This is a genomic window from Hymenobacter sp. 102 (genome assembly GCF_049949205.1).
Lineage (GTDB): Bacteria > Bacteroidota > Bacteroidia > Cytophagales > Hymenobacteraceae > Hymenobacter.
On the sequence record NZ_CP188172.1, the window covers coordinates 2,960,001 to 3,415,196 of the forward strand.

The 455,196-nt window shown below is 59.8% G+C and carries 395 protein-coding genes, 1 tRNA gene, 2 rRNA genes and 2 pseudogenes (2 of these 400 running past the window's edge); 209 read left to right on the top strand and 191 right to left on the bottom strand.

All coding sequences use genetic code 11. The annotated features are described in order from the left end of the window. Both ACN19L_RS12640 and rrf read left to right on the top strand, forming a co-directional pair. Window positions 1-1,617: ribosomal RNA gene (locus ACN19L_RS12640) — 23S ribosomal RNA — on the top strand; it begins 1,290 nt to the left of the window's first position. A 92-nt stretch (window positions 1,618-1,709) separates the two neighbouring features. After that, window positions 1,710-1,821: ribosomal RNA gene (rrf, locus tag ACN19L_RS12645) — 5S ribosomal RNA — on the top strand. 367 nt (window positions 1,822-2,188) lie between these two features. Here rrf and ACN19L_RS12650 read toward each other — a convergent pair. Together ACN19L_RS12650 and ACN19L_RS12655 are read right to left on the bottom strand one after the other, a co-directional pair. Next, window positions 2,189-3,031 carry a DUF4382 domain-containing protein gene (locus ACN19L_RS12650; RefSeq protein ID WP_426489860.1) on the bottom strand — a complete coding sequence of 281 codons (843 nt, stop codon included), beginning with the start codon at window positions 3,029-3,031 and terminating at the stop codon, window positions 2,189-2,191. Between the two features lie 116 nt (window positions 3,032-3,147). After that, the gene (locus tag ACN19L_RS12655) at window positions 3,148-6,240 is read right to left on the bottom strand and encodes an AsmA family protein (RefSeq protein WP_426489861.1); all 3,093 of its coding nucleotides are present in this window, start codon (window positions 6,238-6,240) and stop codon (window positions 3,148-3,150) included. 240 nt (window positions 6,241-6,480) lie between these two features. Between ACN19L_RS12655 and ACN19L_RS12660 the strand changes: the two genes are divergently transcribed. Together ACN19L_RS12660 and ACN19L_RS12665 are read left to right on the top strand one after the other, a co-directional pair. Further along, window positions 6,481-7,536 carry a PorP/SprF family type IX secretion system membrane protein gene (locus tag ACN19L_RS12660; protein WP_426489862.1) on the top strand — a complete coding sequence of 352 codons (1,056 nt, stop codon included), beginning with the start codon at window positions 6,481-6,483 and terminating at the stop codon, window positions 7,534-7,536. Between the two features lie 68 nt (window positions 7,537-7,604). Further along, on the top strand, window positions 7,605-8,858 hold the full coding sequence (locus ACN19L_RS12665) for an SUMF1/EgtB/PvdO family nonheme iron enzyme (RefSeq protein ID WP_426489863.1): 1,254 nt from the start codon (window positions 7,605-7,607) through the stop codon (window positions 8,856-8,858). A gap of 133 nt (window positions 8,859-8,991) precedes the next feature. On the opposite strand, the gene ACN19L_RS12670 is transcribed toward ACN19L_RS12665, so the two are convergent. Continuing rightward, complete coding sequence (locus ACN19L_RS12670; protein WP_426489864.1) at window positions 8,992-9,696, bottom strand: ComF family protein; 705 nt, start codon at window positions 9,694-9,696, stop codon at window positions 8,992-8,994. Window positions 9,697-9,831: 135 nt separating this feature from the next. On the opposite strand from ACN19L_RS12670, the gene ACN19L_RS12675 reads away from it, so the two are divergent. From ACN19L_RS12675 to ACN19L_RS12685, 3 genes are read left to right on the top strand one after another with little or no spacing between them, the layout of a single operon-like run. Further along, window positions 9,832-10,209, top strand: a complete 378-nt coding sequence (locus ACN19L_RS12675) for a carboxymuconolactone decarboxylase family protein (protein WP_426489865.1) — start codon at window positions 9,832-9,834, stop codon at window positions 10,207-10,209. Then, entirely contained in the window at window positions 10,206-10,568 is a 363-nt protein-coding gene (locus ACN19L_RS12680) for a hypothetical protein (RefSeq protein ID WP_426489866.1), read from the top strand. The genes ACN19L_RS12675 and ACN19L_RS12680 overlap by 4 nt, the downstream gene beginning before the upstream one ends. Next, a complete protein-coding gene (locus tag ACN19L_RS12685; RefSeq protein WP_426489867.1) occupies window positions 10,569-11,339 on the top strand; it encodes an exodeoxyribonuclease III in 771 nt (256 codons plus the stop codon). Window positions 11,340-11,396: 57 nt separating this feature from the next. On the opposite strand, the gene ACN19L_RS12690 is transcribed toward ACN19L_RS12685, so the two are convergent. From ACN19L_RS12690 to thrA, 6 genes are all read right to left on the bottom strand, one after another. Continuing rightward, window positions 11,397-12,151 (bottom strand): IS5 family transposase gene (locus ACN19L_RS12690; RefSeq protein ID WP_426489868.1). Its coding sequence is split into 2 segments (ribosomal slippage): window positions 11,397-11,821 and window positions 11,821-12,151, totalling 756 coding nucleotides; the frame shifts between segments, so codons are not numbered across the junction. A 103-nt stretch (window positions 12,152-12,254) separates the two neighbouring features. After that, window positions 12,255-13,547, bottom strand: a complete 1,293-nt coding sequence (locus tag ACN19L_RS12695; RefSeq protein ID WP_426489869.1) for a protoporphyrinogen/coproporphyrinogen oxidase — start codon at window positions 13,545-13,547, stop codon at window positions 12,255-12,257. A gap of 205 nt (window positions 13,548-13,752) precedes the next feature. Next, on the bottom strand, window positions 13,753-14,430 hold the full coding sequence (locus tag ACN19L_RS12700) for a c-type heme family protein (RefSeq protein ID WP_426489870.1): 678 nt from the start codon (window positions 14,428-14,430) through the stop codon (window positions 13,753-13,755). A 154-nt stretch (window positions 14,431-14,584) separates the two neighbouring features. Next, a complete protein-coding gene (gene thrC, locus ACN19L_RS12705; protein ID WP_426489871.1) occupies window positions 14,585-15,877 on the bottom strand; it encodes a threonine synthase in 1,293 nt (430 codons plus the stop codon). Window positions 15,878-16,012: 135 nt separating this feature from the next. Continuing rightward, window positions 16,013-16,981 carry a homoserine kinase gene (locus tag ACN19L_RS12710; protein WP_426489872.1) on the bottom strand — a complete coding sequence of 323 codons (969 nt, stop codon included), beginning with the start codon at window positions 16,979-16,981 and terminating at the stop codon, window positions 16,013-16,015. Between the two features lie 162 nt (window positions 16,982-17,143). Then, on the bottom strand, window positions 17,144-19,585 hold the full coding sequence (thrA, locus tag ACN19L_RS12715; RefSeq protein ID WP_426489873.1) for a bifunctional aspartate kinase/homoserine dehydrogenase I: 2,442 nt from the start codon (window positions 19,583-19,585) through the stop codon (window positions 17,144-17,146). A 610-nt stretch (window positions 19,586-20,195) separates the two neighbouring features. On the opposite strand from thrA, the gene prfA reads away from it, so the two are divergent. The 4 genes from prfA (at window position 20,196) to ACN19L_RS12735 (ending at window position 24,140) form a co-directional block, all read left to right on the top strand. Then, on the top strand, window positions 20,196-21,266 hold the full coding sequence (gene prfA / locus ACN19L_RS12720; protein WP_226270976.1) for a peptide chain release factor 1: 1,071 nt from the start codon (window positions 20,196-20,198) through the stop codon (window positions 21,264-21,266). A 157-nt stretch (window positions 21,267-21,423) separates the two neighbouring features. Continuing rightward, a complete protein-coding gene (locus ACN19L_RS12725) occupies window positions 21,424-22,926 on the top strand; it encodes a hypothetical protein (protein WP_426489874.1) in 1,503 nt (500 codons plus the stop codon). Window positions 22,927-23,037: 111 nt separating this feature from the next. Further along, entirely contained in the window at window positions 23,038-23,460 is a 423-nt protein-coding gene (locus ACN19L_RS12730; protein ID WP_226270974.1) for a secondary thiamine-phosphate synthase enzyme YjbQ, read from the top strand. Between the two features lie 98 nt (window positions 23,461-23,558). After that, complete coding sequence (locus ACN19L_RS12735) at window positions 23,559-24,140, top strand: hypothetical protein (RefSeq protein WP_426489875.1); 582 nt, start codon at window positions 23,559-23,561, stop codon at window positions 24,138-24,140. A gap of 5 nt (window positions 24,141-24,145) precedes the next feature. On the opposite strand, the gene ACN19L_RS12740 is transcribed toward ACN19L_RS12735, so the two are convergent. From ACN19L_RS12740 to gpmI, 3 genes are read right to left on the bottom strand one after another with little or no spacing between them, the layout of a single operon-like run. Beyond that, a complete protein-coding gene (locus ACN19L_RS12740; protein WP_426489876.1) occupies window positions 24,146-24,727 on the bottom strand; it encodes a hypothetical protein in 582 nt (193 codons plus the stop codon). 4 nt (window positions 24,728-24,731) lie between these two features. After that, window positions 24,732-25,313: a hypothetical protein gene (locus ACN19L_RS12745; protein ID WP_226270972.1), complete on the bottom strand. Its 582-nt coding sequence runs from the start codon at window positions 25,311-25,313 to the stop codon at window positions 24,732-24,734. Then, window positions 25,306-26,853 carry a 2,3-bisphosphoglycerate-independent phosphoglycerate mutase gene (gpmI, locus tag ACN19L_RS12750; protein WP_426489877.1) on the bottom strand — a complete coding sequence of 516 codons (1,548 nt, stop codon included), beginning with the start codon at window positions 26,851-26,853 and terminating at the stop codon, window positions 25,306-25,308. Before gpmI ends, ACN19L_RS12745 begins: the two co-directional genes overlap by 8 nt. A gap of 147 nt (window positions 26,854-27,000) precedes the next feature. Here gpmI and ACN19L_RS12755 point away from each other — a divergent pair, with 147 nt between their 5' ends. The 7 genes from ACN19L_RS12755 (at window position 27,001) to ACN19L_RS12785 (ending at window position 31,597) form a co-directional block, all read left to right on the top strand. Continuing rightward, complete coding sequence (locus ACN19L_RS12755) at window positions 27,001-27,399, top strand: DUF4783 domain-containing protein (protein WP_426489878.1); 399 nt, start codon at window positions 27,001-27,003, stop codon at window positions 27,397-27,399. Window positions 27,400-27,540: 141 nt separating this feature from the next. After that, entirely contained in the window at window positions 27,541-28,401 is an 861-nt protein-coding gene (gene nadC, locus ACN19L_RS12760) for a carboxylating nicotinate-nucleotide diphosphorylase (protein ID WP_426489879.1), read from the top strand. 111 nt (window positions 28,402-28,512) lie between these two features. Next, complete coding sequence (locus ACN19L_RS12765) at window positions 28,513-29,115, top strand: hypothetical protein (protein WP_426489880.1); 603 nt, start codon at window positions 28,513-28,515, stop codon at window positions 29,113-29,115. A 57-nt stretch (window positions 29,116-29,172) separates the two neighbouring features. Beyond that, window positions 29,173-29,592 (top strand): hypothetical protein, encoded by a 420-nt coding sequence (locus ACN19L_RS12770; RefSeq protein WP_426489881.1) that lies wholly within the window; start codon window positions 29,173-29,175, stop codon window positions 29,590-29,592. A gap of 5 nt (window positions 29,593-29,597) precedes the next feature. Then, a complete protein-coding gene (locus tag ACN19L_RS12775) occupies window positions 29,598-29,873 on the top strand; it encodes a heavy metal-binding domain-containing protein (protein WP_426489882.1) in 276 nt (91 codons plus the stop codon). A 120-nt stretch (window positions 29,874-29,993) separates the two neighbouring features. Further along, window positions 29,994-30,734, top strand: coding sequence for a class I SAM-dependent methyltransferase (locus tag ACN19L_RS12780; RefSeq protein ID WP_426489883.1), 741 nt, complete (start codon window positions 29,994-29,996; stop codon window positions 30,732-30,734). Between the two features lie 131 nt (window positions 30,735-30,865). Continuing rightward, a complete protein-coding gene (locus ACN19L_RS12785; RefSeq protein ID WP_426489884.1) occupies window positions 30,866-31,597 on the top strand; it encodes a ZIP family metal transporter in 732 nt (243 codons plus the stop codon). A 30-nt stretch (window positions 31,598-31,627) separates the two neighbouring features. Here ACN19L_RS12785 and ACN19L_RS12790 read toward each other — a convergent pair whose 3' ends face one another. From ACN19L_RS12790 to ACN19L_RS12805, 4 genes are all read right to left on the bottom strand, one after another. Continuing rightward, window positions 31,628-32,680 carry a redoxin domain-containing protein gene (locus ACN19L_RS12790; protein WP_426489885.1) on the bottom strand — a complete coding sequence of 351 codons (1,053 nt, stop codon included), beginning with the start codon at window positions 32,678-32,680 and terminating at the stop codon, window positions 31,628-31,630. Between the two features lie 156 nt (window positions 32,681-32,836). Further along, window positions 32,837-34,414, bottom strand: a complete 1,578-nt coding sequence (locus ACN19L_RS12795; RefSeq protein ID WP_426489886.1) for an OmpA family protein — start codon at window positions 34,412-34,414, stop codon at window positions 32,837-32,839. A gap of 153 nt (window positions 34,415-34,567) precedes the next feature. Then, the gene (locus ACN19L_RS12800; RefSeq protein WP_426489887.1) at window positions 34,568-34,900 is read right to left on the bottom strand and encodes a chaperone modulator CbpM; all 333 of its coding nucleotides are present in this window, start codon (window positions 34,898-34,900) and stop codon (window positions 34,568-34,570) included. 75 nt (window positions 34,901-34,975) lie between these two features. Further along, window positions 34,976-35,881: a DnaJ C-terminal domain-containing protein gene (locus tag ACN19L_RS12805; RefSeq protein WP_426489888.1), complete on the bottom strand. Its 906-nt coding sequence runs from the start codon at window positions 35,879-35,881 to the stop codon at window positions 34,976-34,978. Between the two features lie 203 nt (window positions 35,882-36,084). On the opposite strand from ACN19L_RS12805, the gene ACN19L_RS12810 reads away from it, so the two are divergent. Next, entirely contained in the window at window positions 36,085-36,498 is a 414-nt protein-coding gene (locus tag ACN19L_RS12810) for a DUF6799 domain-containing protein (RefSeq protein WP_426489889.1), read from the top strand. A gap of 97 nt (window positions 36,499-36,595) precedes the next feature. On the opposite strand, the gene ACN19L_RS12815 is transcribed toward ACN19L_RS12810, so the two are convergent. The 3 genes from ACN19L_RS12815 to ACN19L_RS12825 are packed head-to-tail and all read right to left on the bottom strand — an operon-like array spanning window position 36,596 to window position 38,041. Beyond that, window positions 36,596-36,799, bottom strand: coding sequence for a hypothetical protein (locus tag ACN19L_RS12815; RefSeq protein WP_426489890.1), 204 nt, complete (start codon window positions 36,797-36,799; stop codon window positions 36,596-36,598). Between the two features lie 16 nt (window positions 36,800-36,815). Beyond that, window positions 36,816-37,199, bottom strand: coding sequence for a septal ring lytic transglycosylase RlpA family protein (locus tag ACN19L_RS12820; RefSeq protein WP_426489891.1), 384 nt, complete (start codon window positions 37,197-37,199; stop codon window positions 36,816-36,818). A gap of 8 nt (window positions 37,200-37,207) precedes the next feature. Further along, on the bottom strand, window positions 37,208-38,041 hold the full coding sequence (locus ACN19L_RS12825) for a glycoside hydrolase family 25 protein (protein WP_426489892.1): 834 nt from the start codon (window positions 38,039-38,041) through the stop codon (window positions 37,208-37,210). Between the two features lie 135 nt (window positions 38,042-38,176). On the opposite strand from ACN19L_RS12825, the gene ACN19L_RS12830 reads away from it, so the two are divergent. Both ACN19L_RS12830 and ACN19L_RS12835 read left to right on the top strand, forming a co-directional pair. Next, window positions 38,177-38,452 (top strand): VF530 family DNA-binding protein, encoded by a 276-nt coding sequence (locus ACN19L_RS12830; RefSeq protein WP_426489893.1) that lies wholly within the window; start codon window positions 38,177-38,179, stop codon window positions 38,450-38,452. 75 nt (window positions 38,453-38,527) lie between these two features. Continuing rightward, window positions 38,528-38,851: a hypothetical protein gene (locus ACN19L_RS12835; protein WP_426489894.1), complete on the top strand. Its 324-nt coding sequence runs from the start codon at window positions 38,528-38,530 to the stop codon at window positions 38,849-38,851. A gap of 86 nt (window positions 38,852-38,937) precedes the next feature. Here the strand turns inward: ACN19L_RS12835 and ACN19L_RS12840 are convergent, their stop codons facing one another. Next, complete coding sequence (locus ACN19L_RS12840; RefSeq protein WP_426489895.1) at window positions 38,938-39,318, bottom strand: Hsp20/alpha crystallin family protein; 381 nt, start codon at window positions 39,316-39,318, stop codon at window positions 38,938-38,940. A gap of 297 nt (window positions 39,319-39,615) precedes the next feature. Further along, complete coding sequence (locus ACN19L_RS12845) at window positions 39,616-39,984, bottom strand: VOC family protein (RefSeq protein ID WP_426489896.1); 369 nt, start codon at window positions 39,982-39,984, stop codon at window positions 39,616-39,618. Window positions 39,985-40,047: 63 nt separating this feature from the next. On the opposite strand from ACN19L_RS12845, the gene ACN19L_RS12850 reads away from it, so the two are divergent. Next, window positions 40,048-40,803 (top strand): PPK2 family polyphosphate kinase, encoded by a 756-nt coding sequence (locus tag ACN19L_RS12850; RefSeq protein ID WP_426489897.1) that lies wholly within the window; start codon window positions 40,048-40,050, stop codon window positions 40,801-40,803. A 57-nt stretch (window positions 40,804-40,860) separates the two neighbouring features. Here ACN19L_RS12850 and ACN19L_RS12855 read toward each other — a convergent pair whose 3' ends face one another. Continuing rightward, on the bottom strand, window positions 40,861-41,427 hold the full coding sequence (locus tag ACN19L_RS12855; RefSeq protein ID WP_426489898.1) for a GNAT family N-acetyltransferase: 567 nt from the start codon (window positions 41,425-41,427) through the stop codon (window positions 40,861-40,863). Between the two features lie 116 nt (window positions 41,428-41,543). Between ACN19L_RS12855 and ACN19L_RS12860 the strand changes: the two genes are divergently transcribed. Continuing rightward, complete coding sequence (locus ACN19L_RS12860) at window positions 41,544-41,969, top strand: hypothetical protein (protein ID WP_426489899.1); 426 nt, start codon at window positions 41,544-41,546, stop codon at window positions 41,967-41,969. Window positions 41,970-41,990: 21 nt separating this feature from the next. Here ACN19L_RS12860 and ACN19L_RS12865 read toward each other — a convergent pair whose 3' ends face one another. From ACN19L_RS12865 to ACN19L_RS12875, 3 genes are all read right to left on the bottom strand, one after another. Next, entirely contained in the window at window positions 41,991-42,245 is a 255-nt protein-coding gene (locus tag ACN19L_RS12865; protein ID WP_426489900.1) for a phosphopantetheine-binding protein, read from the bottom strand. 57 nt (window positions 42,246-42,302) lie between these two features. After that, window positions 42,303-42,896 carry a biotin/lipoyl-binding protein gene (locus tag ACN19L_RS12870; RefSeq protein ID WP_426489901.1) on the bottom strand — a complete coding sequence of 198 codons (594 nt, stop codon included), beginning with the start codon at window positions 42,894-42,896 and terminating at the stop codon, window positions 42,303-42,305. A 152-nt stretch (window positions 42,897-43,048) separates the two neighbouring features. After that, window positions 43,049-43,498: an Rrf2 family transcriptional regulator gene (locus ACN19L_RS12875; protein ID WP_426489902.1), complete on the bottom strand. Its 450-nt coding sequence runs from the start codon at window positions 43,496-43,498 to the stop codon at window positions 43,049-43,051. A 272-nt stretch (window positions 43,499-43,770) separates the two neighbouring features. Between ACN19L_RS12875 and ACN19L_RS12880 the strand changes: the two genes are divergently transcribed. The 10 genes from ACN19L_RS12880 (at window position 43,771) to ACN19L_RS12925 (ending at window position 55,523) form a co-directional block, all read left to right on the top strand. After that, window positions 43,771-44,841 (top strand): NADH:flavin oxidoreductase/NADH oxidase, encoded by a 1,071-nt coding sequence (locus tag ACN19L_RS12880; RefSeq protein WP_426489903.1) that lies wholly within the window; start codon window positions 43,771-43,773, stop codon window positions 44,839-44,841. Between the two features lie 67 nt (window positions 44,842-44,908). After that, window positions 44,909-45,334, top strand: coding sequence for a hypothetical protein (locus ACN19L_RS12885; protein WP_426489904.1), 426 nt, complete (start codon window positions 44,909-44,911; stop codon window positions 45,332-45,334). Between the two features lie 133 nt (window positions 45,335-45,467). Continuing rightward, complete coding sequence (locus ACN19L_RS12890; RefSeq protein ID WP_426489905.1) at window positions 45,468-47,558, top strand: M13 family metallopeptidase; 2,091 nt, start codon at window positions 45,468-45,470, stop codon at window positions 47,556-47,558. 240 nt (window positions 47,559-47,798) lie between these two features. Next, on the top strand, window positions 47,799-49,928 hold the full coding sequence (locus ACN19L_RS12895; RefSeq protein ID WP_426489906.1) for a M13 family metallopeptidase: 2,130 nt from the start codon (window positions 47,799-47,801) through the stop codon (window positions 49,926-49,928). Window positions 49,929-50,335: 407 nt separating this feature from the next. Next, on the top strand, window positions 50,336-50,704 hold the full coding sequence (locus ACN19L_RS12900) for a BlaI/MecI/CopY family transcriptional regulator (protein ID WP_426489907.1): 369 nt from the start codon (window positions 50,336-50,338) through the stop codon (window positions 50,702-50,704). Further along, window positions 50,704-52,137 (top strand): M56 family metallopeptidase, encoded by a 1,434-nt coding sequence (locus ACN19L_RS12905; RefSeq protein ID WP_426489908.1) that lies wholly within the window; start codon window positions 50,704-50,706, stop codon window positions 52,135-52,137. The genes ACN19L_RS12900 and ACN19L_RS12905 overlap by 1 nt, the downstream gene beginning before the upstream one ends. Window positions 52,138-52,233: 96 nt before the next feature. Further along, window positions 52,234-52,605 carry a hypothetical protein gene (locus ACN19L_RS12910; protein ID WP_426489909.1) on the top strand — a complete coding sequence of 124 codons (372 nt, stop codon included), beginning with the start codon at window positions 52,234-52,236 and terminating at the stop codon, window positions 52,603-52,605. A 98-nt stretch (window positions 52,606-52,703) separates the two neighbouring features. Then, the gene (locus ACN19L_RS12915) at window positions 52,704-53,117 is read left to right on the top strand and encodes a hypothetical protein (RefSeq protein WP_426489910.1); all 414 of its coding nucleotides are present in this window, start codon (window positions 52,704-52,706) and stop codon (window positions 53,115-53,117) included. A 315-nt stretch (window positions 53,118-53,432) separates the two neighbouring features. After that, entirely contained in the window at window positions 53,433-53,735 is a 303-nt protein-coding gene (locus tag ACN19L_RS12920; protein WP_426489911.1) for a hypothetical protein, read from the top strand. 144 nt (window positions 53,736-53,879) lie between these two features. Continuing rightward, entirely contained in the window at window positions 53,880-55,523 is a 1,644-nt protein-coding gene (locus tag ACN19L_RS12925) for an MFS transporter (RefSeq protein ID WP_426489912.1), read from the top strand. 32 nt (window positions 55,524-55,555) lie between these two features. Here the strand turns inward: ACN19L_RS12925 and ACN19L_RS12930 are convergent, their stop codons facing one another. Next, a complete protein-coding gene (locus ACN19L_RS12930; protein ID WP_426489913.1) occupies window positions 55,556-56,767 on the bottom strand; it encodes a TPM domain-containing protein in 1,212 nt (403 codons plus the stop codon). A gap of 174 nt (window positions 56,768-56,941) precedes the next feature. Here ACN19L_RS12930 and ACN19L_RS12935 point away from each other — a divergent pair, with 174 nt between their 5' ends. Further along, window positions 56,942-57,244 (top strand): hypothetical protein, encoded by a 303-nt coding sequence (locus ACN19L_RS12935; RefSeq protein WP_426489914.1) that lies wholly within the window; start codon window positions 56,942-56,944, stop codon window positions 57,242-57,244. A gap of 99 nt (window positions 57,245-57,343) precedes the next feature. Here the strand turns inward: ACN19L_RS12935 and ACN19L_RS12940 are convergent, their stop codons facing one another. Then, window positions 57,344-57,631, bottom strand: coding sequence for a hypothetical protein (locus tag ACN19L_RS12940; protein WP_426489915.1), 288 nt, complete (start codon window positions 57,629-57,631; stop codon window positions 57,344-57,346). Between the two features lie 178 nt (window positions 57,632-57,809). Between ACN19L_RS12940 and ACN19L_RS12945 the strand changes: the two genes are divergently transcribed. From ACN19L_RS12945 to ACN19L_RS12970, 6 genes are all read left to right on the top strand, one after another. Next, the gene (locus ACN19L_RS12945; protein WP_426489916.1) at window positions 57,810-58,088 is read left to right on the top strand and encodes a hypothetical protein; all 279 of its coding nucleotides are present in this window, start codon (window positions 57,810-57,812) and stop codon (window positions 58,086-58,088) included. A 311-nt stretch (window positions 58,089-58,399) separates the two neighbouring features. Next, window positions 58,400-58,771, top strand: coding sequence for a DMT family protein (locus ACN19L_RS12950; RefSeq protein WP_426489917.1), 372 nt, complete (start codon window positions 58,400-58,402; stop codon window positions 58,769-58,771). 45 nt (window positions 58,772-58,816) lie between these two features. Further along, window positions 58,817-60,118, top strand: coding sequence for an MFS transporter (locus ACN19L_RS12955; protein ID WP_426489918.1), 1,302 nt, complete (start codon window positions 58,817-58,819; stop codon window positions 60,116-60,118). 303 nt (window positions 60,119-60,421) lie between these two features. After that, window positions 60,422-61,240, top strand: a complete 819-nt coding sequence (locus ACN19L_RS12960; RefSeq protein WP_426489919.1) for a hypothetical protein — start codon at window positions 60,422-60,424, stop codon at window positions 61,238-61,240. A gap of 93 nt (window positions 61,241-61,333) precedes the next feature. Then, on the top strand, window positions 61,334-62,023 hold the full coding sequence (locus ACN19L_RS12965; protein ID WP_426489920.1) for a response regulator: 690 nt from the start codon (window positions 61,334-61,336) through the stop codon (window positions 62,021-62,023). Further along, complete coding sequence (locus tag ACN19L_RS12970; protein WP_426489921.1) at window positions 62,020-63,366, top strand: sensor histidine kinase; 1,347 nt, start codon at window positions 62,020-62,022, stop codon at window positions 63,364-63,366. Before ACN19L_RS12965 ends, ACN19L_RS12970 begins: the two co-directional genes overlap by 4 nt. Before the next feature lie 365 nt (window positions 63,367-63,731). Here ACN19L_RS12970 and ACN19L_RS12975 read toward each other — a convergent pair whose 3' ends face one another. From ACN19L_RS12975 to ACN19L_RS12985, 3 genes are all read right to left on the bottom strand, one after another. Continuing rightward, on the bottom strand, window positions 63,732-64,331 hold the full coding sequence (locus tag ACN19L_RS12975) for a hypothetical protein (RefSeq protein ID WP_426489922.1): 600 nt from the start codon (window positions 64,329-64,331) through the stop codon (window positions 63,732-63,734). A 377-nt stretch (window positions 64,332-64,708) separates the two neighbouring features. Then, window positions 64,709-65,014, bottom strand: a complete 306-nt coding sequence (locus ACN19L_RS12980; RefSeq protein WP_426489923.1) for a hypothetical protein — start codon at window positions 65,012-65,014, stop codon at window positions 64,709-64,711. Window position 65,015: 1 nt separating this feature from the next. Continuing rightward, entirely contained in the window at window positions 65,016-67,397 is a 2,382-nt protein-coding gene (locus tag ACN19L_RS12985) for a ribonucleoside-diphosphate reductase subunit alpha (protein WP_426489924.1), read from the bottom strand. A gap of 620 nt (window positions 67,398-68,017) precedes the next feature. On the opposite strand from ACN19L_RS12985, the pseudogene ACN19L_RS12990 reads away from it, so the two are divergent. Together ACN19L_RS12990 and ACN19L_RS12995 are read left to right on the top strand one after the other, a co-directional pair. Next, window positions 68,018-68,146 (top strand): annotated as a pseudogene (locus ACN19L_RS12990) (IS481 family transposase); the annotation flags it as partial. 20 nt (window positions 68,147-68,166) lie between these two features. Further along, a complete protein-coding gene (locus tag ACN19L_RS12995) occupies window positions 68,167-68,349 on the top strand; it encodes a transposase (RefSeq protein ID WP_426489925.1) in 183 nt (60 codons plus the stop codon). A gap of 147 nt (window positions 68,350-68,496) precedes the next feature. Here ACN19L_RS12995 and ACN19L_RS13000 read toward each other — a convergent pair whose 3' ends face one another. The 3 genes from ACN19L_RS13000 to ACN19L_RS13010 all read right to left on the bottom strand — a co-directional run bounded on the left by ACN19L_RS13000 (window position 68,497) and on the right by ACN19L_RS13010 (window position 70,885). After that, window positions 68,497-69,426, bottom strand: coding sequence for a DUF6624 domain-containing protein (locus ACN19L_RS13000; RefSeq protein ID WP_426489926.1), 930 nt, complete (start codon window positions 69,424-69,426; stop codon window positions 68,497-68,499). A 161-nt stretch (window positions 69,427-69,587) separates the two neighbouring features. Next, a complete protein-coding gene (locus ACN19L_RS13005) occupies window positions 69,588-69,803 on the bottom strand; it encodes a hypothetical protein (RefSeq protein WP_426489927.1) in 216 nt (71 codons plus the stop codon). Window positions 69,804-69,922: 119 nt separating this feature from the next. Beyond that, on the bottom strand, window positions 69,923-70,885 hold the full coding sequence (locus tag ACN19L_RS13010; protein WP_426489928.1) for a ribonucleoside-diphosphate reductase small subunit: 963 nt from the start codon (window positions 70,883-70,885) through the stop codon (window positions 69,923-69,925). Window positions 70,886-71,340: 455 nt separating this feature from the next. On the opposite strand from ACN19L_RS13010, the gene rplU reads away from it, so the two are divergent. After that, window positions 71,341-71,646: a 50S ribosomal protein L21 gene (gene rplU, locus ACN19L_RS13015; protein WP_044000590.1), complete on the top strand. Its 306-nt coding sequence runs from the start codon at window positions 71,341-71,343 to the stop codon at window positions 71,644-71,646. Between the two features lie 97 nt (window positions 71,647-71,743). Further along, complete coding sequence (gene rpmA, locus ACN19L_RS13020) at window positions 71,744-72,016, top strand: 50S ribosomal protein L27 (RefSeq protein ID WP_426489929.1); 273 nt, start codon at window positions 71,744-71,746, stop codon at window positions 72,014-72,016. 92 nt (window positions 72,017-72,108) lie between these two features. Here rpmA and ribD read toward each other — a convergent pair whose 3' ends face one another. Beyond that, the gene (gene ribD, locus ACN19L_RS13025) at window positions 72,109-73,149 is read right to left on the bottom strand and encodes a bifunctional diaminohydroxyphosphoribosylaminopyrimidine deaminase/5-amino-6-(5-phosphoribosylamino)uracil reductase RibD (RefSeq protein ID WP_426489930.1); all 1,041 of its coding nucleotides are present in this window, start codon (window positions 73,147-73,149) and stop codon (window positions 72,109-72,111) included. A gap of 98 nt (window positions 73,150-73,247) precedes the next feature. On the opposite strand from ribD, the gene prmC reads away from it, so the two are divergent. From prmC to rfbA, 7 genes are all read left to right on the top strand, one after another. Further along, window positions 73,248-74,120, top strand: coding sequence for a peptide chain release factor N(5)-glutamine methyltransferase (gene prmC / locus ACN19L_RS13030; protein ID WP_426489931.1), 873 nt, complete (start codon window positions 73,248-73,250; stop codon window positions 74,118-74,120). 117 nt (window positions 74,121-74,237) lie between these two features. Beyond that, complete coding sequence (locus ACN19L_RS13035; protein ID WP_426489932.1) at window positions 74,238-74,834, top strand: acyltransferase; 597 nt, start codon at window positions 74,238-74,240, stop codon at window positions 74,832-74,834. A 63-nt stretch (window positions 74,835-74,897) separates the two neighbouring features. Next, window positions 74,898-76,196 (top strand): nucleotide sugar dehydrogenase, encoded by a 1,299-nt coding sequence (locus ACN19L_RS13040; RefSeq protein ID WP_426489933.1) that lies wholly within the window; start codon window positions 74,898-74,900, stop codon window positions 76,194-76,196. An 87-nt stretch (window positions 76,197-76,283) separates the two neighbouring features. Then, window positions 76,284-77,309, top strand: coding sequence for a UDP-glucose 4-epimerase GalE (galE, locus tag ACN19L_RS13045; RefSeq protein ID WP_426489934.1), 1,026 nt, complete (start codon window positions 76,284-76,286; stop codon window positions 77,307-77,309). A gap of 133 nt (window positions 77,310-77,442) precedes the next feature. Beyond that, complete coding sequence (gene rfbB / locus ACN19L_RS13050; protein ID WP_426489935.1) at window positions 77,443-78,495, top strand: dTDP-glucose 4,6-dehydratase; 1,053 nt, start codon at window positions 77,443-77,445, stop codon at window positions 78,493-78,495. 87 nt (window positions 78,496-78,582) lie between these two features. After that, on the top strand, window positions 78,583-79,590 hold the full coding sequence (locus ACN19L_RS13055) for an SDR family oxidoreductase (protein ID WP_426489936.1): 1,008 nt from the start codon (window positions 78,583-78,585) through the stop codon (window positions 79,588-79,590). A gap of 142 nt (window positions 79,591-79,732) precedes the next feature. After that, the gene (rfbA, locus tag ACN19L_RS13060) at window positions 79,733-80,605 is read left to right on the top strand and encodes a glucose-1-phosphate thymidylyltransferase RfbA (RefSeq protein WP_426489937.1); all 873 of its coding nucleotides are present in this window, start codon (window positions 79,733-79,735) and stop codon (window positions 80,603-80,605) included. 171 nt (window positions 80,606-80,776) lie between these two features. Here rfbA and chrA read toward each other — a convergent pair whose 3' ends face one another. Continuing rightward, on the bottom strand, window positions 80,777-82,009 hold the full coding sequence (gene chrA, locus ACN19L_RS13065) for a chromate efflux transporter (RefSeq protein WP_426489938.1): 1,233 nt from the start codon (window positions 82,007-82,009) through the stop codon (window positions 80,777-80,779). Window positions 82,010-82,142: 133 nt separating this feature from the next. Continuing rightward, window positions 82,143-83,120, bottom strand: coding sequence for an isopenicillin N synthase family dioxygenase (locus ACN19L_RS13070; protein WP_226270905.1), 978 nt, complete (start codon window positions 83,118-83,120; stop codon window positions 82,143-82,145). Window positions 83,121-83,562: 442 nt separating this feature from the next. On the opposite strand from ACN19L_RS13070, the gene ACN19L_RS13075 reads away from it, so the two are divergent. Continuing rightward, complete coding sequence (locus tag ACN19L_RS13075) at window positions 83,563-85,608, top strand: OmpA family protein (RefSeq protein WP_426489939.1); 2,046 nt, start codon at window positions 83,563-83,565, stop codon at window positions 85,606-85,608. 174 nt (window positions 85,609-85,782) lie between these two features. Here the strand turns inward: ACN19L_RS13075 and floA are convergent, their stop codons facing one another. From floA to proS, 3 genes are all read right to left on the bottom strand, one after another. Further along, the gene (floA, locus tag ACN19L_RS13080; protein WP_426489940.1) at window positions 85,783-86,784 is read right to left on the bottom strand and encodes a flotillin-like protein FloA; all 1,002 of its coding nucleotides are present in this window, start codon (window positions 86,782-86,784) and stop codon (window positions 85,783-85,785) included. Between the two features lie 61 nt (window positions 86,785-86,845). Next, window positions 86,846-87,313: an NfeD family protein gene (locus ACN19L_RS13085; RefSeq protein ID WP_426489941.1), complete on the bottom strand. Its 468-nt coding sequence runs from the start codon at window positions 87,311-87,313 to the stop codon at window positions 86,846-86,848. Window positions 87,314-88,003: 690 nt separating this feature from the next. Next, window positions 88,004-89,479 (bottom strand): proline--tRNA ligase, encoded by a 1,476-nt coding sequence (gene proS / locus ACN19L_RS13090; RefSeq protein WP_426489942.1) that lies wholly within the window; start codon window positions 89,477-89,479, stop codon window positions 88,004-88,006. A 187-nt stretch (window positions 89,480-89,666) separates the two neighbouring features. On the opposite strand from proS, the gene ACN19L_RS13095 reads away from it, so the two are divergent. Both ACN19L_RS13095 and ACN19L_RS13100 read left to right on the top strand, forming a co-directional pair. After that, a complete protein-coding gene (locus tag ACN19L_RS13095) occupies window positions 89,667-91,073 on the top strand; it encodes a hypothetical protein (protein ID WP_426489943.1) in 1,407 nt (468 codons plus the stop codon). Window positions 91,074-91,166: 93 nt separating this feature from the next. Beyond that, window positions 91,167-92,684, top strand: coding sequence for an OmpP1/FadL family transporter (locus ACN19L_RS13100; protein WP_426489944.1), 1,518 nt, complete (start codon window positions 91,167-91,169; stop codon window positions 92,682-92,684). Between the two features lie 82 nt (window positions 92,685-92,766). Here ACN19L_RS13100 and ACN19L_RS13105 read toward each other — a convergent pair whose 3' ends face one another. Further along, window positions 92,767-93,702 carry a hypothetical protein gene (locus tag ACN19L_RS13105; protein ID WP_426489945.1) on the bottom strand — a complete coding sequence of 312 codons (936 nt, stop codon included), beginning with the start codon at window positions 93,700-93,702 and terminating at the stop codon, window positions 92,767-92,769. A 152-nt stretch (window positions 93,703-93,854) separates the two neighbouring features. On the opposite strand from ACN19L_RS13105, the gene ACN19L_RS13110 reads away from it, so the two are divergent. After that, a complete protein-coding gene (locus ACN19L_RS13110) occupies window positions 93,855-96,065 on the top strand; it encodes a S9 family peptidase (RefSeq protein WP_426489946.1) in 2,211 nt (736 codons plus the stop codon). Window positions 96,066-96,495: 430 nt separating this feature from the next. Then, entirely contained in the window at window positions 96,496-96,813 is a 318-nt protein-coding gene (locus ACN19L_RS13115) for a hypothetical protein (RefSeq protein ID WP_426489947.1), read from the top strand. Between the two features lie 194 nt (window positions 96,814-97,007). Here the strand turns inward: ACN19L_RS13115 and ACN19L_RS13120 are convergent, their stop codons facing one another. Both ACN19L_RS13120 and ACN19L_RS13125 read right to left on the bottom strand, forming a co-directional pair. Next, window positions 97,008-97,151, bottom strand: coding sequence for a hypothetical protein (locus ACN19L_RS13120; RefSeq protein WP_426489948.1), 144 nt, complete (start codon window positions 97,149-97,151; stop codon window positions 97,008-97,010). 74 nt (window positions 97,152-97,225) lie between these two features. Beyond that, complete coding sequence (locus tag ACN19L_RS13125; protein WP_426493585.1) at window positions 97,226-98,131, bottom strand: pirin family protein; 906 nt, start codon at window positions 98,129-98,131, stop codon at window positions 97,226-97,228. Window positions 98,132-98,266: 135 nt separating this feature from the next. Between ACN19L_RS13125 and ACN19L_RS13130 the strand changes: the two genes are divergently transcribed. Next, window positions 98,267-99,694 (top strand): TonB family protein, encoded by a 1,428-nt coding sequence (locus tag ACN19L_RS13130; RefSeq protein ID WP_426489949.1) that lies wholly within the window; start codon window positions 98,267-98,269, stop codon window positions 99,692-99,694. A 129-nt stretch (window positions 99,695-99,823) separates the two neighbouring features. After that, a complete protein-coding gene (locus ACN19L_RS13135; RefSeq protein ID WP_426489950.1) occupies window positions 99,824-101,710 on the top strand; it encodes a hypothetical protein in 1,887 nt (628 codons plus the stop codon). Window positions 101,711-101,791: 81 nt separating this feature from the next. On the opposite strand, the gene ACN19L_RS13140 is transcribed toward ACN19L_RS13135, so the two are convergent. The 5 genes from ACN19L_RS13140 to ACN19L_RS13160 form a co-directional block, all read right to left on the bottom strand. Beyond that, window positions 101,792-102,529, bottom strand: a complete 738-nt coding sequence (locus ACN19L_RS13140) for a glycosyltransferase (protein ID WP_426489951.1) — start codon at window positions 102,527-102,529, stop codon at window positions 101,792-101,794. A gap of 145 nt (window positions 102,530-102,674) precedes the next feature. Then, a complete protein-coding gene (locus ACN19L_RS13145) occupies window positions 102,675-104,144 on the bottom strand; it encodes an ArnT family glycosyltransferase (protein WP_426489952.1) in 1,470 nt (489 codons plus the stop codon). Between the two features lie 87 nt (window positions 104,145-104,231). Continuing rightward, window positions 104,232-105,674 (bottom strand): aldehyde dehydrogenase, encoded by a 1,443-nt coding sequence (locus ACN19L_RS13150; protein WP_426489953.1) that lies wholly within the window; start codon window positions 105,672-105,674, stop codon window positions 104,232-104,234. 33 nt (window positions 105,675-105,707) lie between these two features. Next, the gene (locus ACN19L_RS13155) at window positions 105,708-106,661 is read right to left on the bottom strand and encodes a glycosyltransferase family 2 protein (protein ID WP_426489954.1); all 954 of its coding nucleotides are present in this window, start codon (window positions 106,659-106,661) and stop codon (window positions 105,708-105,710) included. Between the two features lie 16 nt (window positions 106,662-106,677). Beyond that, window positions 106,678-107,427, bottom strand: coding sequence for a class I SAM-dependent methyltransferase (locus ACN19L_RS13160; protein WP_426489955.1), 750 nt, complete (start codon window positions 107,425-107,427; stop codon window positions 106,678-106,680). 336 nt (window positions 107,428-107,763) lie between these two features. Between ACN19L_RS13160 and ACN19L_RS13165 the strand changes: the two genes are divergently transcribed. The 4 genes from ACN19L_RS13165 to ACN19L_RS13180 all read left to right on the top strand — a co-directional run bounded on the left by ACN19L_RS13165 (window position 107,764) and on the right by ACN19L_RS13180 (window position 112,227). After that, a complete protein-coding gene (locus ACN19L_RS13165; protein WP_426489956.1) occupies window positions 107,764-109,284 on the top strand; it encodes an ArnT family glycosyltransferase in 1,521 nt (506 codons plus the stop codon). 44 nt (window positions 109,285-109,328) lie between these two features. Beyond that, window positions 109,329-109,877: a hypothetical protein gene (locus tag ACN19L_RS13170; RefSeq protein ID WP_426489957.1), complete on the top strand. Its 549-nt coding sequence runs from the start codon at window positions 109,329-109,331 to the stop codon at window positions 109,875-109,877. Between the two features lie 173 nt (window positions 109,878-110,050). Then, window positions 110,051-111,634, top strand: coding sequence for an ArnT family glycosyltransferase (locus ACN19L_RS13175; RefSeq protein WP_426489958.1), 1,584 nt, complete (start codon window positions 110,051-110,053; stop codon window positions 111,632-111,634). 44 nt (window positions 111,635-111,678) lie between these two features. Continuing rightward, window positions 111,679-112,227 carry a hypothetical protein gene (locus ACN19L_RS13180; protein ID WP_426489959.1) on the top strand — a complete coding sequence of 183 codons (549 nt, stop codon included), beginning with the start codon at window positions 111,679-111,681 and terminating at the stop codon, window positions 112,225-112,227. 116 nt (window positions 112,228-112,343) lie between these two features. Here ACN19L_RS13180 and ACN19L_RS13185 read toward each other — a convergent pair whose 3' ends face one another. Both ACN19L_RS13185 and ACN19L_RS13190 read right to left on the bottom strand, forming a co-directional pair. After that, a complete protein-coding gene (locus ACN19L_RS13185; protein WP_426489960.1) occupies window positions 112,344-113,312 on the bottom strand; it encodes a glycosyltransferase family 2 protein in 969 nt (322 codons plus the stop codon). 75 nt (window positions 113,313-113,387) lie between these two features. After that, window positions 113,388-114,173 (bottom strand): SDR family oxidoreductase, encoded by a 786-nt coding sequence (locus ACN19L_RS13190; RefSeq protein WP_426489961.1) that lies wholly within the window; start codon window positions 114,171-114,173, stop codon window positions 113,388-113,390. A 255-nt stretch (window positions 114,174-114,428) separates the two neighbouring features. Between ACN19L_RS13190 and ACN19L_RS13195 the strand changes: the two genes are divergently transcribed. The 5 genes from ACN19L_RS13195 (at window position 114,429) to ACN19L_RS13215 (ending at window position 118,858) form a co-directional block, all read left to right on the top strand. After that, a complete protein-coding gene (locus ACN19L_RS13195; RefSeq protein WP_426489962.1) occupies window positions 114,429-114,965 on the top strand; it encodes a 3-hydroxyanthranilate 3,4-dioxygenase in 537 nt (178 codons plus the stop codon). After that, window positions 114,917-115,981: an amidohydrolase family protein gene (locus ACN19L_RS13200; protein ID WP_426489963.1), complete on the top strand. Its 1,065-nt coding sequence runs from the start codon at window positions 114,917-114,919 to the stop codon at window positions 115,979-115,981. The genes ACN19L_RS13195 and ACN19L_RS13200 overlap by 49 nt, the downstream gene beginning before the upstream one ends. Before the next feature lie 190 nt (window positions 115,982-116,171). Beyond that, window positions 116,172-117,455 carry a kynureninase gene (kynU, locus tag ACN19L_RS13205; protein ID WP_426489964.1) on the top strand — a complete coding sequence of 428 codons (1,284 nt, stop codon included), beginning with the start codon at window positions 116,172-116,174 and terminating at the stop codon, window positions 117,453-117,455. A gap of 116 nt (window positions 117,456-117,571) precedes the next feature. After that, window positions 117,572-118,234, top strand: a complete 663-nt coding sequence (locus ACN19L_RS13210; protein WP_426489965.1) for a hypothetical protein — start codon at window positions 117,572-117,574, stop codon at window positions 118,232-118,234. Between the two features lie 15 nt (window positions 118,235-118,249). After that, window positions 118,250-118,858 (top strand): alpha-ketoglutarate-dependent dioxygenase AlkB family protein, encoded by a 609-nt coding sequence (locus ACN19L_RS13215; protein ID WP_426489966.1) that lies wholly within the window; start codon window positions 118,250-118,252, stop codon window positions 118,856-118,858. A 110-nt stretch (window positions 118,859-118,968) separates the two neighbouring features. Here ACN19L_RS13215 and ACN19L_RS13220 read toward each other — a convergent pair whose 3' ends face one another. Continuing rightward, complete coding sequence (locus ACN19L_RS13220) at window positions 118,969-121,734, bottom strand: TonB-dependent receptor (protein WP_426489967.1); 2,766 nt, start codon at window positions 121,732-121,734, stop codon at window positions 118,969-118,971. 305 nt (window positions 121,735-122,039) lie between these two features. Beyond that, a complete protein-coding gene (locus ACN19L_RS13225; protein ID WP_426489968.1) occupies window positions 122,040-124,664 on the bottom strand; it encodes a TonB-dependent receptor in 2,625 nt (874 codons plus the stop codon). 640 nt (window positions 124,665-125,304) lie between these two features. Here ACN19L_RS13225 and ACN19L_RS13230 point away from each other — a divergent pair. Continuing rightward, window positions 125,305-126,690 carry an FAD-dependent oxidoreductase gene (locus ACN19L_RS13230; RefSeq protein ID WP_426489969.1) on the top strand — a complete coding sequence of 462 codons (1,386 nt, stop codon included), beginning with the start codon at window positions 125,305-125,307 and terminating at the stop codon, window positions 126,688-126,690. A gap of 289 nt (window positions 126,691-126,979) precedes the next feature. Beyond that, window positions 126,980-127,714 (top strand): LytR/AlgR family response regulator transcription factor, encoded by a 735-nt coding sequence (locus ACN19L_RS13235; RefSeq protein ID WP_426489970.1) that lies wholly within the window; start codon window positions 126,980-126,982, stop codon window positions 127,712-127,714. Between the two features lie 81 nt (window positions 127,715-127,795). Here ACN19L_RS13235 and ACN19L_RS13240 read toward each other — a convergent pair whose 3' ends face one another. The 3 genes from ACN19L_RS13240 to rpoN form a co-directional block, all read right to left on the bottom strand. Continuing rightward, on the bottom strand, window positions 127,796-131,413 hold the full coding sequence (locus ACN19L_RS13240; protein ID WP_426489971.1) for a PAS domain S-box protein: 3,618 nt from the start codon (window positions 131,411-131,413) through the stop codon (window positions 127,796-127,798). 107 nt (window positions 131,414-131,520) lie between these two features. Next, a complete protein-coding gene (locus ACN19L_RS13245) occupies window positions 131,521-132,111 on the bottom strand; it encodes a hypothetical protein (RefSeq protein WP_426489972.1) in 591 nt (196 codons plus the stop codon). Window positions 132,112-132,218: 107 nt separating this feature from the next. After that, on the bottom strand, window positions 132,219-133,808 hold the full coding sequence (gene rpoN / locus ACN19L_RS13250; protein WP_426489973.1) for an RNA polymerase factor sigma-54: 1,590 nt from the start codon (window positions 133,806-133,808) through the stop codon (window positions 132,219-132,221). A 343-nt stretch (window positions 133,809-134,151) separates the two neighbouring features. Between rpoN and asnS the strand changes: the two genes are divergently transcribed. Then, a complete protein-coding gene (gene asnS / locus ACN19L_RS13255; protein WP_426489974.1) occupies window positions 134,152-135,555 on the top strand; it encodes an asparagine--tRNA ligase in 1,404 nt (467 codons plus the stop codon). A gap of 434 nt (window positions 135,556-135,989) precedes the next feature. On the opposite strand, the gene ACN19L_RS13260 is transcribed toward asnS, so the two are convergent. After that, on the bottom strand, window positions 135,990-136,241 hold the full coding sequence (locus ACN19L_RS13260) for a hypothetical protein (RefSeq protein ID WP_426489975.1): 252 nt from the start codon (window positions 136,239-136,241) through the stop codon (window positions 135,990-135,992). A gap of 53 nt (window positions 136,242-136,294) precedes the next feature. Then, a complete protein-coding gene (locus tag ACN19L_RS13265) occupies window positions 136,295-136,534 on the bottom strand; it encodes a hypothetical protein (RefSeq protein WP_426489976.1) in 240 nt (79 codons plus the stop codon). Window positions 136,535-136,662: 128 nt separating this feature from the next. Between ACN19L_RS13265 and ACN19L_RS13270 the strand changes: the two genes are divergently transcribed. Further along, window positions 136,663-138,291, top strand: coding sequence for an FAD-dependent oxidoreductase (locus ACN19L_RS13270; protein ID WP_426489977.1), 1,629 nt, complete (start codon window positions 136,663-136,665; stop codon window positions 138,289-138,291). A gap of 33 nt (window positions 138,292-138,324) precedes the next feature. Here ACN19L_RS13270 and ACN19L_RS13275 read toward each other — a convergent pair whose 3' ends face one another. From ACN19L_RS13275 to ACN19L_RS13285, 3 genes are all read right to left on the bottom strand, one after another. Next, the gene (locus ACN19L_RS13275; RefSeq protein ID WP_426489978.1) at window positions 138,325-141,105 is read right to left on the bottom strand and encodes a PAS domain-containing protein; all 2,781 of its coding nucleotides are present in this window, start codon (window positions 141,103-141,105) and stop codon (window positions 138,325-138,327) included. A gap of 276 nt (window positions 141,106-141,381) precedes the next feature. Further along, window positions 141,382-141,837 carry a hypothetical protein gene (locus ACN19L_RS13280; protein WP_426489979.1) on the bottom strand — a complete coding sequence of 152 codons (456 nt, stop codon included), beginning with the start codon at window positions 141,835-141,837 and terminating at the stop codon, window positions 141,382-141,384. Between the two features lie 207 nt (window positions 141,838-142,044). Beyond that, window positions 142,045-142,758 (bottom strand): hypothetical protein, encoded by a 714-nt coding sequence (locus tag ACN19L_RS13285; protein ID WP_426489980.1) that lies wholly within the window; start codon window positions 142,756-142,758, stop codon window positions 142,045-142,047. A 263-nt stretch (window positions 142,759-143,021) separates the two neighbouring features. On the opposite strand from ACN19L_RS13285, the gene uvrA (ACN19L_RS13290) reads away from it, so the two are divergent. Both uvrA (ACN19L_RS13290) and ACN19L_RS13295 read left to right on the top strand, forming a co-directional pair. Then, window positions 143,022-146,162 carry an excinuclease ABC subunit UvrA gene (uvrA, locus tag ACN19L_RS13290; RefSeq protein WP_426489981.1) on the top strand — a complete coding sequence of 1,047 codons (3,141 nt, stop codon included), beginning with the start codon at window positions 143,022-143,024 and terminating at the stop codon, window positions 146,160-146,162. A gap of 97 nt (window positions 146,163-146,259) precedes the next feature. After that, the gene (locus ACN19L_RS13295; RefSeq protein ID WP_426489982.1) at window positions 146,260-146,445 is read left to right on the top strand and encodes a hypothetical protein; all 186 of its coding nucleotides are present in this window, start codon (window positions 146,260-146,262) and stop codon (window positions 146,443-146,445) included. A 152-nt stretch (window positions 146,446-146,597) separates the two neighbouring features. On the opposite strand, the gene ACN19L_RS13300 is transcribed toward ACN19L_RS13295, so the two are convergent. From ACN19L_RS13300 to ACN19L_RS13310, 3 genes are read right to left on the bottom strand one after another with little or no spacing between them, the layout of a single operon-like run. Next, on the bottom strand, window positions 146,598-147,233 hold the full coding sequence (locus ACN19L_RS13300) for a DUF4142 domain-containing protein (RefSeq protein ID WP_426489983.1): 636 nt from the start codon (window positions 147,231-147,233) through the stop codon (window positions 146,598-146,600). A 40-nt stretch (window positions 147,234-147,273) separates the two neighbouring features. Then, complete coding sequence (locus ACN19L_RS13305) at window positions 147,274-147,519, bottom strand: hypothetical protein (RefSeq protein WP_426489984.1); 246 nt, start codon at window positions 147,517-147,519, stop codon at window positions 147,274-147,276. A gap of 42 nt (window positions 147,520-147,561) precedes the next feature. Beyond that, window positions 147,562-148,137 (bottom strand): DUF4142 domain-containing protein, encoded by a 576-nt coding sequence (locus ACN19L_RS13310; protein ID WP_426489985.1) that lies wholly within the window; start codon window positions 148,135-148,137, stop codon window positions 147,562-147,564. Between the two features lie 194 nt (window positions 148,138-148,331). Between ACN19L_RS13310 and ACN19L_RS13315 the strand changes: the two genes are divergently transcribed. Next, window positions 148,332-149,189 carry a hypothetical protein gene (locus ACN19L_RS13315; RefSeq protein WP_426489986.1) on the top strand — a complete coding sequence of 286 codons (858 nt, stop codon included), beginning with the start codon at window positions 148,332-148,334 and terminating at the stop codon, window positions 149,187-149,189. A 36-nt stretch (window positions 149,190-149,225) separates the two neighbouring features. Here the strand turns inward: ACN19L_RS13315 and ACN19L_RS13320 are convergent, their stop codons facing one another. After that, a complete protein-coding gene (locus ACN19L_RS13320; protein ID WP_426489987.1) occupies window positions 149,226-149,921 on the bottom strand; it encodes a 2-C-methyl-D-erythritol 4-phosphate cytidylyltransferase in 696 nt (231 codons plus the stop codon). 109 nt (window positions 149,922-150,030) lie between these two features. Next, the gene (queA, locus tag ACN19L_RS13325) at window positions 150,031-151,080 is read right to left on the bottom strand and encodes a tRNA preQ1(34) S-adenosylmethionine ribosyltransferase-isomerase QueA (protein WP_426489988.1); all 1,050 of its coding nucleotides are present in this window, start codon (window positions 151,078-151,080) and stop codon (window positions 150,031-150,033) included. A gap of 142 nt (window positions 151,081-151,222) precedes the next feature. Between queA and ACN19L_RS13330 the strand changes: the two genes are divergently transcribed. The 3 genes from ACN19L_RS13330 to ACN19L_RS13340 all read left to right on the top strand — a co-directional run bounded on the left by ACN19L_RS13330 (window position 151,223) and on the right by ACN19L_RS13340 (window position 155,002). Then, entirely contained in the window at window positions 151,223-152,485 is a 1,263-nt protein-coding gene (locus ACN19L_RS13330; protein ID WP_426489989.1) for an ABC transporter permease, read from the top strand. Window positions 152,486-152,788: 303 nt separating this feature from the next. Further along, a complete protein-coding gene (locus ACN19L_RS13335; protein WP_426489990.1) occupies window positions 152,789-153,652 on the top strand; it encodes a TIGR00730 family Rossman fold protein in 864 nt (287 codons plus the stop codon). 144 nt (window positions 153,653-153,796) lie between these two features. Next, window positions 153,797-155,002: a lycopene cyclase family protein gene (locus ACN19L_RS13340; RefSeq protein ID WP_426489991.1), complete on the top strand. Its 1,206-nt coding sequence runs from the start codon at window positions 153,797-153,799 to the stop codon at window positions 155,000-155,002. An 8-nt stretch (window positions 155,003-155,010) separates the two neighbouring features. Here ACN19L_RS13340 and ACN19L_RS13345 read toward each other — a convergent pair whose 3' ends face one another. From ACN19L_RS13345 to ACN19L_RS13355, 3 genes are all read right to left on the bottom strand, one after another. Continuing rightward, entirely contained in the window at window positions 155,011-155,679 is a 669-nt protein-coding gene (locus ACN19L_RS13345) for an ABC transporter ATP-binding protein (RefSeq protein ID WP_426489992.1), read from the bottom strand. A 149-nt stretch (window positions 155,680-155,828) separates the two neighbouring features. Continuing rightward, entirely contained in the window at window positions 155,829-156,050 is a 222-nt protein-coding gene (locus ACN19L_RS13350) for a DUF2795 domain-containing protein (protein ID WP_019948259.1), read from the bottom strand. 144 nt (window positions 156,051-156,194) lie between these two features. After that, window positions 156,195-157,508: a DUF349 domain-containing protein gene (locus ACN19L_RS13355; RefSeq protein WP_426489993.1), complete on the bottom strand. Its 1,314-nt coding sequence runs from the start codon at window positions 157,506-157,508 to the stop codon at window positions 156,195-156,197. Window positions 157,509-157,835: 327 nt separating this feature from the next. Between ACN19L_RS13355 and ettA the strand changes: the two genes are divergently transcribed. Then, entirely contained in the window at window positions 157,836-159,503 is a 1,668-nt protein-coding gene (gene ettA, locus ACN19L_RS13360; RefSeq protein ID WP_426489994.1) for an energy-dependent translational throttle protein EttA, read from the top strand. A 214-nt stretch (window positions 159,504-159,717) separates the two neighbouring features. Here ettA and ACN19L_RS13365 read toward each other — a convergent pair whose 3' ends face one another. Beyond that, a complete protein-coding gene (locus ACN19L_RS13365) occupies window positions 159,718-161,340 on the bottom strand; it encodes a Na+/H+ antiporter (protein WP_426489995.1) in 1,623 nt (540 codons plus the stop codon). Between the two features lie 139 nt (window positions 161,341-161,479). Here ACN19L_RS13365 and ACN19L_RS13370 point away from each other — a divergent pair, with 139 nt between their 5' ends. Continuing rightward, on the top strand, window positions 161,480-162,424 hold the full coding sequence (locus ACN19L_RS13370) for an HNH endonuclease (RefSeq protein WP_426489996.1): 945 nt from the start codon (window positions 161,480-161,482) through the stop codon (window positions 162,422-162,424). Window positions 162,425-162,461: 37 nt separating this feature from the next. Here the strand turns inward: ACN19L_RS13370 and ACN19L_RS13375 are convergent, their stop codons facing one another. Further along, window positions 162,462-162,854 (bottom strand): winged helix-turn-helix transcriptional regulator, encoded by a 393-nt coding sequence (locus ACN19L_RS13375; RefSeq protein WP_426489997.1) that lies wholly within the window; start codon window positions 162,852-162,854, stop codon window positions 162,462-162,464. A 174-nt stretch (window positions 162,855-163,028) separates the two neighbouring features. Between ACN19L_RS13375 and ACN19L_RS13380 the strand changes: the two genes are divergently transcribed. Beyond that, window positions 163,029-163,946, top strand: a complete 918-nt coding sequence (locus tag ACN19L_RS13380) for an NAD(P)H-binding protein (protein WP_426489998.1) — start codon at window positions 163,029-163,031, stop codon at window positions 163,944-163,946. A gap of 159 nt (window positions 163,947-164,105) precedes the next feature. Here the strand turns inward: ACN19L_RS13380 and ACN19L_RS13385 are convergent, their stop codons facing one another. The 5 genes from ACN19L_RS13385 to ACN19L_RS13405 all read right to left on the bottom strand — a co-directional run bounded on the left by ACN19L_RS13385 (window position 164,106) and on the right by ACN19L_RS13405 (window position 167,044). After that, window positions 164,106-164,300, bottom strand: a complete 195-nt coding sequence (locus tag ACN19L_RS13385; RefSeq protein WP_426489999.1) for a hypothetical protein — start codon at window positions 164,298-164,300, stop codon at window positions 164,106-164,108. A 38-nt stretch (window positions 164,301-164,338) separates the two neighbouring features. Further along, complete coding sequence (locus ACN19L_RS13390; RefSeq protein ID WP_426490000.1) at window positions 164,339-164,527, bottom strand: hypothetical protein; 189 nt, start codon at window positions 164,525-164,527, stop codon at window positions 164,339-164,341. A gap of 136 nt (window positions 164,528-164,663) precedes the next feature. After that, window positions 164,664-164,918, bottom strand: a complete 255-nt coding sequence (locus tag ACN19L_RS13395) for a hypothetical protein (RefSeq protein ID WP_426490001.1) — start codon at window positions 164,916-164,918, stop codon at window positions 164,664-164,666. 254 nt (window positions 164,919-165,172) lie between these two features. After that, on the bottom strand, window positions 165,173-166,366 hold the full coding sequence (locus ACN19L_RS13400; RefSeq protein WP_426490002.1) for a trypsin-like peptidase domain-containing protein: 1,194 nt from the start codon (window positions 166,364-166,366) through the stop codon (window positions 165,173-165,175). Window positions 166,367-166,462: 96 nt separating this feature from the next. Further along, window positions 166,463-167,044 (bottom strand): RNA polymerase sigma factor, encoded by a 582-nt coding sequence (locus ACN19L_RS13405; protein ID WP_426490003.1) that lies wholly within the window; start codon window positions 167,042-167,044, stop codon window positions 166,463-166,465. Window positions 167,045-167,178: 134 nt separating this feature from the next. Here ACN19L_RS13405 and ACN19L_RS13410 point away from each other — a divergent pair, with 134 nt between their 5' ends. Beyond that, complete coding sequence (locus ACN19L_RS13410) at window positions 167,179-167,418, top strand: hypothetical protein (protein ID WP_426490004.1); 240 nt, start codon at window positions 167,179-167,181, stop codon at window positions 167,416-167,418. A gap of 155 nt (window positions 167,419-167,573) precedes the next feature. Here the strand turns inward: ACN19L_RS13410 and ACN19L_RS13415 are convergent, their stop codons facing one another. From ACN19L_RS13415 to ACN19L_RS13440, 6 genes are all read right to left on the bottom strand, one after another. Then, window positions 167,574-169,346, bottom strand: coding sequence for a hypothetical protein (locus tag ACN19L_RS13415; RefSeq protein WP_426490005.1), 1,773 nt, complete (start codon window positions 169,344-169,346; stop codon window positions 167,574-167,576). Between the two features lie 24 nt (window positions 169,347-169,370). Next, entirely contained in the window at window positions 169,371-171,644 is a 2,274-nt protein-coding gene (locus ACN19L_RS13420) for a hypothetical protein (RefSeq protein WP_426490006.1), read from the bottom strand. Then, window positions 171,644-173,146, bottom strand: coding sequence for a BatA domain-containing protein (locus ACN19L_RS13425; RefSeq protein WP_426490007.1), 1,503 nt, complete (start codon window positions 173,144-173,146; stop codon window positions 171,644-171,646). Before ACN19L_RS13425 ends, ACN19L_RS13420 begins: the two co-directional genes overlap by 1 nt. A 105-nt stretch (window positions 173,147-173,251) precedes the next feature. Next, complete coding sequence (locus ACN19L_RS13430) at window positions 173,252-173,932, bottom strand: DUF4468 domain-containing protein (protein WP_426490008.1); 681 nt, start codon at window positions 173,930-173,932, stop codon at window positions 173,252-173,254. 58 nt (window positions 173,933-173,990) lie between these two features. Next, entirely contained in the window at window positions 173,991-174,863 is an 873-nt protein-coding gene (locus ACN19L_RS13435) for a DUF58 domain-containing protein (protein ID WP_426490009.1), read from the bottom strand. Between the two features lie 93 nt (window positions 174,864-174,956). Continuing rightward, the gene (locus ACN19L_RS13440) at window positions 174,957-175,934 is read right to left on the bottom strand and encodes an AAA family ATPase (protein WP_426490010.1); all 978 of its coding nucleotides are present in this window, start codon (window positions 175,932-175,934) and stop codon (window positions 174,957-174,959) included. Window positions 175,935-176,112: 178 nt separating this feature from the next. On the opposite strand from ACN19L_RS13440, the gene ACN19L_RS13445 reads away from it, so the two are divergent. Together ACN19L_RS13445 and ACN19L_RS13450 are read left to right on the top strand one after the other, a co-directional pair. Then, a complete protein-coding gene (locus ACN19L_RS13445; RefSeq protein WP_426490011.1) occupies window positions 176,113-176,766 on the top strand; it encodes a hypothetical protein in 654 nt (217 codons plus the stop codon). A 175-nt stretch (window positions 176,767-176,941) separates the two neighbouring features. Continuing rightward, a complete protein-coding gene (locus ACN19L_RS13450; protein WP_426490012.1) occupies window positions 176,942-177,586 on the top strand; it encodes a hypothetical protein in 645 nt (214 codons plus the stop codon). Window positions 177,587-177,591: 5 nt separating this feature from the next. Here the strand turns inward: ACN19L_RS13450 and ACN19L_RS13455 are convergent, their stop codons facing one another. Together ACN19L_RS13455 and ACN19L_RS13460 are read right to left on the bottom strand one after the other, a co-directional pair. Further along, window positions 177,592-178,329 carry an outer membrane beta-barrel protein gene (locus tag ACN19L_RS13455; protein ID WP_426490013.1) on the bottom strand — a complete coding sequence of 246 codons (738 nt, stop codon included), beginning with the start codon at window positions 178,327-178,329 and terminating at the stop codon, window positions 177,592-177,594. Between the two features lie 12 nt (window positions 178,330-178,341). Then, window positions 178,342-178,965 (bottom strand): DUF4159 domain-containing protein, encoded by a 624-nt coding sequence (locus ACN19L_RS13460; RefSeq protein WP_426490014.1) that lies wholly within the window; start codon window positions 178,963-178,965, stop codon window positions 178,342-178,344. A gap of 205 nt (window positions 178,966-179,170) precedes the next feature. Here ACN19L_RS13460 and ACN19L_RS13465 point away from each other — a divergent pair, with 205 nt between their 5' ends. Then, a complete protein-coding gene (locus tag ACN19L_RS13465; RefSeq protein ID WP_426490015.1) occupies window positions 179,171-179,752 on the top strand; it encodes a porin family protein in 582 nt (193 codons plus the stop codon). A gap of 14 nt (window positions 179,753-179,766) precedes the next feature. Here ACN19L_RS13465 and ACN19L_RS13470 read toward each other — a convergent pair whose 3' ends face one another. The 10 genes from ACN19L_RS13470 to ACN19L_RS13515 all read right to left on the bottom strand — a co-directional run bounded on the left by ACN19L_RS13470 (window position 179,767) and on the right by ACN19L_RS13515 (window position 192,361). Then, on the bottom strand, window positions 179,767-180,468 hold the full coding sequence (locus tag ACN19L_RS13470; RefSeq protein ID WP_426490016.1) for a hypothetical protein: 702 nt from the start codon (window positions 180,466-180,468) through the stop codon (window positions 179,767-179,769). 184 nt (window positions 180,469-180,652) lie between these two features. Further along, the gene (locus ACN19L_RS13475; protein WP_426490017.1) at window positions 180,653-181,978 is read right to left on the bottom strand and encodes a TldD/PmbA family protein; all 1,326 of its coding nucleotides are present in this window, start codon (window positions 181,976-181,978) and stop codon (window positions 180,653-180,655) included. Window positions 181,979-182,101: 123 nt separating this feature from the next. Beyond that, window positions 182,102-183,754, bottom strand: coding sequence for a TldD/PmbA family protein (locus ACN19L_RS13480; RefSeq protein ID WP_426490018.1), 1,653 nt, complete (start codon window positions 183,752-183,754; stop codon window positions 182,102-182,104). An 83-nt stretch (window positions 183,755-183,837) separates the two neighbouring features. Then, window positions 183,838-185,172, bottom strand: coding sequence for a TldD/PmbA family protein (locus tag ACN19L_RS13485; RefSeq protein ID WP_426490019.1), 1,335 nt, complete (start codon window positions 185,170-185,172; stop codon window positions 183,838-183,840). A 50-nt stretch (window positions 185,173-185,222) separates the two neighbouring features. Beyond that, window positions 185,223-185,594, bottom strand: coding sequence for a four helix bundle protein (locus ACN19L_RS13490; protein ID WP_426490020.1), 372 nt, complete (start codon window positions 185,592-185,594; stop codon window positions 185,223-185,225). 69 nt (window positions 185,595-185,663) lie between these two features. Further along, window positions 185,664-187,316, bottom strand: a complete 1,653-nt coding sequence (locus ACN19L_RS13495; protein WP_426490021.1) for a TldD/PmbA family protein — start codon at window positions 187,314-187,316, stop codon at window positions 185,664-185,666. A gap of 257 nt (window positions 187,317-187,573) precedes the next feature. After that, window positions 187,574-188,605, bottom strand: a complete 1,032-nt coding sequence (locus ACN19L_RS13500; protein WP_426490022.1) for a 5-methylcytosine restriction system specificity protein McrC — start codon at window positions 188,603-188,605, stop codon at window positions 187,574-187,576. 13 nt (window positions 188,606-188,618) lie between these two features. Then, window positions 188,619-189,926, bottom strand: a complete 1,308-nt coding sequence (locus ACN19L_RS13505) for an AAA family ATPase (protein WP_426490023.1) — start codon at window positions 189,924-189,926, stop codon at window positions 188,619-188,621. Between the two features lie 119 nt (window positions 189,927-190,045). Continuing rightward, window positions 190,046-190,171, bottom strand: a complete 126-nt coding sequence (locus ACN19L_RS13510) for a hypothetical protein (protein WP_426490024.1) — start codon at window positions 190,169-190,171, stop codon at window positions 190,046-190,048. 93 nt (window positions 190,172-190,264) lie between these two features. Continuing rightward, window positions 190,265-192,361 (bottom strand): sigma 54-interacting transcriptional regulator, encoded by a 2,097-nt coding sequence (locus tag ACN19L_RS13515; protein WP_426490025.1) that lies wholly within the window; start codon window positions 192,359-192,361, stop codon window positions 190,265-190,267. Window positions 192,362-192,621: 260 nt separating this feature from the next. Here ACN19L_RS13515 and ACN19L_RS13520 point away from each other — a divergent pair, with 260 nt between their 5' ends. The 3 genes from ACN19L_RS13520 (at window position 192,622) to ACN19L_RS13530 (ending at window position 195,704) form a co-directional block, all read left to right on the top strand. Then, window positions 192,622-193,956, top strand: coding sequence for a TolC family protein (locus ACN19L_RS13520; protein ID WP_426490026.1), 1,335 nt, complete (start codon window positions 192,622-192,624; stop codon window positions 193,954-193,956). A gap of 136 nt (window positions 193,957-194,092) precedes the next feature. Continuing rightward, on the top strand, window positions 194,093-194,509 hold the full coding sequence (locus ACN19L_RS13525) for a universal stress protein (protein WP_426490027.1): 417 nt from the start codon (window positions 194,093-194,095) through the stop codon (window positions 194,507-194,509). Window positions 194,510-194,597: 88 nt separating this feature from the next. After that, entirely contained in the window at window positions 194,598-195,704 is a 1,107-nt protein-coding gene (locus tag ACN19L_RS13530; protein WP_426490028.1) for an HlyD family secretion protein, read from the top strand. A gap of 76 nt (window positions 195,705-195,780) precedes the next feature. Here ACN19L_RS13530 and ACN19L_RS13535 read toward each other — a convergent pair whose 3' ends face one another. After that, window positions 195,781-196,173 (bottom strand): four helix bundle protein, encoded by a 393-nt coding sequence (locus tag ACN19L_RS13535; protein ID WP_426490029.1) that lies wholly within the window; start codon window positions 196,171-196,173, stop codon window positions 195,781-195,783. 143 nt (window positions 196,174-196,316) lie between these two features. Here ACN19L_RS13535 and ACN19L_RS13540 point away from each other — a divergent pair, with 143 nt between their 5' ends. After that, a complete protein-coding gene (locus ACN19L_RS13540; RefSeq protein WP_426490030.1) occupies window positions 196,317-197,888 on the top strand; it encodes a DHA2 family efflux MFS transporter permease subunit in 1,572 nt (523 codons plus the stop codon). 196 nt (window positions 197,889-198,084) lie between these two features. Here the strand turns inward: ACN19L_RS13540 and ACN19L_RS13545 are convergent, their stop codons facing one another. The 4 genes from ACN19L_RS13545 to ACN19L_RS13560 all read right to left on the bottom strand — a co-directional run bounded on the left by ACN19L_RS13545 (window position 198,085) and on the right by ACN19L_RS13560 (window position 202,144). Beyond that, window positions 198,085-199,122: a hypothetical protein gene (locus tag ACN19L_RS13545; protein WP_426490031.1), complete on the bottom strand. Its 1,038-nt coding sequence runs from the start codon at window positions 199,120-199,122 to the stop codon at window positions 198,085-198,087. Window positions 199,123-199,265: 143 nt separating this feature from the next. Further along, window positions 199,266-200,267, bottom strand: a complete 1,002-nt coding sequence (locus ACN19L_RS13550) for a hypothetical protein (protein ID WP_426490032.1) — start codon at window positions 200,265-200,267, stop codon at window positions 199,266-199,268. Window positions 200,268-200,427: 160 nt separating this feature from the next. Further along, a complete protein-coding gene (locus ACN19L_RS13555) occupies window positions 200,428-201,756 on the bottom strand; it encodes a TonB family protein (RefSeq protein ID WP_426490033.1) in 1,329 nt (442 codons plus the stop codon). After that, complete coding sequence (locus tag ACN19L_RS13560; RefSeq protein WP_426490034.1) at window positions 201,722-202,144, bottom strand: BlaI/MecI/CopY family transcriptional regulator; 423 nt, start codon at window positions 202,142-202,144, stop codon at window positions 201,722-201,724. Before ACN19L_RS13560 ends, ACN19L_RS13555 begins: the two co-directional genes overlap by 35 nt. Window positions 202,145-202,309: 165 nt before the next feature. On the opposite strand from ACN19L_RS13560, the gene ACN19L_RS13565 reads away from it, so the two are divergent. Next, on the top strand, window positions 202,310-203,539 hold the full coding sequence (locus tag ACN19L_RS13565; protein ID WP_426490035.1) for an alpha/beta hydrolase family protein: 1,230 nt from the start codon (window positions 202,310-202,312) through the stop codon (window positions 203,537-203,539). 80 nt (window positions 203,540-203,619) lie between these two features. On the opposite strand, the gene ACN19L_RS13570 is transcribed toward ACN19L_RS13565, so the two are convergent. The 5 genes from ACN19L_RS13570 to ACN19L_RS13590 form a co-directional block, all read right to left on the bottom strand. Beyond that, window positions 203,620-203,994, bottom strand: a complete 375-nt coding sequence (locus ACN19L_RS13570) for a hypothetical protein (protein ID WP_426490036.1) — start codon at window positions 203,992-203,994, stop codon at window positions 203,620-203,622. 21 nt (window positions 203,995-204,015) lie between these two features. Continuing rightward, window positions 204,016-205,587: a TonB family protein gene (locus ACN19L_RS13575; protein WP_426490037.1), complete on the bottom strand. Its 1,572-nt coding sequence runs from the start codon at window positions 205,585-205,587 to the stop codon at window positions 204,016-204,018. Window positions 205,588-205,662: 75 nt separating this feature from the next. Then, the gene (locus ACN19L_RS13580) at window positions 205,663-208,158 is read right to left on the bottom strand and encodes a penicillin acylase family protein (protein ID WP_426490038.1); all 2,496 of its coding nucleotides are present in this window, start codon (window positions 208,156-208,158) and stop codon (window positions 205,663-205,665) included. 68 nt (window positions 208,159-208,226) lie between these two features. After that, complete coding sequence (locus ACN19L_RS13585) at window positions 208,227-208,649, bottom strand: hypothetical protein (protein WP_426490039.1); 423 nt, start codon at window positions 208,647-208,649, stop codon at window positions 208,227-208,229. A gap of 330 nt (window positions 208,650-208,979) precedes the next feature. Continuing rightward, window positions 208,980-209,798, bottom strand: coding sequence for a septal ring lytic transglycosylase RlpA family protein (locus ACN19L_RS13590; protein WP_426490040.1), 819 nt, complete (start codon window positions 209,796-209,798; stop codon window positions 208,980-208,982). A 383-nt stretch (window positions 209,799-210,181) separates the two neighbouring features. On the opposite strand from ACN19L_RS13590, the gene ACN19L_RS13595 reads away from it, so the two are divergent. After that, the gene (locus ACN19L_RS13595; protein ID WP_426490041.1) at window positions 210,182-211,096 is read left to right on the top strand and encodes a DUF72 domain-containing protein; all 915 of its coding nucleotides are present in this window, start codon (window positions 210,182-210,184) and stop codon (window positions 211,094-211,096) included. A 92-nt stretch (window positions 211,097-211,188) separates the two neighbouring features. Here ACN19L_RS13595 and ACN19L_RS13600 read toward each other — a convergent pair whose 3' ends face one another. After that, on the bottom strand, window positions 211,189-211,896 hold the full coding sequence (locus tag ACN19L_RS13600; RefSeq protein ID WP_426490042.1) for a hypothetical protein: 708 nt from the start codon (window positions 211,894-211,896) through the stop codon (window positions 211,189-211,191). Window positions 211,897-212,063: 167 nt separating this feature from the next. On the opposite strand from ACN19L_RS13600, the gene ACN19L_RS13605 reads away from it, so the two are divergent. Then, window positions 212,064-214,163: a matrixin family metalloprotease gene (locus ACN19L_RS13605; RefSeq protein WP_426490043.1), complete on the top strand. Its 2,100-nt coding sequence runs from the start codon at window positions 212,064-212,066 to the stop codon at window positions 214,161-214,163. A 72-nt stretch (window positions 214,164-214,235) separates the two neighbouring features. Here the strand turns inward: ACN19L_RS13605 and ACN19L_RS13610 are convergent, their stop codons facing one another. Next, window positions 214,236-215,183 carry a 3-oxoacyl-ACP synthase III family protein gene (locus ACN19L_RS13610; RefSeq protein ID WP_426490044.1) on the bottom strand — a complete coding sequence of 316 codons (948 nt, stop codon included), beginning with the start codon at window positions 215,181-215,183 and terminating at the stop codon, window positions 214,236-214,238. A gap of 158 nt (window positions 215,184-215,341) precedes the next feature. Here ACN19L_RS13610 and ACN19L_RS13615 point away from each other — a divergent pair, with 158 nt between their 5' ends. Then, entirely contained in the window at window positions 215,342-215,914 is a 573-nt protein-coding gene (locus tag ACN19L_RS13615) for a hypothetical protein (protein WP_426490045.1), read from the top strand. A 355-nt stretch (window positions 215,915-216,269) separates the two neighbouring features. Then, a complete protein-coding gene (locus ACN19L_RS13620) occupies window positions 216,270-219,092 on the top strand; it encodes a PA14 domain-containing protein (protein ID WP_426490046.1) in 2,823 nt (940 codons plus the stop codon). Window positions 219,093-219,177: 85 nt separating this feature from the next. On the opposite strand, the gene ACN19L_RS13625 is transcribed toward ACN19L_RS13620, so the two are convergent. After that, the gene (locus tag ACN19L_RS13625; protein WP_426490047.1) at window positions 219,178-219,885 is read right to left on the bottom strand and encodes a head GIN domain-containing protein; all 708 of its coding nucleotides are present in this window, start codon (window positions 219,883-219,885) and stop codon (window positions 219,178-219,180) included. Window positions 219,886-220,192: 307 nt separating this feature from the next. Between ACN19L_RS13625 and ACN19L_RS13630 the strand changes: the two genes are divergently transcribed. Beyond that, window positions 220,193-220,663, top strand: coding sequence for a nuclear transport factor 2 family protein (locus ACN19L_RS13630; RefSeq protein ID WP_426490048.1), 471 nt, complete (start codon window positions 220,193-220,195; stop codon window positions 220,661-220,663). 82 nt (window positions 220,664-220,745) lie between these two features. Here the strand turns inward: ACN19L_RS13630 and ACN19L_RS13635 are convergent, their stop codons facing one another. Continuing rightward, complete coding sequence (locus tag ACN19L_RS13635) at window positions 220,746-222,803, bottom strand: M13 family metallopeptidase (protein ID WP_426490049.1); 2,058 nt, start codon at window positions 222,801-222,803, stop codon at window positions 220,746-220,748. Between the two features lie 94 nt (window positions 222,804-222,897). On the opposite strand from ACN19L_RS13635, the gene ACN19L_RS13640 reads away from it, so the two are divergent. Then, complete coding sequence (locus tag ACN19L_RS13640) at window positions 222,898-223,329, top strand: hypothetical protein (RefSeq protein WP_426490050.1); 432 nt, start codon at window positions 222,898-222,900, stop codon at window positions 223,327-223,329. 161 nt (window positions 223,330-223,490) lie between these two features. After that, window positions 223,491-223,898, top strand: coding sequence for an alternative ribosome rescue aminoacyl-tRNA hydrolase ArfB (gene arfB, locus ACN19L_RS13645; protein WP_426490051.1), 408 nt, complete (start codon window positions 223,491-223,493; stop codon window positions 223,896-223,898). Window positions 223,899-223,968: 70 nt separating this feature from the next. Here arfB and ACN19L_RS13650 read toward each other — a convergent pair whose 3' ends face one another. Together ACN19L_RS13650 and mgtE are read right to left on the bottom strand one after the other, a co-directional pair. Beyond that, window positions 223,969-224,667 carry a hypothetical protein gene (locus tag ACN19L_RS13650; RefSeq protein ID WP_426490052.1) on the bottom strand — a complete coding sequence of 233 codons (699 nt, stop codon included), beginning with the start codon at window positions 224,665-224,667 and terminating at the stop codon, window positions 223,969-223,971. Between the two features lie 60 nt (window positions 224,668-224,727). Continuing rightward, entirely contained in the window at window positions 224,728-226,110 is a 1,383-nt protein-coding gene (gene mgtE / locus ACN19L_RS13655) for a magnesium transporter (RefSeq protein ID WP_426490053.1), read from the bottom strand. Window positions 226,111-226,358: 248 nt separating this feature from the next. Between mgtE and ACN19L_RS13660 the strand changes: the two genes are divergently transcribed. The 3 genes from ACN19L_RS13660 (at window position 226,359) to ACN19L_RS13670 (ending at window position 230,099) form a co-directional block, all read left to right on the top strand. Then, a complete protein-coding gene (locus ACN19L_RS13660; protein ID WP_426490054.1) occupies window positions 226,359-227,180 on the top strand; it encodes a cyanophycinase in 822 nt (273 codons plus the stop codon). A gap of 172 nt (window positions 227,181-227,352) precedes the next feature. Next, window positions 227,353-228,612 (top strand): OmpP1/FadL family transporter, encoded by a 1,260-nt coding sequence (locus tag ACN19L_RS13665; RefSeq protein ID WP_426490055.1) that lies wholly within the window; start codon window positions 227,353-227,355, stop codon window positions 228,610-228,612. Between the two features lie 20 nt (window positions 228,613-228,632). Further along, window positions 228,633-230,099 carry an SGNH/GDSL hydrolase family protein gene (locus tag ACN19L_RS13670; RefSeq protein ID WP_426490056.1) on the top strand — a complete coding sequence of 489 codons (1,467 nt, stop codon included), beginning with the start codon at window positions 228,633-228,635 and terminating at the stop codon, window positions 230,097-230,099. Window positions 230,100-230,193: 94 nt separating this feature from the next. On the opposite strand, the gene ACN19L_RS13675 is transcribed toward ACN19L_RS13670, so the two are convergent. The 4 genes from ACN19L_RS13675 to polA form a co-directional block, all read right to left on the bottom strand. Beyond that, window positions 230,194-231,210, bottom strand: a complete 1,017-nt coding sequence (locus tag ACN19L_RS13675; RefSeq protein WP_426490057.1) for a YpdA family putative bacillithiol disulfide reductase — start codon at window positions 231,208-231,210, stop codon at window positions 230,194-230,196. Between the two features lie 40 nt (window positions 231,211-231,250). Continuing rightward, window positions 231,251-231,676, bottom strand: coding sequence for a DoxX family protein (locus tag ACN19L_RS13680; protein WP_426490058.1), 426 nt, complete (start codon window positions 231,674-231,676; stop codon window positions 231,251-231,253). Between the two features lie 101 nt (window positions 231,677-231,777). Continuing rightward, window positions 231,778-232,791, bottom strand: a complete 1,014-nt coding sequence (locus ACN19L_RS13685) for a serine hydrolase domain-containing protein (RefSeq protein WP_426490059.1) — start codon at window positions 232,789-232,791, stop codon at window positions 231,778-231,780. A 216-nt stretch (window positions 232,792-233,007) separates the two neighbouring features. Beyond that, window positions 233,008-235,893, bottom strand: a complete 2,886-nt coding sequence (polA, locus tag ACN19L_RS13690; RefSeq protein ID WP_426490060.1) for a DNA polymerase I — start codon at window positions 235,891-235,893, stop codon at window positions 233,008-233,010. Between the two features lie 186 nt (window positions 235,894-236,079). Between polA and ACN19L_RS13695 the strand changes: the two genes are divergently transcribed. Beyond that, on the top strand, window positions 236,080-236,673 hold the full coding sequence (locus ACN19L_RS13695) for a DUF1684 domain-containing protein (RefSeq protein WP_426490061.1): 594 nt from the start codon (window positions 236,080-236,082) through the stop codon (window positions 236,671-236,673). 49 nt (window positions 236,674-236,722) lie between these two features. Beyond that, the gene (locus ACN19L_RS13700; protein WP_426490062.1) at window positions 236,723-237,346 is read left to right on the top strand and encodes a 3'-5' exonuclease; all 624 of its coding nucleotides are present in this window, start codon (window positions 236,723-236,725) and stop codon (window positions 237,344-237,346) included. A gap of 40 nt (window positions 237,347-237,386) precedes the next feature. Here ACN19L_RS13700 and ACN19L_RS13705 read toward each other — a convergent pair whose 3' ends face one another. The 3 genes from ACN19L_RS13705 to ACN19L_RS13715 form a co-directional block, all read right to left on the bottom strand. Beyond that, window positions 237,387-238,208 carry a TPM domain-containing protein gene (locus ACN19L_RS13705; RefSeq protein ID WP_426490063.1) on the bottom strand — a complete coding sequence of 274 codons (822 nt, stop codon included), beginning with the start codon at window positions 238,206-238,208 and terminating at the stop codon, window positions 237,387-237,389. Continuing rightward, window positions 238,205-238,657 (bottom strand): TPM domain-containing protein, encoded by a 453-nt coding sequence (locus tag ACN19L_RS13710; protein WP_426490064.1) that lies wholly within the window; start codon window positions 238,655-238,657, stop codon window positions 238,205-238,207. Before ACN19L_RS13710 ends, ACN19L_RS13705 begins: the two co-directional genes overlap by 4 nt. A gap of 90 nt (window positions 238,658-238,747) precedes the next feature. Beyond that, a complete protein-coding gene (locus tag ACN19L_RS13715; RefSeq protein ID WP_125432239.1) occupies window positions 238,748-239,326 on the bottom strand; it encodes a LemA family protein in 579 nt (192 codons plus the stop codon). A 228-nt stretch (window positions 239,327-239,554) separates the two neighbouring features. On the opposite strand from ACN19L_RS13715, the gene ACN19L_RS13720 reads away from it, so the two are divergent. From ACN19L_RS13720 to ACN19L_RS13765, 10 genes are all read left to right on the top strand, one after another. Beyond that, a complete protein-coding gene (locus ACN19L_RS13720) occupies window positions 239,555-240,556 on the top strand; it encodes a sugar phosphate nucleotidyltransferase (protein ID WP_426490065.1) in 1,002 nt (333 codons plus the stop codon). A 127-nt stretch (window positions 240,557-240,683) separates the two neighbouring features. After that, window positions 240,684-242,057 carry a hypothetical protein gene (locus ACN19L_RS13725; RefSeq protein ID WP_426490066.1) on the top strand — a complete coding sequence of 458 codons (1,374 nt, stop codon included), beginning with the start codon at window positions 240,684-240,686 and terminating at the stop codon, window positions 242,055-242,057. 167 nt (window positions 242,058-242,224) lie between these two features. After that, window positions 242,225-242,617 (top strand): hypothetical protein, encoded by a 393-nt coding sequence (locus ACN19L_RS13730; RefSeq protein WP_426490067.1) that lies wholly within the window; start codon window positions 242,225-242,227, stop codon window positions 242,615-242,617. A gap of 7 nt (window positions 242,618-242,624) precedes the next feature. Further along, window positions 242,625-243,080 (top strand): hypothetical protein, encoded by a 456-nt coding sequence (locus ACN19L_RS13735; RefSeq protein WP_426490068.1) that lies wholly within the window; start codon window positions 242,625-242,627, stop codon window positions 243,078-243,080. A 29-nt stretch (window positions 243,081-243,109) separates the two neighbouring features. Continuing rightward, window positions 243,110-244,558, top strand: a complete 1,449-nt coding sequence (locus ACN19L_RS13740) for a hypothetical protein (RefSeq protein WP_426490069.1) — start codon at window positions 243,110-243,112, stop codon at window positions 244,556-244,558. A gap of 178 nt (window positions 244,559-244,736) precedes the next feature. Then, window positions 244,737-248,204 carry a hypothetical protein gene (locus tag ACN19L_RS13745; protein WP_426490070.1) on the top strand — a complete coding sequence of 1,156 codons (3,468 nt, stop codon included), beginning with the start codon at window positions 244,737-244,739 and terminating at the stop codon, window positions 248,202-248,204. A gap of 88 nt (window positions 248,205-248,292) precedes the next feature. After that, window positions 248,293-248,676, top strand: coding sequence for a DUF6678 family protein (locus ACN19L_RS13750; protein ID WP_426490071.1), 384 nt, complete (start codon window positions 248,293-248,295; stop codon window positions 248,674-248,676). A 77-nt stretch (window positions 248,677-248,753) separates the two neighbouring features. Further along, window positions 248,754-250,193 (top strand): hypothetical protein, encoded by a 1,440-nt coding sequence (locus ACN19L_RS13755; RefSeq protein ID WP_426490072.1) that lies wholly within the window; start codon window positions 248,754-248,756, stop codon window positions 250,191-250,193. A 178-nt stretch (window positions 250,194-250,371) separates the two neighbouring features. After that, entirely contained in the window at window positions 250,372-251,832 is a 1,461-nt protein-coding gene (locus tag ACN19L_RS13760; protein WP_426490073.1) for a hypothetical protein, read from the top strand. A 332-nt stretch (window positions 251,833-252,164) separates the two neighbouring features. Beyond that, window positions 252,165-252,848, top strand: a complete 684-nt coding sequence (locus ACN19L_RS13765; protein WP_426490074.1) for a hypothetical protein — start codon at window positions 252,165-252,167, stop codon at window positions 252,846-252,848. A gap of 114 nt (window positions 252,849-252,962) precedes the next feature. Here the strand turns inward: ACN19L_RS13765 and ACN19L_RS13770 are convergent, their stop codons facing one another. Both ACN19L_RS13770 and ACN19L_RS13775 read right to left on the bottom strand, forming a co-directional pair. Beyond that, window positions 252,963-254,102 (bottom strand): PepSY-associated TM helix domain-containing protein, encoded by a 1,140-nt coding sequence (locus ACN19L_RS13770; protein WP_426490075.1) that lies wholly within the window; start codon window positions 254,100-254,102, stop codon window positions 252,963-252,965. Between the two features lie 135 nt (window positions 254,103-254,237). After that, window positions 254,238-256,652, bottom strand: a complete 2,415-nt coding sequence (locus ACN19L_RS13775) for a TonB-dependent receptor domain-containing protein (protein WP_426490076.1) — start codon at window positions 256,650-256,652, stop codon at window positions 254,238-254,240. Window positions 256,653-256,849: 197 nt separating this feature from the next. On the opposite strand from ACN19L_RS13775, the gene ACN19L_RS13780 reads away from it, so the two are divergent. The 3 genes from ACN19L_RS13780 to ACN19L_RS13790 all read left to right on the top strand — a co-directional run bounded on the left by ACN19L_RS13780 (window position 256,850) and on the right by ACN19L_RS13790 (window position 260,073). Then, window positions 256,850-259,027, top strand: a complete 2,178-nt coding sequence (locus ACN19L_RS13780) for a prolyl oligopeptidase family serine peptidase (protein ID WP_426490077.1) — start codon at window positions 256,850-256,852, stop codon at window positions 259,025-259,027. Window positions 259,028-259,199: 172 nt separating this feature from the next. Further along, a complete protein-coding gene (locus tag ACN19L_RS13785; RefSeq protein ID WP_426490078.1) occupies window positions 259,200-259,430 on the top strand; it encodes a hypothetical protein in 231 nt (76 codons plus the stop codon). Between the two features lie 139 nt (window positions 259,431-259,569). Next, window positions 259,570-260,073, top strand: coding sequence for an N-acetyltransferase family protein (locus tag ACN19L_RS13790; RefSeq protein ID WP_426490079.1), 504 nt, complete (start codon window positions 259,570-259,572; stop codon window positions 260,071-260,073). Between the two features lie 70 nt (window positions 260,074-260,143). On the opposite strand, the gene ACN19L_RS13795 is transcribed toward ACN19L_RS13790, so the two are convergent. From ACN19L_RS13795 to ACN19L_RS13840, 10 genes are all read right to left on the bottom strand, one after another. Then, complete coding sequence (locus ACN19L_RS13795; RefSeq protein ID WP_426490080.1) at window positions 260,144-260,446, bottom strand: DUF4286 family protein; 303 nt, start codon at window positions 260,444-260,446, stop codon at window positions 260,144-260,146. Window positions 260,447-260,561: 115 nt separating this feature from the next. Then, the gene (locus ACN19L_RS13800; protein ID WP_426490081.1) at window positions 260,562-261,011 is read right to left on the bottom strand and encodes a DUF6526 family protein; all 450 of its coding nucleotides are present in this window, start codon (window positions 261,009-261,011) and stop codon (window positions 260,562-260,564) included. 111 nt (window positions 261,012-261,122) lie between these two features. Further along, entirely contained in the window at window positions 261,123-261,500 is a 378-nt protein-coding gene (locus ACN19L_RS13805; RefSeq protein ID WP_426490082.1) for a hypothetical protein, read from the bottom strand. Window positions 261,501-261,576: 76 nt separating this feature from the next. Then, window positions 261,577-262,842: an MFS transporter gene (locus tag ACN19L_RS13810; RefSeq protein ID WP_426490083.1), complete on the bottom strand. Its 1,266-nt coding sequence runs from the start codon at window positions 262,840-262,842 to the stop codon at window positions 261,577-261,579. 37 nt (window positions 262,843-262,879) lie between these two features. After that, window positions 262,880-263,209, bottom strand: a complete 330-nt coding sequence (locus ACN19L_RS13815) for a hypothetical protein (protein ID WP_426490084.1) — start codon at window positions 263,207-263,209, stop codon at window positions 262,880-262,882. A 6-nt stretch (window positions 263,210-263,215) separates the two neighbouring features. After that, window positions 263,216-264,154 (bottom strand): cation diffusion facilitator family transporter, encoded by a 939-nt coding sequence (locus tag ACN19L_RS13820; RefSeq protein WP_426490085.1) that lies wholly within the window; start codon window positions 264,152-264,154, stop codon window positions 263,216-263,218. Between the two features lie 111 nt (window positions 264,155-264,265). Beyond that, the gene (locus ACN19L_RS13825) at window positions 264,266-266,716 is read right to left on the bottom strand and encodes a TonB-dependent receptor (protein WP_426490086.1); all 2,451 of its coding nucleotides are present in this window, start codon (window positions 266,714-266,716) and stop codon (window positions 264,266-264,268) included. A 264-nt stretch (window positions 266,717-266,980) separates the two neighbouring features. Further along, entirely contained in the window at window positions 266,981-267,544 is a 564-nt protein-coding gene (locus ACN19L_RS13830; RefSeq protein ID WP_426490087.1) for a hypothetical protein, read from the bottom strand. Window positions 267,545-267,616: 72 nt separating this feature from the next. Next, complete coding sequence (locus ACN19L_RS13835; protein ID WP_426490088.1) at window positions 267,617-270,055, bottom strand: TonB-dependent receptor; 2,439 nt, start codon at window positions 270,053-270,055, stop codon at window positions 267,617-267,619. 159 nt (window positions 270,056-270,214) lie between these two features. Next, a complete protein-coding gene (locus tag ACN19L_RS13840) occupies window positions 270,215-270,562 on the bottom strand; it encodes a hypothetical protein (RefSeq protein ID WP_426490089.1) in 348 nt (115 codons plus the stop codon). Between the two features lie 554 nt (window positions 270,563-271,116). On the opposite strand from ACN19L_RS13840, the gene ACN19L_RS13845 reads away from it, so the two are divergent. The 3 genes from ACN19L_RS13845 to ACN19L_RS13855 all read left to right on the top strand — a co-directional run bounded on the left by ACN19L_RS13845 (window position 271,117) and on the right by ACN19L_RS13855 (window position 274,685). Further along, the gene (locus ACN19L_RS13845) at window positions 271,117-271,584 is read left to right on the top strand and encodes a hypothetical protein (protein ID WP_426490090.1); all 468 of its coding nucleotides are present in this window, start codon (window positions 271,117-271,119) and stop codon (window positions 271,582-271,584) included. A 146-nt stretch (window positions 271,585-271,730) separates the two neighbouring features. Beyond that, entirely contained in the window at window positions 271,731-273,563 is a 1,833-nt protein-coding gene (htpG, locus tag ACN19L_RS13850; RefSeq protein WP_426490091.1) for a molecular chaperone HtpG, read from the top strand. A gap of 288 nt (window positions 273,564-273,851) precedes the next feature. Then, window positions 273,852-274,685, top strand: coding sequence for a toxin-antitoxin system YwqK family antitoxin (locus tag ACN19L_RS13855; RefSeq protein ID WP_426490092.1), 834 nt, complete (start codon window positions 273,852-273,854; stop codon window positions 274,683-274,685). A gap of 69 nt (window positions 274,686-274,754) precedes the next feature. Here ACN19L_RS13855 and ACN19L_RS13860 read toward each other — a convergent pair whose 3' ends face one another. Then, window positions 274,755-275,114: a YraN family protein gene (locus ACN19L_RS13860; protein ID WP_426490093.1), complete on the bottom strand. Its 360-nt coding sequence runs from the start codon at window positions 275,112-275,114 to the stop codon at window positions 274,755-274,757. A gap of 102 nt (window positions 275,115-275,216) precedes the next feature. On the opposite strand from ACN19L_RS13860, the gene lipB reads away from it, so the two are divergent. The 10 genes from lipB (at window position 275,217) to gldN (ending at window position 285,545) form a co-directional block, all read left to right on the top strand. Beyond that, window positions 275,217-276,011, top strand: a complete 795-nt coding sequence (gene lipB, locus ACN19L_RS13865; RefSeq protein ID WP_426490094.1) for a lipoyl(octanoyl) transferase LipB — start codon at window positions 275,217-275,219, stop codon at window positions 276,009-276,011. A gap of 13 nt (window positions 276,012-276,024) precedes the next feature. After that, window positions 276,025-276,441, top strand: a complete 417-nt coding sequence (locus tag ACN19L_RS13870; protein WP_426490095.1) for a hypothetical protein — start codon at window positions 276,025-276,027, stop codon at window positions 276,439-276,441. Window positions 276,442-276,504: 63 nt separating this feature from the next. Continuing rightward, window positions 276,505-277,578 (top strand): MraY family glycosyltransferase, encoded by a 1,074-nt coding sequence (locus ACN19L_RS13875; RefSeq protein ID WP_426490096.1) that lies wholly within the window; start codon window positions 276,505-276,507, stop codon window positions 277,576-277,578. A gap of 18 nt (window positions 277,579-277,596) precedes the next feature. Next, entirely contained in the window at window positions 277,597-278,784 is a 1,188-nt protein-coding gene (locus ACN19L_RS13880) for a DUF4271 domain-containing protein (RefSeq protein WP_426490097.1), read from the top strand. 74 nt (window positions 278,785-278,858) lie between these two features. After that, window positions 278,859-279,674, top strand: a complete 816-nt coding sequence (locus ACN19L_RS13885) for a uroporphyrinogen-III synthase (RefSeq protein ID WP_426490098.1) — start codon at window positions 278,859-278,861, stop codon at window positions 279,672-279,674. Between the two features lie 144 nt (window positions 279,675-279,818). Next, entirely contained in the window at window positions 279,819-280,808 is a 990-nt protein-coding gene (locus ACN19L_RS13890) for a PorP/SprF family type IX secretion system membrane protein (protein ID WP_426490099.1), read from the top strand. A gap of 234 nt (window positions 280,809-281,042) precedes the next feature. After that, window positions 281,043-282,062 carry an SUMF1/EgtB/PvdO family nonheme iron enzyme gene (locus ACN19L_RS13895; protein ID WP_426490100.1) on the top strand — a complete coding sequence of 340 codons (1,020 nt, stop codon included), beginning with the start codon at window positions 281,043-281,045 and terminating at the stop codon, window positions 282,060-282,062. A gap of 105 nt (window positions 282,063-282,167) precedes the next feature. Continuing rightward, the gene (gene gldL / locus ACN19L_RS13900) at window positions 282,168-282,974 is read left to right on the top strand and encodes a gliding motility protein GldL (protein ID WP_226270724.1); all 807 of its coding nucleotides are present in this window, start codon (window positions 282,168-282,170) and stop codon (window positions 282,972-282,974) included. Window positions 282,975-283,034: 60 nt separating this feature from the next. Next, a complete protein-coding gene (gldM, locus tag ACN19L_RS13905; RefSeq protein WP_426490101.1) occupies window positions 283,035-284,615 on the top strand; it encodes a gliding motility protein GldM in 1,581 nt (526 codons plus the stop codon). A gap of 48 nt (window positions 284,616-284,663) precedes the next feature. Beyond that, on the top strand, window positions 284,664-285,545 hold the full coding sequence (gene gldN / locus ACN19L_RS13910) for a gliding motility protein GldN (RefSeq protein WP_426490102.1): 882 nt from the start codon (window positions 284,664-284,666) through the stop codon (window positions 285,543-285,545). Window positions 285,546-285,651: 106 nt separating this feature from the next. On the opposite strand, the gene uvrC is transcribed toward gldN, so the two are convergent. The 3 genes from uvrC to ACN19L_RS13925 form a co-directional block, all read right to left on the bottom strand. After that, window positions 285,652-287,472, bottom strand: a complete 1,821-nt coding sequence (gene uvrC, locus ACN19L_RS13915; RefSeq protein WP_426493586.1) for an excinuclease ABC subunit UvrC — start codon at window positions 287,470-287,472, stop codon at window positions 285,652-285,654. Between the two features lie 279 nt (window positions 287,473-287,751). Then, complete coding sequence (locus ACN19L_RS13920; protein ID WP_426490103.1) at window positions 287,752-290,088, bottom strand: transglycosylase domain-containing protein; 2,337 nt, start codon at window positions 290,086-290,088, stop codon at window positions 287,752-287,754. Window positions 290,089-290,188: 100 nt separating this feature from the next. Continuing rightward, window positions 290,189-293,347, bottom strand: a complete 3,159-nt coding sequence (locus tag ACN19L_RS13925; RefSeq protein ID WP_426490104.1) for a tetratricopeptide repeat protein — start codon at window positions 293,345-293,347, stop codon at window positions 290,189-290,191. Between the two features lie 209 nt (window positions 293,348-293,556). Here ACN19L_RS13925 and ACN19L_RS13930 point away from each other — a divergent pair, with 209 nt between their 5' ends. The 9 genes from ACN19L_RS13930 (at window position 293,557) to atpG (ending at window position 299,819) form a co-directional block, all read left to right on the top strand. Next, window positions 293,557-293,799, top strand: a complete 243-nt coding sequence (locus tag ACN19L_RS13930) for an AtpZ/AtpI family protein (protein WP_426490105.1) — start codon at window positions 293,557-293,559, stop codon at window positions 293,797-293,799. Further along, complete coding sequence (locus ACN19L_RS13935) at window positions 293,796-294,110, top strand: hypothetical protein (RefSeq protein ID WP_426490106.1); 315 nt, start codon at window positions 293,796-293,798, stop codon at window positions 294,108-294,110. Before ACN19L_RS13930 ends, ACN19L_RS13935 begins: the two co-directional genes overlap by 4 nt. A gap of 47 nt (window positions 294,111-294,157) precedes the next feature. Further along, entirely contained in the window at window positions 294,158-294,514 is a 357-nt protein-coding gene (locus ACN19L_RS13940) for a hypothetical protein (protein WP_426490107.1), read from the top strand. Window positions 294,515-294,547: 33 nt separating this feature from the next. Further along, window positions 294,548-295,612, top strand: a complete 1,065-nt coding sequence (gene atpB / locus ACN19L_RS13945; protein WP_426490108.1) for a F0F1 ATP synthase subunit A — start codon at window positions 294,548-294,550, stop codon at window positions 295,610-295,612. A 53-nt stretch (window positions 295,613-295,665) separates the two neighbouring features. After that, window positions 295,666-295,923, top strand: a complete 258-nt coding sequence (atpE, locus tag ACN19L_RS13950) for an ATP synthase F0 subunit C (protein WP_125432155.1) — start codon at window positions 295,666-295,668, stop codon at window positions 295,921-295,923. A gap of 169 nt (window positions 295,924-296,092) precedes the next feature. Further along, window positions 296,093-296,587: a F0F1 ATP synthase subunit B gene (locus ACN19L_RS13955; RefSeq protein ID WP_426490109.1), complete on the top strand. Its 495-nt coding sequence runs from the start codon at window positions 296,093-296,095 to the stop codon at window positions 296,585-296,587. Between the two features lie 90 nt (window positions 296,588-296,677). Then, the gene (gene atpH, locus ACN19L_RS13960; RefSeq protein WP_125419285.1) at window positions 296,678-297,238 is read left to right on the top strand and encodes an ATP synthase F1 subunit delta; all 561 of its coding nucleotides are present in this window, start codon (window positions 296,678-296,680) and stop codon (window positions 297,236-297,238) included. 6 nt (window positions 297,239-297,244) lie between these two features. Continuing rightward, window positions 297,245-298,828 (top strand): F0F1 ATP synthase subunit alpha, encoded by a 1,584-nt coding sequence (atpA, locus tag ACN19L_RS13965; protein WP_426490110.1) that lies wholly within the window; start codon window positions 297,245-297,247, stop codon window positions 298,826-298,828. Window positions 298,829-298,928: 100 nt separating this feature from the next. Continuing rightward, entirely contained in the window at window positions 298,929-299,819 is an 891-nt protein-coding gene (atpG, locus tag ACN19L_RS13970) for an ATP synthase F1 subunit gamma (RefSeq protein ID WP_426490111.1), read from the top strand. A gap of 90 nt (window positions 299,820-299,909) precedes the next feature. On the opposite strand, the gene ACN19L_RS13975 is transcribed toward atpG, so the two are convergent. Further along, window positions 299,910-300,635: an HAD family hydrolase gene (locus ACN19L_RS13975; RefSeq protein WP_426490112.1), complete on the bottom strand. Its 726-nt coding sequence runs from the start codon at window positions 300,633-300,635 to the stop codon at window positions 299,910-299,912. Between the two features lie 119 nt (window positions 300,636-300,754). Between ACN19L_RS13975 and pafA the strand changes: the two genes are divergently transcribed. The 4 genes from pafA to ACN19L_RS13995 all read left to right on the top strand — a co-directional run bounded on the left by pafA (window position 300,755) and on the right by ACN19L_RS13995 (window position 306,586). After that, entirely contained in the window at window positions 300,755-302,467 is a 1,713-nt protein-coding gene (gene pafA / locus ACN19L_RS13980; RefSeq protein ID WP_426490113.1) for an alkaline phosphatase PafA, read from the top strand. Between the two features lie 148 nt (window positions 302,468-302,615). Next, window positions 302,616-303,197, top strand: coding sequence for an inorganic diphosphatase (locus ACN19L_RS13985; RefSeq protein WP_426490114.1), 582 nt, complete (start codon window positions 302,616-302,618; stop codon window positions 303,195-303,197). A 158-nt stretch (window positions 303,198-303,355) separates the two neighbouring features. Then, on the top strand, window positions 303,356-304,225 hold the full coding sequence (locus ACN19L_RS13990; protein ID WP_426490115.1) for a UbiA family prenyltransferase: 870 nt from the start codon (window positions 303,356-303,358) through the stop codon (window positions 304,223-304,225). A 78-nt stretch (window positions 304,226-304,303) separates the two neighbouring features. Next, window positions 304,304-306,586 carry a GH92 family glycosyl hydrolase gene (locus ACN19L_RS13995; RefSeq protein WP_426490116.1) on the top strand — a complete coding sequence of 761 codons (2,283 nt, stop codon included), beginning with the start codon at window positions 304,304-304,306 and terminating at the stop codon, window positions 306,584-306,586. Between the two features lie 17 nt (window positions 306,587-306,603). Here the strand turns inward: ACN19L_RS13995 and ACN19L_RS14000 are convergent, their stop codons facing one another. Then, window positions 306,604-308,133: an NAD(P)H-hydrate dehydratase gene (locus tag ACN19L_RS14000; RefSeq protein ID WP_426490117.1), complete on the bottom strand. Its 1,530-nt coding sequence runs from the start codon at window positions 308,131-308,133 to the stop codon at window positions 306,604-306,606. A gap of 39 nt (window positions 308,134-308,172) precedes the next feature. Between ACN19L_RS14000 and ACN19L_RS14005 the strand changes: the two genes are divergently transcribed. From ACN19L_RS14005 to sdaAA, 4 genes are all read left to right on the top strand, one after another. Continuing rightward, on the top strand, window positions 308,173-308,964 hold the full coding sequence (locus ACN19L_RS14005) for a M949_RS01915 family surface polysaccharide biosynthesis protein (RefSeq protein ID WP_426490118.1): 792 nt from the start codon (window positions 308,173-308,175) through the stop codon (window positions 308,962-308,964). 85 nt (window positions 308,965-309,049) lie between these two features. Then, window positions 309,050-309,508 (top strand): peptide-methionine (R)-S-oxide reductase MsrB, encoded by a 459-nt coding sequence (gene msrB, locus ACN19L_RS14010; protein WP_426490119.1) that lies wholly within the window; start codon window positions 309,050-309,052, stop codon window positions 309,506-309,508. Window positions 309,509-309,601: 93 nt separating this feature from the next. Further along, entirely contained in the window at window positions 309,602-311,470 is a 1,869-nt protein-coding gene (locus ACN19L_RS14015; RefSeq protein WP_426490120.1) for a M48 family metalloprotease, read from the top strand. A 263-nt stretch (window positions 311,471-311,733) separates the two neighbouring features. Further along, window positions 311,734-312,636, top strand: a complete 903-nt coding sequence (gene sdaAA / locus ACN19L_RS14020) for an L-serine ammonia-lyase, iron-sulfur-dependent, subunit alpha (protein WP_426490121.1) — start codon at window positions 311,734-311,736, stop codon at window positions 312,634-312,636. Between the two features lie 209 nt (window positions 312,637-312,845). Here sdaAA and ACN19L_RS14025 read toward each other — a convergent pair whose 3' ends face one another. The 5 genes from ACN19L_RS14025 to ispF all read right to left on the bottom strand — a co-directional run bounded on the left by ACN19L_RS14025 (window position 312,846) and on the right by ispF (window position 320,429). Next, window positions 312,846-314,879, bottom strand: a complete 2,034-nt coding sequence (locus ACN19L_RS14025) for a T9SS type A sorting domain-containing protein (protein WP_426490122.1) — start codon at window positions 314,877-314,879, stop codon at window positions 312,846-312,848. A gap of 351 nt (window positions 314,880-315,230) precedes the next feature. Next, complete coding sequence (locus ACN19L_RS14030) at window positions 315,231-316,268, bottom strand: hypothetical protein (protein ID WP_426490123.1); 1,038 nt, start codon at window positions 316,266-316,268, stop codon at window positions 315,231-315,233. Window positions 316,269-316,367: 99 nt separating this feature from the next. Further along, window positions 316,368-317,768 (bottom strand): LutB/LldF family L-lactate oxidation iron-sulfur protein, encoded by a 1,401-nt coding sequence (locus ACN19L_RS14035; protein WP_426490124.1) that lies wholly within the window; start codon window positions 317,766-317,768, stop codon window positions 316,368-316,370. Window positions 317,769-318,083: 315 nt separating this feature from the next. Continuing rightward, window positions 318,084-319,769 (bottom strand): M28 family peptidase, encoded by a 1,686-nt coding sequence (locus ACN19L_RS14040; protein WP_426490125.1) that lies wholly within the window; start codon window positions 319,767-319,769, stop codon window positions 318,084-318,086. 180 nt (window positions 319,770-319,949) lie between these two features. Next, complete coding sequence (ispF, locus tag ACN19L_RS14045; protein WP_426490126.1) at window positions 319,950-320,429, bottom strand: 2-C-methyl-D-erythritol 2,4-cyclodiphosphate synthase; 480 nt, start codon at window positions 320,427-320,429, stop codon at window positions 319,950-319,952. 294 nt (window positions 320,430-320,723) lie between these two features. On the opposite strand from ispF, the gene ACN19L_RS14050 reads away from it, so the two are divergent. The 5 genes from ACN19L_RS14050 (at window position 320,724) to ACN19L_RS14070 (ending at window position 328,302) form a co-directional block, all read left to right on the top strand. Continuing rightward, window positions 320,724-321,338 (top strand): TetR/AcrR family transcriptional regulator, encoded by a 615-nt coding sequence (locus ACN19L_RS14050; RefSeq protein ID WP_426490127.1) that lies wholly within the window; start codon window positions 320,724-320,726, stop codon window positions 321,336-321,338. A gap of 24 nt (window positions 321,339-321,362) precedes the next feature. Further along, a complete protein-coding gene (locus ACN19L_RS14055) occupies window positions 321,363-323,054 on the top strand; it encodes a TolC family protein (protein WP_426490128.1) in 1,692 nt (563 codons plus the stop codon). A gap of 62 nt (window positions 323,055-323,116) precedes the next feature. Then, window positions 323,117-324,256 (top strand): efflux RND transporter periplasmic adaptor subunit, encoded by a 1,140-nt coding sequence (locus ACN19L_RS14060; protein ID WP_426490129.1) that lies wholly within the window; start codon window positions 323,117-323,119, stop codon window positions 324,254-324,256. Window positions 324,257-324,381: 125 nt separating this feature from the next. Further along, window positions 324,382-327,855: an efflux RND transporter permease subunit gene (locus ACN19L_RS14065; protein WP_426490130.1), complete on the top strand. Its 3,474-nt coding sequence runs from the start codon at window positions 324,382-324,384 to the stop codon at window positions 327,853-327,855. A gap of 174 nt (window positions 327,856-328,029) precedes the next feature. Continuing rightward, a complete protein-coding gene (locus ACN19L_RS14070) occupies window positions 328,030-328,302 on the top strand; it encodes an acyl carrier protein (protein ID WP_125419264.1) in 273 nt (90 codons plus the stop codon). A gap of 415 nt (window positions 328,303-328,717) precedes the next feature. Here ACN19L_RS14070 and ACN19L_RS14075 read toward each other — a convergent pair. Both ACN19L_RS14075 and ACN19L_RS14080 read right to left on the bottom strand, forming a co-directional pair. After that, window positions 328,718-329,071 (bottom strand): annotated as a pseudogene (locus ACN19L_RS14075) (YkvA family protein); the annotation flags it as partial. Between the two features lie 166 nt (window positions 329,072-329,237). Next, complete coding sequence (locus tag ACN19L_RS14080) at window positions 329,238-329,837, bottom strand: C40 family peptidase (RefSeq protein WP_426490131.1); 600 nt, start codon at window positions 329,835-329,837, stop codon at window positions 329,238-329,240. A 313-nt stretch (window positions 329,838-330,150) separates the two neighbouring features. Between ACN19L_RS14080 and ACN19L_RS14085 the strand changes: the two genes are divergently transcribed. Beyond that, window positions 330,151-330,516, top strand: coding sequence for a hypothetical protein (locus ACN19L_RS14085; protein WP_426490132.1), 366 nt, complete (start codon window positions 330,151-330,153; stop codon window positions 330,514-330,516). Window positions 330,517-330,655: 139 nt separating this feature from the next. Here the strand turns inward: ACN19L_RS14085 and ACN19L_RS14090 are convergent, their stop codons facing one another. After that, on the bottom strand, window positions 330,656-331,414 hold the full coding sequence (locus tag ACN19L_RS14090) for an SDR family NAD(P)-dependent oxidoreductase (RefSeq protein ID WP_426490133.1): 759 nt from the start codon (window positions 331,412-331,414) through the stop codon (window positions 330,656-330,658). A gap of 234 nt (window positions 331,415-331,648) precedes the next feature. Between ACN19L_RS14090 and ACN19L_RS14095 the strand changes: the two genes are divergently transcribed. Beyond that, entirely contained in the window at window positions 331,649-332,131 is a 483-nt protein-coding gene (locus ACN19L_RS14095) for a hypothetical protein (protein ID WP_426490134.1), read from the top strand. A gap of 105 nt (window positions 332,132-332,236) precedes the next feature. Here ACN19L_RS14095 and ACN19L_RS14100 read toward each other — a convergent pair. Then, window positions 332,237-332,312 (bottom strand) — tRNA-Thr (locus ACN19L_RS14100). Window positions 332,313-332,445: 133 nt separating this feature from the next. Here ACN19L_RS14100 and ACN19L_RS14105 point away from each other — a divergent pair. After that, the gene (locus tag ACN19L_RS14105; protein WP_426490135.1) at window positions 332,446-333,198 is read left to right on the top strand and encodes an FkbM family methyltransferase; all 753 of its coding nucleotides are present in this window, start codon (window positions 332,446-332,448) and stop codon (window positions 333,196-333,198) included. A gap of 17 nt (window positions 333,199-333,215) precedes the next feature. After that, the gene (locus tag ACN19L_RS14110) at window positions 333,216-333,497 is read left to right on the top strand and encodes a DUF4834 family protein (RefSeq protein ID WP_426490136.1); all 282 of its coding nucleotides are present in this window, start codon (window positions 333,216-333,218) and stop codon (window positions 333,495-333,497) included. 174 nt (window positions 333,498-333,671) lie between these two features. Here ACN19L_RS14110 and ACN19L_RS14115 read toward each other — a convergent pair whose 3' ends face one another. Continuing rightward, window positions 333,672-336,299, bottom strand: a complete 2,628-nt coding sequence (locus ACN19L_RS14115) for a DUF5686 and carboxypeptidase regulatory-like domain-containing protein (RefSeq protein ID WP_426490137.1) — start codon at window positions 336,297-336,299, stop codon at window positions 333,672-333,674. 156 nt (window positions 336,300-336,455) lie between these two features. Between ACN19L_RS14115 and ACN19L_RS14120 the strand changes: the two genes are divergently transcribed. Both ACN19L_RS14120 and ACN19L_RS14125 read left to right on the top strand, forming a co-directional pair. Then, on the top strand, window positions 336,456-338,060 hold the full coding sequence (locus tag ACN19L_RS14120; RefSeq protein WP_426490138.1) for an ArnT family glycosyltransferase: 1,605 nt from the start codon (window positions 336,456-336,458) through the stop codon (window positions 338,058-338,060). A 75-nt stretch (window positions 338,061-338,135) separates the two neighbouring features. Then, window positions 338,136-338,633, top strand: a complete 498-nt coding sequence (locus ACN19L_RS14125) for a regulatory protein RecX (protein WP_426490139.1) — start codon at window positions 338,136-338,138, stop codon at window positions 338,631-338,633. Between the two features lie 86 nt (window positions 338,634-338,719). Here ACN19L_RS14125 and ACN19L_RS14130 read toward each other — a convergent pair whose 3' ends face one another. After that, complete coding sequence (locus ACN19L_RS14130; RefSeq protein ID WP_426490140.1) at window positions 338,720-339,349, bottom strand: DUF4230 domain-containing protein; 630 nt, start codon at window positions 339,347-339,349, stop codon at window positions 338,720-338,722. A 244-nt stretch (window positions 339,350-339,593) separates the two neighbouring features. Between ACN19L_RS14130 and ACN19L_RS14135 the strand changes: the two genes are divergently transcribed. Further along, complete coding sequence (locus tag ACN19L_RS14135; RefSeq protein WP_426490141.1) at window positions 339,594-340,802, top strand: hypothetical protein; 1,209 nt, start codon at window positions 339,594-339,596, stop codon at window positions 340,800-340,802. On the opposite strand, the gene ACN19L_RS14140 is transcribed toward ACN19L_RS14135, so the two are convergent. The 3 genes from ACN19L_RS14140 to ACN19L_RS14150 all read right to left on the bottom strand — a co-directional run bounded on the left by ACN19L_RS14140 (window position 340,764) and on the right by ACN19L_RS14150 (window position 345,488). Continuing rightward, window positions 340,764-341,660, bottom strand: a complete 897-nt coding sequence (locus ACN19L_RS14140; protein ID WP_426490142.1) for a 1-aminocyclopropane-1-carboxylate deaminase/D-cysteine desulfhydrase — start codon at window positions 341,658-341,660, stop codon at window positions 340,764-340,766. The genes ACN19L_RS14135 and ACN19L_RS14140 overlap by 39 nt on opposite strands. A gap of 155 nt (window positions 341,661-341,815) precedes the next feature. Further along, entirely contained in the window at window positions 341,816-344,389 is a 2,574-nt protein-coding gene (locus ACN19L_RS14145) for a YfhO family protein (protein ID WP_426490143.1), read from the bottom strand. 208 nt (window positions 344,390-344,597) lie between these two features. Beyond that, window positions 344,598-345,488: an EamA family transporter gene (locus ACN19L_RS14150; protein ID WP_426490144.1), complete on the bottom strand. Its 891-nt coding sequence runs from the start codon at window positions 345,486-345,488 to the stop codon at window positions 344,598-344,600. A 112-nt stretch (window positions 345,489-345,600) separates the two neighbouring features. Here ACN19L_RS14150 and ACN19L_RS14155 point away from each other — a divergent pair, with 112 nt between their 5' ends. Next, entirely contained in the window at window positions 345,601-348,105 is a 2,505-nt protein-coding gene (locus ACN19L_RS14155) for a bifunctional UDP-N-acetylmuramoyl-tripeptide:D-alanyl-D-alanine ligase/alanine racemase (RefSeq protein WP_426490145.1), read from the top strand. Window positions 348,106-348,200: 95 nt separating this feature from the next. Next, complete coding sequence (locus ACN19L_RS14160; RefSeq protein ID WP_426490146.1) at window positions 348,201-348,851, top strand: OmpA family protein; 651 nt, start codon at window positions 348,201-348,203, stop codon at window positions 348,849-348,851. Window positions 348,852-348,941: 90 nt separating this feature from the next. Here ACN19L_RS14160 and ACN19L_RS14165 read toward each other — a convergent pair whose 3' ends face one another. Continuing rightward, window positions 348,942-349,838 carry a carboxypeptidase-like regulatory domain-containing protein gene (locus tag ACN19L_RS14165; protein WP_426490147.1) on the bottom strand — a complete coding sequence of 299 codons (897 nt, stop codon included), beginning with the start codon at window positions 349,836-349,838 and terminating at the stop codon, window positions 348,942-348,944. 219 nt (window positions 349,839-350,057) lie between these two features. Here ACN19L_RS14165 and ACN19L_RS14170 point away from each other — a divergent pair, with 219 nt between their 5' ends. Beyond that, window positions 350,058-350,324, top strand: coding sequence for a FeoA family protein (locus ACN19L_RS14170; RefSeq protein ID WP_426490148.1), 267 nt, complete (start codon window positions 350,058-350,060; stop codon window positions 350,322-350,324). 10 nt (window positions 350,325-350,334) lie between these two features. Next, entirely contained in the window at window positions 350,335-352,518 is a 2,184-nt protein-coding gene (gene feoB, locus ACN19L_RS14175; RefSeq protein WP_426490149.1) for a ferrous iron transport protein B, read from the top strand. A gap of 95 nt (window positions 352,519-352,613) precedes the next feature. On the opposite strand, the gene ACN19L_RS14180 is transcribed toward feoB, so the two are convergent. From ACN19L_RS14180 to ACN19L_RS14215, 8 genes are all read right to left on the bottom strand, one after another. Further along, window positions 352,614-353,321 (bottom strand): SAM-dependent methyltransferase, encoded by a 708-nt coding sequence (locus ACN19L_RS14180; RefSeq protein ID WP_426490150.1) that lies wholly within the window; start codon window positions 353,319-353,321, stop codon window positions 352,614-352,616. Between the two features lie 39 nt (window positions 353,322-353,360). Next, entirely contained in the window at window positions 353,361-354,140 is a 780-nt protein-coding gene (locus ACN19L_RS14185; RefSeq protein WP_426490151.1) for an alpha/beta fold hydrolase, read from the bottom strand. 49 nt (window positions 354,141-354,189) lie between these two features. Then, the gene (locus ACN19L_RS14190; RefSeq protein WP_426490152.1) at window positions 354,190-356,094 is read right to left on the bottom strand and encodes a tetratricopeptide repeat protein; all 1,905 of its coding nucleotides are present in this window, start codon (window positions 356,092-356,094) and stop codon (window positions 354,190-354,192) included. 159 nt (window positions 356,095-356,253) lie between these two features. Beyond that, window positions 356,254-356,847: a hypothetical protein gene (locus tag ACN19L_RS14195; protein WP_426490153.1), complete on the bottom strand. Its 594-nt coding sequence runs from the start codon at window positions 356,845-356,847 to the stop codon at window positions 356,254-356,256. A 57-nt stretch (window positions 356,848-356,904) separates the two neighbouring features. Then, window positions 356,905-357,966: a selenide, water dikinase SelD gene (gene selD, locus ACN19L_RS14200; protein WP_426490154.1), complete on the bottom strand. Its 1,062-nt coding sequence runs from the start codon at window positions 357,964-357,966 to the stop codon at window positions 356,905-356,907. 32 nt (window positions 357,967-357,998) lie between these two features. Further along, entirely contained in the window at window positions 357,999-358,391 is a 393-nt protein-coding gene (locus ACN19L_RS14205; RefSeq protein ID WP_426490155.1) for a VOC family protein, read from the bottom strand. A gap of 11 nt (window positions 358,392-358,402) precedes the next feature. Next, entirely contained in the window at window positions 358,403-359,422 is a 1,020-nt protein-coding gene (gene mnmH / locus ACN19L_RS14210; RefSeq protein WP_426490156.1) for a tRNA 2-selenouridine(34) synthase MnmH, read from the bottom strand. A 112-nt stretch (window positions 359,423-359,534) separates the two neighbouring features. Beyond that, window positions 359,535-360,248: a pyridoxine 5'-phosphate synthase gene (locus ACN19L_RS14215; protein ID WP_426490157.1), complete on the bottom strand. Its 714-nt coding sequence runs from the start codon at window positions 360,246-360,248 to the stop codon at window positions 359,535-359,537. A gap of 82 nt (window positions 360,249-360,330) precedes the next feature. Here ACN19L_RS14215 and ACN19L_RS14220 point away from each other — a divergent pair, with 82 nt between their 5' ends. The 15 genes from ACN19L_RS14220 to ACN19L_RS14290 all read left to right on the top strand — a co-directional run bounded on the left by ACN19L_RS14220 (window position 360,331) and on the right by ACN19L_RS14290 (window position 375,080). Then, on the top strand, window positions 360,331-361,386 hold the full coding sequence (locus tag ACN19L_RS14220) for a hypothetical protein (protein ID WP_426490158.1): 1,056 nt from the start codon (window positions 360,331-360,333) through the stop codon (window positions 361,384-361,386). Window positions 361,387-361,414: 28 nt separating this feature from the next. After that, window positions 361,415-361,879, top strand: coding sequence for a GatB/YqeY domain-containing protein (locus tag ACN19L_RS14225; RefSeq protein WP_426490159.1), 465 nt, complete (start codon window positions 361,415-361,417; stop codon window positions 361,877-361,879). A 108-nt stretch (window positions 361,880-361,987) separates the two neighbouring features. Then, a complete protein-coding gene (locus tag ACN19L_RS14230; RefSeq protein ID WP_426490160.1) occupies window positions 361,988-362,509 on the top strand; it encodes a CvpA family protein in 522 nt (173 codons plus the stop codon). A 33-nt stretch (window positions 362,510-362,542) separates the two neighbouring features. Beyond that, on the top strand, window positions 362,543-363,160 hold the full coding sequence (locus ACN19L_RS14235) for an anthranilate synthase component II (RefSeq protein ID WP_426490161.1): 618 nt from the start codon (window positions 362,543-362,545) through the stop codon (window positions 363,158-363,160). Window positions 363,161-363,165: 5 nt separating this feature from the next. Beyond that, entirely contained in the window at window positions 363,166-363,942 is a 777-nt protein-coding gene (locus ACN19L_RS14240) for an alpha/beta fold hydrolase (RefSeq protein ID WP_426493587.1), read from the top strand. A 163-nt stretch (window positions 363,943-364,105) separates the two neighbouring features. Further along, window positions 364,106-364,783, top strand: a complete 678-nt coding sequence (locus ACN19L_RS14245; protein ID WP_426490162.1) for a CBS domain-containing protein — start codon at window positions 364,106-364,108, stop codon at window positions 364,781-364,783. 13 nt (window positions 364,784-364,796) lie between these two features. Next, a complete protein-coding gene (locus tag ACN19L_RS14250; protein WP_426490163.1) occupies window positions 364,797-366,263 on the top strand; it encodes a POTRA domain-containing protein in 1,467 nt (488 codons plus the stop codon). Window positions 366,264-366,300: 37 nt separating this feature from the next. Further along, window positions 366,301-367,194, top strand: coding sequence for an NAD kinase (locus ACN19L_RS14255; protein WP_426490164.1), 894 nt, complete (start codon window positions 366,301-366,303; stop codon window positions 367,192-367,194). 127 nt (window positions 367,195-367,321) lie between these two features. Then, window positions 367,322-368,233, top strand: a complete 912-nt coding sequence (locus ACN19L_RS14260) for a DUF6089 family protein (protein ID WP_426490165.1) — start codon at window positions 367,322-367,324, stop codon at window positions 368,231-368,233. A gap of 38 nt (window positions 368,234-368,271) precedes the next feature. Next, window positions 368,272-369,030, top strand: coding sequence for a DUF6089 family protein (locus tag ACN19L_RS14265; RefSeq protein ID WP_426490166.1), 759 nt, complete (start codon window positions 368,272-368,274; stop codon window positions 369,028-369,030). A 145-nt stretch (window positions 369,031-369,175) separates the two neighbouring features. Further along, the gene (locus tag ACN19L_RS14270; RefSeq protein ID WP_426490167.1) at window positions 369,176-369,922 is read left to right on the top strand and encodes an isoprenyl transferase; all 747 of its coding nucleotides are present in this window, start codon (window positions 369,176-369,178) and stop codon (window positions 369,920-369,922) included. 9 nt (window positions 369,923-369,931) lie between these two features. Further along, the gene (gene bamA, locus ACN19L_RS14275) at window positions 369,932-372,463 is read left to right on the top strand and encodes an outer membrane protein assembly factor BamA (protein ID WP_426490168.1); all 2,532 of its coding nucleotides are present in this window, start codon (window positions 369,932-369,934) and stop codon (window positions 372,461-372,463) included. A gap of 42 nt (window positions 372,464-372,505) precedes the next feature. Next, window positions 372,506-373,186 carry an OmpH family outer membrane protein gene (locus ACN19L_RS14280; RefSeq protein ID WP_426490169.1) on the top strand — a complete coding sequence of 227 codons (681 nt, stop codon included), beginning with the start codon at window positions 372,506-372,508 and terminating at the stop codon, window positions 373,184-373,186. A gap of 36 nt (window positions 373,187-373,222) precedes the next feature. Then, the gene (locus ACN19L_RS14285) at window positions 373,223-373,864 is read left to right on the top strand and encodes an OmpH family outer membrane protein (protein WP_426490170.1); all 642 of its coding nucleotides are present in this window, start codon (window positions 373,223-373,225) and stop codon (window positions 373,862-373,864) included. Window positions 373,865-373,985: 121 nt separating this feature from the next. After that, window positions 373,986-375,080: an RluA family pseudouridine synthase gene (locus ACN19L_RS14290; RefSeq protein WP_426490171.1), complete on the top strand. Its 1,095-nt coding sequence runs from the start codon at window positions 373,986-373,988 to the stop codon at window positions 375,078-375,080. 78 nt (window positions 375,081-375,158) lie between these two features. Here ACN19L_RS14290 and ACN19L_RS14295 read toward each other — a convergent pair whose 3' ends face one another. The 9 genes from ACN19L_RS14295 to mazG form a co-directional block, all read right to left on the bottom strand. Beyond that, complete coding sequence (locus ACN19L_RS14295) at window positions 375,159-376,781, bottom strand: tetratricopeptide repeat protein (RefSeq protein WP_426490172.1); 1,623 nt, start codon at window positions 376,779-376,781, stop codon at window positions 375,159-375,161. A gap of 47 nt (window positions 376,782-376,828) precedes the next feature. Further along, on the bottom strand, window positions 376,829-377,692 hold the full coding sequence (locus tag ACN19L_RS14300; protein ID WP_426490173.1) for a PstS family phosphate ABC transporter substrate-binding protein: 864 nt from the start codon (window positions 377,690-377,692) through the stop codon (window positions 376,829-376,831). 88 nt (window positions 377,693-377,780) lie between these two features. After that, on the bottom strand, window positions 377,781-378,035 hold the full coding sequence (locus ACN19L_RS14305; protein WP_426490174.1) for a hypothetical protein: 255 nt from the start codon (window positions 378,033-378,035) through the stop codon (window positions 377,781-377,783). 188 nt (window positions 378,036-378,223) lie between these two features. Next, window positions 378,224-379,048 (bottom strand): TonB family protein, encoded by an 825-nt coding sequence (locus ACN19L_RS14310; protein WP_426490175.1) that lies wholly within the window; start codon window positions 379,046-379,048, stop codon window positions 378,224-378,226. Between the two features lie 241 nt (window positions 379,049-379,289). Further along, complete coding sequence (locus ACN19L_RS14315) at window positions 379,290-380,120, bottom strand: TonB family protein (RefSeq protein WP_426490176.1); 831 nt, start codon at window positions 380,118-380,120, stop codon at window positions 379,290-379,292. Continuing rightward, window positions 380,117-380,641, bottom strand: a complete 525-nt coding sequence (locus ACN19L_RS14320) for an ExbD/TolR family protein (protein ID WP_426490177.1) — start codon at window positions 380,639-380,641, stop codon at window positions 380,117-380,119. The genes ACN19L_RS14315 and ACN19L_RS14320 overlap by 4 nt, the downstream gene beginning before the upstream one ends. A gap of 11 nt (window positions 380,642-380,652) precedes the next feature. Further along, on the bottom strand, window positions 380,653-381,282 hold the full coding sequence (locus ACN19L_RS14325) for an ExbD/TolR family protein (RefSeq protein ID WP_315998373.1): 630 nt from the start codon (window positions 381,280-381,282) through the stop codon (window positions 380,653-380,655). A gap of 73 nt (window positions 381,283-381,355) precedes the next feature. Beyond that, window positions 381,356-382,219, bottom strand: coding sequence for a MotA/TolQ/ExbB proton channel family protein (locus tag ACN19L_RS14330; RefSeq protein ID WP_426493588.1), 864 nt, complete (start codon window positions 382,217-382,219; stop codon window positions 381,356-381,358). A 298-nt stretch (window positions 382,220-382,517) separates the two neighbouring features. Beyond that, window positions 382,518-383,327 carry a nucleoside triphosphate pyrophosphohydrolase gene (gene mazG, locus ACN19L_RS14335; RefSeq protein ID WP_426490178.1) on the bottom strand — a complete coding sequence of 270 codons (810 nt, stop codon included), beginning with the start codon at window positions 383,325-383,327 and terminating at the stop codon, window positions 382,518-382,520. 168 nt (window positions 383,328-383,495) lie between these two features. Between mazG and glmM the strand changes: the two genes are divergently transcribed. From glmM to ACN19L_RS14355, 4 genes are all read left to right on the top strand, one after another. Beyond that, window positions 383,496-384,884 carry a phosphoglucosamine mutase gene (glmM, locus tag ACN19L_RS14340; protein WP_426490179.1) on the top strand — a complete coding sequence of 463 codons (1,389 nt, stop codon included), beginning with the start codon at window positions 383,496-383,498 and terminating at the stop codon, window positions 384,882-384,884. Between the two features lie 175 nt (window positions 384,885-385,059). Next, window positions 385,060-386,199, top strand: coding sequence for a cysteine desulfurase family protein (locus tag ACN19L_RS14345; RefSeq protein ID WP_426490180.1), 1,140 nt, complete (start codon window positions 385,060-385,062; stop codon window positions 386,197-386,199). A gap of 140 nt (window positions 386,200-386,339) precedes the next feature. Further along, complete coding sequence (locus tag ACN19L_RS14350; RefSeq protein ID WP_426490181.1) at window positions 386,340-386,996, top strand: hypothetical protein; 657 nt, start codon at window positions 386,340-386,342, stop codon at window positions 386,994-386,996. Window positions 386,997-387,045: 49 nt separating this feature from the next. Further along, window positions 387,046-387,531 (top strand): PRC-barrel domain-containing protein, encoded by a 486-nt coding sequence (locus tag ACN19L_RS14355; protein ID WP_426490182.1) that lies wholly within the window; start codon window positions 387,046-387,048, stop codon window positions 387,529-387,531. Window positions 387,532-387,607: 76 nt separating this feature from the next. On the opposite strand, the gene hemH is transcribed toward ACN19L_RS14355, so the two are convergent. After that, window positions 387,608-388,657, bottom strand: coding sequence for a ferrochelatase (gene hemH, locus ACN19L_RS14360; protein ID WP_426490183.1), 1,050 nt, complete (start codon window positions 388,655-388,657; stop codon window positions 387,608-387,610). Window positions 388,658-388,888: 231 nt separating this feature from the next. On the opposite strand from hemH, the gene era reads away from it, so the two are divergent. The 4 genes from era (at window position 388,889) to ACN19L_RS14380 (ending at window position 392,166) form a co-directional block, all read left to right on the top strand. Further along, on the top strand, window positions 388,889-389,788 hold the full coding sequence (gene era, locus ACN19L_RS14365; protein ID WP_426490184.1) for a GTPase Era: 900 nt from the start codon (window positions 388,889-388,891) through the stop codon (window positions 389,786-389,788). Between the two features lie 187 nt (window positions 389,789-389,975). Continuing rightward, a complete protein-coding gene (gene der / locus ACN19L_RS14370) occupies window positions 389,976-391,298 on the top strand; it encodes a ribosome biogenesis GTPase Der (RefSeq protein ID WP_426490185.1) in 1,323 nt (440 codons plus the stop codon). Window positions 391,299-391,450: 152 nt separating this feature from the next. Continuing rightward, window positions 391,451-391,687: a hypothetical protein gene (locus ACN19L_RS14375; protein ID WP_426490186.1), complete on the top strand. Its 237-nt coding sequence runs from the start codon at window positions 391,451-391,453 to the stop codon at window positions 391,685-391,687. A 209-nt stretch (window positions 391,688-391,896) separates the two neighbouring features. Beyond that, complete coding sequence (locus ACN19L_RS14380; protein ID WP_426490187.1) at window positions 391,897-392,166, top strand: hypothetical protein; 270 nt, start codon at window positions 391,897-391,899, stop codon at window positions 392,164-392,166. An 88-nt stretch (window positions 392,167-392,254) separates the two neighbouring features. On the opposite strand, the gene ACN19L_RS14385 is transcribed toward ACN19L_RS14380, so the two are convergent. The 4 genes from ACN19L_RS14385 to ACN19L_RS14400 form a co-directional block, all read right to left on the bottom strand. Next, window positions 392,255-392,821: a hypothetical protein gene (locus ACN19L_RS14385; RefSeq protein ID WP_426490188.1), complete on the bottom strand. Its 567-nt coding sequence runs from the start codon at window positions 392,819-392,821 to the stop codon at window positions 392,255-392,257. Between the two features lie 140 nt (window positions 392,822-392,961). Then, window positions 392,962-393,759: an N-acetylmuramic acid 6-phosphate etherase gene (murQ, locus tag ACN19L_RS14390; RefSeq protein ID WP_426490189.1), complete on the bottom strand. Its 798-nt coding sequence runs from the start codon at window positions 393,757-393,759 to the stop codon at window positions 392,962-392,964. A 28-nt stretch (window positions 393,760-393,787) separates the two neighbouring features. Then, window positions 393,788-393,994, bottom strand: a complete 207-nt coding sequence (locus ACN19L_RS14395; protein ID WP_426493589.1) for a cytochrome b5 domain-containing protein — start codon at window positions 393,992-393,994, stop codon at window positions 393,788-393,790. 144 nt (window positions 393,995-394,138) lie between these two features. Continuing rightward, window positions 394,139-395,326: a formimidoylglutamase gene (locus ACN19L_RS14400; RefSeq protein ID WP_426490190.1), complete on the bottom strand. Its 1,188-nt coding sequence runs from the start codon at window positions 395,324-395,326 to the stop codon at window positions 394,139-394,141. 205 nt (window positions 395,327-395,531) lie between these two features. Here ACN19L_RS14400 and ACN19L_RS14405 point away from each other — a divergent pair, with 205 nt between their 5' ends. The 6 genes from ACN19L_RS14405 to ACN19L_RS14430 all read left to right on the top strand — a co-directional run bounded on the left by ACN19L_RS14405 (window position 395,532) and on the right by ACN19L_RS14430 (window position 405,881). Further along, window positions 395,532-397,313 (top strand): AMP-dependent synthetase/ligase, encoded by a 1,782-nt coding sequence (locus ACN19L_RS14405; RefSeq protein WP_426490191.1) that lies wholly within the window; start codon window positions 395,532-395,534, stop codon window positions 397,311-397,313. Between the two features lie 185 nt (window positions 397,314-397,498). After that, window positions 397,499-397,975, top strand: a complete 477-nt coding sequence (locus tag ACN19L_RS14410; RefSeq protein ID WP_044014483.1) for a MarR family winged helix-turn-helix transcriptional regulator — start codon at window positions 397,499-397,501, stop codon at window positions 397,973-397,975. Window positions 397,976-398,128: 153 nt separating this feature from the next. Further along, a complete protein-coding gene (locus tag ACN19L_RS14415; protein ID WP_426490192.1) occupies window positions 398,129-400,537 on the top strand; it encodes a 3-hydroxyacyl-CoA dehydrogenase NAD-binding domain-containing protein in 2,409 nt (802 codons plus the stop codon). A 193-nt stretch (window positions 400,538-400,730) separates the two neighbouring features. Beyond that, window positions 400,731-401,909, top strand: coding sequence for an acetyl-CoA C-acyltransferase (locus ACN19L_RS14420; RefSeq protein WP_426490193.1), 1,179 nt, complete (start codon window positions 400,731-400,733; stop codon window positions 401,907-401,909). Between the two features lie 404 nt (window positions 401,910-402,313). Further along, on the top strand, window positions 402,314-404,101 hold the full coding sequence (locus ACN19L_RS14425; RefSeq protein WP_426490194.1) for an acyl-CoA dehydrogenase family protein: 1,788 nt from the start codon (window positions 402,314-402,316) through the stop codon (window positions 404,099-404,101). A 355-nt stretch (window positions 404,102-404,456) separates the two neighbouring features. Next, window positions 404,457-405,881: a Glu/Leu/Phe/Val family dehydrogenase gene (locus ACN19L_RS14430; protein ID WP_426490195.1), complete on the top strand. Its 1,425-nt coding sequence runs from the start codon at window positions 404,457-404,459 to the stop codon at window positions 405,879-405,881. 120 nt (window positions 405,882-406,001) lie between these two features. Here ACN19L_RS14430 and ACN19L_RS14435 read toward each other — a convergent pair whose 3' ends face one another. The 5 genes from ACN19L_RS14435 to mutY all read right to left on the bottom strand — a co-directional run bounded on the left by ACN19L_RS14435 (window position 406,002) and on the right by mutY (window position 412,786). Next, entirely contained in the window at window positions 406,002-407,450 is a 1,449-nt protein-coding gene (locus ACN19L_RS14435; RefSeq protein WP_426490196.1) for a hypothetical protein, read from the bottom strand. A gap of 778 nt (window positions 407,451-408,228) precedes the next feature. Continuing rightward, window positions 408,229-410,328, bottom strand: coding sequence for an ATP-dependent DNA helicase RecG (recG, locus tag ACN19L_RS14440; protein WP_426490197.1), 2,100 nt, complete (start codon window positions 410,326-410,328; stop codon window positions 408,229-408,231). A gap of 98 nt (window positions 410,329-410,426) precedes the next feature. Then, entirely contained in the window at window positions 410,427-410,978 is a 552-nt protein-coding gene (gene gldD / locus ACN19L_RS14445) for a gliding motility lipoprotein GldD (protein ID WP_426490198.1), read from the bottom strand. Window positions 410,979-411,172: 194 nt separating this feature from the next. Further along, window positions 411,173-411,598 carry a single-stranded DNA-binding protein gene (locus tag ACN19L_RS14450; protein WP_426490199.1) on the bottom strand — a complete coding sequence of 142 codons (426 nt, stop codon included), beginning with the start codon at window positions 411,596-411,598 and terminating at the stop codon, window positions 411,173-411,175. 96 nt (window positions 411,599-411,694) lie between these two features. Beyond that, on the bottom strand, window positions 411,695-412,786 hold the full coding sequence (mutY, locus tag ACN19L_RS14455; RefSeq protein WP_426490200.1) for an A/G-specific adenine glycosylase: 1,092 nt from the start codon (window positions 412,784-412,786) through the stop codon (window positions 411,695-411,697). Between the two features lie 200 nt (window positions 412,787-412,986). On the opposite strand from mutY, the gene ACN19L_RS14460 reads away from it, so the two are divergent. The 4 genes from ACN19L_RS14460 to ACN19L_RS14475 all read left to right on the top strand — a co-directional run bounded on the left by ACN19L_RS14460 (window position 412,987) and on the right by ACN19L_RS14475 (window position 418,839). After that, a complete protein-coding gene (locus tag ACN19L_RS14460; protein ID WP_044000827.1) occupies window positions 412,987-413,289 on the top strand; it encodes an HU family DNA-binding protein in 303 nt (100 codons plus the stop codon). A gap of 84 nt (window positions 413,290-413,373) precedes the next feature. Continuing rightward, a complete protein-coding gene (locus ACN19L_RS14465) occupies window positions 413,374-414,291 on the top strand; it encodes a tetratricopeptide repeat protein (protein WP_426490201.1) in 918 nt (305 codons plus the stop codon). A gap of 414 nt (window positions 414,292-414,705) precedes the next feature. Then, window positions 414,706-416,313, top strand: a complete 1,608-nt coding sequence (locus ACN19L_RS14470; RefSeq protein WP_426490202.1) for an Rne/Rng family ribonuclease — start codon at window positions 414,706-414,708, stop codon at window positions 416,311-416,313. 198 nt (window positions 416,314-416,511) lie between these two features. Beyond that, window positions 416,512-418,839, top strand: a complete 2,328-nt coding sequence (locus ACN19L_RS14475; RefSeq protein ID WP_426490203.1) for an ATP-binding protein — start codon at window positions 416,512-416,514, stop codon at window positions 418,837-418,839. A 15-nt stretch (window positions 418,840-418,854) separates the two neighbouring features. Here the strand turns inward: ACN19L_RS14475 and ACN19L_RS14480 are convergent, their stop codons facing one another. Both ACN19L_RS14480 and ACN19L_RS14485 read right to left on the bottom strand, forming a co-directional pair. Next, on the bottom strand, window positions 418,855-419,580 hold the full coding sequence (locus tag ACN19L_RS14480) for a LytR/AlgR family response regulator transcription factor (RefSeq protein WP_426490204.1): 726 nt from the start codon (window positions 419,578-419,580) through the stop codon (window positions 418,855-418,857). Window positions 419,581-420,220: 640 nt separating this feature from the next. Further along, on the bottom strand, window positions 420,221-420,901 hold the full coding sequence (locus ACN19L_RS14485) for a porin family protein (RefSeq protein WP_426490205.1): 681 nt from the start codon (window positions 420,899-420,901) through the stop codon (window positions 420,221-420,223). An 88-nt stretch (window positions 420,902-420,989) separates the two neighbouring features. Between ACN19L_RS14485 and ACN19L_RS14490 the strand changes: the two genes are divergently transcribed. After that, window positions 420,990-422,018, top strand: a complete 1,029-nt coding sequence (locus tag ACN19L_RS14490; protein ID WP_426490206.1) for a gliding motility lipoprotein GldB — start codon at window positions 420,990-420,992, stop codon at window positions 422,016-422,018. 17 nt (window positions 422,019-422,035) lie between these two features. After that, on the top strand, window positions 422,036-423,250 hold the full coding sequence (locus tag ACN19L_RS14495) for a glycosyltransferase family 4 protein (RefSeq protein WP_426490207.1): 1,215 nt from the start codon (window positions 422,036-422,038) through the stop codon (window positions 423,248-423,250). Between the two features lie 70 nt (window positions 423,251-423,320). Here the strand turns inward: ACN19L_RS14495 and nth are convergent, their stop codons facing one another. From nth to ACN19L_RS14520, 5 genes are all read right to left on the bottom strand, one after another. Then, a complete protein-coding gene (nth, locus tag ACN19L_RS14500; RefSeq protein ID WP_426490208.1) occupies window positions 423,321-424,007 on the bottom strand; it encodes an endonuclease III in 687 nt (228 codons plus the stop codon). 105 nt (window positions 424,008-424,112) lie between these two features. Further along, window positions 424,113-424,343, bottom strand: a complete 231-nt coding sequence (locus tag ACN19L_RS14505; RefSeq protein ID WP_426490209.1) for a hypothetical protein — start codon at window positions 424,341-424,343, stop codon at window positions 424,113-424,115. Further along, window positions 424,282-424,917 carry an RNA polymerase sigma factor gene (locus ACN19L_RS14510; protein WP_426490210.1) on the bottom strand — a complete coding sequence of 212 codons (636 nt, stop codon included), beginning with the start codon at window positions 424,915-424,917 and terminating at the stop codon, window positions 424,282-424,284. The genes ACN19L_RS14505 and ACN19L_RS14510 overlap by 62 nt, the downstream gene beginning before the upstream one ends. Window positions 424,918-425,242: 325 nt before the next feature. Then, window positions 425,243-425,830 carry a DUF6799 domain-containing protein gene (locus tag ACN19L_RS14515; RefSeq protein WP_426490211.1) on the bottom strand — a complete coding sequence of 196 codons (588 nt, stop codon included), beginning with the start codon at window positions 425,828-425,830 and terminating at the stop codon, window positions 425,243-425,245. Window positions 425,831-425,876: 46 nt separating this feature from the next. Beyond that, window positions 425,877-426,299: a hypothetical protein gene (locus tag ACN19L_RS14520; protein ID WP_426490212.1), complete on the bottom strand. Its 423-nt coding sequence runs from the start codon at window positions 426,297-426,299 to the stop codon at window positions 425,877-425,879. A gap of 156 nt (window positions 426,300-426,455) precedes the next feature. On the opposite strand from ACN19L_RS14520, the gene ACN19L_RS14525 reads away from it, so the two are divergent. Beyond that, on the top strand, window positions 426,456-427,814 hold the full coding sequence (locus ACN19L_RS14525) for an MFS transporter (RefSeq protein WP_426490213.1): 1,359 nt from the start codon (window positions 426,456-426,458) through the stop codon (window positions 427,812-427,814). Between the two features lie 79 nt (window positions 427,815-427,893). Here the strand turns inward: ACN19L_RS14525 and ACN19L_RS14530 are convergent, their stop codons facing one another. From ACN19L_RS14530 to ACN19L_RS14540, 3 genes are all read right to left on the bottom strand, one after another. Then, the gene (locus ACN19L_RS14530; RefSeq protein ID WP_426490214.1) at window positions 427,894-428,625 is read right to left on the bottom strand and encodes a copper resistance protein NlpE N-terminal domain-containing protein; all 732 of its coding nucleotides are present in this window, start codon (window positions 428,623-428,625) and stop codon (window positions 427,894-427,896) included. An 87-nt stretch (window positions 428,626-428,712) separates the two neighbouring features. Beyond that, window positions 428,713-429,321, bottom strand: coding sequence for a hypothetical protein (locus ACN19L_RS14535; RefSeq protein WP_426490215.1), 609 nt, complete (start codon window positions 429,319-429,321; stop codon window positions 428,713-428,715). Window positions 429,322-429,424: 103 nt separating this feature from the next. Further along, entirely contained in the window at window positions 429,425-430,915 is a 1,491-nt protein-coding gene (locus ACN19L_RS14540) for an alpha/beta hydrolase family protein (protein WP_426490216.1), read from the bottom strand. A 321-nt stretch (window positions 430,916-431,236) separates the two neighbouring features. Between ACN19L_RS14540 and ACN19L_RS14545 the strand changes: the two genes are divergently transcribed. Further along, window positions 431,237-431,929 (top strand): SGNH/GDSL hydrolase family protein, encoded by a 693-nt coding sequence (locus ACN19L_RS14545; RefSeq protein WP_426490217.1) that lies wholly within the window; start codon window positions 431,237-431,239, stop codon window positions 431,927-431,929. A gap of 30 nt (window positions 431,930-431,959) precedes the next feature. On the opposite strand, the gene omp85 is transcribed toward ACN19L_RS14545, so the two are convergent. Together omp85 and ACN19L_RS14555 are read right to left on the bottom strand one after the other, a co-directional pair. After that, the gene (gene omp85 / locus ACN19L_RS14550) at window positions 431,960-433,330 is read right to left on the bottom strand and encodes an Omp85 family outer membrane protein (protein WP_426493590.1); all 1,371 of its coding nucleotides are present in this window, start codon (window positions 433,328-433,330) and stop codon (window positions 431,960-431,962) included. Window positions 433,331-433,564: 234 nt separating this feature from the next. After that, window positions 433,565-434,533: a hypothetical protein gene (locus tag ACN19L_RS14555; protein WP_426490218.1), complete on the bottom strand. Its 969-nt coding sequence runs from the start codon at window positions 434,531-434,533 to the stop codon at window positions 433,565-433,567. Window positions 434,534-434,695: 162 nt separating this feature from the next. Here ACN19L_RS14555 and uvrA (ACN19L_RS14560) point away from each other — a divergent pair, with 162 nt between their 5' ends. The 10 genes from uvrA (ACN19L_RS14560) (at window position 434,696) to ACN19L_RS14605 (ending at window position 449,608) form a co-directional block, all read left to right on the top strand. Then, complete coding sequence (gene uvrA / locus ACN19L_RS14560; protein ID WP_426490219.1) at window positions 434,696-437,548, top strand: excinuclease ABC subunit UvrA; 2,853 nt, start codon at window positions 434,696-434,698, stop codon at window positions 437,546-437,548. A gap of 133 nt (window positions 437,549-437,681) precedes the next feature. Continuing rightward, window positions 437,682-438,131, top strand: coding sequence for a hypothetical protein (locus ACN19L_RS14565; RefSeq protein ID WP_426490220.1), 450 nt, complete (start codon window positions 437,682-437,684; stop codon window positions 438,129-438,131). Between the two features lie 56 nt (window positions 438,132-438,187). Continuing rightward, window positions 438,188-439,015, top strand: coding sequence for a hypothetical protein (locus ACN19L_RS14570; protein ID WP_426490221.1), 828 nt, complete (start codon window positions 438,188-438,190; stop codon window positions 439,013-439,015). 168 nt (window positions 439,016-439,183) lie between these two features. Further along, window positions 439,184-439,948 carry a triose-phosphate isomerase gene (tpiA, locus tag ACN19L_RS14575; protein WP_426490222.1) on the top strand — a complete coding sequence of 255 codons (765 nt, stop codon included), beginning with the start codon at window positions 439,184-439,186 and terminating at the stop codon, window positions 439,946-439,948. A gap of 110 nt (window positions 439,949-440,058) precedes the next feature. After that, a complete protein-coding gene (locus ACN19L_RS14580) occupies window positions 440,059-440,442 on the top strand; it encodes a DUF6150 family protein (protein ID WP_426490223.1) in 384 nt (127 codons plus the stop codon). Between the two features lie 90 nt (window positions 440,443-440,532). Next, window positions 440,533-441,369, top strand: a complete 837-nt coding sequence (prmA, locus tag ACN19L_RS14585; RefSeq protein WP_426490224.1) for a 50S ribosomal protein L11 methyltransferase — start codon at window positions 440,533-440,535, stop codon at window positions 441,367-441,369. Between the two features lie 245 nt (window positions 441,370-441,614). After that, the gene (locus ACN19L_RS14590; RefSeq protein ID WP_426490225.1) at window positions 441,615-446,810 is read left to right on the top strand and encodes a hypothetical protein; all 5,196 of its coding nucleotides are present in this window, start codon (window positions 441,615-441,617) and stop codon (window positions 446,808-446,810) included. A gap of 164 nt (window positions 446,811-446,974) precedes the next feature. Continuing rightward, window positions 446,975-447,616: a glycerol-3-phosphate 1-O-acyltransferase PlsY gene (gene plsY / locus ACN19L_RS14595; protein WP_125433779.1), complete on the top strand. Its 642-nt coding sequence runs from the start codon at window positions 446,975-446,977 to the stop codon at window positions 447,614-447,616. A gap of 33 nt (window positions 447,617-447,649) precedes the next feature. Further along, complete coding sequence (locus tag ACN19L_RS14600) at window positions 447,650-448,180, top strand: hypothetical protein (RefSeq protein ID WP_426490226.1); 531 nt, start codon at window positions 447,650-447,652, stop codon at window positions 448,178-448,180. A 63-nt stretch (window positions 448,181-448,243) separates the two neighbouring features. After that, window positions 448,244-449,608 carry a dipeptidase gene (locus ACN19L_RS14605; protein ID WP_426490227.1) on the top strand — a complete coding sequence of 455 codons (1,365 nt, stop codon included), beginning with the start codon at window positions 448,244-448,246 and terminating at the stop codon, window positions 449,606-449,608. A 75-nt stretch (window positions 449,609-449,683) separates the two neighbouring features. On the opposite strand, the gene ACN19L_RS14610 is transcribed toward ACN19L_RS14605, so the two are convergent. After that, complete coding sequence (locus ACN19L_RS14610) at window positions 449,684-450,343, bottom strand: porin family protein (protein WP_426490228.1); 660 nt, start codon at window positions 450,341-450,343, stop codon at window positions 449,684-449,686. Between the two features lie 171 nt (window positions 450,344-450,514). Then, window positions 450,515-451,270 (bottom strand): porin family protein, encoded by a 756-nt coding sequence (locus ACN19L_RS14615; protein WP_426490229.1) that lies wholly within the window; start codon window positions 451,268-451,270, stop codon window positions 450,515-450,517. Between the two features lie 269 nt (window positions 451,271-451,539). Between ACN19L_RS14615 and ACN19L_RS14620 the strand changes: the two genes are divergently transcribed. After that, complete coding sequence (locus tag ACN19L_RS14620) at window positions 451,540-452,643, top strand: acyloxyacyl hydrolase (RefSeq protein ID WP_426490230.1); 1,104 nt, start codon at window positions 451,540-451,542, stop codon at window positions 452,641-452,643. Window positions 452,644-452,761: 118 nt separating this feature from the next. Beyond that, window positions 452,762-453,412 (top strand): hypothetical protein, encoded by a 651-nt coding sequence (locus ACN19L_RS14625; RefSeq protein WP_426490231.1) that lies wholly within the window; start codon window positions 452,762-452,764, stop codon window positions 453,410-453,412. Between the two features lie 62 nt (window positions 453,413-453,474). Here the strand turns inward: ACN19L_RS14625 and ACN19L_RS14630 are convergent, their stop codons facing one another. Together ACN19L_RS14630 and ACN19L_RS14635 are read right to left on the bottom strand one after the other, a co-directional pair. Next, a complete protein-coding gene (locus ACN19L_RS14630) occupies window positions 453,475-454,512 on the bottom strand; it encodes a quinone-dependent dihydroorotate dehydrogenase (RefSeq protein WP_426490232.1) in 1,038 nt (345 codons plus the stop codon). Window positions 454,513-454,614: 102 nt separating this feature from the next. After that, window positions 454,615-455,196, bottom strand: partial view of a YifB family Mg chelatase-like AAA ATPase gene (locus tag ACN19L_RS14635; RefSeq protein ID WP_426490233.1) — the 3' portion only. It continues 957 nt past the right edge of the window; 582 of the gene's 1,539 nt are visible here — the last part of the coding sequence; the start codon falls outside the window, past its right edge — the gene reads right to left on this strand; the stop codon is at window positions 454,615-454,617.

Genomic DNA, 455,196 nt, shown 5'->3' on the forward strand with positions numbered 1-455,196 from the left:
CAAATGTAGGCATGAGTAACGATAAGGCGGGTGAGAAACCCGCCCCCCGATAGACTAAGGTTTCCTGCTCAACGCTAATCGGAGCAGGGTTAGTCGGGACCTAAGGCTACGCCGAGAGGCTACGTCGATGGACAGCTGGTTGATATTCCAGCACCTAGTATTTGGAGTGATGCAGTGACGCAGAAGTGAAAGCACCGCGGGCGGACGGAAGTGCCCGTTAAAGCGTGTAGGTATAGCTAGAGTAGTTAAGTACGCTCTGGTTGCTGAAACGTGATAGTACCTAGCGGCCTCGGCCAATGGGATAGTGTGCCTAATCAGACTGCCAAGAAAACCTGCTAAGCGTTTACTGAATGCTAGCCCGTACCGCAAACCGACACAGGTAGTCAAGGAGAGTATCCTGAGGGGCTCGAGTGAATCATGGCCAAGGAACTCGGCAAAATGGTCCTGTAACTTCGGGAGAAGGGACGCTTCCTTGCAGCAATGCAAGAAGCCGCAGTGAAAAGGCCCAGGCGACTGTTTAACAAAAACACATGGCTTTGCGAACGCGTAAGCGGAAGTATAAGGCCTGACACCTGCCCGGTGCCGGAAGGTTAAGAGGGGAACTTAGCGCAAGCGAAGGTTTGAATCGAAGCCCCGGTAAACGGCGGCCGTAACTATAACGGTCCTAAGGTAGCGAAATTCCTTGTCGGGTAAGTTCCGACCTGCACGAATGGTGTAACGATCTGGGCGCTGTCTCAGCCATGAGCTCGGTGAAATTGTAGTCTCGGTGAAGATGCCGAGTACCCGCCACGGGACGGAAAGACCCCGTGCACCTTTACTATAGGTTGACATTGATGCTGGACAACACATGTGTAGGATAGGTGGGAGACTGTGAGCCCGGGCCGCCAGGTCTGGGGGAGTCAACGTTGAAATACCACCCTTGTGTTGTTTGGCACCTAATCTGGAAAACGGAGACAGTGTCTGCTGGGTAGTTTGACTGGGGTGGTCGCCTCCAAAAAAGTATCGGAGGCTTTCAAAGGTCTGCTCAATCCGCTTGGTAACCGGATGTAGAGCGCAATAGCAGAAGCAGGCTTGACTGTGAGGCCTACAAGCCGAGCAGGGTCGAAAGACGGATATAGTGATCCGGTGGTTCCGCATGGAAGGGCCATCGCTCAAAGGATAAAAGGTACGCCGGGGATAACAGGCTGATCTCCCCCAAGAGCTCATATCGACGGGGAGGTTTGGCACCTCGATGTCGGCTCGTCACGTCCTGGGGCTGGAGAAGGTCCCAAGGGTTCGGCTGTTCGCCGATTAAAGTGGCACGCGAGCTGGGTTCAGAACGTCGTGAGACAGTTCGGTCCCTATCTGTGGTGGGCGTGGGAAATTTGACAGGACCTGACTTTAGTACGAGAGGACCGAGTTGGACCAGCCGCTCGTGCACCGGTTGTGACGCCAGTTGCAGCGCCGGGTAGCGACGCTGGGATGAGATAAGCGCTGAAAGCATCTAAGTGCGAAACTCACCTGAAGATGAGATTTCCGATTATAAGAGCCGTTCGAGACGAGGACGTTGATAGGCCCCAGGTGTAGAGCGCGGAATCGCACAGCCGAGGGGTACTAAGGGCTCGAACACTTCTGCAGGATACAGCTCACTACCGCTGCTTTGTTTGTCTCGCCCTCTATGTTGAATATGACAGCCGTGTTCAGGTAACTGAACAGTGTGCTGCGCTGCTAATGGTGGCTTTAGCCCGGGTGTTCACCTCTTTCCATTCCGAACAGAGTCGTTAAGCCCCGGAGCGCCTATGGTACTGCCTTCACCGGTGGGAGAGTCGGTCGCCGCCAACCTTTTAGCACACGCGAGCCCCGCGCATTGCTGGTCCCCCTTCGGGCCCCGCAACTGCTGCGGGGCTCGCTGCGTTTACCCCCCCCTGCCGCACCCCAACACCCCGGATATGGCAGGGTAAACTAAGGATGATTCGGTGAAGGGGCTTGGGGGCAGAGGTAGTGCTTACTGTCTGCCGGTAAATTACCCGGAATCTCGTCTATTTAGTACCAGTCATTACCTAATGATTAGGCATGGAGAGGAGTAAGGATATCTATATTCCTCCGGTAGTACCTAGATGTCAGAACACAGGTAATACTCGTCAGCCGATGCGCAGAAAAGCCCGCGTAGTAGATACTACGCGGGCTTTTCTGCGCATCGGCTGATAACTTAATTTAAGCTGGTCGAGCCCACGTCTGTCGTTTGGTTGTTTACAACTGTAATGTTCGTCTTAACAGCATTTTTATAAGCTGCTTGGCCTGACGGAGCAGTAGTGGTGGGATAGAACTCTACGCGGTAGGTTCCGGATGGTAAGGCACTCAACTGGTAGGCGCCGGAGGCATCGGCTGCAGTACTGAACGTGTCAGCCACCGTGATTGAAGAGCGAATAGCTATTACTTGGGGTAGGGCTGCAGCTGGGGAAACGGTGCCGCGGATGCTGCCTTTGATATCCTGAGCTACTACCCGGATAACGGGTTTCAGCAGGTACCGTTCTTTCTTATCATTGTTGGGTTTCCAGTTGCCGCGCTCTACAATGGATTTGGCAACATCGAAATCGAGTAGCAACTGGAAGGTTTCCCGGTCGCGGAGGGTTACGTTATCAAGCTTGAGCTTGACACCGGAGGTTTGACCGCTGGGGGTTTTCAGGTCATAGCGCTGGCCGTCGCGCCCAATCACGTAGCTGTCGGGGCCGAGCAGCAGACGTATCTCCGTGATGTTGCCAGTAGCAAAATCAGTGCTGGTAAGCAGGGCCGATTTACCATTAACGTATTCAACCACGTTAATGGCCTGGGGCTGGAAGGCCAGCGTATACCAACCATCAGCAGATGACACGTCAGCGGTATGCACCTCTAGTTGACGGACATCCAATACTACGGCTCGAAAATCGCCAGGGGCATCTGTAAGCCGTATCTCCAGCTTCGAGTTATTCGATTCGTTGTCTTTGGAGCAGCTGCCGAAAAACAGGGGGGCTGCCAACAGGGCTGGGTAAAGAAGAGTGCGAAACTGCGTCATACGGGTAAAAAACAAGGTGCAAAAAAAAGCAGCTGATGGCTTGTACGGACCACCAGCTGCTACGTTCAGAGCAAGAAGCTGGCCAACGTGCCACCTTCAACGTGCTTGCAAAAATTCTATTGTCCCGAACCGGTGCTATCCGCTTTGGGGGCAGGTTTGGGTTCCTCTGCCGGTGTTGTGGGCTTCGTATCAGGGGCTGGCGTTGCAGCTGGCTTCGGTTTGGGTTTGCCAAAAATCAGGTTGTTGAGTCCTTGCTTGGCTTTGTCCTGTAGTTTGGCCTGAGCCTCCAAGCGTTTCTTTTCCAACTCCTGCTGCGCTTTCAACGCCAACTCCTGTTGCTTGCGCTGCAGTTCGCGTTGCAGGCTGTCCTGGGCTACTTTGGCCTGAGCCTGTAATTTCAGCTTGGCATCGTCTACCTTGGCCTGCACGATGTTCTGGACCAGATCCTTGGCCTGAGCTTTCACGCTACCCGTGGTGAGCTTCACGACAGGGTTCTTCATGGTACCGCCAATGTTCAGGCCCAGCGTTACCCGGTCAGTACCTTTCAGGTTTTGAATGCCTGTGAGCTGGGTAAGCTTGCTGTTGAGCTGGTTGCCGATTTGACCGGTGGGCACATTTAAAGCCGTCACGTACTCAAGGTTGCCGCTGACGTTGCTGGAGCCGCCCACCGTCATTTTAATCTGGCCTACGGTAAAGTCGAAGGGTTTCACGATGAAATTGCCGTTGAGCATTTCGGCCGCTACATCTTTATTTTCTACTACGAGGCGCTTAAGCTCCTGTAGCTGCGTGAGGTTGCTGATTTGGGTCAGCGCCGTAGAACTGCCTACTGCGGCCCGTACTATCTCAAACAGGCCTTTACCAGTGAGGGTGCTGTACACGGGCATCATATCGGGGCCCATTTCGCCGCTCACGCTGAAATTGGTGGAGAAAATACCATCCACCTGTGAAGCCAGCGGAATCAGCGCTTTCACGGAGTTGAAAGCTTTAAAAGCATTCTGGAAATTAAGGTTCTTGATATTCAGGCCGAAGTTGAACCGCGGGTGCGCCAGGTTTTTGCTGCTGTAGCTGCCATTGGTAGCGAATGCGCCCCCCAGCGTATTGAAGGTGAGGTTCGATAAAGTAGCCGTTTCGTCGCGCACGGTTACAGTGCCCTTCACATTATCCAGCTTGAGGTTATCGTACACTACCTGGCCCACGGTGGAATTCAGCGTCAGATCGAGGAAACGGGGAATCTGCAGTACGCCCTGGGCCGTGGCTGGCGCAGTGCCGGTGGTGGCAGTAGTCTTGCCGCTTACTTCATCCACCATCCACTCGTTTACATTGAAGCGGGAGCTGTTGACGGTAAGCGTGCCGCGCAGGGGCTGACCGGGCGTGAAAAGGTAGCCCATATAGTTAGCCAGCGTACCGGAGGCCGTGACATCAGAGGAGCCGACGGAGCCGGTGAAGTTTTGCAGAGCAATCTGGTTGTTGTTGAACGTAGCCGTGGCCCGGGCCACCTTCATACCCTGGGGCAGCTCGGTGCTCTTGTAGGCAATATTCTGGGCGGTAACGGTGCCCGAGGCTACTACCGTCTGGTAGCGGCCCGCCTCGATATCGGCCATGTTACCCTTAGCGGCAATGTTGCCGTTGAGGCGGCCGGCCACCGTCATGCCCTGCAGCGGGAAAATACGGGTGAGCTTGGTCAGATCCACGGTGCCTTTCACGTCGGTATCAAAGGCCATCTTATCCACGCCCTGAGTAGTTACGCGGCCTTCCAGGGGCTCCCCGTCCAGCAGCATCCGGAACTGCGGAATCGTCACGCGGGTATCATTGAGCTGGCCGGTGGGGTTGGTGACGGTGCCGTTGAGCGTGAGGTTTTCGATGGGGGCCGGGAACTGCTTGCTCTTCACGTAGCCGTTGGTGAGGTTCATTTTGGCCTGCACCACGGGCATCTGGGTTTTGGAGTACACGCCCTTGGCCGTGCCGTCCACGAACAGCTTACCCCGCAGCAGCAAGTCCTGTACCGGGTACACCTTCATCATTTCGGCCAGGTCCACGTTGGCTTTCACGCGGCCATCTACTTTCATCGGTTCCAAGCCATCAATGGCCACGTTGCCGTCGATGGGGTTGCTGCCCAAATCGAGGTGGAACTGCTTCACGTTCACCTTTACATTATTGGTGAAACCCGAGGGGTTGTCCACCACCATATCTACGTTGATGTTACGGGCCTGCTGGGGCAGCTGGGGGTATTTGAAGCTGCCGTTCTTCACCTGCAGGTTCACGCCGTAGCCCGGCATTTTCACGTCATTCTGCACGCCCCTGAAATACCCATCGAAGGCCACCTTGCCGGCCGCGTCAATATCCTTGAACTGGCTGGTGTACGCGCCCGGCACCAAGCTCAGAATGTTCTTGAAGTCGGTTTCGAGGGCCTTGAAGGTGAGGTCGTAGGTGATGTCGGTATCGTTGGGCAGGCCGATGGTGCCCTGGAAGGAAGCCGGAAAGTCGTTCAACTTGACCTGGTTGTCCTTGAACGTGAAGAGCATTTTCTCCAGGTTCATGGCCATCGTCACGTCGGCGTCGAGCTTCTTGTTGGTCACGTACTCCGTGCCATCGTACTGCATCGAGAAGCTGTCGGCCGTGGTCTGGCTCTGCATATCGAAGATGTTGCGGGCGAAGTCGCCGGAGCCGCTGTGGTTGATGCCCCGCAGCTGCATGCCAAACGGAATGCTCAGGTCCTCGTAGCGCAGGCGGCCATTGTTCACCTTCCAGCCCTGAATAGCCAAGTTTACGGACGTAGTATCCTGTCCCTGCGCCGCCGCGGCCGAATCCGACACATAGACGTCCCAGTTGGCGCGGCCACTTTTGAGCACCCGCACGTTAATATCGGGCTGCTCCAGCACCACATTTTTGATCTTGATCTGGTTGCCACTGATGACACTCAGCAGGTCCAGGCCCACGCGTACCTCCGGCAGATAGGCCAGGGTGTCCCGCGCGAAGGAATCCTGCCCGATAACGCGGAGCTGGTTGAGGCGCAGGGCCAGGTCGGGGAAGGAGCTAAGCAGGGTGACATCCACGTTGGCGGGGTCGTACTCTACTTTCGCCCGCACGCGCTGGGCGAACTGCTTGTCGAAGGTAGCCTTGATTTTGTCCTTGAACAGTATCGGGGCCAGGGCCAAGCCCGCAACTACAACGACGAGGAAAATCAGCAGTCCGACAAAAAACTTACGCATAACGGTAGAAGGAAAAAAGGGCAGAAACAACCCCGGAGTTATTGGTCAACGCCGGGTAAAAGTAGAGGGAAACCACTACGGCCGCTGGCAGGAAGAATAGAAAATGGCACCGAAAGTTGCCTGAACACGGCAATAACCAAGGATAGTGCCGGGAAAGACAAAAGAAAAGTCCATTTTAGCCGTATTGCTGGCGGGCCCCGTGTACCAAAATATAGCCGCCCGCCGTTAGTCAGGTAACCTATGTGGATTTCGTGCGCCAGATATCATTCGTCGGCTAAGCCGTGCCGTTGGCAGTGGCTGTTGCCGGCGGCGTGGGCGGTAGGAGCGGCTGGTACGGCACAGGCACAGGATCTGTATTTTGCCCAGCCCTACGCCAACCGGATGCAGCTGAATCCGGCGTACACGGGCTTGCTGGATGACTACAGCGTGACGCTGAGCTACCGCAACCAGTTTCCAACGCTGGCCGGTACCTTTCAATCCAGCCAGCTAGCGGCCGACTACCGATTCCGGGACCAGCACAGTGCCGCCGGGCTGCTGGTGAACTATGATCGAACCGGTGGCATCGGCTACACCCGGTTTCAGGCGGGCGGCGTGTACGCCTACCACGTACGCCTGAATGAGCAACTCAGCCTAAGTGGCGGCGCTTCAATAAGCTACGGCCAGCAGCGCGTGAGCTACGGTAACCTCGTGTTCGGTGACCAGCTCTCCGATGATGGTGTTGTGCGCGACGTGAGCCTGGAAGTGGCCGATTACCAGCCCATACAGTACATCACGGGTAGCGTGGGCGGGGTCCTCTACGCCGAGAATTTCTGGGTGGGTGCCGCCGCACATCATCTGAATCAGCCGACGCTGGGCTTCGTTACGCAGACCACACTGCCGCTGCGGCTAAACCTGCAGGGAGGCTACAAGGTGTACTTCGTGAAATCATCAGTAAAGCAGGTGTATAAGGAAATGAGTCTGACCCCGATAGCAAGCTACGCCCGGCAGGGAGGCAGCCAGCGGGCAGAAGGCGGTTTGTACTTTACAGCTACGCCCCTCACGCTGGGGGCCGTATACCGGGGCGTGCCACTGCCCGGAGCTCCCCGGCCCCAGCAGATTCTGACGGGCATTGCCGGTGTCAGTGTAGGTAGCTTTCGGTTGGGCTACAGCTATGATGTGAGCCTCAGCCAGTTCAGTGCCGATTTGGGCGGCGCGCACGAAATTTCCCTGACCCTCCGGGAGTTCGATTCGGTGGAAGCGGCCTGGCGCCGGCTAAAACGCCGGAATTACCCGGCAATTCCTTGCCCCGCCTTCTAAATTTTTGTATTATTGCAGCCGACTTGCCTTGTCTAAACGCTTTTCTAACAGGTAGTTTCAACTTGATCATGAATTTTTCCAAGTACCTGCGCTTTGCTGTAGTAGGAGCCTGCGCACTGGCCGCTTGTAAGGGCGGACCGCCCACGGCTACCAAACCTGGTAAGTACAGCTCTACCACGGGCATTGAGTACAATACCGAGGAAGGCATGAAGGTGTCTGATTATCAGGGTATCCCGGATGGGCCTGGCTTGGTGTTTATCGAAGGAGGCCGCACGGTGCTGGGCTCCGCCGAGGAAGACATTGCCATGACTCACGACAACCTGGAGCGTACCGTGACGCTGGCATCCTTCTATATGGATGAGGCCGAAGTGGCCAACATTCACTGGCTGGAATACCTGCACTACGTGCGCAAGGACTCGTCAGAAGAATTCTATCAGTCCGCTTTGCCCGATACTACGGTGTGGGCCCGCGAGCTGTCGTTCAACGACCCTTACGTAGACTACTATCTGCGTTATCCTGGTTTCCGCTACTTCCCGGTAGTGGGCGTAAGTTGGCTGCAGGCCAACGACTACTGCACCTGGCGGACCTCGAAAGTAAACGAGCGTTTGGCGGGGGAAGGTGATGAAGGCAGCAGCAGCGGTGGCGGTGGCCTGTTCGGCCGGAAGAAGAAGAAAGGTGGCGATGCTGCCGAAGGCACTTCCGAAGACGGCGGCGGCACCAAGATTGCCATTGAAAACGGTAACACCCTGCCCAACTACCGCCTGCCCACTGAGGCTGAGTGGGAATACGCTGCGCAGGCGCTCATTGGCACGCAGGAAACCGGCAACGAAAATCAGGAGAACAAGCGCATCTACCCGTGGGATGGCCGCCAGGTGCGGAACCCCTATGGCAAAGGCATGGGCCAGTTCCTGGCTAACTTCAAGCGTGGCCGTGGTGACTACGCCGGTATTGCCGGCTCGCTCAACGACGGAGCCATGATTACGGAGTACATCTACAACTACCCGCCCAATGACTACGGCCTGTACAACATGTCGGGCAACGTGAACGAGTGGGTGCAGGATATCTACCGTCCGCTGTCATACGAAGATGTGGAAGACTTGAACCCCTTCCGCCGGAACGGCTTCCTGGACCCTTCGGAGAAGTACGACAAGAAAGGCTATCAGTCGCTCATCGATGACCACGTGCGCGTGTACAAAGGCGGTTCGTGGCGCGACGTAGCCTACTGGCTCTCGCCCGGTACGCGCCGCTTCATGGCTGAAGATTCGGCCACGGCTACCATCGGTTTCCGGTGCGCCATGATCAATGCCGGCTCCAACAAATAAGGCCTACGAATTCCTCGGATTTCGCAGACTATTCTGATAAGCAAAACAGGCCGCCCAACTTGGGTGGCCTGTTTTGTTTTGCTGTTTCTGGTACGGTTAACTACCGGAAGGAAAATATCTGTGTCAGTTGTATTTACCGGTCGGCGGTGGCGATGGTGGCAACGCTCACCTCACGGGCCCCGGCAGCGAGCAGCACGGCGCAGCAGGCTTCGAGGGTGGCGCCGGTAGTGAGCACATCATCCACCACCAGAATATGTTGGCCATACACTAGGTCCGGTTTCGCCACTTCAAACACGGTTTCGACGTTCTGCCAACGCTCCAGGCGGTTCTTGCGGGTCTGTGACTTGGTATATGCAACGCGGCGGAGTGCATCAGTTGCACAACGGGAATTCAGGCCGGCGGCTAAGCCCTCCGCGAAGCTGTCGGCCTGGTTGTAGCCGCGCTGAGCCAGCTTGCGAGCGTGCAGCGGTACGGGAATAATCAGATCGAAAGCCGCGTGCAGGCCCGCGTCAAGCAACTCTCGCCCATACCAGCGGCCCAGAACCCGCCCTACTGCCTGCTGGCCCCGGTATTTCAGCTGGTGCAGCAGATGCTGCACCCGGCCGTGCTTCTGAAAGCGTAGGTAGCTGAGCGTGTATCGCACCGGCAGCTTGCCCCAGAAGCGGCGAGCCAAGGGGTTCTGCTCCGCTGGCAGCCGATGATAATCCGTGTAAGGTAGCTCGGTTCGACAGATGGTGCAGAGGTGGTCCTCGCCCCGGGCCAGCGGCTCCTGGCAAGCCAGGCAGACCTGCGGGAACAGCAGACTGACAAAATCGGTGAGAATAGCGGGTAACGGCATCGGCTGGTAAGAATAGGAGAGCGAGAATAGGGGTGTGCCCCGCACGGCGGCAAACTTCTCCCTAATTTTAAGGTTTAAAGCCGACTTCCGGAATAGCGCCGGTAGCTCGATTTACGGTTTTACCAGCTTCTACCTATGAGCCTCGTTGCTGAATTTAATGACTACCGCCAGCGGATGAACGAAAAAATCCTGGCGGCTGATAACAAGGTCATCAAGCGGTTTTTCAACCTTGATACCAACACCTACCAGGAAGGTGCCCTGAATGTAAAAACCAAGGAAATTGTGGGTCTGGCCTGCTCCATGGTACTGCGCTGCGACGACTGCATCAAATACCATTTGGGCAAGTGCTTCGAAGAAGGGCTGACGGATGAGGAAGTATACGAGGTGTTTGCCATTGCCAATCTCATCGGGGGCAGCATCGTGATACCGCACTTCCGCCGGGCCGTAGAGTATTGGGAGGCCCTGAAAGAGGAATCGGCCACGCCGGCACCTGAGCACGCGCACGGGGCATGAGCGCCTATCTGGATCCGCAGGAAACGGAGGCGCAGTTTGAGCACCGCTGGTGGGAGCTGATGAACGACATGCGCGCCCGCTTCGGCAAAAAGCCCGACCTGAATGCGCTACTGCTGCTGATTGGGGTGCAGGAGCTGGGGCAGGGCGCGGGCCCCTTCACCAAGGAGCAGAAGCAGGACCTGATGCACATTGCCACCTGCCGGCTGTTCAGCCTCTCGGGGTTTTACGAGCTGGAGCGCGTGGATGAGGAAGGCTGGCCCCACTACCGTTTGACGCAACAGCTGCCATTCAGCAATCTGAAAGAACAGGAGCGCATGCTGAAATGGCACATCCTGGAATACTTTGATGAGCAGGAATAAGTGAAGATAATCTCCTATAACCTCAATGGTTTTCGCTCGGCCATTAGCAAGGGCCTGGCTGATTGGGTAGCCCAGACCCGGCCCGATGTGCTGTGCGTGCAGGAAATCAAAGCGGGCCGTGAGCCGCTGGACGTATCAGCACTGATGGATTTGGGTTACCACGCCTACCTGCATCCAGCCCAGAAACCCGGGTATAGCGGTGTGGCCACGTTCAGCCTGCAAAAGCCGCTGACCGTGGTGCAGGGTTGCGGGCAGAGTTGCTACGACGACGAAGGCCGGGTGCTGCGGCTGGATTTTGAGCATTGCTCGGTACTGAATACCTACATGCCCTCGGGCACCAGCGGGGCCGAGCGACAGGCGTTCAAAGTGGAGTGGCTGCACTTTTTCCGGCGCTACGTGCGCCAGCTGCAGGCCAGCGGAGTACCGCCGCTGGTAATTGTAGGCGACTACAACTGCTGCCAGACAGAAATTGACCTGCGCAATGCCAAAACCAACCAGAATAGTCCCGGCTTTACGCCCGAGGAGCGGCAGTGGTTCCGGGAGTTTCTGGCCGATGGCTTCACTGATTCGTTCCGGCACCACCACGGCCCCGTGCCCGACCGGTACTCGTGGTGGACGTTCCGGGCCGGAGCCCGTGCCCGCAACGTGGGCTGGCGAATCGACCATATACTAGTTGATAACGCGCTGATTCCTCATACCCATCATGCCGACTTGCTGCACGACGTGGTGCACTCCGACCACTGCCCGGCAGTGGTGGAATTGACGTTTTAATGCCTGAAAAGCCCGGCATCCTGGGCAGTGCGAAGGACCTCATTACATTAGGGCGTGTTAACAGTCACGCAACCAGAGCACGGTTGCGGCGAGGTGAATAAAGGCCAGGAAATGAGCATCCAGCTTGTCGTAGCGTGTGGCCAGGCGGCGAAACTGCTTGAGGCGGCTGAACAGCCGTTCGACCGGGTGCCGTTGGGCGTAGCGCAGCGGGTCATAGGCCCGGGGATACCGACGCTTGCGCCGGGGCGGAATGACGGCTTGCGTGCCGCGGCGGGCCAGGTCGGCCACCAGCGGGTCTGAGTCGTAGCCGCGGTCGGCGATGAGCCAGGTCGGGGCGAACCCGTCGAGCAGCGGCAGGGCTTGCGGCGCGTCGTGGCGCTGGCCCGCTGTGAGCCGGCAGCGCCGCAGGCGGCCCCGAGCGTCGGCCGCCACGTGCAGCTTGGTGGTCAGTCCACCGCGGCTGCGCCCGAGGGCTTGCGGCCCGTTTTTTTGCGCGCCCCGCTCGCGTGCTGGTGCGCCCGTACGGTGGTGGAATCGACCAGCAGCGTATGCAGCGCCGCCTCGTCCTGCACGGCTTCGAACACGCGTTGCCACACGCCCGAGGCCGCCCAGCGCTGGAAGCGCGTGTACGTCGTGTGCCAGTTGCCCCGCTCGGCGGGCAGGGCCCGCCACCGCGCCCCGTTACGCGCCAGCCACAGCACGGCTTCCACGAACTGCCGGTTGTCCCGGCCCCGCCCACCGCTGGTGCCCGGCCGGCCCGGCAATAACGGCGCCAACCGCCCCCACTGTGCATCTGTCAACATCTGCTCCATAACGCAAGATAACCACTGTTAACACTTCCTAGAACGACTTGTTCTTTGGTAATAAAGTCTTTTGCACTACCCAGGATGACGGGCTTTCGGCTAACTGCTCAGCTCAACTGTGGGCCAGCAGCATATCGGCTACTTCGCGGCCCGAGGCCAGGGCGGCGTTAAGCGAGGGGTAGGCCGTGTAGTCGCCGCAGCGGTAAAGGCCCGGCTGCAACCGCAACGACTGACGCGCGGGCTGGCCGGCCGGGTACTCGGGGAGGGCGTGCGGAATGTGGTAAGTGCGCAGGTGCCGCCACTGGGCCGCTTCGGCCCCAAACCATTGCGGCAGCTCGTGCCGCAGGCGGGCCGTCAGTTCCTCTTCCGAGAGGCCATGCGTGCCGTGGGTGCTCACCGATACCAGCCGCTGGCCGGCCGGGGCGTAGGCGGGGGCCACATCCGAGGGAAAAGCCACGTTGTGGGCCAGGCCCGTGGAAGCAGCATTCAGCCGCAGCAGCTTATCGGGGCGGCCCTTGGCGGCGGGGGCGGCAAAGTAGGTGCAGGTGGTATGCCGCCAGCGGGTGGTGGGGTGGTCAGTAAAGAGTTGGTCGGGGGCGGGGAGCAGGTGGCGGGCAGTTTCGCCGTCTACGGCTACTACTACGGCCGCGCCGGTCAGGGTTTCGCCATTTTCCAGCTGCACACTGGTACCCTGGATGGATTGCACCCGGGTGTTCAGGCGGAGGCTGCCGGCGGGCAGGCGGGCGGCCAGCTGCTCGGGAATCTGCTGCATACCCAGGGCGGGCAGGGCGGCTTCGCCTTCCACAAACTGCTTGAACACGAACTCAAAAAAGTTGGCGGCCGTGCTCAGGGTGCGGTCCAGGAACACCCCTCCGAAGAAGGGGCGGAAAAAGTTGTTAATCATCTGTTCGCTCCAACCATACTGCCGCAGGAATTCCAGCGTGGAAAGGGCCGTGGTGGAGTTGCGGCTCAGCAGCTGCTGGCTGGTGAAGCGCCGCACGTGCTGCACCATGCTCACAATGCGGAGCTTATCGGGCAGGGTGCCAATGCGGGAGGTGAGGGCCGAAAAGGCGGCGGTAGGCTGCTGCAGTGGGTTTACCAAAGTAGTTTCCTGACCGTCGGGCAGGCGGATAACGGCTCCGGACCGGAATGCCTGCAGGTTGAGGGCCCCATAGTCGATGAGGCGCTCGACCTCAGGGTAGCGGGTGAGCAGCACCTGAAAGCCCCGGTCGAGGCGGAAGCCGTCGGGCGTAACGTCGGTGCGCACGCGGCCGCCCACGGCGTCGGCGGCTTCGAGCAGCAGCACCGGCCGCCCGGCACGGTGCAGGTAACAGGCGCACGACAAGCCCGCCAGGCCCGCGCCAATAATGATAACCGGAAGTTGAGTAGCGTCAGCAGTGTTCATATCACCGCAAACTGCAAAACCACTGGCAAGGTTGGATCACAGATGATGCAGATGCAGTTGCGGATAGCGCAGATGAGGTTCTACAGTTGGATAGATAGGTGGATGGATGGGGATTTTCGTCCGTCACCCAAACCAGTTCTTATCTATCCACTCAATATCAGAACGAATCTGCGCTATCCGCGGCTTCATCTGCCAAATCTGTGATTCAGAACAGCGGCTTGCGCTTCTTCATCACCTTGCGGGTTTTCATCGTCCAGAACTCGGCCACGCCGGGACGCTGCAGGCTCACGCGCCACACGCCCATGGCCTGGCCCAGCTGGTAGCCGGTGGCCTGATCCTGCGGAAACTGCTTTTTGATGAGGGCGTAATCGGCCGCCGCAATATCCTGGCCCACGGTGCCGTGGCAGCGCAGGCAGAGCAGGTCGTTCAGCACCAGAGGGCGCTGGTAAGTAAACTCCTCAGCTCCGGGGCGGGCCACCCGGCGGGTGGTGTCGGCAGGGTTCAGCTCCGCCGCGGAAAGCGTGGCCTGGTTGGCGGGGTTGCGGGGGCGGCCGGAGGCGCGACGGAGCGTGGCCTGCAGCACCTTCGCCAGCGAATCGGTGAGAGGCAGCTGCTCGGGGTGGCAGTAGGGCAGGGCGGCGGCCACACCACCTTCTTGCAGCTTCTGGGCGAGCACCGCGCGCAATTCCCGCTCGGCGGTGCGGGTAAGCGAGTCGCCGGCCCAGCGGGTGGCCCGCAGCAAGTCGGCGGGCATGATGCGCTTCACCTCCCAGTTTGCCGCCTCCACGGCCAGCTCCTTGGTGTTGCTGAGGTGTTCCACCTGGTCGGGCCGGCAGGCCGCCAGTAGGGGCAGAAGCAGGAGGGAGCGGAAGAGTGGGCGCATGGGTGGGGAGGAATGAATAGATGATGGCTTGTACGTTATGATTTGATTACGCCTCTGCATGACGGGCCTACCTAAGTTGCGAGCTAGTTCCCCTCCTTGGAAAGGAGGGGAACTAGCTCGCTAGCTCTAGCCTGTATAACCGGCAACAACGCATTTATTCCCACAAATATGCCCGCAAGGCGTCGTATTGCGGTTCCAGCAGGGTGGTTTGTTTGGGTTGCTGCATGAGGGTGGCCAGGCTGGGCGGCAGGGGCACCGGCTGGCCGGTGGCGGCTTCCACAGCCGCGGGAAATTTCACCGGGTGGGCGGTTTCGAGGAAAAGGCCACGCTGCGCCGGGTGGTGGCGCAGATACTCCTCCAGCGCAAAGTAGGCCACGGCCCCGTGCGGGTCGAGCACGTAGCCGGTTTCATGGAACACCCGGGCAATGGTGGCCGTGGTGTCGGCGTCCGACACGGTGTAGCCGCTCAGCAGCTCACGTAGTACCGGGTACTGGTGCCCGAACAGCTCCAGAATCCGGCCGAAGTTACTCGGGTCGCCCACGTCCATGGCGTTGGAGAGGGTAGCCACGGCCGGCTGGGCCGTGTACCGGCCCGACTGCAGGTAGCGGGGCACGGCGTCGTTCTGGTTGCAGGCCGCCACGAAGTGCGCCACCGGCAGCCCCGAGGTGTAGGCCAGCAGCCCGGCGCACAGGTTGCCAAAATTGCCGCTGGGCACGGCCACCACCGGCGGCTGCGCGTGGGGCCACTGAGCCAGGGCCGCCACGTAGTACACCTGCTGGGGCAGCCAGCGGGCCACGTTGATGGAGTTGGCCGAAGTTAGCTGCCGGCGCTGCCGCAGCGCATCGTCGCGGAAGGCCTGCTTCACCAGCCGCTGGCAGTCGTCGAAATTGCCGCGCACCTCCAGGGCCCGGATGTTCTGGCCCAGGGCCGTGAGTTGCTGCTCCTGCACCGGACTCACCCGGCCCTGCGGATACAGAATAACTACTTCCACGCCCGGCACGCCCAGAAACCCGCTGGCCACGGCCCCGCCAGTGTCGCCGGAGGTAGCCACCAGCACCGTAACGGGCCGGGTTTCGTGGCGGGAGAAGTAGCCCAGGCAGCGGCTCATGAACCGCGCCCCCACATCCTTGAACGCCAGCGTGGGCCCGTGAAACAGCTCCAGCGCGCTGCTGCGGTCCGTCACGGGCACCACCGGCAGCGGGAAATCCACGGTTTCGGCGCAGATGCGGGCCAGCTCCGGCTCCGGAATGGCGCTGCCCACGTAGGGCCGCAGCACCGTCAGAGCCAGCTCGGCCGGCGTCAGGTGGGGCAGCTGGGCCAGGAAGTCGGCCGGGAAGCGTGGAATGGTTTCGGGGAAGTACAGGCCCCCGTCCGGGGCCTGCCCCGCCACGGCCGCCGTCCGAAAATCAACGGGCTCCGATTGGCGGTTGAGGCTGTAGTAGTGCATGGCGGTTGAGTGGTGAAGGCTGATGTAGAGACGCGACACTTCGCGTCTGCTCGTTGCTGATGTTGTTTGGTTGGCACAAGTCCGGGTCGTTCAATGACGAGACACGAAGTGTCGCGTCTCTACATCAGGCAGGCATCAGGCGGGCAGAATCCGGCAGCCGGTTGTGTTGATAGTTGTCTGGTACACGAAATGGGCTAGGCCTAGCTGCTCGTAGGTGGTGCGCATCACCTCGGCCACGGCCTGGGCGGTGGCTTCGTGCTGGCTGAGCATGAACAGGGAGGGGCCCGAGCCGGAAATGCCGCCGCCCAGCGCCCCGGCGGCGCGGCTGCCGCTTTTCACCTGCTCGAACCCCGGAATCAGAATGCTGCGCACGGGCTCCACAATCACGTCTTCCAGGGCCCGACCAATGAGGGCGTAATCGTGCTTGAGCAAGCCGGCCACCAGCGCGCCCACGTTGCCCCACTGCCGCACGGCGTCGCGCAGGGACACCTGTTGCTTGAGAATCTGGCGGGCGTCGGAAGTTTTTACCTCAATTTGGGGGTGCACCACCGTCACGAACAGGGGCGGGGCATCCAGCGGCACCACATCGGGGGCGGGCGTGGTGGAGCGAATGAGCGTGACGCCGCCGTAGATGGCCGGGGCAATGTTGTCGGCGTGGCGCACGCCGGAGGCCACCTCTTCGCCGTACATGGCAAACTCCACCAGCTCGGCCTTGGTGAATCGGCCCGCCAGCAGGTGGTTGAGCCCCACCACGGCCCCCGCCGCGCTGGCCGCGCTGCTCCCGATGCCACTACCAGGCCGGATGTGCTTGCGGATGCGCACCTCCACGCCCGCCACCTCAGGCACGGCCCGCAGCATGGCCAGCAGCGCCGCCCCCGCCACGTTGCGGGCGGGCTCGGTGGGCAGGCCAAAATCGTCTTCGTTCAGAATGCGCACCCCCGGCTCGTCGGTCAGGCGCAGGTGCATTTCGTCGTTGGGTTCGTGCAGGGCAAACCCCAGCACGTCAAATCCGCACACCACATTAGCCACGGTAGCCGGGGCAAGGAGAGAGACGGAGTTAGAGTTGAGAGTTGAATTATGAGTTATGAATTGCGAGGATGGCATACAGTTGGGGAGAGCTGAGTTATGAGTGATGAATTATGAATGACGGGTTGTTTATGGAGTTAATCGATTCATAACCACGAGGCCGTGAGTAGTGCGGTGGCTGGTCGCAGCATGGCCGGTCTGTCAATTCAACTCTCATAATTCATCATTCAGAACTCAATTTCACCCTTGCGCGGCCCGCAGCACGTCGGCAAATACGCCGGAGGCGGTTACCTCGGCACCGGCGCCGGCTCCTTTGATAACCAGGGGCTGCTCTACGTAGCGGTTGGTGAAGAACAGCACGGCGTTGTCCTTACCCTGCAGGCTGTATAGGTCGTGGCCGGGAGCCACGCTCTGCAGGCCCACCCGGGCTTGGCCGTTTTCGAAGCTGGCCACGAAGCGGAGCTTGCAGCCCTGGGCGGCGGCTTCGTCGTAGAGGCGGCGGAAGTGGGCCTCGTGGGCGGCCAGCTGCTCGTAGAAGGCCGGCACGTCGCCTTCCAGGCAGGCGGCGGGCAGGAAGGAGTCGTTCTGCACGTCGGGCATTTCCAGCGGGTGGCCGGCTTCCCGGGCCAAAATCAGGATTTTGCGGGCCACGTCCACGCCCGTTAGGTCGAGGCGAGGGTCGGGCTCGGTGTAGCCTTCCTGCTGGGCCTGGCGCACCACCTCGGCAAAGGGCCGGGTGCCGTCGTAGTTGTTGAACACGAAGTTGAGCGTGCCCGACAGCACCGCCTGCATGCGCTGCACCTCGTCGCCACTGCGCAGCAGGTCGCCCAGCGTGCCGATGATGGGCAGGCCCGCGCCCACGTTGGTTTCAAACAGGAACTGGGTGTTGAACTCCTGGGCCAGACTTTTGAGGTGAGCGTACCGCGCGTACTCGGCTGAGGCCGCCACCTTGTTGCAGGCCACCACCGCCACCGAGCGGGCCAGCAGCTGCTCGTACACCTGGGCCACATCGGCGCTGGCCGTCACATCCACGAATACCGTGTTGCGCAGGTTCAGGGCCAGCAGCTCGTCGGTGAGGCGGGTGAGGTCCAGGGCCGGGCCGGCGGCCAGGGCGGCTTCCCAGTCGGCCAGGTCGAGGCCGTCCTCCTGCAGCACAAACTGCCGACTGTTGGCCAGGCCCACCACCCGCAGGTTCAGGCGCAGCTTCTCGCGCAGCCAGGGCTGCTGGCGCTGCAGCTGCTCCAGCAGCTTGCGGCCCACGTTGCCCACGCCCGCTACCACCACGTTCACCTGCCGGGTAGTGGCCTCGAAGAAAGTTTCGTGCAGCACGTTGATGGCCTTGCGCACGTCCTGCTGCCGGATTACCGTCGAAATATTCTTCTCCGACGAGCCCTGGGCAATGGCCCGGATATTCACCCCGTTCTGGCCCAGCGCCCCAAACAGCCGCCCGCTGATGCCCGGGTGGTTTTTCATCTGCTCGCCCACCAGCGCCACCACGGCCAGCTCGTCTTCCCGGTCGAGCGGGTCGAGCAGGCCGCGGCCGATTTCGGCGGCAAACTCCTGGTCGGCGGCCTGCTGGGCGCGGTCGGCATCGGGGGTACTCACGGCCACGCAGATGGAGTGCTCGGAGGAGCTTTGGGTGATGAGCACCACGTTTACCTGCTCCTGGGCCAGGGCCGCAAACAGCCGCCTGGAAAAGCCCGGCACGCCCACCATGCCGCTGCCTTCCAGCCGCAGCAAGGAAATGGGCCCGATGCTGGAAATACCCCGCACAAATTCCTGGTTGGCCGGCGGGGCAACTTCCACCAGCGTGCCGGCGTCGGTGGGGGCGAAGGTGTTCTTGATCCAGAGCGGAATACCGGTCCGCATGACCGGCTGAATGGTGGGCGGGTACAGCACCTTGGCCCCGAAGTGCGAGAGTTCCATGGCCTCTTGGTAGCTGATGCGCGGGATGGGCCGGGCCGCGCGCACTAGGCGCGGGTCGGCCGTCATCATGCCGCTCACGTCGGTCCAGATTTCCAGCGTGGAGGCACCCAGCGCCCCGGCGAAGATGGCCGCTGTGTAGTCGGAGCCGCCGCGGCCCAGGGTGGTGGTGCTGCCATCAGGGGCGGCGGCCACGAAACCGGGGGCCACGTACAGCGGCACCTCGCCCGTCACGGCCGCCTGAATGAGCGGGTTGGTGGTGGCGAAATCCACGGCGGCGTGGCCGTAGCGGGCATCGGTGCGGATGAGCTGGCGGCTGTCCAGCCACTGGTGGGCCGCCCCCCGGGCCGCCAGCCCCGCCGCCACCAGCCGCGACGACAGCAGCTCCCCGTAGCTCACCAGCCGGTCCAGGGTGCGGGCCGACAGCTCACCCAGGGCAAAAATTCCGTCGCAGAGGCTTTCCAGCTCGTTGCAGCTGGTTTTTACCTGGCTCAGCACGGCGCTCTGGCCGGCAATGGGTAGCAGGCCGCGGGCGGCCTCCAGGTGGCGCTGCTCCAGCTCGCGCAGCAGGGGGCGGTAGGAGTCGTCGTGGGCGGCGGCGCGGCGACCAGCCGCAATCAGCTGGTCGGTGACGCCACCCAGGGCCGATACCACCACCACGGTGGGAGCCTGGCGGGCGGCGGCCTGGGCCAGGTCGAGTACCCGCTGCATGTTGTCGGCCGTGGCGACGGAGGAGCCGCCGAATTTCAGTACCTGCATAGTAGGTCGTTGCGTGATGGGCGTAAAAAAACCCGCTTTCGGCCCGGGGCCTCCTGGGCGGGAGGCGTACCGGCGAAGCGGGCGGCGAATCAGAAGGGGTAAGAAGTTCCGCAGCCCGCTCTAGCGGGTTGTGGTAATAGTTGTGCCGGTACCCATCAAAGAGAGGGGCGAAGCGGGGTAAAAAGCAGGAGCAGCACCGGGCCGGACCATATGCCTGAGGAGGTTAACGCTGGCCAAAGTAGGAATTATTTGAAATGGCCCGCATTTCCGGAAAAGAATTATTTACGATTTCTACCGGCTGATACGAACCGCAGAACGAGTGTGGAAAACCTTACTATAGAACGTCATGCTGAGCGAAGCGGAGCGTAGTCGAAGCATCTTTACTTCTGGCTAACTCAGATGGCGGAATCGAAGCGGTAGAGATGCTTCGACTACGCCTCCGGCTGCGCTCAGCATGACGTTCCGGAGGATTCAGCCGGCATGGCATCGTTATTCCTGACGGCCGTTCTGCCGGTCCCGCACGCATCGTCGCCGCCAGCTACTTCCTGCTTATTTACCAACGACTTCGTTTCCGTACCTTTGCACTCCCCATACATTTTCTGAAGGCAAGATGCTAGATAAACTGGAGGCCATCCAACAGCGCTTTGAGGACGTGAGCGAGCAGCTCACCCAGCCCGAAGCCATGAGCGACATGAAACGCTTCAAGGCCCTCAATAAGGAATACAAGGACCTCGGCAAAATCGTGACCGAGTACAAGGCGTACCAGAACGTGCTGGCCAACATCGACGGGGCCAAGGAGGTCATTGCCAACGAAAAGGACGAGGACTTCCGCCAGATGGCCAAGGACGAGCTGGAACTGCTCTACCCCGAGCAGGAGCGCCTGGAAGCCGTTATCAAGGAGCTGCTGATTCCCAAAGACCCCAACGACAGCAAGGATATCATCATGGAAATCCGGGCCGGGGCCGGGGGGGATGAGGCGGCCATTTTTGCCGGCGACTTGCAGCGTATGTACATGCGCTTCGCCGAAAAGCAGAACTGGAAAATGGAACTGGTAGACGCCACCGAGGGCACCTCGGGCGGCTACAAGGAAATTATCCTGGCCGTGAAGGGCGAGGACGTGTACGGCAAGCTCAAGTTCGAATCGGGGGTGCACCGCGTGCAGCGCGTGCCGGCCACCGAAACCCAGGGCCGCATTCACACCTCGGTAGCTTCTATTGTCGTGATGCCCGAGGCCGAGGAACTGGACGTGCAGATTGATATGAACGAGGTGCGCAAAGACCTGTTCATGTCGTCGGGTCCCGGCGGGCAGTCGGTAAACACCACCTACTCGGCCGTGCGCCTCACCCACTTGCCCACCGGCATTGTGGCCCAGTGCCAGGACCAGAAGTCGCAGCTCAAGAACTTTGATAAGGCCCTGCAGGTGCTCCGCTCCCGCCTCTACGAGATTGAGCTGGCCAAAAAGAACGAAGCCGAAGGCGCGGCCCGCAAGAGCATGATTGGCGGCGGCGACCGGTCGGACAAAATCCGCACCTACAACTACCCCCAGGGCCGCGTAACCGACCACCGCATCGGCCTCACGGTGTACAACCTGTCGTCGGTAATGGACGGCAACATCGACGAGTTTGTAGAGCAGCTGCGCATTGCCGAAAGCGCCGAGCGTTTGCAGGAAGGCGTAGGCTAGCAGCACACGCTTCAGTTTGTATGCGTGGCGTAAGCTTCAGCTTGCGCCGTGCGCCAATAGCCGCTCCGCCATGCACTAAGGCGGAGCGGTTTGCGTTACCCATTCTTTGTTAGGACGCGCCCTTTTCCGGAATGGCGCAAGCTGAAGCTTACGCCACATGCGCTTTCTGCTCCCGTTGTTGCTTGTTCTTTCGGCACTTACAGTGCTGCTGCCCGGCTGTGAGCCCAAGGAGGACATTATCACGACTGACAGCAGTGCCAAGCTGGAATTTGCCCAGGATACGGTGAAGTTTGATACCATTTTCGTATCGGTGGGCACCGTGAGCAAGCGGCTGTGGGTGTACAACCGCAACGCCCGCGCCGTGCGGGTGGCGGAAATCAGCCTGCAGAACCGGCCCGGCGTGACATACAGCCTGCTGGTGAATGGGCAACCTACCCTCACGGCCCGCGACGTGGAAATCCGGGGCAAGGACAGCCTGCTGGTGCTGGTGCGCGCCACCGTTGACCCCACGCCCTCCGACCTAAAGCCCTTTCTGGTGGTGGACGACCTGAAGTTCCGCACCAACGGCAACGAGCAGCTGGTGAAAGTGCTCAGCTACGGCCAGAACGCGTATTTTCACGATGCCGAGCGCATCGGCCGCAATACCACCTGGCGGGCCGACAAGCCCCACGTCATCTACAACTCCGTGCTGGTGGAGCGCGGGGCCACGCTGACCATTGAGGCCGGGGCGCGGATTTACTCCCATGCCGGCTCGTTTTTGGTGGTGCAGGGGCGGCTGCTGTGCAACCCTGCCTTTCAGCCGGCCGGGGAGCTGAAACCCGAGGACCGCAACTTCGTGCGCTTCCAGGGCGACCGGCGGGAGGAGCAGTACCAAGAAGTGCCCGGGCAGTGGGGCGGCATTCAGTTCGATACCCTCAGCCGCGACAATGTGGTGCGCTTCACTGAAATCCGGAACAGCAACTACGGGCTGTTCTTCTTCAACCGCCGCAACTACCAGCCTCATCCCAACGTGCTGGTCGAAAACTCCTTGTTCCGCAATATCTCCACCCTCAACAGTGGCTTTGGGGTGGAGGGCGCGGCTTTGCTGGGCGTGTACGGCGACTTTGTGGTGCGCAACACGCTCATCACCAATTGCGAGCAGTACGCGCTGTTCGGCATCGGCAACGTCAACCAACTGGACTACGTGACGGTGGCCAACTACGCCCGCATCGTGCGCGACAAGCCCTCGGTGCTGCTGGCGCCCTCCATTGAAATCAACCGGGTGCCCACGCCGGCCGTGGCCCCGCGTCTGGTGCTGCGCAATAGCATTGTGTGGGGTACCAATAAGGACGGCAATGAGCTGGGCTTTGTAAGCGGGGAGCTTTACCCCAGCACCATCAGCATCAGCAACAGCGTGCTGAAAACCAAGGAATACGATAACACCGGGGCATTGGGCCAACGCAAAAACGGTAACATCCTGAATCCCATTGAAGGCCCTAATTACCTGTTCAGGAGTACGCCCAACCGGTTCCGGGGCAGAACACTGGACTTCCAGCTGGATACCCTCTCGCCCGCCAGCAACAAGGCCGTGCCGCTGTCCGGCCTCACCCGCGACCTGCTCAACCGCCCCCGCAGCTCCACCACGCCGGATATCGGGGCCTACGAGCGGGTGAATCCGTAGGGGCGTAGTGAGTAGAAAGTACGGAGTAGTGAGCCGCTTATTCTGCTGACTTTTTCTTTGGTTGTCGGGCGAATATCTCACTACTCCGTACTTACTACTCACCACTACCTTATGCACTTCATCCAGAAACGCCTGCGGCTGCCGGCCGTGAGCCGGGGCTTTCACTTGATTACCGATTTGCTGGTGGCCGAGCTGCCCGAGCTGGAGCAGATTCAGGTCGGCACGGCGCAGTTCTTCATTCAGCACACCTCCGCCAGCCTGAGCATCAACGAAAACGCCGACCCCACCGTGCGGCACGATTTCGAGCAGTTCTTCAACCGGCTGGCCCCCGAAAACGCCCCGTATTTTCGCCACACCCTGGAAGGCCCCGACGATATGCCGGCCCACCTTAAAGCCAGCCTGCTGGGCCATGCTGTGCAGGTGCCTATTATGCGCGGCGAGCTGGCTTTAGGAACCTGGCAGGGTATTTACCTGGGCGAGCACCGCAACCACGGCGGCCGCCGCTGGGTACTGGCTACGCTGATGGGGAAATAGCTTGAGTTGGGCTGGCAAACCGCACAGACTGAACGAAATATTTATGGGTCAGCAAGCCGTAGGCCTGAGATTCGCGTATAGGACTGAAAATCTGTCTCATGCCTGTTGCCCTGTTCATCGTTACCGGAAAAGCTGCCGTAGCTGCGTCGTTGTACGTGGCAATGGGACTGGGTACGGCAGCAGAAACGGGGCCGGAGTCCGGTAAGCCAGCCGTTCGCAAAGTGCCTGCGCAAACGGGCCGCGCCGCCCGCCCGGCCGCCGGGCCGCCCGCCGTCCGGGTGGTACGCCTCACCAACGACTCGCTGGCCGGCCAGCCGTTTGGGGAAGAGCCTACGGTGCCGGAGCTGTTGCGGGCCGGGGGCAAGGTAGTCGCCCGCAAACCCTGCCGCAACCTCTACGAAGCCGGCCAGATAGATACCGTGCTGCTGGTGCGGCACCAGGGCAACGTGTTTGAGTTTTACCGGGCTCCGGAAAAAGACCTGCTGCGCGATGCGCGGGTAGTCAACTTTGAGCCCGCCTACGGCCGCCGCCTGCGCACCCGCCTGGCCGCTGCCCACCGCCCCGCCGCCAGCACCATTGACAAAGTCCGCATCGGTGATTCGGAGCGCACCAATTACGTGTCGGTAGTGTACCAAAGCGGCCGCCTCAGCACGGTACACGTGGAGCCGTACGTGGATTAGTGCCGCTACAGCTTTTGCAGTAATTGGCGTAGCGCCCACGCTTCCAGCAGAAATAAGCCCGCAAGCGGCAGGATAAACAGCTGTTCATATGACAGCATAAACCAACTGCTCGGCAGATAATCTGTCTGTGGCAAAAAGCTACGTATCAGCGGAGAAAACAGGTTGACCGTCAGCAACACGCAACACACAGAGGTAACTACACGGCTGTATTGCAGCCGCGGCAGCCAGAAAAGCTGGCTTACCACGTACGCGCCAATTACCGACCAGTACGCCCACCAGTAGGGCCCCAGCATGCGGTTGAATTGGGCATATAATTCTGCCTCTGCCTGGGAAATATCATCTGGACTGGACCCAATGAAGGCATACTGCTCAAACGAAGTTTGGGCATACCAGGCCGCAACGACGTCGTACGCCGCAGGTAGTTCAGAGGCTAGCATCAGCAGGCACGAGCCCGCAAACAGACGATTCAGAATACCTGTTTCCGCACGAAATCCCGGCAACAGTTTTCGATGCAGGAGCATGGCCGCCGGAGCGGCTACCAGATAGGTAATGCGGTGGAAATAGGCCCACTCCAGCAGCCAGTTCATGCCGCTATTGCACCTGCCCGCGCACGGCGTAGCGCACGGAGTCAAATAGAATCAGCTTTTGCACGCCGGTGACGCGGTAGCTTACTACCTCGCCGTTCTGGCAGCGCAGCTCCAGATTTTTGGTGGAGTACACCAGCGGATTATCCTGCGCTACCACGGCCGTGATGCTCTGTACCGCCGGGCCCTGCTGCACTACGGTCAGTTGCTCTACCGGAAAGTCAGTGCCGGGCTGACGGCGGTAGGTGCGCTGCACCAGGCCGCCCGAAAGCTGCACTGAGTCGATGGCGTAGAGGCCGCGCAGGGCGGGCTTGTTGATATCGGCCTGCTGGAAAATCTGCAGCTCCTGGGCCCAGTCGGTGGGCTGGGTGCGGGTGGTTTCCTGCTGCCCGTCGCGCAATAGCACCTGCTTTTCCACGGCCGGGCGGCGGCGGTCCAGCCGGGTAGCCTGCGTCTGCAAGAAGCCGAGCAGATTGAAATACGCGGGCTTGCGGTTGGCCGGGTTAGGGCGTACAGTTGCCGAGCCTTCAGGGCCGCAGGCAGCCAGGCCCAGCACCCCGGCCAGCAGTGCCGCCGCCAGCTTACGCATTCAGGGCTGTTTCTGAGCGCAGCAGGCTCTGGCCATTCATGGCTTCCGGCTGCGGCAGGCCCATCAGCTCCAGCACGGTGGGGGCAATGTCGCCGAGCTTACCATCGGCTACGGTGCCGTGGTAGTCGTTGCTGGCCAGAATGCAGGGCACCAGGTTGGTGGTGTGGGCCGTATTGGGCGAGCCGTCGGGGTTCACCATCATGTCGGCGTTGCCGTGGTCGGCAATGATGATGCAGGCGTAATCGGAGGCCAGTGCGGCTTCCACTACGGCCTGGGTGCAGGCATCTACGGCTTCGGCGGCTTTCACGGCGGCTTCGAACACGCCGGTATGGCCCACCATGTCGGTGTTGGCGAAGTTCAGGACCACAAAATCAGCCGATTTGGCCTGCAGCTCCGGTACCAGCGCGTCGCGCAGTTCATAGGCGCTCATTTCGGGCTGCAGGTCGTAGGTAGCCACTTTAGGCGAGTTGCGCAGAATGCGCTTCTCCCCGCCAAACTCCACCTCCCGGCCACCCGAGAAGAAGAACGTCACGTGCGGGTACTTCTCCGTTTCGGCAATGCGAATCTGGGTTTTGCCGTGGGCCGCCAGCACTTCGCCCAGGGTTTCTTCCAGGTTGTCCTTCTCGAAGATGGGCGTGACGCCGGTAAAGGTGGCGTCGTAGTTGGTCATGGTGTAGTACTGCAGGTTCAGGCGGTGCATCTGGAAGGCGTGAAAATCCTGCTGCGTCAGTGCCTGCGTGATTTCCCGGCCCCGGTCGGTGCGGAAGTTGAAGCAAATCACCACGTCGCCCTCCTGAATGGTGGTCAGCGGCTGGCCATCGGCCCCGGTTTTCACAATGGGCTTCAGGAACTCGTCGGTTACGCCTTCCTTATACTGCTCCTGGATGCTCTGAATCAGGTTCTGGGAAGGCGTGCCGCGGCCGTTTACCAGCAGGTCGTAGGCAATTTTTACCCGCTCCCAGCGGTTGTCCCGGTCCATGGCGTAGTAGCGACCCACCACGGAGACAATGCGCCCGCTGGCCCCGCGCTGCAGGTGCTGCTCCAGGTCGTTCACGTAGCTCACGCCACCCTTGGGGTCGGTGTCGCGGCCGTCGGTGAAGGCGTGAATGAACACGTTGTGTACTTCCTCATCGTGGGCAATGGTGCACAGGGCTTTCAGGTGCTCGATGTGGGAATGCACGCCGCCATCCGACAGCAGGCCCATCAGGTGTACGGGCTTGTTGTTGAGGCGGGCGTACTCGAAGGCTTTGGCCAACGCCGGCATCTGGGCCAGTTTCCGCTCCCGAATGGATTTATTGATGCGCACCAGATCCTGGTACACCACGCGGCCGGCCCCAATGTTCATGTGGCCTACCTCCGAGTTGCCCATCTGCCCGTCGGGCAAACCCACGGCTTCGCCGGAGGCCTGCAGCTTGCTGTGCGGAAAGCGCTGAAACAGGGAATCAACAAATGGCGTACGTGCCTGATCAATAGCCGAAACCTCTTTGTTCTGCGCCAGCCCCCAGCCGTCGAGAATTACCAGCAATACCTGTTTGTTCATGGGGGCAAAGATAGGCCAGATGCGGCGAAACGCCCACGTTTTGCCTAACTTGGTGGCGGAAGAAATACGCGCCCGCACCTGCGGTGGTGGCGCCCATCAGCTTGGCATCATTTTAGCACCTTGCATGACGAACACTTACCTGTTAGCATGAAACGTTCCTTCTTTTTGGCTTTTGCGCTGGTCTGCAGCCTGCTGCTCTCGGCCGGAGCTATGGCTCAGGGCGAGGCGTTTGGGCCCGTGCGCACCGCTATTCGAAGCTCTTCTTCCCGGGATTTGGCGCAGTATTTTGCCCCTACCGTGGAGCTAAGCTTTGATGGCGACAAGCAGAGCTACAGCGCCACGCAGGCGGAGTTTGTGATGCGCGACTTCTTCGCCAAGCATTCCCCCGCTTCCTTCGACTTCATTCACTATGGCGGCAGCAACGAAGGCACGCCCTACGCCGTGGGCAAATACACTGGTAAAGACGGTGCCTACCGCATGTTTGTGAAAATGAAACCGGCCGGGGGCAGCCTGAAAATTGCCACCATTGACTTTACCAAAGAATAACCAACCCCGCAGCGGGTAAACCCGTTGAACGAAAGCGCCGTGGCAGCCTGCCGCGGCGCTTTTTTTGTGCCCTCCGCCCGCGCAGGCCGGCTTTGCGGAACAAGGGCAACGGAACGGCCTGTTTTTGCTTATTTTTGCACCGTGCAATCCCCCGCCTACCTCATTCCCGCCGCCCTCGATACCTTTATCCGGACCGCTCTGGCCGAAGATATCGGTGATGGAGACCATTCTGCCCTGTCGGCTATTCCGGCTGAGGCCCACAACCGCGCGCAGCTGCTGATTAAGGATGAAGGGGTGCTGGCCGGCGTGGAGCTGGCCCACCGGATCTTCCGCACCGTGGATGCCGAGCTGCAAGTGGAGCAGCGCCTGGCCGACGGGGCCCGGGTACAGCACGGCGACGTAGCCCTGGTGGTGGAAGGCCGCGCCCAGAGCATTCTGACGGCGGAGCGGCTGGTGCTTAACTGCATGCAGCGCATGAGCGGCATTGCCACCCGCACCGCTCACCTCACCAGCCTGCTGGCCGGTACCCACGCCAAACTGCTCGATACCCGCAAAACCACGCCCAACTTTCGTATCTGCGAGAAGTGGGCCGTGCTGATTGGTGGGGGCGTTAACCACCGCTACGGTCTGTTCGACATGATTATCCTCAAGGATAACCACGTGGACTATGCCGGGGGCATCCGGCAGGCCATTGAAGCCTCCCGGGCCTACCTGAGCCGCACCGGCCGCCAGCTGCCCATCGAAATTGAAACGCGCAATCTGAGTGAGGTGCAGCAGGCCCTGGAGGCCGGCGGCATCAACCGGATCATGCTCGATAACATGAGCCCCGCCCAGCTGCGCGAAGCCGTGGCTTTGGTGGCCGGCCGCTACCTTTTGGAGGCCAGCGGCGGCATCACTGAGGAAACCATTGCCGAAATAGCTGCCACCGGCGTCGATTATATTTCGGTGGGTGCCCTTACGCATTCCATCCGCAGCCTCGACATGAGCCTGAAAGCATTTTAATTTTTGATGTGAGGAATGTGGAAAATGTGCTGAATGTGCTAGCCTGAAAAAAACGGTACGCAGCATCATCACAGTCAAAACACATTCAGCACATTTTCCACATTCATACCAATGCAACTCCCCAATCAACGCGGCGCCTATCGGCAGGTACAGCAGCAGCAAGGCGCTTCGCCGCTGGCCATCCGCACCAAAAAGCACCAGCTCGATACCGAAACCTATACCAAAGTGGCCATGGCCCGGGTGTGGCGGCGCGAGTGGTGGTACGCCCTGTTTCCGCTGGTACTGGGGCTGCTGCCGGCTCTCATCTGGCCTTCGTGGTGGTGGGTAGCCGTGGCCCTGCTGCTCACGCTGGTGTACGTGCTGTTCCGCTCGGCCCAGGTAACCGGCGTAACGCAGGTGGAGCAAACCAAGCCCCTGTTTGAAAAGCTCAGCTACGAGTTTGATAACAAGCAGATTGTGCTGCGCCGCAACGATAAGGAGGGCATGCGCCTGACCTGGGATATGATTGGGGAGGTAAAGCGCGAGGCTGACGGCTACCTGCTGCTGCTGAAGGCTCCCGAACTGCCCCAGGACCTGAAAGGCTGGCGCCTGTGGGTGGCCAAAACCTTCGATACGCCCATCTTTGTGCAGGTGCCCGACCGGATTTTTAACTCTGCCAACGACCAGAAGCTGTTCGACAGCATGCTGCGCCGGAAAAACCTGTTGCCCGGCTAAGGGCCCGTAGTATTCTCCTGATTTCCTGAACCTGACAGATAACCGACTTTTTTCTCCATGAGCAAGCAACTCGTACTTTCCGCCCTGGCCCTGGCTACCCTCACCCTAAACGCCTGCAGCAGCGAACCGTCTGACTGGCGTTCCGACAAAAAAGTGTCGGTGGATATGGTGGAGCCCGGTGGCCGCTCGTCCGATAACTTCGACCAGCACACCAGCGAATCGGCAAGCCAGCATAAAGGCGGGGCTATTGAAGAGCCCATCAGCTCGGAAGTAACGCTGGACGAGCCCAACCAGGCCAAGCGCACCACCGACGAAGAGGCCCGTACTGCTAATGCTGCCGACGCTGCAGAAACCAACAGTGCCGAGGCTACCCAGAGCGTGCGTAAAGACACCAAGGCGGAGGAGAACAACTCCACCACTACTGGTGCCAGCCAGGAGGGTGCCACTACGCCCACCACCACCGACATTAAAAAGTAGTAGTGATGAACCTGACCCTCTGGAGCCGCGTCATCTGCGGTAGTCTGCTGGTGGCCGCCCTGGGCCTGACCGGGTGCGAATCCAAGCCTGCCGCCCAGGAGGCTGCCACCACGCCTACGCTGGCCGCCCCCGCCGACTCGGCGGCTACGCCGGTGGCTACGGCTGCGTACATCTGCCCGATGGGCTGCAAGGGCAGCGAGAGTGACAAGCCAGGCAAATGCCCGGTGTGCGGGATGGAGCTGGAGCCCAACCCAGTTGCCAAAACCGCCACCGAGCTTTGATTTAATTTCTAAGGGCCCCATATTTGCAACATTATTGCAAATATGGGGCCCCGTATTTGCTTCCTGAACCGGCAAGGGGCGTACCAACGCCCCTTGCCGGTTTTATTGCATACCCTGCTTATGCCTCCTGACGTTGCCGAATGGTTTAGTACCTGGTTTGATTCGCCCTATTATCACCGGCTTTACCAAAACCGTGACTACGCCGAGGCCCGGGCATTTCTGAGTCGGCTACTGACGCACCTGCACCCCAAGCCGGAGGCCCGGCTGCTGGACCTGGCCTGCGGCAAAGGACGGCACGCGCGCTACCTCAGCGAGCAGGGGTTTGCTGTGACCGGCGTGGATTTATCGCCCCAAAGCATTGCGGCGGCCCGGGAGTTTGCTCACGCCCGCCTGCAGTTTCACGTGCACGATATGCGGGAGCCGCTGCCCTTCGGCCCCTTTGATGTGGTACTGAACCTGTTCACCAGCTTCGGCTACTTTGAGCAGGAGGCGGAGAATGTGGTGGCGCTGCGCAACGCGGCCGCCGTAGTACGCCCCGGGGGCAAGCTGGTCATCGACTTTCTAAACACGGAACTGGCCATCCGGACGTTGGTGGCGCACGAAACGAAAATAGTGGAAGGCACTGCGTTCCACTTGCACCGCCATTTTCAGAATGATTTCATCGTGAAGGAAATACGCTTTCAGGATGATGAAGGCCGGCCGCAGTGTTTCGAGGAGCGGGTGCGGGCCCTCAATCTGGAGCGGTTTGAGGAGTACTTCCACATGGCCGGCCTGCGGCTGGCCGAGGTACTGGGCGACTATCAGCTTCAGCCTTTCGACCCCAAAACCAGCCCCCGAATGATTTTCGTGCTGAAGAAGTGATGAGGTGAAAAACGGCAAGGGGCAAGTGGGAGGTAAATGGTGACAAGTACGGCTTGCCCATTGCCTTGTCTGTCCCCGTCACCATTCACCTGTTGCTGTTCACCAGTTACCAATTACTCTTTTCCCCGCTTATGTGGTTTGCAGTTGCTGCGTTGTTTGTAACGGTGCTGGGGGCCGGCTGGCTGACCCGCCTGCTGCCCACGGCCCGCACTACCTGGATGAAGCCGCTGTTGGCGTTCAGCGGGGCGTATCTGTTCACGCTAACGGTTACGCATTTGCTGCCGGAGTCGCTGCAGATGCTGCCGGGGCACACGGTAGGCTACTTCGTGCTGGCCGGCTTTTTCGGACAGATGATTCTGGAGGTGTTTTCGCAGGGCGTGGAGCACGGGCACGTGCATCATCATACCGAGCACGCCGGGCGGGTGCCGTTTCTTCTGCTGTTTTCTCTGGTGCTGCACTCGTTTCTGGAGGGCAGTATCCTGGTGAAAACGCCGGAAGCCGGCGACGTCAGCCAGAACTTCTACGCTATTCTGGCCGGGGTGGCGCTGCACCACATTCCGGCTGCTTTTGCCCTAATGGCGGCTTTGCTGCTGCGGCTGGGTTCCTTCCGGCGGGCGGTGCCGTACCTGCTGCTGTTTGCCGTGGCCGGGCCGGCGGGCATCATCGTCAGCAACTTTGTGGTGCTGGAGCAGCTGCTCACGGGCGGGCTATACGCGGGCCTGCTGGGGCTGGTGGCCGGTAATTTTCTGCACGTATCCACCACCATCCTCTTCGAAACCAGCCCCGACCACAGCCTGAACGTGCGCAAGCTGGCCGCCACGCTGGCCGGCCTGCTGCTGGCGTTGGCCGTTGACTGGGTGTAGCAAGCCGTTGGGTACAATGCCGAGAGGCTGCTACGGCTTCGGCAGCGCGGTCAGTGCCTTGCTCAACTCCTCCACGTCGGAAGTGCGGGCTACTACCACACCCTGCGGATTTAGCAGCAGGTAAGTGGGGAAGGCGTTGATGTTGTAGGTGGTCAGCACCGGAGTTGCGTCGCCGGCCAGCTCGGAGAGCTGCAGCCCGGGCGCGTGGTGCTTCCGGATGGTCTGCAGCCAGGCGGGCTTGTCCTTAGCATCCTCAGCGGCTACGCCCACAAACTGCACCTGCTGCCCGTATTGTTGATGGAGAGCAGCAAGCTGGGGCATCACCCGAATGCAGGGCCCGCACCAATGACCCCAGAAATCGAGCAGCACGTACCGGCCCCGCAGGCGGCTCAGGGAAGTTGCCACGCCGGCCGTATCGGGCATCGTGAAGTCGGGCGCGGCCCGGCCTACTACCGGCATGTTGTGCAGTACCGTGAGGCGCTTGGCAATTTCGCGGCCCTGCACGGAGTTCTGCTGGGCTTTGGGCAAGCGCGCAAACAGGCGGCGGTACTGGTCTTCCCGGGTATCATCGTAGCGGGTCTGCCACAACAGAATATCGGGGCTGGCCCGGGAAGTCAGGTGCTGCTCCACAAACTGCAGCGACGCCTGTACCCGCTGGTGCCGGAGCGAATCCGTAGACTGTTTGGCGGCCAGAGCCTTCTGCACGTTGGCGTAAAAAGGCCATTCTATCTGCTGGCGATACTGCGTGAGTACGTCGTTGCCGGGCGTACCCGTGAAGGTGAGCTGGTTTGGCACAGCGGCCGTGCCCTGCACCCGCACCGTGCCCGGCTCCACCCAGAAACTGGTCCACTGCGTGGGGTCAATAACCAGCTCCACCTCCCCGTTGTCGGAGGGGTGGGCCGTGTAGCGGAACTGGTCGTTGCGGGCCCGCACGGTATCGGCGTGCTCCCGGCCCTGGTAGGTGTAACGGAAAACGATGGGCCGCTGGCCAATGCCGGTGATGGTGCCCGCGAGCTGGCAGGCCGGTGGGGCTGGAGTGTAGGCGAACAGGGCACTGAACGCCAGTAAAACCGGATAAAGCATAGTGCTAACGTGAAGCAGATGACGAATGGATAGAAAAACTGGTCGACAAAAGCCGCGGTAAGGACCGGAGGAACCGCCGAAATAGAAAGCCAATGATACTAAAAAAGCGGCCTGCTCACGTGAGCAGGCCGCTTTTTTAGTGGAGATTCCGTCGGATTACTTACGACGTACCGGAGCTTTGCGTACCGGAGCCTTCTTGGCCGGAGCCTTGGGAGCCGCTTTCACGGGAGCCGCCGGAATTTCGGGGGCCGGACCGTATTTGGACTCAGCCGGGTTCGGGTCGCCGGGCAGGTACACATCGAACTCTACGCGGCGGTTGATGGCGCGGCCGGCTTCGGTGGCGTTGTCGGCAATGGGCTTGGTTTCGCCGTAGCCGTGCGACACGATCCGGTCAGCGGGAACACCTTTGCGCAGCATGTAAGCCCGGGCCGAGGCGGCGCGCTCATCTGACAGACGCAGGTTGTAGGCATCCTCCCCTTTATTATCGGCGTGGGCCGAAATGCCGAGGTAATAGTCCGGGTAGTCGTTCATGATTTTTACCAGGGCATCCAGGGTCGGGAACGAAATAGGCTTCAGGGTAGCCTTATCAAACTCAAACTGGATATACTTGGTAGCCTCTTTCAGGCGCTTTACCTCCTCAGGCTTCATTTCCGGGCAGCCTTTGTTGGAAGCCGGACCGGGACGGTTGGGGCAACGGTCCTGGTAGTCCGGAACACCATCACCATCGGTATCAATGGGGCAGCCGCTGGCGTCCACTTTCACGCCGCCGGGGGTGTTGGGGCACTTGTCATTCTGATCAATTACACCGTCGTTATCCGAGTCGGGGCAGCCCTGCAGCTCGGCTTTGCCGGGAGTGTCGGGGCACTTGTCTTCGCTGTCACGCACACCGTCACCGTCCCGGTCGGGGCAGCCTTCCAGCGCGGCCAGACCTTTTTCGGTGGGGCACTTATCCTGGTAGTCCGGAACACCGTCGCCGTCGCCGTCAAGCGGGCAGCCGTTCATATCCACGGCAACGCCGGCCGGGGTGCCGGGGCACTTGTCTTTCTTGTCCGAAACACCGTCGTTGTCTTCGTCCTTCATCTTACCGAAGGCAATGTTCAGGCCCACGGTGTGCTGCAGGAACCGGTCGTCAAACTTGTTGTCGTCGCGGGGCTCCACGCCGTCGATGTTGGCATTGAGCGGCACGTGCTGGCCGGTCTGCACGAACAGGGTCACGGCGTCGCCCAGACGGAAGTCGATACCGGCCGCGCCGAACAGGTCGAAGTGGTTTTTGTCGTTGGCGATGTTGTTGGCTACGCCGTTGCGGTTGAAGGTGCCTTCCCGGCTGGTGTACGTCAGGCCGGGGGCCGCCAGCAGGTAGGGCCGCACGGGCGAATCCTCACCGAACAGCTTGAATTTCAGGCCCAGGTTCACGTTCACCACGTTGGTGGCGAAGTTGCTGCCGAAGTAGGGAGCACCGGCGGGCGTGTTCTTTTTCAGCTCCACGTAGTTGCCGCTCAGCTGCACATCCAGGCCTTTGGAGATGTAGCGGCTGAAGGTGATGCCGGGGGCGTACTTGTTCTCGCTCCAGTCCCAGTAGTCGGAGCCGTAGTTGCCCTTGTACTGCATGGCGCTGACGTTGATGCCGATGGCCGTCTTCCGGTCAGCGTTTTGGGCTTGCGTAAGGTGGGGAGCGAAAGCGCAGGTGGCCAGGCCCAGCGCCAGTGCCCTCGGGAGAGGAATGCGTGGAAGCATATAAAGATGAAAAAAGGTGGCTGGTGAGGAAAACTCGATTTTCCGGGTTGGGCTTTTATACCTCAACCATGCAGAAAGGTTGTGTGAGTGCTATATATTGAACTTTGCAGAGTGCAAAACCAGTGGCGGGTGGTGCCTGAATGGCCGCCTTCTTTACCGAAAGTTCACATCCAACAGAGGCCCCGAGCCGCGCAGAAACAGCTCCAGCTGCTGCACCCGGGCACGCTGCTGCCGCAGCTCCTGCTGCACCTGCTCCAGACGCTGACGCATGGCCAGCACTACCTCCAGACTGTCCTTGCTCAGGCCCAGGTCATGATGAAGCCGGGCCAGGCGGGCTACGTGCAAAGGCTCCTCGCGCAAGGCATTGGGTACATCCGGAGCGTTCTGTAACAAGCCCAGATCCACAAACTCGCGGATGTCGGCTTCGCTCAGACCATACTGGGTGGCACAGTCGTGATACGTAATGGTGATGATGTGGGCTTCCATGAGGTAAAGGGTTATGGAGTATCTGAGGCCTGATTTTGGGTCTCGGACTGGAGCCGGTGCTCCGTGGCGGCCTAGTTACTTGCGCAGGTCGGCGAGCTGGCGAAACAAGGATTTTTCCTGCTCCGTGAGATGCTGGGGCAACGTCAGGCTCAGTCGCAGGTACAGGTCGCCGAACTGACCGGCCTGCCGGTACACCGGAAACCCCTTGCCGCGCAGCCGCAGGCGGGTGCCGTTCTGGGTTTCGGGCTTAATAGTGATTTTAACGGGCCCTGATAAGGTTTCTACGGTTTGCTCCCCGCCCAGCAGGGCGGTATAGATGCTCACTGGTACGTCCATCGTCAGGTCGTTGCCGGTACGGGAGTAGCGGGCATCGGGTCGGATGCGCAGGGTGATGTACAGGGAGCCATGGGGCCCGCCGCTGCGGCCGGGCCCGCCCTGGTCGCGCAGCCGGATTACCTGCCCGTCCTCCACACCCGGCTGAATGGTGATGCGCAGGTTTTTGCCGTTGACGGTGAGCGTGCGGGGCCCGCCATGATAAGCTTCCGCCAGCGTCAGCTCCAACTCGGCCTGGTAGTCCTGACCGCCGCGGGGCCGGGCACTGCCGCCGCCCATGCCGCCAAACATGGAACTGAAGAAGTCCGAGAAGTCAGTTCCGCCAAACGGGTCGTCGTCGCCAAAGCCGCCGCCCTGGGTGTACTGGCTCCAGTCGAAGCCGCCGCCGGGCTGCCCACCCCGGCCGGCCCCGGCCTGCTGGTAGCGTTGCCAGTCGGCACCCAGCTGGTCGTACTTCTGGCGCTTCTCGTCGTCGCTGAGTACTTCGTTGGCCTCGTTGATTTCCTTGAACTTGCGCTCCGCCTCGGCGTCGCTGGGGTTCACATCGGGGTGGTACTGGCGGGCCAGCTTGCGGTAAGCCTTCTTGATCTGGTCCTTGCTGGCGGTTTTGTCAACGCCCAGCGTCTGGTAGTAATCTTTGTAGTCCACGGGGGGGCGGGGGAGGAGTGAGTACAGGGTAGCGCAACCAAAAAACGCCGGTTCCGAATATTTTGAAACGAAACCAGTCAGTGCGGGGTTACCGGCCTGATTCAGTAGCTTAGCTGGCCGCCATTGCGTATCTTAACTACCGCCGCCGCCGGGCTGCTCTTCCTTCACATTTTCCTTCCTCTTATTTTCTCAATCCCACTCGCATGAAGTTATTTCCTACCCTGTGCGCCGCCCTGCTCCTGACGAGCCTAGCTACTCTCTCGGCCGAGGCGCAGACGAAGCTGCCACCCCGCCGCCCGGTGCAGCCCCGGCCTAAAGCCGCGGCTCCCGTGGGCGTAACCATGAAAGACGGCTTTCTAATGAAGGATGGTAAAGTAATGGTTACCCGCGACGCGCATACGGAGCCCCTGACTACCGAAACCAGCGTGGTTAACGGCACTAAAATCAATGCCAGCGGCCTGGTAACCATGCCCAATGGCACCACCACCACCCTGAAAGAGGGGGACTATATGTCGCTGACGGGCCGCCTGACTACTATGGCCATGAAGGCCGAGCAGGACAGCCTGATGCAGCTGGCCAAGAACGGCAAGGGGAAAGTTAAAATGAAGAAAAAGTAGGTGGAGGAAGGGCCGCAACCGGCTGCCTTCCCCCACCTATTGCCCCCAAAAAACCGGCTGCCCGCATCTTACCTGATGCGGGCAGCCGGTTTGGCGTTTAGCGGCGGGTGGTTTGGGTGTAGTCCTGAAAAATCAGTGCTACCTCGGCTTCGTCGCGGGCCTCTACTACCTCATCCAGTACAAACTGAATTTCGGCTTCCGTCCAGCCCTGAGCTTCGGCGGCTTTTACAAAGGCTCCCAGCTGGGTAAACCGATCCGCCTCGGCGGGTTGAGTCCACTGTACTTTCTTGCGGATTCGCATGGGTAAAGAAGATTGGTTAGGGGGCTTTGCGCACTACTTTGAGCTCCACGGGTGCTACGCCGGCCTCTATAATACCAATTTTACGGGCGGCCTTCTTTGATAAATCGATGATGCGGCCTTTGGCGTGGGGCCCCCGGTCAGTAACGGTTACCTTCACGGAGCGGTGGTTGCGCGGGTTGGTCACGCGCACCACAGTGCCGAAGGGCAAGGTATTGTGGGCGGCGGTGCGCTTGCCGGGCCGGTACACGGAGCCGCTGGCCGTTTGGCGGCCATCAAACTTATCAGCGTAAAAGGAAGCCTTGCCGGTTTGGGTGAAGGTGTTGCCCCCGCCGGCGCAGCTACCGAGCAATAACGCCACCGGAGCCACCCGCAAAGCAGTCAGCCGAAAAAGAAAACGCATACGCAGTGTTAGTTAGGAGTAGCCTTGGTCCCGGGCGGAGGAATACGCAGGGCCAGCAGCCGCTGGAAGTTGCCCTGAAAGACGTTGAAATCTACTGTACCCCGAATGCCGGGGATGTAGCCCTCGTCGGAGTGCTGCCAGATAATCCACTTCTCGCGGGGCAGAGAAGGCTGCGCTACCTCATAATGGGCCAGCCAGAGCGGATACTTATCGAAGTGGCCGGCCAGGTGGCGTTTGTAGAAGCTATAGTTGGAGTACAGAATGGGCCGCACTCCGTAGTGCCGCTCCACCAGCCGCAGCCAGGTGGCCACGCCCCGGCGCATCCGGGCCACATCATGGAATTCAGCGTGCTCCACATCCAGTACGGGCGGTAAGTCGCCGGGGGCCAAGGGGACGGTGCGGGTAAACAGGTTGGCCTGCTTGGTTGCGTCGTAGTTGGGCTGGAAATAGTGGTAAGCGCCGCGGTAGATGCCGGCGGCACGGGCCCCCCGCCAGTTGCGCTGAAACCGGTTGTCGCGCAGGGTAACACCTTCGGTAGCTTTGATGAAGGCAAACCGCACCCGGTGGCCCGCCACCTGGGGCCAGTCAATTTTGCCCTGGTACGCCGATACATCAATGCCGTGCACGGAATAACCAGCCAGCAGGGGCGTTTTCTCGCGGCCCGTCAGGTAGCGGCTGATGAGTGAGGCGTAGGTGAGGCGGGCGTAGCGGTTTACCTGCCGCTGGTGGCGCCCATACCAGATGCCCGCCAGTACCAGCAGCACCAGCCCGGCCACCGGCAGCCCGCGCCGCCACCAGGGACGGACAACTGCGGGGCGACGGGCAGGGCGGGTAGCGGGCATACGAAAACCGGGTAGTTGCCAAAGGTAACGCACCCATCGACGTTTCTGGTGCCCAGCCTCGGCAGAAAACGGCCGTCCGGCATCCAAGTACGTGCCGCTTTTTGCACTTTTGCACTTCACTTACCCTGCTGAAGAATGGCCACTATATCCAATCTGCCCTCGGATGCCCGCGACGAATCGGGCCGGCTGATTCGGGAGCTGCACGGTGTAACGCTGGCTCAGATTCTGGACTATCTGGTGACGGCCTACGGCTGGCCGGAGCTGGACCGCCGCATCCGCATCAACTGCTTTGCCGTGAATCCCAGCATCAAATCCAGCCTCACGTTTCTGCGCCGCACACCCTGGGCCCGCACCAAGGTAGAGGAATTATACATCCAGACGCGCACGGCCGAAGTGCTGGGCCGGCGGTAGTGGGTGGCTGTTGTGCATCATGAAGAACCTGTCTTGACCACCTGGCTACCCAAAACACAACCACCCAACCACCCCATGGCGGACATACGAGAAAAGAGTGGGCCGCAGGCCCTGCTGGCCGGAGCCGCCCTGTTCGTGGTATTTGAGGTCCTGACGTATTACGTACTGAAGCTGGCCACGGCCGGCCTGGGCATGCCCGACCAGATGCAGCCCGAAAACACCATTGTGAGCAATTGGGTGAAGGCCGTGGTATTCCTGCTGCTGTACCTGGCCGTGGTAGTAGTGGCCGTGCTGGTACTGAGCAACCGCCTGCCCCGGCGCTACCGAGGACAGGTTATGGGGTGGTTCTACGTCTCGTTGGGACTGGCTTTTGTACTGCTGTGGCCCTTATTCAACTAGCGGGCAATAAAAAAGCCACCGCGGAGAGCAGTGGCGGATGAAACCATGGGCCGGTCGGTCCCGGCGTTATAGGCAACTGGGTAAAATTAGCGCTGCTTGATGTTGATTTCGCGGGGCTCGGCGTCCGTTTGGTACGGAATACGCACCTGCAGTTCTTGGCCCTCAAATACCGCATCAATGCGGGTAAGGTCGAGGCCCTGGGGCAGTTTCAGCACGCGGCTGAACAGCGGAGCAGCCAACTGGTCATCGGGCGCATGCCGAAATTCGGCAAACACCGTCAGTACGTTTTCGTTGAGTACCACGTGAAAATTATCGGAGCTGACGGAGGGAGCCGCCACGCGCACAACTACGCCCTTTTCGCGCTTGTCAATCCGCATACTAGCCTGCGCAATACCGCCACCCAACGTATTCATCAGGTCGAGGTGAGGCATCATGCTACGGATGAAATCTTTGCTGATTAGGTTCATGGTAAAGTCCCTTTCTGGTGGTGATAGGGTATTTCCAAATCTCATACCAAACCCAGAAAGAGGATTTCAGACGAACTTACAGGTCAAAAAGTCTTGTTTTGCTGTGTGGGCCGGGTTTGCTATATGTCATTGTGTCTGAAATGCTGCGTCCGGCTGTTGCACAGGCGTTACTACTGGTGCGGTAGTTTTTTACTGCCTTAGCTGCGGCCAGCCGCCTGGGATGTGGGGGCAACTGAAGCTGGTAAATAAGCCGTATCGATGATTCACCGATTACCGCACCGGCGGCTGGCGACGATGCTACTGTGTGGCCGGTAGCTGAAAGTGCGGATTCTGGATAACGCCAAACAGATTGCCGAATGGATCCTGCACCGTACCCAACCGGATGCCGCCGCCCACATCGTATACGGGCTCGTGCGGGTGCGCGCCGTGGGCTACCAGTCGAGCGAAGGCCGCATCGGCATCGGCTACGCCCCAGTAAGTTACGGGGCCGCACTGCCCGGCGACGGGACCATCGGGGTCGAGCCCCAGTTCGTAGCCGCCTACAGTGAAGCCTACGTAGAAGGGCTCATCAAAATACGGCTCTTGTTCCAGCACTTGGCTATACCAGGCTTTGGCTTTCGCCAAATCGCCCACGGGATACACAATGGTGCGCAATCCTTGCAACATAGGGGTCGGGTTTAGATACTGGATACAAGTTGCCATATTTTACATCGACTACAACGCCTTGCCATGTCCTCCGCCAATCTTGCCAAGTTGCCCACCCGTGCTCCTGCCGACTACCACAAAAACACCACGTTGCGCGAACTGAAAAAGCTGCGGCAGGAGCTGATTGAGTTGCAGGACCGGCTTTACGCCGAGAATAAACACAGTGTGCTGGTGGTACTGCAAGGCATGGATGCCAGCGGCAAGGATGGCCTGATCCGGCGCGTATTCAGCGGTATCAATCCCCAGGGAGTGCGGGTGCATGCGTTTAAGGAGCCCACGGAGCTAGAACTGGCCCATGATTTTCTCTGGCGTATCCATCAGCAAGTGCCGCCACGGGGTATGCTGCAGGTGTTCAACCGCTCCCACTACGAGGATGTGCTTATTACACGTGTAGATGGATTAATAACCACGGAGGAAGCCCGGCGCCGGTTCACGGCCATCAATGCCTTCGAGAAGCTCCTGCAGCAGGCGGGCACGGTGATTCTTAAATTTTACCTGCACGTTTCGCAGGAGGAGCAACAGGAACGGCTGCAGGAGCGCCTCACCGACCCCACCAAAAAATGGAAGTACGAAGCCGGCGACGAGCAGAAAGTTAGCCAGTGGCCACAGTACAAGGCGGTATACGAAGACGTGTTCGAGCACTGTAACCCCGCCAGCTGCCCCTGGCATATTGTGCCCGCCGACCAGAACTGGTACAAAGCCTACGTGGTAGCCCGTACCCTCCGCGACGCCCTCGTAAAGCTCGACCCCCAATACCCGGAAAAACAGAACGTATCATGAGGGCGAGCAGATGACAACAGGCTTCTTCGGGTTGCGGTGAAGCCTGTTGCGTACATTCTACGCTTTTGGGGGCGTTTTATCCGCCTCTGTTACGTCGCGGCCGAATAGCTGACGGCCGTCAGCATCCAGTGCGTCGGAAATACGCTTGAACCCGTTGGCCTCCAGCGTGCGGCGGGCGGCATCGTTGGCGGGCGGGGTGCGGGCGGTGAGGTAGCGCACCATTCCCGTATCGGCCGCGTGGCGGACCAGGCCGGCTACCAGTTCAGTGCCAACACCGCGGCCCTGCCAATCATCCGCCACCGAAAAGCCAATCTCCGCCGTAGCATCAGCAGGTGGCCCGTGAAAGCCCCCGGCTCCTACTATGGTGTTCTTCGCCGCTTCCGCTCCAGCCCGCAGGATAGCGTACCAGCCGTACCAGCCCGCCGCGTCGCGGCCCCCGGCCGTAAGCTGATCCAGAAAAAATTGCTGAGCGTCCCGATCATACTCGCCCGGGGGCCAGTGCGCTGGCATTTCAGCCCCCAGCAGTACGGGAAAATAGTGGGGCTTGGTAAGTTCAGCCGTGAGCAGGGCGCGGCTGGCGGCAATGAGAGTCAGGCGGGGAGTAAAGGCAATCAGTGGAATCATACCACAACTATACGTAGATGAAGTGGACCGGGCCAGCCAAAGTTTGGGGGCCGACACTGGACTGACCCCGGCAGGTACTGTATCTTTGACCCTGTTCTGCTGCCGCTCTTGCCTCCATGTCTATTCCCGCCCCCGATTTTTTGCAGGTAACGTACCGTCCCGACCTGGAAATTCTGCTGGTTCGCTGGATGCGCCAGGTGTCGTTGGAGGAAATGAAGCAGGGGTACCTGTATCTGCTGGAAGTGGCTGTGGAACACAAATGTCGGCAGTGGCTGCTGGATGCCCGTCGCCGCGTCAACACTGACCGGGACGGGGCCCGCTGGATGATTGACAGCTTCCTGCCCAGCCTGCACGCGCGTTTGGGAGGGCGTACTTACCTGGCTTATTTGCTGGTACCCGTAATAATGCGCGACGTGGAGGCCGACGCTGCTTTCCCGCCAGCCAGCTTCTTCGAAGGAAAACCCTTTGTGGGAGAGCGGTTTATTGATGAGCGTGCCGCCGTAGAATGGCTGGCGGCCGGCCGCCGACAGCAGCCTGGCTAACAACCTCAGCTCAGTCCAGCATTAGTCAATCAGCAAGTTGCTGAGGTGGTGGTCTACGCAATTCAGTACATCCTGCACGGTGCGCATACGCTCCATCTCAGCGTCTTTGATTTCAATGTGGAAGCGGTGCTCCAGGTTGATAGCCAGCTCTACCAGGTCAATAGAGTCGAGGCCGATGTCTTCCTGCAAGCGGGAAGTGGGGGTGAGCAGGAGGGAGGGGTTGCGGCGCTTGCGACGTAGCATGCGCTCTACCTGATGGCGAATGAGTTGTTCCATGGAGAATGGGCAACGGCAAAAAGAGAAATAATCGGGCAGTTAAGAAGCCGCGCGGAGCTACTCAACGCTGGTAAGTAGGAGTGTGGTATCGGCGGCGGGAACGGGAGCCAGGTGAGCTACTACCGCGCCGGCCGCAAACCGGGTACCCAATGCCGCTTCGGGCCGGCGGATAATGCCATCGGCCGGGGCCGTCACGTACACAAAGCTGAGCATGGGCACGCAACGGGCAAGCAGCTGGCGAGTAGCCTTCAGCTGCTGCCGGGCAGCGGCCAGATCAGCAGCAGCAGCAGCCGGCATGCGCTGTTGCAGGGCTGCGTATGCCTGCAGCTGGCGGCGCAAGCGGGTTTGCAGCTGCTGCTGCTGCACGCTGGGAAGGCGCTCCAGAAGTTTCACCAGCACCTGGCCCTTTCGCACCTGCTGCCCCTCGTGCACGTAGGTTTCGTGCACTCGGCCGGCCTGCTGGGCCAGAATCGGCTGGTTATCTTCAGAAGGCCCTGCGGCCTCCGGAAGCGTGTGCACTACTGGTTGAAAATACGAGACGCTGGCGTCAAGAGAATTTGCCTGGGCATCGGAGGCGGGCAGCCACAAGGGCAGCAGGGCGCTGCTCGTTGCAACCGTCAGAATCAGCCCCAGGCCAACCAACTTTTTCATGGAAATACGGTGCCGGGCTTACCGGCCTGCACCAGCGGCTGCCCTTGGCAAACCGGGGGTGGAACGCGCCGGCGACAAGTAAAGCCGGCAGAAGTGGGTGAAAAACAGATAGTAACCAGATTGGTTACATTTGTGGCGAAATAAAAAAAGCGTCAGCTCGGTGCTCCGGGGCAACCCTGTGGTAAGCGCTTGCCCAACTCCTGCTGCACCTGCGCCACCGATACTGCCGCCAGCGCCGCCCGCATGGCTTCAATGGCCGGCCCGAACAAGCCTTCCAGGGTTTCCTGCATCACCCGGCCCAGGTCGCAGTGGGCGCTGGGATTGGTGCTGCTGACCTGAAACAGGTCGGGCTCGGTATCCTGCACGGCCCGGAACACGTCGAGCAGCGTGATGTCGGTGGCGGGGCGGGCCAGTACCGTACCGCCGCCGACTCCGCGCTGGCTCATGACCAGCCCGGCCGTGCGGAGCGTACTCACCAGCCGGCGCACCACTACTGGGTGCGTACCCGCGCTGCCCGCCAGCACCTCCGACGACACGGGCTGCCCGTTGGCGTAGGCCAGGTAAGCCAGAATGTGGGTTGCTACGGCGAAGCGCGTGTTCATCGATAGAATACGTAACAAATTTGGTTACAAATGTACGAAGCGTTTTCATTGCGCGCAACCAATAGATGAAAATCCTGCCCGGAACCTGCCTGCCGTAGCCCGCCGCGGCTGAACTACAGTGGCTGACGCAGCTGCGGCCGAAATACTTTACGGCTGATACCAATCCGGGCCCCGGTTCGGCGGCCCGGATAAACATTTGCCGCCACTACGGGTATGAAGGGGCACCGGGCCGTTCGGCGGCCGGGTTTTCCTGATTTTGCCTCTGTTTTTTCATGACTCAGCTTTTTTCGCCCCTCACGCAGCGCGGCATTACGTTTAAAAACCGCCTCGTCATCTCGCCCATGTGTCAGTACAGCGCCCAGGACGGCTTCAGCAACGACTGGCACCTGGTGCACCTGGGTTCCCGGGCCGTGGGTGGAGCCGGCCTGATTCTGCTGGAAGCCACCGCCGTAGTGCCCGAAGGCCGCATTACCCCCGACGACCTGGGCATCTGGCACGACGACCACGTGCCCGGCCTGGCCCGCATTGCGGCCTTCCTGAAAAGCCAGGGCTGCGTGCCGGGCATTCAGCTGGCCCACGCCGGCCGCAAGGCCAGCCACGCCAGCCCCTGGAAAGGCGGCCACCAGCTCGGCCCCGAGGCGGGCGGCTGGCCCACCGTGGCCCCGTCGGCTTTGGCGTTCAGCCCTGAGGAAACCGCCCCCGAGGCCCTGGATGCCGCCGGTATTCAGGCCGTAGTAGAGGCGTTCCGGGTTGGGGCGCGCCGCTCCGTAGCCGCCGGGTTTGAAGTGCTGGAAATCCACGCCGCCCACGGCTACCTGCTGCACCAGTTTCTGTCGCCGCTCAGCAACCAGCGTACCGATGCCTACGGCGGCTCCTTTGAGAACCGCAGCCGCTTGCTGCTGGAAGTAGTGGCCGCCACCCGGGCCGAAATGCCCGCCCACTTGCCCCTGTGGGTGCGCGTATCGGCCACCGACTGGACTGCGGGCGGCTGGACGGCCGAGGACACCGTGCGCCTGGCGGTTATTCTGAAAGCCAACGGCGTGGACCTGCTCGACTGCTCCACCGGCGGCAACGTGCCCCAAGCCACTATTCCGGTGGGTCCTGGCTACCAGGTGCCGTTTGCCGAGCAGGTACGCCGCGAAACCGGCCTGCCCACCGGTGCCGTGGGCCTGATTACCGAAGCCCGGCAGGCCGAAGATATCCTTGCCAGTGGGCAGGCCGACGTGGTACTGCTGGCCCGGGAGTCGTTGCGCGACGCCTATTTCCCGCTGCACGCTGCCCACGAGTTGGGGGCCGAGGTGGCCTGGCCGCCCCAGTACGAGCGGGCCAAACCGCGCCGTTAAGCTCAACCGGGTTGAACTCTGGGTGTGGGTGCCGCGTTAAAAAACCACCCGCTTGTGTTTTTGCCAGATGAATGCCTTTTCAACCCCGGATTTTTCCATTGCGTACCGCCCCGACCTGGAAATACTGGTGGGACGATGGATGGTGGAAATCAGTCGGGAAGAGGAAATCAAGCAAAACTACCGGCACATGTTTCAGGCGGCGCAGGAAGCGCACTGCCGGTTCTGGCTGCTGGATGCCCGGCGGCGGTTTCGTACTACCGTGGAAATTACGAACTGGGTGAATACCCACGTGCCGCCCACCAGCCTGCAGCTGTTACAGCAGGAGGTGCGGGTGGCCTTCCTGCTGGCTCCGTTTCAGTTGCTGGCGTCCACCGACTCGCCCCCGTTTCCTGCCTTGGTGCACCCGCATACCGGGGAGCCAATGTCGGCACAGTTTACCGACGAGGGCGAGGCCATTGCCTGGCTCCGGACGCAGCAGCGGCAGCTGGCGTAATTCCGAACTCGTTGCTTCCTCCACGGCCCGTACCGCATCCTGCGCTACGGGCCGTGCTGCGTGGGGAGGCGTCAGCCGCAACCTTTCCTGGCGGGGTGCGACTTTAGGCGAAGCCTACCCTGTATTTCGCTGAATGAAACACCTTTCTGCTCCGCACACGGCCGGGGCGGCGGCCCTGCTGCTGGCGTTGGCCGGCTGCGCCACCACCCAGCCCGCCACCACCGCCACTACCACGCCGGCCGTGGCCTCCACCACCGGCGGCCGCAGCATCAACCCCCAGGACGTAGACCGCGCCGTGTCGCCGTGCGAGGATTTCTACCAGTTTTCGGGTGGCAACTGGCTGCGCAACAACCCCGTGCCGGGCTATGCCAGCAGCTGGGGCCCGCGCAATCTGCTCGGCGACCGGACCCAGGCCACGCTGCGCCGCATTCTGGAAGATGCCGCCGCTGACCGCGCCGCCACCCCCGGCTCGAACCGCCAGAAAGTGGGCGACTTCTACGCTACCGGTATGGATTCGGTAGGGCTGGAAAAAGCCGGCCTGACCTACCTGAAGCCCGAATTGGCCCGCATTGCCGCCGTGAAAGACCGGCCCGGCCTGCTCGCCGAAATTGCCCGCCAGCAGACGCTGGGCACCGGCGCGTTCTTCCGGGCCGGCGTCAGCCCTGACCGCAAAAACAGCTCGGTGTACGCTGTGAACATGAGCCAGGGCGGCCTGGGTATGCCCGATCGGGACTACTACCTCAAGGACGACGCCCGCTCCAAAACCGTGCGCGCCGCCTACGTCACCTATCTCACCAACACCTTCAAGCTGCTCGGCGACGCGGAGGCTACGGCCGCCGCTAAAGCCGCCACGGTGGTGCGCGTGGAAACCCGCCTAGCCCGCGCCAGTAAAGACCGGGTTTCGCTGCGCGACCCGTACGCCAGCTACAACAAGATGACGGTGGCCGAGGCCGACAAGCAATTCCCGAACCTGCAGCCCTCGGCGCTGCTGAAGCGCAACGGCCTGGGCGCGGCCCAGGAGGTGATTGTGGGCCAGCCGGACTTCTTCCGGGAAGTGAGTGCCGTGCTGCAGGAGGAGCCCCTGGCCGACCTCAAAACCTACTTGAGCTGGCAGTTGGTATCGTCGGTGCCGGCGGCGCTGCCGAAGGCGTTCAGCGACGAGGCGTTCCGGTTTGCGCAGGTGCAGAGCGGGGCCAAGCAGCAGCCCACCCGCTGGAAACGCATGCTGGCCGCCACCGATGGCACGCTGGGCGAAGCCTTCGGGCAGCTGTACGTGGACCAGGCGTTTTCGCCCGCCGCCAAGCAGAAGGCCCTCGATATGTTGGCCAACATCCGCGAATCGATGGCCGAGCACATCCAGACCAACACCTGGATGAGCGCCGCTACCAAGCAGGAAGCCCTCAAGAAGCTCAGCGCCCTGCGCGTGAAAATCGGCTACCCCGACCAGTGGAAGGACTATTCGGCGCTGAACATTTCGCGCGAGTCGTACCTGAAAAACGTGCTGGCGGCGCGCCAGTGGGGCTACCAGCAGAACGTGAAGAAGTTCGGCGGGCCGATTGACCGCACCGAGTGGAGCATGACGCCGCCCACCATCAACGCCTACTACAGCCCGCCGATGAACGAAATCGTGTTTCCGGCCGGCTACCTGCAGCCCCCATTCTTCGACCCCGAAGCTGACGACGCGGTGAACTACGGGGCCATTGGCGGGGTGATGGGCCACGAAATGACCCACGGCTTCGACGACTCCGGTCGGCAGTACGACTCCGAAGGCAACCTGCGCGACTGGTGGACGCCGGCCGACGCGGCCGAATTCACGAAGCGCGCCGCCGTGGTGGGCCGCCAGTACGACGCCTTCTCACCCCTCGACTCGGTGCACGTGAACGGCAAGCTCACGATGGGCGAGAACCTGGCTGATTTCGCCGGCCTCACCATCGTGTACGCGGCCCTGCAGAAGCAGCTCGACAAGCAGTACGGCAAAGGCAACCGCCCCCTCATCGACGGCTTCACGCCCGAGCAGCGGTTCTTCCTGAGCTGGGCCCAGCTGCGCCGCCAGAACATCCGCCCCGAAGCCCTGCGCCAGCAAATCCTCACCGACCCCCACTCCCCCGGCCAGTACCGCACCATCGGCCCCCTCATGAACATGCCCGAGTTCTACCAGGCCTTCGGCTGCACACCCGGCCAGAAAATGGTGCGCCCGGATGCCGAGCGGGCGGTGATTTGGTAGCCAAAGCTAAAAACTAGTTCCCCTCCTTGGAAAATGTCGCGCATCAAGCGAGTGTGGGCTAGAGGTGGTTGACCTTGCGTCAGAACAATGCTAGATCTAGTTCTAAAAACTGTTCTACCGGCCATCAACCACCCCTAGCCCACACTCGCTTGATTCGCGACATTTTCCAAGGAGGGGAACTAGCCTTAGCTCTAGTGTTTAACGTCTTCAACTTCTTCCACAACCTCCAATTTTCCACCAATGACTTCACAACGCACCTTCCTGCTCACGCTGGGCACGGCGGCCGGCCTGGCCCTGGCCGGCTGCGCGGCCAGCACGCCCGCTACCACCGCCACCACCCCACCCGCCGCCGCGCCGGCCTCGGCTGACGCTTCGGCTACGGCCCAGCTCGGCCCCGTACTGCCCGGCGTCGGCCTCGACCCGGCCAATATTGATAAATCGGTAAACCCCTGCGACGACTTTTTCCAGTACGCTTCGGGCACCTGGCTCAGGAACAATCCGATTCCGGCCGCCGAGTCGCGCTGGAGCTCCTGGAACGGGCTTATCAACCAGAATGAGGCCGTGATGCGCCAGATTCTGGAAGCCTCGGCCGCCAACAAAACCGCCGCCAAAGGCACCAACCTGCAGAAAGTAGGCGACTACTACGCCACGGCCATGGACTCGGCGGCTATTGATAAAGCTGGCCTGAAATACCTGCAGCCCGAGCTGAACCGCATCAACGCCGTGAAGGACCTCAAAGGGCTGCAAATGGAATTGGTGCGGGCCCAGCGCCTGCAAACCCGCTCGGTGTTCGGGCTGGGCGTAAACCAGGACCGCAAAAAGAGCGACGAGTACGCCCTCTACCTCAGCCAGGGCGGCCTGAGCCTGCCCGACCGGGACTACTACCTCAAGGACGACGCCCGCTCGAAAGCCATCCGTACGGCCTACACCACCTACCTCACCAACACCTTCAAGATGTTGGGCGAAAGCCCGGCCACGGCTGCCAAAAGCGCCGCCACGGTGCTGCGCCTCGAAACCCGGCTCGCCAAAGCCAGCAAGGACCGTGTAGCCCTGCGCGACCCCTACGCCAACTATAACAAGATGACGGTGGCCGAGGCCGCCCAGAAATACCCCAACCTGGGTCTGCCCACCATGCTGCCCGCCCTGGGCTTGGGCTCGGCCAAGGAAGTAATTGTGGGTCAGCCCGAGTTTTTGGCGGAGGCCAGCTCAGCCCTGAAGCAGGAGCCGCTGCAGGACTGGAAAACCTATCTGCGCTGGCACCTTACCTCGTCGGTGATGTCGGCGCTGCCCCAGTCGTTCGGGGATGAGTCGTTCCGGTTTCAGCAGGTGCTGAGCGGGGCCAAGCAGCAGCAGCCCCGCTGGAAGCGCATGCTCCGCGCTACCGATGGTGCCCTGGGTGAAGCCTTCGGTCAGCTCTATGTGGATAAGGCCTTCTCGCCCGAAACAAAGGTGAAGGCCCAGCAGATGGTGGCCAACATCAAGGAAGCCATGGGCGAGCATATCCGGGCGCTGGAGTGGATGAGCCCGGCCACCAAGGAGGAGGCGCTCAAGAAACTCAACGCCTTCACCGTCAAAATTGGCTACCCCGATAAGTGGAAGGACTACTCGGCCCTCTCGATGAGCCGCGAATCGTACCTGAAAAACGTACTGGCCGCCCGCGAGTGGGAGTCGAAGGACAACCTGAGCCGCTACGGCAAGCCCATCGACCGGCAGGTGTGGGGCATGACGCCGCCCACGGTGAATGCCTACTACAACTCCTCGCTCAACGAAATCGTGTTTCCGGCCGGCATCATGCAGCCCCCGTTCTTCGACCCCAAGGCCGACGACGCGGTGAACTACGGCGGCATGGGCGCGGTAATCGGCCACGAAATCACCCATGGCTTCGACGACCGGGGCCGGCAGTCGGACGCCCAGGGCAACCTGCGCGACTGGTGGACCAAGGAAGACGCGGCCGAATTCACGAAGCGCGCCGACATGGTAGGGGCCCAGTACTCGGCCTTCCAGCCCCTCGATTCGGTGTTCGTGAACGGCAAACTCACGATGGGCGAAAACCTGGCCGACTTCGGTGGGCTTGCCCTGGCCTACTCGGCCCTGGAAAAGCAGCTGCAGAAAACCTACGGCAGCCAGCCCCGCCCGCGCTACGACGGCTTCACGCCCGAGCAGCGCTTCTTCCTGGCCTGGGCCCAGGTGTGGCGCACCAACGCCCGCCCCGAATACATCCGCCAGCAGGTCCTCACCGACCCCCACTCGCCGGCCCAGTACCGTACCAACGGCCCCCTGATGAACATGCCCGAGTTCTATGAGGCCTTCGGCTGCAAAGACCAGGGCAAAATGGTGCGCGCCCAGGCCGAACGGGCCCGCATCTGGTAGCCTGCTCCGGCCCGGTCGTCGTTGTGGCGGCCGGGCCGGAGTTATCGGGACGATGTAGAGACGCGACACTTCGCGTCTCCTCGTTCGCATCACCCGAACAACGTCGTTCAACGACGAGACGCGAAGTGTCGCGTCTCGTCTACAGCGTACACCGTTTACAAAACGGCTGTAACGGCTTCTCCTCGTTGCTGACGTTGGCTGTCGATGGTGGTTCCGGTCGTTCAATGAGGAGCCGCGAAGTGCTGCGTCTTTACACCGCTCACCTATCAAACCAGAACATTAAAAGGCCGTCTGCGCTGTGCAGACGGCCTTTCTGTTTTCTGATAAAAAAATTATTTCGACTGATAACCAGTTAGTATGATTTATTCGTAGAATTACGAAATATTCGTAATTAAAAACGCAATCAAATGGAACGATTAACGCAGCCGGAGGAAGATGCCATGCGCGGCTTCTGGCAGTTGGGGGGTGGATTCATTAAAGAAGTGCTGGAACTGCTGCCTGAGCCCCACCCGCCCTACACTACGCTGGCCTCCACGGTGCGCAACCTGGAACGCAAGGGCTACCTCACCAGCCGAAAGCTGGGCAACACGTTCCGGTACGTGCCCAGCGTAACGGCCGAGGAGTACCGCCGCCGGTTCCTAGGTACGTTTGTGGGCAACTACTTCCGCAACTCGTACAAAGAGCTGGTATCGTTTTTTGCCCAGGAGCAGAAGATCAGCCCCGAAGAGCTGCAGGACATCATCGACATGATTGAAAACCGCAAATCCCGGCCTTGATGCCCGCGCTGCTGCTGTACCTGCTGAAAACCCAGGTAGCGCTGTTGCTGCTGCTAGGCGTGTACTATGGCCTGCTGCGCCGGCTCACGTTTCATCAGCTCAACCGGGCCTACCTGCTGGGAAGTTTGCTGCTGGCCGGCCTGTATCCGGTGCTGGATTGGAGCCGCCTGCGCCCGGCCGCGGCCCCGGCCGTACCACTGTTAGCGGAAGTGCCCGTCTGGACCGACGTGCCCGGCGCGGTGGCCCCCATCACATCCGGCCCTGATTATGGAGCGTGGCTGCTGGCCACTTACGGGCTGGGCGTGGGCGTATTGCTGTTGCTCCTGCTGGTGCAGGGTACCGCGCTGTGGCAGCTGCACCGGGCCTCCCGGCCGGCTGAGGCCGATGGGATGAAGTTCCGGGCGGTGGTGGGGGAGGTGAGTCCGTTTTCGTTCGGGCGGACTATCTACCTCAATCCCGCCCACCACGCCCCGGCCGAGTTGCCGGTGGTGTTGCTGCACGAGCGGGTGCACGTGCGCCAGGCCCACACCTTGGATGTGCTGCTGGGCCACCTGCACCGGGCCCTGGCCTGGGCCAGCCCCGCCGCGTGGCTGTGGCTGCGGACCGTCCAGGAAAACCTGGAGTTCATTGCCGATGCCGCCGTGCTGCGCGAAAGTCAGCTGGCCCCGCAACAGTATCAGTATAGCCTGGTGCGGCTGAGTACGCTGGCTGCGGGGCCGGCGCTGGTTACGCCTTTCTCCTTTATCACCCTCAAAAATCGTATCCGTATGATGAATTCCCAGCCCTCCACCCGCCGACAGCTGCTGCGCTACGCCGCCGGTTTTACCCTGCTAACTGGCCTGGCCGTGGGGTGCGCTACGCCCAAGGTGGCCGAAATGCCCCAGCCCCTTACCCAGCAGAAAATCAACAGTTCTTCCATCGACGAAGCATTGTTCTTTTTGAATGGTCTGCCTTCTACCAAAGAGGCTGCTTTTCAGGCGACCGATAAGGATCCAGAGAACAAGGTGAATAGCGTCCATGTATTTAAGAGCAATCAGGCAAAGCAATCGGCTGATATGGCAGCGCTGCGTCGGGATTTTGGTGACCGGGTTGACAGCGGCGTTGCTCTGGTCATAACGCAAAAAGGCCAGAACGACCCGGCCCTGCGCGACTTCGTCGCCAAATACCAGATCAAGCTGAGTACAGACGGGGGGGAGGCCAGTATCCGCACCCGCGACTTCTACCGCAAACTGGTAGATGGTCGGGGGCTGACGGATGCGGAAATAGGCGGCCGGCTGATCATGATTAACAAGATGGAAGCTACGCCGGAGCAGCTTCGGGCTCTACCGGCTGGGTCGGTAACCGCTTTTGCCCTGTCTAATGATGCGCTACCCAAATTCGGGGAGCGGGGCAAAAAGGGCGTCATCATGATCAAGACCAAAGACAGCCAGTAAAAAAAGTTCCGATTCAGGGTAAAAAGGGCCGGAAGCCGAAGGCGACCGGCCCTTTTCGGCTGGTTGCGGCACAAACTTTGTAAGCCACCCAAACCTATGCGTATTCTTACCGCCTTCCGTTCTACTGCCTTCGGCACCGGCTTACTGCTGTTGCTGGGGCTTGCTGCTCCCACTGCCAACGCCCAGACTGCTCCCGTCGCGCCGGCCCAGGCCACCGGCCCCAGCCTGTACTTTCTGGATGGGCAGCCTTCCACCCAGCAGGCCATCAACCAGCTCAACCGCCGCACCATTGCCAGCGTGAATGTGGTGAAAGGGCCCGATGCCACCCGCATCTTCGGGGCGGAAGCGGCCGATGGGGTGATGATTGTGGTTACCAAGCGCAACGTAGGCTCCGAGGCCGTGGCCGAGTTCAATCGCCGCTACGATATTCGTCCGGTAGAAACTACAGCGCCTCCGGTCAAGCCGTAGTAGGTATAGCTACTGTTAAGCTCAACGGTACCAACGCAACCGCCCGTTGACCCGTATCGGGATACTTCCTTCCCTATGTGCCACGTAGCGTCGTTTGCATGACTTCTACTTCGCTTGCCGATTTTCTGCAGCTTACCCACCGCCCCGATTTGGGCATCGTAACCGCCCGCTGGATCCGGCCCACCCAGTCCGGCGAGTTGCGCACTGGTTACCAGGAATTGTTGCGCTACGCGGCTTCCTGCAACACCTGCCGCCGCTGGCTTATTGATTCCCGCCGCCGGGTGCAGGTTGATGCCCGGGACGTACACTGGCTTACTACCGACTTCTACCCCATACTTCGTCAGCAGCTGAACGGCCACGTATACCTGGCGTTTCTGATTGCTCCCTACCAGGCTGATGACGTGCATGATGATAGCCTGCCAGCGCTTCCGTACACTCACGGCGACTATTGTTCCCTGAATCAGTTTACTGATGAGGGAGAGGCCGTCCGCTGGCTTTGCTCCCGGGTGTAGCTTATCCACAGCCAAAAAGATTCCTGTAACTACCGCTATGCTTTACCTCTGTCCAGACGGGCAGAGGTTTTTGCTTTGTGCCAGGGTGCCAGAAGAACGGCAACATGGTAGCTTATTGTTACTGGTATATACACGGGTTTTATAGGTATAATCCAATATTTTATTTGGAATATTTGATGTCCAAAATATTCATGAAAATATGAATTTTTTTAGTATCGTCATTTGCTATACTTTCACACTGAGTAATATGTGGGTAGTATGTGCTGCGCAAATTTTACGGTCTGTATCCCTTTCACCACTTCTCTTTCCTGTCTTATGTTCAAAACACTACTCTTGTTGCTTTTGGCCTTCGTAATGCTGCTGGAACCAGAGGTGGTTCTGGCCCGGCCGGCGGCTAGTCCGGCTGGTACCGAAATGAGTAGCAGCAGCTCACTGTTTCGCAAGTCATACCGGCGGGGGCGCCCCAACTACAAGCCCTACCGGGGTAATAGCCGCCATAAAATGAAGAAGCTGGGTGTATATAAACGGTGGCGGCTGCGGGTGAAAGCCCAAAAGAAGAAACGCAACCGCACGCCAAGCGTGAAAGTAGGTACACCCGTACGCACGCTGAAAAAGTAAACTACTTCGCAGCAGGGCAACCTCGTAAAAACAGCCGTTTTCTGTTCTGGGAAACGGCTGTTTTGCGTAGTAGAGCCCCGCGGGCACTGCATTATAACCCGGCACAGCCTTCGGGAGTTATGTAGGTGCACTGTTTCCCTCCCCATGGTTCTGCCCACTTCCGCGCCGGCATCCCTGCGCACCCCGATGCTTTACCCTGTGTTTCGGGCTATCTGGATTGCCTCGGTAGTATCGAACATTGGTACCTGGATGCAGAACGTGGCCGGGGTGTGGCTGGTAACTACCCTGACGACCTCCGCCCTGCTGGTAGCCCTGATGCAGACGGCCACCAGTTTGCCCGCCTTTCTGCTGGGGCTGCCGGCCGGGGCCTTCGGTGATTTGGTAGACCGCCGCCGATTACTGCTGGTAACCCAGGGATTTATGGCAGTGGTGGCACTGGCGCTGGGCGGCCTCACCCTGGCTGGTGAGGTTTCGGCGCTGGCCGTGCTGGGGCTTACCTTTCTGCTGGGCATTGGAGCCGCAGTAAATATGCCCATCTGGCAAACCGTAACGGTAGAGCTGGTACCGCGTCCGGCGCTGCCATTTGCCATCACCCTTAACGGCGTGAGCAACAACATTGCCCGGGCTATTGGGCCGGCGCTGGGTGGCCTGATCATTGCGCACTACTCGGCGGGGTACGTGTTTTTGCTGAACGGCGTCTCATTTCTCGGTACATGGTGGGTGGTGTATGCCTGGCGTCGGCCCGCGCCGGAAAGCAGCGGTCCGGCGGAAAATTTCACCGGGGCCCTGCGCACGGGGCTGCGGTACGTGCAGTATTCGCCGGCCATTTACGCGGTGCTGGTGCGCACGTTTGCATTTGCCTTCGGGGCCAGCGCCATGTGGGCGTTGCTTTCAGTGGTGGCGGCGCGGCGGTTGCACCTGAGCTCGGGCTCCTACGGCGTATTGCTGTCGTGGCTGGGGGCAGGGGCCATTACGGGGGCTTTTCTGATGGGGCGGGCCGGAAAACGGCTGACCTATGACCAACGGGTACTGCTGGGTTCGGCCATGTTTATCGGGACTAACCTGGGGCTGGCGCTCATGCCTACCGAAGTGGGGTTATTTCCGGTAATGTTTCTGTCGGGGGTAGCGTGGCTGATGGTGATGACCAGCTTCAGTACAACCGTGCAGCTACACGTACCCCGCTGGGTACAAGCCCGGGTAGTGAGCGTGTACATGCTGGTGTTTCAGGCGGGCCTGGCGCTGGGTAGCGTAGCCTGGGGCGAGCTGGCCGACCGGGCCTCGCTGCTGGTAGCCCTGCTGGCCGCTGCCGTCTGGATGCTGCTGAGTCTGCTGTTGGCCTTCCCATTTCCTATGCACTCCGCCGAGGGCCTCAACCTCGACCCCGCTACTGTGGAGCCCGGCCCGGCCGCGCCGGAGGGGGTGGAGGCAGACGACGGCCCCGTGATTGTGATGGTAGAATACCAAGTACATCCAGGCCGACAGGCGGCGTTCCGGGAGGCGGTAGGCCCACTTACCCAGTTACGGCTGCGCAACGGTGCTCTGCGGGCCGGTATGTACACGGATATCAGCCGCCCCGGCTATATCACGGAATTCTATTATGTCGCTACCTGGGGCGAGTTTGAGCGGCAGCAGCTACGCTTCACCCGCGAAGACCAGATGGTGGAGGAGCAGGTTCGGCAATTTCACGCCGGACCAGAGCCCCCGCAGGTCCGGTGCTTCATGGCTTTTCCCCATGCCTCTAACATTGAACTGCCTGCCTCAGTTGAGAGCATAGAAAGCCAACGGTGAGCCAGGATGTCGAAAGCTAACCGGCGGGGTGGTTACCAGGACCCGTTGTTGTTGCTGGTGTCGTCGAAGCCCCCGCCGCCGGTGTCACCGGAGGAGGTATCATCGTAGGAGGAGGTATCGGAGGAGAAATAATCCGGCTCACTGCCCGAATTATCGGGCGCAAAATAGTCCGGGGCATTATCGGCTTGTGTTTCACCTCCGTCCAGAAACGGAAATCCCCCACTGCTGGCAGCGTTGTTGTCTGTGGAGGGCACATCGAGCGGGCTGGCCGGTGAACTGGGGGAGAGAGGAGAGGCATCGTCGTCGTTGCGGTTGGCCATCCGGTTGCCTACGTACGCTCCGGCGGCGGCGGCGGCGCCAGTCAGCAGCACGTTGCCCATTCCGCTACTCCCGCTGTTGCTCCGGTTCGACAGAAAATCGGGGCCGGTTTGTCCGCCGTAGCCGGCGCGGCCATAGTTGCCGGCCGGGCCAGTGGGCTGGTTGGGCAAAAAATCGGGCGTGCCATCCGGGGCCGGGTTGCTGCGCCGCCGGAACAGCTTCGATATCAGCCACAAGCCGCCACCAAGCACCACAACGCCCAATACCAGCGTACCCAGGCCAAAGCCCGACGCTTCCGGCTCAACCGGCGTGGTGGCTACGGGCTCGGGAGCCGGGGCACTCAGCTCAACAGGACCGGAGGCCGTGCCGTAGTCGGCAGCGGAGGCATCGGTGCCGGGTGCAGCGGCGGGCGTTTCGGTGGCTTGCGGAGCCGAGCTGGGGTCGGCAGCGTACATCAGGGAGTTCAGACCCTGGCGGAGCCCGGCGAAGTAGTTACCCTGTTTGAAGCGGGGCGTCATCTGGTTGATAACCCGGTCGGTAACTTCCGGAGTGAGGCGGCTGCGCAGTCCGGCGCCAGCCTGAATGCTGAGGGCGCGCTCCTGCTTGCTGAGCAGCACTACTATTCCATTGTTCTTACCTCGCTGTCCGATACCCCAGCTGGTACCCAGTGCCCGGGCATATTCCGCCACCGACTGCCCGCCCAACGACGGTACGGTAACCACTACTAACTGGGTGCCGTTCTGATCGGCATAGCGGCGCAGACCAGTTTCCAGGGTTTTCGCATCGGCGGGGCTCAGCAGCTGCGCCTCATCGGTGACAAAGCGAAACGGGACAGGGCGCGGCGGCACACCATCGGCTGATTGGGCCCGGACCGCAAAAATGGTGCTGCTGACCAACAGCAGCAGTAGTAGCAGAAAACGATTCATGGCAGGGGGCAAGGACGGATGAGGTATCGGATTTTCAGGTGAATACGCACTGGGGCAACCGGGCGTTTCCGAGTCCTAAAGCAGGAACATTCCCGGGGCGGGTCCGTAAATCAGAAATGGCCTGGTAGGGCATTAGAGAATCTGCCGGCCAACTTCATCCTTGTTCCCACCGCTATGCGCCGCTTCCTTTCTCTCATGCTGTTTTGCGGTGTTGCCGGCCCGGCTGTGCAGGCCCAGAACCGCCCGCCCGTAACGCCCACCCGCCACCATCCTACGGAGCGCATCAGTCCGGTGCCCGGCGTTACGCTGCCCTCGGGGGTAGGCCAGGCCAAGGCCGAGCCCCTGCCCATACCCACTCAGGTAAATCCCAACGGGGTACTGGCCCAGCCCAAGCTGCCCACCGGCCAGGTAACTGTCGATTCGGTGCAGGTGGCGCCCACCCCGCAGCCGCGCCGGGACGCCCGCAGGCGGCCGTAAGCACGCTTATTTTGCGTAGTACGCCCACCGGCCCGCATCCTGTGGTTATCAGGAGATAGGGCGGGGCGGTGGGCGTAGGCATTGGTGAGCGGGCGGCCGTTACTGCTTATTGGCCGGCGCGGACTTTGGCTGCGAGGAAAGAGTAGAAGTGCCCTTGGCAGACTTTTTCAGGGGGCGGTTGGAGTAGTCGGTGGTGACCCGGTCGTTGGGGGCGCCGGTCATATCGGGGGCCACATACTCGCCCTGGCCGTCGGAAGCGGTTTTGGCGGAAGCCGGCTGCGGGCGGGAGGCGGCGTGCGTCGGAGCGGGTTTGCGGGTGGGCGTAGTCTGGGCCACAGTGGCGGTGGCAGTTGTGAGCAGCAGGCCCAGGAAAGCGGTGCGTAGCATTGCGGTGAGGTGTAAAGCGGTGAAATAAACTGAGTGAGCCTCCGTACGTGGCAAGTCCGCAATACGGTTGAGCCGGCCAGCAAGCTAAGGACCGAAGATGAAGCTGGCGTGTTTTTTGAGCAGATTGCTACCCCGCCCCCGGGTCTTTATCTTCTTTTACTTCTTCACCCTCACACGTATGCCTAAGTTCTTTATTCCGGCCGCATTGCTTACCGCGGCGGCTCTGGCCTTTGCCGCACCGGCCCGTGCGCAGGTCGTCATCAATGTTGGCCGCCCGGCTCCGCCTCCGCCGGTGGTAGTGGTGCGGGAGCACCATCATTCCCGCAAGTGGAAAGCTCCCAAGCGGCATTATTACCAGCCCCGCCCCGTACTGCTGGTGCCTGCCCAGCCCGTGTATTACGCTCCCCGCGGCCACGGACACGGCCGGGGGCATGGTCACGGTCACGGTCGTCACTAGATGTTGCCGGTCGGCATGAGAAAAAAGGCTTCCGCAGCTAGCGGAAGCCTTTTTTGTTTTTTGCTGGATTCCACCGGGTTTCCAGTAAACGGGTAGCAGCTTAGGCCTGTACCGGAGCTGCGTTGGTTAGCCTACACTATTTTTCAGCAGAACGAAAGCAATTGGTACGGCTCAGCTTGCTGATCAACGTATGTACACGAAAATGCCCCGCCGCCTGATGCTTAGCTGAAGATATCTTCAGATGGACTTCAGCCATTCTTAATGTGCCGTTGCGTACTTCGCCGTTTCTGTTCTACCTCTTTCCTCCCCTCATGAAAGTATTTGCCACCATTGGCCTGCTCATCCTCTCCAACGTGTTCATGACGCTGGCCTGGTACGGGCACCTGCAGTTCAAAACCATGCCCGCCTTCCGCAACATTACCCTGTTCGGAGTAATCATGATTAGCTGGGGGCTGGCCTTTTTCGAGTACATCTTCCAGGTGCCCGCTAACCGCATCGGCTATAAGGAAGACGGTGGCCCATTCTCCCTGTTCGAGCTGAAAACTATTCAGGAAGCCGTGTCGCTGATTGTGTTTACGCTCATCACGGTGTACGTCTTCAAAACCGAGAAGCTGGCCTGGAATCATCTGGTGGGTTTCGGGTTGATTGTGCTGGCCGTGTTTTTCATCTTCAAGAAGTGGTAGTCCGGGCTGCGCAAGTGCCTTCAACTGCTGTTTCTTTTGCTGTTCATGCCGGTTTCTGACTCGGCCGCCGCCAAGCGGCGCAGCGTACGGGCCCTGGCCCCGCTGAACCTGTTCCTGGCCGACGTGCGCGACGGCGTGGGCCCGTACCTGGCCATTTACCTGCTTACGGTGCGGCACTGGGCCCCGGGCCCCATTGGGGTGGCTATGGCTTTGCCGGGGCTGGTGGCCGTGCTGCTCCAAACGCCCGCCGGTACCTTGGTAGATACCACCAAGCGCAAGCGGGAGCTGCTGGTGCTGGCCTCGGTGGTGGTGGCGCTGAGCTGCGTGGCTGCCGTTACGTTCACCATTCGGCCGGTTATCTACCTCACCCAGGCCCTTACCGGGGCGGCTACTACAGTGTACGCGCCGGTAGTGGCGGCCATTACGCTGGGGCTGGTAGGGCACCGCCGTTTCGCCCATCAAACCGGCCGCAACGAGGCCTTCAACCACGCCGGCAACGTGCTGGCCGCCGCCCTAGCCGGCCTCATCGGTTACTACTGGCGCTACGAGGGCATCTTTTACCTGGTGGCCCTGATGTGCGTGCTGGGTAGCTGGTCGGCCCTCCGCATTGCCCCCCGGGCCATCAACCACGACCTGGCCCGGGGCAGCGGCCCCGCCGACGAGCCCACCGAGGATGCCGATGCTCCCGCTGAGGCCACAGGCGCGGCTGCGGGCTTCCGGGAGGTGCTGGCCAACCCGCGGCTGCTGCGGTTTGCGGGGGCGGTGGTGCTGTTCCACTTTGCCAACGCGGCCATGCTGCCGCTGGTGGGCCAGCTGCTGGCCCTGGGCCATCCGAAGGCCTCGGCCCTGTTTATGTCGGCCTGCATTATTGTGGCCCAGCTGGTGATGATTCCGGTGGCGGCCTGGGTGAGCAAGCGGCCCACCGAGGCCGGCCGCAAGCCAATATTCCTGTTGGCCTTCGCCGCCCTGCCCATCCGGGGTGTGCTCTACATCCTCAGCGGCAACGCGTACTACCTGGTGGGCGTGCAAATCCTGGACGGGCTGGCCGGGGGCATTTTCGGGGTAATCAGCGTGATTATGATTGCCGACCTGACCCGGGGCTCCGGCCGTTTCAACTTCGTGCAGGGCGCCGTAACTACGGCTTTGGGCATTGGGGCGGCGCTGAGCACGGCCGTGGCCGGCTACGTGGTGCAGCAGTTCGGCTACCGGGCCGCCTTCCTGAGTCTGGCCGCCGTGGCCGCTGCCGCGCTGGTATTCTTCTGGCTCTTCGTCCCCGAAACCAACCCCGCCCTGGCCTCCGAGGAACCAGCTGCGGAGAAGCCTGCTGATGCTGCGGCTGCGGGGTAGGGCGGGTACTTACGTTAGAACGTCATTATGAGCGGCACCGAGGAATCTCGCGTGCTGACGTTGCCAAACTATCTGTCATGCTGAGCGAAGCCGAAGCATCTCTACTGCTTCGTTGAATAGCACTACAACGTCAGCACGCAAGATTCCTCGGTGCCGCTCGGAATGACGTTCTGAGGTTGACCGCTCTACAAGACTCAGCCCACCTGAAGAAAAATTAATTTCAGCTTCAGCCCGGCCTCAGGTGGTGCTGGCACCTTTGGGTCAGTAATCGGAACAAACCGGTTGCCGTAACCAACTGCTACCATGTCTCATTCCCTGCCCAAGCTTCCCCTTCTGGTCCTGTTGCTGGCCGCCGCGGCTGCCCCCGAAGCCCACGCCCAGCAAACCCGCGCCGCCCGCAAAGCTGCCCGCGCCGCTGGCGCCACCACGGCCGCCGTGCCCGCCCCGCCTGTAGCGGGTGCCCCGGCCGGCGCGCCCCAACTGCCCCCGCCACCTCCCGGCGGACCCGGCCACCCCGCTGGCCCTGTCCACAAGCCCGGCCGGCCGGCCCCCCGTGCCGTGCAGGAGCTGTCCGACTTCAGCGGCACCCTTACCCAGTACGTGGCTACTAATGATGAGCAAATTGTGGATGGCTTCGTGCTGAACACCGGCTCCGCCACCGATACCGTGCGCCTGCCCCGCCACGCGGCCCAGCAGCTCATGGCCGCCGCCAAAGCCGGCAGCCGGGTAACCGTAACGGGTTTCCGCCACCCCGGCCCCGATGGCCGCGCCGCCCTGCACCTGGTGTCCCTCACGGCTGGGGGCCAAACCATTAAGCCCACCCCGCCTACGCCGCCCGCCACCCCGCCCACCGAGGCTTCCTCCACCGTGAAAGGCACCGTGAGCAGCCTGCGCAAAGACCGGCAGGGCCGCGTGAACGGCCTCATCATGAGTGACCAGACCATTGTGCGCGTACCCCCGCACGCCGCCGAGCAGCTGAGCGCCAAGCTGCGTACCGGAGCCACCGTAGAAGCCACCGGCTACCTGCACACGCCCCGCCCCGGCGAAGTAGCCCTGCGCCCCGTGCGCAGCCTGCGGGCCGAAACCCTCACCCTCGACGGCGTGCGGTTCCTGCTCCAATAACTGACCTCGCCAGGCAGCCCACCCGGCCCATCTGCGCGTACTGTGCCGGTGGGCCCCTGTTGCTTCTACCCGCTCCCTCCCTCAACATTTCGTATGCGAATCCTCCTGATTGAAGACGAAGCCCGGCTGGCGGCCTTTGTGCAGCAGGGCCTGCGCCAGGCCGGCCACGTGGCTGATGTAGCCGACAACGGCGCGGCCGGTCTGGAGCTGGCCGCCACCACGCCCTACGACGTGATTCTGCTCGATTTGATGCTGCCCGGCCAGAACGGGTTTGAGGTGCTGGGCAACCTGCGCGAGTTCGGCCTCAGTACGCCGGTTATCATCCTGAGCGCCCTCAGCGACACGGCCCACGTCATTCGGGGGCTCGATGCGGGGGCGGTGGATTACCTGCGCAAGCCGTTTGAGTTTGATGAGCTGCTGGCCCGCCTGCGCATTGTGCAGCGCAAAGCCACCGGGGCCGGGGCCACCACCCTGCGCCTCGCCGACCTGGAGCTGGACCCCGTGCAGCGCCGCGTAACCCGGGGCGGGCAGCCGCTCACCCTCACCAACCGGGAGTTTGCCCTGCTGGAGCTACTGCTGCGCAACGCCGGCCGCGTGGTCACCAAAACCCGCATGGCCGAAAAGGTGTGGGACGTGGACTACGACATGGGCTCCAACGTCATCGAAGTGCACCTCTCGCAGCTGCGCCGCAAGCTCGACCGGGCGTTTCCCCACCTGCCCCCGCTGCTGGAAACGGTGGTGGGGCACGGCTACCGCCTCGTGGCCGACGGGGCCCGGGCATGAGGCTGCTGGCGGGCCTGCGGGGGCAGCTGCTGCTGCTGTTTGCCCTGGTGTTTGGGGGCGTTACGCTGCTGGCCAGCGGCTACCAGTACCGGCAGCTGGCCCACACCCTGCACCAAACCGACGACCAGCTCTTGCTGCGCCAGGCCCGGCAGCTTCTGGCCCGCACGTCCTTCGAGCCCCTGCCCACCGTGCCCCTGCCCGGCCTGGGCGAGCAGCTGCGCGTAGTGGCCCACGCCGCCGATCAGCCCGACCAGGAGCTGTTCCGCTCCCCGGCGTTTCCCGTGCCCCTGCCGCCGCAGTTGGTGCTGGGCCAGCCCGCTACCTGGCAGGGCCAGCGCGTGGTGCGCCTGCAATCTGCCCCCGACGACCAGGACCGGTACGTTACGCTCTGGCTGGCCCACTCCGGCGAGCCGCTTTCGGTGGCGGTGCAGCAGCTGCGGCAGCGGCTGGCCTGGGCGTTGCTGGGTAGCCTGGCCCTGGCCGCGGTGCTGGCGGCGCTGCTGGGCCACCGGGCCCTGCGCCCGTTGCGCCGCATGGCCCGCGCGGCCCGCCGCCTCCACGAGGCCCCGGGTCTGCAGCAGCTACCCGAACCCGCCACCGGCGACGAAGTGCAGGACCTGGCCCGCACCCTCAACCAGATGCTGCGCCGCCTCCACGAAAGTGCCCAATTGCAGGAGAACTTCCTCGCCGCCGCCGCCCACGAGCTGCGCACCCCGCTGGCTACCCTGCACGCCGGTCTGCACACCGTGCAGCACACCCCCGCGCTGCCCGCCGCCGCCCGGCAGCAGCTGGCCGCCCAGCAAAACGAAGTGCGCCGCCTTAGCCGCCTCGTCGATGATTTATTGCTCAGCAGCCGCCTGCGGGCCGGGGCCCTGCCGCTGCACCGCGCCCCGGTGCCCCTCGATGAGCTGGCCGTGGCTACCGTCGACCGGCTGCTGCCCCAGTTCCGCAGTGCCGGCCGCCCCCTGCACCTGGCCGTAGCCGACGACGTGCCGTCCTACACCGTATCGGCCGACGCCGATAAGCTCACCACCGTGCTGGGTAACCTGCTCGAAAACGCCCTGCGCCACGCCCTGCCCGGCGGCGAGGTGCGCGTATCGGTTGGCCGGGAAGCCGCCACCGGCTGGCTCTACGTGGAGGTGGCCAACCCCATCCGCCACTCCCTCGGCAACCTGAGCCGCCTCACCACCGCCTACTACCAGGCCGACGTGCTCAGCAACGGCGCGGGCCTGGGCCTCTGGCTCAGCAACCAGCTGGCCGAGCTGCACGGCGCCCCGTTGTTGCTGGAAGAATCCGAAGGCTGGTTCCGGGCCCGCCTCCGCCTGCCCCCGCTGGCTGAGTAGCCAGATAGAAGGCTGAAAAACAGAACGTCATGCAGAGGCGCAGCCGAAGCATCTCGCGTGCTGATATCAGGTTGCCATTGCAACGTCAGCACGCGAGATGCTTCGGCTACGCCTCTGCATGACAAGCAGATTGTGTAGCAACAATGCTTAGCCTATCCAATCCGGCATAAAGCAGCACGATGTAGAGACGCGATACTTCGCGTCTCCCCGTTGAACGGCCCCGGTCCTACAGCACACCGTGCATCGGGCCCCGACGAGGAGACGCGAAGTGTCGCGTCTCTACATGCGGCATAAACCCCCATAAAACCACAACGGCTTCCTCAACCGAGGAAGCCGTTGCTGTTGATACGCCGGTTGCGCCCTGCCTACTGCACCGCCCGCACGGGAATGTTGGCGAAGGTGCCCGATACGGTGATGTCGCACTTGCGCTTAGGGAAGGTCATGTACGCCACCGTGGGGTCACTGGCTCCCGTGAGGGTGGCGGTGTAGGTGCCGCTCAGCAGCTGCCGCTTCGCATCGTAGCTGCTGATAACGAGGCGGCCCGTTACGTGCTGCATGCTGCTGGGGTAGAGGATGCTGCCGCCGCCCAGGCTCTCGGGCTGACGGTACTGGTAAGTCGATGCCGCGTCGAGGGTTTGGTCGCGCAGGGTTTGCAGGGTGTAGGTGCCGGTGAGGGCAGCGGGCAGCTTCGGGCGGCTCAGCTCGAAGCTGATGCTTTCGGAGCTGGTAGCCGGGTTAACGCCCACCACCAGGCTCTGGGCGGTTTGGGTAACGTAGGCCTGCGACTGGGCGGCCTGAAACGTGGTATCCCGGTGCTGGCCGTTGTCCTGGTACACGATGGAGCGGCTGTACGTCATAGTGGGCTCCGGCGCGGGGGCGGGCAGTTCCTGGTCGTCTTTCGAGCAGCTTGCGGTGAAAGCCAGCGTCAGGCCCAGCAGTAGCGAGAGAGTAGCAATGTGTTTCATACGATAGGAGATAAGAGGGTGTAAAAACGCTATATAGAAAACTGTGCCAGGAATGGTCTTTGATTCTTGCCTGAACAAAAAACGCCGCCCGGATTTCTCCAGACGGCGCGGTATCGGTTTGCCGAGTTACGGCAGTGGAGGGATAACCTTTACTTCAAAGCTGGTCGCGGTTTACGTTTCACTAAACTCGCATTAGATGGATGATTGTTAGCATAAAAAAGCCCCAACCGTATCAGTTGGGGCTTTGAAATCCAATTCAGGACGCTAACGGCCAATTGGCGTTAGGTGGAAGTTTACCGATTCTACGTAAGTGAGCTAGGAACTCCTGCGTCGTCAGTGGACCACTGCTTCTGCTTTGTTCGTAGGCTTCTAACGTCTTACCGGTCATCGAGAGGCTCGTTGCCGGCTGTGAATTGGCGGAAGATGACGTCTCGGATGGTTTCATAGCTCGGCAAAATTACGTCTTCGACGACAAGTTGGTCATCCTCTAACGTAAAAGTAACCGAAATAAATTTCCGATGTTTCGTGTATCCGACAACCTCATAAGCACCGGCATCTTTAATATAAAGCCAACTGGTAGGAGGAAGTGAAAGAAGTTCTTCCATTTCCTCCTGCAAAATACTGAGGCTGTGACACCAGTTCCAGTTGACCTTACCGAAGTCGATACTATAAACGTCAAACATCTTACGAACCGCAGGCCTCGCAGGCGTCGGGGTTGTCCAGAGAGCAGGCCATGTCGGCGGCGTTCTGGGCCGATACGTTCAGTGGCTCCAGCGTTTCGGCGGCTTGCTTCTGCACCGTGAACTTGATGGCGTCGGCGGCGGCTTTGGTGCGCAGGTAGTACATGCCGGTTTTCAGGCCCTTCTTCCACGAGTGGAAGTGCATGCTGGTGAGCTTACCAAAGTTCACGTTCTGCACGTGCAGGTTCAGGCTCTGGCTCTGGCAGATGTAGGCGCCCCGGTCGGCCGACATATCAATAATGCGGCGCTGCGAGATTTCCCACACCGTTTTGTACAGGTCCTTAATGTTCTGCGGGATGCTGGGGATATCCTGCACCGAGCCGTTGGCGGCAATGATGGCGTTCTTCATCTGCTCGTTCCACAGGCCCAGCTTCACCAGGTCTTTCAGCAGGTGCTTGTTCACCACCATAAACTCGCCGCTCAGCACGCGGCGCACGTAGATGTTGGAGGTGTACGGCTCAAACGACTCGTTATTACCCAGAATCTGCGCGGTAGAAGCCGTGGGCATGGGGGCCACCAGCAGCGAGTTGCGCACGCCGTGCTCCACTACCTCGGCCCGCAGCGCCTCCCAGTCCCAGCGGCCCGACTCGGGCGTAACGCCCCACATATCGAACTGGAACTGACCCTGGCTCAGCGGCGAACCTTTGAACGTCTCATAGGGGCCCTGCTTCTTGGCCAGGTCCTTGGAGGCCGTCATGGCCGCGAAGTAGATGGTCTCGAAGATGTCCTTGTTCAGGCCGGCTGCCTCGTCGCTTTCAAACGGCATGCGCAGGGCAATGAACGTATCGGCCAGGCCCTGCACGCCCAGCCCGATGGGGCGGTGGCGGAAGTTCGACTTCTCGGCCTCGGGCACCGGGTAGAAGTTGATGTCGATAACCTTGTTCAGGTTCAGCGTGGCGTGATAGGTTACCTCATACAGCTTCTTGTGGTCGAAGATGAGGTTGCCCTTCTCGTCGGGGCGCACGTAGCGAGGCAGCGCCAGCGAGGCCAGGTTGCACACGGCTACCTCGTCCTTGTCGGTGTACTCCATAATCTCGGTGCACAGGTTCGACGACTTGATGGTACCGAGGTTTTTCTGGTTGCTCTTGCTGTTGGCCGCGTCCTTGAACAGCATGTAGGGCGTGCCCGTTTCGGTCTGGCTTTCCAGAATGGCAAACCACAGGTCCTGGGCCTTGATGGTTTTCCGGCCGCGGCCTTCCCGCTCGTACTTCTGGTACAGGCGCTCAAACTCCTCGCCGTAGCACTCGTCCAGGCCGGGGCACTCGTTGGGGCACATCAGCGTCCAGTCGCCGTTGGCTTCCACCCGCTTCATGAACAGGTCGGGCGTCCAGAGGGCGTAGAACAGGTCGCGGGCGCGCATTTCCTCCTTGCCGTGGTTCTTTTTCAGGTCCAGGAAGTCGAAGATGTCGGCGTGCCAGGGCTCCAGGTACATGGCAAAAGCGCCTTTGCGCTTGCCGCCACCCTGGTCCACGTAGCGGGCCGTATCGTTGAACACCTTCAGCATGGGCACCAGGCCATTGGAAGTGCCGTTGGTGCCTTTGATGTATGAGCCCGTGGCGCGCACGTTGTGCACGGCCAGGCCAATACCACCGGCTGATTGCGAAATCAGGGCGCAGTTCTTCAGCGTGTCATAGATGCCCTCAATCGAGTCGTCCTTCATGGTGAGCAGGAAGCACGACGACATCTGGGGCTTGGGCGTGCCGGCGTTGAACAGCGTGGGCGTGGCGTGCGTGAACCACCGCTCACTCAGCAGGTTGTACGTCTCAATGGCCGACTCAATGTCTTCCTTGTGAATACCCACGGCCACGCGCATCAGCATGTGCTGGGGGCGCTCCACCACGCGGCCGTCCAGGCGCAGCAGGTAGCTGCGCTCCATGGTTTTGAAGCCGAAGTAGTCGTAGTTGTAGTCCCGGTCATAGATAATGGCCGAGTCGAGGGTAGCGGCGTTGGCGTGCACGATTTCCCACACGTCCTGGGCAATCAGGGAGGCGTTTTCGCCGGTTTTGGGGTCCTCGTAGGTGTGCAGCCGCTTCATGGTGCTGCTGAACGACTTGCTGGTGACCTTGTGCAGGTTGCTCACGGCAATGCGGGCGGCCAGGATAGCGTAGTCGGGGTGTTTGGTGGTGAGCGAGGCGGCCGTTTCGGCGGCCAGGTTGTCCAGCTCAATGGTGGTTACGCCGTCATAAATGCCGTCGATAACCTTCTTGGCCACCTCAATCGGCGACACGAAAAGCGTGTTGAGTCCGTAGCAGAGCTTCTCGATGCGGGCCGTGACTTTATCGAATTTCACGGACTCGCGGCGGCCGTCGCGTTTAATGACCAGCATAGGCGTAGCAGGTTGATGTGGGGAGTTGAAGGTATGGGAACGGCCGGCGGGGCCGGCCAACGAATCGAAGCAGAAAAAAGGTGCGACCCGGCCTTTAAGGAGGGTCAACGGTTCCGAATATATCCGCTCCGGGAACTCAGGACAAACCTATTCCGTGGAAGTTTTCCACATAAGCCTAAAATAGTGCTAATCAGGCGGTTTTTCGTAATTCATCCCCTGCTATATAGCCCGCTAAAACGGTTAGAAATTAGGTTGCTGATTTCCGATAGAAGTGGTATTGTCGGTGAAGAACGCGCCGGGGCGTAACCAAAAACCGCCCCCGGCCCGGAAGCCAGTGGCGGTGTATCTACTGGAGGAATCAGCAGAATTAGCTTTAGGAATAGACGGTTCAGTTTACCAACCACCGAATACTCTCATCCGCTAAGAAAGGATGAGCCACTATCAGCTTTGCAACTCCCTGCTTCAGACACTCCGTTAGGGTGTGAATAGTCCGGTCAGGTCAGCTGGCTTAGGGCTTCCTAGTAGAGCTGCTGTACCAACAGACTGTTGTCTCACTATACTAGCTGTATAGTCCCAGAGAGTGATGGTGTATTTTCCGGGCTGGAATTTCGCACAGACCTATGGGACAAGTACTCCACGGCAGCGCCCGCACAACGCAGGCGATACGGCGCGCTATCCAACACAGCCAGGAAAGCCTACAAAGCCTAGCCACGCGCTACAGCATCAACCCTAAAACGGTGGCCAAGTGGCCCGCTGCGGCATACGGGCCGTGATTCCTCCCCGATGCAAACGCAGCCACCCGCAGGCTTACGACGCGGCCCGCTACGCCCAGCGCCACCCCATCGAGCGGCTCTTCAGCCGCCTCAAGCAGTTCCGACGGGTAGCCACCCGCTACGACAAATTGGATACACACTTCTTGGCCTTTATTCTCCTGGCCGTAGCCGTCCTTTAGTTGCGTGACCGTTAACAATTCCTAGTTAGGAATCCGCCCTGTAGCTTCAAAAATCAGCTAGGAGCCTATATGCTGACGAATGGCTGCACTGGCTTTGTGGGTCAGTGCGTTGAATACTTCCATGCAGTAGCGGGGAGGCTGATTATATTACTTAGCCGGTACGCGGTACTCCAACCCGAAGCGTTTGGCGTAGCTGGCCAGCGGCTCCATACCAATGGCGGCCCGGCGCTCATCCACGTGGGCTTCGTCGGCAATGGGGTGAAACACCATTTTGCCGGTTTTCTGGTCGGTAGTGAGCTGGCTGCCGTATAGCTGCGGCTTGCCCTGCCACATCAGCAGCCGGTCCTGCATCAGCGCGTAAGCCGATTGGGCCAGGTCGCCCCGGTCGGTGGCCTGTTTGGCCATGGGCAGGTACTTTTCCAGCGTGGGCAGGTCGGAGTGCTGAATTACCAGGAGTACCGTCTGGGTGCCCATGCTGCCCACCTCCGCCTTGGTAGGCCAGCCGTGAGTATCCAGCAGCTGCTTGATGGTTTTGAGGTTGCGCTGGTCGTTGGCTTCTATCTCCTTCCACAGCGCCGTCATCTGTTCTGATTTCTCCCCGTATTGCTTGGCTATGGCATCGTACTTCACGCGGCCGCCCTGGTCCAGGGCATAGATGGAATCCAGCTGCTGCTTCAGGGGCTTGTTATAGCTGGCCTCCCGCTTCGCCACGGCGGCTTGTAGCCGGGTAAGCATGGGCTGCCAGCGCTTGTCGGTGTGGAGAGTCGTCAGGTCGGTGTCCTGTTGTACGTGGGCCACGTTTTCCCAGCCCGCCGTAGTGGCTTTGTCCAGGTACAGGAAGGCTTTGGTGGCGTCGCCGGCCAGGGCCCAGGTACAGGCGGCGTTGTAGAAGTCGGTGCTGGTGGGCTGGGCCTTCGCCTGTTTGAAAGCTTGGTCGTACAGCGCCCCGGAACTCCGGTAGTTTTTGGCTGCGTAGGCATCGGCTGCCTGCTGGTTGAGCTTGCGGAATTCACTTTGGGCAAACGCCACGCGGCAACTCAGCAGCAGAACGGTCATCAGTACAGAAATCTTCTTCATACAAATGGGAAAGATTGTAGGATAATTGTCTGGGTTTGAAAATAATGCTTGGTCGCCATCAACGGCTATACTCGCCCCGCTACCCGTTCGGGCAAAACGTAAAAACAGGAGGCTACCCATATGATGAGCGGCCCCGACTATTCGTTGCACGGTGCCCGTGGCTAATGCCGGCGCAGCAGCCACAACGCCCCGGCCGCGGCCAGCACCGCCCCGGCTACCAGCGCCCCCACTGTAATGGATGGCCCAAACGCTTTGCAGGAGCAGGAAGTGAAAACCGACCTCCCATTGAAGCGGAGCCGACGGCGGCAAAAAGCGCAGGGCGTAATGTTGGGGTCGGTCTGGCCCGGCAAAGGCCATTGGTCGGAAAAGGCTGGCATAGACGATACGCGTGAATAGTGCTGCCCCTGGATACCGTGCCTTTACCGAAGGTAACCCCACAAAAAAGCCCCAGCTCCGGGGAGGAGCTGGGGCTGGTAACCTGCTGACGGCGGCTCGATTAAAAGTCTTCGTCCAGAGAGAAGGCATTGGCCGTGCGGTCGGAGAGTACTCCGGCTTTCTGGTATTCGCCCACCCGCTTCTCGAAGAAGTTGGTTTTGCCCTGCAGCGAAATCATTTCCATGAAATCGAAGGGGTTGGAGGTGTGGTAGATTTTGCTGTAGCCCAGTTCGGCCAGCAGGCGGTCGGCCACAAACTCAATGTACTGGCTCATGCTCTGAGCGTTCATGCCGATGAGGTTTACCGGCAGCGCATCCGTCACAAACTCCTGCTCGATCTGCACCGCGTCGCGGATGATTTCGTGCACCCGGCTCTCGGGCAGCTTGTTCTGCAAATGGTCGCGGTAGAGCAGGCAGGCGAAGTCACAGTGCAGCCCTTCGTCGCGGGAAATCAGTTCGTTGGAGAAAGTCAGGCCCGGCATCAGGCCGCGCTTCTTCAGCCAGAAAATAGAGCAGAACGACCCTGAAAAGAAGATGCCTTCCACGGCGGCAAAGGCAATCAGGCGCTCAGTGAAGTTTTCGGAGTTAATCCACTTCAGCGCCCACTCGCCCTTTTTCTTCACGCAGGGCACCGTTTCCAGGGCGTTGAACAGGCGGTCCTTTTCCTTGGGGTCTTTGATGTAGGTGTCAATCAGCAGGGAGTAGGTTTCCGAGTGGATATTTTCCATCATCACCTGGAAGCCGTAGAAGCAGCGGGCCTCAGCCATCTGCACCTCCTGCATGAAGTTCACAGCCAGGTTTTCGTTCACGATGCCATCAGAGGCAGCGAAGAAAGCCAGCACGTGGCTGATGAAGTGCCGCTCCCCGTCATTCAGCGAATCCCAGTCCTTCTGGTCCTGGCTCAGATCAATTTCCTCCGCCGTCCAGAATGAGGCTTCGGCTTTCTTGTACATCTGCCATACATCGTTGTGCTGAATCGGGAAAAGAACAAAGCGGTTGGGGTTCTCAGTGAGCAGAGGTTCCATGAGGACAGGGCTATATAGGAGGTAAATGGCTGGGAGCCGAAGGGTAAGAAGGCTGGGTTCAACCCCAAGGCAAGCCAGATTGTTCAGCGGCCTTGGCACAAGGGCCGGCTGCCAAAGATAAACCGCCTGACCCGGAACAAGCCGCGGGAATACGCATTTTTTGTGCAGTATTTTTTGTGTATGCCACTAAGTAGCTGACGGTTGTCTGTTAAGATGAAAATAGATAAAAAGCAACCCTGAAAATGTTAACAACTTTAGTTATCCACATTTTTTCTGTGGACAATTGGGGTTATCCACAGAAATTGTTATTCGCCTGCCCGGTGGCGCGTTCCGCTAAAGGTGGTTTAGGAGGATGAAATTGGTGGGGGCAATGAGGTTTAGTGAGTTAGGGTTTGGATTTGTAAAATCATCCTTCTACTTTTGCCTTCCATTTTTCAGAAACCGCGAAGACGCCGATGTACGCAATTGTCAACATAGCCGGGAAGCAGACTAAGGTCGAAGCCAATAAATTTGTATACGCCCACCGTTTGGCTGGCAACGTCGGCGACACTGTGGAGCTGGGCAAAGCCCTGCTGACCGATGATAACGGAACCCTCACCATTGGCTCGCCCGAGCTGGACGTTACCGTAAGCGGTACCATCCTCGCACACGTAAAAGGCGACAAAGTGTTGGTGTTCAAGAAGAAGCGCCGCAAGGGCTACAAGAAGCTGAACGGCCACCGTCAGCAGTTCACCAAAGTTCTAATCAACAGCATCGGCTAAGGCCAGTTATGAGTTTAGAATTATGAATGATGAATTGCGGTGCAAAGCCCAGTTCGCCTCATAATTCAATATTCATACTTCATAATTCTCCAATACCATGGCACACAAGAAAGGCGTAGGTAGCTCCAATAACGGCCGCGAATCAGAAGCTAAGCGTCTGGGCGTGAAAATCTTCGGCGGGCAGTCCATCATTGCCGGCAACATCATCGTGCGTCAGCGCGGTACCAAGCACCACCCCGGCCAGAACGTGGGTATCGGTAAGGACCACACCCTGTTCGCAATGATCGACGGCACGGTGCAGTTCCGCAAGGGCCGCAAAGACCGTTCGTTTGTATCGGTAGTACCGGCCGCTGTAGAGACTGCTGAGTAGTAGCACCGCATAACTTCCGGTGATTAACCGGAATTTTGAGCAGAAGGGACAGTCCGTGAGGGCTGTCCCTTTTTGCGTTGCGGCAGTCCCGGCTAGGGCCGCCGGTACACGAAAACGGTGTCTTCGCCCAACGAAAACTGTTCGTGCAGGCCCGCCAGCCCCGGGTGCGGAGCCGGTACACCGCCCCCAAGCCGGTGCGGCGCCCGAATCACGCGGGCCTCATCCCAGAGTCCATCCTTCAGCAGCGAGGTGAGCACCGTGGGGCCACCTTCCACCAGCACCGATTGCACGTTGCGCTGGGCCAGGTGGCGCAGAATCTGCGGAAACAGATCTTCGGCCTCCGAAAGCATCACGTACTCAACGCCGGGGCGGGCCGCCCGCTCACGATAGGTGTATACTACCGTAGGCTGGGAGCCATCGAAGAGGTGGTGCGTGGGCGGCAGGCTCAGGTTTTTATCGATGACCAGCCGGAGCGGATCGGGACCGGGCCACTCGCGCACGTTCAGCCGGGGGTTGTCGTGCAGTGCGGTGCGGGTACCCACCAGAATGGCCTGCTCCTCGCTGCGCCACTGATGCACGGCCACGCGGGATAGTTCCCCGCTGATGGGCACGGGCTGAAAATACGGCCCGGCCAAGTAGCCATCCGCTGTTTCAGCCCACTTCAGCACCACATAGGGCCGTTGTTGCTCCTGCAAGGTGAAAAACCGGCGGTTCAGCCACCGCCCCTCAGCTTCCAGTACGCCGGTTTCTACCCGGATGCCGGCGTCGCGCAGCTTTTGAATGCCCCGGCCGGCCACCAGCGGATTAGGGTCGAGGTTGCAGATAACGACTTCGGCCACCTGTTTTTCGATGAGCAGGTCGGCGCAGGGCGGGGTTTTGCCGAAGTGGGAGCAGGGCTCCAGGGTCACGTACACCCGGCTGCGGGGCAGCAGGTGCGGTTCCGCTACGGCCGCCACGGCGTTGACTTCGGCGTGCCCCCCCCCGTAGTGCCGGTGCCAGCCTTCTCCAATGATACGGCCTTCGTGGGTGATAACGCAGCCTACCAGAGGGTTGGGGCGGGTGAAGCCAGTGCCCAGTCGGGCCAGGTCGAGGGCGCGGCGCATCATCAGCTGGTCAAAATCGGAAGCAGGCATACGGAGGGTGGGATGAAGCAGTAGGGTAGAAGGGGGGTGAAGATACGCGCCGGCAGCCAACCCCAGAAGGCCCGGCTGCCGGCGCGTACCTTTGCGGCATGCTCACGCTCCGCCACCTCACCGCCAACCTTGCCGCCGCCCTCCAGCCCCTTTATGACCCGCGCGAAGCTGAGGCCATAGCCGGGCAGGTGCTGGAGCACCTGCTCGGGCTCACTCCACTGCAACGGCGCATGCAGGCCCAGGAATTGGTAGACGAAACCCGCCTGCCGGAACTGGCCGCTATTCGGGCCCGGCTGCTGCGCCACGAGCCTTTGCAGTACGTGCTGGGCGTGGCGCATTTTGCCGGGCTGGAGCTGGAAGTGACGCCCGCCACCCTCATTCCCCGCCCCGAAACTGAGGAGCTGGTGGAGCTGATTGCGCGGGAGCAGCAGGGGCGAACGGGTCTGCAGGTGCTGGACATAGGTACAGGCTCGGGCTGTATTCCGCTGGCGCTGGCCAGCCGCCTGCCCGGGGCCCGCCTGACGGCGGTGGACGTATCTGGAGAGGCACTGGCTGTGGCCCGGCGCAACGCGGCACGCTACCAGGCGGCCGTTGCTTTTCAGCAGGTGGATATTCTGACCCAGGTGCCGCAGCTGCCGGCCCCGCTGGATGTGCTGGTGAGCAATCCTCCCTACGTGCTGGAAAATGAGCGGCCTCTCATGCGCCCCAATGTGCTGAAGTTCGAGCCCGCCACGGCCCTGTTCGTGCCCGACCACGACCCGTTGCGGTTCTATCGCCGCATTGCCGGGTTGGGCCGTGACCTGTTGGCTGAAAACGGGGTGCTATACTTTGAAATCAACGAGCAGTTTGCGTCTGAAACCGTGGCGCTGCTGCAGGAACTGGGGTACTGGGGTGCAGCCATCCACGCCGATATTTTCGGGAAAAATCGAATGGTGCGGGCCACTTGGCCGGGGGCGCAGCCGGCCGCGTAACGGAAAGATAATGCTGACAGCGGCTCGGTGCGCCGGACTCCTGGGCAAGGATTTCTTAACAGACTACCAAAACCCTTACCTTTGCGGGCTGAAAACCTGTCCATCAACTTCTCCGGCATGCCCGACGCCCCTGGCTACTATGCGCACCCCACCGCCGTCCTCGACGCGGGCTGCCGCATTGGGGACGGGTGCCGCATCTGGCACTTTTGCCACGTGAGCAGCGGTGCGGTGCTGGGCGAGGACTGCAGCCTAGGCCAGAATGTGTTTGTGGCCGACGGCGTCACGCTGGGCCGGAATGTGAAAGTGCAGAACAACGTGAGTCTCTATGCCGGTGTGCACTGCGCCGACGACGTGTTTCTGGGCCCCTCCGTGGTGTTTACCAACGTGCTGAATCCGCGGGCGGCCGTGCCCCGACGCGGCGACGGGCATTACCAGCCCACTTGGCTGGCACGGGGCGTGAGCATCGGGGCCAATAGTACCATTGTGTGCGGTACCACGTTGGGCGAGTACGCCTTTGTGGGGGCTGGCTCAGTGGTAACGCGCGACGTACCGGCTTACGCGCTGGTGTACGGTAACCCGGCCCGACAGTACGGCTGGATGAGCACCCACGGCCACCGGCTGCAGTTCAATGAGCAGGGCCACGCCACTTGTCCGGAAGGCCGCGACCGTTACCAGCTAACCAATGGCCGGATTTCTCGTATGAGCCCCGGCTAAACTGCGCAAACCGCCCTTTCATAGCTTTTCATTTAGTCATTCCATCACTCAGTCACTCCTATCGTGTACGAGCAACTTCTCCAGAAACAGGCCAAGCTGGCCGTCATCGGCCTCGGGTACGTGGGCCTGCCCATTGCCCTCGAATTCGCGCGCAAAATCAAGGTTATCGGGTTCGACATCAACGCCAAGCGCGTGGATATGATGCGCAACCACATCGACCCCAGCGGCGAACTAGAAGCCCGGGACTTTGAGGGCTGCGACATTGAGTTCACGGATTCATTGGAGGTGTTGCGGGAGGCTACGTTCTTCATCGTGGCCGTACCTACGCCCATCGACGAGCACGCTCAGCCCGACCTGAAGCCCCTGCTGGGGGCTTCCTCCTCAGTAGGAAAGGTGCTGAAAAAGGGCGACTATGTGGTGTTTGAAAGCACGGTATATCCCGGCTGCACCGAGGAGGACTGCATTCCGGTGATGGAAAAGCTGTCGGGCCTGAGCTTCGCCAATGGCGACTTCAAGGTAGGCTACTCGCCCGAGCGCATCAACCCCGGCGACAAGGAGCACACGCTCAGCAGCATTGTGAAGGTAGTGTCCGGCTGCGACGCGGAGTCGTTGGAGGTAATTGCCAAAACCTACGAGCTGGTAGTGCAGGCCGGTGTGCACCGCGCCAGCAGCATTAAAGTAGCGGAGGCTGCCAAAATCATCGAAAACACCCAGCGCGACGTGAACATTGCGCTGATGAACGAGCTGTCGATGATTTTTGACCGCATGCACATCAACACCTATGAGGTGCTGGAGGCAGCCGGTACCAAGTGGAACTTTCTGAAGTTCTCGCCCGGCCTAGTGGGCGGCCACTGCATCGGCGTGGACCCCTACTACCTCACCTATAAGGCCAAGGAGCTGGGCTACGACGCCAAGGTGATTCTGAGCGGCCGCACCACCAACGACAACATGGGAGCCTACATCGCCCGCAAAACCGTGCAGACGATGATTAAGCAGGGCAAGGACGTGGCCAAAAGCCGCGTACTGGTGATGGGAGCCACCTTCAAGGAGAATGTGGAAGACATCCGCAACTCCAAGGTGGCCGACGTGATTCAGGAGCTGAAAAACTACTCGGTAAACGTGGACATCATTGACCCGCATGCCGATTCAGAGGAACTGTACCATGAGTACGGCTTCCGCTTGACGCCCGAAAGCGAAACGCGCACGGATTATGACGCAGTAATTGTGGCCGTAAGCCATACGCCGTACACGGAGCTGGATGAAGCGTATTTCAAGTCCATCACTAACCAGCCGGCCGTTATTGTCGACATTAAAGGGCTGTTCCGCAACAAAATTCAGGAGTTGACCTACTGGAGCCTGTAGCGGTGAGTTGAGAAAGGAGAAAATGGGGCGTTAACCCCCATTCTCTCCTTTCTCATCACGTTATTCACTCATTCCTTGCATTAACGTATGGAACGCACGAAAATACTGGTTACGGGTGGAGCCGGCTACATTGGCTCGCACGCGGTAGTGGAGCTGTACGAAGCGGGTTTTCAGCCGGTCATCGTGGACAACTTTAATAACTCCCGTGAGTCGGCCGTGCAGGGTATTGAGGCTATTCTGGGTGTGAAAACGCCCCTGCACCGCATCGACTGCAACGACGCCGAAGCACTACGGGCCGTATTTGCCGAAGAAGGCAGTATTCAGGGCGTAATTCACTTTGCCGCCTACAAAGCCGTGGGCGAGTCGCTGCAGAAGCCGCTGGAATACTACCAGAACAACGTAGGCTCGCTGCTGACGCTGCTGGAGGTGATGCGCGAGTTTGGGGTGGAGGCCCTGGTGTTTTCGTCGTCGTGTACCGTGTACGGCATTCCGGACGCCCTGCCCGTAACCGAGCAGACGCCCACCAAAAAGGCCAACTCGCCCTACGGGGCCACCAAGCAGATGTGCGAAGATATCCTGCGCGACGTGGCCGCCGCCCCCGGTAACACGCTGCGTACCATTCTGCTGCGCTACTTTAACCCGATTGGAGCCCACGCCTCGGCCAAAATCGGGGAGCTGCCCCTGGGCGTGCCCCAGAACCTGATTCCGTACGTGACCCAGACGGCCGCTGGTATCCGCGAGCAGCTGACCGTGCACGGCGACACCTACGATACGCCCGACGGCACCAACATCCGCGACTACGTGCACGTGGTGGACCTGGCCAAGGCCCACGTGGTGGCCGTACAGCGCCTGCTGGATAAGCAGGGCGAGCCGGTGGAAACCTTTAACGTGGGCACCGGCCGCGGTAACTCAGTCTTGGAGGTGGTGCACGCCTTCGAGCGGGCTACCGGCCAGAAGCTGAACTACCGCATTGGCCCGCCCCGCGCCGGCGACGTGCCGGCTATTTTCGCTGACGTAACCAAATCAGTGGAGGTGTTGGGGTTCCAGACATCCTCCACGCTGGAAGAGTCGTTGGTCAGTGCCTGGAAATGGCAGCAGATGCTGGGTAAGTAAATGAGAAAAAAGAACGTCATGCAGAGTGGAGCGACGCATTTCGTATGCTGACGTTGGATTACTTTCCACCGCATCAGTCAAGCAGGATATTCCGGCTCTGTCTCTGCATGACGTTCTGATAAATCAACCAACTATGAAAATCATCATCACCGGCGGGGCCGGCTTCATTGGGTCGCACGTGGTGCGCCTGTTTGTAACCAAGTATCCGGAGTATCAGATTCTGAACCTGGATGCCCTGACCTACGCCGGCAACCTCGAAAACCTGCGCGACATTGAAAACGCCCCCAACTACCGGCTGGTGAAGGGCGACATCACCGACCAGGCCTTCGTGGATACCCTGTTTGCCACCGAGCAGCCCGACGCCGTGATTCACCTGGCGGCCGAAAGCCACGTGGACCGCAGCATCACCGACCCGCTGGCCTTCGTGAAGACCAACGTGCTGGGCACAGTGCACCTGCTGAACGCGGCCAAAAACCTGTGGAAGCCGCTCAACTACGAAGGCAAAGTGTTCTACCACGTGAGCACCGACGAGGTGTACGGCTCGCTGGACTTCGGCCCCGAGATGTTCACCGAGGAAACCAGCTACGACCCCCGCTCGCCCTACTCGGCCAGTAAGGCATCGTCGGACCACTTTGTGCGGGCCTGGCACCACACCTACCACATGCCGGTGAAGCTGAGCAACTGCTCCAACAACTACGGCCCCAACCACTTCCCCGAGAAGCTGATTCCGCTGGCCATCCACCGCATTCAGCACGGCGAGGCCATTCCGGTGTACGGCAAGGGCGAAAACGTGCGCGACTGGCTGTTCGTGAAAGACCACGCCACCGCCATCGACGCCGTGTTCCACAAGGGCAAAGTGGGCGAGACCTACAACATCGGCGGGGTGAACGAGTGGGCCAACATCGAGTTGATTCACCTGCTCTGCGACACGCTGGACGAGAAGACCGGCCGCGAAAAAGGCACCTCCCGCAAGCTCATCAAGTTCGTAACCGACCGTGCCGGCCACGACCTGCGCTACGCCATCGATTCGAGCAAAATCATGAACGAGCTGGGCTGGAAACCGTCCGTAACATTCGAGCAGGGCCTGAGCCAGACGGTAGACTGGTACTTGGAAAACCAGGAGTGGCTGAACAACGTGACCAGTGGCCAGTACCAGGACTACTACCAGAAGCAGTACAATAGATAATGTGCAGAATGTGAGGAATGTGGACAATGTGCCAGTAGATAATTCTTCACATTTCTCACATTCTTCACATCTCAACACATTACCACAGTGTACAATACTCCTTTTCACGACCAGCCGCTCGACAACCTGAGCTTCCTCGTTACCGGCGGGGCCGGCTTCATTGGCTCGAACCTGGTGGAATACCTGCTCAAGTACGGCGCCAAAGAGGTGCGCGTGCTGGACAACTTCTCCAACGGCTTCCGCAAGAACCTGCGGCTGTTTGAGGGCAACCCCGCCCTGCGCGTTATCGAGGGCGACATCCGGGACCGGCAGACCTGCATCGATGCCTGCAAGGGCATTGACGTAGTGCTGCACCAGGCGGCCCTGGGCTCCGTGCCCCGCTCCATCAACGACCCCATCACGAGCAACGACGTGAACGTGGGCGGCTTCGTGAACATGCTGGTGGGAGCCAAGGAAGCGGGCGTGAAGCGCTTCGTGTACGCGGCCTCCAGCTCCACGTACGGCGACCATAAAGCCCTGCCCAAAGTGGAGGACCGCATCGGCAAGCCCCTCTCGCCCTACGCCGTGACCAAGTACGCCAACGAGCTGTACGCCGACGTATTTGGCAAGACCTACGGCATGGAAATCATCGGGCTGCGGTACTTCAACATCTTCGGCCCGCGCCAGGACCCGAATGGGGCCTATGCCGCCGTAATTCCGCTGTTTATTGATGCCGTGCTGGAAGGCCGCCCGCCCCGTATGAACGGCGACGGAGGTCAGACGCGCGACTTCACCTTCGTGGAAAACTGCGTGCAGGCCAACATCCGGGCGGCGCTGGTGCAGAACCCCGAGGCTGTGAACCAGGTGTACAACGTGGCCGTGGCCGACCGCACCTCGCTCAACGACCTGTTCAACATCCTGAAGGAAGAAGCCGGCTCCGACATCACCCCCGAGTACGGCCCCGACCGTGCCGGCGACATCCGCGACTCCCTGGCCGATATCAGCAAGGCCCAGAACCTGCTCGGCTACCAGCCCCAGATTCGCATCCGGGAAGGCCTACAGAAAACACTGGACTGGTTTAAAACCAACCAGGAGTTTATTGCTGAGCGGAATTAATTGCCCGTCATGCGGAGCTTGCCGAAGTATCTCTACCGCTTCGTTTGCACAGATTCAACGAAGCGGTAGAGATGCTTCGGCAAGCTCCGCATGACGTTCTTTCGTCCAAGACCCTAAGTCTCCAAGACCTCAAGACCCCACTATGAAAGGCATCATTCTCGCCGGCGGCTCCGGCACCCGGTTGCACCCTCTCACGCTGGCCGTATCCAAGCAGATGATGCCGGTGTACGATAAGCCGATGGTGTACTATCCGCTGTCCATCCTGATGATGGCCGGCATCCGGGAAATCCTCATCATCACCACACCCCACGACCAGGCGCAGTTCAAGAAGCTGCTCGGCGACGGCGCCAACCTGGGCTGCCGCTTCGAGTACGTGGTGCAGGAGGTGCCCAACGGCCTGGCCCAGGCCTTTGTGTTGGGGGCCGACTTCATCGGCAACGATAAAGTGGCCTTGGTGCTTGGCGACAACATCTTCCACGGCGAAGGCATGGAGGAACTGCTCAAGAGCAACAACGACCCCGACGGCGGCGTGGTGTATGCCTACCACGTGCACGACCCCGAGCGCTACGGCGTGGTGGAGTTCGACGCCAACAACAAGGCCCTCAGCATCGAGGAGAAGCCCGCCAAGCCCAAGAGCAACTACGCCGTGCCCGGCCTGTATTTCTACGACAACGACGTGGTGCAGATTGCCCGCGACCTGAAGCCTAGCCCCCGCGGCGAGTACGAAATCACCGACGTGAACCAGGAGTACCTGCGTCGGGGCAAGCTGAAAGTGGGCATCCTGGGCCGTGGCACCGCCTGGCTCGACACGGGTACCTTCGAAAGCCTGATGCAGGCCGGCGAGTTCGTGCGCGTGCTGGAGCAGCGCCAGGGCCTGAAGGTGGGCTCGATTGAGGAAGTGGCTTACCGCCAGGGCTTCATTGATGCTGACCAGCTGCGCAAGATTGCCGAGCCCCTGCGCAAAAGCGGCTATGGTGACTACCTCATGCGTCTGCCCGAGCAGCTGCTGATGTAAGCAATCAGCTGTTATTGCGAGCTTAGCGAAGCAATCCTTCCTTCACTGAACTCCACCCCCACGACCTGAACAAAGCCCCTGACGCCAACACGGACGTCAGGGGCTTTGTGCTTATCCAAGGTGTTGAACTGCGTAAAAGGAAGGATTGCTTCGCTAAACTCGCAATGACAGCTAAAATACCAGCCCTGCAACCAGCGCCGCGCCCACGATGAGATAGGAAGGCACCCGCTCCCAGAGTAGTAGCAGAAAGGTAACAGCAATGAGGGCCAGGTTGATGGGGTTGTCGGGCAGGGGATGGTAGAGCAGGAAGGTGGCCGCGCACACCAGTCCGGCCGATACGGCGTTGATGCCTTCCAGCGAGGCCTTTACCACGCGGTACCGCTTGAGCTGGTCCCAGAAGCGTATCAGGAAAAAGATGAGCAGGGTGCCCGGCATGAAGATGCCCACCGCACCCACCAGTGCCCCCAGCAGCTGCCCGTCGAGGCCGCTGCCGTCGCGGCGCATGGCCAGGGCCCCGATGTAGGAGGCAAAGGAGAAGTTAGGCCCCGGCAAGGCCTGCACCATGCCCAGCCCCGACAGAAACTCCTCGGCAGTGAGGTAGTGCTTAAACTCTACGAACTCAGTATAGAACAGCGGGGCCAGTACCTGCCCGCCCCCGAACACGAGGCTGCCGTTACGGTAGAAGTTCTCAAACAGGCGCACCGGCAGCCACTGCGTGTACTGCCCCAGCACGGCGGCGCCAATAAAGATGCTTAGCCACAGCAAAAAATTGGGCCATTCGATGCGCAGGGGCTGCTTTTCCTGCTGCGGCATCTTGCGGTAGCGGAAGGTAGTAACCAGGCCTCCGGCTACCAGCAGGATGGGCATCAGCCAGGGCACCTGAAACCGGAACACCAGCATGGCGGCCACCACCATCAGCGCCACCGACGTTTTGGTATGAATGACTTTCTCGGCAATCTTGTAGGCGGAGTAGGCCACGAAGCCCACCGCTACGGGCTGCACGTACTGCACGAGCCGGGCCACCTGCTCCTTATCGAGGTAGCTGATGGTGAGGCCGGCGCACGTCATGATGCACACGGCCGGCAGCATCCAGATGATGAGCGTGAGGTAGGCCAGGTTGGGGCCGCCCAGGCGGAAGCCGATGGCCGTAATGGTCTGGGTAGAAGTGGGGCCGGGCAAAATCTGGCACAGAGCCGTGAGCTCCAGCAGCTCGGCCGCCGTAAGGTAGCGGCGCTTATCCACCAATAGCCGCAGCATCATGGCCAGGTGCGCCTGCGGGCCGCCAAATGCACTCAGACCCAGCGCAGCCACGTCCTTCAAAAAGATGAGGTTGCGCACCCGCTTTACCCGTGGCGCGCGCCGGGGTGGGGGGGCTAGCTGAATATCATCTTGCGAAACGGGCAATGGAAGGCAGAGAAGGATACCAGGCAAGATACGCTTTACCAGCAAATCGGGAAGTGCCGGCCGGCCATCTGCCGACAGAAAAAAGCCCCGCTTCCCATACCGGAAGCGGGGCTTTTTTCAACGGGTGCGGGGCTTACTTTTTCTTCAGGCCCAGCTCAATCAGCCGCTCATTCAGGAACTCGCCGGCGGTAATGTCAGCCTCCTTCTTGGGGTTTTCGGGCGTTACGCAGCTCTCCAGGGCCGCCAGGCTCATTTCGGAGCGAGGGTGCATGAAGAACGGAATGCTGTAGCGCGAGGAGTTCATCTTCTCGCGGGGTGGGTTCACCACGCGGTGGATGGTGCTTTTCAGCACGCCGTTCGTAAGGCGCTGCAGCATGTCACCCACGTTCACTACAATCTGGTCGGGCAGGGCGGTAATGGGAATCCATTTGCCGTCGCGGCGCTTTACCTGCAGGCCATCGGCCGAGGCCCCCATCAGCAGGGTAATCAGGTTGATGTCGCCGTGCTCGGCGGCGCGCACCGCGTCGGCTGGCACCGAATCCGGATTTTCGATGGGGTAGTAGTGAATGGGGCGCAGGATACTGTTGCCGTTACGCACCTTATCATCAAAATAGTTCTCCGGCAGCTTCAGGTACAAAGCAATGGCCCGCAGAATGTCTTTGCCGGCCGCTTCCAGCGTTTTGTAGGTGGTCAGGGCAGTATCCTGGAAGCTTTCCAGCTCCTTTGGCCAGATGTTATCGGGGTATTCCGCCCCGATGGGGTCATTTACGTCGTCAACTTCCTGACCCACGTGGTAGAATTCCTTCAGGTCGCCGGTGTTGCGGCCCTTGGCGTGCTCCTTGCCCTTGCTTACGTAGCCACGCTGGCCAGCCAGTTCCGGCTTTTCGTACTGCTGCTTTACCTCGTCGGGCAGGGTAAAGAAGTTTTTGACGTCGGCGTACAGTTTTTCCGTCTGTACGTCGGAGAGGCCGTGGTTTTTCAGGGCAATGAAACCGATGTTCTGGTAGGCTTCGCCCAATTGTTGCACGAAGCGGGCTTTGCGCTCCGGGTCGCCGGAGCGGAAATCGGCCAAATCAAGCGACGGAATTTCGTCAAGCAGCTTTTCTTCCATGGTGTGAAGAGAAATTATGTACTAGGGGAGGGACATTACGTACCCCGCAAGGTACGATGAAAAGGTGGGATTCCTGAGTAAGCTAACTACGTAGCATATGACTTGGTTTTCGGGTGGAAGTAACAGGCTAAAGTGCAACTTTTAGGGTCCGACTTTCGTCTATAGGAAGTCGCGAAACCGCGTTGCACTTTGCGGTGGTACTTGGTTTTTTCCGGACTCCATGAAAACAGGTTTGTTATTCAGAAGCCACGGGGCAATCCATGTACTAACCTGGTTCTTGAGTATATTGCCCGCCGGCCGTTTAGAGCGGGTTTTAGAGGAACTGCTGCCGTGCGGCGAAACTTCCGATCGGGCAACGACGTCTTTTGAGTTCTACCCGGGCATCACATCCCGGCAGGCAGAATAGTGTTTTCCCGGAAGCGTCTGATATGACCTTGAACGTATGAATGTTACAAAAATACTGTTGTCGCTGGGGCTGCTGGTCGGGATAGGCAGAGCTGGACAGGCCCAGCACGCCGTATGGGCTTCCAAAGTGGTAGCAGTTTCCTCGCAGAAGGCCGAGGGCAAAGAGGCGTTTTCGCCGGAAAAGGTGTTGGGTGAACCCAATGCTACTCCGTTGGGCCAGGTAAATAATGAGGCTTGGATTCCAAAAAAGGAAGGCAGCAACGAGTCTATCGAAATTCGCTTTGGCAAATCACTGGTCGCCAAACAGGTGACGGTAGTGGAGAACTTCAACCCCGGATCCGTTACCAAGATTGAACTGGTAGATACCAGGGGGCAGAAGCACCAGGTATATACCAATGACAGTCCGGGGCCATTGCCGGAACAGTTCCGCACGCTGCAGGTTACGTTTTCGCCCGGTACGTACCGCACCATCGGGGTGGTGGTTTCCATGAATACGAAAGCGGTAAACGGTGTAAACCAGATTGACGCTATTGGCGTGGCCGACGTGGCTGAGTCGATGGTGAAAAAGGAATTCAAGAACGAGCAGAGTGGGGTCAGCTTTGACTCCTCCATGGTAAACCTGGGGCCCACTGTCAATTCCAAATTCGTGGATACGCACCCGGTTATCTCGCCGGATGGCCGCACCCTGTTCTTTGCCCGGCAAGAGCACCCGCAGAATGTGGGTGGGGCCAAGGATGTGCAGGACGTGTGGTACAGTAACCTCACCAACGCCGAAAAAAAACAGTGGGGTCCAGCCAAGAACATTGGCAGCCCCATTAACACGCCCCGCGACCCGAATGGCGTGGCCTCGGTATCGGCCAACGGCCAGCAAATGCTGCTGATTGGCGTGTACCTGCCCGATGGCTCCATGGAACCCAAAGGCCCTAGCATCAGTCGCCGCACGGCTACGGGCTGGACCAAGCCGGAGAAGGTGGAAATCGAGGATTACTACAACGATGACCCCGAAAACGTCGATTTCTCGCTCTCTACTTCCGGCAAGGTGATGATGATGGCCGTGGACCGGAAGGATGGGAAAGGGCAGCAGGATTTGTACGTGAGCTTTCTGAACGCCGACGGCAAAACCTGGACCAAGCCCCGCAACCTGGGCGGAACCATTAATACCAGCAAGCCCGAGTTTTCGCCTTTCCTGGCATCTGATGGCAAGACGCTGTACTTCGCCTCGGAGGGCCACGGCGGCTACGGCAAGAGCGACCTGTTTTACAGCAAGCGGCTGGACGATACCTGGACCAACTGGAGCGCGCCCCGCAATCTGGGCAGCAGCGTAAACTCACCCGACTTCGATGCCTATTACACCGTTTCGGCGGCCGGCGAGGATGCGTACCTGGTATCGGCCCGGAAAGGTATTGACAACTCCAAGGACATTTTTCGCATTAGCCTGAAGCCCACGTTCCGGCCGGAGGTGGTAACGCTGGTGCGTGGCAAGGTGCTGGATGCCAGCAGCAAAAAGCCGGTGGCGGCTACTATTCGTTACGAAAATCTGCTAACCGGGGAAGAAATCGGGGTGGCCGATACCAGCCCTATCGACGGCTCTTACACCATCGTGCTGCCTTCGGGGGCGCATTATGGCTACCGCGCTGAAGCCAAGGACTACCTGGCCGAATCGGATAACCTGGACGTGACGGACCGGCAGAAGTACTCCGAAATCAACCAGGACTTGTACCTGGTGCCGTTTGCGGTGGGCCAGAGCATCAAGCTGAATAACATCTTCTTCGCTCAGAGCAAGTACTATCTGCGCGAAAACTCCTACCCCGAGCTACTGCGCCTGGTACGCATCCTGAAGGATTATCCGCAGGTGGAAATCAAACTGGAAGGCCACACCGATAACCAGGGCGACCCGCAATTGAACGTGAAGCTGAGCCAGGACCGGGTGAATGAGGTGAAAAAATACCTCGTACAGAAAGGTATTGCCGGCAGCCGCATCACCACCGAAGGCTACGGCGGCAGCAAACCCATTGCCAGCAACGACCAGGAAGAAACCCGCAAACTCAACCGCCGCGTAGAGTTCCGGATTACGAAGAAGTAGGAAACGGAATGTGCAGAATATGGCAAATGTGTAGAATGTGAAAATGATACAAAGCAAAGGGCCGGTTTCATGCAGAAACCGGCCCTTTGCTTTGTAAGAAAGCGAGAGACTTAATCCTTGACGTGCGCTATATTTTTCACACTTGACACATTCCTGACCACATTTGGCACATTCTTACGACATCCGGCCTTCCTCGCGGCCGGGTTTCACGCTGCCCCCCTGGCCGCCGGGGTTGGCAATGGAGTCGCGCATGTCGGTGTCGGCTTGTACGTTGCGCATCTTGTAGTAGTCCATCACGCCCAGGTTGCCGGAGCGGAAGGCTTCGGCAATGGCTTTCGGAATTTCAGCCTCGGCCTGCACCACCAGGGCTTTAGCTTCCTGCGTTTTGGCGCGGTTTTCCTGCTCCATGGCCACGGCCATGGCCCGGCGCTCCTCCGCGCGGGCTTCGGCCACGCGCAGGTCGGCGGAGGCTTGGTCGGTCTGGAGCTTGGCCCCGATGTTTTCTCCAATGTCCACGTCGGCAATATCAATGGACAGGATTTCGAAGGCAGTACCGGCGTCGAGGCCCTTGCTGAGCACCAGCTTGGAAATCTTGTCGGGGTTTTCGAGCACTTCCTTGTGCGAGCGGGACGAGCCGATGCTGGTGACGATACCCTCGCCCACACGGGCCAGAATAGTTTCCTCGCCGGCCCCGCCCACCAGCTGGGTAATGTTGGCGCGCACCGTTACGCGGGCTTTGGCAATGAGCTGAATACCGTCCTGGGCCACGGCGGCCACGTTGGGCGTATTGATGACTTTGGGATTTACGCTAGTCGTGACGGCCTCAAACACGTCGCGCCCGGCCAGGTCGATGGCCGTGGCCTGTTTAAAGCTGAGCGGAATATTGGCCTTGTCGGCCGAAATCAGAGCCTTGATAACGCTGGGTACGTTGCCCCCGGCCAGGTAGTGGGTTTCCAGGTCGTTGGCCGTCAGCTCCAGACCGGCTTTGGTGCTGGTGATAAGGGAGTTGACGATAAGGGCTGGCGGCACCTTACGCACCCGCATAAAGGCCAGCTGAAACAAACTGACCCGCACGCCCGAGAAAATAGCCGTAATCCAGAGGCTAATGGGGAAGAAGTACAGCAACACCAGCAGCGCAATACCGCCGACTATCAGTGGAAAGAGAGGGAAATCCATGCAGCGTAAGGGTTGTTCGTTGTTCTATAGTTGAAGGTCAGGACGAAATCAGGAAGATGGTTCAGGCCACCAGCTCCACCACAATGCGGTTGTGTTCGATGCCCAGCACCCGCACCGCCGAGCCTGCCGGTACAAACTCGCCACGGGTAGTAGCCTCGCGCCGGTCGTCCTGAAACAGCACCGTACCGGCCGGTCGCAGGGCCGAAAGAGTACGGCCCACGGTACCAGGCTGCACATCGGGGTGGCGCACGTCGTGCACACGGCTGTGGTTGACCTGGGTGAGGGCTACCCGGTTCAGGTTTTGCGGGCGCAGGCCCCAGTACACCAGCCCGCTCACCACAACGGCGGAGCCCGCCAGCACGAAATGCCCGGTAGGAGTACGCAGGTCGCGGTAGCCAAGCCAGATACCGGCCACCAGTAGCCCGAAGCCGACCAGCCCCACCACCGTGGTGCCGGGAATGAAAATGACTTCGGCGGCCAGAAAAACCAGCCCGAAAAACAGTAGCAGCGCAATCGTGAGCCAGTCCATAAGAGTAAGGAAGGTTGGTGGCGGAAAAGATACGCAAACCCGGCTCCTTATCGGTGGTTTTCTACCTTGCCGTTGGTACTCCGCTGAGCAGTTCAGCCTATGACCATTTCTGCTTCACCGGCCCACGCGCAACGTGCCTTGGCTGGTGCCGGTGAGTAAGTTTTTTACATAACAAAACGGCGCACCGGCTCCTGTACCAGCAAACCGAACCCGCTTCGAGCTGGCCGGCTCATGAAGCAGTGGCGGCGAAACTAGGGCCTGCCTGAACGCAAGTTGGCTGAAAGCCCGGCCCCGTGGCGGCTGATTGGCGAGGTACCCGGGAGCTGTGCAGTTATCACGAAAGACGATTTCCTCGCAGCCCCTGCTGTTCCGCCCCGGACCGCCCTGCTGCCGGCTACGCCCAACCACGTGTTGCCCCTGGGCCCGGTGTAGCTACGGCAGAAACCCGGCGAGTCGGAAGCCAAGCGTGAAAATGAGGCCGCCCGTCCCCGTCGGTTGGCAGCAGGCGCTACCAAATGAGGAACCGATGCCGGCAATTCAGGCCGCCGAGAAGCAATAAACCCCTTGACTTACATTTCGGCTGCTCGTCAAACCAGGGTAGCAAAACGCCCCGCTACAGAAGTAGCGGGGCGTTGCAATGGCCGGCAGGTTCTGTCCACAGGATTCGTGAAATCAGTGTAGTCGGTAGTTCTAGTAGGCTTTGGCGAAGTGGGCGCGGCGCTTGCTGGGGCGGCCCGTCACGATGCAGATACCTTCTTCCTCGGGCTCGGCCAGGGCCAGGCAGCGGATGGTGGCTTTGGTTTCCTCCTTAATGCGCTCCTCGGTTTCGGAAGTGCCATCGTAGTGGGCCACCACGAAGCCGCCTTTGCCCTCCAGCACCTGCTTGAACTCCTCGTAGCTTTCCACGCGGGTCGTGTGGGTTTCGCGGAAGTTGAGGGCCCGCTGGTAGATGTTCTGCTGAATGTCCTGCAGCAGCTGGTCTACGCTGTTCACGATGTCCGCAAGGGGCAGGGTCATTTTCTCCTTAGTGTCGCGGCGGGCCACTTCCAGTGTACCGTTTTCCAGGTCGCGCATGCCCACGGCAATGCGCACGGGCACGCCTTTGAGCTCCCACTCGGCAAACTTGAAGCCGGGGCGCTCGGTGTCCCGGTCGTCAATCTTCACCGAAATGCCCCGCTCAATCAGGCCCATCTGCATGGGGCGGATGCGTTCCAGCAGCTCATCAAGCTGGCCGGTTTTGTAGATGGGCACAATCACCACCTGAATGGGGGCCAGCTTGGGCGGCAGCACCAGGCCTTCATCGTCGGAGTGAGCCATTACCAGAGCGCCCATCAGACGGGTACTTACGCCCCAGCTGGTGCCCCACACGTACTCCAGGCCGCCGGCTTTGTTGGCAAACTGCACATCAAAGGCCTTGGCGAAGTTCTGGCCCAGGAAGTGGGAGGTGCCGGCCTGCAGGGCTTTGCCATCCTGCATCAGGCCCTCAATGCAGTAGGTTTCCACAGCCCCGGCGAACCGCTCGTTCTCGGTTTTCACGCCTTTCACCACGGGCAGGGCCAGCCACTCCTCGGCAAACTGAGCGTACACCTCCAGCATCTGGCGGGTTTCGGCCAGGGCTTCCTCGGCGGTGGCGTGGGCGGTGTGGCCTTCCTGCCACAGGAACTCGGCAGTGCGCAGAAACAGGCGGGTGCGCATTTCCCAGCGCACTACGTTGGCCCACTGATTGATGAGCAGCGGCAAGTCGCGGTAGCTCTGAATCCAGCCTTTATACGTGTTCCAGATAACGGCCTCCGAGGTGGGGCGTACAATCAACTCCTCTTCCAGCTTGGCGTTGGGGTCCACGCGCAACTTGCCGGGTTTATCGGGGTCATTCTGCAAACGGTAGTGTGTGACTACGGCGCACTCTTTGGCAAAACCTTCGGCGTTTTTCTCCTCGGCCTCAAACAGACTTTTGGGCACGAACAGCGGGAAATAGGCATTCTGGTGGCCCGTGCGCTTGAACATGTCGTCGAGGGTGCGCTGCATTTTCTCCCAAATGGCGTAGCCATAGGGCTTAATCACCATGCAGCCCCGCACCGAGGAATTTTCGGCCAGGCCGGCCCGCTTTACCAACTCGTTGTACCACAACGAATAATCTTCGGTGCGCTTGGGCAAACTTTTGCTCATATCTTGAGGTATTGTAGGAGTAGTGAAAAAGTTCCTGTTTCTGGTACAAGATTTGACGTAGAAAAAAGGCACCGTTTCGGCCCCAAATTACGTTATTAAATCCGGAGGATTGGGCCCTGACGGACTGCGTGTTGCCGGCCTTCATTCAACCTCCATTTTTCTGATCCAACTTTACGCGTAAGCAGCCATGAAAAAGATCCTAGCCCCCGTGTTGCCCGCCCTGGCCCTGCTTACGCTGGGAGGCTGCGCCAGCACTTCTTATCTGAGTACTACTGAAGACGACGGTATGTATTACTCGTCGAAGGACCGGGTAACGGTTCCGGCGCAGGTAGCCTCTTCCGGTTCTTCGGCCGCGCCGGCCACCGCCGAGCAGGAAACCACCGCCGCCCCCGGCGACGTAGCCAACCCCGACTATGCCGGTACCGCCGGCCGGGCCGCTACCACCTCCGAAGAGTATTACGATGACGACTATTACTATGCCTCCCGGCTGCGCCGCTTCCACAGCCCGTACCGCGGCATTGGCATGGGTTACTACGATTTCGCCTATACCGACCCATTCTGGTATGGGGGACCGGCCCTGGGTTACTCGCCCTGGGGTTACGGCTACAACAGCTTCTACGACCCCTTCTATAGCCCCTGGGGCTATGGCGGGGTGAACATCAGCATCGGGTTTGGCCGTCCCTGGGGATGGGGCCGTCCCTGGGGTGGCTATGGCTACGGTTATGGCTACCGGCCCTTCGATTACGGCTGGGGCGGCCCCTGGGGGGGCTATAACTACGGCTACCTGAACGGCTACTACACCGGCCTGTATGGCGGGGGCGGCTACTACGGCGGCAACGGCTGGAGCAACTACTACGACCGGCCCGGCCGCCGCGTAACTTATGGCCCCCGCCGCGACCGGGCGGTGGAGGGGCAGCGACTCGGCAGTGCCGCCCCCGATGGCGTGGTTTCCGGCCGTAGCCGGGGCCGCGTGCAGGAGGGGGGCTTCACTACCCCCACGCCCGACCCAAGCGGGGTGGTGGCGCAGCCAAATGCCGGCGGTGGCCGTCGGCGGGTGCAGGAGCTCACAGAAACCACTACCGTGCCTTCTACGCAGCCCACCGCTCCGGCCGGCCGCATGCGGGTGGTAGGCGACCAGCCCATCCGGAACGAGGAGCTTTCCACGGCTACCGATCCAACGGTGCCAACTGGCGGCAGCCGGCGGTGGCGGGTGGTAGATAATCCTGGCAACGTAGAAGTAACCAGCCCCAATGGCGGCAGCCCCCAGCCAGTTCCGGCTGAATACGGTCGTCGTCGGCGCGCTGACTGGAATACCGGGGGGAGCACTCAGCCGCAGCCGGAGCAGCCCCGCTTGGCCGACCAGCCCCGGCGGCAGCGCCTTTACGACCAGTCGTCGCAGCCCAGCCAGCCAACCCGCACGTATTCTGAGCCAAGCCGCACTTACTCCGAGCCTGCCCGGACGTATTCCCAGCCGAGCCGTTCTTATTCGGAGCCCTCACGCTCGTATTCAGAGCCCTCACGCGGGAGCAGCAACTATGGCGGCAGTAACGCTGGCGGAAGCGGTGGCGGCGGCCGCCGGGGCCGGGTACAGTAAGCCCAAATTCTGCTGAAACGGCCACTTAGCTACGTTGTACTTATTTGCCGGAAGCCCGGCATTTGCTCGGGCTTTCCTTTTCTACTACTCCCTATGAAAACGCTGAAATACGGTCTTGCCGTTGCCCTGTTGGGCTCGGCCAGCCACGCTTTTGCCCAATACAACGCTGATGCCCTCCGGTTTTCTCAGTCGCAGCCCTCCGGTACTGCCCGCACCCTGGGCATTGGCGGGGCCACCGCCGCGGTGGGGGGCGACTTTGGAGCCATAACGGTTAATCCGGCCGGACTGGGCATGTTTCAACGCTCCGAGTTCTCTTTGTCGCCGGGGCTTAGCTCGCTTAGCTCGGATAGCCGAGCCTTCGGCACAACTACTGCTGATTCCCGTTCCAACCTGCATTTGGGCAGTATCGGGCTGGTGTTTGCCAACCGCCGCCCCGATGACGATACCAACCCCTGGCGCTCCGGGGCCTTTTCTATGGGCGTTACGCGCACGGCCGACTACAACCTGAGCTTCCGCTACCAGGGTCGCCCAGGGATTAACCAGGATATTCTGCAGCGCCTGGACCAGGACCAGCGGGCGGCACTGGATGAGCTGGCCTACAATACCTACATTACGGATAGTCTGGATGCCAGGGGCGGGAACAGCGGGCGGCTGGTGCAGCGGGGACTGTCAGTACCAGTTCAGAATACGAGTACGCTGGACCAGGCGGAAACCGTGCGGGCCACGGGCAGCCAGACGCAGATTGACTTTGCGTACGGGGCCAGCTACATGGATAAGTTCTTCGTGGGCGGTGGTATTGGTATTGTAACCTCGCGCTACACCTCCGAGAACATCATCACGGCCTCCGACCCCACCCCCGTCAGCAATGCCTCCGGAACGTCGTTCGGCTCCCTCACGCAGCGGGATTTCCTGGAAACCAAGGGAGCTGGCATCAACGCCCGCATCGGGGTTATCTACAAGCCTGTCGATGCATTGCGCATCGGGGCATCGGTGCAAACGCCTACCTATCAGCAATTCACCGAAACCTATAACTCCTCCCTGGATGTACGCTTTGACAAGCCCATAACCGTTGGTAATCAACAATTCAGCTCTGCCAGCGACGCCATAGACCCCAGTGTGCTGGACTATGCCGTTACCTCGCCATTCCGGGCTACGGGCGGGGTAGCCGCCGTGCTGGGTAAGTACGGTTTTCTGAGCGGAGACGTAGAATACGTGAACTACGCCAGTGCCCGCGTGAGCAATTACAATAACAACGGCGTGCAGGGCAATTTCGACTTCGGGCCCGATAACGACGCCGTACGCAACCTGTACACCAGTGCCGTGAACCTGCGCGTGGGCGGCGAATTGCGGGCCGATATCTTCCGGGTGCGGGCCGGTTTCGCCCGTTACGGTAATGCCTACCGGAATTCCGGCGCCGACCAGAGCCGCACGTTTTATACCGGCGGGGTAGGGCTGCGGCAGAAAAACTTCTTTGTGGATGCAGCCGGGGTATACAGCACGGGTACGCGGCTGTACTCGCCCTACACGCTGAATAATCCGGCAGATACCCCGCTCGTGGAAGTGGACAGCAAGCGGTTTACCACCACGCTCACGGCCGGTTTCATGTTCTAGCAAACTTGCTCTCCGTAACATCAAACGGCCGGCTCCGCAACATGCGGGGCCGGCCGTTTGATGTTACGGAGAGGAATGTAGCCTACTTACTCACCCGCACCTGCAGTACCAGCGTGGGAATGCCGGTGGTGATGATATTATCCACGGCCAGCAGCCCATAGCGGTTATCGGGCGTTTTGAACGCAAGGACCTGCCCTTTGGTGAGCGGGCCGGTGCGGGTAGGGGTGGGGAAGCTGTTGGCCTGGTACTGGTTGTACACGTTGGTCAGGGCCTCGGTGGTGGAGTAGTTGGCCAACGTGGCGGGAGCCAGCGGAGTGGAGCGAATTTCGGTGCGCCGGCCTGCCCAGGGCAGCTTTAGGGCCGAATCGGCGGCGGTGGCCAGGCCGGGGGCTACGGTTGTGGAGCCAGACACGTACACCAGGTCCACGAGCTGCTGGTTGTCGGGCAGGCGGCGTAAAGAGAAGCTGGGGAGCGTAAAACCCTCCCGCAAAGCCAGGAAGCTACGCCGCCCGAACGCTCCCGGGGCCTGCAGCGGCACCGTGTAGGTGTGGAACGTCGCGGCCGAATCGGTGCGGCCCAGGCGCAGGAAAAAACTCCGGACGCCGTGGTTGCCTTTGGAGTCGGTGAAATCATAAGTCCAGGTTTCCTTACCGGCAGTGGTGCGGGCCGGCTGCACGCTCTGGAAGGCAAACTCGCGGGCGTTGGCAATCAGCGTATCCAGGTACACCAGCCTCGATTTCTCGGCGTCTTTCTCCGTGTAGCCTACCGGGTACTCCGTCAGCAGTTGGGTAGGCTGATACTCGGCCTTGATGAGCAGGCGCGTGAGTGGGGCGTCGTTGCTTTCGGCTTCGGCAAATACCTTTACCGCTATGGTGTCGCCGGCCACCGTGATGCGCCGGGAGGCCGGGTTGAAACGGGTGCTACCCACGAAGTTGACGCGGGGTCCCGGCTCCAGGGCCGGCTCGCAGGCCGTCAGGCAAATGGGGAAAAGCAGCAGAGAGACGGGACGAAAACGCATAGCAGGGTAAAGATACGGATGGATTCAGACGGGCCACGTCTTTGCGCCCGTCCGGGCGGCCCGACCGGCCGCATGCCGGCCAAGGTGCAACCTTCCGGGCGGCTTTGGCTACCTTAACGCCGGATTCCCGCCGACATTTCATTTCCCTTCGCATGCGCTTACGTTCTTTGGGCCTGGCCCTGTTCCTGACCACCGCCAGCCCCGTTGTATTGCCCGGTTTTGCGCCGGTTGCTGTTGCCCAGCAAAAGCAGAATATCACCCTCGAAGACATCTGGCAGAAAGGCACCTTCTCAGCCCGCTCGGTGCCGGGCTTCAACTGGATGAAGGACGGGCGGTTTTACTCCTCCCTGAGCAAGGGTGATTTGGTGCAGAACGACGTAACCACCGGCCAGTCCGTGCAGACCCTGGTGGCGGCCCAAGACCTGAAGCTAGCTGGCCAGACGCAGCCGCTGCAGGTGGATGGTTACAGCTTCAACGCCGACGAAACCAAGATTCTGTTCAGCACCGATACCGAGCCGATTTACCGCCGCAGCAGCAAGTCGTACTTCTTCGTGTACGACCGGGCCAGCAAGCAGCTCACGCCCCTGAGCGCCGGCGGTAAGCAACTCTACGCCACCTTCTCGCCCGATGGTAAGCGCGTGGCCTTCGTGCGCGACAACAACCTGTACGTAACCGACCTGGCCACCATGCAGGAAACTGCCGTTACCACGGACGGCGCTTTGAACAAAATCATCAACGGCGGCACCGACTGGGTGTACGAGGAGGAATTTTCGTTTGCCCAGGGCTTCCAATGGTCGCCCGACTCGCGCTACGTGGCCTACTACACCTTCGATGAAAGCCAGGTGCCCGAGTACAACATGCAGGAGTGGGGCCCGCTCTACCCCAAAGACTACCGCTACAAGTACCCCAAGGCCGGCGAGAAAAACTCCATCGTCAGCATTTCGGCCTACGACGTGGCCGCCGGCAAGTCGGCCAAAATGGACGTGGGCACCGAAACCGACCAGTACATCCCGCGCATCCTCTGGACGCAGACGGCCGACCTGCTCAGCATCCAGCGCCTCAACCGCCTGCAGAATAAGCTGGAAATCCTGCACGCCAACGCCAGAACCGGCCGGAGCAGCGTGGTGCTGACGGATACCGACAAGGCCTACGTGGACATCACCGATGATGTGCGCTACCTGGCCGGGGGCAAGGAGTTCCTGTTCACCAGCGAGAAGGATGGCTACCGCCACCTTTACCTGTATGACATGAAGGGCAAGCCGGTGCGCCAGATTACCAAGGGCAACTGGGAAATCACCGAAATCAATGGTTTCGACGAGAAGAAGGGTTTGGTGTACTTCACCAGCACCGAAGGCTCGGCCCTGCAGCGCCACCTCTACCGCATCGACCTGAAAGGCAAGGGCAAAACCCGCCTCAGCGAAGCCGGCCGCGGTACCGACGCGGTAAACCTCAGCCCCGATACCCGCTATTTCCTCAACTACCACTCCGAGACCGGCGTGCCGGCCGTGGTGAGCCTGCGCAGCGGCCAGGATGGCAAGCTGGTGAAAGTGCTGGAAGACAATACCAAGCTGCGCGAGAAGCTGAGCCAGTACAACCTGGCCACGCCCGAGTTCTTCACCTTCAAAACCAGTGAAGGCGTGGAGCTGAACGGCCAGATGCTGAAGCCCGTGGGCTTCGACGCTACCAAAAAATACCCCGTGCTCATGCACGTGTACGGCGGCCCCGGCTCCCAGACCAACGCCGACTCCTGGGGCGGCACCAACTACCTCTGGCACCAGATGCTGGCGGAAAATGGCTACATCGTGGTGATTGTGGACGGGCGCGGCACCGGGGCCCGGGGCGCGGCCTTCAAGAAAGTCACCTACGCCAACCTGGGCAAGCTTGAAACCATCGACCAAGGCGAAGGGGCCAAGTACCTGGGTACGCTGCCCTACGTGGATAAGAGCCGCATCGGCATCTGGGGCTGGAGCTTCGGCGGGTACATGACCACCCTGGCCCTCACCAAAAACGCCGACCTGTTCAAGATGGGCATTGCCGTGGCCCCCGTTACCAACTGGCGCTACTATGATACCGTGTACACCGAGCGGTTCCTGAAAACGCCCCAGGAAAACCCCCAGGGCTACGACGACAACTCCCCCGTGCAGCACGCCGACAAGCTGCGCGGCAAGCTCCTGCTCGTCCACGGCACCGGCGATGACAACGTGCACTTCCAGAACTCCGTCTCCTTCGTGGATGCCATGGTAAAGGCCAACAAGGACTTCCAAACCCTGTACTACCCCAACCGCAACCACGGCATCTACGGCGGCAATACCCGCCTGCACCTCTACCGCCAGATGACCGATTTCGTGCTGAAGAATCTGTAAGCAGGGCTGTCATTGCGAGGATGAAGGACGAAGCACCCGAAGGACAGCGTAGCTAATTCTTCCTTCACGAAGCGCCAAGCCTTGGAACAGCAGAAAGCCCTCCGGCAACAGGCCCGCAACCTGTCCCCGGAGGGCTTCTCTGTCAGAACGATGTAGAGACGCGACACTTCGCGTCTCCCCGTTGAACGGCCCCGTTGCACCCGCCACCCACGCCGCAGATGCTAATACTCGCCGTTATACTCGCTGTTCTGTGTTGAACGAGAAACGTTCTTATGAGTCTGATGAGGTTATTCTTACTTAGAGAAACGACCCCGTGAACCTGCTTTATGCCTGCTTATGAAGCATGATTGCTTTGCATTGTAAGTTACAGCCTACCTGCCCGCAGAAGAATCCCCGACCTTATGCGTCACAACCATTCCTATCCGCAGATATGCGCATTGGCCTTTTCATCCTAATTGTCTTTCGGGTAGTAAAGTATAGCTTTTCCTTTCTCGCGTTGGTCGGGTTGCTGCTGGTCAGCCCTTACCACGAAGAGCACCTGTTACGTACCACGCCTGGCATCCTGGATGAGGATTCCAATTTTTTAAATCTGCTCTTCTCCATACTGATGCTTGGCGTGCATTTGCCCGTAAGCTTGTGGCGACTGCACTACGCTCCTCGAAGCCGGTTAGGCTATACCGAACTGGGGCTGGGAATTGGCTTTGCACTGATGGTGGCCAAGTGGGGGTATTGGGCTACCTGCAATTAGCTGTAGCCTCTTATCCGCTACTACTTGGGCGTAACACTGGTTTTTCTGTACAAGTCATCGGGTATGGTGTGTTGATGAAAACGTGAGGTCACTATAATGAAATTGATTCAGAAAGACCTTCTCTATCATAAGAAAGCCGCCCTCGCTCGGCTATTCCAATGTCACCCTTCGGTCCTGCTTGAACCAGAACGCTTCTACCATAATTTCCACCAAGGTTTGTTTTGATCCGGCTTCTGCTTTTCGGCTTCTTCCATTGGCATCAGTTCGCCGTTGTCAGGAAGGAATATAAGTCCCTCAAAACTGGGGTCGTAAAAACCGACTTGATGCTTCTGTGCCATCTGAACGAGGCCGCTACAACGTCAGCACGCGGGTGGCCGGCCCCCGGACTGCAACCGCCGGACCGGCACGCCAGCTACGATAACGCCTGCGGGGGTGGGGAGCCGGAGCCGGCGGGGCGGGTTTTGTCCTGGGGCAGGGGCACGAACTCGTGGTTATCATTGGGTGGCAGCAGGATGCGACCGGCCTGCCAGTCGGCTTTGGCCTGCTCGATGCGCTCCTTTCTGGATGATACGAAGTTCCACCAGATGAACCGCTCGCCCAGCGGCTCGCCGCCCAGCAGCATCAGCGTGGTGGGCTCCCGTGCCACCAGTACCGGGTCGAGGCCGGGCGTGAACACCAGCAGCTGGCCGGGGCCGTACGTGCGGCCGCTCACTTCCAGTAGCCCCTTGGCCACGTAGGCACCCCGCTCGGGGTAGCCGCGGGGCAGCCCGAACCGGGCTCCCGGCTGCAGCACCACGTGCAGGTAGAACAGCGGGGAGTGGGTTTTAACGCCGTTTTTCAGCCCGAAGGCGTCGCCGGCAATCAGCCGCATCCACACACCGTTGTCGGTAAAAACAGGCAGCTCGTGGGGCTGGTAGTTGGTAAAGGCGGGAGCGGCTTCCTCGTCGGCTTCGGGCAAAGCCACCCAGGTCTGCAGCATCTCCAGCTGCCCGCCGGCCAGCGCGGCGGGGTCCTCAAACCGCTCGGAGTGGGCAATGCCACTACCGGCCGTCATCCAGTTTACCTCACCCGGCCGAATTACCTGCTCCACACCCATACTATCACGGTGCGTGACCTGCCCACCGAACAAGTAGCTCACGGTGCTCAGCCCGATGTGCGGGTGGGGCAGCACGTCCAGCGTGGGCAGCAGCTCCGGAGCCAGGTGCACCGGGCCGGCGTGGTCCATGAAAATGAACGGACCCAGCATGCGGCGCAGGCGGTAGGGCAGAATACGCTTTACTTCAAAGCCCGGACTTAGAGCCGCCGGGCGGGCATCGATAACCTAGTCGAGCATACGAAAACTGTGGAGTGGAAAGAGTTTTGACGGAAAGTAAACTGGTTTTCAATCAGGTATTTATCAGAAAAATCCGACTTTCGGTCAATAAATTCGAGGATTCCCGCGTAAAGTCCTGTTATGCCGAAATCTACTCCCGTTTGTTTGCTGTACCTGGGCCTTGCGGGCAGCCTGTTGGCTTGCCAACCGGAACGGCCGGCTCAGCGCGCCCAACCCGCCGCCATTGCTCCTGCCCTGGCCGATTCACTGGCGTACGATTCGCTGACCCAGCCGGTAGGAGCCGTGCAACGCGACTGGCACCGGCTGGAGCGCCCCACCAGTCGGCGGGCTCCTTTGATCGTGTACCGTAGTAGCAGAAGCCGGCCTGGTTTGCCTGAAGCCGTACCACCGGCCGAGGCGCGCCTGCAGGATCTGACGCTCAAAGCCAGTGAATATTTCCAGATTGATCCTACCAAAGCTGCGGAAGTGCGCGGCCGGGAAGGTACCATTGTGCGGATTCCGGCCAGTGCGCTGGTGGATAACCGGCAGCGGCCGGCTACCGGCCCGGTGTGGGTGGAATTAAAGGAATGTTACGCCGCGTCCGATCTGCTGCTATCGAATTTGCTGACTGAAACCTTGGTTGGCGCACCGCTGGAGCTGAGCGGAGCCGTATTGGTACGGGCAACGGCCGGTGGGCAGCAACTGGCTTTGGCAGCCGGCCGGGCGTTGCAGCTGGAGCTGGTGGGCCAGCAGGCCAACCAGCCATTGTGGTACGGACAGCCCGTGGGTGGGCCAGTACGCTGGCAGGAAGGCGAGGCGCAACGACCGGCTTCGGAGCAGGTACTGACCACGGCCCAGCAGATGCCCCGCTACGGCCAGGGGCCGGCCGATATCAACCGGCTGATTCGTTACCCCCGGCAAGCCCAGGAAGCCCAGGCGGAAGGCCTGGTTTTCGCCTCCTTTGTGGTGGATGAAGCGGGCCGGGTAATGCAGCCGCGCATTGTGCGAGGTTTGGGCTACGGCTGCGACGAGGAGGTGCTACGGGTGCTGCGCCAGACCTCGGGCCGCTGGACGCCCGGCCAGCAGAACGGCCAGTTTGTAAAAGTGAAGCTGGTATTGCCCATCCGGTTCCACTTTGCGCCTGGTATGGCCACGGCCCCGGAGTCGGCGGCGGTAGCAGCCGTACCAACGGCTTCCGATGCTGCCCCGGAAACTGATGAACTGGCAGCTGCGCCCGGTGCTCTGCAAGCTACCCGTTTGGGGTGGCTGGCTACGGGCCGGCCCTGGGCCGGCTCTACGGCGGCCCTGTTTGTACCTGCCGAAGCCGTTGATGACCAAACGACGGTACGGCTGTTGGTACCGGGCCATCGTGTGGTGCTGGCCGCCACGGCCCAGGCCGGAGGCTATCAGTTTGCGGCGGCTCCGGCCGGGGCTACCATCATTGGGCTGCGCTACGAAAATGGTACGCCCTTCCTGGCCCACCCCGGCCGGGAGGCTGCGCCCGATACCCTGCGCTTCCGGGAAACCACTCTCGCTGACCTGGAAACTACGCTGGAGCAACTCAATTAGGGCGATGCGCTGGTCGTTGGCTTGCTGCCAGCCGCTGTAAGGATGATTGGCTGCTGAGATTACGCCAGTATCTTTGGCTGCCTGGTGTGCCGGTACTCGTGTGCCGGTTTATGCACCGCTTCGTTAATTATGACTATTTCTTTAGCCGCATTCCGGTCTTGGCAGCCTTCCAAATACCTGCTACTGGTCCTGAACCTGCTACTCCAGGCCATTCTGCTGGCCGAAGCTTTCAGTGAGTTGCTCGGTAAGCCCGGCCGGTACCTGCTGAGTAACCTCTACGATGGAGCCAAGAACTATTACACTTTCCAGGCCTATGTGCAGCAGCCGTGGGAAAACGGGCTGCGGTGGTTTGGTATGATGAATTATCCCTACGGAGACTACATCTTCTACACCGATAACACCCCCATTCTGGCGTTGCTGGTGCGGCTCTGGTCGCACTACATCTTCGATCTGCGGCCTCATGCCCTGGATGTGTACCACGGGCTGCTGCTCTGCGGTTTCCTGGTAAGTACGTTGCTGCTCACACTCATTTTGCGTCGTTTTGTGCGCTACTGGGGGTTGATTACGGTATTTGCCGTGGCGCTGCCCTGGCTGAACCCCCAAGTGAGCCGGTTGCTGGTGGGGCACCTGAACTTATCGTATAGCTGGGTGCTGCTGGTGGCCATCTGGGGGCTACTGAACGTGTACGAGCGGGCACAGGCCGGACGGTCTGTGGGTAAATGGATTGCCGGCCTGGTAGCCGTGTACGTGCTAACGGGCTTTATTCATCTATACTACTTGCCCTTACTGGCGGCCCTCACCGGCGGATTCTTTGCCTGGTGGCTGCTGCCCCGGCAGCAGTGGCGTAAACGGCCGGCCCTTACCGCCGCCGGGGCAGCCCTCACCCTGGCCCCAATGGTGGTAGGCGTAGCCATTATCCGTCTTATTGATGGGTATTATGCACTGCGCAGCAAGGGAGCATCCGGTTTCAACTACGACCCCTGGAAGCTGCAGTTTTCGGCGCTGTTCCGCTCTCCGGAATACAACAAAGTGGATTTTTGGCTGGAGCCTAGTGCGCAGCCTACCTATGAGTCGGTCGCGTACTTGGGTGCCTTTGCGCTGTTTGGGGCTACACTGCTGGCCGGCTGGTGGCTATGGAATGCCGCTGACCGGGCTGCCGGCTGGCAAGCCTGGAAGTCGGCTCCGGCCTGGCCCTTCACCCGGCTGCTGCTCGGCACGGCCCTCATCAGTCTGCTCATGTCGGTAGGAACTACCTACGCACTGGACGAAGGCAAGTACGTCATCAATAACTACCTGAATATCCTGTTCTACGTTGAGAAGGTGAGTAGCGCCGTCACCCAGTTTCGGGTGTTGGCCCGTTTCAGCTGGGCATTTTTCTGGGCCGTTAATCTGCTCTGCGTATTTGGGCTGGATTACTGGCTGGGGCGCAGTACCTGGGCAGGCCGGTGGGTGGTGGCGGCTGGGCTGGTAGCCATGGTTTTGCTGGACACTCGCGACGCGGTGAAGCATTATGCCTTCACCGTGCCCAACGTACTTACCAACCCCGAATTCACCCCGGAGGTGAATAATCTGCTGTATTCCATCAAGCCCGAAGAATACCAGGCCATACTACCCATTCCGTATTTTCACGTGGGCACCGAGGATTTGGATATTACCCTCGATGATTACGACCGGGTATCCATGTACGCTTACCAGATGAGCCTGCGCACCAACCTGCCCATGATGGCTAGTAAGATGTCGCGCACACCGCCCGAGCATCTGGTCGCCCTGCGCGACATCTTCACGCCCCAGGGGCCACCCGCCGCCCTGCGGACTACGCTGCGGCAGGCCGGTAAGCCCATTCTCGTACTGGTGGACACTAGCTTCTACGATGGTTCCGACCCGGCCATTAGCCAACTCACCACTAAGCCCCGGGTACGCGAAATTCTGGATGCCGGGGCCGACTTTGCGACCCGGAACCAACTGACGCTCGTGGCTCAGACGGGCAGTCTGCGGTTATATCAATGGAATATTTAGCAGCCTGCCCACCTGACTGAGAAAACCGTGCACGGCCTGGTGTGGTGGTTGCGCCACCGGGCCAGGCATACTGCAGTTCCGTTAGCCGGGCCGCTGGGTCAGAATCCGCACGAAATTCAGACTTTCAGTCAGGAGAATACGCGGGTTGAGCCGGGAAAATACTACGTCGGGCTTGAGCTCTACCGGGAGCGGGGTGATAGTGAGCTGACCCTGACGGGCGGCCAGAAACAGCATTTCCAGATCGAATAAGTACCGCTTGGTTGTGGTGCGCAGGAAGGTGCGGCGGCCGGTCTGGTTAAAGCCTTTCAGGCCGCATTGGGTATCATCAACGGGGAGGCGCAGCAGATGACGAGTGAGGCGCCGCAACAACTGTGATACCCGGCGCCGGGCCGGCGGAATCTGGGCATAGTATGCGCCGTCGCGCACGCCCACCGCAATATCGGCCCCGCCCAGCAGTACCTGGTAGAGGGCGGCTACGCTGGTTTCCTGGTAGGGAAAGTCGATATCCGTGAAAATACAGTAGGGGGCATCTACCTGACTGATGCCGGTGCGCAACGCATGGCCCTTGCCTTGGTTAACGGGGTAATCGGTGTAAGTGAAAGCACCCCCCAAGTTGGTGCGGAGCAGCGCCACATCCGCTTCCGATACGCCGGCCGGGTCGCCGTCGTTCACCACGTAGAGGTGTACGGTAGTTTCGGCCGGTAACAAGGTGCGCAGCTTGGTCAGGCTGGTCAGAATATTAGCGGCCCAGTTACGGGGCGGATGATAGCAGGGCAGAACCAGTGCGAGCTGAGGAGCCGGTAGCGTAGTAGCGGGCATAGGGGAGTAATTCGGAAGTAAAGGTAGAACGATACCGCCGCTTGCCGAGCAGAAAGAAACGAGGTTGAAGAAATACTATCCTTCGCGGGGGAGGATGTTGTGTGCCCTGCGTAAGGGCCAGCTGCCAGAGTGGTGGCACAGGCTACTACCGCCGAGGACCCAGCCGCAGGGTTTGGCAGGAATCCGTCAGGAGTAGGGCTTCCGTCTGAAAAGTAGCCTGCCAAGCCTGGGTGGCCTTCCGCCCGCACACTACTACCACGTCGCCGGGGCGGGACTCGGCGGCCTGCCAGGAGGCCAGGCGCGCTACGGTGTGGCCCTGCTGGTAGTGAGTAGCCAGCTGGTAGTACAGCGGGGCGTCGTTGAAAGATCCATCCGTGCCGAGGGTGTACGCCCAGAGCTCGGGGTGCTGCTGCCACTGCCGCCGCAGGTGGTGCCCGTACACCAGCTGGTGATTATCAAACCGATACTTGGAAAGCTGCCGCAGGTATTGTACTTGGTTCAGGTAGGGAAATGCTGCCAGTGCCAGCACACCGACCACGCGCCAGATGTACGGAACGGGCGGTTTCGCTTCGCGCTGGATCAGCCGGAAGAGCAAGGTGCCGGCCACTGCCGTCAACACGGCCAGCAGCGGAAACCCGGGGGCATCGTACCAGCTCAGTTTGGTTTCAGCCAGGGAAATAACCAGCAGAAAGCTTCCGGTAATACTTGTGAAGGTACGCCCCAGCCACCAGCCAGCCGAGCCCCGGGGTTGCCACCAGCCCAGGCCCGCTCCCACCAGCGCGGGCACCAGCCACAGCGCAAACTGCCAGGTAGTGAGCAGGGTAACGTAGTAGGCAAAGGGGCCGTTGTTGCCTTCCAGCTCATGGGCGGCCGGGCCGCCCACCTCGTATTGCCACACCGCTGCCAGGTAGCCCGGAGCAGCCGCTTCCCGCACCGCGTACCAACTGCCGGCTACCACCACTACCAGGCCCGCAGCCAGCCAGGGGGCCGGGGTGCGCAGCCGGTGCAGGTGGCCCGTGCTCCAGGCAGCCAGCAGCAGACCCGGGCCGAACATAGCCCCGGCAATACCCTTGGTCAGAACGGCCAGCGCGAAAGCGCCGCCCGTCAGCCAGGCCCAGCGTACCCGGCCGCTTTGCAGAAAAGCCACCCAGCTAAATGCGCCCAGCGTGGTCCAGAGTGTCAGAAAGGCGTCGAAGTCGGCGGTGCGGGCTACGTGGAAGCTGACGTAACCCGGGGTAGTGAGCAATACCACGCCGGCCAGCAGCCCAGCCAAACGGCTTTGGAGCCAGCGGGCGGCAGCTACGTATACCAGCCCCACGGTAGCCAAAGCACTTAGAGCTGCAGGCAGGCGCAGGCCTACTTCCGAAGGGCCCAGCAGCCGGATGCTGCTGGCCAGCGTCCAGAGCCAGAGTGGGGGCTTGCAGTTCCAGAGGTCGGGCTGCCCTTCGTAGCGGGCCACCAGCCAGTCGTGATGCACCAGCATACCCAGCGCATCCAGCGCCGTGCGCGACTCATCCCACTGCTGCACCGGAAACGAGCCCAGCTGCCAGAACAGCGGAAAATAGGCTAACGCCAGCAGCAGCGCCAGCGGCAGCACCCGCTGCCAGATGGGCAAATCGGGAGAAAGAGGAGAGGTGGTAAAGCGCACGCCCTAAAGTACAGCTACCAGGGAGGCCGCACAAACTGCGGAACGGTTCAGCTTCTACAACTTGATGCAGACGTTCTGGGCCTCGGTGAAGAACCGTAGTGCTTCCAGCCCGCCTTCCCGCCCCACCCCGGAGTTTTTCATTCCCCCGAAAGGTGTGCGCAGGTCACGGTGCAGCCACGTGTTCACCCAGACTACTCCGGCGTGCAGTTGCTGAGCCACACGGTGCGCTCGGGTAACGTCGCGGGTCCAGAGGGTGGCCGAGAGCCCATACTCCGTGCCATTGGCCCAACGCACGGCTTCCTCTTCAGTATCAAACGGCATAAGCGTCACGACTGGTCCGAATATCTCCTCCTGATTTACCCGGCACGCAGGACCAAGGTTCTCAAATACGGTGGGCTCCAGGAAGTAGCCCCCAGCGCAACGGCCCGGTAGCAGCACCCGGTGCCCGCCCGTCAGCAGTCGGCCGCCCTCCTGGTGGGCCAGCTCAATGTATGATAGCACTTTCTGCAAATGCACTTCGCTCACCAGTGCCCCCTGCCGGGTAGTTTCATCCAGTGGGTCGCCTACGGTGAGGGCGCGCACCTGGGCCAGAAACGCAGTCTTGAATTGCTCGTAGATGCGGCGCTCTACCAGAATCCGGGAGCCACACAGGCAAATCTGGCCTTGGTTAGCAAAGGAGCTGCGCAGGCTGGTTTGCACCGCTGTTGCCAGGTCGCAATCCGCGAAGATGAGGTTGGGATTCTTGCCACCCAGTTCCAGGGAAAGCTTCTTGAAGCGGGGCGCGGCTGAACGGGCAATCTGCTCCCCGGTTTTGGTGCCGCCCGTGAAGCTGATGGCCCGGATGCCGGGGTGCTCTACCAGGGCTTGCCCCACGCCTGGGCCGGTGCCATGCACAATATTAAGCACGCCCGGCGGCAGGCCGGCCTGCTGAGCCAACTCACTCAGCAAAAATGCTGTGTACGGCGTTACTTCTGAGGGCTTGGCTACTACGCAGCAACCTACGGCCAGGGCCGGCGCAATCTTCCAGGTGAACAGGTACAGCGGCAGGTTCCAGGGCGAAATGCAGGCCACTACCCCCAACGGATGCCGCACCGTGTAGTTCACGGCCACGCCTTCCTGCACGTGGGCCTCGGTGGCGAAATGCCCGGCCGCCGTCCCGAAAAACGCAAAATTGCTGGCAGCCCGCGGAATATCCAGGCTGCGGGCCAGGCTCAGAGGTTTGCCGTTATCCTGACTTTCAGCCCGGGCCAGGGACTCCAGGTGCTGCTCAATCAGTTCCGCGAGGCGCACCAACTTGCGGCCGCGTTCCTCAGCGGGTGCGGCTCGCCAGGCCGGCAAGGCGGCCTCGGCGGCCCGCACGGCGGCGTCTACGTCAGCCGCATCGGAGTCGGGCACCTGGCCGAAGGGCTGCCCGGTGGCAGGCTCCAGCAGAGGTAGATAATGGCCGGCTACCGGGGGCACCAGTTGACCATTGATGAGGTTTTGAAGCTGTAGCATAGGGCGGGGCAGGTTAGTCCAGCCGTCGGAACCTCAGCGCTGCGGGGGCAGCGGCGGCTCCGGCAGGTTGGAGTCCGACACAATATACAGTGGGCGCTGCCGCACGTTGGCGCTGAGGCGGGCAATGTACTCGCCAATAATGCCCACGGCAATCAGCTGCACCCCGCCTAGAAACAGGATGCTCACCATCAGCGAAGCCCAGCCCGGCTGGTAATCGTGGCTAATGAAGCGCGAGTACAGCGTATACAGCATCACTACAAACGCCACCCCCGACACGGCAAATCCGCTCACGGTAGCGGCTTTCAGCGGTACATCCGAAAAGGCCGTAATGCCATCCAGCGCCAGCTTCAGCATTTTGCGGTACGTGTAGCCCGTTTCGCCGCCCGCCCGCTCGGCCCGGTCATACTCCAGGTAGGTCTGACGGTAACCAATCCAGGAAATCTGCCCCCGGATAAACTTGTTCTGCTCCGGCATGCGGCGCAGCGCCTCTACCACTTTGCGCGAAATCACCCGGAAGTCGCCGGTATCTACGGGAATGGAAATGTTGGTGATGCTGGCCAGTAGCCGGTAGAACAGCTTGGCCGTGAGCTTTTTGGCAGCACTCTCGCCCTGGCGGCTGCGGCGCTTGGCATACACCACCTCGTAGCCCTCGCGCAGTTTCTGGTACAGCTGCGGAATCAGCTCGGGTGGGTCCTGCAAATCGGCGTCGATGATGACCACCGCCTCGCCCTCCGCCCGGTCGAGGCCGGCCGTGACGGCAATCTGGTGCCCGAAGTTGCGGCTGAAATTTATGAAGCGTACCTGCGGGTCGCGCAGAACCAACGTCTGAATCAGGGCCAGCGACTGGTCCCGGGACCCATCGTTGATGAAGATGAACTCGTAGCCGCCGGGCAGGCGCATGAGGTCCAGTACCCCGCGCAGCCGCTCGTGCAGGGTGCCTATGTTTTCTTCCTCGTTATAGATGGGAATGATGACGGATAAATCCACGGCGCAGGGCAGAAAATCAGGAAGAAGGTTTGCGGGCTAACGCAAATACGCTTACCCCAACAGGCAGCCGCAGGTGGCGCATCAAGCGGTTTTCGGCCTGCAGCAGCCACGTCAGGGCTGTGTTGAGCGGGGCCGGCAAGGCCTGTAGGTCACCGGTGCCGGCTGAGGCTCCCGGCTGGGGCTTCCGGCGCAGCCGCTGGCTCCGACGCACCAGTAGCGTAGGAAAAAACAGCGCGAAATTCCAGTACGATTGTCGTTGCACTACCAGGGAGGCCTGCTCCAGGGCCCGGCTGAGCGTAGCCGCCGTGTAACGCCGGTAGTGGCGATTTACCACATCGTGCTGGCTCCAGAGCTGGGGCCAGGCCGGCACGTACACCAGTAGCTGCCCGCCTGGCTTCAGCACCCGCCGCCACTCGCGCAGGGCCAGTTGCTCATCCCGGATATGCTCCAGCACATCGGAGGCTACCACCACATCAAACGACTCATCCCCAAACTTCAGCCGGGCGCCGTCCATTACCGATACGTTGGGAATGCGGCGCTGGTGGGCCAAGGCAATGGCGGCCTCACTAATATCGATACCCGTCAGATTTTGGAAGCCCACGCTACGCAACTGCTGCTGCAACGGCCCACCCGAACACCCGATTTCCAGAATAGCGGCCGTGCGGGGCAGTTGCTGCAACTGGTCGAAAACGCTGGCGCGCCGCCCCCGGAACCACCAGTGGTTTTCCTCAAGCTGATGATATTTTAGTTCGTACTCAGGGTTCATAAGGGCCGCTGGGGTGAGGTACTACCGCCCGGCCGTTGTTCCGGGCAGCCCGTAACGGTGCGGTCTGCGCCGTCGGGCTGGTTTCTGGGTGGACTAGATAAATAATGACAGACTCACTCGGAGGGGAGGAATGAAGGTCAATTAATTCACAAAAATGCTAATACCCGGGCACATTATGACCACAATTTCCGGCAAAGGGCCTGCAGGTGTCAATCTTAAATCCCGCTATATTTGCCCGCCCGCAATGGGCACAAGTTATGTATGTGGCCTAGAAAATGGATAACTGCTTCGCCCTCGAGGCAAGCGTGGCGGTACGGGGCCTTACTTCTTTTTGCGGTGCTGGCACTGGTGCTGTACGGAGCTTATCTCACGCCGCTGCCCTGGGGGTTTCACGACTGGGCACAGTCGGATCGGCTGGCCCTGGCCCTGGGCTTCTACGACTATAATTTCGACTTTTTCCATCCCCGTACCCTGTCGCTGAGCACCGTTGACAGCGTGACCGGGGTGGAGCCGCCCGTGCAGGCTTACCTGGCGGGTTTGCTGGGCTTACTGGTGGGCCGCTCGCACATCACCATTGCCTTCCGCTGCCTCGATCTGACCATGATGGTGGTGGGGTTCTGGTTTCTGTTCCGGCTGCTGTTTGAGAGTACCGGCCGCGTTCTGGCCGGGCTGGTGCCGGTGGCTTTTCTGCTATCCTCACCCATCTTCCTATACTATTCCGGTACCTACACTCCCGACCCGTTCAGTGCCTCGCTGGTGTTCGTGGCCCTGTACTTCTACTGGCGCTTTTACTACCACGACCGGCAGTTCCGGCATCTGCTCTGGGCTACCGGGCTAACGGGCCTGGCCATGTTCGTGAAGATTATGGCTGGGGTGTACTTTATCGGGTTTACGGGCGTGGTACTGGCCGTTTCGTACGTGCGGCCCAGCCTGCTGAACTGGGGGCAGAAGTTGACGTTTCTGGGCGTGGTAACACTGATTATCCTGCTGCAGATCAGCTATGTTCTGTACCACCGCTACCTGAACGAGGCGTATGGCAACGGGCTGTTTCTGGTGGAGGCGCTACCCATCAAATCAATGGCCCAGCACCGGGAAATCTGGGAGAAGGTGCGCGACACATGGAGGCTGGAGTACTTCACGCCGGCCGGGTATGCGCTGGTGAAAATTTGCCTGGGCCTGATGGCAGCGTACGCCGTGGTACGGTGGCGGCGGGCCGTGGCGTATCTGCCGCTGGCACTTTTTTTGGTGCTGGCCACGGTGGGTATCGGGGTGCTGTACGTGCTACTGGGCCCGCAGCTGCTGGCCCACGATTATTACCCTATTGCCCCGCTGGTGCCGCTACTGGTGCTGGTGGTATGCTGCGGGGTGAAGGCTTTGGTAGATTTGTTAGGAAGCTCCCGTGTAGCGGCTCTCGGGCTGCCGGTACTGCTGCTGATTGGTATTGCGGTGCCAACGTACGTGGGTATGCGCCACCACTATGCCCGCATGACGGATCCTTACAAGCCGCACAGCGACTATTACACCTACCGTTGGCTGGTAGGGGGAGAGCAGAAGCTGCGTGCTGCCGGTGTGCCCGATAAGGCGTTCATTCTGGTGTACGGAGAGTCGGCGCCTAATACGGCGCTGGTGCACTTCAACCACCGGGGCATCACTTGGGACCCTATCATTTCCGATACGCCACCCGATACGCTGCTGCGCATTATGGCCGGTCGGCGCCTGGAGTACCTCGTGGTAAGCCAGCAAATCCGGCAGCGCATGGAGCAGGAGAATCCTGCCTTGCTGCCGCCTTTCCAGTTAGTATCCTGCAACGAGCAGTTCTGCATTTTCAAACCCCGTCAACGCCCGGTTATCTGGTAGCCTAGCGCTTCAATTCCCTGACTTTTACCTGTACTTTACTTCATATGCGCACTTTTTCTCTTCTCGTAGGAGCTGGCCTGCTGGGCCTGCTGGCTGGCTGCAACCGCTCATCCGACACGCCGCCCGTAGGTTCGGGCAATGGCGTGTGGGTTAGCCAGGACTTTGAAAGCCTGCGGGGGTGGTCTAACCCCAACAATGCGACTTCGCTCACCAGCGAAAAAGCGCATAGCGGAAAATTCTCCATCAAAACCGGCCCTGGCGTTGAGTACAGCGTGGGTTTTGGCGCCAAACTCGGCGACCTGAGCACCACCAAGCCCCGCAAGCTGCACTTGGAAGCCTGGGTGTGGGTACCCAGCGAGAAAAGCACGACCAGCCTGGTAGTGCAGGTAGGCAGCGGCGACAAGCCGGTGATGTGGGAAGGCATCAAGCTGGCCGAAAAAGCGGGCGGCTTCGGCGAGTGGAAAAAGCTGGAAACCGACATCATGATCAAACCTGAGGTAACCTACACCGACGGCCTGAGCGTGTACATGTGGGGCCCGCAGGAAACGGCTCCGGTGTATCTCGACGACCTCGTAATCACGGAAGCGGAGTAGGCGTATCCTGCTCCTGCCATTAGCGGGCTTTCCCGCCGCCGCACCTGGTAGCAACTGCACCGGGTGGGGGCGGGTACGCCCGAGCTTCCATCAGCGAACATAGCCAGCGCAGGCGGACGGTATAGGCCGGCCGCCTGCACACCGCACTTTCGTACGCCCGGCCCGTCACCTCTATGCCAACTTCCTTTTCAACCAGTTCGGTTGCCGCCTACGCGAAAGCCAGACCCTACCAGCTGGCGGCATTGCTGCTGTTTTTGGTGGTAGCGGCAGTGTACTACGTGCGGTTTCTCGGCGAGCTGCCCACCGGCGTGCACACCTGGGCCCAGTCCGACCGGTACTCACTGGCCCTGATGTTTTATGACTACGGGTTTCAGTTTCTGAAGCCTCGTACGCATAGTCTGCTGTCTATTGGTGGTATCACGGGGGTAGAGTTTCCGCTACAGCCCTACCTGGCGGCGCTGGGCGGACTGGTGTTTGGGCGCAACGCCATTGTAGGCGTGTTCCGGGCCCTGGATGTGCTGATGGCGGTGGTGGGCTTTTACTACCTGTTCCGGCTGGTATATGAGCGCACGGGCCACGTAGCGGCCGGGCTGCTGCCCGGGGCGTTTCTGCTGGCCTCGCCGGTATTCGCCTTCTATGCCGGTAATTTCGCCCCCGACCCATTCAGCCTGAGCCTGACTTTTGTAGCCTATTACTACTGGCTGCGGTTTTTTGACGACCACCGGCTGCGCGACCTGTTGCTCACGCTGGCGCTGATGACGCTGGCCAGCCTGGTAAAAACCACTTCGGCTCTGCATTTTATGGGGTTGTTGGGCATTACGGGCGTGTACTTATTGTTGCAGCCCACGGTGTTGGGGCTACGGCAGCGGTTATATGTTTTGGCAGCGGTTTTAGCCTCATTAGGCGCGCTGGTAGCTTTCTACCTGCACAACCAGGCCCTGAACGAAACCTACCAGTCCATTGTATTCCGGGCCAGCCTGAACCCCATCGATACCCCGGAAGTGTTGCACTCGGTGCTGTACTACATTAACCGAGACCTGCGGCTGGAGTACGGCACGCCTACGCACGGGCGTATTCTGCTGGGCTGTGTGGTGTTGTTTCTGGCGTTTAGCCGTCGGCTGGTGCGCCGCTACTGGCCGCTGTTTGCGCTGCTGGGAGCCGCGCTGCTGGCCGCCGTGGTGTTCTGGAAAGCCATGGGTGCCGGCTTGGGTGTGCACGATTATCATATGATCTGCGTGCTCGGGCCGCCGACGGTGCTGTTGCTGGTACTGGCCCTATTGGGTCTGGGCAACCTGCGCGGCTGGCTGCGCCACCTGAGCAGCGCCGGATTAGGGTTTCTACTGGTGTTCTTACTGGTGAAAGGCTACACCCGCTTGGGCCAGCGCATGTCCGACGACTATCTGCCTTTCTCCGCTTACTACACCCACCCCTGGATGCGGGGCGGTGCCGCGGAAATGGTGAAGGCGGAGGTGCCGGCCTCAGCTTCAGTGCTGGTGCTGAACGAAGATGCGCCCAACGTGGCTCTGGTGTACTTTGACCGCCGCGGCCTGTGCTGGAAGCCCAGCAACCTGGCAGAGCTAAGTATGCACGACTTGCAGACCTATATGTCGTCGGAACACCTGGAATATCTGGTGATGAGTAAGGCCACCTACGAGCAGCTGCAGCACCTGCACCCCCAGTTTCCGGCAGAGTTTACGCTGGTAGGCTGGAAGCCCGCATTAGTATTTCAGCGCCGTAACCTGCAGTATCCGTGGTAGTAACATTTCTCAAAAGTTTAGGGCGACGCAGTGGCTGGTTAGGTATGCTAGCACTGTCCTGCGTAAGCTGCGGCCCCCAGGCTCCGCGCACCGATGCCACACTGCACGAGTTGCTGTCCGTGGATTTTGAGCAGCCCGGAAAATGGTCGGCTACGCCCCCGGTGCTCACTACCGACGACGCCCACTCCGGGACGCATGCTCTGTACGTGGAAGATAGTAATCCTTTTTCCACTTCGTACCGGACGCCTTTGAGTGCATTATTCCCTAAACGCCCCCGGGCCGTGCTGCTTGATGCCTGGGTAAAAGTGCCCAGCCTGTATAACGATGCCCGGCTGGTGCTCACTGTAGCCAACCCCTCCGACCTGGAGCACCCGTATTTTTCGCATATCACCTACCTGTTTCCCAGCTTGGCGGGCAACCGCTGGCACCACATCCAGGAGCAGGTAAATCTGCCCTACGACCATGTACACGCCGACCACGTACTGACGCTATACGCCTGGGCTGCTACAGCTGGTGAAAAGGTGCTCATCGACGATGTACGCCTGCTGGCTTACCGTGAGGATACCGGCCTGACAATACCTGCCACCAAATAAGCCGTCGGGTCAGATTCCGGCGGCTTGGCTACCTTTTGCGACAAGGCCCGGTAAAAACACACGATTTCTATGTTTTTACCGGGCCTTGTCGCAAAAGGTAGCCAGAGCGAATTTGTTTACCCCTCAAGGCCTCCGGTAGCTGCTGCGCTGTGCGGAGCGGCCGGAATGGCGGCATCGGTTTCCCGGATTAGGTAGGCGGGCCGCTGCTTGGCCTGAATAAATAGCTTACCCAGGTATTCGCCCATAATGCCCAGCACCAGCAACTGAATGCCGCCAATGAATAGCACACTCACCAGCACCGAAGCCCAGCCCGGTACGGCATCAGGCGTGAAAATCAGGATGTAGAGGGCATATAGCGCGTACAGAAACGCCAGCCCCGATACGCTGACGCCTGCCAGGGTGGCAAAGTGCAGCGGCCGCACGCTGAAGGATGTGATACCGTTGAGCGCCAACTTCACCATTTTGCGGAGCGTGTACTTGGTAGCTCCTTTAAATCGGGCGTCGGGTACGTAGGTGATGCGCTTCTGCCGGAAGCCCACCCAATGCACAAAGCCCCGTAGAAACAGGTCGGTATCGGGGCTGGCCCGCACTACCTCCACCACGCGCTTATCCAGCAGGCGGTAGTCGGCCGTGCCGGGTTCAAACCGCACGCTCGACAGGTAATTCATCAGTCGGTAAAAGCTGTTGGATGAGAAACGCTTAAACCAGCCAAGTCGCTCATCATCGGCACGCTGAGTATACACGATGTCGTAGCCATTCAGCCAGTGACCAATCAGCTCGGGCAGCAGCCGGGGCGGGTGCTGCAGGTCGGCATCCATAGAAATAACACAGTCGCCGGAGGCATAGTCGAGTCCGGCGCGCAAGGCACTTTGGTGGCCGAAGTTGCGCGACAGGATGAGGTAGCGTACCGTGGGGTCCTGGGCGTGTAGCTCCCGTAGCACTTGGCTGGTTTTGTCACGGCTGCCATCATCCACAAACAGTAACTCCCGCTCGAAGCGTGCCGGCAAATGCTCCTTGATACGAGCGGCCACTTCCGGCAGATTCTCTTCTTCGTTGTAGGCCGGAATTACCACGGAAATCTTCATAAGCGGCGTAGCGGATAAGGAGAGCAGAAAGAGAAATGCGGAGCCAAATTACAGGATATGCAGGAGTTGCTGAGCCTACAGATTGCCCGTACGGCCCCCATCTACCGGCACGTTGATGCCCGTGATATAGGCCGCCGCCGCAGAGGCCAGAAACGCCACGGCCGCCGCCACTTCCGCCGCTTGCCCAAAACGCCGGGCTGGAATCAGCCGGAGCATGGCCGCTTCTACCTGCTCAGTGGTCTGGCCGGTTTGCTCGGTTTTTTTCTCGATCAGGGAGGTATGGCGTTGCGTGACGGTAGCACCGGGCAGCACGTTATTTACCGTAATACCGTCGGCGGCCAGTTCGGTGGCCAAGGTCTTGGCCCAGTTGCCCACCGCCGCCCGAATGGTATTGCTCACGCCCAGCCCTGGCAGGGGCTGCTTCACGGAGGTGCTGATGATGTTGACAATCCGGCCCTGCCCCCGGCGGCGCATACCCGGTACCACCGCTTGGGCTAACAGGTGGTTACACACCAGATGCTGCTCAAACGCGGCCCGAAATTCCTCTACCGGTGCTTCCAGAATTGGCCCGCCGGCCGGGCCGCCGGTGTTATTTATCAGCACATCGAACCCGGTTGGGTGTGCATTCAGGTAGTGCTGCACTTGCTGGCGCACCACATCGGGCCGGCTGAAATCAGCCACGATGAAATCGTGGGCTTGTCCGGCGGGTATGGGCAAGGCCGCCGCTACTTCGCGCAGGCGGGCTTCGTTGCGGGCCAGGAGGGTAACGGTGGCCCCGCGCCGGGCCAGTTCTTCGGCTACGGCCCGGCCAATGCCTTGGGTACTACCGCCCACCAGGGCACGTTGGGAGAGAAAATCCATAGAGCAAATGTGAAAAAAGTACCGCAATGAGAAGAATGGCCAGGCAGGTAGTACGGATGGTGGGGCCACCGCGGCATGCTTGGTACTAAAGGCGTAATCCGGTGCCGGCTGCGCCCAGGAATAAGCGCGCCGCAAGCGGCGGCGGCCTATGCCTTTCCGTACTCTCAGGTGGACTGTGCGTATACAGTAGCGTTCCGCCTGCGTCAATATTGCGGTACATTCTCTACATTTCCCACAACTCTCACCTGCTGCCCTATGCCTGTTAGTCGCCCGTTCAATTTTCAACAGTGGATTGCCGAACACCGCCACCTGCTGAAGCCGCCCGTGGGCAATCAGCAGGTATTTAAGGATAACAAGGATTTCATTGTGATGGTAGTGGGTGGCCCTAACACCCGCAAAGACTACCACGTGGATGAAGGGGAGGAGTTGTTTTTACAAATCGAGGGCGACATCGTGGTGAAAATCATAGAGGACGGGCAGCCCGTAGATATTGAAATTAAGGAAGGCAGCATGTTTCTGCTGCCGGGAGGGGTACCCCACTCCCCGCGCCGGCCGGCCGGTACCGTTGGGCTGGTGCTGGAGCGGTACCGTACCCCCGGCGAACTGGATGGATTTCAGTGGTACTGCGAAAACTGCGGCCATAAGCTGCACGAGGAGTTTGCCGAAATTACCGACATCGTGGCCCAGTTGCCGCCTATTATGAACCGGTTCTGGGCTTCTGATGCGTTGCGCACCTGCACGGTATGCGGCACCTATATGGCTGCCCCGGCACCCGTGGTGTTGGCCGATTAAGTGCCGTGCTGACTATTGACATTCATACTCATATTCTGCCGGAGCGCTGGCCCGATTTGCGGGAGCGGTACGGGTATGGCGGCTTTATCCGGCTGGAGCACCACCGGCCCTGTTGCGCCCGCATGTTGCAGGACGACAAGTTCTTCCGCGAAATTCAGGACAACTGCTGGGACCCGGAAGTACGGCTGCGCGAGTACGACCGGTTCGGAGCCCAGGTGCAGGTACTCAGCACGGTGCCCGTGATGTTCAGTTACTGGGCCAAGCCGCTGGACACGCTCGACCTGAGTCAGTTGCTCAACGACCACCTTGCCGGCGTGGTGCAACGCTACCCCGCGCGGTTTGTGGGGTTGGGCACCCTGCCCATGCAGGCGCCTGATCTGGCCATCCGGGAGCTGGAGCGGTGCCGTAAAATTGGGCTGGCGGGCGTGCAGATTGGCTCCCACATCAACGAGTGGAACCTCAGCGAGCCGGCCCTGTTTCCGGTGTTTCAGGCAGCGGCGGAGTTGGGCATGTGCGTGTTTGTGCACCCCTGGGATATGATGGGCCAGCAGCAGATGCCCGATTACTGGCTGCCCTGGCTGGTGGGCATGCCCGCCGAGAGCAGCCGGGCCCTGTGCAGCCTCATCTTCGGGGGGGTGCTGGAGCGCCTGCCCAACTTGCGGGTGGCCGTGGCCCACGGCGGCGGCTCGTTCGCCAGCACTATCGGCCGCATTGAGCACGGCTGGCAGGTGCGCCCCGACCTCTGCGCCGTGGATAACCCCCGCAACCCCCGCGAGTACCTGGGCCGCTTCTGGGTTGACTCCTTGGTGCACGATCCGCTGATGCTGGAATACCTGCTGAAAACCCTGGGACCCGAGAAAATCACGCTGGGTACCGACTACCCATTCCCGCTGGGCGAGCTGGAACCCGGCCAGCTCATCCGCTCCATGCCCTGGCCCGAAGAGGTGAAGGCCCGGATGCTGGGCCAGAACGCCCTGGACTGGCTGGGGCTGCCCGCCGCCCGCTTCGCGCTGTGAGAAGGTGAAGTGTCGGCCTCTCATCCTGAGCTTGCGAAGAACCTTATGGCGCCTGAATGAACTCCTGTTGTAGTAGTTGGTACGAGGTGATAAAGTCCTTCATAAGCTCAGGATGACAGTCTCTTTCCTGCCTGCGCGGCCACTTCACAATGTCACCTTTCACAACGTCACCAGTGGTATCTTTGCTGGGATGACGTTCGAACCCACCCTCGACTTTGCCCGCGGCCTTGACGCCCAAGATCCACTCCACGAGTTTCGCCAGCACTTTCTGATTCCGCCCGCCCCCAACGGAGCCGGGGAGTGCCTGTATTTCTGCGGCAACTCCCTGGGGTTGCAGCCCCGCACGGCCCGCGCCGCCGCCGAGCAGCAATTCACCAACTGGCAAAACCTGGCCGTGGAAGGCCATTTCAAGGGCGAAACGCCCTGGATGCACTTCCACCAGCGCCTCACCGATGCCTCGGCCCACATAGTAGGTGCCAAGCCCGTGGAAGTAGTGGTGATGAACAACCTCACCACCAACCTGCACTTGCTGCTGGTATCCTTCTACCAGCCCACGGCCACCCGCTACAAGGTGCTGATGGAAGGCGGGGCTTTCCCCTCCGACCAGTACGCCCTGGAAACCCAGGTGCGCATGCGCGGCCTGGAGCCCGATGACGCCATTGTGGAGCTCACGCCCCGCCCCGGCGAGCATACGCTGCGCACGGAGGACATTCTAGCCAAGATTGCCGAGCTCGGTGATTCGCTCTGTACCGTCATCATGGGCGGCATCAACTACTACACCGGGCAGGTGTACGATATGGCTGCCATTACCCAGGCCGGCCACGCGGTAGGGGCCATGGTGGGCTTCGATCTGGCCCACGCGGCCGGCAATATTCCGCTGCACCTGCACAACTGGGACGTGGATTTTGCCTGCTGGTGCTCCTATAAATACCTCAACTCCGGCCCCGGCGGCGTGTCGGGCGTTTTCGTGCACGAGCGGTTTGCCGACCAGCCCGAACTGCTGCGCCTGGCTGGCTGGTGGGGCTACGATGAGAAGGAGCGGTTCAAGATGCGCAAGGGCTTCCGTCCCATGCGCGGAGCCGCCGGCTGGCAGCTCTCCAACGGGGCCGTTCTGACGATGGCCGTGCACGAAGCCGCGCTGGCTGAGCACATGGCCGCCGGCGGCATGCCCGCGCTGCGCCGCAAAAGCGAGCTGCTGACGGGCTACCTGGAGTTTCTGATTCAGCGCCTGGGCCTGCCCAAAACCACCCTCGAAATCATCACGCCCTCGGACCCCGCCCAGCGCGGCTGCCAGCTTTCCCTGCTAGTGCACCAGGGCGGGCGCAACCTGTTTGAGCACCTGATGGCCGTGGGCGTCATCGGCGACTGGCGGGAGCCCAACGTGATTCGGCTGGCCCCGGTACCACTTTACAACACCTTCGAGGACGTGTACCGCGTGGGCGAGGTGCTGGCCGAGTGGGCCGCCCGGCAGTAGGCGGGAGGTGTAAAATACGGGCCCCGCGCTACTTTCCGGCGCGGGGCGTTGTTTCTTCGTACACTGATTGACGTACTGGCTGCGTCTTACTTCTTGATTTTCTTTTCTTTAGAATAATGGCCGAAGAATACGCGGACAAAATGGGCCGCAAAACCGACGCCGAACTGCGCGACTACGTGGCCAACCGGTTTCAGTACCGGGAAGACGCTGTGTTGGCAGCTCTGCAGGAAGCCGAGCGTCGGCAACTGCCGCTGCCGGGCGTTGATGTGGCCCAGCTGCGCCAGGAGCTGGCAGTAGTGGTGGAGGCGCAGCAAACGGCCCGGCGCCAGCGTGAAGCCGAGCAGGCCCAGGCAGAAGTTGCGGAGGAAGGTCCGCTGCTGTATTCGCCTACGGCCGTTACCGTATTTTCTCTGTGCGTATCACCCTTGGTAGGAGCTATTCTGCTGATGGCTAACCTGCGCAAGCTGCACCGGTCCAGCGGCATTGGCCCGCTCGTGTTGTTTGTGTTGGGCTATGTAGGGGTGCGGGTGCTATTGTGGTCCTCGGGGCAAATGGGGTTGATGCTGGTGGCCGAGGTGGTAGCAGTGCTGGCCTATTCGCTGTGGTTCTGGCCCCGCTACATTGGCGTCAGCCAGTTTCAGAGCCGCAACTGGGCCGTTTTGTTTCTGATTTGCCTGGCTGCCAGTCTGGCCTGGGGGCTGCTCATCTACTCCCAGCAGCTCCAGAACGACCCGCAGATGCAGCAGTATCTGGAGCAGTTCAGGAATATGAATAAGTAGTTCGGCTCAACTCCCTTGCAACCCATTCACCTGCCTGCCGCTGAGCTGCTGCTGGACGCGGAGTTTCTGACGACGCGAGAAGCGGCGACCTTGTTCACTATACTAACGGATCAGGTTGAGTGGCAGCAGCAGCCTATCCGCCTGTTCGGCCGCGAGGTATTACAACCCCGCCTCACGGCCTGGTACGGCGACGCGGGAGCCGCTTACGCTTACTCGGGTCTGCGGCTGGAGCCGCTGCCGTGGCTGCCAGAGCTGGCGATGTTACGCCAACGGGTAGAACAGGCCACCGAGGCCCGCTTCAACAGCGTGTTGCTCAACCTCTACCGCACCGGTCAGGACAGTATGGGCTACCACGCCGACGACGAGCCCGAATTGGGTCTGGAGCCCGTCATTGCCTCCGTCACGCTGGGGGCCACTCGCACCTTCCGGCTGAAGCCCCGGCCCGTAGCTTTTCCGGTGTCAGCCCGGCTGCCGGAGCCGGTTAGCCTGCCGCTTACCTCGGGTAGCCTACTGGTGATGCAAGGCCCTACGCAACGCAACTGGCTGCACGCATTGCCCAAAACCGCCCGCCCCGTAGGTCCTCGGCTTAACCTCACGTTCCGCTGGGTGTCGCCCACTACATAGAAGCGGGCGTTTGCCATACACAAAAAAGCCCCCGCTACGCAACTGTAGCGGGGGCTTTTTCATACAAACTAAGCACTAAGCACTAAGCACTAAGCACTAAGCACTAAGCACTACATATCAAACCGCAGGCCCAGGTAGCCCAGGCGGCCGATTTGCGGCCCGCCAAATACCTGAATGTTGTTACTATTGAAGGCGTTGGAAATACCGGCTTGGAAAGTGGTGCCGTACTTCGGCACGGTGTAGCCCAGGTAGGCGTCGGTGGTGCTATAGTCCCGGATGGTGCCGGTGGCAAAAGGCATTTCCTGCAAGTGACCCTGCACCCAGCGGTAATTTATGGTGTAGCTAAAGTTGCCGGCCTGCCCATTGGCACCCACGTTGTACTTGTGCTTGGGCGCGTTGAAGAACGTCTGGAAGCCTTCGGGCAGGTTGCTGCGGTCCAGTACGTTCAGGGAGTAGTTACCAGTAATATTCAGGGCCCTACGGAAGTAGTAGGTCAGGCCCGCCGTTACACCTTGCGTTTTCACCTGCTCGGCGTTGTTGTAGTAGGCGTACAGTACCCGGGTCGGCTTGCTCTGGTCGGTGTAGGCCGTAGAGTAGCCAGCGGCCAGTTGCTGGGGCGTAGGCCGGGAGCCGTCGGTGTTGCCCACAAACGTCTGGGCCCCAATGAAGCCGTCGTAGGCGCTGCGGAAGTAGCTTACGTCGGCGTACACGTTGGGCAGAATGGCGCCTTTATAGCCGATTTCCGCCGTGTTTACGCGCTCCAGCTTCAGGGGTGCGGCGTTGTACTCGTAGGGCTGCAGTACGGCCGGGTTGGTCTGGGCCGCGGCCAGCAGCTGGGGCGAGTTGAACAAGCTCAGGTTGTAGCCCTGGAAGCCGTTACCGATGTTACCAATCAGTACGCCCGTCTTGATGTCGTTGTAGAAGTACTGCTCAGTCTGGGAAGGGGAGCGGAACGCCCGGCCGTAGCTGGCCCGGAAGTTATGCTGCTTGTTTTCGCCCAGGGAGTACACCACCGAAGCCCGGGGCGAGAAGGCGGCCTTGAAATTCTTGAACTCATCTACCCGGCCGGCCAACGCCAGCTTCAGGCGCTCCTCAAACAGCGTCTGCGTCAGCTGCCCGTAGGCGCCGTACTCGTGGTTGCGGATGCGCTTGCCGTCCCGGTCACTGAATAGCAGCCCGTCAGAGCCCAGTCGGTACTGGCGGTAAGCGGCTCCTACGGTGAAGGCCGTACCCTGCTCGGCCAGGGTAAAGGTGCGCTGCCCGCTGATATCGTGCAGGAAGGAGTTGAAGTATTGCTGGGCCCCGCGGCCCGGCTGCCGGTCATCAATAATCCGGTTGCGGAGCGTGGTAAAGCGCGGATTGGAAGTAGCTAACTGTGTAGCGTTGGCAGCCTGCTGGGCGGCAGTCAAGGCAGCCTCGGCGGGCAAGCCGGCCCGCCGGGCCTGGGAGTAAGCCGCGTTGTAGGTGCCGTAGAACTGCTGGGCGTAGCTCACGGAGCCACCTTCCGCCGTGGGCGATGCCTGAATCAGGCTGCCCAATTGGTTCAGCTCGTAGGAGCTGCCCGTGAAATCCTCGGTGCTGTACACCCGCAGAAAGCCTTTGCTGCTCTTCAGCTCGGCGCGGTACTGGTTGGAGCCCAGGCCCTTCACCCGGAACCGGCTAATGTTCTGGTAGGTAGCCGTGCCCTCGGCGTGCTTGGCTTCCACCGTCAGCTTCAGGTCGTCGCGCAGCAGGTAGGAAACCGCCCCCTGCACCCGGTAAGAGGAGGTGCGGTTATCGTTATCAATCAGCTCCCGCTCCGTGAAACCGGGCAGGTAAGCGGTTTTGCCGTACAGCTCGGGGTTGGTGCCGCCCGGCAGCTGCTGGTTAGAGTTGAAGGTGTAGCCGACTTCCCCGTAGCGGTTTACCGCATTATAGCCCAGCGCAGAGCCCATTGGGTTGGCCGAGCTGCGGGTGGCCTGCATATCCTCGGCAATCCAGTCGTTGGCCCGGAAGCCGCTGGCGTTGATCTTGAAGGCCAGTTTCTCAGTCAGCTTTTTGGCGTAGCGCAGCTGCCCGTCCAGCAGGTCGCGCTGGCCGCCGCGCAGGCGCACACTCAGTCCCTCGTACACGAAAGGGTCTTTGGAGTTGAACAGAATCACGCCGCTCAGCGCATTGGAACCATACAGGGCCGAGGCTGGCCCGTGGATGATTTCGATGCTCTCCATATCCAGCTCCGGAATGCCCACCAGGTTGCCGGGGCTTAGGTTCAAGGAGGGCAACGCCGTATCCATGTAGTCTACCAGCTGAATTACGCGCTCCGATTTGGCCGTGTTAAAGCCCCGGGTACTCACGCTGGTAAACAGCATCGACGCCGAGCTGACATCCAGCCCCTTCAGCTGGCCCAGGCCGCTCAGGATTTCGGGGGTGGAAATCCGCTCAATCTGCCGGGTCGAAACTTTCTCAATGGTAACGGGAGCCCGCAGGATGTTTTCTTCCACGCGGGAAGCCGATACGACGGTTTCGTTCAGCAGCGTGGCACTCGGGGAAAGGCCCACGTTTACGGCTAGCTCAGGGGCTTGCAGGGTAATCTCGCGGGTGTCGTAGCCTACGTAGGAAAATACCAGTACTACGGGCCCGTTCTCAAAGCTAGCGTCAAGTCGGAAACGGCCTAGTTGGTCAGTGCTGGTACCTACAAAGCTGCCTTTGATAAATACAGTAGCTCCGGGCAGCGGGTCGCCTTTTTCCGTAAGCACAGTACCCGCTACGGACCGTTCCGCTTCGGTAGCGCGGGTATCAGTCGTTACGCTGGAAGATAAAACTACGCCGGGGGCGGCTATAGTTAAAGAAGGAAGGCATACCGAAGCCGCTAATACGGCTGGATACAAATGTTTCATGAACTTAGCAGGTCGTCGAGTTGCGGTAGTGTTACTAGCAGCAAACCTACCCGCAAAGCCTGCGGACTGCCGGTCCTTTTCGGTGAACGGACAGGAAACGCTGCTCAACACAGGCTTTTAAACAGGGAGTAAATTCCCAAAAGAAGAAATATTCCTTAAATGGGAATCAAGTCTTACTAACCCACTCTCTGTCACATTAAATCGGTATTGACGACGCAACGTGCTGCTATGTACCGTTTTTGCACACAAAAAGCCCCGGGTTTGTCTCACAATGAGACAAACCCGGGGCTTTCTATAGCTGATATCTACTTTACATCAACCTGGATACCTACGAATACCAAGCGGCCAATTTGCGGCCCACCGTACACTTGCACGTTAGTACCATTAAACAGGTTGGAAGCCCCAGCCTGTAGCGTGCTGCCAAACTTGGCGAAGCTGTAACCCAGGTAAACATCCGTGGAGGTGTAGTCTGCCAGCTGACCTACCGCGAAGGGGAGGCCATACTCGTGGCCCTGAGCCCAGCGGTAATTTACGGCGTAGCTCAGGTGGTTCAGCACCGTGCCATTAGCTCCCACGTTGTACTTATGCTTGGGCGTGTTGAAATAGGTCTGGAATTCGGCGTTCTGCACGTCGCTGCGGTCCTGCACGTTCAGCGAGTAGTTGGCTGCCAGGTTCAGGAAAGGAGCGAAAGCATACGTCAAGCCCACACCGGCACCCTGAGTACGTACTTCCTGGTCGGCGTTGGTCCATACCTGAATTACGCGACCAGCCGTAGGAGTGGCCGGGCGGCTGCCGTCGGCGTTGCCAATAAAGCGCTGAGCACCAATGAAGTCGTTGTAGTAGTTGCGGTAGTAGTTCACATCTACGGCCACTTTCTCACCCAAGGCGCCTTTGTAGCCGATTTCGTAGCTGCTCAGGCGTTCCAGTTGGAGAGCGGCAATATTCACAGCCTGACCCGTGATGAGGCTATACCCTTGGTAACCGTTATCTACGTTGCCCAGCAGCAGCACCTGGCCCAGATCCAGCTTGATATACTGGTCCAGCTGCGTGGGCGAGCGGAAGGCGCGCCCATAGCTGGCGCGGAAGTTATGCTGCAGCTTGCTACCAGCCGAGTACACTACGGAAGCACGGGGGGAGAACGAAGAGCTGAAATTCTTGAAGGCATCCACACGGCCAGCCAAAGCCAGTTTTAAGCGCTCTTGGAGTAGCTTCTTGGTTAGTTGCGCGTAGCCCCCCAACTCATGGTTCTGAATGCGGCCATCGTTATCAGAAAACAGGTTGCCGTTGGAGCCAAGGCGGAACTTACGGTAGGCTGCACCTACAATCAAATCAGAGGTTTCACCCAGTTGAAAATTATACTGAGCGTTGCCTTCATTTAGCAGTGAGCTAGGGTTCAGGCGAGCCCCTCGGCCAGGAGTAGCATCACTGATAATAGTGCTGCGCAGGCTCTGGAACGTGGTACCGTTCGGATCAAGTTGGGTTTTAGTAGCTGCTGCCAAAGCCGTCGCCTGGGCCTGAGCATCTGTTTGGCCGGCCTGCCGGGCTCCGCCATAGGTATTCAGGTAAGTACTAAAATACTGTTGCGCGTAGGTAACGGTGCTGCCCGTAGCGACGGGGGAGTTCTGGATGAAAGCTCCCAGAAAGTTCAGGTCATAAGAGTTCTGACCGAAGTCCTGAATCGACTGACCACGCAGAAACCACCGCTCCCCCTTAATCTCACCATGATACTGATTGGTGCCAAAATCTTTGAGGCGGTAACGGCTAGAGCTTTGGTAACTGGCCGTGCCCCGGCTATAGTTAGCGCCTACCGTTAGCTTGATAGAGTTAGTCAGCAGGTATGAGATTGAGGGGTGAATTTTCAGCGACTTGGCTTTATTATCTCCGCCTACCAGGGTTTTCTCGTCGAAGCCCGGCATAAACAACGTCTTACCACGCAAATCGGGAATAGGGTAAGTAGCCGGCACCGTGAACGGCACATCCCCGTAGCGGTTCACCGCCTCGTAGCCCAGCGTAGAGCCTTGCGTATTGTTGCGGCGCTCTACCTGAGTGCTGGTAGCCGAGTAGTTGTTGGCCAGCCAGTCGTTGGCGGTGAGGTAAGCCCCCGTCACTTTAAAGGCGAATTTCTCCCCAATCTTGCGGGCGTAGCGCAGCTGTCCATCGAAGAAGCTCCGCTCACCGCCCCGGGCGCGCACCGTCAGGCCCTCGCTCACAAAGGGGTCCTTGGAGTTCTGGAGCAGTACCCCGTTGAAAGCGTTGGCACCGTACAGGGCCGAAGCTGGCCCGTGGATAATCTCGATGCTTTCAATATCTACCTCGGGCAAACCCGTGAGGTTGCCGGTATTCACGTTCAGGGAAGGCGACTGGGTATCGAAGTAATCCGTCAGCTGGATCAGGCGTTCTGATTTGGCCGAGTTGAACCCGCGCGTGCTCAGCGAGTTCATAATCATGCTCGTGCTGTTCACGTCGATGCCCTTGAACTGGTTCAGGCCAACTTGCACGTCGGGGGGAGGCAAACGCAGCACTTGCTGCGAGGTGATTTTCTCGACCGTAACCGGTGCCTGTAAGATGCCTTCCTGCACGCGGGAGGCTGAAGCAATTACCTCGTTTGTCTGCGTGGGGTTAATTTTGAGCTGTACCTGCACGGTATTGTCGGGCTGGCTCAGGGTTACCTCCCGGCTCTCGTAGCCCACAAACGATACCGACAGGGTAACGGGCCCTTCACTGAAATCGGCGCGGAGGCTGAACTTGCCCTCCCGGTCAGTGCTGGTTCCAATAAAGGTGCCCCGGATAAAGATAGTGGCGCCGGGCATCGGCTCGCCGGATTCGGTCTGTACCCGACCAGCCACTGAACCTAGCTCCTGCGCCACTACCAGTACCGACTGGGTAAACAGCAGCAGGAATAGGAATAGAAAACGGTAATGTTCTCTCATACTGAAAAAGTCTAAAAATGAATACTGTCCCTCTGTGAGAATAAGGGGGTACAAATATATAGTAGGTATGCCGATTAAGCCAGTGGTAAGCTGCTGGTTTTCATTCTATTCTGATAAATAAAAGATAGGATATAAGTAAGATTTTAGGCGTGAGGGTGGGTAATAGAGCAACAGTGTGCGTTTGGCATTAGTAGCGAATATCCTCGGGGCCATACAAATATATACAGTTTTCGTCGCCCAAAATGTAGTCGCCTATCTGAATACTAAGCTTGCGGTAGTGTTCAGCTAGCAAACAAGTCCGACGGGCAGTAAACCGAGCTAAAATTGGCCGATTGTATTTCGTAAGGAACTCCAGGGGCCAATGCACGTAGCGGCTATGACGCCGGTGCCGGGCGTAATACTGGGCCAGGATATTGCCGGGGGAGGGGGTGGAGTACGGCACGGTAGATAGGCGTCAGGTCAAGACAATCACTTAATAATTCAAAAATAAAAGAAGCTGAAAACTGTTTTGGCTGGTTCCGGTAAACCCCGGATAAATGCTCGCTTAACACCGGAATTCCCTCGGTTAAAGGATGCGAGCAGAATCTTTTACATTCGCCGCAGCACTTTTGCCTTTCCGCCCGCCTAGCTTTTCCCCCCTATGACCGATATGCCGCACTCCCTGGCCACCGCCGAACCAGTGGATAATCTGACCGTTATGGGCGGCGGGCTGGTGGGCTGCCTGTTGGCGTTGTATCTGACCCGCCACGGGCACGCGGTAGAGTTATTTGAGCGCCGCCCTGATATTCGGGGGAACGGCCCGGTAGAGGGGCGCTCCATCAACCTTGCATTGTCGGATAGGGGGTGGCGGGCTCTGGAGGGGGTGGGCATTGCTGAGGCAGTACGGGAGGTAGCCATTCCCATGCACGGGCGGGTGATGCACGATGTGCAGGGCAACCTCACGTACCAGCCGTACGGGCAGGCGGGGCAGTCCATCTACTCGGTTTCCCGGGCCGGCCTCAACCGCCGCATGCTGGACCTGGTGGAGCAGGAGCCTACCATTACGCTGCACTTCAACCAGCAGTGCCGCCGCGTGGATACTCGTCGGCAGGAGCTGGAAGTGCTGGATACTGAAACCCAGCAGGCCCGGGTAGTGCCTTACCGTCGCCTGTTTGGTGTGGATGGCGCCTACTCGGCTGTTCGCAGTGCCTTACAGCGCACTGACCGGTTCAACTACTCCCAGGAATACCTCAACTACGGCTATAAGGAGCTAACCATTGAAGCGGCTCCCGGCGGGCAATGGGCCATTGAGAAGCACGCCCTGCACATCTGGCCCCGGGGCCAGTACATGATGATTGCCCTGCCCAACCTCGACGGCTCCTTCAACTGCACCCTGTTTTTTCCCTACGAAGGCCCCGAGTCATTTGCCGCGCTGCAAACCCCGGAGCAGGTGACGGCATTTTTTGACCGGGTATTTCCCGATGCGCTGCCCCTGATGCCGCAGCTGGCCACGGAGTTCTTTGACAACCCCACCGCCTCCCTGGTGACAATCCGGTGCTTTCCCTGGACCCTGCAGGATCAGGTGCTGTTGTTGGGCGACGCGGCCCATGCCATTGTGCCGTTCTACGGACAGGGCATGAACGCGGGCTTTGAGGACTGCACCGTGCTCAATGAGCTGCTGCACCGCTTTGGCCCCGACTGGGCCCGGGTGTTCCAGGAGTTTGAGAGCCAGCGCAAGCCCAATACCGATGCCATGGCCGACCTGGCCGTGTATAACTTCCGAGAGATGCGCGACCGGGTAGCCGACCCCCGGTTTCTGCTGCAGAAGAAAATCGAAAGCAAACTCTCCGCCCAGTATCCCGATAAGTGGCTGCCGCTGTATTCACAGGTTACTTTCTCCAACTTGCCCTACGCCGAGGCCTGGGCCAATGGGCAGGCGCAGGAGGAAATTATGCAGCGCCTGATGCCGCATATTCAGACCGAGGAGGACTACCAGCGGCCGGAAGTACAGCAGCTGGTAGCCGCCGAAATGGCCCGGCGCCCCTGATCAGAAATAGTTCTGCCCGCCCAATTCGGGAAACCAAGCGCCCGGTCTGCCCTAAATGAAAGCTGACGGCCGATAATGGCCCCTGGCTGCGGGTGCAACCGGTATCAAAAATGGAAACGACAGCCTCCTCTGACTGAAGGGCTTGATTGGAAACTCAGCGGCGAGTAGCTTAGCTAGCCGATAAACCCATTGTTTTCTGCCTTGAACAGTATTTTCAGGCCGATAAAAATAAGGTTCTAGTAGAAAATCAGCACGTTACATTCTTTTCGCTACCCATTTCCGCGCCGTTATGTCTGCTCCTGTTCCCGTACTGACTTGTGCCATCATTGATGATGAGGAAATAAACCGGCTGACGCTGGAGCATTATATTTCGCTCACCGATTCGCTGCAGCTGGTAACGTCAATGGATGATGCCCTGCAGGGACTGAATTATTTCCGGGCCGGTAACAAGGTAGATGTACTGTTTCTGGACGTGCAGATGCCCCAGCTCAACGGTCTGGACCTGTTGCGCGTACTGCCTGACCCGCCCATCGTTATCCTGACTACCGCGCATGAAGATTTTGCCGTGGACGCTTTCGACCTGCGCGTAACCGATTACCTGGTAAAACCCTTCGACTACGCCCGCTTCAGCCGGGCTGTGCAGCGGGCTTTGCAGCAGCACGCCGTACCGGCCCCCGCACCCGCGGCCCCCGCACCCGTTGCCCCACCCGACAACGACCTGTTCGTGAAGGTGAACAACAAGATGGTGCGTATCAACTTTGACGAGGTACTCTACATCGAGGCCCTGTCAGACTACGTTATCATTGTGACGGACCGGCAGAAGTACATTGTGTACACTACCATGAAGGCCCTGGACGCCCGCCTACCCTTTGATCATTTCGTGCGGGTGCATCGCTCCTATATTCTGAACATGCGCCGCATTGAGGCGATTGAGGATGGGGCCGCTGTGGTACCTGGGGGCCAGCACGTGCCCATCGGCAAATCCTACCAAGAAGCCTTTTTCCGGAAGCTAAACCGGATTTAAGCAGTCTGCCAGCGCATCAAGCTAGCCGGCCGGCCGTGTGTCCCGGCTCCGCGGAAACAGTTCCGCGGAACCGGGATATTCTTATTCCGGCAGGGCCGTCCCGAGCTGCTCTACCACTATATTCAGCATCGCAACCAGTTGCTGGGTTGCCATGGTTAGCTCTTCTTCAGAGTAAGCGGAAGGCCCGGCTTCAGGACGGGAGTACGGCTCCAGTATTGCCATGGGGGCCGTTGCAGCGGCTACGCCCAGCAGCTGCAGGGAGGGGCGTAGCTTGTGGGCGTGGCTACCAACTGTGAGCCAGTCGGCGGCAGCGGCGGCGGCCTGCAGCTGGGCGATGGTAGCGGGGGTATGGGTGCAGAAGGAGCCGATGATCTTCTGAATGAAGATGGTGCTGCCGTGGGCCGTGTCGCGCAAGCGGCTCAGGTCGTAGAGCACGGGCGCACTGGTAGCAGCCGGGGCCGCTGCCGGAGTGAGGGCCGGCTCCGGCAGTGGTGGGGCCGGGGTGGGGGACGGGTGGGTTTTCAACTCGGCTACCGGTACCGGGCGGAGGTTGGTTTCCAGCTTCCGGTACAAATCATCCTCCTCAAACGGCTTTGATAAATAGTCGAGCCCAGCTGCGCGGTACAGCTCATTATCGGAGCGCATGACGTTGGCTGTGAGGGCAATAACGGGAGTGCTGGCCCGCAGTGGGTCAGGGTGCTGGCGCAAACGGCGCGTTACGTCCAGCCCGCTCATGCCGGGCATCTGAATGTCCATCAGCACCACGTCGTAGAGCCGGGCTTCCAGCTGCGCCAGGGCCTCGTGTCCATCCGAGGCTACGTGGGTTTCCACGTCCCAGCTTTCCAGAATGAGCATGGCCAGCTGCTGGTTTACCGGGTGGTCTTCCACCAGCAGCACCCGCTTACCTCGCAGGGCATCATAGTTGAGTGGGGGGGCAGTGGTGATGGTAGGCTGGGGCAGCGTGCCTTTGGGCAGGCGCAGGGTAAAATAGAAAGTGCTGCCTTCGCCCTCCTGGCTTTCCACCCACATCTGCCCGCCCAACTGCTGCACCAGACTGCGGCTGATGGTGAGGCCGAGGCCGGTACCCCCGAAACGCCGCGAAATATCGGCGTAAGCTTGGGTGAAGCTCTCGAAGATGGTGCCCTGTTTGTCCAGGGAAATGCCAATGCCGGTGTCGCGCACGTAGAATTCCAGCTCAAGCTGGGTGGGCGTTTCGCGGAGTAGCCGCCCACCCAGCTCCACGTAGCCGCGGCTGGTAAACTTAATAGCGTTGCTGATGAGGTTGAGTAGAATCTGATTCAGGCGGCCCGGGTCGCCGATAACCACCGGGTGAGGCAGCTGCAAGGGTTTCAGGCGGAACTCGATACCCTTCTCCTCGGCCGGGTACACCTGGCTCTGCACTCCGTCGCGGATGGATTGCCCGATATCGAAGGCTACCTGCTCCAAGTCCAGCTTGCCCGCCTCAATTTTGGCCACGTCCAGCACATCATTGATAACGGTGAGCAAATGGCGGCCGGAGTTGCGCAACACCTGCAAGTGGTCCTGTTGAGCCTCGCTCAGGGGCGTTTTAGCCAGTAGCCCCGCCATCCCCAGAATGCCGTTGATAGGTGTGCGGATTTCGTGGCTCATGTTGGCCAGGAAGTTTTCCTTGGCCCGGGCCGTATTCTCGGCTTCCTCCTTTGCCCGCACCAGCTCCTGCTCAGCCTGGATGCGCTCCGTTATTTCCTGCCCGTAAGCAATAACGTAGGGCACTTCGCCGGGTTCCTCTACCCGGTAGTTGTTGTAAATCAGGTGGTGGGGACGGCCATCGGGCCCCCGTAGGGTGAGCAGGCCGGTTAGTTCCTGCTGCTCGTGGGCCTGTTGCAAATACACGGCCAGCTGCTCGTGCAAATCGGGGGTGAGCACCTGGTGCAGCGGGCGGCCAACCAGCTGCTCGGGCACGGCCCCTACCAGCTGGGCAGCCGCCGGGTTTACAGAAAGCAGCACGCCCCGCAAATCGTGGGTGCAGATGAGCGCCTGGGAGTAGTGCATCAGGTCGCGGTACTGCTTGGTGCTGCGCTCCAGCGTCTGGCGGGCGCTACGCATTTCGGTAATATCGGTACTTACGCCCAGTACATTCACTGAGCCATCAGCGCGGTAAAGGGGGCGCTTCACGGTTTGCAGCCACATGGTGCTGCCGTCGCACAACGTGTAAGTGGTTTCCAGTACCAACTCCTGTCCGGATCGGAGCACCTGCTCATCGGTGGAAATGAAAGCCAGGGCCTCGGCCACCACGGGATTGGTAAAATCGTCCAGGTCCACTTCCCGGTGGGCGCTTTTCTGTACCAGCTCATCGAAGGCCCGATTGCTGAAAAGTACATTGCCCCGGCCATCCGTCACCCAGATAAAGCTGGGTGTGGTATCCACCACCAAGCGTACAAAGCGTTGGTTTTCCTGCAAATAAGCCTCGCTTCGCCGCAGGCGCTCCTCCGCTGCGTAGCGCTCCGTAATATCCACGCCGTACCCGATTACCATCCGTAGCGCATCCTGGGGACCATATACTGCCTGCATATGGCGCAGGGCTGTACGCGGACCATCGGCGGTGTCAATCTGCTCCTCCCAGGCCAGAACGCTGCGCTGCTGCACGGCCTGTTTAAACCGCTGCCGCCGGTCTTGGGCCTGTTCTGAGGAGCGGCCCCGGTATGCCGCGTACTCAAAATCGTCGTGCCCTATAATCCACTGCCGCATTTCCTCATTGCGAATGGCCGCCGGGTTTACGAACAGGTACCGATGCTCGGCGTCAAATACGGCTACATCGGCGGGCAGATAGTTCAGCACGGTTTCGTAGAACTTCTGTTGCTCCACCAATTTGCTCTCGGCTTGCTTCAGTAGCGTAATATCAGTGAAGTAGAGGTTCACGTACTGATCGTGCACGAAGGGGGCAATGGCCACTTGGTAGCACTGCCCCCAGAACCACATTTCCCGGTGAATAAGCTGCTCGCCGTTCGCCAGGGCATCCAGAGCGGCCTGGTACACCAGCTGCGGGAGAGCGGGTTCTAGCTGGGGACTGAGGTACTCCCGCCGCAACTGATCGGCGGCGGGGTTGCTATAGAGCAGGCGGCCATCGGCGTGCAGGCGCAGTACGGGGTTAGGGTTCTGTCCTGGAATGCGCGAGAGGGAATGCATGTACTGCTCGGCCCGCCGCACCTGAGTCACGTCGCGAAAGGAAAGCATATAGCCGGCCGCTACCAACTCATCGGGCCCGCTGAGCGGGATGAAATCCAGCTCCAGTATTGTATTGTCGGCTAATTCCAAGTCTTCCCCCAGCACCCGTTGGTCGGCCAGCCGTATTGCTTCCAGCCGCTGGCGGGTAGTTTCTGGTCGGGCCGACTGGGCCACCAACGCCTCCAGTACCGGCTGCACCGGTTGCTCAGTTCCACCCAAAGGAGGAATTTCCTCGATACCCAGTAAGTCGCAGAACTCCTGGTTGAGGAGGGCCACTGTGCCGTTCTGATGTACCACCAATACGCCCACCCGCAGATTCTGGGTAAGGCGGGTAATGCTGTCGGTGAGTCGCACAATGGTGCGCTGGGCCGTGGTTAGCTGGCGACGAAGGGTCTGAATCTGTTGTTCGGCAGTTATGCGCCCTTGGCGCTCCTGCTCCAGCTGAAGCGTTAAAGATTCAAGGGTCGGAACGGAATCGGCGGAAGGAGCGGGCATAGTGGACGGTGGAATCGGCAAAGGGCTAACTATCCGAGGTAGCAGCCCCGAAGCTGCCGGCCTGCTCGGAAAAGGATTGGTCCAAGAAAGATACGCAACGATTTGGGCTACCCCAACGCCAGTACCGCGCTACAGCCCAGGGCCACGCTCAGGCCCAGGGCCAAGCCTGCCCACACCTGCGCCGGCGTGTGGGCCCGCAGCACCAGCCGGGCCCAGCCCACGGCCGCCGCCAGCCCAGCCGATACCAGCACCCACTCCAAGCTAATGCGGTGTTGCTGGTGCAGGGCCAGCAGCAGCCCGGCCGCCCCGCCCATGCCCACGCCGTGCGCCGATATTTTCCAGCGCAGCGTAATCAGGAAGGTGAGCAGCACGGCCAGCGCCATGCCCGCCAGCCCCACCACCAGCGCCGGGGCAGCGTGCTGCCAGTGCAGCCACCCGGCCCCGGCCCCGAAGCTGAGGGCCGCCAGCCCTAGCGGCCAGGCTCGCTGCTGCCGCCGGGGCATTTCCAGCGAGTCAATCCGGCCCAGCCGCAGCAGCAGCAGGGCCGCGCCCGTGGGCAGCACAAACGTGAATACCACCACCGCCCAGAACCGACTGCCGCCCGACGCCTGCTGCAGCTCCACCAGCCCGGCCAGGTACGACGGCACCAGCAGCGGATGAAACACGGCGGAAAGCAGAGTGGCGAGGCGCTTTTTCAAAGGGATGAATACAGAATGAGAAACGGGGACTAGTGGAAAGCAAAGAACGTCATGCCGCGCGTACCGCAACATGACGTTCTTGCCCTAGCTAAGCCGAAAACAACGTTTTACAGCTCCTTGCGCAGGCGGGCTACCGGAATGTTCAACTGCTCCCGGTACTTGGCCACCGTGCGGCGGGCAATGTTGTAGCCCCGGGCATTGAGCATTTTTTCCAGCTTGTCGTCGCTTAAAGGGCGGTTTTTCTGCTCGCCCTCAATGATTTCCTTGAGAATGTGCTTCACTTCCCGGCTGGAGGCATCCTCCCCCGAGTCGGTGGCAATGCCTTCCGAGAAGAAGTACTTGAGCGGGTAAATGCCGAACTCCGTCTGCACGGCTTTGGAGTTGGCCACCCGGCTCACGGTGCTGATATCCATGCCAATTTCCTGGGCAATGTCCTTCAGAATCATGGGCCGCAGCTTGCTCTCGTCGCCCTCGGCAAAAAAGTCGCGCTGGTAGCGCACAATGGCGTCCATGGTGCGCAGCAGGGTATTTTGCCGCTGCCGGATGGCATCAATAAACCACTTGGCCGAGTCCAGCTTCTGCTTCACGAAGGTCACGGCTTCCTTCATTTTCTTGTCTTTTTTCGAGGCCTTATCGTAGGCCCGGAACATATCCGTGTAGGCCGGCGATACGCGCAGATCGGGGGCGTTGCGGGAGTTCAGCGTGAGGTTGAACTGGCCGTTGTCGTGGGTCAGGATAAAGTCGGGAATGATGTACTGCACCTTGCCCATGCCCACCGGGCCGGTGCCGCCGGGCTTGGGGTTGAGCTTGAGGATGAGGGCAATGGCCTCCTTCAGCTCATCGTCCTCCAGGTCCAGCTTCTGCTGAATGCGCGGGTAGTGCTTTTTGGTAAACTCATCGAAGGTTTCGTTGAGAATCTGCTCGGCGTGCTCGGTGGCCTCGTCCTGGGGGCGGCGCTCCAGCTGCAGCAGCAGGCACTCCTGCAGGTCGCGGGCCCCGATGCCGGCCGGGTCAAACGTCTGGATGACGTGTAGCACGCTCTCAATTTCGGGTACCGTGGCCTCAATGTTCTGCGAAAACGCCAGGTCGTTGGCAATGGCCGACAGGTCGCGGCGGATGTACCCGTCGCCGTCGATGGAACCGATGAGCTGGCGGCCAATGGCTTCCTGCTTTTCATCGAGGCTGGCAAAGCCCAGCTGGTCGAGCAGGTTGTCGATGAGCGAGCCGCTGGTGTCGGCCAGGGGCATTTCCCGGTCGTCCTCGTCCTCGCCGGGGCCGTCGCCCTGCATTTTGTAGCCGGCAATTTCGTCGTCGTGCAGGTAGTCGCTCAGGTCCAAATCGTCGGCCGATTCCGACTCCTTGATTTCCGTGGGCTCATCCTTGGCGCTGAGGTCGAGTTCGGGCTGCTCCTCGGCCTGGTCGCCGTCGAAATCCTCGTCCAGCGTGTTGTCGGGATTATCAAATTCGGCGTCCGGGTCGTTGTCGAAGTCGTCTTCCGGGTCGTCGGAGTCGTCGCGCTCCTGCTCCTCAAACTCGTCCTCCTGGTCGTCGCCTTCTTCCAGGGCCGGGTTGGCCTCCAACTCTTCCTTGATGCGGGCTTCCAGCTCCACCGTCGGAATCTGCAGGAGCTTGATAAATTGTATCTGTTGGGGGCTCAGCTTCTGCGAGAGAAGCTGCTTCATGTCCAGTCGTTGCATACTCTGAAAACGCGTACGCCCCGCCGGTAGTAAAACGGGGTGGTTAGGCCAAATATAGCCCTTTCTGTACTTGGGTTTAGGGGAAAAAGTTGAGGTCAGTAGCGCGCAGCTCCGCTTTGCATACGAGCAAAGCGAGTTCCTACGCAACGCACTACACGCCCGATACGCGCCGGCGGCTCGTATGCAAAGCGGAGCTGCGCGCTACTGGCGTACTGGCAAAGCAGATTTCTGCGCGGGAGCACTACACGCCTGCTACTCGCTTCGCTCGTGCGCGAAGCAGGAGCTTCGCGCTACATCTTCTACCTTTGCAGCTCTTACATTCTTTAGTAGAACCGATTTCCCCATGTCCGACCTCCGAAGAACCAGCGTGCAGGAACTGCTTAGCAGCACCGAGCTGGACCGTGAAGTGCTGGTAAAAGGCTGGGTACGCACCCGCCGCGGCAACAAATACGTGCAGTTTATTGCCGTGAACGACGGCTCCGGCTTCAATTCCATTCAGGTAGTAGCCAACGCCGAGCAGTTCCCGGAGGAAAAGCTGAAAGCCGACGGCGTGGACAACGGCACCGCCGTAGCCGTGCGTGGCCAGCTGGTGGCCAGCCAGGGCAAAGGCCAGTCGGTGGAAATTCAGGCCACGGAAATTACCGTGTACGGCACCGCCGACCAGGATGCGTACCCGCTCCAGAAGAAGGGCCACACGCTGGAATTCCTGCGCGGCATTGCCCACCTGCGCCCCCGCACCAACACGTTTGGCGCGGTGCTGCGCATCCGGCACGCCATGTCGTTTGCGGTACATAAGTACTTCAACGACAACGGCTACTTCTACATTCATACGCCCATCATCACCGGCTCCGATGCCGAGGGTGCCGGCCAGATGTTCCGCGTCACCACGCTGTCGGACACCAAGCCGCCACTGAATGAGGCCGGCGCGGTGGATTACAGCCAGGATTTCTTTGGCAAAGCCACCAACCTCACCGTATCGGGTCAGCTAGAGGGCGAGGTGGCGGCTATGGCGCTGGGCAAGGTGTACACCTTCGGACCCACGTTCCGGGCCGAGAACAGCAACACGGCCCGCCACCTGGCCGAGTTCTGGATGATTGAGCCCGAAGTGGCCTTCTTCGACCTGCAGGACAACATGGACCTGGCCGAGGACTTCCTCAAGAGCCTGGTGCGCTACGCCCTGGAGCACTGCCCCGACGACCTGCAGTTCCTCAACGACCAGTACGACAAGGAACTGCTGAACCGCCTGCGGTTTGTGGTAGAAAACGACTTCCAGCGCCTCACCTACAGCGAGGCCGTGGAAATCCTGAAAGGGGCCAAGCAGAAGTTCGAATTCCCGGTGGATTGGGGCACCGATTTGCAGTCGGAGCATGAGCGGTACCTGGTGGAGAAGCACTTCAAGAAGCCGGTTATCCTCACCAACTATCCCAAGGATATCAAGGCTTTCTACATGAAGCTGGACGAGGACGGCCGCACCGTGCGCGCCATGGACGTGCTGTTCCCCGGCATCGGCGAAATCATCGGCGGCTCCCAGCGCGAGGATGATTTGCAGAAGCTGCAGCAGCGCATGCAGGAAATGCACGTGCCCGAGGAGGACCTGTGGTGGTACCTCGATACCCGCCGCTTCGGCTCGGCCCCGCACGCCGGCTTCGGCCTAGGCTTCGAGCGTCTCATCCTGTTCATCACCGGCATGGCCAACATCCGTGACGTAATTCCCTTCCCGCGCTTCCCGAAATCAGCGGAGTTCTAGGCTCACAGATTTCCGCGGATTATTTTCAGATCCGTCGGATTTTTGGATGTTTTAACGGCTGCCTCACGCAAGTGGGGCGGCCGTTTTTACGAAAGTATGTTCATGGTAAGTTGCTAATTGTCAGAGCGAAAATAGTCGGGTTGTATGGATGAAATAGATTTTAGAGTAGTTGCCTTCGTGGCTATTTGGCTACCAGTTATCGGGGTATTTCAGATAATTACTGCCTACAAACGAAATAGGTATAGGAAGCATCCAAAGCTGCAAGAATACCGGTGGGGTATTATCAACTGTGCGGGCTCATTGATATTGTACAGCTACTTAATCGTTAAAATGAGTTGGGTGGCCGCTTATTTATTGGGCGTATCCTCGGTGCTTTTCGTACTTATGCTGGCGTTCGGCTAGGAAATTAAAGGCGGATGAATACGGCTTGATACTCAACAGTAATTCCGTAGCTCCTTATCATCCAAAGCCAGCAGGTTATCCAGGCGCAGCTCGAAGCCGTCCTGCAGGCGTAGGTATTCTACTTTGTCGCGGATGTAGAGGTCCTGGATGATGCCGTGGTAGGTGCTGGGCGGCGTGTCGGGCTCGGTGCGGTAGGTGAGGGTGCAGGGTTGGCCGGTGGTGGCGTGAGCCTCCAGCTCGTCATAGAACGAGCAGCTGATGGGTTGGTAGGGTGCGGTTGCCATGAGTGGGGAAGGAAAACTTACCCTCCGGCATACGGCAAACCGCCAGCCCGGGATTATGCCGCCAGTCGGTGCCCATTTACGGATACCAGCCAGTCAAGGCGCAGCTCGCAGCCGCCGGCTAGCTGCAGATAATCGACCTGTCCGCGGCGTAGTACGCTCAGCAAAATGCCGCGCACCGCAAACTCGGCCGAGGTGCCCGGTGTGCGGTACACCAGCAGGCAGCGGTGCCCGCCGTGCAGTAGCACTTGCAGTTCCAGAGGCAGACTATGGGGCGGCGAGAGGGCGACGGGCATAGCGGACTGAACGAATTGACTGCTAAAAGGATACGCATGATCAGCAGGAATTACGAAAAGACAATACAACCCGGTTTTCCTTCTGTGCGTTGGCACTGGCAGCCCCGAACCTCAACCACACGCCCGCCATGCCGTCCGAAATTGACTTAGCCCCTGCCAATGCCCTTCAGGAAGGCGAAATGCGCACCTTCACCACTTCCGCCGGCGCGGAGGTGCTGCTGCTGCTGCGGCAGGGGCAGTACGTGGCCCTGGCCCCGAAGTGCCCGCACTACGGCGCGCCGCTGGACAAAGGCCGGATTGTGGGCGACCAGCTGGTGTGTCCCTGGCACCACGCCTGCTTCCGGGTGCCCGATGGTCGCCTGAGCCAGCCTCCGGCCCTCGATAACCTGCCCAGCTACCCCGTGCGTGTGGCCGACGGCCGCGTGTGGGTGCAGTTGCCCGCCAAACCAGCGGCGGCATCAGAAAACCCCGATGCCACACCCACGGCCCTGGTCGGCGGCGAGGAGCCTGCCCCCAACGCCGCCGCTCCCGATGCCCGTACATTCGTAATAGTGGGGGGCGGAGCCGCCGGCCAATTTGCGGCCCAGACGCTGCGCACCGAAGGATTCGGCGGGCGTATTGTGCTGATAACCGCCGAGCCCACCGCCCCCACCGACCGGACCAAGCTCAGCAAAGCCTACGTGGCCGGTAAAGCCACCGATAAAAATCTGCCGTTGCGGAAGCCGGATTTCTACGATGAGCACCGCATTGAACTGCTCACCGATACCCGCGCCACTGGCCTTAGCCTGCACACCCGGCAGCTACGCCTAAGCGGCCGGGCCCCCTTGCACTACGATGCCCTGCTGCTGGCCCCCGGCGGTACGCCCAACACGTTGCCCAAGCTGCCCGGTCACGAGCTGGAAGGCGTGTTTGTGCTGCGCTCCGCCCAGGACGCGGCGGCCCTGAAGCAAGCAGTCAGCACTGCGCACCGCATCGTGGTCATTGGGAGCAGCTTTATCGGGATGGAAGCGGCGGCGAGCCTGGCGGCTGAAGGCCGGCATATCACGGTGGTGGCGCAGGAAGCCGAGCCACTGCAGAAAGTGCTGGGACCAAAAATTGGCCGGATGTTTCGCAACCTGCACCGGCGGCACGGGGTGCGGCTCAAAACGGAAGCTAAAGTAGCGCAGCTGGAAGGCGAAAACGGCCGCGTAACGGCCGTGCGCCTAGCTTCGGGACAGCGCCTGCCCGCCGAGGTAGTGGTGCTGGGAGTGGGCGTGCGCCCGGCCACCGACTTTTTGGCTGAAACCCTCCCCCTGGAGAAAGATGGCGGAATTCGGGTGGATGCCCACCTGTGCGCGGCCCAGCACGTGTACGCCGCCGGCGACGTGGCCCGGTACCCGCTGCCGGTCGGCCTGGGCCAGCACCGCATTGAGCACTGGCGCGTGGCCCAGCAGCAAGGAGCCTGCGCCGCCCGTAATATGCTGGGGCAACAGCAGCCGTTCGGGGAAATACCGTTCTTCTGGACGCAGCAATTCGGTAAAAGTCTGCGCTACGTGGGCCATGCCGAAGCCTGGGACGAAATCATCTTCCACGGCGACGTGCGCCGCCACAAATTCCTGGCCTTCTACGCCCACCAGAACAAGCTGGTGGCCGCCGCGGGCATGCAGCACGATGATGACATGGTGTGCATTGAGGAGTTGATGCGCCTCGGCCAGCTGCCTACGCCCACCGCCGCCCGCCGCAAGCTCAATTGGAGCAAGCTGCTGAAAAAAGCATGACGTTCTGTTGGAGTGTGAGCCAGTATGCAGGTGCTACTCCGGCCCGAAGCGGATACGGAACGTGGCGCCTTCGCCTGGGCGACTACTAACTTCAATGGCACCGCCGCTGGATTCAATGATGCGGTTGACCAAGTACAGACCTACGCCAGTACCGGCCGTGTGCGTGTGTAGGCGACGGAACAGCTGGAATAATTCGCGGCCGTAGCGGGCCGCATCAAAGCCCAGGCCGTTGTCTTCCACCAACAGCACGGGTAGGCCCCGCTCTACCCAAGTAGATACGTGAATGCGGGCTGAGCGGGCGGGGTCCGCGTATTTGAGGGAGTTGCCTACCAGGTTCAGCAGAATGGTGCGCAGGTTGGCACGGGCAAATGATAGGGCGGGCCACGCGTCAAAATCAGTGGTGATGCGGGCGTGGGCGGCCCGCACCTGCGGTTCCAGCGCGGTCAGTACTTCATCCATCAACTCGGTCAGCACTACCTGCTCGGGGGCAGCGAGGCGCAATTGCTGGGCTTGGCCCAGCGCCGCCAAATCATCGATGGTTACGCGCAGCTGGTGCAAAGCTTCCTGCACCATGGGCACGAGTACTTCTTCTTCCTCCGAATTGGTAAACGTGCTGCTTATCAGAATCTCCTCGAACAAGCCTGCCAGGTTATTCACTGGCTGCTTCAGGTCGTGAGAGGCGGCGTACACGAAGTTGTCCAGGTCTTGATTGGTGCGGGTGAGCTGCTCGTTGGCCTGTTTCAGTTCGGTAATATCAATGGCGGAGCCAACGTAGCCGTACAGCTCACCATCGGCCAGAAAGCTGGGAGCCCCTTGAGCCAGCAGCCAGCGGTACTGCCCGTCGTGACGACGCATGCGGTGTTCCAGCACGTAAGGCGTCCGCTCCGTTATAGCGCGTAGCAGGGTTTGCCGGGTAAGGTCAATCTCGTCGGGGTGAAGGTACGGTCCCCAGCCGGTAGCCAAGTACTCCTGTTCCGTTTGCAGGCCCACAAAATCCAGGAATGCCCGATTGATGTAGCGAATGGCCCCATCGGGGTGCACGGCCCATACTTGGTTGGGCGCTACGTCGGCCATAATCCGGAAGCGGGCTTCGCTCTCGCGCAACTCGGTGGCGTAGTCCTCCAGGCGCTGATGGGCCAGCATTAAGTCGGTTACGTCGGTGGCCGTGTTAAGGACGCCGTACACGCTGCCCCGGGCGTCCAGTAAAGGGGTAAAGCTGTAATTGAAATAGAAATCCTGGGCAGTTCCGTTCAGGTTAATCGTCAGGCGCTGGTTGCGTCGGTGTACCGGCTCTCCCGTCCGGAGTACGTGGTGTAATTCCTCAAACACAGCCTGGGTGGCCAGTTCGGGCATCAGATCGGTGAATTGCTGGCCGAGTACATCCCGCCCCTTGCCCCAAGCTGTTAGCATGGCTTCATTGGCCAGCTGAATGCGCAGTTCAGGACCCACGTACACCCCCATAGGAAAAGGCGCATCCTTCACCAATTCCCGCACCCGCTGTTCACTTTCCTGCAGACGCAGGCGGGCCTGTAGCTGCTCAGCTTCCCGCCGCTGCCGCCCCAGCACCTGCTCCGTAACATCGTAGCCAAACGCGGAGATGCCCACAATCTGGTTGTCCTCGTAATAGGCCTGGTAGGTGAAGTTGAAGTAAAATAGCTGCGGGTTTCCATCAGACTGGGTAAGCTCAATTGGCAGCTCTCGGCCAGTGAAGGTTTCGCCGGTTCGGAACACAGTATCCAGCAACGCAGTGAAGCGTTGCGCTACAACATCTGGCTGTACCTCCGCAACCGTACGACCCCGCATATCCCGTCCCGGGAATATGCGTTGATAGGCTTGGTTATGGTATTCGATGCGGTGTTCCGGCCCGCGCAGCAGCACAATGCAGGCGGGCGTCTGCTCAAATATCTGGTAGAAGTTTTCGCGCTCCAGCAACTGGCGGCGGGCCCCGGCCAATACCTCCGCCTGCAGGGCTTCGGCCCGCTGACGAGCAGCCACCTGCTGGGTAATTTCGGTTGCGACTACTATTACCCCGGTTATTTGTCCCTGTTCGTTGCGCCAAGGTTGGTACACGAAGTCAAAATACACCGGGGCCTGCTGCCCCTGCCGCGTGAGGCGGGCCGACAATTCCTTCGCCACAAACGGCTTTCCGGTATGCCGCACGTCTGCCAGCAGCTCCTCGTAGCCCTGGCCCCGGGCCTCGGGCAGTGCCTCAAACAGGGGCCGGTTGAGGACCTCCGCCGCCGTTTTGCCCCACAATTCCAGGTGGGCAAGGTTAGCCAGTCGGATGATGTGGTTAGGGCCCTCGAAAATGGCAATGGCAGCGGGAGCCTGCTCAAAGATGGTCATAAGCTCCACCCGGTCACGCTCCGCTGCGGCCCGGGCGGCCGTTTCCCGGGCTCTGCTTTCGCGTAGCACCTGCTCCACCATGCTACGGTCCTGCTCCTGGCTGAAAGTAAAGCTTACCAGCAGCAACTCGCCCAGGCGGGAGCCATTCACCCGGCAGTAAGTATCAAAGTTGCCGTGCTGGTAGTTGAGTTCAAAGTGCTGCGGCTGCTCAGAGGCGTAGGCTGCGCAGTGAAAGCTGAAAGCCTCAAAGGGTTGAGGCTCCGGAAACACCTGTCGATACGTAAGTGGAGGATGGGCCGGCAGATTAAGCAGGCGCTGGGCCGCCGGATTCAGGTACGCGAAGGTAAAGTCTACGAGGCTGCCCGCCGCGTCGAGAATAGGCGCATAACATACTACCCCGCTCACCGACAAGTCGAGAAGTGTGGACAGAAACTCATCGGACGCAATGCCTAGCGCGGAAATATTCACGCCTCCAAAATAGCTAGAATTAAACAAGCAAAAGCATTTGATTCATTGCGTTTTGGTAGCCCGCCAAGCTTTGTGGCTGCGCGGTAATCGGGTACTTCACGGCTGCGAGTAGCTGGTTGATGTTAATTGAGGGACCGTACTGAATCGGCAGCAGCGGAGCGGGCTGAGCGTATCCCCCGGAATAGCTGCAGCCCCCGCTGGCCCGGGCTCACTCCAGCTATTGGAGGAACCCGAAGCTGCGGGGGCTGCAACTATGTGATTTAGGTGGGAAACCGGCTAGTGCTTGCCTTTGCCGTGGCCTCGCCCATTGCCATTACCACCGTAGCCGAGCTTCTTGGCCTGACCGGGGGGAAGTCCTTTACCATTCTCTAGGCGCTTTACCTGGCCGGGCGGCAAGCTGGCCGGATATAGTTGGCGGTGGCGGCCAATGAGCACCCAGGGCTGGGTACCTACATAATCGATAACCACGGGGTGAAAATTGGCTACATTATAGCCATTGATAGACCCTACGCGCGTCCAACGCCCGTCGCGCTGCACGATATATTGCTGGTCACGCACATCGTAGTAGCCGCCGTACTCGGGCACGTAGTAGTATTGCTTACCGGCCGGCACTGCGGGGCCCCAGGAGGGCGGGTTCACGTTGATGGTTACCTGAGCCTGGGCGGTTTCGGCTGCGCCGGCCAACGCCAGGGTCAGCAGGCCGGTTAAGGCAATTTTGGGGAGGAGTTGCATAAAGACAGCTGAAATTTTGAAGTGAAGGGTGGGAGAGGTGCTGAACTGGCTGCAAGAACGGAGCCAAGAGGTGGTGGGCTTGCCGTACGGCTCAGCTACAGAGCCCTTAACGCAGCCGCCAAAAGTTTGGTTAGCCGCTCGCCCGGCACCAAAAAAGCGCCCGACTCAAAGCCGGACGCTTTCTGCTTGCTTACAGGCGGCAAGCCCTTACTCCTGCACCCGACCCCGACGGCCCCCGCCGTTGCCCCAGCCACCCTGGCCCGGCTGATTGCCAGGGCCTGCATGGCCTTGTTGTTGGTTTTGCTGCGAGTAGCCGCCCTGGTTGTCGTAGCGCCCATTGCGGTTGTCGTCCCGGTCCTCGTTTCGGCCGTTGCGGTTGTCCCGGTCATAGCGTCCGTCCCGGTCGTTACGATAGTCGCGGTAGCCATCCCGGTCCCGGTAGCCGTTTTGGCCATAGCCGCTCTGGCCGTAAGGCCGGCTGCCGTAGTAGCCGGGTCCATAGCCGCCACGCGGGGCCACCGCATACCCGTGGCCCGGCCAGTTGCTGCCATAGTAGCGGCCGGGCCGCACGCCCCACTGGTCGCAGTAGCGGCGGTGGTCACGCAGGTAGCCCCAGGGCTGGCGCCCCACGTACTGAATGGCTACCGGGTGAAAGAAGCGCGGGTCGTAACCAGCGTACATGCGCGGCAATACGGGCGAGCTTATCCACGCGCCGTAGCCGGGGTCAAAGAACAGGTATGACTGGTTGTAAATATCGTAGTACCCATCAAGTTCCGGCAGGTAGTAATACTGCACATTGGGTGGTACAGCAGGGCCCCAGTACGGCGTATTGATATTCACTTGCACTTGGGCCTGCGCTTTGCTGCTGTGGAGCAGCAACCCGAGGGCCAGTACAAAGCCGGTTTTTAACAGAGTTTTCATGGATACAGCAGGCAAAAGGTGTTCTGAACCTACTTGTGCAAAAGCCGCACCATAATTTTGTAACCGGCATAGCGCCCGGGAAAGAACTTGGACTCTGGGTGGGACATTTCGGCGGGCAGCGTTGTTACAGACTATCTGCGCTTATCCGGGCTCAGGAGCTTCTTAAAGTCAGCCGCGCTAAACTAGCTGGCAATTAAACTACTGAGAATAGCCTGCCGGGCCTGTTTTACGTACTTTCGCAGACTTATCCGCTTCGCTGCCGCATGGCCAAAAAAACAACTGCTGCCTCCACTTCCTCTGCCGCCAAGCCCGTGGCTGCTAAAGCCACCCGTGCAGCCCAAGCTTCCAAAGCTGATACTCCCGTAGCCCCCGAGGCATTGGTTGCCACCCCGGCCCGTAAAACCCCGAAAACAGCCAAAGTCCCGAAAACCACTGCTGCGGCCGTGGCCGATGGCACCAACCACCACGGCACGGCCGCCGTGCAGGCCGTGCCGCGCCAGGAGCAGGTGAGCGAGGCCGTGCTGGAAAACCAGGCCCGCATTCAGGGCCAGCTGCTGGGTCCCGCCGACCTGGAGGCCCCCTACATTGAGGTGTACGGCGCCCGGGAGCACAACCTCAAAAACGTGTCGGTGCAGATTCCGCGGGGGCGGCTGGTGGTGTTCACCGGTATTTCGGGCTCGGGCAAGTCGTCGTTGGCGTTTGATACGATTTATGCCGAGGGCCAGCGCCGCTACATGGAAACGTTTTCGGCCTACGCCCGCAGCTTTATGGGCGGGCTGGAGCGGCCCGACGTGGACAAGATTGAGGGCCTGTCGCCGGTTATCAGCATCGAGCAGAAAACCACCTCGCGCAACCCCCGCTCCACCGTGGGCACCATCACCGAGATTTACGACTTCCTGCGCCTGCTGTACGCCCGCACCGCCGAGGCGTTCAGCTACGCCACGGGCCAGAAGATGATCCGGCAGAGCGACGACCAGATCATCAACTACATTCTGAAGGAGTACAACGGCCGCAAGCTGGTGGTGCTGGCTCCGGTGGTAAAGGGCCGCAAAGGCCACTACCGGGAGCTATTTCAGCAGATTGCCAAGCTGGGCTTCACCAAGGTGCGCGTGGATGGCGAATTGCTCGACATCACGCCCAAGATGCAGGTGGACCGCTACAAAATCCACGAGATCGAAATCGTCATTGACCGGCTGGTGGTGAAGGAGGAAGACCGGTTCCGCCTCTCCGGCTCGGTGCAGAATGCGCTTACGCAGGGCAAAGGCACCATGCTGGTGCTGGATGCCGACAAGAAGAAGGACAACACCCAGTTCTTCTCCCGCTTCCTGATGGACCCGGCCACCGGCATTGCCTACGACGACCCGGCTCCCAACACGTTCAGCTTCAACTCGCCCTACGGCGCCTGCCCCACCTGCAACGGCCTGGGCGAGGTGCAGGAAATCACCGAAGAAACGGTGATGCCCGACAAGAAGCTCAGCATCAGCCGCGGCGGCATTGCGCCTTTGGGCGAGTACCGGGACATCTGGATTTTCCAGCAGCTGGGTCTCATCCTGAAAAAGCACAAAGCCAGCCTCAGCACGCCCATCGAAAAGCTGCCCGCCGAGCTGGTGGAGCGGCTGCTGCACGGCGTGCCCGAAGACGAGGATGCCGACCCCAAAAAGGCCAACTACACCGAGCCGTTCGAGGGCATCATCCCGTTTCTGCGCCGCCAGATGGAGTCGGAGTCCGACAACATCCGGGAGTGGATTCAGCAGTACACCCAGGCCAAGGAGTGCCCCGAGTGCCACGGCTACCGCTTGAAAAAAGAGTCGTTGCACTTCAAGATTGCCAACCACCACATCGGGCAGCTGTCGGTGATGGATCTGAACGACTTGGCCGCCTGGTTTGAAGGGCTGGAGAACCGCCTCTCGGAGCGCCAGAACCTGATTGCCCGCGAACTGCTGAAGGAAATCCGCAAGCGTATCGGCTTCCTGCTGGAAGTGGGCCTCGACTACCTGAACCTGCACCGCTCGGTGCGCACACTCTCGGGCGGCGAGAGCCAGCGCATCCGCCTGGCCACCCAGATTGGTACCCAGCTGGTGGGCGTGCTCTACATCATGGACGAGCCCAGCATCGGCCTGCACCAGCGCGACAACGAGCGGCTCATCAAGGCCCTGCAGCACCTGCGCGACCTGGGCAACTCGGTGATTGTGGTGGAGCACGACAAGGACATGATCCTGCACGCCGACCACGTGCTCGACATCGGACCCGGCGCGGGCATCCACGGCGGGCAGATTGTGGCCGCCGGCACGCCCACCGAAATCTTCACCAGCGGCTCGCTCACCTCGCAGTACCTCAGCGGGCAGAAGCACATTGAGCTGCGCAAGAAGAAGCGGGCCGGCGAAGGCAACGAGCTGGTGCTGCGCGGGGCGAAAGGCCACAACCTCAAAAACGTAACGGCCAAGTTCCCGTTGGGCAAGCTCATTGCCGTGACGGGCGTGTCGGGCTCGGGCAAGTCCTCGCTCATTCACGATACGCTGTACCCCATCCTCAACCAGCACTTCTTCAACGCCAAGCGCGAGCCGCTGGCCTACGAGAAGATTGAGGGGCTGGAGTTTATTGATAAGGTGATTGAGGTGGACCAGTCGCCAATTGGGCGTACGCCGCGCTCCAACCCGGCCACCTACACCGGCGTGTTCACCGAAATCCGCCAGCTGTTTGCCAACCTGCCCGAGGCCAAAATCCGCGGGTATGGGCCGGGGCGCTTCTCTTTCAACGTGAAGGGCGGGCGCTGCGAAACCTGCGAGGGAGCCGGTATGCGCACCATCGAAATGAACTTCCTGCCCGACGTGCACGTGCCCTGCGAAACCTGCAAAGGCCGCCGCTACAACCGCGAAACGCTGGAAGTGCGCTTCAAAGGCAAGAGCATTACCGACGTGCTGGACATGACCGTGGAAAAAGCCGTGGAGTTCTTCGAGTTCCAGCCCCGCATCCTGCGCAAAATCCAGACCCTGAACGAAGTGGGTCTGGGCTACCTCACCTTAGGCCAGCAGGCCACCACGCTTTCTGGTGGCGAGGCCCAGCGCGTGAAGCTGGCCACTGAGCTCAGCAAAAAGGACACCGGCAAGACGTTCTACATCCTCGACGAGCCCACCACCGGCCTGCACTTCGAGGACATCAACCACCTCTCCGTGGTCCTGCACAAGCTTGCCGATAAGGGCAACACTGTCCTCATTATCGAGCACAACCTCGACCTGATCAAGGTAGCCGACCACCTCATCGACATCGGGCCCGAAGGCGGCGCGGGCGGCGGCACCATTGTGGCCCAGGGCACACCCGAGCAGGTAGCTAAAGTTGGCAAGGGCCACACCGGCCGCTTCCTAGCTGAGGAACTCAAGCTGAGCCGATACGCGGAGGCATCCTAGTAGCCGTTGAGTACGGTTTTGGCAACAATTGCCGGGATTATTTGAAATAATCCCGGCAATTTGTATTTTCAGCCATTCCCTCCGCAACTCCCACTGCATGAAAGTCCTCGTATTTCCGGCCTTGTTGGCCATTGCCATTGTAGCGTCGCCGCCCAAACCATTCATCACAAAAACTGCGGCGCAGCCTCCGGTAGCTAAGGTGGAAAAGCCCGCTACCCGCCTAGCTGAGAGTACCGTGCTCTGCCCCAGTGAGAAGCCCCAGCCACTTACGGCCCGCCGCTAATCCTTGGCTTACCATAGCATAATGAAGGGCCGCACTTCTAAAAGTGCGGCCCTTCATTATGCTATGGTGACAGCTGGGTACGGGTTCAGAGGGATATAAACAAAACCGCCTGCTCCAATAGATGGAGCAGGCGGCTACCCGGGAGTGGGCGTTTACATACTACCACTATGCTGTTTAAACATGGCCAAGTGAGCCTGCACCACCGGCAGCGTCTTGGTAATAAAACCTTGCAGAGTAGCGTCCTGGGTCATTTTCTGATGAGCTACCATGGTGTTCACCGTCTTCTGGTGGTCCAGGAGCATCTGCTGCATAAACTTCGCTTCCAGTTCCTTGCCGGACAGGCTGCGCATCTGATCGGCAATGGCTTTGTGCTCGGCATCCATATCAGTGGGTAACGTCACACCTGTTTTTTGTGCAACAGGCTTTAGGTCCGCCGTTGATTTGGTGTGGTCCGTTATCATTTTGTTGGCGTGGTCTTTCGCCATGCCTGTTACCCCTTTTTCCAGCGCCAGCTTGCTGAGTTGAATTTCATTCTGGTCGCTGTGGGCCGCTGACTGCATAAACTCAGCATCCGTGGAGTGGGGGGCAGTGGGGCCGTTGGCGGCCATGGCCGTATCGGGAGTACCTGAGTTGGCCATGTCCGTGCCATTGTCGGCAGGAGTGGCTGTACCGGTTACATCAGGTGCCTTGGTATCGGCGGCATTGCCGGTGGCGTCGTTGTTAGGCGCGTTGCAGGCACCAAGGCTCAGCAAGCCGCAGCAAGCGGCTGAAAAAAGAATGCGTTTCATAGCGAAAAGGTTAGAGGGAAAAGAGCAGATAGGGCAAGGCTTAGCGTGAAGCCGGTGCAGTTGTTGAATCAGCAGCCATGGCCGAGTCGGCGTTGGCCGTCACGGTAGGACCGGCATTATTGTCGATAACTACAGCATCAGCTTGTACGCCACCGTCGGCAGCAGCTTTGTCCATGTCGCTCACGGCTTCGCCAGCGGTACCATCAGTGCGTTTGTCGGCACCATTGCAGCTGGCCAGCAGCAGGCCGGCACTCAGGGTCAGGAAAGAAAGAAAACGGAATTTCATGTTTGCGTACGGGTAAAATGGAAAGAATAGGAGGGGAGAACGTTAGGGATTGAGCTTGTCGCGGAGAGACTCAGCGGCAGTGCTTAGGTCTTTCAAAGTGGTAGCCTGTCGGGCGGAAAGGGCCCGAATGTCTCCGTCATACGCCTCATCGGTCATATCGTCGGTGGCTTCCTCATCAGTATCCAGCACGCTGCCAAGCGTTTTGGCGTAGGCCTGATCGAAAGCTGCTCCGTTTAGTGCGGTCAACTCGCCTGCCTGGGTAGCCTGCGCTTCACTCAGGCCAGTGGGCAAAACCAGCTTTTTCTGTAGGGCCAGGGTTTTTAGTTCGCTGAGTAGGGGGGTAGCCTGCGCAACCACGCCCTGCGCAGTGTACCGGGTATCGGGCGCGGCAGCCTTACGCTGGGCCAACTGGCTGATTTCCAGTAGTAGCATTTTCCGGCTGGCTGCATGCACCACAAATTCCGCGTCCTTGATCTGGCGTTTGGTAACGGCCTCTTCGCCGATGCGCTTTTCGTTCTGAAAAGCAGCTTCCAGTACGGGGTCCTTCTTACTGTCCGCACTGGAGCAGGCGGTCAGCCACAGCAAAGACAGGGCACATACGCGGCTGGAAATGAGCATAACGGAGGCTGATTGAGAGGCGAGTAGCAGCGTAAAAAACTATACGCGACTTAGCAGATGGGGTTGGCAGAAGAATTTTTAAAAAAAGTTCCTGAGCTGATTAAACTCCGCAGTATTTTTCTGTTCCAACCCACCGAAAGCGCTCTTCACCATCACCACTTCTTCTTGTCTTCACGTCACATTTCTCCGCTCGTATGAAACGCTCTGCTTTTCGCGCCCTGGGCTTCTCAGCCCTCACCTGCTTTACCCTTCTAACCGCCTCCTGCGACAAGTCCAACGACCCGCAGTCTACCGCTGATGCTGCTGTCTCGGCCGAAGACCAGAGCTTGGCGGAAGAGGAAAATGCCTCCGTGGCCGATATCGTAGATGCGGGCTCGCCCACTGATGCGGCCGTTTCTGGTAGCCCCGTGGGCGAGGCGGCCGACCTAAGCCGCGTAGCCGGAACCTGCGTAACACGCTCCTACGATGCGGCTGCCCGTACCCTCACCCTCGATTTTGGTACTACTAACTGCGTAGGACCAAATGGGGTAGCTCGTCGGGGTAAGATTGTGGCCGTGTTTAGCGGGCCCTACCGGCAGGCAGGTTCCACCGTCACCATCACGCTGGTGAATTACTACCGCAACGATAACCTGCATACCGGCACCCGCACCATTACCAACCTGGGCCAGGGCTCCTGGAAGCTGGATGTGCAAAATGCCAGCATTACCACCACGGCCGGTACTCACTCCTGGAATTCGCAGCGTACGTACACCCGCACTGCCGGTTTCGGCACCCGCACCATCACTGATGATGAGTACACGGTAACCGGCCAGGCAACGGGCACCAACCGCAAGGGCGTAGGCTACACGGCCACCATTCAGCAGCCGCTGGTGAAGAAATTCCAGGCCGGCTGTGCCCGTACCTTCGTGGCGGGTACGGTAAAAGTGCTTACCTCCAAGGAGAAGGAGCTGCTCCTGAACTACGACCCCACCGGCACCCAGGCCTGCGATAATATTGCCACCATTACGGTGAACGGCGTTACCCGCACCATTCGGGTAGGCGGCCGGCTGTAAACAGCTTTAGGCTCGCGTAAAAAAAGGCCGGACTCCTCAGGAGCCCGGCCTTTTTTCGTGTTGCAGCAACGCCTCCGCCAGCAGCAAATCCTCCGGCGTGGTAATCTTCAGGTTGCGGTAGTCACCTTCTACCAAATGAATCGGGTGGAGGTCTTCCACTACGCTGGCGTCATCGGTGAAAGTAGTCAGCTCCGGTAGCTGATAGGCGCGGCGCAGCAGACCAACCTCAAAGCACTGGGGCGTTTGCACCAGGCGCAGGCGGCTGCGGTTCAGGGCGTAGGAGCCCTGCTGGTTCAGGCCCCGCACTGAGTCCTTGGGTACTACGGCCGCTACGGCCGCGCCGTGGTTGTAGGCGGCCTGGTACGTAGCTTCAATAACGGCCGGCGGCGTGAGGGGCCGTACCCCGTCGTGCACTGCCACCACACCCTGCTCAATGTCTTTCAGGTGCAGTAAGCCATTGCGTACCGAAGCCCAGCGCGTAGCCCCTCCCGCCACTACGGTATGCGGAATGGTTATCTGGTACTGCGCGCACAGAGCCTGCCAGGTGGCAAACTGGTCGGTAGGCAGTACCATCACCAGTTCCTGTACCCGGAGGCTGGGATTGGCAAACCGGCGGAGCGTATGCAGCAGCACCGGCTCCCCGGCCAGCTCCAGAAACTGCTTGGGCCGGTCGGCGCCCATGCGGGTGCCACTGCCGCCGGCTACGATGATGGCGTATCGGTGAGTTGACATAAGGCAAGGATAGAAAATCAGTGAAACGGGCTGCCTGGTACGGAGTCCCAGCAGAAAGCCCGGCCACCAAAGGTAACCGGGCTTTCCGTGGAACTATTGTCTGCTCGAATTACAGAATCAGCATAGCGTCGCCGTAGCTGAAGAACTTATACTTCTCCTTGATGGCCGTCTGGTAGGCTTCAATCAACAACTCGTGGCCGGCGAAGGCGGAGGCCATCATCATCAGCGTGCTTTCCGGCGTATGGAAATTGGTGAGCAGCGCGTTGGCGATTTTGAAATCGTAGGGAGGGAAGATGAACTTGTCGGTCCAGCCTTCCGTGGGTTTCAGGCGGGAGTTAGCCGATACCGACGACTCCATGGCCCGCATGGACGTGGTACCGATGGCGCACACCCGCTTCTTGGCATCCAGGGCACGGTTTACGACCGTGGCCGAGTCCGCCGGCACTACGAAGTTCTCCGAATCCATCTTGTGCTTGGTCAGGTCTTCCACGTCCACGGTGCGGAAGGTGCCCAGGCCCACGTGCAGCGTTACCGGAACTACATCTACTCCTTTGATTTCCAGGCGCTTCATTACCTCGCGGGTGAAGTGCAGGCCGGCCGAAGGAGCCGCCACGGCCCCCGTGTTTTTGGCGTAAATCGTCTGGTACCGCTCTTTATCGGCGGCCTCCGTTTCGCGGGTGATAAACTCCTTGGGAATGGGCGTTTCGCCCAAATCGTGCAGGGCCTTATAGAACTCCTCGTCGGAACCATCGAACAGGAACTTGATGGTGCGGCCGCGCGAGGTAGTATTGTCGATTACTTCGGCTACCATATCCGACTCGCCGAAGTACAGCTTGTTGCCTACCCGGATTTTGCGGGCGGGGTCCACTAGTACGTCCCACAGGTGAATTTCCTTGTTCAGCTCGCGTAGCAGGAATACCTCAATCTGGGCCCCGGTTTTTTCCTTGTTGCCGTACAGGCGGGCCGGAAATACCTTCGTGTCATTCACCACGAAGACGTCACCGTCGGTGAAATACTCCAGGATATCCTTGAAGGTGCGGTGCTCGATTTTGCCACTGTCGCGGTGCAGCACCATGAGGCGCGACTCGTCGCGGTTCTTGGCGGGGTGCTGTGCCAACAGGTTTTCAGGCAGGTCAAATTTGAACTCAGAAAGCTTCATGGGCCAGACAGGGCAATAGGTGGGGAACCTAATGGAAAAAATTGAGCCGCGAAAGTACGCACATTCCTCCGAAGAATCCTTACTTTTCGCCTGAAATCTGCTTATTGCCCTTTCCACGCCCTTTGCAGATGCTGCGCCCCCTATGAAAGCACTACGCCTGACCTTGGAAAGCTTCCGCTTCGCGTGGCAAGCACTCAAGTCCAATCTGTTGCGTACCATCCTCTCGCTGCTGGGCGTTACGGTGGGCATTTTTGCCATTATTGCCGTCTTTACCGTCGTCGATTCGCTGGAAAGAAACATTCGCGACAGTATGAGCTTCGTGGGCGATAAGGTGATTTACGTGCAGAAATGGCCCTGGGCGTTTGGGGGAGATTATCCGTGGTGGAAGTATTTCAACCGGCCGGTACCCACCGTGCGCGAGTACCGGGAGATGCAGCGCCTGCTCAACCCCGCCAATCATAATGGCATTGCCATTTTTGCGGCCACCGGCGGCAATACCCTCAAGGCCGGCTCCAACTCAGTGGGCGACTGCGCTATTCAGGGCATCAGCTATGAATACCGACGCGTATCGGATGTGCCGGTGGTGGAAGGGCGCTACTTCACGCAGCAGGAGGTAACCTCGGCGCGCAATGTGGCGGTAGTTGGCTATACCATAGCGCGCAGCCTGTTCCCCAATGGCTCGGCTATCGGGCAGGAGTTCAAGGCCAAGGGCCAGCGCTTCACTATTATCGGGGTGATGCAGAAAGAAGGTAAAAAGCTACTGGACACCCCCAGCAACGATACCAACTGCTTTATCCCCTTTCCCTCGTTTTCCAAAATCTTCCAGATCAGCACCAGTGGTATGGGCGGGGCCCAGGCCACCATTGCCATTAAAGGCCGCGACGACGACCCGGGGCTGCTGAACCTGGAGGCCGAAGTGCAGGGCACCATGCGCGTTATCCGGGGGCTGAAGCCGCGGGAGGATGATTCGTTTGCCCTGAACCGCCCCGAAATGCTGGCCAACGCCATTACGCAGCTATTCTCCGTGATTGGCATTGCCGGCTGGGTGATTGGGGGCTTTGCGATGCTGGTGGGCGGTTTTGGTATTGCCAACATCATGTTCGTGTCGGTGAAGGAGCGCACCAACATTATCGGCATTCAGAAGTCGTTGGGGGCTAAGAACTACTTCGTGCTGTTCCAGTTTCTGTTCGAGGCGGTGTTCCTGTGCCTGCTGGGCGGCGGAGCCGGTATTCTGCTGGTATTTCTGATTACGCTGCTCCCGCAGGAGGCCCTGCCGCTTTTCCTGTCGGTGGGTAACATCTCGCTGGGGCTTACCGTTTCGGTGGTGATTGGGGTGCTGGCCGGTATTATTCCGGCCGTGCTGGCCTCCAACCTCGACCCGGTTATTGCCATTCGGGCGCAGTAGAATGTGGGGAATGGATGAACGTGCAGAATGTGGCGAATAGCAAGTGAAGTACGGGTAACGCACTCATTTTCTCATTCCGCATATTCTCCACCACATTTCTCATATTACCAGTAACGGTTTCGTAGCGTGATGTTAACAAATTGTTAACTTGCCGACGCTACCTTGGGTCGCCCTCTTCTTCCGTGGGGGCGGCTTTCTTTTTGCCTTTTTTTCATTGTTTACCCCGGTGCGGAAAAATTCCCACAGTAATGGCCTGCGCCTGTGCGCCGGCCGCGTCCGCACCCTATTTTCTCAGTAGCTCCTATGGCGAAGCTCAAAAAAACCAGCCGCACGAAAGTGGCGGATGAAGTGCTGAACGCTGGCAGCGGCCAGACGATTGTTCAGCCCAACGTCAACGACAACAAGGTGAAAACCATCAGTGATATCCGCGAGCAGACGCACGGGGAGCGTACCGTACAGCTCGATGACGAGCAGCGCATCCGCCGCGCGTTCGTGGATAAGGACTGGAACGAAATCAAGATTGCCGACAGCTGGCAGATCTTCAAGGTGATGGCCGAGTTTGTGGAGGGCTTCGAGAAGATGTCCAAAATCGGCCCCTGCGTGTCCATTTTCGGCTCGGCCCGCACCAAGCCCGATAACCCGTACTACAAAATGGCCGAGGAAATTGCGGCCAAGCTGGTGCGCCACGGCTACGGCGTCATCACGGGCGGTGGTCCCGGCATCATGGAGGCCGGTAACAAGGGTGCCCACTCAGAGGGCGGTAAATCGGTGGGCCTGAACATTGAGCTGCCGTTTGAGCAGTTCAACAACATCTACATCGACCCGGACAAAATCATCAACTTCGACTACTTCTTCGTGCGGAAGGTGATGTTCGTGAAGTATGCCCAGGGCTTCATTGGCATGCCCGGCGGCTTCGGTACGCTGGACGAGCTGTTTGAGGCCATCACCCTGATTCAGACCAAGAAAATCGGCCGCTTCCCCATTGTGCTGGTGGGTACCAAGTACTGGCAGGGCATGTTCGACTGGATTCAGAAAGTGATGCTGGAGGACGAGCATAATATCTCGCCCGAGGATATGAACCTGGTGCAACTGGTGGATGATTCGGAGTCGGCGGTGAAAATCATCGACGATTTCTACAGCAAATACCTGTTGTCGCCAAACTTCTAAATCACGGATTTTCGCGAATTCTTGTCGGATTTCGCGGATTTTGTGGATGAGTCCCTGGCAAATTTCCCGCAGTACTTTTAAAAGCCGCTTCCAACGAAGCGGCTTTTTTCTTGTTGATTAGTGCCGCCATCTTACTTCCGACCCGTGTCCGTAGCCGCGAAATCCGACGTTTCCGATTTACCCCGAGAATTTGATTACCTGATTGTGGGTGGCGGGGCGGCGGGGCTGAGCCTGGCCTATCACATCAGCCGAGAGCCCCGGCTGGCCAGCAAGCGGGTGCTGCTGCTGGAGCCCGAGGCGAAAAACCAGAATGACCGCACCTGGTCGTTCTGGGCCGATGCGCCTGGCGTATTCGATGGCATTGTAGCGAAGGAGTGGCAACAGATAGCCTTCCGCAGCCCCACATTCGAGCGAGTAATTCCGCTGACGCGCCACCGCTACAAGATGATTCGGGGGCTGGACTTTTACCAGTTTGTGCAGCGGGCCTTGGCCGGTAATCCACAGTTTGCCTGCGTAGCTACTACGGTAACAGCTATAAGCAATACGGCTGACGGAGCCGTGGCCTACACTCCCCAAGGCGAGTTTCGGGCGCAATACGTCTTTGACAGCCGTCCGCCGGAACTGGCCCGGCTGCAACAACCGGAACGGTACCGCTACCTGCTGCAGCACTTTGTGGGCTGGGAAATAGAAACTGGGCAGGACGCCTTCAACCCGGAAACAGCGGAGTTCATGGACTTCCGGGGCGAGCAGCAGCAGCAGGCGCGGTTTATGTACGTGCTTCCCTTTGATAAGCGCCGGGCCCTGGTGGAGTACACGCTGTTTTCGGCCGAAGTGCTGCCAAAAGCGCAGTACGAAGCAGAATTGGGCCGCTATCTGCACCAGCTGCTGAACGGACAAGCCTACCGCATTACCGCCGAAGAAGTAGGAGCCATTCCGATGACAGACCACCCGCTACCGGCTGCTGACGGGGCGCACATCATCAACCTGGGTACCCGGGCCGGGCGGGCCAAACCCAGCACGGGGTATGCTTTTAAACGCATCCAGCAGCACTCAGCCCGGCTCACGGCAGCCCTGGCGGCTACCGGCCACCCGCCCCAAAACCTCACCGGCGACAGGTGGCAGTTCCGGCTGTTCGATACGCTGCTGCTGGATATTATGCAGCGCCAGGGCGAGCAAACCCGGGAAATATTCACCGACCTGTTCCGGCGTAACCCCGTTGAGCGGATTTTTGATTTCCTGGACGAGCGTACATCCTGGATAGGTAATTTTCAGATTATGAATTCTGTCAGGCCCTGGCCCTTTTTGCGCTCCATCGGGCACGTACTGCGCGGCCGACCGGGCAGGCGGTGAGCGGCCTACTAGTTCACTGCTAGGCTTTCTTCACTTTCCAAGAAAGCTCGCTCCGTTTGCACTACCTCTGGAGAAAGGGGGAGCAGGGTGGGAGTAGGGCGGGAAAGATTCAGAAGGTAACCCGGTAGCTTTGCCAGGTTTTCCAGGTCGTGGGTGATGCAGAGGATAGTTTTACCTTGCTCCTGTACCCAACTTTCCAGCAGGGCAAACACCCGGCGGCGGTAATACACATCCAACTGCTGCGTAGGCTCATCAAGCAGGTACAGGGTGGCATCCTGCAGGCTGAGCTGGGCAAGCCACACCAACTGCTGCTCCCCACCAGAAAGCAGGGTAAAATCCTGCTCGGCCAGGTGAGCGGCCCCCACACTGGCAAGCGCGGCATCGGCTAGCTGGTAATCGTGGCTGGTGTAGGCGCCCAGAAAGCGGTGGTGGCGGAAGCGGCCCATTACCACCAGCTCCCGCACCGGAATGGAAAACTCCACGCTGGCCCGCTGGGGCAGGTGAGCCAGCAGGCCACTGGCCGCCGGCCGCCGGATAGTGCTTAATTCCTGGTCCTGCACCCGCACGCTACCCTGATACGGAATGCGCCCGGTAAGGGCCCGAAACAGAGTGGTTTTGCCGCAGCCGTTGTGCCCGATAATAGCCACAAACGCTGGCCGCAGTATGTTTAAACGCAAATTGCGGAGCAGGACGCGCCGTCCATACCCCGCAATCAGGTTATCAATAGAAAGTACTGAGCGTGGAGACATGAGTAGTGAGAATTGGGCTACCGGCTGAACGGTACAATCATCAGCGCTAACTACTCAATACGGCCCCCCCAATACTGCTAGTACTCGTCTTCGTTGAACATGAAGTCCTCCTTGGTCGGATAATCCGGCCATACTTCTTCGATATTCTCGTAAGGTTGGCCGTCGTCTTCCAGAGCCTGCAGGTTTTCTACCACTTCCATGGGCGCGCCCGAGCGAATGGAGTAATCAATGAGCTCGTCCTTGGTGGCAGGCCAGGGAGCATCTTCCAGGTACGAAGCAAGTTCCAGAGTCCAGTACATAGTTGTGTGTGCTACTAAAAAATTGTGGTCAAAAGATGAAAGGCCGTTAGCAAAAATCCGGCCGGGCAGATGCGACTGACACCATTACCGGTTAGTAGTTGCGCAGGTTGCTGACGACAACGTAAAATACGGCGCAAGGTTGGTCTAGCCAACCTGCTGCTGCCGGAACATGGTAATCAGTTCGTTTTTAGTGCGAATTTTTCGGTCGAAGGCCCGGATTTTCCCCTGCAGCATCGTGCGAAAGGTTTCGTTACCGGGCGAGTCGTTAAGCTTACCCAGGTTTTCCTGCAAGACCTCCTGCTCCTGCTGATCATACTTGATGAACTCCTGCAACGCCTGAATGCGTAGGGCAGCCTGGTTTTGCGGGCTGCTGGCTTCCGGGGCAGTCGGCCGCTTCCGCATGTAGTGCTCCAGGGCGCTCATCTCAAATACCTTGTCACAGGCCAGAATAAACTGCTCCCATACCCGGTCCGATTCCTCGCCGCGCACCGGGCCTACCTTTTTCCAGGCGGCCTGCAGCTCTTTGGCGCGGGTTACGGCCTCCTGCATGGGGCGCTGCAACAGGGCTTGCGCCTCGGCCACCAACGCCCGCTTGCGGCTGAGGTTGTCCTCGCCGGAGTTGCCGCCGGGCGTAAATTGCTGCTCCTGACGCTTGCTTTCAATGTGCACCTTCAGGCGCTCGAAGAAGTGGTTATGGGCTGCCCGGAACCGCGTCCAGAGGTCGTTGGCCTGTTTGCGGGGCAGGCTGCCATCAATATCCTTCCACTGCTGCTGCAGCACCTTGAGCTTACGGGTGGTTTCCTCAAACTCGCTGGAATTCTGCAGGGCTTCCGATTTGTGAATAAGGTCTTTGTACTGATCGTACACCCGATTCGTCATAGCTTTCTTCTCGGCCAGGAATTCCTTTTTGCGGGCAAAGAAGGCATCTACGGCCGCCTGGAAGCGGGTTTCCAACTCATCGGCCAGGTGCTTTTCCACCGGGCCGGTTTTAATCCAGCCCTGGCGCAGGTCCTTTAGCTTGTCGCTGCCAGCCTGCCAATCAATGGTATCGTGCAGGGCTTCCGCTTCCTGAATCAGGCTGATTTTGGTAGTCAGGTTTTTCTCCCGGTTGCGGTTGATCGTAACCTTAATGGCTTCCTCCGCTTCGGTGAGGCGGTGGTACAGGTCTTCAAAGTTGCCGAGGGCATCGTAGCTGCCGGCCTGCTCTTTTAGGTGCAGGGCCTTCATCAGGTAAGAGCCCTTATTGTCGGATTCCTCGATCTTCTGCAGCAGCTCCTCTACCTTCCGGCGAAACAGCTGAAAGCGCTGGGCAAAGTATAGCAGTGAGGCGTCGGCGGATTCTTTAACCTGGCCAACCTGGCGGGCGGGGTAGGAGAGGAGCGGGCGAAGCCACACCTGGTCGCCCTCAACATAGCCATAACGGCGGGCTTCGGCCAGTAAGTGGTCTGGTGATTCCATAATCAGATAGTGGGGGAGCGAATAGGTGGAAAGGTCGGAGTGTGGGCCGGAAAGATGTACAAGTTTACGGGTTGTTGGGTAATTCCGCTGTCTGGCCCGGACTTCGGAATGTTAGCGCCGGCTGCCTACCTTTGGCCTAGGGGCTGCAACCGGCCGCCGCAGGGAAGCTACGCGGTAGTTGCCGCCGTGGTTATGCCCCGCCGCCGGGGCCGGAACAACCCCCACGCACCAAGCGGGCCGTTTGCCCGCGTGTGGCGCGTACGAACGTGCAAAATAGAAACCCCCGGCTAACCGGCAAGCCCGGCCCGGCAAACCCTCAGCTGAACGATGTCTGACCAACCCACCATTATTTTCTCCATGGCGGGGGTAACCAAGGTGTACCCGCCCCAGAAACAGGTTCTCAAGAACATTTACCTCTCCTTTTTCTACGGTGCCAAAATTGGCGTACTCGGCCTCAACGGCTCGGGTAAGTCCTCGCTGCTGAAAATTATTGCCGGCCAGGACAAGCAGATTCAGGGTGACGTAGTGTGGTCGCCGGGCTACTCGGTGGGCTACCTGGAGCAGGAGCCCCAGCTGGACGCCACCAAAACCGTGCGCCAGGTACTAGAGGAAGGCGTGGCCGAAACGGTGGCCCTGCTGAAGGAGTTCGACGAAATCAACGAAGCCTTCGGGGCCGAGGATGCCGACTTCGACAAGCTGCTGGAGCGCCAGGGCACCGTGCAGGAGCGCCTCGACCAACTCGACGCCTGGAACCTTGATAACAAGCTGGAGCGTGCCATGGACGCCCTGCGCACGCCTCCGGAGGAAGCCATCATCGGCAACCTCTCGGGGGGGGAAAAGCGCCGCGTGGCCCTGTGCCGCCTGCTGCTGCAGGAGCCCGACGTGCTGCTGCTGGACGAACCGACCAACCACCTCGACGCTGAATCGGTGCTATGGCTGGAGCAGCACCTGCAGCAGTACAAGGGCACCGTTATAGCCGTAACCCACGACCGGTATTTCCTGGACAACGTAGCCGGCTGGATTCTGGAACTGGACCGCGGCGAGGGGATTCCGTGGAAGGGCAACTACTCCTCGTGGCTGGAGCAGAAATCGAACCGCCTGGCTCAGGAAGAAAAAACCGAGAGCAAGCGCCAGAAAACCCTGCAGCGCGAACTGGAGTGGGTGCGCATGGCCCCCAAGGCCCGCCAGGCCAAGAGCAAGGCCCGTCTCGCCGGCTACGACAAGATGGTGAACGAGGACTCCAAGGAAAAAGAGCAGAAGCTGGAGCTGTTCATCCCCGACGGTCCGCGCCTGGGTGCCCAGGTGATTGAGGCCGAGGGGCTGCGCAAGGCTTTCGGCGACAAACTGTTGTTCGATAACCTCTCGTTCAACCTGCCCCAGGGCGGTATTGTGGGCATCATCGGGCCGAACGGCGCGGGCAAAACCACCTTGTTCCGCCTGATCACCGACCAGCTGCAGCCTGATGCCGGCACGTTTGTGGTGGGCCCCACCGTGCAGACGGCCTACGTGGACCAGCAGCACGACACCCTGGACCCCAACAAATCGGTGTTCGAAACTATTTCGGGCGGTACCGAAACCATGCTGCTGGCTGGCCGGCAGGTGAATTCCCGGTCCTTCGTGAGCAACTTCAACTTCCGCGGCGGCGACCAGGAAAAAAAGGTAGGCTCGCTCTCGGGCGGGGAGCGGAACCGGGTGCACCTGGCTACCACGCTCAAGCAGGGCGCCAACCTGCTGCTGCTCGACGAACCGACCAACGACCTGGACGTGAATGCCATCCGGGCATTGGAAGACGCGCTGGAGAACTTTGCCGGCTGCGCCGTCATCATCAGCCACGACCGGTGGTTCCTCGACCGCCTGGCTACCCACATCCTGGCCTTCGAGGGCGACTCACAGGTGGTGTGGTTCGAGGGCAACTTCTCCGACTACGAGGAAGCCAAGCGCAAGCGCCTCGGCGACGTGGAGCCCAAGCGGGTGCGCTACCGCAGCCTAAACTAAGCAGCCTGTTTGGTAATGAAAACGTCCTCTCCTTGCTTCGGCCGGGGGAGGACGTTTTGGGTTTGGGGGGAGGAAGAAGCAAATCAGAAAAACAGGACGTCATGCTAAGCGAAGTCGAAGCGTCTCTACCGCTTTGGCCACACGATTGGGTTAGCCAGAGGTAGAGATGCTTCGACTTCGCTCAGCATGACATTCAGGTATTGTCATCTGTTTCTCAATGCGGCATGTGGCTGATTTTGGCCTCATCAAGGTCCAGCTGGGCTTCCTGGTGGCGGAGCATTTCCTCCTCAAACACATCCTCGCGGCGCAGCACAAACAGCTCCTCCCGCTGCACTTGCAGCACATCCAGCAGTACCTGGTGGTAGCGTTGCAGGGCCTGGCGCTTGGATTCGTCGTAGTCGAGAGCTTCCAGCAGGTTGCCGGTGCGCTGGGCCTCGGCCTGCATACGGTGCTGCAGGGCGTTGATCATTTCATTGTTTTGGATGTCCTCGGGGTAGTGCCGGGCCAAGTGAGCCAGGGCCACGTGGCGCAGGCGTAGGCGGATACCGGCTTCCTGGGCATCGGTGGGCATGCGCTCCTCCAGCTTTTCTACCCCGGTGAAGCGGATGAGCAGCGGCAGGGTGAGGCCCTGGAACACCAGCGTCACCAGAATCACTACGAAAGTGATGAACAGAATCAGGTTGCGCTGCGGAAACGCCTCCCCGTTGCTGAGCAGCAGTGGCACCGATAAGGCCGAAGCCAACGACACCACCCCGCGCATACCAGCCCAGCCAATAATGGCCGGCCCCTGCCAGCCGGGGCTGGCTTCCCGGGTGCGGATGCTGCGGAACAGCCAGCGCGGCACAAACGCCGCCGGATACATCCAGAGCAGCCGAATGACGATGACGAGGCCACTGATGATGAGGCCGTAGCGGATGGCCTGCCCCAGCGAGTAGCTGCCCAGGCCTTCCACCACCACCGGCAGCTCCAGCCCGATGAGAATAAACACCAGCCCATTGAGGGCAAACCCCACACTGGCCCACACGCTGGTAGCCTGCAGGCGGGTATCGGCATCAAACACGCGGTGGGAGTGGTAGGACAGCAGCAGCCCCCCGCTCACCACGGCCAGCACCCCCGAAAAATGGAATTCCTCGGCCAGCAGGTACATGCCGTAGGGCGCAATAAAGGTGAGCACCGTGTTGATGCTGGGCGTGGTGGGCAGGTACTTGTGCAGCAGGTAAAAGCCCTGCGCCACCACCAGGCCCACCGCCAGCCCCATCCCGCTTACCACCACGAAGCTGGTGGCCGCCTGCTGCCACCCAAACGCGCCCGACAGCACCGTGGCCAGCGCAAACCGGAATACAATCAGGCTACTGGCGTCGTTAATCAGGCTTTCCCCTTCCAGAATACTGGTGATGCGGCGCGGCACCCGTACGCCCTTGAGCACGGAAGTGGCCGCCACGGCATCGGGCGGGGAGATGATACCGCCCAGCAGAAATCCCAGCGGCAGCGTGAAGCCCGGAATCATGGCCCGGCTCACGTAGGCTACCAGGGTGGAGGTGAAAAACACCAGCCCGAAGGCCAGCAGCGCAATGGGCCGCTTCCACCGCCAGAAATCCTGCCAAGCCGTATCCCAGGCGGCCTGGTACAGCAGCGGGGGCAGGAAAATCAGGAAGATGAGGTCGGGGCTGATGACAATGCGCGGCAGCCCCGGCACGAAGCCCAGCACCAGCCCGGCCAGCACCAGAAAAATGGGGTAGGAGATGCGCAGCTTCTGGCCCAGCATCACCAATAGCAGCATGGCAAACAGCAGCCCCAACACCAGCAGAATACTTTCGTGAAGCGTAGCGTCGGGCATGGGCGGAAGGGGTTGGGTTGGCGGCAGGCGGCGGAGAAGCCGGTTGCCGTTCATTCAAGTCGCCCCTAAATTGGGGAGGATTGCAGAATTACCAACCCAGCGCGGCACCGTACTTATTTTCCGTGAACTTGCGCCCCGCATGACTACCCCGCTGGCGCAGTATCTTACCCGTTTCCGCAAGCTCCGCACCAGCCGCCTGGCCGGGGAGGAGGCCCCGTACAAGCCGGCCCTGCTGCTGGCCGTGCTCGAAGGCATCGAATATGGGCTGATCCTCGACAACCAAATCAGCATTACGCCCGAGTTGCTGGCCGCCTTCCAGAGCAACTGCCGCGACCTGAGCGTATCGGGGCAGTTTCGGGCCAACAACTTCGCGCTGCCGTTCTATCACCTTACCGGGGAAGGATTCTGGCACCTGCACACGTATTCCGGCCAGCCGCTGCTGCTTACCTCGTCCGGCTCGCCGCGCAGCCTGGGGCACCTGCGGGCCGCCGTGGCCTTTGCCGCCCTCGATGCGTCGCTGTGGGAGCTGCTGCAGGAGGCCGCCACGCGCCAGCTGTTCCGGGAGGCGCTGCTGGAGCGGTACTTTCCGCAGACGCGCTTCCGCTACCGCCCCCACGCCGGCCCCGAAACGCTGCAAACCCTGGGCCGGCAGATGCTGGAGGAGCCCGCCGCCCTCTACCAAACCCACCTCAACCTGGCCGACGAAGTGGAAACGGCCATGCGCAGCGCCGTTTTCAAGCGCGAGGTGCTGCGCGCCTACAACTATACCTGCGCCATTTCGGGCCTGCAGCTTATCAGTACTGGCACCAGCGCCGTGGCCCCGCTGCTCGACGCCTGCCACATCGTGCCCTGGGCCCTGTCGCACGATGACACCATCGGCAACGGCCTGGCCCTCACGCCCACCCTGCACCGCGCCTTCGACCGCCACCTGATTCGGGTGGACGCTGATTACCGCGTGCGGGTGGCCGGCACATTTCGGGAGCTACGCGGCCAGGAGCACGGGCTGCTGCAGTTGGAAGGCGAGCGGCTGCGGCTGCCCGAGCGGCGGGAGTGGTGGCCGCGCAAGGAAGGATTTGGGTGCTAGCTGGCTTCAATTCGGGCTCAGTCGCTCGGCCGCTACATCAGGCGGCTTCTTCCAGCTTTCGGTTTCGGTCCCGGTAACGCTGGCCCCAACTGATGAGCTCGGCAAACATGGGCTGAACCCGCCGCCCGTGCTCGGTGAGCTGGTACTCAACTTTGGGCGGCACCTGCTGGTAGACGATTCGCTCCACGATGTCATCGGCTTCGAGCTCCCGCAATTCCTGGATCAGCATCTTCTCGGTTACCTCGGGCATCAGGCGGCGCAGCTCCCCGTAGCGCTGGGGGCCCGTGAGCAGGTACGACAGGATCAGCAGCTTCCATTTGCCGCCCAGCACGTTGAGGGTGGTGCGCACGGGACAGATGGCCCCGGGCGGCTGTTCGTCGCAGGTAGCCCAGTAGGCCTCGGCCTGCTGCTGTTTTGTGAGCTTGCTCATAAAAATTTAGTTGCTGATTATCAGTATTACTGTGAAAAAGGTAGGCACCCTACCAAAGAGTAGGTACTTGCCTAAATCGAAGGTAAAGAATTTCCTTTGACCCATCCAAGACGCAGTACTGCAGACGGCGCCGGAGGAGTCTTCTTACCTCACAATTTTTCAACCTGGTTTCTGATGAGCAAGCACATTGTAGTACTGGGCGCCACCGGCCACATCGGCACCCACCTAACCCACCTGTTGCTGGAGCGCGGCCACCGCGTAACGGCCGTGGCCCGGGCCAGTCAGCGTCTCAGCACGCTGGAAGCCGCCGGGGCCCACCTTCAGGCTGGCAGCCTGGAAGACACTGACTTCCTGACCAGTGTACTGGGCGCTGCCGACGCGGCCTTTCTGATGCTGCCGCCCAACCCCGGCGCCCCCGATAATCTGGCCTATCAGGCCGCGGTAGGGGAAAGTATAGCGGCGGCCGTGCGGGCCGCTGGTCTGCGCCAAGCCGTAAATCTGAGCAGCATCGGGGCTGATTTGACGGCCGGTACGGGCCCTATTCTGGGCGTGCATTACCAGGAGCAGCGCCTCAATGCTATTGAGAACCTGGATGTGGTGCACCTGCGCCCGGCTTATTTTATGGAGAACCTGCTGGCTGGCATCGGCCTGATTCAGGGCATGGGCATCAACGGCTCGGCCGCCCGCCCCGATGTACGCCTGCCCATGATTGCCACCCGCGACATTGCCGCCTACGCCGCGCGGGTCCTTGATGACGGGGTGCCGGCCGGCAAGTCGGAGCAGCTGCTGTTAGGCCCGCGCGACTATACCAACCAGGAAGCCACGGCCATCCTCGGTCAGGCCATTGGCCGCCCTGAGTTGCCTTACGTGCAGTTTCCCTACCATCAGGCCCGGCAGGGTATGCTCGGTGCCGGCCTCTCCGGGTCAATGGCCGACCTGTATATCGAAATGACCCAAAGCCTGAACGAGGGCCGGATCATGCAGCAGCAGGAACGCACCCCAGCCAATACCACGCCTACCACGCTGGAAGAGTTTGCCAAGCAGATATTTGCGCCCGCCTTTCACGGTGCCAGCCAGCCGGTAGCCTCGTAAGCCGCCGTATCGAAGAGCAGCACCAGCGCACCTCGGGGCCGTCCGGGGGGCGCTGGTGGTTGGTAGGCAAGAAGGCCGGCCCGACGGTTTCTGCCCACCGGACTATTCATCACCTTCAGCACTTAGGAAAGCGGTAGCTGCAGCCGCTGCAGGCGTGGTTTAACGAAACAGCTGGTTTCGGCGGATGGCTTTGGCATAGGCCGACTCGCGCTGCCGGGGAGCAAACAGCTTCGCCAGTCCCTTGGGACGCACAGCCTTCGTGACTTTCTTAACGGGCTCCGGACCCGCCTGGGCCTGTGGAGCTACCGTGCCAGCCATACCGGCGAGCAACAGCAGGGTAACGACAGTTTTCATCGGTATAGAGTAATAGCAACGAAAGGGGGGCGGTGTGATTACCGGCGACGCAGGCGACGGTAAGCGGGCGTGTGCCGCTTTTTGCGCTTGAACCAGTTAGGAATGTCCGTGGAGGCCAGTGGCCGCCTGGCTGCAACAGTTAAGCTATGTGGGGTAGTGGGCAGGGTAGCGGGAGCCGAATCGGAAAGCAGCGGGGCAGTTAGCAGGGCAAGGAGTAAGGCAATCATAGATCTAAAGAGTGTTGAGGTTGTGTTAGTGCAAGTATAAGTTAAATTTTTTATTGTGAAAATTATAAAATCGATTCAGCCATAAAGAAAGCCCCTCCCGAGTAGGAAGGGGCTTTTTTAGCAGGTGGAAGAAAAGCTAGTTTTCGTCAGAAGCGGTTTCGGCCATTTTAGCCGTGGCGAATACGGCCACGCTGGCCAGTACGGCAATACCGATGATGAGCTGCGTAGTAGTGAACCGCTGAGAAGCTTTGCGCAGCAAGGCCCCACCGTTTTTCAGCAGATCATCCAATTGGTCCTGCTCCCCTTTGAACACGCCGTATGCGCTTTGCAGGGTGTTGATAATGTCTTCCGGGACAATTTTTTCGATTTCTTTGGGGAGTTGGCTGCTCATAGCAAGGAGAGGCGGAATAAGTGAAGAATGAAATCGGAGCACCTGAAGGCCGCCCCGGAGCCTCTGTACGGAGATTGTCTCAATTTTGATGCTTGCTGTTTCGTAGGCAATGCCAACAAGTCCCGGTCCGGCTCACCTGCCCGTGTTGCCGAAGCCCTAGAACTAAACAGACGCCTCGGACAGGTGCATGCGAGCTGGGCAAAAAAAAGCTCTGCCGGTAAGGGCAGAGCTTTTTTTAGATTGCCAATCCAGGCTTATTCATACACCTTCACCACGAACACGTAGTCCTGCAGCTTACGGATTTGCTGGGGCCGGGAGGTACCGGTAAGCAGGTTGGTGCGGGGCATGTCGTAAGGCTTGCCTGCTCCGGCCGTGCCAAGCGAATCTACCAGTCGCATCAGGTACGATGATTTGGTAGCGAAGGCCGCACTCTGGGCGTCCATCTGCCGGCCGCTGATGATGCCGATGAGGTTGCCCCGGTCATCCAGCAGCGGGCCGCCCGAATTGCCGGGGTTCACCGGAATGCTGATCTGGTAGAAGCCCGTATCCCCTTCAAAGCCCGAGCGGGCGCTCAGCGAGCCGTCGTTGAATACCAAATCCTCACGCGGGTAGCCCAGTGTATACACCCGCTCACCCAGGTCTGATTGGCCCCGCTTGAAGGAGTAGGGCAGACGGCCAAAGCCTTTGAAGTTCTTGTCCTTGATCTGCAGAATGGCCAGGTCGTGGGCCACGTCGGTAAACACTGGCTCGGCGCGGTAGCGCTGCCGCTCCCGGCTTTCAATCAGCAAGGAATCAGCCCCCTGAATGACGTGGTAGCTGGTTACCAGGTAGCCATCGGCCGTGAGGGCGAAGCCCGTGCCACTGAATTTGCCGGGGTTTACCTTTTCCGGAGTTGCCGTGGCATCAATCTGGTTGAGGGTGCGGTTCATGCTGCGCTGGTTGCGCTTGATGCGCTCCACTTCCCGCCGCAGCACGGTGTAGCCGTAGAGGGAGGGTTTCTGGGAGGCCCGGTACATTTCCATGCCCAGCAGCGTAGTAAATACGGCCAACACGGCTACGGAGGCGGCTACCATCATGGTGGCACGATGACTGTGCCAGAACTGGCGCAGCTTTTCCTCGGTGCGCGAAATGCGCAGGGCCGGACGGGGGGCGCGGCCGGTGGCAAACTGCTCGTGACGCTCGTCCTCCTCGGCGGCTTTGGCCAGCGGAGTGAGGCGCACGGCCTGCTCGGCGTCCATATCGGCGTGGATGGCGTGAAGCTTGCGGCGCAGGGCCAGCCGGCGGCCGTAGGCCGTAAGCGTACCCGTTAGTTCCTCAAACTCCTGCAGCCGCCGGGCCAGCTCGGGGTCGGCGGCGAGGCGGTGCTCCAGGGCAGTGCGCTCATCCTCGGCCAGTCCGCCGGAGCGGTAGGCGTCAAATAAGGCGTAATAGTCGGCTTCGGTTTTCATGCTTTGGTAGTGGCTAGTGCGTAGTACCTGATGCGTAGTGCTTAGTCTGTTCAACCAAACACGAGGCACCAAGCACGAGGCACTATCAACTAAATTCTATATCTGTTCCTGGTACTGGTTGAAAAAGAGTTTTTTCAGGCGTACCAGGCACTTGTATTTCTGATTTTTGGCGTTGTCGGCATTGGTATAGCCGAACTCCGCTGTAAGCTGCTGCATCGACTTATCGAGCAGGTAAAATCCTTCTAAAAGCGAGCGGCAAGGCTCCCCGATGCGGTCCAGGGCCTGGGCCATGGTGCCCAGGCGCCGGTCGCGCTCCTCGGCCTCCTCCAGGTCGGTCTCGGCCCCGGTTTCGAGGTAGGACTCATGGTCATCGAGGCGGCCGCCGAAGCGGGTTTTGTCGGTGAGCCGTTTGAGCCACAGGCGGCGGCACACGGCGTAGAGGTAGGTTTTGATCTGGCAGCTGAGCTCCAGAGAGCCGTCGCGCACCTTTTCATAGAATACCATCACGCCCTCCTGATACACGTCCTTGGCTTCGTCTTCGGTGCCGCTGTTCTGCAGCACGTAGTGCGAAATCATAGGAAAGTGCAGCCGATAGAGCTGCGCCAGCGCCCGGTCATCGTCGCGGCGGATGGCCGCCACAAACTCCTCATCGGTGTAGGAAGGTTGTCCCTTACCCATTCGCTTTGTTGCTTAATACGTTGTAAGCGGCCGGGTAACCCGCCGAAAAAATATTTTTAGAAACTGGGTTACCATTTCTGGATACCGGTATGAAGGGCGTTTTTGGACAAAAATTTTTCAAACCTACTAGTACCATGAAAAACCTGATTAAGGTATCCGCTCTGGCCGTTGTATTCGCTGCTACCCTCGCTTCTTGCGGCGAGAAGAAAGTAGAAGAAACCACCACGACCACGGAAGCTACGACCACCGAAGCTACCACGGCTACCACCGACACTACGGCTGCTGCCCCCGCCATGGCTGACACCGCTGCTGCTACCACGGCTGCTCCCGCTACCACGGAGGCTACCACCACTACCACCACTGAAGTTAAGTAATTACGCGCCGGCCCGGCCGGCTTGTAATGGCTGATAGCCCGGATTCTGCGAAGGCGGAGTCCGGGCTATTTTTTGCCCGCGCCAAAGCGAAAGATACGAGGATTTACCTCGACCGTTGGCTGCCGAGACCGGTGGAGTGCCAATACGAGCGTGCGCTACAGTTTCTCCTCTAACCACAGCAACCCCGCACCCAGTATGAATAGTGCCACGCCCAGCCACCGGGGCCAGGTAGCTGTAGTGGTAGTGCCGGCCTCAGCCGGAGCCATTGCTGCCGGGCGGCTAGGCTGCCGGAGCCGGGCCGCCTGTTGCCAGACCAGTTGCCGGGCCGCTGCCCAGCCAGTGGCATCGTACACATAAAACGGCTGGGTGACTGCTCCGACGCGGGCTTCGTGCCAGCCCGAAGCAGCGGGCCAGTAAGGTGCCGTAGCCCACTCCGGCACGATGGCATCCTGGCGCAGGGCCAGGCTTGCTTTAGCGGTGGGCCCAGTAATTGTAAGTGAAGCCGTGGTGGGCAGGCCTTCACTTTGCACGAGCACGGGGGCGTTGGGTACTGGCCAGGGAGACAGGATGCGCAGGGAAGCAGCAGACCGGGCGGGCCGTACTGCGGTGAGCAATTGGCTCCAGTAGGCGTGATACACGGCCGGCTGCTGCTGTAACAGCCAGGGAAACGTTTCGGTGATGGTGGTAACGGCAACCTGGCCCAGGCCCACCCGGCGGGTGGCAGCCCCAACGGACTGCCCGGCAATGCTGAAGAGCGGGCGGATGCTAGGCGTAGTCAGCAGCGCGTAGCTGGCGGGAGCTGCCACGGGTGCGCCGCTGCGCAGCCCGCTCAGCGGCAGGCTGGCCGCATTGGCCGGGCGAGGCGCCAACCGGAAGGCGCTGCCACCGGGCAACTGCCGCGGCATAGTGGAGCCGTCGGCCAGCAGCAGCACGTTGCAAGTGCCATTTTGTACGGCCTGCGCCAGGTTGCGGCTCTCATCGGAGGCGAGGCTGGCGAGGGTGCCAGCATCCAGCAGCAGCACATCAAACTGGGTGAGGAGGCGGGGTGTGAGGCGACTAAGGGGAAGTTGCGTGGGCAGGTTCAGAAACTCGGTTTGCGTCAGCCCCCTGCTTACCCCGATGCGCAGGGCAACTTTGTGTTGCCGGGCCGCCAACTCATCTTTCAGAAACCGGATTTCAAACGAAGGCGCGGCCGCCAGCATGAGTATCCGCACAGGTTGGGTGGGCAGCACTTCTACCGGTACCGCTTCTTGCGCCAGCTGCCGGCCAGCCTGGTAAGCCTGCACCTGGTACACGGCCACGCCCGCCAGCCGGGGAGTGAACTGTAACCTAAATGAGCCCCGGCCAGCCGGTAGCTGTACGGAGTCGCGCGGGGCTCCGGCCGCTACCAGGCGTACCCACACGGGCCCCTTATCAGCCGCCAAAAAGGTGCCCTCCACGGCCCACGGTTGACCCAGTTCCGATTGCCGGGGCCAGGTGGCCGTGGTAAAGCCTACGCCAGGAGCATCGGCGTGCACGTGGAGCGGCACTTCCGGCAACACTGCTAAATCAGCCTCGGGTAGGCCCCGCCCCAACAGGTGCAGGTGCGAGATGCCGGGTAGTTGCTGCTGCAGGGCTGCTGCCGTACTCAGAGTAGGTGTGTCGGCCGCTGCCGCAGTGGCGTAGCGCCACACCGCCGCGGGGCTGCCCAACTGCCGCTGCAACGCCCGCAGGGTATCGGGCGAGTAGCCATCGGTGAGCAAAATAGCGGCCGAGGCGACGGGTTGGGTGGTGGTGCTACTGGGCGGAAACGCCGTTAGCCCCAGCCCAATGGCGGCTAGCAGGCCGGCCCCCAGACGCAGCCCCCGCCGCCGGGTATCGGGGCGGCGCACGGCCAGCGCCGTTAGCAGCACAAGGAGTAATGAGCACAGGGCAACAGCGTAGAGCATAAGCAGGAGGCGGCAGAAACGGGCTTAGCGGCTGAGTTCCTGGAAATAGCGTTGGGTAAGTTTGGAGCCCGACCGGATTTGCTGGGCCGGGGCCGGCTGGGGAGCCGGGAGCAGCCGGGTAAAAGCCCGCTCAATCAGCGGCAGATTGTAGCGTTGCGTTGGCTGGCCGGCGCGGAGGGCAGCCGTCAGTTGCCGTAGCTCCTGCAGGGCGCTGAGGTAAGTGCTTGGCTGGCGCAATGCGGCCTGAGCCAGCTGCTGCCCGCCCTGCTCCAGCTTAACCGCAACTCCCGGAACTGGTGCGTGCTGCCGCAGCTGTGCCAAGGCCCCCAGGGCGGCCCGCACGGCAGGCTGCTGGCTGGGCGCGGGTAGCTGCTGGCGGCGGCTGGGGGCGGCCGCGCCGGCCAGGTCGCCGGTGAGGCGGGTAGTGGCCTCGGGCATGGGCGGCGGGGTGAAGCCGGCTTTTTTCACGTAGGCCCGGGTTTGCTGCTGCACCTGTTTAAGCAGGCGCAGGGCCCGGTACTCGAAGGGCAGCGCCTCACGGGGACGCCCGGTGCGCAGGCGCAGCTCCGACTCCCACATTTGGCTGAGCACGGCCTGGAGCTTGGCTTTCACGGCGGGCTCCAGGAAGTCGGCTGTTTCGGCGTCGTCGTGGTGGTGGATGTAGGGGTCCATCAGCTCGGCGGTGCGGGTTTCGTAGTCGGTGGCACCGGCGGGTGGGGTGGTATGGTGGTCGTGGCCGTCATCGGCGGAGTGTTGCTCGGGTTTGGCTTCGGCTTCGGTGTGGTCTTCCGCTACTACCGAGCCCAGGCCGGGTTCTTCAGCCGGAGTATCGGCCGTGGGCGGACCCGTGGGCGCGGCCCCGATGGTTTCGTCGGCTTCCTCACCCAAAAACTTGCCGTAGCGCATGCGCAGCACTTTCTGGTCGAAGCCAATGGCATTGGAGCGCTCCTGCAAAGTAGCTGGGGCCAGCCCGCGTTGCTCGGCCAGTAGCTTTTCGGTGTCAATGATAATCTGACGCTGGCTGCGGAAGTAGGCGGGAGCAGTATTCACCCCCAACGATACATCCATGGTACTCTCCTGTACGGTGGTGTCTTCCCACTGTACCAGGTAAGTATCGGAGCGCGTGACGTGCTGTTGGTTGTCCCAGGCCTGCAGGTAGAAGTATACCTCGTCGCCGTAGGTGAGCCCGAGAGCGGGCAGGCGCAACACGGGCCGCACAGTGGCAGCGGCTGGCTGCCCGGCCAGGGCAGTGCTCAAATCCGTTACCACTTCCCGGAATTTCACAGCTTCGCCCTGTCCCTGAGCCACGGTGGCCACCAGCCGGGCGCGGGTGAGGCCGTAGTCGTCGCGCAACTGGGCCTGGATGGCTACCTGGGGTGGCCGGCCAAACTCCACCAGCGTGTAGGCTTTGGGCGTAATCAGGCGGATGGTGGGGGCGTGGTCGGGCAGTACTTCCACGGCGTATTCATCCGAAACCTGCGCCCCCAAGCGCAGCCGGTATAGCACCGATGCCGTGAGCACCTGCTCGGTGGTGAATTGCGTGGGCTCATTGGGCACCGCCCGCAGCGGAATCCGGCGAGTACCCAGCTCCAGGATAGGCGGCGTCTGGGAGGGCCGGCTCAACGTAATCAGCCACTGCACGCGGCTTTGCCAGGGGCACTGGAAGGAAGGAGTAGTGGGCGAGAAAGCGGCGCGGCGCGTGTAAGCCGGGGGCTGCACCTGCAAGCGGGTTTGGGTGATGCGCGGCGCGGCGGCCGGTTGGGCCGGGGTTTCGCTGAAGCGCAGGGCAACGGGGGCCGCTGCTGCTACCGGGCCTGTGGCCTCCGCCGGCCGGAACCACCAGATACCAGCTGCCAACCCCGCCAACCCCGCCAGCGCCAGCCAGTAGGGCCGCCACTGCATGGGCAGCAGCGGGCCGGCAGCGGCCAGTTCCGGCAGGCGCGCGAGCAGCCGTTGCTGCTGCAGTTGTTCCAGTAGGTTGAGGTCGGAAGCAGGGCGGAGTAGTAGCGCAGTACTATCCTCCAAAGTGGGGTGTTGGCGGTTAAGCCGCTGGGCAGTAGCAGTGAGAGGCTGCTGCCAGATGCGCCACAGCCACCAGCCAGCCGCTACCAGCCCAACTCCGCCAGCCACGTACACGGCGCCTCGGGCGGCCGGCCAACTGCTGGCTATGGCGCCCAGCAGCAGAGCCCCGCCCAGCAGCAGTAGGCCCAGCGCGGCCGTGCGCCGCAGGGCCCAGGCGCGGGCCGCCGCCTGCACGGGCACTGCCGGGGAAATGGGGGAAGCAACCAGAACAGGCATCAGGCAGTGGCGGTTGAGGGTGAAACAGCGGCTCGGCGACTGGCCCACAGCCGCTCGGCTGCAAACAGAATTCCAGCGGCCAATACCAGCCAGGGCGCAAGCAGGCGGCGCGGAGCCGTAGGGGCTACGTCAGAAACGGCCGCTAGCCGAGGTGCAGTAAGTTGGGAGGCCGGTAGCTGACGGATATCCGGCTGGTTGGTGGCTGGAGGATTCAGCAGCGTCAGCAGTAGGGTAGGAAGCGCGGGGCTGTCGGCCAGCTCACTCCAACCCGTTGCCAGGCGAGTGTGCAGGTACCAGTGCGAAGGGGCCCGGCGGCTAAGCAGCGGCTGGCCACTGGCCGTGAGCCAGTGCGGAAAGCCGTTGCGCAACCGCGTGGTATCAAGCCGCAGTAGTGGAATGGGGCGGGGAGTACCGACGGGCTGAAACGCAGTGCGTACACTCGTGGCCGTGCGGGCTTCTTCCCACACCTGCGTACGGGGCAGGTGGGCCGGGGCCGGCGCATTCTGCAGCCAGAACAGCCAATCCAGCGAATCAGGTGGCAGAGTAGCTCCATTAGTGATGCGCGGCGACACCGGCAGTACACTACCCACGGCCCGCAGAGCCGCCAGTAATACCCGCGCCGAAGCAGCATGGTCGGCGTCGGAACTCACGTGCCAGCGCGGCGCGTGGGTATAAAGGGGTATCCGTCGGCTGCCCTGGCGCAAAGTCTGCTGCTGGGCATCAAACTGCGCGGCTACGCCCCCAATGCGCACAGAGCCGTTGGCTGCCGGCCATGTCTGCCGGATTTTCTGAAAGCGGGTGCCGGTTTCCTGGCTGGTGGCTACCAGCGCCACCAGGCTGTCGGGCTGAGTTTGCCAGGCACTTACCACCCAGCGGACGGAATCGGGCGGGGGAACGGGCAGCCAGCGCACGGCGGCGGGCAGCGGCGGCCGGCTACCCGTGAAAGACGATAAAGCAAGCGGGGCCACTACCACCAGCGGCCGACCCGGCACTGAGTCAGCGGCCGCCCTTACAAGCTGCCAGAGGTTGGCGCTCGGAACGGTATCCGGCTGAAAACGGGCAGCGGTGGTGGTATCACCCAAGCCCAGGCTAGCCCAGGCCAACGGGGCACCCAGGGGAAGGCGGTTGTGGAGCTGCCGGACCTGGTAGCCCTGCCGCCGCAGTGAATCCAGCGCCGGCCGGAGCGGGGCGAATTCGGCCCTGGTCAGGCCGGGAGCCAGTAGCACCTGCCCGCGGGCCGGGGGCGTAGGAAGCAGCTGGGCGGGCTCGGCTACGGCCGCGGCCAGTAGGGCTACCACTGCTGCGCGCAGCAGAAACAGAGCCAGCTGCTCGGGGCGCAGGCTCCGCAGACGGCGGTTGGCAGCAGCTTCCAGCCACCGAATGCTGCCCACGCGCACCACCCGGCCCGGCCGCCGGTTCCAGAGGTAAATGGCTAGTGGCACGGCCAGCCCCAGCAGGGTAAGCCAGCCCGTGGCGGTGTGCGAAAAGAGGACGGGAAACAAACAGTGCGGGAGCTAGAAAGTACAGTCGGGCCTTCAACCTACGCAGGCCACGCTACAGACACAACTTTCCCCGCGTGCGTTGCCCCACGCTACACTACTACTGCGCTACGGTAGCGGCTGCCGCAACTCCTGGTTCAGGGAAGCCACCAGTCCGGTCATGACGTCCTGAATGCCCAGGCACACCTGCAGCATGCGGGGTTTGGGCTTGCCGTCATTGGTATACTGGTCATAGTCGCGGAGCTCGATTTCCACCGGGGTACGACGGTTTTGGGCGTTTGGAGAGCTTATTCGTGAGAAGTCATCAGCTCGTTGCCACTCCGTTAGCATACTGGCCGTGTAGCCTACTGATGTGGAATTGCCAGCAGAAATGGTGGCGTAATACGGGTAACTGATATCGGTTAACTCATAAGACAACGCCCCCGGCTGGGCGCGCAGCCGAAACCGGAATACCAAGTTAAAACGGCGGGCATCCTGGTTTTTCTGAGCCGGGCCTACCGCTTGCACAATGGCCTGCCCGATGAGTACGCCCCGACCCGCATCGGCCAACTGCACTACCGCCGAGTAATCCTCAAACTGCCGGGCCAGCCACTCCTGGGCGCGGCCGTACACTTCGGCCTGGGGCAGGCCGGCCGCGTGCAGCACACCCCGATACACAATCTGGCGCGTCACGGAATCAACGGGCACCACCGGCAGGGGCCGGTAATAGGTAGTGGGCGGTGCCGTTTGGGCAGTGCCCGCCAACGGGGCGGCTAGTAACAGAGCGGCAAGAAGTAGAGCGTAGCGCATAGAGAAGCCAGAAATAGAAGGGACTTCTTGGCTCGCGCAACTATCGGGCCCAAGCGGCTCATCCCCGGGCCCGCCGCCGCAGAAACTCGCGCAGGGCCTGGGTCAGCGGCTCAGCAATGGTCAGCTGCTGATAGTCGAAGCCGTGGGTGCGGGCGCGCTGGGCCGTTTCGCGGAGCCACTGCTGCAGCTGCTGTTGCCACAGGCGGCGCTGCTGGGCGGCATCCAGCTGCAGCTGCTGGCCGGTTTCCAGGTCCTCAAAGGTCACGGCGCCGCGGTAGGTAAATTCCAGCTCGTTGCGGGCCAGCAGATGCAGGAGCAGCACCTCGCCGGTGGCAGCGCGCAGGCGCGTGAGCAACTGCTCAATCTCACCGGTTTCTTCGTACAAATCACTTACGCACACCGTCAGGGCGGGCTGGCGGCGGGCCGTGAGGGGGGCCAGCGTGGCGGCGTCGGGGAAGCGGCCGGCAGCTTCCAGGTTTTCCAGCAGGTGGTAAAGGCGGGGGAGCTGGCGGGCATCGGCGCGGGGCGGCAAGTGTTGCAGGCCAGCGGGGTGCAGCACGGTGAGGGCCACAGCGTCGCCCTGCTGGGTGGCTACGTAGGCCAGGGCTGCGCACAGCAGGCGGGCGTACTGCAGCTTAGTCAGGCCATTGTCGTCCTGGTGGTTCATGCTGGCGGTGGCATCCAGCACCAAGTGCACTACCAGGCTGGTATCAATTTCCGACTCGCGCAGGTAATACCGGTCCGAGCGGGCTGCCAGCCGCCAATCGAGGCGGCGCAGGTCGTCGCCGGGCTGGTAGGGTCGGTACTGACTGAACTCCATGCCCGCCCCCTTGCGTCGGCTGGCGTGGGCCCCGTGCAGCACGCCCTCAGCCGCCCGCCGGGCCGCCAGCGGCAGGTTGTGTAGGGCGTGCAGGTATTCGGGGCTGAGCATTTCTGGTTTCTGATTGTTGGTTTCTGGTTGTTGGTTTTTGGGTTCAGGTTTACTTGTCAGGCCAGAAACCAAAAACCACCAACCAAAAACCTGTTAGATTTTCACCACCTTCAGCAGCTCGCGCACGGCATCGTCGGGGGTGAGGTTTTCGGCTTCGGCGTTGAAGTTCAGCAGCACGCGGTGGCGCAGTACGGCGGGGGCCAGGGCCTGCACATCCTCCAGGGTAGCGGCAAAGCGGCCGTGCAGCAGCGCCCGGGCCTTAGCGCATAAAATCAGGGCCTGCCCGGCCCGGGGGCCCGCACCCCAGCGGCCATAATCCCGAATAAACTTCACCTCTGAGGTAGCCGGCCGCGTAGCCCGCACCAGCCGGTTTACCATGCTCAGCAGTTCGTCGCTGATGCTGACCTGCCGGGTGAGCAGTTGCAGCTGCCGTACTTCCTCGCCGCCTAATACCGGCTGCACCTGCTGGCGGCCGGTGCCAGTGGTGCCGCTCAATACGGCCAGCTCCTCCTGCTCAGTGGGGTAGCCGATACGCACGTACAGCAGAAACCGGTCGAGCTGAGCCTCGGGCAGGGGGTAGGTGCCGCTCTGCTCAATGGGGTTCTGAGTGGCCAGTAGGAAGAACGGCTTGGGCAGCGCATGCTCCTGGCCGGCGTAGGTTACGTGGCCTTCCTGCATGGCTTCCAGCAGCGCCGCCTGGGTTTTGGGAGGCGTACGGTTGATTTCGTCGGCCAGTACCAGGCTGGCGAAGATGGGGCCGGGGTTGAACTTGAACGAGCGGTGGCCGGTGCCGTGGTCCTCCTCAAGAATTTCGGTGCCCAAAATATCGGTGGGCATCAGGTCGGGGGTGAACTGAATGCGGCGGAAGGGCAGGTCGGTAGCCTGCGCCAGGGTACGTACCAGCAGGGTTTTAGCCAGGCCGGGTACACCCTCCAGCAACGCGTGGCCGCCAGCCAGCAACGCCACCAACACCTCTTCCAGCACCTCCTGCTGGCCCACTATCACCTTCCCGATTTCCTGTTTAAGCTGGGGTATTTTCTGCAGCAGGCGAGTTACGTCTTGTTCGGTCACGGAAACGGCGTTGAAAAGTCAGGAAGTTCGGGGAGGAATAATCTTGCAACAAAGTCAGCTGAAGCGGGCTAAGGCTGCTTATAGCGGGCTGCTTTTGCTAAATTTTCCCGCAATAGTAAAGTCTGATTTGATAGTCGAATGGTTTGCGGCGGGCCCGGGCAAGCTGCTATTTCCGGCCATGATACGCAACTCCTCCCGCATTCTTCACTCCCTGGCCGCGGCCACTCTGCTGCTGGCCGGCTCCCGGGCCACGCACGCCCAGCCTACTCCTGATACGCTGGCCGCCTCCCGCACAGGCTTCCGCCATGCTCTGCGACTGGACGTGGGCGGGGTGCTGCTCCGCAACTTTGCCTATAATGCCCTCAACTCCGATACCCGGCTGCTGCTGCCGGTGCTGGTCGGCTACGAGCACCAGCTGGGCCGCCGCACCAGCGGGAGCGTGGAGGTGCTACTCAATGGCGGTCAGCCCACCGAGCGAATTTCCGGGGCGGCTCTGCAAGGCCGGTACTACGTGTACCAAGGGCGGCAGTCAGGCCTGGCCGGTATGTATGTAGCCCCCACGTTGGGGTACCGGAATGTAAAACAACACTCGTATTACAGCTTCTACAACGAAAACCGCAAGCTGGGCGGGGCGGGCCTACTGCTGGGGGCGCAGATGCCACTGGGACGGCAAAGCCGCTTGCTGCTGGATGTATCGGGCGGTATAATGGCCTGGAAGCGGCTGGATAAAAGTCCGTATGCCAACACGTTGGGGTATTACGATAACAAGACCTACTACGACGAGGGCGGCGCTATTGTTGACGGCCGTCTCAGCCTAGGCTACCGGTTCTAGCCGTGTTGCGCCGTCGGGTCAAAGAGGCGGATCAGGTATGGTGGCAAGTACGCGTCAAATAAGAATATATAGACAAGGACAAGTTGAAAATTATGCTGACAGTTGATTATCAACGGAAATGAGTAGAATAACTAAAGTGGATAAGAATACTTTCAGGATGCAGCAGTTGCGCTGTTTGATGGTCCTGCTAGTGGCCGTTGGGTGTGGGCTGAGCCCCGGAACAGGGCATGCCCAGTCGGATTTCCCGGGGTTGCCTGCCGACCAGCCCACAACCTCCCACACTCAGGTGAAAGCGCGTAACGTGCTGAAAGCAGATGTGTTTGCGCCCATTCCCTGGGTCTTCGTGAGCATGCTGAACGACCGGGCTCGGTACTTTCCGCTCATTGTTTCCTATGAGCGAAGCCTGCGCCCGCGCATAGCCGTGGGACTGGAGGCACAGATGGGGGGCATTGCTCCCTCAACCCGCCGGTACGGTGCTGCGCTGGAAGGACGTTATTACGTAACGCTGCCCGATGGCCTGCACTGGCTGGGCGGACTGTACGCCGCCCCGCGCCTGCGCTACCTGACCACGCGCTACGATGCGTACCTGCCCCAGCCCGGTGTCATTCGCGGAGACTGGGGCGGCACTGAGCTTTTGCTGGGGCAACAACGGCCTGGCTCTGTGTTCTTCCTGACCGGTCTAGTAGCCGAAGCAGGCATAGGCGTGGGCTATTGGTTTCGTCTTCGGCCCGACTTTCCGGCCGCCTCACCCTATGATGAGCCCTTCATGCAGCCCGGCTGGCAGTTGACGGCCCGGGTGGGGCTGGGCTACCGCTTCTAAAGTTTTTATGCTCCTGCGCCGAAGAAGCGGGTCAGGTTCAGTTGAGCGTTCCAGTTCTTGGTCTGGTAACCGAAACCGGTGTAACGGATGCCCCGGCTGTACGTGGGCTGCAGTTGCCAGCCTTTGTAGCGGTAGCCCAGCCCTAGGTTGAACCCCGCATCCACACGCCTAACCACAATATCATCGTAGTTCCGGCCTTTTTCTGAGAAGTAAACTTTCTCATCCCGGAAAGTCTGGTACGTGGTATAGTCGCGGCCATACTCTGAGCCCATTGGTAGCGTGGCTTCGTCGTGGAAGCGGCCGTTGAGGCCCACGCTCACGTACGGGCCGGCCAGCAGCTGAAATCCGTGTACCGTGGCCACTAGGTTTATAGGTACCTCCAGGTAGTTCAGGCGCAGACGGGTAAGGCTGTTCAGCGACAGGGTTTTGCCGTTGTGCGTTTCCGTCCAGGAATCCTGAGTGCGGAAGCCTTTTTGCGTGAATACCATTGAGGGCTGCACTGCCAGCCACCCCCACGATACTTCCGCCGCCAAGCCGGCATTGCCGCCCCACAAGCCGGTTTGAGGAGCTTCGTGCAGGCGGTCATACGCAAGCGGGTGCAGTCCCATCACGTGCCCACCTGCGCGCAGCCCGTAGCTGAACCTGGCCGGTTGCAGAGACTCGAATTTAACCTGCACTTGGGCCCGGGCAGAATACGCTAAACCCGTGAGGAGCAGGCCAGCGGATAGTAATACCTTCAACATGTAAGGAGGGGATCAGGCAGTAAGAGCGTACAGAATAATATTGACCCCAAATTTAGTGTTGTCTTCGGCTAAAAAACGCTTGTTGCGGAAGTCGTAATCCCACTCGCAGCCGTAGTCTTTGTTGGAGTACAGCACCGCCAAACGGCCGTTGATTTCGATGCCTTTCAGGTAATCGTGCACCAAGTCGTCGCCCCAGCCGTTCAGCTCAAAGCCGGTGTTGGGCGGGCCATCCGGAAACCTGAAAAACTGCGAGTAGATGGGGTGCGTTTTGGGCAGCTTCTTCAGGGCCCCGGCCCCGAAGCACACGCGCATCTGCTCTTCAAAGGAGCGGGCAAACAGCCCGTCGATGTCGTGGTTGCAGTCGTCCACGAACACAAAGCCGCCGCCGCGCACGTACTGCTCAAAATTCTTGCGCTCCGGGGCCGAAAACTGCACCAGCCGATGCCCCGAGAGGTAGCAGAACGGGTACCGGAACAGTTCCGGCGAATCCAGGGCCACTACCTTTTCCTTGGGGTTCACGGGTACTTTGGTGTACTGCACCAGGGAGTGCAGCAGGTTGGCCGGCATCCGCTCGTCCACCGCATCCCAGTCGCCGGAATGGTATTGCAGGCGCACGAAGGTGAAGGGAGCGGGCATAGGCAGCAGCAGGTAAGCGGGAGAAGACAGGCCAAAGACACCGACAACGCGCGAAAGGTGGCTTGCCCGGCAGCTACGAAGAAACAGGAATTTTGCCCTTATGCGTGAAATCGGCAAAGTTTGTGCGCACGCCGCATACCCCGGCAGCCTGGTCAGGCGTTATAGAAACCGGAAATGTTCTGGCAACTGCCTCACTACCTGTGCTATGAAACGTCTGTTGCTTCTACTGCCGGCGCTGCTGCTGGCCGCTGCCGCCCACGCGCAATTCGGAATCAAGGCCGGCCTCAACGCCGCCGTGCTCGATGGTGAGAATCTGGGCTCTACCTCCACCCGGTACAAAACGTACTACCACGGCGGGCTGCTGTACGAAATGAAGGTGCTGGGTCCGGTTTCTATCCAGCCGGAGCTGCTGTACTCCTTGCAGGGTAGCTCCATCCGCACGGCCATCGGTAATTACCACGCCAAGCTGCACTACCTCAACCTGCCGGTGCTGGCCAAAGTAACGGTGGGGCCGGTGTTTGTAGAGGCCGGCCCGCAACTGGGCTTTATGGTCTCGAAGCAGGAGGATAACGTGGCGGGCGGAACCAGCAGCTACAACTTCAAACGCACCGATTTCACCCTGGCCGCTGGCGGCGGGCTCAAGCTCGGCAACCTGCTGCTGGGGGGCCGCTTCAACGCCGGCCTCAACGATATCAACAACCCCCGCGACATCAGCGGCCTCAACGACCCGCGCTTCAAAAACCGCGTGATTCAGGGCTATGTGGCCTATCAGTTCGGCGACGACTGAGGCGCGCTGTTGTCCTACTTAGCGGCCGTATCCTGCAGAAATTGATTGTACAGATTGATAATCTGGGGCGTGTCTTTGTAATGAAAGCCGGTGGCTCCTTGCCGGATTTGGGTGCTGATGGCCAGGTAGTCGGCGGTGTAATCGGTCATGAGCTTGCGAAAGTTACCGTGAGTGAGGGCCAGCAGCTGACCGTTGCGCCGCACAAACCACCGGTTGCGCTCCATGGCGCTGCCACCCAGCTGCGCGAGCAGCGTAGCCGTGGCCAAGGCGGGGTTGACTACCGAGAAAATCAAGGGCACTTTGTCGCCCACCGAGCCACTCATGGCAAACAGCTCCACGGGGCCTTCTACCACGCGCATGGCCAGCACATCGGGGCAGCCAGCGGGGCCCATGTTTTCCAGTTGATGTCCCCGGATTGTGGCCGAGGCTATCTTATACACGTCCACGTACTGTATCCGGGGGAAAGGGCGTACCTCGGGGTTGCGGCTGAAGTAGCTGATTTTCTCCTCAAATCCGATGCAGTCAACCGGAAAATAGGAGCGGACGGTTTTGCCATCAGTAGTTTTCACCACGGCCAGCCCGTGTGGAGTTTTGGGGCCCGTATCCCGCCAAGCCACCGAGTCGGGCAGGGACTGGGCAATGATGGTTGGACTGGTTATTAGCAGCGCTAAACTCGCGCAGCCGATGGAAAGCCCATATCGTACAAGTAAATGCATATCGGTAATGAATTTGGTAAGAATCAGGCAAAGGTGGCGAGTCGGGCTCCGCAACTACTTGATAAATATCAATTTTTGCCCAACACGTTATGTTGGGTGCCTGCTGTGGGGGCGATAATCTGACTTAGCTATAACAGAAACGCCCCGGTTTGCTCAAAACCGGGGCGCTCCTGTTTTTTCAGCATTACACCGCGTCGGAAAGGGAGGTGAAGGTGAAGTCCCGAATCTTCAGCGGGGGTACCAGGTTGCCGCCCAGGCGCACGGGCTTGCCAATGGCCTCCACGTTGTTGAGCATAATAACGGGTGACTCGTTGAAGCGGAAGTTCTTGATAGGGAACTTGATTTTGCCGTTCTCGATGTAGAACGTTCCATCCCGGGTGAGGCCCGTGAACAGCAGCGTCTGTGGGTCCACGTCGCGGATGTACCACAGGCGCGTGACCAGAATACCCTTCTCAGTGCTCTTGATCAGGTCCTGCACGCTCTGGGTACCTCCCTCCATAATAAAGTTGCCGGGGAAAGGGGTGGCCTGCTTACCGGTTTTCTGGGCCCAATAGCGGGAGTAATACATGTTTTTGACCACGCCTTTCTCTACCCAGTTCATGCGCTTCACGGGCATACCTTCCCCGTCAAACACGCCGCTGGGTGCTTGTGCATTCAGCGGGTCGGAGTAGATGGTAATGCGCGGGTCGAACAGCTTTTCGCCCATGCGGTTGCCGCCGCCTTTTTTGCTCAGGAAGGAGCGGCCCTCGTCGGCCTCCCGGGCCCCGAGGCTGTACATCAGGTTGTTGAGCAACCCCTCGTCGGATACCAGGGCGGCCGGTTCCAGAATAACGGTGTACTTGCCGGGTTCCAGTGCCTTGGCGTTGCGCGAGCCGGCGGCCTTGTCGGCGGCGGTTTGCGTAAGGGCCTTGGCGTTGAACTTGCTCACATCGGTGTAATCGGCCACGGCGTAGCCCGAGCCGGTGCCGTCGGGCGTGCGCACCGTCACCGAGAAGTCGATGCTGGTGCTTTGCTGGTAAGCCTCCAGCCCTTTGTTGTTGCGCAGGGCCTGGAAGTAGGCCCCGTCTTCGAGGTAGCCGGCCGCTGTGAGGCCCTTGGCCGAGCACAGCGCAATACTGTCACCAGCGGCCTGGGCCCGGTAGTCGGGGGTAATGGCGGCGGTGCTGGCAGCGTAGCTCACGGGCGTGAGGTACTGCTGCGGGCCCAGCAGGGGCATGTACTCGGGGTCTTCGGGGGCGAGGCGGGCAATTTCCTCGGCCCGCTGCACGCAGCGGCGCAGCGTCGCGTCGTCGAACTCATTGCAGGTGGCCACGCCCGAGCGTTTGCCGAAGCGCGACTCCACGATCAGGCGCACGTTGTCGGAGGCGCCGGCGGTACTCACCGAGTTGCGGGCGTAGCGCACGTTGCCGGTGGTGCGCCCATCCAGGCTGGCCTGGCACTCGTCGGCGGTGCTGAACCCGATAACCTTCTTCAGGATAGCCTGGGACTCATCTTTGGAGAGAATAGCCATGTAGTTGAATGTGCAGAATGTGGAGGGAATGTGGAGAATGTGCAGAATGGGTAGGGGGAGGTTACCGCGCAGGTGAAGGGTTTTCCCACAGGAGCCACATTCTGCACATTTCTCACATTAGCACTAGCCGATTTTGCGGGCCGTGTTGATGACGTTTACCGAGTTGAAACGGGTGGTGCTGGAGCCGTGGCTCACGGCCGACGACTGGCTGGGCTGGCCTTTGCCGTCGTTGAAGAAGCCCGCAAACCGGTAGTCCGACTGGTCGCACACGGCCGCGCAGGAGTTCCAGAACTCCAGGGTATTGGTCTGGTAGGCCACGTCCTCGAGCATGCCCGTGATTTTGCCTTTTTCGATGGCGTAGAACACCTGGCCGCCAAACTGGGAGTTGTAGCGCTGCTGGTCGATGGAGAAGGAGCCGTTGCCGGCAATGTAGATGCCTTTCTCCACGTTCTTCACCATATCGTCCACGCTGAGCTTGGCCGCGCCGGGCTTCAGGCTTACGTTGGGCATGCGCTGGAACTGCACATCCTGCCACGACTGGGAATAGCAGCACCCGTCCGATTCCTGCTGACCCACAATGTGCGCCTGGTCCCGAATCTTCTCGTAGTCCACCAGAATGCCGTCCTTGATGAGGTTCCACTCCTTGGTTTTCACGCCCTCGTCGTCGTAGCCCACCGCGCCCAGGGAGCCGGGCTGCAGCTTATCGGCCACGATATTTACCTGCTTGGAGCCGTAGGGCTGGCCCTTGGCTTTCCACTCCAGCGTGGCGAACGAGGTACCGGCGTAGTTGGCCTCGTAGCCCAGCACGCGGTCCAGCTCCAGCGGGTGACCCACCGATTCGTGGATGGTCAGGCCCAGGTGGTGGGGGTCCAGCACCAGGTCGTATTTGCCGGGCACTACGCTTTTGCAGGTGAGCTTTTCTTTGGCCTGGCGGGCGGCCAGGGCGGCGTCTTCCAGCATATCGTAGCTGTACTTATAGCCGATAACGCCCGAGCCCTGGGGGCCGGCCACTTTATCCTCGGCCTTAGGCGTGAGGTACTCGTAGCCCATGCCCATGGGTGAGCTGAGCGCCTGCCGGCTGCGGAACTTGCCCGAGGCTCGGTCCACCACCGTGACCCCGAACGTGGGGAAGATGCGGTGGATGTCCTGGTCAATGTAAGAGCCGTCGGTGCTGGCAAAGTACTTCTGCTCATTCACCTGGAACAGCACCGAATTCACAAACGAGGCACCATTTTCCAGCGCCTTGGCATTCGTGGCCAACAGCAGGTCGACCTTGTCCTTGATGGGTACCTCGAAGGCGTTCTGCTTGATAGGGGCTTTCCAGGAAACCTCACCGTAGCCTTTCTGCGGGGCCAGTTTTACTTGCTCCTTCTGCACCTTGGAGTTGGCCTTGGCAATCTGCACGGCCAGCTGGGCGGCTTTGGCCAGACCAGCTTCCGTTACCTGGTTGGTAGAGGCGAAGCCCCAGGTGCCGTTGGCAATTACCCGAATACCGGCCCCGAAGCTCTCGGAGCTAACGATGTTCTGCACCTGCTTCTCGCGCGTGAACACCCCCTGATTGAGGTAGCGGCCAATGCGCACATCGGCGTAGGTGGCCCCCGCCGACTTGGCGGCGTTCAGGGCCACGTCAGATAAGCGTTTTTTCTGGGCTACGTCCAGGCCGGGCTCCAGCAAACGCATCGGGTCCACAATATCACCACCAAAGCTGGGCAGGGAGGGTAGCCACAGGGCACCGGCAGCCAGGCCGGTTACGCCCACAAAATCACGTCTATTCACAAGGGTAGAAGTTGAAATTCAGGAGAGAAAAACCAGAAGTAAAAAAAGTGTAGCGCAGAGCCCTGCGGCCCCGCGCTACCAGCTTACACCGCGTCGGAAAGGGAGGTGAAGGTGAAGTCCCGAATTTTGAGTGGGGGCACCAGGTTGCCGTTCACGCGCACCGGTTTGCCAATGGCTTCCAGGTTGTTGAGCATGATAATCGGCGACTCGTTGAAGCGGAAGTTCTTCACCGGGTGCTTGATTTTGCCATTCTCTATGTAGAACGTTCCGTCCCGGGTGAGGCCCGTGTAGAGCAGCGTCTGCGGGTCGACGGGGCGGATGTACCACAGGCGCGTAACCAGAATGCCGCGCTGAGTACCTTTGATGAGGTCGGCGGTGCTTTGGGTACCGCCTTCCATAATCCAGCCGCCGGGGCGCGGAATGTCCGGAATGCCGGCCTTCTGAGCCCAGTAGCGCGAGGTGTACAGGTTTTTCACCACGCCCTTCTCAATCCAGGTGATTTTCTGCTGGGGGCGGCCGTCACCGGAGAAGGTCAGGTCGCCCAGTTCGGGGTGGGTTGGGTCGGAGTAGATGGTTACCCGCTCATCGAACATCTTCTCTCCCTTGCGGTTGCCACCACCCTTCTTGCTCAGGAACGAGCGGCCTTCATCGGCCGAGCGGGCATCGAGGGCGCCCATCAGCGCGGCCATCAAGGAGGCGTCGGAGTTGGCTACCAGGGCGGCGGGCTCCAGAATAACGGTGTACTTGCCGGGTTCCAGGGCTTGGGCGTTGCGCGAGCCGGTGGCTTTGTCGGCGGCAATCTGAGTGAGGCGGCGGGCGTCAAACTTGCCGGCGTCGGTGTAGTCGGCCGTGGCGTACCCCGAGCCGGTACCGTCAGGCGTGCGCACCGTGATACTGAAATCCAGCCCGGAGGTTTGCTGGTAGGCTTCCAGGCCTTTGTTGTTGCGCTTGGCTACGAAACCGGCCCCGTCGTTGAGGAAGGCCGCCGAGGTCAGCTTTTTCTCGTCGCAGAGCTTCATGCTGGCCCCCACCTGCGTGGCCCGGTAGTCGGGCGTGATGTCGGCAGTGGCTTTGGCGAAGCTATTGGTGCTGGGCAGGTACTTCTGGGGGCCCAGCAGGGGCATGTACTCGGGGCTTTCCGGGGCGAGGCGGGCAATTTCCTCGGCCCGCTGCACGCAGCTCCGCAGCGTCGCGTCGTCGAACTGGTTGCAGGTGGCCACGCCCGAGCGTTTGCCGAAGCGGGCTTCCACCGTCAGGTTCACGTTATCTACTGCGCCGCTGGTGCTGATGGCATTGCGGGCTGAGCGCACGTTGCCGCCCGTCTGGCCGCTGAGCGTGGCTTCGCACTCGTCGGCTTTGCTGAAGCTCATCACCTTTTGCAGGATGCCCTGAGCTTCGGATTGGGAAAGAATGGCCATATCTTTTGTGAATGTGCAGAATGTGGGTGGAATGAGTGGGGATGTGAAAATCAAGTGGTATTCTGTGCTCCGTTTTGCTTACTGCTGATAATGATGCGGGCCAGTAGCCGACGCGCCTGTTGCAGCGTATCAAACACTGCCGTAGCAGGTGTAGGATAGGTAGAAGCGTGCTGGCAGAGCAGCAGCCAGTATTCCGTTTCCTCGGCCTCCTTAGCAGCTATCTTGCATTTATGGATAAAGTCGGCGCGGCTTTTGGCGTGCTGCGCTTCACGCATACTGGCCCCGATGGAGGTAGCACTGCGAAGCACTTGTTGCGCCAGCACGAACCGTCGTGTCTTTTCCATTTCCTCTACAAACTCCATCACTTGCAACGACAACTCGAAAGTGAGCCGCAATATGGGGTTGTCAGCGGGAGCAAGCATGAGCAGCCGGTTCAGAAGTCAGAACGAAGCATATTTGCCACATTTTTCACATTCTCACCGCATTAAAAACTAGCCGATTTTGCGGGCCGTGTTGATGACGTTCACCGAGTTGAAGCGGGTGTGCGCCGAGCCGTGACTCACGGCCGACACCTGGCTGGGCTGGCCTTTACCATCGAAGAAGGAGCCGAACAAGCGGTAATCCGATTGGTCGCAGATGGCCGCGCACGAATTCCAGAACTCTACCGTGTTGGTCTGGTAGGCTACGTCTTCGAGGATACCGGCAATTTTACCTTTCTCAATGGCGTAGAACACCGTGCCGCCAAACTGGGAGTTGTATCGCTGCTGGTCGATGCTAAACGAGCCGCGTCCGGCAATGTAGATGCCCTTGTCCACGCCCGAAATCATCTGGTCCACGCTCAGCTTTTCCTTGCCGGGCTGCAGGCTGATGTTGGCCATGCGCTGAAACTGCACATCCTGCCACGACTGCGAGTAGCAGCACCCATCCGACTTATTCTGGCCCACGATGTGCGCCTGGTCGCGGATTTTCTGGTAGTCCACCAGCTTGCCATCCTTGATGATGTCCCACTGGCCGGTTTTTACGCCTTCATCATCGAAGCCCACCGCACCCAGAGAACCGGGCTGGGTTTTATCGGCCACAATGTTCACCAGCTTGGAGCCATAGGGCTGATTCTTCGCTTTCCACTCCAGCGTAGCGAAGCTGGTGCCGGCGTAGTTGGCCTCGTAGCCCAGCACGCGGTCCAGCTCGGTGGCGTGGCCGATACTTTCGTGGATGGTCAGGCCCAGGTGGTTGGGGTCCAGTACCAGGTCGTATTTGCCGGGTACTACGCTCTTGGCCGTGAGTTTTTCCTTGGCTTGTTTGGCGGCCAGGGCAGCGTCTTCCAGGATATCGTAGCTGTACTTGTAGCCAACCAAGCCAGTGCCGGCCGGACCGGCAATTTTGTCCTGGGCTTTGGGTTGCAGGTACTCGTAGCCCATGCCCATAGGCGAGCTGAGGGCCTCCCGGGTGCGGAATTTGCCCGATGCCCGGTCAATGGCCGTTACCGAGAAGTTGGGCCAGATGCGGTGAATGTCCTGGTCGATATAGGAGCCATCGGTGCTGGCGAAATACTTCTGCTCGTTGATCTGGAACAGGGCCGAATTCACGAACGAAGCGCCGTTTTCCAGGGCCTTGGCATTGGCCGCCAGTAGCAGGTCCACTTTGTCCTTCACCGGTACTTCGAAGGCGTTTACCTGAATGGGTGTCTTCCAGGAAACCTCGCCGTAGCCCTGCTGGGGAGCCAGCTTCACGGGCTCTTTCTGCACTTTGGCGTTGGCCTTGGCAATCTGCACGGCCAGCTGGGCGGCTTTCGCCATGCCGGCCTCCGTTACCTGGTTGGTAGAGGCAAAGCCCCAGGTGCCGTTGGCAATTACCCGGATACCCGCCCCGAAACTCTCCCCGCTGGCAATGTTCTGCACCTGCTTTTCGCGGGTAAACACGCTTTGGTTGAGGTAGCGGCCAATGCGTACGTCGGCGTAAGTGGCCCCCGCCGACTTGGCGGCGTTCAGGGCCGCGTCGGCCAGGCGTTTTTTCACGGCGGGGTCGAGGCCGGGTTCCAGCAGGCGGGCGGGGTCAACCAGGGAGCCGCCGAGGGCGGGCACCGTTGGTAGCCACAGGGCGCCAGCCGCCAGGCCCGTCAGGCCCACAAAGTCGCGTCTGTTCAAGGAAGTGAGGATTTTGGTGAGTGGAGGAGGAATTTGCAGGAATGTTAGCCAGAAGCCGCTGCAATTGCAACCTACGGACAAAAAAGCCGTATCGGGGCTGCATCTCTCCGCTCTCAGCCCGGTAATTATTACAAATTTTGTAATGACTGTGAGCAGTGCCCAGCTCCGCCTCGCGCACGAGTTGCAGGCGAGTTCCCGGAGCGTAAGCACTACATGTCCGGTACTCGCTCCGTTCGTGCGCGAAGCGGAGCTGCGCGCTACTGAACCAGCGTCAGCAAATCAGCAGCAATCTGGGGCCAGGGTTGAGCCAGGTCGATGGTGACGATGCGCACGGGGTGGCCGCCGAGTGTGTAGCGCATATTCACAGCCTGCGTGGCGGCAGGGTAGAGCAAAATGCCCTCTAGCTGCTGCCCCGGAGGTGCAGTTTGGTTTTGCAGGTAGGCGTACAGCTGGTACAAGTGTGGCGCAATCAGCTTTTGCTGATTGTAGCGCTGGCGCAGCGCCGAGGCGTAGTACTTGGTATCCAGAATGATTTTCCGCTCCGGGCTTTCCAGCGTGGTATCCGTAATCATGGCGGGCAACAGCGCTAAGCCGGCCTCGTCTTCCGCGTGGGCCTGCCATTGAATGGTTTCGCTGAGCACCCGGTAGTGGCGCTGCTCCAGCCGGTAGAAGTTGCGCACGAACTGCTCAAACAAGCGGGCCATCAGTACTTCGTCGCGGCGGAAATCACGGAACCGGGTGGGGCCGGCGGCGTCCGGCTCGGGTAGGGCACTGGCCTGCACCAGTTCACACACGTTCAGCAAAAAAGCCCAGGCCCCGGTTGGGCGCTGCCGCCGGGCAGCCAGCAGCCCGGCGCGCGTGGGCAGCTGCGGTACCACGGCCGCCGGAAACTGGCGCACCAAAGCCCGCACCTCCTGGCGGAGCACAGTGGGCAGACTGACAGTGCGGCCCAGGCGTTGCAGGGTGCCCAGCAGCAGGCTGGCCAGCAGGGTGTTGGTATCCAGCTCATCAAACGTGCACACGGCCCGGCCCCGCCGCAGCAAATCCTGACGCAGCGTAGCGGTGAGCAATACCCGGCCCCGCAACTCCGCCAGCTCGGCGGTGTGCTCGGAGTACGCTGCCGGCAGGCCCCGGCGTAACTGACGGAGGGTGGCTCGCAGCAGCACGTAGGTGAGCAGCTCCAGGGGGCGGTGGAACTCCTGCTCGCTCACACTCTGCAGTTCGCTTGGCTCCGGCAGTCGGTTCCAGGCGTAACAGAGCAGGTAGTAGAGGTTTTGAACGGGAATCATACGGGTGCCTGGTTCAGGCCAGCAGCCGTTTTCTCTGCTGGGCGGCTTTGGCAGGCTGGTCCAGCCAATACTCATCCAGCAAGGGCGCAATTTCCTGTTCCAGAATCAGCTGCAACCAGTTGGCGGCTTCCGCCGGATTAGCCGGCGGCTGGCAAAAGTAGCTGTGCCCGATGCAGAAATCGGGGCCCAAATCAGGGTCTTCGGCAATGCTGTGGTTAAGCTCCGAGAGGTTGGTGGTGAGGCGCTGGACCACCTCGGCCGGAACCTCTAGGCTGGTTAGAAACTGCTTCAGCGGCGGACCGAATTCCGGATGCAGGGATACAAAAGCAAAGCGCCGGCGCAGGGCATAATCAAGGGGAGTCAGGCTCCGGTCGGCTAGGTTCATGGTGCCGATGACGTACACGTTGTCGGGCACGAAGAACGGCGGGCTGCCAGCCGGGGCGTAGGGTAGGCGCACGGCGTGGGCCGGCCCGCGCTTGTCGGCTTCCAGCAGCAGCAGCAACTCCCCGAAAATACGGGCTACGTGGCCCCGGTTCAGCTCGTCAATCAGCAGAAAATACGGCCGACTGGGGTCCTGGGCGGCGCGCTGGCAGAACGAGACCATAATGCCATCCTGCAGCTGAAACGCCCCGGCTCCATCAGGCCGGAAGCCTTGCACAAAATCCTCGTAGCTGTAGCTGGGGTGAAACTGCACCAACTCCACCCGGCTCGCATCCGTGGCCCCCAGCTCCAGCCAGGCCAGCCGCCGGGCCAGAAACGTTTTGCCGGTGCCGGGCGGGCCCTGCAACAGCACGTTGCGGCGGCGGTGTAGGGCCGCCTGCGCCGCCGTTAGCTCCGCCTCACTCATGAACAGCTCCCGCAGCGCATCGGCCTGGGTGTAAGGCATGGCCGGAGCAGTCGGCTCATAAGCCGGAATAGGCTCCTGCACCTGCGCGGCTGAGGGTTTACGGCTTTTTACTACTACCGGCTCCCGGGCCGGGCCGGTGTAAAGTTCCTGCATCTGCTCCTGGGCCGCTACGTCACCATCCAGCACCGCCGAGTTTTCCAGGGTAGGACGCTTGGTGGCAATAGTGAAGCTGAGCTGCTCCAGCACGCGGTTGGTGGGGGCCCCGGCCGGCAGGGGCCAGGCCGCCTCTGGCTGCCCCAACGCCAGGCGGTACGCCAGCTGGGCCACCGCCCGGGGCGCGTACCGCTTGCCCCGGTACACCAAATCATATACGGTGCTCAGGGGCATGCGCGGCCCTTCCCGGTCAAGCTGACGCAGGGCTTGCAGTACTTGTTCGCGGGTGAGGTGGGGCGGCGCGGGCGGAGGAGTGAGCATGCAGTTCTAAAGTACGGGCAAAACAGCCGAATCCTGCCAAAAAGGTCCCGCGGCATTGGCCCAAAAAAGCCGGGCCGACAGTGCGTCGGCCCGGCTGCTGTGAGTTGGCGGAAGGCTGATCAGGAGCCTTTCTGCGTGGTTTTCTGCTTGCCGTCGGGCTTATCCGTTTTGGTTTCCTCGTTCTTTTTCTCGTCGCGCTTGGTGGCGGGGTCAGTATGCTTGGGGGTGCTGGTCGTTTGGGCCATGGGTGTTTGGGATAAAAGTGAACAGCCTTGGTATACGAGCCCTAAAGCACAACGGGTAACAAGCAACGGAGCATTCAATAGAAATGTCCGCCGCTACCCCGCCGTAATGGTGCGCTGAATACCCAGCTTTTTCATGCGGGCTTCCAGCGTTTTGGGGTTGATATCGAGTAGCAGGGCGGCGCCGTTGGGGCCGCTCACGCGGCCACCGGTGCGCCGCAGAGCCAGCAGAATATGGTCCCGCTCCTGCTCACGCAGCGTTTTCACGGGGCCGCCCGCCTCCGTAGGCGCGGGGGCTGCCTGAGCCGCGGCGGCAAACCCCTGAAACTCCAGAAACGGCCCCTGGCTCACAATAACGGCCTGCTCCACCACGTGCTCCAGCTCGCGCACGTTGCCGGGCCAGCCGTACTGCTGCAGGGCCCGCAAATCCCGTTCGCGCAGGCCGCGCACGGGCTTGCCCATCTGCTTGGTGAAGCGCTCCAGGAAGTAGCGCATCAGCGGCTCCACATCCTCGGGCCGCTCGCGCAGAGCTGGCAGTCGGATGGGAAACACGTTGAGGCGGTAGTATAAATCGGCTCGGAAGCGGCCGGCGGCTACTTCTTCTTCCAGCACGCGGTTGGTAGCCGTAATTACCCGCACATCGGTGCTGATGACGCGGCGGCCCCCAATGCGCTCAAACTCCTTTTCCTGCAGCACCCGCAGCAGCTTGGCCTGCAAATCCAGCGGCAACTCGCCCACCTCATCCAGAAAAATCGTGCCGCCGTCGGCCAGCTCAAACTTGCCAATGCGTCGGTCGTGGGCCCCAGTGAAAGCGCCCTTCTCGTGGCCGAACAGTTCGCTCTCAATCAGCTGGGCGGGCAGGGCGGCGCAGTTGATTTTGATCAGGGCCCGCTCCTTACGGGGCGACAGGTTGTGCAGGGCCCGGGCCACCAGCTCCTTGCCGGTGCCGGTTTCGCCGGTTATCAGCACGGTGGTATCGGTGGGGGCCACCTGGGCCAGGCGGGTATACACCTGCTGCATTACGGCGCTGCCCCCCACAAAGTCGTCGAGGCGGGCGGCGGCGGTGGTGTTGATTTCGTCGATGAGGTAGGTGCGCTCCTGTTCCAGCTGAGTACGCAGGGCGTCAATCTGCTCGAAGGCCAGCACGTTCTGAATAGCCAGCCGGATTTGTGGCACCAGGGTCTGAATCAGCTCCAGGTTTTCCTCAGTGAAGGCAAACGGCTGCCGGCTGGCCAACACCAGAGCCGCCGTGGGCTCGTCGCCGGTTTTCAGCGGGGCGCACAGCAACGACTGGGTACCTCGTTCTTCCTGAATAAAGCGTAGCAGCTCGTAGCGCCGGGCCAGTTCCCGAAAGTCTTCACCCACGTACACGCCCGGGGCCGCAAACAATTCTACGGCCGCTTTCTGAGTGGCCGCCCATTCAGGCAGCGCGTCGTGGCGGTGCTCGTCCAGGGGAGCGAAGCTGCCGTCGGGCTGGCGGTTGAACTCAGCCAGCGCCCGCACCGGCGAATTGGGCTTGCGCACCCGCACCCCAAAGTAGTCGCAGGGCACCACCCGGCTGATTTCGGTGGCAATGGTCCGGAATAATTCTCCCCGCTCCTTGATGCTGAGCAGGGCGTTGTTGAGGGCCAGCTGCATGGATTTTTCCTGCTCCCGCCGGGCCACCTCCTCGAAGGCCAGCGTATTGGTAACAGCCACGGCTACCAGCGAGCCAATCTTCTCCAGCAAATCTTCGTCGTTGGCTGCAAAATCCGGCTGCCGCCGGGCCACCAACGACATCAACCCAATGAGGTGGCCGCCGGAGCGCAGCGGCACCACTACAAAGTAGCGCATCCCCCGCTCCAGCAGGGCGCAAAACGGCTGGTACTCCGGATACGTGCGCAGCAGTTCTTCTAAATCGTACTGCTGCAGGTGAGACTGCCGGACAAACAGCTCAATGGGGGTACCCTCAATGGGCATGCGGCCCAAGGGCTTGCCGCCGGGCTGATCGGGCAGCAGCAACTCGCCCAGGTAGTCGCGCAGAAATACCCGGCGGTACTGGTGCTCGGCATCAAGGGTCAAAATGGTAATGGCATCAAACGGAAAAATGAGCCGCAGCTTGCTGGTCACGCTCCGGAACAGGTCTTCCTTGTTGCGGGTAGTTGCAATGGCGTCGTTCAGGTACAGCAGCAGGGAGTCATCTTGATCTGGCATACGGCAAAACTGGTGGAGTGCAGCTATAAAATCAACACAACCATGCACAGGGTATTTTGCTTAAATAACAGGAATAAAAAATAGATTTTTCTCAAATAACAGGAAGAATGATACATATAGTAAAAGGTAAATAATTGCCCTTTGAAAAATATTATCTGCTTTTACGGCCTGTAAAGCGGGTTTTTACATCGGATTAAAAGAATTTTAACGGGCTGGCACGTAGTTAGGTAAAAGGCGGACATCCATACGTTGTTTTAGATATGCTTTTCCGACCTCAACATACCGCACCGCTGCTGGCTACCCTTGGGTTGCTGGTGAGTAGCGCGGCCTACGCGCAGGTGCCCATTGCCACTGCTACCGCCGGCGACTCCCTGTCGCTGGAAACAACTGTGCGCTCGGTGCTGGATGCCAACCCGGCCATCAATGCCCTACAGGAAGAAGTAAACCAGGCCCAGAGCCGCCTCGATGAAACCCGCACCTACCTGAAGCCGGTGGTAGATGGTACGGCCAGCTACACGCGCATCGACCCGGTGGTGAAAATTCCGCTGGGCGACGCTACCTTCCAGCTGGCTCCGGCCAACAACTACGATACGCACGTAACGGCCCGCTACACGGTGCTGGACTTCGGCCGGGCCAACGCGGCCATCAACGCGGCCAAAACCCGCGCGCTTACCGCGGCCGACCAGATTAACGTAACCCGTCGGGACTTGGCGTACGCCGCGGCCCAGAGTTACTACAGCATCCTGTTTGCCCGGGAAGCCATCCGGGTGCAGGACGCCCAGATTACTTCGCTCAAGCAGCACCAGCGCGAGATGGAGAAGCGGGTAGAAGGAGGAGTGAGCACCAACTTCGATGTGACGACTACGCAGGTGCGCATTGCCCAGGCTCAGGACCGCCGCATCGACCTGCAGAACCAGCTGCGGAACCAGGAAATTCAGCTGGCCCGGCTGCTGCACCGGCCCGAGGGGGAGATGACACCCGTGCGGGGCCGCTTCGAGTACAGCCTGCAGAGCGTGGATGTGCAGGACGCCCTGGCCCGCGCCGCCACCAACCGGCCCGAGGTGAAGCTGGCGAAAGACGCCGAAGAAACTGCCACGGCCCAACTGCGGGTAGCCGAAGTCGGTAACAAACCCACCCTGAACCTGGTAGCCCAGGCTGGCGGCAAAAACGGCTACATCGTGCCGAACCTGGAGCGGTTTCGCTTCAATACGGTAGCGGGGGCCCAGCTCAGCATCCCCATCTACGACGGGGACCGGAACAAGTACCAGCGCGCCACGGCCCAATCGGCCATCAAGGGGGCTCAGGCCCGTACCCAGGATGTGCAGGAGCAAATCAAGGCTGATGTGCTGCAGGCGGTGAACAACATGCAAACCAGCACGGCCCGCTACGACAACTCGCAGGTGCAGATTACGCAGGCCACCGACGCCCTCACCCGGGCCAAGGCCCGCTACCGCTACGGCGTCGGCTCCAACCTGGATGTGCTGGACGCCGAAACCCAGCTGGCTCAGTCGCGCCTGTCGCGCCTGCAGGCCATCTACAGCTACACGCTGGGCCAGTACCAGCTCCGCCGCGCCACCGGCGAGCAGATTTGGTAGGTGGTAGGGTGTGAGGGTTGGTGGGTAAGAGGGTAGGAGTTGTTTCTCCCGTCAGTTTTGGCGCCTCTTGCAACTTCATTCCGACCACCCTTCTACTTCCTGCCCTCGCACCCGCCCACCCTCATACCCTAACTCAATGACCATCCTGTGTCCGATTGACTTTTCGGCGGCTACCGAGGCGGTGGTGATGTACTCGGCGGCGCTGGCGGCGGGCACGGGAGCCAAACTGCGGCTGTTGCACGTGCTGGCAGCGGAGCCGGGCACCCCGGTTGATGATGTGGCGCTGGCCCGGCACATGGCCCGGCACCGCGAGGCGGCTCTGGCGACCGGGGCGCAGGTAACCACCGCCCTGATTCCCGGCGACGCCGCCCGCGAAATCGTAGCGGAAGCCCGCCGTCATCCGGCCGATATCATTGTTATTGGCGCGCACGGCCAAACGGGTCTCACGCGGTTCCTGATGGGTAGCACCGCCGAAACCGTAGTGCGCACCGCACCCTGCGTGACGCTGCTGGTAAAGCCCGGCTGCCAGCAGGCGTACCGCCAGTCGGCATAAACTGCAATTCCCCAAGTCTGGTGGCTGGGTCCCTGACACGGCCGCCAACTTCTTCAACTCTCAAGCAACGAACAACCAAGTACTCCTTATGGCAACTCCCGTTCAACATGATCCGGCTGTGGCTCCCACGCAATCTGCGGCTTACGAGCCGGTAGTGGACGAGCAGCCCGAGGGCCGCTCGAAGCGCCCAATTATCTTTATCATTCTGGCGCTGGTACTGCTGGTAGGCGGCTACTTCGGCTGGCAGCGTTACCAGTTCGGCCAGACCCACGAAGAAACCGACGACGCCCAGGTAGAAGGCGACGTATACCCCATCCTGCCCCGGGTTTCGGGTCCGGTGATGGAGGTGAAGGTGCAGGACAACCAGCCCGTGAAGAAGGGCGACGTGCTCCTGACCGTGGACCCCGCCGACTACCAGCAGCGCGTGAATGCCGCTGAAGCCGCCTTGGCCGCCGCCCAGGCCAACGTGGTAGCCGCCCGCGCCGCCGTGGGTACGGCTTCGGCCAACGTCAGCTCGGCCCAAACGGCCATCGGCGTCAGCGACGCTACCCGCGCCCGCCTCGAAAAAGACCTGAAGCGTAGCCAGTTTCTGCGCAAGGAGGACATCATCCCGCAAAGCGAGTACGATGCCGTGCAGGCCAACCTGAAATCGACTACGGCCCAGCGGGCTACGGCCCAGCAGCAGGTGCGCGTGGCCCAGCAGCAGGTGGCCGCCGCCCAGCAGCAGGTAGCCGTAGCGGAAGCCGTGGTGAAACAGCGCCAGGCTGACCTCGACAACGCCAAGCTGCAACTAAGCTACACCACCATTACGGCGCCCGCCAACGGGGTGGTCAGCAAGAAAAGCGTGCAGCCCGGCCAACTGGTAAGCCCCAACCAGCAGCTGATGGGCTTAGTAGCCAGCGGCGACACCTGGATTATTGCCAACTTCAAGGAAACCCAGCTGGAAAACATGAAAGTGGGCCAGCCGGTACAAGTGGAAGTGGATGCCTACCCGAACGAGGAGTTTCAGGGGCACATCGAGTCGCTGTCGGCCGCAACCGGCGCCCGTTTTGCCCTGCTGCCCCCCGATAACGCCTCGGGCAACTTCGTGAAAGTAACCCAGCGCGTACCCGTGAAAATCGTGCTGGATAAAGTGGACCCCGAGCATCCGCTGCGCGCCGGTATGAGCGTGACGGCCACGGTGAAGGTGAAATAAGGTAGGAGGGTGAGGGGGTATGAGGGTGAGGGGGTATGAGGGTAGGAGTTTTTCTGCGCGTGCGCTTTCACCCAGCTTACTGACTGTTTTTCTTCAGTTTATCCCGGGCCGTCTTTTCGGCTTTTCCGAGGATGGACATGATTGCGCGGGCCTCTGACAGCAGATCGTCCAGTTTGCCGGTAGGCAATGAACTCCCTTCACTCAAAAGCTCCAGCCACAACACCGCTTCGTCGGCTTCCTCCAGCGCAATGTGGAGCTTGGCGTTAAACTCCCGTTCGGAGCGCGCCCGGCAAGCGGCCCGGTAGTTGGCGGCTATGGAAGTGCCCGCCCGCAACAGTTGCAGGCCTGCAACCCGACAAGATGGTTCCGTCGGCAATCGGTCTGCCAGCTTCATAATGCGCAACGCAAACGCCTTGGTGCGCTGCCGGAACTCCTCGGCAAAATCAAAATTTGACACACTGTTCGGCATAGCGGATAAGAATTGATTTCTCCTAAATAAAACACCTCCGGCCCACTTACCTGCACACGCGGCACGAGTACCTGGATTTGCTACGGAAGAAATTAAAATAACTCCTACCCGCTTACCCTCACACCCTCATACCCTATACCAGCGTGGAAACCGGATTTACCAAGTGGATCATCGTCATTACGGTGGTGATGTGCTGCTTGCTGGAACTCATTGATACCAGCATTGTAAACGTGGCCCTTACCCAGATGATGGGTAACCTTTCGGCCACGCAGCAGGAAGTAAGCTGGGTGGTGGCCTCTTATGGCATTGCCAACGTAATCGTCATTCCGATGACGGGCTTCCTGGCCGAGCAGTTCGGCCGCAAAAACTATTACCTGTTCTCGGTAATTCTGTTCACCATTGCTTCCATGCTCTGCGGGCAGAGTACCAATATCTGGGAGCTGGTGGCGTTTCGTTTTGTGCAAGGCATTGGGGGCGGCGCCCTGATGGCTACCTCCCAGGCTATCCTCATCGATACCTTCCCGCCTAAGCAGCTGCCCCTGGGGCAGGCCTTATTCGGGATGGGCGTAATTATCGGTCCTACCATTGGCCCTACGCTGGGTGGCTTCATTGTGGATAACTACGACTGGCCCTGGATTTTCTACGTGAACGTGCCAGTGGGTATCCTCGCCTCTATCTTCACCATCCTGTTCATTCGGGACCCAGAGCGCATCAAAAATGCCATTCCGCGTCCGTTGCGCGAAATCGACTGGGCCGGTATTTTCCTGCTGATTCTGGGCGTAGGCTCGTTGCAGCTGGTGCTGGAGCAGGGCGAAACCGAAGACTGGTTTGAGAGCCTGTACATCAACTTCTTCACCCTGATGGCTGTGGTGGGCATGGTAGGCTTCATCTGGCGTGAGCTCACGGCCAAGCAACCCATTGTGGACTTGCGGGTGCTCACGCGCAGCCGCAATCTGGCCATTGGGGCTTTCCTGTCGTTTATCCTGGGCTTCGGGTTATTTGCTTCGGTGTTTGTGTTCCCCATCTTCTGCCAGCGGATTCTGGGCTTCACGGCTGAGCAAACCGGCTACCTGCTACTGCCGGGGGCGCTGCTTTCAGGCTTTATGATGCCAGTGGTAGGTAAGATGATTCAGGGGGGCATCTCGCAGAAGTATATTCTGCCGGTAGGCTTTACCATCTTTTTCGTCTTCTCTTACTGGATGAGCACCCAGATTTCGCCCACGGCCGGCGAGAGTGACTTCTTCTGGCCCCTGATTCTGCGCGGTTTCGGGCTGGCGCTGCTGTTCCTGCCCATCACCACCATGTCCTTGAGCGGTATCAGCGGGAAGGATGCGGGCCAGGCCGCCGGCCTCACGGGCATGATTCGTCAGCTGGGCGGCTCGTTCGGGGTGGCTTTGGTGGGTACCTACCTGGAGCGCTCCATTGCCCAGAACCGGGTGGGTATTGCCTCCAACGTGTCGCTCTACGACCCTGAAACCCAACAGCGCCTGCAGGGCCTCACGGCCAGCTTCATGAGCAAAGGCGCCAGCTTCCTGGATGCTCAACAACAGGCTTTCGCCGCCCTCAGCGGCATGATCATGAAGCAGACTTCCATTGTCACCTACGCTCAAACGTTCCTGATGATTGGTACCTTCTTCCTTCTCTGCTTGCCGCTGATTCTGCTGGTGCAGCGCCCCAAACCCGGCGAGAAGGTGGACCTGAACGCCGCGCACTAGGTGGTAGGGTGTGGGGGTAGGCGGGTTTGAGGGTAGGAGTCTATTTTAGGTAAGAGTTTGTATAAAAGCGCAACGTCCCAATCGAATTTCGATTGGGACGTTGCGCTTTTGTCAGTCAGGCTGATGGCATAGTGCCACGTTTCAGAGCTTAGGAGCAATACCTCCTACCCTCAAACCCGCCTACCTTCTTACCCTACTATTGATACTGAATGTACAGCGGCTTGGGCGTTAGTTCGGTCAGAACCTCCTTGGCCGTCATGATGTGGTGCGGGGCGGGGCGGCCGTCGTACTCATAGAACAGCTTGAAGCCCGTGTACTGCACCGGCTCCGCCTGGATATAGTCGCGGTACGAGTCCTTTTTCAGGACGGGGTTGCCGTGACCGTCCATGTGCATAACCACCTGCACGCGGGGGTCGAGCTTGATGTTTTTGTAGTTGGTAATCATCTTCCGGGTGAAGCGGTGCACCGTCAGCACTTTGGGCGGGAGCTTGTTTTCGCTCACCAGCTTCGACAGGTAGTTGATGGTCCAGTTCACGTCTTTGGCATCGAGGGTGCCGATGCGCTGGTTGGGCCGAACACCGGGCATGGTGGCCAGCGAGAATTCGGGGTCGATGCCCAGGTGTATGTCGGGCTGCTTCAGGTACTGCTCCAGTTTAGGCACTTCCACCTGCAGGGTGCTGTGGCCGGGCTGCACATCCAGAAACAGGATGCACTTGTGCTCCCGGGCCCACGAAATAACCTCCTCAATAGTGGCTTTGGAGTTCATCAGACGCCACTTGCCATCCTTGCCGGGGGTGCCCTGGGCTGTAATGGTTACGTTGTGCAGCGCAGCCTGCACCGGAATGCTGGGGTCGGCGGCCTGCCACTCTTTCAGTACGCCTTCAAACTTGCGGAACATCTGCTCCTTCGGCTCCCGGCCCAGAATACCCATGCCCTTCGAGCGGATATTGCCGTAAAACGCCACAATGCGGTGGCCCGGCAGGATAGCGCCCGGCAGCTGCCCGTTTTTGCGGGCAATGGAGTCGGCCTTGAGCGAGTCGCGGCGCATGGCCTCCATTTTCAGCTTCACCGTGTCCACCACAGCGGGCTTGGTGGTATCGGCCAAGGCCGTGGGATTCTCCGAATCGGTGCCGGAGCGGGAGCCGCAGCCGGGCAAAGTGGTGAGGGTAAAGGCAAGGCCCAGGGAGGCCAGCGCGGGGGCCGTCAGGCGGGTGAGGGTCCGGAAATAAGACACTGAGTGGAAATGAATTGAAGTCGGGGAAACGCAGCGAAGTTACGGGTTTCCCAGAGGTGAAATAGTGAAGTAGCGAAATTGTAGGGTACAGTCGAGCTTTCGGGCTAGGCAGAGCACCTGTTGCTACCTGTAATCTGCTGGCCTTACTGGTACTGCACGTACAGGGGCGTGGGAGAAAGGCTGACCACCTCACGGGGCGTCATGAGCCGGGAGCCGGGGCGCTGGTCCTGGCGGAAGAACAGTTTGAAGCCGGCGTACTCCACGGGCTCCTTCTTGATAAACTTGCGGTAGGAGCTGCGCTTGATGCTGGGCGTGCCCCAACCGTCCATGTGCATCACAATCTGCACGCGGGGGTCCAACTCAATGTTTTGGTAGTTGGTGACCATATCCTGGCGGAAGCGGTGCACCACCAGCACCTTGGGCGGGAGCTGGTTTTCGCTCACCAGCCGGGCCAGAAAGCGGCGGGCGTAGTTGATGTCGGCCGCGTCGAACTCGCCCACCTCCGTACCCGGCAGCCGGCCCGATTTCATGGAAAACTCCGGGTCGATGCCCAGGTGTACGAAGGGCAGACGCAGGTAACGGGCCAGCGGGGGCAACTCGTGCTCCAAGTCGGAGAGGCCCACCTGCACATCCAGGAAAACCAGCGTCTTGTGCTCCTGTCCCCAGCGAATTACCCGCCGGATGGTGCTGTCGGGCAGAGGGAGGCGGTACTTGCCATCGGCCCCGGAATCCCGCTGGGCAATAACGGCCGTCATGTGCAGGGCCGGTAGTACGGGAAGGCTGTCGGCCTGCTGCCACTGGGCGGTTTGTACCCGCAGGCGGCGCAGCATCTCGTCCTTAGGGTACTGGCCCAGAATGCCCATGCTTTTGTGCAGCGGGTTGCCGTAGAACGCCACAATGCGGTTGTCGGGCAGTACGGCCCCCGGCAACTGCCCGCCGGCCCGGGCCACAGAGTCGGCCCGGAGGGAGTCGCGGTGCACCAGCAGGCGGTTACGCCGGAGCTGTTCGGCGGCCGTCAGGGGTTTATCGGCGGCTTTGTTCGAGGTGGCGTCACAGCCGGTCAGCGCGCCGCTGAGTAAAAGTCCCAGGCCAGCCATCAGCGGGCCCAGCCATTTCACGAAAGGTGTTGCTACTATCTGCTGCATTACGTCACTCTCATTGCGCCACCGGGCCGAAAATCCGCCCCTGCCACTGCCTCGGCTGCCCGCAGGTAAGCCGGACAGTGAGAACAATATACGGCCCGAAACGCAAAACCGCTGCCCACCCAGCGGCGCGCAGCGGTTTCAGGGGCAAATGTCAAGCGGTTTATTTCAGCGCGAACTGAACCGGAATAGTGTAGCGGGTGGCCACGGCTTTGCCGTCACGTTGGCAGGGCGTCCAGCGGCCGGGCAGCGTTTTGATGGCCGTCAGGGCTTCCGATTTCAGGGCCTCCACGGCCGGCCTGGGCCCTTTGGGGGTGTTCATTACCTCCGCATCCTGAATATAGCCCTGCTCACTCACCACAAACCGAACGAAAACGGTGCCGGCTACTTTGGCCTGTTTGGCGGCAGCCGGGTAGGTCACCCGCTTCATTACATCTGTCATCAACTGGGTCATACCACCGGGGTAACCGGGAGGAGTCTGCCCGTCGCCTTCATATAGCGCCGGTGGCGGTGGGGGAGGAGCCAGCGCGGCATCGGCCACGGCGGGGGGCGGGGGAGGAGGCAGCTCGCCGGCTTGTTCGCAGGCGGCTACGCTGGCCAGCAGGGCCGTGCCCAGGGGCAGCAGCAGCCACTGTTTCCAGCGGCGGGCGGCGGTGGATTGGGTAAGCATACGGATACGGGTAAGGGTGAGAGATTGAGTGAAGGATTGGGTAAGTGGTAAATCGGGTTGGTAGGGGCGCAAAGCCAGGCGGGCCAGCAGACTGGCGTAGGCCGTGGGCGAAGCCGTGACCGGGGAGGCCAGCCGCAGCGCCGCCGAATCGGCCATGAACTCCTGTACCTGCGCCAGGGCCCGCGGAAACAGGTGCACGAACGGCACCGGCCACAGTAGCGCCCGCACCAGCTCCAGGCGCAACTTCTCGGCGGTGTGGCCCTGCTGCACGTGGGCTATTTCGTGAGCTAGCACGGCCTGGGCCTCGGCAGGCGAGAGGGGCACGGTTTCATCCCAGAGAATCCAGCGGCCGAAGGAGCTGGTGGGCAGCTGTCCGCCGGTGCGCACCAGCACGTAGCCGGTGCGGGGCTCCCGGGACAGGTGGCGGGTGCGCAGCCACAGGCGCAGCAGCCGAGCCGCCAGTAGCGTCAGCATGAGCAGCACGCCGCCCAGGTACAGCAGCGGCAGCCACTGGGGCAGACTGTACAAGGCGCTGCCCACCGCCTGCACCGTGGGGCCGGGTAGTAGGCCGCCGCTCAGTACTGCCCCGGCTTCACCCGAGGCAGGCTCGGCGGGCCAATATTCAAGCCCCACCCGTACCAGCCGGGGCAGCAGCAACGCCAGCCAGGGCGTGAACTGCAGAAAGCGGCGGTTGTAGTGGAAAAACCGCTCCTGCCGGAGTACATACCGATACAGCAGCCAGCAGGCCCCCAGGCAGAGGGTACTTTGCAGCAGCCAGCTCAGCAGCTCAGGCGTGGTGCTCGGTAGTAGGGTCGGGCTCATTGGCGGGTGGGGTTGGGGAGGAGGCCTGGGCGTGGCGCAGCAGCTCATCGAGCTGGGCCGCATCCAGATTTTCTTCCTGCGCGAAAAAGGAAACCAGGCGGGTGAACGAACCGCCGAAGTAGCCGCCCAGCAGCTTGCGCAACGAGAAGCGCCGGTACGCATCCTGGGCCACCAGGGCGTGGTAGCGGTGGGTGCGCCCGAAGGCCTCGTGCCCCACAAAGCCCTTCTGCTCCAGAATGCGGATGATGGTGGAAACCGTGGTGGTGGCCGGAGCCGGGGGCGGTAGCTCCGGCACCACGTCCTTCACAAACGAAGGCCCACGCTGCCACAATACCTGCATTACCTGCTCCTCGGCCCGGGTTAGCTCCGGGAAATGTGCGTCGGTCATTGGAGATGAGTGAAGTTCTCAACAAGTATAACTAAAAAATTAGTTATTCAACTAATTTTTTAGATGAAAATATTTCTGACAGCAGAACTCATGCGCTTACTGGAACAAGGAATACAGTTTGGGCTGTTGTAGAGGCAGATCAAGAACTCAGCTAATCAACTGCTTGTGCTACTACTTTCCCGGCTGCGTCGTCTGGCGCCCACGTATACACTAGGCCTGCTGGGCCTGATAACCACCTTGTTGTTGGGTGCCGGCTGCCAAAGCTCCGCCTCCTCCGACCCCGCACCCACCACTACCCCCGAGGCGGTGGCACCCGCCACGGTACTCACGGGCAGTACCCTGCTGGGCGAGTACACGCCGGCCCAGTTGGCGGTCCGGGTGCAGGATATTCCGCTGGTAGGCTCTCTGGCGCGCTACTCCGTGAAAGTGTACCGCCTCACCTACACCACCCGCAACACCGATGGGCAGCTGGTAACAGCTTCCGGGGCGCTGCTGGTGCCGGTAACCACTACGGCGCTACCTGTCATCAGCTACCAGCACGGCACCATCCGTCCCGATGATGAGAGTAGGGCGCCGTCGTATTACAGCCAGAGCAGTGAGTTATGGTCGGCGGTATCGGTGCTGGCGGCTACGGGCTACGTGGTATCGGCCCCCGATTATATTGGCTACGGAGCCAGCAAGGCGCTGCCGCACCCGTATGAGCACGCTGCGTCTCTGGCCTCGGCCTCGGCTGATATGCTGCGGGCGGCCCGGGAGTTCTGCAAAAAGGAGAATATCAGCGTGAACCAGAAGAATTTCCTGTTGGGCTACTCCGAGGGCGGCTACGCCACGATGGCCCTGCACAAGTACCTGGAGGAGAAATACCCCACGGAACTGCCCGTGACGGCCAGCGCGCCGGGGGCGGGGGCGTATCATAAGTCGGCGTTTGCCCGGTACATTATGAATGCCACGCAGCCGCTCAACTTTCTGAGCACCTACGTGTGGGTGCTGGATACTTATAACCGCGTGTACAAGTTGGGCCGGCCCAACAGCTACTACTACCAGGAGCCCTACGCCACCCGCCTGCAGGCCGACCCCTTCAGCGAAGTGCCCAGCCAGCCCAGCGCCCTGTTCGCCCCCACCTTCCGGCAAGCCGTGTTAACTGGCTCCGATGCGGCCCTCACGGCCTCACTCACCGACAACGACATCTTCGACTGGCAGCCCAAGGCCCCGGTAGCGTTGTTCCACGGCACGGCCGATGATTACGTGCCCTATTTCAACTCCCAGGATGCCTACGCTGCCATGCGCGCCCGGGGGGGCACGCAGGTTACGCTCCGGCCCATTCAGGGCGGCAACCACTTTAGCTCGGTGGCTACCTACACCTTACAGGCCTTTGCGTTTATCTCCCAGTATTAGGTTGGCTGAAGTTCTGCGTTTGCAAAAAGGGCCCGTCTGATTTCAGACGGGCCCTTTTTGTAGAGGTGAGGAAGGGGCAGCTAAGCAGCTGGTACAGCATTGCGTGGCCCAGCAGCCCGGCGTAACAACGCTCCGCTCAATGCTGCCAGACCGCCCACCAACCCGGCCAGCACGCCGCTGAGCAGCACCAGCAGCCACGGCTGCCCACCCAGCGGCAACAGCGTGGCTACGCGGGCGGCCAGCAGGTTTGCGCCATGGGTGTTCAGCCAGGCGGCCGGCAGCCACCAGCTCAGGCCCACGCCCAGCAAACCGGCCAGGAAAGTACCGCCGCCCGAAACCCGGAGCCACGCCGCCAGCACCAGGCACAGCGGCCCCACGCTCCACCACGGCAATACCAGCTGCAGCAACACGCTGCCGAGAAAGATGAGCAGTAGGAGGAGGGCAGTCTTTTTCATTGGAAGGAAGATGAGCAGTCGTTAGTTGTCGATACCGGCTTTGCGGGGCAACTCGGGGGCGGGCATGGGAATGAGCACCTGCTGGCGCACGGCAATGGGCTGGCCGGCGGCGGTGCGGGCGGGGGTCCAGGCAGGCATGGCACGCACCAAGCGCAGCGCTTCCTCGTCGCAGCTGCGGCAGAGGGGCCGTATCACCTCGGCCGCCCCGATTTTACCGTCGGCCTGCACCACGAACCGTACTTCCACCGTGCCGCGCAGGTTTTCCTGGGCCAGCACTTTCGGCTCCTTCAGCTTATCGGTGAAATACTGCCGCAGGGCCACGCCGCCGCCGTTGAAGCTGGCCTGGGTGGCGGCCTCGCGGGGCTCAAACACGTGATTGGGACCAAACATCTGTACCGTGTGCGTCAGCTGCACGCGCACCGGCTGGCCGTTTTGCCGGCCGGGCTCCAGGCGGGGCAGTCTGGCCACGGCGGCCAGGGCGGCGGCGTCGCAGGCAGGGCACAGGCCCCGCAGGATCTTGGCTTCTTCGGTCCGGCCGTCCCGGTTCACCACGAAGCTCAGGTACACGCGGCCTTCCGTTGCTCCCTTCACTACCTCCGCAGGCAGCACCGCGGCTGCCTGCAAGGATGAGGCAATGGTGGCCTCGGTGGTACCAGCTATAGTCGGCATCTGCTCCACGTAAGTGTATACTTTATCCTCGGGCTGGGGCAAGGCAGGCAGGGGCGGAATGGCCACGCCCGGAGCACCCGGCGTACTATCCAGACTGAACGTGACGGGCAAGGTATACGAAACAGCAACCAGGCGGCCGTTTTGCTTGCCAGGCTCGAAGGCGGGTAAGGCTTTGATGACGCGCGCCGCCTCCTCGTCGCAACCGGCACTCAGGCCTTTTATGACCTCTACGTTATCTACCCGACCCGTTGGCTGCACCACAAACCGCACAAATACCCGGCCTTCTACTTTGTTGGTAACGGCTGCTGCCGGATAGCGCAAACTAGCCTGCACGTACTTCGTCAGGTACTCCTGCCCGCCCGGAAATACCGGCATCTGCTCCACGTAGGTATACACCTTATTCTCCACTACTTCTTTCACCACCTTCCCCTCGCCCTGCAAGCCGGATAAGTCAGGCACCGCTTGAACCGGCGGCTCAAACGGTACGGAAATTTGGTACTGCACAGGTACGGGCTTATCCTGGTAGCGGGCGGGGCGCCAGCGGGGCATGGCCTGCACCAGGCGCAACGCCTCGGCGTTGCTGGCGACGCTGAGTCCGCGGGCAATAAAGGCATCGGTGAGGCGGCCATCCGGCTGCACCACAAAGTTCACCGTTACCACGCCCCGCTCCCTACCGGCTTTCACGGCCGCGGGCCGGCGCAGCTGGTTTCGCAGGTACTGCCGGAGCGCGTACTCGCCTTCCACGTACTCGGGCCGCGTCTGGACTTCATATAGGCTGTACACGCGCGCAGCGGGTGCTGACTTGGCAACGGCAACGGGCTTTTTAGTGGTTTGCTGGGCCTGCACTGTCGGCACGGTTGCTCCCGCGAGGCAAGTGGCCAGTACTACCCGATGCCACGCGAAGCGGCTGCGCGATAAAGACATTTCTGAAACAGATAAAGGCGAAGGCAGGATAAGGGCAGTTGAGCAAGATACGCACGAAACAGGTACTGCCGACGCTTACTTTTCCAGCCGCCAGGCAGCCTGCAGGCGGGGGTGGTTTTCGTCGGCGGCACGTAGGAACACCAACTCATCCAGCTTGCCCACGCGCCAGCTTTCCAGCATATCATCATAGTACCGGGAGGCCGGGTTGCCGCTCTGTCCGCCGGGGAAGATGCCGTAGGCCTTCACCTGCGGCCCCAGCGCTACCACCATGCGCCAGGAAGGGCCGTTGCGCGGACCGGTGGCATTCACGGTGCCGGGGCTGCCGGCGCACACAATATCCTGGTGCCCGAAGCCCGGTAGCTGGGCCAAGTGGTTGATATCGGTGCTTTTCTGGTTGGCCCAGCCCCACTTCGGCCCCAGCGGCCCAAACTTGCGGGTCAGGGAGTCTACGGCGAAATGCAAGGAAGCCGCCAGCAGATCGTGCACGTTTTCCTTCTTGGGGGTGCGCCGGTCGTCTATCCAGGGGCTGGCACCTTTAAACCCCTGGAATGCGTCGCCATACTCCTGCTGTAACAGGTGGTTGGTCCGGTCGCGGGAGGGGTAGCGCATTTCCAGGCCGGTAGCCTGCTTGCTGAAATCATCCTCCCAGAGGCGCTTCACCAAGTCCTGGTACCACAGCTCGAAGATGGTGGCCGCCACGGCATCAGTAGTGTAATGGTAATCCCATTTTCCTAACACCTCCAGCACCTTATATTCTGGCTTATCAGGCGGAACCGGGCTATACAACTGATCCGTCACCTTGTTGCCGCGCATCAGGCTCAACATGCCTGGGAGCATGGTTTGGGCGTTGATGCCGAGGTTGTCGTTCTGCAGCTCGCGCAGGGTGTCGGCGGTGGCCTGGCGCATATGGGCTAGCTGCTGGTTGATGCGGTGGCCCCGGTCCCAGGGCGCGTAGTCCCAGCCGATGTAGTAGGGGTAGTCGGGCCCGGCCGAGTGCTGGTTGGCCGACGACACGAAGCCCCGGGCCGGGTTCTGCACCCGCGGCGTCTGCGTCATCGGAATCCAGCCCTGCCAGTCGTGGCGCGGGTCGGAGCCGTCCAGAATAAACTTGCCCTGCTCGGGCCACTTCAGCGGGTAGCGGCCGTTAGGCCGGATGGCAATGTCGTTCTGGTTGCTGGCGAAGATGAAGTTCTGGGCCGGGGAGCCGTAGGTGCGCAAAGCCCGGTCGTAATCCTGATAGGTACGGGCGTGGTTGAGCTTCACGAAAGCCAGTACCTCATCGGCCCCCTCGTGGGCCGTCCAGCGCAGGGCGTGGCGGGTGGGTGTCTGGGCGTTGAAGGGCTTCTCGTCGTGGTCGTATACCACGGGGCCGTGGTGGGTGTAGAGCACCGTGTCGAGCCGGTCGGGTTGGCCGCGCACGACTATGCGCTCCACCACCCGGCGCACCGGCTTCCAGCGGCCGTCGTGCCAGTATTCGCGCTTCGTGTTGTCCCGAAATTTCAGCTGGTACCAGTCCAGCACGTCGCCGCCCACATTGGTTACGCCCCAGGCCACTTCCTCGTTGAAGCCGATAATGACGGCTGGCGCGCCCGGAATGGTTACGCCGTACACGTTCTGGCCGGACGCGTGCAGCTGCACCTGGTACCAGATGCTGGGCAGGTTCAGCTGCAGGTGGGGGTCGTTGGCCAGCAACGGCAGCCCCGAGGCCGAGCGGCTGCCCGCCACGGCAAAGTTGTTGGAGCCCAGCTCGGCATCCGGCTCCCGCTCGGGCACCTTGTCCGATAAGGCGGCTGTGAACGAGGGCGGCGTGGCCGGCACTGGCAGCGGCTTGAAATCCAGGGGCGTACCCACCGGCACAATCGGGTCTTCGCGGAACGGGTAATCGGGGAACAGGTCCTGCACCACCTTGGAGCCGTACTTGCGCAGGATGTTGCTCAGGCGCAAATCGTCGGAGCGGCCGCTCAAATCCCAGGCCATCAGCTTCAGCAGCAGGGCGCACTTGAGAGGCTGCCAGGGCTCGGGGGCGTAATCAAGCAGCTTGTACTCAAACGGGTATTCCCGGGGCGAAAGGCTGCTGATGTAGGCATTCACGCCCGCCGAGTATGACTCCAGCACCAGCCGCGTGGTGTCGTTTTTCAGCATAGACTGCAGCGAGTTCTGCGCCCCATACGGCAACCCCATGCGCCGCTGAAACCGGTCGTACTCCAGGGCCCGGGGGCCCACCACCTCCGAAATGCGGCCGGCCGCCACCCGGGTCATAAACTCCATCTGCCAGAGCCGGTCCCGGGCCGTGAGGTAGCCCTGGGCGTAGTACAGGTCGTGGTCGTTCTGAGCGAAGATGTGGGGCACCCGCCGGTCATCGAACCGCACGCGCACCGGCTGACGCAGGCCGGCGAGGTGCAGGGTCTGCTGCTCGGGGAAGTCGGCCGGGGTTTCGCCATTCTGCCAGAAGCCCTGGTACGGGCTCAGCAGGCGCGCTACGGGCGGCACGTCGCCCTGCTTGGTGTTCAGCACCCAGGTAAGAGTAAGCGTAACAAGGAGCACTAGGGTGCCCGGAAGAAATCGAAGCATTTGCCAACCAGTTTCGCGGGGAGCGGAAGGTAGCAAATGCTTCGGTTTCTGCGAGTATTACCGCGCAACTACCGGCCCAGGTAGGCCCGCAGGCCGATGTTCAGCGTCAGGCCATCGTAGCCCGAGGTAAAACCGCCCTGCTGATAAGCTACCATCCCTTCAACGGCCACATTCGGCGTCAGAAAATATGAGTAGCCGGCTCCGATGCGCACGAAGCCGCCGAAATCATGGCCCTTGAAATCACCAACGCGCGGCATTCCCAGCGGATCATACACTTGCTGCCGGCCCCAATAAGCATTATATAAGGCCCCTGCCTGGGCTTCCCCAAATACCCGGTGCCGACTCTGGGAGGGAATGTAAAACCGTAGCCAGGGAGCCACACCCGTTATCAACTCGTTGTGGTGCTCGCCCGATTGTTTATAGCGGAAGGCGTGGTACTCCACTGGCAGCGCAACGCCCGCGGCCCAGTTGCTGGCGAAAAACACCCCCACAACCGGCTCAAGTGCTGCATCAACACTTGTAGTACTGGCTTCAGATCGAAAAAACAGGCTGCCAGCGGAAATTCCTAATACGCGAGTGCCCTTAGTAGTAGTGCTTTGGGCTACCGCCGTGTGCAGGGATATTATATAGGCCCCAGCAAAAAGCAAAATGGATTTGTACACAACACAAGGTGGAATAGGATAAGCGGAAACTGGTCCAAGTTATTGGGAATACCTGATGATGCGAAACCCCGACCCTGCAAAAAAACAGAGGCATCTTCCGCTGATGGAAGATGCCTCTGTCGGGGCTGTCGGAATTCGGCAATCTGCTTAACTCCGTGCTTACAGGTTCTCACCCTGCCGAACCAACCCGGCCACGCCCACGCGGGCCAGCCGGAGCCGTACCTCATTGGCCTCGGCCTGGGTGGCGAAGCGGCCCACTACCACGCGGTTCAGGGGCCGGCCCTCGGCGGTGGTGGTGGTTACGGTAGTTACCAGCAGCTTGGGCTCCACGCTCTGGATTTTATCCATCACGGCGCGGGCATTGCGCGGGTCGCCGAAGGTACCAGCCTGAATAACGTAAGTAGCGGCGGGCTCGGGGGTGAGAGCTACATCAGCTGCTTCGGTTTCGCCGGCCACGATGTTGGTGTGAATATCGGCCGTGATGGTAGAGTCGGAGGCCAGTAGGGCCAGGTTCTCCGGGGCATCTGTGGGGCCCAGCGGCGTTTCGGCATCCACTATCTGCGCTACTACCGAAACGGCACCGTGGGTTACAATGCCCAGCGGGCGGGCAGCAATTTCCGACAGATCCAGAATACGCTGGTGGCGGAAGGGGCCCCGGTCGGTGACGCGCACCACTACCGATTTGCCGGTTGCGGGGTTGGAAACCCGCAGCCGGGTGCCAAAAGGCAGGGTTTTGTGGGCGCAGGTGTATTTGTTCCGGTCAAACCGCTCCCCATTGCTGGTGCGGTGACCCTGATGCTCGCGGCCGTACCAGGAGGCGCGGCCCCGCATAGTGGCGGCCTTTTTGGCGGCGGCAGCCGGGGCTTTTTCATCTTCACTTTCCCGCCGGGTGCGAGCTGAGGCCGAGAAGGCCGTTAGCAACACGAGGAGCAGGCCCATCATCAAGCCCGAGAGATGCAGTCGTAGAGGCAACTTCATGTAGTCTCTTGGTTGGTGAGTTGGGCAAATCTAGGAGTCGCCCCCAAACCACTACCCAATGGCTTGACGTACTAGGTAGTTGCGTTTGGTTATAATTGACCTTTTCAAAGAAATATTGTATTTAAATAATTAGATGAAAACCTTCGAAAACAGGTTTTGTGTTTGGTTAAGGTAGATTTTGCACTCTTTTTAGACATAGACCGGGCCAGCCAAAAAATTAGAATATCCGCTGCTAAAAAAATTTTGTCATTGAAGGTCGATACCACTCCCGGGCTAGGTTGCAAAAATCCCGGAAATATGCTAAGACGTGTGCGCGAAAACCTTCCCCTGTAGAGGGCTGGTTTTCACGCAGCCGCTCCCCGGCTTTTACCGTACCTTCGGGTATGGATTTTGGCCGCCTTTCCGACCTGCGCTACGTTGATTTTCGTCTCCCGCCCGACCACCCCGAAACGGCCCGGGTGCTGGCCCGCGCCCTGCCCACGCAGCCCGCTCCGCCGGCCGTGTACGTGGGCTGCCCCATCTGGACCAACAAGGCGTGGCTGGGCAGCTACTTCCCGCAGGGCATCCGGGATGCGGACTACCTGCACTACTACGCCCGGCAGTTCAACAGCATCGAGCTGAATACCACGCACTACCGTATTCCGGATGCGCCCACGGTGCGCAAGTGGCGTACGGCCGTGCCCGATACGTTCCGCTTCTGCCCCAAGCTGCCCCAGGTAATCAGCCACGACCGGGCTCTGTACAACGCTGACGACCTGACGCAGAGCTTCTGCCGGGCCATTGAGGGGCTGGGGCCTACGCTGGGGCACGCGTTTCTGCAATTGCCGCCCACCTTCGGACCCGAGCATTTGCCAAGGCTGGAGCGGTATCTGCTCGATTTCCCCGCTTACGTGCCGCTGGCCGTGGAACTGCGTCACCCGGCCTGGTTTTCGGACAAAGGTCTGCTGGAGGCGGTGTCGGCCATGCTGGAGGCGCTGGGCAAGCCACTGGTGTTGAGCGACGTGGCCGGCCGCCGCGACGTGCTGCACATGCGGCTGACTACGCCCGTGGCCTTCCTGCGCCTTAACGGCCACGCCTTAGTGGATTCTGACTTTCGCCGGGCCGACGACTGGGCCGCCCGCCTGGCCGGTTGGCTGGAAGCGGGCCTGCACACGGCCTACGTGTTCATCCACCAGAAAGACATCCTGCATTCTCCCATCTGGGCCGAGCATTTCCTGCGCCGCCTGCACGAGCTGACCGGCATGCAGGTGCAGCCGCCCCGCGTGATTCCGCAGGCCGTGCAGGGTAGCTTGTTTTAATGGTGAAATAGTGAGGTGGTGAAATGGTGAGGCTGATGATCCGGTTGCGCTGTACGCCATCAGAACATCAGCCTCACCATTTCACCACCTCACTATTTCACCACTTTCCCAAGGCTGAATTTGACCCCGATTTCGGGCGCTATGCCGAGAATGACGGGCTGGCGTTGGCGGGTGTATACCGGGCTGCCATTGGGGTACGTGGTGTAGTACACACTGGTGTAGGAGTAGCCGGGCACGCGGCTGATACCGGCCCCGGCGTAGGCCTCAAACCAGCCGTGCTTGCCCAACCGCCGCTGCATACCCCACTGCACGGTTAAGGTAGAATAGCGGTAAGGCTGGTACGTGTCGGGGTTGAAGGTGGTATTGCTTTGAATGGAGAAGTAATTGCCCACGAATGGCCCGGTAGCCCGGCCCTTCTGCCGCCGCTTTTCCTGGTTGTAGTAATATTTCACGCCGATGTCGAAGCCATAGTCGCCGAGGCGGGACAAGCGGCGGCCGTCAGCAAAGCGGTTGCGCCGTCCGGTTTCCAAACTGGCGAAGGCGTTACCGTAGATGGACACAGCAGGCGTCAGGTGATGCTCGGCACCGAGTACCAGAGGTAGTTTCAGGCCAGGGTAGCCACCGACTTCAAATCCACGGGTAATGCCCGTGCCAAGTCGGAGCAAGGTGCCTGAGCCCGCAGATGGACCCGCTGTAGCCCGGGTAGCGGCCGAGTCGGGGGCCTGGGCCCGGGCGGAGTGCGTGGCGAGGGAGAAAAGGGTGGTGGGTGCTACCACCGCGGCCAGTAAGGCAATACGCATAGCTGAATAAGGAAAGAGAAGTAAGGATTCAGGCGGGTAGATACCGCAGAGGTGCCGGTAGTTGCAGGCCGCCCCGGAAACCGGCTGGGAAATAGCGCCGCGTGCCAACCGGAAACCCGGAAATGGAGTATCTTACTACCGGCCCCTATGGCCTAGTCATCTTCCTTATGCAGTTGAAATTTACGTACTGGTTGCCCGCGCTGGTGGGCGGTTGGCTGGCCACGCTGCCCACGCAAGCCCAAGTGCTCCCCGATGCCCCCGAAACCCATTGCCTGCTGCTGCCTTTGGATGCGCAGGCCCGCATCCAGCAGTCGGGGCTGATTGTGGAGGCCGAGGTGGTGGATGCCGTGAGCTTCCGGGGTACCAATGGCCGTATCTTCACCCGCCACCAGCTCCGGGTGTTTCGGCAGCTGAAAGGAGCCGTGCAACCCACGCTAACAATCACTACGGAAGGCGGTACGCTGGGCCTGGAGCGGCAGACGCTCACCAACACCCTCACGCTGACTCCCGGCGAGCAGGGGCTGTTTTTTCTGGAGCCGGGGGCGTTTGCGGGCGTGCCGGCCGGTAGTGGCTGGCAGGCCTACGGCAGTGAGCAGGGCTTTATTCGGTACAATCTCTCCGATGCCACCGCCGCCGAGCCCTTCCGGCAGTACCCGCTCACAGATGCCGGTTTCTACACCGCCGTGGCAGGAGCCGCCCCCCGCAACGTGCAGCCTAACGTGGCGTTGCGGGCTGCCCTCCAACGCGTGCAGCAGCCAGTAGCGGCTAAAGGCACCGCACCCGTCATCACCACCCTGGCCCCGGTTAGCCTGACAGCGGGCACCAGCACCGTGCTGACCATCAACGGTACGGGCTTTGGCGCAACGCGGGGCAGCGGCAGCGTGGAGTTTCGCAATGCCGACGACGGGGGCGCAACCTATACCAAAGTCAACGATGATGACTACGTGAGCTGGACGGATACCCGCATTCTGGTGCGGGTACCGTCGCTGAGTGCCAGCCGCAACCCGGCCGGTACCGGCCCCGTGCGCGTCACCTCTGCCGATCAGGTACCGGCCCTCAGCCCCGGCATCGTAACGGTGGTGTACGCGGCGACCAACGTGCTCGATACCAATTCCGGCCAACGCGTCGTGCCCGCCCACCGCAACGCCGACGAGGCCGGGGGCATGACCTTCCGCTTCGACCCGGACTTTGCGGCTAATACCGCCGCTACGGCTGCCTGGCAGCGGGCCCTGGTTACCTGGCGCTGCCAGACCGGCGTAAACTGGACGGTGGGGGCCACGCGTACCAAATCGGGGGTGAGCGAAGATGGGGAAAACTCGGTGGGGTTTGATGGCACCGGGCAACTGCCAACCGGCGTGCTGGGCCGCACCACCAGCTACTACCGGGGTTGCTACCGCCCCAATGGAACGGTGTATTTCTACGTGCAGGAAATCGATACTCAGTTCGATGATAATGCTGCCTGGCAGTTCGGGCCGGCCTCGCCCTCGGTAGGGCAAGTTGATTTTGAAACGGTGGCGGTGCACGAGTTGGGGCACGCCCAGCAGCTTTCCCACCTGATTCTGCCCTCTGCCGTAATGCACTACGCCATTGCCCGGGGGCAGCGCAGCCGTGCGCTGGCGGCCAGCAGTGACATTGCCGGGGGACGGTACGTGCTGCGCACCCAAAGCTTCCGGGCCGGGGCGTGCGGGCAGGCGCCCATGCTGCCGGCGCCGCTCACGGGCCAGAGTGCCACGCTGGCCGCCGGCTCCGGGGCCACGGTGCAGTGGACCACCCGCGACGAGTGTTACCTGAGCAGTTTTACCGTGGAGCGCGCCCCCTCCGACACCACGGCCGGCTGGCAAACAGTAGCCACAGTAGCGGCCGGCGCAACCGGCAACCAGTACCGGGCCACCGATGCCCAGCCTTTGCCCGGTATGAGCTATTACCGCCTGCGCCTGCGCCGACCCGACGGTTCCTCGGACGTAACGGTGCCCATCGGGGTTACTGATGACGCTTCAGCGGCCAACTCGCTCCGCCTCTATCCGAACCCTATCCGTAACGGGGAGCCGTTTGGGCTGCAATACGTGGGCGGCACTACGGCTGGTACACTGACCGTGCGGTTCTACGATGCCGTGGGCCGCTACCTGGGCGGCTCCCCGCTGCGCTATCTGCCCGGCCTGAACACGCTGCAGGTGCTGCCGCCTTCCCTGCGCCCCGGCTACTACCTGCTCCGTTGGACCGACAGTGCCGGCCGGGACGGTACCACACCGTTTATCGTGCTGGAATAAACGGCGGAGCCCGCGCTGTTTCGCCGGTTCTCCGGGAAACAGCGCGGGCTCCGCCGTGCGGTGAACAACTGCCTACCGCTGCAGTAGCATGGCTCCGTAGGAGTAGCCCCCGCCAAAAACCGTTACCACCACGTGGTTGCCGGGCTGCAGTTGCTCCCGAATGTCGGCCAGGGCAATGGCGGCACCAGCGCAGCCCGTGTTGCCCAGATCCTCAATATTGGAAATGCCCCGCTCCTCGGGCAAGCCCAGCTGCTGCAGCACGTTTTTGGTGATGCGCAGGTTGGCCTGGTGCGGAATCAGGTACGTGACGTCCTCCACCCCGAGGCCGTTCTGCTCCAGAATCTGCTGGGTGACGCGCGTCATGTAGGTGCAGGCGTGCATGAATACGTCCTTGCCGAAGGGCATCACAATGCCCCGCTCCACCGGCTTCAGCGTTACCGATTGGTCGGCCTTGCCCACGTTGCCGGCCCCGCCCGTGCGGATGGCCTGCACCCGCAGGTCCTGGTCTGCAATCCGGTCTTTCGACAGCAGCAGTACCGCCGCGCCGTCGCCCCAGAGATGGCCGGCCACAGTGTCCAGTTCGTTGTTATAGGCGGTGTTGTGCTCACTTACTACCACCAGAGCCCGCCGGGCCTTGCCCAAAGCAAAGTAGCCCTCCACAATTTCCACCGCGTTCAGCAGCGAGGAGCAAGCCGAGGAAATACTCACCACCGGAATGTCCGACACGTTCAGCTCCCGCTGTACGGCGTGGGCCACGGTATAGATGGTGTCGTGCGGGGTGTAGGTGCCGCCTACAATCAGGTCGATGTTGGCTGCCGGGAAAGCCGGAGCCTCGGCCAGTGCCCGGCGGGTGGCTTCCAGGGCCATGGTATTGGTGTTTTCACCGGGGCCGGCCTTGCGGCGGGCCCGAATGCCGGTGCGTTCAATGATCCACTCGTGCGAAAGCCCGTTCAGGCGGGTAAAGTGCTCGTTGGTGATGCTATGGGCGGGCAGATATGCCGCCACGTGATGAATGTACACGGTGCCGGAAAAGAGTAAAGCAGGAGCAGAAATTGAGCGGGAAGGTACGGCCTTTGCAGCAAGATGCCGGCTATATCGGCCGGGGAGCGTACTTTGAGCCCCCGCAATTCGTTCAACACAGTACCCGCAACCGGGTTCAGCGGGCAACTAACAAGATTATGACGTTTCAGGATATGCGGCGGGCCGGGGCTCTGCTGCTGCTGCTTTTGGGTGGGGCCGGCAGACTGGCCCTGCCGGCCCAGGCCCAGAAATACCGGACGGCTGCCGGACTGCGGCTGGGCAAAAACAATTTCGGGCTTACCGTGCAGCAGAAGGTATTCGAAAAAACCACGCTGGAAGGGCTGGGGCTGGTTTCCAGCCGGGAGGTAAGTGCCACGGTACTGGCCGAGCGTCACTTTGGCATCCTGGGTCCCAGCCTGAACTACTACTTTGGGGCCGGCGGGCACCTGGGAAGAAACAAGGATACGGGCGGGTTCGGCGGCTTCGATGCCCTGGCTGGTGTGGAGTACAAGGTGGCTTTTGTGCCGCTGGTGCTCAGCTTCGATTTCAAGCCGACCATTGAAATTAACTCCGCCGACTGGGCCCGGTTTCCGGCGGCCCTCTCCGTGCGCTACGTGCTCATCAAGGATAAATCCGGCCTGTTTGACGGCCTGTTTGGGGGGGATAAAAAGAAGCACAAATCCAAGACAAAATCACCGGGTGGCAGCCGGAAGGGGCTGTTTGATTTCTAACCCTATTCGCCCACCCAACTACCCCGCAAAGCCCCACGAACGGCGCGCCTGTACGGCCCCTTTCGTGGGGCTTTGGCGTAGCTGTACTCACAGGATAAAGTATGCCTATGCTGAGGTGGCCAACTAGCCCGGTAGTACGCCCGGGGTAGATAATTCTTGCAAAGAAAATGAAATAGTGAAATCAGTCTTGTTTATTTAATACAAATAAAAATAAAAAACTTGCAAATATTGAAAACTTTAATACCTTTAATAAGGGAATGGTATTGTCTTTATTATATTAAATCATCCTAAGATGAAAAAAACAGTCTCTTCACTGAATATGTGCTGGGTGCTTGGGATGCTAGTGGTAGCACACATGTTCAGCCTCTCTGTGCTGGCCCAGGCTCCGGCATGCAATGGCTCCGACCCGGGCGGGCAACCCGCCGCCAATGGCCTGTACGCGGAATACTACCGCGGCTACTTTGACGATGACCCGGGCTTCTTTGCCGATAACAGCCACCCGGCCGGGCTGGTGCGGACGGAGGCCACAGTAAATTTTACCACTGCTGCCAGCTTCGGTAACCTGCTGCCGCTTGCCGATGGCACGGCCCAGAACCCCGATCAGTTCAGCCTACGGCTGCGCGGGAGCCTGAACATTGCCGTGGCGGGTAGCTACACCTTCTACCTCACGGCCGATGATGCCGCTTACCTCTGGCTGGATAACAGTGCCTTGGCCACGCCCCCACAGCTAGGCGCTGCCGCCATTGATAACGGGGGGCGCCACGTGGCCCTTACCCGCTCCGTAACGCTTACGCTGGCAGCCGGCCGGCACAACGTACTGATTCTGTACGGGGACGACTGCTGCGAAAATGCGCTGGTTTGGGAATACGAAGGGCCGGGTATTGCCCGGCAGCCCGTACCCGGTAGTGCCCTGTGCACGGCGGTTATCCCGCAGCCGCCCGCACCCCGAAGTATTACCTACAGTCCCGTTTCCAGAGCCCTGCCCACGGGCGGTACCCGTAGCTCGGGGGTACCGGTGGTGGATGATGGCGGAACTCCCGTTACCGGCTTTGCCCTAGATAACACGGCGGGTAGCCTGCCGGCGGGCATCCGCATCGACGCCGCAACCGGTGTGCTGACGGCCGACGCTACCGTGCCGCAGGGTACCTACGATGTGGATGTGGCTGTGAGCAATGCCAATGGTACCAGCGCCTTCCGCAACGTTTTCCGGTTTCAGGTAACGGCCCCGCTGCCCCCCGGCTGCGGCGGAACCGATGCCGGGGGGGAGCCAGCCTCAGCCGGGCTCTACGCGGAGTACTTTCCGGGATATTTCGGTGACGACCCGGCTTTCTTCACCACTACCTCGCCGGGGCTGACCCGCACCGAGCCCGTGGTAGATTTTGCCACCGAGGCGAGCTTCGGCAACTTGCTGGGGGTGGCGGGCGGCACGGTGCAAAACCCCGATGGCTTCAGCCTGCGGCTGCGCGGAAGCCTGAGCATTGCTACGGCCGGCCGCTACACTTTCTATCTCACCGCCGACGACGCGGCCTACCTCTGGCTGGATAACCCGGCCCTGGCCTCGCCGGCCAAACTGGCTGAGGCAACCATTAACAACGGGGGCCTGCACCCTGCCACCACGGTAGCCGTAACCGTAACGCTCAATGCCGGGCTGCACAACTTGCTGCTCCTCTACGGCGACGACCAACTGGGCAACGCGCTCCGGCTGGAATACGAAAGCTCGGAACTGGGCATTGCCCGGCAGGTGGTGCCCAGTGCGTTATTCTGCGGCTCCGTACAGCCGGCCCTGCCACTGGCTACGGCCCTGTCGTACTCGCCCGGTACTGTGCGGGTGGTAGTTAATACGGCGGCGTCTTCGGCCACGCCGGCCGTCAGCAGTGCCTCGCCCGTTACAAATTACACGCTGGTGAATGCCGCCGCGCTACCGGCTGGTATTACCATCGATGCGGCCACCGGGCAGGTAGCCGTGAGCAGCACAGTGCCCGAAAACAGCTACATGCTGGACGTGGCGGCCCGCAACGCCGGGGGCAGCAAAGTGTTTGAGGATGCTCTGATGGTGCAGGTAGTTGCCCGCGCCCCGGCTGGCTGTTCCGGCCTGGATGGGGGCGGAGCGGTGGCTTCCTCGGGGCTGTACGCTGAGTTTTTTCCGGGCTATTTCAGCGACGACCCCGCGTTTTTCACGGCCACTGCCCCCGCTCAGGACCGTAACGTGCAGACGCTTGATTTTTCCAGTGCCGAGAGCTGGGGTAATCTGAGCGGAGCGGCCAGCGGCTCCACCCAGGAGCCCGATGAGTTCAGTGCCCGGTTCCGGGGCCGAATCAATATTGCCACGGCGGGTACCTACACCCTCTTTCTCACGGCCGATGATGCGGCCTACCTCTGGCTGGATAACGCGGCGCTGGCCACCACGCCCACGCTGGCATCGGCCACCATCCAGAACGGGGGAATTCATCCGGTAACTACTGTAACGGCTACTGTGCAGCTGGCGGCGGGGTTGCATGATCTGCTGGTGCTGTACGGCGACTACCTGGGGGCCGGCGAGCTACGGCTGGAATATGCCAGCACCGATGCCGGCATATCCCGGCAGCTGGTGCCCGCCAGCGGCCTCTGCTCCACGGAGTCCAACGCTCCGCTACCGGTTACGCTCACGCGGTTTGGAGCCGTAGTGCAGGGGGCAAGCGTACGGGCCAGCTGGGAAACAGCCCAGGAGCTGAACAGTGCCTACTTCGTACTGGAGCGCTCCGCCAACGGACAGGTATTTGAGGCGGTGGGCAAACTAGCCGCCGCCGGTACCACCCAGCGGCAGCAGCAGTACGCCTACGTGGACACGGCCCCGCTGCCAGGTATCAGCTACTACCGCCTGCGGCAAGTAGATACGGATGGTGCCACCAGCTTTTCTTCGGTAGTGCAGGTGGTGTACAAAGCAGCCGTTGCTGCCCGGGCTACGCTGGCCCCCAACCCCAGTCACGATGCGGTAACGGTGCGGCTGGAGCGCCCCGAAGCCGGCCCGGCCACGCTGGAGCTGCTGGATGTGCGCGGGGCGGTGGTGCTGCGCCAGCAGCTGGCTGCTACCGCTGTGCAGGAGGCCCGGCTAAACCTGACCACGCTGCCGCTGGGCGTGTATCTGTGCCGCATTACCTCGGCCGGGGGCGTACTCACGCAGCGGCTGGTACACGAGTAGATTTGCCCCCAGCGCGTAACTAAAAGCCGCCCCCGCTCCTACGGCTGTAGGAGCGGGGGCGGCTTTTAGTTACGCGCCGGGGGGGCTATTCGCGGTGCACGCGGCCACTGCCCACTACCGAGCTTTTTACCTGCGGATTGCCGGTTACGTACACGTCGCCGGAACCGACAATGCTGGCTTCCAGCAGCTGCGTGGCCTGTACCCGGCAGTTGCCGGAGCCGCTGATGCTGATGCTGCAGGTTTTGCTTTGCAGCTTCGGGGCCTGAATTCCGCCCGAGCCGCTCACGCTGATATCCTGCTCGGGGGCTACGCCGGCCGCCTGAATAGTACCGGAACCCGACAACGACGAGCTGATTCTGGTGGCGGTAATGCTGGTCAGCTGAATAGTGCCGGAGCCGCTCACGGCCAGGTCCAGCTTACCGGCCTTGATGCCGTCAGCCGCTTTGATGCTGCCCGAACCGCTCACTGCTAGGGCGTTGATGGTGGGTACGGTTACGTACACCGTTACCGGACCCTTGAAGTTGTACCAGCTCATGCCGCTTTCCTTTCTGGCGTTGATGCGCAGTTTCCCGTTGCTCACCACGGTTTCCAGGTGGGCCAGGTCCTCGGCCGCGCCCTGCACTTCCACTTTCTGCGGGCTGCCCTGCTGCAGGATTACCTTCATGGAGCCGCCCAGGCTCACGGCCGTGAAGGGGCTAACGGAGCGAACTTCGCGCGAATCGGCGGGGCGGAACGCCGATAGTACGACCAGTGCCAGCAGTACGGCGGGCAGCAGCAAGCGGAGCGTTTTCATAGGATACAACAAGTTAAAGTGGAACATCCGGAAATATAGATGAACACCCTGGCCAAACCGTTGCCTGCCTGGCTGGAAAAGAGTGGGCAGCCTGGTAGCCACGAATGCAGGCAGTGACCCGGACCAACAGCTCATATTCCACGAAAGAGCCACGTCCGGACGAAGCGGATGAGTCCGGACCCTGTTCACGCGTGTTTTCTCAGCCGAAGCCCCCACTGTGTCCGGGCACCCAGCGAAGAAAAATACCCGCCCAGCTAGAGCTTTTTGGGTAGCTTTAGCGGCCTCATCTTCTCGGGGCATTCTTCCCATGCACCCGCACCAAGCCCTGCTCAACCGTTTTTACCAGGCCTTCCAGCGCCGCGACCATGCTGCCATGGCCGCGTGCTACCATCCCGAGGCTACGTTTGAGGACGCGGCATTTCAGCTGAAAGGCGCCGAAATAGGGCAGATGTGGCGCATGCTCTGCGAGCGGGGCGGCGACCTGCGCCTGGCCTACAACGACGTGTGGGCCGACGAGCAGAGTGGCCGCGCCACCTGGGATGCCCGCTATACCTTCAGCAAAACCCGCCGCAAGGTGCACAACCATGTGCAGGCCCGCTTCACGTTTCAGGATGGCCTCATCCGCACCCACCACGACGAGTTCAGCTTCTGGCGCTGGTCGAGGCAGGCGTTGGGACCAATGGGCTGGCTGCTGGGCTGGTCGGGTTTTCTACAAAACAAAGTGCGCCAAACCGCCCGCGAAGGGCTGGCGCAGTTCATGGCCCGTCCCAAACACTAGCCATTCTAGCCTCAGCACCAAACGACAACGGCTTCCTGCACTGAGCAGGAAGCCGTTGTCGTTTGCTGGTCGCAGCGAAATACTACCAGATTTTCACCCGCGCCGAATCGGGCAGATAGAGCTTCTGGCCAGGCTTCACATGGAAGGCCTCGTAGAAATCAGGCACGTCGGCGAAGGGGCCGTTGATGCGGAACTGGGCGGGGGAATGCACATCAGTGAGGATAGCCTGAGCCAGCCGCTCGTCGCGCTGGTGCACCTGCCAACCCAGGGCATAGCCCAGGAAGTAGCGCTGCAGCGGTGTGAGGCCGCCAATCTTCTCACCCTTCTTGTACTGGTCGGTTTTCTTGAAGGCATCCAGGGCAATAACGATACCGCCCAGGTCGGCAATGTTTTCGCCGGCTGTGGCCTTGCCGTTGATGTGCAGAGAGTCCAGCACGGTGTAGCCGTTGAACTGGCGCACGATGCCGTTTACGCGCTGCTGGAATTGCTGGCGGTCCTGCTTGGTCCACCAGTTGCGCAGGTTGCCTTTATCATCAAACTGACTGCCCTCGTCGTCGAAGCCGTGGGTGAGCTCGTGGCCGATGGTGCTGGCCCCGGCGTAGCCGTAGATGATGGCGTCGTCGGCGTTGGCATCTACCAGCCCCGGAATGGCGAAAATGGCCGCGGGCAGTACAATTTCGTTGTTCGAGGGGTTGTAGTAGGCGTTGTACGTCTGGGGCGTCATGCTCCACTCGGTGCGGTCAACGGGCTTGCCCAGCTTGTTGAGGTTGTAGCGGTACTGCCACTCGTTGGCGTGCATCACGTTCTGGGCGTAGGAGCTCCGGTCCACTTGCAGCGAGGAGTAGTCCTTCCACTTATCGGGGTAGCCCACCTTGCGGGTGATTTTGCCCAGCTTCACCAGGGCCTTCTGCTTGGTGGAGTCGCTCATCCAGTCCAAGGCGTTGATGTGCTCCCGGAACGAAGCCACCACGTTTTCGGTCAGGTCTTCGTAGCGTTTCTTGGTTTCGGGCGTGAAGTATTCCTGCACGAACAGCTGGCCCAGGGCCTCGCCCATGGCGTTTTCCTCGGCGTCGAGTACCCGTTTCCAGCGGGGGCGCTGCTCCTTGGCACCCTGCAGCACGGTGCCGTAGAAGCGGAAGTTTTCGTTGTCGAAGTCCTGGCTGAGCGTGCCGGCGTAGGCGTGCACCAGCTGCCACTGCAGGTAGGCCTTCCAGTCGGCCAAGGGGGCGGAAGTGAGCAGGCGGCCGGCTTCCTGGTAAAACTCGGGCTGGCCCACAATCACCGTGTCCACGTTGCTGAGCTGCATCTGGGCCAGCCAGGGCTTCCAGCTGATGCCGGGCGTGAGCTTGTCCAGGCCCGCCACGGCCATCTTGTTGTAGTTGGCGTACGGGTCGCGCAGGGCTTCCAGCTTGCGCGAGGCAGCGGCCAGCTTGGTTTCCAGCTGCACTACGCGCTGGGCGCTGGCCTGGGCCGTAGCCGCATCCTGACCCAGCAGCCCGAACATCTTCACCAGGTGCTTATCGTACTCCTGACGGATGTTCTTGGTGCGGGCATCCTTGTTGAAGTAGTAGTCGCGGTTGGGCAGGCCCAGGCCGGCCTGCCACAGCTGCAGGGCCATCTTGTCGCTGTTTTTGGCATCCTGACCTACGTAGTAGCCCACCAGCGCATTCACGCCCAGGGGCTGCAGGCGGGCAATGGCGGCCTGCACATCCGCCACCGACGCCATGGCCTGCAGCCGGTCCAGCTCGGCTTTCAGCGGCGCTACGCCCTGCTTGTTGATGGTCACGCTGTCCATGCCCGTGGCCCAGAAGTCGCCGATTTTCTGCTGCACCGAGCCGGCGGCGGCGCTGGCTTTGGCGGCGTCCTCATTCAGCTTGCGCAGGCGGGCGTACACCTCGTTCTGCACTTCTTTGCCAATGCCCCAGTTGCTTTCGGAAGCCGGAATGGGGTGCTTCTTGAACCACGTACCGTTGGCGTACTGGTAGAAGTCGTCGCCGGGGCGCACGGTGGTATCCAAGTTGGCCTGGATAAGGTCGGGGCCGGTGGCGGCAGAGTTGCCGCCGGGCTGGCAGGCCGTAAACACGAGGCCCAGCAGCGGGGCCGCCAGCAGCCAGGGCCGCAGAGTAGGGGAGAGGGTCATGGAAAAATGCGGATAAGGGAAGACGAATGTAGCGCGAATGGGTTGTTTCGCGTAGCGGCAAGGACACGGCTATTTTTCCGGCCGTTGCTTGCTCATGACGCTCCCCCACCTGCTCCTGCTTAACTTTGCTCTGGCCGCCTACCTCACCGGCCTTATCTGGACGGTACAGCTGGTGCATTACCCCGGTTTTGCGCAGGTGGCTCCCGAAAAATTCCCGGCGTTTCACCGGCAGCATTCCACCCGCATCAGCTGGGTGGTAATGGCCCCGATGGTGCTGGAGCTGGGACTCGCGGCGTGGCTGGCCTGGCTGGCTCCGGAGCTGGGCGCGGCCCGCTGGTGGCAGCTGGCACTGGTGCTGCTGGTGTGGGCCAGCACATTTTTCATCACCGTGCCCTTCCACAACCGTCTCGGCCAGGGCTACGACTACGTGGCCATCGACGGGCTGGTGCGCACCAACTGGCCCCGCACCCTGGCCTGGACGGCCCGCACCGGCTTGCTGGGCTGGCTGCTGTGGAAAGTAATGTGAAGTAACTGTGCAGAATGGGGGGGAAGATTAAGGTGAACATGGTGCTCTTACTACTTGGCTCTTCCTCTTTACTGCCTGCGCCGTTTCTTCACTCGGTTCACTTCTGCGTATTCAGCACAGTCCCTCCACATTCACCACATTTGTCCACATTGTAAAAGCCCATGCTCCCCACCGCCGACGCCTTCCTGCCCGAACTCCAGTTTCAGACCAGCCGCAGCAGCGGGCCGGGCGGCCAGAACGTGAACAAAGTGGAAAGCCGCGTGGAGCTGCGCTTTCGCCTTTTCGAGTCTCAGCTGCTGACGGAAGAGCAGAAGCAGACGCTGCAACAGAAGCTGGCCTCCAAGCTCACCTCTGAGGGTGAGCTGCTGGTAGTGGCCCAGGAAGACCGGAGCCAGCTGCGCAACAAGGAAACCGCCCTGCGCAAATTCCACGAGCTGCTCCGCCAAGCCCTGCACAAGCCCAAAGCCCGCCGGGCCACCAAACCCAGCAAAGGGGCCGTGCGCCAGCGTCTGGAATCCAAGAAGAAGCACGGCGACAAAAAAGCCAACCGTGGCCGGGTAGATTATTAGTGCTTAGGAGTTAGTGCCTAGTGCCTAGGGCCGGGAATACAAGAACAACCCAAGCACCACGCGCTAGCTACTAATTTAAATCGAGGCCGAACAGCACACCTACCCAGGGTCGGTTCTGATAGGTCCAGTAAGAACCGTCGGAGCCCAGCAGGTGGTCAACACCTACGGCCAGGCCGATATTGAGCAGGCGGGCATCGTAGATGGCAGCGGCCCCGCCGTGCAGGGTGAAGCCCTCATAGTCGGTAACGGCGTGTTGCCGGGTAAGGTCCGGAGTGATGATGCTGGAGCCCAGCCCGCCGAACAGACCATAGCCAAACCCATTGCTGCGAATGAACGGCTGCGCCTGAAAGGGCGTAAGCCGCCGGTTGCGCACCCGAAAAAAATCGAGCCGCCGACCCACGTACAGCGCCGCGTTGAAGTTGGTATTCAGCTGCACCGGAAACCCTTGCCGGGGCGGCAGGGCCTTAAACGGAATCGAGAAGATATCCAGGTCAAAGCTGCGGTGCAGCAGCCGCACTTCCTCGGAGCCCCGCAGGCGGTAAAGCAGCGTGGGCGGTATAGCTGCCGTGGTGGCCGGAGGCGTGAAGGCCAGCGTATCGGCGCGCTGCTGCAGGTAGTAGCGGGGCGTGGTTAGCTGCCGGCGCAGCGTATCGTTGCTGACCGACCGTACGGTATAATATCCATCCGGCAACTGGTTGAGCTGGGCAAACCGGGCGCAGCCGGTTAGGCCCAGTGCGGCCACGCTGCTCACTATCAGGCGCTGCAACATACGTTTCTGTTTTGTGGTGGCTGGCACTCCGGGCACCACGGACTATACGTGGGCCCCGGCCTACAGCAGCGTGCCGCTCAGGAACAGGGTGGCAAAGGAAAAATAGATAACCAGCCCCGTCACGTCCACCAGCGTAGCCACGAAGGGCGCTGAGGAAGTGGCCGGGTCGAAACCCAGCTTCTTGAGCAGCAGCGGCAGCATGGAGCCCGCCAACGAGCCCCACAGCACAATACCCAGCAGCGAGAAGCTCACCGTAAGTCCAATCAGCGGCCAGTGCGCCCCGTAATCCTTCAAGCCCGATAGTTGCCATACCAGAATCCGCAGGAAACCCACCAGCCCCAGAATACCGCCCAGTGCCAGCCCCGACAGAATTTCGCGGCGCATCACGCGCCACCACTCGCCAATGGTGATTTCGCCCAGGCTCATGGCCCGGATGATAAGCGAGGTAGCCTGGGAGCCGGCGTTGCCGCCGGAGCTGATAATCAGCGGTACAAACAGGGCCAGCACCACTGCCTTCTCAATCTCCCCCTCAAAGAAGCCCATGGCCGTAGCCGTAAACATCTCGCCCAGAAACAGAATTACCAGCCAGCCGGCGCGCTTCTGAATCATTTTGGGCAGGGCAATGGTCAGGTAGGGCTCATCCAGGGCCTCCGAGCCCCCCAGCTTCTGAATGTCTTCGGTGTCTTCCTCTTCCCGAATGCTGAGAATGTCGTCAATCGTCACGATGCCGAACAGCACGCCCTCGTCGTTTACCACGGGTAGGGCCACCCGGTCGTTGCGGCGAAACACTTCAATGGCTTCCTCCTGGTCCTGCATAGTGCGCAGCTGCACGTAGCGGCGGTCCATGAGCTCACTCACGCGCTTCTGCGGGTCGGCCAGCAGAAACTCCCGGATGCGGATATCGTCGATGAGTACGCCCCGCTCGTCGGTCACGTACAGCACGCTCAGGGTTTCCGATTGCCCGCCGTGCCGCCGAATGTAATCCAGCACCTGCTGCACGGTCCAGTTCTCGCGGATGGCAATGTAGTCGGGCGTCATCAGGCGACCCACCGAGTACTCGGGGTAGCCCAGCAACTCCAGCGTTACCTTGCGCTCGGCCTCTGAGAGGGTCTGAATCAGTTCCCGCACCAAGTCATCGGGCAGAAATTCCAGCAGTGCCGTCCGGTCATCGGGCGACATTTCGTTCAGGATGTCTGAAATCTTTTCCTGGGAGAGATTCGCCAGAAAGTGTTTCTGAATATCGAGGTCCAGGTACTCGAATACTTCCGTGGCCAGGCGCAACGGCAGCAGCCGGAAAATAATCAGCTGTTCCCGCTCGTCTTCCTGTTCCAGCAGCTCTACTACTTCGTTCGGCTCAAACAGTTTGAGCGCCTCCTTGAGTTTGAAAAACTCGCCCTCCTGAATCAGGGACGTGATGTGGTCGGTGGTCGGGTGCTGATTCATGAACTACAAGAGGGGTGTTTTTTCGCTAGGCAGACAGGAATTGGTGGGCGGTTAAAACCGGCGCGCAAAAGTAGGCTTTTCGGGGCCGGATTCCGTACCCGGTCCATAACTTTCTGCGCGGACTCAGGGCGTGTACGGCAAACAGAGCGGTACGGCCGCAAAAGCCCCCCCGCCGCCGCGAAATAGGCGGATCTGCTCCGGAATTGCGGCTCGCCCGTACATTTGGCTTCTACCCAATCAGCTCTTCTATGCCCCATTCCTCTACTGTTGAGCCGCTCGGCACGTTGGTTGCCCTTGGCGGGGGCGATGATGATGCTCTGCTGGCCCTGCTCTGTGACCTGCTGCCGACGCCTGATGTGCCGGTGGAAATTATTACGGTGGCCTCCCGCGACGATACCCGCTCGGCCCGGGCCTACGAGCGGGCCCTGCGGGAGTTGGGCTGCACCAGCGCCCGGCACCTGCGCATCAGTGAGCACCACCCCGCCGACTCGCCCGATACCCTGCGCCGCCTGCGTAAAGCCGGCCTCGTGTTTTTCAGTGGCGGCGACCAGGAGCGCATCACTGATTTTCTGCACGGTACGGAGTTTCTGCGGGTGTTGCTGGAGCGGTACCAGCAGGAGGCGGGTTTCGTTATTGCCGGTACCTCCGCCGGAGCTGCCGTCATGCCCGAGCTGATGGTGGTGGAGGGCTACGGCTGGCGGGCCCTGCGTAAGGGCGGCATGCTCACCAGCACCGGCCTGGGCCTGCTGCCCCGCCTGCTCATTGATCAGCACTTTGTGGAGCGCGGGCGGTTTGGACGGCTGGCCCACGCCCTGCTGGCCCACCCGATGTGCCTGGGTATTGGGCTGGCTGAGGAGACGGGCATCATTATCCGCCAGGGGCGTCACGCTGAAGTGTTCGGCGACGGGGTGGTGATGGTTGTGGACGGCCGCCAGCTCAGCGGCATCAACCTGGGCCGTATTGGGCGGGGGGAGCCGGTGAGTGGGCAAAACTTCCGGGTGCACCTGCTGGTGGCCGGACAGCACCTGGACCTGCACTCCCGGGAGGTGCCGGCCCCTACCGGAGAGTAGCCCCGAAGAGCGAAAATTCTACCATATTCGCCCGATTTTTGCTTTGAGCAAGTACTCACCAACCAGCTGCTGCCGTTTGCGGAAAATTGTTCGGCGTGCCGAATAAACAGCATCATTTTTCCCTACATTTAGGGCAATAACCCACAAAATCTCACTCACCCTTTTCATTTATATGAAGCTACAATCTCTACTCCTCGCGGGAGGGGCGCTGCTTTCAGCTACGGCAGCCTCAGCGGGTGGCTACCAGGTAACGCTGGCAGGCCAGAAGAACAACGGCATGGGCGGCGTCGGCGTAGGCTTGTCGCTGGACCAGGCAGCCATGTTCTACAACCCCGGTGCGCTGGCCATGGTGAAGGACCGCGGCGTGCAACTGGGCGTCAGTGCCACGCTGGCCCGGCAGGCCTTCCGCGCGGAAAATGGCAGTGCCCAGCGCGAGTTGCAGAACAATACCACCACGCCCTTCAGTGCATTTGTGGGTTTCGGCCCCACGGAGGGTAAGTTCCGGGTGGGTATTGCCGTGTACACGCCCTTCGGCAACAAGCTGGAGTACGCTCCCGGTTGGGAAGGCCGTTTCGCCCTCACGGAAATCGACCTGAAATCCATTTACGTGCAGCCCACGGTAAGCTACGCCATTACGGACAACCTGAGCATTGGCGCGGGCCTGACCTATCTGGCGCTGGGCTCCGTGAACCTGAAGCGGGATATTCCGGCCCAGAACGCCAACGGCGACTACGCCAGCATTGAGTTGGATGGCAAAGCCGAGCGCAAATTCGGTTTCAACGCGGGCATCTTCTTCAAGCCTTCGGAAAAATTGAGCGTGGGCATTAACTACCGCTCCAAAATCGACGCGCAGGTGAAGGGCGGCGACGTGCGCTTCTCCAACCTCTCGAATACGGCTACGCCCAATTTTCAGGCTACGCAGTTTGATGCCACGCTTCCACTGCCCGCTACCACCTCCATCGGGATTGGCGTAATGCCGAACGAGAAGCTGACCATTGGCTTTGACGTGAACTTTGTGGAGTGGAGCGCCTACAGAACGCTCGACTTCCGGTTCAACGCTCCGGTGAACGGGCAGACGGTTAGCTCCTCCAAGCGCTTCTACGAAGATGCTCTGACCTTCCGTCTGGGCGGCCAGTACCAGATTACGGATGGCCTGACCGTGCGCGCCGGTGGTGCCTACGACAACTCCCCGGTGCGCGACGGCTACGTTACGCCGGAAACGCCGGATGCTGACCGGATTACCGGCACGCTGGGGGCTTCCTACAAGTTCGGCGAGCATTTCAGCGTTGATTTGAGCACGCAGTTCGTGAACCTGAAGAAGCGGACGGAAACCCAGGCTGATCTGCTCAACAACGGCACGACGGACCGCGTGGCGGGTACTTACAAAACGCAGGTGGTGGTGCCCGGTGTGGGCCTGAACTACACCTTCTAATTTTTGCTGCTTCTACTCCTATGAATATGTTTTCCCCGAAGAAAACCTGGTCGGCAGTAGCCCTGATGGGGTTGGGCCTGGCCGCCTGCCAACCTGAGCTGGATGCTCCCCGCGCCGACCGAGGCTCCGCCGACTTCACCAGCTACGTAGCCATTGGAAATTCCTTAACCGCTGGCTTCCAAAGCGGCGGCCTGGCTAATTTCGGCATTACCACGTCCTACCCCGCCATTCTGGCCCAGCAGTTTGCCAAAGTGGGTGGTGGCGAGTTCGTGTCGCCGACATTTGCGCCTGAGCGCGCCGATGGATCGGGTTACCTGAAGTTTTACGGCATTACTACGGCTGGTTCACCCATTATTCTGGCCCCCGGCCAGAGCACCACTGCCACGCTGGCCGGCCAGACTACCCCTCAGACTTTCACGAACAACCCGGCTGACTACAAGCTGGCGTACACGGGTAACCGCTTGCCGCTGCCCACGCCTACCACGGGTGCTCAGGAGCTGACGCCCTTCAACACCACGCAACCCAACAACCTGGGGGTACCCGGTATTTCGGTTCTCAGCGCCGACCGTACGGCCTCGGCCGTATCGCAGGTAGCTGCTCTGGCGCAGGGCTACGGCCTGCTCAACAACTACTACCAGCGCCTGCTCCCCGCCGCCGACCGTGGTACTACGGACTACACCACATTTATCAGCCGTAAAAACGCTACGTTCTTCACCTGCTGGCTGGGTAACAACGATGTGCTGACGTACGCCACCAACGGGGCCGTGGCAGTAGCCTCCAACCCGTTCAGCAACCTGACGGATACTACTAGCTTCGGCCGTGGCTACCGCAACATTGTGCGTACCATCAGCAAAGCGGGCACGGTGAAGGGTGTGGTAGCCAATATTCCCAACGTAACCAACGTGCCGTATTTCACGGCCGTAGCCGTGCCAACCATCATTGCCGGTATCAAGGCAAATCCTAACCTGCCCAATGCCGCCGCCGCCAGCCTGTATATCACAACCGGTACTGGTGCGGTGCGGGAGGCTACTGCCACCGACCTGCTGGTGCTGCCTGCTTCGGCCGTTATTGGCAGTGCCTCTACTACGCCCGGCAACCCGCTGCCGGTAGGGGTCGGCTATTCGGCCACGCAGTCTAACCCACTGCCCAGCCAATTCGTGCTGGATGCGGCCGAAATTTCGGCTATCCAGACGCGGACTACGCAGCTGAACAATATTATTGCTAAAACAGCGCGTCAGTACAATGTAGGTCTGGCTGACATGAACGCGTTTTTCAGCACGGTAGCATTGGGTGGTATTGCCATCAACGGTACGGCTAACAACGCTAGCTTTATCCGGGGCAACCTGTTCTCACTGGATGGGGTGCACCCCACTTCCCGTGGCTACGCCGTTATTGCCAACGAGTTCATCCGGGTAATCAACGCTACCTACGGAGCCTCCGTTCCGCAGGTAAACCCACTGGAATACAACGCGCTGCTGCTGCCCTAAGCACTGGCAACAGATGGAAAGAGCCCGCTTCCAGCAAATGGAGGCGGGCTCTTTGCGTGAAGGAGAGTAAGGGAAAGGGCATCTACGCAGGCCATCACGAAAGCTGCACCTGCTGCAGTACCGCCGGCAATGCCGGGGCGGGCTCACCGGCCAGGCGGGCAGCAATAAGTTGGGCGTGGTAGCGGCCGTTTTCGATAAACCAGCGGCTGGTATTGAGGCCCCCGCACACGGTGCCAGCCAGATAGAGGCCGGGGCGGTTGGTTTCCAGCGTGTCGGGGTGGTGAGTAGGCGTTTGGGCAGCGTCGGCTTCGCAGCTGATACCCAGCGTTGCCAGGAAGGAGAAATCGGGGTGGTAGCCGGTGAGGGCGTACACGTGCTGGGCCGGCAGGGTGCACGGACCGTCGGGCGTGTTCAGCTCCACGGTGGTGGCGGTGATGCTGGCCACGGTGCTGTTGAAATAGCAGCCGACGCGGCCTTCCTTGATGCGGTTCACCAGGTCGGGCCGGATCCAGTATTTCACCGACTCGCTGATTTGCGGGCCGCGCACTACCAGCGTGGGGCGGGCCCCGGCGCGCAGCAGCTGCAAGGCAGCCTTGGCCGCCGAGTTTTTGGCCCCGATTATCACCACGTCCTGGTCGGCGTGGGCGTAGGGCTCCTTATAGTAGTGCGTTACGTGGGGCCGGTCTTCGCCGGGCACGCGCAGGTAATTGGGTACATCGTAGAAGCCGGTGGCTACAATGGCGTAGCGGCAGCGGAGTCGCCCCTTATCGGTTACTACAGTGTAATTTTCCTGTTCACCCTCCAGTCCGATAACCCGCTCGTACAGACGCAAAGGCAATTGTTCGGCAACGGCTACGCGGCGGTAATAGTCCAGCGCGTCCTCCCGCAGAGGCTTGTAGTGCAGGGTGGTCATGGGATACCCTCCGATTTCGAGCAGCTCGGGAGTGGAGAAGAACTCCATATTGGTGGGGTAGCCAATGATGGAGTTTACCAGAGCGCCCTTATCTACCACCACCACCGAGAGGCCCCGGCGGCGCACTTCCAGCCCGCAGGCCAGCCCCACCGGGCCAGCTCCGATTACCACTACATCAAACGTGTTGTCAGTTGTCATATGCAGTACTACCGGCCCGGCGGTCGGGTGTTTTAAACGGTTATGCTTCCTGCTGTTTTTTAAGTGTGTTCAGGGCTCCGGTGCTCCACAAAGCTATGCCCATCAGTACCGGTTGAAAGAACAGCCGGGCCAGCCGTTTCTGGTCGGTATCCAGGCCGAAAGCAGAAATACGGTGGGTATACTGATGAATATTGCCGGGAAACACGGCGGCGTAAAAAGCCGCCAGCCCAATCCCCATTCGCACGCGGTTTTGGCCTTTTAGGGCCAGTAGTCCCAATCCCAGCCCAATTTCTACCACACCCGAGGCCAGCACGGTAGTATCCTTGCTCAGAGGCACAAAATCGGGTACCTGGGCCTGAAACTCCTGGCGCTGAAACGTCAGGTGGCCGGTGCCGGCCACTACCATGAAGGAGCCCAGCAGACAGCGGGCCACATTTTGCAGCGTAGTAGTGTGGGGTTGTTGCATAGCGGAAGAAAGCTAGAGATACACTGGCGCAACAGCTATACGGGTGCGAGCCGCTTAGGGTGTTCACGGTTTCGCAACGACCGGGGACCTGACCACCGACTCTATTCCTCCGCCAGCCACTGCAACGCCCGGTATTCGCCCGGCCCGAAGAACCACTTCAGCAGCTCTTCCGTCATTTTTGGGCCATTGGCACTATTGGTGAGCAGCACCAGGCTTTCCCGGCTGTCGGGCAGGGTGAAGTACAGACCTTTGAAATTGCCATTATCACCCCACTGCCACTGCGCCAGCCCCCGGGAGGTAGTAGCCAGGCCCACCCCGCAGGCCCAGTCAACAAACGCATCAGCGGGGGTAACGGGCTGGCCGCAGCGGAGGGCCGGGCTAGCCGGGGTGCGCAGCAGGTGGGCGGTGACGGGTTTCAATCCATGCCCCATCATTATAGCCTGCAGAAAGCGGCTGTAATCTCGCGCGGTGCTGAGCAGGCTGAAGGCTCCGTAAGCAGGCGAGAACTGGTTGATAGGAGAGAATTTACCGCTGGTATCGTGACCGGCGGCGGCATTGGCAACCCACTGTGGCTGCCACGTAAAGCTGCTGCGGGTCATGCGCAACGGCTGAAATACTTCCCGCCGGGCCAGCGCCTCAAACGACTGCCCGGTGAGGTGCTCCAGCGTTTTCTGCAGCAGCACGTAGCCTTCGCCGGAGTAGTTCCAGCAGCTGTCAGGGGCATATTTCAGGCGGAGCGAGCTGGTGGTCCACTCGGGGCTGAGCGGGTTGGCGGCCCAGTTGGGCAGGCCGCTGGTGTGGGCCAGCACCATCCGGGCCGTAATGCGGCCAGCGCCCGCAACGCCCTGCAAGCGGGGATAGGGCGCATAGCTGAGCAAAGGTTTATCGAGAGTCAGGACACCTTGGTCGACGAGGCGAAGCGTGAGGTAAGCCTGCACGGCTTTGCCCAGGGAAGCAGCCTCGAAAATTGTTGTTTCCACTACGGCGGGCTCCGCGCCGTCCTGCCGCACGCCCAAAGCATAAGAAGTAACACGACGGCCTTTCGTATACACCAACTGCATACCCGGCACGTTGCTTTTCTGCATAAGCGCCAGCAATTGCTCACGCGTGGGCATGGGTTTCGCCGAGCTGTTGAGAACAGCTAGCAGGCACAGTAGAAAAAGAAGCGAATACTTCACGGATTTGTGGCTAGAAGCGGGCAACGGATACGCTCAAAAGTAACGGGCTCCTTCCAGAGGTGCAGTCATCGGCCACTACTCGGGCAACCAAAACGGTCCGAAAGCTTTCCAGCTCTCAGACCGTTTTTAGTGCGCCCATCTTAGCCTGCAGTCTTAGTGCGCCTGCAGCCAGTTCTGGCCGGTGCCCACTTCCACTTCCAGCGGTACGCCGTGGGGCAGCAGCAGGGCCGTGGCCATCAGCTCCTTGATTTTGGGAGTGATGTAGTCCACTTCTTCCTTCACGGCGTCAAACACCAGTTCGTCGTGCACCTGCAGAATCATGCGCGTTTTCAGGCGTTCCTGCCGCAGCCACTCGTGAATGTTGATCATGGCCTTCTTGATGATATCGGCCGCGGTACCCTGGATGGGGGCGTTGATGGCGTTGCGCTCGGTGTAGCCGCGTAGGGTAGCGTTGCGGGAGTTGATGTCGCGCAGGTAGCGGCGGCGGCCCAGCAGGGTAGTGGCGTACTCCAGCTCTCGGGCCTTATTGATGCTCTCATCCATGAACTGCTTCACCGAGGCAAACTCCTCAAAGTAGGTCTCAATAATTTCGGTGGCTTCCTTGCGCGAAATGCCGATGCGCTGGGCCAGTCCGAAGGCCGAAATGCCGTAGATAATGCCAAAATTGACGGTCTTGGCCTTGCGGCGCATCTCGCTATCCACCTGGTCCAAGGGCACGTGAAACACCTTGCTGGCGGTGCTGGTGTGAATGTCGAGGCCCTGGCGAAAAGCTTCAATCATGGTTTTGTCACCCGAGAAGTCGGCCATGATGCGCAGCTCCACCTGGGAGTAGTCGGCAGCCAGCAGCACGTGGTCCTGGTCGCGGGGCACGAAGGCTTTGCGGATTTCCCGGCCCTTCTCGGTGCGGATAGGAATGTTCTGGAGGTTGGGATTGGTGCTGCTGAGGCGGCCGGTAGCCGTTACGGCCTGGTTGAAGCTGGTATGCACGCGGCCGTCCAGCTCGCACACCAGCTGGGGCAACGCCTCTACGTAGGTGCTGCGCAGCTTGGTGAGCTGGCGATGCTCCAGAATCAGGCCGGCAATGGGCGCATCGGCGGCCAGCTGGCTGAGCACCTCCTCGCCGGTGGCGTACTGGCCGGTTTTGGTTTTCTTGATTTTGCCCCGTCCCAGATCCATTTTATCAAACAGCACCTCGCCCAGCTGCTTCGGGGAGCCAATGTTGAACTCCTGCCCGGCTTCCGAAAAAATCTGCTTTTCGATATCCTGGATGTAGCCCTGCAGCTCGGCGGAATACTCGCCCATGGCCGAGGAATCAATTTTCACGCCCTCGTACTCAATATCAGCCAGCACCGGCACCAGCGGGTTTTCCACCTCATTGAGCAAGTCCAGCAGCCCCACCTCATTCAGCATCGGCTCAAATACGTGCTTAAGCTGCAGCGTCACGTCGGCATCCTCGCAGGCATAGTCCTTCACCTCAGCGGGGGGAATATCGGCCATCGTTTTCTGATTCTTGCCTTTGGGGCCGATGAGGTCGGTGATTGGAATGGGGGTGTAGTGCAGGTAGGTTTCGGCCAGCACGTCCATGTTGTGGCGCATGTCGGGCTCCAGCAGATAGTGAGCCAGCATCGTGTCGAACAGGGGTCCGCTCACCTGCACGTTGTAGTGCTTGAGAATGGTGAGGTCGTACTTGATGTTCTGACCGATTTTGGTAATCTGCCGGGCCTCGAAGAACGGGCAGAACTCATCGAGCAGGGCTTGGACGGCGGCGTGGTCGTCGTGGGGCACGGGTACGTAGTAAGCTTCGCCGGGCAGCCAGCAGAAGCTCAGGCCCACCAGCCGGGCCGTCATAATGTCTAGGCCGGTGGTTTCAGTATCGAAGCTGACTTCCGTTTGCTGCAGCAGAAACTCCAGCAGGCTCTTGCGCAGCTCGGGCGTGTCGATGAGGTGGTAGCGCACTGCTACATCCTGCAAAGTACGGCGCGGGCCAGTGGGAGCACCAGAATTGCCGGTTTCGCCCTCCTCGGCGGCAATGCCCACGGCTGCATCGGTGGAAGACCCAAACAGACTGCCTTGGCCCTCGGCTACTTTCGGCCGACGGGCGCCTCGTGACGTAGGGGCGACGCTGGTACCGGCCGCACTGCCGCCACCCAGCAGGCGGGTGGCCAACTGCCGGAACTCCAACTCTTCAAACAGCTGCTGCAGGGCTTCCACGTTGGGCGATTCCGTGCGCAGGCCTTCCTCGTGGAACTCAATGGGCACATCCAGGTGAATCGTGGCCAGTTCCTTGCTCATCAGGCCCTGCTCGGCGAAGTTGCGCACGTTTTCCTGCTGTTTGCCCTTGAGCTCATCCACGTTGGCAATCAGGTTTTCAACCGAGCCGTACTTCTGAATCAGCGTTTTGGCCGTTTTCTCGCCAATACCGGGAATACCGGGAATGTTGTCGGAGGCGTCACCCTGCAGGCCCAGGATGTCAATTACCTGCTCGGGCCGCTCAATCTCAAAGCGCTGCAGTACGTGCTGCACGTCCAGCACCTCGGCGGCGTTACCCATGAAGGCCGGGCGGTAAATCTTGACGCAGTCGGTTACGAGTTGGCAGTAGTCCTTATCGGGGGTCATCATGAATACCTCCCCAAAGCCCTGCTGCTCAGCCCGGCGGGCCAGCGTACCAATCACGTCGTCGGCCTCGTAGCCATCCACCACCAGAATGGGAATGTTGAAGGCCGTGATAATCTTCTTGATGTACGGAATGGCCAGCCCGATGTCCTCGGGCATAGCCTGGCGCTGGGCTTTATAATCGGCAAACTGCTCGTGGCGAAAGGTTTTCTTCTGCGCGTCGAAGGCCACGCCGATGTGGGTGGGCTTCTCCTTTTGCAGCACCTCCACCAGCGTGTTGGTGAAGCCCAGGATGGCCCCGGTATTGAGGCCCTTGGAATTCACGCGCGGGTTTTTGCTGAAGGCAAAGTGGGCGCGGTAAATCAGGGCAAAAGCGTCGAGCAGGAAAAGCTTGTGGGGCTGGGCAGCGGCAGTATCGGGAGTCATAGGAAGGCGAAGGTACGGAAGGCAAGGAGGCTTGGCCAGCGTAACCGGTGGCCGAGCAAGGGTGTTACGCAACTTAAGCAGCTGCTGCCGAGCAATCATGAAAAATGTACGGAGCCGACAAATTTGCTGTTTATTGGGCCTATGCAGTTATCCTTTTTGCTTACTCTGAGTGCGGTTGCGGGTTGTGTGAGCTCAGCTGCCGCACAACAGGCGTCCGTAGTGCCGCCCAATCCTGCAGAGCATGCCCGGCAGGTGCAGGCGTTTCAGCAGGGGCTCAACGCCGAATACCGGGACTCTACTCGCACGCCACTACCCCGTTCGGCCCGAGGCACCTTCACTGGTCTGCCGTTCTACCCCACCAACTACAGTGCCTGCGTAGTGGCCCGCTTTGTGGCTGATTCATCGGGCGCGCCGTTTCAGATGCAGACGAGCACCAGCCGGCGCCCACTGTACCGCAAGTACGGCGAGCTACATTTCACCTTGGATGGTAAGCCGCAGAAGCTGACCGTATACCAGAGCCTGGACTTGCTGAGAAACCCGGAGTACCGCGACTATCTGTTTCTACCATTCACCGACCGCACCAACGGACACAGCAGCTACGGGGGCGGGCGGTACCTTGATTTACGCCGGGGCCAGATACGGGGTCAGCAGCTAGTGTTGGATTTCAACCGCGCCTACAACCCGTATTGCGCTTATGCCAGCGGTTACGCCTGCCCGGTACCACCGCCTGAAAACCGGCTGGCAGTAGAAGTAAAAGCCGGCGTAAAAAGTGACCATTAGCCCTAGCAACAGTACAAACCCCGGCCGCCCCGACGCGTAAGTCCACAGTATGCGCTACGTTTCCCTCGACCTTGAAACCACCGGCAGCAACCCCGAGCGGCACCAGATTCTGGAGCTGGCCGCCGTGGTGGAGGACACCCGGCACCTGCTGCCAATGGCTGAGTTACCAGCGTTCCGGCGGGTAGTGCGGCACCCCGAGCTAGTAGGCACGGCCGGGGCCCTGGCCCTGAACGCCGGGCTGCTGCAAGAGCTGGCCCGCAAAGAGCCCAACCATGAGCTTTGCACGCCTGAGGAGCTACTGCCCCAGTTGCGCGAGTTTCTGCTGACTCACGGGTTCAAAACAGATAAAAAGGACTGCGTAACGGTAACCATGGCCGGCAAGAACATTGCCGTCTTCGACCTAGGTTTTCTGCGCCAGCTACCCGGCTACGGTACGCTGGTGCGGGCTGAGCCGGCCATGCTGGACCCCGCGGCTTTCTACCTGAACTGGCGCAAGGATACCCGCCTGCCCACCATGCAAATCTGCAAGGCCCGGGCCGGCTTCGAGGATGATACCGTGGCCCATCAGGCCCTGGCCGACGCCCTGGACGTGGTGCAGCTATTACGACCTTTCTACGAGTTGCCGGTTTATAAGCAAGTTCAGACGGACGAAACGCAACCAGGCCCGGTATAAGCCGGGCCTGGTTGCGTTTCGTGGAATACAGAGTGCTCTTCTACCAGTCGCCGGAAGCGCCGCCACCACCAAAGCTGCCGCCGCCGAAGCCGCCGAAGCCCCCACTGTCGCCGCCACCGCCACCACCGCCGCCGAACACGCCGCGGCCACCTGAGAAGTCGCCAAAAATGATGGGTGGCATCATGCCGCCACCGAAGCCACGGTTACGCCGGCTGCCTCCGCCTCCACCCCGGTTACGGAACAGGATAAACAGAATCAGTACGGCAATAATCACCCAGAACAATATGCCGGAGCCGCTGGAGTCGCTGGACTCGCGTCGGCTACGGGTTTGGGTGGTGGGGTCAGCTTTATACTCGCCCTTTGCCAGTGCAACAAGCTGGTCAGTAGCTCGGTCCAGGCCTTCATAGTATTTTTCCTCTTTGAAGGCGGGAACAATGGTGTTGGAGATAATACGTTTGGTGAGGGCATCTGGAATAGCACCCTCCAGCCCATAGCCCACATGAATACGGGCCCGGCGCTCCTGCTGGGCCACCAGCAGTAAAATTCCATTATTACGCCCCTTCTGGCCGATACCCCAGGTTTCGCCCAGTTGCTGAGCGTAGTCTACAATATCAGCCCCACCTAAGCTGGGGACTGTTACCACAGCAATCTGTGAAGACGTACTATCCCCATAGGCTACCAGCTTGCGCTCTAATTGGGCTGCCTCATCGGGGCGCAGCATCCCGGCCAGGTCATTCACCAGGCGGGGCGGGCTAGGGCGGGGTGGGATGGTTTGGGCCTGGGCTGCCAGCTGAACTAGGAACAGACAAACTACCAGCCACCAATTGCGCGACAGTTGCCCAAAAGAATGCAGGTGCCTCATGAGCGGGTGGGAGTGTCTCCGAAGGAGATGGAATTATCCAGCTCGTTCTGGTCAGTGGCGGCATCGTAGGGAAAGTACCGCCGCAATTGTTCCCCCACCAGCCGGATACCCTGCTCCAAGCCATTGACATATTTCTCGGCCCGAAAATGCTGCAGCACATTTTCCTTCGCCGTTTCCCAGAAGTCGTCGGGTACTGCCGAGTTGATACCCGCGTCGCCGATGATGGCAAACTGCCGACTTTGCCAAGCCAGGTAAAATAAGACACCGTTGCGCTGGGCCGTGCGGTGCATGCCCAGTTCAGCAAACACCTGCGCTGCCCGGTCCAGCGGCTCGGGAGTAGGGCAGGTGTCTTCCAGGTGCACCCGAATTTCGCCGGACGTGCGCAGTTCGGCCTGTCGGATGGCTTCCACTAGGGCCGCTTCCTGCTCGGGGGTGAGAGGGTTGGTCATAATCAGTTACCAGTTACCGGTTGCCAGTTGCCAGTAACAGTGTTTTCCCAAAGGAACCTGACAACTGACAACCGGCAACTGGCAACTCAATTAGAATTGAACGGTCGGAGCTTTCTGCGCGGCGGCGTCGGCCTCGAAGTAAGGTTTCTCCTTGAAGCCGAACATGCCGGCAAACAGGTTGTTGGGAAAGCTCTTGATGTAGCCGTTGTAGTCGTTGGTTACCACGTTCAGCTTATTACGCTCCACGTTGATGCGGTTTTCGGTGCCTTCAATCTGGGCCTGCAGTTCCTGGAAGTTAGCGTTGGCCTTCAGCTCCGGGTAGTTTTCCGATACGGCCAGCAAGCGGCCCAGGCCCGCACTTACCTGCGACTGTGCTTCCTGGAACTGCTTCAGGTTTTCAGGCGTCAGGTCGTTGGCGTTCAGTTGCACGCTGGTGGCCTTGGCCCGGGCATTGATAACGTCCGTCAGCGTCGACTTCTCAAAATTGGCGGCACCTTTTACGGTGTTCACCAGATTCGGAATCAGGTCGGAGCGGCGCTGATAGGCACTTTGCACATTGCCCACCTGAGCTTTTACAGCCTGGTCTTTGGTTACCATGGAGTTGTACCCGCACGACGACTGCGTGAGCAGCAGCACTAACCCGGCAAAATAGAGCAGAAAACGTTTCATAAAAGGGGAGAAAGAAAGGTAAAGTGGAAGAGAGAATGCAAGAAACGAACGGGCTAACCAAGTCGCCCGAGTTGCTGTTATACACCGGCGCAGCCTGCCTCTGGCTGGGGCTTACCGCTGAACCAACGTGCTGCAAAGTACGAATTCAGGCCACAGCAGTTGTGTGTACGGTTGCTGCGGCGGGTTTGTGTATTTTGCGCTTCGGTGCTTCCCGATTTTTCTCTCCCGATGAAAGCAGTTATTCCTGTGGCCGGTATCGGCTCCCGCCTCCGTCCGCACACCCACACCCAGCCCAAAACCCTGGTTCCCGTGGCCGGCAATACCATTCTGGGCCATATCATCGACCGGCTGGTAGATGCCGGGGTGCAGGAGTTTGTATTCATCATCGGCTACCTGGGCGAGAAGGTGGAGCGCTACGTGCGCAAGCAGTACCCGCAGTTGCGGTGCTCGTTTGTGGTGCAGGAGCCCCGCGAAGGCATTGCCCACGCCCTGTGGCTGGCCCGCGAGCAGTTCCGTCACGAACAGGACGGTATTCTGATTCTGCTCGGTGATACCATTGTGGATATTGATCTGCCCCGCATGATGGCCACGCCCGGCAACGTGCTGGCCGTGAAGGAGGTAAAGACGCCTTCGTTGTTTGGGTTAGTTGAAACCGGAGCCGGCGGCCGCGTGACGAAAGTGGTAGAGAAGCCTCGCATCCCGAAGTCGAACTATGCCTTGGTGGGACTGTATAAAATTGCCAACCCCGACTGGCTGGCCTCGGCCCTGGAGCGGATTCTGGACCGGGACCAGCGCACCCACGGCGAGTTTCAGCTCACGGACGCTCTCATGCTCATGATTCAGGATGGAGCCGAAATGACAACTACGGCCGTGGATAACTGGTTTGACTGCGGCCGCAAAGACAGCCTGCTGGAAGCCAACGCCCGCCTGCTCAACCGCCCCGAGTTCCTGAAGCGCCGCGAGTATCCCGAGTTTCCGGATACCATTATTATCCCGCCCGTTAGCATCGGCCACGACTGCCAAATTTCGGGGTCCATCATCGGCCCCAACGTGGCCATCGGCGACCGGACCATCGTCAAGAACACCATCCTGAGCGAGTCCATCATCGGATCCTACAGCGAGTTGCGCTCCGCCGTGATGCACGACTGCATCGTGGGCTCCGATGCCTTGTTTAAAGGCACCCGCCACAGCCTGAACATTGGCGACAACACGGAAATTGATTACAGCTAAGGGAGAGTAACGGAGTAGCGGAGTAACTGAGTAATCATGCTGTCCAATAAAACAATTACTCAGTTACTCCGCTACTCCGTTACTCTCAATGTATCCGCTGCGGGCAGATTGTCGTTACTTTAGCCCGATGCGCTACCTGACCTCTTTTCCCCGCCTGCTGCCCGTCCTGGGCTTGTCATTGTTCCTGTCCGGCTGCTACTCCCGCTCCGATATGAAATCGGAGGAAGGAACCGCTGCTGCTGAAAAACCCCGGGCCGAAATGCCCGACAACGTGCGTCCGGCGGAAGCGCCCGGCGTGGAGGCCCCGGAGGAAGCGGCCGATGTGGTGAGTGGTGCCGCGGCCCAGCCGTTGCAGGCCGTGAATGTGTTTCTGGAAGTATCGGGCTCCATGGAAGGCTTCATGCCCAAAACCGGCACCAGCGGCGAAAATACCAAGTTTCAGCAGCACGTGGCGCAGTTGCTTTCGGAAATAAACCGCACCGGCGCGGCAAAGCGGAAGTCTTTTTTTCGCATCAAGGAGAAGCCCTATGCCGACACGTACCAGGGCATTTCCGGCACCGTGCGCAGCGGGATTCAGCAGCCGGCCAAGAGCACCGAGCTGCCCGCCGTGCTCGATACGCTGATGACGCGCTACTACCAGCCCGGCACCGTGAGCGTGCTGATTTCGGATTTTATCTACTCGCCCAAGAACGCTGGGGCCATTCCCTATATCAAAACCGACATCACCGACGCCCTGCAGCGCAACGGCGCGCAGCCGGATCTGGCCGTGTCGGTGTACGGCTACCTGTCGGATTTCCGGGGCACGTACTACCCCGCGTTGAAAGCCGCCGGCAAGAAAACCAACTGCTGCGACACCGAAATACCCTATTACATCTGGGTGCTGGGCCCCGCCGATGCCGTGCGCCGCTTCGATGCCGCCCTACTGGAGCAGCAGCCGGCCAAGCAGGCCCACTTCGGCGTCACGTATCCGCGTCCGGCCTATTCGGTGCTCGATAAATTTCAGAACAAAGGGGCCTGGTACTACGGCGACGCCGGAGCCAGCAAGCGCACGGCCGGCACCTACCGCGTGGTGGCCGTGTCGGAGGCCTCGGCCCAGCAGCCGGTGGAGTTTGTGGTAGGCCTGAATCTGGGCCAGCTGCCCGGCCAGTACAAGGATGTGGCCTACCTGAAGCAAAACCTGAAGCTGGAAGGCGTAGACACCGATGCCAAGCTGCTGGACGTAACGCCTGCCACCGACCAGACCAAAGCCAGCAGCGGCCCCCAGAGCAAGTACACGCATTTTGCCAAGGTGCGCCTCACGCAGCAGCCCAAGGCCGCGCGCCCGCTGGTGCTGCGCCTCCATGACCAGCGCCCGGCCTGGGTAGCCCAGTGGACCACCCGCAACGACGGCACCCCCGCGCCCAAAACTTTTGCGCTCAACTCCTTGCTGGATGGGCTGGCACCCACCGACGCCACGCGCCTGATTTTCGAGCTTCCACTCACCTTACAGCCAGCCGAATAGCCCGCCTGCGGCCCCCGCTTCCGCCTGTAGCATAGCCTTGGCCAGACGGTTTGGAACGGTTTTCGTTCCTTGAGGCAGTCTGGCAGCAATGACCCCGGCCTCACAATTTCGTTTCCCTCTCATCGTTCCACGGGTTGCCGGCCCGGAGCCCGGCCTCACCTCTTTCCATGAAAGCATTCTTCCGCTTCCTCTACGAACTCATCGGCAACCCTCAGCCCCCAGCGGATACGCCCGTGTACCGCGACGTTATCTTCCCCAACCTGGGGTTGCTGAACCTGGGCATTTCTGCCGGGCTGGCGCTGGTTTTCTATTTGCTCATCAACCGGGCCATGGGCGTGGCTACTTTCAACAAGGGTCGGCACTGGAGTATTTTTCTGGTGCTGAATGCGCTGATAGCCTTCTCTGTCACCATCTGGCAGACCAACGCCCAGCAGGTAACGGACCACAGCTATATCTACTGGCTGGCCACCTGGAACGCCATTCTGGCCCTGGCGTGGTTCTTCATCTTCTCGCTGCTGTTCAAGCGCGCCTCCACCAACGCCAGCACGACGCCTTTCTAAAACGAGTATGCCTCCAGCCTTTCCTCTACTATGTCTGCAGCAGGAAGCTAAACCCTATTGCTATCTGGTAGAGGAACCGCAGGATTTGGGTTACTGCAGCTTAACAGGCTACTATGACTCTCAACAAAAACCGGAACTATACTTTGATGCCTCCGGGAGAAAATACAGAACCAGGCTGAAGCTGAAGAGAAGTTTCAGTAGATGGCAAAAGTTGCTTTCCTACTTCTATTGGGGTAGGATTCCTGTAGAAAACGAGTGGTACCTAATCGGGAACTATTGCTTCGAAGAGTTGAAAGACCAGGTTGAGCGCTGTATTAAAGCAGATGACGATGTGATGACCCAATTTATTGAGCCTGAACATCTGACCTTACTTGTGCACCAAGCGCGTCATTTTGGAGACCTATATATGGTTCTAAACGGAGCTATTTACAACTTCGAGGATGACGAATCAATAGAAGGTTAATGCACTGCAGACTTTGAAAACGAACATACATGGCTAAACTCTTTTTATTCGGCATTGGCGGCACGGGTTCCCGCGTGATTCGCTCGCTCACCATGCTGCTGGCGGCGGGCGTGGACCTGCCCAACTGCGACCGGGTGGTGCCCATCATCATCGACCCCGACGCGCACAACGGCGACATGAACCGCACGGTGCAGCTGCTGCAGAGCTACCAGCAGATCTACAAGCGCCTCGGTCCCCGCGAGGAAGGCTTCTTCAAGACTGATATCAGCACGCTGAGCGGCATTTCGCAGGACGTGAACGGCTCGGTGAAGGATACCTTCATCTTCGATTTCGGCGGCATCAACCAGAGCTTCCGGCAATACCTGCACTACGACGGGCTGTCGGTGGACTCGAAAGGGTTGGTCGATTTGCTGTTCACCCAGGACAACCTGGAAAGCCCGCTCACCATTGGCTTCCGCGGTTCGCCCAACGTGGGCAGTATCGTGCTGAACAAGCTGGTGGAAAGCCCCGAAATGCGGTTTTTTGCCGACAACTTCCAGGACGGCGACCGGGTGTTCTTCGTGTCGAGCATCTTCGGTGGTACGGGCGCGGCGGGTTTCCCGCTGATGCTCAAGAACCTGAAGGACTCGAACACCCGCCTCAGCAACGCCCGCTACCTGCGCGACGCGCCCACTGGCGCCGTAACGGTAATGCCCTACTTCGCCCTGCAGAGCGAGGACAACGCCGTCATCGACTCCAACAACTTCCTCACGAAAACCAAGGCGGCGCTCAGCTATTACGAGCACAACCTCCAGGGCCTCGACGCGCTGTACTACCTCGCCGACACGCCCGACACGCCCTACGAAAACCAGCCCGGCGGCACCCAGCAGAAGAACAAGGCCCACGTAATTGAGCTGCTGGCGGCCCTGAGTATCGTGGACTTCATGCGCTACTCGCCCACCGAGCTGCGCACCGGCGGCCCGCACTTCCACGAGTACGGTCTGAACCAGGACGCGCCGGAGCTGCAGTTCAGTCACCTGCCTGATGAAACGCGGGAAATAATGGCCAAGCAGCTAACGCAGTTCCTGTACTTCACGCGCTACCACAAGCAGCACCTGCCCACCGACAAAGCGCCCTACGCCGACAACCTGAAGCTGGACTACGCCATGCGCAACGAGCCCATCTTCCGGGAGCTGAACACCTTCCTGCACGGCCAGGACCTGGGTGCCGACCAGTGGCTGCAGGAACTGGCCCAGAACCGCCGCGCCTTCCGCCCCTTCGACCTGCAGACCGACGATTTCAACGCCATGATCCTGGGCAAGCCAGTGGAAAAGAAGTGGAACGACTTCTTCAACAAGGGTCTCAGCCACAACTATCTGCTCGACAACCTCAACAAAACCGAGAAGTCCATCCAGGAACCCGACAACTTCCGCAAGCTGCTGGAGCTGTTCTATGATGTGACCGATAAGGCGTTTGAGGAGAAGGTGAAGGTGGTGTAGCCTACGCGGCCCGGTCGTCCCAGACGTCCTAGGCGTCCCAGGGTTGAAACCCTGGGCTAGTCAGCGAAAACCGAACAACTCGCTCCGTCTGAACTACCTGCCCAGCACCACTCCGCCAACCAAGAACAGAACCGCTAACTAGCCCAGGGTTTCAACCCTGGGAACCCCGGAAAACGATATGGCCAAAGTCCTTCGCTTACACAACAACGGCTCCCAGCAGGTGCAGGGCTGGCAGAAAACCGCCCCCGTTACCAGCACCGAAATCAACACCGTGACGGACCCCGCAGGGGGCAAGTCGCGCAACCTGGCCGTGAGTATCCCGACGCCGTTTGCGCGGATGCACCTGTTTGAAACGGCTTTCGATTTCCTGGCCCGGGAGGGGCAGCGCAACCCCGGCTCGGTGTACCACGAGCTGACCACGCACTTCTGGGATTTGCTGGAACTGCTCTACAACTACCACCTCTACACCCAGGCCGGCCGCAAAATCACGCTGCGCCGCTGGAATGCCGAGGCCGAAATCCGCCGGATGCGGCAGGATGAGGGCACGCGCCTGCTGGGCGAAACCCTGCAGCTGTACATGCAGGACGAGCGGTTCCGCGACTTCTCCGACATGTACCTCGTGTACTATGAGTCGCCGGAGTTGGCGGGCGGCACACGCCTGCTAGGCGGCACCTCGCCGCTGACCATCTTGTTTACCGGCCCCGCCGTGAAGCCCCTGGATCTGGAGCGGCCCCAGGCCCGCGGCCACTACTTTGACCAGCAGACCGTGCTGCTCGAAGACCGCGACCCGCAGTTCCGGGAGTTCGTATATGAGCTGTTCCTGGCTTACCCGCAGTTGCAGCGCCGCGAGTTTGCCGGCAGCGTGTATGCCGGCCTCGACCGCTCGAAAATCAACCAGCTCCAGATGCAGGGCGACCGGAGCGCCCAGCAGTTTGCCGCCCGCTACCCGGCCCTGGCCGACGTGCAGGGCAACCTGGTGAGCGTGAAAGGCGTGCCCCTGCCCGGTCGCGCCGATCAGTCGGCCGTGACCAGCTCCGACCTGTTCATCCAGCCCACCCGCGAATCGACGACGGGCCGGCCGCGCCCGTTGGTGCTGCGCCCGAACCTGACGATGCCTGGCGCCAACTACCTCAACGGCCAGCCCTGGGACGACCGCACGCCGGTGCCGTACTACGACGAGGTGGCCCTGGAAAGCCGCGTGCTGCCCGGCAAAGGCTTCAAATATCCCTACCTCACGGTGGGCGACTTGCTGGAAGACTCCCTGGTGGAGCTGCCCTATGAGCTGAATACCCAGCGTTTCCACACCGGCAAAGTCACGTTCCAGTACGGGGCCGATGGCCAGGGCCGGGCGCGCTTCCCCTACCTGCTGCCGCTGAAACAGGCGTTTTTCGAGTATTTCACCGAAAACGAGCTAGCCGAACTGCTCACCTTCACCATCGACCTGAGCCACGTACGCGTGCAGCTGCGGGTGCCGGTGCAGGCGGGCCGCTTCATCACCTTCGAGCGCAGCTACTACCACAACCCGCAAAACCCCAAGGATGCCCAGGGCCGCGAGATTCTGGAGAAGGGCCGCATTGTGAAGGCCGCCGTGGGCGTGGGCGTGTTCCCGTTCTACAAAGTGCGCTACCAGCCCGAATATAACGACCTCTACAAGGTGATGCTGGTGGATGCCGACAACGCGCCCACCATGCTCAACCGCCGCTACGACCTCACGTTCTTCGTGAACGGGGAACGAATCACGGAGCAGGGAGCCGCCCGCCGCGCCACCCGCTACGAGCGTACCCAGAAAAGCATGGCCACCGCCGGCAGCACCTATTACGAAGTCACCGGCACCCACTTCGACCTCGCCGAGCTGACCTGTCCGCCCGCCACCATCGGCGCGGAGCCGGCCCGGGGCCTGCTGGTGCCACGCTGGCGCGAGCTGGACCGCGGCACCCGCCGCTTCACGTTTGCCGTCGACTTCGGCACCACCAACACCCACATTGCCTACGCCGATTCGCCGAGCGCCCACCCGCGCCCGCTCACCATCGGCGAGGCCGATGTGCAGGTGGAGTGGCTGCACGCGCCGGTAGCAGACCAGGGCCTCTCGGCCGCCCAGCGCTACCGTACGGGCGCCGGCCAGATCTGGGACAACATTGCCACGCTGCAGAACCGGGAGTTTGTGCCCTCGTTCGTGGGTGAAGGCGGCTCGGTGTATGAGTTTCCGATTCGGACGGCGGTGTGCGAAACCACGTCGTTTGCCAACGAGCCGGCCAAGGTGCTCAGCAACATCAACATCGGCTTCAGCATCAACACCGAAAACACGGCCGAGCTGCCCCAGAACCGGTTCGTGACCAACCTGAAATGGTCGGCCGAGCTGGACCCGCAGGGCGTGGCCCGCATTGAGGCCTTTTTCCGGGAAATTCTGCTGCTGCTGCGCCACAAGGCAGCTCTGCACGGCGGCATTCTGGAGGATACCCGCGTGGTGTGGTTTGCGCCGCTGAGCTTCGACGGGTTCCTGCGCAACCAGTTCCAGCAGGTCTGGGACGAGTCGTTCCAGCAGGTGTTCAAGACGCGCCGCGCTACCATCTGCCTCACCGAGTCGGTGGCGCCTTACTACTACCTCACCGCCACCAACCAGGTAGTGCCCAACCGCGACGAAAACGTGGTGAACATCGACATCGGCGGCGGCACCACCGACTTGCTGCTCTTCGCCGACCAGAAGCCCGCTTACAGCACCTCGTTCCGCTTCGCCGGCGACGACCTGTGGGGCGATGGTTACGCCCGCGTGCAGGGCGCGCCCAAGCAGAACGGTCTGCTGCGCCTCGGCGTGGGCCACGTGGAAAGCCTGCCCGACTCCGAGCAAAATCAGGAGTACAAAGGCTACCTGCGCGCCGCCCTCAGCAACACCGATTTCGGCTCGGCCGACGTGACCAGCCTGCTGTTCAAGTACGATGATGCCCTGCGCTTCACCCAGGCTCTGGGTCTCGGCAAGGGTCGGCAGCTGCGGGTGCTGTTCTACCTGCACTACACCAGCATCATCTACCACACGGCGCAGCTCACCAAGCACCTCGGCCTGAAAACGCCGCGCTACCTCTGCTTCTCCGGCAAAGGCAGCCTCTACCTGCGCCTGCTAGCCGGGGGCAGCTCCCTGGTGGCTATTGAGAAGATTACGAAGGCCATCTTCCACGCCGTTACGGGCGTAGAGCCGCCCCACAACTTCCGCGTCATCCTGGCCGACAACCCCAAGGAAGCCACCACCAACGGCGGCGTACTGTTCGAGGAAAAAACGAACACCTCAGACTACGACAACATCAAGCCCGTGAAGTACAGCGGCGCTGTGGAAGGCACCGAGCTCAACCAGCAGCGCCTGAAACTGAACCAGGTAGATGCCGAGCTGAAAAACACGGTGCTCGACAACGTGCGCAACTACCTCACCCTAGTGCTGGAAGGCGACGACGTAGCCCCCTACCTGCGCGAAGTAGGTGTGGACGTAGACCGGCAGCGCGTAAAAGACATCCTGCTCCGCGAAATCGAGGACAGCCTGAGCCTGGGCCTGCACCAGTTCCAGCGCCAGCTCTCCTCCGACGAAACCCTGCCCGAAACCCTGTTCTTCTTGCCGCTGAAACAGGCGCTGTACAACCTGAGCCGCGAGCTGCAGGCGTAACACTACTGGCGCGGTGGCCCAGGGTTGAAACCCTGGGCTAGGCAGCGGCTATGCTTCTGAAAGGATTAGCAGTAAAGTGTCTGGTCTTATGCAAAATGACAAGCTAACGGAGTTCATTTTCGCGAACCAGCTTTCATCCGTCATGAACCGGACGAAATGGAAGGAACTGGCGCAGGAAATGACTTCTCATCCAGAGTTCAATCCGGAGGTACGCATCAAGTATTTGGATGACCCGGTAGCTGAGAGTAGCTTTTGTCACCTTGACTGGGAATGGGTCAAGCTCGGGGATGCACGAATAATAGAGTGGATAGAAATTGATTCGACCCGCCGAACCTATGTGGGGCAGTTGGTAGATAAGTCCACTTCCGATTTTAGCTCGTGGGTTCGACAGGCTTTGTGTAAACACTCCATTCCATTTGACGAGGCAGAAGGAATCTTCAGAATAAATGGCTACTTGAAACCGAATAGTTGATAACGGCTGCTTCCGCTGACTAGCCCAGGGTTTCAACCCTTGGAACCAGGTCCGTTCCTTTCTACCCCAAACACCCTATGACCCTTTCCCGCCGCGTTGCTTCTTTGCTTACCGGCCTGCTGCTGCTCGCGGCGGGCGGCCATGCCCAAACGCCCCTCGGCCAGCCCACGCTGGAGGAGCGCAAAGTGCAGATCTGGTGCGCTACGGCCAAGTTCGTGTACGAAGACACGGGTCACCCCGAGCTGAAAAGCCAGCTGAAGTGCGGCGGCCCGCTGAAGGAATTTGCCGGCAGCATCAAGGCCGATGAGCAGCGCGTGTACTCGGCGCTGTACCAGCCGCTGGAAGTGCAGGGCGTGATGTACAAGGGGCTGGGTTCCGATAACTCCCGCCTGCAGACGCTGGTGCGCGAAATCATCAACCGGCTGCGCACGTCCCCGTCGCGCAAAGGCAACGCCGCCCGGCTGGCCGGCGTGACGAAGCTGGAAACTGCCCTGAAAAACTACCTCGACCAAGGCACGCCCATCGGCGACCTGCCCGCGGCCGAAGCCGCCGCCGAAACCGTAACCGTGGATACCACCGCCACCACCGACGAGGCCACGGCTGCCGCCCCCGGCGACGTTGGCCTGGATGAGGCGGGCGTGGCTACCCCCACGCCAGTTGCCGCATCCGGAGCCGGGGAGAGCCTGATGAACAAGTTTTTTGGTCCCCTGGCCCTGATTCTGGCGCTGCTGAGCCTGGTGCTGTACGCGCTGATGCGCAAGAGCCTCGGGGAGTTTCAGAAGGAACTGAGCGCCCGCATCGACAAGCGCCGCGACGAAATTCTGGCTTTGCAAACAACGCCCGGCAGCAGCGGCAAGTCCGCCGAGCGGTTCTCGCCGGCCCAACTACGCGAATTGGAACAATTGATTCAGCAGCGCGTGGAGCAGGAGTTGCAGAAGCGCCAGGCCACGCCGAAAACCAGCGTAGCTGCCGCGGCTCCCGTTGCCCCAACTGCTCCGGCTCCGCAACCCGTAGCGCCTACTCCGGCTCCGGTAGTACCACCCGTGCCAGCCGAAGCACCCGCGCCGGCTCCGATGCCGCCAGCGGCCGCCCCGGTAACCAGCTCCGCCGCCCCGCAGGAGGAGTTCGACAGCCTGATACCGCCTGTGCAGCTGCCAACCACGCCCGCCGCTACAACGGCCGCATCCGCCACCGACCAGCCTCGCACGCGCTACGTGAAGGTGCCCGTAAACGGCGTGTTCAACGAGTACGACTTCTCTGATGAGCCCCAGCACGACAGCATCTACGAGATTCACTTGGACCCGCAGTGGCCCGAGCTGGCCACGTTCAGCGTAACGCAGAACCCCTCCGTGCACGCCTACGCCATCCAGAGCGCCCAGTACTCCCTGCGGGAAGCCTGCAAGTACCAGCAGCCCACCGGCCCGGTTACGCGCATCGTGACGGAGGAGGAAGGTGTGCTGCGCAAAGCCGCTGGCGCCTGGCAGATCGAGCAAAAAGCCGCCATCCGGTTTGAGTAACTAAACAGCTAAAAGCTAGTTCCCCTCCTTGGAAAGGAGGGGTTAGGGGTGGTTGATCTTGCGTATGAACGTCGGCTAGAAGTTAGCTCTAAATACCGTTCTGACGTAAAGTTAACCACCCCTAACCCCTCCTTTCTAAGGAGGGGAACTAGCTTTTAGCGCGTAGCTTCGTAGCCTTATGCTTGAAATCATTCTCGAACTCTTGGTGGTAGCTGTTGTGGTGGGGCTGCAGATTCGCACGTTCCTGCGGACGCGGGCTAATGCGCACCGGCTGGCCGTGCTGTATCCGCCCAAGGAAAGCCTGCGCGTGGAGCACCGCATTGTGCTGCCCGACGGCCGCGACCTGCCCGACTATGCCGCCGACGCCCCGCCCGAATCCTTCGCCTCCAACCTCATTAAGGCCGAAAATGCTTCCCCGGAGTTTCAGGCCATCCTGCTTGACACCAACGACTACCTGCGCCACAACAAAGGCGCGGCGGCCGATTTTGGCATTCTGAAGGACATTTCGGAGCGCCAGAGCGAGGTGCTCGACAATGAGGTGCAGGCCAACGTGGCCACTCCCCTTTATCTGGGCTTACTGGGCACGTTTCTGGGCGTGATTCTGGGCCTGGTGGGCATTGCCCGCAATGGCGTGTCGGATGAAAACGCCCTGACGCCCTTTCTCACCGGCGTGCTCATTGCCATGACGGGTTCCTTCGTGGGGCTGCTGCTCACGCTGCTCGGCAACGGCGTGCTGCGCCAGGCCCGCCACCAGCTCGACCGGCTCCAGAACCAATACTACACCTTCCTGCAGGCCCGCCTGCTACCGGTGCTGCACGCCGACATGGCCAGCTCGCTCACCAACCTCAAGTCGGTGCTCGATGCGTTCAACCAGCAGTTTGTGGGCCAGATTGAGCTATTCAATCCGCTGCTGGAGAAGGTGACGCAGAACATCCGGGTGCAGAGCGACTTTCTGGAGCGTCTCGATACCATCGGCTACGACAAGATGGCGGCGGCCAACATTGCCGTGTTTGAGAAGGTGCGCGAATCGGCGGAACTATTCAGCGCCTTCACCGGCTACCAGCAAAAGCTGAACGATATGCTGCAGAACGGCTACCACTCGGCCGAAGCCGTGAACAGCATTCTGGACCGCCTGCGGGGCTTCGAAAAGGGCATCAACGACCTGGGCCAGTACATCGGCGGTAACAACAACTCGGTGCAGCTGATGCTGGATTTCTTCCAGAAGCACCAGGTGGAGCTGCGCAACCTCAAGGACCGCGCCGAGCAGCACATCGACCAGGCCGGCGTGGGCCTCGCCGATGTGATGAACAAGCGCTTGGCCTACAACGAGCGGCAGGCCCAGCTGGCCTACGAGAAGTGGCAGCAGTATTTCGAGCAGCTCAACGCCGACAACGTCTTCGAGAAGCTGCTGAAACAGCTGGAACCCTTCCAGAACCTCAACACCCAGCAAGCCGACCTCAGCCGCGACGTGACGGCCACCCAGCGTGAGCTGCTGCGCAAAATCGAGCTGGACTCGCAGGTGCAGGCCAAGCTCCTGCTGGAACTCGCCAACTTGAATACCGTGCTGGTGAAAGCCACGTCCAAGAACCGTTTCCAGCGGTTTATGGACAAGCTGTTCGGCGGCGTGAAGCCGCAGTAATAAGCCGAGTTTTAAGCATGTCGGCATCTACCTCCTCTATCTTGTTGCTTGTTGGCCTGTCACTGCTATATGTGGCCGCCGTAATTGCGGGGTTCATATTGTTGATAGTTAAGCCCAAACACACTCATTGGTTTAAGTCATTGATTCGGCTACTCATATTCCTCTGGATAGTGTTTTGGCCGATGGTGATGGTTTGGGGGCTGATACTGATGGGAGAAGAAGACCGGTTATCAACATAATGCAAGAAAGATTAGAGCTAAAAGCTAAAGAGCTAGTTCCCCTCCTTTCTAAGGAGGGGAACTAGCTCTTTAGCCCTAATTAATTTCCTTTCCATGAACAACACCACTCCCAACAAACGCCAAAGCAACGACTTCTTCTGGCCCAGCTACGTGGACCTGATGACGTCCTTGTTCGTGGTGATGCTGGTGCTGTTCGTGTACAGCTTCAAGCTGTTCAAGGACCGGGAAGGGGAGCTGAAACAGGCCAACGGCGAGCTGAAAGCCAAGGCCATCGAGCTGGAGCAGATTACCCGCATCCGGGAGTCGCTGCGGCGGCTGGAGGGGCGCTACTTCCGCTACGACCCCCAGAACGAGCGGTACGAGCTGAAGCTGAACGTGCAGTTCAAAGCCGGCCGCGACGAAATCCAGGACAACTACAAACCGGCGCTGCTGCAGGCCGGCCAGCTGTTGCGGGAGCGGCTGCGCAGCCTCAGCGCCACCAACCAGGGCCAGAACGTGCGCTACCTGGTAATCGTGGAAGGCATGGCTGCCCGCTACCCCCAGGGCGACCCGCGCAACCAGCGTGAGGAGCAGGCCACCTACCAGCTTAGCTACCGCCGGGCCCTCAACCTGCTCAACCTCTGGAAGCAGAACAACCTTAACTTCAGCCAGGACCGCAGCCTGGAGCTCATCATCGGTGGCAGCGGCTTCTACGGCACCGGCCGCTACTCCGGCCGCCGCGAAGGCGACAACAAGCGCTTCCTGATTCAGGTGATTCCGAAGGTGGGGCGGATGTAGAAAAACTGTCATCCTGAGCATAGCGAAGGACCTTATCATGTTGGCACGAGTCGTAACAACGACTTGTTCTAACGTAACAAGGTCCTTCGCTATGCTCAGGATGACAGGGGAAAATCACACCGCCTGCAGCTTCGGCTTTTTCTTCTTGGTTTTATTACGGCGGCCCCACCAGATGATGGTACCGGTGACGGGCAGGCTGGCGCAAATCAGGCTGGTCAGGAACGCCACCAGCTTGCCGCCGAAACCCAGAATCTGGCCCACGTGCAGGTCGTAGTTCATATCCGAGAACTTGGTGCCAGCACTTTTGGTAGCGTGGAAGCGGGAGTCCAGCACCTGGCCCGACACGGGATGAAAGGCGTACTCGTCGCGGTGGTAGTAGTGCAGCGCCTTTTTGTAGGTCCAGCAGAAGACCGGAGCCTTGCCCGCGCCGGTGGGGCCAATGAGTACCATTTCGTTGGCCGGGGAGAGGCGGCGTGCGGTGCGGTACACTACATCGGTTAGGGGCTGAGCAGCAATGGGTGCGGGTTGCTGCGTGTCGAGCTTGGTTTCCATGAGCTCCTGCGGGGCTGGCCGGCCGCCGTCCACCACGTACACAATGGACTGCAGTATGCCGGGGAAAATCATGAATAGGCCCGATAAGGCCAGCACCAGCCCGATGCTGGCCGCGTAGAAGCCCAACACGTTGTGCAAATCGTAGTTCACGCGCCGCCAGCGGGCTCCCCACTTAATGGTGAAGCGCTGCTTGCGCTCCTGTTTGCGCTTGGGCCACCACAGCACCAGGCCCGTCAGCAGCATCACCACAAAGATGGAAATGCTGATACCTACCACCCACTTGGCTACCGGTTCCGGTAGCAGCAGGTGCATGTGTATTTCCTGGATGACGGTGAAGAAGTGCGTGCGCAAATCCTGCTCGTGCAGCACCCGGCCTGTGTAGGGGTTCAACGACACCATAATGGGCGCGCCGGCCTTGTCAGTGAAGTACACCGTAGCCGAGCGCGCCGGCCCGAAATAAGTCGTCCAGCAGTCCTCGGCCTTTATGCCGGGGTGGGCCGCCAGTGCGGCTGTCTGCAGCCGCGAGGGCAGCACCATAGCCGACTGTTGTGCCTCCACCTTGCGCCAGGGCTCCGTCAGGTCCCGAATGTCGTCCTGAAACACGAAGATGGCCCCCGTCAGGCTCACAATGAACACGACCAGCCCCGAGGCCAGCCCCAGCCACAAATGCAGCTTCCCGACGGTTTTCTTGAACGTGCTCATAGGAGGCGGAAGGAGGAAAAATGGCTCTGTCATCCTGAGCTGGCGAAGGACCTTACCATGCTGGAACGAGTTGTTACAAGAACCGCCCAAGCGTAATAAGGTCCTTCGCCAGCTCAGGATGACAGCCGGTAAAGACTAAAACTTGTAGGCTACACTACCCACAATGCTGCGCAGCCTCTGGGGGTTCATGGTGGTGTAGCCGGTCCAGTACTGCTTATCGGTAAGGTTGTCCACTTTGGCCGAAATCCGGTACTTGGGCTGGTCGTAGAACAGGGAAGCGTTGAGGATGGTGTAGCTGGGCAGGGTAAACACGTTGGTGGCGGTGTTCTGAATGCGGTTTTCGTTGGCGTAGTTGCCCCCGAAACCAGCGCCCAAGCCCTTCAAAATGCCTTCTGGCTGGCGGTAGCTCAGCCAGGCATTGGCCACAATGGGGGAAGAGGCGGTGTTGGGCCGGCGGCCATTCACGTCCTCGGCCGTATTCTCAAACTTCGAGTCGTTGTAGGAGAAGCCGCCCACCACGTTGAAGCCCCGCAGCGGATTGGCAATAACGCTTACCTCCACGCCCTTGCTGCGCTGGGTGGCGTCCTGGGCACTGATGGCCACAAATTGCGGGGTGTAACCCAGTACGCGGAGCCGGTCCTTCACCCGGATGTCATAGTAGCTTACCGTGGCGCTGAGGCGGCCATTGGCAGCATCCAGCTTCACCCCGCCTTCCCACTGATTAGCGCGCTCGGGCCGGGCAATGGGGCTGTTGCCGTCGGCGGTGAGGTACACGCCCAGATTGGTGAAGCTGTTCTGGTAGTTGGCAAACACGCTCACCCGCTCCGGCACCGGCTGGTACACCAAGCCAAATTTGGGCGAGAGAGTAGTTTGCGAGTATGCCTGCACCGGCGAGTAGTACAACCCGCCTTTGTTGTCGAAGTGGTCCAGGCGCAGGGCGGCCAGCACGCTCAGCTGGTCGGTCAGGTTCAGCACATCCGATGCGAAGGCACTGTACGTGTTGGTTTTGGTGGTAACCAGGTAGTTGCCCGGGGCCGTGGCGGCATACTTAGCCGCCACGCTGGCACCGTTGAAGCCCCGGATGGTGGCCCGGGAAGCGTCTAGCGAAATGGTATCGAAGGTGCCACCCAGGAAGTTCACGTCCGAGTTTACCCGCAGAAAGTCCAGGCCCACCACCACGCGGTTGCGCAGGCTGCCCAGCTGGAAGTCGCCGTTGAACAGCTGCTGGGCCTCAAACACGGTGCGCTGGCTGTTGTCCGTCGATTGGTCGGCCCGGATAAGGCGGTTGTTGGGCTGCAGGTAGAAATAGGGCCCGAAGCCGTTGGAGAAGCTGTGGCTGCTGGTCAGGTACGTGGTGGAGGTGATGCTGGGCGAAATCCGGTACTGCACCTGCCCGAACAGGTTGGTGCTGCGCGAATCCTGGGTCAGGCCCTCACCCTGGTACGACTGCCGGTAGTTCAGCGGCGTTTTATCGGCCCGGTCGTAGCCCAGCGCGGCGGAAGTGCTGTTGAAAAAGATGATCTGCTTGCCTACGTTGGTGCCTTTGTAGATTTCAGCGTCCACGTTCACCGTCAGCCGGTCGGAGGGGCGGAACTGCAGGCTCGGGGCCACGGCCAGGTTGCGGGTGAAGCCGGGGTAGTCCTGGTTCTGGAAGCTGTCTTCGTAGGTGTAGGCCGTGTTCAGACGGAAGGCCAGGGTTTTGGGCTGCTCGGCGGGCGTATTGCCGTCCACCAGGTTCACATCGGCCGATATCCGGTGGAAGCCGTAGCTGCCCGCCGCCACGTTCAGCTCGCCCCCAAACGTATCGAGCGGCTTCTTGGTCACGCGGTTTACCAGCCCTCCGTAGGAGGTAAGGGAGCTGCCAAACAGCGTCGCCGAAGGGCCTTTGATGACCTCCAGCTTCTCCAGGTTGATGGCGTCAATGTCGCTGGTTACGTTGCCGGCTACCCCGTTGCGCAGCTGGCTGGATACAATAAACCCCCGGCTGGCGTAGAACGCGCCCCCGTCGCCGCCGCGGCCGGTGGCATCCCACATCTTCTGCAGACCCGGGGCGTTGCGGGTGGCGTCATCCACGGTGAAAACTACCTGCTCCGTAAGCAGCTCCTTGCCCACGGTGGCGTACACCTGCGGGTTTTCCAGGTTGCTGAGCGGCATTTTGCCCACATCGGTGCTGGCGGAGCGGTTGAATTTGTTGGTGCGGTTGCCGCTGATAACCACTTCCCGAAGCTGCTGGGCATTTTCCGTCAAGGCAAAATCTACCGAAGCACTCTGGCCGGCTTCAACCGTTACGGCCTTCTCTTCACTTTTTAACCCTACCGCCGAAATCACCAGCGTATACTGCCCGGGGCGTACTCGCTCAATAACGTATTCGCCCTGGCTGTTGGTGATGGCTCCCTGGCTCCGTCCCTTTATTCCTACGGTTACGGCCTCGGCCGGGCTGCCATCGGAGGTAGTGACGCGGCCCCGAATGGCGGTAGTTTGCTGGGCCTGCACCGTGAGGGCGCACGCCAAGATGGTAGAAGTCAGGCCCAGGGAGCGAAGATTCAACATGGTGTGTTCTGTTTAGAATAGGTCTAAAGTGGTGCAAAGGAACGGCGGAAATTTTATTTAGAAAAATTCTTAATTAAATTTAATGTTGCTACAGAAACACTTAGCAGTAGTGATAGGGCCGTGAAAGAATCAGGTGGAAAGGCGAATCTGCAGTGAGTGTCAACTATCTTCGGCGCTTCTTCCGCTATTCCCACCCCATGCAAAAAGCTATTCTTCCCGTAGTAGTCCTGGCGGCGCTGGCTTCGTGCCGCTCCACTCAGTCGCAGGCCCCGGCTACGGCCGCCGCGGCCGTTTCTACCCCTACCCAAGCTTCCGTGCAATACCCTCAAACCAAAAAATCCGACCAGAAGGACGACTACTTCGGCACCGTAGTGGCCGACCCGTACCGCTGGCTTGAAGACCTCGACTCGCCCGAGACCAAGGCCTGGGTGACGGCTGAAAACAAGATTACCTTTGGTTACCTGGAACAGATTCCGTTCCGGGATAAAATTCGGGAGCGGCTGACCAAGCTATGGAACTACGAGAAGTTCGGCATTCCGCAACAGGAAGGAAATCAGCTGTATTTCAGCAAAAATGATGGCCTGCAGAATCAAGCCGTGCTGTACACCCAGCAAAACGGGCAGGAAGGCCAGCCGGATCTGCTGCTCGACCCCAACAAGTTTTCGGCTGATGGTACCACTGCCCTGATGGGCACGTACTTCTCCAACGACCACCGCCACATGGCCTACGCCACCAGCGGTGGGGGCTCCGACTGGCAGCAGCTGAAAGTGCTGGACCTGAAAACCCGCCAGCCGCTCACCGACGAGCTGCAATGGGTAAAGGTATCGGGCGCGGCGTGGTACAAGGATGGCTTCTTCTACAGCCGCTACGATGCGCCGAAGAAGGGCGAAAATCAGTTGTCCGGCAAAAATGAGTACCACAAGGTATACTACCACCAGCTGGGCAAGCCCCAGAGCGCCGACAAGCTGGTGTACGAAGACCCCAAGATGGCGCTGGGCTTCCGCACAGTGGGTACCACCGAGGACGAGCGGTTTCTGATACTCTACCTCACCGATGGCAAAGCCGACGGCAACCGCCTGCTGGTGCGCGACCTGACCGACCCCAAGCAGGCCAACAGCTTCACGCCCCTCATCAACAGCTACGAGGATAATAACTCGGTAATTGGCAACGTGGGTGGCAATTTACTGGTGCAAACCAACTATAAAGCGCCCAACTACCGGGTAGTGCTCATCGACCCGAAGAAGCCCCAGGAGGCCAACTGGAAAGAGGTGCTGCCCGAAACCGAGCAGAAGCTGGAAGGCGTTGACCACGTGGGCGGCTACCTGGTAGCCTCTTACCTGAAGGACGCCAGCAGCCTGATTAAAGTGTACACCGAAAAAGGCCAGTTCAAGCACGATGTAGCCCTGCCAGCCATTGGCACGGCTTCAGGCTTCGGAGGCAAGCGGGATTCCAAGGAGGTGTACTACGCCTTCACTTCGTTCACCTACCCAACTACCATTTACAAGTACGACCTGGCCACCAACACCAGCACGGTGTTCCGGGCGCCGAGCGTGGATGTGAAACCGGCGGATTACGTGACGACCCAGGTGTTCTACAAGAGCAAGGACGGCACGAAGGTGCCCATGTTTATTACCCACAAAAAGGGCCTGAAGCTGGATGGGCAGAACCCGACCTATCTGTACGCTTACGGTGGATTCAACATCTCCCTCACGCCGGGCTTCTCAGTGGCGCGCATGCTGTGGCTGGAAAACGGCGGCGTGCTGGCTATTCCCAACCTGCGGGGCGGGGGCGAGTACGGCGAGAAATGGCACCAGGCCGGCATGACCCCCAACAAGCAAAACGTGTTCGACGACTTTATTGCGGCGGCTGAGTACCTGAAGGTGCAGGGCTACACCAGCACCGAAAAGCTGGCTATGGCCGGGGGCTCCAACGGTGGCCTGCTGGTAGGCGCTACCATGACCCAGCGCCCCGACCTGTGCGGGGTGGCCTTCCCCGCGGTGGGCGTGATGGACATGCTGCGCTACCAGAAATTCACCATTGGCTGGAACTGGGCCCCCGAGTACGGCACCTCCGACAACTACACGCAGTTCCAGAACCTGTACCGCTTCTCACCCCTGCACAACCTGAAGCCGGCGGCCTACCCCGCCACCATGATTACCACCGCCGACCACGACGACCGGGTGGTGCCGGCGCACTCCTTCAAGTTTGCCGCCGCTCTGCAGGAAGCCAACAACGGTTCCAAACCCCAACTTATTCGGGTGGACGTAAATGCCGGCCACGGTGCGGGCAAAAGCACCAAGCTCCAGATTGAGGAGTGGGCGGATATCTGGTCCTTCGCCTTCCACAGCATGGGCGTTACCCCGTACGGCAAGTAGGCTTTAGTGCCTAGTGGTTAGTGCTTGGTGCTTAGTGGAAAGGTGCGCAAGGTAACGCAGACCAGATACCAAGTACGCACAACTAGGCACTAAGCACTAGGCACTAAGCACTACGCGGCGTATCTTCGCGGCCGCAACTCCCGTAATTGCTTCTGGCTTTTTGCTTTCTGATATGAAAAAAACGCTTCTTTTCGGTCTGTTGGCCGTTTCTATGCTGTCGGCTACTTCGTGCAAAAACCCCGACGTGCGCTCGGAGGAAGATATGGCCACCAAGCCCCTGCCCGAAATTCCGGCTGCTCCCGATACTACCGGCGGCAAAACGGCTCCGGCCAACCCCGCCACCCGTGAAATCAACGCTGCAAATGCTACCGAAGACATCAAAAAGATGCAGCCGGTTATGTAATTGCAATCAGCACTGCAGAGTGAAAAATGAGCAACGGCCCCGGGCTGTTGCTCATTTTTCTTTCCCGAAACGCACGTCAGCCCCCATCACCCCCTGTACCTTCACGACTCACTACCCACTACCCACTACTCACTCTACCATGAACATTCGCCGGGGCCGGGAGGCCGATTTGCCGCAGGTGCTGGCCCTGATTCAGGAGTTGGCCGAATACGAAAAAGCCCCTCAGGAGGTCACCAACACGCTGACTGATATGCAGCGCGACGGATTCGGACCGGAGCCGATTTTCAGATTTTTCGTGGCCGAGGATGCAGCGGGTATCATCGTCGGTATTGCGCTGTACTACACGGCTTACTCCACCTGGAAAGGCCGGATGCTGTTTCTGGAGGACCTGGTAGTAACAGAAAATCAGCGCGGCACTGGCCTGGGCCGGCAGCTGTTTGATGCCGTGGTAGCCGAGGCCCGGCGTACGGGTGCCAACCGGATGAAGTGGCAGGTGCTGAAATGGAACGAGCCTGCTATTGGCTTCTATAAAAAAATGGGTGCCCACCTCGACCCCGAATGGGACAACGGCAACCTCAGCTATGAGCAACTGCACGCCTACGCCTGCCATCCGGCCGCCGAGGCCGCCGCGCAGCAAGGGTAGCAAAAGCAAAACGGCTGTCATTCCGCGCTTTGTTCGGAATGACAGCCGTGAAAGCATCAATCGGGTCAGGCTATTCCACCACTTCCAGCATTGTGCGGAAAGAGGCATAGCGGCCGGCAAAGTGCTTCTCCACTTCCTGGCGCAGGGCAGGGGCAGCTACCTGCTGGTACTCCTCCAGCTGATCGAGGCTGACGCAGTAGTATTGGGCGGCGTAAGTAATGCCGTTATCTTCTTCATTGAGTAGGCGACAAAGCTGGCTTTTCACAAAAAAGCCCGTAGCCATTACTTCCGGGATGTGCGTGTCCTGCATAAAGCTCACCCACTGGTCTTCAATTTCGGGGTCGAGGCTGGTGGTGACGTTGTATAGAATCATGGTTTGGGGGGCTGAGGTAAGATGCTGCTGCTGGCAGGGGCCGAGAAAGGCTAACACAAAAGTCGGCCAAAAAATCCATGTCCTCGGATTTCGGCTGCGCCCGTGATTCTCAACTTTATACCCGCAGGTGGTCAAACTGAAAGTCCTGGATGCGGGCCTGAATATCCTTGGAGCTGAGTTGTTCGCGAATGGCGGTCTGTACCAGGCCGGGCAGCTCCTCGTCGCCGGCGAAACGCAGGGCCAGAATCTGGCTGAGCTGGAGCTGATTTTCAAGCGGGCGCAGGCTGTGGCCGGTAAGTTCAAAGTAGCGCTGCCGCACCTCCAGCCGGATCAGGCGGTCCTGCAGCTGCAGCGCGTAGTGCTGGCGCATCATCACCAATGCCCCCAGGCCCACAATGCCCAGCCCCATCACCGTAAACCACAGCCGGGAAATTTCGTCGTCGGAGCCGGCCACATCCAGGTAGCGCCGGATGCCGTAGCCGGCGAGGATAAGGGCGGCGGGCACCAGTACAAAATGGTGCCAGGGATAAAACATGGGGGTATTCTTGGTTGGTTGTTCGGCCATTGAGAAGAAAGGATGAAAGTGAAAGCGGAATAGGGGGAGTACGCAAAAACTCCGACCACAGGCCGGAGTTTTTGACAACGAGGGGGAAATGGCCGGCAGGCAGTAGGGTGGTTACATTTTGGAAGCTTGCCGGGCTTCGCGGGCTCTGCGTTTCTCGTCGCGGGCGGCCTGCTTGGCCGCCGCTTCCTGCCGACGGGCTTCCTTGGCAGCATCCTGCTGGCGCTTGAGCTCAATTTTCTGCTCTTTCATCTGCCGCTTCTGCTCCCGCATGGCGTTTTCCTGGTCGCGCAGCTGCGCTTTGGTCTGGTCAACACTGCTGCGGGTGGCGGCCGTTTCCTGCTTGCGGGCATTGAGGGTGGCTTGGGCATCGGCGGCGCGCTGCTGCTGCATCTGCAGGCGGGCCTGCGTCGAATCGACTACCTGGGCCTGGGCGTGGCGGCCGCTCAGGGCAAGGGCGGCCACGGCTACTACAACAAGAATCTTTTTCATAGAAAAGGGCGGATTTCGATGGGAAATCCGCCCCTGGTACGAAGCTCGGCGGTAAGGGTTTGCCCAGATGCCCAACTTACTGTTCCACGTAGTCGAGGTCTTTGCCGAAACTCTCGGGCAATGTGCTTACGGCCCAGAAGGCAATCAGCAGCGACACGCCCCCCACCACGGCCCCGGCCCCAATGCGGTCAGGAGCACCGGGCTGGCCCAGGACGGCGGCCAGGTACTGGAAGATGGGCACCAGCAGCACCACCGAGCCGCGGGCGAAGTTGGGAGCCGTAGTAGCCACCGTGGCCCGCAGGTTGGTGCCGAACTGTTCGGCCGCCACCGTCACAAACAGCGCCCAAAAGCCCACCGCAATGCCCAGTACAAAGCACACGGCGTAGAACACGGTGGGCGACGCCCCGCGAATGGCAAAGAGGTACACGCCCACTATCACGGCGCAGAATACCAGAAACACCTGCAGTGCCCGGTTGCGGCTGCGCAGCAGCTGGCTGAGCGTGCCGCTGGCAAAATCGCCGAACACCAGCCCGAAGTAGCACCAGAACACGCCCAGGCCCGCCGTTACCGGCCCGGTAATACCCAGGGCTTTCCCGAACTCGGGGGTGAGGGTAATCAGAATGCCCACCACAAACCACAATGGCACCCCGATGAGCAGGCACTTGAGGTAGCGTGCCAGGCGCGGGCCGTTGGTGAACAGGGCAAAGAAGTTGCCCCGCTCCACCTCGCTCTTTTTGGCCTGCTCAAACAGGCCCGACTCGTACACGCCCACCCGCAACGCCAGCAGCGCCAGCCCCAGTCCGCCGCCCACGAAATAGGCATTGCGCCAGCCGAACTTTGCGCCCACCCAGTAAGCCAGCATGGCCCCCGATACGCCCACGGTGGCCACAATCATGGTACCGTAGCCGCGCTTTTCCTTGGGCAGGGTTTCTGATACCAGGGTGATACCCGCGCCCAACTCCCCGGCCAGCCCGATGCCGGCAATCAGCCGCAGCCAGGCGTACTGCTCCACCGTTTGCACGAAGCCGTTGGCAATGTTGGCCAGCGAGTAAATCAGGATAGAGCCGAACAGCACCGACAAGCGACCTTTCTTGTCGCCGAGCACCCCCCACAGAATACCGCCGAGCAGCATGCCGCCCATCTGCATGTTGATGAGGTAGAGGCCCTGGCTGGTAACCTGGCCAGGATCTGTGATGCCCAGCGCGTTCAGGCTTTCCACCCGCACAATGCTGAACAGAATCAGGTCGTAGATATCCACAAAGTAGCCGAGGGCGGCCACCACCACAATGGCGCTGAGCAGGCCGGTAGTTTTGGGGGGAGAAGTGGGTGTAGCAGTATTCATGCGGGAAGGGAATTTGGGACCCGCAGATTACGAAGATTTACTTGCTCTTCAACTTCAGATACTGCCGGCTGCACTGTTTGATGATTCTTTCCGCTTCATCAAACTCCATCCAGCCCGCATCATCTGTTTCGGCCGTCGCACCAGTGGCCTGAAACCCGAAGGCATCTGCTTGCAGCATGGCCGCCATATCCACGGCGCTAACGTTGGTTGTTTCGGAAACGGAGAAGCTCCATTCGTGCCAGCGGGCGTGGAAATAGAAGGGCTGGGAAGCAACGGTGCCTTCTGCCTGTACCGGACAATAGCCCTCCAGCACCCCCACAAGCTGGAGACTGTCGTCGGTCAGAGTGCGTCTGTATTCTCGTTCCACAGGTTACTATGACGCTTGTTCCTCGCAGCAGCCGTGGGCACCCATAGCCGGGAACTCGTCTTCCAGTTGTACGGTGCAGTGGCGGATGTTGAACTCGTGTTGGAGGTCGTGCTGGAGGTTGCGCAGGAACTGGTTGCCGTTTGCGCCGCTGGGGCGCACCAGGTGCACCGTCAGGGCGGTGTCCTGGGTGCTGAGGGGCCAGATGTGCAGGTCGTGGAGGCCGGTGACGCCGGGGCGGGCCAGCAGCCAGCGGCGCACAGCCGCTACCTCAATACCGGCCGGAGCCGCCTGCAGGCCCAGCCGCACGGTTTCGCGCAGCAGCCCCCAGGAGCTATAGCCCACCACGGCCAGAATGATAAAGCTGATGGCCGGATCGAGCCAGAGCCAGCCGGTGAAGTACACCAGCGCCCCGCCCACCACCACGCCCACTGACACCAGCATATCCGTGAGCATGTGCAGGTAGGCCCCGCGCACGTTCACGTCGCCCTTCTGTCCGCTCCGGAACAGCCAGGCCGTGAAGCCGTTGATGAGGATGCCCAGCCCGGCCAGTCCCATCACCACCGGGCCGTTTACCGGGGCCGGATGGCGCAGGTGGTCGATGGTATCCCACAGGATAAAGCCCAGCGCCAAGTACAGCAGCGCCGCGTTCAGCAGCGCCGCCTGAATGGTGGCCCCCCGGTAGCCATAGGTGTACTGCTCGGAAGCCCGGCGCTTGGCCAGCAGGGTAGCACCCCAGGCCAGGGCGAGGCTCAGCACGTCGGAGAGGTTGTGGCCGGCGTCGGAGAGCAGGGCCGAGGAGTTGGCCCACAGCCCGCCCGCAGCTTCACCCGCTACAAACAGCAGGTTTAGGGCAATTCCCCAGCCAAAGGCCCGGCCGAAGTTGCCATCGGCGGGCGGGCCGTGGTGATGGTGGGCGTGGTCGTGTCCGGCGTGGTCGTGGGGCATATCGGTTTCTTGCAGTGCAGCGCAGTGGCAGGCGCAGAGTCTCGCAGTGTGCTGGCATCAGAACGACACCGCGAAACCCTGCGCCTGCCACTGCGCTGCACTGCGGGGAAATTATTTAAACGACAACGGCACCACCAGCTTCACGCTTACCGTGCGGCCCATGTTGAACACGCCCTGCCGGCCGGTGGTGTAGTTGATAGCCGTGTATTTCAGGCGGCTGAGGTGGTTTTGATACGCAACATCAAACAGGTTGTTGGCCGCCAGGTACACCGAGAACAGCGTACGGTCCTTGCCCGAAACCACGTCGGCGCCCACGCCGGCGTTAAACAGGTTGTAGCCGGGCGTGCGGGTTTCGGTGTCGAAGGCCGAGAAGATGCGGTTCTGGCGGAAGTTGTGCTCCACTGCGCCGCGGGCATACAGGTTGCGCAGCCGCGAGTTGCGCACCTTCCGGAAATTCACCCGCAGCTCCGACTGCAGCCTATCGGCGGGGGTGAAGGGCAGGTTGCGCTGCCCGGCGGGCTGGTTCAGCTGCACGGCCCGCACCATCGAAAATGAGTTTTCGAAGTGCAGCCAGTCCAGCGGGTGGGGGTGCAGGTCGAGGCTCAGCTCGCCGCCCGCCAGCCGCGCGTCGCCCTGCCCGTAGCGGAATACCCGGTCACCGTCGGCCGACACCGAATCCTGGCCGGTAGGCGTGCTCAGGGCCCGGGGGAAGATGTAGTTGCTGATGCGGTTGCGAAACACATCGGCCGAGAGGCTCACGTGGTCGGAGGTGAAGCTCAGGCCCCCATCCAGCTGAAAACTGGTTTCGGCCTTCAGGTCCGGCTCCCCGATTTCGTAGCGCACGGTGCCCTCGTGGATGCCGTTGGAGCCCAGCTCAGCAATGTTGGGGGCCCGGAAGCCGCGGGAAGCGTTGGCCTTCAACAGCCATTTCTCGCTGAGGCTGTAGGCCCCGCCCACGCTCCCGCTTACGTTGCGGAAAGTGCTTTGGAAGCCCGGAAACTTCTCCTCGCCCTGCCCGCCGGGCACCGGCTGCTCGTCGGGGCCCAGGTACAGGGCCTCGGCTGTAATGCGGCGCACGTCGTAGCGCAGACCGCCGCTCAGGTCGAGCTTGCCGAAGCTCCGGCGCGTGACGCCAAACAGGCCCCCATCCCAGAGCTGGTAGGCCGGAATCAGGAATTCCACGCCCTTGTTGCGGTTCTGCTGCCACATGCCGCTGGTGCCCACGGTGGTGTTCCAGCCCTTCACTTCGGGCAAAAACCAGCGCAGGGCGTAATCCACGGTGCGCAGCTGGAAAAACAACGACTTCTCGTAGTAGTCCTCGGGGTTGCCGAACTCCCGACGCAGGTTCTGCTGCCAGCCCACGTTCAGGGTCACGCGGTGCTGGCCCAGGATGAAGTTATTGTCGGTGCCGATGCGCAGGTGGTTGATTTGCTGGCGGGGCACATCAAGGCCGTAGCCCGAGAAGCCGCTGCCGGTTACCACCTGCTCTTCGCCCAGGCCATTCACCCGCAGAAACCGGCCCGTAGTGCTGTCCCGCTCACCCTCAATCAGCCCCAGTATCTGGTTGAAGGAGCTGACGGTGAGGTGGGAGTAGCCCCAGCTTTTGTTGAGCCCCACGTAGCCGCTGCCGTTCAACTCCCGGAAACCCGAGTTGTACACCCGGCCGTCGTAGCGGTTGCGGTAGTCGGCGGCTACTTTGCCCGAGCCGCGCACCTGCCAGTTAAAGCCGTTGAGGTTGCCCGCATTCCATACCGAGTACCCCTGTTGGTAGTTGTTGGTCTGGTAGTTAGCCGTTACGGAGCCCAGAATCCGGCCGTCCTCTACTGGGTCGGGAGCCAGAAAGTTGATAACGCCGGCCAGCCCGTCGGAGCCGTATAACAAGGAGCCGGGGCCTTTGATAATTTCGGCCCGGTCGATGCTATACTCGTCGATTTCGATGCCGTGCTCGTCGCCCCACTGCTGGCCTTCCTGCTTGCTGCCGTTGTTGAGAGTGATGACGCGGTTGGCCCCCAGCCCCCGGATGATGGGCTTGCTGATGGCCGCACCGGTGGTAATCTGGTTGAGGCCGGGCGTGTGGGCCAGGGCGTCCACGGCGTTGGTGGCCGCCGTCTGGCGCAGGCGGGTCTGGTCCACCACCGAGGTAGGCACCGGCGAGCGGCGCATCTCCGTGCTGGCCGACACGCCCGTGACTACCACCTGCCCGATTTCGGTTTCGGCGGGCGTGAGGGCGGCCTCCAGGGCCGCGCCGGCGCCGGTATCCACGGTGCGCACCAGCGTGGTGTAGCCCACAAAGCGCACCTGCATCAGGAACCGCCCCCGCGGCAGGTTGCTGAAGCGGAAATTGCCCTCGGCATCGGCGGCGGTGGCCTGCTTCAGGTCCGGGAAGACCACAGTAGCGCCGGGCAGCGCCTCGCCGGAGGCAGCATCAGTTACCCGGCCGGTAACGGGGGCGGCCGCTACGCGTGCAGGTCGGGCTGGGGTAGCTGGGGCCGTGGGTAGGGTTTGGGCGAGTACAGGGGCAGTCAGCAGCAGCAGACCGGCAGTGAGGAGAGGTCGGGACATAGAAACGCAAATTACTTGCTGGCAATGAACGGAAAAGCCCGGTGCCGGGCTGCATTCGGCCCGCAACAAAAGAAAACACCGGCCAGCAGCCGGTGTCTTCCTGGAGCATCTCCACAACCAAAAGGGAGAAATTGGTGGAGAGGCCGTTTGCAGCCAGCCCCTCCTGATATCACAGGTGAAGTAGTGAAAAGTGGAGTTATGAAGTGTCAGGACTATCAGCCGCAGCTTGCCATTGAATCACTAAATCGCCACTGCACCGTTTTACTATCTCACTGCCGTTGGGAAGTTTACTTCCACGTCAGTATCGCCGGGGGTGGCGGTGCCGTTTTTGGTGCCGGGCTGGTGACGCAGCGTGATTTTGAGGTTGCCGGTGGTACCGGTGGCGTTGGCCGCGCCGGTTTGCAGGCGGGTGTCAAGGCCTACTTCCAGGTTATTTTTGTCCTTATCGGTGCGCGTGATGGTAACGTTGGCACCGGTGGCTTCGAACAGAAACAGGTGCTCGTCGGCCTCTTCCTTTACCTCCTCCGAAATATTCTCGGCCGGGTTCTTGGTTTCATCCAGCAGCACCAGCTTGCCGGTGTAAGTGGTGTTGGGAGCCAGCGTGAGGCCGGTAATTACCGGGGCCGCGCCCCCGTCGCCGTCCACGTCGCGGTACTGGGCCGTGAGGGTTGCCCCGCCGGTGGTGGGGGTCAGTTCGTAACGCAGAGTAGTGATCTGCTCGTTTTCCTCGTCGGGGGTGGGCGCTTCGTTGTCGTCGGAGCAGCTGGAGAAAACCGGGGCGGCGGCCAGGGCGGCCAGGAAAGCGGAGCGGAACAGCAGGTTTTTCATGGTTTCAGAGGGTAACTGGGGTGAAGGGGGAAGAAATGAAAGGTGATGAGTGGAAAGTAGCGGAGATGTTGGCTAAGGCGTTTTTGAGGCAGTGGCGCGGCCAAACTCCAGCGGCACCCGCAGGCGCAGCGTCACGTTGCGGCCCATCTCGTCGGCGAAGTAGCGGTACCGGTTCAGGTAGTCGCGGTAGCGTTGGTTGAGCAGGTTGGCGCCGGCCACGCTCAGCTCCAGCGGCAGGCGGCCCCAGCGCAGGGTAGTGCCCGCCTCCAGGCCCAGCAGGCCGTAGCCAGCCGGGGGGAGGCGGTAGTCCCGCTCGGCGTAGTTGGGCGGTACGCGCGTCTGGCGGTTCACGCCGGTGCCCAGCACCTGCACGTAGCTGTTCCGTAGCCGGCTGCCGGCGCGGGTGGCGGGGGCAAAGCGCAGGCTCAGCTCGGCCCGGTCGGCAGGCATAAAAATCAGCCATTCATCCTGGCGGGTGTCCCGGCCGCGCACCACGGCCAGCTTGCCGCCCAGCCGCCACTGCGGCCCCAGCGCGTAGGAGCCGCTCAAATCGACCCCCCGCAGCGTAGCGTCCGTCTGCCGGAACTGCCAGCTGGCCAGTACGCCCCGGATGTTCACCACCGGCGGCAGAATGGGCGACTGGTACAGGAAATCCTGAATGCGCGTCTGGTACACGGTCAGCTCCCCGTTCAGGCGCGGGTTGTCGTGCAGAGTAGCGGTGAGGCCCAGGTGGAGGGCGGTTTCCGGTACGGCCGAGCCGTTGCCGGGCACCAGGTCGTAGCCCAGTTCGTACTGCGCGTTGTGCACCCCGTCGCTGAACCGTTCATTGGGGGCGGGGGCACGCCGGGTCAGGCCCGAGGTCAGCCGCAGCGTGAGGTGGGTGGAGGCGTCGTACACGGCCCCCAGCGAGGCGGCCGGCGTAGTGTACTGAAAGCGGGATTCCTCCACTCCAAATACGCCACCCTCGCGGGTAGCGCGCTTCACCTGCAAATCGCGCCGGTCCAGGCGCAAGCCGCCTTCCAGCAGCCAGCGGCCCTGTTGCCATTGCTCCAGCCAAAACAGACCACCCACATAGTTGGTGTAGAACGGGATAAACTGTCGGCTGCCGTCGGCGTAGCGGTTGAACTGGTAGGTGCCCGCCAGCCCCACGCTGCCTGTAAAGCCGTGCCAGGGGCGGTGTTCCCACAGCAGCTCGGCGGTGCTGGTGCGGTTGGTGTAGCTCAGGGCCGGCCGGTTAAGGGCAGCGCGGTTGTCGTTGCGGGGTCGGTACTTGTCGTATTCGTCGCGCCCGTCCACCTGCTGGGCCACGGTGGTACTGAGGCGGCCGGCATTACCCGTTTTCACGAAACCCGTGAACTTGAGTACCTGGTGCTGCACCTGCTGGTAGGCCCGCTCAATGGCGTAGCTGAAGCCGCTGGTTTCCAGCGGCCGGTCCCGGCTCACGGCCAGCAGGAAATCCTGCTGGTTGCCCACGTGCGCCGCCGGCAGAATACCAATGCGGGTGTTGAACTGGCTGTAGAATACCTCAGTCCCATAGGTGGGTGTGCGCCAGCCCACGCTGGCCGAGAAATTGGCTTCCTCAAACCCTGAGTTCTTCAAATAATAGCCCGGGGCCCGCATGGTGCCGGCTTTGCGCAGCGTACCCTGGGCCCGCCAGCTCAGGGCCGGCAGGCGGCGCAGGTTACCCTCCACCATTCCCGAGGCCGCGCCCAGCCCGTTGTTGCTCATACCCACCAGGTTCAGCTCCGCGCCCGTGCCAGCCGAGTCGCGCAGGGGCCGGGGCTGCACCAGCACCACGCCCCCAATGGCATCGGAACCATAGCGCACACTGGCCGCACCCTTTACTACCGTAAGCTGAGAAGCCAGAAACGGGTCTATTTCGGGGCCGTGCTCCTGGCCCCACTGCTGGCCTTCCTGCCGCACGCCATTGTTAAGAATGGTCACGCGGTTGGAGTGCAGCCCATGAATCATGGGCTTGAAGATGCCGGGACCGGTTTGCAGGGCCGTTACGCCGTTTACTTTCTGCAGGGCCTCGCCCAGGGTCTGGCCCCGGGTCTGCTGCAGGTCTTGTTCGGTAAGGGTGGTAGCGGCCTGCGTTATGGGAGGAGCCACCCGCTGCCCGCTCACCACGGCTCCTTTCAGGGCCACGGCATCAGGATGGAGGCGAAAGTCCCGGTACGCGGCGGCGGTCAGGCGCATCTCCACTACCTCCGGGGCAAAGCCCACGAAGCTGACCTGCACGTGGTAGGTGCCGGGACAGAGGTTGTCGAGGTGATAATGGCCGTCGGGCTCGGTCTGGGTGGCCTGCCGGGTTTCCAGCACCACTACCGTAGCCCCCGTCAGCGCCGTGCGCGACTCATGGTCGAGTACGCGGCCGCTTAGCAGCAGGGCACAGTTCGCGGGGGGCGGGGCCTGGGCCCACAGCAGCCGGGGTAGCGCGCACAGCAGCCCTACCGCCAGCGCGAGACCAGCCCAGCCGCCCCGGGAACGGCCCGGAGCACGAAAAAACATACGAAAAAAGAGAATCTGCCCGATTCTGCTCTAAACCAACCCTTCCCGTTACCAAACCAGGAGCGGGCAGGCTCCGGCCGGTATCAACCACTCATTATCAACTGCACTGCCGCCCACGCATTGGGGGCGGGCTTGCTCCTACAGGAAAGGTTACCGCACTTACGCCCGGGCCGGTGGGCCGCGCAGGTCGGGGGTAGCGAAGCTGCGGGCCAACCACGCCGCCGCTAGCGCCGCCGGTACCGGAGCCACGGCAAACTGCCGGGGCCGGGCCGGGGTGGCGTGTTCCGCCGGGGCTGGTTCGAAGGCCGACTTAAAAAACTGATCCGCGTCGCAGTGCTGGTGCTTGGCCGATACGAGGGCCTTGCCCTTGGGCCAGCCAATAGCCTGCGTGGGCTCCTCAGTGGTGTGCGCGTGGTGGTGCAGCGCCAGTACCCACGTGTCCGGCAGCAGCACCCGCGCAAAGCACAGGAGCAGTACAAAAGCCAGCCGGGTACGAAGAGTCTGCATTTGCAACAATGTGTCGAACAGAAGCAAAGGTAGCCGGAAAACCGAAAGCTTCATTTTCCCATCCGGAAAAAATTCGGGCATCACACAAGCATAACCCATGCGCAACGCTCAGGCAACGGCAGCCTCCGAATTTTGCGGCGTACTACTTTTGATAATCACTGATGAAAAAGCTGACTGCCAAAATACTGCGCCAAGTAGCGCAGCTACTGCGTCCGGCCACCGTCAAGAGCGCACTCATTACCCCCGACCACCTGTTTGTATGAGGGGTAGTGCAAAATTGCCTTTCAATTATCGGCCAGGATGCTTCGGCTATCGGAATAGCCGACCACTGGCCTCTGCGCGGTTAGGCGTTGGGCGTAGCCTCACGCCCGCGACAGATCCACCTGCACTACATCTTCCCGTACAAACCGCAGCCTGAAACCGGTCCGGAAAATAGCCTGGTTGGGCGAGGATATGGGCTGAACGGGCGAAAGAGCGGAAGTAGCGCACTGAGGATCAGGTATTTTTGCTGACTGACCAGCCACTGCCGGCTGGTTCTGGTTTGCATGGTGCGTGTGTTCAATTCCCTTCTAACCCAACTAGAGCCTTCTCTGCAGCTTTTGCGCTGGGACTGGCATGGCTCCCTCACTACCGGAAGCTTTCAGGCAGCCTTTGAGCACCTGCTCCACGAGTCGCGCCGTTACCACGTAACGCGGTGGCTGGCCGATGTGTCTCACCTGCCGCTGGTAGGCACTGATGAGCAGGCTTGGCTGAGTGAAAACTGGCTGCCCCGCTTTGCGGCGCTACAGGTACAGGAGGTGGCACTGGTGCTGCCCGTGAGCCTGCACAACCAGTTGGTAGTAGAAAGTGTGCTAGCCGACGGCCGACGCCACATCCGGGCCGATATTCAGTTTTTCTCCGATGTGCCGGCTGCTCTCGACTGGCTTACCGCCGCTGATACCCCGCTGGTTGAGCGCCTGGAAAGAGAGTGGCAGCGACATTTCCGGGGCGGACAGCCGTCCCGGCTCGACCGGGCCGGGTAGATTGCGTAGGGAGTAGCCAACGCTGCCAAACTGACAGCAAAATGGGATTGGAACATCGTTTGAACACGAGTGTAACCGCGTAGAGCCAGAATTGAAGCTGGCAAAACGGCTGACTCTGTTTTTCACTCACTTCTTCCTAATCCGCTATGCAAGAGAAAGGTAGCATCTCGATTCATACCGAGAATATCTTCCCCATCATCAAGAAGTTCCTGTACTCTGACCACGAGATTTTTCTGCGTGAGTTGGTGAGCAATGCCGTGGATGCTACCCAGAAGCTGAAGAGCCTGGGGCAGCTGGGCGAGTTCAAGGGTGAACTGGGCGAGCTGAAGGTGAAAGTAAGCGTGGACAAAGCGGCCCGCACCATCACCATTTCGGACCGCGGCCTGGGCATGACGGCCGAGGAAATCAAGAAGTACATCAACCAGATTGCCTTCTCCGGTGCCACCGAATTTGTGGAGAAGTACAAGGAGAAGGATGCTGCGGCCAAAGATCAGATCATCGGTCAGTTCGGCTTGGGCTTCTATTCTGCCTTTATGGTAGCCAGGGAGGTGGAAATTTTCTCCAAGAGCTATAAGGAAGGCACAGAGGGCGCCCACTGGGTGTGCGACGGCAGTACTGAGTTCAGCCTGGAAACTACTGAGAAGGCCGACCGGGGTACTGATGTGGTGCTGCACGTAGCCGAGGATTCCGACGAATTCCTGGAATCAGCCCGTCTGAAAGGTATCCTGACCAAGTACTGCAAATTCTTGCCCATCGAAATCGAGTTCGAGGGCGAGGTTATCAATCAGACGCAGCCCATCTGGACCAAGCAGCCGTCGGAGCTGACTGACGAGGACTACACCAAGTTCTACCAGGAGTTATACCCGTTTTCGGAACCTCCGCTGTTCTGGATTCACCTAAACGTGGATTATCCCTTCAACCTCACGGGTATTCTGTATTTCCCCAAGGTGAAGGACGAGCTGCAGTTTCAGCGCAACAAGATTCAGCTGTACTCGCGCCAGGTGTTCATTACCGACGAGGTAAAGGACGTGGTGCCCGAATTCCTGATGCTGTTGCACGGCGTCATCGACTCGCCCGATATTCCGCTGAATGTGTCGCGCAGCTTCCTGCAAGCCGATGCGGCCGTGCGCAAAATCAACCAGTACATCACCAAGAAAGTGGCCGACAAGCTCAGTGATCTGTTCCGTAAGGATCGCGCCGGCTACGAGCAGAAATGGTCCGACATTGGTCTGTTTGTGAAGTATGGTATGCTGTCGGATGAGAAGTTTTACGATAAAGCCAAGGATTTTGCCCTAGTGCAGAACGTAGCTGGCAAGCTGTTCACCCTATCCGAGTACCAGGAGTTCGTACAAGCCAACCAGAAGGACAAAAACGAGCAGACCGTTGTGCTGTACACCACCGACGCCGAGGCCCAGCACGGCTTCGTGCAGGCGGCTCAGGACCGGGGCTATGACGTGCTGGAACTCAACGGACCGCTCGATTCGCACTTCATCGGGCAGCTGGAGCAGAAGCTTGAAAAAACCACGTTCAAGCGCGTGGATGCTGATACGGTGGGCAAGCTCATCGAGAAGGAGGAAAACCCGGAAAGCGTACTGAGCGACGACGACAAGACCAAGCTGCAGGACCTGTTTAAGGCAGCCGTCAGCAACGAGCACATGCACGTGCAGGTGGAGGCCCTTTCGCCCCAGGATGCGCCGGTTATCATTACACTGCCCGAGTTCATGCGCCGCATGAAGGATATGCAGCGGGCCGGTGGGGGCGGCGGCATGCAGATGTTCGGCTCTCTGCCCGATACCTACACCGTGAGCGTGAATGCCAACCACCCCGTAGCTCAGCGCGTGCTGAAGGCTGAAGGTGAAGCCGGTGGTAAACTAGCCCGGCAGGCATTTGATCTGGCGTTGCTGGCTCAGGGCATGCTGAAAGGCGAGGCACTAACGGCCTTCGTGAAGCGCAGTGCTGATTTGCTGGCGGCGGAGTAGTCTTAGAAAGTCTGTAAAGTACAAAGCGGTACAAAACCCTGGTAGCGTTGGCTGCTGGGGTTTTGCTGTATTGGAGACTGGTGCAGCTGGGCTGATTCTGCCGGGCCCGGGCACCAAATCCCTCTATATTTACGTTCGTTGCTCCGAATCCTGCCTGCTACTTTGATGCGTCCGCTGCGTTTGTTTCTTCTATTGTCCGGGGCTCTGTTGGTTGGAGCTTGCTCGCACAAAACAGTTTCCTTCAATAGCCGCCCTGACGCCGGGGTAGCTTCTGCTTCGGCCGATACATTGGCCACCGCCGCCGATACGGCCGGTACCCCCTCGCTGGTAGCCAAGCGCGTGAGCATGACGAAGGAGCAGGAGCGGGCGGCCAAGGAAAAGGAGAAAGCAGCCCAGCGGAAGCCTAAGAAGAAGAAAAGTATCTTCATGGGCGAGCGAATAAAGAAAGGGTATGTGAAATCGGGGCCTAAAGGCAAAAACCAGCGGGTGGAAATATTCTACTACCTGCGCACCTTCCAGCAGCCCAATCCTTACGCTCCGGCCCGCTACTACTTCAATCCCCGCAAGCGTAAAATATTCAAAGCCAACACTGAGCTTACCCCCACCACCGATAAGGTGCTGCATGGCCCATACAAAATGCTGCAGGGCGGCAAGGTGATAGAAACCGGCTACTTCGCCTTGGGTACGCGCCACCTGCGCTGGGAGAAATTCACCCGCGACAATATTCTGGTTTCCAAAACACACTACGAAATGGGTTTCCCACGGGATGCCAACATCACGTACTACGACGGGGGGCAGAAACAGGTGAAAGAGGTTATTCCTTACCTCAACGGCAAGCTGGAAGGCGACTACGTGCGCTACAACGAAAACGGGCAGCTGGAGTGGTCGGGTCAGTTTGAGAACGGTAAGCGCATTGGTACCTGGGATCAGTACTGGGGCTTCCGCAACACCCGCAACCGCCTCCGCTACGAGTACGAGTACGGCGAATCGGGCTACGAGCCGGAGATAACTGAGCCCGTACTGGTGAAGGAGTATAACCGCAACGGGGTGCTCATCTACGAGAAAGACAAGCTTGACAACCGGGACAAGCCCGATACGGCCCGCCCCGGCAGCCGGCGGTAAATAGTGGCGTGGTGAGTTAGATGTTCTGAGTGCGCCAGCCGCGCAGGATGAACATCCAACTTCTCTGTTTCACCAAAACGCATCCTCAAAATGCTCTAAGCGCAGCCCAGAGGCGGTGGGGGAGAGGGCAATAATGTCGAATCGGATGTCGCCGGACCAACTTAGCTCTTCCTGCAACTGCTCGGCGGCCAGCCGGAACAGCTGCCGCTTCCGTTCCGTTACGAACTCCTCCGGGTACCCATAGTGGGTGGAGGAGCGCGTTTTCACCTCCACAAACACCAGTAGCTGGTTGCCCCGCCGCACTATCAAATCCACTTCAGCCCGGCGGAAGCGGTAGTTGCGCTGTACTAGCTCGTAGCCAAGGGCCAGCAGGTGCTGCAGAGCCGCAGCTTCGCCGGCGGTACCAAGTTGGTGGGCAGGGGGGCGCATGGGCACGATGAACAGGAAGGCCCCGGAAACCAGCGGGCCGTTGGGCCCAAAACTAGTACCTTTGCGTGTTTCTGTGCGGCAACGCTTCATCTGTTTCGTGATATGAATACTTATTCCGCCTGTGTAAGCCCGACCCAGCCCGGGGCCGGTACGGAGCCGGCCGCTGCGCCGGCTTCGGCCAGCCAGAACCGGCACGTGCATGTGCAGCGCCTTGGAATGGTAGCGTATCAGCCTGCTTGGGACCTGCAGGAGCAGTTGCTGGCCGAAACGCTGGCCGTAAAAACGCGCAACCGCGACGCAGCCGCAGCCGGGCAGTCTCCGGAAGCCACCCCCAACCACCTGCTGCTGTGCGAGCATCCGCACGTGTACACGCTGGGCAAAAGCGGCAAGCCCGAGCACCTGCTCCTGGATGAGACGGGCCTGGCCGCGCATGCTGCGACATTCCACCGTATCAATCGGGGTGGCGACATTACTTACCATGGTCCCGGTCAGCTGGTAGGGTATCCCATCTTCGACCTCGACAACTTCTTCACCGATATTCATCGTTACCTGCGGTTGCTGGAGGAGGCCATTATCTGCACGCTGGCTGATTATGGCGTCCGCGCCGGCCGCATTGCCGGGCTTACCGGAGTTTGGCTCGATTTTGAAGAGGGTGCGGCCAATCCGCGCAAAATCTGCGCAATGGGTGTGAAGTGCAGCCGCTGGGTAACCATGCACGGCTTCGCCCTGAACGTGAACACCGACCTGAGCTACTTTGGCCACATTGTTCCTTGCGGTATCACCGATAAAGCCGTCACCTCGCTGCAGGCGGAGTTGGGCCGCCCAGTACCGATAGCCGAAGTGCAGGAACGGTTATTGCCCCACCTGGCCCGTCTGTTTGGGGCCGAGTTTGTATAGCGTACCTAATTGCATGAAAAAGGATATTGCATTTGAGCCGGTAGAAGGCGTTTCGGTAGCTATTGTGCCCGATGAGCGGGCCGCTACCACTGAAGGGCAACCTGGCTGGCTGGTGTATCTGCTCAACCAGAGCGATTTTCCGCTGCAGAACGTCATCGTCAGCTCCAACGGGTACGGTACCAACGCCGAAGGATCCCCGGTGCGCACCTCCACGCTCCGGCATTCCCTGCCCGAAGTGATGCCCCGAACGGCCACACCCATTGAGCCAATTGATCCGGCCCTATTTCACCTGAACAACCAATATTGGGTGAGCTATTACGTCGGAGCTCAGGTGTTTGACAAGAAGTTCATCTTCGTGCCCGATTCCATCGTGGAGGAAAATCTTACTCCCATTGCGCTGCTGAATCAGCCCGGCGTACTACACAGCTAATCGTATCTTTGCACGGCTGCGGAGTACAGATGCCCGGGCCTGATTCAAAACTGCCGAACCACAATGAGTAAACTCGAAATTCAGTTGGGCTTGTCCTTTTTGTGGGCGTTTCTAGTGGCATTATTCGCTGTTCCGTCCATCATTTACGTTGCCCACCTGAAAAATATGCTCGATACGCCCAACGCGCGTACCGTGCATGAGTCGCTGACGCCGCGCCTGGGCGGCGTAGCCGTGTTTGCGGGGTTCATGTCGGCCCTGACCATTTTTGCACCCCTGCACATCCGCAACGGTATACAGGAACTGTTGGCTGGCTGCATCGTGCTGTTTTTTGTGGGCCTCAAAGACGATTTGGTGAGTATTTCCGTCTCCAAAAAGTTTGTGGGCCAACTACTGGCCACCGGCATTGTCATGATTATGGCCGATGTGCGCATCACCAGTTTTCAGGGCATTTTGGGTATCAATGAATTGCCTATCGGTATTAGTTATGCTTTCACGTTTTTTGCCATTGTGGGCATCACCAATGCTATCAACCTCATCGACGGACTAGATGGCTTGGCGGGCAGCATCGTACTCATCATCTGCGCTACGTTCGGTTACTACTTCTTCCGTTACGGCGGCCCCGAGTTTCAGAGCTATGTATTTGTGGCCGTATGCGTAATCGGCGGGCTATTGGGTTTTCTGCGCTACAACTTTCACAAAGCCAATATTTTTATGGGCGACACCGGCTCCCTGGTATGTGGCTTCATCGTGTCAATTCTCACTATTCAGTTCATTGAGATGGGCTTGAAAGTGGGGCAGCCGTTCGGCTCTTCGGCGCCTTCAGTTGCAGTAGGGGTGCTGTTCGTGCCCTTATTCGATACGCTGCGGGTGTTTATTGTGCGGATGATGGCCGGCCGCTCCCCGTTCTCCCCTGATAAAAACCACGTTCACCACCGGATTCTGGCCATGGGATTCCAGCAAATTGGTACGGTGCTGCTGCTGGGACTGCTCAACATCTTGGTGATTTTGTTCGTCATCAACTTCGCCTACCTCGGCAACACCCTGCTCATCATCACGCTGATTGCTTTTTCGTTGCTGCTGAGCGTGTTTCTGGGTGTGTACCATAGCCGGGCCGAGCGGCAACGGGTGGCCTCGTAAGCATTAACCTCCGCAATAGTGCGTATCCGCTGGCGCCTTCGGGTCTGGGTTGTATGGTTGCTGGTGGTGAGCCTGTGGCCCGCCCTTGCGGCCACCGCTGCTGAGTACCGCCCTCTGCCGCCCGCCCCCCGGGCCGGCCTCACTGCCGACTGGCTGATTTTCGATGCTCCCCGGAATCGACTGATTCTGTACCTGCCCGATTATCACACCCCCACTCACGCCTATTACCAGTGGCTTTCCATTCGGCCGGGTAAACCGTTGCGCATTAGCTTCACGGCTCGCGAGAAGTTGAGCCTGTTTCTGGATAATCGGCTGGTATTTAGTGCAGATACAACCGCGCCCTACACAATAGATCTGGCTGCCCTTCTGCCAGCCGGTAGCTCAGCCGGGTCCCATCTGCTGTGCGTCTGGCAGCCGGATGCATTGCCAAACTTAGCCTCATTCACCAACACGGCCCCCGTTGTGAAATCTCCGGACGCCAGCCGCCTGACGCCCGGACCGGCGGGGGCCCAGCCCCGCCTGCGAGGGCACCAGGGGCAAAACGTATTCGTGGGGTTTCTGCTGCTGATTGGGCTTTGCTATGGGGCCCTGCGCGCCACCTATCAGCCCGGTTTCGTGCGCATTTATCAGGTGGATGGACTATGGAGCAAAGCTACGGCCGAGCAGGATTTCCTCGTTAAACCTACGCTTACCTGGCTCAACTTGGCCTTGGTACTGCTCTTTTCCCTGTCGTTTGCGCTGCTTCTGGTAGCTATTCACACCAATGTTCAAAGCATCGTGATTCTGCGGCGACTGTTCGACGTGGCGGAGTCCGCCATTGTGGTGCGGGTGCTGCTGTACACGGCACTGGTAGCCGGGTTTGTGCTTGGGAAGTATCTGTTTCTGGAACTGATGGGCTATATCTTCGATGTGACCGAACTGGTTACCCTGCAGTACCGGGAATTTATTCGCACCATCCTGTCTATGGGGCTGTTTTTACCAGTTGTGATGCTCCTGTATCTGGGCCTCAATCAGCGCCTCCCCGAAACCGTGCTCTGGGTGTCCAACGGAGTGGTTTCCTTGATGTTGATTGGAACGGTATTGCGGGTTGGGCGCACACTTCATCACAAAACCTCCCTCCTGAATCTGCATTTGTTTTCGTACCTTTGCGCCACGGAAGTAATTCCGCTGATCATTCTGCTCAAGCTGATCGTTTTCACTTACTAAGCCTTCTGCCGGTTTCGTCCGGTAGTACCTGCAACGCCCCCTTATTGCCTTAGACTTACCCACTTTCCTTACCTATGGCCGAGAGCAAAGACCAACCGGGGACGGGCCGTCACGCCAAGCGCATCTCCAGCATCCTGGTCACCCAGCCTAAACCTTCCAACGATGTATCACCGTATTTTTCCATTGCGGATAAATACGGTATCAAGGTAGATTTCCGGGAGTTCATTGAGGTGCAGCCGGTTTCCTATAAGGATTTCCGGAAGGAGAAAGTAAACATCCTGGAGCACACGGCCGTCATCTTCACCAGCCGAAATGCGGTGGACCATTTCTTCCGTATTTGCCAAGAAGCCAAGATTGAAATGCCCGCCGAAATGAAGTATTTCTGCATTTCGGAGCAGACCGCTAATTACCTCCAAAAGTACATCGTACTGCGCAAGCGCAAGCTTTTCGTGGGCCAGCGCACGGCCGTTGATCTTTTTGAAGTAATCAAAAAGCACAAAGGCGAGAAGTTTCTGTATCCCTGCTCGGACATTCGCAAGGATGACATTCCCGAGTTTATGCGCGCCAACGGCTTCAAATTCACCGAAGCCGTCATCTACCGCACCGTTGCCAGCGACTTGTCGGATTTGTCGGATGTGAAATACGATTGCATTGCTTTCTTCAGTCCCTCCGGCATTAGCTCACTGTTCATCAACTTCCCGGATTTTGAGCAGAACGGCACCCGAATCGCCGCTTTTGGTCCCACGACTGCCAAAGCAGTGAAGGATGCAGGCTTGGAACTGGACATAGAAGCCCCCCAGCCCAATGCACCTTCCATGACGGGTGCCATCGAAGCCTATATCCGTCACCATCATGGCGCGGAACTGGCCAAGGAAAAGAAAAACAAGTAACCCGCTATTTATCTGAGGCAAGAGGAAACAGATTTCTGTTTCCTCTTGTCTTTTCGTTATCTTAGTTACGGGTGGTTATATTGCCTGCTGCAGTATGCCACCTTTTTCCTGTCCCTGCGTAATTAGCCTGAAAACGGCCCTTATATGAAGAGAATACTATCTATTGTTTTTTTCTCTTCCTGTGCGCTCCCGGCCCTGGCGCAGCAGCAGCCCCAGTTCAGCCACTATGGCTTTAACGGTATGTTTCTCAATCCGGCATACGCTGGTATTAAAGGCCAGGGTGATGTTACGCTGCTTGGACGACAACAGTATATTGGCTACACTGGCTCCTTTGACGAAGGAGGTTCTCCTAGAACAGCCGTGCTTACGGCCAATCTGCCTGTAGCAGCCCTCGGTGGTGGACTCGGTATTAGCGTGTACCGGGATAAACTCGCTCAATTGGCTATTACGCACACAGAGCTGTCGTATTCCAAGCACATAAAAGTGGGCGAAGGACGACTCGGTATCGGTGTGCAGGGCTCTTTTAGCAACGTGTATCACGGAAAATACCGGCCCTTGGACGATAATGACCCGCGCGTACCATTTGAAGGATCTGACTATAAATTTGATGCTGGAGCCGGAGCGTGGTATGAATCAGACAAGCTGTATGCAGGACTTAGTGTAAATAACCTGCTGCGCTCAACCTACAAGTTTGCTACGGAACTGGCAAGTGAGCGTACCGCGCAGTTCACTGCCGAAAATCATGCTTACCTGACCGCCGGATATAATATTGAAGCTTCCTCATCCGTTGTCGTTACACCAACTGTGTTAGTCAAGACGGTGTTTCCTGGTAAACTTGGTGACAACAATAAATTCTCGTTTAAAAACAACTCGTATGAGGCAGGGGTAAGAGCTACGTTTGATGATCGGTTTTGGGGTGGATTAGGGTATCGGTCAGGCGAGTCGCTTACTGCTCTGGGAGGAATCAGCTTTGCGAAAGACAATGCGATGCGGGTGGGATTAGCTTATGACTTTATTGCATTTAATCAAGGTGCAAGAGCAACCAGTTCTCTGGAAATAATGCTTTCCTACCGTCTGCCAAAGCCGGGTCTTGCTGTTCGGCCAGCCATCCGCACACCGCGCTATAGCTTCTAAAAAAGAGGTTTCGTTAGCCGGAATCACCACCACTGAATTGGCGCCTCACACCTGTCACAGAATTTCTTTAACTCCCTGCTACCCATTGTTTAACTGGCTGGAAGGTTAGTTCGCAGACAAAAGGTTAGCATTGAGCGATAGGCTTGCGTACGAACGTACGATTCGTTAGCTTTGCCAGCTCGAAAAATTGTAATCTTTGGATATCGCCGCCTCGACCGTCTTTTTCTTTCTCACATGAACAAGTTTCTCGTATTGCCTCTCGTCGCTCTCTCGACGCTTATCCTGGGGGGCTGTGGTTTCGGTAAAGGACCGCAAGGCGACCTGGTTGGGGCGGAGGATCGTCCGGAGTTCAATCCCCAGGAAGTGCCCTACGGCATGGTTCCCTGCCCCGGTGGAACGTTTCACATGGGCCAGACGGACCAGGACATTTCGGCTTCGATGGTGAACATGAACAAGCAGGTGACTATCGCCGGCTTCTACATGGACGAAACCGAAATTACCAATAACGAATACCGTCAGTTCATGAATGCTATCCGGCAGGACTCGATTGACGTGCTGGGGGAAGAGTATGTGATGACCGAACTCTACCCCGATACCACGGTATGGGTACGCGACTTTACCTATCATATGGGTGACCCCTTGATGGAGTATTACTATACCCACCCCGCTTTCGACGATTACCCGGTTGTGGGGGTAGACTGGTTTGCCGCCAAGTATTTCTGCAACTGGCGCACCAAAAACAAAAACGCCGCCAATGCCGAAGCCGGACTGGCACCTACGCCAAATTTCCGTTTGCCCTCCGAGGCAGAATGGGAATACGCAGCTCGTGGTGGTCGTGACCTGGCGACATATCCTTGGGGTGGCCCGTATCTGCGTAATTCCAAAGGCTGCATGCTGGCTAACTTCAAGCCTGGCCGGGGTGATTATGCTTCGGATGGTTACGCGTACACTTCGCCGGTAGGCTCCTTCTTCCCCAATGATTTTGGCCTGTACGATATGTCGGGCAACGTATCGGAGTGGTGTGACGACGCTTACATGGAAGCATCGGTACCAGTAGTATGGGACATGAACCCTACTAACCCCGATGACAATGAACCTCGCAAAGTAGTACGCGGTGGTTCTTGGAAAGACATTGCGTATTTCCTCGAGACAGGTACCCGCAATTTCGAGTATCAGGATTCGGCCCGCTCATACATTGGTTTCCGCACAGCCATGATTCAGATTGGCATGGGCACCAACGAAAGCCTTAACTAGGAGCCTTTCACTTGCCCAACTCTGCAAAGCACACCCATACAACCCTTCCGCGTTTTTACGAACACATTACCACAACAAACTTCTTTTTTTCAACACCACAATCACATGGCAGCTAAAGGCGGTAGTTTTCTGTACGATGTATTGATGCCTAAAGTGTACGGCATCGGCGCAGCAGTAGTAATTGTAGGGGCATTGTTCAAGATTCAGCACTGGGAAGGTGCCAGCGAGATGCTGATCGTAGGTCTGGGTACGGAAGCCCTGATCTTCCTGCTGAGTGCATTCCAGCCGAACCCGAAAGAGGTAGACTGGTCGTTGGTATACCCCGAACTGAGCGAAGGCTATGATCCTTCCACCAACAGCAACCGTTTTGTGGAGCAGGGCACCGGCACGGGCCTGACGCGCAAGCTGGACGATATGCTGAAAGACGCTAACGTAACTCCTGAGGCTATTGCTTCGCTGGGCCAAGGCCTGAACCGCCTAAGCACTACTACCCAACAACTCTCCACCCTTGGCGACGCTACCAGCGCTACCGACGAGTACACCTCGAAAGTTCGCACTGCTGCTCAGTCGCTGGAGCGTATTAACGAAGCTTACTCGACCACGGCTCAGGCGATGACGGCTATGGCCGATGCTACCAACGATGCTCGTGAGTATCATGTACAGGTGCAAAACGTGACCAAGAACCTGGGCGCGCTGAACGCAGTGTACGAAATGGAGCTGCAGGATGCCAACACGCACCTGAAGTCAATGAACAAGTTCTACGGTACCTTGGCCCAAGCCATGGAGAACCTGACCGAAGCTGGCAAAGAAACTGACCAGTTCAAGCAGGAGGTAACCAGCCTGACCACCAATCTCAGCTCGCTGAACCGCGTGTACGGTAACATGCTGAACGCTATGCGCGCTACTAACTAAAGTAGCCGCACACCATATCGTTTCAGATAAAGTTCCACTAGTATAGCATAGGTAGACACGATGGCGGGAGGTAAAGAGACTCCACGGCAGAAGATGATCGGGATGATGTACCTCGTACTCACCGCACTTCTCGCCCTACAAGTAAACTCAGCAATTCTGCTGAAGTTCAAATTCCTTGACGACAGCTTGGCCGCTATCAACGGTAAAGTGTCGAAAGCGAATGATGGTACTGTAAAAGGTATTAAAGCTCAGGTTGAGAAAAACCGGAACCAAGCTCGTGATTTGGCGGTGCTCAAACAGAGTGAAGAAGTACGCAGTGAAACTCAAAAAGTAATTGCCTACTTGTCAAGTGTTCGTCAGCAACTGCTGGAGAAAACGGAGAACAAGGGCAAGAACGAGTTCAAGAATATGAGCGCCGAAGACAAAGTGGCGGAACTCATGCTCGGCGCTTCTCAGAACGGTGTGGGTTACAAAATGAAAGGTGAGTTGAACAAATACTCAACATACATCAAGCAATTTGTACCTAATGCTGGTCCTTTGGCCCTGGATGCCAAAGAAGATCCGATGGTGACTGAGAAAGAGCAGAAGAACAAAAACTTTGCTCAGTTGAACTTTGAGAATACTCCGGTAGTCGCGGCTTTGGCTGTGTTGTCGCAGAAAGAAGCAGAAGTACTGAAATACGAATCGGATGCGTTAAACGCGCTATCGGCCAAAGTTGGTGGTAACGTAATCGTATTTGATAAAATTGGAGCTTTTGCTAGCGCCGAGTCGAACACAGTAGCTGCCGGCACTAAGTACAAAGCAGAGCTGTTCCTGACGGCTTCGGCCTCGGGCCTGAACCCGACGATGACGCTGAACGGCTCGCCCCTGCGCGTTAATCCGGACGGTCACGGTCTGGTTGAATTCACTGCTCGTCCCGGTAACTTCGACCAGGCTGGCAACGCCAAAGGTTCTTGGACTGGTACCATTCGCTTCAAGCAGAATGGTCGCGACACTACTTTCACTAAGAAGGTAGAGTACACCATCACCAAGCCGGTAATGCAGATTCAGTCGGCTTCGGTACAGGCTTTGTACTTCAAGTGCGGTAACAAGCTGAGTGTACAGGTACCTGCACTGGGTGCCCAGTATGACCCCAGCTTCTCGGCTTCGGGTGCTTCTACCATTAAAGGTTCGGCTAAAGGCGAGGTAACGCTGGTGCCCAACTCACGGGAAGTAACGCTGAACGTAAGCAGCGGTGGTAACCCCATCGGTTCGCAAACTTTCCAGGTACGCCCCATTCCCAAGCCTGAAATTCAGTGCTGGGTGGGTGGCCGTCCGGCCAACGAGAAGCAGGGTACCCCGATTACGGCTGTTCGCAACATGAACCTGAAAGCTGTACCGGATGCTGGTTTTGCTACCTTCCTGCCGGATGACGCTCGTTTCCGGGTATCCAGCTACCAGGTAACGCTGGTACGTGGTAAGCGCCCGGCTATGCCGCCCATCAGCGTGAATGGCCCCAATGTTGACCTGACCAGCGTAGTAAACACCGCCCGTGAAGGCGACCGTCTGTACATTGAAGTAAAAGGTGTACAGCGTCAGAACTTCCAGGGCAACATCGAGGACGTAAACGTTTCGAAGCAGTTCAATATTCCGCTGCTGTAAGCGTTACTGGTTCTGAACTATCCCTCGCGCTTTTTTGATTACCCAGGTATGAACAAATTCCTCTCCTTCGCCGCTCTGACGGCCGGCCTGACGCTGTCGGTGGCAGCATCGGCTCAGGAACAAGCTACCACCGCGAGCAGCAATGGCTCGTACCGCCCGATTCCGAATTCGGACATCATGTTCCGGAAGACCATCTGGCGTGCAATCGACCTGCGCGAAAAGCAGAACAAGCCGATGTTTGCGGAAGGCAAGGAAATCAGCCGCGTAATCATTGATGCTGTAAAGCGGGGTGAGCTGCAGGCCTATAAAAACGACTCGCTGACGTCTACCTTCTCCTCAAAGGAGGTAATCGGCAACATGTCGTACGCGGAGGCTAGCGCTGGTCTGAGTGATGAAGAGCGTGCTGCTGGTTTCTCGGAAGACACTGGTGATGGATGGGGCACTCCAGCTCCTAAAAAAGGTGCTAAAGGAAAGACAACACCCAAAGCGCCTACTGCACCCCCGAGCTACGAATACCGCCCGAAGGACATCTATCAGATGGAATTAAAGGAGGATATGATTTTCGACAAGAAACGGTCGAGAATGTATCACGACATTAAATCCTTGACTCTACTGGTTCCTTCCACGCTGGGCTCGAACACTTCCGGTATTGAAAAGCCAATTGGTACGTTCAAGTACAGCGACCTAGTGCGCGTGTTCCGGGCTAATCCGGACAAGGCTATCTGGTTTAACCCCCAGAACGATGCCCAGCATAAGAACCTGGCTGATGCGTTTGAACTGTGGCTGTTCAACTCCTACATTGTGAAGGTGTCGAACCCCAGCGACTCGCGTTTGGATGAGGTGTATGGCGGACAGCAGCAGGGTATTCTGGCTTCGCAGCAGGCCGCCGCTGACCTGATCGAGTACGAATACAATCTGTGGTCTTTCTAGAGAACTGATTTCACAGATTTCCCAACGATTCGTTGGTAGGTTTCTTAAAACAGCAAGCCCCGGCCAGTTATGGTCGGGGCTTGTTGTTTAGTTGAATTGAGGATAATCAGGAAGCTGAAGTGGGAGCATCTGGCTGGCTGAAATAGTCGAGCAGGATGCGGGCTTTGGCTTTGCCTACTTCAGCGGTTAGTTCCTGCTCGGTCAGCTCCTTAATTTTCTTAACAGACTTGAACTTGGTCAGCAACTTATCGGCGGTTACGGGACCGAGGCCTTTGACGTCGGTCAGCTCGGTTTTGAGGGTGGCGGCGTCGCGGCGGGAGCGGTGGAAGGTGATGCCGAAGCGGTGGGCCTCGTCGCGCATGCGCTGGATGAGGCGCAGGGTTTCACTTTTCTTGTCGATGTAGAGGGGCAACGGGTCGTTGGGTACGTAGATTTCTTCCAGGCGTTTGGCAATGCCGATGATAGGTATCTGGCCCCACAGGCCAAGGTCCTTCAGGGCTTTTACACCCATGCCCAACTGGCCCTTGCCGCCGTCCACAATCACCAGCTGTGGGAGGCTGGCTCCTTCGTCCAGCAACCGACGGTAGCGGCGCGTTACGATTTCGTACATCGAATCAAAGTCATTGGGGCCCACCACGGTTTTGATGTGGAAGTGGCGGTAATCTTTCTTGCTGGGCTTGGCGTTGCGAAAACACACCATGGCGGCCACCGGATTATCACCCTGGAAGTTGGAGTTGTCGAAGCACTCGATGTGCTTGGGTAACTCCGTGAGGCGCAAATCCTTCTTCATGGTTTCCATGATGCGCACCTCATTCAGGTCTTTGCTGCGGTCATTCATGCTTTCCTTTTCCTTGCGCAGGTACAGCACGTTCTTCAAGCCCAGCTCAATAAGCTTGCGCTTGTCGCCAATCTGGGGCTGGGCAATGCTGACGCCGGGCAGCGGTAGGCTAGGAACGGGAACATTAGTCAGAATCTCCTTCGACTCACTCTCATATTCCTGGCGCATCTGCATAATGAGCGGGGCCAGAATTTCGTCGTCGGGCTCGTCAAGCTTCTTCTGTACCTCTACTGACTGCGTAAGCACAATACTGCCATTCATCACTTTGAGGTAGCTGATAAAGGCCGATTTCTCGTTCGACACGATGCTGAATACATCGATGTTCGACAGAGACGCATTCACGATGGTGCTCTTGCTCTGGAACTCATCCAGCTTATCGAGCTTCAGCTTGTACTGGTGGGCCAGCTCATACTGCTGATCCTGAGCGGCCTGGGTCATCCGCTCCCGGAAGTACTGCTTGGGCAGGCGCAGGTCACCGTTCAGGATCTGCCGGATCTGCTGGATGTATTGGTTGTAGGTCTCTTCGTCTTGGTTGCCGACGCAGGGGCCTTTGCAGTTGCCCAGGTGGAACTCCAGGCACACTTTAAACTTGCCGGCCTCAATGTTCTGGGGCGAGAGGTTGTAGGTGCAGGTGCGTAGCGGATACAGGGCCCGAATCAGCTCCAGCAACAGGTTCATGCCTGTTACATTGGCGTAGGGGCCGTAATAGCGGCCCTGACCGGGTATCTTGTTGCGGGTTGGGATGAGGCGCGGAAACCGTTCGTTGGTGAGCAGCAGGTACGGATAGGTTTTTCCATCTTTCAGCAGAATGTTGTACTTGGGCTGGTGCTGCTTAATGAGGTTGTTCTCGAGCAGAAAGGCATCCGATTCCGAATCAACGATGGTGAACTCAATGCGGCGGATGTTCTTGACCAGCTGCTGGGTTTTCTTGTTGTGGTCCTGCTTGGTGAAGTAGCTGCTCACGCGCTTACGCAGGTCAATGGCCTTGCCCACGTAAATGATTGTATCCTCGTCGCCGAAGTATTTGTACACGCCGGGACGGTGCGGCAACTGACGGATTTGGTCTTGCAGTTCGGGGCGGGCGGCCATAAAAATCACGGAAGGTGCAGGTGGTTGGGATGCCGCAGATTTGTTCTGCCGGACAAAGCTGCATCTGGTAAGTTCAATGAAAGTACGCAGCCGGCCAGTACTGAGGTTCAGACAGCCCGTTTGCGGATAATGATGCAACAAAAAAGGTGGCCGGGACGTCCCGGCCACCTGTCGTAAAAATCGGTGAATTCAGCGAAAGATCCTGCAGAGCCGGAGTCGGAGGATAATGCTCGAATACGCCTGCACCTGGGTTATCCTAACATCTGCACCAGCCGCGGTTTAAATGTCCTCCTCGTTGAGGTCTTCCAGCTCTACCTGGTTGAGCTTCTGCTCGTAGGGGATGGTGTCGCGCTGGCTGGTGCCGCCGTAGTAGCGGGAGCAGTCAATTTCGATGCTCAGAGGCTGCGTGGGCTTGGGGAAGGGGCCGGTGTTAATGTCGATGCTCTTGTCCTTATACACCTTCTGCATAAAGATACCGTAGAGCGGCAGCGCCAGGCGGGAGCCCTGTCCGTAGGCCCCGGTGCGGAAGTGGATGCTCCGGTCTTCGCCGCCCACCCACATGCCACACACCAGATCAGGGGTGAGACCCATAAACCAGCCATCAGAGTAGTTGCTGGTGGTGCCGGTTTTGGCACCCATCTCATACGGGAACTTGAAGCCACCCTTCAGGATAATGCTGGTGCCGCCTTGTTCCTCGGTAGCGCCGCGTAGCATATAGGTCATCAGGTAGGCAGTTTCTTCGCTCAGGGCTTCGCGCGTCTGGGGTACAAACTCGCGCAGCACGTTGCCATTCTTGTCCTCAATGCGCGTAACCATCATGGGAGCCGTCCAGATGCCTTTGTTTACGAAGGTGCTGTAGGCTCCGGCCAACTCGTAGATGCTCACGTCGGAAGAGCCAAAACCCACGGCCGGCACCGCCTCAATGGGGGAGGTGATGCCTAAGCGCTTAGCGTAGCTGACTACCGTTTCCGGCCCCAGCTTCTTTACCAGCCAAGCCGTAATGGAGTTCATGGAGCGGGCCAGGGCTTGGCGTAGCGTGAAGGTGCGGCCCGAGTAGCTGCCCTCGAAGTTCTTGGGCGTATAGGCTGGCCGGCCGCGCTCCGCCGGGAAGGTAGTAGCTACGTCGGGCCGTTGGTAGCAGGGTGAGTAGCCCTGGTCGATGGCGGCCACGTACACGAAGGGCTTAAATGTGGAGCCCGGCTGCCGCTTCCCTTGCTTTACGTGGTCGTACTTGATGTACTTGAAGTTGATGCCGCCCACCCAGGCCTTTACCTGCCCGTTAAGGGGGTTCATGGCCATGAAGCCCGAGTGCAGCAGGCGCTTGTAGTATGCCAGGGAGTCCATCGGCGACATCAGGACTTCCTTCTCGCCCCCGTTCCAGGTAAATACCTTCATCTTGTACTTCTTGTTGAGGTAGTACTTGATGGAGTCCTTGTTGCCCTCGTACCGGTTGCTGAGGGAACGGTACCGCTCGGTGCGTTGGATGGAAGTGCTCAGAAAGTTGGGGATAACGCGGCCATTCTCGTCGCGCCAGGGCTGCTGGCCCTTCCACTGCTGGTCAAACCACTTCTGCTGCAGTTTCATGTGCTCAGCCACGGCCGCTTCGGCATACTTCTGCATGCGCGAGTCGATGGTCGTGTAGATTTTCAGCCCATCGGCATACAGGTCGTGGTCGGTTTCCTTGGCCCACTGCTTGAGCATCTTGCTCACCTCCACCCGGAAGTAGGGGGCAATACCTTCATTCTGGTTTTCCACATTGTAGCGCAGCACAATAGGCTTCAGCGTATCGGCCTGGAGTTGCTGGGGCGTGATGTAGCCATACTTATTCATCTGGCGCAGCACCCAGTTGCGGCGCACTTTGGAGCGCTGAGGGTTGAATTTGGGACTGAAACGCGTGGGCGCATTCAGCACGCCTACCAGCGTGGCAGCCTCGGGCCGCGTGAGCTCCCGGGGCTTTTTGCTAAAGAAGGTTTTAGCGGCCGTGTTGATGCCGAAAGCGTTGGAGCCGTAGTCGTTGGTATTCAAATACATGCGCAGAATTTCGCGCTTGGTGTAGCTGCGCTCCAGCCGGGTCGCCAGAATCCACTCCTTGGTCTTGGTGATGAGCATTCGCACGCCGGGCACGTCGTTGAGAAGGCCATCGTTCAGGTCTTCGCGGGTGCGGAACAGCACCTTGGCCAACTGCTGCGTGAGCGTGGAACCCCCGCCCCCGCTGCCGCCCGTGAGCAATCCCGCCGCCACCCGGCCAGTTGCCTTGGGGTCGATGCCGGAATGCTCCTCAAAGCGGGCATCCTCAGTGGCAATCAGAGCGTCTACCAGGTGCTGGGGCAGGTCCTCGTACTCGGCGGGGGTACGGTTCTCGCGGAAATATTTGCCCATCAGCACGTTGTCGGCCGAGTAGATTTCGGAAGCCAGCTCACTGCGCGGGTTCTCCAGCGTTTTCAGGTTGGGCATGCGCCCGAACAGATTCAGAAAGTTGATGCTAACGGCCAGCACATACAGCACCAGGCCCACTACACCGGCCCCAAACAGCAGCCAGAACGAGCGGGCCCAGCCGGTGTATCGGCCAGCGGAGGGTGATTTGCGAATAGGATTCTTGGTGGCGGATCTGGCCATTTCGGGAAAGAAAGATGAGAGTCGGCTATACTGCCCGTGCACCGGAGCCGCCTAGCTATAGGGAGGCGGCTCCGGTGCACGGGCATTTTCGACGGTAAAATTAGCGGTAGTTCTGCTGGTAGAACTGCTGATACTGCTCCACGTTCTGCGTCTGGAGCAGCACTGGCAGGTTATCAATACTGATTACCACCGTTTGGTAACCCGCACCCCGCAGCTTGCTCATCGGCGACTGGGGACCGCGCAACTTGAGGGCATAGCTCTGGGCCAGCTTGGCTGTGGGCAGGGTTTCCACCACTACCAGCTCCTGAGCAGCGCCCAGCGGCTGCCGCCGCACCAGCAAGCTGCTGGATTTGAAGTAGCGCGCATTGTACGCTCCCAGCTGCGTTGGCAGATCTTGTAGAGCCGGAGCATCTTTCGCAAATACCAGCACAACTACATGGGAAGCCGCCAGATCCGCTTTAAACGGGGAAGGGGCCGTAGTTGCCGGAGTCGGGGAAGCTGTCGGAGCCGGCTGGGTACCCGTTGGCGGGGAAGTTGGAGTACCGGGTGCTGGTGACGCCGGAACTGGGCTGGGAGCGGAAGGAGGAGTTGTTGTGGGCGTGTTCACCGGGGCGGGAGCTTTCTTGCCCCGGGCACGGGCCTGCGCGGCGGCCTGCCGGGCAGCTTTGGCTTTTTCCTCGGGCGTCGGCTCCGGGGCGGGGGCCGGAGGAGTAGGCGCTGGCGTGGGGAGGGCGGGTGTGGCAGTAGCGTCCGGGGCCGCCGTGGCCGCCTGCGTAGTCAGGGTCGGCAGAGGCGCTGGTTTGGTTGCCGCAGGAGCCACCGGGCTGGGAGTAGTGGCCGGTTTCTGGGCTAGGGGAGTGAGCGGCATCTCATTTTCCTGGTAGAAAATGCGCATCCGGTTTTCCACTTCGCCCGGCTTAAACACGGATATCGGCGGCTTATCGGTAGAAACCAAGGCTCCGGTTACCTGCCCGGCCTCAAACTTCTGGTAGGTGGCCAGCAGGGCCGTGGCCTGGCCGGCCAGGGGGCTCTGCGGGTAGTCTTTGTAGAATTTCTCCACGGCTACTTTGGCCGTAAGGGGCGGCTGCGTTCGGATGGTGAGCAGCGTACTGAGGTAATCAACCTTATCGTTCAGGTCGTTTTGCGGGTACTGCCTGCGGGCCCGCGCTAATACCGCCGCCGACTTCTTAAACTCCTGCTTTTTATAGAAGGTAAAGGCCGAGTCAACCAGCACGGCTACCTGAGCGTTAGCCACCGACGTACGGCGCAGGTACTCCGGGTCGGCTACCAGACGGGCATACGAGGAGTTGGGATACGCCTCCCGCAAACGAGCCGCATAGGTCTGTGCCTTCCCTGCCTCGTTCTGCTCCTTATGCAGCAGATAGAGGATGTACAGGGTTTCGGGCGTGTGGGGGCCGGTAGGGTAGCGGGTGAGTAACTGCTCATAGGTTGCTATGGCGCGGGTCGGCTCCTTCAACTGCTGGTTGTAGATACCGCCCAGGGCATAGAGAGCTTCCTCTGTTTGAGCGTCTGACTGCTGCAGTTGGGTTGGCGTGAGCGGAATATTCTGCCGGTAGCGGCCTATCAGGTCACGCAATTGCACGGCCGGGTCCACGGCCACGGCTGGTTGCACCGTGCCATTCACCACCGTGTTGCTGTTGCCGGCAATGCTCACGGGCACGTTGCCGCCCCGGGCTGTTACCGGTGAGTTGCTGGTTTGGTTTACCGTGCGCCAGTTATCCTGCAGCGGCCGGTCGCCCCAGCGCTTAATAAAGTCATTGCGGGCCGTGCTTAGGGCGGTAGGGTTATCGAAGTACCATTTAGAGCCGGTATTGCCGGCCAGGAAGTCATCGGCACTCACGTTGGTCTGCAGGTCGCGGTTGCTGCTCAGACCAGTAGCAGTTTGCGAAAAGCTCTGACTATTCTGGTCTTGCCGGGCCTGCCGGGCGGCCAGGATTTCCGCTTCTTTGCGCTGCCGGTCCAGCTCGGCCTGGGCGTAGGTAGTGAGCCGGGTGCGCAGGGTAGCCGTATCCAGCCGGGCCAAAGCCTGCAGGCTGTCTTGGGTTTCGATGGTGGTCAGTTGCCGGGCAAAGTCTTGAAGAATGGTAGCCCGCTCGGCCGTGGCCTCATACGTAGGCGACTCCCGGGGCATATTCTGTACCGTGCTATCGTAATACGCCGCTGCCAGACGGTATTTCTGCAGGTTTTCGTAGTAGATGCGCCCGCCCAGCAGATAGGTATAGGACTTCTGGGCCCGGTTGGTAGTAGGCGTGCGCGCCGACTTCTGCAGCAAGGCCAGGGCTTCGGGGTAACGTTGCTGCCGGTATTCCAGCCGCGCCATCTCATAATAAATCTTGTCCCGGTACTCCTTATTCTTGGTGTCCTTAAGCAGCTTGGCGAAATACTTATCCAGTCGGGCCTGGTCACTCTGGTTGAGGTCTGATACCTGCCCCAGCATCAGCTTGCTATAGAAATCCAGTTCGTAGGGTGGATTTTTCTTTAGAATCTGATTCAGCTGGGCATAGGCCTTTTTGTCCTCACCCTGGTTCTGGTACAGCTGGGCCAAAATGTAGCGGGTCCGGGACTGCTCATTTTTGGGCTCGATGTACGGAATGGCCTTTTCCAGATTCTCAATGGCCTTGGCTGGCTCGTTGATCTTCAGGAAATACTCGGCCCGGGTCAGGAACAATTCCCGCGCGTTTCGTTCCGAGCCCTGCTCCTTATCCAGAATATCTGATACGGCGGCGGCGTTGTCCAGCTCCTTCAAGGCCAGAAACGTGCGCATCAGCCAAATCAGGGCCTCGTGGCGGGCGTTGGGGTCTTTGCTGGTAGTATTCACGTATTTAAACGTCTTAGCCGCGTCCTCCAGCTCCCGCTTGTAATAGCGGGCTTTGCCAATCAAGATGTAGCTGTCATCCGTCCAGTCGGATCCGGGGCGGTGCTGCACCGGCAACGAAGCCTTCTTGATGATGTCGTCCATATCGGCCGTTACCCGGGCCACGGTGGCATCATCCAGGGTAGGGAAGAGGGGCAGCACCTGGTTGTAATCGTTCAGGCGGGCGGCATCCAGCGTACTTTCAGCAGCCCGCATCTTTTCCCGGGCCAGGAAATACGCATTGTCGCGGGCCACCACGTTGTCATAGGCGTGCCCAAGTAGGGAGGGGCGTTCAGAAGCGCAGCCCGCTACGCCCGCCACCAGCGCTACGGCAGCCGAAGTGGCGGCAAGTCCACGAACCAGCAGGGAGTTAGTTGTCGTCAAAGCGGCAGAAAGCTCGGAGCAGAAAAAGAGTCAGACGGAAAACGCCGGGCCGCGCCCAAATCGTTCGGCGGCCGGCACTTCCACAACGAAGCAGCGTAGGTAAAAGTACAGGTTTCCCCCGTACCCGGCGCGTATGGGCTCCGATGACGCATCTGTAACGTACTACCTCGTAATTTTACCGTCCCCACCGCCTAATTATCCCATTCAACATGGCCAACCTGAACCCACAGCCACCCCAATCCGATAATAATGCCGACCGGATGCGGGCCGTGGCTAAATACTCCGGCATCGGGGCGCAAATGCTGGCTACCATCGGCCTCAGCACCTGGGCCGGGTATTGGCTCGACGGACATTTTCAGACCAACACGCCGTGGTTCACATTGAGCCTAATGCTGCTGGGGCTGTTTGCGGCCTTATATAATGTTATCCGGGCCGTGTCGAAAGAATCATGAGCGGATACCCTACTGCCATTTCTATTTCTGAGTTGGAGCAGGTGCTTTTCTTGGCTTTGGAAGCACTCAAGCGGCAGTATGGCTTGCAAGGACAGATTCCTCTCACGCAGGATTTTTACTGGAGTATTCCAGAAGATCAACTGTACAATGTAGATGAGGAACCATCGGAACTCACCATTGGCCAACTTAGCGAAGACAGCCAAATACTAAAGGAAGGACTGGCGCGAGGAATTTTAGGTTTCGACCTTCTGAAAGCTTCTCATCTACTCCGATATATCAGTCACACTCATCCAACTCTCGACCTGTTTTGAAATCATTCCTCCGCTCGTACCTGCTGTTCAGCCTACTGCTGGGTTTCGTGCTCTATGCCCTGTACAGCCAGTTCGGGCCGCGCATCGTGCACCCGTTTACGGCGTACACGTTCGGGTTCTTCTTTTTGCTCACGCTGCTGACCTATTGGATAACCGCCAAACTGGTGCGGGCCAATGCCGAAAACTTTATGGTCGCCTATTTCGGGAGCATGGTTGCACGGCTGCTTTTGTCGCTTACGCTGGTGCTGGTGTACCTTTTTACGGGTGGCGGGCACGAGGGCAGCGGCCGTTGGGCCTTTCTGGGAAGCTTCTTTCTCCTATATTTTCTCTTTGCCGGGTTTGAAGTGTGGAGCGTTCTGAGTAACTTGCGCCCGTTTTCAAAACCGGGTGAAAATCCAAGATGAAGGTTTTGTGAACCCCACCCCAACCCCCTCTGAATGAAGCGCTTACTTTTAGCTCTCTTCTGCTTCCTCTCGTTCTCTGTTTACGCTAACGAACCGACGGCCACTACGGAAGAAGCCACCGATAAGGAGGCCTTCAGCCCCGGGGAAATGATTCTGCATCACATTGGTGATTCGCACGAGTGGCACTTTGCCACCCTGGGCGACGAAGAGCACGGTACGCATTTCACGCTGCCCCTGCCCGTAATTGCCTACCGCCCGGCCCAGGGCCTGAGCGTATTTTCGTCCTCACAGTTGGCCGAAGGCAAGGTGTACGACGGTATGAAGCTGGAGCACGAGCACCTGGTGTCGGAAGATGGCAGCAAAGTATATGACTTCTCCATCACCAAGAACGTAGCCTCGCTGATGCTGAGCGCCGTGTTGCTGCTGTTGGTGTTCACGGCCGTAGCCCGCGGCTATGCCAAGCGCGGCAGCGGAGCTCCCAAAGGCATCCAGTCGTTCTTCGAGCCTATTATCGTCTTCATTCGCGACGAAGTAGCCAAGAAATCCATCGGTCCCAAGTACGAGCGGTACATGCCCTACCTGCTGACGGTGTTCTTTTTCATCTGGTTCAACAACCTGCTAGGCCTGATGCCCGGCGGTGCCAACCTCACCGGCAACATTGCCGTTACGCTGACCCTGGCCGTGCTGACCCTGCTCATCACCCTGTTCAGCTCCAACAAAAACTACTGGCACCACATCTTCGCTACGCCCGGCGTACCGAAGCCCCTGCTGCCCATCATGATTCCGGTGGAGCTCATCGGCATCGTGGTAAAGCCCTTCTCCCTGATGGTGCGTCTGTTCGCCAACATCACGGCCGGCCACATTGTAACGCTGAGCTTTATCTCGCTCATCTTCATTTTCCAGAGCATTTACGTAAGCCCGGTTTCAGTTGCTTTTGGCCTGTTCATTAACGTGCTGGAACTGATGGTGGCCATTCTGCAAGCCTACATCTTCACCCTGCTCACGGCCATGTACATTGGCGGCGCAGTAGAAGAGCACCACGACGCCGATTACCAAATGGGCGGTGGCGACGGCGCTGAGCCGGCTCACGCGCACTAAGCTTTCACCACCCCTGATTTTTTTGTTTTTCACTCCCCACAAACCATTTTTTTATGCTTCTTTCTCTGTTGCTGCAACTTGCTAACTCCGTTGGTCTGGCTGTATTTGGTGCCGCTATCGGTGCCGGTCTGGTTGCTCTGGGCGCCGGTCTGGGTATCGGTCGTATTGGTGGTCAGGCTATGGAGGCCATCGGTCGTCAGCCGGAGGCTTCGGGCAAAATCCAAACTGCCATGCTGATCGTAGCCGCCCTGATCGAAGGTCTGGCGCTGTTCGCAGTAGTAGTCTGCCTGCTGATTTCGTTCAACCTGTAGGGTTTGAGATAGTACAAGAGCAGCCCGCTGCGCGCGTCGCTTCAGCGCACGGCGTAGCGGGCTGTCTTGGCTTTTCTGGTACTGGCCTGCTCGGGTAAGCGGCGGAGCTAACGCCCGCAGCCCGGCAGTTACCGGCACCTATCACTCACACTACCTACTTGTTTTCCAGATGTCAATTGTAACGCCCGAATTAGGCCTTATTTTCTGGCAAATCTTCATCTTCGGCATCGTTCTGGTGCTGTTGCGTGCATTTGCCTGGAAGCCCATCCTGGCCTCGCTGAAAGAGCGGGAAAGCTCCATTGAAGGCGCTCTGCGCATGGCCGACCAGGCCAAGCTGGAGATGCAGGAGCTGAAAGCCGGGAACGAAAAACTGCTGGCCGAAGCCCGCATGGAGCGTGACCGTATTCTGAAGGAAGCCACCGACGTTTCGAACCAGCTCATCGAGCAGGCCAAAAACAAGGCTACGGAAGAAGGCAGCCGCATGATCATGCAAGCCCGCGAAGCCATCCAGAACGAGAAGAACGCCGCTCTGGCCGAGGTGAAAAACACCGCCGCCAAGCTCTCCATCGATATTGCTGAGCGCATCCTGCGCCGCGAGCTGGCTGACCAGCCCGCCCAGCAGCAGCTCGTGGACTCGTATCTGCAAGAAGTGAAATTGAATTAGTAGTGAGTATCGAGTATTGAGTAGTGAGATTCGGCTTGCCGGATAACCGCCAACTCAATACGCATTACCAACTACTCAATACTGAAATCAATGTCTGAACTACGAGTTGCCTCCCGTTACGCGAAGTCGTTGCTGGATTTGGCAGAGGAGCGCGGGACGCTGGAGCAGGTAAAGCAGGATATGGACTTGTTCACGAAAGTGCTGGACGAGAACCGTGAGCTGCGTCTGTTACTGCGCAACCCTATTGTGAAGCACGATAAGAAACTGGCCATCCTGAACGCAGTGTTCACCGGCAAGGTATCGGACATCACAAGCAAGTTCTTCACCATTATCACGCAGAAGAACCGTGAAAGCGCACTGGAGTTTATTGGCACCGAGTTTCAGCGCCAGTATAACCAACTGCGCGGCATGCAGCTAGCCGAGGTAACTACGGCTGCTCCGCTGGATGCGCCTACCCGCCTGCAGGTGGTTCAGCTGGTGCGCCAGCAAACCGGCCAGCAGGATGTTACCCTCACCGAGAAGGTAGATCCTTCGCTGATTGGCGGCTTCGTGCTGCGCATCGGCGATAAGCTGATTGATGACTCGGTAAGCTACCGGCTGCGCAAGCTGCGCACCGAATTCTCAAAGAACCCCTACCACTCTTTAGTATAACCCACCATGGCAGAAGTACGTCCGGATGAAGTATCCGCCATTCTGCGGGAACAACTCTCCAACTTCAAAACCGAAGCCGAACTCGAAGAGGTAGGTACGGTTCTGCAGGTTGGTGACGGTGTAGCCCGTATCTACGGTCTGGGCAAAGCCCAGTCGGGGGAGTTGCTCGAATTTGAAAACGGCCTGCAGGCCCTGGTGCTGAACCTGGAAGAAGATAACGTAGGTGCCGTAATGCTCGGCGACTACTCCGATATCCGGGAAGGTGCTACCGTGCGCCGTACCAATAAAATTGCATCGGTTAAAGTAGGTGAAGGCATCATTGGCCGCGTGGTAAACACGCTGGGCCAGCCCATCGACGGCCGTGGCCCCATCCAGGGCGACACCTACGATATGCCCCTGGAGCGTAAAGCTCCCGGTGTAATCTACCGTCAGCCGGTAAACGAGCCCATGCAGACCGGTATCAAGGCTATTGACGCCATGATTCCAATCGGCCGGGGCCAGCGGGAGCTGATCATCGGTGACCGTCAGACGGGTAAGTCAACGGTAGCCCTTGACGCTATCCTGAACCAGCGCGAGTTCTTCGAGCGGGGCGAGCCTGTTTTCTGCATCTACGTAGCCGTAGGCCAGAAGGCCTCGACCGTGGCCCAGGTAGTAAACGCCCTGACCAAGGGTGGTGCCATGGACTACACCGTGGTAGTGTCGGCTTCGGCTTCCGATCCGGCTCCCATGCAGTTCTTCGCTCCCTTCACCGGTGCTGCCATCGGCGAGTTCTTCCGCGACACCGGCCGTCCGGCTCTGGTCGTGTACGATGACCTCTCCAAGCAGGCAGTTGCTTACCGCGAAGTGTCGCTGCTGCTGCGTCGTCCTCCCGGACGTGAGGCGTATCCCGGTGACGTATTCTACCTGCACAGCCGCCTGCTGGAGCGCGCCGCGAAGATCAACGCTTCGGACGCCATTGCCCAGGACATGAACGACCTGCCCGAGAGCATCAAGCCCCTCGTGAAGGGGGGAGGTTCGCTGACGGCTCTGCCCATCATCGAAACCCAGGCTGGTGACGTTTCGGCGTACATCCCGACCAACGTAATTTCGATTACTGATGGTCAGATCTTCCTCGAAACCAACCTCTTCAACTCGGGTGTGCGGCCCGCCATTAACGTAGGTATCTCGGTATCGCGCGTAGGTGGTAACGCCCAGATCAAGTCGATGAAGAAGGTGGCTGGTACGCTGAAGCTGGACCAGGCTCAGTTCCGTGAGCTGGAGGCCTTTGCCAAATTCGGCTCCGACCTGGATGCCTCGACCAAGCTCACCATCGAGCGGGGCCGTCGTAACCTGGAAATCCTGAAGCAGCCCCAGTTCTCGCCCCAGAAGGTGGAGGATCAGGTAGCCATCATTTACGCTGCTACCAATGGACTGCTCGACCAGGTGCCGGTGAACAAGGTGCGCGAGTTCGAGCGTGAATTCACGCAGGTAATGAACTCCCGCCACCCCGAGGTGCTGAAAGGCCTGAAGGCTGGTAAACTGGACGACACGACTACCGGCGCTATCCGTCAGGTAGCGAAGGATCTGTCGTCGGTGTACGCTTCTAAATAATTATGAATGATGAGTTATGAATGATGAGTGGCTTGTCGTCCGGCTGGATAATATGCTCTCCCATTCATAACTCATCACTTATAATTCATAACTCAAAAGAATGGCTAGCTTAAAAGAAGTTCGGAGCCGCATTACGTCGGTGCAGAGCACGCAGCAGATCACCAAAGCCATGAAAATGGTGGCGGCTGCCAAGCTGCGTCGGGCCCAGGATAACATCCTGCGCATGCGTCCCTATGCGCAGCGGCTCAACAGCATTCTGGGCAACCTGACGGCGCTGGCCGGTGAGGAGTTGGTAAGCGAGTACGCGGAGCAGCGCGAGGTGCGTCGGGTACTGGTTATTGCCATTACTTCGGACCGTGGTTTGGCTGGTGCCTTCAACAGCAACGTGTTTAAGGGCGTAAATGCGCTGCTGCAGGACCGCTACGCGGCGCAGGCTGCGGCCGGGGCGGTAACGGTTCTGGCCATTGGCCGCAAAGCCCACGAGTATTTCGGTAAGCGCGTGCCGCTGCTGGGAAACTACCAGCATGTATTCGGCAAGCTGTCGTTTGATACCGTGCGCGAAGCAGCGGAAGAAGCTATGGACGGTTTCCGCGCTGGCCAGTACGACGAGGTGGTGATGGTGTACAACGAGTTCAAAAACGTGGCTACCCAGATCATCCGGACCGAGCAACTGCTGCCGCTGGTGCCCGCTGAACTGCCCGCCGGTGCCCAGGCTACGTCGAACGTGGACTACATCTTCGAGCCTTCGAAGGAGGAAATCGTGCGCACCCTGATTCCGCAGTCGCTGAAAGTACAGCTGTATAAGGCCGTACTGGAAAGCAACGCTTCGGAGCACGGCGCCCGCATGACGGCCATGGACAAAGCCACGGAAAACGCCGGCGAGCTGCTGAAGCAGCTGAAGCTGACCTACAACCGGACCCGTCAGGCCGCCATTACCACCGAGATTCTCGAAATCGTGGGTGGTGCTGAGGCGCTGGCTGCCGGCCGGTAAAGTTTCGCCTGAACCAGAACGTAAAACGGCCCGCTTCCGGAAGGAGGCGGGCCGCTTTGCTTTTTACGTATCAAGAGGAAGCGGTACTGTCTACAGCTGCGCGTACTGACGCCGGGCCAGTACCGGGCTGGGCCTGGGTATGGCCGGTGCCTGCGCCAGCAGCTCCAGAATCCGTTGCGGGCTGAGCTGGGTGAAGTCGGGGATGGTGAGGAGCGGGGCCTGGAATTCGATGGGCTTGAGCGTGGTAGTAACGCCGATGCAGCGCATGCCGGCCCGATACGCCGCCTGCTCGCCCAGCAGGGCATCCTCGAATACCACGCACCGCTCGGGCGGAACGCCCAGCCGGCGGGCCGTAATGAGGTAGGTTTCGGCGTGCGGCTTGCCTTTCGTCACGTCATCCTTACCCACCACTACATCAAAGTAGCGGCGCAAGTCCAGGTGGTCGAGAATGTAACTGATCGTATCGGAGGCAGAGCCGGTACCCAAACCAATTTTGAAACCGGCAGTACGGGCCGCTTGCAGAAAATGGGTGAGTCCGGCTACTTCCCGGCGCTTGTTCCAATACAGCACCCGGTACAGAAACTCACGCTGAGCGGCGTACTCCTGCAGCTGCTTTGCGGGTACGGGATTGGTAAAAACGGTTTTGAGGATATTAGTGGCTGGCATTCCGTTGAGGCGGTGCAGCAGCTTGCGGGCGTTGGTAGTCAGGCCCAGGTCGCGGAACAGCAATTGGAAGGCTCTGGCTTGGTCGGGCGTATTGTCGACGAGCACGCCATCCATGTCGAAGATAAGGGCGTAAGGCTGGGCAATGGACATAAAGGAATGATAACGTGACGGAAGCTCTCAGCGTAGTACGCAACTCCGACGGGGCAGGACTATCTTTACGGTTCCGAACCCAGCAGCTCCTTCGGGGCTGCTTCATATTTTCTTGCCGCTTGAAAACACCTTTGAGCTTATTGCTGGCCGCTACCTTGGCGGTTCCTGCCTTTGCGCAAAAAACTGGTAAACCCCTGGAACGCCCTAAACTGGTGGTGGGCATTGTGGTGGATCAGATGCGCTACGACTACCTCTACCGCTACTGGAGCAAATACAGCAGCGGCGGCTTCCGCCGGCTATTAGGGGAGGGCTTCAGCTACGAAAACGCCCACTACAACTACGTGCCCACCTACACCGGGCCGGGCCACGCCAGCATCTACACCGGTACCACGCCTTCAGTGCACGGTATCATCGGCAACAACTGGCTGGAGCGGGAGCAGGGACGGGGCACTTACGTGACGGAAGATAACACCGTGCAGGCGGTGGGCGGCACGGGCGCGGCCGGGCAAATGTCGCCGCGCCACATGCTGACCACCACCATCACCGACGAGCTGCGGCTGGCTACCAATTTTCAGAGCAAGGTAATTGGTGTGTGCATCAAAGACCGGGGCTCCATTTTGCCGGCCGGGCACGCGGCCAACGCGGCCTATTGGTATGATGGGGACAATGGGGCCTTCATCACCAGTTCCTTTTACACGCAGCAGCTACCGGAATGGGTGACGAAGTTCAACGCCGAAAACCGGGCCGCTAAGTACCTAGACCAGCCCTGGAACACGCTGCTGCCCATTGCCCAGTACACCGAAAGCTCTCCGGATGATGTGATGTGGGAGGGCGCGTTCAAGGGGGAGGCCAAGCCCGTATTTCCCCACGATTTGCCCGTACTGAGCGCCGCGCCCAGCCGGGCGGTGAAGGGCAACATGGAAGCTGCCGGCGAGAAAGCCCCGGTAGCCACGCCCCGCAACCTCGACCTGATTCGCTCCACACCGTTTGGCAACTCGCTCACCCTCGATTTTGCCCTGGAAGCCATGCGGGCGGAGCAGCTAGGCCAGCGCGGGCAGACGGATTTTCTGGCCTTGAGCTTCAGTAGCACCGATTACGTGGGACACCAGTTCGGACCGAACTCCATTGAAGCGGAGGATACTTATTTGCGCCTGGACAAAGAGCTGGAACGGTTATTTGCCTACCTGGACAAGGCCGTGGGCAAAAAGCAGGCACTGGTATTTCTGAGTGCCGACCACGGTGCGGCCCACTCCCCCAATTTCCTGATTGACAAGAAAATTCCGGCCGGCTCGGTGGGTCCCGGCCTTATGCGCGACTCCTTGCAGCGCAAGTTGGAGCAATTGCACGGAGCCGGCAAGTGGGTGCTCAGCTACGAAAACCAGCAGGTGTACCTGAACCGCCCCCTGATCATGCAGAAAAAGCTGGACCTGTACCAAGTGCAGCGGGAGGCAGCCAGTATAATGGTGCAGTTTGCCGGCGTAACGCGGGCCCTGGCCGCCGAGGACGTGCAGAAGTCACATTGGGAAAGCGGGATGCTGATGTATCTGGAAAACGGCTACTTCCCAAAGCGCTCAGGCGACGTGCTGGTGGTGCTGGAGCCGGGCTGGCTGGAGTCGTATCAGTTCCCGGTAAACAAAGGCACCACCCACGGTTCCGCCGGTAATTATGACACCCACGTACCGGTTGTGTTCTGGGGCTGGCACGTAAAGCACGGGCAGTCGTCAGCTCCGGCAAAGATTACCGATATTGCGCCCACATTGGCCCGCTGGCTTCACATTCAGGAGCCCGATGGCTGCACTGGCCAACCATTGCCGGAAGTGCTGGGCTGGTAATTGGTTTTTCGGTGGTCGTTTTTGGTTTTTTGTTTCGGTTGCTTTCCTGGCTGTACATGCCGGGCTCTGAGAACAGATAGCTAAAGCGATAAACCAAAAACCGGAAGCCAACAACCAAAAACGAATAACCAAAAACCAATACCCATTAATGGCTCATTTTAACCCCTGGCACGACGTAGAGCGCGGCGAAGACGCTCCGAAGGTCGTGAATGGCATCATTGAAATTCCCAAAGGCTCGAAGGGCAAATACGAGCTGGATAAAGACAGCGGCCTGCTGAAACTGGACCGCGTGCTATTCTCGGCCGTGCATTACCCAGCCGCCTACGGCTTTATCCCGAAAACTTACTGCGACGACAAAGACCCACTGGATATTCTGGTGCTGTGCTCCGTGGACATCGTGCCAATGTGCCTGGTGGAAGCCAAGGTGATTGGCGTAATGCAGATGATTGACCAGGACGAGGAAGACGACAAAATCATTGCCGTGGCCGCCAACGACGTGTCGGTGAACCACTACAACGACATTGCCGACCTTCCCCCGCACACCCTGCTGGAAATGCAGCGCTTTTTCGAGGACTACAAGGCCCTGGAGCATAAGCAGGTAACCGTGGAGCGTTTTATGGGCCGCGAAGATGCCTACCGCATCATCGAGGATAGCATTAAACTCTACGAGGAAACCTTCCCGAAGGGTAACCCCAAAGACGTGGAGGACGTACAAGAGGCTCTGAGCTAATCCACCCTACTTCCTTCTACACACCGTGCAGCCCCTGGCCGTCAGCAATGATGCCGGGGGCTGTTGCGTATACCGGCATCCGGCAGGGCGTTAGCGCAGCGGTTTCGGTGGTATCTTGCTCCGCTCATTCCGCTGTGTCCGTGCCTGCTTTTCTTTCTGTGCTCCGTCGCCCGCTCGATGCCGTACTGTACAGCAGTACATGGCTGTCGTTGGCGGCACTGGGGTTGATGTGGGCCACATTCCTGTTCTGGCGGGTACACATTCCGGTACCGCTGGGCGGGCTGATTTTTTCGGCTACCCTGTTCCTGTATAATCTGGACAGCGTGCTGCCGTACAAGCAGGGCCAGCACCCTGGCCTGTCGCGGCGTAAGCAGTGGATGCAGCGGCACCGCCGGGCGTTGCTGGGGGTGGCGCTGGCGGCCGGGGCAGTGGCCGGGGCCCTGTTTCTGCGGGATGCGCGGCTGCTGCGCCTGACACCGTTTCTGGTGCACCTGGGGTTGATTTCGGTGCTGTACTCCATGCCGCTGCTCAGGCGCCGCGGCCGCTGGTGGGCTCTGCGCGATTTGCCGCTGCTGAAGGTGTTTCTGATTGCCTACGTGTGGGCTGGCGTAACCGTGTGGATACCGGCCCTGTACCTGGGCCGCGGGCTGCTGGAGCCGGTAGTGGGGGTGCTGTTTCTGCGGCGCTTCCTGTTCATCCTGGCCCTGGCCTTCGTGTTCGACATCCGCGACTATACCAAGGACCAAGCCACCGGCACCCGCACGTTTCCGGGCGTATTCGGCATTCAGGCCACCAAGTGGCTGGCGCTGCTGGCCCTGGGCGTGGCGGCGCTGCTGGTGCCGCCCGGCACCCCGGCGGGCCATCACCTGCCGCTGCTGCTGCCGCTGCTGGCGGCCGCGCTGGTTATCTGGTTTGCCGAGGAACGGCGGCCCGATTACTACTTCGCCCTGCTCACCGATGGGGTGATGGTGCTGCAGTTTGCGGCGGTGTGGTGGAGTACGCGGGGACAGGCCGTAAGTTTCTCGTAGTAACCCGGCTCGGAACTGCCGGAAAAGACCTATTCTTGCCGCGTCTGCACGGTGCGGACGCTCGAATGCAAGGCTCGTATGCTGAACCTGTTGCGCACCGGTGCGGTGCTGCTGGCGGCGCTGGGGTACCCGGCCCGCGCCCAATCTCCCGACCCCGTGGCGCTGGTAAACCCGCTGATGGGTACCGACTCCAAGCCCAGCCTCTCCAACGGCAACACTTATCCGGCCATTGCCCGGCCCTGGGGCATGAACTGCTGGCTGCCGCAAACCGGCAAAATGGGTAGTGGCTGGGCCTACCAGTACGCGGCCGATAAGCTCAAGGGCTTCAAGCAGACCCACCAGCCCTCGCCCTGGATGAACGACTACGGGCAGTTTGCCCTGATGCCCATCACCGGCAAGCTGCGCTTCGAGGAAGAGGAACGGGCCAGCTGGTTTTCGCACAAGGCCGAGGTGGCCCAGCCCCACTACTACCGGGTGTACCTGGCCGACCACGACGTGACCGTGGAGCTGACGCCCACCGAGCGGGCCGCCCGCTTCCGGTTTACCTTCCCGCAAACCGACAGTGCCTACGTGGTGCTGGATGCCCTGGATAAAGGCTCGCACGTGCAGGTGTTGCCCCAGCAGCGCCGCATTGTGGGTTACACCACCCGCAACAGCGGCGGCGTGCCCCAGAACTTCCGCAACTACTTCATCATCGAGTTCGACCACCCGTTCAGCAGCACCACCATCTACCAGGATAAGGTGCTGGACGGCAGGCTGCTGGAAGCCACGGCCAACCACACCGGCGCGGTGGTGGGCTTCAAAACCCGACGGGGCGAGCAGGTGCAAGCCCGGGTGGCGTCGTCGTTTATCAGCCCCGAGCAGGCCCTGCGCAACCTGGAGCAGGAAATCGGGGCGGCCGATTTTGAGGCGGTGCGGCAGCAGGGCCACGCCGCCTGGCAGGAGCAGCTGGGCCGCATTAAGGTAGAAGGTGGTTCGGAGGCGCAGCAGCGCACGTTTTACTCGTGCCTGTACCGGAGCCTGCTGTTCCCGCGCAAGTTTTACGAGCTGGATGCCCAGGGCCAGCCGGTGCACTACTCGCCCTACAACGGGCAGGTGCTGCCGGGCTTCCTGTATACTGACACCGGCTTCTGGGACACGTTCCGCTGCCTGTTTCCGTTCCTGAACCTGCTGTACCCCAGCGTGAACAGCCAGATTCAGGCCGGACTGGTGAATACGTACAAGGAAGGCGGCTGGCTGCCGGAGTGGGCCAGCCCGGGCTACCGCAACATCATGGTGGGCAACAACTCGGCGTCCATTGTGGCCGATGCCTACCTGAAAGGCGTGCGGGGCTACGACATCAACGCCCTCTACGAAGCCGCCCTGAAGGGCGCCAACAACCCGGGGCCGATGGAAGCCGTGGGCCGGGCCGGGGCCAGCTACTACACCAAACTGGGCTACGTGCCCTACGATGTTAAAATCAACGAAAGTGCGGCCCGCACCCTGGAATACGCCTACGACGACTTTGCCATTGCCCAGCTGGGCCGGGCCCTGGGCCGGCCCAAAAAGGAAGTGCAGCTCTACGAAAAGCGCAGCCAGAACTACCGCAACCTGTTCGACAAGCAAACCGGGCTGATGCGCGGCAAAAACCAGGACGGCACGTTCCAGTCGCCCTTCAACCCCTTTAAGTGGGGTGATGCCTTTACGGAAGGCAACAGCTGGCACTACACCTGGTCGGTGTTTCACGATGTGCAGGGGCTGATGAACCTGATGGGCGGCCCCCGGCCGTTTGTGGCTACCCTGGATACGGTATTTGCCCTGGCGCCGGTGTTCGATGCCTCCTACTACGGCTCGGTGATTCACGAAATCCGGGAAATGCAGATTGCGGGCATGGGCAACTACGCCCACGGCAACCAGCCCATCCAGCACATGACCTACCTCTACAACTACGCCGGTCAGCCCTGGAAAACGCAGTACTGGGTACGCGAAACCATGAACCGCCTCTACCAGCCCACCCCCGACGGCTACTGCGGCGACGAGGACAACGGCCAGACCTCGGCGTGGTACGTGTTTTCGGCGCTGGGCTTCTACCCGGTGTGCCCCGCCACCAACCAGTACGTGCTGGGGGCCCCGCTTTTCCCGAAGGTGACGCTGCAGCTGGAAAACGGCCGGCAGGTGGTGCTGAATGCGCCCAACAACAGCGTCGCCAACCGCTACATCAACGCCCTCACGCTCAACGGCCAGCCCTACACCCAAAACTGGCTCAGCCACGAGACCTTGCAGCAGGGCGCTACGCTGAACTTCGACATGGCCCCGGAGCCCAACCGCCGCCGCGGCAACACCCTGCAGGCGGCGCCCTTCTCCATGTCGAAAGCCCGGTAGCGCACCTGGCCCGCAGCTTAGGGCAGCAGGGCCCGCGTATCGGTGGTAAGCTCCTGCAGGGCCGGGCCGATACACCGCACCAAGTCGCCGGCCACAAGGCCGGCCTCGCCGGTTTCGCGGGCGGCCAGGTCGCCCGCGCGGCCGTGGGCGTAGAGGCCCAGCAGGGCGGCATCGAGCGGGGAGAGGCGCTTATCGGCGCGCAACGCCAGCAGCAGGCCCGTGAGCACGTCGCCGCTGCCGCCGGTGGCCATGCCGGGGTTGCCGGTGGTGTTGAAGTACACCGTGCCGTCGGGGGTAGCCAGGGCCGAGTACGCACCCTTCAGCAGGCAGTAGCTGCGGTGCTGGCGCGCAAACCCGCGCAGCTGTTCCAGCCGGTGGTAGTCGTCGCGCGCGGGCTCGCCCATCAGGCGCTCAAACTCCTTGGGGTGGGGGGTAAGCACGGTGTCGGGCGGCAGCAAATCCAGCAGCTCTCGGTGGGTCCCCAGCAGGTTCAGCGCGTCGGCATCGAGCACCAGCGGCACCCGGGCCGTTTCGAGGAGCTGCTGCAGCACCGTCCGGCTTTCGTCGGCCTGCCCCAGCCCCGGGCCGATGCCCACGGCAGCGTAGGGTGTCAGGTCGGGCAAGGCGGTCAGAAAAGCGGGGGCCGGGTCGGGCAGGCACATGGCCTCGGGCACGGTGGCTTGCAGCACGCTGTACCCCACCTGCGGCACCCGCACCGTGAGCAGCCCCACGCCGCCGCGCAGGCAGGCCCCGGCGGCCAGCACGGCCGCGCCCAGCTTGCCGTGGCTGCCCGCCAGCAGCAGCGCGTGCCCGAACGTGCCTTTGTGGCTGAACCTGGGGCGCTTCGGCAGCCGGCCCCGGAGCAGGTTATCCTCAATCAGGTAGTTATCCACAGGGGTTTTGTGGATAACTTCGGCGTCCAAGCCAATCGGGAGTACCGCCCATTCGCCCACGGCGGCGGCGTTGCCGGGCAGCAGGAACGCCAGCTTGGGCAGCTCGAAGGCGAGCGTGTAGTGGGCCTGCACCACCGGACTGTCAGCGGGCTGGGGCGCGTCGGCCAGCAAACCCGAGGGCATATCCACGGCAATACGCAGGGCGGGACACTGATTGAGATGCGCCACCACTTCCGCCGCCAGCCCAGTAAGGGGCCGGCTCAGGCCCGTGCCGAACAGGGCGTCCACCACCACCGCGCCGGCCGGCCAGGCCGGCAGGTGCCCGGCCCGTAGCTCCTGGCAGGGCACGTCGGTGGGCAGCTGTCGGCGGTTGGCGGTAAAGTCGGCCGAGTGTTTGGTGGCGGGCAGCAGCCACACCCGGGGCTGGTAGCCGGCCTGGTGCAGCAGCCGGGCCAGGGCCAGCCCGTCGCCGCCGTTGTTGCCGGGGCCGCAGAGGATATGGAAGGGCGTGGCGTAGGCCGGGTGCAGGGTGTCGAGCAGCCAGTTCAGCAGGGCCGTAGCCGCCCGTTCCATCAGCTCCAGCGAGGATATGCCCTGGGCCTGCAGGGTGCCTTCATCGAGGGCGCGGGTTTGGGCAGCGGTGAGGAGTTTCATACAATGCCTATACTTGAAACCGAATCTATCGGATACACGATGCGCTATTCTCTTTTGCTGCTGGCTCTGGGTGTGCTGGGCTGTTCCGAGCCGAAGTCTGACACCGCCGCGGATTCTGCTGCCCGCAATACGCAAGAGGCCCCTACGGTTTCCGCTCCCGCTGATTCCGTGCGGGTGCAGACGTTACCTGCCAACCAACTGCCTGCCGGAGTGCCCAGCCAACCCGGCAAGGTGCTGGAGCTAAAGCAGTGGACCGATGCCAACGGCCTGAACCTACTGCGTATAACCCGAACCCCGGTTCAGACGCTGCCCGCCCGGCCCGCCGATGACCCCAATGATACCCAATCGGTGCGCCTGTACGTGCGCCAGTACGTGCAACGAGCCGGCCAATGGCAGGAATTGTGGCATTTGCAGGATGCGGTGGAACGCTGCGCCTTCGACACGTGGCTGGGCCCGGTGCCCGGTTCCGTAACCGTTACCGACCTGGATGCGGACGGGCGCACGGAAACCACCTTACTCTACAAGCTGGTATGCCGCAGCGACGTGAGTTCGGCCCCGCTCAAGCTCATCATGCGCGAAGGCCCGGCCAAGTATGCTCTGCGCGGCTACACCGTGGTGCAGTCCGATTCGGTACCGGCCCGCCAGCGCGTACCCGCCAGCTCTTGCTGCCTCGATACCATCCGTCCGGCCCGGTTGGAGGCGCACTATGAGTTGTATGGGGGGCGCTATGAAACGGAGAAGGAGTTTCGGCAGGCTCCGCCCGCGTTTTTGCAGTTTGCCCGGCGGCACTGGCGCCGTTGGGTAGTGGAGCAGGAATTTGAGCAGTTGTAGCCGGCCCGGTCTGGTTCCGGAAAACTTCCGGCCCGGCCCCCGCGTTTGCACAGTAGTTGATTTTCTGATCTTATCCTCCCCAACCATGCAAACCTGGAACGACGTAATCCGGCTGGCCAACCATGGCAGCCCGGCCCCCGATAGACGAGTAGAAAAAACCGACGCCGAGTGGCGCGCCCAGCTTACTCCCGAGCAGTACCACGTAACCCGCCAGCACGGCACCGAGCGCGCCTTCACCGGCGAGTACTGCGAGGCCCACGAAGCCGGCCTCTACGCCTGCGTGTGCTGCGGCACCCCACTCTACGACTCGCGCACCAAGTTCGAGTCGGGCACCGGCTGGCCCAGCTTCACCCAACCGGTGCAGGAAAACGCCATTAAGTACAAGAAGGACACCAGCTACGGCATGACGCGCGTGGAAGTGCTTTGCAACGTCTGCGACGCCCACCAGGGCCACGTATTCCCCGACGGCCCCCCGCCCTCCGGCCTGCGCCTGTGCATCAACTCGGCCGCCATTAAGCTGGTGAGCGAAAAGCAGGAGGCGTAGGATAACCGCCCCCGACCCGTTACTTTAGAAGCCGCTTGTAGTGTTTCCGTTGAAACGCCGCAAGCGGCTTTTTTTAGGTTATAGCAGTACCCAATGACGCGTGAAGAATTTGTAGCGGAGCTGCGCCGTTTGCACCCGCTGGCCGAGGCCAATCCAACATCCTACCGGCGCCGGGTGTGGGGCTGGGCCTTACTGGGATATGGTTTTATCGCCCTGCTGCTGGCGGGCACAGTAGGCCTGCTGGGGGCGGTGCTGGCCGTGGGACTGGCCGCCAAAGCCCTGGGGGCTATCTGGAAAATCGGGGTGCTGCTGGTGGTGTTTGGGTGGCGGGTACTTCGGTCGTTGTGGGTGAAATTTGAGCGGCCCGAAGGGTTGCCCTTGGGCTCCGCCGAGGCCGCCCCGCTGCTGACGCTGTTGCGCGCACAAACCCGCGCCCTGAAGGCCCCGCGCGTGCATCAGGTGCTGCTCACGGCCGAATTCAACGCCTCAGCCGTGCAGGTGCCGCGCCTGGGCATGCTGGGCTGGACGCGCAACTACGTAGTGGTAGGCCTGCCGCTGCTCCAGGCATTGAGCCCCGAACAAGCCGCCGCCGTGGTGGCCCACGAGCTGGGACACCTGCGTGGCGGGCACGGCCGGTTTGGGGTGTGGATCTACCGCGTAAGCAGTACTTGGGACCAGCTTATGAGCCAACTGGAGCAACAGGGCGGTGCGGCCTGGCTGCAGCGCTTCACCCGCTGGTACGTGCCTCGCCTCAACGCCTGGTCCCACCCGGTCCGGCGCACCGATGAGTTTGAAGCCGATGCCGCTGCGGCCCGCCTTACCAGTGCAGCCGCCATGGCCGAGGCGTTATGCGCCACGGTGGTGCGGGAGCAGGCCCTGGATACGTTGTACTGGAATCCGCTGATTGACCGGCTGGCCACGGAGCCGGCTCCGCCCGGCAATGCCATCAGCGGCCTGTTGCCGGTGGCGCGCACCGGGCACCTGCCCATCACGGAGGAAGCCCGCGCCCTGCAGCAAGCTCTGGAAGCCGACCCCGACCCTTTCAGCACGCACCCCACGCTGGGAGAGCGGCTACGGGCTCTGGGCCAGCCGGGGGGAGTACCTGCTCTGCCCACCCAAACGGCCGCGGAAGCCTGGCTGGGCGACCAACTGCCACGCCTGGCAGCCTCCCTCGACGCGAACTGGGCGGCTGAGCGCACCGGGTTCTGGCAGGAGCGGCACGCCGAGTTGCAAGAGCAACGCCAGCGCCGCCAAACCCTGGCCGAGCGGCAAGCAGCCGGGGAGGAGCTCTCGGCCGACGATGCCTGGGCGTTGGCCGACCTGACCGAAGACCACGTGGGAGCCGATGAGGCGCTGCCCCTGTTTCAGGCGCTGTTTACGAACTCCACCTGGGAGTTGGCCGCGCGGTTTGCCGTGGGCCGCATTCTGCTCAGCCGCGATGATGCCGCCGGCCTGCCGCTGCTGGATGAGGTGATGAGTCGGGAGCCAAATTTCATGGGCCCGTGTTTGGCCCTGCAGGAGGCGTACTACACCCGTGCAGGCAACCGGGAGCAGGTCCGTGAGCTGGCGGCGGCCCAACTGCGCCACGCCGATATCTTCGACCTGGCTGCGGCTGAGCGGGCTTCCGTGGAAGTCACCGACCAACTGCATGAGCCCACGGTTTCGGAGACGCTCCGTGCCGAGCTGCAGACGCGGCTGAGCCGTCCGGAACTGGGCGTGCAGGCCGCCTGGCTGTTGCAGAAACGGGTGCAGCACTTTCCGCATAAGCCTTTCTTCGTGCTGCTGGTGCAGCCCGCGGTGGCCCGCCGCTCGCCCGAAGAAGTAACGGCCTGGGTGCGGCAGGTGGCCGGCAGCCTGGATATGGAAGCCGAAATTCTGGTAGTCAACGACAACAAGCAGTGGGCGTGGCTGGGCGAAAAGGCCCGGCAAACCCCCGGTGCCGCCGTGTACCCGGTAGCGTAGCCCAGCGGCCTGAATCAGGTGCCGGAACCAGGACACTGCCTGCTGCCTGGCAGGCTTTCCGCTGCCACTGGCTTGGCCCGCGTAGTGTAACCAGTGCTCTGATAGTTCATGTTCGGCGCGCTAGGGCACCAAATAGCGGCGGGCAGAAAGCCAGCCCTAAAGGTTCTGTGCCAATTTCTCCCGACTTTCGTAGCCCGCTGCCGCAACTTGCCGGTGGCGGGCGCTGTTACTGCTACTTTCCCACCCACCCAATTTTCCCGCCCATGTCGTTGCTTTTCACTGATTTTGCCAGCTGGCAGGCCCACTGCGCGGCTACCCAGGAACCTCTCTACCAGCCCGTGCTGGCCTACGAGATGGAGCAGAAAGGCCGCTCGGAGGAAGAAATCTGGACCGGGCTGCAGCGGGCCTACGATGTAATGCGCGACGCCGTACACACCGGCCTCACCCAAGACATGACGTCGCGCTCGGGCATGGTGAATAACGGGGCCAAAAAAATTGCCGCGTCGCCCGTTACGGTCCTGTCGCCGGAGTTCAAGCAGCTGGTTACGCGGGCGTTGGGAGCCAAGGAAGTAAACTCCTGCATGGGCCGGGTGGTGGCTGCGCCCACAGCCGGCGCTTCGGGCATCTTGCCCGGCGTGCTCGTTACGCTGCAGGATTTGCACAAGCTCGATGACCGCACCATCCTGGAAGGGCTGCTGGTAGCGGCCGGGGTGGCCCTCATCATTGAGCAGAACGCCTCGCTGGCCGGGGCCGTGGGGGGCTGTCAGGCCGAAACCGGTTCGGCCGCCGCTATGGGCTCGGGGGCCATTGTGTACTGCCTGGGGGGCTCGGTAGAGCAGACCTTTGCGGCCGTGGCCATTACCATCCAGTGCATGCTGGGGTTGGTGTGCGACCCGGTCGCTGGCCTGGTAGAAGTGCCCTGCGTGGTGCGCAACGCCTCGGCCGCCGCCATTGCCTTCAGCTCGGCCCAGATTGCCATTGCCGGCGTCGACCCGGTGATTCCCGTAGACCAGTGCGTGGCGGCGCTGGGCGAAGTGGGGCAGAGCATGGAAACGCGCTATAAGGAAACCGCCCTCGGGGGCCTGGCCAATACCCCGCGCGGCCGCGAAATAGAGAAGATGGTACTGGTGCAGGATGTACAGATTCTGCCCGATGAAACAGAATAAATGCAATAGTAGCTGATGATGAGTTTGTTAAAACTGCTTTTTCGCTCCGTTCAGATCATTGATGCAGGGCAGTAGAAGAGATATTTCGACAATCTCAGCAGGCTAAGCGAACAATAAGAGCTACCACCTTTCTGAAACAGCTTATAACGCCAGGGCCTTACTATACTCCGGTATAGTGAGGCCCTGGCGTTGTAAGCCTGCAGGATAAGCTACCGTTTCAGTAGTTTTTCGCGTTGCCGGGAGCCATCGGGCAGCGTAAGGTTCAGGTAGTAAACGCCGTCGGGCAACCGATCCAGCGCATCCAGCGCAATTTCGGAGGCACCTACTTCCACGCGTGTTGTGGCGCGATACACCTCCCGACCCAGGCCATCGAGCAGGCTGGCGGTTACGGGACCTGCCACGGCCGATTGGATTGGTGCGCGGAGGCTGAAGGTGAATGGATTGGGATACACTGTGCGGGCCGCAACCCCAAAACCCACCGTCTGCGTCCCCGACAGGGTTGCTTTACCATCTATATCCAACTGGCGGAGGCGGTAGTAGCGGAGGCCGCTTTTGCCAGCTTCCCGGTCAGTGAATTGGTAGGAGCGGTTGGTTTGGCTATTGGCTGAAACAGCCGGTACGATAGCCAGCGTGCGGAATTGCTGACCGTTGTTGGATACCTGCACTTCAAAACCGGCATTGTTGATTTCCTGGGCCGTTGTCCAGCGCAACAAAGCATCAGGACCCTGACGTAGGGCCTCAAAGCTGGTGAGCGTAACGGGCAGCGGGTTATTCTGGTCGCCGAGGGTGAAAAAGCTGAGCCGGTCAACGCCCGTCTTGGTTATTTCATTCGAGCCTTGGTTTTGCGCGTCCTTGCCCACGAATCCCCAGGTAGCCCCGCTGTTCTGCGACTGGAAGATAACCAGATCAGGCTCCGGAATGCTGTTTAATTCCCGGTCGAGGTAACGGAACACGATAGTGGCATTGAGGCCACCATTCACGTCGGGCACCAGATTGAACTGGCGTTGTACGCTCCGGCTGCTGCCCGCGCCCGAGAAAGTAAGGCCGGTGAGTCGGGAAGCCAGGGTCTGTCCGGCCGCGCGGCCAGTAGTGGTCAGGGTAAAGCCTATGTTACCGAAATCCTGCGGGGCTCCCAGCGTAACGAGTCGGTTGGTTTGTACCACACCCAACAGAAAACTGCTTTCTGTCTCACCTTCTATGCGGGCGTTGGCAAACAGGTTGATGTTAAACACGTTGGGGTCGTTGACGGATGTTTGCAGGATGCCGTTAGTGAAGGTGAGCGTGTTCACGATGCTGGCCGTATTGGTCAGCGTTTTCATACCGCCGCCCTCAATGCGCACATTAAAAAATACGTCGCCATCAAACTGCTGGTCGCCGGTACGGGCCAGCACGAATACGCCACCGCTCTGCTCGTAACCCGATGCAGGGTTGAAAAAATTGCCGAATACGCGCAATTCGCCCTCGGTCAGGCGCAACACAGCGCGGTTGGTGGGGTCGGTGCCATCAATGGTAAGGTTGCGGGTTTGCGCAACACCACTCGTAATGTCGGGAAAGTTGACGGGACCCACCGGAATCAGGGCATCGGTGAGGTCGGTAGGCGTACCGGCCGTCCAGTTGTTGTCGTTGAACCAATTGGTTCCCTGGCTGCCGGTCCAGGTGGTGGTAGCGGGGGTAGCTCCGGTTACCGTGAAGGTAACGCGGTAGTTCTGCCCATTCCGGCTATCGTACACTTGGTAGGTGTTCCCATTATTCACACCGCTGCCTTCAAAATACACATCCAGCACGTAGGTGCCATTGCCGTTAGTACGGGCCAGCAAATCAAGGTTGGCGTTAAGCACGTCCCACTTCTCATTGGTGGGGTTGCCATCACCTCCGCGGGCCCGGAAACCAAGCTCAATGGATTGAAACCCGGCCGCTGCCGTGCCCTGCCGATACAGACGGTAGTAAAGCCGGGTAGCCTGAATATCGTCGCCGCTGTTTTCGAAGGTGTTGGCTTCGGCTCCGTTGAGCAGCAACTGACCGGTAGTGCGGTCGAAGGACCCTAAACTGCCCCCAAAATCAGGATTACTCGTGTTTGTGAGGTCAGTATCGTAGTACACGTTCCCACTGCCGGAGTTGAGCACCACAAAGTTTTTATAGAAGCCGGAGCCTGCCCATGCCGGAACAGCTAGCAGCACCAGCACTAGGGCCGTAATCAGGATGCGGAAAGTAGATTTCCCACAGCGGGATAAGTGTGTATTCATGACGACAAAGCGCGGGCTGAAATGCGGAAAAGCAGATAAGGTGCTCTCTCAAAATGAGGAGCTAGGGGCGCTTAACGCAGTCGTTTTTGAAAAGTTGATCTACTATTGGTTAAAATAAATCAATATTTAATAAGAAAAACCATATATAATACACAGTAAACTGAACTATACCAAGCTGAACAGGCTGCTACATGATAAGCACCCCGTTCGGCTTGGACGAAAGCAGGACAGTAGTAACCCGGTGCGGAGAAGAAATCAGGCCAAAATTATTACCGGTTTTGAAGGCGTTAAAGAAGCCAAAGCGGTATTCTTCAGCCAGTGAGTTAGTGGATTAGCACCCGGGGCAAGCTATCAGATAGGGGCTGTGATAGGAGCCATAATTAGGCGGGTGAGGTAGGCAACGGCTCCGGCGTAACGGCCGCGCAGCTGCTGGTAATGGGCCCAGGCAGCTGGTTCGGGTAGCAGGGATATTCCCGCCGCCTGGAAGCGGGCATAGGCTTCCCGGAAGTTGTCGTGATGGGGAGAGGGCGGGGTTTCGCCGGCCGATTCTTCCGCCCCGGCCTCGTACCTGAAGTAGCGGGCTACCCGGTTCAACGAGATGCACCCGGCCTTGAAGCACAGCTCCAGGTGGGCGTCGCGGGGCTGATCGACGGTGCTGCTGATGAGGGCCGCCGCGTCCAGGATGATGTCGGCCGTCGTAATCCAGGAGCGGCCGGGCTGGGGTGAACGGAAAAAGGCCATAATAGGCAGGGAAGTATGCGTTTCCTCAATTTCCACAAACCACTCTTCCCACGCCCGCCACTGGCTGCCGTCGCCGGGCAGGGACCCGGAGTGGTGAAGCCAGAGCAGCAGTTGCACCGCCGAGGCTTTGAGGCCGGCCCGCAACTCCAGCCGGGCCACCGTAAGTTCCCGCCGCGAAAATGCCTGGTACATGGTGGGCAGGTAGGAAATCAGCAACGTGAGCAGCAGCAGGCCCAGCGTGGCTTCGGAGTACGACATGGCCGTGGCCAATACCTCATGGCTGGGATCTTCGGAGCCGAGCGTGAGCAGGGAACTGTTGCTAATGCGAAAGCACCGCTCCAGATTGCCCTCGCCCAGCCCCCAGAAAATGGCGGTGTAGCCCGCGCTAACGGCCGTAAGCCAGGCAATGGGCAGCATCACGAGGCCCACCGGCGCATATAGGGCCAGAATTCGGTCCCGCTGCTGATAGGAGCGACCCAGTCGGGCAGCGGCTTCAAACACCCAGCGGACCACCCGGAAGACCACGGTATTCAGCCACGCCGAGTCGCTGCGGGGTAGCACAAATGAGCGGATGGCGGCCAGCACCGTATCGGCCACCACATACACGCCAGCAGTAAAGGCCAGCGCATGAATCAGAAAATCACGCATACAGAGCAACCAGGCGCGGCCAAGGTGCCGCCCTGCTTGTACTGTCCGGTCGGGTTCAAGGTTGGCGGGGCCACAGGGCCGGCCGAAAGGGCTGGGAAACTACTTTCGCTCCTTCCAGAGCTGGCGGAAGGTCTTGGGGGCCACTTGCACGGCGTCGCGGCGCTTGCTCCAGCCCACTTCGCCTAGCAGGCGGCTAAGCACCCAGTTTTTGCCGGCGGCCGGAACCATATCCCACATCCAACGGTGCTTCATACCGTAGAGCCACAGCGTAACCGCCCGGCGCTCTTCCTTCTCGGTTAGTCCTTCCTCCACGCTTTGCTGGCGGTTTTTGAGCAGGATGTTGTGAATCGGAATCCGGACGGGGCACACGGAGGTACAGGCTCCGCACAGGCTGCTGGCGTAGCTCAGGTGCTTGTTTTCGGCCATGCCCGAGAGGTGGGGCGTAATCACTGAGCCGATGGGCCCGGAGTAGGTGGCCTCGTAGGTGTGGCCGCCAATGTTCTTATACACCGGACACACGTTCAGGCAGGCCCCGCACCGGATGCAGTTCAGCGCCTCGCGCTTGTCGGGCTGGGCCAGCAGGTTGGTGCGGCCGTTATCCAGCAGAATCACCACCATTTCTTCGGGGCCGTCCTTCTCCAAAGGCTGGCGGGGGCCGGTGTAAATGGTGTTGTACACGGTTACCTGCTGGCCGGTGCCGCTGGTGCTAAGCAAAGGCCAGAACAAATCCAGGTCCTGCAGGCGCGGAATCACCTTCTCAATGCCCACAATGGCAATGTGGGTTTTGGGGAAGGTGGCCGAGAGGCGGGCGTTGCCTTCGTTTTCGGTGACGCATACGGCCCCGGTATCGGCAATGAGGAAGTTGCCGCCCGTAACGCCCACTTCGGCCGAGGTGTACTTGTGGCGCAGCAAATGGCGGGCCGTGAGCACCAGCTGCTGGGCGTCGTCGGTGTACTCAATGCCGAGGTGCTTCACGAAGATATCGGCAATATCGAGCTTGCTCAGGTGCATGGCCGGCGTTACGATGTGGTAGGGCCGCTCCCCGTTCAGCTGCACAATGAACTCGCCCAAATCCGTCTCCACCGACTCGATGCCGCGCTTTTCCAGGTACTTGTTCAGGTGGATTTCCTCGGTAGTCATGCTCTTGGCCTTCACCACGGTGCGAGCCTGGCGGCGGTCCATAATCTTGCCCACCTCGAACAGGGCCTCCTCCGCGTTCTGCGCCCAGATAACCTTGCCGCCCCGGGCCGTGAAGTTCTGCTCGAACTGCAGCAGGTACTCATCCAGCCGGTTAATCACCTGGCTTTTCAGGTAGGCCGCCCGGTCGCGGGCCAGCTCGTGGTCCTGGTAAAAGCCCAGGCCCGTCTGCACGGCCGCGTTGTACTTGCCAATGTTGAACCGGATTTTGCGCCGATGCTCCAGGTCGAAGGCTTTGCGGTCGGCATCCACCAGAAACTGGGCCGATTTCTTGGGGGCGGGCGTAAGGGTCGTCGGGTTCATGGCAGCACGGAGTACAACGGGTTCTTAGCAAAGATAAAAACCCGCCGGACCTCAAGAGGTTCGGCGGGTTTTTATGAAAGAAAAGCCCGAGTCATTGCGAGCGGAGCGAAGCACCCGTAGGACAGCGCAGCTAATCCGTGCCTCTCAATGGCAGAAGCCCCAAAATATAAAAAGCCCCTGACGCCAGCGTGGGCATCAGGGGCTTTAGAATAGGTCAGAGTTAAGAGCTTCGTGAAGGACGGATTAGCTGCGCTGTCCTACGGGTGCTTCGGCTGCGCCTCGCAATGACACGTCTTTCATCAGCTCATTCCTGCGTTACTTCTTGTTCGAGTCTACCACAATGCGTTTGTCGCGGTTGGCCAGGTCCCAGGCGGTGTAGAACACCAGGCGGGCGCGCTTCTCCATTTTGGGGAATTCAATTTTGTCTACCTCGTCTTTGGGGCCGTGGTAGTCATCGTGCACGCCGTTGAAGAAGAAGGCCACCGGAATGCGGTGCTTGGCAAAGTTGTAGTGGTCGGAGCGGTAGTAGAAGCGGTTGGGGTCTTCCGGGTCGTTGTAGCGGAAGTCCAGGTCCATTTGGGTGTACTGCTGGTTCTGGGCCTGCAGAATGGTGTGCAGCTCCGAGCTGAGCTTGTCGGAGCCAATCACGTACACGTAGTCGCCCTTGCCCTCGTGGTCTTTGTCGGTGCGGCCCACCATGTCGGTGTTCAGGTCCACCACGGTGTTTTGCAGCGGGAAGATGGGGTGGTCGGTGTAGTATTCCGAGCCCAGCAGGCCCTTTTCCTCCCCGGTGACCGTCAGGAACAGGATGCTGCGGCGGGGGCCGTGGCCCTCGGCTTTGGCCTTGGTGAAGGCCTCGGCCATTTCCAGCACCGATACTGTGCCCGAGCCGTCGTCGTCGGCGCCGTTGTGCACCTCCCCGTTGATGATGCCGATGTGGTCGTAGTGAGCCGACAGCACCATTACCTCGTCTTTCAGATCGGTACCTTCCAAGTAGCCCAGCACGTTTTCGGTGGTGAAGTCCTCCATTTTCTTGGGGGCTTTCACCAGCACTTTGGCGGGCTTAAAGGGGCTGGCCGTCGGCTTGGCGGCTTTGCTCACGGCGGCCGTGTACTTGGTAACGGCCAGGGCCGTGGTGCCCAGCAGCTGGTAGCCCACCGCCGGGCTCACAAAGTAGGCCGTGGGGCGGGTGGTCTGCGAAGCTTCCTTGAAGGCAATGCTGGGCCGGCTGATGTAGGGCGTCATGCGGGCGGCCAGCTTCTCGTAGTTGCTGTTGGGGTTGAAATCCACGAAGAACACCGAGCGGGCCCCTTTCTGGGCGGCCAGCTGTAGCTTAGCGCGGTAATCCTGGCCCCATTTGCTGTTCTGGCCGTCTTTGCCCAGCAGGGCGGTGCCCTTGTCGGTTTGCGGCTCGCCCAGCAGAATCAGCAGGTCCTTGCCCTTCACGTCGCCCAGGGCGGCGTAGTCGGAGTAGCCGTCCTGCTCAATGCCGTAGCCGGCAAACACGGGCTGCACGCTGGTTTCCTGCTGAAAGCCGTTGCCCCCGAGGGCGTAGAAATCAGTAAGCCACTTGTAGGTGTTCTTGCCCACTTTCAGGGTAGCCCCGTCGGCCCAGGAGCTGCGCACCATGGTGAAGTGCTGCAGGTAGGGGTTGTCGGAGCCCTGCACCGGACCCTTCAGGCCCAACTCGGCAAAGCGCTTGGCAATGTACTCGGCGGCCATTTTCTGGCCTTTCTCGCCGGTTTCGCGGCCCTCATACTCGTCGGAGGCCAGTACGGTAAGGTGCTGGCGCAAATCGGCCTGGGTGATGCTTTCGGCGTAGGTGCGGGCCCAGTCGGCCGGAGCGGCAGTGGCGGGGGCCGGCTCAGCGGGAGCCGCCGGGGCTTCCGTTTTGGCCTTGCGCTTGGCCTTCACCTTGATTTTCTCGGGGGCCTGCTGGGCCACTGCCGACGTGCTAACGCCCGCGGCCAGCAGCCAGGTCAGGAGGGAAGTTTTCTTCATATGGGGAGGGATGGAATAAATCAGGAACGGGCTAAAGACAAGGCCGCGGGAAAAGGCTGCATCCGATGGCCGGCCCCACCGTAGCACGAAGCCTCTGCTTCGCGCCTGGCTGCTGACACCCGCATCAGCGGGTATTGTGCCGGCGGGCGCGAAGCAGAGGCTCCGCGCTACAGGGGGTGCCTACTCTTTGGTAATCAGCACGGCGGCGTAGGCGGCCACGCCTTCGCGGCGGCCCACAAAACCCAGCTTCTCGGTAGTGGTGGCTTTGATGCTGATGTCGTCGGCATCAAGGCCCATTACCCCGGCCAGCACGCGCTGCATTTCCGGAATGTGCGGGTTCACCTTGGGGGCTTCCAGGCAAATGGTGGAGTCGATGTTGCCGATGCGGTAGCCGCGCTCCGTGAGCAGGCGCACTACCTCGGCCAGCAGCCGCTTGCTGTCGATGCCCTTGTACTGCGGGTCGGTGTCGGGGAAGTGGAAGCCAATGTCGCGCAGGTTGGCTGCGCCCAGCAGCGCGTCGCAGATAACGTGGATGAGCACGTCGGCATCGGAGTGGCCCAGGGCGCCGTGGGTATGCGGCACCTGAATGCCACCCAGCCAGAAGGGCAGGCCTTCGCGCAGCTGATGAACGTCGTAGCCGAAGCCGGTCCGGATTTTCATAGGAGGTCGTTTTTTGTTTTTCGGACTGCGTTTTTCGGGTTGGCCTGCTCGGTTGGTGGCGCTGTGGAGGCCAGAAAACGAAAAGCAAAGCACGAAAAACCCAGTAAGCCGTGGCAAGGTACGGCAACGGCGCGGGTTGGGGCTCCGAAAAAATTTTGGTTCCGGGCAAGGTAAAACCGCGTCTCATGCGTCAGGTGAGGCAGACCAGTCCGGTTTCGTCCTAATGCATAGAAAAAAAGGTATGGAAACTTAGGAATCGTTAAAAGTTTCCAGCGTACCTTTGCCGGCGTAGTCATGGAAATCAAAGACCGAATTCTGCAGGCCGCCATCGGCCTCTTCACCCGCAACGGGATTAAGAGCGTGTCGATGGACGACATTGCCACCCACCTGGGCATCTCCAAAAAGACGCTCTACAAGTGGTTTGAGAACAAAGACCAGATTGTGTCGGCCGTTATCGGCAACCACCTCACGGGCGTGCAGGGGGAGTGCGAAGGCATCAGCGGCCACGCCCTCAACGCCGTGGACGAGATGGTGCAGATAATGGACTGGGCCAAGCGGCAGTTTGCCAACATCAACCCCAACGCCATTCACGATTTGCGCAAGTACTACCCCGCCGCCTGGGGGCTATTTCACGAGCATAAAAGCCGCTTTATTCTGCAGCAGATCCAGGCCAACCTGCGCCGGGGCGTGCAGGAAGGCCTCTACCGCGCCGACCTCGACATTGAGGTGCTCTCGCGCCTGCGCCTGGCCCAGATTGACGTGCTGTTCGACCCCGACGTGTACCCGCCCCAGCAGTTCGACCAGATGCGGGTGCAGGTAGCCTGTAACGAGCATTTTCTGCTGGGCGTGGTATCCTTGAAAGGCCACAAACTACTGAATGAGTACCGTCACGTGACGGAAGAAGAATAAGCTTCATCACCTGCTTTCCCTGTTATGAAAAACAATTTCCGCGTTATGCTGCTGGCCGCCGGTCCGGGCCTGTTGGCCCCCGCCGGGGCCGCCCTGGCGCAGACGGCCCCGGCCCCGCAGCCGGCGCTGGCTACCTCCGCGGCCGTGGGCCTGATGCCGCTGAGTTTGCAGCAAGCCATCGACTACGCCGTCAAGAACAAGTCGTCGTTGCTGGCGACGCGCCTGAACGAGCAGACGGCCCGGGCCAAGGTGGGCGAAATTAAAGCCGCCGGCCTGCCGCAGGTGAACGTAGCGGCCAACGTGGCCGACAACTTTAAGCTGCAGAAGAGTCTGGTTGACTTTGGGGCATTGGGCGGCGGCAGCACCGCCACCACCCTCACGCAGGCTGATATTGCTGCCGCGCAGGGTGGACAAACGGTAAACCTGGGCACGGTAACGCTGCCCCGCGACCCGGTGCCACCGCAGGCATTTGCCTTCGGTTTGCAGTGGGCCGGCAACACCAGCGCCTCCGTGTCGCAGCTGCTGTTCGATGGTTCCTACCTCATCGGCCTGAAAGCCGCCAAGGTGTACGAGGATCTGGCCAAGAAGCAGACGCAGCAAGCCGAAATTGACGTGGTGGAGCAGGTGAGCAAAGCGTACTACAGTACGCTGGTCGCCCGCGCCCGCCTGGCCCTGCTGGCCCGCAACGTGCAGCGCCTCGATACGGTATTGTACCAGACCAACGAAACCTTCAAGGCCGGTTTTGCCGAGAAGCTGGATGTACAGCGCCTGCAGGTGCAGCGCAACAACCTGCTGGTGGAGCAGCAGAAAGCCCAGCGCCTCACGGAGCTGAGCGTGGCCCTGCTGAAATTCCAGATGGGCCTGCCCCAGAGCCAGACCGTGCAGCTGACCGACTCGCTGGGGGCCGCCGTGGTGGATGCCGGTGCCCTGCGCCAGCGTCTGGGCGTGGCCAGTGCTACGAATGGCGGCGGTGTTACCGGCCTGGGCAGTGTGCCTGCTGGCACCGCGCCAACTTCCGGCAACACTGACGCCCAGCGTCAGCAGGACCAGCAAACGGCCCTCAGCGGGGCGCGTACCGGGCAGCTGGCCGCCGCCTTCAACTACAACAACCGCATTGAGTTCAGCACGCTGGAAACCCAGCAGGCTTTGGCCGGACTGGACCTGGCCAACCGCCGGGCCGGGGCCTACCCGCGCCTGCTGGCTACGGCAGCCTATGGTTTCTCGGGTTCGGCCAAGCAGCCCGGCGACCTGTTTGCCTTCCGCGGCCCCGACTCACGGGCCAGCAACGGCTTCCCCAACCAGAACTGGTTTGGGTTCGGGAACGTGGGCCTGAGCCTGCAGATTCCGGTGTTTGATGGTTTCCGCCGCAAGTACCAGGTGCAGCAGGCCCGCATTGCCCAGCAGACCATCGAGAAGGGCTTTGAAACCCTGCGCCAGAGCATTGATCTGCAGGATGCCCAGAGCCGCACCACGCTCATCAACGCCCTGGACGTGCTGGACAACCAGAAAGCCAACCTCGACCTGGCCGCCGATGTGGCCCGCGTGTCGCGCATCAAGTTTCAGGAGGGCGTAGGCTCCAACCTGGAAGTGGTAACGGCCGAAACCAGCCTGCGCGAAGCCCAGACCAACTACTACGCCGCCGTGTACGACGTGCTGGTAGCCAAAGTGGACCGGGACAAAGCCACCGGCGAGCTGTACAATCAAGCCAAAAAGTAAGCTGTTCGCTGATGGCTGCTGGCTGTTAGCGTTTTCTCCGACATTCTCCCTGCCACATCGATATGAACTTTTCCCTGCCTAAAGCTATCAGCTACCAGCTAGTAGCCCTCAGCCTGTTCGCTGCTGCCTGCGGCGGCAAAAAAGACCCCAAGGCCGAGTTGGCCGAGCTGAAAAAAGAGCAGGCGGCCAACCAGGCTAAAATTGCCGAGCTGGAAGCCAAAACCGGGGCCGGCGCCGAAGCCGCTGCCGCCCAAACCACGCCCGTATCCGTCATCAAAGTAGCCCCCGAGAGCTTCAAGAGCTACCTGGAGCTGCAGGGCCGCGTGGACTTCGACCAGAATGCCACCGTGGCCGCCCGCGCCGCCGGCACGCTCACCAGCCTGCGTGTGCAGCGCGGCGACCGGGTAAGCAAGGGCCAGACGCTGGCCACGGTGGATGCCAGCATTCTTGACGCCAGCATTGCCGAGCTGCGCACCCGCATGGACCTGGCCCGCGTGGTATATGAGAAGCAGGACCGCCTCTGGAAACAGCAGATTGGTACCGAAATCCAGTATCTGCAGGCCAAAAATAATTACCAAGCCCTGCAGCGCAACCTGGCTACGCTCAATCAGCAGCGTGCCCTCTACACCGTAGTGGCCCCGTTCTCGGGTACCGTGGATGACGTGCTGCCCAAACTGGGCGAAACGGTTGCCCCCGGTGCCCCGGTGGTAAAGCTCATCAGCAGCAGCGGCTCGGGCAAGATTCTGGCCGATGTATCGGAAGCTTACGCCTCCCGCATCAAGGCCGGCGACCAGGCCCTGGTAACCATTCCGGACCTGGGTAATGAGGAGCTGCCCGCCACCGTGCGCGTGGTAAGCAGCACCATTAACCCCACCAGCCGCACCTTCACCACAGAGCTGCGCCTGAGTGGCAGCAAGGCTGGCCAGCTGCGCCCCAACATGGTAGCCAACGTGCGTATCCAGAACTACGCCCGCCAAAGCGCTACTGTGCTGCCCGTGGACCTGGTGCAGAAGGACGAACAGAACAGCTATGTGCTGGTAGTAGGGGAGAAAGGCGGTAAGAGAGTAGCCGCCAAACGCATCATCCGGACCGGGCAGACCTACAACGGCAAAGTGGAAGTAACCAGCGGCCTGCAAGCCGGCGACCAGGTGATTTCCGCTGGCTACCAGACCCTGAACGAAGGCCAGGCAGTGACCCTGTAGGGGACTGCCTGATGTAGAGACGCGACACTTCGCGTCTCCGCGTTGAACGGCCCTGGTGGTCGTTCTGGCAATGAGACGCGAAGTGTCGCGTCTCTACATCAGCTAATCAGCTCAAAGAAAAAGCCATGCAGGATTTAGAAAAAGAGTTTGGGCCGACCAGTTGGTCCATCAATAACAAAACCAGCATCTACATTATCACGGTGCTGCTGTGCGTGGCGGGGATTTTTGCCTACATCAAGCTGGGCAAGGAGAAATTTCCCGACATCGTGATTCCGCGGATTATCGTGGCCACTATTTACCCCGGTACCTCGCCGGCAGATATTGAAAACCTGGTGACGCGCCAGCTCGAAAAGGAGCTGAAAAGCATCAACGGGGTGAAGAAAATTAACTCCACCTCCAACCAGGACTACTGTATTGTCGACATCGAGTTTAACTCGGGCGTGGACGTACAGTACGCCAAGCAGCTGGTGAAGGACGCCGTGGACAAAGCCGCGCCCGAGCTGCCGAATGATTTGCCCTCGCCGCCGACGGTGAAGGAAATCAACATCTCGGAGCAGCCCATCATGTTCGTGAACCTGAGCGGCAACCTGCCCGCCGCCCAGCTTAAAAAGTACGCCGACGACTTCCAGGATAAGATTGAGGCCCTGCCCGAAATTACCCGCGTGGACATCGTAGGCGCCCTCGATCAGCAGGTGAACGTGGACGTGGACCTGAACAAGCTGCGGGCTTCCCGCCTGGGCTTCTCCGACATCAGCAACGCCATTGCCCGCGAAAACGTGACCATTTCGGGGGGCTCCGTGGACGTGGGCTCCCAGAAGCGGGCCGTGCGCGTGGCCGGCCAGTATGTGCGCGCCGAAGACATTGCCGACATTCAGGTGAAGAACCTCAACGGAGCCGCCGTGCGCCTCGGGGACATTGCCACCGTGACGGACGGCTTCAAGGATCGGGAGTCGTACGCCCGCCTGGATGGCAAGCCCGCCATTACCCTGAACGTGGTGAAGCGCCAGGGCGAAAACCTGATTGACGCCTCCGATAAAATCAAGGCGCTGGTGAAGGATGCGGAGAAAACGCTGCCCAGCGAGTTGAAGGTGACCATCACCGGTGATACCTCCAACGACACCCGCGTTACGCTGCACGACCTGATTAACACCATCGTTATCGGCTTCCTGCTGGTAACGGCCATCCTGCTGTTCTTCATGGGCACCACCAACGCCATGTTCGTGGGTCTGTCCGTGCCGATTTCGATGTTCCTGGCCTTCCTGATTATTCCGGGCTTCGATTTCTCGCTGAACATGATTGTGCTCTTCGCCTTCCTGCTGGCGCTGGGCATTGTGGTGGACGACGCCATTGTGGTCATCGAAAACACCCACCGCCTCCTGCACGAGCACCCCGAGCTGAGTACCGAAAAAGCCGCCAAGTTCGCGGCTGGTGAGGTATTCGTGCCGGTACTGGCTGGTACGCTCACCACGGTAGCGCCCTTCGTGCCGCTGATGTTCTGGCCCGGTATTGTGGGCTCGTTCATGTACTACCTGCCCGTGACGCTCATCATCACCCTGATGTCGTCGCTGGTGGTGGCCTTCATCATGAACCCGGTGTTTGCCGTGAGCTTCATGGAGCGCGAGGAGCACTTCGAGGAAGACCTGCACAGCAAGCCCAAGCTGAGCAAAGGCCTCAAAATTGCCGTGGGCGTACTGGTGGCGCTGGGCATCCTGTTCAACGTGTTGGCCCTGGGTGCTACGCCCGAGGTAGGCCCCGATGGCGAAACCAGCGGCCTGATTGGTCACTTCATCGGCAATATCTGCCTGGCCCTGGCCGGCTTCATCCTGCTCGACAAGTTTGTGCTGGTGAAGATGATTGCCTGGTTCCAGACCCGCGCCCTGCCCAAGTTCCAGAACGGCTACGCCAACCTGGTGCGCTGGGCCATCAGCCATCCGGCCCTGGTAATGGTGGGTGTGGTGGTGCTGTTCGTGGGTTCGTTTGTAGCCATTGGCATGCGCGGCCCCAAAGTGGACTTCTTCCCGAAAGGCGACCCGAAATTTATCTATACCTACCTGAAAATGCCGGTGGGTACCCGCGTAGAAATTACCGACTCCATCACCAAAGTGCTGGAAAACCGCATCTACGGCGTGATTGGCCGCAACAACCCCGACGTGGAATCGGTGATTACCAACGTGGCCATTGGCGCCGGTGACCCGAGCGACGCTTCGTCGTCGAGCGGCACGGCTATGTCGAACATGGGCAAGGTAGCTGTGGCTTTCAAAGAGCTCAGCGACCGGACCGGACCGACTACCGGCACCTACATGGACAAAATCCGGGAGGTGGTGAAAGGTATTCCCGGCGCCGAAATTTCGGTGGACCAGGAAGCCAGCGGCCCGCCCCAGCAAAAGCCCATTGCCATTGAGGTGATTGGCGACGACTACCCTACGCTGGCTAAGCTCAGCAAGAAGGTAACCCGCTACGTGGATTCGCTCAACATTGGCGGCGTGGAAGCCCTGCGCTCCAACCTGGAGGACCGCAACCCCGAAATTGCCGTGAACATTGACCGGACCCGGGCCAACCGGGAAGGCATCAGCACTGGCCAGATTGGCATGGAAGTGCGCACGGCCATCTACGGTTCGGAAGCCAGCAAATTCAAGACCTCCGACGATGAGTACCCCGTGCAGGTGCGCTACGCCAAGCCCTACCGCAACGACGTGGACGCCATCATCAACGCCCCCCTCACGTTCCGCGACGCCACCGGAGCCGTGCGCCAGGTGCCCATTTCGTCCATTGCCCAGGTAACCTACGGCAGCACTTACGGCGGTATCCGGCGCAAAGACACCAAGCGCGTCATCACCATCAGCTCCAACGTGCTCAACGGATACACCGGCCCTGATGTGGTGGCCAACATCCGCACGGCCCTGCAGTCGTTCCCCACGCCGGCCGGCTATACCATCAAAATGGGTGGGGCTGAGGAAGACCAAAAGGAAACCACCGACTTCCTGCCCCTGGCGGGTCTGGGTGCCCTGGCCCTCATCTTCCTGATTCTGGTAACGCAGTTCAACTCGTTCAGCAAGCCGGTTATCATTCTCTCGGAAGTGCTGTTCTCTATTGCCGGGGTGTTCTGGGGTCTGGCCATTACGGGCATGAACATCTCCATCGTCATGACGGGCGTGGGTATCATTGCCCTGGCGGGCATTGTGGTGAAAAACGGGATTCTGCTGGTGGAATTCACCGACATCCTGCGCGCCCAGGGCATGCCGCTGCGCGAGGCCATTGTGCTGGCCGGCCGTACCCGTCTCAACCCGGTAATCCTGACGGCCACGGCTGCCACCCTGGGTCTGATTCCGCTGGCTATCGGCCTGAACGTGGACTTCTACGAACTCTTTGCCTCCGGCAACCCCCATTTCTTCATCGGGGGTGAGTCGGTGGTGTTCTGGGGCCCGCTGGCCTGGACTATCATCTTCGGGTTGGTGTTTGCCACCGCCATTACCCTGCTGGTAGTACCGGTAATGTATCTGCTGAGTGAGAGCCTGAAGCTGCGTCTCAAAAAAGAACCTGAACCCGTAGCCGATGCCGAAGAGGTAGAGGCTGCTCGTCCGCCGGTGCTTTCGCACTAAGCGGTTTGCGCAATGGCCGGGCCCCCGCCCGGTGGTCCGGCCATTGTTTTTTTCTCTCGTGATGTGCAACCATTGTGGGGGCCAGCATACTCCTCCGCCCGAACGGGCGGGCCGGCGCTGGAGCCAGCCGTGTTTGCTCGCTTTTTTCTCCCCTGTACCCCTGTCGTTCCTCGTATGGTCATCTCAACGACTACCGCCCCCAAAACCATTCAGCAGCAAGTGCTGCGCATTATCAGCAAGCGCAAGGCCATCAAGGCCCGCCGCCTGCGTATCGGTACCGACCTGAGCCGGGAGTTCGGCTTTGATACGGTGGATGTCGTGGACATCATTCTGGAGCTGGAGCGTAACTTCCACATCACCATTCCGGATGAAGTGCCTTTGGCTACCGTGGGTGATTTTGTGAAGTACGTGGTAACCCACACGCCTGCTCAGCAGCAGGCCGCGTAAGTAGCCACTGGCGGGCATTAGCCGCCAGGCAGTACCCATTCCCAAACGTATGAAGCCCCGTGGGGGCGGCGCATTGCGTGTGCGGCCGCTCCCACGGGGCTTCCTCTTGGCTGGTTAGTGAGGCCTAGCGGACGTTACCGCCGGCATCACCGCCGCTGGGGCGGCTTTCAGCAGTTCCGCTGGGCTCCCGGCTGCTGTCGGTAGTGGTGGACGCTATATCGTGGTGCAGTGTGGCCGAAGTTTGGTCGGTGCCGGAAGCATTGGTGCTGGAAGCGGCGTGGCCCGAAGCCGAGCGGGGCTGTGAAGTTATCGGCTCATCCTCTACCACGGTGGCGTCTTCTACCACGCTGGGGCGGGTTTTCTCCCACTCCAGAAACTTATCCATTTCTTCCTTAATGGTAGTGCTGAACCACGCCACCAGGGCCACGTCATCCAACAAGCCCAGCACCGGAATAAAGTCCGGAATCAGGTCGATGGGGCTAAGGAAGTAAATGGTAACGGCTACGGCCGCAATAACGGTGGAGGTGGGCAGGCCCGTGTATTCCCCCGAAATAGAAGTGCGAATGAGGCGCAGCATCGTTTGCAGGGTCTCCCAGGCTTCGTGGGCAATGGAGCCCACGTCCTTCTTTTCGCTGGCTTTGGTATACGCGTCATTCAGCAACTGCTTCATGCGCGTGGGCTTCTTCATATATTCCTCGGCTTTCCCGACGAATTTCTTGAAAATAGGGGAGGAGGCTATGTCCTGGCCTTTGGGAGTCTGTTTGTCCATGGCTGCGGAGGGAGAGAAAGGAGTGGAGGCCGAACTACAGGTTTCCGGCCGTGTGCTATACCGCACTTCGGCCTAAATGGTTTTCCGGGCCGAAGGTCGCAGAAAAAACAAAAACGCCCCGTTCGGCAGGAACGGAGCGTTTCAGTAAATCGGGGATGGGGGAGGCTTAGCGCTCTACGCGGCCGGCGGCGTAGAAATTGCGGCTATAATAGGCTTGGTGCAGAGAGCTTACCATAACCCCGCCGCCAGTGGCCGAGTGGGCAAACTTGCCGTCTTTCAGGTAGATGCCTACGTGGTAGATGGGCTGGCCCGGACCCCGGCGGAAGAAAACCAGGTCACCGGTCTGCATTTCGTCCTTCTGCACGTGCTTCACGCTGGTGAACATGGAGCGCGAGCTACGCTGCAGGGTGATGCCGTACGCTTCTTTGAATACGCGGGTCACAAATCCGGAGCAGTCGGTACCGCTTTTGCTGTTGCTGCCGTAACGGTAAGGAGTACCTAACCACGATACTACGGTTTCCAGCAGGGTTTTATCGGCGTCGTAGCTGGCCTCAATCCCGAGGCGGTGGGCTACTTTATCGTAGGCTACGGAGTCGGAGGCTGTGAGTACGCGGGCCTCTTCATCACCGGAGAACAGGCTGCCGAGCAGTGAGGCTTCCTGCGTGGTGGCCAGCGGCGAACCAGCCGTAGCCGAGGGATTTTGTTCGAAGAAAAAAGACAGGACCATCGAGGCCGCGGCGAGGCAATACAGAATGCTGTTTTTCATTGTCCGTCGTGGGAGGAAGAAGGCCCGCTGGGGTCAGCCGAACGGGATATGCGTGCTGTGTGCTAGTCGATAGGCAACCGGAAAACCCGGATGACAAAAAGAGAAAGAAAAAGACCTTTCTGGCCGACGAAACCCTTGGATTTGACGATGGCCATTGGTTAAAGCTAAGTCCAAAAATTCAGACCTGATCTAATTTCTCCCATTTTCCTGTGAATTTCTTCTAAAGACACAACTAAACGGTCAAAAATTACTACTGTAGCCAGCAACCTCTTTTTGATTCGTTCCGTAACTTCTGCCCACTTTTATTAGCCTCATGCAGCTCCCCCGTATCGTTGAAAACTCCCCGTTTGCCCGGGTGGCCCGCACCAAGCTGGGAGCCTCCAACGTGGCTATGGTGCTGGGTAACAGTATTCATCTGAGCGGGGTAAGCCGGGAGCAATTCCTGCAGGACCCCTTTTGGGTAGCGCACGAGATGGAGCACATCCGGCAGTTTCAGCAGTATGGGCGGCTGGGTTTCCTGGCCCGGTATCTGCGCGACTGGGTGCGGTACGGCTACTATCATATCCCCTTTGAAGTGGAGGCCCGAAACGCGGCCGAGTTCAATGCCCACCTCTACGCCCAGGGCAAGCCGCTGCCCGGCCCCAACGAGCGGCACCCCACGCCGAAGGTGAAATCGTGAGGTGGTGAAGTGCAGGGTTTGACGCTCGGATTACACAGGAGCCGCCCCATCATCCCTGGCATAACCAGAGGATGATGGGGCGGCTGCATTCTATTGGTGCCGTCCGAACGTCAGACTCACCAGTTTACCTTTTTACCACTTATAAGGCTGCCAGACGGCCACCATCCACTACCAGGGTGGTGCCATTCATGAAGTTGGCTTCGGTGGAGGCCACGAAGCAGATGGCGGCGGCCAGTTCCTCGGGGGTGCCTACCTGGCCGGTAATTTTCTCTTTGCCGCTTTTTACATTAGGGTTGCTCCAGAGCATGGGCGTATCCACGGCCCCGGGCGCTACGGCGTTGATGCGGGCGTGGGTGTACGGAATTTCCTGGCTGAGCCCCCGTACAAACGCTTCAATGGCCCCTTTACTGGCGGCGTAGGGAACTACATTGGCGGTGGTTTGCTGGGCATGCACGGAACTGACCGTTACAATACTGCCGCCTTTCATGTGGGGCAGGCAAAGCTGGCAGAGCCGGAACAGCGGCCGCAGATTCACCTGCATCAGGTGGTCCCACTCTTTGGGGTCGAGCGTGAGAATGGGCTCAAAGGTCATCATACCGGCGTTATCCACTAGTACATCCACGCGGCCCCACTCCTTGAGGGTGCGCTCCACGGCGTGCACCAGCTGGCTATCCTTGGCGACATCCGTACGAATGAACAGGGCTTCGCCGCCTGCTTGTTTGATAAGCTGCACGGTTTTTTTGCCGTCCTCGGCATCACGGCCGATGACGGCAATGCGCCCGCCTTCCCGGCCCATACGGATGGCCACAGCCTGACCAATACCGGAGGTGGCTCCGGTCACGAAGCATACTTTGTCCTTGAATCGTTTAGCGGGGTCGGGGATGGTTGTAAAAGGCATAACGGCAGCGAATGCAATGACGGATGAGCTTTCCTAACGGGAAGCTGGTCCGGATGTTTGCGGTGGTTGGTTAGTTTGTGTCGATTGCCACCCAGTTGAAACTAGGTGCTAGCGGCAAAGCAGCGTGTGCTCAGTAGAATCTTCCGGCAACCTTCTGAGTGTTTTTCACGAATAGGGAGGCAAATGGCCTGATGGTCACGACTATCTTCCTTTCTATCACGAAACCTTCTCCCCATGAGCACGCAAAAATCACATCAGCCCGGCGCTCCTGCCCATAAGCACATCACCTTCACCCCCGCCAGCGAGGTAAATGGCTCGTCGGAAGCTTCGGCTTCTTCGGAAAACACTACTTCGGACCGCTCGTCGCGTCAGAACGACCAGCAGAAATCGTGGCTGGATCAGCAGCAATGGCTGAAAAACATCGACGTAAATCAACTCTCACAGCAGGTAAAAGACCTGAGCGCAAAAGCCAAGGATTTCAGCACGAAAGCCGTTGATCAGGTAAATAGCCTCTCGCCAACGCAGAAAGTAATTGGTGGTGCTCTGCTGGTAGGCGGCCTGAGCTGGCTGGCCCTGCGCTCTAAGAGCAGCGGCCCCAAAGGCGAAACTTACCGCGGCAGCCGCGACGAAGACACCACCTGGAATAAATCCAGCGACTCGGTGTACCGTGGTGCCACCCGCAGCTACGGTGAGGACGACTACGCCGCTGACCTATAAGGCAACGCAGCTTCCTCTACACAAAAAGGGCCCGATTGTATCGGGCCCTTTTTGTGTTGGTATACAATGAAAAAGCGCCGCTTCCAGTACTGGAAGCGGCGCTTCTGGAGCCCCTTATTGGACTCGAACCAACGACCTGCTCATTACGAATGAGCTGCTCTACCAACTGAGCTAAAGAGGCATTTCCCCAGGCAGCGTTTCTGCTAGGGGCAGCAAAGATAGAAAGCCGCGGGAACAACGCGCAAGCTCCACCGATTTTTTTTCGCGGCGGGGCCCTGTCGGGTTTGCGGGGTTTCCGGCATCTTTGCAGCGTTATGATCAAACAACTGCGCAAGCTGCTGATCCGCACTTTGGGTTTTGAGCGGTACATCCAACTAGTGAGCCGGGTGTACCTGCGGCTGGTGGGGGCCGGTTGGGGCCGCCGCAAGTACCCGGAGCTGTTTTTCTTGGAGAAAATTGTGCGGCCCGGTTTTGTGTGCCTGGATATCGGGGCCAACCTAGGCTACTACTCCGTGGCACTGTCCCGGTTGGCGGGTCCGCAGGGGCAGGTGCTGGCCGTGGAGCCCATTCCCGATTTTCAGGCCATCTGGAAAGAAAACGTGCGGCTGAGCGGCATTGCCAACCTTACGCTGCTGCCCTACGCGCTGGGCGGCGAGGCCACTACCGTGCAGATGGGCACGCCCGAGCGCAACGGCCTGCTGCACCACGGCATGACCAAAGTGGCGGCCAGCAACCCGAACGAGCATTATGCCCGCACCTATGAGGTGCCCATGCGCGTGCCCGACGAGCTATTTGCTCACCTGCCCCGGCTGGATTTTGTGAAGTGTGACGTGGAGGGTTTCGAGTACGAAGTGTTCCGGCACATGCAGGATACGCTGCGCCGGTTTCGGCCCCTGATTCAGACGGAGCTAAACGGGCTGGAAAACCGCCGGGCCGTGGCCGATTTGCTGGCTGGCCTGGGCTACAAACCATTTGTGCTGTCGGCGCGTTTGGAACTGGAGCCCTGCACCGACGCCCACCTGACCAGCGCCGTCACGGCTGACTTCTATTTTCAACCCGTTTCCTAGGCGTTTCTTTTTTGCCGATGAAATTTCTGCTGATTCTGCTTGTTCTGTGGGTGTTTGGACGGTACGTGGTGCCGCTGCTTATGCGCTTCATCATCAGCCACCTGCTCAGAAAGCAGGCCCGCCAGTTCGGGCAGCAGTTCGGGAGCAGCCCATTTGCGGCCCCCGCGCAACCCAACAACCCGCGCCGACCCTCCGCCACCGGCGAGGTGCACGTAGAATACGTGCCGCCCAAGGAAAAGCCCCGCAAGCCCGCCGAGTTCAAAGGCGGCGAATACGTGGATTTTGAAGAGGTGAAATAATGAGGAGATAAACAGAAAACCCCTGATACTGGTATCAAAAAGCCCCTGACGGCAGTAAGCGTCAGGGGCTTTTCTTTTCTCAAAGCGCATCACCCTGGACGGGATGAATTAGCTGCGCTGTCCTTTGGGGGCTTCGTTGTGCCGCCGCGTTATGACGGGCTTACGTTGCCCAGCCTAGAACCCGAAGCCCAGCCGGACGCCGGTACCCACTCGCTGGCCCGATTGTAAACCGGTGTAAAAATCGACGCGCAGTAGCTTGTAGATGTGCTCAATGCCCACACCCACCTCCACGTAATGCCCGGCGGCAGGGGTAGTGAGGTAGTTGAGCGAGGCCACCTCCTGCCACTGCAGCTTGCGTAGCAGCGGCAGCTTGTTCAGCAGGAAGCCGTTGAAATGGTGGTTGTAGTGCACCTCCAGAAACTTATCGGCGGTGCTGTAGCGGTAGTAGTCCAGCAGCTGAAACTTGGAGAAGTCCTCCGTCAGGTAGGTGCGGTTGCCGCTGAAGTGGCGGAAATCCATGAAGGCCAGGCGGGGGTTGCCGGGGAAGAAACCGGCTGCTGCTCGGTAGTTGCTGGTGCCCAGCAGCCCCAGGTTTACGGAGTGCCGGATGCCGGCTTCCAGCAAGGTGTAGCGCACCTCAGAACCCAGTACGCCCCCAATGCCCTGCCGCCAGGTGAGCAGGAACGTGGGGTACTTGGAGCCCAGGTTAAACTTGCCGTCGGGGCGGGTGATGTAGCGCTGGCCGGGCCGGAACGACGCCGTAAGCTCCGTGGTCAGGGCCTCGCTGCGGCCGAATCGGGTGCCGCCGGGCCGCTCCTCATTCACCGGCACATTGGCGGTGAATGCCCGGCCCTGCTGGTCGAGAATGAGCTTGAAGGTGGTGTTCTGCAGCTCCCGGCGCACAAAATAGCTGCCGGTAGCCTGCACGGTGAAGCCATTCAGTGGCTCCCACTGGTAGCCCAGCGCCAGCCCGTCGCGGCGGTAGAGCTTGGCGTAGTTACGGTTCTTGAACAGCGTGTAGTAGGAGTTGATGAACGGCGTGAGCTGGCTGCTGGGGTCGAAATTTTCGATGCTGCGCCCCGCCTGCAAGCTGAGCCGGGAGAGCTTCACCGCATCCAGCTGCCAGGAGGCCGCCACGCTGGGGCTTAGCAGCTTGTTGCTGAAGCCGTAGCGCAGGCTAGGCGTAACCGACCAGGTGCGCCGGTTATCGGTGCGCTGGGTATAGGTGGCCTGCGGATTCACCACTACGCCCTCCACGGTATTATAGTTGATGATGTTGAATACCGGAGCCACGTACCACTGCCGCTTCCGGAAGGTGTTGCTGTACGTATAGCCCGTCAGCAGAAACTTGCCCACTTCTACCTCGTTCCGCTTGCGGTCCAGGGAGTCCTGGTAGGGGCGGGAGGTACGGATTACCTCGGTACTGTCCTTCACGTGGTAATCCTTCTGCTCCTCCCGGGTAAGCGGTACCGGCCGGATGCTGGCCCAATAAGCGGTATCCCGCTCGTTCACGCCTTTTTCCACCAGCATTACTTCCCCGCGCTTCAGCTTACCCAGGCTCATCGTGTCGCGGGCTTCGGCCTGCCGGCTCTGGCGGCGCACGGTCCGGCTCAGGCCGTCCAATTTGGGCTTTTGCTTTTTCACCTGCGCCACCGTTTCGCGGGTAACCGGGGCATCGTCGGGCTCCTGGCCGGGGGGGGCGGGCGGGGCTACCGTGGGGGCCGGCCGGTTGGGATAGGTGGGCGTTACCCGGTAGTTGGATAGCACGGCCGTAATGAAGCCGTTGCCCTTGAACCCAAACGCCGTAAAGCCTACCGTTACCTTCTGGCTCTGCATCACCCACACATCGGACGGGCCGGGCGCGGGAGCGAAAATCTGCTCAATGTGCAGGTTCTCAACGTAATTGAGCTGGGCATCCTTGCTCAGGTCGAGGCTGACGGAGTGCAGCCGCCAGGTGCCATCCACAATGTAGATGTGGCCCGCAAACACCGGATCGGTGCGGCGGCGGGGTATCACCTTTATTTTATGAATGAGCAGATTGCCCTGCTGGGTGCTGCCTTCCAGCTCAAAGCGGTAAAACAGCGGGGCATTGGCCGCAATGGGCGACACGAAACCCCGTTCCGAAAAGCCGCTTTTCAGCACGTTCTGGTAGAAATTGAGGCCCCGGCCGGCGCTGGCCCGGTTGAAGCTGATGCCCTTGGTGTCCCCGCTCACCCGGGAGGAAATCATGCGTTCCTGCACCACGTTGGGCTGGCGGAAACTCATTTCCGACACGGTTTCGGAGAGGTAGAAAATCCCGGGCTTAAAATCCGGTCCCACCTTCACCAGGCCCAGAATCTTGCCCGGCACATCGGTAAAGCGGCCCAGGGTTTTAATGTAGGCCCGGGCCTTGAAGGCGGCCACCTCGCGCTGGTGGTAGCGCCGCCACTGCATGGCCTGCTGCACAATGCTGTAGGCGGGGTCTTTGTCGGAGCCGCGCACTACCACTTCCCGCAGCTGGTAATTTTCGGGAGTAAGGCTCACGTCCAGCACCATAGCCGTATCGCCGCCGGCCACGCGCACGGTTTCCAGGTGCGGCCTGAAGCCTACGTACTGGAATACCAGCTCGTAGCGGCCGGGCGTAAGGCGCAGCTGGTAATTGCCTTGCTCGTTGGAGGCGGTGTTGAGCGTAGTGCCTTTCACCGCCACGTTAGCAAAGGCCAGGGCTTCCCCTTTCACGCTCAAAATGCGGCCCCGCACCACTCCGGCTTGAGCTAGACTACTGAGCAGGAAAAAACTGATGAATAAGCAAAAAACACGCATAACCGAATAGAGAAGTGCAGCTTCGGAAAGGTAGAGATAATTTGAGGTCCATCAGTTGCCTGCCCAGGGGAGTCGGCCGCCGATTTGCCGGTTAAGCTTGTTGCCCGGCCAGGGCTGAGTAGGGCCCCTATCTTTGCGTTTCTCCCGTTGTCCGGCATGTCTCGTATTTCTGTTCCTTCGTGTCTGCTGCTGCTACTGGGCTGGCTGGCTACTGCGCCGCTGTTTCTGTATGGCCTCGGCAAGCCGCCCGTGAGTATCTGGGACGAGGGCCGGGTAGGAGTAAATGCTGCCTGGATTCTGCGTACCACCGACTGGCTGGTGCTGCGTGCCGACCCGGCCTACGATAATTTGGGGCCGCACCCGCTGCGGGTATGGCAACAGCCTGCCGGGGAGACAGTAGTTTCCCCGTGGCTGGTTTCGCGCAGTACCGCCCCGCCCGATACCTGGAACACCAAGCCGCCCCTGATGCCGTGGCTGCAGGCTCTGAGTATGCAGTGGTTTGGAGCCTCCGCCTGGGCTATGCGCCTGCCTGCGGCCCTCAGCGGTTGGCTGACGGTGGGCGTGCTGCTGGCGTTTGGGGCGTGGGGGCTGGGCCGGCCGGGTGTGGGCCTGCTGGCCGGATTTATTCTGGCTACTATGCCGTTGTTCAACAGTGAGCACGTAACCCGCACCGGCGACTACGATGCCCTGCTGGCACTGTGCACAACTACCTGCCTGCTCAGCGCCTGGATTTATCTGCGTAACGGCCGCTCCGGCTGGCTGTTTCTAGCGGCGCTAAGTCTGGCTTTGGCCTTGCTGTGCAAAAGCGCGGCGGCCTGTCTGCCTCTGCCGCCCCTGGCCATCTACGCCCTGGCTGATGCCCGGCGCCGGGCCATACTGCGGCACTGGCCAACGTGGGTAGCTCTGGGAGCCGCCTTCCTGCCGCTGCTGGCGTTTTATGTGCTGCGCGAGCGGGCCGCCCCTGGGTTTGTCGCCGCTTCCTGGTACAACGACTGGGCCGGGCGTTTTGGGGCGCACCTGACGCCCGGACACCGGCCGTGGTGGCTATACGTGCACTACTGGTTTCACCCCGGCCTATCCCTTTGGTCGCCGGTGCTGCTGGCCAGCGTGGTGGCAGTGGCCCGGCAGCGTAACCTACCCGAATACTTGCGGTTTCTGACTTGGCAGATTGCCGGCACGATGGTGCTACTGTCGCTGGCCCAAAACCGGGCGCACTGGTACGCGGCTCCGCTGCTGCCGCTGTTGGCATTACTGACAGCCGGGCTGCTCACGGCCTGGCGGGATGTCTGGGCCCGTCGCTGGCCTGCGTTTGCTGGGGCATGGCAGGTAGGCGTAGGGCTGCTGGTAATGGTGGAGGCGGTGGTGCTGGTGCAAACCCATGAGCGGCAGGCCGGCACCCTGCTTGAAAACTCTCACTTAGCGTACGAAGCCGCACTACCCCTGATTGCTACAAGCACCTTGCCGCGGCCCGAACTGATAGTATTGCGCGACGAGTTCAACAGTGCCCTCGATTTTATACTACTCACGCTGCCTGCTTCGTACCGGCCGTTGGTGCTGGTTATGCACCCGCGGCACCCGGCCGGGCTAAGGTCGTTGCGCGCGGGCCAGCAGGTGCTGGGGACCTGGCCTGAAGACCACGCGTGGTTGGCTACCCGGTTCCGGCTGGTGCCTTTGGTAAAGCTGGCCGGGCCCGCGTGGTGCGTGCGCCTGGAACCTCGCCGTCCGGCCCCGGATCGGCCAGTTATAGCCGAAAATCCCTGAACGATTTGGCCCGGGTGCGCGTCGTGAGTAGCGCACTGGTCGGATTGCCTGCTTTGCGTTTTTTCTGATGTACCTATGATGCAGCCCGCCAAAAAGAAATTCTACACGCCCGCCGAAGCCCTCCAGAAAATTGCCGCTTTCTGCACCTATCAGGACCGCAACCAGAAGGAGGTGGAGGCCAAGCTGCGCGAGTATGGCCTGGATGAAGATGAAGCCGGAGAAATCATCATCCGGCTGAGTCGGGAGAAGTTTCTGGACGAGGAGCGCTACGCCCAGACGTTCGTGCGCGGCCACATCCGCAAGAAATGGGGCCGCCGCCGCATTCAGCAGGAGCTAAAGCAGAAGGGCCTGTCGGAATACTGCATTAAGGCGGGCATGAAGGAAATCGACGGCGACGAGTACTACCAGAACCTGGTGGACCTGCTGGAAAAAAAGGACCGGCAGGAAAAGGAAAGCCACCCCGGCAAGCGCCGCCAGAAAATCCAGCTCTACCTCACCAGCAAAGGCTACGAGCAGGACCTCATTAAAATGGCCCTCGACGACCTGGGCAAAGCGCCGGAAGACGAGGATTAGCCCCGAACCATTGCTTCATACCAACTCGTTGTGCCAGACTTGCTGAAGCACGACGGACTGTTTTTGCGGCCGGATACTGGGGTGCGCTACCGCTTGCCGGGCAGTTGCGGGTTCTGCAGCTGATGAGTAAGCACCACGCGGCGGCCGGTCATGGTTTCCAGCATGGGCCGCAGAACCAGCTCGGCGTTTTGGGTGGTCTGGGCCAGGATGCCCGATTGCAGGGCGGCCGTGCGTACGTTGGCTTCGGCGTACTTGTAGCCGGCATCTACCAGTTCCGCATCCTGGAAAAAGCCGTTTTCCACGCTATACACTTTGCTTTTGCTGTGGTCTACCTGCCACACGCACAGCTCCGGCTCGGGCAGGGCTAGGCGCAGCACCGAGTCGCCCTCCAGCACCACATCCTGGGCGCGCACCTTGCGCAAATCGAGGCAGCCCACGGCATGGCCGGCTACGATGAGGGCCACTTTGGCGTCGGGTAGGAAGCGGTAGGTGCTCTTTTTATACTCTACCACATCCTTGAACTGGTAGCGCACCAGCTCCATGCGGCCCAGGGCTTCCACTTTTTCCAGCACCGTGTTATGCGTGACGGTGATGCGCAGCTCGGGGTTCAAGGGGTTTTCGAAACCGGTGAGGGCCGGACGAACCTTCGTCCAAAGAAACCAGCCCAGGGCAACCAGAAACAACAGCGGCAGCAGACGGCGGAACAGGTGGGGCATTATGAATGTGGGGAATGAGGATGGAATGTGGTGTACTGTGAAGAATGTGGCCCGATGTGTAGGATGAGAGGAATATGGGGGAATGCGAGGAATGAGAATAATAACGCAGACAGACAGGCTACGCGTTGTACGCAAAAAGCAGCGCCAAAGTACCGGCTGACTGCCAAAGGCCTATTCGCCACATTTATCACATTCCGCACATTAATTCACATTCTCCTCATATTCTTCCCGTCCTTTGCAGCGTATGCGCATTGCCCCGCCGTCGTCAACTGCTTCTGAAACAGCCATTCCGCCCGGCCCGGTGGGGCTGCAGCGCTGGCACGGGTGGCTGCTGCTGGGGCTGTGGGTGGCGGTGCAGGTGTCCCTGCTGATTCAGCACCACGGCCCCCGCTACGTGAACGACAGTGGCCGCTACCTGGCCTACGGCACCCGCATTGCCCAGGAGTGGCACTTTGAGCGCGACCATAACCTGCGCTACGTGGGCTACCCGCTGTTTATCAGTTTGTGGCTGAAGCTGGGGGCCGGCTGGTGGGGCATTGTGCTGGGCCAGATGGCCGTGAGCGGCCTGGCCGCCCGCACCTTTTACCGCACCCTGCGCCGCCTCACCCCCCAGGCCCTCGACTGGCGGCCGGCGGCCCTGGCCACGGCGGCCCTCATCGGCTGGCGCGATGCCCAGCAGTTCAACGTGTACCTTCTCACCGAAAGCCTGTTTGCCAGCCTTACTATTCTGGCGTTCTGGGCGTTGGTGCGGGCCCGGCGCGGGCCAGCAGGGCGCTGGATGATGTTTGGGCTACTGGTGCTGCTGGCGGGTATTGTGCGGCCCAACGGCTTTGTGGTGGCCGGGGCCGCGGCGCTGGCCGGCCTGGCGCGGCTGTGGCAGGAGCCGGACCGGCGGGCTTTTCGGCGGGCCCTGCTGGTGCTGGCGGTGCTGGCCCCGTTGTGGTGGTGGGTGCTCAATAAGCTGCTGCTCACCTTCACGCTGGTAGAAACCTACCTGCGCGGCGAAATCATCTACGGCTATACGCCCTGGGTGGTGGAGCCCACCGAACCGCTGCAGCTGCCGCCGTCGGGCCTCGCGCCGGTGCTGCGGCTGGGCTACTTCATCCTCGCCAATCCGGTGTACTTCCTGAAGCTGGCCGCGCTGAAAGGGCTGCTGTTTTTCAGCTACGTGAAAACCTACTATTCCTGGAGCCACATTCTGCTGATTGTGGCGTTCATCTACCCCTGCTACTGGCTGGCGGTGCGCGGGCTGCGCACGGCGGGGGCGTGGCTGCCGGCGCGGGTGTTTCTGGGCGGCGTGGTGCTGCTGCAGGGCTTGGTGGTGATGCTCACGGTGGAAGACTGGGACGTGCGGTTCCTGCTGCCGGTGCTGCCCTGCGTGTTTGCGCTGGCGGGCCTGGCCGTGGCGTACTGGCTACCCGGGCGCGCTGCCAAAGCCAGCCCAGGCTTGTAAGCCGCCGGTGTGCACGGCCACCACGGTGCTGCCGCGCCGGAAGTACCCCTGATCCAGCAAATCCAGCACGCCCAGCAGCATCTTGCCGGTGTAGATGGGGTCGAGGAGGATGCCGTGGCGCTGGTGGAAACCGGTAAGGAACTGCCGCAGCTCCGGGCTGAGGCGGGCGTAGCCGCCGCCGTGGTAAGCGGTGTGCAGGTGCCAGTTGGGGTAAAGGCGGCCGATGCTGTGCTGGTGCAGGTGGTTGATGTCGGTGCGCAGAAAGTCCGCGCCTTTCAGGGCGGCAAAGCCCTCGGCTTGCTCCGTGCCCTGCAAACCGGTAGCAAACCCCGCCAGCGTGCCGCCCGTGCCGCAGGCCACGCACAGGTAATCGAAGGACTGTTGGGTCCGCAGCTCGGTTACCAGCTCAGCGCAGCCGGGCAGGGCCCAGGCGTTGGAGCCGCCTTCGGGTACCACGTAAGCCGGGCCCAACTCCTGCAGCAGCGCCGCCAGCACGTCGGGCTCGTGCTTGCGGCGGTAGGTGGCCCGGTCAAGGAAGTGCAGCCGCATGCCATCGGCCTGGACCTGCGCTAGCGTGGGGTTCAGGGGGCGGGTGGCCAGCTCCTCGCCGCGGATGACGCCCACGGTATGCAGACCGGTGAGGCGGCCGGTGGCGGCCACGGCGGCAATGTGGTTGGAGTAGGCCCCGCCGAAAGTAAGTAGGGTGGTGTGGCCCTGCTGCCGGGCCTGCTGCAGGTTGTATTTAAGCTTGCGCCACTTATTGCCCGGCAGCTCGGGGTGGGTCAGGTCGTCGCGCAGCAGTAGGAGCTGCACTCCTGCCCGCGCGGCCGCCGCCTCCGGAAGTGGCTGAAGTAGCATGAGGGCTGGTTGGATTTCGTGTGATAAACAAGGACGTCATTCCGAGCGAAGCCGAGGAATCTTGCGTGCTGACGTCAGAATTACTCTGCAACATCAACACGCGAGATTCCTCGGCTTCACTCGGAATGACGTTCTATTTCACGCTCACAGAACCCTTACGCCAGCAGCGTATCGGTTACGGAGTGGGGCTCGGGGCGGTGCTTGAGGGCGTAGAACAGGGCCACCAGCAATGCCGCAATCAGCAGCACCGACGAAACCAGGGAGACGGTGTTGCCAATGGCGTATTCCGAGGGCTCAAACCGGAACTCGATGATGTGGTTGCCGGCCGGTACCTGCAAAGCGCGCAGCACGTAGTTGGCGCGCAGGTAGGGTACTTCTTTGCCGTCGATGAAAGCCTTCCAGCCATCGGCGTAGTAGATTTCCGAGAATACCACCAGCCCGGCCTGGGCCGCATTAGCGCGGTAGGTGAGGGCGTTGGGGGTGTAGTTGGTGAGGGTAATGGTGGAGCCCTCGGTGGGGAACGTGGTTTGACTGAGGGGAAACTTGGAGGCATCCACCACGGCCGTGGTAGCCGTGTTCAGGCCCGTGAGGGCGTTGATTTCCTCATCAGGGTTCTGCACTTTCTGCACCTGGCCCACAAACCAGGCATTGCCCAGGGCGCCGGGGTTGCGCTGCACCTGCTGGGGCTGGCCCTGCTCGCCGGGCACAATCACGTAGCGGGTATTGAGCATATTGAGCACGGCCGTGTTGTTAGTCGAAATCTGGCGCTCAATCAAATCCTGGTAGCGGCGCAGCTTGGCGCCGTGGTAGCCGCCAATGCTCTTGTGGAAGTATGAGGTCTGGGCTTCGTTGAAGGGGTTCTGCACGTTCAGCACCCGGTAGCTCAGGTCTTTGTCCTGCAGAATCTGCTGGTCGGCGGGGGAAGGCACAAACTGCTCGGCAATGGTCTGCTGCTGGAAGTTGCCATCGTTGAGGTAGCGCTTATCCACGCCCCACAAGTCCACCAGCGTGAGCAGGCCCACCAGGGCCGCGGCCAGGCTGGCCGAGAGCTTACGCTGCAGGAAAAACCACAGCACCCCGGCCGAAGCCACCACAAAGAATAGGGAGCGGAACACGTCCATGCGCAGCAAGGAGGCGCGGTCGGCGCGCAAAGCCTCCAGCGGGAAGCCACTTTGCTGCAGCTGGGCGTCAATGGGCGAAGCAAAATCAGACACCAGACCAGCCAGGAACGCCAGCGCGCACAAACCGGCCGTAATGGCCAACGCCCGCAGCACGTGCTTTTTCAGCAGGGCGGTATCAGCCGCATCCACGGGCTTGCCCGCAAGGGCGGCCAGGCTGGGGTGGGTGCTGGCGGGGGCGGCGGCAATGGCGGAGGGTACACCCCGCAGTACGCGGGCCAGGGCCAGCACCGCCAGCACCGGCATGGCCAGTTGGGCAATGGTGAGGGCCATGCTCACTGCCCGGAACTTGTTGTAACCCGGGAAGTAGTCGAACATCAGGTAGTTGAAAGCTTCAAAGTTCTTGCCCCAGGCCAGTACGATGGACAGCAACGTGCCCGCCAGCAGCCAGATGCGGGTGCGGCGGTCGGCCACCATCAAACCCAGCACAAACAAGAAGAACACCACCGCGCCCACGTACACGGGGCCGCTGGTGATGGGCTGGTCGCCCCAATACGTGGGCATCTGGGCCAGGTAGTCGGCCAGCTGCACGGGCGGCACGCCGGCCGCCGTCAACGCCTTGCCGGTTTCGGAGTTTTCGGAGAGCTTCATCTGCGAAGCCCCGCCGTAGAAGTTCGGAATCAGCAGGGTGGCCGTTTCGCCCACGCCGTAGCTGTAGCTGAAGGCATACTCCTTGCCCAGGCCCGAGCCACCCGCGTCCTCATCGGGGGCCGGGGCCTGGCCGGGCGCCACCGGCGGCGGCGTTTTTAGCTCCGATTTACCCCGGATGCTGTACTTGCTGTATTCGAGCGTGGTGTAGAGGCGGCCGAAGCTCACGCCCACGGCCAGCAGGGCGGCCACGGCCAGCAGGGCCGTGCGCGTGAGGAAATCGGGCAGGCGGTTGGTGCGCACGGCCGATACCAGCTCCACCACGCCAAACACCAGCACCAGTAGCAGCAGGTAATAGGTAATCTGCAAGTGGTTGGAGCGGATGTTCATGGCCAGGCCCAGGGCAAACAGCGCCGTACCCAGCCACTTGTTGCGCCGGAAGGCCACCAGCAGGCCCGCCAGCACCAGCGGGGCGTAGGCCAGAGCCAGGCTCTTGGTGTTGTGGCCGGCCGCCAGAATGATGAGGTTGTAGCTGGTAAAGCCCAAAGCCACGGCCCCTACCACGCTCACCAGCGGCGAGAGGCCCAGTGCAACGCACAGCGCGTAACCGCACACCAGCGCCAGAAACAGGTTGGCCACCACGGCCGGCAGCCCCAGCGTAAACAGCTTGTGCAGGTACTGGCTCAGGTCGCCGGGGAAGCGGGTGCTGATGAGGTAGGTGGGCATGCCCGAAAACATGGAGTTCGTCCAGAGGGCTTCCTCGCCGGTCTGGTCGCGGAACTGGGCGGCCTCGTGGGCCCCACCGTTGAACTGCACAATATCATGCTGGGCCAGCGTCTTGCCATCGAACAGGATGGGGGAGAAGTACACGGCGGCCAGCACCAGGAAAAACAGCACGGCCAGCAGGTGCGGCAGCACCCGCCGCCACCACGGCGCAACGGCCTGACGGGGAGGAGTAGTCATTCGGCTTACTAAAAAGTCGGATAAGGCCAGAGTTGGACCCAAGCCCGAAGGTAAGCAGGATAGGTGATTGGGAAGGTAGGAGGTGATACGAGTAAGTGAGTACAAGGCCTGTCATCCTGAGCGGAGCGAAGGACCTTAGCGCGTAACAGCGTACTATTCATGCGTGATAAAGTCCTTCGCTCCGCTCAGGATGACAAAGGCCATGCGTTTACCGTGTAGCTGGTTTTCTCCAGTTGTACAGCACAATCGACAGGAAAATCACCGCATAAGCCCCCAGCTTCAGCCCCGAGGCCTGCTCGCCGAAATACAGAAACGCCAGCAGAAAGCTCAGCAGCGGATTGATGTACATGAAGATGCCCACCGTACCCGAAGGCAGCTGGTTCAGCGCGTACAGGTTCAGAAACAGCGGAATCACCGTGAACAGCACGCTCAGCAGCAGCACCACGGCCAGCAGATGGCCATCCCGCAGACCGGCCAGCGGCTCGGCCCCCAGCAGCGGGGCCAGCGGCAGAATCAGCAGGGCCGTGAGCGTGAGCTGCACCGTGAGCAGTACCAGCCGGTCGTAGCCCTGCAGGCGGCGCTGGCTGATGAGGTAGGCCGCGTAGGTGGTGGCCACCACCAGGCTCATCAGCAACGAGTGGATTTCGCCGGAGCCCAGCAGCACGCAACTCAGGGCACTAAGCCCAATGGCCAGCCACTGCATGGGCCGCAGCCGCTCACGCAGCACCATAAACCCCAGCAATGAGGTCAGAATAGGGCAGATGAGGTAGGCAAACGAGCCGGCCTGCACACTCACCTGGTTCACCACATAAATGAACAGCAGCCAGTTGGACGTGAGCAGCACGCTGCCCACCACGGTACTCACCAGCACCGGCCGCCGCTCCCGGGCCGGGGCCGCCCGCCACTGCTGCCACGTTTGGCGCACCACCGCCCGCCGCCCCAGCCCATGAATGAGCAGTAGCAGCAGCAACGAGAGCAGCACCCGGAAAAACAGAATCTGCCCGCTTGGGTAGCCCGCCAGCCAGCGTAGCGGAATCGGGAAAAATCCCCAGATAAAGAACGCCGCAAAGGCGGCCAGGTGGTAGCGGGAGAGTTTCAACAGGAAGTAGTAAAGAAGGCCTAAAGGTAACAACTGCCAGGCTCCGGCGGAACAAACCGGGCCGCCCGGTGCTTCTGCTACGCGCACCCCATTGCCTACCTTTGCCCGCGCTATGCTTGCCTTCTCCGACCTGCCCCCGCTGCTTTCCGGTACCCTGCTGCAACTGCCCGCCGCTTCGGCCACGGTGCAGCACCTGCTGCTGGACAGCCGCCGGGTAGATACGCCCGCCGACAGCCTGTTTTTTGCTTTGCGCGGCCCCCAGCACGACGGCCACCGCTACCTGCCGGAGCTGTACCGGGCCGGTGTGCGTCAGTTTGTGGTGCAGCAGCCGGTGCAGCTCACCGAGTACCCCGAGGCCGGCTTCGTGCTGGTGCCCGATACGCTGGCGGCTTTGCAGCAGCTGGCGGCCTGGCACCGGCAGCGGTTCACGTTGCCCGTATTCGGCATCACCGGGTCCAACGGCAAAACCATTGTGAAGGAATGGCTGGCCCAGCTGCTGGCCCCCGATGAACTGATCTGCAAAAGTCCGCGCTCCTACAACTCGCAGGTGGGCGTGCCCCTGAGCGTGTGGGAGCTCACCAGCCAGCACTCGCTGGGTATTTTTGAAGCCGGTATTTCGGAGCCGGGCGAGATGCCGGCGCTGGCCCGCATCATCCAACCCACGCTGGGCATCTTCACCAACCTGGGTACTGCCCACGATGCCGGCTTTACCTCCCACGCCGAAAAGGTGGCTGAAAAGATGCAGCTGTTTGCGCAGGTGGATACCCTGTTCTACTGCGCCGACCACGAACTGGTGCACGCCGCGGCCCGTCGGCAGCTCAACCCCGCCCGCACTACGCTGGTAGCCTGGACGCGCCACCGCCCCCGCTTCGACGGCCAGGAGGCCGATGCGCTGGTAACGGTGCAGGAGGCCGCCGCCGACCGCACCGTGGTGCGCGTGGAGCGGGCCCGGCCCCGCCCGCAGGAGTACACCTTCACGCTGCCCTTCGCCGATGAGCCCTCCGTAGAAAATGCCCTGCACTGCCTGCTGGTGCTGCTGTGGCGGCAGGTGGCCGCCCCCGAAATTCAGCGCCGCCTGGATAGGCTGCAGCCCGTGGCCATGCGCCTGGAAATGAAGCAGGCCCTCAACGACTGCTACATCCTCGACGATACCTACAATAACGACCTAGCCGGCCTGCGCCTAGCCCTGGATGCCCTCACCCGCCAGTCGCGCCGGGGCCGCCGCACGCTTATCCTGTCCGATGTGCTGGAATCGGGGCTGGGGGGGGCCGAGCTGTACGCCCGGGTGGCGGCCCTGCTGCCCCCGCACGGCGTGGAGCGCCTCATCGGCATCGGACCCGATATCAGCCAGCACGCGGCGGCGTTTGCGGGGCTGCGGGCCGAGTTTTACCCCGATACTACTGCCTTCCTCACCAATTTTCAGCCCGAGCAGTTCCGCCAAGAAGTGCTGCTGGTGAAGGGTGCCCGCCGCTATGGCTTGGAGCGGGTGGTGGCGGCCTTTCAGCAGAAGCTGCACGGCACGGTGCTGGAGGTAAACCTGGATGCGCTGGTGCACAACCTCAACTTCTACCGCCGACGCCTGCAGCCCGGCGTGAAGCTCATGGTGATGGTGAAGGCCTTTGCCTACGGCAGCGGCTCGTCGGAAGTAGCCAATCTGCTGCAGTTCCACCGCGCCGATTACCTGGCCGTGGCCTACGCCGACGAAGGCGTGGACCTGCGCCAGCACGGCATCAGCCTGCCGCTGATGGTGATGAACCCGGCTCCCGAGTCGTTTCAGAAGCTGCGGCAGTACCACCTGGAGCCCGAAATCTACTCGTTTGAGCTGCTGGAAACGTACCTGCAGGCGGCCCGCGAAGCCCCCATGCCGGCCATTCACCTGAAGCTGGATACCGGCATGCGCCGCCTGGGGTTTGCCGAAGAAGACCTGCCCGCTTTGTGCCAGATGCTCCGCGCCAACGCCGCCCACCTGCGCGTAGCCAGCGCCCTCACCCACCTGGCCGGAGCCGACGAGGAGCAGCACACCGATTTTTCCCGGGCGCAGCTGGCCGCCTTCGGGCGGATGGCTCCGCAGGTAGAAGCGGCCCTGGGGTATTCCATTCTCAAGCACGCCCTCAACTCGGCTGGCATTGTGCGCTTCCCCGAAGCCCATCATGACATGGTGCGCCTGGGCATTGGATTGTACGGGGTAGAGGCCACCGGCCGCGAGCAGGACGCCCTGCAGCCGGTGAGCACCCTGCGCACTACCATTTCCCAGGTAAAAACCCTGCCCGCCGGCCACACCGTGGGCTACGGCCGCCACGGCCACGCCACCACCCACGAGCGGCGCATTGCTACCCTGGCCATCGGTTATGCTGACGGCTACGACCGGCGTTTCGGCCGCGGGGTGGGGGAGGTGCTCATTCGGGGGCAGCGCGCCCCCCTGGTAGGCAACGTGTGCATGGATATGTGCATGGTGGATGTCACTGATATTCCCGCGGCCCAGGCCGGCGACGTAGCCGTGGTATTCGGCCCGGGCCTGCCCCTCACCGAACTGGCCCGGCGCATCGGCACAATTCCGTACGAGCTGTTGACCAGCGTGAGCGAGCGGGTGAAGCGCGTGTTCGTGGCCGAGGATTAGCAACAGGTCCTCTTCCCCTCGGCTTGGCTTAAGCCGCCCGGATTTGCGTAGGTTAGAGCCTTCAAATAATCTCCCTAACCAAAACACGCTCTCCCATGCACAAAACCCTTCTTTCGGCCCTGGCGGCCACGTTGTTGCTGGCTTCCTGCTCCGACCTCAAGAAGCCCGAAGAAAAAGACCAGCTCTCGGAGGCTACTGCCGATACGGCCGTGGTAGCCCGCACTGGAGAAACCGTGGGCAGTGCCGCCGAAAACGCCGCCGCCAGTGCTGGTGCTGCTGCCGAGAAGGCCGGCAACGCCGTGGCCAATTCCTGGGACATGACTACCGCCAGCCTCGCCGACGTGAAGCTGGAAGAAATTGACCTGCCCGAAGTGTCGGTGCGCGGTGATGACACCTATAACGTGTATGGCCTGGAAGAAAAAGTGCTGTTTGACACCGATAAGGCCGAAATCAAGCCCTCCGCCACCCGCGCCCTCTCCGAAATCAGCGCTTCAATTGCCCGCCGCTTCAAAGGCAAGGATGTACGCGTGATGGGCTTCGCCGACTCGCGCGGCGATAAGAGCTACAATAAAGAGCTGAGCGCCCAACGCGCTGCTGCCGTGAAAAAATGGCTGGTCAGCAACGGCATGATGACCGAAACGCAGGTAACCCTGGAGCCAATGGGCGAAGCCGCTCCCGTCGCTACCAATGCCACTCCTGCCGGCCGCCAGCAAAACCGCCGCGTAGAAATTGCTGTGCGCAAGTAAGATTAACGCACGATTTCGTACCACCGCAAACAAAGAGCCCGCTTGCAACTACAAGCGGGCTCTTTGTTTGCGGTGGTACGAAATCGTGCGTTAATCCTTGATCTGGTCTACCTCGGCCCGGATCATGGCGTTGTAGCGCATGCCGTTGTTAGCCAGCGTAATCAGGCTCCAGCCGCGGCCAATAGTGTAGTTCCAAGTGCGCGCCTCCTTGAACTCAAACGTCGGACGCAGAATCTGACCGTAAGGCGTGTAGTTATCCATGAAGTTGGTGGTGTAGAAATTGTCGCCACTGACAATCCACTCCATGGCTACGAAGAAGCCCTCTACGGGGGCTTCAATGTTGTATTGGGTAAGATCAACAGTGTACCACTCGCCACCCTTCGGAGCCGAAACCACGATGTTTTCCGTCAGCAGATCGGTGTTGGGCGAGTTATAGTTGCCATCAGCCTTGTACAGGCGCACCCGGAACGGCTCCCGGGGAAAACCATTTTCCCCGATATAAAATGATACCGAGCGCACGTTGCCCAGCTTCTTGCCCTTCTCGTTTTTCACAAAGAAAGCGTACTGGCTGCCGGGCATACCCTGAATCATGCCTTCGCCGGGCGTATTGGAGTTGGAGCCCAGCGCCAGGTTTTTCACCTTGCCGCCCTTCACTGTTACGTTAGCCAGCTCAATAGCGCGCTTAGGCACCTCAACAATCATATCCTGCACTTTAATGCCAGGTTTGATGAGTACGGCCTTGCGGTAATAGCCCAATGCCATGACCACCAGAGAATCCTGCTGGTTTTTCTGGGGCATAGCCATCTGAAAGAAGCCATACTCATTGGTCAGAGCGCCCGTTTGCTCTTCCTTCAAGCCGATAGAGGCAAATGGAATGGGTTCCTTCGTCTTTTCATCGACGATTCGGCCCGTCATTTTAGCGTCCTGAGCAAAGCCAAGAACTGGCAGTAAAGCCAGCGCAAAAAGAGAAAGTACGCGTTGAAGCATATGCGAGCAAGCTAGTGTATATCCCAAAATTACAATGAAAAGTGGCACATAACGCAATACTTCCCTGAATATTTATACCAATACAATTCCTCTGCGGAATAATTACAAATCAGCCGCTTACCTGCTTTTCTCTCGGGCTGAGTAGCGCCCTGCGAATTTTGGCTGAAACATAATTGGGTGGTACCTTTGTTTGAAGTAAGTCTAAATAGCCCTCTGCCCGTGTCCAACCGCCCACCGCTTGCCCCCGTTTCTTCAGCGCCCCGCAGCGTAAATGACCTCCAAATGGGGGAGAGCGGTACGATTTGCTGCCTCAAAGACCCCGAAATGGCGCTGAAGCTGCTGGAAATGGGCTGCATTCCGGGCACGCAGGTGCGCCTGAACAGCCGGGCCCCGCTGGGCTGCCCCATCACGCTGGTGGTGGGCGATATGGCCGACTACACGTTGTCGCTGCGGGTGAGCGAAGCGGCCACCATTCTTTTGAAATAAGTACGCATACATGGCAGGTGGGCAATTACTTTCCGGACGGGCCGGGGCCGGTGTTTCGGCCCAGCAGCTGGAAACAGCCGCCCAGCGCCACCCTGGGGCGCTGACCCGCATTGCGCTGGTAGGCAACCCTAACTCCGGCAAATCCTCGCTGTTCAACCAGCTCACGGGCCTCAACCAGAAGGTTGGTAATTTTCCCGGGGTCACGGTTGACCGCAAAACCGGTATCAGCCAGCTGACGTCGCAGCACCGGGCCGAAATCATTGATTTGCCGGGAACCTACTCGCTCTATCCCAAGAGCCTTGATGAGAAGGTAATTACCGACCTGTTCTACGACCAGACCAGCTCTCAGTACCCCGATTTCGTGGTGGTAACCGTGGATGCCAGCAACCTGCGGCGTAATCTGCTGCTGTTCACGCAGCTGGCTGATATGGGCCTGCCCACGGTGCTGGCCCTGAACATGATGGACGTAGCCGAACAGCACGGGGTAACAATTGATATTCCGGCACTGCAGCAGGAGTTGGGCGTGCCCATTATCCCGATGAATGCCCGAAAGGGCGTAGGCATTGCGGCCCTGAAAATTGTAATGGCGCAGACGCTGGATGCCCCCACGGGGCAGTTTTATCAGCCCGCCGAGGACCTGCTGCCCATGATCCGGCAGATCCGCTATTACTTCAACCTGCACAATGATTACCTGGCGCTGCACTACGCCCACCAGTACCGGCACATTGGCTTTCTGTCGGCCGATGACCGGGCCTACGTGCAGGAACTGACGGAGCAATACGGCTTCAAGCCCACCGAGCAACAAGCCCAGGAAACCATCAGCCGCTACCAGCGCATCAACGAGATTCTGCTGAATTGCGTGTCGGTGACGCGCACGGAGCAGAATGAGCCTTACAGCAACCGCCTGGACAGGGTACTGACGCATAAGGTGTGGGGCTATCTGATTTTCTTCGGGGTGCTGTTTCTGATGTTTCAGGCGGTATTTGCCTGGGCCAGCTACCCCATGGACCTCATCGACCAGGGCGTGGCCTGGATCAACGGGCTCATCCAGACCAACTTTGATGGGCCGTTGATTAATCTGCTCACCGAAGGCGTACTGGCGGGGCTGGGCGGAGTGCTCATCTTCATTCCCCAGATTGCCTTGCTCTTTGCCTTCATTGCGGTGCTGGAAGAAACCGGCTACATGGCCCGCGTCACGTTCATGATGGACCGCATCATGCGGCGGTTCGGGTTGAACGGCAAAAGCGTTGTACCCCTGATTTCGGGGGTGGCCTGCGCCGTGCCGGCCATCATGAGTGCCCGCACCATCGAAAACCGCAAAGACCGGCTCATCACCATTTTCGTGACGCCCCTGATGTCATGCTCGGCCCGGATTCCGGTGTACACCGTGCTCATTGGCCTGGTGGTGCCCGATGAGCGGGTGCTAGGTATTTTTAACCTGCGCGGTATTGCGCTGATGGGGCTGTACCTGCTAGGATTCTTCGCGGCTATTCTCTCGGCCTGGGCCATGAAGCTGCTGCTCAAAACTCAGGAGCGGAGCTACTTCATCATGGAGTTTCCGGTGTACCGCTGGCCGCGCTGGAAAAACGTGGGTATCACCATCGTGGAGAAGGTGAAAGCCTTTGTTTTTCAGGCGGGCAAGGTGATTTTGGCTATATCCATTCTGCTGTGGGTATTGGCTTCCTATGGGCCGGGCTCGGCTATGAACCAGGCGGAATATCGCGCGTCTGCTCAAGGACGGGCCTCCGGACTAAGTGCTGCTGAAATTGATTCCCGTGTGGCTTCGGAAAAGCTGGAGGCATCCTATGCGGGCCATTTCGGTCACCTCATTGAGCCGGCCATTCGACCATTGGGCTTCGACTGGAAAATTGGTATTTCCCTGCTCACCTCGTTTGCAGCCCGGGAGGTGTTTGTGGGTACCATGAGCACCATTTACAGCGTGGGCCAGGACGCCGACCAGCAGACGGTACAGCAGAAGCTGGCAGCTGAAAAGGACGTGAACGGGCAGCCGTTTTTTACGCCGGCCCGGGCCTTTTCGCTGCTGGTGTTCTACGTGTTTGCCATGCAATGCATGAGCACCCTGGCAGCAACGTACCGGGAAACCAAGGGCTGGACCTGGCCCTTGTTACAGTTATTCTACATGACGGGCTTGGCCTACGTATCGTCGCTGCTGGTGTACCAGCTGCTGAAGTAGCATTCCCCCTCACGCACGAGCCGCAGGCGAATTGCTCCGCGTACGTATCGCACGCCTGATACTCGCTCCGCTCGTGCGCGAAGCAGAACTGCGCGCTACTGCCCAATCAGGAACACGGCGGGCTGCTTGTGGATATCGGGCAGCGGGTGCTTTTTCCAGCTGGTCACGGTATCGGTGCGGATGTACTCGTTTTCGGCGGTGAGGCTGGCCGCTACGCAGAGGCGGGTGCCAGGGTGCAGGGTGCTAAGCAAATCCTCCAGGAGCGGCAGGTTGCGGTAAGGTGTTTCAATGAAGAGCTGAGTCTGGCGTTGCTGCAGGGCCTGCTGCTCCAGCTTTTTGATGGCCGCCGTGCGTTTGGCCCGCTCAATGGGCAAATACCCGTGAAACGCGAAGCTCTGCCCGTTCATGCCCGAAGCCATAAGAGCCAGCAGAAGGGAAGAGGGGCCTACCAGCGGCACCACCCGCAGGCCCAGCTGATGGGCACGGCGGGCCAGCTCGGCGCCGGGGTCGGCAATGCCGGGGCAGCCGGCCTCCGAAATTACGCCCGCATCCTGACCAGCCACCACGGGCTGTAGCGCGGCCTGAATCTGAGCCTCGGTGCTGTCCTTATCAATCACGCTGATGTGCAGGTCCTCAATTACCTGCTGCGGGGCCATGCTTTTGATGAAGCGGCGGGCCGTGCGGGCATTTTCCACCAGAAAATACGGCAACGCCTGAATCCGCTGGGATACCTGGGGCGGCAGCACCTGGGCGGCCGTATCGTCGGCCAGAATGGTGGGGATGAGGTAGAGGGTACCGGGCACAGGAAAATAATCTTGTGTGTGAAAAAAACGCAGAAGCCGTTACTGTCCCAGAAACGCCGTAACGAGCTGAAATACGTCCTCGGGCTTCTCGGCGTGTACCCAATGGCCGGCATCAACTACGGTTTCCACCTGAGCGTTGGGAAACAGGGCCGGAATGGCGTACAGCTTATCCTCGGGGCTGATGTAATCAGACTTGCCGCCCCGGATGAACAGTGTGGGCTTCAGAAAGGGTTGGGCGGCCGTAATTTCGGCCCCGATGTCGTCCATTTCGGCGGTGAGGGCAGCCAGGTTGGGGCGCCAGGCGAAAGAATTGTCTTCGCGGCGGTAGAGGTTTTTGAGCAGAAACTGCCGCACATCGGGCCACTTGATGTGCTGGGCCAAGGCTTCATCGGCTTGCTGCCGGCTTTGCAGCGTGGCCAGCGGCACAGCATTCAGACCGGCCACAATATCGTCCTGGTGGCGCATGTCGGAGAAGCGCGGGGCAATGTCCACCACAATCAGCTGCCGCAGGCGCTCGGGGTGGTCCAAAGCAAAGCGCATGGCTACTTTGCCGCCCATGCTGTGGCCCATCAGGGTTGTATCGGGCCCTAGCTGCAACTGGTCGAACAGGCCGTGCACATCCTCGGCCATCAGGGCGTAGGTATGCTCGGGAGCATGGGGGGAGCGGCCGTGGTTGCGCAGGTCCACCACAATCACCCGGTGGCCGGCGTCGGCCCAGCGCCGGGCCAGCGTCTGCCAGTTGTCGAGGGTGCCAAACAGCCCGTGCAGAATAACCAGCGGGGTACCTTGCCCCATTTCGCGGAAGTGTAGTTGCAGCATCACCCTGCAAAGATGGGGCTTCGGGGCCGGAATAGCGCGAAGGTTTCCTTCAGGCCTGCACCAGGGAGGCGGCTGGTAGCTGCACGCAGGCATTGGTGCCCTGGCCGGGTGTGCTGCTGAGCAACAGCGCGCCGCCCTGCCGAATGGCAAACGCCCGGCACAGCAGCAGGCCCAGCCCGGTGCCCGAGCGGGGGCCCCGGGGGGCCGGGGTAGGTAACTCTCGGCTCAGCAGAGGAGCTAGCTGTTCCGGCGTCATGCCCGCGCCGCTGTCCTGCACGCACAGTTGCACCGTGGCTGCCTCCGGGGCAGTAGCCATTAGCCGAATGCTGCCGCCCGCAGGCGTAAACTTCAGGGCGTTGCCCACCAGATTGCGCAGCATCGTTTGGGTCATGTGCGCGTCGGCCCACACGGTGAGCTGGGTGGGGCAGTCCACCAGCAGGCTGATTTGCTTGGCTTCGGCGGCATTCACGTACAAGTGTACGGTTTCCTCGAACAGCTCCCGAACTACCAGCCGCTCGGGCCGGAAAGCCAGCTCACCGGTTTGGTTTACGGCCCAGTTGAGTAGGTTGTCCAGCAAGTGATTCAGTTGCTGGGCCGACTGCCGAACCAGCGTCGGCAGCCGACGCAGACCGTCCTCATCGCCCTGGCGCAGGTAAAAATCAATCAGTTCCGTAACGCCGGCGAAGGCCGTAACCGGGCCCCGTAAATCGTGGGCAATAATGGCGTACAACCGGTCTTTTGAGGCAGCCAGCTGGCGCAGTTCCTGCGTAGCTTCTTCCAGCGCGCGGTGGTTGGCAGCCAGGGCTGTCTGGCTGCGGCGCAGCTTGGTGTAGAGGTAAGCCATGCCTCCCAGGCCCAGCAGCAGCGCCGCAATGGCCACCCACTGCGCGCGGTTGCGCTGCTGCATAGCCTGTTCGCGCTCCGTGAGGCGCTTTATCTCGTGCTCCTTGTCAGCGGTTTCGTAGCGGGTTTGCAGGGCCGTGAGGGTTTGCACCCGGGAGCGGCTGTTGAGCGAGTCGTTCAGGTCCCGGTAGCGGGTTTGCCAGTAGTAGGCCTGCTCAAACTGCTGGGAGCTTGCGTTGATTTCTGCCAGCAGGTTATATGCATCCAGTACTCGCTCCTTATAATTGATGCGCCGGGCCAGCTGCAACGCCTGCCGGGTTAGGCTATCCGCCTCGGGTAACTGGTTTTGTAGCAGCAGTACGGTGGCCAGCAGCTCCAGGTGGCCCGGCTTGAATCGGTTGTTGGTTTGCGTTTCGGTGAGAGCTAGGGCCTGGCGCAGTAAGCCTTCGGCTGTTTCCAGCTGGTTCATCTGCATATAAAAAGAACCCATGTCTGCCAGGTACAGCGACTCGCCTACCCGGTCGCCGGTGCGGCGGGCCAGCTGCAACGCGCGCCGGGTGTATAGCAGTCCTTGGGGCCGCCGCTGCAGATAAAAATATAGGTTACCCAGATTACCGAACAGCATCAGCTGAGTGCGGGGCCGTACATCCGGCCGATACACGTAGCGCAGGGCCTGCTGGTAATTGCGTAGAGCCGCGGCCGTATCGTTGCGCTCATGGTAAATGCCGCCCATGCCGGTGTAGCTGCGCACCAAGGCATCATTGGAGCGTAGCTGTCGGGCCAGGGCCAGGGCCTCCTGCTGCAGCCGCAGGGCATGAGGTCCATCGGCTAGGTTCGCATAGCAGCTAGCCAGGTTCAGCAAAGCCGGCAGCAGGCCCGCAGGGTAGTTGAGCTTCCGGGCCAGTGCCACGCTTTGCTCGCCGTAAGGAAGGGCGCGGGTAGGCTCATTATCGTGCAGTGCGTAGCAAAGAGCACTCAGCAGGCGCACCCGGCCGGTGTCGGCGGGCTGGGTGCGTAACTGGCGCAACAGACCGGGCACCGTAGCCGCACGAGTCTCGATGCTCAGGCCAAGGCAACCCAGCAGAAGCGCAACTAAAACAAAACGCCGCATGAAAAACGGGGCAATAAGGCGGTGGTGTATAGGCAACAATAGCCGCCTAAACAAGCAAAGCAGGACAGTAAACAAATATAGCGGGCCCCGGGTAATTTGTATTAAGGCCGTAAAGCAGTTGTACGGGAGGAAGAAAGAGTTGGCTGCTTGTTGGCTTTTTTACACCCAGCAAAACCAACGCTGCCGCCGTTGCAGCGGAGCATTGCGCAGAAAATCAGCCACGGGTTCGAGAGGCAGGAGCAAAGATGTAAGCACGATGACCTGCCCGGAGTGGAGTTGTAGCTGCAGGTAGTTGTAAGAACTCCAGAACAGCCGGTCGGAGGTGCAGGTCACAAACCGCGCTTCCGCTAGATCACGCTTCTCAAACGGAATTCGCTGGTCGTTTTCGTACACTTCCAGCACATTGTGCCTGGGGTCGAAAACGACTCTAGTGGATTGGTTACGCAGATAATATTGCCCGTGCAGTAAAAACGCCGGTACCGAGAAGCCCAGTATGATGGCCGCCAGAGCCAGTAGCAGCAGTAGCTCGTAAGCGGAAAGGCTGGCTGCATACACGAAGGATGCCATGAACGGCAAGCCCACTGCCAAGCACAAAAGGGGCCAGAACAACAGCCGGAAATGCCGGGCGGCCCCCACCCGGTACACCCGGCTTTTACGGCCGAAAAGTCCCGTTAGCAGCCGTAAGCCCATCAGGACCACGCCTACTGCGGCCGCCGCTTCCAGCAGCGGCCGCAACACCGAGAAAAGCTTCATGTGGCTACTGTTGTTGCTGGCCGCTGCTGTGTATCTGCTGGTGTAATGATTTGGTAGCTAGGTAGTAACAACAATCCAGGGCTCAGTAGAAGTGTGTTCCCGCAGCTGCCCGAAGGCCTCCAGCGTGAGTCCGTGCCGGGCAAATATGGCCTGCACGGCGGCCCGGCTATCAGGCTCCACGCACACCAATAGTCCTCCGGAAGTCTGCGGGTCGCAGAGCCAGGCGCGCTGCTCGTCGGTAATGGGGCCTACCTTGTGGCCGTAGGAGTCCCAGTTGCGTACCGTGCCGCCCGGAATGGCCTTCTGCTGCCGGTACTGCTCGGCCTCGGGGAGGCGGGGAACCTTAGCGAAGTTAATTTCAGCCGTGAGGTTGCTACCCTCGCACACCTCGGCTAAGTGGCCCAGCAACCCGAAACCGGTTACGTCCGTCATGGCACGTACGCCGGGCAGCTGGCCCAGCTCCGCCCCAATTTTGTTGAGCTGCATCATGCTTTGGGGGGCAATGTGGGCGTGCTCGGGCTGCAGCAGTCCTTTTTTCTGCGCCGTGGTGAGCATGCCCACGCCCAGCGGTTTGGTTAGGTACAGCTCGCAGCCGGCCGTGGCCGTGTCGTTCTGCTTCAGGTTTTCAATGCGGAGCAGCCCCGTGACGGCCAGCCCGAAAATGGGCTCCGGCGAGTCGATGCTGTGGCCGCCGGCCAGCGGAATACCTGCCTCGGCGCAGATGCTGCGGCTGCCCTCAATTACGCGCCGCGCCACTTCGGGGGCCAGCTTGTCGATGGGCCAGCCCAGCACCGCAATGGCCATAATGGGCCGCCCGCCCATAGCATACACGTCCGAAATGGCATTGGCTGAGGCAATACGCCCGAAATCGTAGGCATCATCCACGATGGGCATGAAAAAATCGGTGGTGCTGATGATGGCCTGCCCGCCCCCGATGTCGTACACGGCCGCGTCGTCGCGGGAGGCGTTGCCCACCAGCAGCTGCTCGTGCGGGGGCTGGGGCAGGCTGGTATGCAGAATCTGGTCGAGAACCTTCGGGGCAATCTTGCAGCCGCAGCCTGCGCCGTGGCTGTATTGGGTCAGGCGGATTTCATCGGTGGGCTGAACGGGAGTAGGCATGGTAGCGGTTGATACGTGCAAGGAAGAGAAGTTTAGAGGGACCAGAATGCCTGTTGCAGCACCACGCGGTAGCCGTCGGGGTCTTCAAATGTAAGACCCTGCTGGTCCCAGTACGGATTATAGGAGGGCACCGGGGCAAATCCGGTTGCCCGCATCCGAGCCACCGCCGCCTGCCACTCAGCCGCGTCGGGCAGGTAGAATACCACGAGGTTATCCAAGGTTGGAGCTCGTCCGACAAGGTGGCCCGGCTGATGAGTAAACTCGAAGTGGTAGGGCGCCTGCGGGTGGCCCAGCATCACCCCATCAAATCCGTTGTGCGCCGTAAATGAGGTGAGTACCTGCAGGCCTAGCCCGTCGCAGTAGAAGTGAAGCAGCGCCGATAAATCATCGGTAGGGCGGGCCACACGCAGGAGTGGAACGGGCATAATAGTTACCGTTAGGAGTGTGTCGCCAGGGTGGTCTGCAGCACCAGCTCGGCATTAACGGCCGGGTCGCAGGTGTCGGATTTGACGGAGATGAGGCGGCGGCCGCCGAGCCCGTGGGTGTAAGTGCGGTCATAATAGTCCAGCACCAGGCTCACCATCTTCTCCATATCCTCTTCACCAATAGCTGCCAGGGCCTCTTTGGTCACCAGCCCGCCCAGCCGCTTCCGGATGCGCAGGATGGAGGCGGCCAAAGCGGCCGGATCGTGGCGGCCGTATTCCTCGGCCAGCTTGCGCACGCGCTGCTGCCGGGGTACTTCCAACAGCACCAGCGGGGCGGCGTGCATCTGCTCGTAGAGGGTAACCGGCAGATGCACCGGCCCGATGGTGCGGCTTTCGTCTTCTACCCAAATCGGCAAATCCGGCGTAAAGGCGGCCAACGCAGCAGCCAAATTGTTCTCGAACTGCTCCTGGGTGGGCGAAGCCGGCTGCCCGATACTGCCGAAGGCCGAGCCCTTGTGGTGGGCCAGCCCTTCGAGGTCGAGAACGGGCTGCTGCCGGGCGGCCAGGGCGTGCAACACGTCGGTTTTGCCTGAGCCGGTGAGGCCACCCAGTACCCGGAGCGTGCGGGGCTGGGCAAATTCGGCCAGGGCCCAGCGGCGGTAATCCTTGTAGCCCTTCTCCAGCAGTTCCACCTGAAAACCAGCCAGCTCCAGCAGCCATTGTACTGCCCCGGAGCGCATGCCCCCCCGCCAGCAATGCACCCGCACGCGCTTGTGCGGGGCCAGCTTCTGCGCCAGCTTCACCAGCTGGCTCATCTTCGGCCCAAAGAAATCCAGCCCTAGCAGTACGGCCCGGTCCTGGCTGATCTGCTTGTAGGTAGTGCCAATGCGGGCCCGTTCATCATCCGTAAACAGGGGAAAGCTTACTGCCCCCGGAATGTGACCCTGGGCGTACTCAATGGGCGCGCGCACATCCAGGATGGGCACTTCGGGGGCACCCGGCAAAAACTCGGAAAGCGGAATACGGGGCACGGCGGCGGTGAAATAGTGAGATGGTGATATAGTGAGATGGTGAAAGGGTGAGTTTGATGTTCAACCTACGCAAACAGTATCAGCTGAACAGACAACTCACTAATTCACCAACTCACTTCAGCTGTCGGCGGTAGAGCTGGATGGTATTTTCCAGGCCCAGATACAGCGCATCGCAGATGAGGGCGTGACCGATGCTGACTTCCTGCAGGCCGGGCAGGTGCTGGTGCATGTAAGCCAGGTTGTCGAGGTCGAGGTCGTGGCCGGCGTTGAGGCCCAGACCCAACTCCTGGGCCAGCAGAGCCGCTTCCCGGTAAGGGCGCAAAGCCGCTTCGGGGCCGGCGTGGTACTGACGGGCGTAGTCTTCGGTGTACAACTCAATCCGGTCGGTGCCGGTGGTAGCGGCGGCGCGCACCAGCTCGGCCACGGGGTCGAGGAAGATGCTCACCCGGCAGCCCAGGTGTTTAAGGTCGGCCACAATGCCGCGCAGGTAGTCCTGGTGCTGAATGGTGTTCCAGCCGGCGTTAGAGGTAATGGCGTCGGGCGCGTCGGGCACCAGCGTCACCTGCTCGGGGCGTACCTCGCGCACCAAATCCAGAAAATCGGGGGTGGGATTACCTTCTACGTTCAGCTCGGTGGTTACTACCGCCTTCAGGTCGCGCACGTCCTGGTAACGGATGTGGCGCTCATCGGGGCGGGGGTGTACTGTAATGCCCTGGGCTCCAAACCGCTCACAATCCTTGGCCGCTTGGAGCAGGTCAGGACGATTATGGCCGCGGGCATTCCGCAGGGTAGCTATTTTATTGATATTTACGCTGAGCTTAGTCATATTCAGAAGCGGCGCTGAGGGTGAGTACGAAGTCAAAGATACGTAGCCCCAACAGCGCCGGCCCATTTTAGTTGAAGTAGCTATGGTTGCCCGCCTTCCCATTTCTGCCCGGCCCGCGCTGTGGTTTGGCCTGCTGGTACTGGCCGTTGTGTGCATTGAGTGGCTGATCATCCGGCAACCGGTGTTTCGGCAGCACCCTCAGTTGCCGGCCGCCGTGAGCTTCGACGTGCTGGTGGGGCTGCCCGTGCTGTTCTACCTGCTGGTGGTGCGGCCCTACCGGCTGCCGGTACGCACCGTAGCGGTGGCCTTCGCCGCTGCCGTGGCTTTGAGCTACTGGCTGCTACCGGCTCCGCAGCAGCAGTACGTGCGGTGGGCGGGACAGGCCCTGAGTGGGGTAGAACTACTGACCACCGCGCTGTTGCTGCTGAACCTGCGGCGGCTACAGCAGGCCTACCGGGCAGCTGCAGCGCACACAGCTGGGGTGGCTGAGCGGCTCACAGCCGCCTTCCGGCAGGTGTTTGGCCGGCCGCTGGCCCCGCTGGTGTTCGAGCTGCTGGTGTTTTACTACGCCCTGGCAAGCTGGCGGGCCCGGCCGGTGGTGCCCGCTGGCAGCCGCGTGTTCAGCTGCTATCAGGAGTCAGCATTTACGGCCTGCGTGGGCACGGTAATGCTGCTGTCACTGGCCGAAATGGGGGCTTTGCACCTGCTGCTGGTCCGCTGGAACGCGCTGGCCGCCGGGGTGGCGCTGGCCCTGCACCTCTACGGGCTGATATTGCTGCTGGCCCACGTCCGGGCCGTGCGGCTGCTGCCGGTGCAGCTCTCGGCCGAGCAGGAACTGCTACTCCGCGTTGGGTTTTTCTGGACAGTGCGCTTGCCCCGCGCTGCCCTGGCGGCCGGGTATCTACTACGCGACGCACCCGCCCCGGCTCCGGGCCGGCTGAACTTGGCCCGACCCCTGCTTACGCCACCCAATGTATTACTGGGGCTAGCCGGCCCGCAAAGTATCATGGGACCTTACGGCCTTCGCCGCAATGCCCGCGAACTGGCCTTCTACGTAGACGATGCTGCCGGTCTGCTGGCGGCCCTGGCACTGCCCGAAACCCCGGCCGGCCACCCCGTATTCGGGAATAAGCCGTAATCTTGCACCCTCATTATCCCCTCTCGCTATGGCTCTGAAAGAAACCATTGACGCCGATATTAAAAAGGCCATGCTGGCCAAAGACAAAGTGCGCCTGACGGCGCTGCGCAGCATCAAATCCCAGATTATGCTGGCCGAAACGGCCGAAGGTCAGCACGGGGCGGCCCTCACGCCCGATGCCGAAATGAAGCTGCTGACTAAAGCCGCCAAGCAGCGCCGCGAAGCCGCCGAGATGTACCAGAAGCAGTTTCGCTCCGACTTGGAAGAAATTGAGCTGGCTGAACTGGCCATCATTGAGGAATACCTGCCCCAGCAGCTTTCCGAGGCTGATCTGGTAGAAAAGCTGGTGGGCATCATCCAGCGCGTAGGTGCTACCGGCCCTTCGGATATGGGCAAGGTAATGGGTGTGGCCGCCCGCGAGCTGGCCGGCCTGGCCGACGGCCGCCTGATTTCCCAGACCGTCAACAATCTGCTCAACAACACAAACCTGTAAAGCGGAGAAAGATGTGAAATGTGACTGAATGTGAGATTCGGAAGGCTTTTAACTCACCAGTGTCATGTACATTTCTCACATTCAGTTACATGTCGTACATTCCTTGCTATGTCCACCTTTGACATCCTGCTTCTGATTCCGCTGGCTATCGGGGCTGTGCAGGGGTACCGGCGCGGGCTGGTACTGGAGGTAGCGTCTTTGCTGGCCTTCGTGTTGGGCGTGGTAGGAGGGCTGGCCCTGCTGAACGACGCCATTCCGCTGGTGCGGCATTACGTGGGCGAAGCGTTTGGGCTGTTGCCGCTGGTGTCGTTCGGGCTGGTGTTTGCCGCCATCGTCTGGGGCGTCCATCTGCTCAGCAAGTTCATCCGGACGGCCGTGCACCTCACCCCCCTCGGGCTACTCGATAACGTGGGCGGCGCGGCCAGCGGCGTGCTGAAATGGGTGCTGGGCATGAGTCTGCTGCTGCACGGCATCGGGCTGGCCGGTATCCAGCTCATTGCTCCCCAACTGCTGGCTACTTCCCAGGTATTACCGATTGTGCGGGAAGCCACGCCCGTGGCCCTGAGCGTGGTGGGGTTTGTGCTGCCCTTTGCCGGCACCCTGCTCGATAGGCTGCGGGAAGTGTTCTGAACTACCCCGGCCAGCGGCTCCGTTACCGGTATTATGCGTCTGTTACTGCTCGATAATTTCGATTCCTTCACCTATAACCTGCTGGATTACCTGCGGCAGCTGGGGTGCGAGGTGCTGGTGCGCCGCAACGATGTGCCTTTAACCGAGTTGCGGCAGCTGTCCTTCGATGCGCTGGTACTGTCGCCGGGGCCAGGCACCCCGGCTACGGCCGGTAACCTGCTGGCCGTGGTGCGGGAGTACTACGCCAGCAAGCCAGTGCTGGGCGTTTGTCTGGGGCATCAGGCGTTGGGCGAGTTTTTTGGGGCGCAGGTGCAGCGGGGGCAGCGGCCCATGCACGGCAAGGTTTCCGACATTGAGTGGACACAGCCGGACGCGCTCTGGCAACACTTGCCGGTCCGGATGCCGGTTACGCGCTACCATTCATTGGTGGTACAGCACCTGCCCCCGTGTCTGCAGGCCCTGGCCTTCACCGCCGACGAAAGCCACGAGTTGATGGCCCTGCGGCACCGTACGCTGCCGCTGTACGGCGTGCAGTTTCACCCCGAGGCCCTGCTAACCCCGCACGGCCTGGCACTGCTGGGCAATTGGGTCAAGAATTGTATCATTGCACAGTCCGCCCCGGCTCCGGCCGGAGGCGGGCTCATTCCTTAGTCATGATGGAGCTGCAGATAAAGGAAAAAAACGAATATCAGTATGTAGATGAAGGCAGGGGCGAAGTGCTGCTGCTGCTACACGGGCTGTTTGGCGCCCTCAGCAACTGGCAGGAAGTGGTGGCCCACTTCAGCCCGAGCTACCGCGTGGTGATTCCGCTGCTGCCGATTTACGATATGCCCCTGCTGAAAGCAGGCGTGCCCGGGCTGGTCAGCTTCGTGGAAGATTTTCTAAGCGAAATTGGCCTCACGCAGCCTTGTACCGTGCTGGGCAACTCCCTGGGCGGACACATTGCGCTGGTATATGCCCTGCAGAACCCGGCGCGGGTGACCCGGCTGGTGCTCACCGGTAGCAGTGGCCTGTTCGAGGATGGTATGGGTGGCTCCTTCCCCAAGCGCGGCAACTACGGCTTCGTGCAGGAGCGGGTGGCCTACACGTTCTACGACCCCGCCGTAGCGACCAAGGAACTTGTGGATGAGGTGTTCAACGTCACCAACTCCAATGCCCGTTGCCTGCGCATCATCAGTATTGCCCGCTCCGCCCAGCGCCACAATCTGGCTAAGGATCTGCACCGCGTGCTGGTGCCCACGCTGCTGGTATGGGGCCTGAATGATACTATTACGCCCCCGGTAGTTGCCCACGAATTTAACCGCTTAATGCCCGCCTCGGAGCTGCGCTTTCTCGACCACTGCGGCCACGCCCCTATGATGGAGCGCCCCCAGCCGTTCAACCAGCTCCTGGATGATTTTCTGGTCCGTACCACGGCGGCAGTGAGAGCGTAGCCTGGCTCACACTGTTCCCGAATGGGCACTGGTGCAACCTCGTCCCTTACTCGCGGCTCTTTCAGTTGACCTGATTCAGTGGCCAGCCCGCGTAACTTTTCGGTTGATTTCCGGCTTATACTGTTCCTGCTCCGGTCTTTACTTTGCTTTTGCTTCTTCTCCCATGAATTCCATTCTTGCCGAAGACTTACTGAATCAGATGATTCCGCCGCTTAAGGTGACGGACTCTACCGAGAAGGCGGCCCGCTGGCTGGAGGAGTTCCATGTGGGTCAGCTCCCGGTGCTCGACAACCGCCAGTACCGGGGACTGGTCACAGAGTCCGACCTATTGGACCGGGAGGGCGCGGAGTGCCTGCTGGGCAGTCTGCCGCTGAACTATGCCGATGTGCACGTGCAGCACGACCAGCATTTCTACAATATTATTGAGCTGGCGGTGCAGAACCGGGTGCAGTTGGTGCCCGTGCTGGATGCCCAGCACGAATACCTGGGGGTAGTAACGGTGAGTGATACGCTGGCGGCTTTCGGCAAAGTGCCGGTAGCTACCGGGCAACAGGGTATTATTGTGCTGGCCATGGAAGAGCGGGATTATTCGCTTACCCAGATCAGCCGGTACGTGGAGGAAAACAACGCTAAAATCATGAGTGCCCATGTAGCCCAGGATGAGCACGACCCGTACCGCATCCGGCTCACACTGAAGCTGAATACACCCAACTTGACGCGCATCATTGCAACGTTGGAACGATTCGGATACTCTATTACGGCGCAGTTCAGCGGTACCGGCGAGGTGACGGAGGACGAGCAGGAGCGCTACAATGCCCTATTGCGCTACCTCAACATCTGAGTAGAACGTCCGCGTGTTATTGTCCGTTTTGCTGCTGTGGCTGGGCGCTTTCCACCCCTCGCCCACAGCTGGCACCGTTGCCTTACCCACCCGGGGCACTTCCATTCCCGATTCGTTGCGCCGCGCCACGCCCGACAGTGTGGTGCAGGCCCAGTGCCCCGGTTATCCGGTGCTGCGGGTTGGACGCATTCTGTTTGTGGGCAATACAAAAACCCGGGAAGTAGTGCTGCGCGCCGAACTGGATTTCCGGGAGGGCGATACGCTGACGGCCGCTACGCTGAACCGGCGCCTGGAAGTAAACCGGCGCCGTCTGTTTAACCTGCAGCTATTTCATCAGGTACTGCTTCAGACGGTATGCCGCGAAGGGGAGCTAACGGTTCTCTACAGTATGCAGGAGCGGTGGTACATTTTTCCGGTACCCATCTTCTCCCTGGCCGACCGGAATTTTCGCTCTTGGCTGGACCGGCCCGACCGGTGGCGGCGCGTCGATTATGGTGTACACGTAGTGCACCGCAACTTTCGAGGGCGTAATGAGCAGTTACTGGGCAACCTGCAGTTAGGCTTCAACCGCAAATACGAGCTGTTTTATGAAGCTCCTGGCTTTGGTCGCCGCCGCCGTATTGGGTTTGGGGCCGGCTATTCCTACTACCGTAGTCGGGCCCTGGATTACGCTACCCAGAACGACCGGTTACGTAACCTACGCCAGCAAGTAGAGTACCCGATAGAGCGGCAGTACGCTACAGCGGGCATTCGCTGGCGGCGTACGGTACAGCACCTGACGGCCCTGGACATTTCTTACCACCGCGAACAGGTCTCCGACTCGGTGTTGTATTACAACCCCAGGTACTTCCTCAAGGGCCCCCGCCGTGAATACCTGGAAATTGGGCTGGTGAGTACGCTCAACCAACGCAATACTTTCGCCTATCCGCTTACTGGTCAGTACGCCCAGGTTGGCCTCACATACCGAAAGTTCACGGTCAACAGCAGCCCTGATATATTCACGGCGCGTGGCCGGTACGCCCGCTACCTGGCTCTGGGCGGGCCGTTCTACTACAGCGTGGGCGCAACCGGGCAGCTGCGGTTTGCCCAGGAACTGGCCTACCCCGATAGTCGGGCTTTTGGCTATGAAGTGCTGGTGCGCGGCTACGATGCTTACGTAATAGAAGGCCGGTACTTAGGGCTGTTGCAGCAGGGGCTCACTTACCGGCTGTTAGATGTGGGTAAGCTGCAATTAGCCGGTGTGCCCAGCTCTCGGTTCAATACCATCCCGCTGGTTTTTTATTTAAATACCTTTGCTGATGCAGGCTACGTACGGCAACCTTCCGTACAACCCGGCAACCGGCTACCCAATCGGCTGCTGGCTTCCGCGGGCGTAGCCCTGCACTTGGTTACGTACTACGACTGGGTACTCACCCTAGAATATACGCGTAACCGGGAGCGTCAGGGCGGCTTTTTTTTTCGCACCCAGTTTCCAATCTGACCGCCCAAACAGGCCGGTATCAGATTATTTTTTTGTTATGAAGATAGCCATTCTGGGCAAGCCTTTCGACGAAAATCAGACTGCCTTCATGCAGGAAATGATTGATGACCTGATTCGGCGGCAGGCTGAAGTCAGCATTCTGGAATCATTTTATACCTATCTCAGCCAGCATATTCAGCTACCGACGGGTATTTCCACATTTCGACGTGGCGATTCACTCCATGGCACCCGATTCGTCCTCAGCATTGGCGGCGACGGGACGCTGCTGGATACTGTAACCCACGTAGGTGCCCTGCAGATTCCAATTCTCGGCATCAATACTGGCCGGCTGGGGTTTTTGGCTACTATCTCCCCCGATAAAATTGGTCCGGCCATTGATGCGCTCTTCAAAGGCCATTTTGTGCTGGAAGATCGAAGCCTCATTCGCGTCGATACCGACCCCGATACGTTTGGAGATATCAACTTCGGACTCAATGAGTTCAGTATTCTGAAGCGAGACACTTCCTCCATGATTGTCGTGCACACATACATTGATGGGGAGTACTTGAACTCTTACTGGGCTGATGGGCTGATTGTATCCACGCCCACCGGCTCCACCGGCTATTCGCTCAGCTGCGGCGGTCCGGTTATGCTACCCCAAACGAACAATTTTATTATTGCTCCCGTATGCCCTCACAATCTGAACGTCCGCCCTCTGATCGTGTCGGATCGGAGCGTAATTTCGTTTGAGATTGAGGGTCGCAGCAATAATTTTCTGTTATCCCTTGACTCCCGCTCCAGCACTGTAGAGGCCGGCATTCAGATTGCAGTTCGTCGGGAAAACTTCAATGCTCGCCTTGTAAAACTGAATCACGTTAACTTCCTGAGTACCTTGCGCAGTAAGCTAAACTGGGGCCTAGACCGCAGAAACCCTGCCGGCATACCTGTTTAAAGGATAGACATTTTCTGATAAATCTTTTTAAAGTCCACGGCTTCTTCTACTTTTGTCACTCACTGCAACCGTGCCCATACCAGTTCTTTGCACTCCTTCAGCCCGATACTACTAACCTTCGTTTAATATGAAGCAATTCTTGACTCACTCTCTAGCCCTGTTGCTGGTCCTCGCGCTGGTAGCGTCTGAGGCGAGTGCACAGCAGTTCAGCAAGCGGAAGCAGTACAACTCTGTTGGCCTGACTCTTAACGGCATGGCTTACTTCGGCGACATTACGCCCAAGCCCAGCATTCCCAGCTTCCGGCCGGGTGCCACACGGCCCAATGTTGGGCTTTATGTGACGCGTCGCTTTGCACCGCGTATCTCAGGTCGTCTTTCACTTTCTTATGGTCGCATCACTGGCGACGATGCCAAAGCAGCTGACCAGACAGATCCGGACGCCAAGTTCCGCTACAACCGGAATATGAATTTTCGCAATGACATTTTGGAACTGGCAGCTACAGGCATATTTGATCTGATCGAAAATCGTAACAACTACATTAAACGTCCGGACTTTGTGCCGTATCTGTTTGGTGGCGTTGGTGTGATCCGACACAATCCGAAGGGGTTGGTTGGTGAGAATAGCAATAACTTGAGCGCTGGTTCGTATATCAATCTGCAACCGCTACGCACAGAAGGCCAATCATCCGGCTATTCACTTGCTCAATTTGTGATTCCATTTGGTGCTGGTGCCCGCTATAAGCTCAATAAAGCTTTTGACATTGGTATTGAGTTAGGTTTTCGGAAAACTTTTACCGACTATCTTGACGATGTTAGTGGTAACTATGTAGCCCAGAAGAATGATCTACAGTCTAATGCAGCACAGTACTTTGGTTGGGATATTACCAAGGGTACAGGTATCGTGCCGAACACCTACGATAAGTTCAATCAAGGTGGTCAGATGCGTGGTAAGAGCAACGAGAAAGACTGGTATTCCACGCTTGGTCTTTCGGTGAACTACATTCTTGCTCCGCGCGTACGCAACCCCAAATTCAGATAGTCAGCAGAAGCTGGCTGTCATTTCTTCAACAGCCAAGCATGATGCTAAAATCAGTCTCCTTACAAATGCTCCTTATCGGCCTGGTGCCGGTAGGGAGTATTTTTTTTGCTTCCACAGCAGCTGCCCAAAACACCAGCGAATTGGGCGTTGGCCTCGGCGGTATGGTGTACAAGGGAGAGTTGTCGCCTAACTACCGGTTCTTGAATAACCGGCCGGCTGCCACTGTTTTTTACCGCAAAGACATTTCTGGGGCGGTTACCCTTAGGGCCAATGCTGTAGTAGGGATGCTGCGCGCCGCCGATCAAACCGTTGAGGGAGTGAACGGCAATACAGCTCCTTTAGCAGTCTACCGGGCCGCCAACGTGAAGGGAAACTTGGTAGAGGTTGGCGGAGGTATGGAGTATAACTTTTTCGATTACCATAACCGGGAAGATAAAGTGCATTTCACTCCTTACGTGTTCGTGGGAGTAGCCGGCTTTTTCGCGGGTACTACTACCAGCAGCGGTAATCAGCCCCAGCTAAACCGGAAGGGTAATGTGCTAAGCGTAGCAATACCGGCTGGGGTTGGCTTCAAATACGCACTGTCCACGCACTGGAATTTGGGTCTGGAAGCGGGTGCCCGCAAAACCCTTTCTGATCAACTGGACCACATCGACGGAAAATCCAGTGGGCAGGATGACCGGGTCGGCAATCCACACGACCAAGACTGGTACTTTTATAACGGCTTAAGCATCTCGTACACTTTTTACAAAATTCATTGCCCGGATAAGAGTCAGGAGAAGGGCAAAAGAAAATAGTCCTCATCGAAACCAGCACACCGCCCCCGATCTGTGGAATGTCGGGGGCGGTGCGTATTTTAGCGGGTGTACCGCAAGTGGTTATCGGGCAGAGGGGAATGCAACCATTTGCGTAACTTGCGGCCTCTTTACGCAAAAAGTACTAATGGCCGTCCGGTCCGAACTTGACTCTCAGAATATTCCTGCGCACGTAGCCGTCATCATGGACGGTAATGGGCGTTGGGCGAAGAAAAAAGGTGGTCTGCGCATCTTTGGGCACCAGAGCGCCATTACGGCGGTACGGGAAACGGTAGAGGCTGCCGCCGAAGTAGGGGTGAAATACCTCACCTTGTACGCCTTCTCCACCGAAAACTGGTCGAGGCCACAGCACGAGGTGATGGCTTTGATGCAGCTGCTGGTGCATACCATCCGGCAGGAAACGCCCACGCTGCTCAAAAACGGCATCCGATTGCAGGCCATCGGGCAGATTGAAAATCTACCAGCTTCTTGTCAGAAAGAGTTGGCCGAGGCCATCGAGCTGACGAAGGCTGGTGCCCGTTCCACGCTGCTGCTGGCTTTAAGCTACAGTGGCCGCTGGGACCTGACGCAGGCGACGCAGCGCGTGGCGGCGGAGGTGGCGGCCGGCCGGCTACAGCCCGAGCAGGTTACGGAGGCCACCGTGGCAGGGTTTCTGTCGACGGCGGGTATCCCGGACCCGGAATTGCTGATTCGCACCAGCGGCGAACAGCGCATTAGTAATTTCCTATTGTGGCAGCTGGCCTACACGGAACTGTTTATTACCGATTTGCTGTGGCCGGATTTCCGGCGCGAGCATTTCTTCGATGCGCTGCGGGCCTATCAGCAGCGGGAGCGTCGCTTCGGCAAAACCAGTGAGCAGCTAACCGTTTCGTAATTCCAGAACATGAGTTCTTCTTATCAAAAGCTACTACCGGTAACCATTTTGGCTCTGGCCATGGGGGCGGCTGCTACGCCAGCGGCTGTTGGGCAAACCCAGCCCACTGCAGCCGAAGGCGAGCAGGGCCAGCGTTACACGCTGGGCGGCATTACCATCAGCGGGGCCCGCTACCTCGACCCGAATACGCTCATTGGTCTGACCGGCCTGAAGATAGGGGACCCGATAACCATACCGGGTGAGGAAATTGGTCGCGCAATCCGTAAGCTGTGGGACCAGGGAATTCTGGGCGACGTAAGCGTGAGTATTGCGCGCGTGGAAGGCAGCCGGGTATTTCTGGATTTCAATCTGAAGGAGCGCCCCCGGCTTTCCAAGTTTGAGTTTACCGGCATCGGCAAAGGCCAGGCCGATGAGTTGCGAAACAAGATCAAGCTCATCCGGGGCAAGGTGGTGACGGATGCCCTACTGAGCAACACCCGCTCGCAGGTGCGGAAGTTCTACACCAACAAGGGCTTCCTGGATGCCAAGGTGAACATTACCCAGAAGCCGGACTCGGCTCTGTCTAACAGCGTGGTGCTGTTCATCAATGTGGATAAGGGCGATAAAGTTAAAATCAACGATATCGTATTTGAGGGCAATACCGCTTTCAGTGATGGTAAGCTGAAGGGGAAATTCAAGAAAACCAAGGAGAAGAAGTTTCCCAAGCTGTTCAACTCCGGCAAGTACCAGCCTAAGGAGTTTGCTGATGACAAGCAAAAGCTCATCGAGTTCTACAACAGTGAGGGATACCGCGACGCCGTTATCCTGTCCGATTCTCTTTCACGGGAAGGCGACGGGCTGCGGCTGACAGTGAAGGTGGACGAAGGCCCGAAGTACTACTTCCGCAACATTACGTGGAAGGGCAACTACCTCTACGACGATAAAACGCTGGCCTCAGTGCTGGGCATCCGGGAAGGCAGCGTGTACAGCAAGGAAACGCTGGATAAGCGCCTGAACTACAATCCCACGGGCCAGGACGTGTCGTCGCTGTATATGAATGACGGCTACCTGTTCTTCCAGATTGAGCCGGTGGAAACCAAAGTGGAAGGCGACTCCATTGATATTGAGATGCGCGTGACCGAAGGGGTACAGGCGCGCATCAAGGATGTAAACATTGCCGGCAACACCAAAACTTCCGACCACGTGGTGCGGCGGTCGTTGTACACGCTGCCGGGGGAGAAGTTCAGCCGGGAAAACCTGATTCGCAGCCAGCGCGAAATTGCCACGCTGGGCTACTTCGACCCGGAAAAAATCGGGCTGAACCCCGTGCCCAACCAGGCTGACGGGACCGTGGACATCAACTACACCGTGGAAGAAAAGCCTTCCGACCAGATTACCCTCTCGGGGGGCTGGGGCGGCTACGCGGGCTTTATCGGTACGGTGGGTTTGGTGTTCAACAACTTCTCCCTGCGCAAAGCGGGCACCCTACGCAACTGGACGCCCGTACCCGCCGGCGACGGGCAGCGCCTAGCCTTGAACGTGCAGGCCAACGGGCTGCAGTATCAGGCCTACTCGTTCTCGTTCACGGAGCCCTGGCTGGGCGGGCGCAAGCCCAACTCCCTGTCGGTGAGCCTGACCAAAACGATTTACCGCCTCGGCACCAATTTCGACGCCAACTCAGAGCAGTCGTTGAAAACCAACGGCGGTAGCATCAGTCTGGGCCGTCGTCTGCGCTGGCCCGATGACTACTTTACGCTAAGCAATGCGCTGTCGGTAACACAGTACAAGCTGAAAAACTACAACGCACTGGGCACCAGCTTCTTTCCCAATGGAACTGGTGATGCTACCAACGTCACGTTCAATACTACCTTATCCCGGAACAGCATTGACAACCCCACATTCACGCGGCGTGGCTCCTCCCTGTCGTTGAGCGTGAACCTGACGCCGCCGTATTCTATTTTCCCGGGCGCGCACCCTAGTGTAAACGAGTGGGTAGAATTCCATAAATGGATGTTCGACGCCTCCTGGTTCTCGCCGGTGGTCGGTAAGCTGGTACTGAATACCCGCGCCCACTTCGGCTTCATTGGCAGCTACAACAGTGCCCGTCCCATCGGGCCGTTCGAGCGGTTTAAGCTGGGTGGTTCGGGTTTGGGCTACGGCGGTAATGCCAACTTCATTGCCGGTACCGAATACATTGGCCTGCGCGGCTACGCTGATCCTAACGAGGCAGAGGCCCTGCCGCCCTCCCGCCAGAATTCGGCCGGGGGCGTGGTGTACAATAAATTCGTGATGGAAATGCGTTATCCGGTCAGCCTGAATCCGGCTGCTACGGTGTACGTGCTCAGCTTCGCGGAGGCCGGTAACGCCTTTGAGCAGTATGCTAACTACAACCCCTACAAGCTGTACCGTTCGGCTGGGGTCGGGGCCCGAATTTTCATGTCGGCATTCGGTTTGCTAGGCTTTGATTACGGCTGGGGTTTCGACAAGGTACCGGCAGCTACTCCAAACCAAAGCCAGACCGGCGGCCGGTTCCACTTTATCATCGGGCAGCAGTTGCGCTAATGCCGGCAGCGCAGCGGGCGGCCTCCATTTCCTCTCATCGGTATGAACAACCTGTTATTACGAACGGCCGCCTTGCTAGGGCTCCTATGGGTGGTACTGGCTCCACAAACCGCGCAGGCACAGAAATTCGGCTACGTCGATTCGGAATTTATTCTGAGCAAGATGCCGGCCTATACCCAGGCCCAGCAGGAACTCAATACGCTTTCCGGCAACTGGCAGAAGGACATCGAAACCCAAAAAAAGGATCTTGATAAGCTCTATCGGAATTATCAGGCCGAAGAAGTGGTTCTGACGGAAGCCATGAAGAAAAAGCGGCAGGACGAGATTTTGACGAAGGAGCAGGACATTAAAGCCTACCAGAACAAAATCTTCGGTTTTGAGGGCCAACTCTTCAAAAAGCGTCAGGAACTTACCAAGCCGGTGCAGGATAAGGTATTTGAGGCCATTGAGAAAGTAGCCAAGAAGAAACAGCTGGCTATTGTATTCGACAAATCCGGCGACCTGACCATGCTTTATACCAACCCCGTGCACGATTACACGGAGTTTGTATTGGAGGAGTTAGGATTGGCCTCGGAGGAACGCAACCAGCCCGGCCAGAAAGGCCCCGTGAAAACTGTGGCTACCCCCCAGTCGCCTACTGCCGACGCTGGGGCGGAGGAAGAACCCGTAGCCGGGAAGCAGCCCGCCAAAACCCCGGCGCGGCCATCTACCCGAAAAAAGTAACTTTACGCATCTAACTCTCTGACTTTTTCCTTTTTGATGACCACCATGAACAAATTCCGCGTTGCGCTGGCGGCTGCCGCTCTTACCTTCACTACGGCAACAGCTTCGATGGCCCAGACGGCCGCACCGCTGAAAATTGGCTATACCAGCGTGGAGTACGTGCTGAGCCAGATGCCCGAAAGCAAGCAGATTGAGTCGCAATTGAAAGACTACAGCACCCAGCTCAAAAATCAGCTGGATGCCAAGCAAAATGATTTCCGCACGAAGCTGGAGGCCTACCAGAAAGGTGGGGCCACCATGCCCGATCCGGTGAAAGCCGATAAAGAAAAAGAGCTGCAGAACCTGCAGCAGTCGATGCAGGAGTTTCAGCAGAACGCTGAGGCCTCGTTGCAGCAAAAGCAGCAGGCTTTGCTGAAGCCGGCGCTGGACAAGCTGCAGAAAAACATTGACGCAGTAGCCGACGAAAATGGCTTCACCTACATACTGAACTCGGACGGTGCCAGCCCGGTGCTGCTGCACGGCCCGAAGGATGGTGACGTATCGGACCTGATCCTGAAGAAAATGGGCATTACGCCCGGCGCGGCTGCGCCAGCTGCTAAAGTAACTACGCCAGCTGCTACACCTCCATCTGCTGTGCCTGCTGCCGCTACCAAAACCAAGACCAAAACCAAGAAATAGAGCCGTGTAGCTTTTTTCTGATTGATTTTCCGCGCAGCCGGGGCGTTAGCTCCGGCTGTTGCTGTTTTATAGAGCCCCGGCTTAACAAGCAGGTGCGTACAGAGAGTTGATAGTATATTCCATGTCGGAACAGGAAGAAGAACTGAGAAACCGGGTTAATCCGGCCGCTCCCATTGCCCCAGCAGACGGCGGCGACGACGAAGACAGCGAGGAAGAAGATGAGCTGTATGAGCATCACCGCATCACGGCTGATAAGCGGCAGGAACTGCTGCGTCTGGATAAGTTTCTGTTGAACCGGCTGCCCAGCACCTCCCGCACCCGCATCCAGAACGCCATTAAGGCCGAGGCAGTGCAGGTGAACGAGCGGGCCGTAAAGTCCAACTACCGCGTGAAGCCTGGCGACACCATCACCATCACGCTACCGGAGCCACCGCGGGAATTTAAAGTACTACCCGAGTCGATGGAGCTGGACATTCGCTACGAAGATGCCGAGCTGCTGTTGGTGAATAAGCCGGCCGGGCTGGTAGTGCACCCGGCCTTCGGCAACTGGAATGGGACGCTGGTCAATGGCTTGGCCTATCACCTGCAGAATCTGCCTACCGGCCGGAACGGCGAAATCCGTCCGGGGCTGGTCCACCGCATTGATAAGGATACGTCCGGGCTGTTGGTTATCGGCAAAACAGAATTTGCCATGACGCACCTATCCAATCAGTTTTTCCATCACACCATTGAGCGGACGTATCTGGCTCTGGTGTGGGGAGTGCCAAAAGAGCCGGAGGGTACTATTCGGGGCCATATCGGACGAAGCCTTAAGGACCGGAAGGTACAGGCTGTGTACCCCGACGGCGAGCAGGGTAAACACGCCGTGACGCACTACAAGCTGCTCCGCTCGTTTGGGAAGGCGGCCCTGTTGCAATGCAACCTCGAAACCGGCCGCACGCACCAGATTCGGGCGCACATGAAACACATCGGCCATCCGCTGTTCGGGGATGCTACCTACGGGGGCGACAAAATTGTGTATGGACAGCGTACGGGAGCATACAAGGTCTTCGCCGAGAAAATGCTGGAACTCATGCCCCGGCAGGCCCTGCATGCCAAATCCCTAGGTTTCGAGCATCCCACCTCTCGCGAATTCATGCAGTTTGAAGCCGAGCTGCCTACCGATTTTGAAACGGTGCTGGCTCACTGGGAAGCCTACGCAGCCGAGCAGGCGTAAGATTACGGGAGAAATTTCTGACTCATAAAAAAGGCCCGCTACTCAGTAGCGGGCCTTTTTATACTGTAAGTGCGGGCACTATTTACGCTTCACCGGGGCTTTAGCCGGAGCCTTGGCAGGCTTGGTAATTTCGGCTACGGCCGTCTTAGCCTGCTGGTCGTTGGGGTCCAGGGCCAGGGCTTGCTGCCAGTAGGGGAGAGCGGTAGTCTTGTCGCCCTTCTGATAGTAGTAGTACCCCAGGTACTTGTTGGCCTCAATCAGGCCCGACTTGTACTTGCTGGCATCCTCGGCGGCACCAGCCACCTTAATGTACTGCTCGTAGTACGGCTTAGCCAAGCCCTGCTTCGAGTCTTTATCCTGGTTGGCATTGGCGCGGGCGCGCATCTGGTAGCCAGGAATGTAGTTCGGGCGTTCGGTCAATACCACGCCGTACAGGCTATCGGCCTGAGCGTACTGACCGTTCATTTCATAAGCACGGCCCAGATATACCTTATCCGTCAGCTCGCCACCTTTATTGGCCACCATACGGGCCTTCAGCGTAGCAATGGCGTTCGGGTAGTCCTTGGCTGCCAGGTAAGCCTGAGCCAACTCATTTTGCAGCTCAGCCGCTTTCTTGGGGTCAGCGTCGATGGCTTTCTTGATGATGGCAGCACCCTCGGAAGTTTTACCTCCCTTGATGAGCATCTTACCGTAGTAGACGTTATCCTCGGTGATAACCTTGTTGCTGGCCTGAGCTACGCCCAGATATTTCTGCATGGCGGCCAGTGCCTCATCGTTCTGGCCGGTTTCGTACAGGCTGTACGCCCGCAGACGGAGCATGGTCAGGTTGTTGGGGTCTTTAGCCAATACCTTATCCACTTCGGCCAGCGCCTCCGGATACTTCTTGGTCAGATACAGGAACGAGGCACTCTTGGCATCGGTAGTAGATGACTTCTCTGCCAGCGAGGAGTACTTCTGAAACTGTGCCAGAGCATCATCGTAGCGGCCAGCAAAATAATACGTCTCGGCCAGCGAGTTGTAAGCCGGAGCGTAGTTCGGGTCGATGCTGATGGCTTTATCGAAGTTCGTCTTGGCTTCGTTGTACGTGCGGGCCCGCATGTTCAGCTGGCCTTTGCGTACGTATGCCTGCACGTTGTTCGGGTCGGCCAGCGTAGCGCGCTCGTAGCTGTTCATAGCCTCGCCACCGCCCGTTTCCGACTTGAGGTAGATGTCGCCACGGGCAATCATCAGCGCCGCGTCATCCTTGCCTTTGTTCAGCTTTTCGCCGGCACTCACGTACTGCAGTGCCTTGCCAGTGTCCTTCACGTCCGATTCTGCATAAGCCTGCGCAATCATCGTGTACACCTTCTGGTCTTTGCCTTTTGAGGCCTTTACGGCGTTGTCAAACTGAATTTCAGCTTCTGCCGTTTTGCCTTGGGCCAGTGAGGCGCGACCGGCGGCCACCAGCGTCATGGCGTCTTTCTGATTCAGCGAAACCCGGTTGAAATAGTAAGCAGCCGAATCGGGCATGTTGCGCATCTGGTACAGACGGCCCAATTCAAAATTCGTTTCGTTCGACTGTGGAGCGCGCAGCAGTGCGGCGCGGGCCTCACCGTAGCGTTCCAGCTCAATGGCTTTCTGAGGGCTGGTTTGGGCAAGTGCGGCCGAACCGGTAACTGATAAAGCGGCGAGGAGCGTGAGCTTCCAGGGCTTGAGGTTCATGAGCAAAAGGTTTAGTGAAAAGTCGTAGGAAAGGGAGAAGAGCGTGTTCAGTTAGGCTTAACTTCAATCATGCGAACCTGACCGGTAGCGGGCATTAGACCCGATTTCAGCATAATGAGCTGGCCCTTATTACCTGCCAGGAAGGATGCAAAACCGGTGCCAAGTCCGGCCCGGGCCTCCCGGCTGATAACGTAAAGCTCCCGCCGAAGCGGATATTTTTTCTGGGCCAAATACCCCTGGTAAGGCTGAATGTAGTCATCAGCCGTGGAGCCAGTGGCTTTGGGACTGATGGCCACTACCCGGACGCGCTTGAGAAACTTCTGCACGGCCGCGTCGTCCCGGTCACTTATCCAGTTTACCCCTACCACGCCAATAGCGTTGGGATGAGTAGCAACGTAATCCAGCAGCGCCGGGTTCGATTTGGAGGCATAAACTCCTTTGGTAAGGGCCACGCCCCGGGTTACGGAGTCCTGCACGAACCGGGCCGTACTGGAGTTATTGTTGTCGAATACTGCCGTAATGTCGCCCAGTGTATTACGGGCGTTCAACTGGCTCCATTGCTTTAGCTGGCCCGTAAAGATGCCTTTCAACTGTGCCATCGTTAGCAGTGAATCGGCATTACTGGGGTGCACAATAATAGCAACCCCATCCACGCCTATTTTAATAGCGCGGGGTTCAATTTTCAACTGCTGAAACCGCTCCTTCTCGGCGTCCAGCAATGGGCGGGCCACCACGGCCAGCCGCAGGCTGTCGGCCATGAAAGCCTGCATCACATCAAGCTCCGGCGAATAAGTGGTTTGCAGGCGGGCATCGGGGTACAGCTTCTGAAACGTATCTACCTGCGACTTCAGAATTGGCTCGAACGTCTCATCCACGCCAACCCGGATAGTGCCACTGGTGGGCGTATCCAAAGCCTGTGAATTGCCTGACGAAGAACCCTGCCCGCCGCATCCTGTCAGCCACGTACTCATTGCCAGGCAGGTGCCCAATACTGCAAGTTTAGCGTGCGTCATCCTGGTTCTTTGTGAAATGTTGCTGATAGGTGCGGACAAATCTAATGATTCCGTAAAATACGAAGACGGCTGCCAGCACATAGCGCGGCACGGTCGGCAGGTTGAACACCCCTGCGGGTGCTAGAAACAGGGCCACCCCAACCAAGGCGTAAACCACTGACATGATGAGGGTAAAGTAACGGACTACCGATGATTGTCGACGGGTGCCGAGCCGCTCATGGGTGGGAGGTAAATCGGACATAGAAAAGCAAAAAAGAGCAGGTAGATGTAGCTGGTAAACGAGATAGAAGGGCATTTTTGTTCAGAAACTCCCAACTACGAGCCAACGGGTTACGCAAAAAAAGCCAAAAAACAGCTGGTTCGCAGCAAACCAGCTGTTTTCAGACTTCCTAAAAACCAATTCAGGCAAAGCTATATGCTGAATTTTAGCTATTCATACTTGAACGTAATGGGCAGAGAATACCGAACGGGTACTGCCCGGTGATTCTGATAGCCCGGCTTCCAGGCCGGCATCTGCCGAATTACGCGGCTGGCTTCCTCATCGGTGCCGTAGCCCAATCCTTTCAGTACCGTCACATCCTGGATACTGCCATCTGTATTTACCGTGAAGGAAATAAATACTTTCCCCTCAACTCCGGCCCGCAGCGCCTGCGCTGGGTAATGCAGATTGCGCTGCAGATACTTGGTTAAGGCGGCGGTTCCGCCGGCAAATTCCGGCATTTCCTCCACATGAACGAAGGGCTGCGTAACAGCTGGCGTTGCGGGTTTCGTAGCCGTGTCGTTACCGGCGGAGCCAGTATTTGCAAGGCCGCCGTTCCCAGCTGCGGGCACGTCACCCACTACTACCGGTCCATCCGGGACGGGCTCCGTAACCACATCGTCTAAAGGCTGGTCCGGTACTTGGTCATCCGGGGCTACGCGCGTTGGAATGGTCGTAATCGGTCGCACTACCACGGTAGCCGTAGCGGGCTCAACGGGTGGGTCAACCGTGGCAGGCAGAACCGGTGGGGGTAGCACCTCTACGATAGGGCCTTTTTCTACCCGGGGAGGTACCGGAGGCACAGTCGGCCAGAAATGCCGTGCTGCAAGCGGTATGGCCAGCAGCAGGACGGCCAGCGTTACGGTAATGCCAACGGCCTTATGAACGTGTTGGCCATACACTTGGCGGAGTACATACGCGCCATAAGCTTTGTTACGTCCCTCAAACACAATGTCGTCGAGGGAGGGTAATGGATTGTGAGTGGCAGTAGCCATAGGATAAACAGGTAAAGTGAATAATAAGAGGAAGTAATCAGTAGCTAAAGCCGGGGTAACAGGTGCCACATCAAGCGGCGTATATCTTGGCTTGTACTCTTTCTAACGTAATACTGCTGGGCGGTAGTATGTGCTACCACGATAATTTTTTACAACACTAGAGAAAAATAAAACCCCAAGCCGGACGAATGTCCAACTTGGGGTTTATCACTGTACCGGGCCAGCCCGATAACAGCGTGAATTACTTGATAGCGAAGGTTACCGGAACGGTATAGTATACCGAAACAGCCCGACCATTCTGCTTACCAGGGGTAAAGCGAGGCAGGTTTTTGATTACCCGCAGCGACTCTTCGTCGCAACCGGCACCAATGCCTTTTTGCACCTCTGCATTCGTAACCGATCCGTCGGGACCTACTACGAACTTGATGAATACCCGGCCTTCAACCTGATTACGCAGTGCCATTGCCGGATACTTAATGTTTTTGGCAATGTACTGCAGCAACGCTTCCTGTCCACCGGGGAAAACCGGCATCTGTTCCACGTAGGTGTAGGGCTTGGTTTCCACCACTTCCTCTACCGCTTTGGTGCCTTCACCGGGCTCCAAACCTGCCAGGTCAGCGGGGTTGTCGGTGTTGCCTTTCACGGTTTCGTTGGCTACTACCTTGTCCTTCAGCTCTTCCTGGTCTGGAATTTCTTCCTGCTTCTGCACCTCGTTATCTTTTTTGATAACCGGGGGCACAAACTTCACCGTGGTGAGCTTGGGTGGCGGTGGCGGCGGCGCGTCTGGTGGCGGCGGCGGTGGGGGTGGTGGCTTTGTGGCATCCAGCGGCGGCGCTTCCAGCGTGTTCACCTTCAGCATCTTCTCGTCAGCCACTACTTCGTCCTTCTTCATCATACGCGCTACCAGCGGGAAGGCGATGAGCAAAGAAAAAACGGCAATGGCGATAAGAACTGCCCGGGTTACGTGCTTGCCATATACCCGCCGGATTACGTAGGCTCCATAGGCCTTATTGCGCCCCTCGAAGACGATGTCATCGAGGCTTGCTTTGGCCAACTGTGCGTTGTCCATCATAATCCAGAAGATTTAATCAGTTCCTGGTCGGGCTTGGCAATGTCCACTAAGGCGTACTTTTTAGTAGCCGTAATGTTCATCTCATCCAGAATATCGACCATGTTCTTGTAAGCCGATTTGTCGTCGGGTTTGATCAGCACCACCAGGTCGGGGTTGCTGTTCCGCTGCAGCAGCACCTTCCGGATGCCATCGGCACCGTAATTGGTGAGCTTTAGTTCCGGCTTCTGCGTAGCGTTCAACAACCCGTCGTAGTAATACAGCTTGTTGTTTTCGCCCAGCAGCAGCGTAAGCGCGTTGGATTCTTTGATTGCCGGGGGCTCCGGGTCATCTGCTTTCGGCTTTACCGGCATTGCCACCTCCATTACGGTGGGCTTGCTGAAGGTAGTCGTAAGCATGAAGAAGGTGAGCAGGAGAAAGGCCAAGTCTACCATCGGGGTCATGTCGATTTTGGTCGACATTTTCTTGGCCCGCTTCTTCCCGCCTTTACCGGAGTCGCCTCCTGATTGTTGTATTTCTGCCATGTCTGTGCGGGTTACTTACCGGCTACTGGTTTAGTTTCCAGGTCGGTAATGAGGTTGAACCGGTTAATGTTCTTCTCCTGCATCAGCTTGATGACTTTCCTCACCGTCGGTACGTCCGTCTTACCGTCGCCTTTGATGGCCACGTAAGCCGGCTTACCGTAGGCCGATTTGCGGCTGAGTTGCTGAGCCGTCTGCACCCACTCGATGAACTGGTTATTGGTGGAGTCGGCCGGAATACCTTCCTGCTTCACCAGTTTGCGCTGCTCGCTGTCGAGGCTAAGCAGGGCAGGCAGTTTTTCAATGGGAGTACCGAAGCTCGAAGCTACGCCTTTGAAAGCCTGAATCTGGGAGGGCGTAAAGCTCACCCCGTATTTGGCTCCCACCTGCGTCAGCAAATCGGATTTGATAGCGTCATCATCTACCCCGAAAAACACGCGCTTCTGGTCGTCAACCGCAATAGTGATTACGTGTGACTCCGGCAAGCGGATCTCCGAGGTAGAGGAAGGCGTATCCACCACCACGGCCTCTTCCGGGGCAAACTTGGTGGTGAGCATGAAGAAAGTCACCAGCAGGAAGGCCAAGTCCACCATCGGAGTCATATCCAACGATGGGGATGTTCTATGAGGCTTTACTTTGGGCATTGCTGGTGTTGGTTAATAGCGTCGTGATTCAGAAACGAAAGAACCTGTGCTTTAGTGCGAAAGGGCACTGAAATTAAGCAGCGTGGTGCTCCGTCTCGCCGTGCTGAGCAGCGTAGGTCTGAATGATGCTGAAACCAGCTTCGTCGATGCTGTAGGTCAACTCGTCAATCTTGCTGGTGAAGAAGTTGTAGGCTACGATGGCCAGAGCCGAGGTACCGATACCCAGAGCCGTGTTGATCAGAGCTTCCGAAATACCGTTAGCCAGACCTACTGCGTCAGGAGCACCACCTTGGGCCAGAGCCGAGAAGGCCTTGATCATACCCAGTACCGTACCAATTAGACCAGTCAGCGTAGCTACCGAAGCCAGGGTTGAGATGATAACCAGGTTTTTCTCCAGCATGGGCAGTTCCAGAGCCGTCGATTCCTCGATTTCCTTCTGGATAGCCAGGATCTTCTGGTCTTTCTCCATGTTGCGCTCACGCGACATTTCCTGGTACTTCAGCAGGCCAGCGCGTACTACGTTGGCTACCGAGCCTTTCTGCTGGTCGCAGGTGGCAATGGCACCGGTGATGTCGTTCACGTTCAGCTTCTGACGGATGGTGCGAACGAAAGTTTCGATGCTCTTCGAACCTTTGGCACGGCCGATGGTCAGGGCACGCTCAATCGAGAAGATGAACACGCACAGGAACATGGTCATCAGTACGGGTACTACTGGGCCACCCTTGTACACTACGCCGAAATAGTCACCCGAAATGGGGTTGTTGTCATGGCTACCACCTTGGAAGTGGCTACCATCGCCGAGCACGAAGATGTAAATCAGTACGCTGACAATAAACGCCACCAGAATGGCGATAACGGCAAATGAGGATGAACCACCACCCTTGGCCTCGCCTTTAGGCGCAGCAGCAGCGGCGGGCCGAGCCGCGGGCTTGTTCATGGCATTCTTTTGTTCCATTGTTCCGGAGAATTAGTGGGTTGTTGGTGAAAGGTTGATGTACGTGTAAAAAAAGAAAAAAAAGACGGCTGGCTGGTTTCGTCCAGTACGTCGCTCACCCGCATTCCGCTGGTGCGAAATGGGTCTGCTCGTGGGCGATGCCTGCGGCAAAAACAGAACTAGCCTTGGCAAACCTAAATAAAAAACTTGACTGCCGCCAAATGAAAAATGGGTTTAAACGCTTTAAAACCATGTATGCCTTAAAAAAAGGCTATTTTATTTGCGGTTTTAGCAAGGCAGGCTACGACAGTTTTTTTGCCTGGTTCCAATAAACGTCCATCTGAGCCAAGGTAAGGTCGTGTAGGGCGTAGCCTTCCTGGGTAGCCTGATTCTCAAGGTATTGAAAACGCTGTATAAACTTACGGTTGGTCCGTTCCAGCGCTTCCTCAGGATTTATGCCCGCGTGCCGGGCGAAGTTGATGAGGGAAAATAGCAGGTCGCCAAATTCTGCCGCTGCCCGATCCGAGTTTCCCTCAGCGGCTGGATGGGTTACAAATTCCGCCTGAAACTCGCCTAATTCTTCCTGAACTTTTTGCCAGACTTGTTCCGGACGCTCCCAATCAAACCCCGCGCCTTTTGCTTTTTCCTGAATGCGCATGGCCTTCACTAAAGCTGGTAACGACGAGGGTACGCCGCCCAGTACCGAGGAGTTGCCTTTTTCTTTCAGCTTGAGTTGCTCCCAATTACGTTTCACGGCCTCTTCATCGTCGGCCTGCACGTCGCCGTAGATATGCGGGTGCCGGAAGATGAGTTTCTCGCACTGTGCGTTCAGCACATCGGCAATATCGAAAGCACCCTGCTCACTGGCAATTTTGGCGTAGAAGGTGAGGTGCAGCATCACGTCGCCCAACTCTTTTTTCAGGTCGGGCAGGTCGTGGCGGATAATGGCGTCGCTGAGTTCGTACGTTTCCTCAATGGTAAGGTGACGCAGACTTTCCAGCGTTTGTTTCCGGTCCCAGGGGCACTCAGCCCGCAGGCGTTCCAATACATCAAGCAGGCGGCCGAAGGCTTCCAGTTGCTGGGGGCGACGAGCAGGGGTGTTGTATTCCATTACACCAAATATACAACGGTTAGCGGCTTCCCCTGTTTTTAACCGGAACACCAGTTTCACTTTGGCATCCATCGGCCCGGATTCTTTCGTAGGGAAAGCAGGAGTAGTTGGCTACTTTTGCGGCCTGATAGGTCTTTACTTTTCGCATTTCAACCTAGCGCACATACTGTGGCACTGATCAAATCAATTTCGGGCATTCGGGGAACCATTGGGGGGGCGGCCGGCGACGGCCTGACGCCTATTGATGTGGTAAAATACGCGGCTGCCTTTGGTACCTGGGTATTGCAACAGACGGACAATAACACCATCATTATTGGGCGGGATGCCCGTCTTTCGGGCGACATGGTGAGCCGGCTGGTATCAGCTACGCTGCAAGGGCTGGGTATCAATGTCATTGACCTGGGCCTGAGCACCACGCCCACGGTGGAAATGGCCGTGCCCGCCAAAAATGCGGGTGGCGGTATCATTCTGACGGCCTCACACAATCCCAAGCAGTGGAACGCGCTGAAGCTGCTCAATAGCAAAGGCGAGTTTATCTCGGACGAGGACGGGAAGAAAGTGCTGGCCCTGGGCGACTCAGAGGCATTTGACTTCGCGCCGGTGACCAAACTGGGCAGCTACACCACCGACGACACCTTCCTGCAGGAGCACATCAACGCCATTCTGGCGCTGCCGCTGGTGGATAAAGCAGCTATTCAGGCCAAGAATTTCCGGATAGTAGTGGATGCGGTGAACTCCTGTGGGGGCTTTGCCGTGCCAATGCTGCTGGAGCAGTTGGGGGTAGAAGTAATTGAAAAGCTGTTCTGCGAGCCGACCGGTGACTTCGCCCACAACCCCGAACCGTTGCCCGAGAACCTGCGCGAAATTGCCAAGACGATGGAAAAAGGCTCCTTCGACCTCGGCATTGTGGTGGACCCCGATGTGGACCGCCTAGCCCTGGTGAACGAAGACGGCACCATGTTCGGGGAAGAATACACGCTGGTGGCCGTATCCGATTATGTGCTGCAGCAGCTGGGCGGTGGTAATACCGTGAGCAACCTGAGCAGCACCCGCGCCCTGCGCGACGTGACGGAAAAGCACGGTGGGCATTACGCCGCTGCGGCCGTGGGCGAGGTGAATGTGGTGAATAAGATGAAGGCAACCAACGCCGTAATTGGCGGCGAGGGCAACGGGGGCATCATCTACCCCGAACTGCATTATGGCCGCGACTCTTTGGTGGGTATTGCGCTGTTTCTGAGTCATCTGGCCAAAACCGGCCTGACGATGACACGCCTGCGGGCATCGTACCCGAACTACTTTATCTCGAAGAATAAGATTGAGCTAACGCCCGAAATCAACACCGACCAAGTGCTGGTGGAGATGGAGAAGCGCTACGCCAAGCAGCCCGTGAATACTATTGATGGAGTGAAAATCGAGTTTGACAAGGAGTGGGTGCACCTGCGCAAGTCCAACACCGAGCCCATCATCCGGATCTACGCCGAGTCGGATTCCAACGCTACGGCCGATCATCTGGCCAACAAAATCATCGGCGACATCAAGGAAATCATTAGCAAATAGTGCTATAGCCGGCCTTGCGCTACTCATCTACCGGGCCACTTACTGCTAACCATGCTGGTTGCAGTAAGTGGCCCGGTGCTAGTTGGGGTAATGGGAGGCTGTACGGCCCGGCGGAAACCACTATTTTTGTGGGCGTTTTCCTTTCCTGCGTTTTCACCCGCCTTTGTCTTGCTTTATGAACGTGTATTTCGATAATGCCGCTACCACGCCGCTGGACCCCGAAGTGCTGGATGCCATGCTGCCGTTTCTGCAGAATCATTTTGGCAACCCCAGCAGCATTCATGGTCACGGTCGGCAGGTACGCGCTGCCATCGAAAATGCTCGCAAGACCATTGCGCACCTGATTAACGCGGCTCCTGCTGAAATTGTGTTCACCTCCTGCGGGACTGAGGCCGATAACTATGCCGCCTTCGGGAGCGTGCATACGTTGGGGCTGCAGCACGGAGTTACCTCTACCCTGGAGCACCATGCCGTGCTGCACACTATGCAGGCGCTGGAAAAGCAGGGTATGCAGTTAAGCTACCTGCGCCACGACGCGCAGGGGCGCCTTGATCTGGCGCATCTGGATGAACTGCTGGCTACTCACCCGCGCACGTTCGTGAGCCTGATGCATGCCAATAACGAAATCGGTAACCTCAACGATATTGCAGCTATTGGCGACATCTGCGCCCAACACAACGCCGTGTTTCACACCGACACGGTGCAGACGATGGGCCATTACCGCCACGATGTACAACAGTTGAAGGCGAACTTTCTCGTTGGTTCGGCGCATAAGTTTCATGGCCCGAAGGGCGTAGGATTCCTGTACCGTCGTTCAGGCCAAACGGTGAATGCGCTGATTCATGGCGGCTCGCAGGAGCGCAACCAGCGGGCGGGTACTGAAAACGTGTACGGCATTGTGGGTCTGGCCAAAGCCCTAGAAATTGCCTACCGCGACATGGCCGAGCACCAACGCCACATTCAGGGCCTGAAAGACCGGTTTATCGAGCGGCTGCGGCAGGAAATTGACGGAGTGGAGTTCAACGGTACTTCCGCCGAGGCTGACCAGAGCCTATACACGGTGCTGAGCGTGAGCCTGCCGCCCTCGGAGCTGAATGAAATGCTGCTGTTCAATCTGGATATCAATCATATATCCGTGTCGGGGGGCTCGGCGTGTACCAGCGGGGCCAATGCCGGCTCTCATGTACTCAACGCCTTGAACTGCGACCCAAACCGGGGGACCATCCGCTTCAGCATGAGCAAGTACAACACGGCCGAGGAGGTGGATTACGCGGTGGAGCAACTGGCCAAGATGTACCGCAAGGTGCCGGCGTAACTTTCTTTATTTGCCAAAGCTCAGGTGCCCCGGTCTGCCAGCAGGCCAGGGCATATGTGTTTTTCGGGTTGCCAGTACTGTGCGCCTGCATCATATTGCAGGCGGAGCGCGTAAGGCACACGCACCCTTTCCAGATTTGTATGGCCGACATCAATATTCAACGCAAGAAAAATACCCCAAGCCCGTGGCTGCTGTTGCTGGTGGTACTGGCAATAGTTGGTATTGGCGCATACTTCCTGTTCCGGGCCGAAACAGCGCCACCGGCCGACGTACTGGCTCCGGCTGGCTCCGGTATTCCGGCTCCGCCGGATAGCACCACCGGCGCCGAAACCGGCCCGTCCCCGGCCGCTGATGCCGTGGGCGACATGGCGGCCGAAGAAGCTGCTGTTCCAGTGACGCCGGGCGTGCTGGCGGCTTTTGCCAAGGGTGATGCCTCGCAGCCCAATTACGGCCAGGAAGGATTGCGGCTGCTGAAATCGGCCCTAGTAGATTTGACCGACCGCGCCGATTTGCAAGACCCCACCATCCAGACCCGGCGCGACGATCTGACCAGCGCCACTAGCCGGCTTGGGGAGCCGGGTATCAGCCTGCGACCCGGGTACGTGGCGGCGGCGTCGCTGATTCAGGCTATCCAGCAAAAGGCCTATCCGGAGCAGGAGCAGGCTGTACGGCAACTGGCTAGCCTAACCGAAGGGCTCAGCGGGCGGACTGCTACCGCGCAAGAGCAGCAGCAGGTGCAGTTGTATTTTCAGCAGGCAGCCGAGCTGGTGCAGGCGCTGAACGAGCCGCCCCGGTAATCGGCTCAAGCCCGCTTTGCTTCAAATATTTGCCTTCAACAACTGCTATATGCAAACTACCCCCGATCCAATACCCTCCGCTGAGGGCATGCACCTGCGCCGCCTCCGCGACCTGACCGAATTTGAAGTAGCCGACGGCAACCCCGACGTGCGAGGCTGGTCGGTGCGCGGAGCTGACGGCCGCCAGTTTGGACAGGTGTTTGAGCTGATTGTGGATGTGGACGCGCTGAAGGTGCGCTACCTCGATATTGAGCTGGACGAAGGTCTGCAGATCAACGAGCGGGACCGGCACATTCTGTTGCCCATTGGAGTAGCGGCCCTCGATGAAGACGCTGACAATGTATTCGTGCCTTCGCTCACGGCCCAAACAGTGCTGGAGTATCCGCCCTACGTCGAAATTCAGATTACCCGTCAATACGAAGAAGCCATGCTGCGGGCCCTGAGTCTGCCGCTACCCGCGCCCGCCGGCCAGGATTTCTACGGGCAGCCCGTGTATGATGGCTCCGGGTTCTACCAGCGCCGCAAGCTCGGGTAGGGAGTATAGCCAAGCAAAAGCCCCGGCTTCGCTGCATAGCGCAACGAAGCCGGGGCTTTTATGTATTCTGTGTTGGCTAGTTCCGCCGAATCATATCCGTCACAGCATCTACCCACAGGGGAGTGGAATTCAGGCTGGGTACCAGTTGCCAGTGCTGGCCGCCGGCTTCCTCAAACAGTTCCTTGAACTCTTCACCCACTTCAATGGTCGTTTCCAGGCAGTCGGCCACAAAGGCCGGGCTGAATGCCAGCACGTTCTTAATGCCTTTAGCGGGCATCTCCTTGATTACTTCGTCGGTGTAGGGCTGCAGCCAAGGGTCACGCAGGCGACTCTGCAGGCGGCTCTGGAAGGAGGTAGTGTACTGCTCGGGGCTGAGACCTAAGGCGGCCCCCAACTGGCGGGATGTTTCAAAGCACTGCGCCCGGTAGCAGTAGCGGTTGTTCTTGTTGTAGCTGTTGCAGCAGCTGCCCAGCTTGCAGTAGTTTTTGTGGCTGCCCTTCAGCACGTGCCGCTCCGGAATACCGTGGTAGCTGAACACAATGTGGTCGTAGTCGTGCTTGGCCAGCTCGGCTTTGCCCAAAGCCGCGAAGCTGTTGATGAAGCCCGGATCATCCACGAACGTGCTGATAAAGCTGATGCTGGGCACTACCCACCATTTACTCACCAGCTCCATTACCTTTTCCTGCACTGAGCCCGTGCTGGCCGCCGCGTACTGCGGAAACAGCGGCAGCACGATAATGCGGTCTACGGCCGCGTCGCGCAGCTCCCGTAAGGCGCTTTCGATGCTGGGGTTTTGGTAGCGCATCCCGAAGGCCACCAAGTACTCCTTACCCAGCTTCTCCTGCACCAGCTTCTGCAGATCCAGACCGTGGTAAAGTAGGGGAGAGCCCCGGTCTTTGTCCCAGAGCTGCTGGTACACCTTCGCCGATTTGGGAGCCCGCAACGGCACCACCAGCCCCCGGAACAGGGGGTAGCGTACAGCGGCCGGCATGTCAATCACGCGGGCATCGGTGAGAAACTCGTTGAGGTAACGGCGCACGTCGGGCGTGTTGGGCGAGTCGGGCGTGCCCAAATTCACGAGCAGAACGCCGATGCGGCCTTTGGAAGATGCGGAAGAAGAAGGCATAAACTATTGATACGGTGGCCCAAACGGCTGATAGCTCGTACAAGAGAGCCGCCAGGGCCACCTTGTCCGCGCAGAAGTGCAAAGGTCGCACAATCCGCCGCCGAAGAAAAACTGACTTCCGTCAGCTTTTTCGTTGCAGCCAAGACAAACTTCCCGCGGCCAATGTTCTGACCAGCCGCCCGAAGGCCGCTAAAAAACCGTACCTTTGCAGCCCAAAATCCAGAATCTGAAGTGAATACCGAACCAACTCCGCACCGCGCCGGCTTTGTGAGCATTATTGGCAAGCCCAACGTCGGCAAGTCCACGCTCATGAATGCCCTGATGGGTGAGCGGCTCAGCATCGTGACCAGCAAGGCCCAGACTACGCGCCACCGCATTCTGGGTATCCTCAACGGCGACGATTTTCAGCTGGTATATTCCGATACGCCCGGCATCATCCAGCCTAAATACGAACTGCACAACGCCATGATGTCGTTCGTGTACTCGTCGCTGGAGGACGCCGACGTGATTCTGTTCGTGACGGATATTTACGAGAAGCACGACGAGGAGCCGGTGGTGGAGCGCCTGCGCAAGATGGTGGACACGCCCATTCTGCTGCTCGTCAACAAAATTGACCAGGCCGACCAGGCCGAGGTAGAAGCCAAGGTGGAATATTGGCGGCAGCACCTACCTAATGCGGCCCGGGTACTGCCCATTTCGGCACTGGAGAAATTCGGTACCGGCGAGCTGCTGGATCTGGTGCTGAGCTACCTGCCCGTGCACCCGCCGTATTATCCCAAAGACGAGCTAACCGACAAGCCCGAGCGGTTTTTCGCCGCCGAGATGATTCGCGAGAAAATCTTCAAGCTCTACAAAAAAGAGGTGCCTTACAGCTGCGAAGTAGGCATTGAGGAGTTTAAGGAAGACGAGGATATTATTCGGATGCGGGCCACCATTTTCGTGGAGCGCAGCAGCCAGAAAGGTATCATCATCGGCCAGCAGGGCGCGGCTTTGAAGAAGGTAGGCACTTGGGCCCGGGAGGAAATGGAAAAGTTTTTCCAGAAGAAAGTGTTCCTCGAAATCCACGTTAAAGTCAACGAAAACTGGCGCACCGACCCAAAAGCCCTAAACCGCTTCGGGTACAGCCAATAGGTGAAATAGTGAGATGGTGAAATGGTGAGTTGACGGTCTGAAAGTGCTACATGCGCAGTCTGGGCCAGTTGAACATCAAACTTACTATTTCACCATCTCACTATTTCATCACTTTTCCGACCTCACATTCACTTAACTACTCCGGGCACTGCCGAACTTGGTCGGGCCGGCGGCTGGAGTCAGACGCATGAAGAATACCATTGCTATTGTGGGCCGCCCGAACGTGGGCAAATCCACCCTGTTCAACCGCCTTGTGGGCCAGCGTAAGGCCATCATGGACAACGAAAGCGGCGTAACCCGTGACCGGCACTACGGCTACGGCGAGTGGACTGGAACCTACTACACCGTCATCGACACGGGCGGGTACGTGCACAACTCCGACGACATCTTCGAAGGCGAAATCAACAAGCAGGTAAAGCTGGCTATTGATGAAGCCGATGTGGTGCTGTTTATGGTGGACGTGGACGCCGGCGTACACCACCTCGATGAGGAGTTTGCCAACGTGCTGCGCCGCTACCAGGGCAAAAAGCCCATCTACATCGTCGCTAACAAAGCCGATACCAACGCCCGCGCCCACGCCGCCGGCGAGTTCTATACCCTAGGTGTGGGCGACGGCGAAATCTACGCCATCAGCTCCCAGAGCGGCTCCGGCACCGGTGATTTGCTGGATGCCGTTATCAGCCACTTCGAGGAAGAAGGGGAGGAAGAGCCCGATCTGGGCATTCCTAAAATTGCCGTAGTGGGCCGCCCCAACGTGGGTAAGTCCTCGTTCGTGAACCTACTGCTGGGCACCGACCGCAGCATCGTGACGGATATTGCCGGTACCACCCGCGACTCTATTCAGGCCCGCTACAATGCCTTCGGCAAGGAGTTCATGCTGGTGGATACGGCCGGTCTGCGCCGCAAAACCAAGGTGCACGAGGACGTGGAGTTCTACTCCGTGCTGCGCTCCATCCGGGCCCTGGAAGAAGCCGACGTGTGCGTGGTGATGCTGGACGCTACCCGGGGCATTGAGGCCCAGGACGTGAACATCATCGGTCTGGCCGATAAGAACCGCAAGGGCATTGTGATTCTGGTGAACAAGTGGGACCTGATTGAGAATAAGGAAACCAATACGGCTAAGGAGTTCGAGGCCAAAATCATGGAGAAGATTGCGCCCATTGCCTATCCGCCCGTGATTTTCATTTCCGTGCTCAACAAGCAGCGCGTGCACAAAGCCATTGAAACGGCCATTGACGTGTACGAGAACAAGCGCCGCAAAATCCCGACTTCGGAGCTGAACGAGGTAATGCTGAAGGAAATCGAGAAGTACCCGCCGCCCATCCAAAAGGGCAAAATGGTCCGCATCAAGTACGCCACGCAACTGCCCACGCACAACCCGGTGTTTGCCTTCTTCTGCAACCTGCCCCAGTACGTAAAGGAAAGCTACACGCGCTACCTGGAAAACCGCCTGCGCGAGAACTTCAACTTCACTGGCGTGCCCATCGGCATTGTGTTCCGCAAGAAATAACGGGCCACGCCGTGGCGGGAAAGCTGAGAAAAAGATAAAATTTCTTTTTGCGGTCGGGTTACCTTCCGGCAAATGACCGATAAAGCTCTGATTCCCGGGTGAAACCGGTGAATACATTTCTTTTGCTATTTCATTTTCTCAACTTACCCACCATGAAAAAAGTACTGTTCCTCGCCCTGGCCGCTGTTTCGTTCTCCTTCGCTTCCTGCGACAGCAAAACCGAAAACGCCCAGGAAGCTCAGGCTGAGCAGGTAGAAGAGGCTGGCGAAGCCAAGGCTGACGCCATGGAAGCTGCCGGCAACGAAGCCGGTGCTGACTCGGTAGAAGCTTCGACCGAAGCCAAAGCCGATGCTATGGAAAACGCTGCTGACGCAACCGACGCCAAGTAAGCCGGTGCGCCGCTCGGCGCCCATAAAAAAAGGCGGTTCCCGACATCGGGAGCCGCCTTTTTTTGTGCTGTTACGCATTCTTGAAAAAAGCCGGAAAAAAATTGATGCAGGGCGGGTTACCTTTTGAGTTATGGCTTATAAAGGTCCGATTGACGGTGCAAGCCGCCAATCACCCTCACTGAATTTCCATCTCTCACATTTCCCTGATCATGAAAAAAGTATTGTTCCTCGCCCTGGCCGCTGTTTCGTTCTCCTTCGCTTCTTGCGACAGCCAGAAAGAAAACAACATGGAGCAAGCTGCTGACAACGTAGAAGAAGCTGGCGAAGCCAAGGCTGACGCTATGGAAGCTGCTGGCAACGAAGCCGGTGCTGACTCGGTAGAAAACGCTACTGAAGCTAAAGCTGACGCTATGGAAGACAAGGCTGACGCTATGCCCAGCCAGGCTACCCCCGCTCCCGCTACGACTCCTGCCCAGTAATTACGGCAGCGTCTAGGACGCAAAAAAGAGAGGCTTCCCGCACGCGGGAAGCCTCTCTTTTTTTTGAAAAACGATAAGAGCAATAAAATTATCCAAGGCGGCGGCGCAACAGACCGTCAACCACCTCAAAAAGCTTGCGCGGCGGATAGGTGCGCCACGGCAACTCATCCAACTGCCCGCCGAAGTTGAGGTAGGAGTCCACGTTGTATTGGCGCATTTCGCGGATGACGTGCTCCTGGAAGTTTACGGCCGCAATCCAGCCGTCTTCCACATCCTCAAACCACTCCTCGTAGTAGGAGTCATCGGAACCGTGGAAGTTGAATACGTTTTCGCCAATGAGCACGAATTTGCGGATACCTTCGTGGGTCATTAAATCCACGATGTTGCGCTTGAGCAGCATGATGTCGTTTTCGATGGCATCATTCCACTCGCCAATGAACTCGATGATGGCCGTGCCCAACTCGTAATCCACGAACAGAATTTTCAGGTACAGCGTGTCGGAATCCAGGCTGTCCCATTGGGGGTGAATGTAGTAGCCGTAAATGGTATTGGTGTACGTGTCGAGGCTGTTTTCAGCTTCGAACAGGGGAGAGCGGGGGTCTTCGGAGGCTTGGTATTGTTCCAGCCAGGCGTAGTGCGGCTCGATGGTGTGCATGGCAGTAGCGAAAGAGAGAAACCCACACCGAAGCCTGGGTCAGCAGTTTTCCTGGCTAACTCTGAATACGCAAACGGGGTTTCCGAAGCCCCGCGAAAAGTGACCTCGGAAACCCCGCCTGACCTAATACAGTGCAGCCACTATCGGGCGTTCAGTGCCGCCCGTACTGAGCCATGCCGGCGCAGCAGTTCCGCCGCTTCAGGCTGGGCAATTCCTAACTCATCCATCAGCATTTTCTCGCCCCGGTCTACCAACTTGGCGTTACTGAGCTGCATATCCACCATCTTATTGCCCTTCACCCGGCCCAGGCGAATGAAGGTGGCAGTGGTGAGCATGTTGAGCACCAGCTTCTGAGCGGTGCCGGCTTTCAGACGGGTGCTGCCCGTTACGAATTCGGGGCCGGTTACCACCTCCACCGGAAACTCGGCCACGGCCGCTACCCGGGAGCCCGCGTTGCACACGATGCAGCCGGTTGCCAGCCCCGCCTGCCGGGCCTGCTCCAGCCCCCCAATTACGTAGGGCGTGCGGCCCGAGGCAGCAATACCCACCACAACATCCTGGGTGGTGATGTCATACGCCTGCAAATCTTTCCAAGCCTGCTCGGCATCGTCCTCGGCGTTTTCCACGGCTTTCCGGATGGCCGTGTCGCCGCCGGCAATCAGCCCAATAACCACGCCGTGAGGCACGCCGAATGTGGGTGGGCACTCCGAGGCATCCAGAATCCCGAGCCGCCCGCTGGTGCCGGCCCCGATGTAGAACAGCCGGCCGCCTTTGCCCAACCGCTCTACTACGGCTTCCACCAAGGCCTCAATCTGGGGCAGCGCCTTGGCCACGGCCTGCGGCACTGTCTGATCAACGCTGTTGATGCCGGCCAGCAACTCGTGGGTGGACAGGGTTTCGAGGTGGTTGAACTCGGAGGGACTTTCAGTAGTGCTCATAGCAAGGGGGAAAGGAATAGCAACGGTTTCAGCTCAACTGGCCAATAACCGGGAATTTGTCGAAAACGTTGGGTGTATGCGGGGCGTCGTGGTCCAGCTCTTTGGTCAGGTCCTGGCCCGCCCAGTGCTCATAGTGGTTGCCGCGCTTCCAGAGTCGGGAGCGGCTCACATCGTAAATCAACCCCCGGTACGCCACCCAGATTTCGTCCCGGTCCTGACCATTACGCAAAGCCAGCTGGCTACGGGTGTACGCGGTGAGGTGCCCGTTATTCGTTAGTGGTTTTTGGTCGTTTGCTACGGGTGCACCTTTATCAGAGTCGGGAGCAGGGAGGTGGTTATCCATAAAGCCAGAAACCAAAAACAATCAACCAAAAATCAATTACCCCAGCAGCGCCTGCGTCAGAATCCAGCGGTGGGGTACGTCGCCCTGGGCGGCGTGCAGGTAATCCTGGTAGCTACAGGGTACAATGCGCTTCACATTGCCAGCCAGGTTCACTACCTCCATCCACCACCGGTCCGTTTGCTGGGATTTATAAAATACAATCCGGTCCGGTCCTTCCTCAACTTGGTCATTGTCGAGGGCACTGTAATCGGGGGGACCGTGCAGGCCGGCCGCATAGCGTACAAAGTTAGGCCCCCGAAAGTCAGTTTCGCGGCGGCGGTGGTAATAGCCTTCGATGAAGTACCACAGCATGGTAGCCAGTACCATAGCCGCCAAGCCATTCGTGTCGTAGTCGGGGCGGTAGCCATACAGGCCAAAGGAGGTCAGCTGGTCGTTGCAGCCGGCATACCAGGCCAGTTTGGCGGCTTCCTCATTAGTGAGCCCGAAGGGGTTGGCCGGGTGGTAGCCCGGAGCATCATTCCAGCGCAGGGCGGCAATGTCCACCGTCACAAAATCGGCTTGGCGGAGCAACGGCTCGGCCTGGCGAATGTCGTCGCGGATTTGGCCCACGCGCAGGGTTTCAAAATGCAGCTTTTCCAGGGCTGTCAGCACATCGGGGGCCACCAGATACTGCTGGTGAGCCAGCTGGGCGAAGTTGAACAGAAAGCTGGGCTCGTGCAGCAGCATCCGGCGCAGATGGCTATCCTCAGGCGTGGAGCCATCGGGCTCAGCCATATCTACGCGAGAGTCAATGGCGGCAAAGCTGATGGGCCGCTCCAGGGTTTCGTAGGCCAGGAACTGCCCGTAATCCAGGTCGTGGGAACCGCCCAGCAGCAGGGGCACGGTATTGTGCTCCAGTAAAGCCGCAATAATCTCGCGCAGCCGCTGGTAGGTATCCTCCAGCGTGAGACCGGGCCGCAGATTGCCCAAATCCACCAGCCGACAAGGACCGAACCCTTTCTGTAGCTGGTAAAAGCAGTGGCGCACGGCATCGGCCCCGTGCCGGGCCGGGGCCCCGGCCGCACTGCCCCGCCACTCATCCAACCCAATGATGGCCAGATCGGCCGCGCGCCAATCCGGAAACGAATCCAGGAAGGGCGAAACATAGCTTGCCAGCGTAGTAGAAGCGGATGCGGAAGAAACCAGCTCTTCGGCGAGCGGGTCAAAAAAGATAGCCAGATTCATCGTGCGCGGCGGGTGCGGAGGCTGACAAAGCTACGCAAAAGCCCGCCACGGCCCTAAGCTCGTTTTAGGGGTAAATTGCGCTTTACCCGGAAAAAAATAGTTATTTAAGCAGCATTTCCTATTACAGTTGAGGTTTTGGCTCGTATCATAGGGGCCAGTACCGCTTCTCTCTCACTGCCAACCCACCAAGCTCCCGCTCTTCCGCATGGATATTCGCCGTACGTTCGACATTCTGCCCCACCTGCAGCAGAAGTACAACAAGCCCGACTGCTTCGCCGCCAAAATCAACGGCCAGTATACACCCATCAGCACCGATGCGGTAGTGGAAAAGGTAAACCAGGTCAGTTTGGGCTTGCGCAGCCTCGGCATTGGCAAGGACGATAAGGTGGCCATTATTTCGATGAACCGCCCGGAGTGGATGTTCGCCGACTTTGGCATTGCCCAACTGGGGGCCACCAGCGTGCCCATGTACCCCAGTATCACGGTGGAGGACTACAAATACATCTTCCAGGATGCGGGGGTTAAGGCCGTTTTTGTGTCGGATAAGAAGCTGCTGGACAAAGTGCGCGAAGCCACCCAGGGCCTGAATATTCCGGCCGAAAACGTTTTCACCTTTGATAAGGTGGAAGGGGCCCGCCATTTCGACGAGCTGCTGGAACTGGGCAAGAAAGGCAACCCCGCCGATCTGGAGCCCCTGAAAGCCGCCGTGCAGCCCGACGATCTGCTCACGCTCATCTACACTTCGGGCACCACTGGCCAGCCCAAGGGCGTAATGCTCACCCACAACAACCTGCTCAGCAACTGCCGCAACTCCCAGCGGTTCGTGCCCGTCACCAAAGATGACAAGGCCCTGAGCTTTTTGCCGCTCTGCCACATTTTCGAGCGGATGGTGACCCACCTTTACCTTATCAACGGTGTGAGCATCTACTACGCCGAGAGCATGGAAACCATTGCCGACAACCTGCGCGAGGTGAAGCCCGAAATCTTCACTACCGTGCCCCGCCTGCTGGAAAAGGTGTACGATAAGATTGTGGCGAAAGGCCATGAGCAGACTGGCGTGAAGAAAAGCCTGTTCTTCTGGGCGTTGGATCTGGGCCTGAAGTATGACAACCAGAAAGACGGCGGCTTTCTGTACAATACACAGCTAAAGCTGGCTAACAAGCTCATCTTCAGTAAGTGGCGGGAGGCGTTAGGCGGCAACCTGCGCTGCATTGTGAGCGGCGGCGGGGCGTTGCAGCCCCGTTTGGCCCGCGTGTTCTGGGCCGGCGGTATCCGTGTAATGGAGGGCTACGGCCTCACCGAAACGTCCCCCGTAATTGCCGTGGGTGGCTACGAGCCCGAAAACAACATGATTGGCACCGTCGGCCCCATCATCGATAATACCGAGGTGAAAATTGCCCCGGACGGCGAAATTCTCACCAAGTCGGAGTCGGTGATGAAGGGCTACTACAACAAGCCCGAGCTGACGGCCAAGGAGTTTGACGCCGATGGCTGGTTCCACACCGGCGACATCGGTGAAATGGTGAATGGCCGCTTCCTCAAAATCACCGACCGCAAAAAAGAGATGTTCAAAACTTCCGGCGGCAAGTACATTGCCCCGCAGGTGATTGAAGGCAAACTGAAAGAGTCGCCGCTGGTGGAGCAGTGCATGGTGGTCGGCGACGGGCAGAAATTTCCTTCCGCGCTGGTTATTCCCTCTTTCGATGACCTCAAAGGCTGGTGCAAGCGCAACGGCGTGAACTGCAACTGCTCCAATGAGGAGTTGATAAAGGACGAGAAAGTGGTAAAGATGTACGAAGACCTCGTGCACAAATACAACACCGGTTTTGCGCAGTGGGAGCAAGTGAAGAAAATTGCGCTGCTGCCCCAACTCTGGACCGTAGAAACCGGCGAAATGACGCCCACTATGAAAGTGAAGCGAAAAGTCATTACCGAAAACAACAAGGACATTATCGAAGGCCTTTACCACCAGGATGGCCATCGGTAAAGGCGAAAAACGGCGCCACTGCAGCAGCGGTGGCGCCGTTTTTCGTTTGAGTATGATGGATGACCTAGATTACTGTACGTGCAGGAGTATACGGACTGGAAGCACCAGCCAAACTTTTTTTGGCTAACTTAGTATGCAAGCATAACAGTTTTCTGTATGTTTACCGAACCAGTAGTTCCCGTCCGATGACTCCCGAAGAAACCGTTGATTATAACATCAAAGTTGCCTGGCACGCCATTTCGCGCATGTACAATACGCAGGCGGCCAAGCACGATATTACCACGAGCATCGGATTCGTGCTGCTGAATATCGACCAGGAAAACGGCACACCTGCTACCAAGATAGCACCTTTATTGGGCCTGGAAACCCGCTCGCTCACGCGCATTTTGCGCAGCATGGAAGAAAAGGGCCTGATCTATAAACAGGCTGACACCCAGGACAAACGTTCGGTGCGCATCTTCCTGACCGAGGAAGGCCTGCGCGGCAAGGAAATTTCCCGCCAGACGGTGCGCCATTTCAACCTGAAGGTACGCGAGAAAATCCCGCAGAGCGAGCTGAACGTGTTCTTCAAAGTAGTAGCCCAGATTACGGGCATGATTGAGGGCAAAACCCTCTACGACGATTTTAAGCTGAAACCCCTGCGCTCCGAGTCGCCGGCCTAGCCGGGCGGCCCGGAGTTTTTTATGGGCTGACCTTCCGGTAAAAAGGTCTCCTGTTTGCCCAAGAACTCGGCATGACGACTAGTTAAGGCTTGTGGCCAGCAACTGGTAACTGGTAACTAATAACTCATTTTCCCACCTCATTCCTCCCCAAGAATGAACCGTACCATCAAGAAAGTAGCCGTACTAGGCTCCGGGGTGATGGGCTCGCGCATTGCGTGCCACTTCGCCAACATCGGTGTGCAGGTGCTGCTGCTCGACATTGCGCCCAAGGAGCTGCTGCCCGCCGAGGAGGCCAAAGGCCTGAAGCTGGACAACCCGGCCGTGAAGAACCGCATCGTGAATGCCTCCCTGCAGGCGGCCGTGGCGGCCAACCCCTCGCCGCTGTACCGCAAGCAGGATGTGAGCCGCATCAAGACCGGCAACTTTGATGATAACCTCAAGGACATTGCCGGCTGCGACTGGACGATTGAGGTGGTAGTGGAACGTCTCGACATCAAAAAGAGCCTGTTTGAGCGCGTGGAGCAGTACCGCAAGCCCGGCACGCTCATCACCTCGAACACCTCGGGCATTCCGATTCATATGATGACGGAAGGTCGTTCCGACGACTTCCGCAAGCACTTCTGCGGCACGCACTTCTTCAACCCGCCCCGCTATCTGAAGCTGCTCGAAATCATCCCGACGCCGGAAACCGACAAGTCGGTGGTGGATTTCCTGATGCACTACGGCGACCTGTACCTGGGCAAAACCACGGTACTGGCCAAGGACACGCCCGCTTTCATTGCCAACCGCGTGGGCGTTTTCGCCATCATGGACGTGGTGCAGGTGATGAGCGAGCTGGGCCTAACGGTGGAGGAAGTGGACAAGCTGACCGGGCCGGTTATCGGCCACGCCAAGTCGGCCACATTCCGCACCTCCGACGTGGTAGGTCTGGATACGATGATCAACGTGGCCAACGGCCTCGCCCAGAACCTGCCCAACGACGAAGCCAAGCACGTGTTCCAGCTGCCCGACTTCATCAAGAAGATGGCCGAGAACAAGTGGCTGGGCGACAAAACCGCTCAGGGCTTCTATAAGAAAGTGAAGGGCGCCGGCGGCAAGTCGGAAATCCAGGCCCTCGATCTGAATACGCTGGAATACAAGCCCAGCCAGAAGGTGAAGTTTGCCACCCTGGAAGCCACCAAACCGATTGAAAAGCTGGCGGACCGCTTCAAGGTGCTGGCCGCCGGCAAAGACAAGGCCGGGGACTTCTACCGCAAGACCTTCGCGGGCCTGTTTGCCTACGTGAGCAACCGGATTCCGGAAATCACCGACTCGCTCTACAAGATTGACGACGCCCTGCGCGCCGGCTTCGGCTGGGACCTGGGGCCCTTCGAAACCTGGGATGCCCTGGGCGTGCAGAAGGGCTTGGAGCTGGCCAAAGCTGAAGGCAAAACCGTAGCGCCGTGGGTAGAGGAGATGGTAGCCGCCGGCCACACCGCCTTCTACAAAGTGAGCGAAGCCGGCGTGAAGCAGTTCTACGACATCGAGTCGAAGAGCTACCAGGCCATTCCGGGCATGGAGAACTTCATCATTCTGGATAACCTGCGTGCCACGGGCAAAGTGCTGTGGAAAAACGCCGGGGCTTCGGTGCTCGACATGGGCGACGGTATCCTGAACGTGGAGTTCCACTCGAAGATGAACGCGCTGGGTTCCGACGTCATCCAGGGCCTGCTGAAAGGCGTGGAGCTGGCCGAAAAGGACTTCCGCGGCCTCGTGGTGGGCAACGACGCGCCGAACTTCTCGGCCGGTGCCAACCTGGGCCTTGTGTATATGTTCGCGCTGGACCAGGAGTACGACGAGCTGAACCTGATGATTGCCCAGTTCCAGCAGGCCATGATGCGGATGCGTTACAGCAGCATTCCGGTGGTGGGCGCACCCCACGGCCTGGCCCTGGGCGGCGGCTGCGAGCTGAACCTGCACTGCGACCGGGTGGTAGCGGCGGCCGAAACCTACATGGGCCTCGTGGAATTCGGCGTGGGCCTGATTCCGGGCGGCGGCGGCACCAAGGAAATGACGTTGCGCACCGCCCTCAAGTACGAGGAAGGTGAGCCGGAGTACAACCTGCTGCGCAACGCCTTCATGACGGTGAGCACCGCCAAGGTATCCACCTCGGCCCACGAAGCCTTCGACCTGGGCTTCCTGCGCCGCGGCGACGAAGTGGTGGTGAACTCCAACCGCGTACTGGCCCAGGCCAAAGCCGCTGCCATTGAGCTGGCCGAGGATGGCTACACCCAGCCGCTGCAGAAAACCAACATCAAGGTGCAGGGCAAAGGCGCCCTGGGTATGTTCCTGACCGGCGTGCACGCCATGAAGGAAGGCCGCTACATCTCCGACCACGACGTGAAGATTGCCAACAAGCTGGCCTACATCATGTGCGGCGGCGACCTGAGCAGCCCCACCGAAGTATCGGAGCAGTACCTGCTGGACCTGGAGCGCGAAGCCTTCCTCAGCCTCACCGGCGAGCGGAAAACGCTGGAGCGGATTCAGAGCATCCTGACCACGGGCAAACCGCTGCGGAACTAACAACGGCCGCCTCACCCCCTAGCCCCCTCTCCAAAGGGAGAGGGGGAACTAGCCCTAGAAAAACTAGATTTTAGTTTTAGCGCTGCCCCTCATAGCAGAACGAAAACTAAAATCCAGTCCCCCCTCTCCCCCTGGAGAGGGGGCTAGGGGGTGAGACGACTAGAGCTACCCACCTTCTCCAAGACTCAAAACCATGAACGCATATATCGTAGCCGGTTACCGTACGGCCGTTGGCAAAGCCAACCGTGGCGGTTTCCGCTTCACCCGCCCCGATGACCTCGCCGCCGACGTCATCAAGCACCTGGTGGCCTCGGTGCCCCAGCTGGACCCCACCCGCATCGACGACGTGATTGTGGGCAACGCCGTACCGGAGGCCGAGCAGGGCCTGCAGATGGGCCGCCTGATTTCGCTGCTGGCGCTGCCCATGAACGTGTCGGGCCTCATCGTGAACCGCTACTGCGGCTCCGGCGTGGAAACCATTGCCATGGCCGCCGGTAAAATTGCCGCCGGTATGGCCGACTGCATCGTGGCCGGTGGTACCGAAAGCATGAGCTTGGTGCCCACCGTGGGCTGGAAAACCGTGCCCAACTACAAGCTCGCCCAGCAGCACCCCGACTACTACCTCGGCATGGGCCTCACCGCCGAAGCCGTAGCCCAGGATTACAAAATTACCCGCGAAGACCAGGACCAGTTTGCCTACAACTCACACCAGAAGGCCATCAAAGCCATTCAGGAAGGCAAGTTCAAGGAGCAGATTGTGCCCGTAACCGTGGAGGAAACCTACCTTGACCAGGCCACCGGCAAAAAGAAAAACCGCTCGTTCGTAGTCGACACCGACGAAGGCCCCCGCGCTGATACGTCGATGGAAGCCTTGGGCAAGCTGCGCCCCGTGTTTGCCGCCAACGGCTCGGTTACGGCCGGTAACTCTTCGCAGACGTCCGACGGTGCCGCTTTCGTCATTGTGATGTCGGAGCGCATGGTGAAGGAGCTGAACCTGGAGCCGATTGCCCGCATGGTGACCTACGCCACCGAAGGCATCGACCCGCGCATCATGGGCATGGGCCCCATCAAAGCCGTGCCGAAGGCGCTGCGCCAGGCCGGCATGAAGCTCCAGGACATCGACCTGTTCGAGCTGAACGAGGCCTTCGCCTCCCAGAGCCTCGCCGTAATGCGCGAGCTGGACCTGGACCAGAGCAAAGTGAACGTGAACGGCGGCGCCATTGCCCTCGGCCACCCGCTGGGCTGCTCCGGCGCCAAGCTCAGCATCCAGCTGTTCCACGAGCTGCGCGCCCGGGGCCAGAAGTACGGCATGGTAACCGCCTGCGTCGGCGGCGGCCAGGGCGTAGCCGGCATCTACGAGCTGCTGAAGTAGCAGTGTAGCATACGCTTTAGCTTGTGCCGTGGGCGGCCCGAAGCCCAGCTTCGGACGGAAAACTCAGCCGCTCACGGCACAAGCCAAAGCTGCGCGGTCAGAACGGTGTAGAGACGCAATATTTTGCGTCTCGTCGTTGCTGACGTTGTTCGATAGGCTCGTGCCAGTCCGTTCAACGGCGAGACTTCAACTATTGCGTCTCTACACGTTCTGCCGAACCGCAAAAAGAAACCCCATATCAAACTGGGGTTTTCTTTTCGTGAACTAGTCGGCAAGCATAACAAATTTTTGTATCTTTCGGTACGACAAAACAACGGGGCTTACTTGCCGGTAAATAGTAGGTAAGCCGAGTAGTTTCTCTTCTTTTTGACTTCGAATTTTCCCACATCAACCCTCACCCGGTCATGGAAGTAACCAACCAACTTGTGAAAGGCGGCGAGTTTATCATCAAGGAAACCGACGCCCAGGACGTATTTACGCCCGCCGATTTTTCGGAGGAGCAGAACATGATGCACCAGACCGCTCTCGACTTCGTGGAGAAGGAGGTGACGCCGCTGCTGGAGCGCCTCGATAACCATGAGGAAGGCCTCATGCGCAGCCTGATGGAAAAGGCCGGCGAGCTGGGCCTGTTCGGCGTGAGCATTCCCGAGCAGTACGGTGGGTTGGACATGGACTTCCCCACCTCGCTGCGCGTGACCGAGGGTGTGGGTGGTGGCCACTCGTTCCCGGTAGCCTTCGCGGCCCACACGGGTATTGCCATGCTGCCCATTCTGTACTTCGGCAACGAGGAGCAGAAGGCTAAATACCTGCCCGGCCTGACCTCCGGCGAACTGATGGGCGCCTACTGCCTCACCGAGCCCGGCTCCGGTTCCGACGCCCTGGGCGCCAAAACTAAAGCCATGCCCACTGAGGACGGCGAGCATTACGTGCTCAATGGCCAGAAAATGTGGATTACCAACGGTGGTTTCGCCGACGTATTCATCGTGTTTGCCCAGGTGGATGGTGACAAGTTCACCGGCTTCATTGTGGAGAAAAACACGCCCGGTCTGAGCCTCGGCAACGAGGAGCACAAGATGGGCATCAAGGGTTCCTCGACCCGCCAGGTGTTCCTGTCCGACGTGAAAGTGCCGAAATCGGCGGTGCTGGGCGAGATTGGCAAGGGGCACCTCATTGCCTTCAACATCCTGAACATCGGCCGCATCAAGCTGGCCGCGGCTTGTTTGGGTGCCACCAAAATGGCTTCCACGCTGAGCGTGAAATACGCTAACGAGCGGGTGCAGTTCAAGCTGCCCATCAGCAAGTTCGGCGCTATTAAATACAAGCTGGCCCAGCAGGCCGTGCGCATCTACGCCGTGGAATCGGCTATTTACCGTGCTGGTATGGACATTTTCCGCATGGAGCAGGAGCTGTTGGCCAAAGGCCAGAGCCACAACGAAGCCTTGCTGGGTGCCGCTCGCGAGTTTGCCGTGGAGTGCGCCATCCTGAAAGTGGAAGGCTCGGAAGTGCTGGATTACGTGGTGGACGAAGGCGTACAGATCTACGGTGGCTACGGCTTCTCGGCCGACTATCCCATGGACCGCGCTTACCGGGATTCGCGCATCAACCGCATCTTCGAGGGCACCAACGAAATCAACCGCATGCTGGCCGTGGACATGATCCTGAAAAAGGGTCTGAAAGGCGAGCTGGATCTGATGGGCCCGGCCCAGGCCGTGCAGCAGGAGCTGATGGCTATTCCGGACTTCAACCTGGAAGAAGAAACCGGCCTGTTCGCCGCCGAGAAAAAGACCATTGCCAAGCTGAAAAAGGCCATCCTGATGGTCGCTGGCACGGCCGTGCAGAAGTACATGAACTCGCTCGCCAAAGAGCAGGAAGTACTGATGAATATTGCCGATATGGCCATCAAGGTGTACACCGCCGAAAGCACGCTGCTGCGCGTGGAGAAGGAAGCCGCCGCCAAAGGAGAGGAGGCCGTTTCGACGCAAATCGATATTGCCCGCGTGTACCTCTACGACACCGTGGACCAGGTGAACAAGTTCGGCAAAGACGCCATCGGCACCATGACCGAGGGCGACGAGCAGCGCCTGCTGGCCATGGGCCTGAAGCGCTTCACCAAAGCCGACCTCTACAACGCCAAGGAAGCTCGTCGCCGCATCGCCGATAAGCTGATTGCCGCCAACGAGTACGCCTACTAAATCACGGATTTAGCCGGATTCATCGGATTTCGCGGATGTTGTAGATGGTGCTGGCAGGCGCTTTCTGCGAGTCGTGAAACCGATGAGAATCTGAGAAACCGCAAGCCGCTCCCGTTTCGGGGGCGGCTTGCTGCGTTTTCGGGCCGAGGGCATTGAACGGTGTAGAGACGCGACACTTCGCGTCTCGCTGTTGCTGATGTTGTTAGAAATGTAGGCCTCCAGTCGTCCAACGACGAGACGCAAAGTATTGCGTCGCTACACCGTTTGGGTAGTTTTAAAAACACGACTCAGCACAACGCCAGCGGCCGGGCTGTCGTTTGCAGGGAGATACTCCCACCTTCAACTCCCTCCAGCTATGGCCAACGAACAGGTACAGGGTAAAGACTTTTACGAGAGCGTGCTGCGGTTTTACGACCACGCGGCCAGCTTCTCCAAGCTCGACCCCGGCATCATTGCCCAAATCCGGGCCTGCAACAGCATCTACAAGGTCAACTTCCCGGTGGAAGTGGACGGCCACGTGCAGGTGTTCGAGGGTATCCGGGTGCAGCACAGCCACCACAAGCTGCCCAGCAAGGGCGGCATCCGCTACAGCGTGTACGTGGATGAGGAGGAGGTAATGGCTCTGGCAACCCTGATGACGTTCAAGTGTGCCCTAGTGGACGTGCCGTTCGGCGGCGCGAAAGGTGGCGTGAAAATTAACCCGCGCACTACGCCCGTTAACATCCTGGAGCGCGTAACGCGGCGCTACGCCACGGAGCTGATTAAAAAGAACCTTATCGGTCCCGGTATGGACGTGCCGGCCCCCGACTACGGCACCGGCAGCCGCGAAATGGCCTGGATTGCCGATACCTACCAGACCTTCAAGTACGGCGACACCAACGCTCTGGGCTGCGTAACCGGTAAGCCGGTAGGGCAGGGCGGTATCCGGGGGCGGACCGAGGCCACGGGCCTGGGCGTGTTTTACGGATTGCGCGAGTTGCTGCTGGACGAGCCGATGCTGGCCAAAGTTGGCCTGAGCAGCGGCATTGCCGGCAAGCGCATTATCGTGCAGGGGCTGGGCAACGTGGGCTACTACGCGGCCAAGTTCTGCCAGGAAGCCGGCGCCCTCATCATCGGCATTGCCGAGCGGGAAGGTGGCATCTATAAGGAAACCGGCCTGGACGTGGAAGCTGTTTTCCGGCACCGGCAGAACGGCGGTTCCCTGCTGGGCTTCGCCGGAGCCGAGGACGTGGCCGAGTCGCTGGACCTGCTGGAGCGGGAGTGCGACGTGCTGATTCCGGCCGCCTTGGAAAACCAGATTCACGAAGGCAACGCCGACCGTATCAAGGCCAAAATTATTGCCGAAGGCGCCAACGGCCCCACCACCCAGGCCGCCGAGAAAATTCTGCTGGAAAAGGGTGTCATTATCCTGCCCGACCTTTACCTCAACGCCGGCGGCGTGACGGTATCGTACTTCGAATGGCTGAAAAACCTATCGAACGTGCGCTTTGGGCGCATGGGCAAGCGGGCTGAGGAAGGGGCTATGCGCCGGCTGGTGGAAACCATTGAGCGCACCACCGGCAAAACCATCAGCCCCCAGGAACGCCAGCTCATCGTGCACGGTGCCGACGAAATTGACCTGGTGCACTCCGGCCTCGAAGATACCATGATTACCGCTTACCAGTCCATCCGCAAGGTGATGGACGATGTGGAGGGTATCACCGACCTGCGCACCGCCGCCTTCTACAGCGCCATCGAGAAAATCGGCGTCAGCTACCAGTCCCTCGGTATTTTCCCGTAAGCCAACAGGGACATCAGTACGCAAAAAGCCGCTTCTGAAGAATCAGAAGCGGCTTTTTGCGTCAAAGCAGATTTACCAGAACAGATCGGCGGCATCAGTGCCATCCGCACCAGCTGGGATTTATTTAACCACAATCTTGTTCAGCATAAGGGCCGCTGATTTTTTGCTGGGCCGGCTTACGCCGATAAGAGTTTTGGCATCCAGCCAGGCCGTGAAATCCTTCACGTAGGATGGATTTTGGTCCGAGGCCACGTTCAGGCCCAGGCCTTTCGGCTCCGATACCACGCCCGTCTGCACGTTCAGGCGGCGCAGGTACAGGTCCGACTTGTTCTTGAGCTTCTCCCAGGTTACCACCTGCACCTCCGGCCCAAACACGGCCGCCCTGTAGCCAATGCTGCTGTAACCTTCAGTGGCCGGTGCTACCTGGTCTTTGCCGATGATGCTGTGCCAGGTAGGGGTCTGAAATTCATTGTAGCCAAACAGGTGTAGCTCGCGGGTGTGGCCGGGCGAGTCGTCGCCGCCTTCCTCGTACTTTTTCTCGGCTGCCACTACCAGCTGCTTGTCGTCGGTGAGTAGCAGGTCGGTGAGGTACACATCTTCGAGACGCTTAGCTACGCTGCCGTTGGCCTTGTTGACTTCGGCCAGGTACTCGGGTGTGAATTTAAACTCGGGCGCGAATTTCATGTCGCCCTCGGCCGTGAAATCAAACTTCACCAGCTTCAGGCTGTGGTACACGCCGGTTTCCCGCTCGTTGCAGATGGCGGCGGCGTACAGCGTGTTGTCGGGCAGCAGGCGGAAGCGCGTGTCAAACACGTTCACCACTTTGCCCCCAAACGTGCCGCCCACTGATACCGACATCACCTTCACCTCGGGAGAGTCGTTGCGGTAACGGCGTACGGTGAGCTTCTTCATCTCGTCGCCCACCAGCGTTACGTACTGTGAGCCATCATTGCCCACATGCACGGTGCTGGAGAAGAAGCCGCCTTGGTCGTGAAAATCATAAGTGCGGTCCTTGAGTTTAGTAAGCTTCTCGTCGTACACGCTGGCGCTGATGGCTTTGATCTGCGGACCCTGCGTCAGGTAGCGCCATACTACCAGCTTGGTGCCATCGGGGGAGAAGGCAGCGCCGGGGCGCCGGTCGCGGGGGCCGGCTTCGAGGAGCTTTTTCGCCGGTGCTTTCTGGCCCGACGCCAGATCCAGCGTGTAGCCGAGCAACTGTTGAGCCGGGCTGCCCTGATGCACTACTACCAGCACTTGTGTACCGTTACGCGTGAAGCCGTCAATACTTTCTCCGGCGGCTAAAGACAGGGAGGTACTCCATAGGCGCTTCAGGTCAGCGTCGTAGCGCTCCACTGCGTATTCCGTGGCCGATTTGTGGGCCAGAATTACAAAGCCGCCAGTGGGTACGGGCAGGGTTTTGCTGGCCACCCGCTGGTTGTAACGGTCCTCCGTCTGCTCGGGTAGGTAGCTAAAGGCTGCCGACTTTACCCGCTGCGCCAACCCGCCTGAAACGGTGGCGAAAATGAAAACCGCTGAAATCCCCGTAGTCAACAAAAAAGAAAAGCGCACAGGCAAAGGCAGTTACGTGAAGGAAAGAGATTCTCTCAAAAAATGTACTCTCCAAAGGTATCCAACTTCTGGTGTAGTCCGTACATCCCCCCGCTTTGCAACCAAACCGGAAGCTCTTCGGTAATAATTCACGCTTTCTTAACGCCAAAAGGGCTATAGTAGTGGGAGTTACTACCGTTCTTTGCAGCAGTATTGCTTCAGAGGGGTTTTGGGATGACAGGTATCAGAGCGTTAGCGAGAAGGTAGCAAAGTGAATATTTTAGATATTCTATCTGCTGACTCCAACGCCTGATAAATGTTCTGAAATTGGGAGTATAGGCTTTTTTCTTGATTTTTCTGCAGTTAATAAGGCCCTTCTTTAGGATTTGCCACCTATTGGTCTGAAATTTGTAACCCGCCGGAACTGCTTACCTCTACTCATCGATTATGAAGTCTTTGTTACGCTTTACCCTCATGATTTCGCTGGTTGTTTTAGGAAAGCTTAATCAGCAGGCTTTAAGATCGGAAGCGGTTGCCAAGCCGACCCGCGTTACCTGGCAGCTTCCGGCCCGAACAGCTTCCTTATTGCAGAACTCACCGGCTGCTAAACGAAAGACGGGAGGTGGATCGTCCTTTTGGCAAGCTACTGCCCCTGCCGTCACTGCTACTTCCATAGAATAGCTCCCCTGCCAGACGACTTGTATAAGTCGTCTTTTTTATGGTATTCACGATAAGGCCCGGCCGGTTTCACACATGGTGAAACCGGCCGGGCCTTATCGTGAATACCAAATAGTAGCAGTTAACTAATGCGGCTCCAGTTTACGGCCGTAGCAGGCAGGCTTTCAATATGCCGCCGGATAGCCAAGTTTTCGGGCTTGCTTAGGTTCGGGTCGTCCTGCAGAATGGCTTGGGCCGCCGCCCGGCTCTCCGTCAGAATGCGGCCATCCTTGGCTAGGTCGGCAATCAGCAGATCCAGCACGCCGCTCTGCTGGGTGCCCATCAAGTCGCCGGGGCCGCGCAGCTTCAGGTCAATGTCGGCAATTTCGAAGCCATTGTTGGTGCGCACCATCGTTTCGATGCGGGTGCGCGAGTCCTTGCTGAGCTTGTAGCCGCTCATCAGGATGCAATAGCTCTGCTCAGCCCCACGGCCTACGCGGCCGCGTAGCTGGTGCAACTGCGAAAGGCCGAACCGCTCGGTGCTTTCAATTACCATTACGGAGGCATTGGGTACGTTTACGCCTACCTCAATTACGGTGGTGGCCACCATAATCTGGGTTTCGTTTTTGAGGAAGCGCTGCATTTCAGCGTCCTTCTCGGCGGCGCTCATGCGGCCGTGCACGATGCTGATCTGGAACTCAGGAAAAGCGCGGGCCACGCTTTCGTAGCCGTCCATGAGGTCCTTGTAGTCGGCCATGGTTTCGCTTTCCTCAATAAGCGGATACACGATGTACACCTGCCGGCCCAGCCGGATCTGGTCGCGCAGAAAGCCGAAGACCTTGAGGCGGTTGCTGTCGAAGCGGTGCACCGTCACGATGGGCTTGCGGCCGGCCGGCAGCTCGTCAATCACCGACACGTCCAGGTCGCCGTAGAGCGTCATGGCCAGGGTACGCGGAATGGGCGTGGCCGTCATTACCAGCACGTGGGGTATCACATGGGGGTTTTTCTGCCAGAGCTTGGACCGCTGGGCCACCCCAAAGCGGTGCTGCTCATCCATGATGGTCAGACCCAGGTTCTTGAACTGCACCACGTCTTCGAGCAAAGCGTGGGTGCCCACCAGCATGTGCATCTCGCCGGAGCGCAGCTGCTCGTGCAGCACGCGCCGCTCGGCAGTGCGGGTGCTGCCCGTGAGCTTCCCGATTTTCAGCCCCAGCAGGTCGGCAAAGCCTTTCAGGCCCACGTAGTGCTGATCGGCCAGAATTTCGGTGGGAGCCATCAGGCAACTCTGCGCGCCGTTGTCGGCGGCCATGAGCATGCTGATGAAGGCCACAATGGTTTTGCCCGAGCCCACGTCGCCCTGCAGCAGCCGGTTCATCTGCTGACCGGCGCAGAAATCCTTGTAAATGTCGTGGATGACGCGCTTCTGGGCCCCGGTGAGGTCAAAGGGCATCACGTTCTTGTAGAAGTGTACCAGCGTGGGCACCTCCTTAAAAATCTGGCCGGCCAGCGTGACTTTGCGCTGGTCACGTTGGCGCAGCAGCTTGAGCTGCACGTAAAACAGCTCCTCAAACTTGAGCCGGAAGCGGGCCGTCTGGAGCAGCTCAGTACTCTGTGGAAAGTGAATCTGCTGGATGGCCGTGGCCTTGTCCATCAGCCCGTACTGCTGAATCAGGGCCGGCGAGAGGGTCTCCTGCACGTGAGGCAGGGCAATCTTCAGCAGATCGGCCACCATGCGCATGATGGCCTTGCTATCGACGCGGTGGTAGTTCTTGAGCTTCTCGGAGGTGTTGTACACCGGCTGCAGGTAGCTCTGGCCGGCCTTCTGCTCGGTCACCTCTTCCATCTCCGGGTGCGCCATCTGGGGGCGGCCATTGAACATGGTGGGCTTGCCGAACACGATGTACTCCTGGTGGTTTTTAATCACCTTTTCCAGGTAGTTCACGCCTTTGAACCACACGAGCTCCAGCTCGCCGCTGGCGTCGGCTACCTTGGCTACCATACGCTTCTTGGGGCCTTCGCCCACCACCTCGCGGTTGCGCAGAATGCCCTTCACCTGTACAAACGGCAGGTCGTCGTGCAGGTCGCAGATGTTGTAGAACTGGGTACGGTCGAGGTAGCGGAACGGGTAGCGCTGAATCAGGTCGCCGTACGTGAACAGGCCCAGTTCCTTTTGCAGCAGCTGGGCCCGTTGCAGGCCCACGCCCCGCAGGTACTCAATCTTGGTCTGAAAGAAGTTGCTCAAGGGAAAATGGCTGGATTGCTGAACGGCTGGAGGGTTTGCACCCTCTGCAAGGAAAACAAGCGGCCATCAAGCCGTTCACCAGTTCAACAATTTGACAGTTACTTGTATTGCAGCGTGTTCAGCAGCCGCACCACATCCTGTTTCACGTACTCAATTACCGGGGCCAGGGAGTCATTGGCGGTGGCAGTGCGGAAATAGAGGGCCCCACGGAAGAAGTGCCGGGTGCTATCGGTGGTGTAAAACTGAAACTGGCTGGGTACCTCGCCCTGCAGCTCAAACACGGCTACGCGCATACCGTTCGGAGTTTTCAGCACCGATTCGTCGATGGCCGTGGCTTTGATTTCGTGCTTGCTGGTAAGCTTGCGGGCATCTTCCAGCAGCTTGGTGTACAGTTGCGGTCGGCCTTTAAGGTCGGCGTACGTAATCTGCACGTTGGCTTTTAGCTGCGGGTAATACACATTGATCCAGTTCGGCTGGGCCAGGTAGGAGGAGTCGCGCAGGATTTTGGCGTGACGTGAGTACTCAAACGTGTACGGCCGACCCGGCGCCAGCTGCTGGTAGGCATGCGGCGGCAAGTCGATGCGGTTGTAGCCCTTGGGCTTGGGCGTGAAATCGGGAGCCGAGGTGCAGCCAGTGGCGAACAGCAGCACTGTACAAACCGCGCCAGCGGCACGCAAAAAGGAGGAAACGACCATGCAGAAGCGGGACGAAGGAAGCAGTAAAGGTAACCAAGAAACCAACGCCCCGCCCGCTCGTGTTCCGGCCCCTACGGAAAATCCCACGCAAAGAAAACCCCGTCGAAACACCAGGTTCCGACGGGGTTTTACTTGAAGAAAAGAACCCGTTAAAACGGCAGCTGGTCCAACTCCGGTTCCTGCCGGAAAGTAACCGGTGCCTCGGCCGCGGCTGGCGTAGCTGCTAGTTGGCCTTCGGCGTGGGGCCGGCCACCCAGCAAGGAGATTTCCTCGGCTACTATTTCCGTTACGTAGCGCGTCTGGTTGTCCTTATCCTGGTACTGGCGGGTACGAATACGGCCCTCCACATACACCTGCTGCCCTTTGCGCAGGTACTTCTCGGCTAGTTCGGCCAAGCCACGCCAGGCGGCCACAGTATGCCACTCGGTGCGCTCTACGCGGTTGCCTTGCTTGTCTTTGTAGTATTCATTGGTAGCCATGGTAAAGTTGGCTACTGAGTTGCCGCCTTCCAGATGCCGCACCTCAGGGTCTTTGCCCAAGTGGCCAATCAGGATGACTTTGTTTACGCTTGCCATACGCTTGGAAGAGAAGTAGTTGAAAGTTAAAAAATAAACCTCGCTAGGTTATCTAAAGATAGAAGAAATAATATTTTTGCCAAATAAATTAGGCTTTTAAATATCTATATTGCTAATATAATTGGTAATCAGAATGGATTTGGGCAGTTCTTCTATTTCGGCGGCACGGTAGGGGGCCAAGCCGGTGGCTGCCAGTACTGCTGTCGGCAGCGGCTCCTGCAGCCACACCGCATGAAACTTCGCTTCTACTTTCTGATGGCTCAGCACGTGCCGTAGCGCAGCTGCCGGCTCCTCGGCGCGGTTGGCAGCTACGCGGCCTCCCAAGCTTTCCGCCACCTCTACTACGGCCACCGCCGGCAGCTCCGCCGACTCAGTTTCGTGCAGCGCGAAATCGTAGAGGCCTTCCCAGATGTCCTTGGGGCCGCGCTTGCGCAGGTACACCGTATCAGCGTAGCGCAACACGAGGTAATGGAAATAGCGGGTACGGGCCGCCTTTGCTTTACTCTTCACCGGCAACTCCTGCACCATCCCGTGCTGAAAGGCAAAGCACTGCTGCTGCAACGGGCAGAACAGGCAGTCGGGCTTCTGGGGCGTGCACTGGATGGCCCCAAACTCCATAATGGCCTGGTTGAACTCAGCCGGCTGCTCGGAAGGAATCAGCGTATCGGCCAACTGTTGAAATACTTTGCGGCTGGCTGGCGCGGCAATATCCTGGCTCAGACCAAATACCCGGGCCAGCACCCGGAACACGTTTCCATCAAGCACCGCCACTCGCTCGTCATAGGCAAACGATGCAATGGCCGCCGCGGTGTACTGACCCACGCCGCGTAGCTTCAGCAGTTCCTGATACGAGCCGGGAAACTGCCCCCCGTATTCCTGCACTACCTGCTGGGCCGTATGGTGCATGTTGCGGGCCCGGGAATAGTAGCCCAGGCCCTGCCAGTGGCGCAGCACCTCATCCTGCGGGGCGGCGGCTAGATCGTGCACAGTAGGGTAGGAAGTGATAAAGTCATGGTAGTAGGGCAGGCCCTGCTTCACCCGGGTTTGCTGCAGAATCACCTCCGACAGCCAGATGGCATACGGGTCGCGAGTGTGCCGCCAAGGTAGGTCCCGGCGGTGGCGGGGATACCAATTCAGCAGGGCCGCCGGAAACCAGGAGCGGGATAAATCGGTTGAGGGTGAGGTCAAGGTTTTGAGAAAGAATAAGTTGGATGCAACTATGACACCAAGTCAGATTGCAGGAAAACCGTTTGTAAAACCAAAAAAGGGGACTACCTTTGTGCCCCTCAAAACGCAGGCAAACTCTTACCGGGCAAGTGCTTACGTTTTGAGGAGCGGCATCTTTTTGCCAAGCAGAATATTTTTCACTCCCTAGTACACTTACCAGCGTGACTAAAGCAGAAGTAATTGCCGAAATTGCCGACAAGACCGGCATCGAGAAAGCAGACGTTTCGGCTACCGTAGAAGCCTTCTTCAAAGTCGTGAAGGACTCGATGGCTGACGGCAACAACATTTATGTGCGTGGCTTTGGCTCTTTCGTAAACAAAAAGCGCGCGAAAAAAGTAGCCCGCAACATTTCGAAAAACACGTCGATCATCATTGACGAGCACTTCATTCCGAGCTTCAAGCCGTCGAAGACCTTTATTGGTAAGATTAAAAACAGCAAAAAAATCAAGGAACTGGCTGCCTAAGCATCCCGTTTCATTTGTTTGCCGGCTGAGCCGCCGGGCATGCCCTGCTAGGGCAACCCGGCGGCCGGCTTTTTTCCCGTGCTGATGGCATCCACTACCGCATCTTCCAAGCATCAACTCCTTATTCTGGCCCTGGCGTTTGCGCTGGTGGCCGGTTTGTTTTTGTTGCCGAAGGTAATTGTGAAGCCCAAGGAGGGCAAAGAGTCGCTGACACAAAGTGCTGCCCGTACTGCCAACCGGGACCAGGGGGCTGCTGCTCCGTCCACCGCTGCCAGCGGTCTGGATGAGCATGGCCATCCGGTAGGCAGCCACGAGGCTACTTCCGAGCAGCCCCACATGACAGTGCCGCCCGCACAACGTCAGGAAATTATTGCGCTGGTGCGCAGGTTCACCTCCGAAACCGAACAGTCGGCTAAGCTACGCCTGGCGCAGCAGCTGGCTGATAAGTACAAGGGTGTGGAGCGTTTCGATAGTGCCGGCTATTACCTGGAGCAAGTGGCTGTGGCCCGCCCCGGCGAGCAAACCTGGAAACGGGCCGCCGATGCGTACTTCGAAGCGTTTAGCTTTGCCACCACCGAGGAGCGCCAGAACCTGTTGGGCGCGAAATGCCGGGAGTTATACGAGCGGGTGTTGAAAAACAATCCCGACAACCTCGACGCCAAGAACAACCTGGGCATGGCCTACATGAATACCAGCAACCCCATGAAAGGCGTAGGCTTGTTGCGGGAAGTGCTGGCCGCTGATCCGAAAAATGAAAAAACGCTGTATAACCTTGGCTTGCTGGCTATTAAGAGTGGGCAGTTCAGCCGGGCGGTGGAGCGTTTCGAGGAGCTTGTGAAAGTAAACCCCGAAAACGTCGACGGACAGTTTTATCTTGGCGTCACGTTAGCCAAAACCGGCGCAAAGGAAGAGGCTCGCAAAGCCTTTCTGAAAGCCAAAAGCATTAGCCCCGACCCGGCCCTGGCCGCTACGGTGGACGAAGAGCTGAAGAAGCTACAATAGTGCCCAGTGTCTAGTGCCTGGTGCTGAGTGCATACGTTGTGTCAAACAACCCAGGCCCTCAGCAGTAGGCACAAAGCACTAAAAAAATAAACTCAACCACTTAACCCACATCAACATGCCCTGCGGTAAAAAAAGAAAGCGTCATAAAATTGCCACTCACAAGCGGAAGAAGCGTCTGCGCAAGAACCGTCACAAGAAGAAGTAAGCCCTCCCGGGGTTTGCTGGCGGGCTTTTTTCAGTAGAAAATGGTGCCGTCTATCTTTCACTTAGGTTCTCTGAGAGTGGCCATAAGTTTGCTTTCCCCGTGGCTTGGAAGGGAAGCCGGTGCCTTGCGCGCTGGCTTCCCTTTACGGGTTTCGGGGGTAGTGGCAATCGGCTTACATTCAGCAGCAGCCTCTTTAACCGCTTAATCCATTGAGTAACGAATTAATCATTAATTCTACTCAGGACGGAGAACGGATTGCCCTGCTACAGGACAAGCGGCTCATCGAATATCATTTCGACCGCAACGATACCGCCTACTCGGTGGGTGATATCTTCCTGGGCACGGTCAAGAAAGTTATGCCCGGTCTGAACGCCGCGTTCATTGACATTGGGTACCAAAAAGATGCTTTTCTACACTACGGGGATCTGGGGGAGAATTTTCCCTCCCTGGTAAAGTGGGGCAAAGGCGTACACTCGCAGAAAATACCCGTTGGCCCCCTGAAAACTTTCCAGTTTGACGGGGCGCTCGACAAAGTCGGCAAAATCGATAACGTCCTGAAAAAGGGCCAGCAACTGGTGGTGCAAATCATCAAGGAGCCGATTTCTACCAAGGGGCCGCGCCTGTCCATGGATATTTCTATGGCCGGCCGTTACCTGGTGCTGGTGCCGTTTTCCAATACCATCAGCGTATCCAAAAAAATCGTCAGCAAGACGGAGCGGGAGCGGCTCAAGCGGCTCATTGCCTCCATCAAGCCGGATAACTTTGGTGTAATCATCCGCACCGTGGCCGAAGGCCGTGAGGTGGCTGAACTCGACCGGGATATGCAGAATATGGTGGAGAAGTGGAACACCTTGTTCCAGAATCTGAAGACGGGGAAACCCAACGACAAGATTCTGGGCGAGCTGGGCCGCACCTCTTCCATGCTGCGCGACATGCTCAATGAGTCGTTCGATGCCATTACCGTGGACTCGGCGCCGATGTATGAGGAAATGCGCGCGTATTTGCAGCAGATTGCGCCCGATAAGCTAGGGCTGCTGAAGCTGCACACCGGCAAGGTAAAAGTGTTCGAGCAGCACGGTATTGAAAAACAGCTGAAAACGCTGTTCGGCAAAACCGTGACGGTGCCCGGCGGCGGCTACCTTGTTATTGAGCATACGGAGGCTCTACACGTTATCGATGTGAACTCCGGTAACAAGAGCAACCAGGAAGGCGACCAAGAGGCCACAGCCCTGCACGTGAACCTCGCGGCCGCCAAAGAAGTAGCCCGCCAGCTTCGGCTGCGTGACATGGGCGGCATTATCGTAGTCGATTTCATTGATATGAAATCGGGCGAGAGCCGCAAGAAGGTAGAGGACGCCGTGCACAGCATCATGAAACATGACAAGGCCCGGTACACCATTCTGCCCATCACCAAGTTTGGCCTGCTTCAGATTACCCGGCAGCGCGTGCGGCCGGCCGAAGCCATCGTAACCGGCGAGGTTTGCCCCACCTGCGGCGGTACCGGCAAGATTTCGGCTTCCATCCTCGTGACGGACGAAATCGACAACAGCATTGACGACCTGCTGGTAGCTCAAAACCAGTCGGGTATTACGCTTTCGGTGCATCCTTTCCTGCATGCTTACTACACCAAAGGGTTGGTGAGCCGGCAGATGAAATGGTACCTGAAGTATTACAAGTGGGTGAAGGTGATGAAGGACACCAGTCTGGGCCTCACCGAATACCGCATTGAGGACGAGCACGGCGAGGAAATCGAGCTGCACTCGGCCGCGGCGGCCATGAGCCGGTTGCAGGACCGGGAACTGGAAATAACTGACTGACGGATTTTTTCTGCGAAAAAAACTCCTCCTGATAGAAGAAAAGCCCGCTGTACTGGAAGTGCAGCGGGCTTTTTGCTTCCAAAGCAGCTTCGGCCTTCGAGAAGAGAGATTAACAGAGCAAAATCAGCTATTCACCCAGAAGAGTTGACCGTTCGGCGAGGGTATGCGTACTTGCGAGGCAGCACTTTTTGACTCCGTATGAATTCGCCCGCTCTCATTCCCGTTGAATTTTCGGATGCCGCTCACGCTTATCAGCGGATTCTGGAACTGGAGCAGGAGCTGCAACGGGTAAAATCGGAGGCACACACTGTACAAACTCGCCTGCAATACCTGATTAACCAGGTGCAGGAGGGCGTGGTGCTAGTGGATGGGCAAGGGCATGTTGCGTTGCTCAACGAGCATTTCTGTGCGCTGTGGGAGTTGCCGGAGCCGGCAGCTTACTGGCTGGGCCGCCCTTGGCAAGAACTGGCCGCTGCCATGCTACGGCTGGTGGCCGATGTCCCGGCCTTTGAGCGACGGATACATGAACTGCGCACGAAGGGAGAGCCGGTATTCAACGAGTTGATTGATTTGAACGATGGCCGGATTTTGGAACGGGACTTTGTACCAGGGCTCAGCGTAAACGAGCTGGGAGCCCGCAGCATGACCCGGGTCCGGGATGTAACGGAGTATCACCGGGCTACGGAGCAGCTGCGGGCTGTGGCCAGCATTCCCGGTCAGAATCCGAATCCTATTTTCCGGATTGATGCAGAAGGCCAGGTCTTGTACAACAACCCAGCAGCCGGGGCTCTGCATGCCAGCCTCAACGAAACCGACCAAGCCCGGCTGCTGACCAAGGCCCAACGGCTGGCGGCGGCAGCACTTGCGCAAAATGCCCCCTGGCAGGTGGATATTCCGGTAGGTAGCAGCTTCTACGCGGTTTTTGTAATGCCTTTCCCGGAAGAAGGCTACGTAAATCTGTATCTGGTGAATATGACTAAGCGCGTGCTGGCCGAGCAGGAGCTAAGTCACGCTCGGGACGAGGCCGAAGCCGCCGTACGGGCCCGGGAGAATTTTCTGGCTAATATGAGCCACGAAATTCGCACGCCTATGAACGGAGTGCTGGGCATGGCCGCACAGTTAGCCAAAACTCGCCTGGATGCTCGTCAGCAGGAGTTTCTACGCGTTATTCGCTCTTCGGGCCAGCACCTGCTCAGCATTATCAACGATGTGCTGGACATGGCCAAGATTACGTCCGGCAAGCTGGAATTTGAGCAAACTGCTTTCAATCTCTGCGACTCCATGGCGGAAGCTTTGCAGCCGCTGATGCATCAGGCTCAGGAAAAAGGTATCACAGTATCGGGTACACCGCTGAAAGCCTCCTGTCCGCTGCCGTGGGTAATGGGTGACCCGTACCGCCTTAACCAAGTGCTTATCAATCTGATGGCCAACGCCGTAAAGTTTACTGACCGGGGCGGGCACATTGATGTAGCAGGCCGGCAGCTGGAAGAAACGCCTGAAACTCTGACCGTGGAATTTTCAGTGTCGGACACAGGCATTGGTATTCCGGCAGAACAGCAGCAGCGGATTTTTGAAGGCTTTACGCAGGCCTATGCTGATACAACACGACGCTTTGGCGGTAGCGGCTTGGGGTTAAGTATTTCCCGGGCCATTGTGGAGCAGCTGGGAGGGGTGCTGGTGGTAGAAAGTGAACCGGACAAGGGCAGCACTTTCCGGTTCCGGCTGACGCTGCCGCGCGCCACACCCGTTAGCCCGGCGGCGCTGGCCCCGGCATTCAACACAGGTCTGCTGCAGGGCAAGCGTGTGCTGCTGGTGGAAGATAATGAGGTCAATCGGGACGTAGCTCGCATGCTACTGGAGGAATGGGGGGTAGTAGTAGTAGAAGCCGAAAATGGGCAGGAGGGGGTAGAGAAATACCAGCAGCAGCACTACGATGCTGTGCTGATGGACATTCAGATGCCGGGCATGAGCGGGCTGGATGCAACGGCCATCATCCGGCAGCTGCCGGATGCCGCCAAGGCCCGGGTACCCATCCTGGCCCTTACGGCCAATGCTTTTCGGGCTGACAATGCCAAGTACTTGGCTGCTGGCATGAATGACTGCCTGACCAAACCCTTTGAGGAGGCGGATTTATACCGGGCACTGGAAAAGCTGATGGGTTCGGGGGCGCTTTCCGTACCCACTACTTACGATCTTACCAAGCTTCGGGCCCTGGCACACGGGCGGGAATCCTTCGTGCTGAAAATTATTCGCTCTTTCCTGAGTAATGTGCCGGGCAGCTTGTTGCAGCTGGAAGCCGCTGCGGCCTCTGGCGACTGGGAGCAAGTAGCAGCCATTGTGCATCACATCAAGCCCGGCGTAGAATCATTGGGCGTACGGGACGTGGCTGCAGTGATGCAGCAACTGGAGCAGCATATTCCGGCGGCCAATGCAGAAGCCGGACCTTCTCACGCAGCGGTGGCCCGGCTGGTAGCGCAGTTGAAACGCGCAGTACAGGAACTGCCGCGGGAACTGCCCGCCGAATAAGGTGCTGGCAGGCAGCTATAATCCCCGCAGTTGCTGGTAAAATTCCTCTTGGTAAGACTTGCCCACGGGCACCTGATACTTGCCCATTTGCAGCATATTATCCTCAATGGCATTAATGCGCTGGGTATTCACGATGTAGCTGCGGTGTACGCGCACAAAGTGGGTAAAGGGTAGCCGCTCGGTCAGCACCTTCAGGGACATATATACAATGTGCTTCTGAGTGGCCGTAACCAAGACGGAATACGTGGACATGGCCTCAATGAACAGGACGTCATCAAAGTCAAGGCGAATCATTTTGGTGCCCACCTTTACGAATAGTTCCCGGTCCTGCATGGCGGGGCTGAGGGCCGGGGGCGGGGAGGTGCGCTGTTTTCGGCGTTCCAGCACGCGCTGAATAGCCTGCGTGAAGCGGGGCAAATCAACGGGCTTCACCAGGTAGTCAGCGGCCTGCACTTCAAACGCATCCACGGCAAAATCCCGGTGCGTCGTGACCATGATGACCTCCGGCGCGGGCTGCGGTAGCAGGCGCGCCAGCTCCAGGCCCGACAGGTGGGGCATTTCGATATCCAACAGGAGCAAATCGGCTTTTCCGCCCTGGCGGAAATATTCCAAGGCCTCCAGACTGCCCGGCAACGAAGCTTCCAGTGAAAGCTGCGGAGTCAGTTCAATCAGGTGTTCCAGTGTCAGCCGGTTGATTTCGTTGTCGTCAACAATTACGCAGGCAAAGGAAGCAGAAGGCATACTGGAGGCTAAAAAACAGGGCAGACGGCAGATTGGCTATTTCTTTCTGAAAAGCTGATGCGCATTAGCTCCGGCAGGTTACAGGCTGAGGGGCAGGAACGGCGCAGCCCGGGGGGCCTGACTGGTTGGACTGACCAAGTCATTTTAGCCAAGTCGGAAAAATGTCCGAGATACGTAGAGCAGGGGGGGAGTGGTTTTCCGTCAGGGGCGAGAATTTTCGCCCGTAACAAAGTTCTGATCAACTGTCCCCTGGGTGGAATACATCAGCTGGTCGGCTGCGTAATCAAAATCAGGCTTGTGGGGAGTTCAACGCTTTACATACCCGCCCCGATAAGAAAGTTCTCAGCCATTTGCTCCGCCTCTCCATAGTGGCGGATGCTAACAAAGTCGCGCTATCCGATTCGCCAGGCGCAGGAAGGGCCACAAACCGGGCGGGAGAAAACTGCTGCCAGCAACGCATCGGAACGGCCTACCCGCCTGGTGGGCTACGTCTGAATTAGGAGCGGTTGTTCGGGCAACTCGGCAACGCAAGGTGTACCAGGCCGGGTGGCCAGCCGTGAGGTAGCCCTGTACAGCGGAGAGGCCGCAGCCCCATCAGGAGCAGCGGCCTCTCCGGTGTATGGAGTAGCAGGGATGAGAGCTAGAACTTGAGACCCAAATCCAGCGCAAATTCACTGTTTTTCAGCTCTACATCCTTAAAGTTACGCTCGTCGCCGAAGTAGTTGTCGATGTTGAACAGGCCCCGATGGTAGCTGAAGCCGGCCAGCACCTTGGTGCTCTGGCCCAGCTGGTATTCTACCCCGAAGCCCCCGCGCAGGGCAGCATCGGGAATGATAACGTGCTTGGCTGCTTTGGTTTCCTGCCGGTTGCCAGGGTCGGTGTAGCGTTTGTCGCCGTTGATGCGGCCGGCAATGGCAGCGTTCAGGGAGCCGCCCAACTGGAAGTACAGCTTGGTATCCGTGGCAATATCGTTGGTGAACAGCTTCACCGTAACGGGTACCTGCAGGTATTGGAGCCCAATTTTCTGGGTGATTCGCTCCCCGTTAGCCCCAGCGTTGGGGTCGAAGTAGCTGATGGTGCCTCCCTTACCGGTCAGCTCCAGGCCGGTGCTGAAGGCGTAGTTCTGCCCAAAGAAATAATCGACGATAATACCGCCGCCAATGCTGACTTTGGACTTCTGATTCTGGAAGCCGTAGGCGCTGGGCGAATCGGCGCGCAGCAGGGAAATGGAGGGTGAAACTTTCAGACCGATTTCGACCTGGGCCGACGCCGCCCCAATGGTGGCACCGCTGAAAACGAGGGCAAGCAGGGCTTTTTTCATGGCAGCTACAGAATTACGATGAGCAGAAACACGAAGCCACGACCATTGGCCGTTTGGTTTTGGCTAATTTCGCCTTAAAGATAGAAGCGTGATGCACATTCCTGCCCGTTTGCGTACCCTGGCGGCCTCGGTGGCGGTCCTTTCTCTGGTATCAGCCTGTGGCAGCAGCCCGGAAAGCTGCGAGATGAACCCAGAAATAGCCAAGGTAGCGGCCCCGGTGCAACTGGAGCGCCTGGAACAACCGTTTTTCCAAATCAAATCACCGGCCGATGCCAACCAGTTTGTGCAGCAGCACGGGCTATTTGCCCGGCAGTTTCTGCAAAGCCGGCAGTACCCGGCCCCGGTGCTGGCCTCCACGCTGGCGCGGCTGGCTACCAATGCCGGTCTGCAAAAGCTCGGCCGGCAGGCCGACAGCACCTTTACCACGCCCCGGCTAGAGCGGGAGCTGAAGCCCATGTTTCAGTACATCCGCTACTATTTTCCCGATTTCCGAGTGCCCCCGGTGAAGACGTTCGTGAGCGGACTCAGCCAGGATCTGTTCGTGAATGATAGCCTGATGGTGCTCAGCACCGACTACTTTGTGGGGCCGAAAGCGGCGTACCGGCCCAACGTGCCCGGGTACATTCTGCGGCGCTATACGCCCGAGCACATGCTGCCCACGGCGGCGCTGGCCATCAGCAGTAAATACAACCAGAAGCAGCTCACCAACCAAACCATGCTGGGCGAGATGGTGCAGTTCGGCAAGGCCCTGTACTTCGCCGAAAAAGTGCTGCCCTGCACCGCCGACTCCCTGCTGATGGGCTACACTGACAAGGAAATGGCGGGCGTACATTTCAATGAGGGCAAAATATGGTCGCACTTCATTGAGAAAAACCTGCTGTACAATACGGCCCCGTTCACGATTCAGAAATACATTGGGGAGCGGCCCAATATCCCCGAAATCGACAAGACCTGCCCCGGGCGGGTAGGGGCCTGGATGGGCTGGCAGATTGTGCGCAAGTACATGGCCGAGCACCCCAATGTGACGCTGAAGCAGCTGATGGCCGAGAAAAACGCGCAACGCATTCTTAACGAATCCCGCTACCGGCCCAAGATAAACCGCGGCAAAATCAGCTAAAAGCCAATCCGCCACCCGTGCACGTTGCCGTCTTCAGCCAGTACCACACCAACCCCGATTGCCCAGCTACCAGCCGGCACTATTCCCTGTTGGCCCAGCTGGCGCAGCACCACCGCGTAACGCTCATCACCACCAGTACCTGGGAGTCGCAGCGGCTTACCTGGGAGTTTGCCTGGGCACCGGAGGGCGTGGAACTGCGCACGGCGGCGGTACCGTATCAGAACCACATGGGCGTGGCCCGGCGCGGGCTGGCCTTCGCGCAATACGCGGCCTATGCCCTGCGCGAAGGCCTGCGCATTGCTAAGCCCGATGTCATCTGGGGCATCAGTACGCCACTTACGGCGGCCTGGGCGGCGGCGCAGGTGGCCCGGTGGCGGCGGGTGCCGTGGGTGTTTGAGGTGCAGGATTTGTGGCCGGCTTTCCCCATTGCCATGGGAGCTGTACCCAACCGGCCGCTGCAACGGGTCCTGTACCACATGGAGCGCAGCATGTACCAGCAGGCGCAGGCCATCGTCACCCTTTCGCCTGATATGACGACCTACGTGCAGGAGGTCAGCCGGCACCCAGCGGACTCTTTTGCGCCGGAGAAAGTGCATACCCTGCTCAATGGTACCGACCTGCAGTTGGCAGCCCTGGCCACCGATGAAGCCGTAGCCGCTTTGCGCCAGGAATGGGGCCTGGCCGGGCGGCGGGTGGTGCTGTACGCGGGCACCTTCGGGCGGGCGAATGATATTCCGCTGCTGCTGGCGGCGGCGGTGCAGTTGGCCCCCGCGCACCCCGATGTGGTGTGGCTGTTTATGGGCCACGGATTCTACGACCAGGCCGTGGCCGAAGCCGCCGCACTGCATCCATTCATCCGGGTGGTGCCCCCGCAGCCCCGCCACGCAGTATTTGCCTGGTTCAGGATGGCGGAAGTATCGATGGTACCTTTTCTGGGGCTGCCCGTGCTGGATGCCAACTCGCCCGCCAAGTTCTACGACAGCCTGGCCGTGGGGACACCAGTTGTCGTCACCAATTCCGGCTGGACCAAAGCGTTTGTGGAGCGGCACCGGTGCGGCTGGTACTCGCCCGCCAGCAATGCCGCCGCGTTGGCGGAGCTTCTTGCGCAGCTATTCAGCACCCCGGCGCAACTGCGCGTGGCCGGTCAAAACGGCCGGCTGATAGCGCAACAGGAATTCGACCGGCAACAGATAGCCAGCCGCATGCAGCAGTTACTGGAAGCTGCCCGCTAACGACCGGAACTTATAAACTCAGGAGAACTACTTTTGTACTAAGTTGTACTGGTAAGGGGGTTTGAACTAGTTATTTCAGCGTTTTTGAGGCTACTGGCTTGATTATATTTTGCTTCCGGATAGTATCTGCGTAAAACTTACACCAGCTTTGCAGCGGGCACACAGTGCATTTGGGGGTGCGGGCCAGGCAGATGTAGCGGCCGTGCAGAATAAGCCAGTGGTGGGCTTTCGGTATCAGCTCCGATGGAATATACTTTACCAGCTCCTTTTCCACCGCCAATGGCGTGGTAGCCGTTTTACTAACCAGTCCCAGCCGGTGCGAAACCCGGAACACGTGCGTATCCACGGCCATGGCCGGCTGGTTGTAGATGATGGATACCACCACATTGGCTGTTTTGCGGCCTACCCCCGGCAGGCGCTGCAACTCCTCAACAGTGCTGGGTACCTCACTCCCGAAATCCTGTACCAGCATACGGCCCAGGCCCGCCAGGTGCTTGGCCTTGTTGTTGGGGTAAGAAACGCTGCGGATAAATGGGAAAATGTCTTCGGCCGTGGCCGCAGCTAATTGCTCCGGCGTTGGAAACTGCTCCAGCAGCGCGGGCATTACCTGGTTCACGCGCTTATCAGTGCACTGGGCGCTGAGCACCACGGCCACAATCAGCTCGTAGGGGTTGCGGTAGTGCAGCTCGGTTTCCGGCTCCGGAAAATGGGTGGTGAAGTAATCGATGAAGTGGCGGTAACGCTCAGGCTTACGCATGATGAAAGGCAACGAAGGGCAAAGACGGCCGGGCCGCAAAAACACAGCGCCACGAAGTTACCGGGTTGGTAGCTTCGTGGCGCTATACGTTCAGAATGACCAGGGCTATTCTTTGCGCAGAAAGGTGCGGGAGTACTGCAGAATGGAATCGGTGGTGCGCTGGCTGGGGGCGCGGCGCAGGTCGTTGAGGGCGCGCTGGGCCAGCAGTAAATCGGCGCAGAAGGCCGCCAGTTCGGCGTCGTGCAGCAGGGCGTGCTCTACTTGTTGGTGCTCCTTAGCTGGCAATTCGTTGTACACGTACCGGAGCAGTGTCTCGTGGGTAAAGGTTTTGATCATAGAAAACGGGTTGTGCGGCCATTTTTTTCCGCAGGTTGATCAGCGCATAGCGCATACGCCCCAGCGCGGTGTTAATGCTGACCCCCGTTGCATCGGCAATTTCCTGAAAGCTCATGTCGCCGTAATGACGCATGATCAGGACTTCTTTCTGCGCCGCGGGCAGCTCCTGAATCAGTTCCCGCAGCCGCGCATGGGTTTCTTCCCGGGTAAGCGCGGCTTCGGCCCCTTCTTCTGCCAACGACAACGAATTGAACGCGTGACTTGTTGTATCAAGATTTAATAAAAGGCTGCGTTTTTCGCGCCGGAAGCAGTCAATGGCCAGATTATGGGCAATGCGGCAAATCCACGACGAAAACTTCCCTTCTTCATTGTAGCGGCCACCCTTCATGGTATGCACCGCTTTGATGAAGGTATCCTGCAAGAGGTCTTCCGCCACGTCTTCGTCGCGGACAATGAGCATAATAGTAGTAAATACACGGGCCTTGTGCCGCTCAAGCAACTGAGCAAAGGCATCCTCTTGGCCGGCAATATAGAGCGAGATGAGAGCGGAGTCGCTCGGCTGCATGGTTTCCATAAAGACTACGAAAATGAAGGGGACGTAGAGCTTTAGGCCATAGAGTGCAGTTGCCGGTGGAAAATCTTCGTGAAGAACGAGTGAAGAGGGAGAGGTAGAATCAAATGTAGAGAACCGCCAACCGAAACACAACGGGTTTAGTACGGAAATGCCAAAATTTTTTTCAGGCCAGTCAAAACCCAGTATCAACTATTTGCAATATGTGATACTCTAGTGTAGTGCCGCCGGCAGAAACTTGGGGTTAACCACCGGCTGAAAAGCTGGTTTTCTGACTATAATTGCAGAAAACCAGCTTGCTAAGAAATGACTGTGCAAGAACCGTGCGCTACGGGCGAAGCTGTTGACTCAGGCTTGCAATGCGCATTTCCAAAGCGGGGTCGGGGGCGCTACCAGTGGCTATGGCGGTGGCGCGCTGGTCGAGCAGGGTGCTGAGCTGCTGCAGTTGGTTGAGCCGCTGGGCAGTGCGCTGAAGCTCGATAGCCAGCGCCGCCAGGTTGGCGGAGGCAGGAATAGATACCGTAGTGGTGCCGGCCGAGCCGGTAGCCTGCTCATCGTGGCGGGCAATGGCTTCCGGGGTCATCATATCGTCGCGGTATAGCACCACGTCGCCCTGCATGTTTACGGCTTTGCCGTTTTCCAGCAGCTGGCGGGTGCCGTTCTTGCTTACCATGATGCCATCGGGGCGCAGGGTGAGGCCGTTGGCGAACCGCAGCGGAGCGGAAAGCGGAAAGGCTTGCCCGGCCTGCAGCCGGAAGGTTTTGCCGTTGCGGCGAAAGGCGCCGTCTTTGAGCAGGGCAGCCGCGGCGACTTTAGTTGAGTTGGGTTGGGCCTGGGCCTGAACACCAGATATAGCCACGGCCCCAAACAGGCAGCTCAGTAGCAAAACGCGCGAATACACGGAGAAGTGAGCCATACCAACGGGATATAAAAGGACAGAGAAAAAAGCTGAAAACAGTAACTCAGGTGCTGTGGTGCTGCTGCCGGCCGGCCAGCCAGTGCAGGGCCGGAGCCTCCTCGCTGAACAACCGAACGTGGGCCTGCTCGTCCTGCACCATCGGTGAGCCGGATTCCTGCTGCTCCTCGCTGAGCTGGCCGGCGGCTACCAGAAAGGCGAGGTACACCCGCTGGCGCGTCTGGTTAACCAACCCATCCACAAACTGCGTGAGCACCCAGTGAGTGTCGTCCTCGCTGGCGGGGCCGCGCCGGCGCAGATCAACCAGCCAGTACCGCCCTGCCTGGGGCTGGTGCAGCAGAGCCTCGTAGCCCTGCACCAGTTCCGCTGCCGAAACCGGGCGCAGCCACCGGACAATGGTAATATGCAGCTCCGGCTGAATCTGGAACGACAGAAACGCCGGTAAGGCGGGGGCAGAGTGGGGTAGCATAGGCAAGCGGGAACAGGAAAAGCAGAAGCGCTTTCAACCGGCCATCAGAACAGGGAACACTACCGGAGAGCGGCTTCCCTGCATCAGCATACGCAAAACTCCGCTGCGTGGCTTGCCTGCCCGCGCCGGAACCCGCTTCGCCACTATTAAAAACGTATGGCTGAGCTTCCGGCGCAGGGCTGGAGTTACCTTTGCCCGGCCGCTTCCTTCCCGGCTTTCCGCACCATGGCTCCTGCTGCTCCTTCCGCAACCCCGCGCCACGACCCGTACGCCGCCCTTCGGGTGCCGGATTTTCGGCGGTTTATCGGGGCCCGGGCCAGCTTTGTTATAGCTACCCGCATTCAGGGGCTGGTGGTAAGCTGGCAGCTGTTTAAGCTCACCGATGACCCGCTGGCTCTGGGGCTGATTGGCCTTACGGAGGCTATTCCCAGCATTGCGGTATCGTTGTATGCGGGCCACGTGGCCGATTCCGTGCAGCGTAAGAATATTATCACGGCCGCCGTAACGGTGCTGCTGGTGTGTGCCGGCGCGCTGGCCTTGCTGGCCTGGGGAGTACAAACCCAGCTGCTGGATATCCGGCAAACAGGCACCCTGCCCATCTACGGTGTGATTTTCGTGAGCGGTATTGCCCGGGGCTTTCTAGGGCCGGCGCTGTTTTCCTACATGCCCCAACTGCTGCCTGATCGGGACAAGCTGGCCAACGCCATTACCTGGAACAGCACCACCTGGCAGGGCTCCTCGGTAATCGGACCGGTGATTGGCGGGTATCTGATTGCGCATCTGGGCGTGGCCAACGCTTACACCATTGCCACGGCGTTGTTTGTGGTGTCGCTGGGGCTGTTTATCAGCCTGACCTCGCACCCGTTGCCCGCGCGGGAAGGCGAGGCACCGGATTTTATGGAGAGCATCAGCGGCGGCCTGCGCTTTATTTTCGGCAACCAGCTGGTGCTGGCGGCGTTGTCGTTGGATTTGTTTGCCGTGCTGTTTGGCGGGGCGGTAGCGCTGTTGCCGGTATTTGCGGAAAAGATTCTGACAGTGGGCGCATCCGGCCTGGGGCACTTGGAGGCAGCCCCGGCCGTGGGTTCGGTGCTGATGGCGCTGCTGCTCACGTATTTCCCGCTGCGACGGTTTGCGGGCCGCAAGCTGTTGTGGGCGGTGGCGGGGTTTGGGCTGGCCACTATCGGGTTTGCCTTGTCGCGCAACTTTTACCTGTCACTCGGGCTGCTGTTCCTTACCGGGGTGTTCGATTCAGTATCGGTGATTGTGCGGGCCACGCTGCTGCAAACCTTTACCCCGGAGTACATGAAGGGCCGCGTATCGGCCGTGAACAACATCTTTATCGGCTCCAGCAACGAAATCGGAGCGTTTGAATCGGGAGTTATGGCTAAGTGGCTGGGCACAACGGCCTCCGTGGTATTCGGCGGTATCATGACGCTAGTAGTAGTGGGCGTAACAGCCCTGAAAGCCGATAAGCTTCGCCGACTGGACATGACGCCGGAAAAAAAGCCCGCGTAATGACCCACGTATAATGCGCAAAGCGGGCTGGCATGAGTAATGCATACCAGCCCGCTTTGCGCACTACACAGTTGGGCATCTATTGCTGGAAAGCCTGTTTCTGGGCCTGGGGGCAAATTGGGTCAGGCTTCATTTCCAGAATTTTGCTGACCATCAGCGCCTGCCCATTGGTGCCCGCCTGGTTTTGCAGTTGCCCCAGCACGCGGGCAAATACCGGCTGACCAGCTTCTCTACGCGTGTCGGTATAGCGCTTTTCCAAATCGGCAGTTACCCCGGAAGCCAGGGCTACGGCATACCGTTGGCCCGAGCCGCACTCCTCAAACACGGCGGCATCGGCCATGTACGTGTATTTGCCGGTGAACTCGCGGCTGGTGCCGACTTCGCTCAGGTTGCCGTCGGAGCGGTAGCGTAAGTCAAAATCCTGCTGGGGCTTGCCATCCGCATTCAGCAGCTGCAATGCACGGCCGGCCACCTGGTAGCGGCGCACCGGGTCGTTGCCACTGGGTTCCAGGGTAATTACCTGGCCGCGTACCCGCCAGGGTCCCCGGCGGTAATTTACCGGAGAGGTGCGGCCCAGGTACAGCTCCTGCAACTCATACAGGCTGTCGGGTTTGAGCGTAAGGCGGGTGGCAATGCCCTGGCAATCGTTGCAGGGCACGGTATCGGCGTACACGCCGGCCAGGGGCTGGGTGGCGGCTCCGGCATCTTTGTCGGGTGCGGGGTTTTGGGAGCCGGTGCCGTAGGGCTGCTCCCGGCCCTGGCAGGCGGCCAGCAAGAGCGCCAAAGCAGCCGCGGAAAGTAATCGGGACATAAGGTAGAGAAGTAGACTGCGAAGAATATCTCCTGCTACGCAAGCCGCCCCGGTTAGATACACCACCATCGGCCCGGTTGCCGCCGCTCAGGCCCGCATGGGTACCAGCACAAACGTACCCCGCAGGCAGCGCGCAAAGCCTTGGCGTTGGCTGTCTTGGTTCAGGTCGTGGCGCTGGTACTGGCCGTTGAGGGACGCGCTGCCCAGTACCAGAATGGTGTAGCCCCGCCGCCGTACCAGGTAGCGCCGCTGCTGCGCGCCCCGCACCGGCGTATACCGCTGCGGATCTGCCTGCATGGCTTCCCAGGCGGCTACTACCCGGGCGGGGTCGGTGCCGGCGGCGCGGGCTTCCCGGTACAGGGCTGCCAGCCGGATATCAGCTGTGTAATGCGCCTCCGGGTTGCGCCGGATAACCAGGTCGTGAGCCTGCCAGAGATGCTTCATGGCAGCCCGCTTCGGGAAAATCTCGCCGCAATGCCGGCAAATATGCTCCTCGGGTCCGCAGACTAGGGTGGTGGCGCGCACCAAAGCCGGCGGCTGGCTGGCACTGGCCCGCTGCTCTCGCAGTACCTGCATCAGTGCCGAAAACAACTCTCCCTCACTAACCGCGTGCTTGCGGCGCAGAATATCGAGCGTATGCCGGCTGAGCATCTCAAAGGTCAGGAGGTCGTGTAGATCGGAGCGAAGGGCGGACATGGTAAGTAGGAACGGTGCCGATAGTGGGCCGGGTTCCGGTTCCGGAAAACAAAACAGCCCCCGAAACTACTGCTTCGGAGGCTGTTTTGTTGGCAGGGCAGGGCTAGCGGCTGGCCTGGGCTGATTTGGTAGCTTTCTTCGTCAGCTTGGCCGGCCCCGACGATTTTTCGGCCGTGCTTCCTCCCGTGGTGGGAGCCGGCTGAGGCCGTTCGGTGCTGGCAAAAATCCACTCCCGCATCGTGTCCAGGGCTTTAGGCGAGAATACCGGCTGCTGCTCCCCGTTTACCACGGGCCAGTCTTTCATCTCGGGCTGATACCAGTGGTTGATACCGGACAGTTTCGTCGATTTCACCTTGGCATTTTTCAGTCCCGATTTTAGAGGAGCCATATTCTGGTGCGGATCCACCTGCAAATCGTTGGAGCCGCCCAGCAGCAGCACCGGGCATTTCACGTCGGCCAGGCTGCGGGTAGGGTCGAAGTCCAGGAAGTAGCGCGACCAGGGCGAGGTAAGCTGCACGGCCCGGGCCCGGGCCATGTGGGGGTCCATATCGGTGTTGTTAAAGCGCAGGGTGGCGGCCACTTTACCGCGGGCCTGGTTATCGTTGGGCGTCTGGCGGATAATCTCCACCATCTCCTTATGCAGCTCCAGGGCGGCCTTCACCTGGGCCGGGTTTGAGCCGATAAGACGCATAATTTCCAGCTGCTGGCGCATAATCACGTCGCGGCCCGGCACCCCGTAGCCCGACAATGACACTACAAAGGCCGGGGTGGCGGGTTGCTGCTCGGCGGCGGCCAGCAGAGCTACGTTGGCCCCTTCCCCGTGGCCTACCAGGCCAATATACCGCTGGTCGATGAGGGGTTTGGCCCGCAGGTACACCATGGCCGCCTGGGCGTCGCTCACCAGATCCACGGTGGTTGTGGAGAAGTGGCTGCCCTGCGACTTGCCCACGCCCCGGTCATCAAAGCGCAGCACGGCAATGCCGCGGCGAGTGAAGTGGTCGGCCAACGCCCCGAACATACGGTAGTCTTGCTGCTCCACGTCCCGGTTCTGGGGGCCGTTATCGGAGAGCAACACCACGGCCGGGAACGGGCCGGGGCCGGCCGGAATGGTGAGCGTGCCAGCCAAAGCAATATCGGCTTTGGGGTTGAAAAACTTTACCTCTTCCTCGCGGTAGGGCGGAGTCAGGCGAGGCTTGCTGGCAGCTACAGACTGCTTGGCGGCCGTCAGGCGGGTGAGGGTAAGCGGGGCCGTGAGGCCGGGCTGCGTCCAGGTGCCCTGAAACGTAGTACCGCCATCCTTTACTTTGCCCACAAACTTGCTGCCGGCCTGCTCAATGCTAATGGTAATATCGGTGCCCTTCAGGGCTACTTCAGCAGGCATGCGGCTGATGCGCTGCTGGGGCGCATCGAGGGCGGCATAGTACGCGCCGTTGGAGAGGGGTACCAGCGTAATAATCAGCGTGAGCTGGCCGCCGGGTACTTTCAGCGGGCCCTTCCACTGGCCGTTCAGGGGAGGCTCGCCGGCTGATACAGTGGTGGGAAGCAGCCAGAAAAAGAGCCCGAGCAGAAAAAATACTGGTAGGAGTTTCTTCATAAAATGAAAAACAGAAATGGTATTTTACTGTCGCCAGGGCAACACGAGTATGAAAATATTAAACTTGACGCACAGATGCCAGTCAGAGTTTCGCAACTTTAGCCAGAATGGGGAATGGCCGCCGCTAAGGCCGAAAAAACTTTCTGCTGCCTCAGCGTATAGCCTACTTGCAGTATAACGGCAACGCTATGTTGAGGCCACAGTGCCGGCCGCCCCGTAAGCTGAACGATGGCGCAAGCTCCCGGGCCGGTTCCTGACTCTGTTATTTACGCCATCTTTTTTCCGCTACAGCATTCTTCTACTGTTCTGTTTACCGTTGCTATGATTTCACCATTTGGCCGCCGGCTTTTGCGCGGTGTTACAAGCATACTGCTGGCTGGAACGGCGCAACTGGCCGTCGCCCAGACCCCGCTCATCAATCCTGCCCAGTGGACCAACGAGCTGCGCGCTTTTGCCCGCCAGGACAGCCTCACGCCGCCGCCCGCGCACCCCATCCTGTTCTATGGCAGCTCATCTATTCGGAAGTGGGAAACGCTAGGGCAGGACTTTCCCGGTCGCCCGGTGCTCAACCGGGGCTTCGGCGGCTCCCGCTTCCCCGATGCGCTGTACTACTTCGACAAACTGGTGGTAGCCTACCAGCCCCGGCAGGTACTACTGTATGAGGGCGACAACGACATTGGTTCCGGAGCCACGCCGCAGGAAGTGTTTCAGTCGTTTCTGGCCTTTGAGCAGCTGATGCAGCAGAAGCTGCCGAAGGTACCGCTGGTGTTTCTGGCCATCAAGCCCAGTCCGTCGCGCTGGGCGCTCTACCCGCAGATGCAGGAAGCCAACCGCCTCATCCGGGAGTACATAGCCGCCCACCCCAAGCGCCTGCGCTACCTTGATACCGCCACGCCGCTGCTCGGCCCCAACGGCCGGCCCCGCCCGCCGTTCTACGAATCCGACAGCCTCCACCTGACCCCCGCCGGCTATGCGGTGTGGAAGCAGGTAGTAGGGAAGGGGCTCAAAAAGTAGCCACCGCCGGCCTCGTTACGTCGCGTGTGGCTAGAAAACCTGCCCGATGCCGAAGTACAGCAACCGGTCTTCCCGGGACATGCCGTAGTCCAGAAACACAATCGTTGACAGGTTCCAGGCCACCCGGGCCCCCGCCCCGTACGAGAGTTTGATGTTGTCGAAGCTCAGGTCCTGCCATCGGTTTCGGACCGTACCGGCATCCGCAAACGGTGCCACGCCAAGCCCAAAATTCTGGCGGCCCAGCTTCAGGTCGGCCACGCGGATGCGCAGCTCGGTGTTGGCGAAAGCTACCGTGCGGGCCAGAAACCGGTTCTGCCGATACCCCCGCAACGACTGCTTGCCGCCCAGCGCGTTGATGCTGCCATCCGGGCTCCACTGGTCCTGAAACTCGAAGAAGGGCGCCTCCTTGCCAAAGATGGTACCGGCACCGGCGCGGGCCGCAAATACCGTCCGCCGGCCCACCGGCAGCTTCTGATACAGGCGCCCCTGGAAAAACACCTTGTTGAAGTTGAACTGCGAGCCGATGATTTTATTGGAAAACTCGTTGGCTGCTTCGAAGTACACGCCCTTGGTAGGGTCGGGCTCGAAGTCGCGGGTATCGTAGATCAGGGCCGTCTGCACGATGGAAATCCAGCCACCTTTCAACCCGAAGATGGCGCCCTGCTCGAAGTCGCGCTCCAGCAGCGACTTGCCGTTGGGGGCGCTGCTGCTGGCGCCGGTTTGCGGGTCTACGGCATCGGTTTTGGTGCCCGTGAAGGTTTTGTACTGCAGGTTCTGAATTTCGTAGCCGCCCATCACCCGCATTTTTCCGGCCCCGATGGCGTAATCGGCCTTCAGGTTGAGCATGTACTCCGTTTCCCGAAACCGGTTGGATAAGGCGTCCGTCACCAGAGCCGCTTCCCCCGCCTGACCGGGGCGCAGCTGCTTGCGGGCGTTGTCGTAGGCCTTATAGGTTGCAAAGGTTCTGGTCGGGTCCGAGGGCAGCCGAAGCTGGCCCAGCGTGGCGTCGGTCAGCCCGAAGTACAGGTTGGTGGGGTTCTGCTGGGCCTTGAAATCCACCCGGTAGCGCCAGCGCGAGCCCCGGTAGTAGGGCACATCGGCGGAAAGCGACAGCTCCCGGGCGTTGGAAGTGTAATAGGCAACGTTGGCCTTGAGGTGCGCCAGATAAGGCGTGTACGCAAAAAGCGGATTGTCGCGCGTGCCATTCCAGTACACGTTGGACTTGATGCCCACCCCAAACCCCGTCACCGGATCAGACGACGCATCCGGCAGGCCGGTAATAAATGTGCCTTCCCGCTTCTTGGCCAAATCGGCATCCGACATCCGCTTAGACCGGATAAACGACAGGCTGCTGGGCGCTGGCGTGCGCCCCCACGCCGAGCGTGAATAGCAGCAGTGCAGGTAGTCGTTTCATACAGGAGCTATCAGGGGAATTTGGGCAGGATGGGCAGACAAACGGCCCGCTGCCATTACTTGGTATGGCGGCGCGCCGTTTGTGGCGCGCAAGTTACAGGAGAAGTGCATGGCGCGGCCGGAGTTGGGGCACAGCTCCTCAAGCGGATGGCTCACTCGACAAAGTTGAGCGATGGCCGGGTAGGTGGTGCGAACGGATTCAGGTGTAATCGAGGTGGAAAATTAAAATGCTACAGCTGGTGAAACTTGCTGCAGACTTGTCGGTACCAAATTCAGCAGATACAGCGCGTTGGCAATACAGGCTGATGCACTGTAGTTGGTGTGCAAAAACACCGTTTTTCCTTGGTGGCTAAAGGCGCTGCTACTTAATCCGGCCGTTGGCTTTTGTAGTGAGAGCAAAGCGGTTTTCTTGCCAGCTCTATCTGGATATGGGAATGTAATGACTGGGTTCTGCGCCAGAACAAACTCCCCGACCTTGTGCAAAATGCCCTTCCACGTTTTCAGATCTGCTACTGACCCATCAGGTAACCGCAGTAGCTTGGGTTTATGTTCGGGTAAGGAAGGAAGCATGTTGAGGTGAGTCAATTCTACGAAGTCTGTTTGCTCAACTACTGCCTTGTGTAGCTTCGGCTGCTTGTCATCTTTAGTAACAACTGAGGGAATAAAAGCTGCTTCCGGCACTGCAGGAACCGGCAGAGCAACGCCATAGCCACTCTGGGCGGCGTCCAACCACTGAATCAGGTGTAAAGCTGCGGGCAGCAAGTCGTCGGCCAGAGAAAACGTAATGGCTTCCGTATTGCCTTTGTGCAGGTTGGAGTAGCAGTGCCAACTCAGGCCGTCGGTAATGAAAACGGTTTGCACTTTGAAGCCCAGCGCGTAACCTAATACTTTGCTCACGTAGCCGTGTTTGTCAAGGCTTGCGTCCAGACACTTGGCTTCTATTACTAGATGGGGTTTGCCGGTACTGTCGCGCAACAGGTAGTCCACCCGCAGGTCGCCGCCAATTGTCTTTTCCGGTTCTACCATCTGCACATTGGCCGTATCCCAGCCCAGCGCCCGTAGCACGGGGTCAATCAGTGCGGCGCGGGTGGCCGCCTCATTCTTGCGGAGCAGCGGCGCGTTGAGTCCCGCACTGGTGCGAACGGCTTGTAAGACAGTATAGAGAGACGCTAACGGACTTGTGACGGACATCAGGAGAAGATAAAATGGCGTAGTACAATGTTAAGAATTTGTGGCCGCCTGCGGGCTGTTGTTGCGCCGCTAGTTACGCCCGGCCGGATTCCCCCGTACCTTCGCTTACCCCAAACCGCGCGGCGGGAAACCAAACCCCCGCCCCACGCTGTTTAACGACCTATGGCCGACAATTCCGCTCTGCAAGTAGCCGCCCCCGCGGCTGACCCCATTGACCAGCTCGACCCGCGCGAGTTTATCCTTATCAAAAACGCCCGCGTCCACAACCTCAAGAACCTGAGTGTGGCGTTGCCGCGCAACAAGTTCATTGTGGTAACGGGCCTGTCGGGCTCGGGTAAGTCGAGTCTGGCGTTTGATACGCTGTACGCCGAGGGCCAGCGCATGTACGTGGAGAGCCTCAGCAGCTACGCCCGCCAGTTCCTGGGCCGTATGGACAAGCCCGACGTGGACTACATCCGGGGCATCTCGCCGGCCATTGCCATCGAGCAGAAGGTCAGCATCAAGAACAACCGCTCCACCGTGGGCACCAGCACCGAAATCTACGACTACCTGAAGCTGCTGTTTGCGCGGGTGGGCCGCACCTACTCGCCCGTGAGCGGCGAGCAGGTGAAGAAAGACAACGTGGCCGACGTGGTGGACTACCTCATGCGCCTGCCCGCCGATACCCGCGTGATGCTGCTGGCCCCGTTGCAGCCCGCCCAGGATGGCCGCCCCATGAGCAAGGAGCTGGATCTGCTGCTGCAAAAAGGCTATAGCCGGGTAGTAGTGAACGGCGAGACTGCCTTCATCGAGGAACTCATTGCCGAAGGCCAGCCCGAAGTAACGGGTGAAGTCTTTATCATGATTGACCGGGCCGTCATTATCCCCGGCGACGAAGACCTGACCTTCCGCCTCGCCGACTCGGTGCAAACCGCCTTCTTTGAGGGCCACGGCAGCTTGCTGGTCAGCGAGCAGGCCAGCACTGCCACGGAGCCCACCACCAAGCAATTCTCCGACCGGTTCGAGCTGGATGGGCTGGCGTTTGAGGAGCCGAGCGTCAACTTCTTCTCCTTCAACAACCCCTATGGTGCCTGCCAGACCTGCGAAGGGTTCGGCTCGGTGCTGGGCATTGATGAGGACCTGGTAATTCCGGACAAGAGCATGACGGTGTACGAGGGGGCCATTGCGCCCTGGCGCACCGATAAGCAGAGCGAGTGGCTGAAGCCGCTGCTCAAAAACGGCATCCGCTTCGATTTCCCCATCCACCGGCCCTACAACGAGCTAAGCGAAGCCGAGCGCACCCTGCTCTGGAAAGGCAATAAGTACTTCGATGGCCTCGATGCCTACTTCAAATGGGTGAGCGAGCAGACCCACAAAATTCAGTACCGGGTGCTGCAAAGCCGCTACCGGGGCCGCACCACCTGCCCCGATTGCCGGGGTACGCGCCTGCGCAAAGACGCCCAGTACGTCAAGATTCAGGGCCAGAGTATTACCGATCTGGTGCTGCTGCCGGTAAGCCGGGCCCTGGAGTTCTTCCAAACCCTCGACCTGCCCGAGCACGAAGCCAAAGTAGCCGAGCGCCTCGTGACGGAAGTAACGAACCGGCTGGAGTACCTGAATCGGGTGGGCCTGGGCTACCTCACCCTCAACCGCCTCAGCAGTACGCTCTCGGGCGGGGAAAGCCAGCGGATTTCGTTGGCTACCTCGCTGGGTTCGGCGCTGGTGGGCTCCATGTACATCTTGGACGAGCCCAGCATTGGCCTGCACCCCAAGGATGCCGAGCAGCTGATTGGGGTGCTGCGCTCCTTGCAGCAGCTCGGCAACACCGTGATTGTGGTGGAGCACGAGGACAAGATGATGGAACAGGCCGACCAGATCATCGACATCGGGCCTGAGGCCGGCTCGGGCGGTGGCATTTTGCAATTCCAGGGTACCTACGCCGAGGTACTGGCTTCTGATACCTACACCGGCCAGTACCTGAGCGGCCGCATGGCGGTGCAAGTGCCAAAGGTGCGCCGCCCCTGGCGCAACGCGCTGGAGCTGACCGGGGCCCGCGAAAACAACCTCAAAAACGTGAGCGTCAAGTTTCCGCTGAATGTGATGACGGTGGTAACCGGCGTATCCGGCTCGGGCAAAAGCACCTTGATCCGGCGGATTCTGGCCCCGGCCCTGCTCAAGCAGCTCGGCGGCGGCGCGGGCGAGGCCACCGGCAAGTTCGACCGCCTCACCGGCGTAAACGGCCAGGTAACGCACGTGGAGTTCGTGGATCAGAACCCCATCGGCAAAAGCAGCCGCTCCAACCCCGTTACCTACGTGAAAGCCTACGATGCCATCCGGACCCTGTTTGCCGACCAGCAGCTGGCCAAGGCCCGGGGCTTCAAACCCTCGCACTTCTCCTTCAATATTGATGGGGGCCGCTGCGAAGTGTGCCAGGGCGAGGGCCAGGTGAAGATTGAAATGCAGTTCATGGCCGACATCTACCTGACCTGCGAGGCCTGCGAGGGCCGCAAATTCAAGCAGGACGTGCTGGACGTGCAGTACAAGGAGAAAAGCATCAACGAGGTGCTGGAAATGACCATCGAAGACAGCATCGAGTTCTTCAGGGACCAGCCCAAGATTGTGGAGCGCCTCAAGCCGCTCGATGACGTGGGGCTGGGCTACATCCGGCTGGGGCAGTCGGCCAACACGCTGAGCGGCGGGGAGGCCCAGCGCGTGAAGCTGGCGTCCTTCCTGACCAAGGGCAACACCCTGCAGAACGATAAAATCCTGTTCATCTTTGACGAGCCGAGCACCGGCCTGCACTTCCACGACATCAACAAGCTGATGACGGCCATGAATGCGCTGGTGGAGCAGGGCAACTCCGTGCTCATCATCGAGCACAACATGGACATCATCAAGTGCGCCGACTGGGTGATTGACCTGGGCCCCGAGGGCGGCACCAACGGCGGCCACCTGCTATTCGAAGGCACCCCCGAGGAGATGGTGAAGCTCAAAGACACCAACCATACGGCCCGCTTCCTGGCCGAGAAGCTGTAGCGTGCCCCGCCTTCTACGGTGCCGCCCTGCCTGAGCTACTCAGGCAGGGCGGTTTGGTTAGCAGGCCTGCGTGGCCCGATACTTGTCTGCCGGATAACCGGCTTGGAATAAAAAGACTCAAAACCGTACAGCCATGATGGTGGAGCAACAACGGAAAGTGCGTGTGCAGTACGATGAAGCAGCCAGTTTCTTGCGGGCCGCCTGGGTTGCCGGGGAGCCGCTGGAGCGGTTTCAACCCGCGTTAAAAGCCCTGACGCAGCTTAGCCAGGAGCAACACGTAACGCGCTGGCTGATTGACATGCACAACGTTCCGCCGCTGGGATTCATGGAACAGACCTGGATTGGCCAGGAATGGTTTGCCGAAATGGCCCGCACGCCGGTGCAGCAGCTGGCCCTGGTGCTGCCACCCGATATGCACAACTATCTGGTGGCTACTGCCCCGGTGCACGATGCCAAGCTGCAGCTACCCTTCAACCTGCACTTTTTCTCGGACGCAGCCTCCGCGTTTCACTGGTTGCTGGAGGAAGTGCCGCATCACCCGGCACTGTGGGCCGAGTGGGCCGCGGCCGACGAGCCGGGCTGAACTTCGCACGAGGGCCGCGCGTACACGCCAACCGGTTTTTTTAGCTACTTCGCGCTATGTCCGGTATTTCTTCCTCTGCCACGGCCACGGCCGCCTTCAATTATCTTTCTGCCCCTACCAAAAGTAGGGCCTGGCGCTGGGCCGCTTTGGTGGCTATTGTGGGTAATATTGCGCTGAACTACGTGTCGCAGCGGTTTCCCTTCAACGGGCAAACCAACGCCGATGTCTCGGGTAAATATCCCACGCCGCTCACGCCGGCCGGCTACGCGTTCAGCATCTGGGGCGTGATATTTCTGAGTCTGCTGGTGTATGCAGTGTGGCAGCTGCTACCGGCTCAGCGGCGTACCCCTTTGCCGGACGCCGTGGCCCGGCCGCTGGTGCTGGTGAACGTATTGACGAGCTTCTGGCTGGTGGTATTCGCCTATGAGCTGCTGCCTTTGAGTGTGGTGGTGATGCTGGGTATTCTGGCCGGGCTGGCGGTGGTGTACGGGCGCGTGCGGTACTATGCCAGTCGGGGCGAGGTGCCGGTTTGGGTGAATGTGCCGTTTGGCCTGTACCTGGGCTGGATTTCGGTGGCGCTGGTGGTGAATGCCACCGTAGCCCTGGGTACCCGCTGGCAGGTAAGCGAGGCCAAAGGCATCGAAATAGCCATTGTGCTGGTGGGCATTGTGGCGGGCCTGGCCCTCAACGTGACCAAACGGTTCCGCGAGCTGGCCTACCCCGCCGCCGTTACCTGGGGCCTGGTGGGCATCTGGGCGGCCCGCCGTGGCGTGCCCGCCACCCTGGTGCTCTCCTGGATGGCCCTGGCTGCCGCCGTGCTGATAACCTTGGTAAGCTTGGGCTTGGTGTGGTGGGGGAAAAGAAATGCAGTAGTAGGTAATTAGGAACGTCATTCTGAGCAGAGCGAAGAATCTCTACCGCTTCGTTGCCGCTCCGACACCACATCAGCACGCGAGATTCTTCGCTCTGCTCAGAATGACGTTCCACTCACTACTCCATCCTTCCGCATTGCCTAACTTGCGGCTCAACTCCCAACCTCAACCCTTTCCGCTATGCGTAAGAATATTGTGGCCGGCAACTGGAAGATGAATACCACGCTCCAGGACGGTCAGGCGCTGATTTCCGAAATCGTAAACATGGTGCAGGACGAAGCGACCAGTTCCTCGGTGGAGGTAGTGGTATGCCCGCCCTTCCCCTTCCTGACGGCCATTGGCAAGCAACTGCCCGAGGGCGGCCGGTTCCACCTGGGCGCGCAGAACTGCCACCAGAAGGAAAGCGGCGCCTACACCGGCGAAGTATCGGCCAAGATGTTGCAGTCAGTGGGCGCGGAGTACGTGATTCTGGGCCACTCGGAGCGCCGCCAGTATTTCCACGAGGATGATGAGCTGCTGAACCAGAAGCTGAAAGCCGCCCTGGCGGCCGGCCTCAAGCCCATCTTCTGCGTGGGCGAGAGCCTGGAAACCCGGGAAGCCGACGAGACGTTCTCCTTCATCAGCAAGCAGTTGAAAGACGGCCTGTTCCACCTCAGCAACGAGGAGTTCGACCAGGTAGTAATTGCCTACGAGCCCATTTGGGCCATTGGCACCGGCAAAACGGCCACCAGCCAGCAGGCCCAGGAGGTGCACGCCTTCATCCGGGAGCAGATTGCCCGCGCCTACGACGCCGAGGCGGCCCTGAATACGAGTATCCTTTACGGTGGCTCGGCCAACGCCCAGAACGCTCGTGAGCTGTTTTCGCAGCCCGACGTAGATGGTGGCCTGATTGGTGGTGCTTCCCTTAAATCCCGCGACTTCACGGAGATTATTAAGTCGTTCTAAGTGTAGAACTGAGAACCGAGAGGGTAGAACCGAGAAGTAAGTCGGCCGCATTTTTGCTGTTTGCCTCTCAGTTCTACCCTCTCGGTTCTCAGTTCTATTATCTAGCCTCCATGCTGCCAACCCTGTTGCTTTCCGGCCTGCTGGCCCTCAACCCGTTCGCCGTACCGCAGCCGCGCGTGCCGCTGGCAGCCGCGGCTGCGGTGGGTTCCGTGGACCCCTGTCGGCTGTACGGTACGGTGTTTCTGGAAACCGACCCGCGCCGCAAAGGGCAGTGTTTTGGGGTGGTGTATCAGGAGCCGGATGAGGCGTTTGCCGATTTGCTGGTGTATTCAGAAACCAACAAGCTCTTCGCTGATAAGGTGGGCTTGTGGTATCTCACCGATTCCCGCGACTTTGCCGATTACGTGCTCTTCGTAACCGACAACCGCAACCTGGCCGACTTTTCATTCCATTACACCAAAGTGCGCGGGCACGCCGGCTGCCGCAAGCAGTAGCCGGAGCCGTTTTTTCCTCCGACCTTTGCCGTCCCGCGCCGCTTGGCGCGGGACGTTTTGTTTTCCTGATTTACTAGCTGAATTGCTGCAATGGACTACGTTGAACTGCGCGTGCAGGCTCCCCGCGAGCTGAGCGACATACTGGTGGCCGAACTGGCCGAAGTGGGCTACAATACCTTCGAGGACAACGACGAGGGCTTTTGTGCCTACATTGATGAGGACCAGTTTTCGGCCGATAACGTAGCCGAAATCATGAGCCGCTACGAGGGCCTGGGCGAGGTGGAGTTTGAGCACCGCGTGATTACCCGCCAGAACTGGAACGCCGAGTGGGAAAAGAACTTCCAGCCCCTGGTTATTGCCGATAAGGTATCAGTGCGCGCCCCCTTCCACGAGGCCCGACCCGATTTGCAGTACGAAATTGTCATCATGCCCCGCATGTCGTTCGGCACCGGCCACCACGATACCACGGCCCTGATGATTACCAACCAGCTCGACATCAACCACCAGGGCAAGCGGGTGTTGGATATGGGCTGCGGCACCGGCATTCTGGCCGTTATGGCCGTGCACCTGGGTGCCAGCTACGTGCTGGCCGTGGATGTGGAACCCTGGACCGCCGAAAACGCCGCCGACAACGCCCAGGAAAACAACGTGCAGGATAAAGTGGAAGCCCGCCTCGGCGACGTAACCGCGCTGGAAGGGGAGGAGCCCTTTGACATTATCCTGGCCAACATCAACCGCAACGTGCTGCTGGAGGATATGGGCGCCTACGCGCAATACCTTAAGCCCGGTGGCCCCATCCTGTTCAGCGGCTTCTACGAGGACGACCTGCCCTTGATTCGGGAGGCCGCCGAAACGGCCGGCTTCCGCTACGAGAGCCACCGCACCCAGAACCACTGGGTATCGGCCGTGTTCCGCCAGCCGGCGTAGTGGCCTTCTGGCTTTTGCCATACAACCCTACCGCTTGGGCCACTTGGCCAGGGCGGTAGGGTTTTTGCTGAAAAAGGGCTGACACTCAGAATTGAACGAAAAAAAGCCCGAGTATGATTGTGGGTAGGCGAGGGCCGGAGCACACCGGAAAGTGCTGTTTTTTACTGAAATTGTAGGCGAGTAATCAGGTTTCTGTGGATAGGTATATGAAGCATTTCGCTTTTAGATGGGTTTGCGCCGTGGTAATGAGTTTGGGGATTGGTGCGCCAGCCTGGGCGCAGCAAAAGGCCCAGCCAGCTAAAAAAGGCGACCCGGCTCCGGTAGCGCCGGCTTTGCCCAAGTTTACGGGCAAGCTGAGTTCGGAGCCCGCGCAGTTTATGGTGGACGTGCAGTCGATGATGGCCACCACCAACAACGCGGCGGCCAAAACGGCCGGTACGCGCCTGCAGCAGGTGTGGGCCAGCAACCGGCTCACCGCTACCCAGCAGCGCTACATTGTGGCCCTGAGCCAGTACATGCTGGGGCGCAAGTTCCGGCCCAAGCCCCACTTCGAGCAGTTCTACACGGCCATTGCCGCCGGCGTGCTGGTGCAGAACTTCTCCGATCAGCAGATGACGGAGTTTCTGGACGTGGCCGGCAAAACGCTGGAGAAGGAGCAGCCCGCCGATGCCGAGAAGTTTCTGGCCACCAGTGCCGCCTTCCTGGATACTAAATTCCTGCATAAGTCGCGCTACAGCTCGTTGCAGGTAGTGGGTGGCACGTTCAGCTTCGCCTATCACGCCCAGGACATGCCTTCCCTGGCCCCGCCGGCTCCGGCCCCGGTAGTTCCGCCCACGCCCACCGTCAGCACCAAGCCGCTCAATACCAAGGCCAAAACCGCCAAGAAAAGCAGCGGCTGGGGCGACGATGACCCCTGGAACAGCACCGACGACGGCTGGGGCACGCCTGCCAAAAAAAGCACCGGCACCGCCGCTGCCAAGCCCGCCGACTCGGGCTGGGACGCTGCCGCCGTGCCCTCCTACGATGCCTACCTGGCCCCGCCCAGCCGGGGGCCGGCCATCATGCTCAAGGACGCCGACCTGTTCATGGTGTCGCCCTCCGATTCGGTGTACATCCGCAAAACCAGCGGTGCGGTGGTTGCCAATACCAACCGCTTTGTGGGCTACGGGGGCGAGTTTGCCTGGCAGGTAAACAATAACCCCGCCTCGGTGGCCTTGGCCAGCTACGACTTTGATATGCTTAAGGCCGAGTTTGTGGCTAACCCCGTTACGCTCACGTATCCGGCCGTGCTGGAAGCCCCCATTAAAGGCTGGTTTGCCTACAAAAGCGTGCAGCGCAAGCCAGGAGTACAAACCGGGTATCCCCGGTTTATTTCGGCTACCAACGATGCCCGGGTAAAGAACATTGGCGACAACATCCGCTACTTCGGGGGCTTCTCGCTTACGGGTAACCGGGCATTGTCGGCTTCCCTGGATGGGGCTATGTCGCGCATCATTGTGGATGTGGATGGCAAGCCCAAGTTCCGGGCCTCGTCGCGGGCCTATGTACTCGGCGACTCCGTTATTACGGCCCAGCACGCGCAGGTATCCATTTTTCAGGACAAGCAGGACTCGCTCACCCACCCCGGCGTGAAGCTGAAATACAACAAGAACAAACAGATTCTGCAGCTGGCCCGTGAGGATGGCCTCTACAAATCCACGCCCTACTACGACTCCTACCACCAGATGGAAGTGGCCGCCGAGCTGCTGACCTGGCCGGTGCGTACGCCCACCATCGACTTCAGCGTGCTGACGGCGAAAAACCAGGTAACGGCCAACTTCGAGAGCAAGGAGTTCTACACCAACACCCGCTACCAGCAAATCAAGGCCATCAACAAGCTGCACCCGCTGCAGATGGTGGTGGGCTACAGTCTGGAAAACGGCAACAAGCGCCTGTTTACGGTGCAGGATATTGCCACCTTCCGCCAGCTCAAGCCCGACAACGTGCGCTCCGCCGTGGCTGGCCTGGCCCGCGACGGGTATGTGGCCTGGTACCCCGCCACCGACCAGATTGTGCTGCTGCCCAAGGCTTTGCACTACGTGAATTCCTCAAGGGGCAAAAAGGATTACGACCACATTGCCATCAAGAGCCTGGCTCCGAACGGCAAAAACGCTACGCTGGACCTGAACACCAACGACCTGATTGTACGGGGCGTGGACCGGTTCAACTTCTCCGACGACTCCGTGACGGTGTTCGTGAAGCCGGATTCGTCGGTTATTCGGATTCAGAAAAACCGGGGTGTGCTGTTCAATGGCACGGTGGTAGCCTCCGCCTTTGTGTTCAAGGGCAAAGAGTTCAAGTTCGACTACGACGGTTTCTACATCGACCTGGTGAAGATTGACTCCATCATTGTGAAGGGCAAGGGCTCGAAGGGCTCGGTGATGAAAGCCCGCAAGGACCTAGACTGGACTCTGACCAACAAGAAGAAAAACTCGGCCGGTCGCCTCTACATCAATGCGCCCAACAACAAATCGGGCCGCAAGAAGCTGGGGGCGTATCCGTCGTTTGATGCCAGCACCGGCGCCTACGTGTTCTTCGATAAGCCGGAAGTACTCGGTGGAGCTTACGATACCACCATGTACTTTGATATTCCGCCCTTCAAGCTTGACTCCCTGAACAACAAGAACCGGGCGGCCGTGGGCTTCAAGGGTACTTTCGTGAGCGGAGGAATCGTGCCCAACTTCGATACCAAGCTGAGCATGCAGGACGATGGCTCGCTGGGTTTCGTGTACGATGTGCCCAAGGACGGCTTCCCGCTGTATGGGGGCAAGGGCCGGCTGTTCAATAAAGTGGCTATGAACAACCACGGCTTCCAGGGCATCGGCAACATCAAGTACCTCACCGGCGACTTCAAGAGCGACCAGTTTGTGTTCTACCGGGACTCGGTAGTGACGGTAGGTAAATCGGCTACAATTCTGCCGGGGCCGCTCAACGGAACCGAGTTTGCCAAGGTGACCTTCCTGCCCGGCTATCAAATGAAGTGGGCCGTGAAGCAGGACTCCATGTACCTGACTACGCAGGACAAAGGCGAGGCCTTCAAGATCTACGACAGCACGTACGGCTTCAAAGGTACGCTCACGTACACGCCTACCGGCCTGCTCGGCGACGGCCGCATGGATGGCCCCCAGTCGTTTATCCGCTCCTCTACGTTTGCCTTCAAACCCACCCGCTACACCGGTACCAAGTCCACACTGAACATCAAATCGGCGGAGGTGAACAAGCCGGCTCTCACGGCCAACAACGTAAGCTTTACCTATGATTTGAAGGCAGGTAACACGGAATTTGCCCGCGAAGCCGACGACAACAAATCCAGTATTGAGCTGCCGTACTCCCAGTACCGCACCACGCTGTCGGGTGGCAAGTGGGATTTCAAGCAGAAGCTGGTGCAGCTGCGCCTGGCTCCCGGGGCCGATTCGTCGCGCTCCTTCTTCTACAGCACCAAGCCCGAGCAGCACGGCCTCAAGTTCCAGGCCGCCACGGGCCAGTACGATTTGAGCCGCTACCGGCTGGTGGCCGGCGGGGTGCCGCGCATTTCCTCGGCCGATGCCTGGATACTGCCCGACTCCAGCAAAGTGTACATTCTGCCCAACGCCGAAATGCGCGCCTTCCAGAACGCCGGCATTGTGATGGACACCCTGCGCAAGTTCCACAACCTGTATAAGGGCGAAATCCGGGTGCAGTCTCGCACGGCCTTCACCGGCAATGCCCTGTACAGCTACAAAACCTCGGCCGACTCCTTCGCCATCAAGTTTGCCAACTTCCACGTCGACTCTACGGCAACGGCCATGGCCTCGGCGGGCCGGAAAGGTACGGGCGGCCTCACAAAAGGTCTGCTGAAGCGCGGGCCCGATGCCGGCGACGACCTGCCCCCGTCGCCCCCCACTATTGCCGTCGCCAACCTGGCCGCCGCCGATAAATTCCACCTGGCCCCGCGCATTGCCTACCGGGGCGGTATCACCATGAACTCCCAGAAAAAGGGTTTCACTTTTGATGGGCAGGCCAAGCTGAACTTCGTGAAGTCGCCAACCTCCTCGGAGTGGTTTGCGGTGCAGGATACCATCGACCCGAAGGCCATTCGCCTCAAGATGGGCAGTCCCAAAACCGAGGACGGCACGCCCATGCTCACGGGCCTGTTTCTCTCGGAGGGGACCAACAAAATCTACCCGCTGTTTGTAGCTCCCAAGCCCGGCGTAACGGATATGAACCTGTTTGAAGTAGATGGTAACCTGACCTACGACATCAAGAAGAAGGTGTACGCCATCAGCCAGCACAACCCCAACGACCCCGATGTGTATGAAGGCTCGGTGCTGACCCTGCGGGACTCCACGGGCCAGATGGATTTCCGCGGCAAGCTCAACCTCATCAACTCTAATAAGGACTACTCCCTCACGGCCGCCGGCCTGGGTACCGCCAAACCCGACAGTAACCTGTACAACCTGGACACCTTTATGGCGTTTGACATTGTACTGCCCGAAAAGGCCGTGGAAGCCATGGGGCAGGACTTGGCCACCAACGCCAAGGGAGCGCCCGAAGCTCTCACCGGCTCCCCGGCTCAACTCTACAAGATGGGCGAGTTTGTGGGCAACAAAGTGGTGCAGGACTACAGCACCCGTAAGGGTGGCTACGTGCCGCTGCAGAAGCTGTCGGCCAAGTTCCTGCACACCATTGTGCTGAGCCAGGTAAATCTGCGCTGGGACAACAAGTTCAAGGCCTGGTACTCGGTGGGGAAGATTGGCCTGGTGAGCGTGGGTAAGAAGGACATCAACGCCCTCATCGACGGCTACATCGAAATCAAGAAGGAAACCACCGGCGACGCCGTGGAACTGTACCTGGAAGCTGAACCCCAGACGTGGTACTACCTTAAGTACTCCAACAACGTGCTGCTGACCAAAGCCCAGCACGGCTCCTACGACGAGATTGTGGGCCTCAAAGCCAAGGGTGACTACAACACGGCCACGCAATACGGCTTCTACCTCGGCGACGACCAAGAGGTGCAAACCTTCCTCAACCACTTCCGCAAGGACTACCTCAAGGACACCAGCAAGAAGAAGGTCAACATCACGCAACCTGAGCCCACCGGCAACTTCGACTTCGACCAAGACGCCAACAAGAAGAAAAAGAAGAAGAAGGACCCCGTGCAGGATGCTCTGGACTATGACCCCAACGCCGAGCCACCAGTAGAGGAACCTAGCAGCAAAAAGAAGAAGAAAAAGGATGAAGCCGTAGAGACGGCTCCCGCGCCCACCGAAGCCCCCGCCGAGGACACGGGCAAGAAAAAGAAGAAAAAGGACGAAGCCGTAGAGGCCACCCCGGCCCCCACCGATGCCCCGGTGGAGGAAAACAAGAAGGAGTCGAAGAAGAAAAAGAAGAAAGACGCCAACGACCCCTTCGGCGACGAATAACCGCAACGCCCCGGCAGCCTCTGCCGGGGCGTTGTGTTGTGAGGGGAGTCTTAGGTCGTCATGCTTCGGCAAGCTCAGCATGACTATTCTATGTATTCACCAACGCCCCCGCATCACCTCCGTATCTTTACCCCATCGACTGAACCGCTACTCTCTTCTCCCGCATGAATCTCCCCTTAGTGCTCGGCCTGCTGGTGGCCGCTTACCTCATTGGCTCCATCCCGACGGCTCTGTGGGTAGGGCGGGCGTTTTTCGGGCTGGATATCCGGGAGCATGGCTCCGGCAACTCCGGGGCCACCAACACCTTCCGGGTGCTGGGTAAGAAGCCGGGCTCCTTTGTAATGGCCGTGGATGTGCTGAAAGGCTGGGTAGCTACCTCGCTGGCTACCGTTATGCTGAACCAGGGCGCTATTCTGCCTTCCCAGCTGCTGTACTACCAGCTGGCCTGCGGGGTGCTGGCGGTGGTGGGGCACATTTACCCCATCTGGGCCGGGTTCCGGGGCGGGAAGGGCGTAGCCACCATTCTGGGCGTGATGCTGGCCATTGCCCCGGCTACCGTGGGTGTGTGCATTCTGGTATTTATTGCGGTGCTGCTGGCCTCGCGCTACGTGTCGTTGAGCAGTATGTCGGCCGGGGTGGTGTTTGCCCTGCTGCAGTTGCTGCCCCCGTTCCGCCCCGATAACCAGCTGCTGGTATGGTTTGGCTTCGTGGTGGCCGGGCTGCTCATCTACACTCACCGCGCCAACATCCAGCGCCTGCGCGCCGGCACCGAAAGCCGCGTGCCCATGCCCTGGGATAAGAAGTAGCAAGGGTATTTTATGCGTTACAGAAATTGATACATGGCCTTTGGTTTCTTCTTTGGATTGATACTGGTTCCTGGAACGATAATCCTTTTAGTCCTCGCTGCAATTACCCGGAAGAAGATATTTCTCAAAGTTTCAGCGGTCAGTTGGTTAGTGGTAGTAGTGCTAGGAATTGTGCTTTTCGCAACTCGTCCGCTGTTCGAAACCATTAAGCTGAAGAAGGAAGATTTATATGGCTCATACATAATCGACCGTAGCAAATTTCCGGGGCGTCAGGCCGATTGGCAGTACAATACCTTCCGTTTCACCATCACGCCGGATGACAGAATTACCTTTTTTGTAATGGATGGTGATAGGGTTGTGAAGCTCCATGTGGGTACGGTATATACTGTGAAGCCATATGAATCCTATCGACTTGCGGTGAGCATGCAGCAGCCAACGCACCATATTATGTCGTCGAACCCGACTATCTACCGCCGAGGTCGGCAGTTCTATCTGGTATTCAATTCCCCGCTTTTCGGAAATGTATTTTTCCGAAAAGATGATTGGGAACCGCTGAATAATTGAATACATCTACCGCCGCGCCTTTCTACCTTTACCCCCGCATTTCCAACCCCAAAACCACCCCGCATGGCTTCCTACCTCGAGCAGAACCAGCAGCGTTTCCTCACCGAACTCATCGACTGGCTCCGTATTCCGTCGGTTTCCGCCGACCCCAAGTTTCACGGCGACGTGCTGCGGGCCGCCGAGTACCTGAAGGCCCGCTTCGAGGAAGTAGGCCTGGAAAACGTGGAGCTGTGCCCCACGGCCGGCAACCCCATCGTGTACGGCGAGAAAATCATTGACCCCGCCCTGCCCACGGTGCTGGTGTACGGCCACTATGATGTGCAGCCCGCCGACCCCTACGAGCTGTGGGATTCGCCCCCCTTCGAGCCGGTTATCAAAGACGAGAAGATTTACGCCCGCGGTGCCTGCGACGACAAAGGTCAGGTGTACATGCACGTAAAGGCCCTGGAGGTGATGAACCAGGAGGGCGGCCTGCCCTGCAACATCAAGGTGATGATTGAGGGCGAGGAGGAAATCGGCTCCAACAACCTCGGCATCTTCGTGCGCGCCAACAAGGAGAAGCTGAAAGCCGACGTCATCCTGATTTCCGACACCGGTATGCTGGCCAACGACGAGCCCAGCATTGAGGTAGGGCTGCGTGGCCTGAGCTACCACGAGGTGGAAGTAACCGGCCCTAACCGGGACCTACACTCCGGCCTCTACGGCGGCGCCGTGGCCAACCCCATCAACGTGCTCTGCAAGATGATTGCCTCGCTGCACGACGAGAACAACCACATTACCATCCCGGAGTTCTACAACAACGTAGCTGTACTCACGGACGAGGAGCGCGCCGAGCTGAACCGCGTGCCGCACTCCGACGACGAGTTCAAGAAAAGCATCGGCCTGCCCGATACCTACGGCGAAAAGGGCTACACCACCGTGGAGCGCATCGGCATCCGGCCCACCCTGGATGTGAACGGCATCTGGGGCGGCTACACCGGCGAGGGTGCTAAAACGGTTATTGCCTCCAAGGCCTACGCCAAAATCTCGATGCGCCTGGTGCCCCACCAGACCTCCGATGAAATTACGGCTCTGTTCCAGCAGCACTTCGAAAGCATTGCCCCCAGCGGCGTAACGGTGGTAGTAAAGCCCCACCACGGCGGCGAGCCGGTAGTAACCCCCACCGACTCGGTGGCCTACAAAGCCGCGGCCGACGCCATGGAAACCACCTTCGGCAAGCGCCCCATCCCCACGCGCGGGGGCGGCTCCATTCCCATTGTAGCCATGTTCAAGAGCGAGCTGGGCCTGGATACCGTGCTGCTCGGCTTCGGCCTGGACAGTGATGCCATCCACTCGCCCAACGAGCACTACGGCGTGTTCAACTTCCTGAAAGGCATCGAAACCATTCCGCACTTCTACCGCAACTACGCGGCCGCCGTGCAAGGGTAAATTCCGTTTCCTTGCACGCAAAAGCCCGGCTATCTATACTAGTTAGCCGGGCTTTTTTGTGCAAGCTGGGTGAGTCTATTTACCGGGCAGCAGGAACCCTACTGAAGCTTGGAACACTGAGTTGCGGGCGTTGCGTACGTCGGCGTCGCCGGTGTAGCCTTCCTTAGCGAAGTCGGTGAGGGAACCGTTGTAACGAATGCCAATCAGAAAGCCGGCATCAGACTGGAAGCCCAGTCCGGCGGCGTACCCAATCTCGTTGCGGTTTACGTTATCCAGATTTTGGGTGCCGGAGTAGTTGGTAAATACAGTGCCGTTGAGGCTGCGCTGGGTTTCGTCTTTTACCTTCATCAGGTAGCTGTACTGCGGGCCCGCCTCAAAGTAGAATCCGTCGGCGTTAAGCTTCAGCAGCACCGGCACGTCAATGTAGTTGTAGGTGCGGCTGCCACTGTAGCGGTACAATCCGAAGGCTTGATTCTCGGCAAATTTGAAGCCTTTTTGGGAGAACAGCACCTCTGGCTGAATAGACAGGAACCCATCATCGAGCAAGCCAATGTTGAGCATAGCCCCGCCATGGAAACCGAATTTATTTTCGTACCGGTCCTCGTCCGTTAAATCACCCGAGAGATTGGAGAGGTTGCCGCCGGCCTTCAACCCGAAACGGATACCCTGAGCTTTGGACTCAGAAACAGCCACAGTGGCAAGGAGGGCCGCAGCGGCCAGTAGGGATTTTTTCATGGGTGCAACAAAATTGGAGTGAGAAAAGGGAATTGCACGAAGACCAGCCGCACGAAAAATGTGCCAGTCTGCTGCCTTTAACGGTTATAGTTGGCAATTGGCATATGAATCAACCGAAAAAAATAACGGCCTCCCCGTTTAGGAAGGCCGTTATCAGGCAGGCAGAGTACCTTATTTGGTAGGAATCAGGTAGCCCAACTGGAGCGTGAAAGCGTTGTTAAATGCTTTCGGCTCATTATCCTGGTCTTTGGTGTCGATGAGGGAGTTAAAGCCCCGGGCGTATCGCAAGCCCAGGCTGATGCCACCATCGGTCATGTAGCCCACGCCGGCCACGCCGCTGATATCGAACTGGGCCAGGTCAGATTTGGACGACTCGCCGCGCTTGAAACCGCTGTAGTCCAGGAAGGTACCGTCGTTGTCGGTTTTTACCTTGGTGCCGTCGGTGTATTTGGTAGTCGTCTGCTGCTTGTTTTTGGAGCCGAACAGATAGCTTACCTGGGGGCCCAACTCAAAGAACAGCCCGCCAGCATTGATTTTGGCTAGCAGGGGCACATCGAGGTAGTGCAATACGCGCTGCTGCTCAATTTCGCGGCTTTCAATGGTCTTGCCATTTTCCATGCCCAGGTTGCCGGTTTGCTTACCGTTGATTTCGTAGCCTTTACGGTTGTACAGCAACTCAGGAGCGAAAGAGAAAAAGCCATCCGACGAAAGCGGAATACTGGTGCTTACGCCCACGTTGTAGCCCAGTTTATAGTCGCCGAGGTCGGTGCTGTAATTAGGCCCGGTAATCTGGCTTACGTTGTCGCCGGAGATGTTGGAGTAGGTACCACCTACTTTTACACCCAAACGGAAGCCACCGGCATCTTGTGCGTGTACGGCGGAAATGGAGGCCACGCCCAGGGCGGCCAGGAGAGCAAAGTTTTTCATGTCAATAGGGGGGGATACGCGTGGGCCAAGGGCCTCACTTCAACTGCACGGCCACGTCTTTCGTGGGTTTCAGGGGCTCATAGCGTAAGTAACGCCAATAGGGTTGCGGGAATAATTATGTTTTATTTAAAATTAACAATGCTCAATTGACCCCGTTTCCGGATAAGCGCTACACTGACAGACCATTATCAACAACCGGGAGACTGGTAGTTTCCGTCCGGTCAACAGGCTGGTTTCATTACTTTTGCTTCGTTGCTTGCTTGTTTTATATGATGCGTTGGAACAGGTGGCTGCTGCCCACGCTGCTTTTACTGGGAAGTGTGCGGCCCTTGCAGGCACAACGCCGGGCCGCTGCCCCGTTGGTGCTGGGAGCGTATGTGCAGGGCAGTTTTATTCTGGCGCACACCCCCGCCGTGCAGCACCTGGCTGTGTCGCATCCTACGGGCTTTGAGCTGAATCTGCAGCGGCAGACCACCGGCGCGGAGCCCTGGCACACCTGGTATAAGTACCCTAAAATAGGCCTGGCGCTGGTGTACTATGATTATCATAACCCCGTGCTGGGCCAGTCTTATGCGGCCACTGCGTATATCAACAAAGCCCTGTGGCGTACCCGGCGGCAGGAGCTGAATTTCCGGCTGGGTACCGGCGTGGGCTACTTTCCGGTGCGCTACAACCCGGCTACCAATCACAAGAACACCATTGTCAGCTCCGGGCTGAATGCTACCCTGCAGACTCGTCTGGAGTATGATGTGGCCCTTTCGGAGCAGCTGGGCCTGTTGCTGGGCCTGGGACTGAATCATTACTCCAATGGGGCTACCACCAAGCCCAACTTTGGCATTAACCTGCCCACGGTGCTGCTGGGCCTCAACTACCACCAGCAACGCCCGTTTAGGCCCCTGAACTCGGCCCCCGCGCCCGCGCCGGCTGAGTTGGGCCGCAGCTTTCTGAACGTGAGTACCTCCATGGGCTGGAAACAGCGCAATACCTCCGATAACCGCCGCTATCCGGTAAACTCCGTGACCCTGGTTGTGGGCCACCGCGTGAACCGCAAAAGCAACCTGATGGCTGGGGTAGAGGGCTTCTATGACCGGAGTCTGCGGGCCCAGCTCCGGGACACGGCCCGGGCTGGCGACCAGCTGCCCGACGTGAAAAAGGCGGGGGCTTACGTGGGGCATGAGCTGCTGTTCGGGCGGCTGGCGTTTGTGGCGCACCTGGGGTTCTATCTCTACAATCCGTACAAGTCCAACAAGTTCTACTATGAGCGGCTGGGCCTGAAATACCACTTCACTGAGCGGGTATTTGGGAACGTAGACCTGAAAGTGCACGGCGGCTCGGCCGATGTGATTGAGTGGCGGCTGGGCGTGAAGCTGTAAAACGTCTCAGCTGACTATAACCACGCTTCGGGCCTGCTGGTCGGCAATTGAGGGAAGTAAAATTGCGCTGGTTTGCGCAAAGCTGCTTGTTTGAGCCATCAACGTACGTTCGGCCCCCATGGAAACGTTTCTGCTCCTGAACCGCTGGCTGCACATTGCGGCGGGGTTCACCGGTTTTTTTGTGGCTCCCATTGCCCTGCTCGTGCGCAAAGGCGGGCCGGCCCACCGGCTCTGGGGCAAAGTGTTTTTTTACGCTATGGTGGTGGCTGGTAGTACAGCCATTGTCTCGGCCAGCAGTAAGGGACTGACATTTTTGCTGCTGACCGGCATTTTCAGCCTGTATCTGGCGCAGTTTGGCTACCGCTCGTTGCAACACAAGCGCATGGGCCAGAATCAGCAGCCCGGCCTCTATGATTGGGCAAGTACCGTAACCGGATTGCTGATTTTCGCGGGTACGCTGGCCTATGGTCTCTGGAGCCGCCCCTTTAACCTGGCCATGGTGGTGTTTGGAGCTATTGGGCTGATGACGACAGTACGGCAGTTGCGTGGCTTTCGGCGACCGGGACCCTGGCCCGCCGGCCAATGGCTGCGCAACCATATTTCGGGCTTTGTGGGCTCGTACATTGCGGCGGTATCGGCGTTTTCAGCTACCAGCCTCAAATTCATCCCGTTTCCGCTTAACTTTTTGTGGCCCACGCTGGTGCTGGTACCGCTGCTTATCTGGCTGCAGCGCCGCTACGCGCCTAAAGGTGAAATGGTGAAGTTGTGAGATGGTGAGCTTACGGTTCGGCCGTTGCGGGCTGAGCAGTAAAATTGAAGCTGTCCGGCTACTTATGACTTCACTAACTCCCTGTTGATTTGCTGAACCAGACTAGGGCCTTCGTAGATGAAGCCCGTGTAGAGCTGCAGCAGGCAGGCCCCGGCCTCCAGCTTCTCGCGGGCATCCTGCGCCGAGTGAATACCGCCCACCCCAATAATGGGTAGGTTGCCCCGGCTATGCTGGCTCAGGTACCGAATAACTTCGGTAGCGCGCCGCCGCAAAGGCTTGCCGCTGAGTCCGCCGGCTCCCAGGTTAGCAACGTCGGCGGCGGGGGTAGTCAGGTTGTCCCGGCTGATGGTGGTATTGGTGGCTACCAGGCCGCTGAGGTTGGTTTCGCGGGCAATCAGCAGGATATCATCCAGCTGCGGGTCCGTGAGGTCGGGGGCAATCTTAAGTAGAAGAGGACGGGGCCTGGGCAGGCTTTGGTTGCGCTCCTGCACCTGCTGCAGCAGCTCAATCAGCGGTTCCCGTTCCTGCAACTGCCGCAGCCCCGGGGTGTTGGGGGAGGATACGTTCACTACAAAGTAGTCTACCACTTCGTGCAGGGCCTCCACGCAGGCTACGTAGTCGTGGGCGGCCAGCTCGTTGGGCGTGTCCTTGTTCTTACCAATGTTGCCCCCGATAATCAGGTCCCGGTTCCGGCGTTGGCGCAGGCGGGCGGCGGCGGCCTCGGCACCGTGGTTGTTGAAGCCCATGCGGTTCACCAGCGCGGCATCCTGCGGCAGCCGAAACAGCCGGGGCTGCGGGTTGCCGGGCTGGGGGCGGGGCGTTACCGTGCCAATTTCCACGAAGCCAAATCCCAGAGCGCCCAACTCGTCCGTCAGCTCGGCATTCTTATCAAACCCGGCTGCCAGCCCCACGGGGTTCCGAAACCGCAGGCCAAATACGTCCCGCTCCAGGCTGGGGTGGCGCAGCTCATACAGCCCGCGCAATGCTGCCGCGGCCCCCGGCACCCGGTAGGCGCGCTTCAGGTTGTTAAATACCAAATGGTGGGCGCGTTCCGCATCCAGCCGGAACAGCAGCGGTTTGACAAGGGCATCGTATAGCACGCGGCAAAAGTAACGGAGTAGCGGAGTAACTGAGTAATAGTCCGGTAGAAAACGCCGTTTGCACCCGCAGAACGATTACTCCGCTACTCCATTACTCGCCACTCATCCCGCCCAGCCTTCCCGGTCGAGGCTGCGGTACTGAATGGCTTCGGCCAGGTGGGGTAGCTGGATTTCCTCGGAGCCGGCCAAATCGGCAATGGTACGGGCCACTTTCAGAATCCGGTCGTAGGCCCGGGCCGAGAGGCCGAGGCGCTCCATGGCGGTTTTCAGCAGTGTGAGGCCGGTAGCATCAACGCGGCAGATGTCCTTTACCATCTGGGAGGGCATCATGGCGTTGGAGTGGATGTCGGCCTGCTCACGGAACCGCTCCGCCTGCCGCTGCCGGGCCGTTTCCACCCGCTCCTGAATGGTGCGGCTATCCTCCGAGCGGCGCGTTTCCGTCATCTGATCAAACGTCACGGGCGTTACCTCCACGTGTAAGTCAATCCGGTCCAGCAACGGCCCCGATACTTTATTCAGGTAGCGCTGCACCACGCCCGGTCCGCACACGCATTCCTTCTCCGGGTGGTTGTAATAGCCGCACGGGCACGGATTCATGCTGGCTATTAACATGAAATTCGTCGGGAAATCAATGCTGACTTTGGCCCGCGAAATGGTGACGCGGCGTTCCTCCAGCGGCTGGCG

What these genes read in the sequence shown, in the direction of transcription:
- ACN19L_RS12650 (WP_426489860.1), bottom strand. Translation starts at nt 3,031, where the DNA reads ATGACGCAGTTTCGCACTCTTCTTTACCCAGCCCTGTTGGCAGCCCCC.
- ACN19L_RS12655 (WP_426489861.1), bottom strand. Translation starts at nt 6,240, where the DNA reads ATGCGTAAGTTTTTTGTCGGACTGCTGATTTTCCTCGTCGTTGTAGTT.
- ACN19L_RS12660 (WP_426489862.1), top strand. Translation starts at nt 6,481, where the DNA reads ATGTGGATTTCGTGCGCCAGATATCATTCGTCGGCTAAGCCGTGCCGT.
- ACN19L_RS12665 (WP_426489863.1), top strand. Translation starts at nt 7,605, where the DNA reads ATGAATTTTTCCAAGTACCTGCGCTTTGCTGTAGTAGGAGCCTGCGCA.
- ACN19L_RS12670 (WP_426489864.1), bottom strand. Translation starts at nt 9,696, where the DNA reads ATGCCGTTACCCGCTATTCTCACCGATTTTGTCAGTCTGCTGTTCCCG.
- ACN19L_RS12675 (WP_426489865.1), top strand. Translation starts at nt 9,832, where the DNA reads ATGAGCCTCGTTGCTGAATTTAATGACTACCGCCAGCGGATGAACGAA.
- ACN19L_RS12680 (WP_426489866.1), top strand. Translation starts at nt 10,206, where the DNA reads ATGAGCGCCTATCTGGATCCGCAGGAAACGGAGGCGCAGTTTGAGCAC.
- ACN19L_RS12695 (WP_426489869.1), bottom strand. Translation starts at nt 13,547, where the DNA reads ATGAACACTGCTGACGCTACTCAACTTCCGGTTATCATTATTGGCGCG.
- ACN19L_RS12700 (WP_426489870.1), bottom strand. Translation starts at nt 14,430, where the DNA reads ATGCGCCCACTCTTCCGCTCCCTCCTGCTTCTGCCCCTACTGGCGGCC.
- thrC (WP_426489871.1), bottom strand. Translation starts at nt 15,877, where the DNA reads ATGCACTACTACAGCCTCAACCGCCAATCGGAGCCCGTTGATTTTCGG.
- ACN19L_RS12710 (WP_426489872.1), bottom strand. Translation starts at nt 16,981, where the DNA reads ATGCCATCCTCGCAATTCATAACTCATAATTCAACTCTCAACTCTAAC.
- thrA (WP_426489873.1), bottom strand. Translation starts at nt 19,585, where the DNA reads ATGCAGGTACTGAAATTCGGCGGCTCCTCCGTCGCCACGGCCGACAAC.
- prfA (WP_226270976.1), top strand. Translation starts at nt 20,196, where the DNA reads ATGCTAGATAAACTGGAGGCCATCCAACAGCGCTTTGAGGACGTGAGC.
- ACN19L_RS12725 (WP_426489874.1), top strand. Translation starts at nt 21,424, where the DNA reads ATGCGCTTTCTGCTCCCGTTGTTGCTTGTTCTTTCGGCACTTACAGTG.
- ACN19L_RS12730 (WP_226270974.1), top strand. Translation starts at nt 23,038, where the DNA reads ATGCACTTCATCCAGAAACGCCTGCGGCTGCCGGCCGTGAGCCGGGGC.
- ACN19L_RS12735 (WP_426489875.1), top strand. Translation starts at nt 23,559, where the DNA reads ATGCCTGTTGCCCTGTTCATCGTTACCGGAAAAGCTGCCGTAGCTGCG.
- ACN19L_RS12740 (WP_426489876.1), bottom strand. Translation starts at nt 24,727, where the DNA reads ATGAACTGGCTGCTGGAGTGGGCCTATTTCCACCGCATTACCTATCTG.
- ACN19L_RS12745 (WP_226270972.1), bottom strand. Translation starts at nt 25,313, where the DNA reads ATGCGTAAGCTGGCGGCGGCACTGCTGGCCGGGGTGCTGGGCCTGGCT.
- gpmI (WP_426489877.1), bottom strand. Translation starts at nt 26,853, where the DNA reads ATGAACAAACAGGTATTGCTGGTAATTCTCGACGGCTGGGGGCTGGCG.
- ACN19L_RS12755 (WP_426489878.1), top strand. Translation starts at nt 27,001, where the DNA reads ATGAAACGTTCCTTCTTTTTGGCTTTTGCGCTGGTCTGCAGCCTGCTG.
- ACN19L_RS12765 (WP_426489880.1), top strand. Translation starts at nt 28,513, where the DNA reads ATGCAACTCCCCAATCAACGCGGCGCCTATCGGCAGGTACAGCAGCAG.
- ACN19L_RS12770 (WP_426489881.1), top strand. Translation starts at nt 29,173, where the DNA reads ATGAGCAAGCAACTCGTACTTTCCGCCCTGGCCCTGGCTACCCTCACC.
- ACN19L_RS12775 (WP_426489882.1), top strand. Translation starts at nt 29,598, where the DNA reads ATGAACCTGACCCTCTGGAGCCGCGTCATCTGCGGTAGTCTGCTGGTG.
- ACN19L_RS12780 (WP_426489883.1), top strand. Translation starts at nt 29,994, where the DNA reads ATGCCTCCTGACGTTGCCGAATGGTTTAGTACCTGGTTTGATTCGCCC.
- ACN19L_RS12785 (WP_426489884.1), top strand. Translation starts at nt 30,866, where the DNA reads ATGTGGTTTGCAGTTGCTGCGTTGTTTGTAACGGTGCTGGGGGCCGGC.
- ACN19L_RS12790 (WP_426489885.1), bottom strand. Translation starts at nt 32,680, where the DNA reads ATGCTTTATCCGGTTTTACTGGCGTTCAGTGCCCTGTTCGCCTACACT.
- ACN19L_RS12795 (WP_426489886.1), bottom strand. Translation starts at nt 34,414, where the DNA reads ATGCTTCCACGCATTCCTCTCCCGAGGGCACTGGCGCTGGGCCTGGCC.
- ACN19L_RS12800 (WP_426489887.1), bottom strand. Translation starts at nt 34,900, where the DNA reads ATGGAAGCCCACATCATCACCATTACGTATCACGACTGTGCCACCCAG.
- ACN19L_RS12810 (WP_426489889.1), top strand. Translation starts at nt 36,085, where the DNA reads ATGAAGTTATTTCCTACCCTGTGCGCCGCCCTGCTCCTGACGAGCCTA.
- ACN19L_RS12815 (WP_426489890.1), bottom strand. Translation starts at nt 36,799, where the DNA reads ATGCGAATCCGCAAGAAAGTACAGTGGACTCAACCCGCCGAGGCGGAT.
- ACN19L_RS12820 (WP_426489891.1), bottom strand. Translation starts at nt 37,199, where the DNA reads ATGCGTTTTCTTTTTCGGCTGACTGCTTTGCGGGTGGCTCCGGTGGCG.
- ACN19L_RS12825 (WP_426489892.1), bottom strand. Translation starts at nt 38,041, where the DNA reads ATGCCCGCTACCCGCCCTGCCCGTCGCCCCGCAGTTGTCCGTCCCTGG.
- ACN19L_RS12830 (WP_426489893.1), top strand. Translation starts at nt 38,177, where the DNA reads ATGGCCACTATATCCAATCTGCCCTCGGATGCCCGCGACGAATCGGGC.
- ACN19L_RS12835 (WP_426489894.1), top strand. Translation starts at nt 38,528, where the DNA reads ATGGCGGACATACGAGAAAAGAGTGGGCCGCAGGCCCTGCTGGCCGGA.
- ACN19L_RS12840 (WP_426489895.1), bottom strand. Translation starts at nt 39,318, where the DNA reads ATGAACCTAATCAGCAAAGATTTCATCCGTAGCATGATGCCTCACCTC.
- ACN19L_RS12845 (WP_426489896.1), bottom strand. Translation starts at nt 39,984, where the DNA reads ATGTTGCAAGGATTGCGCACCATTGTGTATCCCGTGGGCGATTTGGCG.
- ACN19L_RS12850 (WP_426489897.1), top strand. Translation starts at nt 40,048, where the DNA reads ATGTCCTCCGCCAATCTTGCCAAGTTGCCCACCCGTGCTCCTGCCGAC.
- ACN19L_RS12855 (WP_426489898.1), bottom strand. Translation starts at nt 41,427, where the DNA reads ATGATTCCACTGATTGCCTTTACTCCCCGCCTGACTCTCATTGCCGCC.
- ACN19L_RS12860 (WP_426489899.1), top strand. Translation starts at nt 41,544, where the DNA reads ATGTCTATTCCCGCCCCCGATTTTTTGCAGGTAACGTACCGTCCCGAC.
- ACN19L_RS12865 (WP_426489900.1), bottom strand. Translation starts at nt 42,245, where the DNA reads ATGGAACAACTCATTCGCCATCAGGTAGAGCGCATGCTACGTCGCAAG.
- ACN19L_RS12870 (WP_426489901.1), bottom strand. Translation starts at nt 42,896, where the DNA reads ATGAAAAAGTTGGTTGGCCTGGGGCTGATTCTGACGGTTGCAACGAGC.
- ACN19L_RS12875 (WP_426489902.1), bottom strand. Translation starts at nt 43,498, where the DNA reads ATGAACACGCGCTTCGCCGTAGCAACCCACATTCTGGCTTACCTGGCC.
- ACN19L_RS12880 (WP_426489903.1), top strand. Translation starts at nt 43,771, where the DNA reads ATGACTCAGCTTTTTTCGCCCCTCACGCAGCGCGGCATTACGTTTAAA.
- ACN19L_RS12885 (WP_426489904.1), top strand. Translation starts at nt 44,909, where the DNA reads ATGAATGCCTTTTCAACCCCGGATTTTTCCATTGCGTACCGCCCCGAC.
- ACN19L_RS12890 (WP_426489905.1), top strand. Translation starts at nt 45,468, where the DNA reads ATGAAACACCTTTCTGCTCCGCACACGGCCGGGGCGGCGGCCCTGCTG.
- ACN19L_RS12895 (WP_426489906.1), top strand. Translation starts at nt 47,799, where the DNA reads ATGACTTCACAACGCACCTTCCTGCTCACGCTGGGCACGGCGGCCGGC.
- ACN19L_RS12900 (WP_426489907.1), top strand. Translation starts at nt 50,336, where the DNA reads ATGGAACGATTAACGCAGCCGGAGGAAGATGCCATGCGCGGCTTCTGG.
- ACN19L_RS12905 (WP_426489908.1), top strand. Translation starts at nt 50,704, where the DNA reads ATGCCCGCGCTGCTGCTGTACCTGCTGAAAACCCAGGTAGCGCTGTTG.
- ACN19L_RS12910 (WP_426489909.1), top strand. Translation starts at nt 52,234, where the DNA reads ATGCGTATTCTTACCGCCTTCCGTTCTACTGCCTTCGGCACCGGCTTA.
- ACN19L_RS12915 (WP_426489910.1), top strand. Translation starts at nt 52,704, where the DNA reads ATGACTTCTACTTCGCTTGCCGATTTTCTGCAGCTTACCCACCGCCCC.
- ACN19L_RS12920 (WP_426489911.1), top strand. Translation starts at nt 53,433, where the DNA reads ATGTTCAAAACACTACTCTTGTTGCTTTTGGCCTTCGTAATGCTGCTG.
- ACN19L_RS12925 (WP_426489912.1), top strand. Translation starts at nt 53,880, where the DNA reads ATGGTTCTGCCCACTTCCGCGCCGGCATCCCTGCGCACCCCGATGCTT.
- ACN19L_RS12930 (WP_426489913.1), bottom strand. Translation starts at nt 56,767, where the DNA reads ATGAATCGTTTTCTGCTACTACTGCTGCTGTTGGTCAGCAGCACCATT.
- ACN19L_RS12935 (WP_426489914.1), top strand. Translation starts at nt 56,942, where the DNA reads ATGCGCCGCTTCCTTTCTCTCATGCTGTTTTGCGGTGTTGCCGGCCCG.
- ACN19L_RS12940 (WP_426489915.1), bottom strand. Translation starts at nt 57,631, where the DNA reads ATGCTACGCACCGCTTTCCTGGGCCTGCTGCTCACAACTGCCACCGCC.
- ACN19L_RS12945 (WP_426489916.1), top strand. Translation starts at nt 57,810, where the DNA reads ATGCCTAAGTTCTTTATTCCGGCCGCATTGCTTACCGCGGCGGCTCTG.
- ACN19L_RS12950 (WP_426489917.1), top strand. Translation starts at nt 58,400, where the DNA reads ATGAAAGTATTTGCCACCATTGGCCTGCTCATCCTCTCCAACGTGTTC.
- ACN19L_RS12955 (WP_426489918.1), top strand. Translation starts at nt 58,817, where the DNA reads ATGCCGGTTTCTGACTCGGCCGCCGCCAAGCGGCGCAGCGTACGGGCC.
- ACN19L_RS12960 (WP_426489919.1), top strand. Translation starts at nt 60,422, where the DNA reads ATGTCTCATTCCCTGCCCAAGCTTCCCCTTCTGGTCCTGTTGCTGGCC.
- ACN19L_RS12965 (WP_426489920.1), top strand. Translation starts at nt 61,334, where the DNA reads ATGCGAATCCTCCTGATTGAAGACGAAGCCCGGCTGGCGGCCTTTGTG.
- ACN19L_RS12970 (WP_426489921.1), top strand. Translation starts at nt 62,020, where the DNA reads ATGAGGCTGCTGGCGGGCCTGCGGGGGCAGCTGCTGCTGCTGTTTGCC.
- ACN19L_RS12975 (WP_426489922.1), bottom strand. Translation starts at nt 64,331, where the DNA reads ATGAAACACATTGCTACTCTCTCGCTACTGCTGGGCCTGACGCTGGCT.
- ACN19L_RS12980 (WP_426489923.1), bottom strand. Translation starts at nt 65,014, where the DNA reads ATGTTTGACGTTTATAGTATCGACTTCGGTAAGGTCAACTGGAACTGG.
- ACN19L_RS12985 (WP_426489924.1), bottom strand. Translation starts at nt 67,397, where the DNA reads ATGCTGGTCATTAAACGCGACGGCCGCCGCGAGTCCGTGAAATTCGAT.
- ACN19L_RS13000 (WP_426489926.1), bottom strand. Translation starts at nt 69,426, where the DNA reads ATGAAGAAGATTTCTGTACTGATGACCGTTCTGCTGCTGAGTTGCCGC.
- ACN19L_RS13005 (WP_426489927.1), bottom strand. Translation starts at nt 69,803, where the DNA reads ATGCCAGCCTTTTCCGACCAATGGCCTTTGCCGGGCCAGACCGACCCC.
- ACN19L_RS13010 (WP_426489928.1), bottom strand. Translation starts at nt 70,885, where the DNA reads ATGGAACCTCTGCTCACTGAGAACCCCAACCGCTTTGTTCTTTTCCCG.
- rplU (WP_044000590.1), top strand. Translation starts at nt 71,341, where the DNA reads ATGTACGCAATTGTCAACATAGCCGGGAAGCAGACTAAGGTCGAAGCC.
- rpmA (WP_426489929.1), top strand. Translation starts at nt 71,744, where the DNA reads ATGGCACACAAGAAAGGCGTAGGTAGCTCCAATAACGGCCGCGAATCA.
- ribD (WP_426489930.1), bottom strand. Translation starts at nt 73,149, where the DNA reads ATGCCTGCTTCCGATTTTGACCAGCTGATGATGCGCCGCGCCCTCGAC.
- prmC (WP_426489931.1), top strand. Translation starts at nt 73,248, where the DNA reads ATGCTCACGCTCCGCCACCTCACCGCCAACCTTGCCGCCGCCCTCCAG.
- ACN19L_RS13035 (WP_426489932.1), top strand. Translation starts at nt 74,238, where the DNA reads ATGCCCGACGCCCCTGGCTACTATGCGCACCCCACCGCCGTCCTCGAC.
- galE (WP_426489934.1), top strand. Translation starts at nt 76,284, where the DNA reads ATGGAACGCACGAAAATACTGGTTACGGGTGGAGCCGGCTACATTGGC.
- rfbB (WP_426489935.1), top strand. Translation starts at nt 77,443, where the DNA reads ATGAAAATCATCATCACCGGCGGGGCCGGCTTCATTGGGTCGCACGTG.
- rfbA (WP_426489937.1), top strand. Translation starts at nt 79,733, where the DNA reads ATGAAAGGCATCATTCTCGCCGGCGGCTCCGGCACCCGGTTGCACCCT.
- ACN19L_RS13070 (WP_226270905.1), bottom strand. Translation starts at nt 83,120, where the DNA reads ATGGAAGAAAAGCTGCTTGACGAAATTCCGTCGCTTGATTTGGCCGAT.
- ACN19L_RS13075 (WP_426489939.1), top strand. Translation starts at nt 83,563, where the DNA reads ATGAATGTTACAAAAATACTGTTGTCGCTGGGGCTGCTGGTCGGGATA.
- floA (WP_426489940.1), bottom strand. Translation starts at nt 86,784, where the DNA reads ATGGATTTCCCTCTCTTTCCACTGATAGTCGGCGGTATTGCGCTGCTG.
- ACN19L_RS13085 (WP_426489941.1), bottom strand. Translation starts at nt 87,313, where the DNA reads ATGGACTGGCTCACGATTGCGCTGCTACTGTTTTTCGGGCTGGTTTTT.
- proS (WP_426489942.1), bottom strand. Translation starts at nt 89,479, where the DNA reads ATGAGCAAAAGTTTGCCCAAGCGCACCGAAGATTATTCGTTGTGGTAC.
- ACN19L_RS13095 (WP_426489943.1), top strand. Translation starts at nt 89,667, where the DNA reads ATGAAAAAGATCCTAGCCCCCGTGTTGCCCGCCCTGGCCCTGCTTACG.
- ACN19L_RS13100 (WP_426489944.1), top strand. Translation starts at nt 91,167, where the DNA reads ATGAAAACGCTGAAATACGGTCTTGCCGTTGCCCTGTTGGGCTCGGCC.
- ACN19L_RS13105 (WP_426489945.1), bottom strand. Translation starts at nt 93,702, where the DNA reads ATGCGTTTTCGTCCCGTCTCTCTGCTGCTTTTCCCCATTTGCCTGACG.
- ACN19L_RS13110 (WP_426489946.1), top strand. Translation starts at nt 93,855, where the DNA reads ATGCGCTTACGTTCTTTGGGCCTGGCCCTGTTCCTGACCACCGCCAGC.
- ACN19L_RS13115 (WP_426489947.1), top strand. Translation starts at nt 96,496, where the DNA reads ATGCGCATTGGCCTTTTCATCCTAATTGTCTTTCGGGTAGTAAAGTAT.
- ACN19L_RS13120 (WP_426489948.1), bottom strand. Translation starts at nt 97,151, where the DNA reads ATGGCACAGAAGCATCAAGTCGGTTTTTACGACCCCAGTTTTGAGGGA.
- ACN19L_RS13130 (WP_426489949.1), top strand. Translation starts at nt 98,267, where the DNA reads ATGCCGAAATCTACTCCCGTTTGTTTGCTGTACCTGGGCCTTGCGGGC.
- ACN19L_RS13135 (WP_426489950.1), top strand. Translation starts at nt 99,824, where the DNA reads ATGACTATTTCTTTAGCCGCATTCCGGTCTTGGCAGCCTTCCAAATAC.
- ACN19L_RS13140 (WP_426489951.1), bottom strand. Translation starts at nt 102,529, where the DNA reads ATGCCCGCTACTACGCTACCGGCTCCTCAGCTCGCACTGGTTCTGCCC.
- ACN19L_RS13150 (WP_426489953.1), bottom strand. Translation starts at nt 105,674, where the DNA reads ATGCTACAGCTTCAAAACCTCATCAATGGTCAACTGGTGCCCCCGGTA.
- ACN19L_RS13160 (WP_426489955.1), bottom strand. Translation starts at nt 107,427, where the DNA reads ATGAACCCTGAGTACGAACTAAAATATCATCAGCTTGAGGAAAACCAC.
- ACN19L_RS13170 (WP_426489957.1), top strand. Translation starts at nt 109,329, where the DNA reads ATGCGCACTTTTTCTCTTCTCGTAGGAGCTGGCCTGCTGGGCCTGCTG.
- ACN19L_RS13175 (WP_426489958.1), top strand. Translation starts at nt 110,051, where the DNA reads ATGCCAACTTCCTTTTCAACCAGTTCGGTTGCCGCCTACGCGAAAGCC.
- ACN19L_RS13180 (WP_426489959.1), top strand. Translation starts at nt 111,679, where the DNA reads ATGCTAGCACTGTCCTGCGTAAGCTGCGGCCCCCAGGCTCCGCGCACC.
- ACN19L_RS13185 (WP_426489960.1), bottom strand. Translation starts at nt 113,312, where the DNA reads ATGAAGATTTCCGTGGTAATTCCGGCCTACAACGAAGAAGAGAATCTG.
- ACN19L_RS13190 (WP_426489961.1), bottom strand. Translation starts at nt 114,173, where the DNA reads ATGGATTTTCTCTCCCAACGTGCCCTGGTGGGCGGTAGTACCCAAGGC.
- ACN19L_RS13195 (WP_426489962.1), top strand. Translation starts at nt 114,429, where the DNA reads ATGCCTGTTAGTCGCCCGTTCAATTTTCAACAGTGGATTGCCGAACAC.
- ACN19L_RS13200 (WP_426489963.1), top strand. Translation starts at nt 114,917, where the DNA reads ATGCGGCACCTATATGGCTGCCCCGGCACCCGTGGTGTTGGCCGATTA.
- kynU (WP_426489964.1), top strand. Translation starts at nt 116,172, where the DNA reads ATGACGTTCGAACCCACCCTCGACTTTGCCCGCGGCCTTGACGCCCAA.
- ACN19L_RS13210 (WP_426489965.1), top strand. Translation starts at nt 117,572, where the DNA reads ATGGCCGAAGAATACGCGGACAAAATGGGCCGCAAAACCGACGCCGAA.
- ACN19L_RS13220 (WP_426489967.1), bottom strand. Translation starts at nt 121,734, where the DNA reads ATGAAACATTTGTATCCAGCCGTATTAGCGGCTTCGGTATGCCTTCCT.
- ACN19L_RS13225 (WP_426489968.1), bottom strand. Translation starts at nt 124,664, where the DNA reads ATGAGAGAACATTACCGTTTTCTATTCCTATTCCTGCTGCTGTTTACC.
- ACN19L_RS13230 (WP_426489969.1), top strand. Translation starts at nt 125,305, where the DNA reads ATGACCGATATGCCGCACTCCCTGGCCACCGCCGAACCAGTGGATAAT.
- ACN19L_RS13235 (WP_426489970.1), top strand. Translation starts at nt 126,980, where the DNA reads ATGTCTGCTCCTGTTCCCGTACTGACTTGTGCCATCATTGATGATGAG.
- ACN19L_RS13240 (WP_426489971.1), bottom strand. Translation starts at nt 131,413, where the DNA reads ATGCCCGCTCCTTCCGCCGATTCCGTTCCGACCCTTGAATCTTTAACG.
- rpoN (WP_426489973.1), bottom strand. Translation starts at nt 133,808, where the DNA reads ATGCAACGACTGGACATGAAGCAGCTTCTCTCGCAGAAGCTGAGCCCC.
- asnS (WP_426489974.1), top strand. Translation starts at nt 134,152, where the DNA reads ATGTCCGACCTCCGAAGAACCAGCGTGCAGGAACTGCTTAGCAGCACC.
- ACN19L_RS13260 (WP_426489975.1), bottom strand. Translation starts at nt 136,241, where the DNA reads ATGGCAACCGCACCCTACCAACCCATCAGCTGCTCGTTCTATGACGAG.
- ACN19L_RS13265 (WP_426489976.1), bottom strand. Translation starts at nt 136,534, where the DNA reads ATGCCCGTCGCCCTCTCGCCGCCCCATAGTCTGCCTCTGGAACTGCAA.
- ACN19L_RS13270 (WP_426489977.1), top strand. Translation starts at nt 136,663, where the DNA reads ATGCCGTCCGAAATTGACTTAGCCCCTGCCAATGCCCTTCAGGAAGGC.
- ACN19L_RS13280 (WP_426489979.1), bottom strand. Translation starts at nt 141,837, where the DNA reads ATGCAACTCCTCCCCAAAATTGCCTTAACCGGCCTGCTGACCCTGGCG.
- ACN19L_RS13285 (WP_426489980.1), bottom strand. Translation starts at nt 142,758, where the DNA reads ATGAAAACTCTGTTAAAAACCGGCTTTGTACTGGCCCTCGGGTTGCTG.
- uvrA (WP_426489981.1), top strand. Translation starts at nt 143,022, where the DNA reads ATGGCCAAAAAAACAACTGCTGCCTCCACTTCCTCTGCCGCCAAGCCC.
- ACN19L_RS13295 (WP_426489982.1), top strand. Translation starts at nt 146,260, where the DNA reads ATGAAAGTCCTCGTATTTCCGGCCTTGTTGGCCATTGCCATTGTAGCG.
- ACN19L_RS13300 (WP_426489983.1), bottom strand. Translation starts at nt 147,233, where the DNA reads ATGAAACGCATTCTTTTTTCAGCCGCTTGCTGCGGCTTGCTGAGCCTT.
- ACN19L_RS13305 (WP_426489984.1), bottom strand. Translation starts at nt 147,519, where the DNA reads ATGAAATTCCGTTTTCTTTCTTTCCTGACCCTGAGTGCCGGCCTGCTG.
- ACN19L_RS13310 (WP_426489985.1), bottom strand. Translation starts at nt 148,137, where the DNA reads ATGCTCATTTCCAGCCGCGTATGTGCCCTGTCTTTGCTGTGGCTGACC.
- ACN19L_RS13315 (WP_426489986.1), top strand. Translation starts at nt 148,332, where the DNA reads ATGAAACGCTCTGCTTTTCGCGCCCTGGGCTTCTCAGCCCTCACCTGC.
- ACN19L_RS13320 (WP_426489987.1), bottom strand. Translation starts at nt 149,921, where the DNA reads ATGTCAACTCACCGATACGCCATCATCGTAGCCGGCGGCAGTGGCACC.
- queA (WP_426489988.1), bottom strand. Translation starts at nt 151,080, where the DNA reads ATGAAGCTTTCTGAGTTCAAATTTGACCTGCCTGAAAACCTGTTGGCA.
- ACN19L_RS13330 (WP_426489989.1), top strand. Translation starts at nt 151,223, where the DNA reads ATGAAAGCACTACGCCTGACCTTGGAAAGCTTCCGCTTCGCGTGGCAA.
- ACN19L_RS13335 (WP_426489990.1), top strand. Translation starts at nt 152,789, where the DNA reads ATGGCGAAGCTCAAAAAAACCAGCCGCACGAAAGTGGCGGATGAAGTG.
- ACN19L_RS13350 (WP_019948259.1), bottom strand. Translation starts at nt 156,050, where the DNA reads ATGTACTGGACTCTGGAACTTGCTTCGTACCTGGAAGATGCTCCCTGG.
- ACN19L_RS13355 (WP_426489993.1), bottom strand. Translation starts at nt 157,508, where the DNA reads ATGGAATCACCAGACCACTTACTGGCCGAAGCCCGCCGTTATGGCTAT.
- ettA (WP_426489994.1), top strand. Translation starts at nt 157,836, where the DNA reads ATGTCTGACCAACCCACCATTATTTTCTCCATGGCGGGGGTAACCAAG.
- ACN19L_RS13365 (WP_426489995.1), bottom strand. Translation starts at nt 161,340, where the DNA reads ATGCCCGACGCTACGCTTCACGAAAGTATTCTGCTGGTGTTGGGGCTG.
- ACN19L_RS13370 (WP_426489996.1), top strand. Translation starts at nt 161,480, where the DNA reads ATGACTACCCCGCTGGCGCAGTATCTTACCCGTTTCCGCAAGCTCCGC.
- ACN19L_RS13375 (WP_426489997.1), bottom strand. Translation starts at nt 162,854, where the DNA reads ATGAGCAAGCTCACAAAACAGCAGCAGGCCGAGGCCTACTGGGCTACC.
- ACN19L_RS13380 (WP_426489998.1), top strand. Translation starts at nt 163,029, where the DNA reads ATGAGCAAGCACATTGTAGTACTGGGCGCCACCGGCCACATCGGCACC.
- ACN19L_RS13385 (WP_426489999.1), bottom strand. Translation starts at nt 164,300, where the DNA reads ATGAAAACTGTCGTTACCCTGCTGTTGCTCGCCGGTATGGCTGGCACG.
- ACN19L_RS13390 (WP_426490000.1), bottom strand. Translation starts at nt 164,527, where the DNA reads ATGATTGCCTTACTCCTTGCCCTGCTAACTGCCCCGCTGCTTTCCGAT.
- ACN19L_RS13395 (WP_426490001.1), bottom strand. Translation starts at nt 164,918, where the DNA reads ATGAGCAGCCAACTCCCCAAAGAAATCGAAAAAATTGTCCCGGAAGAC.
- ACN19L_RS13400 (WP_426490002.1), bottom strand. Translation starts at nt 166,366, where the DNA reads ATGAAAACCGAAGCCGACTATTACGCCTTATTTGACGCCTACCGCTCC.
- ACN19L_RS13405 (WP_426490003.1), bottom strand. Translation starts at nt 167,044, where the DNA reads ATGGGTAAGGGACAACCTTCCTACACCGATGAGGAGTTTGTGGCGGCC.
- ACN19L_RS13410 (WP_426490004.1), top strand. Translation starts at nt 167,179, where the DNA reads ATGAAAAACCTGATTAAGGTATCCGCTCTGGCCGTTGTATTCGCTGCT.
- ACN19L_RS13415 (WP_426490005.1), bottom strand. Translation starts at nt 169,346, where the DNA reads ATGCTCTACGCTGTTGCCCTGTGCTCATTACTCCTTGTGCTGCTAACG.
- ACN19L_RS13420 (WP_426490006.1), bottom strand. Translation starts at nt 171,644, where the DNA reads ATGCCTGTTCTGGTTGCTTCCCCCATTTCCCCGGCAGTGCCCGTGCAG.
- ACN19L_RS13430 (WP_426490008.1), bottom strand. Translation starts at nt 173,932, where the DNA reads ATGCGCTACGCTCTACTTCTTGCCGCTCTGTTACTAGCCGCCCCGTTG.
- ACN19L_RS13435 (WP_426490009.1), bottom strand. Translation starts at nt 174,863, where the DNA reads ATGCTCAGCCCCGAATACCTGCACGCCCTACACAACCTGCCGCTGGCG.
- ACN19L_RS13445 (WP_426490011.1), top strand. Translation starts at nt 176,113, where the DNA reads ATGATACGCAACTCCTCCCGCATTCTTCACTCCCTGGCCGCGGCCACT.
- ACN19L_RS13455 (WP_426490013.1), bottom strand. Translation starts at nt 178,329, where the DNA reads ATGTTGAAGGTATTACTATCCGCTGGCCTGCTCCTCACGGGTTTAGCG.
- ACN19L_RS13460 (WP_426490014.1), bottom strand. Translation starts at nt 178,965, where the DNA reads ATGCCCGCTCCCTTCACCTTCGTGCGCCTGCAATACCATTCCGGCGAC.
- ACN19L_RS13465 (WP_426490015.1), top strand. Translation starts at nt 179,171, where the DNA reads ATGAAACGTCTGTTGCTTCTACTGCCGGCGCTGCTGCTGGCCGCTGCC.
- ACN19L_RS13470 (WP_426490016.1), bottom strand. Translation starts at nt 180,468, where the DNA reads ATGCATTTACTTGTACGATATGGGCTTTCCATCGGCTGCGCGAGTTTA.
- ACN19L_RS13475 (WP_426490017.1), bottom strand. Translation starts at nt 181,978, where the DNA reads ATGGCTATTCTCTCCAAAGATGAGTCCCAGGCTATCCTGAAGAAGGTT.
- ACN19L_RS13485 (WP_426490019.1), bottom strand. Translation starts at nt 185,172, where the DNA reads ATGGCCATTCTTTCCCAATCCGAAGCTCAGGGCATCCTGCAAAAGGTG.
- ACN19L_RS13490 (WP_426490020.1), bottom strand. Translation starts at nt 185,594, where the DNA reads ATGCTTGCTCCCGCTGACAACCCCATATTGCGGCTCACTTTCGAGTTG.
- ACN19L_RS13500 (WP_426490022.1), bottom strand. Translation starts at nt 188,605, where the DNA reads ATGATTCCCGTTCAAAACCTCTACTACCTGCTCTGTTACGCCTGGAAC.
- ACN19L_RS13505 (WP_426490023.1), bottom strand. Translation starts at nt 189,926, where the DNA reads ATGCTCACTCCTCCGCCCGCGCCGCCCCACCTCACCCGCGAACAAGTA.
- ACN19L_RS13510 (WP_426490024.1), bottom strand. Translation starts at nt 190,171, where the DNA reads ATGGCCCAAACGACCAGCACCCCCAAGCATACTGACCCCGCCACCAAG.
- ACN19L_RS13515 (WP_426490025.1), bottom strand. Translation starts at nt 192,361, where the DNA reads ATGCCAGATCAAGATGACTCCCTGCTGCTGTACCTGAACGACGCCATT.
- ACN19L_RS13520 (WP_426490026.1), top strand. Translation starts at nt 192,622, where the DNA reads ATGCTTTTCCGACCTCAACATACCGCACCGCTGCTGGCTACCCTTGGG.
- ACN19L_RS13525 (WP_426490027.1), top strand. Translation starts at nt 194,093, where the DNA reads ATGACCATCCTGTGTCCGATTGACTTTTCGGCGGCTACCGAGGCGGTG.
- ACN19L_RS13530 (WP_426490028.1), top strand. Translation starts at nt 194,598, where the DNA reads ATGGCAACTCCCGTTCAACATGATCCGGCTGTGGCTCCCACGCAATCT.
- ACN19L_RS13535 (WP_426490029.1), bottom strand. Translation starts at nt 196,173, where the DNA reads ATGCCGAACAGTGTGTCAAATTTTGATTTTGCCGAGGAGTTCCGGCAG.
- ACN19L_RS13550 (WP_426490032.1), bottom strand. Translation starts at nt 200,267, where the DNA reads ATGCAGCAGATAGTAGCAACACCTTTCGTGAAATGGCTGGGCCCGCTG.
- ACN19L_RS13555 (WP_426490033.1), bottom strand. Translation starts at nt 201,756, where the DNA reads ATGAGCCCGACCCTACTACCGAGCACCACGCCTGAGCTGCTGAGCTGG.
- ACN19L_RS13560 (WP_426490034.1), bottom strand. Translation starts at nt 202,144, where the DNA reads ATGACCGACGCACATTTCCCGGAGCTAACCCGGGCCGAGGAGCAGGTA.
- ACN19L_RS13570 (WP_426490036.1), bottom strand. Translation starts at nt 203,994, where the DNA reads ATGAAAAAGACTGCCCTCCTCCTACTGCTCATCTTTCTCGGCAGCGTG.
- ACN19L_RS13575 (WP_426490037.1), bottom strand. Translation starts at nt 205,587, where the DNA reads ATGTCTTTATCGCGCAGCCGCTTCGCGTGGCATCGGGTAGTACTGGCC.
- ACN19L_RS13580 (WP_426490038.1), bottom strand. Translation starts at nt 208,158, where the DNA reads ATGCTTCGATTTCTTCCGGGCACCCTAGTGCTCCTTGTTACGCTTACT.
- ACN19L_RS13590 (WP_426490040.1), bottom strand. Translation starts at nt 209,798, where the DNA reads ATGAAGTTGCCTCTACGACTGCATCTCTCGGGCTTGATGATGGGCCTG.
- ACN19L_RS13595 (WP_426490041.1), top strand. Translation starts at nt 210,182, where the DNA reads ATGGATTTTGGCCGCCTTTCCGACCTGCGCTACGTTGATTTTCGTCTC.
- ACN19L_RS13600 (WP_426490042.1), bottom strand. Translation starts at nt 211,896, where the DNA reads ATGCGTATTGCCTTACTGGCCGCGGTGGTAGCACCCACCACCCTTTTC.
- ACN19L_RS13605 (WP_426490043.1), top strand. Translation starts at nt 212,064, where the DNA reads ATGCAGTTGAAATTTACGTACTGGTTGCCCGCGCTGGTGGGCGGTTGG.
- ACN19L_RS13615 (WP_426490045.1), top strand. Translation starts at nt 215,342, where the DNA reads ATGACGTTTCAGGATATGCGGCGGGCCGGGGCTCTGCTGCTGCTGCTT.
- ACN19L_RS13620 (WP_426490046.1), top strand. Translation starts at nt 216,270, where the DNA reads ATGTTCAGCCTCTCTGTGCTGGCCCAGGCTCCGGCATGCAATGGCTCC.
- ACN19L_RS13625 (WP_426490047.1), bottom strand. Translation starts at nt 219,885, where the DNA reads ATGAAAACGCTCCGCTTGCTGCTGCCCGCCGTACTGCTGGCACTGGTC.
- ACN19L_RS13630 (WP_426490048.1), top strand. Translation starts at nt 220,193, where the DNA reads ATGCACCCGCACCAAGCCCTGCTCAACCGTTTTTACCAGGCCTTCCAG.
- ACN19L_RS13635 (WP_426490049.1), bottom strand. Translation starts at nt 222,803, where the DNA reads ATGACCCTCTCCCCTACTCTGCGGCCCTGGCTGCTGGCGGCCCCGCTG.
- ACN19L_RS13640 (WP_426490050.1), top strand. Translation starts at nt 222,898, where the DNA reads ATGACGCTCCCCCACCTGCTCCTGCTTAACTTTGCTCTGGCCGCCTAC.
- arfB (WP_426490051.1), top strand. Translation starts at nt 223,491, where the DNA reads ATGCTCCCCACCGCCGACGCCTTCCTGCCCGAACTCCAGTTTCAGACC.
- ACN19L_RS13650 (WP_426490052.1), bottom strand. Translation starts at nt 224,667, where the DNA reads ATGTTGCAGCGCCTGATAGTGAGCAGCGTGGCCGCACTGGGCCTAACC.
- mgtE (WP_426490053.1), bottom strand. Translation starts at nt 226,110, where the DNA reads ATGAATCAGCACCCGACCACCGACCACATCACGTCCCTGATTCAGGAG.
- ACN19L_RS13660 (WP_426490054.1), top strand. Translation starts at nt 226,359, where the DNA reads ATGCCCCATTCCTCTACTGTTGAGCCGCTCGGCACGTTGGTTGCCCTT.
- ACN19L_RS13665 (WP_426490055.1), top strand. Translation starts at nt 227,353, where the DNA reads ATGAAGCTACAATCTCTACTCCTCGCGGGAGGGGCGCTGCTTTCAGCT.
- ACN19L_RS13670 (WP_426490056.1), top strand. Translation starts at nt 228,633, where the DNA reads ATGAATATGTTTTCCCCGAAGAAAACCTGGTCGGCAGTAGCCCTGATG.
- ACN19L_RS13675 (WP_426490057.1), bottom strand. Translation starts at nt 231,210, where the DNA reads ATGACAACTGACAACACGTTTGATGTAGTGGTAATCGGAGCTGGCCCG.
- ACN19L_RS13680 (WP_426490058.1), bottom strand. Translation starts at nt 231,676, where the DNA reads ATGCAACAACCCCACACTACTACGCTGCAAAATGTGGCCCGCTGTCTG.
- ACN19L_RS13685 (WP_426490059.1), bottom strand. Translation starts at nt 232,791, where the DNA reads ATGCCCACGCGTGAGCAATTGCTGGCGCTTATGCAGAAAAGCAACGTG.
- polA (WP_426490060.1), bottom strand. Translation starts at nt 235,893, where the DNA reads ATGACTCCCGATACTGCCGCTGCCCAGCCCCACAAGCTTTTCCTGCTC.
- ACN19L_RS13700 (WP_426490062.1), top strand. Translation starts at nt 236,723, where the DNA reads ATGCGCTACGTTTCCCTCGACCTTGAAACCACCGGCAGCAACCCCGAG.
- ACN19L_RS13705 (WP_426490063.1), bottom strand. Translation starts at nt 238,208, where the DNA reads ATGAGGCACCTGCATTCTTTTGGGCAACTGTCGCGCAATTGGTGGCTG.
- ACN19L_RS13710 (WP_426490064.1), bottom strand. Translation starts at nt 238,657, where the DNA reads ATGACCAACCCTCTCACCCCCGAGCAGGAAGCGGCCCTAGTGGAAGCC.
- ACN19L_RS13715 (WP_125432239.1), bottom strand. Translation starts at nt 239,326, where the DNA reads ATGAAACGTTTTCTGCTCTATTTTGCCGGGTTAGTGCTGCTGCTCACG.
- ACN19L_RS13720 (WP_426490065.1), top strand. Translation starts at nt 239,555, where the DNA reads ATGAAAGCAGTTATTCCTGTGGCCGGTATCGGCTCCCGCCTCCGTCCG.
- ACN19L_RS13725 (WP_426490066.1), top strand. Translation starts at nt 240,684, where the DNA reads ATGCGCTACCTGACCTCTTTTCCCCGCCTGCTGCCCGTCCTGGGCTTG.
- ACN19L_RS13730 (WP_426490067.1), top strand. Translation starts at nt 242,225, where the DNA reads ATGAAAGCATTCTTCCGCTTCCTCTACGAACTCATCGGCAACCCTCAG.
- ACN19L_RS13735 (WP_426490068.1), top strand. Translation starts at nt 242,625, where the DNA reads ATGCCTCCAGCCTTTCCTCTACTATGTCTGCAGCAGGAAGCTAAACCC.
- ACN19L_RS13740 (WP_426490069.1), top strand. Translation starts at nt 243,110, where the DNA reads ATGGCTAAACTCTTTTTATTCGGCATTGGCGGCACGGGTTCCCGCGTG.
- ACN19L_RS13745 (WP_426490070.1), top strand. Translation starts at nt 244,737, where the DNA reads ATGGCCAAAGTCCTTCGCTTACACAACAACGGCTCCCAGCAGGTGCAG.
- ACN19L_RS13750 (WP_426490071.1), top strand. Translation starts at nt 248,293, where the DNA reads ATGCAAAATGACAAGCTAACGGAGTTCATTTTCGCGAACCAGCTTTCA.
- ACN19L_RS13755 (WP_426490072.1), top strand. Translation starts at nt 248,754, where the DNA reads ATGACCCTTTCCCGCCGCGTTGCTTCTTTGCTTACCGGCCTGCTGCTG.
- ACN19L_RS13760 (WP_426490073.1), top strand. Translation starts at nt 250,372, where the DNA reads ATGCTTGAAATCATTCTCGAACTCTTGGTGGTAGCTGTTGTGGTGGGG.
- ACN19L_RS13765 (WP_426490074.1), top strand. Translation starts at nt 252,165, where the DNA reads ATGAACAACACCACTCCCAACAAACGCCAAAGCAACGACTTCTTCTGG.
- ACN19L_RS13770 (WP_426490075.1), bottom strand. Translation starts at nt 254,102, where the DNA reads ATGAGCACGTTCAAGAAAACCGTCGGGAAGCTGCATTTGTGGCTGGGG.
- ACN19L_RS13775 (WP_426490076.1), bottom strand. Translation starts at nt 256,652, where the DNA reads ATGTTGAATCTTCGCTCCCTGGGCCTGACTTCTACCATCTTGGCGTGC.
- ACN19L_RS13780 (WP_426490077.1), top strand. Translation starts at nt 256,850, where the DNA reads ATGCAAAAAGCTATTCTTCCCGTAGTAGTCCTGGCGGCGCTGGCTTCG.
- ACN19L_RS13785 (WP_426490078.1), top strand. Translation starts at nt 259,200, where the DNA reads ATGAAAAAAACGCTTCTTTTCGGTCTGTTGGCCGTTTCTATGCTGTCG.
- ACN19L_RS13790 (WP_426490079.1), top strand. Translation starts at nt 259,570, where the DNA reads ATGAACATTCGCCGGGGCCGGGAGGCCGATTTGCCGCAGGTGCTGGCC.
- ACN19L_RS13795 (WP_426490080.1), bottom strand. Translation starts at nt 260,446, where the DNA reads ATGATTCTATACAACGTCACCACCAGCCTCGACCCCGAAATTGAAGAC.
- ACN19L_RS13800 (WP_426490081.1), bottom strand. Translation starts at nt 261,011, where the DNA reads ATGGCCGAACAACCAACCAAGAATACCCCCATGTTTTATCCCTGGCAC.
- ACN19L_RS13805 (WP_426490082.1), bottom strand. Translation starts at nt 261,500, where the DNA reads ATGAAAAAGATTCTTGTTGTAGTAGCCGTGGCCGCCCTTGCCCTGAGC.
- ACN19L_RS13810 (WP_426490083.1), bottom strand. Translation starts at nt 262,842, where the DNA reads ATGAATACTGCTACACCCACTTCTCCCCCCAAAACTACCGGCCTGCTC.
- ACN19L_RS13820 (WP_426490085.1), bottom strand. Translation starts at nt 264,154, where the DNA reads ATGCCCCACGACCACGCCGGACACGACCACGCCCACCATCACCACGGC.
- ACN19L_RS13825 (WP_426490086.1), bottom strand. Translation starts at nt 266,716, where the DNA reads ATGTCCCGACCTCTCCTCACTGCCGGTCTGCTGCTGCTGACTGCCCCT.
- ACN19L_RS13830 (WP_426490087.1), bottom strand. Translation starts at nt 267,544, where the DNA reads ATGAAAAACCTGCTGTTCCGCTCCGCTTTCCTGGCCGCCCTGGCCGCC.
- ACN19L_RS13835 (WP_426490088.1), bottom strand. Translation starts at nt 270,055, where the DNA reads ATGTTTTTTCGTGCTCCGGGCCGTTCCCGGGGCGGCTGGGCTGGTCTC.
- ACN19L_RS13840 (WP_426490089.1), bottom strand. Translation starts at nt 270,562, where the DNA reads ATGCAGACTCTTCGTACCCGGCTGGCTTTTGTACTGCTCCTGTGCTTT.
- htpG (WP_426490091.1), top strand. Translation starts at nt 271,731, where the DNA reads ATGCAAGAGAAAGGTAGCATCTCGATTCATACCGAGAATATCTTCCCC.
- ACN19L_RS13860 (WP_426490093.1), bottom strand. Translation starts at nt 275,114, where the DNA reads ATGCGCCCCCCTGCCCACCAACTTGGTACCGCCGGCGAAGCTGCGGCT.
- lipB (WP_426490094.1), top strand. Translation starts at nt 275,217, where the DNA reads ATGAATACTTATTCCGCCTGTGTAAGCCCGACCCAGCCCGGGGCCGGT.
- ACN19L_RS13870 (WP_426490095.1), top strand. Translation starts at nt 276,025, where the DNA reads ATGAAAAAGGATATTGCATTTGAGCCGGTAGAAGGCGTTTCGGTAGCT.
- ACN19L_RS13875 (WP_426490096.1), top strand. Translation starts at nt 276,505, where the DNA reads ATGAGTAAACTCGAAATTCAGTTGGGCTTGTCCTTTTTGTGGGCGTTT.
- ACN19L_RS13885 (WP_426490098.1), top strand. Translation starts at nt 278,859, where the DNA reads ATGGCCGAGAGCAAAGACCAACCGGGGACGGGCCGTCACGCCAAGCGC.
- ACN19L_RS13890 (WP_426490099.1), top strand. Translation starts at nt 279,819, where the DNA reads ATGAAGAGAATACTATCTATTGTTTTTTTCTCTTCCTGTGCGCTCCCG.
- ACN19L_RS13895 (WP_426490100.1), top strand. Translation starts at nt 281,043, where the DNA reads ATGAACAAGTTTCTCGTATTGCCTCTCGTCGCTCTCTCGACGCTTATC.
- gldL (WP_226270724.1), top strand. Translation starts at nt 282,168, where the DNA reads ATGGCAGCTAAAGGCGGTAGTTTTCTGTACGATGTATTGATGCCTAAA.
- gldM (WP_426490101.1), top strand. Translation starts at nt 283,035, where the DNA reads ATGGCGGGAGGTAAAGAGACTCCACGGCAGAAGATGATCGGGATGATG.
- gldN (WP_426490102.1), top strand. Translation starts at nt 284,664, where the DNA reads ATGAACAAATTCCTCTCCTTCGCCGCTCTGACGGCCGGCCTGACGCTG.
- uvrC (WP_426493586.1), bottom strand. Translation starts at nt 287,472, where the DNA reads ATGGCCGCCCGCCCCGAACTGCAAGACCAAATCCGTCAGTTGCCGCAC.
- ACN19L_RS13920 (WP_426490103.1), bottom strand. Translation starts at nt 290,088, where the DNA reads ATGGCCAGATCCGCCACCAAGAATCCTATTCGCAAATCACCCTCCGCT.
- ACN19L_RS13930 (WP_426490105.1), top strand. Translation starts at nt 293,557, where the DNA reads ATGGCCAACCTGAACCCACAGCCACCCCAATCCGATAATAATGCCGAC.
- ACN19L_RS13935 (WP_426490106.1), top strand. Translation starts at nt 293,796, where the DNA reads ATGAGCGGATACCCTACTGCCATTTCTATTTCTGAGTTGGAGCAGGTG.
- atpB (WP_426490108.1), top strand. Translation starts at nt 294,548, where the DNA reads ATGAAGCGCTTACTTTTAGCTCTCTTCTGCTTCCTCTCGTTCTCTGTT.
- atpE (WP_125432155.1), top strand. Translation starts at nt 295,666, where the DNA reads ATGCTTCTTTCTCTGTTGCTGCAACTTGCTAACTCCGTTGGTCTGGCT.
- ACN19L_RS13955 (WP_426490109.1), top strand. Translation starts at nt 296,093, where the DNA reads ATGTCAATTGTAACGCCCGAATTAGGCCTTATTTTCTGGCAAATCTTC.
- atpH (WP_125419285.1), top strand. Translation starts at nt 296,678, where the DNA reads ATGTCTGAACTACGAGTTGCCTCCCGTTACGCGAAGTCGTTGCTGGAT.
- atpA (WP_426490110.1), top strand. Translation starts at nt 297,245, where the DNA reads ATGGCAGAAGTACGTCCGGATGAAGTATCCGCCATTCTGCGGGAACAA.
- atpG (WP_426490111.1), top strand. Translation starts at nt 298,929, where the DNA reads ATGGCTAGCTTAAAAGAAGTTCGGAGCCGCATTACGTCGGTGCAGAGC.
- ACN19L_RS13975 (WP_426490112.1), bottom strand. Translation starts at nt 300,635, where the DNA reads ATGTCCATTGCCCAGCCTTACGCCCTTATCTTCGACATGGATGGCGTG.
- ACN19L_RS13985 (WP_426490114.1), top strand. Translation starts at nt 302,616, where the DNA reads ATGGCTCATTTTAACCCCTGGCACGACGTAGAGCGCGGCGAAGACGCT.
- ACN19L_RS13995 (WP_426490116.1), top strand. Translation starts at nt 304,304, where the DNA reads ATGCTGAACCTGTTGCGCACCGGTGCGGTGCTGCTGGCGGCGCTGGGG.
- ACN19L_RS14000 (WP_426490117.1), bottom strand. Translation starts at nt 308,133, where the DNA reads ATGAAACTCCTCACCGCTGCCCAAACCCGCGCCCTCGATGAAGGCACC.
- ACN19L_RS14005 (WP_426490118.1), top strand. Translation starts at nt 308,173, where the DNA reads ATGCGCTATTCTCTTTTGCTGCTGGCTCTGGGTGTGCTGGGCTGTTCC.
- msrB (WP_426490119.1), top strand. Translation starts at nt 309,050, where the DNA reads ATGCAAACCTGGAACGACGTAATCCGGCTGGCCAACCATGGCAGCCCG.
- ACN19L_RS14015 (WP_426490120.1), top strand. Translation starts at nt 309,602, where the DNA reads ATGACGCGTGAAGAATTTGTAGCGGAGCTGCGCCGTTTGCACCCGCTG.
- sdaAA (WP_426490121.1), top strand. Translation starts at nt 311,734, where the DNA reads ATGTCGTTGCTTTTCACTGATTTTGCCAGCTGGCAGGCCCACTGCGCG.
- ACN19L_RS14025 (WP_426490122.1), bottom strand. Translation starts at nt 314,879, where the DNA reads ATGAATACACACTTATCCCGCTGTGGGAAATCTACTTTCCGCATCCTG.
- ACN19L_RS14030 (WP_426490123.1), bottom strand. Translation starts at nt 316,268, where the DNA reads ATGCGTGATTTTCTGATTCATGCGCTGGCCTTTACTGCTGGCGTGTAT.
- ACN19L_RS14035 (WP_426490124.1), bottom strand. Translation starts at nt 317,768, where the DNA reads ATGAACCCGACGACCCTTACGCCCGCCCCCAAGAAATCGGCCCAGTTT.
- ACN19L_RS14040 (WP_426490125.1), bottom strand. Translation starts at nt 319,769, where the DNA reads ATGAAGAAAACTTCCCTCCTGACCTGGCTGCTGGCCGCGGGCGTTAGC.
- ispF (WP_426490126.1), bottom strand. Translation starts at nt 320,429, where the DNA reads ATGAAAATCCGGACCGGCTTCGGCTACGACGTTCATCAGCTGCGCGAA.
- ACN19L_RS14050 (WP_426490127.1), top strand. Translation starts at nt 320,724, where the DNA reads ATGGAAATCAAAGACCGAATTCTGCAGGCCGCCATCGGCCTCTTCACC.
- ACN19L_RS14055 (WP_426490128.1), top strand. Translation starts at nt 321,363, where the DNA reads ATGAAAAACAATTTCCGCGTTATGCTGCTGGCCGCCGGTCCGGGCCTG.
- ACN19L_RS14060 (WP_426490129.1), top strand. Translation starts at nt 323,117, where the DNA reads ATGAACTTTTCCCTGCCTAAAGCTATCAGCTACCAGCTAGTAGCCCTC.
- ACN19L_RS14065 (WP_426490130.1), top strand. Translation starts at nt 324,382, where the DNA reads ATGCAGGATTTAGAAAAAGAGTTTGGGCCGACCAGTTGGTCCATCAAT.
- ACN19L_RS14070 (WP_125419264.1), top strand. Translation starts at nt 328,030, where the DNA reads ATGGTCATCTCAACGACTACCGCCCCCAAAACCATTCAGCAGCAAGTG.
- ACN19L_RS14080 (WP_426490131.1), bottom strand. Translation starts at nt 329,837, where the DNA reads ATGAAAAACAGCATTCTGTATTGCCTCGCCGCGGCCTCGATGGTCCTG.
- ACN19L_RS14085 (WP_426490132.1), top strand. Translation starts at nt 330,151, where the DNA reads ATGCAGCTCCCCCGTATCGTTGAAAACTCCCCGTTTGCCCGGGTGGCC.
- ACN19L_RS14090 (WP_426490133.1), bottom strand. Translation starts at nt 331,414, where the DNA reads ATGCCTTTTACAACCATCCCCGACCCCGCTAAACGATTCAAGGACAAA.
- ACN19L_RS14095 (WP_426490134.1), top strand. Translation starts at nt 331,649, where the DNA reads ATGAGCACGCAAAAATCACATCAGCCCGGCGCTCCTGCCCATAAGCAC.
- ACN19L_RS14105 (WP_426490135.1), top strand. Translation starts at nt 332,446, where the DNA reads ATGATCAAACAACTGCGCAAGCTGCTGATCCGCACTTTGGGTTTTGAG.
- ACN19L_RS14110 (WP_426490136.1), top strand. Translation starts at nt 333,216, where the DNA reads ATGAAATTTCTGCTGATTCTGCTTGTTCTGTGGGTGTTTGGACGGTAC.
- ACN19L_RS14115 (WP_426490137.1), bottom strand. Translation starts at nt 336,299, where the DNA reads ATGCGTGTTTTTTGCTTATTCATCAGTTTTTTCCTGCTCAGTAGTCTA.
- ACN19L_RS14120 (WP_426490138.1), top strand. Translation starts at nt 336,456, where the DNA reads ATGTCTCGTATTTCTGTTCCTTCGTGTCTGCTGCTGCTACTGGGCTGG.
- ACN19L_RS14125 (WP_426490139.1), top strand. Translation starts at nt 338,136, where the DNA reads ATGATGCAGCCCGCCAAAAAGAAATTCTACACGCCCGCCGAAGCCCTC.
- ACN19L_RS14130 (WP_426490140.1), bottom strand. Translation starts at nt 339,349, where the DNA reads ATGCCCCACCTGTTCCGCCGTCTGCTGCCGCTGTTGTTTCTGGTTGCC.
- ACN19L_RS14135 (WP_426490141.1), top strand. Translation starts at nt 339,594, where the DNA reads ATGCGCATTGCCCCGCCGTCGTCAACTGCTTCTGAAACAGCCATTCCG.
- ACN19L_RS14140 (WP_426490142.1), bottom strand. Translation starts at nt 341,660, where the DNA reads ATGCTACTTCAGCCACTTCCGGAGGCGGCGGCCGCGCGGGCAGGAGTG.
- ACN19L_RS14145 (WP_426490143.1), bottom strand. Translation starts at nt 344,389, where the DNA reads ATGACTACTCCTCCCCGTCAGGCCGTTGCGCCGTGGTGGCGGCGGGTG.
- ACN19L_RS14155 (WP_426490145.1), top strand. Translation starts at nt 345,601, where the DNA reads ATGCTTGCCTTCTCCGACCTGCCCCCGCTGCTTTCCGGTACCCTGCTG.
- ACN19L_RS14160 (WP_426490146.1), top strand. Translation starts at nt 348,201, where the DNA reads ATGCACAAAACCCTTCTTTCGGCCCTGGCGGCCACGTTGTTGCTGGCT.
- ACN19L_RS14165 (WP_426490147.1), bottom strand. Translation starts at nt 349,838, where the DNA reads ATGCTTCAACGCGTACTTTCTCTTTTTGCGCTGGCTTTACTGCCAGTT.
- feoB (WP_426490149.1), top strand. Translation starts at nt 350,335, where the DNA reads ATGGCAGGTGGGCAATTACTTTCCGGACGGGCCGGGGCCGGTGTTTCG.
- ACN19L_RS14185 (WP_426490151.1), bottom strand. Translation starts at nt 354,140, where the DNA reads ATGCTGCAACTACACTTCCGCGAAATGGGGCAAGGTACCCCGCTGGTT.
- ACN19L_RS14190 (WP_426490152.1), bottom strand. Translation starts at nt 356,094, where the DNA reads ATGCGGCGTTTTGTTTTAGTTGCGCTTCTGCTGGGTTGCCTTGGCCTG.
- ACN19L_RS14195 (WP_426490153.1), bottom strand. Translation starts at nt 356,847, where the DNA reads ATGAAGCTTTTCTCGGTGTTGCGGCCGCTGCTGGAAGCGGCGGCCGCA.
- selD (WP_426490154.1), bottom strand. Translation starts at nt 357,966, where the DNA reads ATGCCTACTCCCGTTCAGCCCACCGATGAAATCCGCCTGACCCAATAC.
- ACN19L_RS14205 (WP_426490155.1), bottom strand. Translation starts at nt 358,391, where the DNA reads ATGCCCGTTCCACTCCTGCGTGTGGCCCGCCCTACCGATGATTTATCG.
- ACN19L_RS14215 (WP_426490157.1), bottom strand. Translation starts at nt 360,248, where the DNA reads ATGACTAAGCTCAGCGTAAATATCAATAAAATAGCTACCCTGCGGAAT.
- ACN19L_RS14220 (WP_426490158.1), top strand. Translation starts at nt 360,331, where the DNA reads ATGGTTGCCCGCCTTCCCATTTCTGCCCGGCCCGCGCTGTGGTTTGGC.
- ACN19L_RS14225 (WP_426490159.1), top strand. Translation starts at nt 361,415, where the DNA reads ATGGCTCTGAAAGAAACCATTGACGCCGATATTAAAAAGGCCATGCTG.
- ACN19L_RS14230 (WP_426490160.1), top strand. Translation starts at nt 361,988, where the DNA reads ATGTCCACCTTTGACATCCTGCTTCTGATTCCGCTGGCTATCGGGGCT.
- ACN19L_RS14235 (WP_426490161.1), top strand. Translation starts at nt 362,543, where the DNA reads ATGCGTCTGTTACTGCTCGATAATTTCGATTCCTTCACCTATAACCTG.
- ACN19L_RS14240 (WP_426493587.1), top strand. Translation starts at nt 363,166, where the DNA reads ATGGAGCTGCAGATAAAGGAAAAAAACGAATATCAGTATGTAGATGAA.
- ACN19L_RS14245 (WP_426490162.1), top strand. Translation starts at nt 364,106, where the DNA reads ATGAATTCCATTCTTGCCGAAGACTTACTGAATCAGATGATTCCGCCG.
- ACN19L_RS14255 (WP_426490164.1), top strand. Translation starts at nt 366,301, where the DNA reads ATGAAGATAGCCATTCTGGGCAAGCCTTTCGACGAAAATCAGACTGCC.
- ACN19L_RS14260 (WP_426490165.1), top strand. Translation starts at nt 367,322, where the DNA reads ATGAAGCAATTCTTGACTCACTCTCTAGCCCTGTTGCTGGTCCTCGCG.
- ACN19L_RS14265 (WP_426490166.1), top strand. Translation starts at nt 368,272, where the DNA reads ATGATGCTAAAATCAGTCTCCTTACAAATGCTCCTTATCGGCCTGGTG.
- ACN19L_RS14270 (WP_426490167.1), top strand. Translation starts at nt 369,176, where the DNA reads ATGGCCGTCCGGTCCGAACTTGACTCTCAGAATATTCCTGCGCACGTA.
- bamA (WP_426490168.1), top strand. Translation starts at nt 369,932, where the DNA reads ATGAGTTCTTCTTATCAAAAGCTACTACCGGTAACCATTTTGGCTCTG.
- ACN19L_RS14280 (WP_426490169.1), top strand. Translation starts at nt 372,506, where the DNA reads ATGAACAACCTGTTATTACGAACGGCCGCCTTGCTAGGGCTCCTATGG.
- ACN19L_RS14285 (WP_426490170.1), top strand. Translation starts at nt 373,223, where the DNA reads ATGACCACCATGAACAAATTCCGCGTTGCGCTGGCGGCTGCCGCTCTT.
- ACN19L_RS14290 (WP_426490171.1), top strand. Translation starts at nt 373,986, where the DNA reads ATGTCGGAACAGGAAGAAGAACTGAGAAACCGGGTTAATCCGGCCGCT.
- ACN19L_RS14295 (WP_426490172.1), bottom strand. Translation starts at nt 376,781, where the DNA reads ATGAACCTCAAGCCCTGGAAGCTCACGCTCCTCGCCGCTTTATCAGTT.
- ACN19L_RS14305 (WP_426490174.1), bottom strand. Translation starts at nt 378,035, where the DNA reads ATGTCCGATTTACCTCCCACCCATGAGCGGCTCGGCACCCGTCGACAA.
- ACN19L_RS14310 (WP_426490175.1), bottom strand. Translation starts at nt 379,048, where the DNA reads ATGGCTACTGCCACTCACAATCCATTACCCTCCCTCGACGACATTGTG.
- ACN19L_RS14315 (WP_426490176.1), bottom strand. Translation starts at nt 380,120, where the DNA reads ATGATGGACAACGCACAGTTGGCCAAAGCAAGCCTCGATGACATCGTC.
- ACN19L_RS14320 (WP_426490177.1), bottom strand. Translation starts at nt 380,641, where the DNA reads ATGGCAGAAATACAACAATCAGGAGGCGACTCCGGTAAAGGCGGGAAG.
- ACN19L_RS14325 (WP_315998373.1), bottom strand. Translation starts at nt 381,282, where the DNA reads ATGCCCAAAGTAAAGCCTCATAGAACATCCCCATCGTTGGATATGACT.
- ACN19L_RS14330 (WP_426493588.1), bottom strand. Translation starts at nt 382,219, where the DNA reads ATGAACAAGCCCGCGGCTCGGCCCGCCGCTGCTGCTGCGCCTAAAGGC.
- mazG (WP_426490178.1), bottom strand. Translation starts at nt 383,327, where the DNA reads ATGGAATACAACACCCCTGCTCGTCGCCCCCAGCAACTGGAAGCCTTC.
- ACN19L_RS14345 (WP_426490180.1), top strand. Translation starts at nt 385,060, where the DNA reads ATGAACGTGTATTTCGATAATGCCGCTACCACGCCGCTGGACCCCGAA.
- ACN19L_RS14350 (WP_426490181.1), top strand. Translation starts at nt 386,340, where the DNA reads ATGGCCGACATCAATATTCAACGCAAGAAAAATACCCCAAGCCCGTGG.
- ACN19L_RS14355 (WP_426490182.1), top strand. Translation starts at nt 387,046, where the DNA reads ATGCAAACTACCCCCGATCCAATACCCTCCGCTGAGGGCATGCACCTG.
- hemH (WP_426490183.1), bottom strand. Translation starts at nt 388,657, where the DNA reads ATGCCTTCTTCTTCCGCATCTTCCAAAGGCCGCATCGGCGTTCTGCTC.
- der (WP_426490185.1), top strand. Translation starts at nt 389,976, where the DNA reads ATGAAGAATACCATTGCTATTGTGGGCCGCCCGAACGTGGGCAAATCC.
- ACN19L_RS14375 (WP_426490186.1), top strand. Translation starts at nt 391,451, where the DNA reads ATGAAAAAAGTACTGTTCCTCGCCCTGGCCGCTGTTTCGTTCTCCTTC.
- ACN19L_RS14380 (WP_426490187.1), top strand. Translation starts at nt 391,897, where the DNA reads ATGAAAAAAGTATTGTTCCTCGCCCTGGCCGCTGTTTCGTTCTCCTTC.
- ACN19L_RS14385 (WP_426490188.1), bottom strand. Translation starts at nt 392,821, where the DNA reads ATGCACACCATCGAGCCGCACTACGCCTGGCTGGAACAATACCAAGCC.
- murQ (WP_426490189.1), bottom strand. Translation starts at nt 393,759, where the DNA reads ATGAGCACTACTGAAAGTCCCTCCGAGTTCAACCACCTCGAAACCCTG.
- ACN19L_RS14400 (WP_426490190.1), bottom strand. Translation starts at nt 395,326, where the DNA reads ATGAATCTGGCTATCTTTTTTGACCCGCTCGCCGAAGAGCTGGTTTCT.
- ACN19L_RS14405 (WP_426490191.1), top strand. Translation starts at nt 395,532, where the DNA reads ATGGATATTCGCCGTACGTTCGACATTCTGCCCCACCTGCAGCAGAAG.
- ACN19L_RS14410 (WP_044014483.1), top strand. Translation starts at nt 397,499, where the DNA reads ATGACTCCCGAAGAAACCGTTGATTATAACATCAAAGTTGCCTGGCAC.
- ACN19L_RS14415 (WP_426490192.1), top strand. Translation starts at nt 398,129, where the DNA reads ATGAACCGTACCATCAAGAAAGTAGCCGTACTAGGCTCCGGGGTGATG.
- ACN19L_RS14420 (WP_426490193.1), top strand. Translation starts at nt 400,731, where the DNA reads ATGAACGCATATATCGTAGCCGGTTACCGTACGGCCGTTGGCAAAGCC.
- ACN19L_RS14425 (WP_426490194.1), top strand. Translation starts at nt 402,314, where the DNA reads ATGGAAGTAACCAACCAACTTGTGAAAGGCGGCGAGTTTATCATCAAG.
- ACN19L_RS14430 (WP_426490195.1), top strand. Translation starts at nt 404,457, where the DNA reads ATGGCCAACGAACAGGTACAGGGTAAAGACTTTTACGAGAGCGTGCTG.
- ACN19L_RS14450 (WP_426490199.1), bottom strand. Translation starts at nt 411,598, where the DNA reads ATGGCAAGCGTAAACAAAGTCATCCTGATTGGCCACTTGGGCAAAGAC.
- ACN19L_RS14465 (WP_426490201.1), top strand. Translation starts at nt 413,374, where the DNA reads ATGGCATCCACTACCGCATCTTCCAAGCATCAACTCCTTATTCTGGCC.
- ACN19L_RS14475 (WP_426490203.1), top strand. Translation starts at nt 416,512, where the DNA reads ATGAATTCGCCCGCTCTCATTCCCGTTGAATTTTCGGATGCCGCTCAC.
- ACN19L_RS14480 (WP_426490204.1), bottom strand. Translation starts at nt 419,580, where the DNA reads ATGCCTTCTGCTTCCTTTGCCTGCGTAATTGTTGACGACAACGAAATC.
- ACN19L_RS14485 (WP_426490205.1), bottom strand. Translation starts at nt 420,901, where the DNA reads ATGAAAAAAGCCCTGCTTGCCCTCGTTTTCAGCGGTGCCACCATTGGG.
- nth (WP_426490208.1), bottom strand. Translation starts at nt 424,007, where the DNA reads ATGCGTAAGCCTGAGCGTTACCGCCACTTCATCGATTACTTCACCACC.
- ACN19L_RS14505 (WP_426490209.1), bottom strand. Translation starts at nt 424,343, where the DNA reads ATGATCAAAACCTTTACCCACGAGACACTGCTCCGGTACGTGTACAAC.
- ACN19L_RS14510 (WP_426490210.1), bottom strand. Translation starts at nt 424,917, where the DNA reads ATGGAAACCATGCAGCCGAGCGACTCCGCTCTCATCTCGCTCTATATT.
- ACN19L_RS14515 (WP_426490211.1), bottom strand. Translation starts at nt 425,830, where the DNA reads ATGGCTCACTTCTCCGTGTATTCGCGCGTTTTGCTACTGAGCTGCCTG.
- ACN19L_RS14520 (WP_426490212.1), bottom strand. Translation starts at nt 426,299, where the DNA reads ATGCTACCCCACTCTGCCCCCGCCTTACCGGCGTTTCTGTCGTTCCAG.
- ACN19L_RS14525 (WP_426490213.1), top strand. Translation starts at nt 426,456, where the DNA reads ATGGCTGAGCTTCCGGCGCAGGGCTGGAGTTACCTTTGCCCGGCCGCT.
- ACN19L_RS14530 (WP_426490214.1), bottom strand. Translation starts at nt 428,625, where the DNA reads ATGTCCCGATTACTTTCCGCGGCTGCTTTGGCGCTCTTGCTGGCCGCC.
- ACN19L_RS14535 (WP_426490215.1), bottom strand. Translation starts at nt 429,321, where the DNA reads ATGTCCGCCCTTCGCTCCGATCTACACGACCTCCTGACCTTTGAGATG.
- ACN19L_RS14540 (WP_426490216.1), bottom strand. Translation starts at nt 430,915, where the DNA reads ATGAAGAAACTCCTACCAGTATTTTTTCTGCTCGGGCTCTTTTTCTGG.
- ACN19L_RS14545 (WP_426490217.1), top strand. Translation starts at nt 431,237, where the DNA reads ATGATTTCACCATTTGGCCGCCGGCTTTTGCGCGGTGTTACAAGCATA.
- ACN19L_RS14555 (WP_426490218.1), bottom strand. Translation starts at nt 434,533, where the DNA reads ATGTCCGTCACAAGTCCGTTAGCGTCTCTCTATACTGTCTTACAAGCC.
- uvrA (WP_426490219.1), top strand. Translation starts at nt 434,696, where the DNA reads ATGGCCGACAATTCCGCTCTGCAAGTAGCCGCCCCCGCGGCTGACCCC.
- ACN19L_RS14565 (WP_426490220.1), top strand. Translation starts at nt 437,682, where the DNA reads ATGATGGTGGAGCAACAACGGAAAGTGCGTGTGCAGTACGATGAAGCA.
- ACN19L_RS14570 (WP_426490221.1), top strand. Translation starts at nt 438,188, where the DNA reads ATGTCCGGTATTTCTTCCTCTGCCACGGCCACGGCCGCCTTCAATTAT.
- tpiA (WP_426490222.1), top strand. Translation starts at nt 439,184, where the DNA reads ATGCGTAAGAATATTGTGGCCGGCAACTGGAAGATGAATACCACGCTC.
- ACN19L_RS14580 (WP_426490223.1), top strand. Translation starts at nt 440,059, where the DNA reads ATGCTGCCAACCCTGTTGCTTTCCGGCCTGCTGGCCCTCAACCCGTTC.
- prmA (WP_426490224.1), top strand. Translation starts at nt 440,533, where the DNA reads ATGGACTACGTTGAACTGCGCGTGCAGGCTCCCCGCGAGCTGAGCGAC.
- ACN19L_RS14590 (WP_426490225.1), top strand. Translation starts at nt 441,615, where the DNA reads ATGAGTTTGGGGATTGGTGCGCCAGCCTGGGCGCAGCAAAAGGCCCAG.
- plsY (WP_125433779.1), top strand. Translation starts at nt 446,975, where the DNA reads ATGAATCTCCCCTTAGTGCTCGGCCTGCTGGTGGCCGCTTACCTCATT.
- ACN19L_RS14600 (WP_426490226.1), top strand. Translation starts at nt 447,650, where the DNA reads ATGGCCTTTGGTTTCTTCTTTGGATTGATACTGGTTCCTGGAACGATA.
- ACN19L_RS14605 (WP_426490227.1), top strand. Translation starts at nt 448,244, where the DNA reads ATGGCTTCCTACCTCGAGCAGAACCAGCAGCGTTTCCTCACCGAACTC.
- ACN19L_RS14610 (WP_426490228.1), bottom strand. Translation starts at nt 450,343, where the DNA reads ATGAAAAAATCCCTACTGGCCGCTGCGGCCCTCCTTGCCACTGTGGCT.
- ACN19L_RS14615 (WP_426490229.1), bottom strand. Translation starts at nt 451,270, where the DNA reads ATGAAAAACTTTGCTCTCCTGGCCGCCCTGGGCGTGGCCTCCATTTCC.
- ACN19L_RS14620 (WP_426490230.1), top strand. Translation starts at nt 451,540, where the DNA reads ATGATGCGTTGGAACAGGTGGCTGCTGCCCACGCTGCTTTTACTGGGA.
- ACN19L_RS14625 (WP_426490231.1), top strand. Translation starts at nt 452,762, where the DNA reads ATGGAAACGTTTCTGCTCCTGAACCGCTGGCTGCACATTGCGGCGGGG.